At 66.2% G+C, this 459368-nt stretch carries 409 protein-coding genes, 10 tRNA genes, 1 other RNA gene and 10 pseudogenes (2 of these 430 cut by a window edge); 161 read left to right on the forward strand and 269 right to left on the reverse strand.

The window, feature by feature from the left end; translation table 11 throughout:
* From AC1MEQ_RS00765 to AC1MEQ_RS00785, 5 genes are all read left to right on the forward strand, one after another.
* On the forward strand, nt 1-35 hold the 3' portion of the coding sequence (locus AC1MEQ_RS00765) for a helix-turn-helix transcriptional regulator (RefSeq protein ID WP_479793074.1). 700 nt of this gene lie to the left of the window's left edge; 35 of the gene's 735 nt are visible here — the last part of the coding sequence; the start codon falls outside the window, past its left edge; the stop codon is at nt 33-35.
* Entirely contained in the window at nt 32-1492 is a 1461-nt protein-coding gene (gene sufB / locus AC1MEQ_RS00770) for a Fe-S cluster assembly protein SufB (RefSeq protein WP_479793076.1), read from the forward strand. Before AC1MEQ_RS00765 ends, sufB begins: the two co-directional genes overlap by 4 nt.
* Nucleotides 1493-1494: 2 nt before the next feature.
* Nucleotides 1495-2772, forward strand: a complete 1278-nt coding sequence (gene sufD / locus AC1MEQ_RS00775; RefSeq protein WP_479793078.1) for a Fe-S cluster assembly protein SufD — start codon at nt 1495-1497, stop codon at nt 2770-2772.
* 64 nt (nt 2773-2836) lie between these two features.
* Entirely contained in the window at nt 2837-3595 is a 759-nt protein-coding gene (gene sufC / locus AC1MEQ_RS00780) for a Fe-S cluster assembly ATPase SufC (RefSeq protein WP_479793080.1), read from the forward strand.
* A 2-nt stretch (nt 3596-3597) separates the two neighbouring features.
* Nucleotides 3598-3939, forward strand: a complete 342-nt coding sequence (locus AC1MEQ_RS00785) for a metal-sulfur cluster assembly factor (protein ID WP_479793082.1) — start codon at nt 3598-3600, stop codon at nt 3937-3939.
* A 150-nt stretch (nt 3940-4089) separates the two neighbouring features.
* Here AC1MEQ_RS00785 and AC1MEQ_RS00790 read toward each other — a convergent pair whose 3' ends face one another.
* The 8 genes from AC1MEQ_RS00790 to AC1MEQ_RS00825 all read right to left on the reverse strand — a co-directional run bounded on the left by AC1MEQ_RS00790 (nt 4090) and on the right by AC1MEQ_RS00825 (nt 12066).
* Nucleotides 4090-5394 carry an HNH endonuclease signature motif containing protein gene (locus AC1MEQ_RS00790; protein ID WP_479793084.1) on the reverse strand — a complete coding sequence of 435 codons (1305 nt, stop codon included), beginning with the start codon at nt 5392-5394 and terminating at the stop codon, nt 4090-4092.
* A 139-nt stretch (nt 5395-5533) separates the two neighbouring features.
* On the reverse strand, nt 5534-6568 hold the full coding sequence (locus AC1MEQ_RS00795; RefSeq protein WP_479790706.1) for a tyrosine-type recombinase/integrase: 1035 nt from the start codon (nt 6566-6568) through the stop codon (nt 5534-5536).
* Complete coding sequence (locus tag AC1MEQ_RS00800; RefSeq protein WP_479790705.1) at nt 6565-7500, reverse strand: tyrosine-type recombinase/integrase; 936 nt, start codon at nt 7498-7500, stop codon at nt 6565-6567. The genes AC1MEQ_RS00795 and AC1MEQ_RS00800 overlap by 4 nt, the downstream gene beginning before the upstream one ends.
* Nucleotides 7497-8582, reverse strand: a complete 1086-nt coding sequence (locus AC1MEQ_RS00805) for a site-specific integrase (RefSeq protein WP_479790704.1) — start codon at nt 8580-8582, stop codon at nt 7497-7499. Before AC1MEQ_RS00805 ends, AC1MEQ_RS00800 begins: the two co-directional genes overlap by 4 nt.
* Nucleotides 8583-8905: 323 nt before the next feature.
* Nucleotides 8906-9880 carry a DUF222 domain-containing protein gene (locus tag AC1MEQ_RS00810; RefSeq protein ID WP_479793086.1) on the reverse strand — a complete coding sequence of 325 codons (975 nt, stop codon included), beginning with the start codon at nt 9878-9880 and terminating at the stop codon, nt 8906-8908.
* A 165-nt stretch (nt 9881-10045) separates the two neighbouring features.
* The gene (locus AC1MEQ_RS00815) at nt 10046-10657 is read right to left on the reverse strand and encodes a CbiQ family ECF transporter T component (RefSeq protein WP_479793088.1); all 612 of its coding nucleotides are present in this window, start codon (nt 10655-10657) and stop codon (nt 10046-10048) included.
* Between the two features lie 65 nt (nt 10658-10722).
* On the reverse strand, nt 10723-11439 hold the full coding sequence (locus tag AC1MEQ_RS00820; RefSeq protein ID WP_479793090.1) for an energy-coupling factor ABC transporter ATP-binding protein: 717 nt from the start codon (nt 11437-11439) through the stop codon (nt 10723-10725).
* A 9-nt stretch (nt 11440-11448) separates the two neighbouring features.
* A complete protein-coding gene (locus AC1MEQ_RS00825; RefSeq protein ID WP_479793092.1) occupies nt 11449-12066 on the reverse strand; it encodes a biotin transporter BioY in 618 nt (205 codons plus the stop codon).
* 149 nt (nt 12067-12215) lie between these two features.
* Between AC1MEQ_RS00825 and AC1MEQ_RS00830 the strand changes: the two genes are divergently transcribed.
* Together AC1MEQ_RS00830 and AC1MEQ_RS00835 are read left to right on the forward strand one after the other, a co-directional pair.
* Complete coding sequence (locus tag AC1MEQ_RS00830) at nt 12216-13817, forward strand: ABC-F family ATP-binding cassette domain-containing protein (RefSeq protein ID WP_479793094.1); 1602 nt, start codon at nt 12216-12218, stop codon at nt 13815-13817.
* A gap of 710 nt (nt 13818-14527) precedes the next feature.
* Nucleotides 14528-14992 carry a hypothetical protein gene (locus AC1MEQ_RS00835; RefSeq protein ID WP_479793096.1) on the forward strand — a complete coding sequence of 155 codons (465 nt, stop codon included), beginning with the start codon at nt 14528-14530 and terminating at the stop codon, nt 14990-14992.
* A 147-nt stretch (nt 14993-15139) separates the two neighbouring features.
* Here the strand turns inward: AC1MEQ_RS00835 and AC1MEQ_RS00840 are convergent, their stop codons facing one another.
* The 3 genes from AC1MEQ_RS00840 to AC1MEQ_RS00850 are packed head-to-tail and all read right to left on the reverse strand — an operon-like array spanning nt 15140 to nt 16798.
* Nucleotides 15140-16033 carry an SURF1 family cytochrome oxidase biogenesis protein gene (locus AC1MEQ_RS00840; RefSeq protein ID WP_479793097.1) on the reverse strand — a complete coding sequence of 298 codons (894 nt, stop codon included), beginning with the start codon at nt 16031-16033 and terminating at the stop codon, nt 15140-15142.
* Nucleotides 16034-16037: 4 nt separating this feature from the next.
* Nucleotides 16038-16280: a hypothetical protein gene (locus AC1MEQ_RS00845; protein ID WP_479793099.1), complete on the reverse strand. Its 243-nt coding sequence runs from the start codon at nt 16278-16280 to the stop codon at nt 16038-16040.
* Nucleotides 16277-16798 carry a DUF3099 domain-containing protein gene (locus AC1MEQ_RS00850; RefSeq protein ID WP_479793100.1) on the reverse strand — a complete coding sequence of 174 codons (522 nt, stop codon included), beginning with the start codon at nt 16796-16798 and terminating at the stop codon, nt 16277-16279. Before AC1MEQ_RS00850 ends, AC1MEQ_RS00845 begins: the two co-directional genes overlap by 4 nt.
* Before the next feature lie 121 nt (nt 16799-16919).
* Between AC1MEQ_RS00850 and AC1MEQ_RS00855 the strand changes: the two genes are divergently transcribed.
* Nucleotides 16920-17645, forward strand: coding sequence for a beta-ketoacyl-ACP reductase (locus AC1MEQ_RS00855; protein ID WP_479793102.1), 726 nt, complete (start codon nt 16920-16922; stop codon nt 17643-17645).
* 144 nt (nt 17646-17789) lie between these two features.
* Entirely contained in the window at nt 17790-18533 is a 744-nt protein-coding gene (locus tag AC1MEQ_RS00860) for an SDR family oxidoreductase (RefSeq protein ID WP_479793104.1), read from the forward strand.
* A gap of 98 nt (nt 18534-18631) precedes the next feature.
* Here the strand turns inward: AC1MEQ_RS00860 and AC1MEQ_RS00865 are convergent, their stop codons facing one another.
* Together AC1MEQ_RS00865 and serB are read right to left on the reverse strand one after the other, a co-directional pair.
* Nucleotides 18632-20371 (reverse strand): VanW family protein, encoded by a 1740-nt coding sequence (locus AC1MEQ_RS00865; protein ID WP_479793106.1) that lies wholly within the window; start codon nt 20369-20371, stop codon nt 18632-18634.
* 97 nt (nt 20372-20468) lie between these two features.
* Nucleotides 20469-21434, reverse strand: a complete 966-nt coding sequence (gene serB / locus AC1MEQ_RS00870; protein WP_479793107.1) for a phosphoserine phosphatase SerB — start codon at nt 21432-21434, stop codon at nt 20469-20471.
* A 131-nt stretch (nt 21435-21565) separates the two neighbouring features.
* Between serB and AC1MEQ_RS00875 the strand changes: the two genes are divergently transcribed.
* From AC1MEQ_RS00875 to AC1MEQ_RS00900, 6 genes are all read left to right on the forward strand, one after another.
* Entirely contained in the window at nt 21566-22357 is a 792-nt protein-coding gene (locus tag AC1MEQ_RS00875) for an ABC transporter ATP-binding protein (RefSeq protein WP_479793109.1), read from the forward strand.
* Between the two features lie 14 nt (nt 22358-22371).
* A complete protein-coding gene (locus tag AC1MEQ_RS00880; RefSeq protein ID WP_479793111.1) occupies nt 22372-23166 on the forward strand; it encodes a sulfite exporter TauE/SafE family protein in 795 nt (264 codons plus the stop codon).
* Nucleotides 23166-23972 (forward strand): TrmH family RNA methyltransferase, encoded by an 807-nt coding sequence (locus AC1MEQ_RS00885; RefSeq protein WP_479793113.1) that lies wholly within the window; start codon nt 23166-23168, stop codon nt 23970-23972. Before AC1MEQ_RS00880 ends, AC1MEQ_RS00885 begins: the two co-directional genes overlap by 1 nt.
* Before the next feature lie 81 nt (nt 23973-24053).
* Nucleotides 24054-24254, forward strand: a complete 201-nt coding sequence (locus AC1MEQ_RS00890) for a hypothetical protein (RefSeq protein ID WP_479793115.1) — start codon at nt 24054-24056, stop codon at nt 24252-24254.
* Entirely contained in the window at nt 24247-24459 is a 213-nt protein-coding gene (locus AC1MEQ_RS00895) for a hypothetical protein (protein WP_479793117.1), read from the forward strand. Before AC1MEQ_RS00890 ends, AC1MEQ_RS00895 begins: the two co-directional genes overlap by 8 nt.
* 244 nt (nt 24460-24703) lie before the next feature.
* The gene (locus AC1MEQ_RS00900) at nt 24704-24958 is read left to right on the forward strand and encodes a type B 50S ribosomal protein L31 (RefSeq protein WP_479793119.1); all 255 of its coding nucleotides are present in this window, start codon (nt 24704-24706) and stop codon (nt 24956-24958) included.
* A 57-nt stretch (nt 24959-25015) separates the two neighbouring features.
* Here the strand turns inward: AC1MEQ_RS00900 and AC1MEQ_RS00905 are convergent, their stop codons facing one another.
* Nucleotides 25016-25345, reverse strand: coding sequence for a GNAT family N-acetyltransferase (locus AC1MEQ_RS00905; RefSeq protein WP_479793121.1), 330 nt, complete (start codon nt 25343-25345; stop codon nt 25016-25018).
* Between the two features lie 59 nt (nt 25346-25404).
* Nucleotides 25405-25875, reverse strand: a complete 471-nt coding sequence (locus AC1MEQ_RS00910) for a carboxymuconolactone decarboxylase family protein (protein ID WP_479793123.1) — start codon at nt 25873-25875, stop codon at nt 25405-25407.
* Between the two features lie 49 nt (nt 25876-25924).
* Here AC1MEQ_RS00910 and lplAB point away from each other — a divergent pair, with 49 nt between their 5' ends.
* Nucleotides 25925-27031: a lipoate-protein ligase LplAB gene (lplAB, locus tag AC1MEQ_RS00915; protein WP_479793125.1), complete on the forward strand. Its 1107-nt coding sequence runs from the start codon at nt 25925-25927 to the stop codon at nt 27029-27031.
* Here the strand turns inward: lplAB and pepN (AC1MEQ_RS00920) are convergent.
* The 3 genes from pepN (AC1MEQ_RS00920) to glgC are packed head-to-tail and all read right to left on the reverse strand — an operon-like array spanning nt 27028 to nt 32452.
* Nucleotides 27028-29652 (reverse strand): aminopeptidase N, encoded by a 2625-nt coding sequence (pepN, locus tag AC1MEQ_RS00920; RefSeq protein WP_479793127.1) that lies wholly within the window; start codon nt 29650-29652, stop codon nt 27028-27030. The two genes, lplAB and pepN (AC1MEQ_RS00920), sit on opposite strands and share 4 nt — an antisense overlap.
* Before the next feature lie 36 nt (nt 29653-29688).
* Complete coding sequence (locus tag AC1MEQ_RS00925; RefSeq protein WP_479793129.1) at nt 29689-31167, reverse strand: SDR family NAD(P)-dependent oxidoreductase; 1479 nt, start codon at nt 31165-31167, stop codon at nt 29689-29691.
* A 43-nt stretch (nt 31168-31210) separates the two neighbouring features.
* Complete coding sequence (gene glgC, locus AC1MEQ_RS00930) at nt 31211-32452, reverse strand: glucose-1-phosphate adenylyltransferase (protein ID WP_479793131.1); 1242 nt, start codon at nt 32450-32452, stop codon at nt 31211-31213.
* Nucleotides 32453-32554: 102 nt separating this feature from the next.
* On the opposite strand from glgC, the gene glgA reads away from it, so the two are divergent.
* Both glgA and AC1MEQ_RS00940 read left to right on the forward strand, forming a co-directional pair.
* Nucleotides 32555-33763, forward strand: a complete 1209-nt coding sequence (gene glgA / locus AC1MEQ_RS00935) for a glycogen synthase (protein ID WP_479793133.1) — start codon at nt 32555-32557, stop codon at nt 33761-33763.
* A 526-nt stretch (nt 33764-34289) separates the two neighbouring features.
* Nucleotides 34290-35102 (forward strand): isocitrate lyase/PEP mutase family protein, encoded by an 813-nt coding sequence (locus tag AC1MEQ_RS00940; protein ID WP_479793134.1) that lies wholly within the window; start codon nt 34290-34292, stop codon nt 35100-35102.
* A gap of 476 nt (nt 35103-35578) precedes the next feature.
* Here the strand turns inward: AC1MEQ_RS00940 and AC1MEQ_RS00945 are convergent, their stop codons facing one another.
* Both AC1MEQ_RS00945 and AC1MEQ_RS00950 read right to left on the reverse strand, forming a co-directional pair.
* Complete coding sequence (locus tag AC1MEQ_RS00945) at nt 35579-37690, reverse strand: acyl-CoA dehydrogenase family protein (protein ID WP_479793136.1); 2112 nt, start codon at nt 37688-37690, stop codon at nt 35579-35581.
* Nucleotides 37687-38442: a TetR/AcrR family transcriptional regulator gene (locus tag AC1MEQ_RS00950; RefSeq protein ID WP_479793138.1), complete on the reverse strand. Its 756-nt coding sequence runs from the start codon at nt 38440-38442 to the stop codon at nt 37687-37689. Before AC1MEQ_RS00950 ends, AC1MEQ_RS00945 begins: the two co-directional genes overlap by 4 nt.
* A 64-nt stretch (nt 38443-38506) precedes the next feature.
* Between AC1MEQ_RS00950 and AC1MEQ_RS00955 the strand changes: the two genes are divergently transcribed.
* Genes AC1MEQ_RS00955 through AC1MEQ_RS00965 form a run of 3 tightly spaced genes read left to right on the forward strand, consistent with a single transcriptional unit; the run spans nt 38507 to nt 42047 of the window.
* A complete protein-coding gene (locus AC1MEQ_RS00955) occupies nt 38507-39835 on the forward strand; it encodes an acetyl-CoA C-acetyltransferase (RefSeq protein WP_479793139.1) in 1329 nt (442 codons plus the stop codon).
* A 2-nt stretch (nt 39836-39837) separates the two neighbouring features.
* A complete protein-coding gene (locus tag AC1MEQ_RS00960; protein ID WP_479793141.1) occupies nt 39838-41175 on the forward strand; it encodes a 3-oxoacyl-ACP reductase in 1338 nt (445 codons plus the stop codon).
* Nucleotides 41172-42047, forward strand: coding sequence for a MaoC family dehydratase (locus AC1MEQ_RS00965; protein WP_479793143.1), 876 nt, complete (start codon nt 41172-41174; stop codon nt 42045-42047). Before AC1MEQ_RS00960 ends, AC1MEQ_RS00965 begins: the two co-directional genes overlap by 4 nt.
* On the opposite strand, the gene AC1MEQ_RS00970 is transcribed toward AC1MEQ_RS00965, so the two are convergent.
* The gene (locus AC1MEQ_RS00970) at nt 42044-43321 is read right to left on the reverse strand and encodes a glycosyltransferase (protein WP_479793145.1); all 1278 of its coding nucleotides are present in this window, start codon (nt 43319-43321) and stop codon (nt 42044-42046) included. The two genes, AC1MEQ_RS00965 and AC1MEQ_RS00970, sit on opposite strands and share 4 nt — an antisense overlap.
* 72 nt (nt 43322-43393) lie before the next feature.
* Complete coding sequence (locus AC1MEQ_RS00975) at nt 43394-45055, reverse strand: M23 family metallopeptidase (protein WP_479793146.1); 1662 nt, start codon at nt 45053-45055, stop codon at nt 43394-43396.
* A 319-nt stretch (nt 45056-45374) separates the two neighbouring features.
* Between AC1MEQ_RS00975 and AC1MEQ_RS00980 the strand changes: the two genes are divergently transcribed.
* Nucleotides 45375-46544, forward strand: a complete 1170-nt coding sequence (locus tag AC1MEQ_RS00980) for an IS1249 family transposase (RefSeq protein ID WP_479792515.1) — start codon at nt 45375-45377, stop codon at nt 46542-46544.
* Between the two features lie 92 nt (nt 46545-46636).
* Here AC1MEQ_RS00980 and AC1MEQ_RS00985 read toward each other — a convergent pair.
* A tRNA-Leu gene (locus AC1MEQ_RS00985) sits at nt 46637-46721 on the reverse strand.
* Between the two features lie 159 nt (nt 46722-46880).
* Between AC1MEQ_RS00985 and AC1MEQ_RS00990 the strand changes: the two genes are divergently transcribed.
* The gene (locus AC1MEQ_RS00990) at nt 46881-48209 is read left to right on the forward strand and encodes a M20/M25/M40 family metallo-hydrolase (protein WP_479793148.1); all 1329 of its coding nucleotides are present in this window, start codon (nt 46881-46883) and stop codon (nt 48207-48209) included.
* A gap of 21 nt (nt 48210-48230) precedes the next feature.
* Nucleotides 48231-49388 (forward strand): acyl-CoA dehydrogenase family protein, encoded by a 1158-nt coding sequence (locus AC1MEQ_RS00995; RefSeq protein ID WP_479793150.1) that lies wholly within the window; start codon nt 48231-48233, stop codon nt 49386-49388.
* A gap of 7 nt (nt 49389-49395) precedes the next feature.
* Here AC1MEQ_RS00995 and AC1MEQ_RS01000 read toward each other — a convergent pair whose 3' ends face one another.
* Nucleotides 49396-49638: a DUF5703 family protein gene (locus AC1MEQ_RS01000; RefSeq protein WP_479793152.1), complete on the reverse strand. Its 243-nt coding sequence runs from the start codon at nt 49636-49638 to the stop codon at nt 49396-49398.
* A gap of 44 nt (nt 49639-49682) precedes the next feature.
* Here AC1MEQ_RS01000 and AC1MEQ_RS01005 point away from each other — a divergent pair, with 44 nt between their 5' ends.
* The 3 genes from AC1MEQ_RS01005 to mshC all read left to right on the forward strand — a co-directional run bounded on the left by AC1MEQ_RS01005 (nt 49683) and on the right by mshC (nt 52173).
* Nucleotides 49683-49949, forward strand: coding sequence for a hypothetical protein (locus tag AC1MEQ_RS01005; protein WP_479793154.1), 267 nt, complete (start codon nt 49683-49685; stop codon nt 49947-49949).
* Between the two features lie 73 nt (nt 49950-50022).
* Nucleotides 50023-50847 (forward strand): undecaprenyl-diphosphate phosphatase, encoded by an 825-nt coding sequence (locus tag AC1MEQ_RS01010; RefSeq protein WP_479793155.1) that lies wholly within the window; start codon nt 50023-50025, stop codon nt 50845-50847.
* Between the two features lie 39 nt (nt 50848-50886).
* Nucleotides 50887-52173 (forward strand): cysteine--1-D-myo-inosityl 2-amino-2-deoxy-alpha-D-glucopyranoside ligase, encoded by a 1287-nt coding sequence (gene mshC / locus AC1MEQ_RS01015; protein WP_479793156.1) that lies wholly within the window; start codon nt 50887-50889, stop codon nt 52171-52173.
* Between the two features lie 36 nt (nt 52174-52209).
* Here the strand turns inward: mshC and AC1MEQ_RS01020 are convergent, their stop codons facing one another.
* A complete protein-coding gene (locus AC1MEQ_RS01020) occupies nt 52210-53079 on the reverse strand; it encodes a PAC2 family protein (RefSeq protein ID WP_479795991.1) in 870 nt (289 codons plus the stop codon).
* 90 nt (nt 53080-53169) lie between these two features.
* Here AC1MEQ_RS01020 and AC1MEQ_RS01025 point away from each other — a divergent pair, with 90 nt between their 5' ends.
* The 18 genes from AC1MEQ_RS01025 to AC1MEQ_RS01110 all read left to right on the forward strand — a co-directional run bounded on the left by AC1MEQ_RS01025 (nt 53170) and on the right by AC1MEQ_RS01110 (nt 73633).
* Complete coding sequence (locus AC1MEQ_RS01025) at nt 53170-53901, forward strand: HAD family hydrolase (protein WP_479793158.1); 732 nt, start codon at nt 53170-53172, stop codon at nt 53899-53901.
* Complete coding sequence (locus AC1MEQ_RS01030) at nt 53898-55079, forward strand: site-2 protease family protein (protein ID WP_479793160.1); 1182 nt, start codon at nt 53898-53900, stop codon at nt 55077-55079. The genes AC1MEQ_RS01025 and AC1MEQ_RS01030 overlap by 4 nt, the downstream gene beginning before the upstream one ends.
* A gap of 29 nt (nt 55080-55108) precedes the next feature.
* A complete protein-coding gene (locus AC1MEQ_RS01035; protein WP_479795993.1) occupies nt 55109-56203 on the forward strand; it encodes a tRNA (adenine-N1)-methyltransferase in 1095 nt (364 codons plus the stop codon).
* A 109-nt stretch (nt 56204-56312) separates the two neighbouring features.
* On the forward strand, nt 56313-58088 hold the full coding sequence (gene arc, locus AC1MEQ_RS01040) for a proteasome ATPase (RefSeq protein ID WP_479793162.1): 1776 nt from the start codon (nt 56313-56315) through the stop codon (nt 58086-58088).
* Entirely contained in the window at nt 58085-59689 is a 1605-nt protein-coding gene (gene dop, locus AC1MEQ_RS01045; RefSeq protein WP_479793164.1) for a depupylase/deamidase Dop, read from the forward strand. The genes arc and dop overlap by 4 nt, the downstream gene beginning before the upstream one ends.
* 87 nt (nt 59690-59776) lie before the next feature.
* A complete protein-coding gene (locus tag AC1MEQ_RS01050; RefSeq protein WP_479793166.1) occupies nt 59777-59980 on the forward strand; it encodes a ubiquitin-like protein Pup in 204 nt (67 codons plus the stop codon).
* A gap of 2 nt (nt 59981-59982) precedes the next feature.
* Nucleotides 59983-60762 carry a proteasome subunit beta gene (prcB, locus tag AC1MEQ_RS01055; protein WP_479793168.1) on the forward strand — a complete coding sequence of 260 codons (780 nt, stop codon included), beginning with the start codon at nt 59983-59985 and terminating at the stop codon, nt 60760-60762.
* The gene (prcA, locus tag AC1MEQ_RS01060; protein WP_479793170.1) at nt 60762-61481 is read left to right on the forward strand and encodes a proteasome subunit alpha; all 720 of its coding nucleotides are present in this window, start codon (nt 60762-60764) and stop codon (nt 61479-61481) included. Before prcB ends, prcA begins: the two co-directional genes overlap by 1 nt.
* Before the next feature lie 2 nt (nt 61482-61483).
* A complete protein-coding gene (gene pafA / locus AC1MEQ_RS01065) occupies nt 61484-62854 on the forward strand; it encodes a Pup--protein ligase (protein WP_479793172.1) in 1371 nt (456 codons plus the stop codon).
* A 111-nt stretch (nt 62855-62965) separates the two neighbouring features.
* Entirely contained in the window at nt 62966-63943 is a 978-nt protein-coding gene (locus AC1MEQ_RS01070; RefSeq protein WP_479793174.1) for an FKBP-type peptidyl-prolyl cis-trans isomerase, read from the forward strand.
* An 18-nt stretch (nt 63944-63961) separates the two neighbouring features.
* The gene (locus AC1MEQ_RS01075) at nt 63962-64357 is read left to right on the forward strand and encodes an FKBP-type peptidyl-prolyl cis-trans isomerase (protein WP_479793176.1); all 396 of its coding nucleotides are present in this window, start codon (nt 63962-63964) and stop codon (nt 64355-64357) included.
* Nucleotides 64358-64430: 73 nt separating this feature from the next.
* Entirely contained in the window at nt 64431-66467 is a 2037-nt protein-coding gene (locus tag AC1MEQ_RS01080; protein WP_479793178.1) for a helix-turn-helix transcriptional regulator, read from the forward strand.
* The gene (locus tag AC1MEQ_RS01085; RefSeq protein ID WP_479793180.1) at nt 66464-66829 is read left to right on the forward strand and encodes a hypothetical protein; all 366 of its coding nucleotides are present in this window, start codon (nt 66464-66466) and stop codon (nt 66827-66829) included. Before AC1MEQ_RS01080 ends, AC1MEQ_RS01085 begins: the two co-directional genes overlap by 4 nt.
* Nucleotides 66830-66851: 22 nt before the next feature.
* On the forward strand, nt 66852-67100 hold the full coding sequence (tatA, locus tag AC1MEQ_RS01090) for a Sec-independent protein translocase subunit TatA (RefSeq protein WP_479793182.1): 249 nt from the start codon (nt 66852-66854) through the stop codon (nt 67098-67100).
* Between the two features lie 48 nt (nt 67101-67148).
* Complete coding sequence (gene tatC / locus AC1MEQ_RS01095) at nt 67149-67910, forward strand: twin-arginine translocase subunit TatC (protein ID WP_479795995.1); 762 nt, start codon at nt 67149-67151, stop codon at nt 67908-67910.
* Between the two features lie 51 nt (nt 67911-67961).
* Nucleotides 67962-70808, forward strand: coding sequence for a DEAD/DEAH box helicase (locus AC1MEQ_RS01100; RefSeq protein WP_479793184.1), 2847 nt, complete (start codon nt 67962-67964; stop codon nt 70806-70808).
* Between the two features lie 90 nt (nt 70809-70898).
* Nucleotides 70899-72515: an amidohydrolase gene (locus tag AC1MEQ_RS01105; protein WP_479793186.1), complete on the forward strand. Its 1617-nt coding sequence runs from the start codon at nt 70899-70901 to the stop codon at nt 72513-72515.
* A gap of 386 nt (nt 72516-72901) precedes the next feature.
* Nucleotides 72902-73633, forward strand: coding sequence for a polyprenol monophosphomannose synthase (locus tag AC1MEQ_RS01110; RefSeq protein WP_479793188.1), 732 nt, complete (start codon nt 72902-72904; stop codon nt 73631-73633).
* A gap of 88 nt (nt 73634-73721) precedes the next feature.
* On the opposite strand, the gene AC1MEQ_RS01115 is transcribed toward AC1MEQ_RS01110, so the two are convergent.
* From AC1MEQ_RS01115 to AC1MEQ_RS01130, 4 genes are all read right to left on the reverse strand, one after another.
* Nucleotides 73722-74069 (reverse strand): RNA polymerase-binding protein RbpA, encoded by a 348-nt coding sequence (locus AC1MEQ_RS01115; RefSeq protein ID WP_479793190.1) that lies wholly within the window; start codon nt 74067-74069, stop codon nt 73722-73724.
* A 196-nt stretch (nt 74070-74265) separates the two neighbouring features.
* Nucleotides 74266-75222, reverse strand: coding sequence for an SPFH domain-containing protein (locus tag AC1MEQ_RS01120; RefSeq protein ID WP_479793192.1), 957 nt, complete (start codon nt 75220-75222; stop codon nt 74266-74268).
* 87 nt (nt 75223-75309) lie between these two features.
* On the reverse strand, nt 75310-75774 hold the full coding sequence (locus tag AC1MEQ_RS01125; RefSeq protein ID WP_479793194.1) for an NfeD family protein: 465 nt from the start codon (nt 75772-75774) through the stop codon (nt 75310-75312).
* A 126-nt stretch (nt 75775-75900) separates the two neighbouring features.
* Entirely contained in the window at nt 75901-76758 is an 858-nt protein-coding gene (locus tag AC1MEQ_RS01130; protein WP_479793196.1) for a putative RNA methyltransferase, read from the reverse strand.
* 40 nt (nt 76759-76798) lie between these two features.
* Here AC1MEQ_RS01130 and AC1MEQ_RS01135 point away from each other — a divergent pair, with 40 nt between their 5' ends.
* Nucleotides 76799-78895 carry a S9 family peptidase gene (locus AC1MEQ_RS01135; protein WP_479793198.1) on the forward strand — a complete coding sequence of 699 codons (2097 nt, stop codon included), beginning with the start codon at nt 76799-76801 and terminating at the stop codon, nt 78893-78895.
* 7 nt (nt 78896-78902) lie between these two features.
* Here the strand turns inward: AC1MEQ_RS01135 and AC1MEQ_RS01140 are convergent, their stop codons facing one another.
* Both AC1MEQ_RS01140 and zapE read right to left on the reverse strand, forming a co-directional pair.
* Nucleotides 78903-79589, reverse strand: a complete 687-nt coding sequence (locus tag AC1MEQ_RS01140) for a peptide deformylase (protein ID WP_479793200.1) — start codon at nt 79587-79589, stop codon at nt 78903-78905.
* 5 nt (nt 79590-79594) lie between these two features.
* Nucleotides 79595-80725 carry a cell division protein ZapE gene (gene zapE / locus AC1MEQ_RS01145; RefSeq protein WP_479793202.1) on the reverse strand — a complete coding sequence of 377 codons (1131 nt, stop codon included), beginning with the start codon at nt 80723-80725 and terminating at the stop codon, nt 79595-79597.
* 387 nt (nt 80726-81112) lie between these two features.
* Here zapE and AC1MEQ_RS01150 point away from each other — a divergent pair, with 387 nt between their 5' ends.
* Both AC1MEQ_RS01150 and AC1MEQ_RS01155 read left to right on the forward strand, forming a co-directional pair.
* A complete protein-coding gene (locus AC1MEQ_RS01150; RefSeq protein ID WP_479793204.1) occupies nt 81113-81550 on the forward strand; it encodes an N-acetyltransferase family protein in 438 nt (145 codons plus the stop codon).
* A 115-nt stretch (nt 81551-81665) separates the two neighbouring features.
* The gene (locus AC1MEQ_RS01155; protein WP_479793206.1) at nt 81666-82130 is read left to right on the forward strand and encodes a phage tail protein; all 465 of its coding nucleotides are present in this window, start codon (nt 81666-81668) and stop codon (nt 82128-82130) included.
* A gap of 220 nt (nt 82131-82350) precedes the next feature.
* Here AC1MEQ_RS01155 and AC1MEQ_RS01160 read toward each other — a convergent pair whose 3' ends face one another.
* Complete coding sequence (locus AC1MEQ_RS01160) at nt 82351-82635, reverse strand: VOC family protein (RefSeq protein WP_479793208.1); 285 nt, start codon at nt 82633-82635, stop codon at nt 82351-82353.
* Nucleotides 82636-82771: 136 nt separating this feature from the next.
* Between AC1MEQ_RS01160 and AC1MEQ_RS01165 the strand changes: the two genes are divergently transcribed.
* Both AC1MEQ_RS01165 and AC1MEQ_RS01170 read left to right on the forward strand, forming a co-directional pair.
* Complete coding sequence (locus AC1MEQ_RS01165) at nt 82772-83113, forward strand: ArsR/SmtB family transcription factor (protein WP_479793210.1); 342 nt, start codon at nt 82772-82774, stop codon at nt 83111-83113.
* Nucleotides 83110-83583, forward strand: a complete 474-nt coding sequence (locus AC1MEQ_RS01170; RefSeq protein WP_479793212.1) for an SRPBCC family protein — start codon at nt 83110-83112, stop codon at nt 83581-83583. The genes AC1MEQ_RS01165 and AC1MEQ_RS01170 overlap by 4 nt, the downstream gene beginning before the upstream one ends.
* Before the next feature lie 33 nt (nt 83584-83616).
* Here the strand turns inward: AC1MEQ_RS01170 and AC1MEQ_RS01175 are convergent, their stop codons facing one another.
* Nucleotides 83617-84825, reverse strand: a complete 1209-nt coding sequence (locus AC1MEQ_RS01175; RefSeq protein ID WP_479793213.1) for a beta-ketoacyl-[acyl-carrier-protein] synthase family protein — start codon at nt 84823-84825, stop codon at nt 83617-83619.
* A 106-nt stretch (nt 84826-84931) separates the two neighbouring features.
* Nucleotides 84932-86020: an ATP-binding protein gene (locus AC1MEQ_RS01180; RefSeq protein WP_479793215.1), complete on the reverse strand. Its 1089-nt coding sequence runs from the start codon at nt 86018-86020 to the stop codon at nt 84932-84934.
* A 155-nt stretch (nt 86021-86175) separates the two neighbouring features.
* On the opposite strand from AC1MEQ_RS01180, the gene AC1MEQ_RS01185 reads away from it, so the two are divergent.
* The gene (locus AC1MEQ_RS01185) at nt 86176-86565 is read left to right on the forward strand and encodes a DUF3054 domain-containing protein (protein ID WP_479793217.1); all 390 of its coding nucleotides are present in this window, start codon (nt 86176-86178) and stop codon (nt 86563-86565) included.
* Nucleotides 86566-86624: 59 nt separating this feature from the next.
* The gene (locus tag AC1MEQ_RS01190) at nt 86625-86903 is read left to right on the forward strand and encodes an Lrp/AsnC family transcriptional regulator (protein WP_479793219.1); all 279 of its coding nucleotides are present in this window, start codon (nt 86625-86627) and stop codon (nt 86901-86903) included.
* A 139-nt stretch (nt 86904-87042) separates the two neighbouring features.
* On the opposite strand, the gene trpD is transcribed toward AC1MEQ_RS01190, so the two are convergent.
* Nucleotides 87043-88098, reverse strand: coding sequence for an anthranilate phosphoribosyltransferase (trpD, locus tag AC1MEQ_RS01195; RefSeq protein ID WP_479793221.1), 1056 nt, complete (start codon nt 88096-88098; stop codon nt 87043-87045).
* Between the two features lie 147 nt (nt 88099-88245).
* On the opposite strand from trpD, the gene ctaE reads away from it, so the two are divergent.
* From ctaE to qcrB, 4 genes are all read left to right on the forward strand, one after another.
* Nucleotides 88246-88884 carry an aa3-type cytochrome oxidase subunit III gene (ctaE, locus tag AC1MEQ_RS01200; protein WP_372710442.1) on the forward strand — a complete coding sequence of 213 codons (639 nt, stop codon included), beginning with the start codon at nt 88246-88248 and terminating at the stop codon, nt 88882-88884.
* Nucleotides 88885-88942: 58 nt separating this feature from the next.
* Complete coding sequence (gene qcrC / locus AC1MEQ_RS01205) at nt 88943-89731, forward strand: cytochrome bc1 complex diheme cytochrome c subunit (protein ID WP_479793223.1); 789 nt, start codon at nt 88943-88945, stop codon at nt 89729-89731.
* Between the two features lie 72 nt (nt 89732-89803).
* Nucleotides 89804-90847: a cytochrome bc1 complex Rieske iron-sulfur subunit gene (gene qcrA, locus AC1MEQ_RS01210; RefSeq protein ID WP_479793225.1), complete on the forward strand. Its 1044-nt coding sequence runs from the start codon at nt 89804-89806 to the stop codon at nt 90845-90847.
* A gap of 2 nt (nt 90848-90849) precedes the next feature.
* The gene (gene qcrB, locus AC1MEQ_RS01215) at nt 90850-92517 is read left to right on the forward strand and encodes a cytochrome bc1 complex cytochrome b subunit (RefSeq protein ID WP_479793227.1); all 1668 of its coding nucleotides are present in this window, start codon (nt 90850-90852) and stop codon (nt 92515-92517) included.
* A 220-nt stretch (nt 92518-92737) separates the two neighbouring features.
* Here qcrB and AC1MEQ_RS01220 read toward each other — a convergent pair whose 3' ends face one another.
* The 6 genes from AC1MEQ_RS01220 to AC1MEQ_RS01245 all read right to left on the reverse strand — a co-directional run bounded on the left by AC1MEQ_RS01220 (nt 92738) and on the right by AC1MEQ_RS01245 (nt 98820).
* On the reverse strand, nt 92738-93526 hold the full coding sequence (locus AC1MEQ_RS01220) for a GntR family transcriptional regulator (protein WP_479793229.1): 789 nt from the start codon (nt 93524-93526) through the stop codon (nt 92738-92740).
* A gap of 203 nt (nt 93527-93729) precedes the next feature.
* Complete coding sequence (locus AC1MEQ_RS01225; RefSeq protein WP_479793231.1) at nt 93730-94131, reverse strand: cytochrome c oxidase subunit 4; 402 nt, start codon at nt 94129-94131, stop codon at nt 93730-93732.
* 2 nt (nt 94132-94133) lie between these two features.
* Nucleotides 94134-95852, reverse strand: a complete 1719-nt coding sequence (ctaD, locus tag AC1MEQ_RS01230) for an aa3-type cytochrome oxidase subunit I (RefSeq protein ID WP_479793233.1) — start codon at nt 95850-95852, stop codon at nt 94134-94136.
* A gap of 6 nt (nt 95853-95858) precedes the next feature.
* Nucleotides 95859-96734, reverse strand: coding sequence for an aa3-type cytochrome oxidase subunit II (ctaC, locus tag AC1MEQ_RS01235; RefSeq protein WP_479793235.1), 876 nt, complete (start codon nt 96732-96734; stop codon nt 95859-95861).
* A 210-nt stretch (nt 96735-96944) separates the two neighbouring features.
* Entirely contained in the window at nt 96945-97322 is a 378-nt protein-coding gene (locus tag AC1MEQ_RS01240) for a HesB/IscA family protein (RefSeq protein ID WP_479793237.1), read from the reverse strand.
* 82 nt (nt 97323-97404) lie between these two features.
* Nucleotides 97405-98820, reverse strand: a complete 1416-nt coding sequence (locus AC1MEQ_RS01245; protein ID WP_479793239.1) for a M20/M25/M40 family metallo-hydrolase — start codon at nt 98818-98820, stop codon at nt 97405-97407.
* A gap of 61 nt (nt 98821-98881) precedes the next feature.
* Between AC1MEQ_RS01245 and AC1MEQ_RS01250 the strand changes: the two genes are divergently transcribed.
* Entirely contained in the window at nt 98882-99466 is a 585-nt protein-coding gene (locus AC1MEQ_RS01250; RefSeq protein ID WP_479793240.1) for a DUF3043 domain-containing protein, read from the forward strand.
* 71 nt (nt 99467-99537) lie between these two features.
* Here the strand turns inward: AC1MEQ_RS01250 and AC1MEQ_RS01255 are convergent, their stop codons facing one another.
* Nucleotides 99538-100611, reverse strand: a complete 1074-nt coding sequence (locus AC1MEQ_RS01255; protein WP_479793242.1) for a quinone-dependent dihydroorotate dehydrogenase — start codon at nt 100609-100611, stop codon at nt 99538-99540.
* 60 nt (nt 100612-100671) lie between these two features.
* On the opposite strand from AC1MEQ_RS01255, the gene AC1MEQ_RS01260 reads away from it, so the two are divergent.
* Nucleotides 100672-101748 carry an alpha/beta hydrolase gene (locus tag AC1MEQ_RS01260; RefSeq protein ID WP_479793244.1) on the forward strand — a complete coding sequence of 359 codons (1077 nt, stop codon included), beginning with the start codon at nt 100672-100674 and terminating at the stop codon, nt 101746-101748.
* 4 nt (nt 101749-101752) lie between these two features.
* Here the strand turns inward: AC1MEQ_RS01260 and AC1MEQ_RS01265 are convergent, their stop codons facing one another.
* The 7 genes from AC1MEQ_RS01265 to AC1MEQ_RS01295 form a co-directional block, all read right to left on the reverse strand.
* Nucleotides 101753-102562: an isoprenyl transferase gene (locus tag AC1MEQ_RS01265; RefSeq protein WP_479793246.1), complete on the reverse strand. Its 810-nt coding sequence runs from the start codon at nt 102560-102562 to the stop codon at nt 101753-101755.
* 3 nt (nt 102563-102565) lie between these two features.
* Nucleotides 102566-103318 (reverse strand): DNA repair protein RecO, encoded by a 753-nt coding sequence (recO, locus tag AC1MEQ_RS01270; RefSeq protein ID WP_479793248.1) that lies wholly within the window; start codon nt 103316-103318, stop codon nt 102566-102568.
* Between the two features lie 59 nt (nt 103319-103377).
* A complete protein-coding gene (gene leuA / locus AC1MEQ_RS01275) occupies nt 103378-105126 on the reverse strand; it encodes a 2-isopropylmalate synthase (RefSeq protein WP_479793250.1) in 1749 nt (582 codons plus the stop codon).
* Nucleotides 105127-105360: 234 nt separating this feature from the next.
* Nucleotides 105361-106299, reverse strand: a complete 939-nt coding sequence (gene era / locus AC1MEQ_RS01280) for a GTPase Era (protein ID WP_479795997.1) — start codon at nt 106297-106299, stop codon at nt 105361-105363.
* Between the two features lie 210 nt (nt 106300-106509).
* On the reverse strand, nt 106510-107835 hold the full coding sequence (locus AC1MEQ_RS01285) for a hemolysin family protein (RefSeq protein WP_479793252.1): 1326 nt from the start codon (nt 107833-107835) through the stop codon (nt 106510-106512).
* Nucleotides 107832-108305 carry an rRNA maturation RNase YbeY gene (gene ybeY / locus AC1MEQ_RS01290; protein ID WP_479793254.1) on the reverse strand — a complete coding sequence of 158 codons (474 nt, stop codon included), beginning with the start codon at nt 108303-108305 and terminating at the stop codon, nt 107832-107834. The genes AC1MEQ_RS01285 and ybeY overlap by 4 nt, the downstream gene beginning before the upstream one ends.
* Nucleotides 108306-108308: 3 nt before the next feature.
* Entirely contained in the window at nt 108309-109436 is a 1128-nt protein-coding gene (locus AC1MEQ_RS01295) for a PhoH family protein (protein WP_479793256.1), read from the reverse strand.
* 263 nt (nt 109437-109699) lie between these two features.
* Here AC1MEQ_RS01295 and AC1MEQ_RS01300 point away from each other — a divergent pair, with 263 nt between their 5' ends.
* On the forward strand, nt 109700-110629 hold the full coding sequence (locus tag AC1MEQ_RS01300) for a GerMN domain-containing protein (protein ID WP_479793258.1): 930 nt from the start codon (nt 109700-109702) through the stop codon (nt 110627-110629).
* 15 nt (nt 110630-110644) lie between these two features.
* Here AC1MEQ_RS01300 and AC1MEQ_RS01305 read toward each other — a convergent pair whose 3' ends face one another.
* The 3 genes from AC1MEQ_RS01305 to hrcA are packed head-to-tail and all read right to left on the reverse strand — an operon-like array spanning nt 110645 to nt 113655.
* Nucleotides 110645-111460, reverse strand: a complete 816-nt coding sequence (locus AC1MEQ_RS01305; protein WP_479793260.1) for a 16S rRNA (uracil(1498)-N(3))-methyltransferase — start codon at nt 111458-111460, stop codon at nt 110645-110647.
* Nucleotides 111460-112581 carry a molecular chaperone DnaJ gene (gene dnaJ / locus AC1MEQ_RS01310; protein WP_479793262.1) on the reverse strand — a complete coding sequence of 374 codons (1122 nt, stop codon included), beginning with the start codon at nt 112579-112581 and terminating at the stop codon, nt 111460-111462. Before dnaJ ends, AC1MEQ_RS01305 begins: the two co-directional genes overlap by 1 nt.
* Nucleotides 112582-112641: 60 nt before the next feature.
* Nucleotides 112642-113655, reverse strand: coding sequence for a heat-inducible transcriptional repressor HrcA (hrcA, locus tag AC1MEQ_RS01315; RefSeq protein ID WP_479793264.1), 1014 nt, complete (start codon nt 113653-113655; stop codon nt 112642-112644).
* 177 nt (nt 113656-113832) lie between these two features.
* Between hrcA and AC1MEQ_RS01320 the strand changes: the two genes are divergently transcribed.
* Both AC1MEQ_RS01320 and AC1MEQ_RS01325 read left to right on the forward strand, forming a co-directional pair.
* Nucleotides 113833-114684 (forward strand): DUF3097 family protein, encoded by an 852-nt coding sequence (locus tag AC1MEQ_RS01320; RefSeq protein ID WP_479793266.1) that lies wholly within the window; start codon nt 113833-113835, stop codon nt 114682-114684.
* A gap of 111 nt (nt 114685-114795) precedes the next feature.
* Nucleotides 114796-115209, forward strand: a complete 414-nt coding sequence (locus tag AC1MEQ_RS01325; protein ID WP_479793268.1) for a DUF4870 domain-containing protein — start codon at nt 114796-114798, stop codon at nt 115207-115209.
* A gap of 69 nt (nt 115210-115278) precedes the next feature.
* On the opposite strand, the gene hemW is transcribed toward AC1MEQ_RS01325, so the two are convergent.
* Entirely contained in the window at nt 115279-116508 is a 1230-nt protein-coding gene (gene hemW, locus AC1MEQ_RS01330) for a radical SAM family heme chaperone HemW (protein WP_479793270.1), read from the reverse strand.
* 5 nt (nt 116509-116513) lie between these two features.
* The gene (lepA, locus tag AC1MEQ_RS01335; RefSeq protein ID WP_479793272.1) at nt 116514-118367 is read right to left on the reverse strand and encodes a translation elongation factor 4; all 1854 of its coding nucleotides are present in this window, start codon (nt 118365-118367) and stop codon (nt 116514-116516) included.
* A 370-nt stretch (nt 118368-118737) separates the two neighbouring features.
* Here lepA and AC1MEQ_RS01340 point away from each other — a divergent pair, with 370 nt between their 5' ends.
* Nucleotides 118738-119088, forward strand: a complete 351-nt coding sequence (locus AC1MEQ_RS01340) for a type II toxin-antitoxin system PemK/MazF family toxin (RefSeq protein WP_479793273.1) — start codon at nt 118738-118740, stop codon at nt 119086-119088.
* Nucleotides 119089-119314: 226 nt separating this feature from the next.
* Complete coding sequence (rpsT, locus tag AC1MEQ_RS01345; protein WP_479793275.1) at nt 119315-119575, forward strand: 30S ribosomal protein S20; 261 nt, start codon at nt 119315-119317, stop codon at nt 119573-119575.
* Between the two features lie 107 nt (nt 119576-119682).
* Here rpsT and holA read toward each other — a convergent pair whose 3' ends face one another.
* The 8 genes from holA to AC1MEQ_RS01385 all read right to left on the reverse strand — a co-directional run bounded on the left by holA (nt 119683) and on the right by AC1MEQ_RS01385 (nt 132409).
* The gene (gene holA / locus AC1MEQ_RS01350) at nt 119683-120708 is read right to left on the reverse strand and encodes a DNA polymerase III subunit delta (protein WP_479793277.1); all 1026 of its coding nucleotides are present in this window, start codon (nt 120706-120708) and stop codon (nt 119683-119685) included.
* A 44-nt stretch (nt 120709-120752) separates the two neighbouring features.
* Nucleotides 120753-123275 carry a ComEC/Rec2 family competence protein gene (locus tag AC1MEQ_RS01355; protein WP_479793279.1) on the reverse strand — a complete coding sequence of 841 codons (2523 nt, stop codon included), beginning with the start codon at nt 123273-123275 and terminating at the stop codon, nt 120753-120755.
* A 167-nt stretch (nt 123276-123442) separates the two neighbouring features.
* Nucleotides 123443-124222, reverse strand: a complete 780-nt coding sequence (locus tag AC1MEQ_RS01360; RefSeq protein WP_479793281.1) for a ComEA family DNA-binding protein — start codon at nt 124220-124222, stop codon at nt 123443-123445.
* Nucleotides 124223-124381: 159 nt separating this feature from the next.
* A complete protein-coding gene (locus tag AC1MEQ_RS01365) occupies nt 124382-125440 on the reverse strand; it encodes a DegV family protein (RefSeq protein WP_479793283.1) in 1059 nt (352 codons plus the stop codon).
* Nucleotides 125441-125449: 9 nt separating this feature from the next.
* Nucleotides 125450-128029: a leucine--tRNA ligase gene (leuS, locus tag AC1MEQ_RS01370; RefSeq protein WP_479793285.1), complete on the reverse strand. Its 2580-nt coding sequence runs from the start codon at nt 128027-128029 to the stop codon at nt 125450-125452.
* 161 nt (nt 128030-128190) lie between these two features.
* On the reverse strand, nt 128191-129705 hold the full coding sequence (gene glpK / locus AC1MEQ_RS01375) for a glycerol kinase GlpK (RefSeq protein ID WP_479793287.1): 1515 nt from the start codon (nt 129703-129705) through the stop codon (nt 128191-128193).
* 136 nt (nt 129706-129841) lie between these two features.
* Nucleotides 129842-130570, reverse strand: coding sequence for an MIP/aquaporin family protein (locus tag AC1MEQ_RS01380; protein WP_479793289.1), 729 nt, complete (start codon nt 130568-130570; stop codon nt 129842-129844).
* Nucleotides 130571-130705: 135 nt separating this feature from the next.
* Nucleotides 130706-132409 (reverse strand): glycerol-3-phosphate dehydrogenase/oxidase, encoded by a 1704-nt coding sequence (locus AC1MEQ_RS01385; protein WP_479793291.1) that lies wholly within the window; start codon nt 132407-132409, stop codon nt 130706-130708.
* A gap of 125 nt (nt 132410-132534) precedes the next feature.
* Here AC1MEQ_RS01385 and AC1MEQ_RS01390 point away from each other — a divergent pair, with 125 nt between their 5' ends.
* Together AC1MEQ_RS01390 and AC1MEQ_RS01395 are read left to right on the forward strand one after the other, a co-directional pair.
* Nucleotides 132535-133557 (forward strand): sugar-binding transcriptional regulator, encoded by a 1023-nt coding sequence (locus AC1MEQ_RS01390; protein ID WP_479793293.1) that lies wholly within the window; start codon nt 132535-132537, stop codon nt 133555-133557.
* Nucleotides 133558-133619: 62 nt separating this feature from the next.
* Nucleotides 133620-134495, forward strand: a complete 876-nt coding sequence (locus AC1MEQ_RS01395; RefSeq protein WP_479793295.1) for an alpha/beta fold hydrolase — start codon at nt 133620-133622, stop codon at nt 134493-134495.
* Nucleotides 134496-134515: 20 nt separating this feature from the next.
* On the opposite strand, the gene AC1MEQ_RS01400 is transcribed toward AC1MEQ_RS01395, so the two are convergent.
* From AC1MEQ_RS01400 to pyrR, 13 genes are all read right to left on the reverse strand, one after another.
* Nucleotides 134516-136597, reverse strand: a complete 2082-nt coding sequence (locus AC1MEQ_RS01400) for a primosomal protein N' (protein ID WP_479793297.1) — start codon at nt 136595-136597, stop codon at nt 134516-134518.
* 10 nt (nt 136598-136607) lie between these two features.
* Entirely contained in the window at nt 136608-137813 is a 1206-nt protein-coding gene (gene metK, locus AC1MEQ_RS01405; RefSeq protein ID WP_479793299.1) for a methionine adenosyltransferase, read from the reverse strand.
* Nucleotides 137814-137822: 9 nt separating this feature from the next.
* Nucleotides 137823-139073: a bifunctional phosphopantothenoylcysteine decarboxylase/phosphopantothenate--cysteine ligase CoaBC gene (gene coaBC, locus AC1MEQ_RS01410; protein ID WP_479793301.1), complete on the reverse strand. Its 1251-nt coding sequence runs from the start codon at nt 139071-139073 to the stop codon at nt 137823-137825.
* Nucleotides 139074-139083: 10 nt separating this feature from the next.
* Nucleotides 139084-139350 carry a DNA-directed RNA polymerase subunit omega gene (rpoZ, locus tag AC1MEQ_RS01415; protein ID WP_479793303.1) on the reverse strand — a complete coding sequence of 89 codons (267 nt, stop codon included), beginning with the start codon at nt 139348-139350 and terminating at the stop codon, nt 139084-139086.
* Nucleotides 139351-139398: 48 nt separating this feature from the next.
* Nucleotides 139399-139977, reverse strand: coding sequence for a guanylate kinase (gene gmk, locus AC1MEQ_RS01420; RefSeq protein WP_479793305.1), 579 nt, complete (start codon nt 139975-139977; stop codon nt 139399-139401).
* A gap of 11 nt (nt 139978-139988) precedes the next feature.
* Nucleotides 139989-140324, reverse strand: coding sequence for an integration host factor, actinobacterial type (mihF, locus tag AC1MEQ_RS01425; protein WP_479793307.1), 336 nt, complete (start codon nt 140322-140324; stop codon nt 139989-139991).
* Between the two features lie 120 nt (nt 140325-140444).
* Nucleotides 140445-141299: an orotidine-5'-phosphate decarboxylase gene (gene pyrF / locus AC1MEQ_RS01430; protein WP_479793309.1), complete on the reverse strand. Its 855-nt coding sequence runs from the start codon at nt 141297-141299 to the stop codon at nt 140445-140447.
* 3 nt (nt 141300-141302) lie between these two features.
* Nucleotides 141303-144602, reverse strand: coding sequence for a carbamoyl-phosphate synthase large subunit (gene carB, locus AC1MEQ_RS01435; RefSeq protein WP_479793311.1), 3300 nt, complete (start codon nt 144600-144602; stop codon nt 141303-141305).
* Nucleotides 144602-145789: a glutamine-hydrolyzing carbamoyl-phosphate synthase small subunit gene (gene carA, locus AC1MEQ_RS01440; RefSeq protein WP_479793313.1), complete on the reverse strand. Its 1188-nt coding sequence runs from the start codon at nt 145787-145789 to the stop codon at nt 144602-144604. Before carA ends, carB begins: the two co-directional genes overlap by 1 nt.
* Nucleotides 145786-146331: a PH-like domain-containing protein gene (locus tag AC1MEQ_RS01445; protein ID WP_479793315.1), complete on the reverse strand. Its 546-nt coding sequence runs from the start codon at nt 146329-146331 to the stop codon at nt 145786-145788. Before AC1MEQ_RS01445 ends, carA begins: the two co-directional genes overlap by 4 nt.
* A complete protein-coding gene (locus AC1MEQ_RS01450) occupies nt 146328-147662 on the reverse strand; it encodes a dihydroorotase (RefSeq protein WP_479793317.1) in 1335 nt (444 codons plus the stop codon). Before AC1MEQ_RS01450 ends, AC1MEQ_RS01445 begins: the two co-directional genes overlap by 4 nt.
* Before the next feature lie 14 nt (nt 147663-147676).
* The gene (locus tag AC1MEQ_RS01455; RefSeq protein WP_479793319.1) at nt 147677-148657 is read right to left on the reverse strand and encodes an aspartate carbamoyltransferase catalytic subunit; all 981 of its coding nucleotides are present in this window, start codon (nt 148655-148657) and stop codon (nt 147677-147679) included.
* The gene (pyrR, locus tag AC1MEQ_RS01460; RefSeq protein ID WP_479793321.1) at nt 148654-149259 is read right to left on the reverse strand and encodes a bifunctional pyr operon transcriptional regulator/uracil phosphoribosyltransferase PyrR; all 606 of its coding nucleotides are present in this window, start codon (nt 149257-149259) and stop codon (nt 148654-148656) included. The genes AC1MEQ_RS01455 and pyrR overlap by 4 nt, the downstream gene beginning before the upstream one ends.
* A 196-nt stretch (nt 149260-149455) precedes the next feature.
* Here pyrR and AC1MEQ_RS01465 point away from each other — a divergent pair, with 196 nt between their 5' ends.
* Nucleotides 149456-150685, forward strand: a complete 1230-nt coding sequence (locus AC1MEQ_RS01465; protein ID WP_479793322.1) for a PrsW family intramembrane metalloprotease — start codon at nt 149456-149458, stop codon at nt 150683-150685.
* A gap of 89 nt (nt 150686-150774) precedes the next feature.
* Here the strand turns inward: AC1MEQ_RS01465 and nusB are convergent, their stop codons facing one another.
* The 14 genes from nusB to AC1MEQ_RS01535 form a co-directional block, all read right to left on the reverse strand.
* On the reverse strand, nt 150775-151185 hold the full coding sequence (gene nusB / locus AC1MEQ_RS01470) for a transcription antitermination factor NusB (protein WP_479793324.1): 411 nt from the start codon (nt 151183-151185) through the stop codon (nt 150775-150777).
* Nucleotides 151185-151745, reverse strand: a complete 561-nt coding sequence (gene efp, locus AC1MEQ_RS01475) for an elongation factor P (RefSeq protein WP_479793325.1) — start codon at nt 151743-151745, stop codon at nt 151185-151187. Before efp ends, nusB begins: the two co-directional genes overlap by 1 nt.
* A gap of 96 nt (nt 151746-151841) precedes the next feature.
* Entirely contained in the window at nt 151842-152345 is a 504-nt protein-coding gene (locus tag AC1MEQ_RS01480; RefSeq protein ID WP_479793327.1) for a tetratricopeptide repeat protein, read from the reverse strand.
* Nucleotides 152342-153433: a 3-dehydroquinate synthase gene (gene aroB, locus AC1MEQ_RS01485; protein WP_479793328.1), complete on the reverse strand. Its 1092-nt coding sequence runs from the start codon at nt 153431-153433 to the stop codon at nt 152342-152344. Before aroB ends, AC1MEQ_RS01480 begins: the two co-directional genes overlap by 4 nt.
* The gene (locus AC1MEQ_RS01490; RefSeq protein ID WP_479793330.1) at nt 153430-153963 is read right to left on the reverse strand and encodes a shikimate kinase; all 534 of its coding nucleotides are present in this window, start codon (nt 153961-153963) and stop codon (nt 153430-153432) included. The genes aroB and AC1MEQ_RS01490 overlap by 4 nt, the downstream gene beginning before the upstream one ends.
* Complete coding sequence (gene aroC, locus AC1MEQ_RS01495) at nt 153963-155162, reverse strand: chorismate synthase (RefSeq protein WP_479793332.1); 1200 nt, start codon at nt 155160-155162, stop codon at nt 153963-153965. The genes AC1MEQ_RS01490 and aroC overlap by 1 nt, the downstream gene beginning before the upstream one ends.
* Nucleotides 155163-155188: 26 nt before the next feature.
* Entirely contained in the window at nt 155189-156055 is an 867-nt protein-coding gene (locus AC1MEQ_RS01500) for a shikimate dehydrogenase family protein (RefSeq protein WP_479793333.1), read from the reverse strand.
* Nucleotides 156052-157596, reverse strand: a complete 1545-nt coding sequence (mltG, locus tag AC1MEQ_RS01505) for an endolytic transglycosylase MltG (RefSeq protein ID WP_479793334.1) — start codon at nt 157594-157596, stop codon at nt 156052-156054. Before mltG ends, AC1MEQ_RS01500 begins: the two co-directional genes overlap by 4 nt.
* A 13-nt stretch (nt 157597-157609) precedes the next feature.
* Nucleotides 157610-158077 carry a Holliday junction resolvase RuvX gene (gene ruvX, locus AC1MEQ_RS01510; RefSeq protein WP_479795999.1) on the reverse strand — a complete coding sequence of 156 codons (468 nt, stop codon included), beginning with the start codon at nt 158075-158077 and terminating at the stop codon, nt 157610-157612.
* A gap of 56 nt (nt 158078-158133) precedes the next feature.
* Nucleotides 158134-160827, reverse strand: coding sequence for an alanine--tRNA ligase (alaS, locus tag AC1MEQ_RS01515; protein ID WP_479793336.1), 2694 nt, complete (start codon nt 160825-160827; stop codon nt 158134-158136).
* 50 nt (nt 160828-160877) lie between these two features.
* The gene (locus AC1MEQ_RS01520) at nt 160878-161123 is read right to left on the reverse strand and encodes a hypothetical protein (RefSeq protein WP_479793338.1); all 246 of its coding nucleotides are present in this window, start codon (nt 161121-161123) and stop codon (nt 160878-160880) included.
* A 9-nt stretch (nt 161124-161132) separates the two neighbouring features.
* Nucleotides 161133-161504: a DUF948 domain-containing protein gene (locus tag AC1MEQ_RS01525; protein WP_479793340.1), complete on the reverse strand. Its 372-nt coding sequence runs from the start codon at nt 161502-161504 to the stop codon at nt 161133-161135.
* Nucleotides 161505-161740: 236 nt separating this feature from the next.
* Nucleotides 161741-162367, reverse strand: coding sequence for a 30S ribosomal protein S4 (rpsD, locus tag AC1MEQ_RS01530; RefSeq protein ID WP_479793342.1), 627 nt, complete (start codon nt 162365-162367; stop codon nt 161741-161743).
* 191 nt (nt 162368-162558) lie between these two features.
* Complete coding sequence (locus AC1MEQ_RS01535) at nt 162559-163896, reverse strand: replication-associated recombination protein A (RefSeq protein WP_479796001.1); 1338 nt, start codon at nt 163894-163896, stop codon at nt 162559-162561.
* Nucleotides 163897-164073: 177 nt separating this feature from the next.
* On the opposite strand from AC1MEQ_RS01535, the gene dtd reads away from it, so the two are divergent.
* The gene (gene dtd, locus AC1MEQ_RS01540; RefSeq protein ID WP_479793343.1) at nt 164074-164514 is read left to right on the forward strand and encodes a D-aminoacyl-tRNA deacylase; all 441 of its coding nucleotides are present in this window, start codon (nt 164074-164076) and stop codon (nt 164512-164514) included.
* Between the two features lie 14 nt (nt 164515-164528).
* On the opposite strand, the gene AC1MEQ_RS01545 is transcribed toward dtd, so the two are convergent.
* The 3 genes from AC1MEQ_RS01545 to hisS form a co-directional block, all read right to left on the reverse strand.
* On the reverse strand, nt 164529-165431 hold the full coding sequence (locus AC1MEQ_RS01545; protein WP_479793345.1) for a hypothetical protein: 903 nt from the start codon (nt 165429-165431) through the stop codon (nt 164529-164531).
* Nucleotides 165432-165539: 108 nt separating this feature from the next.
* On the reverse strand, nt 165540-167339 hold the full coding sequence (gene aspS, locus AC1MEQ_RS01550; protein ID WP_479793347.1) for an aspartate--tRNA ligase: 1800 nt from the start codon (nt 167337-167339) through the stop codon (nt 165540-165542).
* A 122-nt stretch (nt 167340-167461) separates the two neighbouring features.
* The gene (gene hisS / locus AC1MEQ_RS01555) at nt 167462-168799 is read right to left on the reverse strand and encodes a histidine--tRNA ligase (protein ID WP_479793349.1); all 1338 of its coding nucleotides are present in this window, start codon (nt 168797-168799) and stop codon (nt 167462-167464) included.
* A gap of 226 nt (nt 168800-169025) precedes the next feature.
* Between hisS and AC1MEQ_RS01560 the strand changes: the two genes are divergently transcribed.
* Nucleotides 169026-170702 carry a DUF349 domain-containing protein gene (locus AC1MEQ_RS01560; RefSeq protein ID WP_479793351.1) on the forward strand — a complete coding sequence of 559 codons (1677 nt, stop codon included), beginning with the start codon at nt 169026-169028 and terminating at the stop codon, nt 170700-170702.
* A gap of 124 nt (nt 170703-170826) precedes the next feature.
* Nucleotides 170827-171423: a hypothetical protein gene (locus AC1MEQ_RS01565; RefSeq protein WP_479793353.1), complete on the forward strand. Its 597-nt coding sequence runs from the start codon at nt 170827-170829 to the stop codon at nt 171421-171423.
* On the opposite strand, the gene AC1MEQ_RS01570 is transcribed toward AC1MEQ_RS01565, so the two are convergent.
* The 10 genes from AC1MEQ_RS01570 to AC1MEQ_RS01615 form a co-directional block, all read right to left on the reverse strand.
* A complete protein-coding gene (locus AC1MEQ_RS01570) occupies nt 171420-173648 on the reverse strand; it encodes a RelA/SpoT family protein (protein WP_479796003.1) in 2229 nt (742 codons plus the stop codon). The two genes, AC1MEQ_RS01565 and AC1MEQ_RS01570, sit on opposite strands and share 4 nt — an antisense overlap.
* A gap of 239 nt (nt 173649-173887) precedes the next feature.
* Nucleotides 173888-174895 (reverse strand): protein translocase subunit SecF, encoded by a 1008-nt coding sequence (gene secF / locus AC1MEQ_RS01575; RefSeq protein ID WP_479793354.1) that lies wholly within the window; start codon nt 174893-174895, stop codon nt 173888-173890.
* Entirely contained in the window at nt 174888-176603 is a 1716-nt protein-coding gene (gene secD, locus AC1MEQ_RS01580; protein WP_479793356.1) for a protein translocase subunit SecD, read from the reverse strand. Before secD ends, secF begins: the two co-directional genes overlap by 8 nt.
* A 93-nt stretch (nt 176604-176696) precedes the next feature.
* Entirely contained in the window at nt 176697-177134 is a 438-nt protein-coding gene (yajC, locus tag AC1MEQ_RS01585; protein ID WP_479793358.1) for a preprotein translocase subunit YajC, read from the reverse strand.
* A 112-nt stretch (nt 177135-177246) separates the two neighbouring features.
* Nucleotides 177247-178353 carry a Holliday junction branch migration DNA helicase RuvB gene (gene ruvB / locus AC1MEQ_RS01590; protein ID WP_479793360.1) on the reverse strand — a complete coding sequence of 369 codons (1107 nt, stop codon included), beginning with the start codon at nt 178351-178353 and terminating at the stop codon, nt 177247-177249.
* A 9-nt stretch (nt 178354-178362) separates the two neighbouring features.
* The gene (ruvA, locus tag AC1MEQ_RS01595; protein WP_479793362.1) at nt 178363-178986 is read right to left on the reverse strand and encodes a Holliday junction branch migration protein RuvA; all 624 of its coding nucleotides are present in this window, start codon (nt 178984-178986) and stop codon (nt 178363-178365) included.
* A 98-nt stretch (nt 178987-179084) separates the two neighbouring features.
* On the reverse strand, nt 179085-179690 hold the full coding sequence (gene ruvC, locus AC1MEQ_RS01600) for a crossover junction endodeoxyribonuclease RuvC (RefSeq protein ID WP_479793364.1): 606 nt from the start codon (nt 179688-179690) through the stop codon (nt 179085-179087).
* 7 nt (nt 179691-179697) lie between these two features.
* Entirely contained in the window at nt 179698-180456 is a 759-nt protein-coding gene (locus tag AC1MEQ_RS01605) for a YebC/PmpR family DNA-binding transcriptional regulator (RefSeq protein ID WP_479793366.1), read from the reverse strand.
* 2 nt (nt 180457-180458) lie between these two features.
* Nucleotides 180459-181136, reverse strand: a complete 678-nt coding sequence (gene pdxT, locus AC1MEQ_RS01610) for a pyridoxal 5'-phosphate synthase glutaminase subunit PdxT (protein WP_479793368.1) — start codon at nt 181134-181136, stop codon at nt 180459-180461.
* 159 nt (nt 181137-181295) lie between these two features.
* The gene (locus tag AC1MEQ_RS01615; RefSeq protein ID WP_479793370.1) at nt 181296-182552 is read right to left on the reverse strand and encodes a CapA family protein; all 1257 of its coding nucleotides are present in this window, start codon (nt 182550-182552) and stop codon (nt 181296-181298) included.
* Between the two features lie 51 nt (nt 182553-182603).
* Between AC1MEQ_RS01615 and AC1MEQ_RS01620 the strand changes: the two genes are divergently transcribed.
* The 4 genes from AC1MEQ_RS01620 (at nt 182604) to AC1MEQ_RS01635 (ending at nt 186113) form a co-directional block, all read left to right on the forward strand.
* A complete protein-coding gene (locus tag AC1MEQ_RS01620) occupies nt 182604-184625 on the forward strand; it encodes a M3 family metallopeptidase (protein ID WP_479793372.1) in 2022 nt (673 codons plus the stop codon).
* A complete protein-coding gene (locus AC1MEQ_RS01625) occupies nt 184622-185329 on the forward strand; it encodes a GNAT family N-acetyltransferase (protein ID WP_479793374.1) in 708 nt (235 codons plus the stop codon). The genes AC1MEQ_RS01620 and AC1MEQ_RS01625 overlap by 4 nt, the downstream gene beginning before the upstream one ends.
* A 97-nt stretch (nt 185330-185426) precedes the next feature.
* Entirely contained in the window at nt 185427-185705 is a 279-nt protein-coding gene (locus AC1MEQ_RS01630; RefSeq protein ID WP_479793376.1) for a type II toxin-antitoxin system prevent-host-death family antitoxin, read from the forward strand.
* Nucleotides 185706-185708: 3 nt separating this feature from the next.
* Nucleotides 185709-186113, forward strand: coding sequence for a type II toxin-antitoxin system VapC family toxin (locus AC1MEQ_RS01635; protein WP_479793378.1), 405 nt, complete (start codon nt 185709-185711; stop codon nt 186111-186113).
* Nucleotides 186114-186987: 874 nt separating this feature from the next.
* Here AC1MEQ_RS01635 and AC1MEQ_RS01640 read toward each other — a convergent pair.
* From AC1MEQ_RS01640 to AC1MEQ_RS01705, 14 genes are all read right to left on the reverse strand, one after another.
* Entirely contained in the window at nt 186988-187518 is a 531-nt protein-coding gene (locus AC1MEQ_RS01640; RefSeq protein WP_479793380.1) for a hypothetical protein, read from the reverse strand.
* Between the two features lie 5 nt (nt 187519-187523).
* The gene (locus tag AC1MEQ_RS01645) at nt 187524-188243 is read right to left on the reverse strand and encodes a hypothetical protein (RefSeq protein WP_479793382.1); all 720 of its coding nucleotides are present in this window, start codon (nt 188241-188243) and stop codon (nt 187524-187526) included.
* A 389-nt stretch (nt 188244-188632) separates the two neighbouring features.
* Nucleotides 188633-188923: a DUF7701 domain-containing protein gene (locus AC1MEQ_RS01650; RefSeq protein WP_479793384.1), complete on the reverse strand. Its 291-nt coding sequence runs from the start codon at nt 188921-188923 to the stop codon at nt 188633-188635.
* Nucleotides 188920-189432: a RipA family octameric membrane protein gene (locus tag AC1MEQ_RS01655; RefSeq protein ID WP_479793386.1), complete on the reverse strand. Its 513-nt coding sequence runs from the start codon at nt 189430-189432 to the stop codon at nt 188920-188922. The genes AC1MEQ_RS01650 and AC1MEQ_RS01655 overlap by 4 nt, the downstream gene beginning before the upstream one ends.
* Complete coding sequence (locus AC1MEQ_RS01660) at nt 189387-189767, reverse strand: TIR domain-containing protein (RefSeq protein WP_479793387.1); 381 nt, start codon at nt 189765-189767, stop codon at nt 189387-189389. Before AC1MEQ_RS01660 ends, AC1MEQ_RS01655 begins: the two co-directional genes overlap by 46 nt.
* A 147-nt stretch (nt 189768-189914) precedes the next feature.
* Nucleotides 189915-190511 carry a hypothetical protein gene (locus AC1MEQ_RS01665; protein WP_479793389.1) on the reverse strand — a complete coding sequence of 199 codons (597 nt, stop codon included), beginning with the start codon at nt 190509-190511 and terminating at the stop codon, nt 189915-189917.
* Between the two features lie 41 nt (nt 190512-190552).
* Nucleotides 190553-193486 (reverse strand): type I restriction endonuclease subunit R, encoded by a 2934-nt coding sequence (locus tag AC1MEQ_RS01670; protein WP_479793391.1) that lies wholly within the window; start codon nt 193484-193486, stop codon nt 190553-190555.
* Between the two features lie 2 nt (nt 193487-193488).
* Complete coding sequence (locus AC1MEQ_RS01675; RefSeq protein ID WP_479793393.1) at nt 193489-194823, reverse strand: restriction endonuclease subunit S; 1335 nt, start codon at nt 194821-194823, stop codon at nt 193489-193491.
* An 11-nt stretch (nt 194824-194834) separates the two neighbouring features.
* The gene (locus AC1MEQ_RS01680) at nt 194835-196700 is read right to left on the reverse strand and encodes a DUF262 domain-containing protein (protein ID WP_479793394.1); all 1866 of its coding nucleotides are present in this window, start codon (nt 196698-196700) and stop codon (nt 194835-194837) included.
* A complete protein-coding gene (locus tag AC1MEQ_RS01685; protein WP_479793395.1) occupies nt 196697-198742 on the reverse strand; it encodes a type I restriction-modification system subunit M in 2046 nt (681 codons plus the stop codon). Before AC1MEQ_RS01685 ends, AC1MEQ_RS01680 begins: the two co-directional genes overlap by 4 nt.
* Nucleotides 198743-199303: 561 nt before the next feature.
* A complete protein-coding gene (gene pdxS / locus AC1MEQ_RS01690; RefSeq protein WP_479793397.1) occupies nt 199304-200233 on the reverse strand; it encodes a pyridoxal 5'-phosphate synthase lyase subunit PdxS in 930 nt (309 codons plus the stop codon).
* 137 nt (nt 200234-200370) lie between these two features.
* On the reverse strand, nt 200371-200934 hold the full coding sequence (locus tag AC1MEQ_RS01695) for an HIT family protein (RefSeq protein ID WP_479793398.1): 564 nt from the start codon (nt 200932-200934) through the stop codon (nt 200371-200373).
* Between the two features lie 3 nt (nt 200935-200937).
* A complete protein-coding gene (gene thrS / locus AC1MEQ_RS01700) occupies nt 200938-202971 on the reverse strand; it encodes a threonine--tRNA ligase (RefSeq protein ID WP_479793400.1) in 2034 nt (677 codons plus the stop codon).
* Nucleotides 202972-203133: 162 nt separating this feature from the next.
* Nucleotides 203134-203802 (reverse strand): hypothetical protein, encoded by a 669-nt coding sequence (locus AC1MEQ_RS01705; RefSeq protein ID WP_479793402.1) that lies wholly within the window; start codon nt 203800-203802, stop codon nt 203134-203136.
* A 129-nt stretch (nt 203803-203931) separates the two neighbouring features.
* On the opposite strand from AC1MEQ_RS01705, the gene AC1MEQ_RS01710 reads away from it, so the two are divergent.
* Entirely contained in the window at nt 203932-205074 is a 1143-nt protein-coding gene (locus tag AC1MEQ_RS01710; protein WP_479793403.1) for a sensor histidine kinase, read from the forward strand.
* Between the two features lie 5 nt (nt 205075-205079).
* Nucleotides 205080-205739 (forward strand): response regulator, encoded by a 660-nt coding sequence (locus tag AC1MEQ_RS01715; protein ID WP_479796005.1) that lies wholly within the window; start codon nt 205080-205082, stop codon nt 205737-205739.
* A 51-nt stretch (nt 205740-205790) separates the two neighbouring features.
* Here the strand turns inward: AC1MEQ_RS01715 and AC1MEQ_RS01720 are convergent, their stop codons facing one another.
* From AC1MEQ_RS01720 to AC1MEQ_RS01730, 3 genes are all read right to left on the reverse strand, one after another.
* Nucleotides 205791-206264, reverse strand: a complete 474-nt coding sequence (locus AC1MEQ_RS01720) for a DUF1990 family protein (RefSeq protein ID WP_479793405.1) — start codon at nt 206262-206264, stop codon at nt 205791-205793.
* A gap of 70 nt (nt 206265-206334) precedes the next feature.
* Nucleotides 206335-209958 (reverse strand): DNA polymerase III subunit alpha, encoded by a 3624-nt coding sequence (locus AC1MEQ_RS01725; RefSeq protein ID WP_479793406.1) that lies wholly within the window; start codon nt 209956-209958, stop codon nt 206335-206337.
* A complete protein-coding gene (locus AC1MEQ_RS01730; protein WP_479793408.1) occupies nt 209955-210266 on the reverse strand; it encodes a DUF6504 family protein in 312 nt (103 codons plus the stop codon). The genes AC1MEQ_RS01725 and AC1MEQ_RS01730 overlap by 4 nt, the downstream gene beginning before the upstream one ends.
* Before the next feature lie 322 nt (nt 210267-210588).
* Between AC1MEQ_RS01730 and AC1MEQ_RS01735 the strand changes: the two genes are divergently transcribed.
* Nucleotides 210589-212133: an outer membrane protein assembly factor BamB family protein gene (locus AC1MEQ_RS01735; protein ID WP_479793410.1), complete on the forward strand. Its 1545-nt coding sequence runs from the start codon at nt 210589-210591 to the stop codon at nt 212131-212133.
* Nucleotides 212134-212195: 62 nt separating this feature from the next.
* Here AC1MEQ_RS01735 and AC1MEQ_RS01740 read toward each other — a convergent pair whose 3' ends face one another.
* From AC1MEQ_RS01740 to AC1MEQ_RS01750, 3 genes are read right to left on the reverse strand one after another with little or no spacing between them, the layout of a single operon-like run.
* Entirely contained in the window at nt 212196-212603 is a 408-nt protein-coding gene (locus AC1MEQ_RS01740) for a VOC family protein (protein WP_479793412.1), read from the reverse strand.
* Nucleotides 212604-212613: 10 nt separating this feature from the next.
* Nucleotides 212614-213054 (reverse strand): helix-turn-helix transcriptional regulator, encoded by a 441-nt coding sequence (locus tag AC1MEQ_RS01745; protein ID WP_479793414.1) that lies wholly within the window; start codon nt 213052-213054, stop codon nt 212614-212616.
* Nucleotides 213055-213063: 9 nt separating this feature from the next.
* Nucleotides 213064-213828, reverse strand: a complete 765-nt coding sequence (locus tag AC1MEQ_RS01750) for an SOS response-associated peptidase (RefSeq protein ID WP_479793416.1) — start codon at nt 213826-213828, stop codon at nt 213064-213066.
* 35 nt (nt 213829-213863) lie between these two features.
* Between AC1MEQ_RS01750 and AC1MEQ_RS01755 the strand changes: the two genes are divergently transcribed.
* From AC1MEQ_RS01755 to AC1MEQ_RS01765, 3 genes are all read left to right on the forward strand, one after another.
* Nucleotides 213864-214133 (forward strand): mycoredoxin, encoded by a 270-nt coding sequence (locus tag AC1MEQ_RS01755; protein ID WP_479793418.1) that lies wholly within the window; start codon nt 213864-213866, stop codon nt 214131-214133.
* A gap of 102 nt (nt 214134-214235) precedes the next feature.
* The gene (locus AC1MEQ_RS01760; RefSeq protein ID WP_479793420.1) at nt 214236-215321 is read left to right on the forward strand and encodes an S-(hydroxymethyl)mycothiol dehydrogenase; all 1086 of its coding nucleotides are present in this window, start codon (nt 214236-214238) and stop codon (nt 215319-215321) included.
* Complete coding sequence (locus AC1MEQ_RS01765; protein ID WP_479793422.1) at nt 215321-215950, forward strand: MBL fold metallo-hydrolase; 630 nt, start codon at nt 215321-215323, stop codon at nt 215948-215950. The genes AC1MEQ_RS01760 and AC1MEQ_RS01765 overlap by 1 nt, the downstream gene beginning before the upstream one ends.
* Before the next feature lie 72 nt (nt 215951-216022).
* On the opposite strand, the gene AC1MEQ_RS01770 is transcribed toward AC1MEQ_RS01765, so the two are convergent.
* From AC1MEQ_RS01770 to AC1MEQ_RS01780, 3 genes are all read right to left on the reverse strand, one after another.
* Nucleotides 216023-216187 (reverse strand): hypothetical protein, encoded by a 165-nt coding sequence (locus AC1MEQ_RS01770; RefSeq protein WP_479793424.1) that lies wholly within the window; start codon nt 216185-216187, stop codon nt 216023-216025.
* Nucleotides 216187-216621, reverse strand: coding sequence for a hypothetical protein (locus tag AC1MEQ_RS01775; protein WP_479793426.1), 435 nt, complete (start codon nt 216619-216621; stop codon nt 216187-216189). The genes AC1MEQ_RS01770 and AC1MEQ_RS01775 overlap by 1 nt, the downstream gene beginning before the upstream one ends.
* Before the next feature lie 153 nt (nt 216622-216774).
* Nucleotides 216775-217530: a lipoate--protein ligase family protein gene (locus AC1MEQ_RS01780; protein WP_479793428.1), complete on the reverse strand. Its 756-nt coding sequence runs from the start codon at nt 217528-217530 to the stop codon at nt 216775-216777.
* A gap of 37 nt (nt 217531-217567) precedes the next feature.
* On the opposite strand from AC1MEQ_RS01780, the gene AC1MEQ_RS01785 reads away from it, so the two are divergent.
* Together AC1MEQ_RS01785 and AC1MEQ_RS01790 are read left to right on the forward strand one after the other, a co-directional pair.
* The gene (locus AC1MEQ_RS01785; protein WP_479796007.1) at nt 217568-218173 is read left to right on the forward strand and encodes a uridine kinase; all 606 of its coding nucleotides are present in this window, start codon (nt 217568-217570) and stop codon (nt 218171-218173) included.
* Between the two features lie 178 nt (nt 218174-218351).
* On the forward strand, nt 218352-221150 hold the full coding sequence (locus tag AC1MEQ_RS01790) for an AAA family ATPase (protein ID WP_479793430.1): 2799 nt from the start codon (nt 218352-218354) through the stop codon (nt 221148-221150).
* 187 nt (nt 221151-221337) lie between these two features.
* Here the strand turns inward: AC1MEQ_RS01790 and AC1MEQ_RS01795 are convergent, their stop codons facing one another.
* Nucleotides 221338-222201: a thioesterase family protein gene (locus AC1MEQ_RS01795; protein WP_479793432.1), complete on the reverse strand. Its 864-nt coding sequence runs from the start codon at nt 222199-222201 to the stop codon at nt 221338-221340.
* 106 nt (nt 222202-222307) lie between these two features.
* Nucleotides 222308-223774 (reverse strand): protein adenylyltransferase SelO, encoded by a 1467-nt coding sequence (locus AC1MEQ_RS01800; protein ID WP_479793434.1) that lies wholly within the window; start codon nt 223772-223774, stop codon nt 222308-222310.
* Between the two features lie 60 nt (nt 223775-223834).
* On the opposite strand from AC1MEQ_RS01800, the gene AC1MEQ_RS01805 reads away from it, so the two are divergent.
* Complete coding sequence (locus AC1MEQ_RS01805) at nt 223835-224308, forward strand: ribosomal maturation YjgA family protein (RefSeq protein ID WP_479793436.1); 474 nt, start codon at nt 223835-223837, stop codon at nt 224306-224308.
* Nucleotides 224309-224574: 266 nt separating this feature from the next.
* Here the strand turns inward: AC1MEQ_RS01805 and AC1MEQ_RS01810 are convergent, their stop codons facing one another.
* From AC1MEQ_RS01810 to AC1MEQ_RS01835, 6 genes are read right to left on the reverse strand one after another with little or no spacing between them, the layout of a single operon-like run.
* Nucleotides 224575-225222, reverse strand: a complete 648-nt coding sequence (locus tag AC1MEQ_RS01810) for a TetR/AcrR family transcriptional regulator (protein WP_479793438.1) — start codon at nt 225220-225222, stop codon at nt 224575-224577.
* 46 nt (nt 225223-225268) lie between these two features.
* Nucleotides 225269-226243 (reverse strand): phosphotriesterase family protein, encoded by a 975-nt coding sequence (locus AC1MEQ_RS01815; protein ID WP_479793440.1) that lies wholly within the window; start codon nt 226241-226243, stop codon nt 225269-225271.
* Between the two features lie 9 nt (nt 226244-226252).
* Nucleotides 226253-227269, reverse strand: a complete 1017-nt coding sequence (locus AC1MEQ_RS01820; RefSeq protein WP_479793442.1) for a DctP family TRAP transporter solute-binding subunit — start codon at nt 227267-227269, stop codon at nt 226253-226255.
* The gene (locus AC1MEQ_RS01825; RefSeq protein ID WP_479793444.1) at nt 227269-228219 is read right to left on the reverse strand and encodes a shikimate dehydrogenase; all 951 of its coding nucleotides are present in this window, start codon (nt 228217-228219) and stop codon (nt 227269-227271) included. Before AC1MEQ_RS01825 ends, AC1MEQ_RS01820 begins: the two co-directional genes overlap by 1 nt.
* Nucleotides 228216-229490, reverse strand: coding sequence for a TRAP transporter large permease (locus AC1MEQ_RS01830; protein WP_479793445.1), 1275 nt, complete (start codon nt 229488-229490; stop codon nt 228216-228218). The genes AC1MEQ_RS01825 and AC1MEQ_RS01830 overlap by 4 nt, the downstream gene beginning before the upstream one ends.
* Nucleotides 229487-230035 (reverse strand): TRAP transporter small permease, encoded by a 549-nt coding sequence (locus AC1MEQ_RS01835; protein WP_479793446.1) that lies wholly within the window; start codon nt 230033-230035, stop codon nt 229487-229489. The genes AC1MEQ_RS01830 and AC1MEQ_RS01835 overlap by 4 nt, the downstream gene beginning before the upstream one ends.
* 111 nt (nt 230036-230146) lie before the next feature.
* Between AC1MEQ_RS01835 and AC1MEQ_RS01840 the strand changes: the two genes are divergently transcribed.
* Nucleotides 230147-231928: a bifunctional sugar phosphate isomerase/epimerase/4-hydroxyphenylpyruvate dioxygenase family protein gene (locus AC1MEQ_RS01840; protein ID WP_479793447.1), complete on the forward strand. Its 1782-nt coding sequence runs from the start codon at nt 230147-230149 to the stop codon at nt 231926-231928.
* A 249-nt stretch (nt 231929-232177) separates the two neighbouring features.
* On the opposite strand, the gene nrdF is transcribed toward AC1MEQ_RS01840, so the two are convergent.
* The 4 genes from nrdF to nrdH all read right to left on the reverse strand — a co-directional run bounded on the left by nrdF (nt 232178) and on the right by nrdH (nt 236171).
* A complete protein-coding gene (gene nrdF / locus AC1MEQ_RS01845) occupies nt 232178-233152 on the reverse strand; it encodes a class 1b ribonucleoside-diphosphate reductase subunit beta (protein WP_479793449.1) in 975 nt (324 codons plus the stop codon).
* Nucleotides 233153-233286: 134 nt separating this feature from the next.
* Nucleotides 233287-235362 (reverse strand): class 1b ribonucleoside-diphosphate reductase subunit alpha, encoded by a 2076-nt coding sequence (gene nrdE / locus AC1MEQ_RS01850; RefSeq protein WP_479796009.1) that lies wholly within the window; start codon nt 235360-235362, stop codon nt 233287-233289.
* A gap of 62 nt (nt 235363-235424) precedes the next feature.
* Nucleotides 235425-235895 (reverse strand): class Ib ribonucleoside-diphosphate reductase assembly flavoprotein NrdI, encoded by a 471-nt coding sequence (gene nrdI, locus AC1MEQ_RS01855; protein ID WP_479793450.1) that lies wholly within the window; start codon nt 235893-235895, stop codon nt 235425-235427.
* A gap of 33 nt (nt 235896-235928) precedes the next feature.
* The gene (nrdH, locus tag AC1MEQ_RS01860; RefSeq protein WP_479793451.1) at nt 235929-236171 is read right to left on the reverse strand and encodes a glutaredoxin-like protein NrdH; all 243 of its coding nucleotides are present in this window, start codon (nt 236169-236171) and stop codon (nt 235929-235931) included.
* A gap of 424 nt (nt 236172-236595) precedes the next feature.
* Between nrdH and poxB the strand changes: the two genes are divergently transcribed.
* The gene (gene poxB / locus AC1MEQ_RS01865; protein WP_479793452.1) at nt 236596-238320 is read left to right on the forward strand and encodes a ubiquinone-dependent pyruvate dehydrogenase; all 1725 of its coding nucleotides are present in this window, start codon (nt 236596-236598) and stop codon (nt 238318-238320) included.
* Nucleotides 238321-238381: 61 nt separating this feature from the next.
* Here poxB and AC1MEQ_RS01870 read toward each other — a convergent pair whose 3' ends face one another.
* The 12 genes from AC1MEQ_RS01870 to AC1MEQ_RS01925 all read right to left on the reverse strand — a co-directional run bounded on the left by AC1MEQ_RS01870 (nt 238382) and on the right by AC1MEQ_RS01925 (nt 250093).
* Nucleotides 238382-238570, reverse strand: a complete 189-nt coding sequence (locus AC1MEQ_RS01870; protein ID WP_479793453.1) for a hypothetical protein — start codon at nt 238568-238570, stop codon at nt 238382-238384.
* 246 nt (nt 238571-238816) lie between these two features.
* Nucleotides 238817-238889, reverse strand: a tRNA-Ala gene (locus AC1MEQ_RS01875).
* Nucleotides 238890-238977: 88 nt separating this feature from the next.
* Complete coding sequence (gene rsfS / locus AC1MEQ_RS01880; protein WP_479793454.1) at nt 238978-239379, reverse strand: ribosome silencing factor; 402 nt, start codon at nt 239377-239379, stop codon at nt 238978-238980.
* Between the two features lie 44 nt (nt 239380-239423).
* Nucleotides 239424-240527: a hypothetical protein gene (locus AC1MEQ_RS01885; protein ID WP_479793456.1), complete on the reverse strand. Its 1104-nt coding sequence runs from the start codon at nt 240525-240527 to the stop codon at nt 239424-239426.
* A gap of 24 nt (nt 240528-240551) precedes the next feature.
* Nucleotides 240552-241121, reverse strand: coding sequence for a nicotinate-nucleotide adenylyltransferase (gene nadD / locus AC1MEQ_RS01890; protein WP_479793457.1), 570 nt, complete (start codon nt 241119-241121; stop codon nt 240552-240554).
* Nucleotides 241122-241167: 46 nt separating this feature from the next.
* Entirely contained in the window at nt 241168-241389 is a 222-nt protein-coding gene (locus tag AC1MEQ_RS01895) for a hypothetical protein (RefSeq protein ID WP_479793459.1), read from the reverse strand.
* Between the two features lie 100 nt (nt 241390-241489).
* Complete coding sequence (locus AC1MEQ_RS01900; protein WP_479793461.1) at nt 241490-242782, reverse strand: glutamate-5-semialdehyde dehydrogenase; 1293 nt, start codon at nt 242780-242782, stop codon at nt 241490-241492.
* Nucleotides 242783-242860: 78 nt separating this feature from the next.
* The gene (gene proB / locus AC1MEQ_RS01905; protein WP_479793463.1) at nt 242861-244030 is read right to left on the reverse strand and encodes a glutamate 5-kinase; all 1170 of its coding nucleotides are present in this window, start codon (nt 244028-244030) and stop codon (nt 242861-242863) included.
* Nucleotides 244027-245598 carry a GTPase ObgE gene (obgE, locus tag AC1MEQ_RS01910; protein WP_479793465.1) on the reverse strand — a complete coding sequence of 524 codons (1572 nt, stop codon included), beginning with the start codon at nt 245596-245598 and terminating at the stop codon, nt 244027-244029. Before obgE ends, proB begins: the two co-directional genes overlap by 4 nt.
* Before the next feature lie 129 nt (nt 245599-245727).
* Nucleotides 245728-245982, reverse strand: a complete 255-nt coding sequence (gene rpmA, locus AC1MEQ_RS01915) for a 50S ribosomal protein L27 (protein ID WP_479793467.1) — start codon at nt 245980-245982, stop codon at nt 245728-245730.
* Nucleotides 245983-246028: 46 nt separating this feature from the next.
* Nucleotides 246029-246337 (reverse strand): 50S ribosomal protein L21, encoded by a 309-nt coding sequence (rplU, locus tag AC1MEQ_RS01920; protein ID WP_343900944.1) that lies wholly within the window; start codon nt 246335-246337, stop codon nt 246029-246031.
* 387 nt (nt 246338-246724) lie between these two features.
* Entirely contained in the window at nt 246725-250093 is a 3369-nt protein-coding gene (locus AC1MEQ_RS01925) for an Rne/Rng family ribonuclease (RefSeq protein ID WP_479793469.1), read from the reverse strand.
* A 417-nt stretch (nt 250094-250510) separates the two neighbouring features.
* On the opposite strand from AC1MEQ_RS01925, the gene AC1MEQ_RS01930 reads away from it, so the two are divergent.
* Nucleotides 250511-251158, forward strand: a complete 648-nt coding sequence (locus tag AC1MEQ_RS01930; protein WP_479793471.1) for a vitamin K epoxide reductase family protein — start codon at nt 250511-250513, stop codon at nt 251156-251158.
* A 94-nt stretch (nt 251159-251252) separates the two neighbouring features.
* Here the strand turns inward: AC1MEQ_RS01930 and ndk are convergent, their stop codons facing one another.
* The 11 genes from ndk to AC1MEQ_RS01985 all read right to left on the reverse strand — a co-directional run bounded on the left by ndk (nt 251253) and on the right by AC1MEQ_RS01985 (nt 262597).
* Complete coding sequence (ndk, locus tag AC1MEQ_RS01935; protein WP_479793473.1) at nt 251253-251669, reverse strand: nucleoside-diphosphate kinase; 417 nt, start codon at nt 251667-251669, stop codon at nt 251253-251255.
* A gap of 40 nt (nt 251670-251709) precedes the next feature.
* The gene (locus AC1MEQ_RS01940; RefSeq protein WP_479793475.1) at nt 251710-252156 is read right to left on the reverse strand and encodes a DUF4233 domain-containing protein; all 447 of its coding nucleotides are present in this window, start codon (nt 252154-252156) and stop codon (nt 251710-251712) included.
* Between the two features lie 5 nt (nt 252157-252161).
* Entirely contained in the window at nt 252162-253523 is a 1362-nt protein-coding gene (locus tag AC1MEQ_RS01945; protein ID WP_479793476.1) for a bifunctional folylpolyglutamate synthase/dihydrofolate synthase, read from the reverse strand.
* A complete protein-coding gene (gene ileS / locus AC1MEQ_RS01950; protein ID WP_479793478.1) occupies nt 253524-256781 on the reverse strand; it encodes an isoleucine--tRNA ligase in 3258 nt (1085 codons plus the stop codon). It abuts the gene before it with no gap.
* Between the two features lie 372 nt (nt 256782-257153).
* Nucleotides 257154-257513 (reverse strand): type II toxin-antitoxin system PemK/MazF family toxin, encoded by a 360-nt coding sequence (locus AC1MEQ_RS01955; RefSeq protein WP_479793480.1) that lies wholly within the window; start codon nt 257511-257513, stop codon nt 257154-257156.
* Complete coding sequence (locus AC1MEQ_RS01960) at nt 257476-257673, reverse strand: hypothetical protein (protein ID WP_479793482.1); 198 nt, start codon at nt 257671-257673, stop codon at nt 257476-257478. The genes AC1MEQ_RS01955 and AC1MEQ_RS01960 overlap by 38 nt, the downstream gene beginning before the upstream one ends.
* A 297-nt stretch (nt 257674-257970) precedes the next feature.
* Complete coding sequence (locus AC1MEQ_RS01965) at nt 257971-258207, reverse strand: hypothetical protein (protein ID WP_479793484.1); 237 nt, start codon at nt 258205-258207, stop codon at nt 257971-257973.
* Between the two features lie 10 nt (nt 258208-258217).
* A complete protein-coding gene (locus tag AC1MEQ_RS01970; protein ID WP_479793486.1) occupies nt 258218-259111 on the reverse strand; it encodes a carbohydrate ABC transporter permease in 894 nt (297 codons plus the stop codon).
* Nucleotides 259108-260178: a carbohydrate ABC transporter permease gene (locus AC1MEQ_RS01975; RefSeq protein WP_479793488.1), complete on the reverse strand. Its 1071-nt coding sequence runs from the start codon at nt 260176-260178 to the stop codon at nt 259108-259110. Before AC1MEQ_RS01975 ends, AC1MEQ_RS01970 begins: the two co-directional genes overlap by 4 nt.
* 138 nt (nt 260179-260316) lie before the next feature.
* Nucleotides 260317-261597: an ABC transporter substrate-binding protein gene (locus tag AC1MEQ_RS01980; RefSeq protein ID WP_479793490.1), complete on the reverse strand. Its 1281-nt coding sequence runs from the start codon at nt 261595-261597 to the stop codon at nt 260317-260319.
* A gap of 235 nt (nt 261598-261832) precedes the next feature.
* Nucleotides 261833-262597: an SDR family oxidoreductase gene (locus AC1MEQ_RS01985; RefSeq protein ID WP_479793492.1), complete on the reverse strand. Its 765-nt coding sequence runs from the start codon at nt 262595-262597 to the stop codon at nt 261833-261835.
* Nucleotides 262598-262810: 213 nt separating this feature from the next.
* Between AC1MEQ_RS01985 and AC1MEQ_RS01990 the strand changes: the two genes are divergently transcribed.
* Nucleotides 262811-264496, forward strand: a complete 1686-nt coding sequence (locus tag AC1MEQ_RS01990) for a carboxylesterase/lipase family protein (protein WP_479793494.1) — start codon at nt 262811-262813, stop codon at nt 264494-264496.
* A 3-nt stretch (nt 264497-264499) separates the two neighbouring features.
* Here the strand turns inward: AC1MEQ_RS01990 and AC1MEQ_RS01995 are convergent, their stop codons facing one another.
* Nucleotides 264500-264856: a DUF488 domain-containing protein gene (locus tag AC1MEQ_RS01995; protein ID WP_479793496.1), complete on the reverse strand. Its 357-nt coding sequence runs from the start codon at nt 264854-264856 to the stop codon at nt 264500-264502.
* Between the two features lie 116 nt (nt 264857-264972).
* Here AC1MEQ_RS01995 and valS point away from each other — a divergent pair, with 116 nt between their 5' ends.
* Entirely contained in the window at nt 264973-267600 is a 2628-nt protein-coding gene (gene valS / locus AC1MEQ_RS02000; protein ID WP_479793498.1) for a valine--tRNA ligase, read from the forward strand.
* A gap of 93 nt (nt 267601-267693) precedes the next feature.
* On the opposite strand, the gene AC1MEQ_RS02005 is transcribed toward valS, so the two are convergent.
* From AC1MEQ_RS02005 to AC1MEQ_RS02035, 7 genes are all read right to left on the reverse strand, one after another.
* The gene (locus AC1MEQ_RS02005) at nt 267694-268335 is read right to left on the reverse strand and encodes a mycothiol-dependent nitroreductase Rv2466c family protein (protein WP_479793500.1); all 642 of its coding nucleotides are present in this window, start codon (nt 268333-268335) and stop codon (nt 267694-267696) included.
* A 72-nt stretch (nt 268336-268407) separates the two neighbouring features.
* Nucleotides 268408-269700: an ATP-dependent Clp protease ATP-binding subunit ClpX gene (gene clpX, locus AC1MEQ_RS02010; RefSeq protein WP_479793502.1), complete on the reverse strand. Its 1293-nt coding sequence runs from the start codon at nt 269698-269700 to the stop codon at nt 268408-268410.
* Between the two features lie 147 nt (nt 269701-269847).
* Complete coding sequence (locus tag AC1MEQ_RS02015) at nt 269848-270510, reverse strand: ATP-dependent Clp protease proteolytic subunit (RefSeq protein WP_479793504.1); 663 nt, start codon at nt 270508-270510, stop codon at nt 269848-269850.
* A 44-nt stretch (nt 270511-270554) separates the two neighbouring features.
* The gene (locus AC1MEQ_RS02020; protein WP_479796011.1) at nt 270555-271148 is read right to left on the reverse strand and encodes an ATP-dependent Clp protease proteolytic subunit; all 594 of its coding nucleotides are present in this window, start codon (nt 271146-271148) and stop codon (nt 270555-270557) included.
* A gap of 288 nt (nt 271149-271436) precedes the next feature.
* Nucleotides 271437-272795: a trigger factor gene (tig, locus tag AC1MEQ_RS02025; RefSeq protein WP_479793505.1), complete on the reverse strand. Its 1359-nt coding sequence runs from the start codon at nt 272793-272795 to the stop codon at nt 271437-271439.
* Between the two features lie 86 nt (nt 272796-272881).
* Nucleotides 272882-272956, reverse strand: a tRNA-Pro gene (locus tag AC1MEQ_RS02030).
* Between the two features lie 90 nt (nt 272957-273046).
* Nucleotides 273047-273496, reverse strand: coding sequence for a helix-turn-helix domain-containing protein (locus AC1MEQ_RS02035; RefSeq protein ID WP_479793507.1), 450 nt, complete (start codon nt 273494-273496; stop codon nt 273047-273049).
* 141 nt (nt 273497-273637) lie between these two features.
* On the opposite strand from AC1MEQ_RS02035, the gene AC1MEQ_RS02040 reads away from it, so the two are divergent.
* Nucleotides 273638-273711: transfer RNA gene (locus AC1MEQ_RS02040), tRNA-Gly, on the forward strand.
* Nucleotides 273712-273823: 112 nt separating this feature from the next.
* On the opposite strand, the gene AC1MEQ_RS02045 is transcribed toward AC1MEQ_RS02040, so the two are convergent.
* On the reverse strand, nt 273824-274021 hold the full coding sequence (locus AC1MEQ_RS02045) for a hypothetical protein (RefSeq protein WP_479793509.1): 198 nt from the start codon (nt 274019-274021) through the stop codon (nt 273824-273826).
* Between the two features lie 123 nt (nt 274022-274144).
* Between AC1MEQ_RS02045 and AC1MEQ_RS02050 the strand changes: the two genes are divergently transcribed.
* Nucleotides 274145-274804: an alpha/beta hydrolase gene (locus AC1MEQ_RS02050; RefSeq protein ID WP_479793511.1), complete on the forward strand. Its 660-nt coding sequence runs from the start codon at nt 274145-274147 to the stop codon at nt 274802-274804.
* 37 nt (nt 274805-274841) lie between these two features.
* Here the strand turns inward: AC1MEQ_RS02050 and AC1MEQ_RS02055 are convergent, their stop codons facing one another.
* From AC1MEQ_RS02055 to AC1MEQ_RS02065, 3 genes are read right to left on the reverse strand one after another with little or no spacing between them, the layout of a single operon-like run.
* On the reverse strand, nt 274842-275750 hold the full coding sequence (locus AC1MEQ_RS02055; RefSeq protein ID WP_479793513.1) for an Fpg/Nei family DNA glycosylase: 909 nt from the start codon (nt 275748-275750) through the stop codon (nt 274842-274844).
* A 2-nt stretch (nt 275751-275752) separates the two neighbouring features.
* On the reverse strand, nt 275753-276226 hold the full coding sequence (locus AC1MEQ_RS02060) for a ribose-5-phosphate isomerase (protein WP_479793515.1): 474 nt from the start codon (nt 276224-276226) through the stop codon (nt 275753-275755).
* A gap of 44 nt (nt 276227-276270) precedes the next feature.
* Nucleotides 276271-277359, reverse strand: a complete 1089-nt coding sequence (locus AC1MEQ_RS02065; RefSeq protein WP_479793517.1) for a lactonase family protein — start codon at nt 277357-277359, stop codon at nt 276271-276273.
* Between the two features lie 239 nt (nt 277360-277598).
* On the opposite strand from AC1MEQ_RS02065, the gene pepN (AC1MEQ_RS02070) reads away from it, so the two are divergent.
* The 4 genes from pepN (AC1MEQ_RS02070) to AC1MEQ_RS02085 all read left to right on the forward strand — a co-directional run bounded on the left by pepN (AC1MEQ_RS02070) (nt 277599) and on the right by AC1MEQ_RS02085 (nt 282088).
* Nucleotides 277599-280145, forward strand: coding sequence for an aminopeptidase N (gene pepN / locus AC1MEQ_RS02070; protein ID WP_479793519.1), 2547 nt, complete (start codon nt 277599-277601; stop codon nt 280143-280145).
* A gap of 130 nt (nt 280146-280275) precedes the next feature.
* Nucleotides 280276-280764 carry an OsmC family protein gene (locus AC1MEQ_RS02075; protein WP_479793520.1) on the forward strand — a complete coding sequence of 163 codons (489 nt, stop codon included), beginning with the start codon at nt 280276-280278 and terminating at the stop codon, nt 280762-280764.
* Complete coding sequence (locus AC1MEQ_RS02080; RefSeq protein ID WP_479793522.1) at nt 280761-281441, forward strand: DNA alkylation repair protein; 681 nt, start codon at nt 280761-280763, stop codon at nt 281439-281441. Before AC1MEQ_RS02075 ends, AC1MEQ_RS02080 begins: the two co-directional genes overlap by 4 nt.
* 44 nt (nt 281442-281485) lie before the next feature.
* Entirely contained in the window at nt 281486-282088 is a 603-nt protein-coding gene (locus tag AC1MEQ_RS02085) for a globin (RefSeq protein WP_479793524.1), read from the forward strand.
* A gap of 35 nt (nt 282089-282123) precedes the next feature.
* On the opposite strand, the gene AC1MEQ_RS02090 is transcribed toward AC1MEQ_RS02085, so the two are convergent.
* Together AC1MEQ_RS02090 and AC1MEQ_RS02095 are read right to left on the reverse strand one after the other, a co-directional pair.
* On the reverse strand, nt 282124-283524 hold the full coding sequence (locus AC1MEQ_RS02090) for an HNH endonuclease (RefSeq protein ID WP_479793525.1): 1401 nt from the start codon (nt 283522-283524) through the stop codon (nt 282124-282126).
* A 123-nt stretch (nt 283525-283647) separates the two neighbouring features.
* Complete coding sequence (locus AC1MEQ_RS02095) at nt 283648-284319, reverse strand: DUF8185 domain-containing protein (protein WP_479793527.1); 672 nt, start codon at nt 284317-284319, stop codon at nt 283648-283650.
* A 117-nt stretch (nt 284320-284436) separates the two neighbouring features.
* Here AC1MEQ_RS02095 and AC1MEQ_RS02100 point away from each other — a divergent pair, with 117 nt between their 5' ends.
* The gene (locus AC1MEQ_RS02100; RefSeq protein ID WP_479793528.1) at nt 284437-285393 is read left to right on the forward strand and encodes an acyl-CoA thioesterase; all 957 of its coding nucleotides are present in this window, start codon (nt 284437-284439) and stop codon (nt 285391-285393) included.
* 143 nt (nt 285394-285536) lie between these two features.
* Here AC1MEQ_RS02100 and ettA read toward each other — a convergent pair whose 3' ends face one another.
* Together ettA and AC1MEQ_RS02110 are read right to left on the reverse strand one after the other, a co-directional pair.
* Nucleotides 285537-287219 carry an energy-dependent translational throttle protein EttA gene (ettA, locus tag AC1MEQ_RS02105; RefSeq protein WP_479793530.1) on the reverse strand — a complete coding sequence of 561 codons (1683 nt, stop codon included), beginning with the start codon at nt 287217-287219 and terminating at the stop codon, nt 285537-285539.
* Between the two features lie 106 nt (nt 287220-287325).
* The gene (locus AC1MEQ_RS02110; protein WP_479793532.1) at nt 287326-287853 is read right to left on the reverse strand and encodes a single-stranded DNA-binding protein; all 528 of its coding nucleotides are present in this window, start codon (nt 287851-287853) and stop codon (nt 287326-287328) included.
* A gap of 213 nt (nt 287854-288066) precedes the next feature.
* Here AC1MEQ_RS02110 and AC1MEQ_RS02115 point away from each other — a divergent pair.
* The 3 genes from AC1MEQ_RS02115 (at nt 288067) to AC1MEQ_RS02125 (ending at nt 290073) form a co-directional block, all read left to right on the forward strand.
* A tRNA-Arg gene (locus AC1MEQ_RS02115) sits at nt 288067-288143 on the forward strand.
* A 53-nt stretch (nt 288144-288196) separates the two neighbouring features.
* Nucleotides 288197-288763: a hypothetical protein gene (locus tag AC1MEQ_RS02120; protein ID WP_479793534.1), complete on the forward strand. Its 567-nt coding sequence runs from the start codon at nt 288197-288199 to the stop codon at nt 288761-288763.
* Nucleotides 288764-288810: 47 nt separating this feature from the next.
* The gene (locus AC1MEQ_RS02125) at nt 288811-290073 is read left to right on the forward strand and encodes an MFS transporter (protein WP_479793536.1); all 1263 of its coding nucleotides are present in this window, start codon (nt 288811-288813) and stop codon (nt 290071-290073) included.
* 79 nt (nt 290074-290152) lie between these two features.
* Here the strand turns inward: AC1MEQ_RS02125 and AC1MEQ_RS02130 are convergent, their stop codons facing one another.
* Together AC1MEQ_RS02130 and AC1MEQ_RS02135 are read right to left on the reverse strand one after the other, a co-directional pair.
* Nucleotides 290153-290812 carry an SDR family oxidoreductase gene (locus tag AC1MEQ_RS02130; RefSeq protein ID WP_479793538.1) on the reverse strand — a complete coding sequence of 220 codons (660 nt, stop codon included), beginning with the start codon at nt 290810-290812 and terminating at the stop codon, nt 290153-290155.
* 55 nt (nt 290813-290867) lie between these two features.
* Nucleotides 290868-291707, reverse strand: a complete 840-nt coding sequence (locus AC1MEQ_RS02135) for an aldo/keto reductase (RefSeq protein ID WP_479793539.1) — start codon at nt 291705-291707, stop codon at nt 290868-290870.
* A 71-nt stretch (nt 291708-291778) separates the two neighbouring features.
* On the opposite strand from AC1MEQ_RS02135, the gene AC1MEQ_RS02140 reads away from it, so the two are divergent.
* The gene (locus AC1MEQ_RS02140; protein ID WP_479793541.1) at nt 291779-292468 is read left to right on the forward strand and encodes an HAD-IA family hydrolase; all 690 of its coding nucleotides are present in this window, start codon (nt 291779-291781) and stop codon (nt 292466-292468) included.
* Nucleotides 292469-292601: 133 nt separating this feature from the next.
* Nucleotides 292602-293228: a malonic semialdehyde reductase gene (locus tag AC1MEQ_RS02145; RefSeq protein ID WP_479793542.1), complete on the forward strand. Its 627-nt coding sequence runs from the start codon at nt 292602-292604 to the stop codon at nt 293226-293228.
* Between the two features lie 45 nt (nt 293229-293273).
* Here the strand turns inward: AC1MEQ_RS02145 and AC1MEQ_RS02150 are convergent, their stop codons facing one another.
* A complete protein-coding gene (locus AC1MEQ_RS02150) occupies nt 293274-294389 on the reverse strand; it encodes a GTP pyrophosphokinase (protein WP_479793544.1) in 1116 nt (371 codons plus the stop codon).
* Between the two features lie 257 nt (nt 294390-294646).
* On the opposite strand from AC1MEQ_RS02150, the gene AC1MEQ_RS02155 reads away from it, so the two are divergent.
* The gene (locus AC1MEQ_RS02155; protein ID WP_479793546.1) at nt 294647-295279 is read left to right on the forward strand and encodes a uracil-DNA glycosylase family protein; all 633 of its coding nucleotides are present in this window, start codon (nt 294647-294649) and stop codon (nt 295277-295279) included.
* A 284-nt stretch (nt 295280-295563) separates the two neighbouring features.
* Nucleotides 295564-297054, forward strand: a complete 1491-nt coding sequence (locus tag AC1MEQ_RS02160; RefSeq protein ID WP_479793547.1) for a DUF2079 domain-containing protein — start codon at nt 295564-295566, stop codon at nt 297052-297054.
* A gap of 94 nt (nt 297055-297148) precedes the next feature.
* Here AC1MEQ_RS02160 and AC1MEQ_RS02165 read toward each other — a convergent pair whose 3' ends face one another.
* Nucleotides 297149-297754, reverse strand: a complete 606-nt coding sequence (locus AC1MEQ_RS02165; protein WP_479793549.1) for an HAD family hydrolase — start codon at nt 297752-297754, stop codon at nt 297149-297151.
* Between the two features lie 105 nt (nt 297755-297859).
* On the opposite strand from AC1MEQ_RS02165, the gene soxR reads away from it, so the two are divergent.
* The 3 genes from soxR to AC1MEQ_RS02180 all read left to right on the forward strand — a co-directional run bounded on the left by soxR (nt 297860) and on the right by AC1MEQ_RS02180 (nt 300207).
* Nucleotides 297860-298300 carry a redox-sensitive transcriptional activator SoxR gene (gene soxR / locus AC1MEQ_RS02170; RefSeq protein ID WP_479793551.1) on the forward strand — a complete coding sequence of 147 codons (441 nt, stop codon included), beginning with the start codon at nt 297860-297862 and terminating at the stop codon, nt 298298-298300.
* A gap of 106 nt (nt 298301-298406) precedes the next feature.
* Nucleotides 298407-298934 carry a flavin reductase family protein gene (locus AC1MEQ_RS02175; protein ID WP_479793553.1) on the forward strand — a complete coding sequence of 176 codons (528 nt, stop codon included), beginning with the start codon at nt 298407-298409 and terminating at the stop codon, nt 298932-298934.
* An 88-nt stretch (nt 298935-299022) separates the two neighbouring features.
* The gene (locus tag AC1MEQ_RS02180) at nt 299023-300207 is read left to right on the forward strand and encodes an FAD-dependent monooxygenase (protein ID WP_479793555.1); all 1185 of its coding nucleotides are present in this window, start codon (nt 299023-299025) and stop codon (nt 300205-300207) included.
* A 23-nt stretch (nt 300208-300230) separates the two neighbouring features.
* Here AC1MEQ_RS02180 and AC1MEQ_RS02185 read toward each other — a convergent pair whose 3' ends face one another.
* Genes AC1MEQ_RS02185 through mptB (AC1MEQ_RS02195) form a run of 3 tightly spaced genes read right to left on the reverse strand, consistent with a single transcriptional unit; the run spans nt 300231 to nt 304699 of the window.
* The gene (locus AC1MEQ_RS02185) at nt 300231-301547 is read right to left on the reverse strand and encodes a glycosyltransferase family 87 protein (protein ID WP_479793557.1); all 1317 of its coding nucleotides are present in this window, start codon (nt 301545-301547) and stop codon (nt 300231-300233) included.
* Nucleotides 301544-303151: a polyprenol phosphomannose-dependent alpha 1,6 mannosyltransferase MptB gene (gene mptB / locus AC1MEQ_RS02190; protein WP_479793559.1), complete on the reverse strand. Its 1608-nt coding sequence runs from the start codon at nt 303149-303151 to the stop codon at nt 301544-301546. The genes AC1MEQ_RS02185 and mptB (AC1MEQ_RS02190) overlap by 4 nt, the downstream gene beginning before the upstream one ends.
* Complete coding sequence (gene mptB, locus AC1MEQ_RS02195; protein WP_479793561.1) at nt 303152-304699, reverse strand: polyprenol phosphomannose-dependent alpha 1,6 mannosyltransferase MptB; 1548 nt, start codon at nt 304697-304699, stop codon at nt 303152-303154.
* Nucleotides 304700-304939: 240 nt separating this feature from the next.
* On the opposite strand from mptB (AC1MEQ_RS02195), the gene AC1MEQ_RS02200 reads away from it, so the two are divergent.
* The 5 genes from AC1MEQ_RS02200 (at nt 304940) to AC1MEQ_RS02220 (ending at nt 307663) form a co-directional block, all read left to right on the forward strand.
* Nucleotides 304940-305137, forward strand: coding sequence for a hypothetical protein (locus AC1MEQ_RS02200; RefSeq protein ID WP_479793562.1), 198 nt, complete (start codon nt 304940-304942; stop codon nt 305135-305137).
* A 91-nt stretch (nt 305138-305228) separates the two neighbouring features.
* Complete coding sequence (gene orn, locus AC1MEQ_RS02205) at nt 305229-305825, forward strand: oligoribonuclease (RefSeq protein ID WP_479793564.1); 597 nt, start codon at nt 305229-305231, stop codon at nt 305823-305825.
* Nucleotides 305826-305975: 150 nt separating this feature from the next.
* A tRNA-His gene (locus AC1MEQ_RS02210) sits at nt 305976-306051 on the forward strand.
* A 77-nt stretch (nt 306052-306128) separates the two neighbouring features.
* Complete coding sequence (gene def / locus AC1MEQ_RS02215; RefSeq protein ID WP_479793566.1) at nt 306129-306701, forward strand: peptide deformylase; 573 nt, start codon at nt 306129-306131, stop codon at nt 306699-306701.
* Nucleotides 306702-307075: 374 nt separating this feature from the next.
* Nucleotides 307076-307663, forward strand: a complete 588-nt coding sequence (locus AC1MEQ_RS02220) for a dihydrofolate reductase family protein (protein WP_479793568.1) — start codon at nt 307076-307078, stop codon at nt 307661-307663.
* Here AC1MEQ_RS02220 and AC1MEQ_RS02225 read toward each other — a convergent pair.
* Together AC1MEQ_RS02225 and AC1MEQ_RS02230 are read right to left on the reverse strand one after the other, a co-directional pair.
* Nucleotides 307641-308147, reverse strand: a complete 507-nt coding sequence (locus tag AC1MEQ_RS02225; protein ID WP_479793569.1) for a GNAT family N-acetyltransferase — start codon at nt 308145-308147, stop codon at nt 307641-307643. The two genes, AC1MEQ_RS02220 and AC1MEQ_RS02225, sit on opposite strands and share 23 nt — an antisense overlap.
* 132 nt (nt 308148-308279) lie before the next feature.
* Nucleotides 308280-309749: a glyceraldehyde-3-phosphate dehydrogenase gene (locus AC1MEQ_RS02230; protein WP_479793571.1), complete on the reverse strand. Its 1470-nt coding sequence runs from the start codon at nt 309747-309749 to the stop codon at nt 308280-308282.
* 451 nt (nt 309750-310200) lie between these two features.
* On the opposite strand from AC1MEQ_RS02230, the gene AC1MEQ_RS02235 reads away from it, so the two are divergent.
* Complete coding sequence (locus AC1MEQ_RS02235; protein ID WP_479793573.1) at nt 310201-310428, forward strand: hypothetical protein; 228 nt, start codon at nt 310201-310203, stop codon at nt 310426-310428.
* Nucleotides 310429-310447: 19 nt separating this feature from the next.
* Here the strand turns inward: AC1MEQ_RS02235 and AC1MEQ_RS02240 are convergent, their stop codons facing one another.
* Together AC1MEQ_RS02240 and rnpB are read right to left on the reverse strand one after the other, a co-directional pair.
* A complete protein-coding gene (locus tag AC1MEQ_RS02240) occupies nt 310448-310783 on the reverse strand; it encodes a hypothetical protein (RefSeq protein WP_479793574.1) in 336 nt (111 codons plus the stop codon).
* 387 nt (nt 310784-311170) lie between these two features.
* Nucleotides 311171-311540: RNase P RNA component class A (gene rnpB, locus AC1MEQ_RS02245), an RNA gene on the reverse strand.
* 58 nt (nt 311541-311598) lie between these two features.
* On the opposite strand from rnpB, the gene AC1MEQ_RS02250 reads away from it, so the two are divergent.
* On the forward strand, nt 311599-312381 hold the full coding sequence (locus tag AC1MEQ_RS02250; RefSeq protein WP_479793576.1) for a YaaA family protein: 783 nt from the start codon (nt 311599-311601) through the stop codon (nt 312379-312381).
* Here AC1MEQ_RS02250 and AC1MEQ_RS02255 read toward each other — a convergent pair.
* The 3 genes from AC1MEQ_RS02255 to AC1MEQ_RS02265 are packed head-to-tail and all read right to left on the reverse strand — an operon-like array spanning nt 312378 to nt 314710.
* Nucleotides 312378-312815 carry a VOC family protein gene (locus AC1MEQ_RS02255; protein ID WP_479793578.1) on the reverse strand — a complete coding sequence of 146 codons (438 nt, stop codon included), beginning with the start codon at nt 312813-312815 and terminating at the stop codon, nt 312378-312380. The two genes, AC1MEQ_RS02250 and AC1MEQ_RS02255, sit on opposite strands and share 4 nt — an antisense overlap.
* Nucleotides 312806-313543, reverse strand: a complete 738-nt coding sequence (locus AC1MEQ_RS02260) for a zinc ribbon domain-containing protein (protein WP_479793580.1) — start codon at nt 313541-313543, stop codon at nt 312806-312808. Before AC1MEQ_RS02260 ends, AC1MEQ_RS02255 begins: the two co-directional genes overlap by 10 nt.
* 54 nt (nt 313544-313597) lie before the next feature.
* A complete protein-coding gene (locus AC1MEQ_RS02265) occupies nt 313598-314710 on the reverse strand; it encodes a Nif3-like dinuclear metal center hexameric protein (protein ID WP_479793582.1) in 1113 nt (370 codons plus the stop codon).
* A 210-nt stretch (nt 314711-314920) separates the two neighbouring features.
* Between AC1MEQ_RS02265 and msrA the strand changes: the two genes are divergently transcribed.
* The 3 genes from msrA (at nt 314921) to epsC (ending at nt 317076) form a co-directional block, all read left to right on the forward strand.
* Nucleotides 314921-315445, forward strand: coding sequence for a peptide-methionine (S)-S-oxide reductase MsrA (gene msrA, locus AC1MEQ_RS02270; protein ID WP_479796014.1), 525 nt, complete (start codon nt 314921-314923; stop codon nt 315443-315445).
* 71 nt (nt 315446-315516) lie between these two features.
* Entirely contained in the window at nt 315517-316452 is a 936-nt protein-coding gene (gene cysK / locus AC1MEQ_RS02275) for a cysteine synthase A (RefSeq protein WP_479793584.1), read from the forward strand.
* Between the two features lie 39 nt (nt 316453-316491).
* Nucleotides 316492-317076, forward strand: coding sequence for a serine O-acetyltransferase EpsC (gene epsC / locus AC1MEQ_RS02280; RefSeq protein ID WP_479793586.1), 585 nt, complete (start codon nt 316492-316494; stop codon nt 317074-317076).
* An 86-nt stretch (nt 317077-317162) separates the two neighbouring features.
* Here the strand turns inward: epsC and AC1MEQ_RS02285 are convergent, their stop codons facing one another.
* Nucleotides 317163-318167 carry an aldo/keto reductase family protein gene (locus AC1MEQ_RS02285; protein ID WP_479793588.1) on the reverse strand — a complete coding sequence of 335 codons (1005 nt, stop codon included), beginning with the start codon at nt 318165-318167 and terminating at the stop codon, nt 317163-317165.
* 119 nt (nt 318168-318286) lie between these two features.
* Nucleotides 318287-319723 (reverse strand): NADP-dependent phosphogluconate dehydrogenase, encoded by a 1437-nt coding sequence (gndA, locus tag AC1MEQ_RS02290; protein WP_479793590.1) that lies wholly within the window; start codon nt 319721-319723, stop codon nt 318287-318289.
* Between the two features lie 195 nt (nt 319724-319918).
* Here gndA and arfB point away from each other — a divergent pair, with 195 nt between their 5' ends.
* Nucleotides 319919-320341: an alternative ribosome rescue aminoacyl-tRNA hydrolase ArfB gene (gene arfB, locus AC1MEQ_RS02295; RefSeq protein WP_479793592.1), complete on the forward strand. Its 423-nt coding sequence runs from the start codon at nt 319919-319921 to the stop codon at nt 320339-320341.
* 47 nt (nt 320342-320388) lie between these two features.
* Here the strand turns inward: arfB and AC1MEQ_RS02300 are convergent, their stop codons facing one another.
* The 3 genes from AC1MEQ_RS02300 to ltrA form a co-directional block, all read right to left on the reverse strand.
* Nucleotides 320389-320982, reverse strand: coding sequence for a TetR/AcrR family transcriptional regulator (locus AC1MEQ_RS02300; protein WP_479793594.1), 594 nt, complete (start codon nt 320980-320982; stop codon nt 320389-320391).
* A gap of 143 nt (nt 320983-321125) precedes the next feature.
* A complete protein-coding gene (locus tag AC1MEQ_RS02305) occupies nt 321126-321587 on the reverse strand; it encodes a mismatch-specific DNA-glycosylase (protein ID WP_479793596.1) in 462 nt (153 codons plus the stop codon).
* 316 nt (nt 321588-321903) lie between these two features.
* Nucleotides 321904-323400: a group II intron reverse transcriptase/maturase gene (gene ltrA / locus AC1MEQ_RS02310; RefSeq protein ID WP_479793598.1), complete on the reverse strand. Its 1497-nt coding sequence runs from the start codon at nt 323398-323400 to the stop codon at nt 321904-321906.
* Nucleotides 323401-323986: 586 nt separating this feature from the next.
* On the opposite strand from ltrA, the gene AC1MEQ_RS02315 reads away from it, so the two are divergent.
* Together AC1MEQ_RS02315 and AC1MEQ_RS02320 are read left to right on the forward strand one after the other, a co-directional pair.
* Nucleotides 323987-324991 carry a hypothetical protein gene (locus AC1MEQ_RS02315; RefSeq protein ID WP_479793600.1) on the forward strand — a complete coding sequence of 335 codons (1005 nt, stop codon included), beginning with the start codon at nt 323987-323989 and terminating at the stop codon, nt 324989-324991.
* 167 nt (nt 324992-325158) lie between these two features.
* Nucleotides 325159-326328, forward strand: a complete 1170-nt coding sequence (locus AC1MEQ_RS02320) for an IS1249 family transposase (protein ID WP_479792515.1) — start codon at nt 325159-325161, stop codon at nt 326326-326328.
* A gap of 112 nt (nt 326329-326440) precedes the next feature.
* On the opposite strand, the gene AC1MEQ_RS02325 is transcribed toward AC1MEQ_RS02320, so the two are convergent.
* From AC1MEQ_RS02325 to AC1MEQ_RS02335, 3 genes are all read right to left on the reverse strand, one after another.
* Nucleotides 326441-326516, reverse strand: a tRNA-Val gene (locus AC1MEQ_RS02325).
* A 52-nt stretch (nt 326517-326568) separates the two neighbouring features.
* A complete protein-coding gene (locus AC1MEQ_RS02330; protein WP_479793602.1) occupies nt 326569-327039 on the reverse strand; it encodes a redoxin domain-containing protein in 471 nt (156 codons plus the stop codon).
* Complete coding sequence (locus AC1MEQ_RS02335; RefSeq protein WP_479793604.1) at nt 327040-327456, reverse strand: DUF3052 domain-containing protein; 417 nt, start codon at nt 327454-327456, stop codon at nt 327040-327042.
* Between the two features lie 364 nt (nt 327457-327820).
* Here AC1MEQ_RS02335 and aceE point away from each other — a divergent pair, with 364 nt between their 5' ends.
* From aceE to fabF, 6 genes are all read left to right on the forward strand, one after another.
* Entirely contained in the window at nt 327821-330562 is a 2742-nt protein-coding gene (gene aceE, locus AC1MEQ_RS02340; protein ID WP_479793606.1) for a pyruvate dehydrogenase (acetyl-transferring), homodimeric type, read from the forward strand.
* A 124-nt stretch (nt 330563-330686) separates the two neighbouring features.
* On the forward strand, nt 330687-331898 hold the full coding sequence (locus AC1MEQ_RS02345) for a PucR family transcriptional regulator (RefSeq protein ID WP_479793608.1): 1212 nt from the start codon (nt 330687-330689) through the stop codon (nt 331896-331898).
* A gap of 77 nt (nt 331899-331975) precedes the next feature.
* Nucleotides 331976-332935 carry an ACP S-malonyltransferase gene (locus tag AC1MEQ_RS02350; protein WP_479793610.1) on the forward strand — a complete coding sequence of 320 codons (960 nt, stop codon included), beginning with the start codon at nt 331976-331978 and terminating at the stop codon, nt 332933-332935.
* A 49-nt stretch (nt 332936-332984) separates the two neighbouring features.
* Nucleotides 332985-333992: a beta-ketoacyl-ACP synthase III gene (locus AC1MEQ_RS02355; protein ID WP_479796016.1), complete on the forward strand. Its 1008-nt coding sequence runs from the start codon at nt 332985-332987 to the stop codon at nt 333990-333992.
* A gap of 88 nt (nt 333993-334080) precedes the next feature.
* Nucleotides 334081-334326, forward strand: a complete 246-nt coding sequence (locus tag AC1MEQ_RS02360) for an acyl carrier protein (RefSeq protein WP_343900660.1) — start codon at nt 334081-334083, stop codon at nt 334324-334326.
* 158 nt (nt 334327-334484) lie between these two features.
* A complete protein-coding gene (fabF, locus tag AC1MEQ_RS02365) occupies nt 334485-335723 on the forward strand; it encodes a beta-ketoacyl-ACP synthase II (RefSeq protein WP_479793612.1) in 1239 nt (412 codons plus the stop codon).
* 194 nt (nt 335724-335917) lie between these two features.
* Here the strand turns inward: fabF and AC1MEQ_RS02370 are convergent, their stop codons facing one another.
* From AC1MEQ_RS02370 to AC1MEQ_RS02390, 5 genes are all read right to left on the reverse strand, one after another.
* The gene (locus AC1MEQ_RS02370) at nt 335918-336421 is read right to left on the reverse strand and encodes a DUF3145 domain-containing protein (RefSeq protein ID WP_343900658.1); all 504 of its coding nucleotides are present in this window, start codon (nt 336419-336421) and stop codon (nt 335918-335920) included.
* Between the two features lie 155 nt (nt 336422-336576).
* Complete coding sequence (locus AC1MEQ_RS02375; RefSeq protein ID WP_479796018.1) at nt 336577-337611, reverse strand: tyrosine-type recombinase/integrase; 1035 nt, start codon at nt 337609-337611, stop codon at nt 336577-336579.
* A 112-nt stretch (nt 337612-337723) separates the two neighbouring features.
* Complete coding sequence (dprA, locus tag AC1MEQ_RS02380) at nt 337724-338947, reverse strand: DNA-processing protein DprA (protein WP_479793614.1); 1224 nt, start codon at nt 338945-338947, stop codon at nt 337724-337726.
* Nucleotides 338944-340500 (reverse strand): YifB family Mg chelatase-like AAA ATPase, encoded by a 1557-nt coding sequence (locus AC1MEQ_RS02385; protein ID WP_479793615.1) that lies wholly within the window; start codon nt 340498-340500, stop codon nt 338944-338946. The genes dprA and AC1MEQ_RS02385 overlap by 4 nt, the downstream gene beginning before the upstream one ends.
* Entirely contained in the window at nt 340497-340856 is a 360-nt protein-coding gene (locus AC1MEQ_RS02390; protein ID WP_479793617.1) for a YraN family protein, read from the reverse strand. The genes AC1MEQ_RS02385 and AC1MEQ_RS02390 overlap by 4 nt, the downstream gene beginning before the upstream one ends.
* Nucleotides 340857-341555: 699 nt before the next feature.
* Here AC1MEQ_RS02390 and AC1MEQ_RS02395 point away from each other — a divergent pair.
* The 4 genes from AC1MEQ_RS02395 to AC1MEQ_RS02410 all read left to right on the forward strand — a co-directional run bounded on the left by AC1MEQ_RS02395 (nt 341556) and on the right by AC1MEQ_RS02410 (nt 343294).
* Nucleotides 341556-341690, forward strand: coding sequence for a hypothetical protein (locus tag AC1MEQ_RS02395; protein ID WP_479793619.1), 135 nt, complete (start codon nt 341556-341558; stop codon nt 341688-341690).
* Complete coding sequence (locus tag AC1MEQ_RS02400) at nt 341687-341950, forward strand: HipA N-terminal domain-containing protein (RefSeq protein ID WP_479793620.1); 264 nt, start codon at nt 341687-341689, stop codon at nt 341948-341950. The genes AC1MEQ_RS02395 and AC1MEQ_RS02400 overlap by 4 nt, the downstream gene beginning before the upstream one ends.
* Nucleotides 341925-342062, forward strand: a complete 138-nt coding sequence (locus AC1MEQ_RS02405; protein ID WP_479793622.1) for a hypothetical protein — start codon at nt 341925-341927, stop codon at nt 342060-342062. Before AC1MEQ_RS02400 ends, AC1MEQ_RS02405 begins: the two co-directional genes overlap by 26 nt.
* Before the next feature lie 233 nt (nt 342063-342295).
* Nucleotides 342296-343294 (forward strand): IS481 family transposase, encoded by a 999-nt coding sequence (locus tag AC1MEQ_RS02410; protein WP_479793624.1) that lies wholly within the window; start codon nt 342296-342298, stop codon nt 343292-343294.
* 170 nt (nt 343295-343464) lie between these two features.
* Here AC1MEQ_RS02410 and AC1MEQ_RS02415 read toward each other — a convergent pair whose 3' ends face one another.
* The 6 genes from AC1MEQ_RS02415 to rplS all read right to left on the reverse strand — a co-directional run bounded on the left by AC1MEQ_RS02415 (nt 343465) and on the right by rplS (nt 347577).
* Entirely contained in the window at nt 343465-344625 is a 1161-nt protein-coding gene (locus AC1MEQ_RS02415) for a methyltransferase (RefSeq protein ID WP_479793626.1), read from the reverse strand.
* A gap of 5 nt (nt 344626-344630) precedes the next feature.
* Nucleotides 344631-344957, reverse strand: a complete 327-nt coding sequence (locus AC1MEQ_RS02420; protein ID WP_479793628.1) for a DUF2469 domain-containing protein — start codon at nt 344955-344957, stop codon at nt 344631-344633.
* Entirely contained in the window at nt 344954-345757 is an 804-nt protein-coding gene (locus tag AC1MEQ_RS02425; protein WP_479793630.1) for a ribonuclease HII, read from the reverse strand. The genes AC1MEQ_RS02420 and AC1MEQ_RS02425 overlap by 4 nt, the downstream gene beginning before the upstream one ends.
* A 2-nt stretch (nt 345758-345759) precedes the next feature.
* Complete coding sequence (lepB, locus tag AC1MEQ_RS02430) at nt 345760-346512, reverse strand: signal peptidase I (RefSeq protein WP_479793631.1); 753 nt, start codon at nt 346510-346512, stop codon at nt 345760-345762.
* Entirely contained in the window at nt 346509-347099 is a 591-nt protein-coding gene (lepB, locus tag AC1MEQ_RS02435; RefSeq protein ID WP_479793633.1) for a signal peptidase I, read from the reverse strand. The genes lepB (AC1MEQ_RS02430) and lepB (AC1MEQ_RS02435) overlap by 4 nt, the downstream gene beginning before the upstream one ends.
* A gap of 121 nt (nt 347100-347220) precedes the next feature.
* The gene (gene rplS, locus AC1MEQ_RS02440; protein WP_479793635.1) at nt 347221-347577 is read right to left on the reverse strand and encodes a 50S ribosomal protein L19; all 357 of its coding nucleotides are present in this window, start codon (nt 347575-347577) and stop codon (nt 347221-347223) included.
* 338 nt (nt 347578-347915) lie between these two features.
* On the opposite strand from rplS, the gene AC1MEQ_RS02445 reads away from it, so the two are divergent.
* A complete protein-coding gene (locus tag AC1MEQ_RS02445; protein WP_479793637.1) occupies nt 347916-350282 on the forward strand; it encodes a cell wall-binding repeat-containing protein in 2367 nt (788 codons plus the stop codon).
* A 363-nt stretch (nt 350283-350645) separates the two neighbouring features.
* Here the strand turns inward: AC1MEQ_RS02445 and AC1MEQ_RS02450 are convergent, their stop codons facing one another.
* The 11 genes from AC1MEQ_RS02450 to ffh all read right to left on the reverse strand — a co-directional run bounded on the left by AC1MEQ_RS02450 (nt 350646) and on the right by ffh (nt 362631).
* Nucleotides 350646-350993: a hypothetical protein gene (locus tag AC1MEQ_RS02450; RefSeq protein WP_479793639.1), complete on the reverse strand. Its 348-nt coding sequence runs from the start codon at nt 350991-350993 to the stop codon at nt 350646-350648.
* A gap of 170 nt (nt 350994-351163) precedes the next feature.
* Complete coding sequence (gene trmD / locus AC1MEQ_RS02455) at nt 351164-352003, reverse strand: tRNA (guanosine(37)-N1)-methyltransferase TrmD (RefSeq protein ID WP_479793641.1); 840 nt, start codon at nt 352001-352003, stop codon at nt 351164-351166.
* 4 nt (nt 352004-352007) lie between these two features.
* Nucleotides 352008-352553 (reverse strand): ribosome maturation factor RimM, encoded by a 546-nt coding sequence (rimM, locus tag AC1MEQ_RS02460; protein ID WP_479793642.1) that lies wholly within the window; start codon nt 352551-352553, stop codon nt 352008-352010.
* A 145-nt stretch (nt 352554-352698) separates the two neighbouring features.
* Nucleotides 352699-352941, reverse strand: coding sequence for an RNA-binding protein (locus tag AC1MEQ_RS02465; RefSeq protein WP_479793644.1), 243 nt, complete (start codon nt 352939-352941; stop codon nt 352699-352701).
* A 2-nt stretch (nt 352942-352943) separates the two neighbouring features.
* Nucleotides 352944-353372 carry a 30S ribosomal protein S16 gene (gene rpsP, locus AC1MEQ_RS02470; protein ID WP_479793645.1) on the reverse strand — a complete coding sequence of 143 codons (429 nt, stop codon included), beginning with the start codon at nt 353370-353372 and terminating at the stop codon, nt 352944-352946.
* A 188-nt stretch (nt 353373-353560) separates the two neighbouring features.
* On the reverse strand, nt 353561-355417 hold the full coding sequence (locus tag AC1MEQ_RS02475; protein WP_479793647.1) for a glycosyltransferase: 1857 nt from the start codon (nt 355415-355417) through the stop codon (nt 353561-353563).
* Nucleotides 355418-355546: 129 nt separating this feature from the next.
* Nucleotides 355547-356431, reverse strand: coding sequence for a VOC family protein (locus AC1MEQ_RS02480; protein ID WP_479793649.1), 885 nt, complete (start codon nt 356429-356431; stop codon nt 355547-355549).
* 100 nt (nt 356432-356531) lie between these two features.
* Nucleotides 356532-359015: a bifunctional lysylphosphatidylglycerol flippase/synthetase MprF gene (locus AC1MEQ_RS02485; protein WP_479793651.1), complete on the reverse strand. Its 2484-nt coding sequence runs from the start codon at nt 359013-359015 to the stop codon at nt 356532-356534.
* Between the two features lie 3 nt (nt 359016-359018).
* Nucleotides 359019-360308 (reverse strand): alpha/beta hydrolase, encoded by a 1290-nt coding sequence (locus tag AC1MEQ_RS02490; RefSeq protein WP_479793653.1) that lies wholly within the window; start codon nt 360306-360308, stop codon nt 359019-359021.
* A 108-nt stretch (nt 360309-360416) separates the two neighbouring features.
* A complete protein-coding gene (locus AC1MEQ_RS02495) occupies nt 360417-361046 on the reverse strand; it encodes an NUDIX hydrolase (RefSeq protein WP_479793654.1) in 630 nt (209 codons plus the stop codon).
* Nucleotides 361047-361065: 19 nt separating this feature from the next.
* On the reverse strand, nt 361066-362631 hold the full coding sequence (ffh, locus tag AC1MEQ_RS02500; protein WP_479793656.1) for a signal recognition particle protein: 1566 nt from the start codon (nt 362629-362631) through the stop codon (nt 361066-361068).
* 143 nt (nt 362632-362774) lie between these two features.
* On the opposite strand from ffh, the gene AC1MEQ_RS02505 reads away from it, so the two are divergent.
* Nucleotides 362775-364199: a glucose-6-phosphate dehydrogenase gene (locus AC1MEQ_RS02505; RefSeq protein WP_479793658.1), complete on the forward strand. Its 1425-nt coding sequence runs from the start codon at nt 362775-362777 to the stop codon at nt 364197-364199.
* 59 nt (nt 364200-364258) lie between these two features.
* On the opposite strand, the gene AC1MEQ_RS02510 is transcribed toward AC1MEQ_RS02505, so the two are convergent.
* The 4 genes from AC1MEQ_RS02510 to ftsY all read right to left on the reverse strand — a co-directional run bounded on the left by AC1MEQ_RS02510 (nt 364259) and on the right by ftsY (nt 368464).
* Complete coding sequence (locus tag AC1MEQ_RS02510; protein WP_479793660.1) at nt 364259-365293, reverse strand: acyltransferase family protein; 1035 nt, start codon at nt 365291-365293, stop codon at nt 364259-364261.
* Between the two features lie 105 nt (nt 365294-365398).
* Entirely contained in the window at nt 365399-365737 is a 339-nt protein-coding gene (locus tag AC1MEQ_RS02515; protein ID WP_479793662.1) for a P-II family nitrogen regulator, read from the reverse strand.
* Nucleotides 365734-367041, reverse strand: a complete 1308-nt coding sequence (locus tag AC1MEQ_RS02520) for an ammonium transporter (protein WP_479793664.1) — start codon at nt 367039-367041, stop codon at nt 365734-365736. Before AC1MEQ_RS02520 ends, AC1MEQ_RS02515 begins: the two co-directional genes overlap by 4 nt.
* A gap of 220 nt (nt 367042-367261) precedes the next feature.
* Nucleotides 367262-368464 (reverse strand): signal recognition particle-docking protein FtsY, encoded by a 1203-nt coding sequence (gene ftsY, locus AC1MEQ_RS02525; RefSeq protein ID WP_479793666.1) that lies wholly within the window; start codon nt 368462-368464, stop codon nt 367262-367264.
* Nucleotides 368465-368499: 35 nt separating this feature from the next.
* Here ftsY and AC1MEQ_RS02530 point away from each other — a divergent pair, with 35 nt between their 5' ends.
* Nucleotides 368500-369705, forward strand: a complete 1206-nt coding sequence (locus tag AC1MEQ_RS02530) for an MFS transporter (protein WP_479793668.1) — start codon at nt 368500-368502, stop codon at nt 369703-369705.
* A gap of 66 nt (nt 369706-369771) precedes the next feature.
* Entirely contained in the window at nt 369772-370812 is a 1041-nt protein-coding gene (locus AC1MEQ_RS02535) for an acyltransferase family protein (RefSeq protein ID WP_479793670.1), read from the forward strand.
* A 61-nt stretch (nt 370813-370873) separates the two neighbouring features.
* Here AC1MEQ_RS02535 and smc read toward each other — a convergent pair whose 3' ends face one another.
* The gene (gene smc, locus AC1MEQ_RS02540; protein ID WP_479793672.1) at nt 370874-374485 is read right to left on the reverse strand and encodes a chromosome segregation protein SMC; all 3612 of its coding nucleotides are present in this window, start codon (nt 374483-374485) and stop codon (nt 370874-370876) included.
* A 230-nt stretch (nt 374486-374715) separates the two neighbouring features.
* Here smc and AC1MEQ_RS02545 point away from each other — a divergent pair, with 230 nt between their 5' ends.
* From AC1MEQ_RS02545 to AC1MEQ_RS02560, 4 genes are read left to right on the forward strand one after another with little or no spacing between them, the layout of a single operon-like run.
* Nucleotides 374716-375741 carry a 3-oxoacyl-ACP synthase III gene (locus AC1MEQ_RS02545; RefSeq protein ID WP_479793674.1) on the forward strand — a complete coding sequence of 342 codons (1026 nt, stop codon included), beginning with the start codon at nt 374716-374718 and terminating at the stop codon, nt 375739-375741.
* On the forward strand, nt 375735-378383 hold the full coding sequence (locus AC1MEQ_RS02550; RefSeq protein ID WP_479793676.1) for an alpha/beta fold hydrolase: 2649 nt from the start codon (nt 375735-375737) through the stop codon (nt 378381-378383). Before AC1MEQ_RS02545 ends, AC1MEQ_RS02550 begins: the two co-directional genes overlap by 7 nt.
* Nucleotides 378384-378430: 47 nt before the next feature.
* Entirely contained in the window at nt 378431-379414 is a 984-nt protein-coding gene (locus tag AC1MEQ_RS02555; RefSeq protein WP_479796020.1) for an NAD-dependent epimerase/dehydratase family protein, read from the forward strand.
* 10 nt (nt 379415-379424) lie between these two features.
* Complete coding sequence (locus AC1MEQ_RS02560; RefSeq protein ID WP_479793678.1) at nt 379425-380240, forward strand: serine hydrolase domain-containing protein; 816 nt, start codon at nt 379425-379427, stop codon at nt 380238-380240.
* On the opposite strand, the gene mutM is transcribed toward AC1MEQ_RS02560, so the two are convergent.
* The 5 genes from mutM to AC1MEQ_RS02585 form a co-directional block, all read right to left on the reverse strand.
* Nucleotides 380237-381166 (reverse strand): bifunctional DNA-formamidopyrimidine glycosylase/DNA-(apurinic or apyrimidinic site) lyase, encoded by a 930-nt coding sequence (mutM, locus tag AC1MEQ_RS02565; RefSeq protein WP_479793680.1) that lies wholly within the window; start codon nt 381164-381166, stop codon nt 380237-380239. The genes AC1MEQ_RS02560 and mutM overlap by 4 nt on opposite strands.
* A 3-nt stretch (nt 381167-381169) precedes the next feature.
* A complete protein-coding gene (rnc, locus tag AC1MEQ_RS02570; RefSeq protein ID WP_479793682.1) occupies nt 381170-381886 on the reverse strand; it encodes a ribonuclease III in 717 nt (238 codons plus the stop codon).
* Nucleotides 381887-381895: 9 nt separating this feature from the next.
* Nucleotides 381896-382099, reverse strand: a complete 204-nt coding sequence (gene rpmF, locus AC1MEQ_RS02575) for a 50S ribosomal protein L32 (RefSeq protein WP_343900611.1) — start codon at nt 382097-382099, stop codon at nt 381896-381898.
* A gap of 2 nt (nt 382100-382101) precedes the next feature.
* Nucleotides 382102-382620: a YceD family protein gene (locus AC1MEQ_RS02580; protein ID WP_479793683.1), complete on the reverse strand. Its 519-nt coding sequence runs from the start codon at nt 382618-382620 to the stop codon at nt 382102-382104.
* A gap of 184 nt (nt 382621-382804) precedes the next feature.
* Nucleotides 382805-384004, reverse strand: coding sequence for a stealth family protein (locus AC1MEQ_RS02585; protein ID WP_479793685.1), 1200 nt, complete (start codon nt 384002-384004; stop codon nt 382805-382807).
* A gap of 350 nt (nt 384005-384354) precedes the next feature.
* Here AC1MEQ_RS02585 and AC1MEQ_RS02590 point away from each other — a divergent pair, with 350 nt between their 5' ends.
* The 4 genes from AC1MEQ_RS02590 to AC1MEQ_RS02605 all read left to right on the forward strand — a co-directional run bounded on the left by AC1MEQ_RS02590 (nt 384355) and on the right by AC1MEQ_RS02605 (nt 394074).
* Entirely contained in the window at nt 384355-385581 is a 1227-nt protein-coding gene (locus AC1MEQ_RS02590) for a CDP-glycerol--glycerophosphate glycerophosphotransferase (protein WP_479793686.1), read from the forward strand.
* 166 nt (nt 385582-385747) lie between these two features.
* Nucleotides 385748-387787, forward strand: a complete 2040-nt coding sequence (locus AC1MEQ_RS02595; protein ID WP_479793688.1) for an acyltransferase family protein — start codon at nt 385748-385750, stop codon at nt 387785-387787.
* A 75-nt stretch (nt 387788-387862) separates the two neighbouring features.
* Nucleotides 387863-390529: a glycosyltransferase family protein gene (locus AC1MEQ_RS02600; protein ID WP_479793689.1), complete on the forward strand. Its 2667-nt coding sequence runs from the start codon at nt 387863-387865 to the stop codon at nt 390527-390529.
* Between the two features lie 50 nt (nt 390530-390579).
* A complete protein-coding gene (locus AC1MEQ_RS02605) occupies nt 390580-394074 on the forward strand; it encodes a CDP-glycerol glycerophosphotransferase family protein (protein WP_479793691.1) in 3495 nt (1164 codons plus the stop codon).
* 754 nt (nt 394075-394828) lie between these two features.
* On the opposite strand, the gene AC1MEQ_RS02610 is transcribed toward AC1MEQ_RS02605, so the two are convergent.
* The 10 genes from AC1MEQ_RS02610 to coaD form a co-directional block, all read right to left on the reverse strand.
* Nucleotides 394829-396790, reverse strand: a complete 1962-nt coding sequence (locus AC1MEQ_RS02610) for a glycosyltransferase (protein ID WP_479793693.1) — start codon at nt 396788-396790, stop codon at nt 394829-394831.
* Between the two features lie 90 nt (nt 396791-396880).
* A complete protein-coding gene (locus AC1MEQ_RS02615) occupies nt 396881-397342 on the reverse strand; it encodes an FAD synthase family protein (protein WP_479793695.1) in 462 nt (153 codons plus the stop codon).
* A 99-nt stretch (nt 397343-397441) separates the two neighbouring features.
* The gene (locus AC1MEQ_RS02620; protein WP_479796022.1) at nt 397442-398296 is read right to left on the reverse strand and encodes a glycosyltransferase family 2 protein; all 855 of its coding nucleotides are present in this window, start codon (nt 398294-398296) and stop codon (nt 397442-397444) included.
* Nucleotides 398297-398362: 66 nt separating this feature from the next.
* A complete protein-coding gene (locus AC1MEQ_RS02625) occupies nt 398363-399184 on the reverse strand; it encodes a CDP-alcohol phosphatidyltransferase family protein (protein WP_479793697.1) in 822 nt (273 codons plus the stop codon).
* Nucleotides 399181-400230 carry a glycosyltransferase family 2 protein gene (locus AC1MEQ_RS02630; RefSeq protein WP_479793699.1) on the reverse strand — a complete coding sequence of 350 codons (1050 nt, stop codon included), beginning with the start codon at nt 400228-400230 and terminating at the stop codon, nt 399181-399183. The genes AC1MEQ_RS02625 and AC1MEQ_RS02630 overlap by 4 nt, the downstream gene beginning before the upstream one ends.
* Entirely contained in the window at nt 400230-401144 is a 915-nt protein-coding gene (locus AC1MEQ_RS02635; protein WP_479793701.1) for an ABC transporter ATP-binding protein, read from the reverse strand. Before AC1MEQ_RS02635 ends, AC1MEQ_RS02630 begins: the two co-directional genes overlap by 1 nt.
* Entirely contained in the window at nt 401128-401979 is an 852-nt protein-coding gene (locus tag AC1MEQ_RS02640) for an ABC transporter permease (RefSeq protein WP_479793703.1), read from the reverse strand. Before AC1MEQ_RS02640 ends, AC1MEQ_RS02635 begins: the two co-directional genes overlap by 17 nt.
* Before the next feature lie 94 nt (nt 401980-402073).
* Nucleotides 402074-403159, reverse strand: coding sequence for an LCP family protein (locus AC1MEQ_RS02645; protein WP_479793705.1), 1086 nt, complete (start codon nt 403157-403159; stop codon nt 402074-402076).
* A 137-nt stretch (nt 403160-403296) separates the two neighbouring features.
* On the reverse strand, nt 403297-404199 hold the full coding sequence (gene galU / locus AC1MEQ_RS02650; protein WP_479793707.1) for a UTP--glucose-1-phosphate uridylyltransferase GalU: 903 nt from the start codon (nt 404197-404199) through the stop codon (nt 403297-403299).
* A gap of 42 nt (nt 404200-404241) precedes the next feature.
* Nucleotides 404242-404715: a pantetheine-phosphate adenylyltransferase gene (gene coaD, locus AC1MEQ_RS02655; protein ID WP_479793709.1), complete on the reverse strand. Its 474-nt coding sequence runs from the start codon at nt 404713-404715 to the stop codon at nt 404242-404244.
* A 77-nt stretch (nt 404716-404792) separates the two neighbouring features.
* Between coaD and AC1MEQ_RS02660 the strand changes: the two genes are divergently transcribed.
* Together AC1MEQ_RS02660 and AC1MEQ_RS02665 are read left to right on the forward strand one after the other, a co-directional pair.
* Complete coding sequence (locus AC1MEQ_RS02660; RefSeq protein WP_479793711.1) at nt 404793-406001, forward strand: aminotransferase class I/II-fold pyridoxal phosphate-dependent enzyme; 1209 nt, start codon at nt 404793-404795, stop codon at nt 405999-406001.
* Nucleotides 405998-406789, forward strand: a complete 792-nt coding sequence (locus AC1MEQ_RS02665) for a spermidine synthase (RefSeq protein WP_479793712.1) — start codon at nt 405998-406000, stop codon at nt 406787-406789. The genes AC1MEQ_RS02660 and AC1MEQ_RS02665 overlap by 4 nt, the downstream gene beginning before the upstream one ends.
* On the opposite strand, the gene rsmD is transcribed toward AC1MEQ_RS02665, so the two are convergent.
* The 4 genes from rsmD to AC1MEQ_RS02685 are packed head-to-tail and all read right to left on the reverse strand — an operon-like array spanning nt 406766 to nt 411588.
* On the reverse strand, nt 406766-407335 hold the full coding sequence (gene rsmD, locus AC1MEQ_RS02670) for a 16S rRNA (guanine(966)-N(2))-methyltransferase RsmD (RefSeq protein ID WP_479793713.1): 570 nt from the start codon (nt 407333-407335) through the stop codon (nt 406766-406768). The genes AC1MEQ_RS02665 and rsmD overlap by 24 nt on opposite strands.
* 6 nt (nt 407336-407341) lie before the next feature.
* Nucleotides 407342-409573 carry an ATP-dependent DNA helicase RecG gene (gene recG / locus AC1MEQ_RS02675; RefSeq protein WP_479793715.1) on the reverse strand — a complete coding sequence of 744 codons (2232 nt, stop codon included), beginning with the start codon at nt 409571-409573 and terminating at the stop codon, nt 407342-407344.
* Nucleotides 409566-410528, reverse strand: a complete 963-nt coding sequence (locus tag AC1MEQ_RS02680; protein ID WP_479793717.1) for a DAK2 domain-containing protein — start codon at nt 410526-410528, stop codon at nt 409566-409568. Before AC1MEQ_RS02680 ends, recG begins: the two co-directional genes overlap by 8 nt.
* Nucleotides 410529-410550: 22 nt before the next feature.
* On the reverse strand, nt 410551-411588 hold the full coding sequence (locus tag AC1MEQ_RS02685) for an LCP family protein (RefSeq protein WP_479793719.1): 1038 nt from the start codon (nt 411586-411588) through the stop codon (nt 410551-410553).
* A 66-nt stretch (nt 411589-411654) separates the two neighbouring features.
* Here AC1MEQ_RS02685 and AC1MEQ_RS02690 point away from each other — a divergent pair, with 66 nt between their 5' ends.
* Entirely contained in the window at nt 411655-412149 is a 495-nt protein-coding gene (locus tag AC1MEQ_RS02690) for a DUF3515 domain-containing protein (protein ID WP_479793721.1), read from the forward strand.
* A gap of 57 nt (nt 412150-412206) precedes the next feature.
* Here the strand turns inward: AC1MEQ_RS02690 and AC1MEQ_RS02695 are convergent, their stop codons facing one another.
* From AC1MEQ_RS02695 to leuC, 6 genes are all read right to left on the reverse strand, one after another.
* A complete protein-coding gene (locus tag AC1MEQ_RS02695) occupies nt 412207-413331 on the reverse strand; it encodes a D-alanine--D-alanine ligase family protein (protein ID WP_479793723.1) in 1125 nt (374 codons plus the stop codon).
* Nucleotides 413328-414362 (reverse strand): NAD(P)H-dependent glycerol-3-phosphate dehydrogenase, encoded by a 1035-nt coding sequence (locus AC1MEQ_RS02700; protein WP_479793725.1) that lies wholly within the window; start codon nt 414360-414362, stop codon nt 413328-413330. Before AC1MEQ_RS02700 ends, AC1MEQ_RS02695 begins: the two co-directional genes overlap by 4 nt.
* Nucleotides 414359-415132 (reverse strand): lysophospholipid acyltransferase family protein, encoded by a 774-nt coding sequence (locus AC1MEQ_RS02705; RefSeq protein ID WP_479793727.1) that lies wholly within the window; start codon nt 415130-415132, stop codon nt 414359-414361. Before AC1MEQ_RS02705 ends, AC1MEQ_RS02700 begins: the two co-directional genes overlap by 4 nt.
* Nucleotides 415133-415138: 6 nt before the next feature.
* Nucleotides 415139-416473 carry a UDP-N-acetylglucosamine 1-carboxyvinyltransferase gene (gene murA / locus AC1MEQ_RS02710; protein WP_479793729.1) on the reverse strand — a complete coding sequence of 445 codons (1335 nt, stop codon included), beginning with the start codon at nt 416471-416473 and terminating at the stop codon, nt 415139-415141.
* Between the two features lie 145 nt (nt 416474-416618).
* Nucleotides 416619-417221, reverse strand: coding sequence for a 3-isopropylmalate dehydratase small subunit (gene leuD, locus AC1MEQ_RS02715; protein ID WP_479793731.1), 603 nt, complete (start codon nt 417219-417221; stop codon nt 416619-416621).
* Between the two features lie 11 nt (nt 417222-417232).
* On the reverse strand, nt 417233-418705 hold the full coding sequence (leuC, locus tag AC1MEQ_RS02720; RefSeq protein ID WP_479793733.1) for a 3-isopropylmalate dehydratase large subunit: 1473 nt from the start codon (nt 418703-418705) through the stop codon (nt 417233-417235).
* 109 nt (nt 418706-418814) lie between these two features.
* Here leuC and AC1MEQ_RS02725 point away from each other — a divergent pair, with 109 nt between their 5' ends.
* A complete protein-coding gene (locus AC1MEQ_RS02725; RefSeq protein ID WP_479793735.1) occupies nt 418815-419534 on the forward strand; it encodes an IclR family transcriptional regulator in 720 nt (239 codons plus the stop codon).
* 16 nt (nt 419535-419550) lie between these two features.
* Here the strand turns inward: AC1MEQ_RS02725 and AC1MEQ_RS02730 are convergent, their stop codons facing one another.
* From AC1MEQ_RS02730 to AC1MEQ_RS02750, 5 genes and pseudogenes are all read right to left on the reverse strand, one after another.
* Entirely contained in the window at nt 419551-419778 is a 228-nt protein-coding gene (locus AC1MEQ_RS02730; protein WP_479793737.1) for a hypothetical protein, read from the reverse strand.
* Between the two features lie 110 nt (nt 419779-419888).
* On the reverse strand, nt 419889-420179 hold the full coding sequence (locus AC1MEQ_RS02735) for a hypothetical protein (protein WP_479793739.1): 291 nt from the start codon (nt 420177-420179) through the stop codon (nt 419889-419891).
* 90 nt (nt 420180-420269) lie between these two features.
* Nucleotides 420270-420497 (reverse strand): hypothetical protein, encoded by a 228-nt coding sequence (locus AC1MEQ_RS02740; protein WP_479793741.1) that lies wholly within the window; start codon nt 420495-420497, stop codon nt 420270-420272.
* Between the two features lie 586 nt (nt 420498-421083).
* Nucleotides 421084-421402: pseudogene (locus AC1MEQ_RS02745) on the reverse strand (IS3-like element ISAar46 family transposase); the annotation flags it as partial.
* 334 nt (nt 421403-421736) lie between these two features.
* On the reverse strand, nt 421737-423131 hold the full coding sequence (locus tag AC1MEQ_RS02750) for an IS1380 family transposase (RefSeq protein WP_479793743.1): 1395 nt from the start codon (nt 423129-423131) through the stop codon (nt 421737-421739).
* A 330-nt stretch (nt 423132-423461) separates the two neighbouring features.
* On the opposite strand from AC1MEQ_RS02750, the gene AC1MEQ_RS02755 reads away from it, so the two are divergent.
* From AC1MEQ_RS02755 to AC1MEQ_RS02775, 5 genes and pseudogenes are all read left to right on the forward strand, one after another.
* Entirely contained in the window at nt 423462-424595 is a 1134-nt protein-coding gene (locus tag AC1MEQ_RS02755; RefSeq protein ID WP_479793745.1) for a polysaccharide pyruvyl transferase family protein, read from the forward strand.
* A 27-nt stretch (nt 424596-424622) separates the two neighbouring features.
* Nucleotides 424623-425801: a polysaccharide pyruvyl transferase family protein gene (locus tag AC1MEQ_RS02760; RefSeq protein ID WP_479793747.1), complete on the forward strand. Its 1179-nt coding sequence runs from the start codon at nt 424623-424625 to the stop codon at nt 425799-425801.
* Nucleotides 425802-426163: 362 nt separating this feature from the next.
* Nucleotides 426164-427204, forward strand: a pseudogene (locus AC1MEQ_RS02765) (integrase core domain-containing protein); the annotation flags it as partial.
* Between the two features lie 71 nt (nt 427205-427275).
* Nucleotides 427276-427589 (forward strand): annotated as a pseudogene (locus AC1MEQ_RS02770) (hypothetical protein); the annotation flags it as partial.
* Nucleotides 427590-427773: 184 nt separating this feature from the next.
* Nucleotides 427774-428247, forward strand: a pseudogene (locus AC1MEQ_RS02775) (transposase family protein); the annotation flags it as partial.
* 137 nt (nt 428248-428384) lie between these two features.
* On the opposite strand, the gene AC1MEQ_RS02780 reads toward AC1MEQ_RS02775, so the two are convergent.
* Both AC1MEQ_RS02780 and istA read right to left on the reverse strand, forming a co-directional pair.
* Nucleotides 428385-429131: an ATP-binding protein gene (locus AC1MEQ_RS02780; RefSeq protein ID WP_479793749.1), complete on the reverse strand. Its 747-nt coding sequence runs from the start codon at nt 429129-429131 to the stop codon at nt 428385-428387.
* Nucleotides 429128-430690 (reverse strand): annotated as a pseudogene (gene istA / locus AC1MEQ_RS02785) (IS21 family transposase). The gene AC1MEQ_RS02780 and the pseudogene istA overlap by 4 nt, the downstream one beginning before the upstream one ends.
* Nucleotides 430691-430853: 163 nt before the next feature.
* Here istA and AC1MEQ_RS02790 point away from each other — a divergent pair.
* Nucleotides 430854-431042 (forward strand): annotated as a pseudogene (locus AC1MEQ_RS02790) (IS481-like element ISAar27 family transposase); the annotation flags it as partial.
* A 1010-nt stretch (nt 431043-432052) separates the two neighbouring features.
* On the opposite strand, the gene AC1MEQ_RS02795 reads toward AC1MEQ_RS02790, so the two are convergent.
* Genes AC1MEQ_RS02795 through AC1MEQ_RS02805 form a run of 3 tightly spaced genes read right to left on the reverse strand, consistent with a single transcriptional unit; the run spans nt 432053 to nt 437120 of the window.
* Complete coding sequence (locus tag AC1MEQ_RS02795; protein ID WP_479793751.1) at nt 432053-432808, reverse strand: DUF6270 domain-containing protein; 756 nt, start codon at nt 432806-432808, stop codon at nt 432053-432055.
* 14 nt (nt 432809-432822) lie between these two features.
* On the reverse strand, nt 432823-434766 hold the full coding sequence (locus tag AC1MEQ_RS02800) for a glycosyltransferase (RefSeq protein WP_479793753.1): 1944 nt from the start codon (nt 434764-434766) through the stop codon (nt 432823-432825).
* Nucleotides 434767-434819: 53 nt separating this feature from the next.
* Entirely contained in the window at nt 434820-437120 is a 2301-nt protein-coding gene (locus AC1MEQ_RS02805) for a CgeB family protein (protein WP_479793755.1), read from the reverse strand.
* A 1939-nt stretch (nt 437121-439059) separates the two neighbouring features.
* Here AC1MEQ_RS02805 and thiL point away from each other — a divergent pair.
* From thiL to AC1MEQ_RS02835, 6 genes and pseudogenes are all read left to right on the forward strand, one after another.
* On the forward strand, nt 439060-440049 hold the full coding sequence (gene thiL, locus AC1MEQ_RS02810) for a thiamine-phosphate kinase (RefSeq protein WP_479793757.1): 990 nt from the start codon (nt 439060-439062) through the stop codon (nt 440047-440049).
* Between the two features lie 893 nt (nt 440050-440942).
* Nucleotides 440943-442203 (forward strand): annotated as a pseudogene (locus tag AC1MEQ_RS02815) (IS30 family transposase).
* A gap of 35 nt (nt 442204-442238) precedes the next feature.
* Complete coding sequence (locus AC1MEQ_RS02820; RefSeq protein ID WP_479793759.1) at nt 442239-442676, forward strand: hypothetical protein; 438 nt, start codon at nt 442239-442241, stop codon at nt 442674-442676.
* Between the two features lie 136 nt (nt 442677-442812).
* Nucleotides 442813-442947 (forward strand): hypothetical protein, encoded by a 135-nt coding sequence (locus AC1MEQ_RS02825; RefSeq protein ID WP_479796189.1) that lies wholly within the window; start codon nt 442813-442815, stop codon nt 442945-442947.
* A 23-nt stretch (nt 442948-442970) separates the two neighbouring features.
* Nucleotides 442971-444515: a heparinase II/III domain-containing protein gene (locus AC1MEQ_RS02830; RefSeq protein WP_479793760.1), complete on the forward strand. Its 1545-nt coding sequence runs from the start codon at nt 442971-442973 to the stop codon at nt 444513-444515.
* Between the two features lie 725 nt (nt 444516-445240).
* Nucleotides 445241-445423, forward strand: a pseudogene (locus tag AC1MEQ_RS02835) (IS5/IS1182 family transposase); the annotation flags it as partial.
* A 118-nt stretch (nt 445424-445541) separates the two neighbouring features.
* On the opposite strand, the pseudogene AC1MEQ_RS02840 reads toward AC1MEQ_RS02835, so the two are convergent.
* Nucleotides 445542-445829 (reverse strand): annotated as a pseudogene (locus AC1MEQ_RS02840) (ATP-binding protein).
* 547 nt (nt 445830-446376) lie between these two features.
* Between AC1MEQ_RS02840 and AC1MEQ_RS02845 the strand changes: the two are divergent.
* Nucleotides 446377-447576, forward strand: coding sequence for an IS110 family RNA-guided transposase (locus AC1MEQ_RS02845; protein WP_479792894.1), 1200 nt, complete (start codon nt 446377-446379; stop codon nt 447574-447576).
* Nucleotides 447577-447720: 144 nt separating this feature from the next.
* On the opposite strand, the gene AC1MEQ_RS02850 is transcribed toward AC1MEQ_RS02845, so the two are convergent.
* Nucleotides 447721-448509, reverse strand: coding sequence for a hypothetical protein (locus AC1MEQ_RS02850; RefSeq protein ID WP_479793762.1), 789 nt, complete (start codon nt 448507-448509; stop codon nt 447721-447723).
* Nucleotides 448510-448730: 221 nt separating this feature from the next.
* On the opposite strand from AC1MEQ_RS02850, the gene AC1MEQ_RS02855 reads away from it, so the two are divergent.
* The 3 genes from AC1MEQ_RS02855 to AC1MEQ_RS02865 all read left to right on the forward strand — a co-directional run bounded on the left by AC1MEQ_RS02855 (nt 448731) and on the right by AC1MEQ_RS02865 (nt 451431).
* Nucleotides 448731-449057, forward strand: a complete 327-nt coding sequence (locus AC1MEQ_RS02855) for a hypothetical protein (protein ID WP_479793763.1) — start codon at nt 448731-448733, stop codon at nt 449055-449057.
* Between the two features lie 521 nt (nt 449058-449578).
* A complete protein-coding gene (locus AC1MEQ_RS02860; RefSeq protein ID WP_479793764.1) occupies nt 449579-450373 on the forward strand; it encodes a transposase in 795 nt (264 codons plus the stop codon).
* A 56-nt stretch (nt 450374-450429) separates the two neighbouring features.
* Nucleotides 450430-451431 (forward strand): IS481 family transposase, encoded by a 1002-nt coding sequence (locus AC1MEQ_RS02865; protein WP_479796024.1) that lies wholly within the window; start codon nt 450430-450432, stop codon nt 451429-451431.
* A 134-nt stretch (nt 451432-451565) separates the two neighbouring features.
* Here the strand turns inward: AC1MEQ_RS02865 and AC1MEQ_RS02870 are convergent, their stop codons facing one another.
* Nucleotides 451566-451982 (reverse strand): hypothetical protein, encoded by a 417-nt coding sequence (locus tag AC1MEQ_RS02870; protein ID WP_479793766.1) that lies wholly within the window; start codon nt 451980-451982, stop codon nt 451566-451568.
* Between the two features lie 613 nt (nt 451983-452595).
* Between AC1MEQ_RS02870 and AC1MEQ_RS02875 the strand changes: the two are divergent.
* Nucleotides 452596-454079 (forward strand): annotated as a pseudogene (locus AC1MEQ_RS02875) (integrase core domain-containing protein).
* Between the two features lie 404 nt (nt 454080-454483).
* On the opposite strand, the gene AC1MEQ_RS02880 reads toward AC1MEQ_RS02875, so the two are convergent.
* The 6 genes from AC1MEQ_RS02880 to galE all read right to left on the reverse strand — a co-directional run bounded on the left by AC1MEQ_RS02880 (nt 454484) and on the right by galE (nt 458644).
* Nucleotides 454484-454556 (reverse strand) — tRNA-Glu (locus AC1MEQ_RS02880).
* Between the two features lie 49 nt (nt 454557-454605).
* Nucleotides 454606-454678, reverse strand: a tRNA-Glu gene (locus AC1MEQ_RS02885).
* Between the two features lie 63 nt (nt 454679-454741).
* Nucleotides 454742-454813, reverse strand: a tRNA-Gln gene (locus AC1MEQ_RS02890).
* Nucleotides 454814-454934: 121 nt separating this feature from the next.
* Nucleotides 454935-456443 carry a glutamate--tRNA ligase gene (gene gltX / locus AC1MEQ_RS02895; protein WP_479793768.1) on the reverse strand — a complete coding sequence of 503 codons (1509 nt, stop codon included), beginning with the start codon at nt 456441-456443 and terminating at the stop codon, nt 454935-454937.
* A gap of 323 nt (nt 456444-456766) precedes the next feature.
* Nucleotides 456767-457528 (reverse strand): fumarylacetoacetate hydrolase family protein, encoded by a 762-nt coding sequence (locus AC1MEQ_RS02900; protein WP_479793770.1) that lies wholly within the window; start codon nt 457526-457528, stop codon nt 456767-456769.
* 3 nt (nt 457529-457531) lie between these two features.
* Entirely contained in the window at nt 457532-458644 is a 1113-nt protein-coding gene (gene galE, locus AC1MEQ_RS02905) for a UDP-glucose 4-epimerase GalE (protein ID WP_479793772.1), read from the reverse strand.
* 299 nt (nt 458645-458943) lie between these two features.
* Between galE and AC1MEQ_RS02910 the strand changes: the two genes are divergently transcribed.
* Nucleotides 458944-459368: the 5' end (the start) of a hypothetical protein gene (locus AC1MEQ_RS02910; protein ID WP_479793774.1), read on the forward strand. 661 nt of this gene lie beyond the right edge of the window; only the first 425 of its 1086 coding nucleotides appear in the window; it begins with the start codon at nt 458944-458946; the stop codon falls past the right edge of the window.

A 459368-nucleotide genomic window follows, 5' to 3' on the forward strand; every position in this document is an offset into this window, starting at 1 on the left:
GAGTCAAGCTGACAAAGCAGGAAAGGCCGCGATGACGGATCAGATGGCACAGGAGACCGCCGACCCCGGCGTGATCTCCGAGATTCTGGAAAAGAATCCGGAGCTCCACGGGATTGGCAACTACGAGTACGGCTGGTCGGATAAAAACGACGTCAGCGCCAACGCGCGCCGTGGCCTGAGCGAAGAGGTCGTTCGCGACATCTCCGGCAAGAAGAGCGAGCCGGAATGGATGCTCGACCTTCGCTTGAAGGGGCTGAAGTACTTCGACCGCAAGCCCATGCCGACCTGGGGTGCAGACCTCTCCGGCATCGACTTCGACAACATCAAGTACTTCGTGCGCTCCACGGAGAAGCAGGCCAAGAGCTGGGAAGATCTTCCCGAGGACATCCGGAACACCTACGACAAGCTCGGCATCCCGGAAGCGGAGAAGCAGCGTCTGGTGTCCGGTGTCGCCGCGCAGTACGAGTCCGAGGTCGTGTACCACCAGCTCCGTGAGGACCTGGAGAAGCAGGGTGTCATCTTCCTGGACACCGACACGGGTCTGAAGGAACACGAGGACGTCTTCAAGGAGTACTTCGGCTCCGTCATCCCCGTGGGAGACAACAAGTTCGGCTCGCTGAACACCGCGGTGTGGTCCGGCGGCTCCTTCGTGTACGTCCCGAAGGGCGTTCACGTGGACATCCCCCTCCAGGCCTACTTCCGCATCAACACGGAAAACATGGGCCAGTTCGAGCGCACGCTGATTATCGCCGATGAGGACTCGTACGTGCACTACATCGAGGGCTGCACCGCCCCGATCTACGATTCGGATTCGCTGCACTCCGCAGTCGTGGAGATCATCGTGAAGAAGGGCGCCCGCGTCCGCTACACGACCATCCAGAACTGGTCGAACAACGTGTACAACCTGGTCACCAAGCGCGCCATCTGCGAAGAGGGCGCCACCATGGAGTGGATCGATGGCAACATCGGCTCCAAGGTCACCATGAAGTACCCCGCCGTCTACCTGGTCGGCGAGCACGCCAAGGGCGAGACGCTTTCCATCGCCTTCGCCGGCGAGGGACAGCACCAGGACACTGGTTCGAAGATGGTTCACATCGCGCCGAACACGTCCTCGTCGATTGTGGCGAAGTCGGTGGCCCGCAATGGGGGCCGTTCGGCCTATCGCGGCCTGGTCCAGGTACGCGAAGGTGCCAAGGGTTCGCGCAACTCCGTGGTGTGCGACGCGCTGTTGGTCGACCAGATCTCGCGCTCGGACACCTACCCCTATATCGACGTCCGCGAGGACGACGTGACCATGGGCCACGAGGCAACCGTCTCGCGGGTTTCCGAGGAGCAGCTGTTCTACCTCATGTCCCGCGGCCTGGCCGAGGACGAGGCCATGGCCATGATCGTGCGCGGCTTCATTGAGCCGATTGCCCGGGAGCTGCCGATGGAATACGCCCTCGAACTGAACCGCCTCATTGAACTGCAGATGGAAGGATCCGTCGGTTAATCATGACTGATACCGCAACAGCATTCTCCGGCGAGAAGGCACGCATCGGCGCGCCCGCCATCGCCGGCTTTACCGAAGAGGGCGAAAACCTCTCCCCGCTCAATGAGGACAGCTCACCGCTCGGCGGGGACGCCAGCAAGGCCCACAGCCATGGTGCCGGTGCCGGCGTGCCCGACTCCTCGCGAGCCGGCCGCCTCACCAGCTACCGGCTGGAGGACTTCAAGGCCCTGACCGGCCGCGAAGAGGACTGGCGCTTCACCCCCCTGAAGCGCCTGGGCGGGCTGCACAAGAACGTTCCCACCGGAACCGCACCGACCGTGACGACAGACGTCAGCGATGGCGCCACGGTGGAGACCGTCGGCATGGACGACGCCCGCGTCGGCTCCGCCGGCATCCCCGAGGACCGCGTCGCCGCCAACGGTTGGAACGCGGCTACTGAGGCCACGGTGTTGACCATCGGCGCAAACGCCGAAAACGTCAAGGCCACCCTCACCCTCACCGGTGCAGGCCTGGAAGCGGCGGCCCAGCATGTGGTCGTCGTCGCGGAGCCAAACTCCCGTGGGCTGGTCGTCATCGACCACGTGGGCAGCGCCGTCGTGGCGGAGAACATCGAGATTGACGTCCAGGAAGGCGCCAACCTCACCGTCGTCAGCGTCCAGGCCTGGGAGGACGACTCCATCCACGCCAGTTCGCAGCAGGCCAAGGTCGCCAAGGACGCCCAGTTCAAGCACATCGTCGTCACCTTCGGTGGGGATATGGTGCGTCTGACGCCGTCGGCACGGTTCGCCGGCACCGGCGCCAAGGCAGAAATGTTCGGCCTGTACTTCGCCGACGCCGGCCAGCACCTCGAGCACCGCCTTTTCGTGGACCACGCGCAGCCGCGGTGCACCTCCAACGTGCTCTACAAGGGTGCGCTGCAGGGCAAGGACGCGCACACCGTGTGGGTCGGCGACGTGCTGATCCGCAAGGAGGCCGAGGGGACAGACTCCTACGAAGCCAACCGCAACCTGGTCCTGACCGACGGCGCCCGCGCCGACTCGGTGCCGAACCTCGAAATCGAGACGGGTCTGATCGAGGGTGCCGGCCATGCCAGCACGACCGGTCGTTTCGACGACGAGCACCTCTTCTACCTCATGTCCCGTGGCATCGACGAGAAGACTGCCCGCCGTCTGGTCGTTCGCGGCTTCCTCAATGAGATCATCCAGAAGATCGGCGTCGAGGAACTGCAGACCCGCTTGTACGACACCGTCGAAGCCGAACTCGCGGCCACCGAAAACTAGGCCCACGGCCACCCCACCCAGTGAACCTTGCCGGCCCGGCCGGCACGTCAGAGAACGGACACCAATGTCTACCCTGGAAATCAAGGACCTGCACGTCTCCATCGATACGGAGCAAGGCAGCAAGGAAATCCTCAAGGGCGTCACTCTCACCATCAACACCGGTGAAACCCACGCCATCATGGGCCCCAACGGTTCGGGGAAGTCGACTCTTGCCTCCACCATTGCCGGCCACCCCCGCTACAACGTCACCTCCGGCACGATCACCCTCGACGGTGACGACGTGCTGGCGATGAGCGTCGATGCCCGGGCACGCGCCGGCCTCTTCCTGGCCATGCAGTACCCGGTTGAGGTCCCCGGCGTCACCATGACCAACTTCCTGCGTACGGCGAAGACTGCCATCGACGGGGAGGCACCGAGCCTGCGCCACTGGACCAAGGACGTCAAGGCGGCCATGGCCGAACTGAAGATCGACGCCGACTTCGCCGGGCGCAACGTCAACGAGGGCTTCTCGGGCGGCGAGAAGAAGCGCGTGGAGATCCTCCAGCTCGAGCTCTTCAAGCCCAAGTTTGCCGTCCTCGATGAGACCGATTCCGGTCTCGACGTCGACGCCCTGAAGGTGGTCTCCGAAGGCGTTAACCGCGCCGCCGAGGGCCACGAGATGGGCACCCTGCTGATCACCCACTACACGCGGATCCTGCGCTACATCAAGCCAGACTTCGTGCACGTGTTCGTAGACGGCCGCATCGCCGAGCAGGGCGGACCGGACCTGGCCGATCGTCTCGAGGAAGAGGGCTACGATCGCTTCCTCCCCGTAGGAGCCTAGCCATGAGCGCCACCGAAGCAGCAGCGGGGACCGACCGCACCCCGCTCGAAGACGTAGAGGAAGCCCTCAAAGACGTGATCGATCCCGAACTCGGGGTCAACATCGTTGATTTGGGCCTACTCTATGGGTTGAAGTACGCCGATGACGGCGTTCTGCTCATCGACATGACGCTGACTACCGCCGCCTGCCCGCTCACCGACATCCTCGAGGAGCAGGTCGCCGGAGCGATGGACAACGTGGTCGATGAACACCGCCTGAACTGGGTCTGGATGCCGCCGTGGGGTCCGGAACGGATCACGGACGACGGACGGGACCAGATGCGGGCGCTCGGCTTCAACATCTAGCCACGCGTTCGTCTCGTTGGCGGCGCCCGTTGGTGCGACCGATGCAAACGGCGGCGATGCCCCCACCTTGCGAGGTGGGGGCATCGCCGCCTTTAACATGCAGCAGACGTTGGCGCCCCCGGGATCCGTGCAGCAAGCCGATGAAGGCTGTCAGTATGGCGGTTCCTCGGGCGAATCCGGTGGGGGCTCCGGCGGCGGGCGGAGCGGATTGTCGCGGTCGTCGGGGCGTTGGATGGCTGGTGGTCCGTACTCTCCGGCATTCCGTTTGAGGCGGCGTTTTCGGGTGGCCTTGGCATGGCCGGTCTGCGCATAGCGTCCGTGCCCGGGGTCCGGGCTGGAGGAGTCGGGTACGTCTTGGACTTGGCCCCATTCGCGCACTTGGAGTTGCTGGTAGTGCCCCGCTTCGAACTTTTCCTCGGAGATCTCCTGGTCCAGCAGCGGTGGATCGGGATCAAGGTCCTGTGGCTGTTCCCAAGCCGCGTCGGCCGGGATGTCGTCGACGAAGGTGTGCGCCATGGCACGTTCGCCGGGATGGTCCGCAGCCTGCGGGTCGCCTTCCGCGAGCATCCGTCGGGTCAAGTCCTGGTCGGCCTCCCACTCCTTCAGGATGTCCGTCTCCTCCAGGTCCTCGTCGTCGGTGTCGGGGTCCGGGCGCTTCCGGGTCGGCAGATAATACTCGTCGACGTCGGGGATCAGCGCGTCCGGGTCGGCCGGTGGTGCCGAGGGGCCCTCCACCGGCTGTGCGAAGGAATTGCCGGGATCGGCCACCGCCCATGGGGCAGCAGGGTAGGAGACCTTTTTTGTGCCGAAGAGGCTGGTGACCAGAGTGGTTCCACCGGCGCGTTGTTCGACGTCGATCAGGCCCAGCGACTTCATGCGGTGGCAGCGTTTGCACCTGAGTTGGGTGTTAGCGATGTCCGTGTTGCCGCCGTCCTGCCATTCGGTGGTGTGGTCGACCTCGCAGTACCGGGCCGGCCCCGTGCATCCCGGGGTCGTGCACCCGCCATCACGGAACTGCAACGCCGCGCGCTGGGCAGCGCTTGGACGGTAGCGGTCCTGGCCGAAAGCGACAATGGCCCCGGTAACTGGGTCGGTGACCAATCGCCACCAGGTCTTGGCTGCAATCATCAGTCGTGCGGCGGATTCCTGGTCGATTACCCCGCCGCCAAGCAATGTGGGGACAGGATCCCCGGGCGGGAGTTCGGCCGTGGCCAACACGTCGGACCTGTCGTTCGCGGATGGTTCGGGCGGGGAGCCGGCAAGGATGTCGGTGCGATCCAGGCTCTGGGTCCCGATTGCTTCATCGTCTGCCGCGGCACCGTGGCCGTTCACCGGGGTGGCGTCGATGGCCGTCGGCCCGCCGGGTATCCCCGGGAGCATGGTGGCGGGAATCGCGACGAAAACCTCGGCATTGACCGTTTCCAGCCCTTGGCCGCGCGGGCCGTTCAGCAGCATGTCGGTGTTATTCCGACCTCGGAATAACACAGATTGTTCCGATTCTCAGATTATTCCGAGAAGGGTTGGTGTCGTTGCTGGACGGGCGCGTGACCTGGGGCGGAGTTGCACCGGTGGTGCGGTTGTCGGGATAAAAGGGTTAGCCTCCGGTGAGGCCGCATAGGCGCTGGATGATGTCCTCGTGGTGGTGCCAGATCGGTACGGCTGGTGGACTGGTGCTGATTCCGCCGGTGGCTTTGGCGAGGGCTTGACGTTTCATTTCAGTGTCAGCGTGTGCGTAAATCAGCGTGGTCTCGGGGTCAGCGTGACCGAGCCATTCGGTGAGTAGCGCCAGGGGCATGCCTGCTTGGTAGAGGTGCATGGCCCGGGAGTGCCGCAGCATGTGGGGGTGGATTTTCTCTGGTATTTCGGGGCAGCTTTCACGGGCCTTGGCACCGTGCTGCCGCAAGAACCTGGCGACGTTGTCGTCGGACATGGGGGTCTTGCGGTGTCCGTGGATCGTGTAGAACAGCGGTTGCGCCGGGTCAGGATCGGGGTGGAAGGCTGCGGTGTAGCGGCGGCAGTGGGCGGCGGTCTCGGTGGTGATGGGCAGGCGGCGGGGTTTGGATCCCTTCCCTGTCAGCTCGACGGTGAGCCGTTTGACGTCGATGTCGCCGAGGGTCAGGGCGAGCAACTCGGCGTCGCGGGCGGCCAGGTCATACATGAGGATCATGAAGAACTGGTCTCGCGCACCGATCCTGGTGGCGGGGTCGGGAGTGGCCAGCAGGGCGGCGATGGCGGTGGTCGTCAAGTGGCGAACGGTCGGGGTAGCCGGGGCCTTCAGCGCGGGGATGCCGTTGAGCTCGGTCAGGTGCATGGCCAGTGTCGGTTCGGCGGTGGCGGCGTACCTGAAGAAGGAACGGATACAGGCCAGGCGCTGGTTGTAGGTCGTCGCCGTCCATCCACGTGTGGTCCTCATGTGCTCCAGGAATCCGAGGACGCAGGCACGGTCCAGGATCGTGAAGGTGATCCGGTCCAGCGGAACTTGTCGGCTCTCGGCGAGGTAGGCCAGGAGCATGTTCCAGGTGTGGCGACAAGAGGTGATGGTGTGCGGGCTGGCGCCGCGTTGCCGGGGCAGGAACACGGTGAACCACTCGCGCAGATGCCGGTAGAAGCTGTCGTTAGACGTGGTCATGGCGTCACTTCCGGGATGATTCCTGCCACGCCGGTCAGCCCTGTGGCGGACAGTCTCTCGGGCAGCAAATGGATGTAGTAGGCGGTGCCGGAGTAGCTCTCGTGGCCCATGTAGGCCGACAGGTAGGGCAGCCACACGTTGAGGTCGCGGCCTTCCTCGACCCAGCGCGTCAGGGTGCGTGTGGCGAAGTTGTGGCGCAGCGTGTAGGGCGTCGAGCCAGGTGCCAGGTCCCCGGCGATGGCGCAACACCGGTGGTACGAAGCGGTCAGCCAACGGCCCGGATATGGCTGTCCGGGGTGGTATTCGAAGAAGAACTCCCGGTCGGGGCGGCGCAGGTTCGCCAGTTCCTCATAGCGGGCCAGCAGGGCGGCCATGCCGGCATCGATCGGGACACGGCGGTCCTTGTTGCGCTTTGACTGTTCGATCACCACGACCGCCTGGTCGTAGTCGATGTCACGGCGGCGCAGCCGCCGGGCTTCCTGCGGCCGTAGCCCGCAGCCGAGCACCAGCCGGAACAACACCGGGATCGTGTATTCGCGGAACGGGCTTGCCGGGTTCGCCGGGAATGAGTCAGTCGCCGCGAAGAAGCAGGTCAGCTCCTCGTCGGTGAACATGTGCGGCAGGGTCCTGGCGGGGCGACTGATCCAGTCGGAGGGCAGGAGGAACGCTTCGATGCCGATCATCGTCAGGTACTTGCCGAACTCGCGGATCGCGCGGGTTTTGTACGCCGGCCATTCGGTGCAGGTTCCTTCCGCGCACCAGGCCGTCACCAGCTCCCGCGTCAGAATCGTCTCGCCGGGTCGATGGGTCTGGCAGAACTTGTCGAAGCGCTGCATCGGATAGGCCAAGGTCCTCGCGTAGCCCAGACCGGTCCGCCATTCGAGCATCGCCTCGATGTGGGAGGCGAAGCCGCTGCCGAACAACGCGTTCATCGCAGGGCCTCCATGGTGGGGGCGAACTGGTCAAGCGGCAGGCAGCATTCCCGCAGGGACCCGTCGGCCAAGGCGATGTAGCGCCTCGAGGAGTCGAGGCGGCCGTGGCCGAGGACCTGGGCGGCCAGCTCCAGCTCGGCGCCGGACTCGACCAGGCGGGTGCCCGTCGTGCGACGCAGGGCGTGGAAGGTCTTGCCGTCGTGGGCCCGGTGGGACACGCCGGCCTTGGGGAGCCACCGGTTCATGACCTGCGCCCCGGTCGGCCCGCTCAGCTTCACGAACGGGGCGCGGACGCGGACGAAGACCTCGGGCGCATGGCATGCCGGTCTGCCATGCAGGAGCCAGTCCGCGATCGCATTGCCGGCCTCTGCCGACAGCGGCAGCGTCAGCGGTGCCGAGGTCTTGTGCTGGACCAGGCGGATCTCATCCCGGTGCCAGTCGATCTGCTCCAACCTCAGCGAGAGGATGTCGCCGCAGCGCAATCCGGTCGACAACGCCAACCGGACCATCGCGTAGTCCCTCTTCCCGCGCGCAGAGCCGGTCTCGATCGCGGCGAGGATCCGGGCGGTCTCCTCGGGTGTGAAGCACGGCAGCGCCCGTACTCGCCGCGGCCCGACTCTGGCCAGCATCACCTCGACCCCCAACATCGAGTAGCCCTCCTGGTTGGCGAACCTGAAGAACCGTTTGATGGCCCACACGGTGTTGCCCATGCCCGAGGTGTGACGGGGCCCGGCCTCGACGAGGAAGCCGCGGACCTCATCAAGCGTCACAGATCCAAGGGTGCAGCCGGTGCCTTCCAGATAGCGCAGGAACTGGCGCACCTCGCCGACCATCGAGCTCACCGAACGCGATGCCAGCTCGTCATGCAGCGACTCCGCGAAGGCAACAAGGACTGATTCCCCCGGTGTTCCCAAGCCCGAGGGCGGCCTGCGCCGTCGCCAGAGAACGGCACCGGTCTGCTGGAACTGCAGCATCATCTCGGCTGTCTTCTCCAGCGTCGACCGCGTCATGGGACCGATCTGACCACGCTGCACCCGTTCGTCCATGGCCGGCAGGAACTCCGCCACGATCTTTTCTGTCAACCGATCGATCCCCCGGCTCTCGCAGTACCGAACCACCACGCGGCAGCAGCTTCGGTAGTACCCGACTGTCGAATCGGCCAAGCCAATGCGCTTGGCTTCCGCCAGCACGCCCCCGACAAGCGTTGATAGACCCTTCTCCATGACCCAGACCTCCATCGGATGGTCGCGGCCACTCGGGAACGGGCCGCGGTCACACCACGATGCACAGGCCACTCTTCCCGAGTCCATGGGGAATTCCCCGGCCCAGGATGCCGGGCGCTAGCTTCCGGGCCCAACAGGTTTATCCCGATCGCAAGGAGAGATCGTACAAGCCACAGGACCGCTCACGCAGAAATCGGAATAATCTGAGAATCGGAACAATCGGTGAAAACGTCCGCGCGAAGCTGGTCCATGGTCCGGGTTTCTGCAGGATCTTGACCCGGTTCTCCTGTCTCGACTGCGGTATCACCAGCGTCCGCTGCCTCCTGGGCGGCCCGGGAGACCGCGGCCGCGGAGTCTGGATCGGATTTGAGCAGCCGGGCCATTGAATCGATCTTGGAGAAGATCGCCTGGCAACTGGCTGTGGGCAGGAACCCGGAGAGCCAGGTCATTCCGTCGCCAGCTTCCTCTAGGCTGATCCTGCGATCTCTGAGTGCGGTCCGGGACCGTTTCGTGAAGGACAGTCCGTAGTACTTCTCCAACACCTGCCGGCCGCGGGCACGCAATTGCGACGGGCATTTGCCTGGCGCCAGGGCGAGCATGTCGACACCGAAGTCACGCCGGTCCGCGCGTGCCTTGGCCGCGCGCTCGGCAATCTCCCGCTCCCACTGCTCCTTCGTAGCCTCGTCGGCTTCCTTGCGTGGCACCGGCAACGGCTCCGGAACGATGTGGTGGGCGTGTTCCAGAATGCGTTGGACATGGCTGGTCCCGATCCGCCCCAGGGCCATGGATTCAAGGACCTCGGGCGTATCCATCACCAGGGTCTCTGCTTGTACCAAGATCCGGTGCGCTTGGCCTTGGGATAGACCGGAGAGGAGTGCGATCTCCATGGCGGCGCTCTCGGTGGCCGCGAAGGAAACCATCCGTCCAGTCCGCAGGGAGATCTGCATGCCGCGCCGGGCTTCGAGAGCCTCCAAGCGGGGATCGACAGCGTGCTGGGCCTCCTCGTGGAGCATCGCAGCGGCCCTGAACTTCTCGGACTCGGCAAAGCGGGCCAACGTCTCGGCAGCCTTCAGCCGGGGGGAGCCGCTCACGGAGGTCCCGGCCGTACGCGTGAGCGTCCACCCATCGATCTCGATCAACTCCGCAACCGCTTCCATGACCCCACCCTGCCAGCCGCCCCCGACAGTTTGGAGCACTTCTGGCGTACCACCCTCGGAGTGGATGAGGACGGATTTGGTGCACCGGGGTCCCGTCTGCGCAGCCCCGTGGCCGGGGCCGGGCCCCGGTAGGAGATATGTCCTGCAGCCCGTGTCCATCTGGGGCTACTGCGCTCTTGGTCCTGCGCTTCCGGCATCGACGTGCCCAAGGCCATCGTCGGGTTCGTGGTCGAGGATGCCGCGGGCTGCCAGCGCGTCACCGGTCTGATGGGCAAAGGCGACCGCCGAGACCACCACAGGCCCGGCCAGCGCAACGGGATTGCGTCCCAACCCGCGGGCGCGCGCTGCATCGGCGACGTCGGCGATGCAACCGAGCATGGCCGGGATGCTCCGCAACATGAGGCCCACGGCCAGGGCAACCACGTCGGGATTCACGCCCAGCACCCGCAGGGGCGAGCATGCCCGAGCCAGTCCCTCGACGATGACGGATTGTTCGGTGGTCAACAGCAGCAGGCGCGCCAGTTGCAGGGCAGCCACCATGCCTCCGACGACAACGAACGCCGTCAAGGGCCCGTTCATCCACCACTGGTAGATGCCCAGGAGCACCAAAACCCACCACAGGAACCGCAACGGCGCCGCCCACGCGGCCAGCACCCGCCTACCCGCTGCCGCATACAGCACCACCCCCACGGCCAGCAGGACCGCGGACGTGAGCGGGGTACGCCAGAGGACGAGGGCGGTACCGCAGGCCACGAGGACGAGATACTTCAGCCACAAGGGCGCGCGGTGGATGGGGGAACCGCCCGGGATTCGCAACCCGATGAGAAGGGCATGGCCACGCATCAGGGGCGTCCCCGGTCGGGGTCCAGCGCCAGGCGGCGGTAGCGGTCCACTGCCTCCCGCGGATCACCATCATGGACGATCCGTCCGGCGTCGATGACGATCGCGCGGTCGGCGCGGGCTGCGAAACCGAGGTCGTGGGTGGCGTAGACGACCTGCTGGTCGAGCCCGAAGAGGGTGTCCTGGAGCAGGATGTTGTTGCGCAGATCCAGCAGCGTGGTCGGTTCGTCGGCGACGAGAATGCCCTGGCCGGTGGCGAGGACGCTGGTCAGGGCGACCAATTGGCGCTCACCGCCGGAGAGGTCGTGGACGCTGCGTTCGGCCAGATGGGACAGCCCCATGGCCTCGAGGTGGAGCAATGCGGCTTCCCGCCGTCGTGCCCTGTTCTTGACCGTGGCCTTCAGCGAGAGCTCGACGTCCTCGCGCACAAGCGGCATGACCAGTTGGGCGAGCGGGTCGCTGAACAGGAAGCCGACGCGGCGGCGGACGGCCGAGACGTCACGGACCGTGTCCTTCCCGGCGACCGTGACCCGTCCGGTGGTGGGTCGGGCCAGGCCGTTGATGAGGCGCAGGAAGGTCGACTTGCCCGAACCGTTGGCGCCGATGACGGCGATGCGCCGCTCGGCCAGGTCCGCGGTTGCCGGTTCCAGGAGCACGGTGTCCGGGCCGTCGCCGCCCGGATCGGGGACGCTGGCGCCGGCCGCGTGGAAACTGATCATCCGATGGGCCTAGGCAGTGAAATCGCGGCGCGCCATGCGGGGGAACGCCTTGAAGACCGTGGCGGCGACCAGGGCGGCGACGAGGTTCTTCACCAGGTCCCCGGGCCAGTAGGCCAGATCGACCAGTGCCGCCTGGCCGAGCGGGATGTGCCCGTTGATGCTCATGCCCAGGATGCCCAACGGGTGGGTGACGAGGACGGAGCCGGCCATGGCCGCGGCGAACAACCACAGCACCCGGGCCCGGCGGGTCCTGCGCAGCACGAGGGTGGCCAGTGCGCCGGCGACCAGGGCCGCCAGCGGGAAGGCGAGCAGGTAGCCGGCGGTGGGCCCGGCCAGGACCCCGAAGCCGCCGCTGAACCGGGCGAAGATCGGCACGCCGGCCAGGCCGACGACGACGTAGAGGAGCACGCTCACCGTGCCGCGCAGCGACCCCAGGCACAGGGCCACCAGCGAGACCGCCAGTGTTTGCAGCGTGATCGGCACTCCCAGCGGTCCGACCGGAACGGCGGGCACCAGCGTCAGCGCGGCCAGCAGGGCGGCGAACACGGAAACCAACCCCAGGTCGCGGGCGCCCCACGCCGTGCGGTGGGTCGGGCGCCGGGAGGTCTCCAGTGAGTGATGCGTCATGGAAACCATGATACTTGATCGGTGTTCAAGGCCTGTTGCCGCGCCATGGGCAAGATGTGGGAGCCGTCACCCTCAGCGCGTGGCGTCCAGCGCGCGTACACTGGAAAGGTTGCGTGTGAGCGCATCGCATTCCATTTGAGAGGTTTCTTGTGATTTCCGTAGCCGACCTTGAGCTCCGTGCCGGTGCTCGACTCCTGATGGAGGGTGTCTCCTTCCGCATCGACCAGGGGGACAAGATCGGCTTGGTCGGGCGCAATGGCGCCGGCAAGACGACTATGACCCGTGTGCTCGCCGGGGAGTCGGAGCCCACTGGCGGCACGGTGATCCGCAACGGATCCATCGGCTATCTGCCGCAGGATCCGCGCACCCCCAACATGGAACAGCTGGCCCGCGACCGCATCCTCTCCGCCCGCGGGCTCGACGAAATCGTCACCAAGCTGCGCAAGTGCCATGAGGAAATGGGCAGCGAGGACGACGCCATCCGCACGAAGGCGATGAACCGCTACGACCGCTTGGACGCCGAGTTCATGTCACGCGGCGGATACGCCGCCGAGGCCGAGGCCGCAGCCATCTGCAACAACCTCGCGCTGCCCGAACGCCTGCTGGACCAAAGTCTGGACACGCTCTCCGGTGGCCAGCGCCGCCGTGTGGAGCTGGCCCGGATCCTCTACGCCGACGCCGAGACGCTCCTGCTCGATGAGCCGACCAACCACCTCGACGCCGACTCCATCACCTGGCTGCGCGAGTTCCTGCGTAACCACCAGGGCGGCCTCATGGTGATCTCGCACGACACCGGCCTGCTGGAGGCGACGGTGAACAAGGTCATCCACCTGGATGCCAACCGCGCCACCATGGATCTCTACAACCTGGGCTGGAAGCGCTATCTCGAACAGCGCGAGACCGACGAGCGGTCGCGTAAGCGCGAGCGTGCCAACACCGAGAAGAAGGCCACTACGTTGCTGGCCCAGGCCAACAAGATGAAGGCCAGGGCCTCCGGTGCCTCCGCGGCGCAGAGCATGCTCAAGCGCGTGGACCGCCTCATGGGCGGACTGGAGGACGTGCGTGTGCAGGACCGCGTGGCGGCGCTGCGCTTCCCGGATCCCGCGCCGTGCGGCAAGACCCCCATGATGGCCAAGAACCTCAGCAAATCCTACGGGTCGCTGGAAATCTTCATGGACGTGGACCTGGCGATCGACCGCGGCTCCAAGGTCGTCATCCTCGGACTCAACGGTGCGGGCAAGACGACCCTCCTGAAGATGCTGGCCGGCGCCGCGGAACCGGACACCGGCGAGATCATCGCCGGGCACGGGCTGAAGATCGGCTACTACGCCCAGGAGCACGACACACTCGACACCGGGCGCAGCGTCCTGGAGAACATGCGCTCCGCGGCTCCCGACAGCCTCGGCGATGCCGAAGTACGCGGGATTTTGGGGTCCTTCATGTTCAGCGGCGACGACGTGAACAAGCCCGCGGGGGTGCTCTCCGGTGGTGAGAAGACCCGACTGGCCCTGGCCACGATCGTGGCCTCCAGCGCCAACGTGCTGCTGCTCGACGAGCCGACGAACAACCTGGACCCCGCCAGCCGTGCGGAGATCCTCAACGCGCTGAGCAACTACCCCGGCGCCGTCGTCATGGTCAGCCACGACGAGGGTGCCGTGGCGGCGCTCAACCCCGAGCGCGTGGTCCTGCTGCCCGATGGCGACGAGGACCTGTGGAACGACAGCTACCTTGATTTGGTGACGCTGGCCTAGGTTCCCTCGGCTTGACCCTGCGGGCTCCCGGCGATCGTCGGGGGCCCGCTGTTTCGAGGTGGTGTGATACCAGGTCGGCCGAAGCCACGGCAGCACTGACCGCATACGTGACCGGCACACTCGCCGTCCTCGAGACCGGGCCGCTGGGTCCCGCCGACAATCTGCACGACGGATGGCGATCACTTCGCACCACCAATTGGACCGTGCTCAGCTGTGCTGGGGACGAGGATGATCCGATAACCGATCTCATGTCCGTGCTGGCTGATGAGATGCCGGAGCTCGATCAGTTCCCGCTCGTGCGGCCACGTGGTCGAGCAGCTGTGGCTGGAAATGGCAGTCGCCTAGGCCCAGCAGACATTCGACAGGGGAAACGTCTGGGCGGCCCCAGAGTACTGTGAAGCCACTGCCTCAAACTACATAGCAGACTGGTTCAGACTGGTTCTGACCCACACAAAGGCTGGTGCCACCGACGTCCTCGTGCAGCCGATCAACGCCCAGACAATACAGGGCGCGAGCATCTCCAACGGGGTACTTGGGAACCTTGGCGCCAGGCACTTGCCGGGGGGCAACCCAAATCCGCCTTGACTCAAGCCAAAATGCTCCCGAAGATGTTCCGAGTGCCTCACACTATTTGCTCGCGAAGCCCCGCTGGCATCTCGTGAGTCTCCGTAAGGCTTGTATAGGCCTCCGCTCACGCATATCATTTCGCCATGTCCGAGCAAGGTAGTGTTCCGGGTGTACCGAGCGTCCCGCAAGGTCTTGTGCGGGTCAAGGAAGTCTACGAATGGTGTGCCTGGGCGATCACGGCCGTGGGCACCATCGTGGGTATCGTCAAGAGCGCTGGCGGGCTTGCCGGCTTCTTGAACCAGGTCGCGTTCTTCGGGTTTGCCTGCTATATCGCGGCCATACCCGTCGTCGTACTCGTCCTCCTGGTCTTCAGCACGTTGGACAAAACGGCCGCCCGGCAGACCCACGACAATGTGCTGATCGGGGCGGTTGTCCTGGGCATACTGGGCGGCGGCTTCCTGATCCGCACCCAGCTGTTCTACGACGGCATCGGCGAGCCCGGTGACACGGACACGTTCGGTACGGTGGCAATGTCCGTCATCGGGTTGGCCATCCTGCTGACGCCCTTCTATCTCGCCTGGCGGAGGTACGGCAGCAGCAAGACCTGACCTGTCGGCTGAACCGGCGCGGACGGTACGACTCACCATTATCCCTGGGCCCCTCCCGAACAGGCGTCGTCGCGGCCTCGGGAGCAGACGCGATGGCTGAGGGGCCCTCCCATGCGTGCGTCCCGAAACGGGATCCGGGCAGCCCGCCTAGCGCTTCGCCTGGTCCTCGAAGCTGTCGAGGTAGGCGTCCTCAAGCTCCTCGTCCGTCGGGGTGTCGCCGCGGCGGCGCGTGGGCCGTGCCCGGGGCGCCCGGTAGGCGGAATGGATGACCTCGACGCCGGCGGCCTTGGCCTCGGCGGCTTCCTGGGCGTCCTCGCGGTTGATGCGCGCCTGCTGGCGGGCGGCGTAGCCCAGGCCCACGAACGAGAGTACGCCGAAGGCGAACCACTGCAGCGAGTAGGACATGTGGTTGCCGGTATCCACCGACGGGCGCTCCAACGCGGTCGGCATGGTGGCCGCCGCGGGCCGCTCCGAGGCCAGCACGCCGTAGGCCCCGGGGGCTACCGGGTATCCGAGGATGTCGGCGACCCGGGGGAGTTCGACGGAGGCGATCTGCCCTTCCGGCGCGGAGCGGGCGACATCGGGCTCACCGACCTTCAACCGGGCCGTGACCTGCACCGTTCCCGCCGGGGGGGCGGGGACGGTATCAGGTCGGCCCGCGGAGTCGTCGCCGATGGGCAGCCACCCGCGGTCGATGACGACCACCGTTCCCTGTTCGGTGCGGAACGGCACCAGGACCTCGTAGCCGGGCGAGCCGTTGTTCGGCCGGTTGCGCACGATCAGCGTGTCCTCGGTGAGGTAGGTCCCGGACATCGCCACGGGGGTCCAGGCCTTCTCCTCGGGGAGCGTTTGGAAGTAGGGGCGGGCCTGGGCGAAGGGGATCGGCGGGGCATCGTAGTTGGCGTCGACCCGGGAATTATCGGTCCGGGCCTCATCGAGCCGGTTCATCTGCCAGCGGCCCAGCCCCACGCAGGCGGCCGCGAAGATGCAGACCAGCAGCAGCCAGCCGAGCCAGCGGGTGCTGGCCAGGAATCGGTACACGGGATCAGCCCTCCTGGGCGTCGTCGGAAAGGGGGCGCGATTCCTTGAACAGGCCGCGCTCGCTCAGGTAGGTGGTCAGCCAGTCACGGTGCCCCGCGCAGGCAAGCCAGGTCTTCCGCCGTTCCGGGGTGTGGATGCGGGGGTTGTTCCACAGCAGCTGCCAGGCCGCCGGCTGGCGGCAGCCCTTGCGGGAGCAGGTCGGGATAGCCGGTCCATCGGCGCCGGACAGCTGGTCGAAAATGCTCATCCGCCGTGGTGTTCCCGTCCGCGGTGGGTTCCGTGCGCCTCGTGCGCCTCGTGGGGCTCGGGTGCCTCGGGGACGTACCACTCTCCGGGCAGCACCTCTGGTTCGGGCTCCGCCCCGGCCTGCGGGTCATCGGTCCGCGGGTCATCATCGTTCCGCGGGGCATCGTCCCCGTCGGGGACCGTGCCCGCGGCGTCCTGCGCGGCGGCGCCGGTGAGCTCGGAGGGGGGGACGGCGTCGTAGTAGTTGCTGGCGCTGCGCTTGTCCAGGTTGGTCCCGCTGGCATTGGCGACGATCACGGCGAAGTAGGGCAGGATCACCGCCAGCACGAGCATGACGACCTGCAGCCAGCCGTGCACGAAGAAGGCAGCGATGAAGCAGGCCAGGCGCACCGACATGGAGACGGTGTACTTGATGGTGCGCGAGCGCATGTCAGCGGAGCGGGACTCATCGGCATCGGTGATCCGCTGCGGATGGCCCGCCGGGGGCTGCGCGTGGGGGTGCTGGGGATTCTGGCTCATTTTTCTTCCGTGGGCTGCCCTTCCATTGTCGCACCACCGGGTCGATCCGACGAACCCGCGCGCGAATGCCCGCGTGGATAGACTGGTGCCGAAACCAATGACCATCCGACGTGGAGGACCCATGACCGAAAACGCCCAGCACACCCCGCGCAGCGTCCTGATCACCGGCGGCAACCGGGGGATCGGCCTGGCCATCGCCCGGGCCTTCGAGGCCAACGGCGACCAGGTGGCCATCACCTACCGCAGCGGCGAGGTCCCCGCGGGCCTGCTCGGCGTCAAGGCTGACGTGACGGATACGGCGTCGATCGACGCGGCGTTCACCGAGGTCGAGGCGGCCCACGGCCCCGTCGAGGTGCTGGTCGCCAACGCCGGGATGACCCGCGACATGCTGCTGATGCGCATGAACGAGGACGATTTCTCCTCGGTGCTGGACACCAACCTCACCGGCGCCTTCCGGGTGATCAAACGTGCGTCCAAGGGCATGATCCGTGCGCGCAAGGGCCGCATCGTGCTGATCTCCTCCGTGGTGGGGCTGCTCGGTTCCGCCGGGCAGGTCAACTACGCCGCCTCGAAGGCAGGACTGGTGGGCATGGCCCGCTCGATCACCCGCGAACTCGGATCGCGCGGGATCACCGCCAACGTCGTCGCCCCCGGCTTCGTGAACACGGACATGACCGCCGAGCTGCCCGAGGCCACCCAGAAGGAATACCTCGCGTCCATCCCGGCGGCACGGTTCGCCGAACCCGCCGAGGTCGCCGGGGTGGTCAGGTGGCTGTCCAGCGACGAGGCCGCCTACATCTCCGGCGCGGTCATCCCCGTCGACGGCGGACTGGGCATGGGCCACTAGGCCCGACGCCACCGAAAATTTGGAGCTTCCCTACAACTGCACGACGCCGGCCCGGCTGGCAAGATGGAGGGGAGCGCCCGCCGCGGCGGGCACCTTCTTGCAGCATTCCCACCATTCCGGGGCGGACCCGGACTAGGAGCATTCATGACCGATCTCTCCGGCAAGACAGCCATCGTCACCGGTTCCTCCCGCGGCATCGGCGCCGAGGTGGCCAAGAACCTGGCCGCCGACGGTGCCGCCGTCGTGGTCAACTACCGGCAGAAGGCCCCCCGGGCGAACAAGATCGTCGCCGGGATCACCGAGGCCGGCGGCCAGGCCGTGGCCGTGGGCGCGGATCTCACCGAGGAGGCCGGCGCGCAGGCGCTGGTCGACGCCGCCGTCGGGAACTTCGGTTCCGTGGACGTGCTGGTGCTCAACGCCTCCGGTGGCATGGAGTCCGGCCTCGGTGAGGACTATGCGCTGCGGCTGAACCGCGACGCCCAGGTCAACATGCTGCGCACGGCCGCCGCCGTCATGCCCGCGGGCTCCCGCGTCGTGTTCGTCACCAGCCACCAGGCCCACTTCATCGAGAAGTCCGCCACACTGGACGCCTACGAACCGGTCGCCCGCTCCAAGCGCGCCGGCGAGCTGGCGCTGCGCGAGGAGATCCCGGCCCTGGAGGCCAAGGGCATCTCGCTGGTCGTCATCTCCGGGGACATGATCGAGGGGACCGTCACCGCGACATTGCTCGACCGCGCCCAGCCCGGCGCCATCGAGGAGCGCCGCAAGGCCGCCGGCAAGCTGCTGACGGTCGCGGAGTTCGGGGTGCAGGTGGCCGCCATGGCCACCGCCGACGTGCCCACCGGCCACACCGAATACGCCGGCGGCGCCGGCCACTTCCTGGACTGACCCGCGGGCCCATCCCACGCAAAAGGGGGCGTTCCCAGCGGCAATTGATGCCGGTGGGAACGCCCCCTTTTCCGCTGCCCGCGGGGGACGCCGTGCGGCTACTTCTTCTTGGGGTCCTTGCCGCAGACGATCTTGTTCCACGGCTGGTAGGTCCAGTGCAGGCTGTCGCGCAGCGTCTCGGATCCGGAGGTCCTGGTGCGGTGCACGTCGACGGAGAAGCCCTTCTGCCCACCGGACTCGGACACGCAGTCCTTGGCGTCGTTGTAGCGGGTCTTCGGATTCGTCTTGTCGTAGTGGTCCGACGTCCTGGAGGTGACCGTGTACTTCTTCGTGCCCCAGAGGCGGGTGTGGACGCGGTCGCTGGACACCCAGGCCTGGATCATCACGGCATGTCCGGTGTTGTTCTTCCAGGCCATGTCGATCGTGCCCTCCCAGAGGGTGGATTCGCGTCCTGCGGGGTAGCGGTCGAACCACCGGCTGTGCGGCTGGTGGGCGATGTTCTCCATGCCGCCGAGCCAGCCGACGTTGAACAGCTGGGTGGAGATCTGCGAGAGACCGCCACCGATGGCGGTGGTCGAGAACCCGTCCTCGACCACACCGGATTCGAAGTAGCCGTTGGCCTTGGTGATCGGGGCCAGCGCCTTGGTCAGCGAGAACGTCTCCCCGGGCATGACGATCAACCCGTTGAGCTTGGAGGAACCGGCCCGCAGGTTCTTGGTGCGGACCGTGTCCGACGTCGGGTAGGGGGTGGAGAACTCGACGATCTCCTCCTTGACGCCCAGGGCCTTGGCCTTCTTCGTTGTCAGTTCGGGCTCCGTGACCTTCAGGTCGACCGTGGCGGTGCGCTGCTTCGTGGTCGCCGCCTTCAGCACCTTGTCGGACAGCTTCGCGGTGTCGACTCCGTGGCCCTCGACGGCCGGGACGATGGCCGGCTTGCCGCCACGCAGGATGATCTTCGCGTCCTTGGCGGTCGAGCCCATCTTCGGGTTGGCCTGCAGCAGCTGGTCCGCGAGCTTGCCGTTGTCCAGCTTCATCGTCACGGCACCGTCGGCCACCGTGAACGATGCGGCCTGGGCCAGGTCCGCCGGCTTTAGCTTGGCCTTGAGCTTGCCGGCGGTGACCGTGATGTCGCCCTTCACGAGCGGCTTGGCCTGCTCATCGCGGGCCTTTTCGAAGGCGGCCACCGGTGTCTTCGGCTCCACCGCGGTGGCGTCCACCTCGATGGGCTCGGTGGCACCGAACCAGGCGTTCTCGATGCTGCCGGCCGCCGCGTCGGCGTCGATGGTCTGTCCGGTGGTCGGGGCCGTGTAGTCGACGGCAGCGTCCTTGAAGGCGATCTTGCCCTCGGTGGCCGGCGCGTCCAGCTTCGGCCGCAGGCCCTCGACGGCGTCCGTGAGCATGTCCTGGTCGTCGGTGAGGACCGGTTCGATGGATTCCCCGCCGTTGATCCGTTGCCACAGCACCGCGGGGTTGAGCGAGTATCCGGTCTGCCCGGCCAGGGTGGCGTCGACGTCGATGCCGAAACCGGCGTTGGCGGGGATCAGCTCGGTGCTCTTCTTCCCGGCGGCGATCGTGATCGGCTCGGTGACCAGCGGGTCGAGCTTCCCGTGCAGTCGTGCCGCGGCGTCCGACGGGTTCAAGCCGCCGATCTGGACCCCGTGCACGCTGGAACCCTGCGGGATCTGGTCACCGACCAGGGCGGCTCCACCGGCGTAGGCGCCGGCCAGGACGACGACGGCGCCCCCTCCGATCAGCCAGCCCTTGAGGTTCCTGCCGTTGCGTTGCTTGTCCCGCATCTTCACCCGCGCATGCTCCATGTCCGTGTCCGTCGTGGGCACGCCAAACCGCGCACACCAGTTGCATCCTAGCGCCGCCGCGCGCGGTCACCGCGCAGGAGGGGACCGGTCACCACCGGTAGTTATGCAATCGTCATGATCAAACACCTGCCAGATGCCGGACGATGTCCAGGCGCGGCAGGTCGATCGCCGCGTCGGCGGCGGCCCGCAGCGCCGGCTTCGCCCGGTAGGCGATGCCCAGCCCGGCGGCCCGGACCATCAACAGGTCGTTGGCACCGTCGCCGGCGGCGATCGTATGCTCCAGCGGGATGCCGGAGTCGGCCGCCCAGCGGCGCAGGCAGGCCTCCTTGGTGGCGGCGTCGACGACCGCACCAGACACCGTGCCGGTGAGGATGCCGTCGGTGATCCCCAGGTCGTTGGCGAGGGCGAAGTCCAGGCCGAGCTCATCGGCCAGCGGGGCGAGGATCTGGATGAACCCGCCGGAGACCACACCGACCAGGTGCCCCGCGGCATGGAAGGCCTCCACGAGCTCCCGGGCGCCCTCCGAGAGCACGACGGCGGCACGCACCTGCTCGATGACCCCGGCATCGAGCCCGGCCAGGGTGGCCACGCGGGCGTGCAGGCTGCCGGCGAAATCCAGTTCCCCGCGCATCGCTGCCTCGGTGACCGCCGCGACCTCGGCCTCGCGTCCGGCGTGGGCGGCCAGCAGCTCGATGACCTCCTGCTGGATGAGCGTGGAGTCGACGTCCATGACCAGCAGCTTGCGCGGCGCCTCGATGAGCGGGGCCGCCACGAGCGCGTGCGCGGCGCCGTCCCCGGCCAGCTCCGCGGACAGCGCCGCCCAGGAGGCCTGCAGCGGATCCCGGCCATCCGCCGTCGTGCCGCCCGGCGTCGGGTCATGGGCCAGGGCGCGCCGGGTCCCGGCATAGCCCGGACCGGAGAACGACACCGAGGAGAGCACCGTGAAACCGTGCGAAGCGAGGACGGCGTCGAGGCCGGCCGGGTCCAGCCGGGCCGCGCCGGACCCGGGCGCGGCCCCGTCGGCCGCTGTGGCCCCGTCGGCGGCGCGGCGGTGGTGGGACACGAGGTAGGCGCAGGTCTGCATGCTGGGATTCTCCCGTGCGGGGACCGGAACGCGCCAGTTCGCGTCGGCCGGCGGGTGCCCGTGCGACGTGTGCAAGGGCGCACCCGGCCACGTTTGGTTGATCACGGCCGTGTTGCCTTAGGGTTTTGACCATGAATGATGTGCTTTCCTTTGCCGGAATCGACGTGGTCCGGGGCCAGAAGAACCTTTTGACGGGTATCGACTGGCAGGTGAAGGACGACGAGCGGTGGGTCGTCCTGGGCCCGAACGGCGCGGGGAAGACCACGCTGCTGCAGATCGCGGCGGCGCGCATGCACCCCACCCGCGGCACCGCTTCGATCCTGGACGAGACGCTGGGCCGGGTCGACGTGTTCGAGCTGCGCCCGCGCATCGGGCTGTCCTCGGGCGCCCTGGCCACGCACATCCCCGGCCACGAGACCGTGCTGAATGCCGTGGTGACCGCCGCCTATGGCACCACCGGGCGGTGGCGCGAGAAGTACGATCCGATGGACGAGCGCCGGGCCTTCACCCTGCTGCACGACTGGGGCATGTCCACGCTGATCAACCGGACCTTCGGCTCCCTGAGCGATGGCGAACGCAAACGCGTCCAGATCGCCCGCGCCCTGATGACCGACCCCGAACTGCTACTGCTCGACGAACCCGGTGCCGGACTGGACCTGGCCGGCCGCGAGGACCTCGTCGCCCGCCTCGCCGAGCTCGCCGCCGACGAGGAGGCCCCGGCCATGGTGCTGGTGACCCACCACCTCGAGGAGATCCCGCCGGGCTTCACCCATGCGATGCTGCTGAACGAGGGGGCCATCGTCGCCGCGGGACCCATCGGTGCCACCCTCACCGAGGCCAACCTCGCGTCCGCCTTCTCCATGGACCTGGCCCTGCGCGTGGACGCCGGCCGGTACACCGCCGTCGCCCGCCACGGCGCCTAGGCCCCGCGCAGCGCATGGATCTCTGGAGGGAACTGCTCGTCGGCTTTGCCGGTCTCTGGGCCGGGACGATCAACACCATCGTCGGCTCCGGGTCGCTGGTGACGTTCCCGGTGCTGGTCGCACTGGGGTATGCCCCGGTGAACTCGATCATCTCCAACGCCATGGGCCTGGTCGCCGGCGGCTTCTCCGGTGCCTGGGGCTACCGGCGGGAGGCGCGCAGCGTGCCCAAGACGATGCTGAAGCTGGTGCCGGCCTCGCTGCTCGGCGGCATCCTCGGGGCGTTCCTGTTGCTGCACCTGCCCGAATCCGTCTTCGGCTATGTGGCACCGGTGCTCATCGCGATCGCCGTGCTGCTGGTCATCTTCCAGCCCCGGCTGGCCCGCTGGGTGCGCGAACGCCAAAGCGGCGACGAGCTGCGTCCGTCCCACGCGGACGACCAGAAGCTCTCCCCGCTGGTGTACCTGCTGGTGTTCCTCATCGGTGTCTACGGCGGCTACTTCACCGCCGCCCAGGGCATCCTGCTCATGGCCGTGCTGGGGATCTTCTTCCACGGGTCGCTGCAGCAGTCCAACGCCATCAAGGTCATCCTCTCCCTGGTGGTCAACCTCGTCGCCGCGGCCTCCTACCTGCTCTTCGCCTTCGACCGGATCAACTGGCCGATCGTGGCACTGATCGCCGTCGGCTCGCTGATCGGCGGATTCGTCGGTGCGAGGGTCGGCCGGAAGCTCTCGCCGCTGCTGCTGCGCGGCTTCATCGTGGTCCTCGGGATCGTCGCCCTGGTGAACATGATCGGCAAGCTGGTCGCCTAGTGCCGGTCATCGAGCTGGAGTCCTCGACCGACCCGCGGGTGGCCGACTATGTGGCCCTCTCCGACGCCGCGCTGCGCCAGCGCACCGATCCCGGCCGGGGGCTCTACATCGCCGAGAGCTCCAAGGTGCTGCGCCGGGCGTTGGCCGCCGGGCATGGGCCGCGCTCGTTCTTCCTGGCCCCCAAGTGGCTGGATGGCCTTTCCGACGTGCTCGACGCGCATCCGGAGGTGCCGGCCTTTGTCGGGGCACCGGGCGTGTTGGAGGAGATCACCGGGTTCCATCTGCACCGCGGCGCCCTGGCCGCCATGAACCGGCCCGCCCCGGTCCCGCTGGCCGACGTCATCGACGGGGCGCGCCGCGTGGTGGTGCTCGAGGACATCGTTGACCACACGAACCTGGGGGCGATTTTCCGCTCGGCGGCGGCCCTGGGCGTTGACGCCGTGCTGGTGTCCCCGCGCTGCGCGGACCCGCTGTATCGCAGGTCCATCCGCGTCAGCATGGGCGGGGTCTTCCAGGTCCCCTGGGCCCGGCTGGATGATTGGAACCAGGGCTTGGATGCACTGCGGGCCGGGGGCTTCACCCTGGCGGCCATGGAGCTGACCGAGTCGGCCCGGCCCATCGACGAGGTTGCCGCCGAGTCCATCGAGCGGATGGCGCTGGTGCTGGGCACCGAGGGCGCCGGCGTCTCCGTGGAGACCCTGGCCGCCGTCGACCTGGCCGTGATGATCCCGATGCGTCCCGGCGTCGACTCGCTCAACGTCGCCGCGGCCTCAGCGGTGGCCATGTGGGAACTGCGGGGCAGGTAGGCGCGCGGGGACCGTCTCCTTCCGTTAAGAGCCGCACCGTGGCAGGATCATCTCCGCCAACAGCCGAGGAGAGTGGTGTGCGTGGAAGAATTAGAAGTCAGCCTGCGGTGGTCGTTCCCGGGAGCCCCAACAGGGGCAAACCTGGCTCGAGCGCTGCGGGTATTGGCGGCGCATCCGACATCGATGAACGTGAGCGGGGCCCGGCTGGAATTGGAGCCGCAGCTGGCCGGCGGCTTCTTGCTCAGTCTCATCGGCCTGCAGCAGCAGGGCAGCGATGACTGAGCCACGCGTTCAAAGAACGTCAACTTACGGGCTGTGCCTGCCCCGAGAGCAGGATACCGGGGACTTCAGGGCCTTTCTCGAGCCTTTGGCCGCCAATCTGGAGGAAGCTCCCGACGACATGGTGGTTGGTCTGGTCGCCGTTGAGGAGTTCGACATCGATGCCGATACCGACCCGTGGACTGCCACGGTGACTACTGCGAGCTAAATCCCACAACCCACCGCGCCGCGGACTGATGCCGTGCCGTGGCGCCACCGTCCCTGCCTCGACTCGCTGCACGTCGCCGCGGCCTCAGCAGTGGCCATGTGGGAACTGCGATCCCGCTAGGCCGCGGCGATTTCCGTCGCTGTCCGGCGGTGGGCTATAGTGAACAGTCGGTTCCGTGTCGAACGGAACGACGTACCCGTATGGCCGCTGGCAAAATCCAGTGGCTCGAGCAAAGGTTTAAAACATGAAGTCCAATACGCACCCGGAGTACGCGCCGGTCATCTTCAACGACCTCGCCTCCGGCGAAAAGGTCCTGATCCGCACCACCGCCACGTCCAAGAAGACGGCCGAGTGGGAAGACGGCAACACCTACCCGATCATCGACGTCGAGATCTCCGCCGCCTCGCACCCGTTCTACACGGGCAAGCAGCGCATCATGGACTCGGCCGGCCGCGTCGAGCGCTTCAACGCCCGCTTCAAGAACTTCGGCAAGAAGTAGGCACGCACTTCATGTCCAAGGGGACCCTCCGGGGTCCCCTTGTCGTTAACGGGTGGTTCAGCTGAAGAGTGCCAGGTGGGCCGTGCTGACCGGGTCGAGGTGTTCGGCGAAATCGTCGTGGGTCGTCGTCCACTTCTTGACGTAGGGGCACATCGGCACGACCCGGAATCCGGCTTCCACCGATTGCCGGATGGCCTCCCGGGTCAGCGTCGAGGCAAGACCCCTGCCGCCAAAGGCGTCGTCGATGACGGTGTGGTACAGGATGCGCTGCGGTGTTCCGGCCTCGTCGGTGTCGCGGTATGACGACGATCCCGCAGCTTGCCCATCGACGGTGATGTCGTAGCGGTGCCTGGCGGCGTTCAGGGTGACGTCGGTGCTCTCGTCCATGGTGGCTCCTCGGGGTGGGGGATGGCTGTTGGTTTGCCGGGGTCGGGTTTTGCGGCCCGTCAGGCCTGGCGGCGCTTGACCGGATGCTCCGAGAGGATCGAAATCCGGTTGTAGGCATTCATGGTGACCGCAGCCCATTCGACGGCGGTGAACGCCTCGTCGCCCAGGGTATGGCGTGCCGCGGAGAGGGCTTCCCGCCGCCGTTCGTGCTCCGGCAGGGCCGTGGTCACCTCGGCCACGGAAAGGACGGCGCGTTCGACCTCGTCGAAGAGGGTGGAATCCTGCCATCCGGTCAGCTGGGCGAGGCGCTGCACGGTGGCCCCCGCCTCGAGGGCGCGCTGGGTGTGCAGGTCCAGGCAGAACGAACAGCCGTTGATCTGCGAGATCCGGATGTTCATCAGTTCCAGGGTCTCGCGTTCCAGGCCGGCGGCCTCCGCTGACTGGGAGACCTTCAGCGCGAGGGTGTTGAGTGCCTTCCACTGGTCGGGATGGGATCGGTCCATGAAGGGCAGACGGTCGGTGGCGCTCATGCCCGCCAGTGTAGCCCGGGGGAGTGCCGGCAGTTACTAGGATGGGTGTATGCCAGTTGACGATGACGCACCCCGCGAAAACACCCCCTACACCCACCACGGCGAATACAAGGTGCCCGGCGGCAAGCTCGTCGTCGCGGATCTCGAGGTCGCCACCTGGGAGGCTCCGCCGCGCATTGTCCGCGCCAACATCAACGGGGACTTCTTCCTCGAACCGGACGAGACGCTGGACGACATCAACGCCGCGCTCGTGGGGTTGGACGCCTCGGCACCGCACTCGGCCATCCGCGACGCCGTCGGCGCAGCGGTGGACGATGATGCCGTCATGTTCGGGTTCGACCCGGCAGCCGTGGCCACCGCCGTCCGCCGGGCGCTGGGACATGCGACCGGGTGGGAAGACCACGAGTGGGAGGTCGTCGGACCGCGGCCCTTGCCCATTGCCGTGAACGTCGCGCTCGATGAGGTCATGACCCGCGAGGTCATGGAGGGCACGCGCCGCCCGACCCTGCGGATCTGGGACTGGAACGAACCCGCCGTGGCGATCGGCAGCTTCCAGTCGGTCCGCAATGAGATCGACCCCGAGGGCGCGGCCCGGCACGGGGTGACCGTCGTCCGGCGCATCAGTGGTGGTGGTGCCATGTTCATGGAGGCCGGCAACTGCATCACCTACTCGCTCTACCTTCCTGCATCGCTGGTCGACGGGATGAGCTTCGCCGATTCCTACCCGTTCCTGGATGCCTGGGTGATGGCGTCACTGCAGCGGCTCGGCGTCGAGGCGTTCTACAAGCCGCTCAACGACATCGCCACATCGCAGGGCAAGATCGGGGGAGCGGCCCAGAAGCGGTTCGCCGGCGGCGCGGTCCTGCACCACGTCACCATGAGCTACGACATTGACGCGGACAAGATGACCGACGTGCTGCGCATCGGCAAGGAGAAGATCTCCGACAAGGGCATCGCCAGCGCGAAGAAGCGGGTGGACCCGCTCAAACGCCAGGCCGGCATCCCGCGCGGCGAGATCATCGAGACGATGATCGCCACGTTCGCCGCCCGCTACGGTGCCACCCGGACGGAGATCGGGGAGGCGACGCTGGAGCGGGCCGACCGGCTCGCCGATGAGAAGTTCCGCACCGACGAGTGGCTATACCGCGTCCCCTAGACGGCTGCCTGCCCGCGCAGGGTCCGCGCCAGCTGGTCGCGCTGTTCGACGATGATCCGCCGCAGGGCACGCGGCGCGTCGGCGTTCGAAGCCAACCAGTCATCTGCGGCGTGCAGCACCGGGTGCGCCTCGGCTCCCTCCGGGCCCAGGTCCTGTTCCCCGGGGAACAGCCCCTGCACGGTCCGGGTGGCCAGCCCGATGCTGCGCTCGGCCCAGATCCCCGCCAGTTCCGGCCAGTAGCGCTCGTAGTACGGGTCGATGAGGTCGTGGGTGCCGACCAGGAAGCCGTCGACCGTGGCGCTGAGCACGTCGTTGGAGAGCGCCCGCCCATCGGATCCGGTCCCGGAGAGTGCTGCATCGAAGGCGGCGCGCTTGACCGCGGGCTCGGGACGGGCGGCCAGTGCCAGGGCGTGCCCCACGGACGCGACCGCCGAGGGCTTGGCTGCCCGCTCGGCATCCAGGGTCGGCGCATCGACGTGTCCGCGCGCCGCTCCGGCCTGCAGGAGCGCCCAGCGCAGCTGCTCGTCCACGGCCAGGCCGTCCACCGGGGCGGAGTCGTCCAGCAGGCCGGCGACGACCTCGTCCAGGCCGCCGGCTCGCGCCAGCCCGGCCAGCCGCCGGGCGTACGCCACCTGCGCATCCGAACCGGGTTCGGCCGCGAGGAGGAAAGCGTGGACGGCGCGGGCCAGCGCCTCGTGCTCGGCGGCCCGGACGGACGGCGGGCAATAGCGCCGCACCGCTGATTCCGCCTGGTCCAGGATCATGGTCAGCACGCCGACGTCGGTGATGGTGTCCACATGCCGGCGCACCGCCTGCAGGAACACCGGAGCCGGGAGGGCAGCGTCGCGGACCATGGACCACAGCGCGGCCCAGGCGGTGGCGCGCGCCAGCGGTTCGGACAGCGAGCCCAGGTGCTCCAGCAGCACCGCCAGGCTGCCGGCGTCGAACCCGACCTTGGCATAGGTCAGGTCCCCGTCGTTGGGCAGGATGACGGCCGGCCGGGGCCGGCCCACCAGCTCGGTCACCGCGGTCCGGGAACCAGTGACGTCCAGCCGGAAACCCCCGGAGCGGACCAGGGCACCATCGCGCAGCTCGAAGGTGCCGACCCCCAGCGTGTGCGGGCGGATGGCGGGGGAGCCGGTGGTGGGATCCACGCCGTCCTGGACGATGACCGCCGAGGTGAGAACCCCGTCGTCGTCCTGCTCGACCTCCACGTGGAGGGATCCGACGCCCGCGCTGCGCAGCCACGCGTCGGCCCAGGCACCCATGTCGCGGCCGGAGGCCTCGGCGAGCACGGCCAGGAAGTCGGACAGGGAGGTGTTGGCGTATTCGTGGCGGCGGAAGTAGGTGCGGGCGGCGGCGGTGAAGGCCTCCCGGCCCACGTACGCATCGAGTTGCTTGAGCACGGAGGCGCCCTTGGCGTAGGTGATCCCGTCGAAGTTCTGCCGGGCCGCCTCCAGATCGGGGATGTCCGCGACGATCGGGTGGGTCGTCGGGAGCTGGTCCTGGACGTAGGCCCAGGCCTTGCGGCGGTTGGCGAAGGTGACCCATGCGGTCTCGAAACCGGTGGCCTCGGCGACGGCCAGGGTGCCGATGAAGTCGGCGAACGACTCCTTCAGCCACAAATCATCCCACCAGCGCATGGTCACCAGGTCGCCGAACCACATGTGCGCCATCTCGTGCATGATCGTGTTCGCCCGGCCCTCGTATTGGGCCTCGGTGGCCCGGGAGGTGAACACATAGTGCTCGGTGAACGTGACCAGCCCCGGGTTCTCCATGGCGCCGAGGTTGTATTCGGGGACGAAGGCCTGCTCGTACTTTCCCCAGGGGTAGGGGTAGTCGAAGAGGTCGTGGAAGAAGTCCAGGCCCTGCCTGGTGGTGGCGAACAGGGCGTCGGGGTCGAAGTGGGCGGCGAGCGAGGCGCGGCACGTCAGGCCCAGCGGCACCTGAAGCGTGGTGCCGTCGGCCAGGGTGCGCTGCCACTGGTCGGTGACGTAGTGGTAGGGACCGGCCAGGATGGTGGTGATGTAGGTCGACATCGGCAGCGTGGTGGCGAAGCGGCTGGTCGCGGTTCCGTCGCCGTGGTCGGTGCGCTCGGCGACCGACTGGTTGGAGGCGACATGCCAGGCGGCCGGTGCGGTGACCGTGAAGGTGAACGGCGCCTTCAGGTCGGGCTGCTCGAACGTGGCGAACACGCGGCGGGCATCGGCCGGCTCATACTGCGTGTAGAGGTAGTTCTCGCCATCCACCGGGTCCACGAAGCGGTGCATGCCCTCACCGGAGGTCGAGTACAGGGCGGTGCCGTCGACCTCGACGACGTTCTCGCCGGGTTCGGTGGTGAGATGGATCCGCGAGCCGTCCACGGTGGTCCCCACATCGAGCGCCCGCCCATTGTGCACGACGGCGGTGACCCCACCATGGATGAAATCCAGGAACGTCGGGTGGCCGTCGGCCGTTGCGGTGAAGGCCACCCGCGTGCGGGAACGGTACCCCGCCTCGGACGCATCGGGGGCCCCGCTCAGGTCCAGGGCGACCTCGTAGGAGTCGACGCCGAGGATCCGGGCACGCCCGGCGGCCTCGTCGCGGGTCAGGTTCTGGTTCTGGGGCTGCTCGTTATCCACCCCACCATTGAACCATGAAGCAGGTGTTGCATATCACTACCAGGGGGAGGGCCGGTAGTCCTTGATGAAGCAGCCGCGCAGGTCCTCGCCCGCCTCGCCGGCGACGATCGGGTGGTAGACCCGGGCCGCGCCGTCGATGAGGTCCAGCGGGGCGTGCCACCCCTCGGCGGCGTGGCGGATCTTCGACTCGTGCGGCCGTTCGTCGGTGATCCAGCCCGTGTCGACGGCGGTCATGAGGATGCCGTCGGATTCGAGCAGTTCCTCCGCAGCCGTGCGGGTGAGCATGTTCAACGCCGCCTTGGCCATGTTCGTGTGGGGATGCCCGGCGCCCTTGTAGACGCGGGAGAACTGGCCCTCCATGGCGGAGACGTTCACGACGTACTTGCGCCGTGCCGCAGCGGCGGCCATGGCCGGGCGCAGCAGGCTGGCCAGCAGGAACGGCGCGGTGACGTTGCACAACTGGACCTCCAGCAGTTCCAGCGCCTCGACCTGGCCCAGGTTCTGCGTCCAGCTGTTCACGGATACCAGGTCCGGGACGAGCCCGCCGGCATCGATCGCCGTCCCGGCGGCGATGCGCTCCAGCGAGGCCGAGCCGGCGGTCATCGCCAGTTCGGCCAGCCGTTCGGGGGCCACGCCCATCGTCGACTCCAGGGCGGCCACGTCCAGGTCGAAGGCCGCCGCCAGCGCCTGCGGGTGCGCCTGCGGGGCGACTCCCGCCCCCCAGACCTCAGGGCCGCCGTTGGCCACCGACAGCTCGGGGGCCAGTGGGTGCGCCTCGGCCTCGATGAGGTGGCGGTAGGCGTTGCCGGAGCGGCGGACCGTTTGCGCGGCGTTGTTGATGAGGATGTCCAACGGCCCGGCCGCCGCCAGGCGTTCGGCCAGCGCCACCACCTGGGAGGGGTCGCGCAGGTCGATGCCCACGATCCGCAGCCGGTGTAGCCAGTCCGCGCTGTCCTCCAGGGCGGCGAAGCGCCGTGCCGCGTCGGCCGGGAAGCGGGTGGTGATCGTGGTGTGGGCACCGTCGCGCAGCAGCCGCAGGGCGATGTGCATGCCGATCTTCGCCCGGCCCCCGGTCAGCAGGGCACGCCGACCGGTCAGGTCGACGCGGGCCTCGCGCCAGTGCCGGCCGCCGGCCGCGCAGTCGGGGCAGAGCAGGTGGTGGAAGGCATCGACCTTCGTGAACGGCTGTTTGCAGATATAGCATTTGCGCGGCTGCCGGTACTCGCCGGCACTGCCGTCGGCCGTGGTGGAGGAGAGGTCAATTCCCTCGGTCTCGTCGTCCAGCCGGTTCGCGGCCCCCGTGGCGGTCCGCTCCATCACCTCGCGGTCGGCGTCCAGGACGGCCTGGCGCGCCTCGGTCCGGCGGGCGCGCTTGACCTCCTTGAACATCCTGGCGGTGGCACGGCGGACGGCGATGAACTGCTCGTCGTCGTCGGGCAGCTGGTGGATGCGCTCGAGGACGCCCAGGCAGGCGGCCAGATCGTCGGGGGCGATGGGGAAAATATGCTCAGTCATGACGGGAGAACTCTACCGCCTGGGGCCCGATCGCCGAGCCGGCCTACCCCGGGATGGGCTGTCCCTTCGCCAGGATGGTCAGGCCCGATGCGGTCACCGTGAAGCCGCGCGCCCGGTCCCTGTCCGGATCAACGCCAATGCTCGCCCCCGGGGGGACGACAACGTTCTTGTCGATGATCGCGTGCCTGACCACCGCGCCGGCACCGATGGTGACGTTGTCCAGGAGCACCGACTCCGACACCGTGGCCCCCTCCTCGACCCGGACATCGAGCGAGAGCACCGACTTGCTCACGATGCCACCGGAGATCACGACCCCGGAGGCGAGCAGCGAATCGTGCGCCTCGCCGGGGGTCCCATCCTTGGCGCGGATGAGCTTGGTCGGCGGTGAGCTGTGGTGCCGGGTATGGATCGGCCACTCACTGTTGTAGAGGTTGAACTCCGGGATCGGCGCCACCAGGTCCATGTGCGCGTCGTAGTAGGACTCCAACGTGCCGACATCGCGCCAGTAGCGCACCTGCTGCATGTCCTCGCCGGGAACCGGGTTGGCGGAAAAGTCGTAGACGGCGCAATCACCGCGCTCGACGAACCCGGGGATGATGTCCCCGCCCATGTCGTGCTTGGTGTCATGACGCTCGTTGTCGGAGCGCAGGGCCTCCAACAGTGCCGAGGTTGTGAAGATGTAGTTGCCCATAGAGGCCAGGAAGCTGTTCGGGTCATCGGGCAGACCGGGCGTGGAGTCGGGCTTCTCGACGAAGGCGGCGATCCGTCCGGGACGCTCCGGATCCACCTCGACGACGCCGAACTGGTTCACCTGGTCCAGCGGCTGGCGGACGGCAGAGACCGACGCGGAGGCCCCGGATTCGATGTGCGCATCCAGCATGGCCGAGAAATCCATCCGGTACACGTGGTCTGCGCCCACGACGAGGACGTAGTCGGGCTTGGCATCGTAGATGAGGTTCAACGACTGGTAGATCGCATTGGCCGAGCCGAGGAACCAGTCCTTGCCCAGACGCTGCTGCGCGGGGACGGATGCCACGTAGTTCCCCAGCTGGGTGGACATCCTCCAGGTCTCGGAGACGTGGCGGTCCAGGCTGTGCGACTTGTACTGGGTCAGCACGACCACCTGGTGGTATCCGGAGTTCACGACGTTCGACAGCGCGAAATCGACGAGCCGATAGCCGCCCGCGAAGGGCACGGCGGGCTTGGCGCGGTCCGCGGTCAGCGGCATCAGCCGCTTGCCTTCTCCGCCAGCCAAAACCACGGCGAGGACTTTTCTGTGGGGCATGCCGACTCCCTAGTGCTCGTTCCATCCCGGCGGGGTGGGCCGCCGGCTTCACCTTGTGGCATCACACTATGGCAGAACCCCCCAAGCGACTACGTTGGTGGTGTGAGAGTCGACATTGTTACCAAGGAATTCCCGCCGGCCATCTATGGGGGTGCCGGCGTCCACGTCGCCGAGCTGTCCCGTGTACTGGCCCCGCTGGCGGATCTGCACGTGCACGCGTTCGGCGCCGAACGGCCTGCCGACTACCATGGCGCCGTGGTGGCCAGCTACGCCGAGCCCGCCGACCTGGCGGCCGACAACCCCGCGCTGGCCACGCTCGGAACCGATCTGCGGATCGTCCCCGCGCTGGCCGGAACCGACATCATCCACTCGCACACCTGGTACGCCAACATGGCCGGGCATCTGGGTTCGCTCATGCATGGGGTCCCGCATGTGCTCAGCGCCCATTCGCTCGAGCCGCTGCGCCCGTGGAAGGCCGAGCAACTCGGCGGCGGCTACGCGGTGAGTTCCTGGGCCGAATCCACCGCCTACCACGCAGCGGACGCCATCATCGCCGTCTCCGACGGGATGCGGCGCGACATCCTGGCCGCGTACCCCGCGGTGGACCCCGAACGCGTCCACGTCGTGCACAACGGGGTCGACGTCGAGGCGTGGCACGCGGCGCCACACCTGGATGACCTGCCCGGCCTGGGGATCGACCCGGAGAAGCGCACCGTTGCCTTCGTCGGGCGCATCACCCGGCAGAAGGGTGTGCCCTACCTGCTGCGGGCCGCCGCCCTGCTGCCCGCCGACGTCCAACTCGTGCTCTGTGCCGGAGCCGCCGATACCCCGGAGCTCGCCGCCGAGGTGGCCGGGCTGATCGGCCAGCTCCGCGCGACCCGCGAATCCGTCGTGGTGATCGAGCGGATGCTGCCCCGCCACGAACTCATCCAGGTCCTCACCCAGGCGACCGTATTCGCCTGCCCGTCGATCTACGAACCGTTGGGCATCGTGAACCTGGAGGCCATGGCCTGTTCCACCGCCGTCGTGGCCAGCGCCGTCGGCGGCATCCCGGAGGTCGTGGCCGACGGCGAGACCGGCTATCTGGTGCCCCTGGAACAACTACCCGACGCCTCCGGGACCCCGAAGGACATCGAGCGTTTCGTCGGCGATTTCGCCGCCGCACTCAACCGGGCCCTGGAGGACACCGATCGGGCCGCGGCGATGGGGGCCGCCGGCCGGCGCCGCGCCGCCGAGCACTTCAGCTGGGACGCCATTGCCGCCCGCACCCTGGAGGTCTACCGCGCCGCCATCGACGCGCACGCCCGCTGAGCCGCCAAGTCGTACTTGTCTCCGGCCTCTTTGATGTGAACGGGCCGATCACCGTCATCGCCCCCGGCAAACGCCCCACCAGGGACACGGTGCTGCTCCGAGTCCGCCACTGCGTCCCCAGCCAGGCCGTCGCCTCGTGATCCCATGCCCACACCGGAGCGGCCGGCGTCCCTCCAAAGCCCCTGAACACAGCGGATCCAGGAGCCGAAGAGCGTGGTTGAGATGGCGATTGAAAGCTCGTCGACCAGGCCGCCGCTGAAGTATTCCAGGATCGTCTCGCCGCCGCCTCGATGCGTACGCCCCGGTGGCCAGTGGCCGTGCGGGCCTTCTCAAGCGGGATCACCATTCCGGACGAGCATGCCGATCCCCGTTCCGCATGACGACCTGTCGTCACCAGACCAGTCGACCCACCGGGAGCATCAAGATCGCATCTCCATTCTGGATTTCGAACCATTCCTACCGGCTCGTGCATTGCACGGGCGCAACTGGCGGATATCCGAGTAGATTTGAGCATGTGAGGTGAAACATGAACACCATCAAGGACAAGGTGACGGCATTTCGTCGCTTGCACGCTTCCGGATGCTTCGTCATGCCGAACCCGTGGGATGTGGGAAGCGCCCGGGCTTTGGAGAAAATGGGGTTTCAGGCGCTGGCATCCACGAGTGCCGGTTTCGCCTGGACGCTGGGCCGAGGCGACGACCAGGTGACTCTTGAGGAGACCTTGGAGCACCTCCGTCAGCTTGTTGACGCGGTGACGGTCCCCGTAAACGCAGACTTCAAGGACGGATTCGCGGTTGATCCTCGACATGTCCAGACCAACGTGGCGAGAGCGGTGGCAACGGGGATCGCCGGGCTCTCGATCGAAGACTCGACGGGCGACGTTGCACAGCCACTCCTGGAAATCGACGTGGCCGTAGAACGGATCCGGGCTGCTCGACGCGCGATCGACCAGAGCGGCAGCGACGTCGTCCTCACAGGTCGGTCGGAGGGTTTCGTTCGGGGCCGCCCCGACATTGACGCGACAATCACCAGACTGCGCGCCTATGCCGACGCAGGTGCCGACTGCCTGTATGCACCGCGGATCGATAACCTCGAATACGTCGCGGCAATTATCGCGGCGGTAGCACCCAAGCCGGTCAACCTGCTGATCAATGCGCCATTCGCGACCGTGGCCCAGGCGGCGGCCCTGGGCGTCCGACGGATCAGTGTCGGTGGCACCCTGGCGCGCACCGCCTGGAAAGAGCCACTCCAGGCCGTTCAGGAAATCATCGGTGCTGGAACCTTCTCCTCCTTTGCGGACTTGCCGGACGTGGAGGGCCTCCTCGGCCCACAACAGTGACCCGGGCCAAACAGTCTGTTTTGCGGCGTGCGTTGTCGTGGATGGCTGTCGTGCGGTCGGCGGCAGCGCCGGTGCGGGAACGCACATCGGTCATACCCCGCCCTGTCCTGCACTGTCGAGGTGGCGCTCCACGCGCCTTCACCGACAGGTAGACAGTGAACGGTCGGGTGATGAGACCTCGTGTAAAGCCTCAAGTGGCATGCCCGAACCCCTGGTCGGTTCCCCAAGATCCCCGAGCGTTGAGCAGGACCTCACCGCGAAGCGCCGGCCGCGGTTGCCGATGAAATCGCCGACGATCTCGCCGACGGGACAAAGCCGGGGTCGGCGGATCCGGCAATGCCCCGAGCGATCCAATGGAAGGGCTGCTGGTTGAAACAACACCGGTCGTCGGATCCAGGCTGAATGCCCCGTCCCCGGACAGCACGACGCCGGTGCCCCCTCCGCCGGAGGTGCCGACGCCGCCGTCGATGGGGCGGCTAGGCGCCGACCTTGCGGCCCTGCTTGGCCGCGGCCTTGGCAGCGTGGCGCTGGGCCTTCTCCGCTGCCTTGCGGCGGGCGACGAGGATCTTCTCATCGATGGGGGAGTCGGGCAGTGCCCGCTGGCGACGCAGGTAGTCGGCGGCCTCGTCCTGGCGTTCCGCCTCGATGCCGGTGGCGATGTCGGCGCGCAGGTGCTCGGGGCCATACCCGAAGGCGTCCACCAGGTCCTGGGCGTGCGGGCGCAGGCGGGCCAACAGCCGGTTGATGTAGGGGCCCAGCGTGCGGGCCCGCTGGCTGGAGAGCCTGCCGTGCATCTGGTACCACGCCAGATCCTTCTCGATCAGCTGCAGGCCGAACAGGTCACGGACCCAGGTCATCACCTGGCGCGTGTCGTGGTCCTCGATACGCTCCAAGGCGGCCGTGAACGACTCCCAGAGCAGCAGCTCGGCGTGGGCGCGGGCGGCCTCGATGATCTCGTGCTGGTTCTCGTTGAAGACACGCGCCCCCTCGGCCTGGGGAAGCTTGGCCGCCCCGCGCATGGCGTCGGCCGCCTCGCCGATCGCCGTCTGGACACGGTCGGTCAGCAGGTTGCGTTGGGTTTCGGCGTCCTTGAGGAAGTTCGCCGAACGCTTCTCGGAACCGGTGTCGGCCCAGGTCTGCGCGAACTGGCGCAGCCCGGAGCGGTTGATGGCCACGTTGCCCGCCTGGCGGACCACGTAACGGGCCAGGACGCCGGCGTCCAGGTGGCGGAATTCCTGGGCGTAGTCGGTGAGCAGGCGTTTGGCGACCAGCTGCAGCAGCACGTTGTTGTCGCCCTCGAAGGTGACGTACACGTCCAGGTCGGCACGCAGCGAGGTGAAGCGGTTCTTGGTGATGAACCCGGCACCGCCGCAGGCCTCGCGGCATTCCTGGAGGATGTCCAGGGCGTTCCAGGTCGAGGTCGGCTTCAGGGCTGCGGCCAGGGTCTCGAGATCCTGGCGGTCCTCGTCGGTGTCGGTGGCGCCGGAGAAGACGCCGTCGAACTTCTCGAGCAGCTCCTCGTGGCCGAACGACATCGCGTAGGTGGTGGCGATCCGGGAGATCAACCGGCGCTGGTGGCGCTGGTAGTCCATGATCACCTCCTCCTGGACGGTGGAGGTGGCGTTGAACTGGCGGCGCTGGTGGGCGTAGGTCACGGCGATCTGCAGGGCCACCTTCGAGGCGGCGACAGCCGCACCGTCCAGTGAGACACGACCCTGGACCAGGGTGCCGAGCATCGTGAAGAAGCGCCGGCCGGGACTGGCAATGGGGGAGGTGTAGGTCCCCTCCGCATCGACGTCGCCGTAGCGGTTGAGCAGGTTGGTCCGCGGGATCCTGACATGGTCGAAGTGCAGGCGGCCGTTGTCGATGCCGTTCAGGCCGCCCTTGAGCCCGTCGTCCTCCCCGCCGATGCCGGGCAGGAACCCGTTGTCGTCGCGGATGGGGACATAGAGGGCGTGGACCCCGTGGTTCACCCCCTGGGTGATCAGCTGCGCGAAGACGACGGCGGCGCGACCGTGCAACCCGGCATTGCCCAGGTATTCCTTCCAGGCGGCCCGGAACGGGGTGTGGATCTCGAATTCGTCGGATTCCGGGATGTAGGTGGCCGTGGTGGCGACGCTGGCCACATCGGAACCATGCCCGATCTCGGTCATCGCGAAGGCCCCGGGGATCTCCATGTTCAGGATGCCGGGCAGCCACTTCTCGTGGTGTTCGGGTGAACCCAGGTGCAGGACCGCCGAGCCGAAGAGGCCCCATTGGACGCCGGCCTTGATCTGCAGGGAGGGATCGGCGGTAACCAGTTCCTCGAATGCGGCGATGTTGCCGCCATGGTTGTTGCTGCCCCCGAGCGCTTCCGGGAAGGCCCGCTGGATCGCGCCCTCGTCCACCAGGAGCGAGAGCTGGCCCAGGACACGTTCGCGGTGCTCGGCCATGGACTGGCCTTCCACCCGCTGGAATTCCCCACGGCCGGCTATGGCGCGGGATGCGCGGCGCTCATCGGCCCATCTACCCAGGAGCTGTTCGCCGAGCGCGGCGACATCGATGCGGGGTTCGGGACGGTCCGTGGCCGTCGTGTTCTGCTGGGTCACGATGTGTGCCTTTCCAGTTCTCTTGCGTTCGTGCTGGTGTGCGGTGTGGTGCGTGGGGGAAATGTGCCGGAGAGGCGTCCGGCGATGCCGGAGACGAGCCAATCGGTGATGGTCGAGGTCAGTTCTTCCTCCGTGGGTTTGCCGGGGGCATCGGGGGTGCGCAGCCAGGTCTCGCCCGCCGCGCGGACCATGCCGATGGCGGCACGGGGCCACAGGTCGAGTGCAGGGCCCGGGGGGTCGGATCCATCCCGGCCGCGCAGGTAGGCGTGCATCCGGTCCGTCATCATCGACGTGAGTTCGGCGAAGAAGTCGTCCAGCGGTTCACCGCCCGGGGAAGCACAGGCGGCGGCCTGCGGGTCGCGGGAGATGTCGGTGACGTAGAAGTAGACGTTCGGAGACGTCTTGGCCATATGGAGATACGCGCGGACCATGGCCAACAACCCGGCCTGCTCCGTCGTCGCCGTCCGGGCGGCGTCCACGACCTTGGACCGCATTTGGCCGATGACGATCTCGCCCATGGCCCGACGCAGGCCATCCTTGTCGCCGAAGTAACGGTAGAAGACGGATTTCGAGGTGCCGGCTTCGGCGGCGCAGTCGTCCATGGAGGCGGTGGGTCCAAACCGGTGGATCACGGCGCGGGCCGCCTTGACCAGTTCCGTCCGGCGGGACTGCCGGTGGGCGTCCCAACGGGCCGAGCGGCCATCGCCGGACATACCGGCCGTGGCATCGGTGGAGATGTCGGAGGAGTTCACGATACCCAGCGTATCAGGTACGCTAGGTATCGGTAACTCACCTCACATTGTCAGGAGTCATTCCATGGCCGAACAGGCTTCCCCCGCCCAGGCACCGACGTCCGGCACCACGGGTCTCCGACCCGCCGTGGTGATCGGCGGCAACCGCATCCCGTTTGCCCGCTCCAACGGCAAATACTCGACGGCTTCGAACCAGGAAATGCTCACCGCGGCACTCGACGGACTCGTGGCCCGCTTCGGCCTGCAGGGCCAGCGCATGGGTGCCGTGGCTGCCGGCGCCGTCCTGAAGCACTCCAAGGACTTCAATCTGGTCCGCGAGTCGGTTCTGGGCACTGCCCTGTCGCCGACGACGCCCGCCTACGACATCCAGATGGCGTGCGCCACGGGCATGGAAGCCATCGGCTCCCTCGCCAACAAGATCCGCCTGGGCCAGATCGAATCGGGCATCGGCGGCGGCGTCGACACCACCTCCGACGCCCCGATCGCGGTCAGCGAGGGCCTGCGCTCCGTGTTGCTTGAGCTCTCCCGGGCCCGCACCCTCCAGCAACGGCTCGGCGCGCTCTCGAAGTTCCGCCCCAAGGACCTGACGCCCAACGCCCCGGGCACCGGCGAACCGCGCACCGGACTCTCGATGGGCGACCACCAGGCCGTCACCACCGCCGCCTGGGGCATCACCCGCCAGGCGCAGGACGAGTTGGCCCTGGCCAGCCACCGGAACCTCGCGGCGGCCTACGACCGCCACTTCTTCGATGACCTGGTGACCCCGTTCCGCGGCGTCTCGAAGGACACCAACCTGCGGGCCGACAGCACGCTGGAGAAGCTGGGCACCCTCAAGCCCGCATTCGGCAAGAACCTCGGCGACAAGGCCACCATGACCGCCGGCAATTCGACGCCGCTGACGGACGGCGCCTCCGCAGTCCTCCTCGGCTCCGAGGACTACGCCCGCGAACACGACCTGCCGATGCTGGCCAACTTCGTGGACTTCGAAGCCGGCGCCGTCGATTTCGTCAACGGCGCGGAGGGCCTGCTGATGGCTCCGGCCTACGCCGTCCCGCGGCTCCTGGCCCGCAACGGCCTGACCCTGCAGGACTTCGACTTCTACGAGATCCACGAGGCCTTCGCCGGCACCGTGCTCAGCACCCTCGCAGCCTGGGAGGATCCGGACTTCTGCCGCAACAAGCTCGGGCTCGAGAACGCGCTGGGATCGATCGACCGTGGTCGGTTGAACGTCAACGGCTCCTCGCTCGCCGCCGGCCACCCCTTTGCCGCCACCGGCGGGCGCATCGTCGCCACCCTGGCCAAGATGCTGCACGAGAAGGGATCCGGCCGTGGCCTGGTCTCCGTCTGCGCCGCCGGCGGCCAGGGTGTCGTCGCCATCCTGGAGGCACGCTGAACATGGCCGACAACTACCTGAAACTCGTCAATAGCGGGTTCACGAAGGACCTGGCCAAGTCCCTGGGCCTGCCCAGGCCCTCGATCCTGCGCCGATACGGGCCGGGCCAGCCCCTGGTGCCGGGCCCCGTCGTCGTCCTCGGCGCCGGTGCCGCGGCCCACGAGCTGACCGACACCCTCCTGGGGTGGGGGTTGGACGTGCGCCGCCACGCCGGGGGCTCCGAGAAGCTCGGCGCGCTGATCCTGGCCCTCGACGCCGTCGAGGCGCCGGGCGACCTGTCGGCGGTTGCCCTGGAAACCGGTGCGGCGCTGCGCAGCCTGCTCCCGGGTGGGCGCGTGGTCTCCATCTCGCGGCCCGCGGTGGCCGCCGATGCCCCCGCACGTTCGGTGGCACGCCACGGGGTCACCGGCATGGTGCGCTCGCTCGGCCGCGAACTGCGCGGCGGGGCCACCGCCAACGGCATCCTGCTCGCCGACGGTATCGGCGCCGACGCCCCTACGGCGACCGCTGCCCTGCACTTCCTGCTCTCGGGTCGCAGCGCCTACGTCGACGGCCAGTTCCTGGCGGTCGAAACCACCCGCGGGGAGCTTCCCGTGGACTGGGACCAGCCGCTGGCCGGCAAGGTCGCCGTGGTGACCGGAGCCGCCCGCGGCATCGGAGCGGCCATTGCCCGGACGCTGCACCGCGACGGGGCCACGATCGTGGCCGTCGACGTCCCGCAGGCCGGGGACGCCCTGGCGAAGGTCGCCAACGAGGTCCGCGGCACCGCCCTGCAGCTGGACGTCACCCGCGAGGACGCCGGGACGGTGATCATGGACCACGCGCTGGGCCGCCACGGCCACCTGGACATCGTGATCCACAATGCCGGCATCACCCGGGACAAGCTGCTGGCCAACATGGACGCCGCCCGCTGGGACCAGGTCATCGCCGTGAACCTGGAATCGCAGCTGCGCATGAACGAGGCCTTTCTGGCCGCGGATCTGCCCGGCCTGCGGATCGTCTCGCTGGCCTCCACCAGCGGTATCGCCGGCAACCGGGGGCAGACCAACTATGCGGCCTCCAAGGCCGGGGTGATCGGCATGGTCGCCTCCACGGCAACGTCCATGGCCGAACGCGATGGCGGGATCAACGCCGTCGCGCCGGGCTTCATCGAAACCGACATGACGGCCAAGATCCCGGTCGCCACCCGTACCGTGGGCCGGATGCTCATGCCCTCTTTGATGCAGGGAGGGCAGCCGCTGGACGTCGCCGAGGCGATCGGCTTCCTGGCCTCCGACGCCGCCGGTGGCATCAACGGGCAGACCCTGCGCGTCTGCGGACAGTCGCTGGTGGGAGCATGAGCCGCCGCGAGGTCCGTCTCGGTTCCGTGCCGGCCCTGCCCCGGCTCTACGCCGAGGCGGTGGCTAACCAGGTCCGCACCAAGCTGACCGGTTCGTCCGGTGCGCTGGTGCTGCCCGAGGTCGAGCACTCCGTCTCCGGGGTGCGGGCCGGGGCACCCCGGCTGGAGGCCTACCAGAAGCTGGTCGGGGACACCGTACGCGGAACACTGCCCAGCGTCTTCGTCCACGGGACGGTCTTCCCGGTGGCCATGTCCGTGCTCGCGGCCCGGGATTTCCCCCTGCCGTTGCTGGGCATGGTGCACCTGTCCAACCAGGTGGAGCACCTGCGCCCGATCCGCGTGGACGAGGCCCTGGACGTGCGCGCGTGGGCCGAGAAGCTGCGCGACCACTACGCCGGAACCGCGGTGGACGTGGTCTGCGAGGCGAGCGTCGACGGCGAGATCGTTTGGGTGGGGACCTCGACGTACCTGGCCAAGGGAATCTGGGCGGGCCAGCGGCCCGAACGCCGGCGCGACCGCCCGGAGTTCGTGCCGCCGGTCCAGACCGGGGCCTGGCGCCTGGGGGCCGGTGCGGGTCGCGACTACGCCGCGGTGCTGGGTGACTACAACCCGATCCACCTCGGCGCGCTGCCGGCCAAGGCACTGGGCATGAAACGCCAGATCGCCCACGGCATGTTCCTCGCCGGCAAGGCCCTGGCCCAGACCGCACCGTTGGACGGTGGCTACCACTGGGACGTCGTCTTCGAGGCGCCGGTGTTGCTGCCCTCCACGGTCAGCTTCGGGGTCACGACCACCGAGAAGCTCCGGTCCTTCGAGGGCTGGAACGCGACGACGGGACGGCGGCACTTCCACGGGGCGGTGCGCCCGCTCTAGGAACGATCCCGTTCGCGATCGGCGGCGGCCCGGGCATAACTGTCCAGGGCCGCCGTGGCCGTATGCGCCCAGCTGAAGGCCCGTGAACGCACGACGGCGGTGCTCCCCATCCGCTGCAACTGCTCCCGGTGCGTGGCGGCGTGGGCGATGGCCTCCGCCCAGCTGTGGGCGTCCAGGTCGGCGACGAGTACACCGGTGGAACCGTCGGCGACACTGTGGCGTAACCCGCCGACGTCGTGCGCCAGGACCGGTGTCCCGCAGGCCTGCGCCTCCATGGCCACCAGCCCGAACGACTCGCTGTAGGAGGGGACGGCGACGAGGTGGGCCGCCCGGAACCAGGCGGCCAGATCGGTGGCCGGGGCCGGGGGGAGCCGGTGGGCGGTGTGCTCGAGGTGCTCCTGGGCGATCAGGCGCGACAGGTTGAGTTCCTTGGAACCGCTGCGGGATCCGATGATCGCCAATTCGACGTCGATGTCCGGGCGTTTCCGGGCCAGCAGGCCGAGGGCCCGGAGCAGGACCTGTGGCCCCTTGAGCTTCTGGATGCGTCCGGCGAAGGCGATGCGCAGGGGGTCGGCGGCCGGGCCGGGTGTGTGCCCGGCATCGCCGATCCAGATCCGTGGCCCCTCGGGGCGGAAGACCTCCAGGTCCACCCCGGGGGCGACCACGTCGATGTGCCCGCGCTCCGCGCCGTAGTCGGACACCAGCTCGTCGGCCTCCGCCGCCGTGTTCGCGGTCAACCGGGTGGCCCGTGCCGCCAACACCGTCTCCGCCTCGACGCGGGAGTCGGGCTCATCGGCATCGTGCTGCAGGCGGCGCTTGACCTTGGCCATGGTGTGCATGGTGTGGACCAGCGGAATGTCCCAGCTGTCCGCGAGCTCCAGCCCGACGACTCCCGACATCCAGTAGTGGCTGTGCACGACGTCGTAGGGCCCGAATCCGCCAGCCAGTATCCCGGCGGTGATCTCCGGCAGGTACTGGGGGAGCTCCTCCTTGGACACCGGGCCGTCGGGTCCGGCGGCGATGTGGTGGACCACCACGCCGTCGCCGATGCCGACGGATTCCTGCGCGGGAGCACCGCGGGTGAAGACATCGACCACGGAACCGGCCGCGGCCAGTGCCACGGCGGTTTCGCGGACGTAGACGTTCATGCCGCCGGCATCGCCGGATCCGGGCTGTTCCAGGGGCGAGGTGTGCAGGCAGAGCATCGCCACGCGGGGACGCCAGGGGAGGGTGGGGCTCCGCAGCTGGCCGGGGGAGTCAATGGCGTGGCGCATGAAGGTCCTGGACGGGGTGGCCGGGATCAACCGGTGGTCCCTTGAAGACTAGTCCGCGAACCGGTGTCTGGCCTACTTGGTGGTGCCGGGCTTGCGGGTGGCCGCGGGCGTGGCGGCCAGGGCCTCAAGGTCGGCAGGGACCGTACCCTGGGCGATTCCCCGGGGGAACCAATCCGGGCAGAGTGCCACCACCCGGTGGACGGTGGGGGCTTCCGGCAGGGGGACGGCGTGCGGGAGCGTTGCGGCGAGCGTCGTGCCGAGCCATGCCACCTCATTGGCGGAGAGCAAGCGGTCCGCGGACGCATCCGGGCCCGTTGCGGCTTCCCGATCCTCCTGCCGGTAGGCAAGACAGAGGGACGCCAGCGATGGCAGTGTGCTGGCCGGTGGCTCCGGCTGCTGGGTCGGGGTTCCGGGCGTTGGAGCCGGGTCGGGTGTCCCGCTGGGAGTCGGGGACGGCGGGGTGGTTGGCGGTGCCGGGTTCGTCGGCGACGGGGACGGCGTGGGGGAAGACGGAGCCGTGGACTCGTCCGGTGGCGGGGCAGGCGATTCGGTGGGTGTCGCCGATGTCGCTGGCGGGTCCGGGTTTTCGGTCGGGGACGCGGACGGGGTTTGGCTTGGCGGCACCGTGGGCTCGTCGCTGGGCTGCGCGGGGGTGGGCCGGGCGGATGCCGGCGGTGCCGGTGTGCTCGGCGGTTCGGCAGCTGTGGACGGTGCCGGTTTGGTGGCCGGCCCCTGGCGCGGGGACTTCGGTTTTGGCGGTTCCGGCGCGGTCTCGGTGCGGTCCTGGCCTGCAGCGGACGGCGGGGAGGTGACAGGTGACGCTGGTTCTTGCCTCGTCGGTGTCGGGCTGGGCGATGCGCTGGAGGCAGCAGTGGTGTGGTCGGTTGGCAGGTCCCGCGTGCGGGCAATCCGCTGGAGTTCCTGTTCGGTGACCGGACGGCTCTGGCCGGGAAGCAACGGCAGGTACCGGGCCGGATCAACCCATTTCCCGTTGAGACAGACCTCGAAGTGCAGGTGGCATCCGGTGGAGTTCCCGGTGGTGCCCGATAGGGCCAGCAGGTCACCGCGTCGGACGATGTCCCCAACGCGGACGATCAGCAGCGAGTTGTGGCTATAGGCGGTTTCGACGCCGCTTCCATGATCGACCCTGACCCGCTGGCCGGAGTGGCCGGCCCACGCGGACTGGACCACCGTGCCGTCTTCGGCGGCACGCACCGGGGTTCCACAAGCCACGCCGTAATCCTGGCCGATGTGGATGTACGAGCCGGGCCCGGTCGGGTTCAGCCGCCATCCGAATCCACTGGTGATGCGGGTGCTGGATACCGGTGCCGACAGGGCCAGCCCGCCGGGGAGCAGCCCGACTGGCCCGATGGCGACGTGCAGCGCGCCACCGGAGCCGGAAACCCCTTCGCCGTTTCGGGCGCTGCCGTCGGGGCCGACCTCGGAAGTGACGTCCGGCTGGTAGCCCGGGGTCCAGGTCTCGGCCCACGCCGTCGCTGCGGAGGAGTCGAGCAGCGGGGATGTGTCCGGGATGGCGTAGACGGGGTTGACCACCGGGGCGGTCGTGGTGGTCGCCCGGATGGCGGTTGCGGCGGCGGTTCCCGGGATCGGCTGGCCCGCCGCCGGAGCGGTGCCGAGGAGCAATACGCCGGTCGCGGCCGCGCCGATCCACTTAAGTACGGCGCGTGGGGGAGCGTGGCGAAGCGCCGGATGCCGCGGCACGTGCTGGCCCATGGTTCCCCCGAGGAGACGGAGCGTGGCCCCACTGTGGGACAGAGCGTCCCGGAGGCCGTGGTCCAGATCACGTTACCCGTCGATTCATGCCAAGACCAGAGGACTGGAGGGTGAATATCCATCAGATGGTCATGTCGTGTCGGACTCGTGGTTTCCGGCAGGATCCACAGTTCTCCGGCCACCGTCAGCGGAACCCCGTTCGGCCGGAGCCGCCGCCTTCAGGTGGGGGTTATAGGCAGGAATGTGTGTACGTGAGAGGCTTGCTTCCCTGTCGTGCGTAGGGTGAGGCCGGGATACACATGCTTTGGGAGCATGTGGGGTGCCTCTTGCCTCGAACCAACCGCGTTGTGGTGTATGCGATTCCAAGCTCGTCAAGAACGGGAAAACCTCGGCCGGACGTACCCGATGGCGATGCAAACAGTGCGGGGCTTCGAGCACGCAGTCGCGCCTGGACGTCAGCCGACGAGCACAGCTGGCTGGCTTCGTGGACTGGCTGCTCGGTGTCACGTCGCAGGCCTCCCGTGGTGGGACCGGCAGGACCTTCCGGGCGTTGGTTGGATGGTGCTGGCGGGTCGAGGTTCCCCCGCCAGCGCCAACGGGTCAGGTCCACGAGCAGGTCATGCTCGACGGGACGTACTTCAACGGCTGGTGCGTGCTCATCGCCTTCACCGGCTCCCATGTCGTGGACTGGCAGTGGTGCGACCAGGAGAAGAAAGCCTCATGGCAGGCCCTGATGGAACGGGTCCCGGCCCCGACGGTGGCCGTTGTCGATGGCGGGACCGGTCTGCATGCAGCATTGCGCCATTACTGGCCGGATACGCGCGTGCAGCGGTGCTATTTCCACATCTTCCAGGCCGTACGCCGCCACCTGACTTTCGCCCCCAGGCTGCCCGCTGGTCGGGAGCTCATGGCCCTGACCAAGGCGTTGATGAAGGTCTCCAGCCAGGAGCAGGCTGCGGCCTGGATCAGCGCCTATTCGCAGTGGGAGGCCAAATGGGACGCTTTCCTCAAGCACCGCACCGAAGCCCGTACCGGTGCTGAACGGCCCTCCGCTGTTCCTGCCAGTCGTCTCTGGTGGTACACCCATCAGCGGCTACGCCGGGCTCGAGGCTTCTACCGGTCGTTGATCAAACACGAGAACCTGTTCATCTGGCTGGAGACCGATTTGCAGCCTGCCAGTGGAGCGAAGATCCACCGGACTACTTCGCCCTTGGAGGGCGGTCCGAACAAGGCCATCAAGGAATTGCTCCGCGCCCATCGCGGGATGCCTGACGCGCACGCCCGCACCGCGGTGAACTGGCTATTGGATTCACTGACTGAATTCCCCAGGGAGCCATGGACACTCGTGCGCCAGGAACACTGGGACCCTCCACGCAAGCAACGAAAAATCAAGGAAGAACCCGACGGGCCGGCGCTCTACGACAAGGAATTCAGTTGGGAAGACGGCAACGGCGTCCAGCACGGCTGGGGCGGTAGAAGCAGACCGTGACACACCCGGGCCATACACACATTCCTGCCTATAACCCTCAGGTGGGGGCGCGCGGGCATGAAAAAAGCCCCGGACAACCGGGGCTGATTTCGTGCGCGGAGGGGGACTTGAACCCCCACCCACTATACGTGGACTAGCACCTCAAGCTAGCGCGTCTGCCTATTCCGCCACCCGCGCAGGTGGTGCGATTCGACCGGTTCGGACGCTCCGTGGAACTTCCTGCCCGGTGAAAGCAGCGAGTAAGACTCTAACATGAGGGTGCGGCACTTCCCAATTCCGCACTCTTTGCCGCGATGACTAGGCTGGAGCCACCCGAACAACCCGGAAGGTCAGGCCATGACGGAGCTAGGAAACCCCGGTGCCGCCGGTACTACGGCAGCCGACGAAGTCGAGGAGATCTGCCGGACGCTGATCCGCTTCGACACCAGCAACTTCGGCGGCAACGATGCCCGCCCCGAGCGTCCTGCCGCGGAATACGTGGCAGGACTCATGAGCGGGGGAGGGCTCGACCCCCAGATCTACGAATCGTCCCCGGGCCGCGCCAGCGTGGTCGCACGGATGGAGGGCAGCGACCGGTCCTTGCCCGCGCTCGTGGTCCACGGGCACCTTGACGTCGTTCCCGCGCAGGCCGAGGACTGGAGCGTCGACCCGTTTGCCGCCGAGGTCAAGGACGGGATGATCTGGGGCCGCGGAGCCGTGGACATGAAGGACATGGACGCCATGATCCTCGCGGTCCAGCGGCAGATGCACCGGGACGGCGTCCAGCCGAAACGGGACATCGTCTTCGCCTATTTCGCCGACGAGGAAGCCGGGGGAACCTATGGCGCCCGGTGGATGGTGGACAACCACCCGGAGGTCTTCGAGGGCGTGGGCGAGGCGATCAGCGAGGTCGGCGGATTCTCCTCGACCGTCGGCGGCCGGCGCGCCTACTTCCTGCAGACCGCGGAGAAGGGCCTGCACTGGCTGACCCTGCACGCCGGTGGACGCGCCGGACACGGATCGCAGATCAACGACGAGAACGCCATCACCCGGTTGGCCGGGGCGGTGTCGCGCATCGGGGAGTACGAGTGGCCGCTCGAATACACGAAGACCACGCGCGCCCTGATGGAAGGCGTTGCCGAGCTGACCGGCATCGAATTCGACGAGGAGGACCCCAGCGCCCTGCTGGACGCTCTGGGCAATGTCTCCCGGTTCGTGGGCGCCACGTTGCAGAACACCTCGAACCCGACGTCGCTGAAATCCGGCTACAAGCACAATGTGATCCCCGGGGCTGCCGAGGCCTTCCTGGACTGCCGCACCCTGCCCGGCCGCGACGAACTGCTCAAGGAAACCCTGCGCGAACTCGCCGGGGCCGGCGTCGACTTCTCCACCGTGCACGCGGACACGTCCCTGGAGGTCCCGTTCTCCGGCAGCCTGGTGGACAACATGGTCGCCTCCATCGAGGCCGAGGACCCGGGCTCGGTCGTGTTGCCCTACATGCTCTCCGGCGGGACCGACAACAAGTCGCTCTCCCGGCTGGGCATCACCGGGTACGGTTTCGCGCCCCTGCGCCTGCCGGACGAACTCGACTTCACCGGCATGTTCCACGGCGTCGATGAACGCGTCCCCGTCGACGCCCTGCAGTTCGGCACCCGGGTGCTCTCCCGGCTGCTCACCACCTACTGACCCCGAAGGGACACCACGCCAATGGAGTCGATCCGCGCGATCCTCACCGACGACCTGCTCGGGCGCATCCGATCCCGGGCCTCCGGGTACGACGCCGCGAACACGTTCTGCGCCGAGGACCTGGCCGAGCTGGGCGCGGCCGGCTACCTCAAGGCCATGGTGCCGATGGACCGCGGCGGGCTCGGCTGGGGCATGGAAAGGACGACGGCGGCCCAACGTCTGCTGGCGGCCCATGCCCCGGCCACCGCCCTCGCGGTGAACATGCACCTGGTCTGGTCCGCCGTCGCGCAGTTGTTGGCCGCCCGCGGGGACCGGCGGCTGGAATTCGTCCTCGACTGGGTCGCCGCCGGGGAGATCATGGCCTTCGGCATCTCCGAGGCCGGCAACGACTCGGTGCTTTTCGATGCGGTGACCCGGGCCGAGCCGGCGGCCGATGGCGGCTACGACTTCACCGGGATGAAGATCTTCACCTCGCTGGCGCCGGCCTGGACCAAACTCGGGGTCTTCGGCAAGGAAGGCGACGGCGACTCGGCGCGCCTGGTGCACGGGTTCATCGACCGTGTCGATCCCGGGGTCGAGACCATCGAGAACTGGGACACCCTGGGCATGCGGGCCTCCCAGTCGCACTCGACAAAGCTCAACGGGGCCCACGCGGACGCCGGCACGATCCACAGCCGCTTGCCGACCGGACCCAACGCCGACCCGCTGGTCTTCGGCATCTTCGCCGCCTTCCTCACGCTGACGGCTTCCGTGTATGTCGGGCTGGCCGAACGCGGGGTCGAACTGGCTGCGGAGAAACCGGCGAAGCGCACCTCCCTGAGGGACGTGGGCCGGGCGCTGGCCCAGGACCCCGACATCCGCTGGCAGGTCGCCGAGGCCGGACTGGAGATGCTGCGCCTGGACGCCCAGCTGCGCATGACCTCCCGGGACCTGGACGACGCCGTGGACCACGGGCCGTCCTGGTTCCCGCGGCTGGTCACCCTGCGCACCCACGCCGGCGACACCGCGCGGCGGACCATCCAGCTGGCCCTGCAGGTCTCCGGCGGCAGCCAGTACTTCCGCGGCAGCGAACTCGAACGGTTGTACCGGGACGCGCTGGCCAGCCTGTACCACCCCTCGGATGCGGAGTCGGCGCATGCGATGGTCGCCAGCTGGCTGTTGGGCCAGCTGGCGGATTGACGCCGGCTCAGGTGGGGAACACGTCCAGGGTGCTGGCCACCCGCATGATCCGCCGGCGCATCCAGTAGCGGCGCATGCCCCCGGTATAGAGGCGCGTGGTGCGCAATTCCCATTTGCCGTACTCGGCATGGTCGCTGAGCTCGCGCCGGGCGTCGGCGATCGACTGGCCGGGGCGCACGGTCAGGACCAGGTATTCGAAGCCCCGGGCGGGGTCGGTGAACTTCTGGGCGGGAGCTGGGGAATTCTTCATGATCTGGTATCCATTCTGCTCGCTCTGCGGGTAACGTCTAGTCCATGAGCACAGATCCGCGTGTTGCCCTGCAGGCCCTGATGGCCTCGCTCGAAGAACATCTATCCGCGGTGTCCTCACGCCGTGGCGAGGACGACCCGGCCGTGGAAAGCGCCGTCTTCCGGATGATCGACGCCTTCGAGGAGTACGAGGACGCGCTCTACGACTCCTACGGCGAAGTCACCCCACTCGACGTCTACGACGACGAAGAAGACGACGAGGACGCCGATTCGGACGAGTCCGAAACCAACGACGTGGACGCCCGGGGCTGACAGCCCGCCGCGCCGTGCGGCGCGCACCACAAATGTGGGCCCGGTACCGGGCGCGTGAAGTAGTGTCTCACTCGTGAATTGGTTTGAAGCGGCCTTTTTGGGCCTGATCCAGGGTTTGACCGAGTTCCTCCCCATTTCCTCCAGCGCCCACCTGCGCATCGTCGGGGAATTCCTGCCCAATGCGGCCGATCCCGGCGCGGCCTTCACGGCGATCACGCAACTGGGGACCGAGACCGCCGTCGTGCTGTTCTTCTGGCGTGACATCGTGCGGATCATCGGGGCCTGGTTCCGGGCCATCACCGGCAAGCTGCCGCACAGCGACCCGGACGCGCGGATGGGCTGGCTGATCATCCTCGGATCGCTGCCCATCGGCATCCTGGGCCTGCTCTTCCAGGACCAGATCGAGACGACCTTCAGGTCGTTGTGGATCGTGGCCACCATGCTGGTCGTCTTCGGCGTGTTCCTGGCGATCGCCGACCATTACGGCAAACAGCAGCGGGAGCTGAAGGAACTGACCTACAAGCACGGCATCTACTTCGGCCTGGCGCAGGCCCTGGCGCTGATTCCCGGGGTCTCCCGGTCCGGTGGAACCATCACCGGCGGCCTGCTGATGGGCTACACCCGCGAAGCAGCGGCGCGCTATTCGTTCCTGCTGGCGATCCCCGCCGTCTTCGCCTCGGGTTTTTACCAGGTGGTCAAGAGCTTCGGCGAACCCTCCGTCTACTCGGGCGGGCAGACCCTGCTGGCCACCGTCGTCGCCTTCGCCGTCGGCTTCGTCATCGTCGGCTGGTTCCTGAAGTTCGTCTCCAGCCACAGCTACAGTGTCTTCGTGTGGTACCGGATCGCCTTGGGTCTGGTCCTGTTCGTCCTGCTGGGCTTCAACGTCATCAACGCCTAGCAACTCCACGCTCCACCGCCCCCGAAAGGCCGATACACTTTGCACGCTTGGTCCGCGCCCACCATCCCCTCCGTACCCGGTACAACGCCGCCGCTGCGGATCTTCGACTCCTCGACGCGCGCACTGGCCACGCCGGCCACCGACGGGCAGGCCAGCCTCTACGTCTGCGGCATCACGCCCTACGACGCCACGCACATGGGGCACGCCGCCACCTACGTGGCATTCGACCTGCTCCACCGGTTCTGGCTCGATGCCGGCCTGGAGGTCGCCTACGTCCAGAACGTCACCGACGTCGACGACCCGCTGCTGGAGCGGGCCACCGCCACCGGCGTGGACTGGCGGGACCTGGCCGCCGGCCAGACCGACCTGTTCCGCGGCGACATGGAGGCGTTGAACACCATTCCGCCGCGGCACTATGTCGGTGCCGTGGAATCCGTCGCCTGGATCGTGCCCGTGGTCGAGCAGCTGCTGCAGTCCGGACTGGCCTACCGGGTCCCCGGAACCGATGGCGCACCCGACGGCGACGTCTACTTCGATTCGGACGCCGCCGCCTCGCCGACCTGGTCGCTGGGGTCCGTCAGCGGGTACGACCGCGAGACGATGGCCGGCTTCTTCGCCGAGCGGGGCGGCGACCCCGAACGGCCCGGCAAGAGGAACACGCTGGATCCGCTGTTGTGGCGCGTGCACCGTGACGGCGAACCCTCGTGGGACGGGTCAGGTCTCGGTGAGGGCCGCCCCGGCTGGCATATCGAATGCTCGGTCATCGCCCGGCGTTTCCTGCCGGCACCCTTCACCGTGCAGGGCGGGGGATCGGATCTGATCTTCCCGCACCATGAGTTCTCCGCCGGGCACGCGACTGCCAGCGATGGCAAGCCGCTGGCCGAACACTACGTCCACACCGGGATGGTCGGACTCGACGGCGAAAAAATGAGCAAGTCGCTGGGCAACCTGGTGCTCGTCTCCAAATTGCGCGGTGACGGGGAGGACCCCATGGCCGTGCGCACCGTGCTGGTGGGCCAGCACTACCGCACCGACTGGGAATGGACCCCCGCGTTGCTCGAGCAGGCGAAAACCCGGCTGGCGGCCTGGCGCCAGCGGGCTGCGACGACAACCACGGAACGCGCCGGCGAACTGGCGACGGCACTGCGCTCCCGGCTCGCCGAGGACCTGGATTCGCCGGGGGCGCTGCGCGCACTCGATGCCTGGGCGGCCGAGACGGCCGAAGTCCCCGACCAGGGTGACGCCGGAACGGGAAGCGCCGGCGAAACGGCGGCCCATGCGGTCATCGACGCCCTCCTGGGGGTCAGGTTGGCACCGACGGACTAGGCGCGTGAGCGGTATGCCGAACGTGGGGCGGCGGTCTCAGCCGTCGCTACCGCGGTCGCGCCGCTTGAGATAGCGCTCGAATTCGCGGGCGATGGATTCCCCGCTGGCTTCGGGCAGCTCGGTGGCGTCCTGGGCCTGTTCGAGTTGCTGCACGTAGGCGGCGACCTCGGGATCCTCCGCCGCGAGCTCGTTCACCCCGCGTTGCCAGGCCTCGGCCTCCTCGGTCAGGGCCGCGAGGTCGAAGGGCGTGCGCAGCACCTCCTCGATTTGGCGCAACACCGCCAGGGCGGCCTTGGGGGAGGGGGACTGGCCGACGTAGTGCGGCACGGCGGCCCAGATCGACACCGTGGCCAATCCGGCCGAGTCGGCGGTTTCCGCCAGGACACCCAGGATCCCGGTGGGCCCCTCATAGGTGGTGCGTTCCGCGCCGAGCACGGTGCGCAGCGTCTCGTCCTCGCTGGACAGGCTGGCCGGCAACGGCCGGGTGTGGGGGACATCGGCCAGCAGGGCCCCGACGAGGACCACGGCCTTCACGTTCTGCAATTCCGCCTGCGTCAGCAGCTCGGCGGTGAACGCCTGCCACCGGTACGTCGGTTCGGTCCCGCGCACCAGCAGCAGGTCGACCCCCGTGTCGGCCAACGGGGCCCGGAACATGCGCGTGCTGGGCCAGCGGACCGTCCGTTTTCCCGCCGCATTGCGGCGCACGCTGGGCCGGGAGAACTGGTAGTCGTAGTAGTCGTCCTCGGAGAGCTGGCCCACCTGCTTGGCCTCGAACGTCTTGGCCAGGAACCGCAGTGCGTCGCTGGCGGCCTCACCGGCGTCGTTCCAGCCCTCGAAGGCGACCACCATGATGGTGGGCCGCCTTCCGGAACCGGGATGAGCCTCGGCCGCGATCAGCTCGGGCAGCGAGCCGCGCGTTTCGTTTTCCTCTGCCACGGTCTCACCCTAACGCGAACGCTGGCCGTGGCAACGCCTACGCCCACGTAGAATTGGGGCATGAGCGCCTTTTCCCCCCATGCCCTGCGCGGCACGAATGCCTTTGACGCCCATGCCGGACTCCAAGCCGTGCTGTGGGACATGGACGGGACCATCGTCGATACCGAGCCCCACTGGATTGCCGCGGAGAAGGACCTGGTGCGCCGCCACGGGGGGCAATGGAACGACGAGGACGCCTTCCGGCTCGTCGGGCAGGCGTTGCCGACCAGCGCCGCCATGCTCCGCGATGCCGGGGTGGACCTGGGGATCCGCGAGATCATCGACGAGCTGACGTCCCGGGTCATCGACGGGCTGCGCGCGGAGACCGTCTTCCGCCCCGGGGCCCGTGAACTGCTCGCCGACCTGCGCGGGCACGGCGTGCCGTGTGCCCTGGTCACCATGTCGGAGGAACCGCTGGCCCGGCTGGTCGCCGAAGCGCTGCCCGCGGGGACCTTCAGGTTCCTGGTCACCGGGGACATGGTCTCCGCCGGCAAACCCGACCCCGAGCCGTACCACCTGGCCTTCGACACGATGGCCGCCCACGTCCAGGGCCTGCAGCGCAGCCGCGTCGTCGCCGTCGAGGACTCGGTCCCCGGAGTCCGATCCGCCGTCGCCAGCGGAACGCCCACCATTGCCGTTCCCCATATCGCGTCCCTGCCCGCCGACGGAGGCTGGACCGTCTGGCCCACCCTGGAGGGCATGGCCGCCGCCGACCTCGACGCCTTCGTGGCCACCACCGGGGCGAACGCGTGAGCGGCCCCGCGCAGCACGCCAACGCCGGGGAACACCCCGCACCGACCGGTGAAGCCCCGGAGAAGCGCCCGGGCATCCCGCTGGGCCGCATCGGCGGGGTCCCGGTCTACCTGGCCTGGTCCTGGTTCCTCATCGCCGCCTTCATCCTGCTGGTCTTCACCCCCCAGGTGATGCGGGCCCTGCCGGGCATCGGGCTGGGCGCCTACGCGGTGTCCTTCACCTACGCCGTCCTGCTGGCCCTGTCGATCCTGGTCCACGAGCTCGCCCACGCCCTGTGTGCCAAGGCCTTCGGCTGGCCGGGCGCGCACATCGTGCTCACCCTGTGGGGCGGACACACCCAGTTCGGCAGCTTCCACGCCACCCCGGGCAGGTCCCTGGTGGTCGCCTTGGCCGGTCCGGCGGCGAACTTCGTCCTGGCCGGGCTGGGTTACGGCCTCGAACTGGCCCTGGAGCCGATGGGGGTCACCGGCCTGCTGCTGAACATCCTGATCTGGGCCAACTTCCTGGTCGCCCTGTTCAACGTCCTGCCGGGCCTGCCCCTGGACGGCGGCCGGCTGGTCGAATCAGCGGTGTGGGCCGGCACGGGCTCGCAGGAGAAGGGCACCGTCGCCGCCGGCTGGGCCGGACGTGTCATCGTGATCGGCATCGCCGCCTACGTGGTGCTGCTGCCGTTGCTCAACCGCCAACCGGTCGACCTGCAGCTGACGGTGATCGCCCTGCTGTTGTGCGGCTTCCTGTGGATGGGTGCCAGCCAGGCCATCACCGACGCCCGGATGCGGCTGCGGCTGCCGCGCATCGCCGCCTCCGAGCTGATGGAACCGGCCAGTGCGCTGCCGGCATCCTCGGTGGTCGCCGACATCGACCGCCGCCTGATGCAGGTCTCCGGGCACATCGTGCTCTGTGCCCCCTCGGGGCTTCCCGAAGCCGTCGTGGACCGTGCCTCGGTGGACTCGGTCCCCCCACCGCTGCGCCGCAACACCCCCTCGGGTACCGTCGCCCGTGCCCTGGCCCCCGGCGCCGTCGTGCGGGCCAGCCGCTCGGGACGCGACCTGATCACCTACCTGGCCAGCCTGGACGGCAGCGAATACGCAGTCGTCGACGACACCGGACGCATCGTGGGCCTGCTCAAGCAGGGCACCGTCGTCTCCGCCATCACCGGCAAGAAGTCCGGTTCATGAACCACCCAGCCAACGGAACGAGCCCCAGCATGCCCGATACCCCCGACCAGCCCGCCGCACCGCATGGCGCCGCCCACCGCCGCGGCCCCTTCGCCCCCGGCGACCGGGTCCAGCTCACCGACGAAAAGCGTCGGATGAACACCGTCACCCTGACCCCCGGCGGCCAGTTCCACACCCACCGCGGCGTGTTGGACCACGACGCGCTGCTCGGTGAGCCCGAGGGCATCGTCGTAGAGAACTCCGAGGGCCGCCGCTACCAGGCGCTGCGCCCGCTGCTGAAGGACTTCGTGCTCTCCATGCCGCGCGGCGCCGCCGTCGTCTACCCCAAGGACGCCGCGCAGATCGTCACCATGGGCGACATCTACCCCGGGGCCCGCGTCTTGGAGGCCGGCGTCGGATCCGGCGCCCTGTCGATCTCGCTGCTGCGCGCGGTCGGCGACGCCGGCTACCTGCACAGCATCGAACGCCGCGAGGAGTTCGCCGACATCGCCCGCGGCAACGTGGAGACCATCTTCGGCGGACCCCACCCGGCCTGGAACATCAGCATCGGCGACTTCCAGGACCAGGCCACCGCCACCGAGGAGCCCGGCTCCATCGACCGCGTGGTCCTGGACATGCTCGCCCCCTGGGAATGCGTCGACTCCGTCGCCACCGTCCTGGCCCCCGGCGGCGTCTGGGTCAACTACGTCGCCACGGTCACCCAGCTCTCCCGCACCGCCGAGGCCATCCGCGCCGACGGCCGCTTCACCGAACCCGAATCGTGGGAGTCGATGGTCCGCGGCTGGCACCTGGACGGGCTCGCCGTGCGCCCGGACCACCGCATGGTCGCCCACACCGGATTCCTGCTCACCACCCGCCGCCTGGCCGACGGCGCCGCCGGCATCCCGGGGCAGAAGCGCGTGAAGAACACCGAATTCGCCGACGAGGACGTCAACGCCTGGACCAAGGAGCACGACGACGGGGCCTGGGCCGCGCCGAACCTGGGCGAACGCGGGGTCTCGGACAAGAAACTGCGCCGTGCCGCCAAGGACGCGAAATCGATGAAGCAGCGTGGCGCCTTCCGCGATGCCGACGGCAACGGGTTGGACCCCGACGACTTCCCGGAGCCCGACGCGGATCGCTGACATCCCTCTCCGACATCGATCGTTAACACAGGGGGCGTGGGCGGGCCCGGGGTGGCTACGATGAAGACAACGGCCCCCGCGGGGGCAGACGGCGACGAAGGGTGCCCACATGCCGGAAAATACGACGCCGACCCCCGGACCCGAGGGCACGCAGCGCGACGCGCGGCTGCAAGGCCAGCTCGACATTGCCGAGCGCCAGCTCAATGTGCTGCGTGACAAGGCACGGAACCTGGACCGGCAACTCGGCACGGCGACGGCGAACAACGGGCGGCTGACCGCCATGCTCGAGCGCACCCGCGAGCAGATCGTCACCCTCAAGGCCACGCTCGACCAGGACGGCGACACCCCGTTCACCTTCGGCACGATCGTCTCCCTCAACGCCCGCACCCACCCCGCCGCCGGGACGGCCATCGCCTCCACGGCCGTGCAGAGCGCCGACATCATCCAGGGCGGACGCAAGCTGCGTGTGGCCATCAGCCCGCTGCTGAACTTCGAGGCCCTCCAGCTGGGCCAGGAGGTCCTGCTCAACGAATCGCTCACCATCGTCGCCGGGCTCGGCTTCGAGGCCTCCGGGGAACTGGTGTCCGTCAAGGAGGTCATGGACGACGGCCGGGTCCTGGCCGTCGGGCGGGCCGATGACCAGAAGGTCATCCGCCTCGCCGGACCGCTGCTGCGCGAGAAGGTCAGGGTCGGGGATTCCCTCGCCATCGACCCGCGGACCGGTCTGGCCACCGAACGGGTCCACCTCTCCGAGATGCAGTCCCTCGTCCTCGAGGAGGTCCCCGACATCTCCTACGCCGACATCGGCGGACTCGGCCCGCAGATCGAACAGATCCGCGACGCCGTCGAGCTGCCGTTCCTGCACCAGGACCTCTACCGCGAGCACGGGCTCAAGGCGCCCAAGGGCATCCTGCTCTACGGGCCCCCCGGCTGCGGCAAGACGCTCATCGCCAAGGCGGTCGCCCACTCGCTGTCCGAACGCACCGCCGAATTGCGCGGCGGCGAGAGCGCCCGCAGCTACTTCCTGAACATCAAGGGACCCGAGCTGCTGGACAAGTATGTGGGCGAGACCGAACGCCACATCCGGCTGATCTTCTCCCGTGCCCGGGAAAAGGCGGCCGGCGGGAACCCCGTCGTCGTCTTCTTCGACGAAATGGACTCGCTGTTCCGCACCCGCGGCACCGGAGTCTCCTCCGACGTCGAGACCACGATCGTGCCGCAGCTGCTCAGCGAGATCGACGGCGTCGAGAAGCTGGACAACGTCATCATCATCGGTGCCTCCAACCGTGAGGACATGATCGACCCGGCCATCCTGCGCCCGGGCCGCCTGGACGTGAAGATCAAGGTGCTGCGCCCCGACGCCGAGGGGGCCGCGGAGATCTTCGCGAAATACCTCACCACCGACCTGCCCCTGCACGCCTCCGACCTCGCCGAGCACGGCGGCCACCCGGAGGCCGCGGTGCAGGCGATGATCCGCCAGACCGTCGAGGCGATGTACTCGACCGAGAAGGAGAACGAGTTCCTCGAGGTCACCTACGCCAACGGGGAGACCGAGACGCTGTACTTCAAGGACTTCAACTCCGGGGCCGTGATCCGCAATGTGGTGGACCGGGCCAAGAAGTCGGCCATCAAGGACCTGCTGACCTCCGGGGAGCGCGGCCTGCGGATCGAGCACCTGCTGCGCGGGGTCGTCGAGGAGTTCCACGAACACGAGGACATGCCCAACACGACCAACCCCGACGACTGGGCGCGCATCTCCGGCAAGAAAGGCGAGAGGATCACCTACATCCGCACGATCGTCCAGGACAAGGCCAGCGCGGCCACCGGCCGCAGCCTCGCGGGGGAGCCGGGACAGGGGTACTCCAACACGGGGCAGTACCTGTGAGCGTGCGCCGGGTCATCGGGCTGGAAACCGAATTCGGGGTCCTGGCACCCAGCCAGCCCGGGGCGAACTCCACGATCCTCTCCGCCCAGGTCATCAACGCGTACGCGGCCACGGTCCGTTCCGGGTATGGCCACCTGGCCGGGACGCGGTGGGACTACGCCGACGAGGCCCCGCTGTCCGACGCCCGCGGCTGGAACATGTCCCGCGCCGTCGCCGACGCCTCGCAGCTGACCGACACCCCGCGCGATCTCACCGCCGAGGAGATCGCCCTGGCCGGCGGCGAGGCCCGGGCCGGCCAGACCCTCTACAGCGAGGAGGACGCCGACGGGCATGTGCTGATGAACATGGTGCTGGGCAACGGCGCCCGGCTGTACGTGGACCACGCGCACCCCGAATACTCAGCCCCCGAAACCACCGGCCCGCACGCCGCGGTGCTCTACGACCAGGCCGGGGACCAGGTGGCGCTGGCCGCCCAGCGCCGCATCGCCGCATCCCCGGGCTTCGCCGAGGTGCTGCTCTACAAGAACAACACCGACAACAAGGGGGTCAGCTACGGGGCCCACGAGAACTACCTGATGCCCCGGGCGACGCCCTTCGACGACATCGCCGCCGGGCTGCTGCCCTTCTTCGCCACCCGCCAGGTCCTGTGCGGCTCCGGCCGCGTCGGGCTGGGCATGACCGGCCAGAACGCCGGCTACCAGATTAGCCAACGCGCCGACTTCTTCGAGGCCGAGGTCGGGCTGGAAACCACCATCCGCCGCCCGCTGGTCAACACCCGCGACGAACCGCACGCCACCTGGGAGAAGTACCGGCGGCTGCACGTCATCGCCGGGGACGCGAACCTGGGGCAGGTCTCCACCCTGCTGCGCGTGGGCACCACGGCGCTGGTCCTGTCCCTCATCGAGGCCGGCGCAGCCCCGCAGCTGCACCTGAGGGACGCGGTTGCCGCCGTGCAGCAGATCAGCCACGACCCCGCCCTGCGCACCGTCGTCGAACTCGCCGACGGCCGGCGGATGACCGCGCTGGAGATCCAGCAGGGGTACCTCGACGCCGCCCGGGACCACTGCGCGCGCACCGGGGCGGACGACGCGGCGACCACCGACGTGCTCACCCGCTGGCAGGACACCCTGGACACCCTGCGCCGGGACGTCTCCTCGGCGAAGGCGACCGTGGACTGGGTGGCCAAAATGGATTTGATGAACCGCTACCGAGATCGCGACGGACTCGCCTGGGATGACCACCGGCTGGCGATGATGGACCTGCAATGGGCCGACATCCGCCCCGAGAAGGGCCTGTACCACCGGTTGGCCTCCCGTGGGCTCATGGAGACCCTATTCACCGCCGACCAGGTCCGGGCCGCCGTCGTCGAACCGCCCGAGGACACCCGCGCCTATTTCCGCGGACGCTGCCTGGGCGCCTACCCCGACGACGTCCTCGGCGCCAGCTGGGATGCGGTGACCTTCAGCATCCCGGGCCGCCCCGGAACCCAGCGCATCGCGACCCCGGAACCGCTACGCGGCACCCGCGAGCTGGTCGGGCGGCTCTTCGACGCCGGGCTCGACGTCGGTGCGTTCGTCGACGAGCTGCGCCGCGGCAGCTGATCGCCCGGGACCGCCCCGTGACAAGCGCGGCAACAGTGACAAGATAGAGGCATCGGCGGTACGCCGCCCCGAGGTAAGGAGCACACCATGGCACAGGAACAGCAGCGGCCGCAGCCGTCCACGCAGGAGCAGGAAGTCGACGACGCCGGTGCTCCGGCACCCGCGCCGGTCTCGCCCGCCGCGCAGGCGCAGACGCAGGATGTGGACGACCTGCTCAACGACATCGACGGCGTGCTCGAACAAAATGCTGAGGAGTTCGTGCGCGGTTTCGTGCAAAAGGGCGGACAGTAGCCATGCAGACCCCCGACGGGCCGTCCTTCGTGGACTACCTGGTGCGTGAGCGGCCCGACCTGCTGCCGGCCCGCGAGGCGGTCCCGGCACCCGAGGGCCTGCGCCACGCCACGACGATCGCCGCCCTGGCCTACGACGGCGGGGTGGTCATGGCCGGTGACCGGCGTGCCACCATCGGCAACGTCATCGCCAGCCGCCACATGGAAAAGGTCTTCGCCGCCGACCACTACTCCGTCGTCGGGATCGCCGGCTCGGCCGGCATCGGCCTGGACCTGGTCCGGCTGTTCCAGGTGGAACTCGAACACTACGAGAAGATCGAAGGGGCGCTGCTCAGCCTCGACGGCAAGGCCAACCGGCTCGCCGCGATGATCCGGTCCAACCTCGGCCTGGCCATGCAGGGGCTCTCGGTCGTCCCGCTGTTCGCCGGGTACGACCCTCGCCAGCAGGCCGGGCGGATCTTCTCCTTCGACATCACCGGCGGCCGGTTCGAGGAGATCGAACACCACACCATCGGCTCCGGCTCCGTCTACGCCCGGGGCGCGCTGAAGAAACTCTGGCACCCCGGCCTCGACGCCACCGCGGCGACCCGGGTGGCCATGGAGGCGCTCTACGACGCGGCCGACGACGACTCGGCCACCGGGGGCCCGGACCTGGTCCGGCACCTGTGGCCGGTCCTCTACCGGGTCGACGCCGCCGGATCCTTCCGCATCCCCGACGACGAGCTGTCCCGGATCGCCCACGACATCGTCGCCGAACGCTCGGCCACGGCCAGGGAGGCCTGATGAGCGCCCAGTTCTACGTCTCGCCCGAACAACTGATGAAGGACCGGGCCGACTTCGCGCGCAAGGGCATCGCCCGCGGCCGCTCGGTCATCGTCGCCAGCTGCCGGGACGGGATCGCGCTGATCGCCGAGAACCCCTCGCGGACGCTGCGCAAGATCGGGGAGATCTACGACCGCATCGCGTTCGCCGCGGTGGGCAAGTACAACGAATTCGAGTCGTTGCGCCAGGCGGGCGTCCGGTACGCGGACACCCGCGGCTACTCCTACGACCGGGAGGACGTCACCGGCCGGGGCCTGGCCAGTGTGTACGCCCAAAGCCTCGGGGCCGTCTTCACCGCCGACACCAAGCCGTTCGAGGTCGAACTCGCCGTGGCGGAGGTGGGGGAGGAACCCGACGCCGACCAGGTGTATCGGGTGAATTTCGATGGATCCATCTCCGATGAGCCCGGCATGATCGTCATGGGCGGGGACGCCATGTCGCTGTCCGCCGCCCTGGACGACGCATGGTCCGGCCGCGACCTGGCCGCCGCAGGCTTCGGCGACGTCATCCGCAGCGCGGCGGCCGCGCTGCCGCAGCTCACCGGTACCCCGGCAGCGGACCTGCTGGAGGTGGCCGTGCTGGACCGCACGCCCCCACCGGCCCGTGGAACCCGCCGCACCTTCAGACGCTATGGCAAGGACGAGGTCGTCCAGACCCTCGCCGGAGAGGACGGTGCCTGAGCATGGACCGCCGCATCATGGGGATCGAAACCGAATTCGGGATCGCGTACTCCTCGCCCACGGGCCGCCCGCTCACCCCCGAGGAGGTCGCCCGCTACCTCTTCAAACCCGTCGTGGCCTGGGGGCGCAGCTCCAACGTCTTCCTCACCAACGGATCGCGCCTCTACCTGGACGTCGGCTCCCACCCCGAGTACGCCACCGCCGAATGCGACGACGTCGCCCAGCTGATCAGCCACGACCGGGCGGGGGAGTCGATACTCAACGGGCTGGTGACCAGTGCCGAGGGGCTCATGCGCGCCGACGGGCTGGACGGGTCGATCTACCTGTTCAAGAACAACACCGACTCGGCGGGCAACTCCTATGGCTGCCACGAGAACTACCTCATCCCGCGCAAGCTCGAATTCGCCCGGCTGGCCGAGATCCTCATCCCGTTCCTGGTCACCCGGCAGCTGATCGCCGGCGCCGGAAAGGTCCTGCCCGTGGACGGTGAACACCGGTACGCGTTTTCGCAGCGTGCCGACCACGTGTGGGAGGGCGTCTCGTCCGCGACCACCCGGTCGCGGCCCATCATCAACACCCGCGACGAACCGCACGCCGACGCCGAATACCACCGGCGGCTGCACGTCATCGTCGGGGACTCCAACATGTCCGAGACCACCCAGCTGGTCAAGGTCGGCTCCACCGACCTGATCCTGCGCATGATCGAGGCCGGCACCATCATGGAGGACCTGCGCCTGGAGAACCCCATCCGCAGCATCCGTGAGATCTCCCATGATCTCACCGGACGGCGCAAGGTCCGCCTGGCCAGTGGCCGGGAGCTCAGCGCGCTGGAACTGCAGGAGATCTTCTTCGACAAGGCCACCGCCTTTGTCGAACGCCACGGTGCCCACACCCCGCACCTGCCGCGGGTGATGGACCTGTGGCGCCGCGCCCTCGACGCGGTGGCCAGCGGCGATGCTTCCGGGATCGACACGGAGATCGACTGGGCCATCAAGCACCGCCTCATCCGGCAATACCAGGACAAGAACGCGCTGGAGCTCTCCTCCCCGCGGATCGCCCAACTGGACCTGACCTACCATGACATCAACCCCCGGCGTGGCCTGTTCGGGCTCCTGCGCTCCCGCGGCCGGGCGGCGACCGTCGTCCCCGAAGCGGACATCGCCGACGCCGCCGAGAACCCGCCGCAGACCACCCGGGCCAAATTGCGTGGCGACTTCGTCCGCGCCGCCAAGGACGCCGGACGGGACTTCACCGTGGACTGGGTCCACCTCAAGCTCAACGACCACGCCGGCCAGACCGTGCTGTGCAAGGACCCCTTCGCCAACACCGACCCGCGGGTGGAGGAGCTCATGGGGCTGATCGCCCCGCGCTGAACCGGCGCGCCGCCTCAGCGCATTCACAGGCACCGGACCTAAGCTTGATATGGCCTGAACGCCGGGAAACCGAGCGTGGTCGGCCGACCCAGACGATGTACGACGACGAAAGTGGATTTTGTGCGCAAGCTGCTTGCACTGGTTCTCGGGGTGGCGCTGCTGGCGCTGACCGCCTGCGGATCCGGAACCCCGAAGACCGTTGGCGCGGCGGAGCCGCTGTCCTCCATCAAACTGACCCCCGGTGCCGACGACAATTCGGCACCCAAGGTCGAATTCGACACGCCGATGAAGGCCACGGCCCCCGGTGCCAAGGTCCTGGAGGAAGGCGACGGGCCGAAGGTCGAAGAGGGCCAGAACGTCTCCTACAAATTGGCCGGCTACAACACCAAGGACGGAACGGAAGTCGGGAACACGTTCACGCAGCCGCCCATGACGCTGTCGATGGTTGATGACCTGAAGAAGGCCGACGCGGAAATCTACGGCGTCCTGGTCGGAACCAAGGTGGGGTCGTGGGTCGCCTATGTGCGCCCGGATGACCCGTCCGCGAGCGGCGCATCGCCGTCGAAATCGGCGTCGCCATCGGCGTCGAAGTCGGCCGAACCGGCGACCGCCCAGCAGGTCCTGATCCTCAAGGTCGTCGGCGCGTCGGATCCCAAGGTCTCGTGGGAGAAGGAAAGCGGTGACGCCAAGAAGGACGCGGAGGCCAGCGCGACCCTCGGCGACGAAGGAAACGCCACGGTGAAGATCCCCGCGGGCAACGAGCCGCCCGCCGAGCTGAAGGTCACCACCCTGAAGGAGGGCGACGGCCCGGAGGTCAAGAAGACCGACACCGTCACGGTCGACTATGCCGGGGCCCAATGGGAGAACGGCACGCAATTCGACTCCAGCTATGACAGCGGGCAAGCCGCCACCTTCTCGCTGGACCAGGTCATCAAGGGCTGGACCCAGGGCCTGGAAGGCGTCAAGGTCGGATCCACCGTCCTGTTGACCATCCCGGGCAAGCTCGCCTACGACGGGCAGCCGGGCAAACCGCAGGGTACCCTCGTATTCGTTGTCAACGTGAAGTCGGTCCAAGCGGCTTCGAAGTAGAAACAGGAAGGACACCCATTGTCTTTTGGCAAGCGCGAATACGACCGCACCAAGCCGGAGGTTGATTTCCCCGGAACGACCCCGCCAGTGGAGCTGGGCATCGAGGACCTGATCGTCGGTGACGGCGCCGAGGTGGCACCGGGCACCACCGTGTCGGCACACTACGTCGGCGTCGCCTGGTCGACCGGCGAGGAATTCGACGCATCATGGAACCGCGGAGAACCGCTGGACTTCCGCGTCGGCGTCGGCCAGGTCATCCAGGGGTGGGACCAGGGCCTGGTCGGGATGAAGGTCGGCGGCCGCCGTCGGCTCGAGATCCCGTCGCATCTGGCCTACGGGGACCGTGGCGCCGGAGCCGCCATCGCCGGTGGCGAGTCGCTGATCTTCGTGGTCGATCTGGTGGACGCCCGCTAACCCGGCCACCACATCCGTCGGCGTCGCCCCTGGTGTGGGGCGGCGCCGTCGTGCTTTCTAGTAACGTAAGCGTGTGTCTGCCAAACGAAACCCGGGTGCGCCCTCGCGCACGGAGAAGCTCGTCAGCCTCACCTATGCGCTGATGTCCCGCCGCCGCGGATATACGCGCGCCGAGTTGCGCGGCATCGTGGACGACTACCAGGGCCTCTCCGACGACGCCTTCGAGCGCAAGTTCGAACGTGACAAGGAGGACCTCCGCGGCCTGGGCGTCCCGTTGGAAACGATCACCGGCGACGCCTACTTCGGCAACGACCGGCAGGATGCGCACTACCGCGTCCGCCCCGAGGTGTACCGCCTCCCCGCCGTCTCCTTTGCCCCGGCGGAGGCACTGGCGCTGGGCCTGGCCGCCCGGGTGTGGAAGGACCCCACCATCGCCAGCGCCGCCGACCGCGCCTTCAACCGCCTCTCCCCGGCAGCCGAAGGCCCCGACGCTGCGGGGGCGTCGTTCGAGACGTTCGAACCCCGCCTGCACGCCGCCGACGCGGTCTTCCGCGACCTGCTGGCCGCCGTCTGGGACCGGACCCCGATCCGCTTCACCTACCGCCCGCCCTCCGGTGGGGCCGCCGTGCGCACCATTGAACCGTGGGGCATCGGAAACCGGTTCGGGCATTGGTACCTGGTGGGCTGGGACCGCGACCGGGAAGGGCAGCGGATCTTCCGGCTCTCGCGGATCACCTCCGAGATCGCCCGCCGCCCCGGCGCCGTCGACCGCCCGGCGGGCTTCCGCATCGGCGAGGTGCTGGACGCCCTGGATCCCGAATCGGCCCGCCAGCGTGCCACGGTGCGGCTGGCCCCGGGACGCGGCCTGGCCCTGCGCAGCCGTGCCATCGACGCCGACGAGGGAGCGGGGGACGACGAGGGGGGTTCCACCGCCGATACCATCTCCTTTGACTACCAGGACGACGAGGCGACCGGCGCCGAACTGGCCGAACTCGGCCCGGCGATCACCGTGCTGGCCCCGGAGAGCCTGCGTGCCGCCGTCGTCCGCCATCTTCAGGGCGCGCTCGACGCGGCGCAGGCCCCGGCACCCGGCTACACGTTCGGCCAGGCACGGTCCGGCGGGCGCCCGTCCTCCTCGGATGTCGTTGCCCGGGCGCTGGACATCATCGCCTACGTGGTGCGCGAGGGGGCGCCGCTGATCGAGGAGACCGCGGCCCACTTCGGCCTGAGCCGCCGACGCCTCATCGACGACCTCGCCATGATCCAGATGTGCGGTGTCCCCAACGGGCTTCCCGATGAATTGATCGACGTGGACTTCGAAGGGGACCGCGTCTCCATCGCCAACGCCGAGGGGCTCTCGGCCCCGATCCGGCTGAACCTGCTCGAGGCGTTCTCCCTGCTGGTGGGCCTGCAGACCCTGCTCGACCTGCCCGGGGGACAGGACCGCGACGCCGCACGCGGCGCACTGGGGAAACTGCGGGACGCGGCCGGGGAATTCGGCGACATCGACCGGGTCGTCTCGGCCCGGCTGACGGCGACCGAGGCGTCCGCCACCCGCGACACCGTCACCGCCGCGACCGGCGCCGACCAGGTCCTGCACCTGAGCTACTACCACCCGGGGCGCGATGACATCAGCGAACGCGACGTCGAGCCGATCCGTTTGCTCGAAGACGCCGGCCGCACCTACCTGCAGGCCTGGTGCCGACGCGCCACCGGACGGCGCAACTTCCGCCTCGATAGGATTCTGGCCGCCGCGCCGACGGGGGAGACCTACCGCCGTGACCCCGAACGCCATGCCGCCGAAGAGGGCGCGCTGTACACGCAGGGCCCCGAGGACACGACCGTCGTCCTGGGCTTCGCCCCCCGGCTGCACCGGTTCGCCGATGAGTTTGCACCGCTGGACAGCACCAAGGCCAAGGACGGGACCCTGGTCGCGCAGGTCGGCATCGCCGAGGCCGCCCAGTTGCCCGGTCTCGTGGCCCGCCACGGGGGAGAGCTGCGGGTCATCGACCCGCCACCGGCCGTCGAATCGGTGCGCCGCTGGCTGGAAGCCGCCCTGGCCGCCGACCACGAACGCCAACCCCACCCGCTGACCGAGGAGAACTCATGATGCCCTGGTGGTTCTGGATCCTGCTGTGGACCGTGCTCGTCCTGACAACGCTCGTCTTCCTGGCGCTCTGCACCCTGTACCTGTACCGCCGTTTCATGGCCATGTTCGCCGCGGTGACCGACGCCGGGGACGCCCTGGTCCTGCCACCGGGTGAACCGCTCGAGGAGGACCTGGGCGCCCGGCCGCGCCCCGCCTCGGGGCCCGCTGTGCTCTTCCGCTCCCGCGGGGATGCCCGTGCCGAGTACGACGACGCAAAGTCCGCCCGCCGTCGGGCGCGCCGGCAGCGCCGCATCGATGGAAAACGTTCCCGCGGGCAGGCCCAACGGGTGCGCGACCTGTATGCACGTGACGTAGACTTGTAGGCAGACGAAAGGAAGTTCCCCCATGTTTGCTGGCCTGCAGGGATGGCACATTGTCATCATCGTTGTTTTGGCGCTGCTCCTTTTCGGCGCCCCCAAGCTTCCCGGGCTGGCCCGATCGCTCGGCCAGTCCATGCGCATCTTCAAGTCAGAGGTCCGGCAGATGAAGGACGACAGCCCCAAGGATCCGAAGGACCCCGAGGATCCGTACGCCTCCGACGAGCCCGTCGAGGGCAAGGTCGTCGATCCCGACCACCGCGGGCCCAAGCTCTAGTTCTCTGTGACAGAACGAACAGGGCGCAAGTCCAACCCCGAGGGGAGGATGGCGCTCAAGGCCCACCTCATCGAGCTGCGCAATCGGCTCTTCATCTCCCTCGGCGCGCTCTTCCTCGCTGCCATCGGCGGATTCTTTCTCTACCGGCCCGTCCTGGCGCTGCTGATCCAGCCGCTGAAGGACGCCGGCGGCATGGCGAACTTCAGCACCGCCGTCTCGCCCTTCGACATCATGATCAAGGTGTCGCTCTTCCTCGCGCTGATCATGGCTTCCCCGGTCTGGCTCTACGAGCTCTGGGCCTTCATCGTCCCGGGGTTGCAGAAGAAGGAGAAGCGCACTGCGCTGGCCTTCATCGGGGCGTCCGTACCGCTGTTGCTGCTGGGAATCTACCTGGGCTACTGGGTGCTGCCGCACGCGCTGGTCTTCTTCATCGGGCTCACCCCGGACGTCGCGGTCAACCTGATCACCGTCCCGGAATACCTCAGCTTCGTCCTGCGCCTGCTGCTTGCCTTCGGGTTGTCCATGATCATCCCCGTCTTGTTGGTCGGGTTGAACATGATCGGGATCCTGCCGGGCCGCGTCATCGTGAAGAACTGGCGCATCACCGTCTTCCTGATCTGCCTGGTCGCCGCCATGGCGGCACCGGGCGGCGATGCCCTGACGATGTTCGTTCTGGCCGGCCCCCTGCTGGTGTTGTTCGCGGCGGCCACCGTCTTCTGCCTGGTCAACGACAAGCGGCGTGCCAAACGCCGTCTGGCGCAGGAAGCGGAGAACGAGCGGCTGATCGCCAACGGCGAATCCGTCGACTGACCGGTGGCCCCGCGCGGGTAGGGTGATGGCGGCGCCGAAATCCTCCAACCAATGAAGGGGTGGTCAGGCATGGGCTCACCAGCAGAGCAGTACGCCGCATGGCGTGAACGCGCCACCGAGGCGAAAACCGAGCTCGGGGCGTTCCGGCGTGGACTCGAATTCGACCTCGATCCATTCCAGGTCGAGGCCTGTGCCGCCGTCGAACAGGGCCGCGGGGTCCTGGTCGCGGCCCCGACCGGGGCGGGTAAGACGGTCGTGGGTGAATTCGCCATCCACTGCGCGCTGCAACGCGGCATGAAGGCGTTCTACACCACGCCCATCAAGGCCCTGAGCAACCAGAAGTTCAATGAACTCAGCGCCTACTACGGCCCGGACAAGGTCGGGCTGCTGACCGGCGACACCACGGTCAACGGCGAAGCCGACGTCGTCGTGATGACCACCGAGGTCCTGCGCAACATGCTCTACGCCGACTCCGACACGCTGGCGGGCCTGGCCTACGTCGTCATGGACGAGGTCCACTACCTGGCGGACAAGTTCCGGGGGGCGGTCTGGGAGGAAGTGATCATCCACCTGCCGCAAAGCGTGCAGGTCATCTCGCTCAGCGCCACCGTGTCCAATGCCGAGGAATTCGGGGGATGGCTGGACACGGTCCGCGGGGACACGGCGATTGTCGTGTCCGAACACCGTCCCATCCCGTTGTGGCAGCACGTGATGGCCGGGGGGCGGATGCTCGATCTTTTCGCCGGCGACGTGGCCTTCGACGAGGCGGCGGCCATCGGGGGCGGATCGCCCGAGCGGAGCATTGCCGTGAACCCGGAGCTCACGAAGCTGGCCCAACGCGATGAACGCCGGAACTTCCGCGGTGGTGGCGGACGCGCCAATCGGCGGGGCAAGGGCCATGCCGGACCGCACAGCCCGCCCACCCCACCCGAGAAGCACCGCGTCTCCCGTCCGGAGCTGGTCCTGTCCCTCGACCAGGCCGGATTGCTGCCGGCCATCGTCTTCATCTTCTCGCGCAAGGGGTGCGACGCCGCCGTCGCCCAATGCGTGCGCACCGGGTTCTTCCTGACCACCGAATCCGAGTCGGCGAGGATCGAACGGGAGATCGACGCGGTCGCCCGGGAAATCCCGCCGGATGACCTGGAGGTCATCGGATTCTGGGCCTGGCGGGAGGGCCTGCTGCGCGGCTTCGCCGCCCACCACGCCGGCCTGCTGCCGATCTTCAAGGAGGTCGTCGAGAAGCTCTTCGCCCAGGGCCTGGTCAAGGCGGTCTTCGCCACCGAGACCCTCGCCCTCGGCGTGAACATGCCCGCCCGGTCCGTCGTGCTGGAAAAGCTCGAGAAGTTCAACGGCGAATCCCATGTGTCGATCTCCGCCGGCGAATACACCCAGCTGACCGGTCGCGCGGGGCGCCGTGGCATCGACGTGGAGGGCCACGCCGTGGTCCTGTGGCAGCCCGGTACCGACCCGGCCGCCGTCGCCGGACTGGCGTCCAAGCGCACCTATCCGCTGAACTCCAGTTTCCGACCCACCTACAACATGTCGCTGAACCTTTCGTCGCAATTCGGCATGGGCCGGGCCCGGAGCATCCTGGAGTCCTCGTTCGCGCAGTTCCAGGCCGACCGTTCGGTGGTCGGGCTGGCCCGGCAGGTCCGCAGCCGCGAGGAATCCATGGCAGGGTACGCCGAATCGATGGCTTGCCATTTGGGCGACTTCGGAGAATACGCCCGGATCCGCCACGAGCTCGGCCAAGCCGAGAAGGACGCATCGCGGACCGCCCACCGGATGCGCCGCTCCGCGGCCGAACAGTCCCTGGAGCTGCTGGTACCCGGCGACGTCATCGACGTGCCCGGACCGCGCAGGCTCGGCCGAAGCGTGGTGATCGCCCTGGCGGATTCCCTGCGCGATCCGCGCCCCACGGTCCTGACCGAGGACCGGCAGGTCCGCCGGGTGGGCGTCCAGGACCTCGAAGGACCCGTCGAGGTCATCTCGAGGATCCGGATCCCGAAGTCCTTCACCGGCCGCACCCCCAAGGAACGCAAGGACCTTGCTGCGTCGCTGCGCAACGCGTTGCACGAACACCGTCCGCCGCGGCGCGGTGCGGGGGGCTTCGACTTCCCGGGCAGCGACCAGCAGGAAGCACGCATCACCGCGCTGCGCCGCGAACTCAAGCGCCACCCCTGCCACGGGTGCAGCGAACGCGAGGACCACGCCCGCTGGGCCGAACGGTGGTGGAACCTCAAGACCGAAACGGACCGGCTGTCGGGGCAGATCGCCGGCCGGACGAACACCATCGCCAAGACGTTCGACCGGGTGTGCTCGATCCTGCAGCATTACGGCTACCTCGCCCTGCCCGAGGGGGGAACGGGCGGTGGTGTCCTGGTGACGACGCCGGCCGGGAACCGACTGCGGCGCATCTATGGCGAACGCGACCTGCTGACCTCCCTGGTCCTTGAATCGGGGTGCATGGACGTACTCTCCGCCGCCGAATTGGCAGGGTTCGTCACCACGCTCGTCTACCAGGCCAAACGCGAGACCTCCGGGGCGCATCCGAAGATGCCCAGCCGTGCCATCGAGGCTGCCTGGGCGGTGGCCGTGCGGAACTGGTCCGAACTCACCGACCTGGAAGTGTCCAACCGGCTCCCGGAGACCGGTGAGCCGGACTCGGGCCTGGTGTGGCCGATGTACCACTGGGCGCGCGGCAAGGACCTGAAGGACTGCCTGCGCGGCACCGACCTCGCGGCCGGCGACTTTGTCCGGTGGGCCAAACAGGTGATCGACACGCTGGACCAGCTGGCCAAGGTCCCCGATCTCTCTCCGGTGTTGGCCGGCCGGGCCCGGGCAGCCGTCGACGCCATCCGCCGTGGCGTCGTCGCCTACTCCAGCGTGGCCGATTAGCCCACTGCGACCCCGCCGGCGCCCGGATACGCGCCACCCACGAATTTGCGGCGATCCACTGGTCGCCCCCCTGCAGGAAAGGAAGTACACATGTCCGGACTGGTCTTGTACCGCAACGGAGCCGTCTACAGTGCGGCCGACCCGTTTGCCACCGCCATGCTGGTCGATGGCGGTGCCGTCGCCTGGGTCGGCCAGGAGGCAGCCGCCGAGGCGCTCCTCGATGCGAACATGGAAGTGGTCGATCTGGAGGGTGCGCTCGTTGCCCCGGCCTTCGTCGACTCGCATGCGCACCTGACCGAGACCGGTGTTGCCCTGGCGTCGCTGGACCTGTCCGATTGCGCCTCGCTGTCCGGATTGCTGGAGGCCATAACCAGCCGGGCGGCCACCCAACCGGGCCCGATCGTCGGTTCGGGATGGGATGAAAGCCAGTGGCCCGAGGGCCGCGTCCCCACCATCGACGAGTTGGAGGACGCGGCCCCGGGGCGGGAGGTCTACCTGACCCGGGTCGATGTCCACTCCGGACTGGTCAACCGCACCTTGGCGCGCCTGGCTGGCCTCGAAGGGCTGGACGGCTGGGAGGGCGGCCCGTTGGCCGTCCGCGAAGCACATACCCGCGTACGCGCGCAGGTGCTGGCCTTCACCGGGGAATCCCGGGCCCGCTACCAGCGCCTGGCCCTGCAGCACCTGGCCTCCAACGGGTATGGCGCCGTCGCCGAAATGGGTGCTCCGCACATTGGGACCCGCGAGGACATCACCGCCTTGAACTCGCTGCTCGACGCGGAGGGTGATGACCTGCCCGCCGTCCGGATCTACTGGGCACAGGCAGTGTCCTCGGCCGACGAAGCCCGGGGAGTGCTCGCGGAGTTCGGCAACGACCGCATGGCCGGGCTCGGCGGTGACCTCAACATCGACGGGTCCCTGGGCTCGCGCACCGCCCACCTCCGCGCCCCCTACACCGATGAGCCATCCAGCAGGGGGACGCTCTACCTGGATGCCGAGACGATCGCGAAGCATGTCCAGGCGTGCACCGAGGCGGGTATCCAGGCGGGGTTCCATGTCATCGGCGATGCCGGAATGGACGAGGCGGTGGCCGGTTTCCGCCTGGCGGAGCAGCACCTCGGCGCGGCTGCCATCCAACGGGGGCGGCACCGGATAGAACACGCCGAGATGATCGACGAACAGGCCATCGCCTTCCTGCTGGACCTGGGGGTCACGGTCTCCATGCAACCGCTCTTCGACGCCATGTGGGGTGGACCCGGTGATGAGTACGAGCAGCGGTTGGGGGCAGACCGCTCCGCGGCCATGAACGAGGTGGGCCGGCTGCTGACCGCCGGTGTACCCGTCTGTCTGGGGTCCGATAGCCCGGTGACGGCAACCAGCCCGTGGGCGACCGTGAAGGCATGCCTCGAACACCATACCGAGACCGCCCGGGTTTCGGCGCGGGCCGCCTTCGTGGCCCACACCCGGGCCGGCTACCGGGCGTTCGGGGATCCGGACCCGTTGGCCGGCCAGCTGGTCCCCGGATCGGAGGCGACCTTCGCGATCTGGGCCGCTTCGGAACTGGCGGTCCAGACCCCTGACGCACGGGTTTCGTCGTGGAGCACGGATGCCCGGGCGGGAACCCCCATGCTGCCGGTGCTCGATGAGGAACTGCCCACATGTTTGCGCACCGTTCGTCTCGGTCGGACGATCTACCAGCGCCCCTGACCGGTGCATCGCGGCCGTGGCGATCCGTTGGGCCGACGACGCGCCGGTCCTGACTAGGAGCTGGTTCCAAAACGTCTAGTCAGCCCACAGTTGACAGGCACACGTCAGCAGATAGGCTGGATTCTCAACGGCGATGGTAGTTAGGCCTACGGCGTCGCGTCGGCATTCCGGCAAACAACACAGGCAGGCCCCGGGAACAGTAGAAAACAAATCGATTTCGCATGCGTGCGTGCTTTTTGGTCCGAAGTTCCCGGGGCCTTTCCCTGCCCGCGGCCGCCCGGCCCGTATACTGGGACATTGGCTTTCCCCCACTGCTGCATCGGTGGGGCGCGGACCCCGGGTCCGCAGCCGCGTCCAACGCCTAAACAGTCCAGAAGGGTAACCGCGTGCGGGTAATCACCATCATTCCGACCTACAACGAGATCGAGTCGCTCCCCATCACCATCAAACGGTTGCGGGAGTCCGTCCCGGAGTCGGATGTCCTGGTGGTCGACGACAACAGCCCAGACGGTACCGGGGAGTTCGCCCGGAACCTGGGCGAGTCCGATCCGCAGATCCATGTCCTGCACCGGGAGGGCAAGGCCGGTTTGGGCGCTGCCTACCTGGCAGGGTTCACCTGGGGTCTGGAGCGCGGGTACGACGTGTTGGTGGAGCTCGACGCCGATGGGTCACACCAGCCCGAACAGCTTCCGCGGTTGCTGGACGCGCTGACGGCACAGAATGCCGACCTGGTCATCGGATCCCGGTGGGTACGTGGCGGAAGCGTCGTGAACTGGCCGCCCTACCGCAAGCTCATCTCCGTGGCGGGCAGCACCTATTCCCGGCTCATGCTGGGACTGGGCATCCGGGACATCACCGCCGGGTTCCGGGCCTTCCGGCGGGAAACCCTGGAAGCACTGGATTTCAACGAGGTCGAGTCGGTGGGATACGGCTTCCAGGTGGACATGACGTTCCGCGTTGCCCTGATGGGCAAGAAGATCGTCGAGGTCCCGATCACGTTCGTCGAGCGGGAGCTCGGAGTGTCCAAGATGAGTGGGAACATCGTGGTCGAGGCCATGCTCAACGTCACCCGCTGGGGTCTGACGGCACGCTGGAAGAAGCTCACCGGCAAGTTCTAGGCCGCGCAGGGCCCATCAACAGCCAAGGGCCGGGCGGCGCACCACGTGGTGCGCCGCCCGGCCCTTGCCGTTGGTGGGGGTCGAGCCCCTAGGCGTTGACTTTTTCGCCGCGTGCGGACCGGAGCTTGTCGAGCCGGTCCTTGAGGATCTGCTCGAGTTCATCGACGGAACGGCGCTCGAGAAGCATGTCCCAGTGCGTACGCACCGGCTTCTCGTTGGACCTGTCGGGCTGTTCGCCGTTGACGAGCAGGGCTTCCTTGCCGGTCTTGGAAACCCACGTGGGAGGGACCTCGGCCTCGGTGGAGAACATCACGAAGACTTGTTCCCCATCCGCGCACCGGTACTCCACGCGCTGGCGGGGTGCCGGTTCAACACCGGCTTCGGTCTCCATGCTCTGTGCGCCCAGGCGCATCCCGCGAAGACTGCGATCGCTCATGTTTTCTCCCTACTGCGTGCTGCTGGTGTCGTCTAGATATACAACGCGGCTGGCCGGGTGAACATTCCCCGGCCAATCGGCGGAAGTCTCAAAGCCACCAGTATACGCGTTCCAACTGGCGGGGCCGCCTGTGCGCCGAACGCAGCGGGGCGCGGAGGTGGCCCTCCGCGACCCCGCTGGTCCGGGATGTGTGCAGCTACGGCTGGCTGGGCTGCTCCGGCGGCTGCGGGCGCGTGGGGGAGCCGGCAGCGGACGGCGATGACGGCTGGCCGCCGTCCGTGTCCGTGAAGTTGCCCAGGGCACCACCGATGCCCTTGAGGGCCTCTCCGACCTCGCTGGGGATGATCCACAGCTTGTTCGAGCTGCCCTGAGCGAGCTTCGGCAGGGTCTGGAGGTACTGGTAGGCCAGCAGCTTCTGATCCGGGTTACCGGCGTGGATGGCGTCGAAGACCTTCTCGATCGCCTGGGCTTCACCGTCGGCACGAAGGATCGCGGCCTTGGCATCGCCCTCGGCGGCGAGGATGGCGGCCTGCCGCTGTCCTTCCGCGGTGAGGATCTGGGACTGCTTGGTTCCCTCTGCCGTCAGGATCGCCGCCCGGCGGTCACGTTCGGCGCGCATCTGCTTCTCCATGGAATCCTGGATGGACAGCGGCGGATCGATGGCCTTGAGCTCGACGCGGGAGACTCGGATGCCCCACTTGCCGGTGGCCTCGTCGAGGACCCCACGCAGCTGGCCATTGATCTGGTCGCGGCTGGTCAGCGCCTCCTCGAGGTTCAGGCCACCGACGACGTTGCGCAGCGTGGTGGTCGTCAATTGTTCAACCGCCTGGATGTAGTTCGCGATCTCGTAGGTGGCGGCACGCGGCTCGGTGATCTGGAAGTAGACCACCGTATCGATCGAGACCACGAGGTTGTCCTCGGTGATCACGGGCTGCGGCGGGAAGCTGACAACGTTCTCTCGCAAGTCCAGGAGCGGGAGCAGACGGTCCACGAAGGGGATTAGCAGTGTCAGGCCCGGGCCGAGCGTGCGTTGGTACTTACCCAGCCGCTCGACGATGCCTGCCCGCGCCTGCGGGACGATGCGTACGGACCGCAGCAGCACGATGATCACGAAGACCGCGAGTACTGCCAGGACTATGCCTAGGCCTGTCATGTGTTATTCCCCTATTCTGTGTGGCCCCCGGAGGGGCTGTTGGCGAATACGGTGCCGTGGATCCACGACGTCGAACCGCCGGAGTGACTAGTGGCCGTGCGCCTGGGCACGGGTGGTGATGAATGCGGTGGCACCGTCGATCCGGACGACCGTCCCGTACATGCCCGGTGCCAGCGCCGTCTCGTCCTCGCTGCGCGCGCTCCAGGTCTCGCCGCCGATCTTGGCCCTGCCGCCCATTTTCGTGGTGGGTTCGAGCACCAGGGCGTCCTGTCCGACCAGCCGGTCGACATTGGTCAGCCGGTCCGCGGGCCCCTTGTGGAGTTGGCGGAGCGCGATGGGCCTGACGAAGAAGATCATGGCCAGGGACAGGAGGCAGAACACCAGGGCCTGAAGCCAGAAATCCCCGCTGGCGAGGGCGACGAAGACGCCTCCGAGCGCACCGACGCTGAGCATGATGAAGTACAGGTCCAGTGACATCATCTCGATGATCGCCAGTACCAGGAACAACGCCAGCCAGAAGACCCAGGCGTTTGAGAGGACCCATTCGAACATATCGGCACCTGCATCAACGTCGGGAGGGCACCTTCCGCCCTCGGTCCTTCCATCTTGCCTGATGGGCCCGCCCCGGATCATCAGCCTTGGGAGGTATGTTCGAGCCGAAAGGTGGGTCCGGCGGCGTCAGCGCCGGCGGAAGACCTGGATCCGGAAGGCTGCGGTCACCACTTGTGGCACGGGCTGTTCGGCCAGGCGTTCCCGTATGCCGGCCGCATCATGATGGTGGCCGGCGGGGCCCATCAACGCGAGCCGGACGGCGTCGTCGTCCGAAAGATGAAGCGGGGTCCTGATTTCCTGTGTGTGCAGTGGCTCGAAGTCCGGCCCGAGGGCGTCGGTGACCGATTCCCCCTTGTCGGTGCCGATGGAGAGCAAGCCCAATGGCCCCGTGGCCTCACCGAGGTGCTCCGGCAGGGGAGTGGCCACCAGGGCGTGGCCGCCGGGAGCCAGGACACGGGCGAACTCGGTGCCGTTGCGTGGAGCGAATACATCCAGCAGCAGATCGACGCCGGCGTCCGCCACGGGCAGCCGCCGCCAGAGGTCCCAGACGAGTGCCCGGGTCCGCGGAAGCCTGGCCGCCCGTCGCATCGCATAGCGGGAAATGTCCAGCGCGAGCGACTCCGGACGGCCGCCCGGGGCGCGGTCGAAGGCCCGGGCCACCGCATCGAGGTAATAACCAGTCCCGGCCCCCGCATCAAGGATCCGTGGACTGGTGCCCGGGTGCGCGGAGAGGGCTTCCGCGGCCAGGGCCTCGGCCAACGGTGCGTAGTGGCCGGCGGCCAGGAACTGGGCCCGGGCCTCGACCATGGCCGAGGTGTCCTCTCGAAAGGAGGTCCCGCGTCCGGTGAGGAGGTTGAAGTAGCCCTGCTTGGCGGCGTCGAACCGGTGTCCGGCGGGGCAGGCCAACGTCCGGGCGGGCCGCTGGGTTGCCGTGAGGGGTTCGGCGCAGACCGGGCAACTCAGGTCGATGGAATCATCGGGCACGGCTATTTCCTTCAATAAGTCTTTCAGATACGCTCGCTGTGTGAAACCTGACCAGCTTGAGCTCCTGACCACTGTATCCGCACCGACGCTAAGCCCCGATGGCCGCGTGGCCGTCTTCTCCGCCAGCCATCCGAGCTTCGATGCGGACTCCGTCGTGGGCCAGCTGTGGGCGCTCGAGTTGCCGGCCGCCGACGCCGATGAGCAGAAGCCCCGAAGGCTGACGCGGGGGAGCGGAGACGTCGCACCGCAGTTCTCGCCCGATGGCCGGATGATCGCCTTCCTGCGACCCGACGCCAAGGGCAGGATGCAGCTGGCCATCGTCGACGCCCGGGGCGGTGAACCGCGTCTGGTCACCGATCGCCACCTCGGCGTCGGCGGCTTCGCATTCTCGCCCGACTCCCGCCGCGTGGCCTTCACCAGCCGGACACCGGCCGAGGGGCGTTACGGGACTGTGGACGGCATCGAAGCCGGAGCCGAGGACCCCCGGCGCATCACCGGCTTCAAGTACCGGTTCAACGGGCTGGGATTCGGCAACGACAAGCGCTCGGGGATCCACCTGGTTGAGCTCCCGGACCTGGACGCCGAGCCCTTCGTCAAACCGGTCGGCCGCGCGGCGAAGGCCGCAGGCGTTGACGGTCCGTCGTCCACCGGGGAATTCCCGCCGGCCCGGCTCATCACGCCGCCGGACCGCGACTGCTCGAACCCGGAGTTCGGCCCCGATGGATCCCACGTCTACTTCACCGCAGCCCTGCATGAGAGCGCCGACCGCGACCTGCGCTCGATGATCCACCGGGTCGCCGTCGCCGGGCTGGACACCGCCGACGACGGCCAGCCGGAGGTCGAGCCCGTCGCCGGCTCGGCCACGTCGGACACCGGCTACGACTGCGTGCGCTTCAGCCGCGACGGTGCATCGTTGTTCCTGTTGGGCAGCGAGGTGGGGGAGACGGGCATCGACTTCGTCGCCCGCAGCGCCGCCGTCTACGTGCTTGCCGCGGAGGCCATCGGTTCGGGGGAACCCCGCCGGCTGACGGACCCGGACACCGTGGACTACAGCGAAACCGGCTCGCTGGTGCGGTACGGGGCCGGCGACATCGCCGCCCTGGCGCGCGTGCGCGGTTCCGCGGAGGTGCATGTCATCTCGGCGACCGGGCAGACCGAGGTGCTGGTCTCCGGGAACCAGGTGGCGGACGGCGTGGCCGAGGAGGGCGGCGCCGTCGTGCTCTCCTACACCGATCCGACCACCCCCGGCGAGATCGGGGTTCCGGAGGCCGGCGGCGTGCGCCGGCTAACCGATTTCGCCGCGGGCCTGCGCGAGGCGACCCGGATCATCGAACCGCGTGAGCTCGTGCTCGACTCGGCCGACGGCTACCCGGTGCACGGGTGGCTCTTCCTGCCGGAGGGAACCGGCCCGCATCCCGTGCTGCTGAACATCCACGGCGGCCCGTATGCGCAGTACGGGTGGGGTTATTTCGACGAGGCCCAGGTCTACGCGCGGGCCGGCTATGCAGTGCTGCAGTGCAACCCGCGCGGCAGCGCGAGCTACGGACGCGCCCATGGGCTGGCCATCAAGGAGGCGATGGGCACGGTCGACCTGCAGGACGTGCTGGCCTTCCTCGAGGGGGCCGTCGCCTCCGAACCCGCGCTGGATGGCGGCCGGGTGGGCGTCCTGGGCGGATCCTACGGCGGCTACCTGACGGCGTGGACGATCGCCCATGACCACCGGTTCGCCGCGGCCATCGTCGAGCGCGGCTACCTGGACCCGCTCTCGTTCACCGGCACGAGCGACATCGGCTGGTTCTTCAGCGAGGAGTACACCGGGCGCGACATTGCCGCCACGCTCGAGCAGAGTCCGATGGCCAAGGTCTCCCAGGTCCGCACCCCGACCCTGGTGCTGCATTCCGAGGAGGACTACCGCTGCCCGCTGGAGCAGGCCCAGCGCTACTATTCCGAGCTGCTGCGCCACGGCGTCGAAGCGGAGTTCCTGCTCTTCCCGGGTGAAAACCACGAGCTCTCCCGCGGCGGCACCCCCTGGCACCGCCGCCAGCGCTTCGAGGCGATCCTGGACTGGTGGTCCCGCTACCTGCCGGTCACCTCAGCCGGGAACGACGGCGGTGCACCGGTGGCTGCCTCCGTCTAGGATCCCGCTAGAAACCCAGCCCGTTGCGGGCGGCACCGATGCCCGGTGCCGCCCAGCGTTGGGCGTACTCGGCGCCGGTGCTGAGGCTGCGGGTGATCGCCTTGTCGATGTAGACCGTGCCGTCGAGGTGATCGGTCTCGTGGGCGAAGATCCGTGCCTGCCAGCCGGAGAAATCCCGCTGGACCCTCTCGCCGCGTTCGGTGGTGTAGGAGGCGAGCAGGTCGGCGGGACGCTCGACCACTGCCTGGTAGCCGTCAAAGGACAGGCATCCCTCGTAGAACGAGGCCGTGCGTTCGCCCCGCGCCACGTAGGAGGGGTTGACTGCCGCGAAGTATTCCAGTGGGACGCGTTCGCGTGCCTCGGCGTTGCCCACCTCGAGGGGGAAGCCGTCCTCCAACACGGCAAGGCGCAAGGGCAGGCCGATCTGCGGGGCCGCCAGCCCCACGCCCGGCGCGGCATGCATGGTCGCGCGCATGACCTCGAGCAGGTCAGCCAACAGCTCGTCGGACAGCTCCCCGGTGTACTCGGGGGTGCCTGAGCGCAGCACCGGATGACCCAGTTGCACGATCGGCGGCAAAGATGCGGGCACCGGCATCCCGGTGTCGTCCCGCTCGAAGCGCGACACCATTGCGGCGACGACGTCGACCAGTTCGGCGGGGGAGTACAGGGGGGATGTCGGGACGTTTGAGGGCACGGGGGCTACCTGTCTGGGTGGTTCATGGTGGATGGTTCGAACTCAGGGGCCGGGTGGTGGCCCATCGTGCGGAGGGCGGCCAGCCGGCTGGCCATCCGTGCGGTGTCGATGGGGTGTCCGCCGGCGGCTGCGGGATCCGGCGTCGACATGCAGATGAGGTCGGTCCGGATGTCGCGGTCATAGAGGACGTCGATGAGGTTGGCCAGGCGTTTCCAGGCGCTGGGCCCCACCCGGTCCGGGGCCGGGACGCCGTCGATGACCACGTGGTCGAAGTGCTCGGCGAGGTAGAGGTAGTCCGAGGCGGCCGACGGCGCATCGCAGATCGCGCGGAAGTCGAACCAGATCTGGCCCTGTGCGGCGCGGAACGCAGGAAACGAGTGGGCCGTCGGCCTGACGTCCGTCTGTTCGTGGGCTGCGGGAACGGGGAGATTGGCGGCGCGCAATTGCCCCGCCGAACCGGGGACCAGGACATGGCCCGACGTGTAGCCGTGGCCGCCCGGGGGAGTGGAGCCGAGGGTGCGGTAGTCCGTTCCGGCGTCGAGCCGCGTCACGGACATGCCGTTCTTGATCAGTTCGATCGTCGGTTCGAAGAGGTGGTGGAAGTACTCGTTCGGCAACAGGTCATCGGGTGCGTAGTTCGAGGTGGTGATGAGCAGGATACGCCGGGCGAAAATGGCTTTCAGGGTCCGGGCGAAGAACATCGCGTCGCCGGGGTCGTGCACGTGTAGCTCGTCGAAGCAGAGGATACGCGTGCTGCCGAGCATCTCGTCCAGTGCCTGGTCGATGGGTGGATCTCCGCCGGCAGCTGGCTGCTCGGCGCCGTGGGTCCGGGCATGGAGTTCGCGGAAGAAGTCGTGGAAGTGCATTCGGCGTTTGCCATCGGTCTGCACGGCATCGTGGAGCAGCCCCAGCAGCCACGATTTACCCCGCCCGGGTGGCCCGTAGATGTAGTGGTTCTCCGGGGGCGCCGACGAGCGCCGCGACAAGGCGTGGGAAGCCGCCGTGGCCAATTCGTGGACGAGGCGGAGCTGTCCCTGGTCGAGTTCGAGGCCGTGTCCCGCGGCAGCGTCTTCGATACGGCCGGCGATGTTTCGGACGGAATTGCGGTTTCCGAAGGCCGGGGGAACGGGACTCATCGGCCGATGGCGCCGGGTGCGGTGGTGGGCATGTCCGCAGTCTACAAAGATTGCCCCGCCGATGGGTGGGGCATCATCAACTGGGCGTCCCGGACACCCGCGCGGACGGCAGCGCGTACGGTCGCAGACAACAGGGGGAAGAAAACGACGAGGCCCACCCGACGGGACCAGTACGCTGAGTGCCTTTGCGCCCATCCGGGACTTCTCGTCTGTTGGCAATGCGTAGGCAGGGAAAGGGGTGCAGAGGTGGAGTCAGGACCCTGCGGGCAATTTCGGGGGAGGCCGGATGTAGTGAACGACGACGGATCCCGCACCGGAAGGACGACAGGGCAACCCCCGCCAGGGGTTGTCATCCGGGAAGCCGAGGTCGAGGACGTACCGGCCATCATGAAATTGAACGTCAACGCCGGACGGCCCTCCGGAACGCCTGGTTCGTATCTCACCGCCGCTGATGACGACGGACGATTGGTGGTCGTGGCCGAGCGTGGCCAGCAACTCGTGGGTTGGGGCAAGACCCACCATTGGGACTACCCGGAAGGGTCCGCACCAGCAGGTCACTACCTGGGTGGGGTGACGGTGCTTCCGTCCTATCGCCGGCAAGGCATCGGGAGCTTGTTGACCCGTCGGCGCGTGGAATGGATCTGGGAGCGATCGGGGACTGCGTGGTACGTCGTGAGTGCCGGCAACACGGCATCGATCGAAATGCACCGGGAATTTGGGTTCGCGTTGGTCGCCGCCGCGCCGTCGTTTCATACCGTCCGGTTTGATGGTGGACGAGGCTACCTGATGGGCGCGAACCGTCCGGTTGGTCATCCCCATCAGTAAATTTGGCGGGGGGAGAAGCGGGTCCGGGGATCGAGCAGGATCGGAGAAGTTGGCCGAAGCATCCCGGCGCTAAAGTAGGCGCAGGTATCGATCGAATCCATGTGAAAGGGCGCTCATGCCATACATCGTAGATTTCCTGGATGTCTCCACCGAGGGGCTGGAGTCGTCACCCGTTGCGCAGGCCCTGGCCGGCCTGAGGGCCAACGAGGCGCGTTACTACAAGAACAAGTACGATCATGTCTTTGCCGTCACGGCCGCCGACGATGCACCGGAAACGATCGATCGCGTGAATCGCATACTCGCGGCCGAACGGAACATTTCCATCGCGTCACGGCCGCTGGAGGCCACGTCGTTCGAAGCGGGCGGCAACAGGATGGATTATGTGTTTTACGAATCCGGCCTGTCGATCAACGTGATGTATGGAATCGAGGACGGCTCAAAGCGTGCCGTGGGGTTCAAGCTTGCCGAGGGCATGGACGTACCAGAAGAACTGGCCTCGACGTTCAAGTTCGCCCGGCAGAAATCGAAGCTGGCCGGCGTGATCCGTGGATCGTACTTCGTCATCAAGGGTGAATACTGAGTTCCGAACACGAGCGCACGCAGGGAATGCCGACCCTGGAGCCGACGTCCTGGGGTCTTCAGTCAAACGCCGATAATCTACATTATGTCAACTAATCGGTTCCCACCGTCCCCCTGCCGTTCGTGGAACCGCTTGAGGGCGAACCGTACGTCTCGTCGTGGTGACGCACGATGTTGATGACGTTTCCGTCCGGGGCGCGAACAAGAAAACGCCGGACACCTCAGGATTCGGTGGTCAACGGGTGCACGATCTCGTAGCCGCGTTCCAGTGCTTCGGCGTACGCCGCATCGACGTCCGGCGTGTGGACCGACACCACCGCATCGTCCGATGCCGTGGCGTCCTGCGTGACGAGTTGGATGTGCGCGCCGTTCTCCGACGAGGTGTAGCGAGCGACCCAGCCCAGGTTGAATTCCTCCAGGTCCAAAGAGAGGAAATCCTGATAAAAGGCCTTGGCCTGATCCAGGTCGGCAACGCGTAGGTTCGGGGTGACCCGTACTGAGCGCATGGAACTGACCCTTTCCGTGTCTGATGTGCTACTCCTGATCCTCCTGCGTCGCGTGGCTCCTGTCGAGGAGGTCTTGTGTCGGCACTCCCCCATGCCGCCCATTGCCTTTGGCCACACCCTACGCTAACTTAGCCATATGGCTAAGTATGCCGATTCCCTTGACCTCGTCTTCCGGGCCCTCTCGGATCCAACGCGTCGATCCGTCGTTTCCCGGTTGGCGGCGGGCCCGGCCACCGTGGGCGAATTGTCGGGACGCTTCGATATGGCCCTGCCGTCCTTCGTCAAGCACGTCCGGCAGCTCGAGGCCGCGGGGCTGGTGGCGACCCATAAGTCGGGGCGCGTCCGCATCTGCTCATTGGAGCGGCAATCCTTCCAGGTCATCGAGACGTGGATGGACGAACAACAGCGGCTGTGGGAAGGACGTGCCGACCGGCTCGAGGAATTCGTCACCACAGAGGAGATAGAAGACAGGACATGAACGACACCACTGATACCCCCTTCGATCTGACGATCACGCGGATCATCCGTGCGCCCCGCCTTGCGGTCTGGAACGCCTGGGCCGATCCCTCGAAGTTCGAGAAATGGTGGATCCCGGCACCACTGGTCTGCAAGGTCAAGGACATGGAACTGCGCCCCGGCGGTTCGTTCCGAACCGAAATGAGCGACGACGGGGTCGCGTTCACGCCGCACATCACCGGCTGCTTCCTCGCTGTCGATGAACTCGAGCGGATCGTGTTCACGGACGCCCTGGTGGCCGGGTGGCGACCCGCCGAATCGCCCTTTGTCACGGCGTCGTTCAGTTTCGCCGAGCATGCGGACGGAACGCTCTACACCTCCACGGCCATGCACCGGAACCGAGAAGACCGGGACCGGCACGAGCAATTGGGGTTCCACGAGGGCTGGGGAACAGTCATCAACCAACTCGCGGAGATGGTCGAAGCGCGCTAGGTGCTTGACGGCACCACTCCCCCGGTACCCGTACTAGGTGCCGGAGACCACCAGGGCCACGTTGTGTCCGCCAAACCCGAAGGAATTGACGACGGCGGCACGGGCATCCGTGGCGCGCGCCTGGTTCGCCACGATGTCCAGGCCGATCTCCGGGTCCTGGTTCTCGAGGTTGGTGGTCGGCGGAATGACCCCGTCGCGCATCCCCATGACCGTTGCCAGGGTGCTCAGCGCCCCGGAGGCGCCCAACAGGTGCCCGGTCATCGATTTGGTCGAGGTCACGGGCACGCCGTCGAGGCCGGCACCGGTGATGGCCCGTGTCTCGTTGATGTCGCCGGCCGGCGTCGACGTGGCGTGGGCATGGACGAATCCGATGTCAGCCGGCTCCAGGCCGCTGCTCCGCATGGCCATCCGGATGGTCCGGGCCTGGTTGTCGGGGTCGGCCCCCACGATGTCGTGGGCATCGGAGGTGATGGCCGCACCGTCCACGTATCCGTAGATGCTTGCCCCACGGGCCGCCGCATGGTCCTCGCGTTCCAGCACCATGACAGCGGCTCCCTCGCCCAGGACGAAGCCATCGCGGTCGGCATCGAAGGGACGTGAGGCGGCAGCCGGATCGTCGTTGCGCTTGGACAACGCCCGTGTCTGGCCGAAGGAGGCCATGGTCAATCCCGTCACCGCCGCTTCCGTTCCCCCGGCCACCACGATGTCGGCGCTCCCCGCCAGGATCATCTCGCGGGCCATGGCGATCGCCTCCGAGCCGGAGGCGCAGGCGCTGACTGGCGTCCTTGCCCCGGCCTTCGCTCCCAGATCAATGGAGAGCCACCCGGCGGAACCGTTGGCCATGAGCATGTTCACCGTATGGGGAGACACCCGTCGGGGCCCGCTGTCCGCCAGCACGTGTTCCTGCACCGTCGTCGTGCCAATGCCGCCGATCCCGGTGCCGATCACCACGGCGAGCCGTTCGGAATCCACTCCGGGGGCACCGGCGTCGTGCCATGCCTCGCGTCCGGCAGCCATGGTGAACTGCTCCGAGCGGTCCATGCGCTTGATTTCCCGGACGCTCAGGGCTTCCTGGAACGAGTCGTCCACGAGCCCCGCGAAGCGTGTGGAGAGCGGTTCGGACCACGCTGTCTCCAGGGCGACGACGCCGGATGCGCCGGCCTTCAGGGCCGTCCAGGTGCTGGGGGCGTCGGTTCCCAGCGGGGACACTGCGCCGACGCCGGTGATTGCGATACGAGTCATGTACCCAGTCTCACCGTTACCCCTCCCATTCCCGGGAGTCCGCCCTTCAGGATTTCGGCGCGCCGTTTGTTCCCGCCCCACAAACCCTCCGGCGCCTGCCTCAGTCTCAGCGCGTGAGCAGGTGTTCGCGCAGTCCCGGTATGGCGAATTCGACGAGCCCGTGTCCAGCCGGCTGGATCAGACCCGCATCGATCAGCCGTGCCCGGTAGTTGCCGATGGTGTTGGGGCGGTTGCCCAGCCGCTCTCCGATGTCCCCGGTGGAGGACGGGCCGTCGTCGAGCGCCATGGCATGCAGGAATTCCATGTCCTTATGCGAAATGGTGGCCAGCGCGGCGCTGATGACCACCCGCGTGTTGCGGCGCCGGGCCGCATCGATGGCGAGGTCCACGTCCGCTGAACCCAGCTGCTGCGTCGTGGCTTCGGCCAACTGCCAGAGGTGGTAGCCAATGAGCTGGATCAGGAACGGATATCCACCGGTGGCCGCGGCGGCGCGGCGGACGAACTCCACCGGCAGCGGGTAATCCAACGCGGCGAATGTGTCCTCGAACGAATCGGCGACGTCGTCGATGGCCGCGGCATGCAGGTCGATGCGGTCCGCGCGGCGCAGGAAGGTGGCCACGCCCTCGTTGAGCAGGTCGGATACGGCGGCCGGCAGGCCGGCGAAGACCAAGGCGATGGGCAGGCCGTCGCGGATGAAGTGCTGCACGGAGGCGGCAAGTTGTGCCAGCTCGTCGCGGTCCGCACCGTGGATCTCGTCCAGGGTGATCAGCAGGCCGGTTTCCTGCTCGTCCAGACGACGCAGCAGTTCAACCCCCAGGTCCCGCCACGTCGCCTGCTGCTCGGGCGGAAGTTCGGTGGTGACCGAAAAACCGGCGATACGCACCCCGGTGACGCGTCGACCCGGGGGCCCCTCCCCCAGCTCCTCCGCGTGGTGTCGCATGGATTCGCCGATCCGGCCGAGGAAGCCGCGGGTAGCCGTTTCGGAGACCACCGCCCAACCACGGTTACGCGCCTCGTCTTCAGCTTCGCCGAGCATGACCGTCTTGCCGATTCCCCGGGCTCCGGTGAAGATCGTCAAAAGCCCCGGGGCGCCGTGGCGGATGCGCAGCCCGTAGGCAAATTCGTCGAGGATTCCGGATCGTCCGATCAGCTGGGGCGGATCGGCGCCGGCGGTGGGGCGGAAGGGGTTTTCCATGCGGGTCTCCCTGGTTGCGTCTGGTGACCGGTGAATTCTTATGTAATCAGTGTATACGGGTGTATTTGCTGTACGGCGGTGAACCAGGTGACAGGAGCCGCATGGCCGACATCCCCTGAAAAGGAAGCGACTCCCTGCCCGGTACGCTCGATCCTATGTTGAAGCTGAAAACCTGGGTGCCACCGCTAGTGATCGATGTGCTTCTGGTGGTCATTTTCGCAGCTCTCGGTCGCCGTTCGCACGCCGAAGGGCTCGATGCGGCCGGGATCCTCGGGACGGCGGCGCCCTTCCTCCTGGCACTGGTCGTCTTTTCCTGCATCACCGTGGTGTGGCGTGAACCGAACCGGATCTGGCCACAGGGGGTGGTCCTCTGGATCGGCACGGTCGCGTTGGGCCTCATTCTCCGGGTCTTGTTTGGCGCAACGGCTGCCGTCCCGTTCATCATCGTCGCGACCATTGTCCTGGGCATCATGCTGCTGGGACGAAGGCTCGTCGGCACCTTGCTCGTGCGTCGTAAAGTGCGCGTCGGCGACACGGTGAACTAGGCTCGTATCACGAGTCGAAGACCGGATGATCCCGGTGCCAGAAGGTGGAGGAACACGTGATGATCACCGCGTTTGTAATGATCCAGACAGTTGCCGACAGCATTCCCGAATGCGCCCAGAAGATCTCCGAGCTGGATGGGATCAGCGAAGTGTATTCGGTCGCAGGCGACTGGGACCTCATCGCCGTGGCCCGGGTCCGCAACCATGAAGACCTGGCCGAGGCCATCGCCAACCGCCTGTCGAAGGTCGAGGGCGTCGTCGAGACGACCACGCACATCGCCTTCCGCGCATACTCCCAGCACGACCTGGACGCCGCATTCTCCCTCGGGCTCGAATAGCCGGCCAAGGTAACGTCCCGGCGGAATTCCGCCGGTAAGAGCAGGGGCCGTTGACCGCCGGCGCCGAGTTTCCGGTCCGGGCGGCCAACGGCCCTTGCCCTTCGGACGGTGCCACCCGGATGGCGTGCGTCGGCTGCTGTCAGACGTTGGTCGCGTCGATCCAGCGCTGGAGCGCATCCCGCGCGGCGCCGGAGTCGATGGATTCCTCGGCCCGGCGTGCGGCTACCTCCAGCCGCTCCCCCAAGCTCCTCTCGGCGACGAGGTCGAAGGCCACCAACCCCGCTGCGGCATTGAGGACGACGGCGTCGCGGACCGGCCCGCGCGTACCTGCCAGGACCTCGTGCACGACGGCCGCATTGTGCCGGGCGTCGCCGCCGCGCAGGTCCTGCAAGGTGGCCCGGCCCAGGCCCAGGTCGCCGGCGTCGAACACCGAGGCGTCGACGGTCCCCTCGCGTACTTCCCAGACGTGGTTTGTCGTGGTGGTGGTCAATTCATCGAGCCCGTCGTCGCCGCGGAAGACCAAGGCGCGGGAGCCGCGCGCCGCCAAAACCCCGGCCATGAGCGGTGCCATGCGCTCATCGGCACAGCCAATGGCCGAGGCCGTGGGCAGGGACGGATTGGTCAGTGGCCCCATGAAGTTGAAGGCCGTTGCCACCGCCAAACCCGAACGTACCGCCGCGGCATAGCGCATGGACGGGTGGAACATCTGTGCGTAGCAGAAGGTGATTCCGGCCGCCTCCAGAATCGGCCCCAAGCGCTCGACCGGGGCATTCAAACGCACACCCAGCGCCTCGAGCACGTCGGCGGATCCCGATGAGGATGATGCGGCCCGATTGCCGTGCTTGACCAGGCGGGCCCCGGCTCCGGCGCAGACCAGCGATGACATGGTGGAGATGTTGACGGTATTGTGCCGGTCCCCGCCCGTCCCGACGATGTCGAGTTTCTCACCCGGAAGATCCAGTGGCCGGGCGCTGGCGATCATCGCCTCGACCAGCCCGGTCAGCTCCGCCACGGACTCCCCCTTGGCGCGCAGCGCGACGAGGAAGCCGGCGATGTGGACGTCGGAGGCGTTTCCGCCCATGATTTCACCCATCGCCCAAGCGGCATCCGCCGTCGAGAGATCCTCCCCGCGGATGAGCGAGGTCAGGATAGTTGGCCAGTTGGGGAACTTGGATTGCGAAGAAATCGTTGACACGCAACAAGGTTATCTACGTTTTGTAGAAAGTGCGGAATTGTTTCTCCCCTGATATTCCGCGGAACTTGGACCTGACCGGCGCAAAAACGGGCGACTCGGTCGTGGATGCATTGGTGTAAGCGGCACTTTTATAGACATAATGGCTCTGTGACAACTGCGACTCATGCCCTCAATGCCCAGGCGCACCCTGCGCCTAACCGTCCCAACATGGTGTCGGTCGGAACCGTCGTCTGGCTTTCCAGCGAGCTGATGTTCTTCGCCGCGCTTTTCGCCATGTACTTCACACTTCGCGCGGCCTCGCCGGAGTTGTGGGCGAACGAGACAGCTAAGTTGAACGTCCCGTTCGCACTCGTCAACACGATCATCCTGGTTTCCAGTTCCTTCTCTTGCCAGCTCGGTGTCTTCCGCGCTGAGGATCTCCAGCCGCGCCGCCTCGGTGGCCTGCTGAACTTCCGCAAGTGGGGGATGGTCGAGTGGTTCATCGTCACGTTCATCCTCGGGGCGATCTTCGTCTCCGTCCAGGCGTACGAATACACCGAACTCGTGCACCACGGCGTCGCGTTGAGCTCGAATCCCTATGGCTCGGCCTTCTACATCACGACTGGCTTCCATGGCCTGCACGTCGCCGGCGGTCTCGTCGCCTTCGTGCTGATCATCGGTCGCGCCTTCGTGGCCAAGAAGTTCGGTCACTTCGAAGCAACATCCGCCATCGTCGTGTCCTACTACTGGCACTTCGTCGATGTCGTGTGGATCGCACTGTTCGCGATCATCTACTTCCTGAAGTAGCCAAGGGCTTCCGGGCCGCACCAAGCATCACCAACCAAACCAAGTGAGGAACCAGCAAGTGAAGGCTCTTTCGCAAAGGCGCCGCCATCCGCTCGCCGCCATAGCGCTGTTGTTGATGGGTCTGCTCGTCACGGGCGGCCTCTATGCCGCGGCAACCAGCGTCAACGAGGCCCAGGCGGCGACGACGTACAGCGCCAGCGACATCAATGAAGGCAACAAGCTCTTTGTCGCCAACTGTGCCACCTGCCACGGCATGAATGCCGAAGGCAGCCCCAGTGGCCCTTCGCTTGTCGGAGTCGGCGCTGCAGCCGTCGACTTCCAGGTTGGCACCGGACGCATGCCACTGCAGATGCAGGGGCCGCAGGCCCGGGAGAAGCCGCAGCAGTTCGACGACGAGGAAACCATGCAGCTCGCGGCATACGTCGCGTCCCTCGGCGCCGGTCCCGCAGTGCCGGACGCGGAGTCGCTGGATACCTCCAAGGGGAACTCGGCCACCGGCGGGGAAATCTTCCGCGTCAACTGTGCCATGTGCCACAACGCCGCTGCAGCCGGTGGCGCCCTGACGCGCGGCAAGTTCGCTCCGTCGCTGGCGGGCGTCAGCGAGAAGCACATGTACGAGGCCATGGTCACCGGCCCGCAGAACATGCCCGTCTTCAGTGACTCGAACATCACTCCCGATGAGAAGCGCGACGTCATCACGTTCCTCCAGGAAATTGACGCGCAGGGCTCCCCCGGTGGCGCCGAGCTCGGTTCGATCGGCCCCGTTTCGGAAGGCCTGCTTATCTGGACCGCCGGTCTCGGCATTGTCATTGCCTTCACGATCTGGCTGACCTCGCGGCCTTCCTGATCCGGCGCCGCGGGCCCGGCCCGTACACCACACCTCGTACCAAGGAATTTGAGAAAAAGGATGAGAGAGAACATGGGCGACCATAGTCACGGCAGTCCGAACGATCCGGGCACCGTTGCTAAGGCCGGTCAGGGTTCCATGGACACGTTCCAGGACCCGGGCCTGCCGCCGCACCGGCCACGCCTCGCTGACGTGGACCCCCGCGCCGCGAAACGAGCCGAACGACAGGTAACCCTGCTGTTCGTGCTGTCCGTTCTGGGAACACTGCTGTTCTTCGTGGCCTACTTCGTCGTCGGGCACCCGGAATCCATCGGTGAGATCCGCTTGCAGAACATGCTGCTGGGCATCGGAACCGCCTTTGCGATGCTCGGCATCGGCGTGGGAATCGTGCACTGGGCCAAGACCCTGATGCCGGACCACGAGATCACCGAGATGCGCCACGAGGTCCGTACCGAGGAGGACCGCCAGGTCGCGGAAACGATGCTGGGTGACATCATCGAGGAGACGGGCATCAAGCGCCGTCCCCTGATCCGCAACTCGCTGATCGCCGCCATGGCATTGGCACCGATCCCCGCGATCTTCATGTTCCGTGATCTCGATCGCACCGGTGCCAGCGCGGGCGAGATCGTCGACCGTCTGCGCCACACCATGTGGGACAAGGGCATCAAGCTCGTCCGTGATCCCTCCGGCACGCCCATCAAGGCATCGGACGTGCAGATCGGGTCGGCGTTCCACGTCATCCCCGACGGGCTCAGCGAAATGGAAGACCCGCTGAACGAGAAGGCCAAGGCAGTCGTATTGCTCATGCGCCTGGACCCGGGGAAGATGCACATCTCCCCCGAGCGCAAGACCTGGCACCACGATGGCATCGTGGCGTACTCGAAGATCTGCACCCATGTGGGCTGCCCCGTCGCCTTGTACGAACAGCAGACGCATCACCTGCTGTGCCCGTGCCACCAGTCCACCTTTGACCTGACGCAGGAATGCAAGGTCATCTTCGGGCCGGCCGGACACGCACTTCCACAACTGCCGATCACGGTCGATTCGGAGGGCTACCTGGTCGCCCAGAGCGACTTCCACGAGCCCGTCGGCCCGAGCTACTGGGAGCGTGGCTAATCATGTCCTCATCAACCGAGTACCGCCCCAAGACCTCTACTGGACGCATCGCGGACTTCGTCGACACGCGGGTCGGCGCCTCCCAGATCGTTAAGGAGTTCGGGCGCAAGATCTTCCCGGACCACTGGTCGTTCATGTTCGGCGAGGTGGCCCTGTACACCTTCGTCATCCTGTTGATCTCCGGAACATTCCTGACGTTCTTCTTTGATCCTTCGATGGCGCATACCACCTACGACGGCAGCTACAACCCGCTCAAGGGTGTGCAGATGTCCGTGGCCATGTCCTCGACGATGGACATCTCCTTCGATGTCCGTGGTGGACTGTTCATGCGCCAGGTGCACCACTGGTCCGCGCTGCTGTTCGTGGCCGCTGTCTCCGTGCACATGCTGCGTGTCTTCTTCACCGGGGCATTCCGTCGTCCCCGTGAGCTGAACTGGGTCGTCGGCGGCACGCTGCTCGTTCTGGCCATGGCTGCAGGCTTCACCGGCTACTCGCTGCCCGATGACCTGCTTTCCGGCAACGGCCTGCGCATCATCGACGGCGTCATCAAGGCGATTCCCGTGGTTGGCACGTTTATCTCCGCATTCCTGTTCGGCGGGGAGTTCCCGGGGACTGCGATCATCGGCCGCCTGTACATGCTGCACATCATGCTGGTGCCCGCGATGATCCTGTTGATGATCGGCATCCACCTGTTCATGGTGGTCGTGCACAAGCACACCCAGTACCGCGGACCGGGACGTACCAACGACAACGTCGTCGGCTTCCCCGTGGGACCGGTGTACGCGGCGAAGGCCGGTGGATTCTTCTTCATCGTCTTCGGCATCGTTGCCGCCATCTCGGGCTTCTTCACGATCAACCCGATCTGGAACTACGGTCCCTACGACCCCTCCCCCGTATCCGCTGGTACACAGCCTGACTGGTACATTGGCTGGGTCGACGGCGCCCTGCGCCTGATGCCGGGCGTGCTGGGCAACTTCAGCTTCGAGTGGATCATCCCCTTCCCCTGGGGCGACAACAACCTCATCCTGAACGTCCTGCTGCCCATGGTCCCGGCCGCCATCCTCATCGGTGCCATGTTCGCCTGGCCGTGGATCGAACGGTGGATCACCAAGGACGACCGCGAGCACCATCTGCTCGACCGTCCCCGCAACGCCCCCTTCCGCACTGGAGTCGGCGTGGCCGGTGTGATCTGGTACTGCGTTATGTGGTGCGCCGCATCTTCCGACCTGATCGCGACGCACTTCCACGTCTCGCTGAACGACGTCACGTACTGGCTGCGCGCGTTGTTCTTCCTGGGGCCGATCCTCGGCTTCATCGTGGCTCGCCGCATTGCCTTGTCGCTGCAGCGCAAGGACCGCGAGATCGTGCTTCACGGCCGGGAAGCCGGCATCATCGAGATGTCGCCGGAGGGCGGATTCAGTGAGCAGCATGTCGGGCTCGACGAGTACAAGCTCTACAAGCTGGTCTCCTTCGAGTCCCATGAGGTGCTCCCACCCGAAGCCGATCGCGTCGGCCACGTGACCCGCTCCGAGAAGGCGCGCGGCGCGATCTCGAAGTTCTTCTTCGAGGACCGGGTCGCACCGGTCACACCGGCCGAGCTGGAGGCCGCCCACGGCCACCACGCCCCGGCCGTCGAAGGCTCGTCGGAGAACGCTTCCATCGAGCACTAGCCATCGACTGAACGCAGAAGGGACCCCGATCGTCGATCGGGGTCCCTTTGCGTTGTCTGGTCGTTTCGCGGGGCATCACCCCCGCCAACCGGCCGCCAACCGGCCGGCGACCGGCCGTTGGCTCCCGCGACAGGCACCGCTACGCGGAGCATTTGTGTAGTGGGTGCCTGGTCGCGGGCCCGCGACCGGCTGTGAGCCCTTCCAGCGCGCCCTGGACGTCCTAGGGACCGTCTGCTTCGTAAGAGTGCCGCTGACGAGTTCCGGGGCGCTGGAGGGGCACAAACAGCTTGTAGCGGTCCGCTCGGTAGAGGGACACGGAATAGTCGACCAACTCCCGTTTGACGTAGGCGTGGCGTTGGATCTTCAAAAGCGGGGTCCCGACATCCACGCCCAGGTGTTTCGCATCTTGCGGCGTCGCAGCTGTCGCTTCCACTTGGTCCTCCCCCCACTGCATGACGAGCCCGTAGCGTTCATTGAGCGATGCGTAGAGCTGGCGGGGGGCAGAATCGTCCAGGAAGCCGGGAACCCGGTGAGAGGGCAGGTAGTTCTCGTCGAGGTTCATGGGCAGCCCGTCGGCCAGGAGCAGGCGCCGCAGGCGCACAACCGGCGTCCCGTCGTCGAGTTCCATCTCCCGGGCCAACTGGCCTGAGGCGGGGATCTCGTCAAAACGTAGTACCCGGCCTGTGGGGACCATGCCGCGGCGTTCCATTTCCTCGCTGTACGAGGTGAGCTTTACCTGTAGATCGACCTTGGGAAAGGCCGCGAAGGTCCCGACCCCGACAATTCGCTCAAGAACTCCGTCATCGACGAGTGCATCGATGGCGTTCCTGACCGTCATCCTGGCTACGCCAAATTGCTGGGTAAGTTCCCGTTCGGACGGTATGGGTCGGCCGGGATCGCAGATCTCAGTTGCGTGGTGTCGCAGGATCGCCTTGAGTTGCACGTGCTTCTTGAACGGCGAGGCGTCATCCAGTCGTCCCGTCACTGGGACCGGTGGCCTATGGGGCATCTCGCACTCGCACTTCTCTCGGGGGCCGTCATGCCGATTCTATCGCCGCCCGCACACGTCGGCTTAGCCGGTCGTGTTGTCCCTGGGTGCGAAGCCAATGAGCCCCAGCCAGTACGCCGTGGGACAGTGCGCCCTGCCGTGAGACGACGAAAGGGCGGCTCCTCCCCGGGGGAAGGAACCGCCCTTTCGCGGTGCACGGTGACCTAGTGTGCGTGGTCCCCGCGGCTGTACTCGTAGACCCAGCCGATCAGGGCGATGATCACGAGTCCGACGCCGATGTAGGTGATCCAGAATCCTACTGCGATGCCGAGGAACCCGATCGCCGCGGCGAGGCCGAGGACGAAAGGCCACCAGCTCCACGGCGCGAAGCGTCCGATGACACCCGCGTTCTCGTGGATTTCACCGTCCACCCGGTCCTCGGGCCGCTGACCGACACGCTTAGACGTCGTGTAGAGGTAGAAGCCGATCATCAGGCCGAGGCCCATGGCCAGGGCCAAGCCGATGATGCCGACCCATTCGTTCCAATCGACCATGATCCCATAGACGACGACTACCGGCAGGAAGAAGATTGCCAGGATCAGGAAGAGTCCGGTTTCAACTTTCATGCCTACACGTCCTTCTGGTCGGCCGGGCCGAAGACCTTGGCCATGCTGGCGGACGGTGTGGCACGGGCCGAGAGCTCCGGGTGGTGGAGATCAAGGGCCGGCCGCTCCGAACGGATCCGGGGAATCGAGTGGAAGTTGTGCCGCGGTGGCGGGCAGGAGGTGGCCCATTCCAGCGAGCCGCCGAACCCCCACGGATCATCGACCTCGACTCGCTTGGCCGAGCGGGCGGTGACCCAGACGTTCCAGAAGAACGGGATCATCGACAGGCCCAGGATGAACGCGAACACGGTCGAGAATTGGTTCATCGTGGTGAACCCGTCCTCGGGCATGTAGTCGGCGTAGCGACGCGGCATGCCCATGACGCCCAGCCAGTGCTGGATCAGGAAGGTGCCGTGGAAGCCGACGAACAACATCCAGAAGTGAATCTTGCCCAGCCGCTCGTTGAGCATCCGGCCAGTCCACTTCGGCCACCAGAAGTAGAAGCCGGCGAACATGGCGAACACGACGGTGCCGAAGACCACGTAGTGGAAGTGGGCGACGACGAAGTAGGTGTCCGACACGTGGGAATCAAGCGACGGCGCCGAGAGGATGATGCCGGTGAGGCCGCCGAAGAGGAAGGTCACCAGGAAACCGATGCTCCAGAGCATGGGCGTCTCGAAGGTAATGGACCCCCGCCACATCGTGCCGATCCAGTTGAAGAACTTCACGCCCGTCGGTACGGCGATGAGCATCGTCATGAAGCCGAAGAACGGCAGGGCAACCGAACCGGTGACGTACATGTGGTGGGCCCACACGGCGACGGACAAGGCGGCGATCGAGATGGTCGCGAAGATCAGGCCCTTGTAGCCGAAGATCGGCTTGCGGCTGAAGACCGGGAAGATCTCCGAGACGATGCCGAAGAACGGCAGGGCGATGATGTATACCTCGGGGTGGCCGAAGAACCAGAAGAGGTGCTGCCACAGGATGGGCCCACCCGCATCGGGATCGTAGATATGGGCACCGAAGCGCCGATCAGCGCCGAGTGCGAACAGTGCAGCCGCCAGCGGGGGGAAGGCCATCAGGACCAGCAGCGAGGTGATCAGCGTGTTCCACGTGAAGATCGGCATGCGCCACATCGTCATGCCGGGGGCACGCAGGCAGATGACCGTCGTGATGAAGTTGACCGCGCCGAGGATAGTGCCGAAACCCGACAAGGCCAGACCGAAGACCCAGAGGTCCCCACCGATGCCGGGGCTGAACGTGGTGTTCGACAAGGGCGCGTAGGCGAACCAGCCGAAGGATGCGGCACCCTGCGGGGTGATGTAGCCACTGACGGCGATGGTGGAGCCAAACAGGAAGAACCAGAACGCCAGGGCGTTCAGCCGCGGAAAGGCCACATCGGGGGCACCGAGTTGCAGGGGCATGATGACGTTGGTGAAGCCGGCGAACAGCGGCGTCGCGAACATCAGGAGCATGATCGTGCCGTGCATGGTGAACAGCTGGTTGTACTGTTCCTTGGTCTGCAGGATCTGCATGCCGGGCTCGAAGAGCTCGGCGCGGATCAGCAGCGCCATGACGCCGCCGATGCAGAAGAAGATGAAGGAGGCGATCAGGTACATGTAGCCGATCGTCTTGTGGTCGGTGGAGGTGATCCAGTTGACGACGATGCGTCCCTTGGAGACCGGCACGACCCGGGGGGCGAGGGGCTTTGCCTCGTCCGTCGCGTATTCGTAGGTAGTCATCGCGACCTACTTCCCTTCTTCGTGAGGGATCAAGATGGAATTGACATCATCGGGCTGGCGGTTGTACTCCGCGCCGATGTGTCCATCCTTCATGCCCGACAACTGGGACTCGAACTCCTGCTCGGAGACGACCTTGACGTTGAACAGCATCTCCGAGTGGTATTCGCCGCACAGCTCGGCGCACTTGCCGGCATACGTGCCCTCCTCCTGCGGAGTGAGGTAGATGCGGTTCGTCTTGCCCGGGATCATGTCGAGCTTCTGCAGGAACGCGGGAACCCAGAATGAGTGGATGACGTCGCGGCTGTTGAGTTCGAGTGTCACGGGAACGTCCACCGGCAGGTAGAGCGTTGGAAGTGAATCCGACTTGCCGGCGGAGCCGTCAAGGTGTGCCTGGACGCCGGCTTCGTACTTCTTTTCGCCCTTGTAGCTGTAGTTGTAGTCCCAAGCCCACTGCTTCGCCTGGATATCGACGACGAGCGGGGAATCCACCGGCGCGTCAACGGTGCGCTGGGTGGTGTCGGAGAACGTGAAGAAGGTCAGGACCATCATCAGCGGAACCGCCGTGTACAGGATTTCCATCGGCAGGTTGTAGCTGAGCTGGCGTGGGTAGCCCGTTTCGCCCTTGCGGCGCCGGTAGGCCACGATGCACCAGATCATCAGGCCCCATGTCAGGATGCCGACGAGCATGACAGTGATCCAGCTGTGGACCCATAGGTCCTGGATCATGCCCGTGTGGTTGGTGATGTCCCGGGATTCGTTCGGGAGCCAGCCACGTTGGACTTGTTCTGAACAACCCGTCAACAGCAACGCCCCCGCGCCGGCAACGGCCAGTACCTTGGCCCTGCCCCTGCGACTGCTGCTGGTTCGGTCTTGCGAACTCACAGACGGCCCTTCCTCTTTGTTGGTGCGATACGTGGTTTCGTCCAAGCCGCACACGGCTCCGGGCGCAGCAATGCATCCGGCAACGGTTTGGCGAAACCAATAGTTTTACTACTCATCGTAGAGCTTACCCTCTTGCTCGACGGAATGCCGACCGAAACCCCGTGTCAACCGATGGTTACGTGGACACGGGAATCCGGCCGGTCCTGCTTCCTAGTGGAAGGAATCGCCGCAGGCGCATGACCCGCCGGCGTTCGGATTATCGATGGTGAAGCCCTGCTTGGAGATGGTGTCCTCGAAGTCGATGGACGCGCCGCTGAGGTAGGGCACGCTCATCTTGTCCACGATGACCTCGACGCCGTCAAAGTCACGCACGGCGTCGCCGTCGAGCATGCGCTCGTCGAAGTAGAGCTGGTAGATGAGGCCGGAGCAGCCGCCGGGCTGGACGGCCACACGCAGGCGCAGGTCGGTGCGTCCTTCCTGCTCCAGCAGGCTGCGGACCTTGTCCGCGGCCACATCGGACAGGAGCACCTCGTGGGTCTCTAGTTCCTGGGTGGAACCGACGGTGGAATCGTTGGTCGTGGCGGTCATCTGGTCCTCCAATAGTGCTTGTCTCGGAGAGCGGCACCGTAGCGTACCGTCCTCTCATCCTCCATGGTACGACGAACCGGCCTTATTGCAGGCCCTGTGCGTCAAGGCGTGCCAGCAATAGGGCCTCCGCCAGGATGGCCTTGCGGAAGTCGTCGAGATGCAGCGATTCGTTGGCACTGTGCGCCCGCGAGTCCGGATCCTCCACCCCGGTGACCAGGATCTGGGCCCGGGGGTAGAGCTCGAGCAGGTCGGCGATGAACGGGATCGATCCGCCAATGCCCGTTTCCACGGGCTGGACACCCCATGCCGCCTCGAGGGACCAGAGGCTGGCCCGTGCGGCGGCCGCCGAGGTGTCGGTGGAAAACGCATTGCCCTGTTCGACTGCGGTGAAGTCGACGTGGGCACCAAAGACGTCCTGGGCTTGCACGTGGCGTTGCAGCGCATCCGCGGCCGCCTGCGGATCCTGGCCCGGCGCCAACCGGACGCTGATCTTCACGCGTGTCGAGGGTTGCAGGGTATTGGAGGACACGGCGACGGAGGGGACGTCGATGCCGATCACCGACAACGCCGGCTTGTTCCAGAGCCGGTCCGCCAAAGCGCCGGTTCCGGCCAGGCGGACGCTCTCGAGCACCGAGGAATCGGCGCGGAAATCCGCTTCCGGATAGTCGACGGGATCCGTGTCCCGGGCCAGCAGCCCCTCGACGGCGACATTTCCGTCCGCGTCGTGGAACGAGGCAATCAGGCGGGCGGCCAGGGTCGGGGCGTCGAGGACCGGTCCCCCGAACATGCCCGAGTGCACTGCATGGTCCAGGACGCGGACGTCGATGACGGCGCCGACCATCCCCCGCAGGCTCGTGGTCAGGGCCGGTACGCCGACCTTCCAGTTGCTGGAATCTGCCACCACGATGACATCAGCTGCCAGGAGATCCCGGTGCTGCTCGAGGAACGGGCGGAACGAGGGCGAACCGGCCTCTTCCTCACCCTCGAAGAAGTACGTCACCCCGACCCCGAAGTCCTCCACGGCTTCCAGCACGGCGCGCAGCGAGGCGATGTGGACCATGATGCCGGCCTTGTCGTCGGCGGCGCCGCGCCCGAACAGCCTGCCCTCGATCTCGGTGGCCTCGAAGGGCTTCGTTTCCCAGAGGTCGAGGTCACCGGGCGGCTGGACGTCGTGGTGGGCGTAGAGCAGGATGGTGGGCTTGCCCGGCTGGGCGGGACGGCGTCCGACGACGGCCGGCGCACCCGGGGCACCCTCGGGGGTGTCCACGGACAGGATCCGGACATCCTCCATGCCGGTGGAACGCACGAGCTCCGCGACGGCATCGGCGCTGCGGCCCAATTCGGCGACGTCGAAGGCCTCCCAGGCGATGCCGGGAATGGCCACCAGGTTCTTCAGCTCGGAAACGGTCTGGTCGAAGGCGCGGTTCACGCGCTCGGTGATGGCGTCCAGGTCGACGCCGTGATCGACGGAGCCGGTGGTGGAATCGGAAGTAGTCATGGCTTCAGCCTACAACCGGCACGCGTTTCGGTTGCGGGCCCCCCGCCGCTAGACTTGGGGCGTGTTTGGAAGCAAAAAAGCCGATGCCGCACAGCCGCCGGCCACCCCAGAAGAGCCCGAACGTCCGACCATGGGCAAGGGTGCCCCGACGCCGCGTCGGAACAGCCAGGAGGCGCAGAACAAGCGTCCGCTGGTCCCCACCGACCGGAAGGTGGCCAAGGCGCAGGCCCGCGAGCAGCGCATCGCCGCCCAGGAGCGTATGCGACTGGCCAACGAAACCGGCGACGAACGCTACTTGTCGCTCCGCGACAAGGGACCGCAGAAGCGGTTCGCCCGTGATTTCGTCGACGCCCGGTGGATGGTCGGTGAATTCCTGATGATCGTGATCCTGGTGTTCCTGGTCGTGGCGTTCACCATGACCCAGAACGTGCAGATCCAGGCCTACATCACCTTCGGCCTGTGGATCGTCCTGGGCATCACGATCATCGACTCGTTCATCATGACCCGCCAGCTGAAGAAGCGCCTGGTCGCGAAGTTCGGCAGCCAGGATCGCGGCGTGCTCTGGTACGCGTCCATGCGCGGCCTGCAGTTCCGCAAGCTGCGCCTGCCGAAGCCGCAGGTCGCCCGCGGGGCGAAGGTCGAGTAGCACTCCCCCCGGCAGATACGACGACGGAGGGTCCCACCGAATCATCGGTGGGACCCTCCGTCATTGTATGGTCAGCGGCCGGACAGCGCCCGGCACAGGCCGCGGTTGATCCTCCAGGCCCAGAACGGGCCCTCGTAGAGGAACGCCGTGTAACCCTGCACCAGGTCGGCCCCGGCAGCGAGGCGTTCGAGCACGTCGGAGGCTCGCTCCACTCCCCCGACGGAAATGACCGCGGTACCGGCCGGCAGCACGGTGCGCAGGCGGCGCAACACCTCCAGCGACCTTCCCTTCAGCGGTGCGCCGCTGAGTCCGCCGGCACCGTATTCGCGTATCCGGTCCGGGACGGTCACCAGCCCGGCGCGGGCAATGGTGGTGTTGGTGGCGATGACGCCGTCGAGCCCGAGTTCGAGGACCAGGGCGGCGACGTCGTCAACGTCGGCATCGGCCAGGTCCGGGGCGATCTTGACCAGCAGCGGCACATGGCGTCCGGCGGTGGCATCGGCTTCCCGGCCGACGGCCGCCAGCAGCGGGCGCAGCGTCTCGATCCCCTGCAGCAGCCGCAGCCCGGGGGTGTTCGGGGAGCTGACGTTGACCACCAGGTAGTCGGCGTTCGCGGCCAGCGCCCGGGTGCTGGCCAGGTAGTCGTCCACGGCGTCGCCGAGTTCGACGACCTTGGTCTTGCCGATGTTGATGCCCACGATCGGCCGGGTGGGGCCGAAACGCCGGGCCAGGACGGGAAGCGCGGCCCGGATGCGCGGGGCGACCGCCGTGGCGCCGTCGTTGTTGAAGCCCATCCGGTTGATGACCGCCCGGTCCTCCACCAGCCGGAACAGCCGCGGCTTCGGGTTGCCGGGCTGGGCCTGGCCGGTGATGGTGCCGACCTCGATGTGCCCGAACCCCAAGTCGGCGAGGGCGGCGATGCCGTGGCCTTCCTTGTCGAACCCGGCGGCGAGCCCGAACGGCGACGGAAAGTCGATGCCCATCACGGTGCGTCGCAGGCTCGCGTGCGGTCGGGTGATCCGGCGCAAGGCCGTCGAGGCACCGGTGGATTCGGCCAGCCGGATGAGCCGGAAGCCGATCTGGTGGGCCTTTTCGGGGTCCATACCCGAGAAGACGACACGGAAGAAGACGGGGTAGATGCGCATGCTCCCAGTCTTCCCTGCGCGCGGCGCCGCTGCCAACTCCGGGCTGGTTATGCTCAACATATGCGCAGCGACGAACCACAGTACGCGGTCGACACCGAACCCGGGCAGTGGCTCGACGACGGCCTGGGGCCGGGCTTCAGCTACACCAGCATCTGCCCCGGCCACGACGACGAGGGACCGTTCAGCGCCACCCTGGTGCGCTACCAGCCCCCACCCCAGGAGAAGCCGCACTGGCGCGATGCCATGCTCAACGTCCGCCAGGGACTGGGCCGGGCCCGGGGCACCCACCGCAGCGATGCCCCCGTCGACATCGTGCTGGGCCTGCATGGATGGACCGACTATTTCTATAACCCCGAGCTGGCCCGCTACTGGTCCGGGCGCGGCTACCGCTTTTACGCCCTGGACCTGCGGCGCTACGGCAGGAGCCTGCGTGCGTGGCAGACCCCGGGCTTCGTCACCGAGCTCCCGGAGTACGACGCCGACATCGAGGCTGCGCTGGAGGTCATCCGTGAAGACGTGGGCCGGGTGGGGAGGATCGTGGTCGTCGCCCACTCCACCGGCGGCCTGACGGCCAGCCTCTGGGCGAACCGGAACCCGGCGGTCCTCTCGGCGCTGGTGTTGAACTCCCCCTGGCTGGAGATGCAGGGCAGCTGGCTGGTCCGCAACGCGGCCGCCGGACTGCTCGAGCCGTTGGCGCGGGTGCGGCCGAAGGCACGCATCAAGCTCCCCGAGGTCGACCACTACTGGCAGTCGCTCTCCAACCGGGCCCATGGTGAATGGGAGGTGCATCCGCTGTGGCGTCCGCGCCATGCCTTCCCGGTGACGGCCGGATGGATCTCCGCCGTGCTCGCCGGGCACGCGGAGGTGGCCCGCGGGCTGGACATCCGATGCCCGGTCCTGGTCATGACCTCGGGCAAGACCCACCTGGGGACCGTGTTCGAACCCGAGATGCTGGTGTCGGACACGGTCATCGAGGTCGAGACGGTCAGGCAGCGGGCGTTGAAGCTGGGCAACGAGGTCTCGATCGTTCGGATCGATGGTGGGATGCACGACCTGTTCACCTCGGCCGCGCCGACCCGCCGCAAGGCCTACGACGCCGTCAGCCGGTTCAGCGACGGCTATCTTCCCGGGCGGTGAGGCCTCAGGCCGTGGGCGTATCCAGCGCCGCGCCGAACCTCCGGTCGCGGCGGGCATAGATCCCGATGGCCTCCCACAAGGTCCTGCGGTCGACATCGGGCCAGAGCACGTCCATGAAGACCATCTCGGCGTACGCCGATTGCCAGAGCATGAAATTCGAGGTCCGCTGTTCACCGGAGGAACGCAGGAAGAGATCGACGTCGGGCAGGTCCGGCTCGTCCAGGTAGCGGCCGATCGTCTTCTCCGAGATGCCGCGCGGTGAGAGCCGGCCGGCGGCCACGTCCTCGGCGATGGCCGATACCGCGTCGGCGATCTCCGCCCGTCCGCCGTAGTTCACGCACATCGTCAGGTGGCAGACGTCATTGTCCCGGGTCTGCTCCTCGGCCGCGAGCAGTTCGTTGACCACCGAGCGCCACAGCCTGGGACGGCGTCCGGCCCATCTGACCCGCACCCCCCAGGCGTCGAGCTGGTCACGTTGGCGGTGCAGCACGTCACGGTTGAAGCCCATGAGGAACTTGACCTCATCGGGGCTGCGTTTCCAGTTCTCCGTGGAAAAGGCATAGACGGAGACGTACTTGACGCCCATCTCGATGGCGCCGGCCATCACGTCCAGGAGCGCGGCCTCCCCCGCCTTGTGCCCCTCCGTGCGCGGCAGACCCCGCTGGTTGGCCCACCGGCCGTTGCCATCCATCACGATGGCCACGTGCCGGGGCACCAGTTCGGCCGGGATCCGCGGCGGGACCGCACCGCTGGGGTGTGGCCACGGCGCGACGGCGGGGATTCGGGCCGCACGCAGGCGGGGGGTTCGCTTCATCAATCAGGTTCTTTCCACGAGTTTGAGGGACTTGACGACCCGTTCCAGATGCCACTGCAGATATCCCGCCACCATACCGGCAGCCTCCTTGCGGGCCGGGGCATCGGCGTCGTGTGCAGCCTCCCAGTCGCCGGTGAGCAACGCGGCCAGCAGCCTCACGGTCGCCGGGGCCGGCGAGTTGGAGCCGGCGGGCCGGCAATCGGCGCAGACGACCCCTCCGAGCGGGATGTTCACCGCCGTGTGCGGACCCGGCTTTCCGCACCGCACGCAATCGGTGAAGCTCGGGGCCCAACCGGCGGTCGACAGGGCCCGCAACAGGTAGGAATCCAGCAGCAGCCCGGGATCCTGGGCACCCCGGGCCATCGCCGCCATGGCCCCATGCAGCAGCCGGAACTGCGGTGCGGCGGACTCGGTGTCGGCTTCGGTGAGACGCTCGGCGGTCTCGGCCATCGCGCTGGCACTGGTGTAGCGGGCGTAGTCCAGGGACAGCGCTTGCCCGTACGGCTGGCGCAACTGGGCCTGGGTGATGATGTCCAGGTTGCGTCCGCGGATCACCTGGGCATCGACGAACATGAAGGGCTCCAGGGTGGCGCCCATCTTCGAGCTGGTGCGCCTGACCCCCTTGGCCACTGCGCGCACCTGCCCGTGGGTAGGGGTCAGCAGCACGATGATCCGGTCGGCCTCCCCCAGCTTGAAGGTGCGCAACACCAGGCCCTGGGTCCGATAGGACTTAGCGGCAAAACTGGAACGGGGCACGGCTCCAGTATCCCAGAGAACCCGTGCCCCGCGGTCCGTCGGTGTGCGACAGCACCTTCCTATTTTGCGGCGTTGGCGTCCAGGATGGCCCGGTTGACCGCCGAGATGACGGCCTTCAGCGAGGCGGTGGTGGTGTTCGCGTCGATGCCCACGCCCCACAGGACGCGTTCGCCCACGGCACACTCGACGTAGGCGGCTGCCTGGGCCGAGCCGCCCTCGCTCAGGGCGTGCTCGGTGTAGTCCAGCACGCGCAGGTCAACCCCGTCCGCCGCCAGGATGTTCACGAGCGCGTTGATTGGTCCGTTGCCGGTACCCGAGCGTTCCTGCACCGAGCCATCGGTCTCCAGCAGGGCCTCCAGGGTGAACGAACCGTCCTCGTCGGTGCGCGTGCGGGTGTTGCCCAACCGGTAGTGGCCCCAGGATCGGCCCTCGAAGGCGTCCGCGGGCAGGTACTCGTTTTGGAACTGCTCCCAGATGGTCGCCGGGCTGATCTCACCGCCGTCGCCTTCGGCCATGCGCTGGATGACGCCGGAAAATTCGATCTGGGCACGCCGCGGCAGGTCCAGGCTGTGGTCATGCTTGAGGACATACGCGACCCCGCCCTTGCCAGACTGCGAGTTAACCCGGATGACCGCCTCGTAGGAGCGGCCGATGTCCTGCGGATCGATGGGCAGGTAGGGCACGGCCCAGGGGATGTCGTTGATGCCCTTGCCCGCTGCGGCGGCATCACGCTCCATGTGCTCGAAACCCTTCTTGATGGCGTCCTGGTGGGAACCGGAGAAGGCGGTGAAGACCAGGTCGCCGCCATAGGGCGAACGCTCGGGAACGGGCAGCTGGTTGCAGTATTCGACCGTGCGGCGGATCTCGTCCATGTCGGAGAAGTCGATCATCGGGTCGATCCCCTGGCCGAAGAGGTTCATCCCCAGGGTCACCAGGTCGACATTGCCGGTGCGCTCACCGTTGCCGAACAGGCACCCCTCGATGCGGTCGGCGCCGGCCATGTAACCCTGTTCCGCGGCGGCTACCCCGGTTCCCCGGTCGTTGTGGGGGTGCAGGGACAAGATGATGGAGTCGCGGTGTTCGAGATTGCGGTGCATCCACTCGATCGAGTCGGCGTAGACGTTGGGAGTGGCCATCTCCACGGTCGCCGGCAGGTTCAGGATCATCTTCTTCTCCGGTGTGGCCTCCAGCACCTCGGCCACGGCGTCGGAGATCCGCTTGGCGAAGGCCAGTTCGGTGCCCGTGTAGGACTCCGGTGAGTATTCGTAGGTGATCTTCGTGCCGGTGAGCTGTTCCTCGTACTTCTTGCACAGCCGGGCACCGGTGAGGGCGATGTCGACGATTCCGTCCTCGTCCTGGTTGAATACGACACGGCGCTGGAGCACCGACGTGGAGTTGTACAGGTGGACGATCGCCTGCTTGGCGCCCTCGAGGGCCTCGTAGGTCCGCTCGATCAGGTGTTCGCGGGACTGCGTCAGCACCTGGATGGTGACGTCCTCGGGGATGCGGTCGCGCTCGATGAGCTGGCGGACGAAGTCGAAGTCCGTCTGGGAAGCGGACGGGAAGCCGACCTCGATCTCCTTGTAGCCCATTCGCACCAGCAGGTCGAACATCTGGTGCTTGCGTTCGGGGCTCATGGGATCGATGAGGGCCTGGTTGCCGTCGCGCAGATCCACGGCGCACCAGCGCGGCGCCTCGGTGATGATCTGGTCCGGCCAGGTGCGGTCCGGCAGCTCGACGGTGATCTGGTCCTGGAACGGGACGTACTTGTGGACGGGCATTCCGGAGGGCTTTTGCAGGTTCTGCATGGTTCTAGGGGGCCTTTTCAGTGGTCGTTGAAAATTCAGGCCGGCAGCACGAAACTCCGCAGCGGGGGGTCGGCCCTAGTGACTGGTGTCCAGATTCGTCCCGCCGCGGCTGCCTAGTAGAAGGATTCCCGCATGCATGGTCCTCACCCTAGCATCGAGGCGCGCCGGGTCCACCGGGGCTACCCAATGTTTCGTCGGCGCTGGGGGTTCCTGCGGGCGGGCATCCAGACCCGCCTAGAAGCCCAGCCGGCCGAGCTGTTTGGGATCGCGCTGCCACTCCTTGGCGATCTTCACGTGCAGGTCCAGGTAGACCCGGGTGCCCATCAGCGCCTCGATCCCCTGGCGGGCCCGGGTCCCGACCTCGCGCAGCCGGGTACCGGCGCGGCCGATGATGATGGCCTTCTGTGAGGACCGCTCGACGAAGAGGTTCACGTGGATGTCCAGCAGGGGGCTGTCCTCGGGCCGGCCCTCGCGCGGGATGATCTCCTCCACCACGACGGCCAGTGAGTGGGGAAGCTCGTCACGCACCCCCTCCAGGGCCGCCTCCCGGATGAGCTCTGCGATCATGATCGCCTCGGGCTCGTCCGTGAGCTCGCCATCGGGATAGAGCGGCGGCGAGAGCGGCATGGCAGCGGCCAGGACGTCGGCGACGGCGCTGACCTGGAAGTCGCCAGTCGCGGAGACCGGGACGACGGCGGTCCATCCCCCGTCGCCGAGGGTTTCGGCTCCCAGTTCGGTCACGGCCACCAGTTGTCGCGCCAGCTCCGACCGGTCGACCAGGTCCGCCTTGGTCACGATGGCCACGATCGGCTTGCGCTGCAGCTGGGCCAGCTGGGTGGCGATGAACCGGTCGCCCGGGCCGATCTTCTCATTGGCCGGGATGCAGAAACCGATGGCATCGACCTCCGAAAGGGTCTCGGCCACCAGATCGTTCAACCGTTGGCCGAGCAAGGTGCGGGGCCGGTGCAATCCCGGTGTGTCTACGAGCACCAGTTGGGCGTCGTCGCGGTGGACGATGCCGCGGATGGTGTGGCGGGTGGTCTGTGGTTTGGCCGAGGTGATGGCGATCTTCTGGCCCACCAGGGCGTTGGTCAACGTCGACTTCCCGGCATTGGGCCGGCCCACGAAGGAGGTGAAGCCGGCGCGGAACGTCTCCGGCCATTCCCGCGCCATGGCGGTGCCGGTGCTGGACGGGCCCACCTGCGGTTCGCGGACCACGGAGTCGGAGGTGTGGGCCTTCTGGCCCCCCTTGGAGGCCGCGGGTCGCCGGGGACCGGTTCCCGGGGTGGCCTTCGGTGAACGCCGCTGCGCTGCCGGGGGCGTGTTGCCGCCTCCGCCGCGTCGTGGCGCGCCGTTGTTCCGGGGCTTTTGTTCTGCCATGGTTCAGTCCTTGCTGTCGCGGGGGACGTCTTCTGCGGCCAGGCGGCCCAACGATCCCTCATCATTGTCTGCGGCCTCGGGGTATTCGTCGATCCACGCCAACACGTGGCCGATGCGGTTGCGGCGGCCGGCGAGCCGTTCGGCGTGGATCCGGATGCCGTCGACGGTGACCTCGGAGCCGACGATGGGCACGCGGCCCAGCGTCTTGGCGAGCAGGCCGCCGACGCTGTCGACCTCGTCGTCGTCGATGCGGCGGTCGAAGAGGTCGGCGAAATCGTCGATGCCCATCCGGGCGCTGACCCGGAAGACACCGTCTTCGAGTTCCTCCGACTCCACGGACGAGTCGTCGTACTCGTCGTCGATCTCGCCGACGATCTCCTCGATGAGGTCCTCGAGGGTCACCAGACCGGCGGTTCCCCCGTATTCGTCGATCACGATGGCCACGTGCGTGGACTCCCGCTGCAGTTCCTGGAGTAGTTCGGCCACCGACTTCGATTCCGGGACGTAGCGCACGTCGCGGCAGACCTGCTCGACGGTGTGGTCGTCGCCCGGGCGGGAATGGAGCCGGGCGGCGAGGTCCTTGAGGTAGACGATTCCGACGATCTGGTCGGGGTTGTCGCGGATGACCGGGATGCGTGAGCATCCCGAACGCAGGAACAGGCTCATCGCTTCCGGGAGGCTGGTCCCGTAGTCCACGGTGACCATGTCGGTCCGCGGGACCATGACGGCCCGTACGCGGGTATCGCCGAGTTCGAAGACGGAGTGGATCAGGTCCGCTTCGACATCCTCGATGATGTCGGCCTCGTGGGCCCGGTCGACCATGTCACGGAAGAGTTCTTCGGTGAAGAACGCGTCCTCCTGGACCGGGGCCTCCTTCGCGACGCTGCTGCCGACGCGTACCAGCCATCCCGGAATGGGACCGAGTACCATCCGCAGCGCGCGCACCAGGGGTGCGGTCAACACGACCACGCTGCTGCTGCGCACGCGTCCGTAGCGTCGGGGGGACACGCCGACCAGAACGAATCCGACGGCAGCCATCGTGGCCGTGGCCAGGAGCCCGGCGAGCCAGATGTTGTCCAACAGGTCGTGGTAAAGCAGCGCAATGGCGACGGCACCGGCGGTCTCGAACCAGATCCGCCAGAAGCGCACTGCGTGGGTATGCGCTGTCGGTTCTGCCAGGATGGCCCGCAGGTTCTTGCGCGGCCGTTCGGACAGCATGTCCTCGGCCTCCTGGCGCGGCAGCACCAGGAAGGCCGCCTCGGCGGCAGTCAGGATGGCGGCACAGCAGACGAAGGCCAGTGCCAGGATCAGCAGGAGGGCGGCGATCATTCGGTGGTCTCGCGCGGGGCTTCCCGGCCGAGGAACGCCTCCAGCAGGCTGCGCTGCAGCGAGAACATCTCTTCCTTCTCGTCCGGCTCCTCATGGTCGAAACCGAGCAGGTGCAACATCCCGTGGGTGGCCAGCAGCAGGATCTCGTCGGCCGTGGAGTGTCCGCCCCGCGATGCCTGGGCCGCGGCCACCTGCGGGCAGATGACGATGTCGCCGAGCATGCCGGCCGGGCTCGAGGAACCCGGGGAGCCCGGACGCAGCTCGTCCATGGGGAACGACATCACATCGGTGGGGCCCTCGAGGTCCATCCAGTCGATGTGCAGGCGCTCGATGGCCGCCTCGTCCACCAGGATCATGGAGGCCTCCGCCTGGGGGTGGACGTACAGGGCATCCAGGATGTGGCGTCCGAGCCGCGAGAGCTCCTCGAGATCGGCGTCCACGCCCGATTCGTTGTTGACTTCGATGCTCATGGTCTAGGACTCCGGATCGGTGGTGGGCTGCACGGCGGGCCGGGCCGCACCTTGGCGGCGGGCCGCCATTCGTTCACGTGCAGCGACGTTGTTGGTCTTCGCCGTCCGGCGGCGGGCCGCCTCGGGGTTCGTCTCCGCGGCGGCGGACCAGCGCTCGTAGGCGGTGACGATGTCCCCGACCAGGCGATGGCGGACGACGTCGGTGGCATCGAGCTGGCAGAAGGCGATGTCGTCGACGGAACCGAGGATCTCCGAGACCACTCTCAGACCCGAACGCGTGCCGCCGGGCAGGTCCACCTGCGTCACGTCGCCCGTGACGACGATCCGGGACCCGAATCCAAGCCGGGTGAGGAACATCTTCATTTGCTCCGGCGTCGTGTTCTGCGCCTCGTCCAGGATGATGAAGGCGTCATTGAGCGTCCGGCCGCGCATGTAGGCCAGCGGGGCTACCTCGATGGTGCCGGCGGCGATGAGGCGCGGGATGGACTCGGGGTCGATCATGTCGTGCAGGGCGTCGTAGAGCGGGCGCAGGTACGGGTCGATCTTGTCGGTCAGCGTGCCGGGCAGGAAGCCCAGCTTCTCCCCCGCCTCGACGGCCGGCCGGGTCAGGATGATGCGGTTGACCTCCTTGGCCTGCAGCGCCTGTACAGCCTTCGCCATCGCCAGATAGGTCTTGCCGGTGCCCGCGGGCCCGATGCCGAAGATGACGGTGTTCGCGTCGATGGCATCGACGTAGGCCTTCTGGTTCACGGTCTTGGGCCGGATCCGCTTGCCCCGCCCGGACAGGATGTTCAGTCCGAACGTCTCCGGGGCCGAGGGGCGTACGGCACCCTCCGAGTCGACCATGCGCACCAGCTGCTCGACGAGCTGGGCCGAAACGCGGGTGCCCTTCAGGGCCAGTCCGCGGGCCTCCCGGACAACCTGCTCGGCCCGCGCGGCCTGGCCGGGGTCCCCGGTGATGCGCAGTTCGTTGCCCCGAACATGGAGTTCGGCGGAGGGATAGACACCCTGCAGGATCCGCAGCACCTCGTCGTTGGCGCCCAATGCCGCGACCATCTGCTCGGTGCTGGAAAACGTGATCACCGTGCCGTCGGTGGTGTCCGCAGCGGTGTTGTTGTCCTCGTCGGTCATCCTGTTGGGCTGTCCTCCCGTTACCGTGTTGGTTTCCTGCGCCGGGGCCGATGGTGGGCGGCATCCGGCGCCCTTCCATCTTACGGGACGGCCCCCGTGGGCCGCCGTTACTCATGTAGCTGTATATATCAGTCCTGCAACAGTCCCCCGTTTGGCGTCCCCGCGGGTGCCCGCTCCGTGCCCTCGTGTGCCAAGCTTAATGGTCGGCCCGGCACCAGCGTGTCCGCTGGCCCCGTCGAACCCGCATCCAGTAAAGGAGTCCCGTGAAAGTCCCGTCCACAGGCCAACGCACCAGAATGCGTCTGGCCATGTTGGCTGCGGTGGCAACCCTCGGGACCCTGGCCGCCTGCGTCGGGACACCGGGGGGCTCCCCCAGCAGCATGCCGGCGGCCTCCAGCCATCCACCGGCCGTCTCCAGCCAAGGCAGGACGGCCCCGATGGAGTCGCTCAGTGCCCCCCGGCTGACGCCTGTCTATTGGCTGGGCGAAGGCGACTCGACCGTCTACCTGTACCGGCAGTACACCAAGGCCCAGGACCAGGGCGATCCGGTCACGACGGCCATCAAATACCTCACCGAACACGAACCGCTCGACCCGGACTACTTCAACCTCTGGAGCAAGGCCTCGCGCATCGGCACCTCGATCAATCCCGGTAACGTGATCACCGTGGACATCTCCGCCGACGCCTTTGCGCGACGCGTCGACGCGGGCCTGGCCGAACGGGCGATCCAGCAGCTGGTCTACACGGCGACGGCGGCCGCGTCCGCCGCCGGGCTGTTGTCCGAGAACATCCCGGCCAGCGTGGACATCCTGGTGGACGGGCACCCGGGGTACGAGGCGTTCGGGCACGTGAAGCTGTCCGGGCCCATCCAACGCGATGCGTCCCTGCGGGCGCCGGTCTGGATCATCGACCCCCAGCAGGAAGCGGTCCTGACCGCCGGCAAGGCCACGATCCACGGCATCTCGGCCAAGTTCCCCGGGGGCACCCGGTGGATGCTCAAGAAGGTCGTCGATGGCGAGGGGAACCCGGTCGACGGCGGCCCATTGCGCCTGGGCGGCGGCAAGCTCTCCGATAACGAATTCCAGGTGGAGCCCGTGCTTGAGCCCGGCACCTACACGTTGGCCGTGTGGGGACAGGCGAAGGACGACACGAAACGGCTGAGCCAGGACACCAAGACCTTCACGGTGAAATAGCGGCCACCGGCGTTCTCAACCGTCGAGCAGCCCGGCCATGTGGCGGGTGAGCACCAGCGCCGCGGGCCCCGCAGTGGAGGCGCGCAGGATGTTCCGCCCCAACAGCGCCGTGCGGGCGCCGGCGGCGACCAGCCGATCGATCTCGCCGTCGGAGATGCCCCCCTCGGGGCCGACGATGAGCAGGATCGTAGGGATCCCGGATGTGCCCTGCCCCGTGCCGGACCGCTCTGCGGCGTCGTCCAGGAACGTGCGGACCACGTCCGGGAGCGGCTGCGCGGCTGCCTCGTGCAAGATGATGGCCTGCCAGGTGGTGCCACCCTGCCGGGCGTTGAGCAGTTGTTCGGCCAGTTGGGCTGTCGTGACGACACCGGAGACCTCGGGCATCCGCGTGCGGCGGGACTGCTTCACCGCCGAGCGGATGGTCGCGGCCCACTTCTGCCGTCCCTTTTCGGCCTTGGCCGCCGGCCAGCGGACCACCGAGCGCTCGGCCTGCCAGGGGATGACGGCGTCGATGCCCAGTTCCACGGCCGCCTCGACGGCCTGCAGGTCGCGGTCACCCTTCGACAGGGCCTGGACCAGCACGGTTTCCACCGCCGGCGCGTCCTCGTGCGCCAACCTGTCCACCCGTGCGGACAGGCTGGCCTTGTCGGTGGTGAGCACCGTGCAGCTGGCCCGCGTCCCGGCACCGTCGAGCAGGTCGATCTGCTCGCCGGCGCGGACCCGTTTGACGGTCACGGCGTGGTGTCCCTCGGCGCCCTCGAGCACGACGACGTCACCGGGGACGGCCGCCGGCGACAAGCCGTCGTCGAGCAGGAACGCCTGGTTGCTCATCAGGCGCGGTGGCCCAGCTTGTCGCGGAGCCGGGAGAAGACGCCGCCTCGTTCTGCCAGGCGGCCCTCGGCGAATTCCTCGTCGCGCAGGCTGGCGAGCCGTTCGAGGAGCTCGCGTTGTTCGGCGTCGACCTTCGTGGGGGTCTCCACGTGCACGTGCACCAGCAGGTCGCCTCGGGAGCCGCCGCGCAGGCGGGGCACCCCGAGCTGGGAGAGCTTGACCGTGTCGGAGGACTGGGTGCCTGCCTCGATCCGGATCTCCTGCTCACCGTCGAAGGTGTCGAGCTTCATTTCCGTGCCCAGCGCGGCCGCCGTCATGGGGATGCGCAGGGTGGCGTGCAGGTCGTTGCCCTCGCGTTCGAACACGGCGTGGCGCTTGACGTTGATCTCCACGTAGAGGTCGCCGGCCGGGCCGCCACCGGGACCGGCCTCCCCCTGTCCCGCCAGGTGGATGCGGGTTCCGGTGGCGACGCCGGCGGGAACCTTCAGCTGCTTGCTGACCCGCTCGCGGACCCGGCCCTGGCCCATGCACTCATTGCACGGGCTGGGCAGGGTGGTTCCGAACCCGCGGCAGGCAGGGCAGGTCTCGACGGTCATCATCTGGCCCAGGAAGGACCGCACCGGGCGCTGAACCTGTCCTTGGCCGTGGCAGATGGTGCAGGTTTCCGGGGAGGTCCCGGGCTGGCAGCAGCTGCCGCTGCAGACGGTGCAGGTGACCGCGGTTTCGATGTCGAGGGAGTAGACGGTCCCCTGGACTGCGTCCTTGAGCTCGATGGACGCGGTCACCAGGGCGTCCCGGCCGCGCTGCGTGCGCGACGCCGGGCCCTGGGCCTGTCCTCCGCCGAAGAACTGCTCGAAGATGTCGCCGAAACCGCCGAAGCCGGCGCCGCCGCCGCCTCCGCCCGCAGTGCCGTTCTCGTTGCCCGTGGCGTCGTAGACCTGTCGCTTCTGCGGGTCGGAGAGCACCTCGTAGGCGTGGGTGACCGACTTGAACTGGTCGGCGACGTCCTGCCCCGGGTTCACGTCCGGGTGGAGTTTGCGGGCCAGCTTCCGGTAGGCCTTCTTGATTTCCTCGGCGGAGGCGTCGCGCGCGACGCCGAGGGTTTCGTAATGGCTGCTCACAGTGTGTGCTGTGTCCTTTCCGACATTCTGTACATGCTGGTTCCCCGCGCTTCCGGGCCGTTATCCGGCCAGGATGCGGGAAAGGTATCGGGCCACCGCGCGAACGGCGGCCATGCTCGTGGGATAGTCCATCCGCGTGGGGCCCAGGACGCCGATCTTGGCCGAGGACCCGGGCCCGTAGCCGGTGGCGACCACCGAGGTCTCCGCCAACCCGCCATAGGGGTTCTCGCGTCCGATCTGCACGGTGATCCCGCGCGCATCCTGTTCCATCTCGGAAAAGAGGCGCAGCAGGACGACCTGCTCCTCGAGGGCCTCCAGAACCGGGGTGATGGTCAACGGGAAGTCGCCCGTGGAGCGGGCCAGGTTCGCTGTTCCGGCCAGGATGATCCGGTCGATCACCGAATTGTCGCCCAACGACCCCAGCGCCTCGGCGAGGATCCTTGCCGGTAGCCGAAGCACCTGCGGCAGGTGCTCACACGCGGTGGCGGCGAGGTCCCCGATGTTTTCGAGCCGCTGCCCCGACGTGGCGGCCAGGAAGGCGGCCTTGAGGCTGGCCAGTGCATCGTCGGTGGTTTCCGGTGGCACCAGGACCACCCGCTGGTCGACCTTGCCCGTGTTCGTGATCAGGACCGTGAGGACCTGTCCGGCCCCCAGTCCCACCAGTTCGATGTGCCGTACCGTTGCATCGCTGAACTGGGGCACCTGCAGGACGGCCACCTGGTTCGTCAGCTGTGCCAGCAGCCTGACAGTGCGCTCCAGGACCTCGTCGAGGTCGTTGGTTCCCTCGAGCATGTGCTGGATGGCACGTCTTTCGGCGCCGGACAGTGGACGGACGGCGTCGATCTGGTCCACGAAGTAGCGGTAGCCCTGTTCGGTGGGGATGCGACCGGCGGAGGTGTGCGGGGCGATGATCAGCCCGTCCTCCTCCAGTGCGGCCATGTCGTTGCGGATCGTCGCCGCCGACACACCGAGCTGGTGGCGTTCCACCAGGGCCTTGGAGCCGACGGGCTCGCGTGAATGGACGTAGTCCTCCACGATGGCCCGCAGGACCTCAAGGCGTCGTGGGACGGTCATTCGATCCTCCTGGCTCTGGTGGTGGACGGATGTGGTGGCACGTGTCGCTTAGCACTCGACACGCCTAAGTGCTAAGTCTAATACGATCCGCCGCTTGTTAGCATGGTGGCCGCGCGCTCCGGCGCCTCCGGGCTGCCACAGCGACCGCCCGATCCCAGCGAAAGGCCGTGTCAGGAATTGAATATCCACCAGTGGGGGGCCCAGGATCTGTCGGCTCCGAAGCCGCGTGAATTGCGCCAGGTGCCGGCAGCCGTGGGGTTGCTGCTGGAAGATGTCCAATCCGGCTGGGTCGGGGAGGTCGTGCGGATCGAGCGCGCGGGGGGAATGCGCGTCGTCGTTCTCGAGGACCGCCGTGGCAAGACCCGTTCCTTTCCGACGGGGTTCGGGTTCCTGCTCGAAGGTGAACCGGTCGAGGTCACCGGGCCCGCGACAGCGGCGGCGCAAGCCACGCGGACGCGGACCGCCTCCGGCTCGGTCAGGGTCGATAACCTGAGGGCACGAACTGCCCTGGCCAGTCGCATCTGGGTCGAGGGCAAACACGATGCGGAACTCGTCGAGAAGGTCTGGGGACATGACCTGCGCGTCGAGGGAATTGTCGTCGAACCCCTGCACGGGGTCGACGACCTGGCGTCGGCGGTGGCGGAGTTCTCCCCGGGGCCGGGACGGAAGCTGGGGATCCTCGTGGACCATCTGGTCCACGGAAGCAAGGAGGAGCGCATCGCCGCCGAGGCGATGCGGGTACCGGGCGCCGGCTCCAACGTGCTGATCGTCGGCCACCCGTATGTGGATGTGTGGCAGTCCATCCGTCCCCAGGTGCTGGGCATCGCTGCGTGGCCGGTGGTGCCGCGCGGCACCGATTGGAAGACCGGAATCCTGCGCGGACTGGGCTGGCCCCACGCGACGCAGGCCGACGTCGCCCTGGGGTGGCGGCGGCTGCTCGGCCACGTGAACAGCTATTCGGACCTGGAAGCCAGCTTGCTGGGACGGGTCGAGGAGGTCATCGATTTCCTGACCACGGGCCGCCATTGAGCCGGTTGGCGACCGGACGCCGCGCCGCAGGGCCGCAGGTCGGTGCACCAAATCGCGGCTGGCCTATAAACTGAGGCGATACACCACACCGGACGGGAGGAACGTCGGACCATGAACGGCATTGAACGCGACCCGAAGGACGGCCCGGCTGACGCGGGGCGGTTCGAGGGTTCCTCGGCGGCTCCACTGCCGCTGACCCCTTCCGAGGACAGGCAGTGGGCGACCATTGCCCACTTCGGGGGGATCCTTGGGTGCATCCCTTCCGGCATCATCTACTTGGTGTACCGAGATCGTGGCCCGTTTACGGCGCAGGAATCCAAGGAGGCGCTGAACTTCACGTTGCCCCTGACGGTTCTGGCCCTGCTTTCGAACCTGCTGATGCTCATTCCGGTGATCGGCGGCGTGTTCGCGATCGTCGCCGTGGCCATCTGGGTGTACGTCACGGTGAGCGGTGTGGTGGCCGGGATCGAGGTCAACCGTGGCCGCCCCTACCGCTACCCGGTCAACCTGCGTCTCATCGACTGATTTCAGCTCTACGCAACTGACCCCCGGGACGGAGTGTCCTGGGGGTCCTGTCGTTTCAGGGAACGGTTCTCAGAAATCGAGCAGCCGACGAACGATGGTGTCGGCCAACAGCCGGCCCCGCAATGTCGGTATGACGGTTCCCTGGATCGCAGCCGTGCCCTCGACCAGCCCATCCGAGATCAGGCCGGCCACCGCCTGGCGGCCGGAGGCGGGCAATTCGCTGGTGGGCAGCCCGTCGATGATGCGGGTCAGCAACATGGTGCGCTCAAGCAGCCTGGCCTGCTCATCAGGGGTCTCGCGGCCGGCGGCCGGGGAAATCCCCGTGTCCACACGCTGCTGGTAGGCGGCCGGGTGCTTGACGTTCCACCAGCGCAGCCCCCCAACATGGGAATGTGCACCGGGTCCGGCGCCCCACCAGTCGGAACCCTTCCAATAGGCCATGTTGTGGCGGCACCGCGTGGCTTCGCTGCGGCTCCAATTGCTGACTTCGTACCAGCGGAACCCCGCGGCAGTTAGCAGCTCTTCGGCCAGAAGGTACTTGTCGGCGTGGTCGTCGTCATCGATATCGGGCACTTCGCCGCGGCGGATTTGGGCGGCCAGCCGGGTGCCGTCCTCGATGATGAGCGCGTAGGCCGAGATGTGGTCGGGCTCGTAGGACAGCGCGGTCTCCACGGAGGCGCGCCAGTCGGCCAGGGACTCCCCCGGGGTTCCGTAGATCAGGTCCACGCTGACGTCGAGGCCGGCTTCGCGGGCCCACTGGACGGCATGGCCGACCCGTTCGGGCCGGTGTGTCCGGTCGAGGGTCTTCAGAACGTGCGGGACCGCCGACTGCATGCCGAATGAAACGCGTGTGAACCCCGCCTGGGCCAGTGTCGCCAGTGACTCCGGGGTCACGGAATCGGGATTGGCCTCGGTGGTGACCTCCGCACCCTCCCGCAGCCCCCACGTGGTGCGGATCGTCGCCAAGACGGAGGCCAGATCAGCGGCGGGGAGGAGCGTTGGCGTGCCACCGCCAAAGAAGACGGTCGAGACCTCGCGCTCGGGAAGCCCGCTGGCGCGCAGGACGCCGGCACCGAACACCAGCTCCGACGATGCCGCGGCAGCGTAGGTGTCCTGGCTGGAACCGGAGCCCAGTTCGTGGGCCGTATAGGTGTTGAAATCGCAGTAGCCGCACCGCACGGCGCAGAACGGGATGTGGACGTAGACGCAGAATTCGCGCTCCGTGGCGCCATCGATGCATCCGGCCGGAAGCAGGCCATCGGCTGGAGCGGGGTCCCCGAGGGGTAGTGCAGAGGGCATGGATGCTACTTCTTGGCCTTGTCCTTGGAGCCGTCGGAGGACAGCGCTGCGATGAACGCCTCCTGGGGAACCTCAACGCGTCCGACCATCTTCATGCGCTTCTTGCCCTCCTTCTGCTTCTCGAGGAGCTTGCGCTTGCGGGAGATGTCGCCGCCATAGCATTTGGCGAGGACGTCCTTGCGGATGGCACGGATCGATTCGCGGGCGATGATGCGCGAACCGATAGCTGCCTGGATGGGGACTTCGAACTGCTGGCGCGGGATGAGCTCGCGGAGTTTGGAGGTCATCAAGACCCCATATGAATAGGCCTTGTCCTTGTGCGTGATCGCGCTGAAGGCATCGACCTGTTCTCCCTGAAGCAGGATGTCGACCTTGACCAGGTCGGCCACTTGTTCGCCATCTGCTTTCCAATCAAGCGACGCATAGCCACGGGTCTTGGACTTGAGGATGTCGAAGAAGTCGAACACGATCTCCGCCAGGGGAAGCCAGTAGCGCAGTTCGACCCGGTCCTCGGAGAGGTAGTCCATGCCACGCATCTGGCCGCGCCTGGACTGGCAGAGCTCCATGACGGATCCAACGAACTCGTTCGGTGTCAGGATCGTTCCCGAGACCATCGGCTCGTGGACTTCCATGATCTTACCGGCGGGGAACTCGCTGGGGTTGGTCACGGTGACCATGCTCTTGTCCTCTTTCATCACCTCGTACACCACATTGGGTGCCGTGGAGATGAGATCGAGATTGAATTCGCTTTCCAGACGCTCGCGGGTGATTTCCAGGTGCAACAGGCCCAGGAAGCCCACACGGAAGCCGAAGCCCAAGGCCACGGACGTCTCCGGCTCGAAGGTCAGGGCCGCATCGTTGAGCAGGAGCTTGTCGAGCGCATCGCGCAGGACCGGGTAGTCGGAACCGTCGATCGGGTAGAGACCCGAGAACACCATCGGCTTGGGGTCCTCATAACCGCCCAGGGATTCCTGGGCCGGCTTGTTGAAGGTGGTGACGGTATCGCCGACCTTCGACTGGCGGACATCCTTGACGCCCGTGATCAGGTATCCGACCTCGCCGACCCCGAGACCTTTGCAGGGCGTAGGTTCCGGTGATGAGACGCCGATCTCCAGCAGTTCGTGGGTCGTGCGGGTGGACATCATCTGGATCTTCTCGCGGGGCGAGAGCCGGCCATCGACGACGCGGACATAGGTGACCACACCGCGGTAGGTGTCGTAGACGGAATCGAAGATCATGGCACGGGCCGGGGCATCGACATTGCCCACCGGCGCCGGAAGGTCGCGCACGATCTTGTCCAACAGGGCCTCGACGCCCACGCCGGTTTTACCCGAGACCCTCAGGACGTCCTCGGGGTCACCCCCGATCAGGCCCGCGAGCTCCGCAGCATACTTCTCGGGCTGGGCCGCAGGCAGGTCGATCTTGTTGAGGACGGGGATGATCGCCATGTCGTTTTCCATGGCGAGGTAGAGGTTGGCCAGCGTCTGGGCCTCGATGCCCTGCGCGGCGTCGACGAGCAGGATCGCGCCCTCGCAGGCCGCCAGCGAACGGGAGACCTCGTAGGTGAAGTCGACGTGGCCGGGGGTGTCGATCATGTTCAGCGCGTACGCCGTCCCGTCGACCTCCCAGGGCATCCGCACTGCCTGTGACTTGATGGTGATGCCGCGTTCGCGCTCGATGTCCATGCGGTCGAGATACTGTGCCTTCATGTCCCGGTGGGAGACGATTCCCGTGGATTGCAGCATCCGGTCGGCCAGGGTGGACTTCCCGTGGTCGATATGGGCGATGATGCAGAAGTTCCTGATGATCGCCGGATCGGTTGCGGCAGGCACCGGGGAGGTGCTGGCCATGGGTGACACGTGGGTGACCTCGCTCTGGGTGTGTGGAATGACGAACTGGTTGCGGACGGACCGCAAAGCACCATTCTTCCATGATTCGGGCGCCCCGGCTTCCGCCCTCGCGGGTGTGGCGTAGCGCTGTTACCGTGGCCCCATGCAGATCAATCCACGAGTCATCAGCCGGTTGGTGCGGCTGGGCACCCGGGCATTCCGGGCATTCCAGTCCAGCAGTAAGCGCGATCAGGGGTCCTCCCCGGACCAGCAGCGGCCCCCGGGCGGCCCGACCGGAGCAGGGCAAGGTGGCCAGCGAAAGCATGACACGGGCGACGGCTCCGGAGGCGGTTGAAGAGATCGTCCCTACCCGGGCGACTACACCGGTCCGGTCAGGGCCGTGTATGCCCCGCAACCCGACGGCCGGCCAGATCCGGGTGAGATCGTCTGGACGTGGGTCCCCTATGAAGAGGACCACACGCAGGGAAAGGACCGGCCGGTGCTGTTGATCGGGCACGACGGCAACACCCTGCTCGGGCTCATGCTCACCTCCAAGGACCATGATCGTCCGGGACATGATGACCGAGCCTACGTGGACATCGGGGCCGGCCCCTGGGATCGGCAAGGGCGGCCCAGCGAAGCCAAGGTCGATCGGATCATCCGTGTCGAGCCCGACGGGATCCGTCGCGAGGGCGCCGTCCTCGGGCATCCCGCCTTCGACCAGGTGGCGAAGGCACTCCGCCGACCCTGAAGCAGAGGCCTTCTCCGGCGGACCGTCGGCACCGGGTGGCGACCCGCCAGGGTTCATCCCGAATCGCGGGGACCGGGCATCCCTGCTAACATTGATTGCTGTGTGTCCGCGCAGGTCGACGGGCACTTCTCCCGGGTCGCCATAGGTATCCCCACGCCGCTCAGTCGATGGCTCGGGAGGGATCCCTCACCGACCACATTCCGCGATAGCAAGAGAGTTTATACAAGTGGCTAATATCAAGTCCCAGAAGAAGCGCATTCTCACCAACGAGAAGTCCCGCGCCAGCAACGCCGCCGTGCGTTCGGAGCTGAAGACCGCCATCCGCTCGGTCGACAAGGCCATTGCCGCCTCCGACAAGGATGCAGCCTCCGCTGCCCTTGCCACCGCCGGCCGCAAGCTGGACAAGGCAGTCAGCAAGGGTGTCGTGCACAAGAACAACGCTGCCAACCGCAAGTCGGCCATCTCCAAGAAGGTCAACGCGCTCTAAGGCACGTCCACAGTTTGACCGGCTGAGGCCGCCACCGGGAAACCGGTGGCGGCCTCAGCCGGTTAACCGGTTAGAACCCGCCGGATGGGGCAATCGGGACGGCATCGTCAGCGGCGGGCGGCCAATGCGATCCCCGTGACGGCACGCTCCACCGCGTACCGCGGGTCGCGGGACGCACCCTTGACCTGCGCGTCGGCCTCGGCCACCAGCCGAAGACACCGCACCAGGTCGTCGTGCGAGAAGTAGCGCGCCTGCTCCTGGGCCTGCTGCACTTGCCACGGGGCCATGCCGAGTTCCTTCGCCAGCATCCCCGAGGACTTCCGCTGTCCGGCGACCTTGGCAACCTGGCGCAACTTCATGGCCAGGGCCGCGACGATGGGCACCGGATCGGTGCCGGTTGCCAACGCATGTCGCAGGGTCCCCAATGCCGTCGGCCCGCGTCCCGAGAGCGCCGCATCGGCCACTTTGAAGCCCGTCGCCTCCACGCGGCCACCGAAATAGCGGTCCACGGTTTCCTGGTCTACTTCCCCGGTCGTGTCCTGTACCAGTTGCGTGCAGGCGGCCGCGAGTTCCGCCAGATCCGAGCCAACGGCGGCCACAAGTGCCCGGGTGGCTTCTGGGAGGATCCGGCGGCGGGCCGCCTTGAATTCCTGCGAGACGAAGTCGACCTTTTCGGCATCCTTCTTCAGCGGCTGGCAGTCGATGACGACGGCGCCGGACACCTTCAGGGCGTCGAGGACCTTCTTGCCGCGATTGCCGCCGGAGTGGTGCAGGACCATGACGACATCGGCGGCCGGGGATGCGGCATAGGCCAGGATGTCCTCGAGGAAGTCCTCGTTCATCGTGGCCAGCGACATGGACTCGATGACCTTGGAGTCGCCGAACAGAGAGGGGCTGGCCGCCAGGAGGAGTTCGCCGCGCTCGTAGGTCGACGCGTCGAACGTCGTGACTTCAGCTCCGCCATCACGTTCCTTGACCTGCTGGCGGATGGAGTCGATGACCCGGCCCGCGACGTAGGCCTCGGGGCCCTGCAACAGGATGAGCGGGGCGGGAACTGCCTGGCGCCAGTTCGGCCCGGTACCCGTTCGGGTTCCGGAGGTCCGCGAGCTGCCTGCGGGCTTATTGGCCACCATGTTCCGCCTTCCGTTGGGGTCTGACAATGCATCCTATCGTCCCCTCAACGGGGTCTGCGCCCATGGGCGACCAGCTGGCCGTCGGTGGTCTCCTGCAATCGGATGGTGCCGTTCAGATCGGTCCGGTACGTCTGCATTCCGGCGGTCCGCAACGCCTGCAGGGTGCTGGGTGCCGGGTGGCCATAGGTATTGTCTGCGCCCACGCCGATCAGTGCCACCCGGGCACCACTGGCGGCGATGATGGCGCTCCCGCCGTTCTTCGCTCCGTGGTGGCTGACCTTGAGTATGTCGACGCGCAGGTTCGGATGGGCGTCGATCACCTGCCCCATGGCCTGGGCTTCCATGTCCCCGGTGGCCAGCATCGTGAAGGCGCGCCCGGCCGTGCCCTGGATCGTGAAGACGACGACCAGCGAGGCGTTGTTTTCTTCCTCGCCGCGGGGGTCCTCGAGGGGGCCGAGTACTTTCCAGCTGACGGTTCCCGCGGCGCCGGTCGCACCTGCCCGGGGTTCGCTGGCCTGGTGCCCCGGGGGGAGGCCGGGAAGCTTCGTGCGTTCGGTTCCGGTGGAGAAATAGGCAGGTCCGATTCTTCGTCCGCTGGTGGCGCCGGCCAACCCGCCGGCATGGTCAGCGTGCAGATGCGTGATGAACAACGCGTCGATGGTGTGGATACCCAGGGCCGTCAGGCAGTCGTCGACCTTCGCGGGGTCGGGCCCGGTGTCCACCAGCACGGCACTGTCCGTGCCGGACCGCAGGACGAAGGCATCGCCTTGGCCGACGTCGCAGGCCGCGACCTGCCACGGGCCCGAAGGGGTGCGGAACCACACGGTGGCCGGAACCGTGAGCCCGGCGAGGAGCCCCACGGCGGTGGCCGCGACTCCGATTGCGGCGCCCCGGCGCCCCCAGTGCGACACGTTCCGGAAGAAGGCCACGGAGTGCACGAGGCGCTGCATGGGGGCGCCGACCATTCCCCCGGGGCCGAGCCACCCGCTGGAGGCCGCGTCCTCGTCCCGGGGCGGTGTGGAGGCCAGCCATACCGCCACCAGTCCCAAGACGGATACCAGGATGCCCGCGACCCGGCCGCCCTGCCCGTCGGGCCAGGGAAGCGCTGCACCCGGAAGCCCGGCTGCCAGGTGGCCCAGGGCGCCGATCCAGCCCGCCGGAATCCCGGCCACCCAGGTGAACGGCTCCAGCCAGGGTCCTGGGACGGCAGCCAGCACCAGTGCGGCGGTCCCCACGACGGTCACCACGGGCACCAGTGGCGCAGCCACGATATTGGACGGGACGGAGTAGGGGCTGAAGGTCGAACTCATGCCCAGGAGCACGGGAAGGCAGAACAATTGGGCGCTGGTGCTCACGCCGACGCCATCGGCGAGCCAGCCCGGCATGGTGTGCCGACACAGCCGTGCCAGCCGTTGCCCCATCAGCACGATCCCGGCCGTGGCCAGAGCGGAAAGCTGGAAGGCAGGTTCGCGGGCGTACCACGGGTCCCACGCCAGGATCAGCACGACGCAAAGGCAGAGTGCCGTCAGTGCCTGCTTGCCGCGACCGGCGTAGACGGCGAGGGCACCGATGGAGCCCATGACGGCAGCACGGATGACACTGGGTTCAGGGTGTACCAGGGCAACGAATCCCGCCAGCAGGAGCAGCGATAGCAAGAGGGACGGCATCCGGCCGATGCCGCAGAACCGGCAGGCGTACAGCACGGTTCCCAACAGCATGGCCACGTTGGCGCCGCTGACCGCTGTCAGATGGGCAAGTCCGGCCGTCTTCATGTCGGCGGAGAGGTCCGCGGATTGGGCGCTGCGATCCCCCATGACCATCCCGGGCAACAGTGCGGGTCCCTCCCCCGGAAGGACGGTGGCGGCGGCCGTCAGGCGTGCACGCCAGCGTTCCGTCGTTGGTGTCCGCGTGGATCCGCCGACGGCCAACCCGGCGGAGGCCCGCAACCAGTAGCCCTGCCTGTCCCCCGGAGCCGCTCTGGCGAGGCGTCCGAGCCCGGTCACCGACTGGCCGAGGAGGGGGGCGCCTTCATGCTGCCACTGGTCGGAGTGGAGCACCAGGACGGCGTCGGCGGCCCCGGAGTGCCAATTGCCGGCAGCGGTGTATCGATGCACCCGGACATCCAGGAGGATCATCGGATCCGTGTCTTCAGCGGCCGGTTCCGCTCCGACCAGGATCTCGCCGGATTCATGGCCGTGCGGGGACTGCATCGGGCGGGCATCGCCGGTCACCTCGGCTTCGAAACGGATCGTCGCACCGGCATCGGCCAGGGCACCAAACGTCGGATCCCGCTGAGCCAGGGTGTGGGTGGATATGCCCGCGGCCACCAGGAAGACCCCCACTGCCGCCGCGGCCGTTGGGGTCCACCAATGGTGGGACCAGGCGATCATCCCGCGATTGCGCAGCAGCAACCAGTAGAGCATCGCCAACAGGGCCCCGAGGCCGGCGGTGATCAGCACGGAGAGTCGGGGGTCGACTTGCACCAGCAGCCAGGCGGACGTCCAGGCTGCGCCAGCCGTCGACAGGCTGCGCAAGTCGAGGCGTCCATCATCGTCCGTCCCGGCCATGGCCCCGGGGTCCGGCAGGGACCATGGGGCGAGGCGCCGCAAGGAACCGGCCAGCAGGTGGAACCGGGGGGATGGATGGCCGGCCCGGGCCCCGGGGCCCGGTCGGCCGGCGGCCGCCCCGGGCGCGCGTGGTTCCGGTGGGGGCGGGGAATCCTCGGCAGCTGGGCTCAACGGAACCTGACCAGCGGTTCGAGGCGGGACATCATCGCCGGACCGATGCCCGGTACCGCGTCCAGTTCCCCCAGCGACGCGTACGGCCCATTGGCGCTGCGGAACTCCACGATCCGGGCCGAGAGTGCCGGTCCGATTCCCGGGATCTCTTCAAGCTCCGTGGCATCGGCTGCATTGATGTCGATGCGTTCCCCGGAGCCACCGTCGGGCGCGGAGTCGGCCCCTCCGACGGTCGTCGGTGCCGCGTGTGGAGCCGCACCGGAGGAGGCCACTTCGTCTTGTGTGGGCAGGTACAGCTGTTCGCCGTCCTGCAGGGGCGCGGCCAGGTTCACGGCCGAGGCCACGGCTCGCGATGTCAGGCCACCGGCCTTGTCTACGGCGTCCCCTGCCCGGGCGCCGGAGGGGAAACGGTAGACGCCGGGCTTCTTGACGGCACCTGCGACGTGTACGACGACTTCTTGCGTCGGCTGGCCTGTCGGGTCCTCGCCGTTGGCCGGGCCACTGCCAACCGCCGTGGGAGATCCGGTGGCCGGCGTCGGGGCGGGTGTCGGTTCCGCGGTGGTGGCCCCTGTGGCGGCACTTGGATCCATGTCCACGGCACCGAGCCGTTCCCCGGCGCCGTCGGGCGGATGGAACAGCAGGCTGGCGGCGATCCAGATCACGGCCGTGAACAAGAGGCACATGATCGCCCCGCGGCTAAGCCGGAAGCGGAAGCGTGCGCCGCCGTCGCGGCCCGAGGTCGGGTCTATGCGCATCTCCCAGCGGTGTCGGACCATGCCGATAGCCTAGGAAACCGCTCCTGCGGTGCCTGGCCGGTGGGGCGAGATGTGGAGAAGCTGGTGCCGGGCCGGCTTGTGGAGGGGGCGTATGTGGATCACCATACGGCCGCCGCTCCCCCGGGTTCGGTCGCGTCCGAGGCCACCGCGATGCAGGGGCTATTCCCCGGTGCCGACCTCGCCCGCCGCATGGGGTGATTGCCGCGGTTCCTCGTCGTCGGCCCCGGCGTCGACGCCGGTAGACAGGGCGGCCCCGGGATCGGCGATGGGGGCGATGACCACGGCCAGTACGCCGGCACCGGCATGTGCGGCGAGGACGGAGGGCAACGGCTCGCACAGGACATCGCCGCTGCTGGAGCTTTCCAATTCGGCCCGGAGCTCGTCTGCCTGGTCGGGATTGCCGAAGTAGTGCACGGCAACACGGGCCCCGGCCGGTGCAGCGTCTGCCGCGTCCCGGGAGATCTCGACCAGGCGGGCCATCGCCCGTGGCGTGGTCCTGACCTTTTCCCGCACGCCGATGCGGCCGTCCCGGATCTCCAGCAGGGGCTTTACGGCCAGCAGGGTTCCGAACATGCTGGCTGCCGCCCCGATGCGCCCTCCCTTGCGCAATTGCTCCAGGCTGGGCACGACGAAGCAAATCGTGTAGCCGTCGGCCCGCCTCGCTGCGGCTTCGACGGCGGTGAGGGGCAGTCCCGCTTCGGCGGCGAGGACCGCGTCCATGACGGCCAGTCCCTGTGCCAGGCCGACCGTCCGGCTGTCGATCACCGTTACCGGCACCTCGACCTGCCCTGCAGCCCATCGGGCGGCATCCACTGTCCCCGACAGCTCCTTCGAGAGGTGCAGCGATACGATCTGCTCGTATCCGGCACTTGCCAGGGATTCATAGGCGCGTTGGAACACGCCAGGGGCGGGCCGTGAGGTCTGCACGGAGGCTCCGGTGGCGAGCGCAAGCGCCAAGGCGGTTTCCACGTCGTCCAAACCCTCGGTGAAGATCTGCCCGTCGATCATCACGGGCATGGGCAGAACCCGGAGCCGGTCACCGTGTGCGGCGACCCACTCCTGTGGGAGCGCCGCCGCCGTGTCGGTGACGACGGCGATCCGCGACCGGTGGAGGCGGTCGCGTTGGCGGCGCTCGCGTGGGAGGAGGCGATCCAGGAACCCGGGATGCCGCTCGGCGCGGGATCCGGGTGGGTCGCCTCGGCGCTGGGCTGGAGCCATATCCCTACCCTAGGAGGCCGGAACGAGATTCACGAGCTTCGGTGCACGGACGACGACGGTGCGCAGTTCGCGGCCGTCCAGGGCCCGCTGCACCGGCTCCGAGGCCAGCGCGAGTTCGCGCAGGTCTTCTTCGCTGATATCCGCGGGAACCGTCAGCCGGTCACGGACCTTGCCCTTGACTTGGACGACCGCCACGACCGTGTCCTGGATCAGCAGGTCGGGATCGACGACGGGCCATCCGGCGTTGGCCACGGAGGGCTCGTGGCCGAGCTGCTCCCACATGCCCTCGGCCGTGTACGGCGCGAAGAGGCTCAGGATCACGGCAACGGCTTCGGCGGCCTCGCGGACGGCGGGGTCGGCCGGACCGACCCCGGTGTCGATGGCCTTGCGGGTGGCATTGACCATTTCCATCAGCTTGGCGACGACGACGTTGAACTTGCCCGCATCCAGCAGGTCGGCGGCCTCGGCCACGGAGCGGTGGGTGACCACGCGCAGCGCCCGGTCACCGGTCTCCGGGGCGGTGCCGGCGGAACTGGTCACATCCTGGGCCATGCGCCAGGCCCGGGCGAGGAACTTGCCGGCGGCAGCGGGTGAGACATCCGCCCAGTCGACGTCGTCTTCCGGCGGGGAGGCGAAGATCATGGTCAGGCGTACGGCATCGACGCCGAAACGGTCCAGCTGCTCGCCCAGATCCACGCCGTTCCCCAGCGACTTGCTCATGGCCTTGCCGCCGTTGAGGACCTGGCCCTGGTTCAGGAGGGCCGAGAACGGCTCGGTCGCCTCGAGCAGCCCGAGGTCGTGGATGACCTTGGTGAAGAAACGGGCGTAGAGCAGGTGCAGGATCGCATGCTCAACGCCGCCGACATACTGCCCGACGGGCATCCAGTTCCGTGCCGCTTCGGGGTCGAAGGGTCCTTCGGTGTAGTCCGGTGAGACGAAGCGCAGGAAGTACCAGGACGAGTCCACGAACGTGTCCATGGTGTCGGTGTCGCGCAGGGCGGCTCCGCCACAGGAGGGGCAGGAGACATTGACCCAGTCCGCAGCCGCAGCGAGTGGTGAAGTGCCCTTGGGGGCCAGGTCCTCGCCACGCAGGTTGTCCGGCAGACGGACGGGCAGCTGGTCATCGGGGACCGGGACCTCACCGCAATCCGGGCAGTGGATGATCGGAATCGGGGTGCCCCAGAAGCGCTGGCGGGACAGCAGCCAGTCGCGCAGCCGGTAGTTGACCGTATGGCGGCCGGTTCCGGCGGCTTCGACGATCTCCACCGCGCGGGCGATGGCCTGGGCCTTGTCCAGCCCATCGAGCTCACCCGAATTGACCAGGGTGCCCTCCCCCGACGTCGCCACGCCGCTGACGGCCGGGTCGTCTTCTCCGGTGTTGAGGACCACGCGGATGGGCAGGTCGAAGGTGCGGGCGAAGTCGAGGTCGCGCTGGTCGTGTGCGGGAACGGCCATGATGGCGCCGGTGCCGTAGTCGGCGAGCACGTAGTCGGCGGCCCAGACCGGCAGCCGGGCTCCGGTGAGCGGGTTGATCGCATGGCGGCCCAGGAAGACACCGGTCTTGGTGCGTTCGGTGGACTGTCGTTCGATCTCCGAAAGGGCCTTCACCTCTTCCTGGTAGGCAGCCAGCGCATCTCGGTGCTCGGGTGCGACGATCTCGTCGGCGAGGGCGGCGTCGGCGGCCACCACGAAGAACGTGGCGCCATGGAGTGTGTCGGGGCGGGTCGTGAAAACGGTGACCTTGCGCTCGTCCTCGGAGGTCTGCAGGGCTTCGATGGCGAAGTCGACGTGGGCACCCTCGGAGCGCCCGATCCAGTTGCGCTGCATGGCCAGCACCCGTTCGGGCCAGTGCCCCTTCAGCGCATCCATGTCATCGAGAAGCCGGTCGGCGTAGTCGGTGATCTTGAAGTACCACTGGTTCAGCGACTTCTTGGTCACGGCCGTCCCGCACCGCTCGCAGGCTCCGTTCACCACCTGCTCGTTGGCCAACACGGTCTGGTCCTTCGGACACCAGTTCACCGGGTGGTCCTTGCGGTAGGCCAGGCCCTTTTCGTAAAAGCGCTTGAAGAGCCATTGGGTCCAGCGGTAGTAGTCCGCGTCGGAGGTGTGGAGTCGGCGGGACCAGTCGGCACTGATGGCGTAACGCTTGAACGAGGCGGCCTGCGTGTCGATGTTGGCGTACGTCCACTCCGCCGGGTGCGCATTGCGCTTGATGGCAGCATTTTCGGCGGGCAGCCCGAAGGAGTCCCAGCCGATCGGATGCAGCACGTCGTATCCGAGCTGGCGCCAGTACCTGGCGACCACATCGCCCATGGCGAAGGCCTCGGCATGGCCCATGTGCAGGTCACCCGAGGGGTACGGGAACATGTCCAGGACGTAGCGGCGCTCGGCCGAACCGTCGTCCTTCGGGGTGAAGACCCCCAGTTCCTCCCACACGGGCTCCCACCGGGCTTCAAGCTCCCTGAAGCTGTAGCTGGTGCCGGTGTCCGCGGTTCCGGGTGCCTCTGTGCTCACGTTGTGTTCGCCTTCTGGTAGTGCAGAATATGTGGGTCGTCCAGTCCCGGCCGCCGCTGCCTTCGGGAAGGTCATGGAAGCCGAACACGAAAAAGCCCCTTGGCATGCAAGGGGCAGCCGGGAAGGTGATCCCGGCTAGGAAAGACGTAGGACTGCTGACATGGGGCCAGTCTACAGCACGGCAGGACCCCGGCACCGCAGGGGTGTCGGGGTCCCGCCGGATGGTCGAGGCGCCGTTACAGCACGTCCTCGTCGACCCAGTCGAACGTCTTGGTCACTGCCTTTTTCCACAACCGCATCTGACGCTCGCGTTCATCCTGATCCATGGCCGGTTCCCACCGGGTGTCCTCGGCCCACTTGGAGCGCAGTTCGTCGCGGTCCTTCCAGAAGCCGACGGCCAGACCGGCCGCGTAGGCCGCGCCCAGCGCGGTGGTCTCCGTGATCTCCGGGCGGACCACCGGTACACCCAGCATGTCGGCCTGGAACTGCATGAGGCTCTCATTCGCCACCATCCCGCCGTCGACGCGCAGTTCGGTCAGCGGGACCTCGGCATCGGCGTTCACTGCGTCGAGGACCTCGCGCGTCTGGAAGGCAGTGGCCTCCATGGCGGCGCGGGCAATGTGGGACCGGTTGGCGAAGCGGGTGAGACCGACGATGGCACCGCGGGCGTCGGGGCGCCAGTAAGGGGCAAAGAGGCCGGAGAAGGCGGGGACGATGTAGACACCGCCGTTGTCGTCGGCCTTCGCGGCCAGCTCCTCCACCTCGGCGGCCGATGAGATCATGCCGATGTTGTCCCGCAGCCACTGCACCAGGGAACCGGCGACGGCGATGGAACCCTCCAGCGCGTAGACGGGCTTCTCGTCACCGATCCGGTAGGCGACCGTCGTCAACAGCCCGTTGGTGGACTTCACGATCTCCTCGCCGGTGTTGAAGATCAGGAAGCAGCCTGTCCCGTAGGTGTTCTTGGCCTCGCCGGCAGAGAACGCCGCCTGGCCGAAGGTGGCGGCCTGCTGGTCGCCGAGGATGCCCGCCACGGGGACCTCGCGCAGCAGCTGGTTGGTGTGGACGGTGCCGTAGACCTCGGAGGAGGATTTGATCTCGGGCATCATCGAGGCCGGGACGCCGAAGTCGGCGAGGATGTCCTCATCCCACGTGAGCTTTTCCAGGTCCATGAACAGCGTGCGGGAGGCGTTGGTGACATCGGTGATGTGGATGCCGCCGTCGGTTCCGCCGGTGAGGTTCCAGGTCACCCACGTGTCGGTGTTGCCAAAGAGCAGGTCGCCCGCCTCGGCCCGCTCGCGCACCCCGTCGACGTTGTCGAGGATCCACTTGACCTTGGTGCCGGAGAAGTACGGGGCCAGGGGCAGGCCGACCCGGTCCTTGTATCGGTCCCCGCCGCCGTCGGCTGAGAGCTCGTCGACGATGTTCTGGGTGCGGGTGTCCTGCCAGACAATGGCGTTGTAGACGGGCTTGCCGGTGTTCTTGTCCCAGATCACCGTCGTCTCTCGCTGGTTGGTGATGCCGACAGCGGCGATGTCGTGGCGGGTCAGGTTGGCCTTGGACAGGGCGCTGCCGACGACTTCACGGACATTGGTCCAGATTTCCGTGGCGTCGTGCTCGACCCATCCCGCCTTCGGGAAGATCTGCTCGTGTTCCTTTTGCCCGACGGAGACGATGGCGCCGTCGTGGTCGAAGATGATGGCACGCGAACTCGTGGTGCCCTGGTCGATGGCGATGATGAACTGGTTCATGGGTTTTCCCTTCGAGGTACCGGTATGGGGATGGCTGTTGCCATGACGCGCACCACACGGTTGTTGGCTGCGGGTCGAGGTCATGCGCCCTGGCCGCCGGGGTACGGGGCGCACCCACTGGCGGGGTCTGTCTGGTCTAGAAGAGCCCGGCGCCGGCGATGCCGCCGACGGCACCGCCGATCAACGGGCCGACGACGGGGACCCAGGCGTAGCCCCAGTCGCTGCCGCCCTTGCCCTTGATCGGCAGGATGGCGTGGGCGATGCGTGGGCCGAGGTCACGTGTGGGGTTGATGGCGTATCCGGTGGGACCGCCGAGGGAGGCGCCGATGGCGACGACGAGCAGGCCGACGGCCAGGGGGCCGAGCTGGTGCGGGGTCTTGCCCAGGCCGGAGATCACGAAGACCAGGACGAAGGTGGCGATGATCTCGGTCACCAGGTTCCAGGCCTTGCCCTTGATGGCGGGGCCGGTGGAGAAGACGCCGAGCTTGGTCGCGGGATCCGGTTCCGCGTCGAAGTGCTGCCGGTAGGAGGCCCAGCACAACACGGCACCCAGGAAGGCGCCGATGAGCTGGGCGGCGAAGTAGAGCATCGTGGTGATGAAGGTCTTGTCCACCCCCGGCGCGTATTCTGCGACATCGGGGTTCACCAGCAGCCCGATGGTCACCGCCGGGTTCAGGTGGGCGCCGGAGGCGGCGGCGACGAAGACGCCGGCGAAGACACCCAGGCCCCAGCCGAAGTTCACCATCAGGGTCCCCCCGCCCAGGCCCTTTGAGCCGGCCAGGGAGACGTTGGCCACGACTCCCCCACCGAGCAACAACAGCATCATGGTGCCGAGCATTTCGGCGCTGAAGACTTGCAGAGACATCGTTGACTCCTACGTTGTATGGAAGTGGTCAGGGCATCGTGTGATGCCCCCGCTGCATCCCGGCTACCCGGCGGTTGCCGGTGCGGAAATCGTGGGCCGGGCCGTGCTTCGGTGCACCGCCCGGCGAAGTGGCGGTCAGGCGGCCGCCGGGGTGAAATCCACGCCGTGCTCCTCGGACAGCACGCGGCGGGCATCGGCGCGTTCGGATTCGGTCCGCCCGGCATCCCAGCCCAGCACGGGTGCCAGCACGTCGGCGCACTCGTCGATGAGCCCACCGGTGACCAGCCCGCGGAAGGCCAGCGAGGTGCGGCGGATGAAGACGTCGACCAGCCGGCCGACCTGCTCGTTCCGGGCCATGTGCCGCAGCTCGTCGACGCTGAGTTCGGCGCAGTGGCGCAGCAGCGTGTCGTCGGCCCCGGTGGCTGCGAGGACCTCGTCGGCGCGGGTCCCGTATCGTTCGAGCAGGACGGAGACGCGTTCGCGCGGGGCGCGGTGAGTCCTCGCGGAGATCCACTGTTCGCGTTCGACGGCATTGCGCGGGTAGCCGACCCCACCGCCGATCGCCAGCGCCCGGGTGTCCGGGCCGGTGGAACGCCCGAGTGCGTCCAGGACCTCGGCTCCGAGATGCTCGGCCAGTGCGCGGAATGTGGTCCACTTGCCGCCGACGAGGCTGAGCAGCGTGGTGCCCCGGGCGCCGGTTCGCCGTTCGATCCGGTAGTCCCGCGAGACGAAGCCCGGCTGGGTGTCGTCGTGACGGGGCAGGGGGCGGACGCCGGAGAACCGGTAGACGATCTCGTCCCGGGAGACGGCGATGTCGGGGAAGACGTGGTTGATGAGCTCGAAAAAGTAGTCGACCTCCTCGGGGGTGCAGCGTGCCGGCTGCGTGATGTCCGCCTCGATGTCGGTGGTGCCGACCAGGACCCGGTCCCCCATCGGGTAGATCAGCACGATGCGTCCGTCGCTGTGCTCGAAGAAGATCTCCCGCCCGCCGCAGGCGGCGAGCAGTTCCGGGCTGTCCAACACGATGTGCGATCCCTTGGTCCCGCCCATGAACCGGCTGCCCTGGCCCAGGGCGTCGTTGGTCTGGTCGACCCAGGCGCCGGTGGCGTTGACGATGACCGGTGCCGTGAAGTCGAATTCCTCCCCGGTGAGCTCATCGCGCATCCGGGCCACGCCGTCGTGCTCGGAGACCAGTGAGAGGTAGTTGGAGGCGCGCGATTCCGGGTTGGCTGCCAGGCCGTCGTGGAGCACGTCCAGGGTCAGCCGTTCCGGGTTGTGCACCGAGGCGTCGAAGTAGGTGGCCGCGTACTTCACGTCGGGGCGCAGTGCCGGCAGGTCGGCCAGGGCGCGGCGTCGGCCGTGGAAGCGGTGGCGTTCGGTGAGGCGGCCGGAGCCGGCGAACGCGTCGTACATCATCAGCCCGGCCTTGATGAGCAGTGCGCCGCGTTCCTGTGGCTTGGAGTTGCGGTGGGTGAGGAAGCGGGCCGGGGCGCTGAGGATCCCGGAGAACGTGGAGAAGACCGGGATGGTGGTGCGCAGCGGCTTGACGTAGTGCGGGGCGATGGCCAGCAGCGTGTTGCGTTCGCGGACGGACTCGCGGACCAGGCGGAATTCTCCGTTCTCCAGGTAGCGGATGCCGCCGTGGATCATGTGCGAGGAGGCACCCGAGGCGCCCTGGCAGTAGTCCCCGCGTTCGACCAGGGCGACGTCGATGCCCTGCAGGGCCAGGTAGCGGAACGTCGCGACGCCGTTGATCCCGCCGCCGACGATGAGGACCTGGGCCTGCGGGCGGTCGCGGAGGGCGGAAACTGACGGACGGGCTGCTGGGGTGGATGACACGCTGATCGGTCCTTTGCTGCGAGGTGGTGCTGGGAATCCCGTATCGGGCTACCGCCAAGTAGTCTGGTGAGCACAGCACGTAACCGTCAATCGAGCTGCACATATGTGCAAAAGGCAGGGAATCCATGGGTCGTGACGGCCATCTCACCGAGTCGGCAGCCCGGCAGCGTGAACCGATCGTGCATGGCGCACGCCACACGAACGGCGACCGTCGGGAGCGCGATGCGCTGCGTGCCGCCCAGCTCTACTACGTCCAGGACCTGACGATGGAGGCCATCGCCCATGACCTGGGCGTCTCCCGTTCCACGGTGTCGCGCCTGCTCTCGCTGGCCAAGCGCACCGGGCTGGTCAAGATCGAGCTGAACCCGCCGCGGGGTCGGGCCACCTCGCTGGTCCGGGACCTCGAGGACCGGTACGGGGTGCGGGCCCAGGTGGTGCCCACGGACGGCTCGCTCAGCGAGGCCGAGGTCCTCGAGCGCGTCGCCGCCCACGCGGCCCACGTCGTGCAGCCGCTGATCTCCTCGGGCATGACGGTGGGCCTGGCCTGGGGGTCGACGCTGAGCGCGCTGAGCAAGCACCTGGTGCACAAGCCCACGCATGACACCGTGTTCGTCCAGCTCAACGGGGCGGCCAACCCGCAGACCACCGGCATCTCCTATGCCAGCGACATCCTCTTCCGCTTCGGCACCGCCTTCACCGCCCGGGTGGAGCAGTTCCCGGTCCCCGCGTTCTTCGACCGGGCCGAAACGCGCGCCGCGATGTGGAAGGAGCGTTCCGTGATCCGGGTGCTGGACACCCACCGCGACATCCGGCTGGCGGTCTTCGGGCTGGGGTCCATCGACTCGGCGGTGCCCAGCCAGATCTACCGCGGCGGCTACGTCAGCACCGCCGAGGCCCGGGCCCTGCGCGAACAGGGCGTCGTCGGCGACGTGGCCACCGTGTTCTACCGAAGCGACGGCAGCGACGAGGACATCGCGATGAACGACCGGGCCACCGGGCCGCGCCTCGCGGAATTGCGCCGGATCCCCCAGCGCCTGGCGGTCGTCGCCGGGCGCGGCAAGCTCGCCGCCCTGCGCGGTGCCCTGGAGGGCCGGCTGATGACCGACCTGGTCGTCGACGAGGGCACGGCCTGGCGGCTGCTGCGCTGAACCGCCGCCGCATGGTGGACGCGGTCCCCCGTCGGGACCCCCGGCCCGATAGGCTCGGGGGCATGAGCGAAACCCCCGCCCGCCGCACGCCATGGACCACCATCCACCACCACCTCGGATCCGAGATCCGGGTGCGGACCTACCCCGCGGCCGGACCGTCACGCGGGATCGTCCTGGCCGTCCATGGTTTCCGCGGCGACCACCACGGGCTCGACCTGTTGGTGCGGCACCTGCCCGGGTACACCGTCGTCGTCCCCGATCTCCCGGGCTTCGGGGACTCCACCGCCTTCACCGGTTCCGGGCACGACGCCGCGGCCTACGCCGGCGTCATCGAGGTGCTGCGCACCGATCTGGGCCTGCCGCCGTCCACGACGCTGCTCGGCCACTCCTTCGGCTCCATTGTCGCGTCCCTGCATGCCGCGGCCTATCCGGGGGCCTTCGCCCGCCTGGTGTTGGTCAACCCGATCTGCGAGCCCGCGCTCGAGGGCAGCCAGGCGCTGTTCTCCCGCCTGGCCGCCGGCTACTACGCCGCCGGGCGGATGCTCCCGGAACGGCTGGGGCTGGCCGTGCTGCGCAACCGGTTGGTGGTGGACGTCATGTCCGCCATGATGGGCACCTCCGGCGACCCGGCCACGCAGGCCTACGTGGTGGACCAGCATCGGCGCTACTTCAGCCGCTTCGCCAACCGGAGCAGCCTGCAGCAGGCCTTCGCCTCCTCGATCCGCGATACGGTGCGCGATGCCGCGCCGGCGATCCCGGTGCCCACGCTGCTGGTGGTCGGCGAACTCGACGACCTTGGCTCGGTCCCCGGGCAGTATGCGCTGGCGGCGGAGTTTCCGCACGCCCGGGTTGAGGTGATTGCCGGCGTGGGCCATCTCATCCACTACGAGCGCCCAGCGGAAGCCGCGCGGTTCATCGAAACATTTCTTCGCGACTAGTCGACTAGCCGACAAATCGCCTAGAGGACTCCCTGCGCGTCCACCCGGACGTTGACCACCGGGTCGCGGTTGGCCGAGGACCGCGCCTTGACCCGGCGCAGCTCCGCGGTGACCGCGCCGCCCTGGCCGTAGGGGAAGAACAGCAGCCAGCGGTGCACCCCGTCCTCCTCGATCACGGGGCCGGTCAACCGGACCCCCTCAGCGAGCTCCAGGGCGCCGGCGAACGCGTCCGCCGCGGTCGCCGGCCCGGACAGGGCAGCGGTCCGCACCGCCGGCGGCAAACCGAGCTCACGGCGCAGGCCCAGCTCTCGTTCGGCGAAGCCCGCGGCGTCCCAGCGCACCAGGGCCTTGACCGGATCCGAATCGGCGGCAGCGACGACCACGATCCCGCCCTCGCGGGACGGCTTGGCCAGGGCCGCCGCCGAGAGCCATCGGTGGAGCACCTCCTCACCGGTGCGCAGCTCGTCCCGGGCCAGCATGCGGTCCCCGTCCAGCAGCAGCACTGCGGCATAGCCGCCCTCGGCGACCGGCTCGGCACCCGGGGTGGCGACCACCAGCGACGGGGACGACGGCACGTTGCGTCGCGGGTGCTCGCCGGTGGCGCTGATGACCGGGACCTTCGGGAAGGCACGGCCCAGCTCCTCGGCGGTGCGGTCCGCCCCGATCGCCGCGGCCCGCAACCGGTGCCCGCCGCAGGTCTGGCAGGTCCAGCCCGGCGCCTTCCGCCCGCACCAGCGGCACCCCGGCACGGCGTTCGCGCGCTCGAGCGCCAACGGCCCGGCGCACTCCGTGCAGCGCGCCGGTTCCCGGCAGCGTTCGCAGCGAACCGCCGGAAGGAAGCCCGTGCGGGCGACCTGGACCAGGACCGGTCCGTGCTCCAGCGCGCGGGAGGCGGTGGACCAGGCGATGCGCGGCAGCCGGGCGGCGTGCAGGACCGGGTCCCGCTCCTGCTCGAAGGAGTCGGAGCTGGCGGTCACGCGGGGAGCCTGGGTGCGCAAGACCGCGCGGGGGGCGGCCAGTTCCGGCGCCCAGCCGGTGAGCACCAGCCGCTGGGCCTCGGCACTGCGGGAGCTGGAGGCAATGAGGAGGGCGCAACCGCTGTGCTGGGCCCGCAGCAGCAGGACCTCGCGGGCGTGCTGGTACGGCGCCCGCGGCTCGGCATGGCTGGAGTCCTGGTCCTCCCACAGCACCACCAGGCCCAGGTCGTGGACCGGGGCGTAGGCCGCAGAGCGGGTGCCGACGGCAACCAGGGCCTGCCCCCGGGCCACCTTCAGGAAGGCACGGTAGCGCGGGGTCGCGCCGTCCTCGGCGCTGAGCCGGGCGACGTCCGCCTCCCCCAGCGCATCGGCCAGGGCGGCGGCGGCACGGTCCAGGTCCCGGGCATCGGGCACGACCACCAGCGCCCCGCGTCCGGAATCGCGGCAGGCGCGCACCGCCTCGGTGAGCAGGGCCGGCCACCCCCCGGGCTGGTTCGGGATGACGGTGAGCACCGCACGCGGGGATCCGCCGGAGGCGAGGTCCCGCAGGAAGGCGGCGCCGCCGTCGTATGCGGGAAGGCACGAGGGCGGGGCCCCGGCGGAGGAGTCCGGGTTTCGGCCACCAGGGCTGCCGGATTCCGGCGGGAAGTCGGACCTGGGGGCCCGGCTGGCCGCGGCGGGCGGCCCGGCCTCGGTTTCGACCCGGGCCATGCGCGGGGGGATGGCGGAGCGGATGACGTCGGGAACGGTGCCCGCGTAGCGTGCGGCGACGGCCTGGCACAGGGCCAGCACCTCGGGGCGCAGCACGATCTCGGGCGAGACGACCTTGCCCAGCGGCTGCAGCTTCACCCCCGGATCGGTCCCGGCGAGCCGTTCGACGAGGTAGCCGGAGAGTTCCTGCCCGCCGAAACGTGCCCGGATCCTCACGCCCGGGACCGCAGCGGCGTCGAGCTCGGTCGGCACCAGGTAGTCGTAGAGCCGGTCCAGGTGGGGCACCTGGGTTTCGAGCAGCACCCGGGCCACCGGCAACGTCGCGGCGGCGGTGATGCCGCCGGGCAGCGGCCCGCGGAGGTCGAAGCCCTGCAGCAGCGTGGGCTGCCCGGGCTCGTCCACGGACCGGTCCACCGGGGCCCTCCTAGAGGTTGAAGTAGCTGCGCAACGCGTCGACGCGGGTGGTCTGCTCCCAGGTGAACCCGGGCTCCTCGCGGCCGAAGTGGCCGTGGGCCGCGGTGCGCTGGTAGATCGGGCGCTTGAGGTCCAGGTCCTCGATGATGCCCAGCGGGCGCAGGTCGAAGACCTCGTGGATGGCGTCGGCGATCCGGGCCGGGTCCACGGTCTCGGTGCCGAACGTCTCGACGTAGAGCCCGACCGGGCGGGCGACGCCGATCGCGTAGGCCACCTGGATCTCGGCCCGCCGGGCCAGGCCTGCGGCGACGACGTTCTTGGCGATCCAGCGCATGGCGTAGGCCGCGGAACGGTCGACCTTCGAGGGGTCCTTGCCGGAGAAGGCGCCGCCGCCGTGGCGGGCGAAGCCGCCGTAGGTGTCGACGATGATCTTGCGTCCGGTCAGCCCGGCGTCGCCGACGGGGCCGCCGATGATGAAGGGGCCCGAGGGGTTCAGGATGATGCGGGTGTTGGAGATGTCCAGGTCGGTGTCGGCCAGCACGGGCTTGACGACCAGTTCGAGCAGGTCGCCGCGCAGCCGATCCAGGTCCAGTTCGCGGGCGTGCTGGGCGGAGACGACGATTGTCTCGACCGAGACGGGGATGTCGCCGTCGTAGCCGATGGTGACCTGGGTCTTGCCGTCGGGGCGCAGCAGCGGCTGCGAGCCGTCCTTGCGGACCTGTGTGAGCTTCTCGGACAGGCGCTGGGCCAACCAGATGGGGGTGGGCATCAGCACGGGCGTCTCGTCGGAGGCGTAGCCGAACATGATGCCCTGGTCGCCGGCGCCCTGGGCGTCGCGCGGATCCAGGCCGGTGCCCTCGCGCATCTCCCAGGAGTTGAACACGCCGTCGGCGATCTCCTGCGACTGCTGGCCGATGGAGACGGAGACGCCGCACCGGGCGCCGTCGAAGCCGTTGGCCGAGGAGTCATAGCCGATGTCCAGGATGGTCTGGCGGACCAGGTGCGGGATCTCGACATAGCCGGCCGTGGTGACCTCACCGGCCACGTGCACGAGCCCGGTGGTGGTCAGGGTTTCCACCGCCACCCGCGAGTTCGGGTCCTGGGTGAGCATGGCGTCGAGGATGGCGTCGCTGATCTGGTCGCAGATCTTGTCGGGATGGCCCTCCGTCACCGATTCGGAGGTGAACAGACGCAGGGCGGGGTTCTGGGAAGTCACCCGCCCACTCTACCGGTTCAGGGCGTCGGCCAGCGCCGTGACAACGGCCCGCGCGACCTCGTCCTTGGTTCCTGCGACGTGGATTTCCGGGGCGCCGGTGGCGGAGAGGATGGTCACCGTGTTGTCCTCGGTGCCGAAGCCCAGCGTGGCACCGACCTCGTTGACGACCAGCAGGTCGCAGCCCTTGCGGGCGAGCTTGGCGCGGGCATGGTCCATCACCGAGCCCTCGTCGTCCCCTGTTTCCGCGGCGAATCCGATGATCACCGTCGGTCCGGAGGCGGGGTCCCCGCGCCGCTGGGCCACCAGTCCGGCGAGGATGTCGGGGTTGCGCACGAGCGTCAGCGTGGGGGCGCCGTCGTCGCCCTTCTTCTTGATCTTGGAACCTGCATAGTCGGACGGGCGGAAGTCGGCGACGGCGGCCGCCATGACGACGGCGTCTGCCCCCTCACAGGCCCCGGCCACCGCGTCGCGCAGCTGCAATGCCGTGGAGGCGGTGGCCAGTTCGACGCCGGCGGGGACCTCGGTCTCCAAATGGGCGGCAACCAGCTTCACCGTGGCCCCGGCGGCGAGGGCGGCGCGGGCGATGGCGGTGCCCTGCTTGCCGGAGGAGCGGTTGCCTAGGAAGCGGACCGGGTCCAGCGGCTCGCGGGTGCCCCCGGCCGAGACGACGACGGTGCGCCCCGTCAGGGGCAGGTCGGGGCGTATGCCGGTGGCGTGGTCGGCCACGTCCAGCAGGCGTTGCGCGGCGTCGTAGAGGTCCTGGGCCTCCGGCAGGCGGCCGGGGCCGGAATCCTTGCCGGTCAGCCGTCCGACGTCCGGGTCGATGACGGTGATGCCGCGCGAACGCAGCGTGGCGATGTTGGCGATGGTGGCGGGGTTGTCCCACATCTCGGTGTGCATCGCCGGGGCGACCATGACCGGGGCGCGGCTGGCCAGTACCGTGTTCGTGAGCAGGTCGTTGGCCATCCCCGCGGCCAGGCGGGCCAGCAGGTCGGCGGTCGCCGGGGCGATGACGACCAGGTCCGCCTCCTGGCCGAGACGGACATGGTTGACGTCCTCGACGGCCTCGAACACGCCGGTATGCACCGGGCGTCCCGAGAGGGCCTCCCAGGTGGCCCGGCCGACGAACTGCAGGGACGCCTCGGTGGGCACCACGTCGACGTGCCGGCCGGACTCTTTAAACAACCGCAGCAGCGCCGCGACCTTGTAGGCGGCGATGCCGCCGCCTACTCCAAGGACGATGCGCTGCTGGGCCGTCACGGCGTCGGTGCTACTCGGCGGCTTCGGCGGGGATCGGGTTGACCTGCAGGAGCCCCTCGTTGATTTCGCGCAGGGCGATGGAGAGCGGCTTCTCGTTCAGCTGGGTGTCGACCAACGGGCCCACGTACTCGAACAGGCCCTCGTGCAGCTGCGAGTAGTACGCGTTGATCTGGCGGGCGCGCTTGGCCGAGTTGATGACCAGCGCGTACTTCGAATCGGTGGTGGTCAGCAGCTCGTCGATCGGCGGGTTGATGATGCCTTCAAGGTTCGTGGACACGAATCCTCCAAATTCTGTGTGGTGTTCGTCGGTGCCGGCGGGTACTGCCTACCGCTGGTGCGGCGTCAGCCCCATCTGGGAAACCAGCTCGTCGGCTGCACGCTGGATGTCGTCATTCACGATGGTGACGTCGAATTCCCGTTCGGCAGCAAGTTCCAGTTTAGCGGTATCGAGACGTCTTTGTTGTTCCTCTGCCGTTTCGGTGCCGCGCCCGATGAGCCGGCGGACCAGTTCGTCCCAGCTCGGAGGCGCCAGGAAGACGAATTTCGCCTCCGGCATCGACTCCTTGACCTGGCGTGCCCCTTGCAGGTCGATCTCCAGCAGCACGCTGCGCCCGGCGTCGACGGCCTCCTGGACCTTGGTGCGGATGGTGCCGTAGCTGTTCCTGCCGTGGACGACCGCCCATTCGAGCATGTCCCCGGAGGCGACGAGTTCCTGGAAGGCCTCGGGGCCGACGAAGAAGTAGTGCACGCCGTCCTGTTCGCCGGGCCGCGGGTCGCGGGTCGTGGCCGAGACGGACAGCCAGACCTCCGGGTAGTGGTCGCGGATGTAGGTCGAGACGGTGCCCTTGCCCACGGCGGTGGGGCCGGCGAGAACGGTGACTGTCGGGTGGCTGGAAGCCGGCATGGTGTCCTTTGTTACTTTTTTGCGTGCGGCGGCGTGTCGGCGAAGTGGGCCAGCAGGGCGGCCTGCTGCTTGCGACCCAGGCCACGCAGCCGGCGGTTGGCCGAGATGCCGATGCGTTCCATCAGTGCCGCGGCCCTGACCGTTCCGACCCCAGGCACCGACTCGAGCAGGTCCGCGACGCGCAAGCGTCCCACTGCCTCGTCGGTCCGGGCCAGTTCGAGCAGGTCCGCGATCCCGAGTTTGCCGCGGCCGAAGTCGTTCTTCACTTCGGCCCGACGGGTCCGCGAGACCAGGGCCTTGGCCCGCGCCTTGGCGCGGTCCTCCTCCGATAATGACTTCAAAACCATAGCGTAATCCCCTGCCGGCTAGGAATCGGTCGTGACTAGGCACCACACGCCATCTTCGACGACGTGATCCGAACCTAGCGAACCCGGGCACCGGGCGCAATGGCCCGGTGCCCGCCGGCTTCAGGAACGCAGGTCCTCCTGCACCCGTGCCGTGGCGTCCCGCAGGGACCGCGGCGTGGGTCCGTGGCGGAGGATGTCGCGGCTGGAGGTGGGCACCAGCTGGTCCCAGACGGGCCCGAACACGGCCCGCAGGTCCGCTCCCGTCGCCCCCTGCGCTCCGAGCCCGGGGGCGAGGATCGGGGCATGGCTGGCCCCGAGGTCGATGTCCAGCTCACGCAGTGCCGGCCCGACGGTGGCGCCGATGACCAGGCCGGTGGACCCGAAGGGGGTGGCGCCGTCGTTCTCGAGGGCAGTGGCCTCCACGATCGACCGGGCCACCGAAGCCGCTCCCCCGACGTGCTGGACGCTGGCACCCTCCGGGTTGGAGGTCAGCCCGAGGACGAACACCCCCCGTCCGGTCCGTGCCGCCAGGTCCAGCGCCGGGCGCAGCGACCCGAAGCCCAGGTAGGGGCTCAGGGTCACCGCGTCGGCGGCCAACGGGGATCCGTCGGCCAGCCAGGCGTCGGCGTAGGCGGCCATGGTGGAGCCGATGTCCCCGCGCTTGGCGTCGGCCAGGGACAGCAGCGACGCGTCGGCGCAGGCGGCCAGCGTGCGCTCCAGTGCCGCGATGCCCGCGGATCCGTGGCGTTCGAACAGGGCGACCTGCGGTTTGACCATCGCCACGGTCCCGGCCATCGCCTCCACCACCGTCAGCGCGAAGCGCTCCACACCGGCGGCGCTGTCCGGCAGCGACCAGTCGGCGAGCAGGCCCGGGTGCGGGTCGATGCCCACGCACAGCGGGCCCCGCTCCCGGATCGCCCGCGCCAGGCGGGCGCCGAACGGGTCCCTGGTGCCGCCGTCGTGCACTGGAGCCATGCCTCAGGCCCCCGCGCGGGAGGCGTTGAGGCGTTCGGCGTGCTCCTGGAGGCTGGTGACCGACCATTCGAATTCGCGCATCGCCTGGATCGCCTGGATGGCCGCCCCGAATTCGGCGACGGTGGTGATCACCGGGGTGCCGACCGAGGTGGCCGCGGCGCGGATCTCGTAGCCGTCGCCGCGGGCATCGCCGCCGGAGGGGGTGTTCAGGATCATGTCGATCTTGCCCTCGGTGATCAGGTCGGTGATCGTGGGGTCGCCCTCCTCGGCGCCCTCGCGGACCTTGCGGACCACGGTGGCGGTGATGCCGTTGCGGCGCAGGACCTCGGCGGTGCCGCCGGTGGAGACGATCTCGAAGCCCAGGTCGGCCAGGTGCTTGACCGGCAGCACGATCGCGCGCTTGTCGCGGTTGGCGACCGAGACGAAGACCCGGCCGCCGGTGGGCAGCGGCGAGCCGGACGCGGCCTGGCTCTTGGCGAAGGCGGTGTCGAAGTACTTGTCGATGCCCATCACCTCACCGGTGGAGCGCATTTCCGGGCCAAGCAGCGAGTCCACGACCCGGCCCTCGGGGGTGCGGAACCGGGCGAAGGGCAGCACGGCCTCCTTCACCGAGACCGGGCAGTCGGCCGGCAGCTGCGACCCGTCGCCGGTGGCGGGCAGCAGGTGGTGCACGTCGCGCAGTTCCTGGATGGACACGCCGGTGCCGATCAGCGCAGCCCCCTTGGCCAGCTGGACGCCGGTGGCCTTGGAGACGAACGGGACCGTCCGCGAGGCGCGCGGGTTGGCCTCGATGACGTACAGGACGTCGGAAGCCAGGGCAAACTGGATGTTGATCAGTCCGCGCACGCCCACGCCCTTCGCGATCGCCAGGGTGGCCTCGGCGACCCTGGCCTGCACGTCGGTGCCCAGGGTGATCGGGGGCAGCACGCAGGCGGAGTCGCCCGAGTGGATGCCGGCCTCCTCGATGTGCTCCATGATGCCGCCGACGTAGATGTCGGTGCCGTCGTAGAGCGCGTCGACGTCGATCTCGATGGCGTCCTCGAGGAAGCGGTCCACCAGCACCGGGTGGTCCTCGGTGATCTCGGTGGCGTTGAGGATGTAGCGCTCCAGGTTGGGCTCGTCATAGACGATCTCCATGCCGCGGCCACCCAGCACGTACGAGGGGCGGACCAGGACGGGGTAGCCGATCTCGTCGGCGATCTTCTTGGCGTCCTCGAACGAGACGGCCGTGCCGTTCTTCGGGGAGATCAGCCCGCCCTCCTCCAGCACGCGGGAGAAGGCGCCGCGGTGTTCGGCCAGGTCGATGGCCTCCGGCGAGGTGCCCAGGATCGGGACGCCGGCGTCGGCGAGCTCCTGCGCGAGCTTCAGCGGGGTCTGGCCGCCGAGCTGGACGAAGACGCCGAGCACTCCCCCGGTTTCCTGTTCCGCGTGGATGACCTCCAGCACGTCCTCGAGCGTGAGCGGCTCGAAGTACAGGCGGGTGGAGATGTCGTAGTCGGTGGAGACGGTCTCCGGGTTGCAGTTGACCATGACGGTCTCGTAGCCGGCCTCGCGCAGCGCCATCGTGGCGTGCACGCAGGAGTAGTCGAACTCGATGCCCTGCCCGATGCGGTTGGGGCCCGAGCCCAGGATGATCACCGAGGGCTTCTCGTGCGTGCCGACCTCGGTCTCCTCGTCGTAGGAGGAGTAGTGGTACGGGGTGTAGGCGGCGAATTCGGCGGCGCAGGTGTCGACCGTCTTGTAGACCGGGCGGACCCCGAGGGCATGGCGGACCCCGCGCACGACCGGTTCCGGGGTGTGGGTCAAGGCGCCGATCTGCTCGTCGGAGAAGCCGTGGCGCTTGGCCAGGCGCAGGACGTCCTCGGACAGGGACCCGGCATCGCGGATCTGTCCGGCGGTCTCGTTGATGAGCACCAGCTGGTCCAGGTACCAGGGGTCGATCCCGGTCGCGGCGTAGGTCTCCTCGATGGAGGCCCCGCCCAGCAGCGCCTGCTGGACCATGGCCAAGCGGCCCGTGGAGCCGACGCGGCTGCGGTCGAGCAGCCCCTGGACCTCGACCGGGTCCGGTGCGGTGAACGTCAGCTGGGCGTCGCGCTGCTCGAGCGAGCGCAGCGCCTTCTGCAGCGCCTCGGTGAAGTTGCGCCCGATGGCCATGGCCTCCCCGACGGATTTCATCGTGGTGGTCAGCGTCGGATCGGCCGCCGGGAACTTCTCGAAGGCGAAGCGCGGGACCTTCACGACGACGTAGTCCAGGGTCGGCTCGAAGCTCGCCGGGGTCTTGCGGGTGATGTCGTTCGGGATCTCATCGAGCGTGTAGCCCAGCGAGAGCTTGGTGGCGATCTTGGCGATGGCGAAGCCGGTGGCCTTCGACGCCAGTGCGGAGGAGCGCGAGACGCGCGGGTTCATCTCGATGACCACGACGCGGCCGGTGTCCGGTTCGATGGCGAACTGGATGTTGCAGCCGCCGGTGTCCACGCCCACTTCGCGGATGACGGCAATGGAGATGTCGCGCAGGTTCTGGTACTCGCGGTCGGTCAGCGTCATCGCCGGGGCGACGGTGATCGAGTCGCCGGTGTGCACGCCGACCGGGTCGAAGTTCTCGATCGAGCACACGACGACGACGTTGTCGTTCTTGTCGCGCATCATCTCCAGCTCGTATTCCTTCCACCCCAGGATGGACTCCTCCAGCAGCACCTCGGAGGTCGGCGAGTACTGGATGCCGGCGCCGGCGATGCGGCGCAGGTCCTCGGCGTTGTAGGCCATCCCGGAGCCCAGCCCGCCCATGGTGAAGGAGGGGCGCACGACGACGGGATAGTCCAGCTCCTCGACGGCGGCGAAGGCCTCGTCCATGGAATGCACGATGATCGACTTCGCGGACTCGGCACCACAGCGCTCGACGACGCCCTTGAACTTCTCGCGGTTCTCGCCGAGTTCGATGGCCTCGATGTTGGCGCCGATGAGCTCGACGTTGTAGCGCTGCAGGGCACCTGACTTGTCCAGGGCGATCGCCGTGTTCAGGGCCGTCTGCCCGCCCAGGGTGGGCAGGATGGCGTCGGGGCGTTCCTTGGCGATGATCTTCTCGACGACCTCGGGGGTGATCGGTTCGATGTAGGTCGCATCGGCGAACTCCGGATCGGTCATGATGGTGGCCGGGTTGGAGTTCACCAGGATGACCCGCAGGCCCTCCTCGCGCAGCACACGCAACGCCTGGGTACCGGAGTAGTCGAATTCGGCGGCCTGGCCGATGACGATCGGGCCCGACCCGATGACCAGGACTGACTTGAGGTCTTCGCGCTTGGGCATTAGTTCCCTTCCTGGGAGGTCGTGGTGGTGGCGCCGTGGGCGGCCATCAGGTCGATGAAGCGGTCAAAGAGGTAGGCGGAATCGTGGGGTCCGGCCGCGGCCTCGGGGTGGTACTGGACGGAGAAGGCGGGCAGGTCCAGGCAGCGCAGGCCCTCCACCACGTTGTCGTTCAGCGAGATATGGGAGACCTCCACCCGGCCGAAACGGGCCTCCGGGGCCTCATGGGCACCGTCGCGCGGGGCGTCCACGGCGAAGCCGTGGTTCTGGCTGGTGATCTCCACCTTGCCGGTGCCCAGGTCCATGACGGGCTGGTTGATGCCCCGGTGGCCGTAGGGCAGCTTGTAGGTGCCGAAGCCCAGGGCGCGGCCGAGGATCTGGTTGCCGAAGCAGATCCCGAAAAACGGGATCCGGGCGTCGAGTACCTGGCGCAGCGTCGCGATCTGGTTGTCCGCGGTGGCGGGGTCTCCGGGGCCGTTGGAGAGGAAGACGCCGTCGGCGCCGGTGGCGGTGATCTGCTCGAACGTCGAGGCCGCGGGCAGTACGTGGACGCGGACGCCGCGCTCGGCGAACCGCACCGGGGTCATGCCCTTCAGGCCCAGGTCGATGGCGGCGACGCTGAAGCGCGGTTCGCCGGTCCAGCCGTGGTCGGCCGGCTCGACGGTGTAGGCGGCATCGACACTGACCTCCTCGGCGAGCCGGGCCCCGGCCATGGGTGCCTGGCCGGTGACTTGGGCGAGCAGTTCGGCGTCGGTGGCGCGGGCGGCGTCGCCGGAGAAGATGCCGGCTTTCATGGCCCCGCGCTCACGCAGGTGGCGGGTGATGGCGCGGGTGTCCACACCCTGGATGCCGACGACGCCCTGGCGGGTGAGCTCGTCGTCCAGCGTGCCCTCGGAACGCCAGTTCGACGGGCGCCGGGCGGCATCGCGGACGATGTAGCCGGCGACCCAGATGCGGCGGGATTCGTTGTCCGCCTCGTTCACCCCGGTGTTGCCGATGTGCGGCGCGGTCTGCACGACCAGCTGCCGGGCGTAGGACGGGTCGGTGATGGTCTCCTGGTAACCGGTCATCCCGGTGGCGAACACTGCCTCGCCCAGCGTCGTGCCGCCGGCCCCGTAGGCGCGGCCGCGGAACGTGCGCCCGTCCTCCAGGACCAGTACTGCGGGTTCGGTGGTCGTCATCGCGCTCATTCGTTGTCCTTCTTCGGTGCTGTGTGGTCGGGGGCGGCTCCGGTGGCGCCGGAACCGGGGATCAGTGCTTCGGTGGCGGCCACGAGGGCGGCCATGTCCTGGGCCCGTCGGGGCCGGAAGCCGGTGTCGAGGTGGTGTCCGCCCAGGCGCCACCCCAGGACGAGCAGCCCGCCGGCCTCGACGAACTTGCCGGCCATGCCCGCCTCGCGGCGGACCGATTCGAGGTCGGCCGCCGGGAGGAAGACATCGGGTGCGCCGCTGCGGGTGAACAGCGCGCCCTCAGGGTGGACGCTCAGGGTGGCGTTGGATTTCAGGCCCAGGCCATGGACGCTGATGCGGTCCAGCCAGTCCCCCGCCGTCGTCGTGGAGACGTATTGCCCGGCGGCCTCGGCCACCGGTGCGGACAGCTCGTCGGGGACGGCGGCGGGTGCCGCGACGTCGGCCTGGCGGCCCTGGCGGTGCCGCCAGCCCACGCGCATCAGCGCGATGGCCACGGCGGCGACGACGACGATCCCGATGATGTAGGGGGTGTATTCGTTCACGCGGCGGCCCCGGTGTAGGCGCGGGGGGTGTTCAGGGCGCCGTCGAGCACGGTGGGGTGGCCGTGGAAGAACGTGGCCCGGACGCTGCCGGGCAGTTCCATCCCGGCGAAGGGGGAATTGCGCCCCTTCGTGGCCATCTCCTCGGGCTTGACCGTCCAGCGGGTGGCCGGGTCCACGAGGATGAGGTTCGCCGGTTCCCCGGTGGCCAGCGGGCGCCCTTGGTCCCCCAGGCGACCGATGACGGCCGGGGTGGTGGAGGTGATCCGGGCGACGTCGTCCCAGCCGATCAGCCCCGTTTCGACCATGGTGTGCTGGACGACCGAGAGTGCTGTCTCCAGTCCGGTCATCCCCATGGCCGCCTGCGCCCATTCGCAGTCCTTGGCCTCGGAGGGGTGCGGCGCATGGTCGGTGCCGATGACGTCGATGGTGCCGTCGGCCAGCCCCGCGCGCAGCGCCAGGACGTCGGCCTCGCGGCGCAGCGGCGGGTTGACCTTGTAGACCGGGTCGTAGCTGCGCACCAGCTCGTCGGTGAGCAGCAGGTGGTGCGGGGTGACCTCGGCGGTCACGTTGATGCCGAGCGACTTGGCCCAGCGGATGATCTCCACCGAACCGGCGGTGGAGACATGGCAGACATGCAGGCGGGATCCGACGTGCTGGGCCAGCAGCACGTCGCGGGCGATGATCGATTCCTCGGCGACGGCCGGCCAGCCGGCCAGTCCCAGGACTGCGGAGACCTCGCCCTCGTTCATCTGGGCACCCTCGGTCAGCCGGGGTTCCTGGGCGTGCTGGGCGATGACCCCGTCGAACGCCTTCACGTATTCCAGGGCGCGGCGCATCAGCACCGGGTCCCAGACGCACATGCCGTCGTCGGAGAAGACCCGCACGCGGGCCCGGGAGTCGGCCATGGCCCCGAGTTCGGCCAGGCGTTCCCCGGCCAGGCCGATGGTGACGGCGCCGACGGGGCGGACGTCGACCCAGCCGCTGCGCTGGCCCAGGTTGTGGACCTGTTCGACGACGCCGGCGGTGTCGGCGACCGGCGTGGAGTTGGCCATGGCGTGCACCGCGGTGAAGCCGCCGCGGGCCGCGGCCCGGGTCCCGGTCTCGACGGTCTCGGCGTCCTCGCGGCCGGGTTCGCGCAGGTGGGTGTGCAGGTCGACCATGCCGGGCAGGGCGATGAGCCCGGTCGCGTCGATGACCGCGGCGTCGGCGGCAGCCGGGTGGGTGGAGGCCTCCGCCCCGGTGGCGACGATGGTCCCGCCGTCGAGCAGCAGGTCGGTGGCGGCACCGCCGGCGAGGGCGGCACCGCGGATCAGGTAGGTGATGGTGCTCATGTGGTTCTCGATTCTCAGAGGGCGCCGGGACGCTGCGGGTCCGCGGAAAGCAGGAGGTACAGGACGGCCATGCGCACGGCCACGCCGTTGGACACCTGGTCCAGGACGGTCGAGCGCGGCGAATCGGCGGCGGCGGAGGAGATTTCCAGCCCGCGGTTCATCGGCCCGGGGTGCAGGATCACGGTCTCGCGGCCGGGCTGGTGCTCCAGGGCGGCCAGGCGGGCGTCGTCGAAGCCCCAGCGGCGGGAGTATTCGCGGGCACTGGGGAAGAACGAGGCGTGCTGGCGCTCCCCCTGGATGCGCAGCATCATCACCGCGTCGATCCCCCCGGCCAGCGTGGCATCCAGGTCGTAGCTGATCGTGCATGGCCAGGAGCCGGCGCCGATGGGCAGCAGGGTCGGCGGGGCGACCAGGCTCACCTCGGCGCCCAGGGTGCGCAGCAGCCACAGGTTGGACCGGGCGACCCGGGAGTGCAGGATGTCCCCCACGATCGCCACCCGCATGCCGGCCAGGTCGGATCCGGTGGATTCCACGCCGCGGACCGTGGACCAGTGGTTGCGCAGCGTGAACGCATCCAACAGCGCCTGGGTCGGGTGTTCGTGCGTGCCGTCACCGGCGTTGACCACGGGTGCGTCGATCCAGCCGGCCGCGGCCAGCCGGGCCGGGGCCCCGGAGGAGCCGTGCCGGATGACCACGCCGTCGGCGCCGATGGCCTTCAGTGTCTGGGCGGTGTCCTTCAGCGACTCGCCCTTGGACACCGAGGAGCCCTTCGCGGAGAAGTTGATGACGTCCGCGGAGAGCCGTTTGGCGGCGGCCTCGAAGGAGATCCGCGTACGGGTGGAGTCCTCGAAGAAGAGGTTTACGACCGTGCGCCCGCGCAGTGCCGGGAGCTTCTTGACCTCGCGGGTGCCCACGGCGGCCATGTCCTCGGCGATGTCCAGGATGCGGATCGCGTCGTCCCGGGCCAGGTCGGCGGTGGAGAGCAGATGCCTCATGGCTGCCCCACGATCACGACATCGTTGACGGGCACGCCGTGGTCGCTGTCGATCTCGCCCAGGCGCACCCTGACCTTTTCCGAGGCGGCGGTGGGCAGGTTCTTGCCGACATGGTCGGCGCGGATCGGCAGCTCGCGGTGGCCGCGGTCCACCAGCACGGCCAGCCGCACGATCCGGGGCCGGCCCAGATCGGACAGGGCGTCCAGCGCGGCGCGGATGGTGCGCCCCGAGTAGAGCACGTCGTCGACCAGGACCACGACCTTGCCGTCGATGCCACCTGCCGGCAGCCGCGTCGGGGACGGGGTGCGGGTGGTCGAATGGCGCAGGTCGTCCCGGTACATGGTGATGTCGAGTTGGCCGGTGATGGCCGCCGGGTCGGTGCCGGGTTCGGCGCGGGCGATGCGCTCCGCCAGCCGTTGCGCCAGGGGGAAGCCGCGGGACGGGATGCCCAGCAGGACCAGGTCCCGGGTGCCCTTGTTGGCTTCGATGATTTCGTGCGCGATGCGGGTGAGCACGCGCGAGATGTCGGCTTCCGAAAGAACGGTACGGACGCTGGTGGGACCGGTGGGCCCGGATCCCTGGGTGGCGCCGAATGTTTCCACGATGCCGCCTCCTTCCCCGCCTCACTGGACGGAATTTAAAGGGTGACTGCCCGCTCAAAATTATCACAGGACGACGGCGGTGCCCCAGCCGCACTTCGAGCCCGCGGTATTGCGACGGCACTGTGACGGAAGGCCGGTGATCTGCGCCACCAGCACACTGGATGCCACCGCCGACGCGCCTGACTATGCTGATGCCATGAGCGCATACCCACCCGGGGATCCGTGGAGGCACGGCACGGATCCTTCCGCGCCGCTCACCCCGGCCTGGCCCCGCGACGAGCCGGCAGCCGATGTCTGGTTGGCTGCCCGCCTGGCCAAGGCGCGGCCACCGCGCCGCTACAGCCCGGGCCTGGTCGTGGTGGCGGTGCTCAGCGTGGTGCTGCTGCTCGGTGTCGCGATCTGGCTGGGCACCGTGCTGGGCACCGAAACGCTGTTCGTCGTCGGGCTGTTGGCATTGTTCCCGCTGGCGGTGTGCCTGGTCGCGCTGCGGTGGGTGGACCGCTGGGATCCGGAGCCGCGACTGGCGTTGTGGTGCGCGTTCGCCTGGGGGGCCGGTGCCTCCATCGCCGGAAGCCTGATCTTCGGCGAGGCCTTCGGCAAGGCTTTCGCGGCGTTGGCCGCGGCGACCGGCCCGGACCTGTTCAGCGCCGTCGTCCAGGCCCCCATCGTCGAGGAGACGATGAAGGGCATCGGGGTGCTGTTGATCTTCTGCGTGGCGCGCTCCCACTTCGACGGCCCGGTGGACGGCATCGTCTACGGCGGCACGATTGCCGCGGGGTTCGCATTCACGGAGAACATCCTGTATTTTTCCGACGCCTACTCCGAGGCGGGGACGGCGATGGTCCAGGTGTTCGTCCTGCGCGGCATGTTCTCTCCCTTCGCCCACGTGATGTTCACCGCCTGGACCGGCTTCGCCCTCGGGCTGGCCGCCCAACGCGGCGCACGGCGCTACTGGCCGGTCTACTTCCTGCTGGGCCTGCTGCCGGCCATGATCGGGCACTTCCTCTGGAACGGCGGCATGGGGCTGATCTTCCAGGACTTCTGGACGTTCTACCTGCTGTTGCAGGTCCCGCTGTTCACCTGTGCGGTCATCGCCGTGCTGCTGCTGCGGCGGGCCGAACGCCGGCTGATCACCCGACGGCTCGGCGACTACGCCGAGGTCGGATGGTTCAGCCCGGAGGAGGTCGCCATGTTCGCCACCCGCAACGGACGCCGGCAGGCGGCCGGATGGGCGGCCGCCACCGGGAGGCGGCCGGCGATGCGCGGGTTCACCCGGACGGCGATGCGCCTGGCGGCCACCCGCAACCGGATCATCTCCGGTACCCGGCGCGAGGCCGCACTGCGCGACGAGGCCAGGCTGCTGGCCCTGATCCTGCGGTACCGCACCGCCCTGACCGGCAGCCCGGAGACCCCAGGCGTGGTCTGAACAAAGCCGGAACGCACGAACGGGGCCTCCCCCGCGTGGGGAGGCCCCGTCGTCGTGCTCGGTGGTTCCCGGCAGCGCCGGGTGTGGCCTCAGGCCAGCAGCGTCGGCTTGAGCTGCTGGATGCGGCCGAGCAGGCCGTTGATGAATTCCGGGGAGTCATCGGTGGAGAAGACCTCGGCCGTCGCGACGGCCTCGGATACGGCGACCGCATCGGGGACGTCGTCGTTGTACAGCAGTTCCCACGTGCCCAGGCGCAGGATGGTCCGGTCCACGGACGGCATCCGGTCCAGCGTCCATCCCTTGGCGTAGGTGCTCAGGATCTCGTCGATCCGCTCACCGTGGGCCATGACCCCCTCGATCAGCGTCAACGTGTACTCGTTGACGGTGATGTCGGTGGTCTCACGGCGCAACCTCATCGCCTCCAGGGGCGAGACGTCACGCTGTTCGGCCTCGAACAGGACGTCCAGCGCCCGTCGCCGGGCCTTGGTGCGGGCACTCACTAGTTGACACGCCCCAGGTAATCTCCGGTGCGGGTGTCGACCTTGACCTTGGTGCCCTGCTCCAGGAACAGCGGGACCTGGATCTCGAAGCCGGTCTCCACCGTGGCCGGCTTGGTGCCGGCGGAGGAGCGGTCGCCCTGCAGGCCCGGCTCGGTGTACGTGATCTCCAGGGTCACCGACGCGGGCAGCTCCACGTAGAGCACCGCCCCCTCGTGCATGGCAATGGTGACCATCTCGGATTCGAGCATGAAGTTCGACGCGTCGCCGACGACCTTGCCCTCGACCGTGAGCTGGTCGAAGTCGGAGGTGTTCATGAACACATAGTCCGCGCCGTCCTGGTACAGGTACTGGTAGTCGCGGCGGTCCACGGTGGCGGTCTCGATCTTGAGGCCGGCGTTGAAGGTCTTGTCCACGGTCTTGCCGGAGAGGACGTTGCGCATCTTGGTGCGGACGAAGGCGCCGCCCTTGCCGGGCTTGACGTGCTGGAACTCGGTGATGGTCCACAGCTGGCCGTCGATCTTCAGGACCGTGCCGTTCTTGATGTCGTTGGTCGTAGCCACGGGTACTCTCTCTGTTCAGTCCCGGTCCGGGCCCGTCACCGTGGTATCCAGCGGTGCGGCGGTCCAGGTCGCAATTGTCAAAAAACCATAGCCATTCTAACGCACGGCCGCGGCCCGGGCCTGCGCGGCCTCAAGGGACCGGCGCGAGATCTCGATGCGGAAGGCCTCGTCATCGGCCGCCGTGCGCAATTCCAGGGCGAGGCGGAACCTGGTCACCGCGGCGTGGTAGTCGCCGACGGTGAAGTAGAGGACTCCGAGTTGCTGTTGCAGGACCGCCTCGTGGCCGGTGTCCTTGAACTCGTCGATGAGGCTGCGCAGCCGCTTGATGGCACGTTCCGGGTCGCCGCTGGCGCGCACGACGTCGGCATCGACGACACGCATCGGGAAGTTCTGCGGATCGAGCAACCGGGTCTCGGTGACCAGCTCCGCCGCGGCGGAGACGTCGCCGCGCGCCACCTCGATCATGACCTGCTCGACGGGGTTCGCCGTGGCGAACGCCCCGCGTGCCGCGTCGTCGTCGACGACCTGCGCCAACAGGGTGTCCGGGTCGATGGACAGCCCCGGGATGCCGGTGGGGATCCAGTCGGTGGGGGTGCTCATTCGGCGATCTCCTGGTAGGCGGCGAAGAGCAGCGAGGTGTCCGGGACCTCCAGCATGCCCGGCTTGGCCAGGTCGTCCAGGACGACGAAGCGCAGCAGGTCCCCGCGCGCCTTCTTGTCGCGGCGCATCCCGTCCAGCAGGGCGGACCAGCGGTCCCTGCGGTAGGTCACCGGCAGGCCCAGGGAGGCGAGGATGCCACGGTGGCGGTCCGCCAGCGGGTCGCTGATCCGCCCCATGGAACGGGCCAGCTCGGCGGCGAACACCAGGCCGATGGACACCGCGGCACCGTGGCGCATCTGGTACCGCTCGGCCAGTTCGATCGAGTGGGCCAGGGTGTGGCCGTAGTTCAGGAATTCCCGTTGGCCGGACTCGCGCAGGTCCGCGGAGACGATCCCGGCCTTCACGGCGATGGAGCGTTCGATGATCTCGCGCAGTTCCGGCGTGCCGGCGGTGGAGGCGGTTTGCGGGTCGGCCTCGATGATCTCCAGGATGCGCGGGTCGGCGATGAAACCGCATTTGACGGACTCGGCCAACCCGGTGACCAGCTCGTTCGGGGGCAGGGTCGCCAAGGCGTCGAGGTCCACGAGCACACCGGCCGGCGGGTGGAAGGCGCCGACGAGGTTCTTGCCCTCGGCGGTGTTGATGCCCGTCTTGCCCCCGACCGCGGCGTCGACCATGCCCAGCAGGCTGGTGGGCACGTGGATGACCTTGACGCCGCGCAGCCAGGTGGCGGCGACGAAGCCGGCCAGGTCGGTCACCGCGCCGCCGCCGACGGCGACGATGGCGTCCGAACGGGTGAAGTCGTTCTGGCCCAGCACCTTCCAGCAGAAGGAGGCCACCTCGATGTGCTTGCCCTCCTCGGCGTCGGGGATCTCGGCGGTCATCGCGGTGAAACCGGCGGATTCGAGGTCGGATTTCACGGTGTCCCCGGTACTGCGCAGGGCCCGCGGGTGGATGATCAGGACCTTGCGGACGCGTTCGCCGAGCAGGGCCGGCAACTCCCCCAGCAGGCCCCCGCCGACGACGACGTCGTAGTTCTGCTCGGGGGCCGAACCCGTGATGGAGATACGGGTCGAAGCGCTGCTCATGTGGTGATGCCTCCAGTGGTTGATGCACGACGCCGGTAGGCGCCGAGGATGTTCTCTGCCAGTTCCGCCACGGTGCCGGTGCGGGCGTCGACGGTGACGGTGGCGCAATCGCGGTAGTGGGCCTCGCGGGCCGTGAAGATCTGGACCCAGCGGTCCAGCGGGTTGCCCTGCAGGAGCGGCCGGCCCGGGGTGCCGGCGATACGTGTCCGAACGGTTTCCAGATCGGTTTCCAGGTAGACGGTGTATCCGGCGCGGAGCAGTTCGCGGTTCCCCTCGCGCAGCACCGCACCTCCCCCGGTGGCGATCACTGCCGGTTCCGGGCGGGCGGCCGCGGCCTGCAAGGCTGCGGTTTCCAGGGCGCGGAACGCCGGTTCGCCGCCCGCGGCGAAGATGTCGGCAATGCTTCCGTGGGTGGCCGTGACCTCGGCATCGGTGTCGATGAACGCGACGCCGAGCCGGGCCGCCAGTTGGCGCCCCACGACGGATTTACCGGTGGCCATGGGCCCGATCAGGAAGATGTCTGCGGACATCAGGGGCGGCCCGTACCCAGTTCCGCGGGGATGGCGGCCAGGTAGGCCTCCAGGTTCCGTCGGGTCTCCTCCAGGGAGTCCCCACCGAATTTCTCCGTCACGGCCTCGGCGAGGACCAGGGCGACCATCGCCTCGGCCACCACGCCTGCCGCCGGGACCGCACAGACGTCGGAGCGCTGGTGGTGGGCGGTGGTCTGCTCGCCGGTGGCGACGTCGACGGTGCGCAGGGCCCGTGGAACGGTGGCAATCGGCTTCATCGCGGCACGCACGCGCAACGGGTCCCCGATGCTCATGCCGCCCTCGATGCCACCGGCCCGGTTCGATGCGCGGCGGATCGTGCCGTCGTCGCCGCGGACGATCTCGTCGTGGGCGGCGGAACCCCGGCGGGCGGCGGTGAGGAAACCGTCCCCGACCTCCACGCCCTTGATGGCCTGGATGCCCATGAGTGCGGCGGCCAGCCGGCCGTCGAGGCGGCGGTCCCAGTGCACGTAGGAACCGAGGCCCGAGGGCAGGTTGTACGCGATGACCTCCACGATGCCTCCGAGCGTCTCCCCGTCCTTGTGGGCCGCGTCGACCTCGGACACCATGGCGTCGGAGGTGTCGCGGTCGAAGCAGCGCAGCGGGTCGGCGTCCAGGGCGACGACATCGGAGGGAATCGGCAGCGCGGCGCCCTCGGGAACAGAGACCGAACCCACGGCAACCGTGTGGCTGATCAGTTCGATGCCCAGACCCGCGAGGAATCGTGCCGCAGCCGTGCCCAAGGCGACGCGGGCGGCGGTCTCGCGTGCGCTGGCCCGTTCCAGCACGGGGCGGGCGTCGTCGAAGCCGTACTTCTGCATGCCCGTGAAGTCAGCATGACCGGGCCGCGGACGGGTCAGTGGCGCGTTACGGGCCAGGGACTCAAGTTCGGCGGGATCGACCGGGTCCGGGTTCATGACCTTTTCCCATTTGGGCCATTCGGTATTGGCGACCTCGATGGCCACCGGGCCGCCCTGGGTCAGGCCGTGGCGGACGCCGCCGACGAACGTGACCTGGTCCTTCTCGAACTTCATGCGGGCGCCGCGGCCGTATCCCAGCCGACGCCGGGCCAGCGCATCCTGGACATCTGAGGTGGTCAGGGGCACGCCCGCAGGCAGACCCTCCAGGATTCCTACGAGTGCGGGGCCATGTGATTCTCCCGCCGTCAACCAACGCAACATGAAGTCCATACTGCCATGCCCGGGGGTCAACGGATCGGGTGCGGGAGCCCTACTGCGTCACACATCACATTTGTGACTTGGTGCCAATCGGCCCCGGAGATGCCAGTGAACAGGCGCACCTGCTCCACTGCCTGGTGCAGCAACATGGACAGCCCACCCACCACCGAACCACCGGCAGCGGACCACGCCGAGCCGAGGTCGCTGGGCCACGGGTCATAGGCCACGTCCAGCAGCGGGGTGCCAGTCCGCAACGATTCAAGGCCCAGCTGCCGGGCCAGCCCGTCGGCGGCGTGTGGTGGCAGCGTGGAGACGACGGCGTCGTACCCGTGGAGGCGCTCCGCGACGTCCGCGGCACCGATGGCGTCGGCGGTGCAGCCGAATCCGGTGGCCAGCTCGATGACACCGGACGCGCGATCGGGGTTGCGGACGACGTAGTCCAGGTGGCCGGCTCCGAGTGCCTGGAGGGCTGCGGTGGCCGCGCTGGCCGTGCCCCCGGCGCCGAGCACGGCTACCCGCTCCACCCGGGTGGCTCCGGCGTCGGTGAGCGCACGCAGGATCCCCACGACGTCGGTGTTCTCGCCCCGGAGGTGGATGGATCCGGGGGATCCGCTGACCACGACGGTGTTCAGAACACCCAGTTGCTGGACACGGTCGGATATGCCGTCCATATAGGGGACCATGGCCTGCTTCAGGGGCATGGTCACCGAGGCCCCGCGCCAGCCGGGTTCCGTGCGCAGCCTGTCGGCCAGGCGTCCGGCCTCGGAGGCACCGGCGTCGATGGCGCCGTACTCGATGTCGACCCCGAGTTCGGCGTAGGCAGCACGGTGCAGCGCCGGGGATTTGGAGTGGCCGATCGGCTGGCCGAATACCGCGGCGCGACCGGAAGTGATCACTTGCAGATCTTCTCGTTTGCCTGGCACCAGTCGCGGAACTGCTGCTGGTAGACCTTGTGTTGTGCGTAGGTCTTGGCGAACTTTGTCTCGCCCGTCTGCGTATTGACCGTGACCCAGTAGTAGTAGTCGTTCTTCTCCGGGTGAATCGCCGCCTCGATGGCCTTGTCTCCCGGTGAACCGATCGGTGTCGGGGGCAGGCCGGTGTGGGCGTAGGTGTTGTATTTGTTGCTCTTGTCGGCCTTCTCCTCCTGGGTGAATTGCAGTGAGTACTGTCCGAGACCGTAGATGACGCTGGAGTCCACCTGGAGGTATCCCCCCGTCTCGGTGTTGCCCGGCTTCAACCGGTTGTCCAGGGCGCCGGAGACGGTCTTGTAGTCCTTCGGCCTGGCCTCGGCCTGCAGGATGCTCGCGATCTTGAGCATCTTGTACTGCTCCGCGGAATCGGTCACACCCTGGCTGGTGAGTTCCTTGCGGGTCGCGTCGACCATCTTTTGCAGGATGTCCTTCGCGCTCGTGTCCAGCGGGAAGCGGTATTCGCCGGGATGCAGGAAACCCTCGAGGTTGGTGACCGGGGCCTTGAGCCCGAACTCCTCGGGTTTCTTGTTCAACGCCTCCAGGTCGGCCACCGGAATGCCCGTGGCCTTGTTGATCGCATCGAACACGGCGGAGTAGCGCAGGTTCTGCTTGATGGCGACGTAGTTGACCTTCTCGTCTGCCTGGCCAACCAGGATCGTTGCGGCATCCAGCGCGGGCATCTTGTACTTGAGCTCGTACTTGCCGGGGTGGATCGTCTTGTTCTCGGAATCGACCTGCTGGATGGAGTCGATGAATATCTGCTTGTCCGAGACGATCCCCTGATCGGCCAGGTGCCCGCCGATCTGCCCGGGCCCCCATCCGGGTTCCACCGTGAAGGTGACCTGCCCCTCGCCGGGCCCCGGATAGTCCTCCGGGGCCCACATGCCCAGGATGTTCTGCAGGATGAGTACGGTGCCCACCAGGATGACGGCGAACACCCCCACCATGATGCCCATGACGATGTTGCGGCGCCGCCGGCGGAGCTTGCGCACGCCCGGGGTCGTCCGCTGGCCCTTGAGCAGGAATTCCGTGGTGGAGTCAGCATCTTGGGCGTCGCTGGCGGGCGTCTGCGGGCCTGCATCAGCGGCGTCGGATCCCGCACTGCCCGGACCCGTGGCGTTGGCCGCGCCGTCGGACGCGGCCCCTTCCACGGGGTGTGCCTCCAGGACGTCGACCTGGTGGTGGTCGCGGACCGGAAGGTCGGGGGGCGGATCGATGGGCGCGGACGCCTCCGGTGCCGTCTCGTCGCCGGCAGGGGCGGGCGCCGCATGGCGCGAGGGGTGCCCATCGGCCTGCGTGGCGTCGTCGTCTGGGCGTTGGTCCAGTGGGGCCGTACCCCCGGCACGGCGTCGGCCGGACCTCAGGCGGCGGAACGGTGCGTGCCCGTGGGCCGCGTCGGCGCCACCGGCGCTCTCCTGGGGGTCACCAGGCTCTGCGCCGGGACCTCCGGGATGCTTCTCGTTCATCAGATGATGTCCTTCAGTCGAGTTCCGTGCTCGCGGGCAGCGCACCAGGCACCACGGCGTCGCCGACGTCCCGCTGTAGTGATTTTTGCATGTCGAGCGCCTGTTGCAGAATATCGGCCGCGGCGACCTGGTCCACCACCTGCCGGTGTTTGCGCCCCTCCAGCCCGGATTCACGCAGTGCGCGGTGCGCGGAAACCGTGGTGAGACGCTCATCGATGAGGCGCACGGGGACCGCTGCGGACTGGCCGGAGAGCTCCCCGGCCAGCAGGTCAGCGTACTCGCGTGCCATCCGGGTCGAACCCGTTTCCTGTCCCCGCAGGGAGCGGGGCAGACCGACGAAGACCTGCACGGCGGCATGCTCGCGCACCAGGCGTGCCAGGACGCGGACGTCACTGTTCTTCTTCAGGTCCCTCTTCAGGGTCTTCAGCGGCGTGGCCAGGACGCCGTCAGGGTCGCACAGCGCGACCCCGACGCGGGCCATGCCCACGTCGACGCCCAGTTTGACGCCGCGCGGATAGACCGTGACGCCGGCGCCGCTCAGGACCGCTCCGAAATCTGGCGAAGCACGGCAGCCAGGGCGTCCGGTGTCTTGGCCACGTCGGAGCCGCCACCCTGGGCGACATCGTCCTTGCCGCCGCCGCCGCCACCGAGGATCCCGGCAGCGGTGCGTACCAGGGCTCCAGCCTTCACGCCGGCCGCGCGGGCAGCCTCGTTGGTGGCGACCAGGACCAGCGGGCGGTCGTTGGCAATGCCGGTCAAGGCGACGGTCGCCGGTTCGGATCCCATCCGCGACCGCAGGTCCATGGCCAGGGCCCGCAGGTCGTCGGCGGATGCCACCGGGCCCGCGTCGTGCGCCAGGACCTTCACGCCGGCGACGTCGCGCACCTGCGAGAGAAGGGCCCCAGCCTGGGCGCGGCGCTGCTCCGCGCGGAGTTTCTCGATTTCCTTCTCGGCCGTCTTGAGCTTGGCGAGCGTCGAATGGATCCGGTCCGTCAGTTCGCCCGAGGGGACCCGGAAGAGGTCGGTCAATTCGTTGACCAGCGCGCGTTCGGCGGCGCCGTGGCGGAATGCCTCCATGCCCACCAACGCCTCGACACGGCGGTTTCCCGAGCCGACCGACTGTTCGCCGAGCAGGGTCAGGGTGCCGATCTGGGAGGTGTTGGCGACGTGCGTGCCGCCGCAGAGCTCGCGCGACCAGGCGCCGTCGATCTCCACGACGCGCACCGTATTGCCGTACTTTTCGCCGAAGAGGCTCATGGCGCCCAGGTCCTTGGCCTCGGCCAGCGGCATCACGGTGGTCTGCACGCCAAAGTCGTTGCGGATGGCCAGGTTGGCGACCTCCTCGACCTCGGCGCGGGCCGCTGCGGAGAGCGCCTCGGTCCAGCTGAAGTCAAAGCGCAGGTAGCCGGCCTTGTTGAACGAGCCGGACTGCAGGGCCTCCGGGCCGAGGATCTGGTGCAAGGCGGCATGGACCAGGTGGGTGGCCGAGTGAGCCTGCTCCCCCGAGCGCCGACGCTGGGTGTCCACCTCGGCGGTCACCTGGGCGTCAGCGGGCAGCTCGCCCTCTCGCACGACGGCGCGGTGCACCGAGAGCCCCTTGATCGGTGCCTGCACGTCCAGGACCTCGACGACGAACCCGTCACCGGTGATGAGCCCGACGTCGGCCGCCTGCCCGCCGGCCTCGGCGTAGAACGGGGTCTCGTTGAGCACCAGCTCGACTTCCTGGCCCTGTTCGGCGTAGCCGACGCGTTCCCCGTTCCTGACGATGCCGCGGACCGACGAGCCGCTGGTCAGTTCGTCGTAACCGGTGAAGATCGTGTCGCCGGCCCCGTGCAGCTCGGAGAAGACGGTCAGGTCCGCGTGCCCGGCCTTCTTGGACTTGGCGTCCTTCTGGGCACGTTGGCGCTGTTCGGCCATCAGCGAGCGGAAGGATGACTCGTCGACGGCCAGGCCTGCTTCGGAGGCCATTTCGAGGGTCAGGTCGATCGGGAAGCCGTAGGTGTCGTGCAGCGCGAATGCCTCTTCGCCGGAGAGGTTGGTGCCCGCCGCCTTGGAGACGGTGACCGCCTGCTCCAGGCGTGCCGTACCGCTGGCGATGGTGCGCAGGAACGCCCGCTCCTCGGCGTAGGCGATCCGCGAGATGCGGGCGAAGTCGGTGTCGACCTCCGGGTAGACGCCCTTCATCGCGTCCCGGGAGACCGGCAGCAGCTCCGGAAGCACCGGATCCTCGACGCCGAGCAGGCGCATGGCGCGCACGGCACGGCGGATTAGGCGGCGCAGCACGTAGCCGCGGCCTTCATTGGAGGGGGCGACCCCGTCGCTGATCAGCATCAGGGCCGAACGGATGTGGTCACCCACCACGCGCAGGCGCACGTCGTCGGTGTGGTGCGGGTCTGCCGGGTCCTCGGTCGAGGTGTACTCGCGTCCGGCCAGTTCGGCGGCACGGTCCAGGACCGGGCGCACCTGGTCCGTCTCGTACATGTTCTCCACGCCCTGCAGGATCATCGCCAGGCGCTCCAGGCCGAGCCCGGTGTCGATGTTCTTCTGCGGAAGCTCCCCCGCGACGTCGAAGTCGGTCTTGGACCGGACCGCGGAGAGCCGGTACTGCATGAACACGAGGTTCCAGATCTCGATGAAGCGGGTCTCGTCCACCGCGGGGCCGCCCTCGAGGCCGTAGGCCGGCCCGCGGTCGTAGTAGATCTCCGAGCAGGGGCCACCGGGGCCGGGCTGGCCGGTGCTCCAGTAGTTGTCCTCCTTGCCGGTGCCCACGATGCGCTCCTCGGGGATGCCGATCACGTCGCGCCAGACCCGGCGGGCCTCGTCGTCACGCTCGTCGCCGTCCTCGTAGACGGTCACCCACAAGCGCTCGGGATCCAGGCCGAAGCCGCCGTCCTGGACGGAGCCGGTCAGCAGTTCCCAGGCGTAGGCGATGGCCTCGGCCTTGAAGTAGTCGCCAAAGGAGAAGTTCCCGGCCATCTGGAAGAAGGTGCCGTGGCGGACCGTCTTGCCGACCTCCTCGATGTCGGCGGTGCGGATGCACTTCTGGACGCTGACCGCACGGTCGTAGGGCGCTGTTTCGCGGGCCGTGAGGTAGGGGATGAAGGGGACCATCCCGGCCACGGTGAACAGCAATGAGGGATCGCTGGAGACCAGCGAGGCGCTGGGCACCGGGGTGTGGCCCTTGGCGGCGAAGAACTCAATCCACCGGCTGGCGATTTCCTGCGACTTCATGACTGCTGATGATCCCTTCGTGGAATGGGTGGGAGGCGGTGTGCGGTGACTCAGCCGCGGTGGCTGGGACCGCTGGCCGCCGGGTGCTCGAGGCCCAGGGCGGCACGCAGTTCGGTTTCGCGGCCGTGCATGCCGTCACGGAAGGCCTCCGCCGAGAAGGACAGGGCATCTGCGAGCCGGCCGACCGAACGATTCAGGCCGTCACGGCCCAGGTTTTGCTTCATGCTGCCGACCTTGCGGGCGGCGAGGACTCCGACGCCCACGCCGATGCCGACCCAAAAGAGCTTCTTGATCATGCTGGCCTCCTAGCGGCTGCGGCGGCCCGTGCCGCCGGATCGTGCGTTCATGGCGCTGCGCACGCCGTGGGTGAAGGCGGCGACCTTGATCAGCGGCCCGCCCAGGACGGTGGCCGCCAGCGAGGACAGCGCGGTGACATTCGCCGAGGCGTCCGAGACGTTGTTGGTGATCCCGTCGACCTTCTGCAGTTGGGCGTTGGTGGAGGCGACCGTGGTGGTCACTTCCTCCAGCAGCGGGCTGGTGCCGTCGGAGAGCTCGCGGACGGCCAGACGCAGTTCGTCGAAGACCTTTCCGAGCTTCAGCACGGGGACTGCCAGCAAGGCAACGAGGATCGCAAAGACCCCTGCCGCGATGAGGCCGGCGATATCGGACCCGGTCATATGGAACTGCTCCTCCTGCTAGGTGCTCGTCAACAATGACCAACAGTACCGTTTCCGCGTCCCCCCGGCCTGCGGCACACCCCGGTTGCCCCCAAAGTGGCCACCGACGCTACCGCCGTCGTGCCGGGGATCCGCGCAGACGACGGCGGCCCCCAACGCACGGAGCCCGTGACCGGCTGGTCACGGGCTCCGTGTGGTGCGCATACCGCGCCCCGGAATTCAGCTGACGCTGGTTCCTAGCGGGCGTAGTACTCGACGACGAGGTTCTCTTCGCAGGTCACGGGGACCTCGGAGCGCTTCGGGCGGCGCACCAGGCGTGCCTGCAGCGATTCCAGCTTGACGTCCAGGTAGGCCGGGGCGGCCGGGAGGACGTCACGGTGCGCGCCGGCGGCGGCAACCTGGAACGGAACCATGGTCTCGGACCGCTCGTGGACGGCGACCAGCTGGCCTTCGCTCACACGGAACGAGGGACGGTCAACGCGCTGTCCATCGACCACGATGTGGCGGTGGACGACGAGCTGGCGGGCCTGGGCGATGGTGCGGGCGATGCCTGCACGCAGGACCACGGCGTCCAGACGCATTTCGAGGAGCTCCACCAGGTTCTCACCGGTCTGGCCGGAGGTGCGCTTGGCTTCCTCGAAGTAGCGGGCCATCTGCGATTCGCGGATGCCGTACTGGGCGCGCAGACGCTGCTTTTCGCGCAGACGCACCGCGTAGTCGGAATCCTGCTTCTTGCGGGCGCGTCCATGCTGGCCGGGGCCATAGGGACGACGCTCCATGTACTTCTCTGCCTTGGGGGTCAAGGCGAGGCCGAGGGAACGCGACAGGCGGACCTTACGGCGGGCACGTGTGTTGTTAGCCACTGGTGTCCTTCTTCTCTTACGGCGGCTGTGTGTTACTGGCCTCCATGTCGGAGAGTTAAGGGAAGCCGCTCCCTTGGTACTACAACTCGACCTCCACCGCGGCACAAGGTGCCCCCCGAGGGGTGATGCGGATGGGATCGGCTTGCCAGCCAAGGATCAATCCTAGCATCGTGGCGCCCGCCGCCGCGCATTCAGCGGCCGCGGATGATCCGCCGGATCCGGGCCAGGCGCTCCCCGATGCCCCGCTCGTTGCCATTGGCGTTCGGCGTGTAATAGTCCCGCCCGACCAGGTCGTCCGGCGCGTACTGCTGTTCGGCGATCGAATGCGGTGCGTCATGGGAGTAGACGTAGCCCTTGCCGTGGCCGAGCTGGCCCGCCCCCGGGTAATGCGCATCGCGCAGGTGGGTGGGGATGCCGTGGCCCTTGCCGGCGCGCACGTCGGCGATGGCCGCGTTGATCCCGTTGTACGCCGCATTCGATTTCGGCGCGGTGGCCAGATGGACCACGGCCTGGCCCAGGATGATCCGCCCCTCGGGCATGCCGATCAGCTGGACCGCCTGGGCCGCGGCCACGGCGGTCTGCAACGCGGTGGGGTCGGCCATCCCGATGTCCTCCGAGGCGCTGATCATGATCCGCCGGGCGATGAACCGGGGGTCCTCCCCCGCTTCGATCATCTTCGCCAGGTAGTGCAGGGCGGCGTCGACGTCGGAACCGCGGATGGATTTGATGAACGCGCTGATCACGTCGTAGTGCTGGTCCCCCGCCCGGTCGTAGCGCTGGACGGCGGCATCCATGGCCCGTTCGGCATGGGCGGTGCTCACCGTGATCCGCGCCGGAGGGGCCTCCTGCCCCTCCGGCGGGGCATCGCCGTCGTCCTCGGAACCGGAATTCCCGGCGCTTTCGCCCCAGGCGACGCCGGCGGCGGCCTCCAGGGCGGTCAGTGCGCGGCGGGCGTCGCCTCCGGAGAGCCGGACGATGTGATCCAGTGCCTCGGGCTCGAGGGCGACCGTGTCGTCGAGCCCGCGGGGATCGCCGACCGCGCGGACGACGAGGCTGCGGATGTCCTCCTCCTCGAGGGGTTTCAGTGTCAGCAGCAGCGAGCGGGACAGCAACGGGGAGACCACGGAGAAGGACGGGTTCTCGGTGGTCGCCGCGATGAGCACGACCCAGCGGTTTTCCACGCCGGGCAGCAGCGCGTCCTGCTGGGCCTTGGTGAAGCGGTGGATCTCGTCCAGGAACAGGACCGTGGTGATGGAGTTCATGTCGCGGTCGGTCAACGCCTGGTCCATGACCCTGCGGACGTCCTTGACCCCGGCGGTGATGGCGCTGAGTTCGACGAACCGGCGTCCGGGTGCGCGGGCGATCACGTGGGCAATGGTGGTCTTTCCCGTGCCGGGTGGCCCCCAGAGGATGACGCTGGAGGGCCCCGACGGGCCGGGGCCGTCGACCCCGGCGAGTTGGAGCAGCGGGGAGCCGGGTTTGAGCAGGTGCTGCTGCCCAACGAGTTCGGCGACCGTGCGAGGCCGCATGCGCACCGCCAATGGGGGACGCGGACGCGAGGGACCGCGGCCGGGCTCCTCCTCGGCGTCGTCCTGGGGGCTGAGCAAATCGGTCACCCATCCACCCTAGTGCCAGTGCCTGCCGGGGTGTGCGCCGTGGCCCGATACGGTGGACACGACAACGTGCCACGGACAAGGGAGATGGGTGTGAGAGCGGTAGTGCAGCGGGTGGGCCGGGCCTCGGTCGAGGTCGACGGGACGGTCGTTGGCGCCATCGGGGAGCCGGGCCTGTTGGTGCTGCTGGGCGTGACGACCACCGATACGCCGTCGGAGGCCGCCCGGTTGGCGGAGAAGATCTTCAGGCTGCGGATGCTCGAGGACGAGAAGTCGTGCTCCGATACCGGCGCTCCGCTGCTGGTCGTCAGCCAATCCACCCTCTACGGCGACGTGCGCAAGGGCCGGCGGCCCGGCTGGTCCGCCGCAGCGCCACGTGCCGTCTCCGAACCCCTGTACGAGGAGTTCATGGAGCGGCTACGCGGGCTGGGGGCCCGCGTGGAACACGGGGTGTTCGGTGAGCACATGGAGGTGTCGCTGGTGAATTCCGGGCCGTTCACCCTGATCGTCGACACGGCGGATTTGCCCGGCTGAACCGGCGTCCGCCTCTAGGCGTGCGAATTGATGACCAACGCAATGCGCCGCGTGCGGGTCCGGCGGCGGTCCAGCAGGGCCGCCGCGTCAGCTCCCCGGCGTGCGGGCAGGAAACGCAGCACCGACCAGGCCAGGACCACTACCCCGATCACCAGCGGCAACGCCCCCGCCGGGGTGGCTCCGAACCCGACGAATTGGGGGACGCCGAGCAGACCCACCCAGAGCGCTGCGGCGACCAGCCAGGCGGACCGGTTCAGCAGGATCGTCCGCGAGGCCGCGGCCGGGGAGCCGGCGGCCAGACGCGCGGCGACCACCTCGGGATGGGTCTGCGGTTTCCCGGTCGTCTCGGCGGTCCCGGCTGCTTCCCGTTCCCCGAGGAAGTCCTCGACGGTGGACTCCGCCTCGGAACGCCCGAACCCGTAGCGGCCACGCAGCAGGTTCTGCGTGCGGGTGGACCACCGGCGCGGATCCGCCGAGCCGCCGTCGTCCAGGGTCCTCGCAGGCCCGGCGCCCATCAACAGCCCGACCATGAAAACGAGAGCCCCGGAAAGGATCAGGACCCAATTCGGCGGGCCGGGGAAAATGTCAGTGGGAAGGTTGGCGACCACGCCGATGCCCCCGGCCAGCACGACGACGGCCGCGGCGGCCAGTCCCCGTGCCGCCCGCAACCGGCCGCGGGTCCATAGTGACCGGGCCACGTAGGCGAGGGCCAGGCCCCCAGGCACGACGGGGAGCAGGGGGACGGCCGGTCCGTGGAAGGAAGCCGCGGACCACCCGTCGGACAGGCCCATGCGCAGCCCCAGGAAGGCCACCATGATCCCGAGGCCGACGAGCATCAGCTGGACCAGTCCACGCCCGGTGGTCGTCGATTGCTCCTGGTCCAGGACGGTGGTGATCTGCTGCTCGGTGCTCGGCACGGGATTCCTTGGGTTCGGTGGTTCTGACAGCGTGGCGGCATGACGCAAAAGGGGCGCCCGCCGGTGGTGCGGGCGCCCCTTCGGCAGGACGCGGTTAACGGGCTACGGCTACTTGGCCGCGTCGGCCGCCTCGTCCTTCGGTGACTTCTTCGGCTCGGGCTTGGAGTCCACGCCGGCTTCCTTGCGCTGCTGCGCGGTGATCGGGGCAGGCGCCTGGGTCAGCGGGTCGAAGCCGCCGCCGGTCTTCGGGAACGCGATGACGTCGCGGATCGAGTCCGAGTTGGTCAGCAGCTGCACCACGCGGTCCCAGCCGAAGGCGATGCCGCCGTGGGGCGGGGCGCCGAACTTGAAGCCCTCGAGGAGGAAGCCGAACTTGGACTGCGCGGACTCCTCATCGAGCCCCATCAGCTTGAAGACGCGTTTCTGGACGTCGCCCTGGTGGATGCGGATGGAACCGCCGCCGATCTCGTTGCCGTTGCAGACGATGTCGTAGGCGTAGGAGAGGGCGTTCTCCGGGTCCTGGTCGAACGTGTCCAGGAATTCGGGCTTCGGGGACGTGAAGGCGTGGTGGACGGCGGTCCATTTGCCGGAACCGACGGCCACGTCACCGGAGGCGACGGCGGCCTCGGCGGATTCGAACATCGGGGCGTCGACGACCCAGACGAACGCCCAGTCGCCGTCCTTGATGAGTCCGGTGCGGTGCCCGATCTCCACGCGGGCGGCGCCGAGCAGGGCGCGGGACTCGGCAGCGGCGCCGGCGGCGAAGAAGATGCAGTCCCCGGGGTTGGCGCCCACGGTGGCCGCCAGGTTCTCGCGTTCGAAGTCGGTGAGGTTCTTCGCGACCGGTCCGGTGAGCGTTCCGTCTTCCTGGAGCAGCACGTAGGCCAGGCCCTTGGCGCCGCGCTGCTTGGCCCATTCCTGCCAGGCGTCCAGGGTGCGGCGCGGCTGCGAGGCCCCGCCGGGCATGACGACGGCGCCGACGTAGGGTGCCTGGAACACGCGGAAGGTGGTGTCCTTGAAGAAGTCCTTCAGCTCGGTCAATTCCAGGCCGAAGCGCAGGTCGGGCTTGTCGGATCCGTACTTCTGCATGGCGTCCGCGTAGGTCATGCGCTGGATGGGGGTCGGGACCTCCACGTCGATCAGCTGCCAGAGGGCCTTCACGATGCCCTCGCCCAGGGCGATGATGTCGTCCTGCTCGACGAATGAGGCCTCGATGTCCAGCTGGGTGAACTCCGGCTGCCGGTCGGCACGGAAGTCCTCGTCGCGGTAGCAACGGGCGATCTGGTAGTACTTCTCGAACCCGCCGACCTGCAGCAGCTGCTTGAACAGCTGCGGGGACTGCGGCAACGCGTACCAGGATCCGGGGGCCAGGCGTGCCGGGACCAGGAAGTCGCGGGCGCCCTCGGGGGTCGAGCGGGTCAGCGTCGGGGTCTCGATCTCGACGAAGCCCTCGCCGTGCAGCAGCTCGCGGGCCACCCGGTTGACCTCGGAGCGCAGCCGGATGTTGGCGTTGGGGCCCGGACGGCGCAGGTCCAGGTAGCGGTGGCGCAGGCGCGCCTCCTCGCCCACCTCGACATGCGCGTCGATCTGGAAGGGTAACGGTGCCGAGGTGTTGAGCACGACGACGGACTCGGCGATGACCTCGATCTCGCCGGTGGCCAGGGCCGGGTTTTCATTGCCCTCGGGACGGGCCTCGACGGTGCCGGTGACCTGCAGCACGAACTCATTGCGCAAGGAGTGGAAGTCGGCCTCGTCGCGGACGACGATCTGGGCCACTCCGGAGGCATCACGCAGATCCAGGAAGGCTACCCCTCCGTGGTCCCGGCGGCGGGCCACCCAGCCGGCCAGGGTGACGGATTGTCCAATGTGCTCGGCCCTGAGCGTGCCCAGGTCGTGAGTGCGCAGCACTGATGTCCTTTCGAGGGTATTTTCGCGTGCGAACCGGTTGGTGACCGGGCCACGGCACGCGCTGTGAATCGTGGATTGCCTTCGAGTTTACCGGCAGCCGGCGGCGCCGGGGCAACCGGGGGTCAGGAGGTGGTGATTCCGGGCTGCAGGTCCGCGGCCGGCGGAGTCCAGGTCCGCGGGTCGGCGGCCACCTGGTCGCCGCTGCGGATGTCCTTGACCTCGTGGGTGCCGTCGGCGGCGGTGAACCAGACGAAGGGGATCCCCCGGCGATCCGCGTAGCGGATCTGCTTGCCGAACTTCTCCGCCTTGGCGGCCACCTCCACGGCGATGCCGCGCCCGCGCAGCGCGGTGGCGACATCCTGCGCCGGGTACCAGGAATCGTCGTCGTTCAGTGCCACCAGCACGGCGCTGGGCACATCGCGGGTCGCCTGCAGGCCGCCGTCGGCCAGCAGCCGGGAGACTAGCCGGGACACGCCGATGGACAGCCCGACGCCGGGGAAGACCCGGTTGCCCTTGGAGGCCAGGGACTCGTAGCGCCCGCCCGAGCAGATGGAGCCGAGCTTCTCGTGCCCGACCAGGACCGTCTCGTAGACCGTGCCGGTGTAGTAGTCCAGGCCGCGGGCGATGGAGAGGTCCGCGACGACGGTGCCCGGCGCGCGCCGGCCGGCGGCCTCGATGACCTCGGTCAATTCGGCCAGGCCCTCATCCAGCAGTTCGTGCTCGACGCCGAGGGCGCGCACCCGCCCCACGAAGGAGGTGTCAGCGGTCCGGATGGAGGCCAACGCCAGCGCGGCCCGGGCCTGCTCGGCGGTGGCCCCGATCTCGGTGATGAGCAGTTCGGCGACCTTCTCGGGGCCGATCTTCTCCAGCTTGTCGATGCTGCGCAGCACCCCGGCGGTGTCCTCGAGGCCGAGACCGCGGTAGAAGCCCTCGGCCAGCTTGCGGTTGTTCACCCGCACCGTGAACTCCCCGATCGGCAGCGAACCCAGGGCATCGGCAATGACCAGCGCCAGTTCGACGTCGTAGCGGAACGGCAGCGAGCCGTCGCCCACGACATCGATGTCAGCCTGGGTGAATTCGCGGAAGCGGCCGTCCTGAGGGCGTTCGCCACGCCAGACCTTCTGGATCTGGTACCGGCGGAACGGGAACGGCAGATGTCCGGCGTTCTCCACCACGTAACGGGCGAAGGGCACGGTGAGATCGAAATGCAGGGCCAACGCGTTCGGATCGGTTCCGACGGTCTCGTCCTCGTCGGCCTGCAGGCGGGAGAGCCCGTAGACCTCCTTGTCGATCTCACCCTTGCGCAGCAGCTGCCCCACGGTTTCCACGGCACGCGTCTCGATGTTGCCGAAGCCATGCAGTTCAAACGTGCGACGCAGCGCGTCCAGCACGTGGAGCTCGACCAGGCGTTCGTTGGGCAGCCATTCGGGGAAACCGGACAGGGAGGCCTTGCGTGCCATATCGGGGGAAGCTCCTTCGCGAAAGTTCATGGGCCGGTACTGACTTCGCCGCCATCGACGGCACGGAAAACGGCCAGTAACCGCACAATTCTAGGACGTTCGCTCCCGGCATGGCGACCCGGCCGCCAGCAAACTACCGTGTTTCCGCGGCGACTCGGTAAAGTGACGGGGGAAACATGGGTCCCGGGGTACTCCCGGGACGATCCCCAACGAAAGAGTTTTAGCGGTGACCAGCTCCAAGCAATCCGACGACAACGCCCAGCAGCCCGACGAAGCGGCAGGCGTCGAAGCCAACATCCCCGACCAGTCGGCCCCCGAACACCCCGCAACCGGTACCACCGAGCCGGACGCGCCCGCGGTACCGGACACCGCGCAGGCCCCCGGCGAATCCGCCGACGCCGAGCAGGCCCCCGGCGAGAAGGCCCCCGGCGAATCCGACGACGCCGAGCAGGCGGAGGATGCGGTCGCGCCGGCCCCGGCAGAGGCACCCCAGCCGACCCCGGCCCCCAAGCCTGCGGCCACCCCGCGGCCCGTGCCGACGCCTGCATCGGTCCCCCACCCGCCGGCCAAGCCGACGCCGGCCACCGCCACGGCGGGCCAAAAAAACCCGACCACCCCGGTGGTCCCCGCTCCCCCGGCCTACAGCAGCGATCTGGCCGAGGCCGCCAAATACAGCCGCGTCACCGAAGACGGCCACGTCTTCGTGCTGGTTGACGACGAGGAGTTTCCGGTCGGCCAGTACCCCGATGCCGCCCAGGAGGAGGCACTGGCCTACTTCGTGCGCAAGTACGACGACGTCGTGAGCCAACTGCTCCTGCTGGAACAGCGGGTGGCTGCGCAGGCGCCATCGGCCGATATGAACAAGACCCTCGACCACCTCCAGGAACTTGTGACCGAGCGCATCATGGTCGGCGACCTGAAGGCGCTGCAGCAGCGCATCGACGTCGTCCGGGGCGAGGTCGCCGAGCGCCAGAAGGCCGAACGCCAGGTACAGGAGGAGAACCGTGCCCGCGAGTTGGCGGCCCGCGAGGCCATCGTGGCCGAGGCCGAGACGCTGGCCGCGCAGGACCCCGCCAGCGTGCAGTGGAAACAGGGCAGCAACCGGATGAACGAGCTGTTCGACCTGTGGAAGTCCGCGCAGAAGAACGGCCCCCGTCTGGGTCGCCCCACCGAGGACGCGCTGTGGAAGCGATTCCGTGGTGCGCGGACGACCTTCGATCGGCACCGCAGGGCCTTCTTCTCCCAGCTTGATTCCGACAACTCGGACGCCAAGCGCGCCAAGGAGGACCTCATCTCCCGTGCCGAGGCCCTCTCCGGTTCCACCGACTGGGGCCCCACGGCCGGGGAGTACCGCCGTTTGATGGATGAGTGGAAGGCCTCCAAGCGCGCCTCCCGGAAGGACGACGACGCGTTGTGGGCCCGGTTCCGTGCTGCCCAGGACGTCTTCTTCGATGCCCGTTCGAGGGCGAACGAGGAACTGGATCAGGAATTCGAGGCCAACCTGGCGGCGAAGGAGGCCATTCTGGTCGAGGCCCGCGCCCTGCTGCCGATCAAGGATCTGGCGGCGGCGAAGAAGGCCTTCGAGCCGATCCGTGACCGGTGGGAAGCCGCCGGCAAGGTGCCGCGTTCGGCGATGCAGCGGATGGAAGGCGGCATGCGGACCGTGGAGGACGCGCTGCGCGACGCCGAGGACGAGAAGTGGCGTCGCTCCAACCCGGAAACCAAGGCCCGGACGAACAGCATGCTCACCCAGCTGGAGGACACCATCGCCGATCTCGAGTCGGACCTCGAGACCGCCAAGACTTCCGGCAACGACCGCAAGATCCGCGGCGCGGAAGAGGCGCTGTCCGCCCGCCGCGCCTGGCTGGAGACGTTGCAGAAGTCCGCGGAGGACTTCGAGTAGACCGCCGCACGCGGGACGGCGACTTCCGCCGCCCGCGGGGCACCCTGTGAGGGGCCGGTCACCAGTATCCACAGACTGGTGGCCGGCCCTTTTTCCTGGGCCGTACCTTTGCCAGAGTGTCCTCATGACAGACCTGCTGGCCGGCCCGGCCGAGACGGCCATCTACCAACCGGGAAAGCCCTTCACCGCGCCCGAGCTTTCAGTTCTCCAGACCGAGGGCGTGCTCCGGGTCGTCCTCCCGGGAGCCTACGTCTGCACGGACCTGACGGAATCGGCCGAGGTCCGGACGGCAGCCGTGGCCTCCTACATAGGTCCACGGCTACGGGAAGGGGCCGTCATCGGCCGTCTCACGGCGGCATGGGTCCACGGCTTCCTCGCCCAGCCCCCGGAACTGGAGTTGCTGGTGGCCAGGTTCCACCGGCTGCCGCTGCGCCGCCCGGATATCGGCATCTCGTTGCATGAGTGCCTGCTCAATGACGAGGAGGTCCTGAGGATCGGCCTGATGCAGGTGACCACTCCGGCCCGTACCGCCCTGGATGTGGCCTTCCACGCACCCCCTGCCCCGGCGCGACGTGTCCTCAGCCGGATGCTCGGCGCCCGGCGCACCGGCTGCTCACGCGGGCAACTCCTCGCGGCGATCGAGGCCACCGGACGACGGCCTGGTAAACGTGCGGCACTGGCGATGGTGGACGGCCTGCCACAGCTGACGGCGCTGCCCTAGGTCCTGCGCTTGCCCTCCGAGGTCCGGTAGACGTCATATACGCCGTCGATGCGCCGCACCGCATTGAGGATGTGGTTGAGGTACTTCGGATCCCCCATCTCGAACGAGAAGCGCGAAATCGCGACCCGATCTCGTCCAGTCAGCACGCTGGCGGAGAGGATGTTGACCTGGTTGTCGGAGAGGACCTTGGTCACATCCGAGAGGAGCGACTTGCGATCCAACGCCTCGGCCTGGATCTCGACCAGGAAGACGCTGGATTGGGTGGGCGCCCATTTGACGTCCACCATCCGCTCGGAATCCTCCGCCAATGCCAGCAGGTTGGCGCAATCGGCACGGTGCACGGAAATGCCCGATCCGCGGGTGACGAAACCGCGGATGGCATCCGGGGGCACCGGGGTGCAGCAGCGGGCGAGCTTGGCCATGACGTCACCGGCACCGGCCACGACCACACCGGCATCGGAGGTCTGCCGCGAGGTCCCCGGGGTGAACGACGGTGTCTCGTCGAAATCGGCCTCGTCCGGATGATTGGGGCCGACCAGAGCGGTCAGGTGCTCGATGACGTTCTGGGCGGAGGTGTGTCCGTCACCGACCGCTGCGTACATGGCGGCGATGTCGCTGTGGCGCAACTGCTGGGCGACGGCGGTGAGCGTGTCGTGCGTCATCAGTTTCTGCAGCGGCAGGTTGTTCTTGCGCAGCGCCCGGGTGAGTTGGTCCTTGCCCTTGTCGATGGCTTCTTCGCGGCGTTCCTTGGTGAACCACTGGCGGATCTTGTTCCGGGCACGGGGGCTCTTGACGAATCCCTGCCAATCCTGGCTCGGACCCGCCCCCTCGGCCTTGGAAGTGAAGACCTCGACCCAGTCCCCGTGGTGCAGTTCGCTGTTCAGCGGGACGAGTTTGCCGTTGACCCGCGCGCCAATGGTCCGGTGCCCGACTTCGGTGTGGACGGCGTAGGCGAAGTCCACGGGAGTTGAACCGGCGGGCAACGCCATGACCTCGCCCTTGGGAGTGAACACGAAGACCTCGGCGGCATTGATCTCGAAACGCAGCGAGTCGAGGAACTCACCGGGATCCCGTGTCTCCTGTTGCCAGTCCATCACGCTTCGCAGCCAGTTCATGTCCTGGCCGTCGTGCCCCACGGCCTTCGTCTTGGCCGCACCGGACTTGTACATCCAGTGGGCTGCGATGCCGTATTCGGCGCGGCGGTGCATATCGTGGGTGCGGATCTGGATCTCCACCGGCTTGCCGCCGGGGCCGATCACCGTGGTGTGCAGCGATTGGTACATGTTGTACTTGGGCATCGCGATGTAGTCCTTGAACCGCCCCGGCAGCGGGTTCCACCGCGAATGCAGGCTTCCCAACGTCGCGTAGCATTCCCGGACGGAGTCGACCAGAACGCGCACGCCCATCAGATCGTGGATGTCGTCGAATTCCTTACCCCGCACCACCATCTTCTGGTAGATGGAGTAGTAGTGCTTCGGCCGTCCGGTGATCGTCGCCTTGATTCGTGCCTGATGCAGGTCTTCGCCGATCAGTGTCCTGACGGTGGTCAGGTACTTCTCCCGTTCTGGGGTCCGATCCCCCACCATGCGCACGATCTCCTCGTACACCTTGGGATGCAGGGCGGCGAAGGAGAGGTCCTCGAGTTCCCATTTGATCGTGTTCATGCCCAACCGGTGGGCCAGCGGCGCGAAGATCTCCAGGGTTTCGCGGGCCTTCTTGGCGCTGGACTCCGGTGAGACGTAGCGCCAGGTCCGGGCGTTGTGGAGGCGGTCGGCGAGTTTGATGAGCAGGACCCGGATGTCGCGGGCCATGGCGATGACCATTTTGCGCACGGTTTCGGCCTGTGCCGCGTCACCGAATTGGACCTTGTCCAGCTTGGTGACCCCGTCGACCAGCATGGCCACCTCTTCACCGAATTCCCGGCTGAGGTCGTCCAGTGAGTAGTCGGTGTCCTCGACGGTGTCATGCAGCAATGCAGCCGCCAGCGTGGTTCCGGTCATGCCCATCTCGGCGAGGATGGTCGCCACGGCGACGGGATGGGTGATGTAGGGGTCACCACTTTTGCGCTTCTGGTTCTCGTGGCAGCGTTCGGCGACCGTGAACGCCCGGGTGATCAGGTCCAGGTCTTCGCGCGGACTGTTGGCACGCACGGTGCGCAGCAGGGGTTCGAGGATCGGGGGCTGGCCCGAGGTGCTCCTGCCGGCGAAGCGGGCGAGGCGTGACATGGTTCCGCCGCGGCGGCGTGCCGTCGGTGGCGGCGGCGCCGGTTCCTCGGCTTCGCGCGCTGCCCGGGCTGTGGGTTCCGCCATGGCAGCTCCTCTCGCTGATCCCGAGCGCATCCTGCGCCCTGGTCTGGGTACCGGTGGGCCACGGGTGGGTAGTCCCAGCCGTGGCCCGTCCGTTATTCAAAGTTATAGCACCCGTGGAGGCCCGGGGTCACATGCGGGCCCCGGGCACCCCGGCGTCATCCGGCAGTGGCGGCCTTCGAGACAGTGCTGTCGCCGCGCTTGGCGAGGACCTTGGCGTTGTGCTTGCGCACGTCGGGCTCTCCATGGCGGAATACCGCGTAGAGGGGGGCCTGGACGAAGATCGTGCACAGGGTGCCGACGATGATGCCCACGAACAGTGCCAGCGACAGATCCTTCAAGGTGCCGGCCCCGAGCAGGTAGGAGCCGATGAACAGGATCGAGGCCACCGGGAGAACGGCCACGACGGAGGTGTTGATCGACCTGACCAGCGTCTGGTTGATCGCCAGGTTGATCTGTTCGATGAACGTGCGTTCCGACTGGTTGAACGTGTGGGCGGTGTTCTCCCGGATCTTGTCGAAGACCACCACCGTGTCATACAGCGAATAGCTCAAAATGGTCAGGAACCCGATGATCGCGCTCGGTGTGACCTCGAAGTTCGAGAGCGAATAGATGCCCGCTGTCACGATCACCACCGTGAACAGTCCGATGATCGCGGCCAGCGACATCTTCCACGTCCGGAAGTAGACGGCCATCAGCAGTGCGACCAGCACCACGAACGCGATGAGACCCCAGAAGGCCTGCTGGGAGACGTCTGCACCCCAGGAAGGGCCCACGTAGGAGGAGGTCACCTCGGAAGACGACACCCCGTACGCCTTCGCCAAGGCGTCGGCCACCTGCAACGTCTGGTCGTTGGTGAGGCGGTCGGTCTGGATGCGCATGGTGTTTGCCGCGATGTTGGTGACCGTCGGTTCGTGGTCCGGCGCGGCGGCCTTGACGGCTTCCTCACCGGGCTTGATATCGGTGTGCGAGACCTGCGAGACGGTGAATTCCGAACCACCGCGGAACTCGATGCCCAGGTTGAAGCCGCCCTTGGCGACGGGGATGATGATCGCGATGATGACCAGCACCCCGGCAATCAGGAACCACAGGTTGCGCTTGGCGATGAAGGGGTAGGACCGCCGGCCGGTGTATAGGTCATTGCCCCATGAAGCGAGATTAGGCATTGTCGTTTTCCTTCGTCGCGGGGGACTGGTCTTCACCGGTGCGGGCCGCTTGTCGTCGTTCGGCGATTGTCTGCCGTCGGGCTGCCTCCTTGGAGGCGGCACCGTTGCGCTTGCCCGCGTCCGGGCTGGGCCGGTATTCACGCAGCCTGCCGGCGCCCTTGTAGAGTGCCTCGGCACCGAGCAGCGAGGGGTCCAGGCCCGAAAGCCGGTGCCCCTCCCCGAAGAAGCGGGTCTTGGCCAGCAATTGCAGCGTCGGATGCGTGAACAGGAAGACCACGATGAGGTCGGCGATCGCCGTCAGGCCCAGGGTGAAGGCAAAGCCCTTCACGTTGCCGACAGCGACGATGTACAGCACGACCGCTGCCAGCAGGTTGACGGCCTTCGACGCGATGATGGTCTGCTTGGCCCGCTTCCAGCCGGTTTCCACGGCGGAGGGCAGGCTCCTGCCGTCGCGGAGTTCGTCTCTGATGCGTTCGAAGTACACGATGAACGAGTCGGCGGTCAGGCCGATGGAGACGATGATGCCGGCAATGCCGGCCAGCGATAGCCGGTAGTTCTGTGCCCACCCGAGCAGGACGATGGCCAGATACGTCAGGATGCCGGCGACGACCAGGGACAAGATCGTGACGATTCCGAGGAGGCGGTACTGGAAGAAGGAATACAGGGCCACGAGGGCGAGGCCGATGATGCCGGCGATGAGCCCCATGCGCAGCTGGTCGGAGCCCAGCGTCGCGGAGATCTGCTGCTCGCTCTGGATCTCGAAGCTGATGGGCAGGGCGCCGTATTTCAGTTTCTCTGCCAGCGCCTTGGCCGATTCTTCGGTGAAGTTGCCGCTGATCTCCGCTTTGCCATCTGCGATCAGGGCGTTGGTCGTCGGCGCCGAGAGCACCTTGCCGTCCAGGACGATGGCGAACTGGTTCTGCGCGCCCTGCATCTTGACGAGGCGTTCGGTCACCTCACGGAACTTGGTCGTTCCTTCGCCGTTGAACTCGAGGTTCACCACCCACTTGCCGGTGTTGAAGCCCTGCTGTGAGGTCTGCATCCCCGAGGTGGCGTTGGCGATGTCGGTGCCCGGAATGGCCACTGGGCCCAGGATGTACTTGACGTGCTGGTCCGGATCGCACGCGATGGTCGGCTTGTCAGGGTCGGCGGACTCGATGTTCGACTTGGCCAATTGCGCAGTGCAGTCGTAGGCCTCGAACTTCTTCTGCAGGCTGGCGTCGATCCAGTTGGTATCGGAACCGTTTTCCGGCTTCTTGGTCGGCTGGGGCAGATCGGCGGCCTTGGTGCGTTCGGCCTTCGGAGTCGCATCCCAGCTGCCGGCCTTGATGACGGGACGGAACTCCATGTTCGCGGAGGCCTGGATCAGCTCTCGGGTCTTCTTGTCGGGGACACCGGGCATGGAGACGACGACGTTGCGTCCCGACTGGGTGGTGATCTCTGCTTCGGAGACGCCGGAACCGTCGACGCGCTGGCGGATGATCTTGACCGCCTGATCCAGCTGGTCCTGGTTGATGGCGGCCCCGCCCTGGACCTTCGGAGAGAGGATCATCTGCGTCCCGCCCTCGAGGTCGAGGGCGAGCTTGGGTGCGAAGCTCGCCTGGTTGGTGGCGACGCCGGAAACCAGCACCGCCGACAGCGCGATGATGATCACGCCGAGCCACAAGAGCGCGCGACGTGCGTGCCTGATCGGGCCAGTCTTAGTCATGGTGGGACTTTCTGCTCAAGACACCCGTGAAAGGCATCGAATGACGGCAGAACGCGGCGTCGGCCCCCGGGGGGAACCGACGCCGCGATGCACTTAGTCGTTCTTGTTCTTGCCTTCGCTGTCGAGACGACGCAGCGTCTCGTCCGCGGTCTCGCCGTAGGCCGACTGCCCGGCGGGGGCCTCGTCCTCGGGCAACGGCGTGTTGGCCTGTTCGGTGGACTCGGCGGCGGCAACGGGCACGACCTTGGCGATGGCCTGCGAGTGCACGGTGGCCGTCGTGCCCGGCGACAGTTCCAAGGTGACCTTGTTGTCGTCTGTGTCGATGGACAGGACAGTACCGAAGAGACCGAAGTTGGTCATGACCTCCGAGCCCGGCTCCAGCTGCGAACGCAACTGTTGCTGCTGCTTCTGCGCCTTCTTGCGCCCGCGGAACATCATGAAGATGAGGAACGCGAACGCCAGGATGAGGATGAGGGTCATCGGATCGAAGCCCGATGGTGCTGCAGCCTGGGCCAATATCGTGGAGGTCAAGGGTTACTACCTGTTTCTGTTCTGGGGGCTTCCGTGCACGCTGGCTACAGGGCGCACTGGAGGGCAAGTACCCATTGTATAGGTCGAGGCTGGAGGTTCAGTGACCGGGACCTCAGCGCGGGGCGTCGTCTTGAGGGCCGATCGTGGCGGATTCGCCGGATGCGGCCGGTTTCTGGCGCCCAAATTGCCCTCCGGGCTCGCCGAAGAGCGCGGCATCGGCTGGTGCGGCGAGACCCAGGTGTTCCCAGGCAGCCGGCATGGCGATGCGTCCGCGGGGGGTCCGCCCCAGCAGGCCTTCGCGTACCAGGTAGGGTTCGGCAACCGTTTCAACGGTTTCGGTTTCCTCGCCGACCGCGATCGCCAAGGTCGACAAACCGACCGGTCCTCCCCCGAACTTGGTGCACAGGGCGGTCAGGACGTTGCGGTCCAGCCGGTCCAGCCCGCGGGCGTCGACCTCGTACATGTCCAGGGCGGCGGACGCCGACCGGGCATCGATCTGCTCGAGGCCATGGACCAGCGCCCAGTCCCGTACCCGCCGCAGCAGGCGGTTGGAGATCCGCGGGGTGCCCCGGGAACGCATGGCGATCTCGGCGAAAGCCGCGGAATTCACCGACATGTCCATCAACATCGCCGACCGGCGGAGGACCAGCTCCAATTCGTCCGTCGAGTAGAACTCCAAGTGCCCCGTGAAGCCGAACCGGTCACGGAGCGGGCCGGGCAGCAGGCCCGCCCTGGTGGTGGCGCCGACGAGTGTGAACGGGGGCAGCTCCAGCGGGATCGCCGTTGCGCCGGCGCCCTTGCCGACGACGATGTCGACCCGGAAGTCCTCCATCGCCATGTAGAGCATTTCCTCGGCGGGGCGGCTCATCCGGTGGATCTCGTCCAGGAAGAGGACCTCGCCTTCCGTCAAGGAGGAGAGGATCGCGGCGAGATCGCCGGCGTGCTGGATGGCCGGCCCGGAGCTGATCCGCAAGGGGGCGTTCATCTCCGCGGCGATGATCATCGCCAGTGTCGTCTTGCCAAGCCCCGGGGGGCCCGACAGGAGGACGTGGTCTGCGGAACGCCCGCGGATTTTCGAGGCTTCCAGCATCAGGGACAACTGCTGGCGGACCCGTGCCTGACCGACGAAGTCGTGGAGGTTCCTGGGCCGCAGCGCCGCCTCGAGGGCCCGTTCTTCCGGCTCGGACGTCGAGGCGGTGATCTGCTGGTTCTCGGACATGGTCGTAGCCTAGCGTCCGCCGACCGATGCTCCGCGACCCAGATCGCGGAGGACGGACTTGAGGATTTCCCCGACCTGGCCCCCGGCCACGAGATCGGGTTCGGCCTTCGCCGTCGCCGCCAGGGCCTTCTCGGCGTCTTTTTCGGTCCAGCCGAGGCCGACCAGGGCCTGCAGGACCTGCTCTTTCCAGACGGGAGCGGCCGTGTCGGGCGCGGCAGACGTCGTCTCGCCGGTGGGAGCGAGCTTGCCCGCGAGTTCCAGGACGATCCGCTGCGCACCCTTCGGGCCAATGCCCGGAACACGGGTGAAGGCCTTGGTGTCCCCGCTCGAGGAGGCAACGCGGACGTCCTCGGGGGTGTGCACGGCCAGCACCGCCAGGGCCAACCGGGGGCCGACGCCGGCGACGGAGAGCAGCACCTCGAAGACCTCCCGCTCCCCCGGGGTGGCGAAACCGAACAGGGTCATCGAATCCTCGCGGACCACCATCGAGGTGTGGACGAGGGCGTCGCGGCCCAGATGCAGGCCGGAGAGGGTCTGCGGGGTCGCCTGGACGAGCATCCCGAACCCGGAGACCTCGATGACGGCGCTGTTCAGGGCCACATGGGTGACCACGCCGTTCAGGGAACTGATCATGGAAAGCCTTCCTCCGGCGTCGTGCTGGTGTCGGCGACCGCAAGCGGGTATCCGAACATATCTACGAATACCCTACCCGGTCGCCGGTGCGCAGGAGCTCAGCGACGCGGCGCCCGCGACGTCCGGGTGGACCGGGCCGTGGCCTCGGCGGCGGCCCACGCCCGCTGGGCGGCCGTCAGCCCGCTGGATCCCCCGCTGACCCCGGCGGAGGCCTGCGCGCCGGGGGCTGCCCCCCGCCAGCCGTGGGTGATGGCCAAGGCGGCCGCGTCCGCGGCGTCGGCGGGTTTCGGCGGCTCGTCCAGGCGCAGGATCTTGGCGACCATCTTGCCGACGGCTGCCTTGTTGGCCTGGCCGCTGCCGGTGACGGCGGCCTTGACCTCGGTGGGCGTGTGCAGGGCCACCGGGATGCCCCGCCGCGCGGCGGCGACGATGACGATGCCCGAGGCCTGGGCGGTGCCCATCACGGTGCTGACGTTCAATTGGCTGAAGACGCGTTCGACGGCGAGCACGTCCGGGCGGTGCAGGTCCAGCCAGGTGTCGATGCCCTCGGCGATGGCCAGCAGCCGCTGGTCCAGCGGGGTGTCGGGCGTGGTGCCGACCACGGTGACGTCGACCAGCGAGGCCCTGCGGTTGGGTTCGACGTCGACCACGGCCAGGCCGCAGCGGGTCAGTCCCGGGTCGACGCCGACCACGCGCAATGTCATGGTGGTGCTAGTCGTCCGCTTCGAGCTCGGCCATGACCTCGGCGGAGAGGTCCGCGTTGGAGTAGACGTTCTGCACGTCGTCGAGTTCCTCGAGCGCGTCGGTGAGTTTGAGGAACTTGCGGGCGGCGTCGGCGTCGAGGTCCACGTGCATCGAGGGGACGAACTCGACCTCGTCGGACTCGTAGTCGATTCCGGCCTCCTCCAGTGCCTTGACCACGGCGCGCAGGTCGGTGGGCTCGGAGTGGATCTCGAAGCTGTCGCCCGACTCCTTGACCTCGTCGGCACCGGCCTCGAGGACCGCCATGAGCACGTCGTCCTCGGTGAGGTCCTTCTTGGGCAGGTACACGACACCCTTGCGGGCGAAGAGGTACGCGACCGAGCCGGGGTCGGCGACGGTGCCGCCGCTGCGGGTGATGGCCAGGCGGACCTCGGAGGCCGCACGGTTCTTGTTGTCCGTCAGGCACTCGACCAGCAGTGCCGAACCCTGAGGGCCGCGCGCCTCGTAGATGATCTCGGCGTAGTCGATGACCTCGCCGGTGAGCCCGGCACCGCGCTTGACGGCCCGATCGATGTTGTCGTTAGGTACGGAGGTCTTCTTCGCCTTGGAGACGGCGACTTCCAGGGCCGGGTTACCGGCCAGGTCGGCGCCGCCGGCACGGGCGGCGACCTCGATGTTCTTGATGAGCTTGGCGAACGACTTGGCGCGCCGCGAGTCGATGACGGCCTTCTTGTGCTTGGTCGTTGCCCATTTGGAGTGGCCTGACATGCTTACGCTTCTCCCTTGATCAGCTGGATGAAAAGTTCATGGATCCGGCGCTCCCCCGTGACCTCCGGGTGGAAGGAGGTGGCCAGCAGCGATCCCGAACGTACTGCAACGATTCTACTGTCCGTTGCCGAATCCGTGCCGTGCGGCCCGCTGGGGACCTGTACGGAGGCCAGGACCTGGACGTCGTCACCGACGCTTTCCACCCAGGGGGCTCGGATGAACACGGCGTGCACCGGGTCCGCCGGGGCATCGGCCGGAACCCCGGCCGGGCGCGGCAGCGACTCGAGTCCGGCGAAGTCCAGGTCGGTCTCGAACGACTCGACCTGCCGGCCGAAGGCGTTGCGACGCACGGTCATGTCGATGCCCCCGAAGCTCTGCTGGGCCACACCCGCCCCGTCCGTGGCGGGGTCCACGATGCGGTCGGCCAGCAGGATCAGCCCGGCGCAGGATCCGTACACCGGGAACCCGTCGGCAATGCGCGCCTTCAACGGGGCGGCCACCCCGAACATGCGGGCCAGCTTGTCGATGGTGGTCGATTCGCCGCCCGGCAGGACCAACCCGTCCAGGCCGTCGAGTTCCTGCGGGCGCCGGACCGGGACGGCCTTCGCCCCGCACGCCTGGAGCGCGGCCACGTGTTCGCGCACGTCGCCCTGCAGGGCCAGGACACCAACTGTGAGCATGCACAACCGCCTCTTCCGGCACCGGCCGGAGATGGGGCCGCACGGCATGCGGCCGAAGAATGGGGACGATCCAGCATAGTTCGGCGCGGGGCAACGCCGCGCGGGCGGCGACACGCTCCGTCTCATGGCCGGCTCGCCCTTTCCGCCGCGCCGGCAGGATCAGCGAGGGGTGGGACGCCACGGCAGGGCGCCGTCGTCGTCCGCGCCCAGGGCGGTGAGCGTGGAGCGGGTGCGTTCCAGGGATGCGGCATCGCCGCCGGCCGTGGTGCAGGGCGTCTTCGCGGGCAGCGCGCACCAGCGCACCGGATCTTGGGCCATGATGTGGGCCGCCCAGCGCGGCGGGGAGGCCTTCCAGCCCTCCGCGGTGCGGGTGAAGTCCAGTTTCAGGCTCACACCCTCGCGGTTCACCGCCAGGTCGGTCGCGTGGGCGGCGACGCTGTTGCCCAGGCCATAGGCGATCCAGACGCCGTCGTGCTTCTCCATCGGCAGCACCGAGTGGGTGTGGTGGGAGTAGACGAAGTCGAAGACCCCGCTGCCGGCCAGGGTGCGGGCGGTGGAGCGCTGATTGGTGGTGGGACGGCTGGAATACTCCTGGCCGGCATGGAACCCGGCGAGGACGACGTCGGCGCCCGCCTTCCGGGCCGCCTTCGCCTGGGCGATCATCCGGTCGGTGTCGATGAGGTCGACCCTCCAGGGCGTGTCGGCCTGCAGCCCGTTGAGACCGTAGGTGGCGGTGATGATCCCGATGCGCGCTCCCCCGGCGTCCAGGATCAATGGCCGGGCCGCCTCCGCCGCACTGCGGTAGGTCCCGGTGTGGCGCAGACCTGCGTCGTCGAGCGCGTCGAGGGTGCGTTCGAGCCCGGCCGTCCCGCCGTCGATCGCATGGTTGGTGGCGGTGGTGCAGGCGTCGTAGCCGGTGGACCCCAGGGCCGGCAGGATCTGCGGGGGGACCACGAAGGAGGGGTAGCCGCTGAACGGCCCGTCGGGCGTGCCGACCGGGGTCTCCAGGGAGCAGACCGCCAGATCCGCGTCGTCCAGGTAGGGTTCCAATCCCGAGAGCAGCGGCCGGAAGTCCGGGTCCTTCGCCGTTCCGTCGGCCCGCGCCTGCTCCCACAGCGGCGGATGCAGCAGCACATCCCCGGTGACGGCGACGGACACCTGTTGCGGGGCGGCCGGGGTGGAGCCCGCGGCTCCGGGGGCTGTGGCGGCCGGGGTTGACGAGCCGGGGGCCGGCGAAGGGTGACGCGTTGGCCCCGCCGTCGAAACGGTGGACGTCGGGGCGTCCGCGGGCGTGCACCCGGCGAGCAGCAGGGCCGCCGCGCAGACGACGGCCACGCCGCCCACAGGCCGGAACCAGCGGTCTGGGGCCGATGGGCGCCGGCTCCGGGAGCGGGTTGGGGCGGCGGCGATCGTCATGCCTCGATGGTATGCGTCGCGCCGGGCCGGAGGGTGTGAAAAGCTGCCTTCATGACCAATCCCCTGTTGACGACGAGTCCGCTGCCGTTCGAGATGCCCGCCTTCGACACGTTGACGGCCCAGGACTACGTCGACGCGGTCCGGCACGGCATCGCCGAGCAGCTCACGGCCATCGACGCGATCACGTCCTCGTCCGGGGAGCCGACCTTCGCCAACACCACGGAGGCCTTCGAGGTCAGCGGCGAAACACTGCGCCGGGCGATCATGGCGTTCTCGAACGTCAAGCCCTCCCACGGCACACCCGACATCCTCGACGCCGACGGGCAGATCCAGGCGTTGCTGACCGAACATGGCGACACCGTGCACCTCGATGCCGGTCTGAACGCGCGGTTGGAGACGGTCGGTTCCGCCGGAGGCCTCGACGGCGAGCAGGCACGGCTCAGCACGGAGACCCTGAAGGCCTTCCGCCGTGCCGGAGCCGGCCTCGACGCGGCCGGAAAGGCCCGATTGCGCGAACTCAACGCCGAGATCTCCGCACTGTCCACCCGGTACTCCACCGCGCTGCTCGCCGGGATGAACGATGCTGCGGTGCTGTTCGGGGACGCCGCGGACCTGGCGGGGCTCTCCGAGGCGGAGACCGCCTCCGCCGCCCGCGCCGCAACCCAGGCAGGGCACGACGGCGGCTACCTCCTCACGCTGGTCCTGCCCACCCACCAGCCGGCACTGGCACGCCTGGAAAACGCGGATTCGCGCCGGAGCCTCTTCGAGGCCTCCACCGGGCGGGGGCAGGACGCGGCACACCCCACCCTTGACCTGGCATCGTCCATGGCCCGCTTGCGCGCCGAGCGGGCCGGCCTGCTCGGATATCCGAACCATGCGGCCTACGTCCTGGAGACGCAGACGGCCCCGTCCCTGGATGCCGTCAGGGAACGCCTCGCTGCACTGGTGCCTCCGGCGCTGGCCAACGCGCGTACCGAAGCGGACGTCATGGCCGAGGTGGCCGGACACGCGGTGGAGCCGTGGGACCGCGCCTACTATTCCGCGCGGGTGCAACGCGAGCGCTACGCAGTCGATGCCGCGGCGCTGAAGCCCTGGTTCGAACTGGACCGGGTCATCCACGAGGGGGTCTTCGCGGCAGCGACCCGGCTGTACGGCATCGGTTTCACCGAACGGCACGACCTGCCGGTCTACCACCCGGACGCCCGCATCTGGGAGGTCGCCGACGCCGATGGCAGCACCCTGGGCCTGTTCCTCGGCGACTACTTCGCCCGGCCGACCAAGGCGGGTGGCGCGTGGATGAACAGCATCCGGGTGGGCGCCTCGCTGTTCGGGGAGCTGCCCGTGGTCACCAACAACCTCAACATCCCGGCCCCCGCCGACGGCCAACCGGCGTTGCTCACCCTCGACGAGGTGCGTACGCTGTTCCACGAGTTCGGACACGCGCTGCACGGCCTCTTCGCGGACGGGATCTACCCCTCGTTGGCCGGAACGGCCGTCCCCCGCGACTTCGTGGAATACCCCTCCCAAGTCAACGAGATGTGGCAGTTCGACGAGGAACTGATCGCCGCCTACGCCCGGCATGTGGACACCGGTGAGGCCCTGCCCGACGGCGCGTTGGAACGGATCCACGCCGCCGAGCTGTGGGGCGAGGGGTTTGGGACCACCGAGTACCTCGCTGCAGCAGTCCTGGACCTGGCCTGGCATTCACTCGCCGCCGGGGAGGATCCGGGCGATCCGCTGGCCTTCGAGGACCGCGTCCTGCGCGAGGCCGGCTTCGCCCCCGAAGTGGTTCCCCCGCGCTACCGCACCGGCTATTTCAAGCACATCTTCGACGGCGGATACTCTGCCGGGTACTACTCCTACATCTGGAGCGAAGTACTCGACGCCGACACGGTGGAATGGTTCGCGGAGAACGGCGGCGGGACCCGGGCGAACGGCGACCGGTTCCGTGCCGGGCTGCTCGCCCGCGGCAACACCCGCGACCCCCTGACGTCGTACGAGGACTTCCGGGGTCGACCGGCACGGCTCCAGCCCCTGCTCGTACGCCGCGGGCTCGACGCGGCCGCCCGGTGACGACCATTGCCGGCGCGCAAGCCGCCTTTGCCGATTGGCACCGATCGCTCGCCGCGGCGACCGGTGGCCGCGAGTTCACCACCCATGGTTGCCAGTGGGTGTGGCAGCCCGCCAGGGAGCGCCTGGTGCTGCTCTTCCCCTCCCGTCCGGAAGCAGCGGGCCTGCGCCCGGGATTGGCCGAAGGCACCCGACTCGGCGCCCGCGAGGTCCATGTCTGGCTTAACGCCGCCGCACGTGACACCGATCTGGCGGACCTGGGCTTCCGCGATGCCCCGCCGGTGTTCTGGCATGCAGGCGGCTTCGACGACGTCGCCGAGGCCGTTCGCCAACGACGGGACTGGGACGGTGACGTCCAGCTGACGCCCGATCTTCCCGAAGCCACCGGTTCCGACCGAGACGAACTCGCCATCGTGGATCCCGGGCACATCGAGCATGCCGTGGCGCGCACCCCCAGCGGCGACCTGGCGGGGCGGGGTCTGGCCTACCGGCACGATGGGGGCGACGTGTCCGTTCATGAGCTGGCCGTGGGGCCGTCCTCGCGGCGGCGGGGCGCTGGCACCGCCTTGTTGGCTGCCTTGGCCAAGCCGCTCGGGTCCCTCGGCGGCCCGGATCAGCTGCTGGCCGCCTCGACACCCGGCGCGTCCGCCTTCTTCCGGGCGAACGGGATGGATCTGGTCGGCAAGGGCCGGCACCTGGTCCAGTAGCACCGGCGGCACGGGCGATCGGGCCGGGAGCTCCTCGACGTTGATCCCGTGGTCCAAACCTGACGCATTTGTCTGACATAGGTAGTACAATTGGTGCATGCGAACGATCACCAAGCGCGAGCTCAATCAGCAGACCGCAGCCGTCCTCGACCAGGTCACCGACACTGACGACGTCGTCGTGACCGAAAGAGGCAAGCCGCGCTGGCGAGTCACGACCGCCCGGGAATCGGACACGACGCTGGCACGGCTGGAACGCGAGGGACGGTACACATCACCGTCATCGGAGCCTGCGCCATGGCCGACCGCACCCGGCGGGCCCACGTACACGGCGGATGAGGCAGATGCACTGATCGACGAGATGCGTGGCGATCACTGACCCGTGCCCGGTCCCCTGTTCTATCTCGATTCCTCGGTGGCCCTCCGCACGATCCTGGACGTGCCCGAGCGTGAACGGTTGCAGTCCTGGATGCAGGAGGCCGGGTTGATCGTCTCGTCCCGTCTCCTGCGCACGGAGGTGGTTCGCGTTCTCCGGCGCGACGACAGGCCCCTCAGCGACGGAACGCCGCTCCTCGACCGCGTTGGCCTGCTCGAGGTCAGCCGCGAGACCCACACTGTCGCCGAATCCATTGAGCGACACGTCAAGACCCTTGACGCCCTGCACCTGGCCACGGCGCTGCTCATCGGAGAGCCGGTCACGGTGGCGACACACGACAAGACCATGAAGATCGTCGCTGGGCATCTGGGCCTCAACGTCACCGACCCCGTCCAGTCGCCCTCTCGCTGAAGCTCGGTACGGTGGTCCTCGGTTGACGAATGCCGAGCTTGAGCCGCCGATGGGATGAAATCAGGCAACCCCGTTGCCACTGTGGGCCGACACAAACGAGGATGTCCCCAGCTCAAAGAAGCTCGGGACATCCTCGTTCGTGGCCGCAGCTGAAGCACTCGAGTTCAGGGTGACCTCTTGCAACGGGTCTTCAGAGTGCGCTCAAGGGCCGCAAACATGCTGTCGCCCAAGGTCGACGACACGGGTCCAACACAGCCGGAACCGTGTGCGCCAACATCACGCTCACCCACTTTCCGCTGAAATCCGGCGCGAAACCGATTCAGCGGGCCCGTCTTACCAGCCGCGCTCGGAGAGCCGGTGGGGTTCCGGGAGCTCCTCGACGTTGATGCCGTGGTCCAAAGTGGACTGATCTTGCGCCTGGAACGTGAACAAGGCTCTTGGGTTTGGGACCCGAACAAAACGTCATTCACACGCATGGGCTCCAGGGTTGGCTCGCCACTAGATGCTCATTGACCGAGTCAACCTGTAGCCACCGTCGCGGTCCGTGTATACGGTCCATGGATGCGAGCCGACAATATCGACGGCCCAGACAGCCATGGACGCGACGACGTGGATCTCCATTGCCCGGGGTGTGGTACCGAGCTCCCGGACTTAGTGAGACGAGAAAGCTCGTCTCCAATCCCGGAGGAACGGCCAACAGAGGACGAATGCTGGAAGGCGTTCTGGACCTGCATGGCCCAGAGCTGGGTCTCGCTTCCGCACGAAACCCAGCTCATATGTATAGCCGGCGCGGAGGCCAAGCGTATGAACCTTCTCTGGTCGGATTAAGCAGCCAGACGCAACCGGGTCACGGACTGAACGAACCGTGGTCGGGTCAAGGAACCGTTGGCGTGGGGCTCATTGTCGGCGACAGACTGACTCCTGCAGCGGCGCACAGGTCGTGGTAGCCGAAGTACTCGTCGTCTCCTTCGTCGATCGCTTTAGTCCTCAGTCTTGAGGCGAGTTCACGCCACGCTTCAGAATGCGCCTCGGATCGGGGACATGCGGTGTGGATATCAACCAGGATCCTCTGCGCATCCCCCGCCAGTCGAATCTGGTCGTTCCGGTTCGCCAGGATTAGCCCGCCAAGCGACCGGACGTCAGCGTCGCTGAGAGAAGGCGAACATGAAAGCAGCAAACGAAGGTTTTGCTCCGCTCCTCGGTAGCTTGCGGACCCCGCCACCATCTTCAGCGCCGCCGGAACAAAAAGCTGGTGATCCGATGCCGAGGCGATGGCTACTCGCGCCTGCTCGGGTGTCATGCGGTCGACCAGCGATTGTTGGAGTACTGCGATTTCGGGATCGAGCGCGAGTCCCGAAGAGAGGAGATGGTCCTCGAGCAGCTGCTCGACATTGCGATCCGACATTAGTCCTAGCAGGCGCGCGCGTGCCGTCTGGGGAAACACTTCCCAAAAGGCAGCTGTACGCCCGAAGGCCCGAAGCGACGTCGCAAGGTCGTTATCCCCAAGAACGCCGGCACGCTCCCAGTTCTCATAGACACTTGCAATCGATTCCTTATGCAGTTTGGGGAAGGCATCAGCCAAACGCCCACAGCTGTTGCACACCGATCCGCGACACGAATTTGTTGTTCTGGAGGCCGAATGCTGCCCTTCACGAGCACCTTCATCAGATTCCTGCGCACGCTCTCTCGAGCGTGGCTGAAATACCGCTCCTCGAGATATTCGCGGATCCGGTTTGCCTCGGAAGGCCACGCATCGCCGAGCAACTCCTGGTTCAGTGTGGTGACCACACGCTTTCCAGCGAGAGGAGGCTGCGACAGCGAGGCGTCAATGGCCGTGGCGATGTGGACGCGTACAAGCTCGACGGAAGGAACCCACAGCTCGTCATCTGTCACGAACGCAGGATGGGCGCAACGACTTCGATCCTCATAGAGACGCTCGAACTCGTGAACTTCGCGTTCGCTGAGCATCGCAAGGCCTGTTCCGGCAAGTTCAAGGATCCCTCGTTCGAAATTCTGCACGCCAGCAACGGAATTTGTCTCGACCGCATGGTCCAGTTTCCGAATCGCCTCATTGGCTACCCCATCACCCGCATCTGCCAGATGCCGGATCTTGACAGTGAGATCGGCCAACACGGCGATCCACGTTGCTACTACGGAAGATCTCAAGGCACCTGCGTTGTACGCACGAATTGCTTCCTTGATTAGAACCCGAGATCGCCGATCTCAGACTTCGTTCTGCAACCCCTCGAGGTCCCTCATTTGCACTCCATGCGTTGGCAGGTGATGCGGGCTCGCTCACCAATCAGTGTCGCTTCCACTCCCAGCATTAGTGCCATTGAACGAGAGGTCAAACGTATGTCTTGACTCTGGACTTTTTGTATTCGCCTTAGACAGTCCGCCGATAGAGCTCGACGAGCTGTCGGACATTTCGGAGCTATAGCGCAAACTCCAAATTCGACTACGTGCCCCCGACGTAGGGTCATCCGGACAAGGGATCATCCGCGCCGACCGACTCGAGGCTAACGACGCAGCCCAGCGGCAGCCCGGATTGCGACGAGGAAGGGGCCATCCTCCCCGCGCGTCTCCGCGTCCAGCTCATCGAACGGGAGTATCGAGTCGTGGCCAGGATCTGTGCGGAGCGTCCAAGCCGACCATGCGTCGTGCACATCCGATGCCTGCGTATTGACGCCCTTGGCGCGCAGGAGCACCGCATACATCAGGAAGAGATCGGCGGCGTCGTCTGGCACTTCGGTACCTTCCGGGAGGCAATCTTTGATCAAATCAGCGTCGCGCTCCAGGTAGGTGCTCAAGAGACCACCCTGCTCAAGAGGAGCGCGACATACAACAGGCCGAAGACGATCGGCACGAGGCGCTCGATCCCGCCGAGCTGTTTGAGTCCGGACTTCACTCTGTCCGCCCTGCCTGCGGGCGGGCTGTCGCCCACGAGCGCGACCCACTCATCCTTGAACACCTTGACAGGCAAGTGCTCGTCCTCGATCCGATTGATGACGACGAACTTTGCTTCGCTGAGTCGGCGGTAATTCTGGAGGAGGAACCACCAGCACACCGCCACCACGACGCCCGCGGCGCAAACCGCGACGGACGGCAAAACGGATCCCATGGCCTCGGTGCGCAGCCCGACTACGGCCACGAGAGCCGTGTTGATGGTGAGGAAGAAGGCGTTGGCGACGGCGCGCCGCGCCGACATCCTGTCCGCCATCTCGACGGCAAGCCTGTACGCCTCCATCACCCGCGGGTCAGGCGACTTCCCCTTCACCGCGCGCCGCCGACTAGCGACTTTAAGTTGTCCCAGGTCCACTTGTATAGCTTGTCGTTGGGCTTCGCCGTGTTCGGCATCGTCGAGCCGTCAATGTAGCCGGCCAGCAGGAAGTAGGGGACGCCCTCCTCCTGCGCGATGGCGAACTCTATCGCCACGCCGGTCGCCGAACTCATTTCCTTGCCGCAGAGCACAATGACAAGGCCGCTAGCCCTTATCTGCCGTCGCGCCCTGCCTTCCCAGTCGCTGGAAGGCTCCTTGAGGGACCAGTCATGGATCTCGAAGCGCGAGTCGGGATTCTTAGACTGTCCAACCAGCAGGTCCTTGAGCCTGGCGTCATTGTCGTAGTCGAAGCTGATAAATGCACGCTGCACCATGGGACACTCCCGGTCTCGTTCGCCCGGGCGTTCCCGGTTCAGGACCATTCTGCCAGCGGGCACCGACACTATGATTGCACGCCTCAGCCTAGGGGCCTCTGATCCGACAAGAACGCTCGTCGGCGCGCAATATCTAGCCGGCCGCGGTTATCGCCGCTCGAATCGGCGGGGCCGCCCCAGCGGGACTGACACGTCGATCGAGACGCCCAGGATCGAAAGCCGCACAGGAATTTCGGGCCGCTCATCGCCGCCCAGTTCTCGAATATCGGTGTCAATCAGCGGTGCATCCACCGCAACCTCGACAGGTCCGTTCGTGATCACACTGAATGACCACCGAGATCCCCGTTTCAGTAACATAGGCTCGATACCTATGACCGCTAGATCCGCCGGGGAACCAATCTCCGGAGATGTGAGACGCGGGCTTCCATCAACCCGGGTCAGTCCGAAGAACGTCTGACTGAAGCGCACCGTGATTGGCCTGCCTCCGTCGAAATGAGTGGACGCCAAGTCTCGAGGTCCAGAATTCCTAAACTCGACGCTCACGAGGTACGGAAGGTCAACGGCAATATCGCGGTATCTGACTTCCAGCAACCCAGGACGCACGTCTTCGGGAAGAATCGGGTCGGCTCGAACGAAAAAGTCTAGAAGCGCCCGGCGATTGCCCCACCGCCTAGTCGCCCACACCGCGACGGGGACGGCAACGATCGCCACAGCTATCGCCACCCACCCCAGCCAATTGAACATATGGATCTCCTCTCATCATCGATCTCTGAGGAGGCAAGTCCTCATGCGCTCTTCCGGTAAGTCGTATTGAACACGACCTCGGCGAGCCACCGCTTGAAACTGCCGTTGTCCTGGAATTCCTTGAAGAGCTGGGTGTCATCGGCGATGAGTCGCAACATGACCTGGCTGAGGGCGCGATCGCTTTCCACGCGGGCGTTCACGGGGTCGTCGTTTGCCTGCGCATTCTTGTAGGCCTCGTCTTCTGCGACGAGCTTTGGGATCTCTTCGGTGATGAATCGCTCGACTCGGTCGGCGTCGTTCCAGTCAATATTGCCGAAATGATCGTTGAAGCTCCGCACGATCGCCGAGAGCTTCTCGAGTTCCGGGTCCGCACGGTGCCCTCCACCGGCGGCCGGAACCGGGTCAAGGGTGCCATCTTCGTCATCAAGAACGATCTTAATCGCGGTGTGCTTCTCAGCCCGGTAAGACTCTAAGTCGATGTTCGCCAGGATACCCGCAGCGAGGTCTTCCTCCTTCGGAGCCGGCAGCTTCGGCACTAGGTGATCGAGGAAAATCAAACGCTTCTCCCACTCGCTACTTCCGTAAGGAAGGACGCTGGACAGGAAGTTGTAGGTGCGCAGGAACGCCTTCGCATGGCCTTTGAACATCACCTGGTCGTCTTCATCGGGGAGCTCGATATACTCTGCGACGCTAGTATCCAGCAGCGGGTCGAGCCGGTCACGAATCTCCCCCGCCAGGTAGCGGGTGACGAACTCGTCCACTTGCTCAGGCGTGTAGATGCCGAACGTGTCAAGGGCGTTGATCAGATCATGCAGCTTATTCGCGTCGGTCTCTTCTGCCAACACCGTGGTGCGGTAATAGGGTTCAAACGCGCGTTGGATTTCGTCGGCGTCGTTAGCGAAGTCGAGCACGAACGTGTCGTGCTTGGCGGGATGGGCCCGATTTAGCCTAGATAGCGTTTGCACAGCCAACACCCCCGAAAGCGTCTTGTCGACGTACATCGTGTGCAGGAGCGGCTCGTCGTAGCCCGTCTGGAACTTATTCGCGACAACAAGAATCCGGTACGGATCGGTCTTCACTTTCTCAGCAATCGCATTGGAGGCGAAGCCGTTCAAGCTCGCCTCGGTAACCTTGAAGCCTTTGTAATCGTGCTCGCCGGAGAACGCGACGACTACCTGGTACGGGCTCTTGCGCGCAGCGAGCGCCTCACGGATCGCGTGGAAGTACTCGATGCACCGAGCGATCGACGAGGTCACGACCATAGCCCGCGCCTGGCCGCCGATCTTGCGCTTCGTGACCACCTGGGCGAGGAAGTGCTCGACCATGATGTCGGTCTTCTGCGCGATCGCATGCTCGTTGCCCTCGACGTAGGCACGCAACTTCTTCGAGGCGCGCTTCGCGTCGAACTCTGGATCATCCTCGACGGTTTTCATCAGCTTGTAGTAGCTGCCGACGGGTGTGTAGTTGGCGAGGACATCGACGATGAAGGCCTCTTGGATCGCCTGCTTCATGGTGTACGAGTGGAACGGCCGGAAGCCCGTGCCACCTTCAGCGTTGGGTACTGGCTCACCGAACATCTCGAGCGTCTTGTTCTTCGGCGTCGCGGTGAAGGCGAAATAACTCGCGTTCGACAACAATTTCTTGCCCTCGATGATCCGGTTGATCTGGTCCTCGACACTGTCCTCCTCGTCGGCCTCAACGCCAGCGAGCGCACGCGAGACGGCCGCTGAGGACTTCGACCCCTGGGAAGAGTGCGCCTCGTCGATGACGATGGCGAACCTACGGTCGCGGTGGTCCGCTCCGATGTCATCCAGGATGAATGGGAATTTCTGCACCGTGGTGACGATGATCTTTTTGCCCGCCGTGATTGCCCGCCGAAGATCTCCGGACCGGTCGGCATGGACCACGGTCGACCCCACTTGCAGGAACGACTTGATGGTCTGCGTGAGCTGGCTATCAAGGATGATGCGGTCGGTGACGACAATGATCGAGTCGAACGCGATTCGACCGGCATGTGTGGCCTCGGTGAGCTGGTGAGTCAGCCAGGCGATCGAGTTCGACTTCCCGCTCCCGGCGGAATGCTGAATGAGATACTTCCGACCAGCACCATTCGCCTCGACATCGGACAAGAGTTGGCGCACGACGTCGAGCTGGTGGTACCGGGGGAAGATCGCTTTCAATACCTTTTTGTTGGTCTTCGAGTTCTTTTCGACCACGATCTGCGCGTAGTTCTCGATGATTCCCGCGAGGCTTTGCGGAGAGAGCACCCGCCGCCACAGATAGTCCGTCATGACCCCATCAGGATTCGGCGGATTACCCGCGCCATCGTTGAACCCCTGGTCAAACGGGAGGAACCACGATGAAGTTCCCTTGAGCTCGGTGCAGAACCGTGCGCGCTGATCGTCAAGAGCGAAGTGCGCGATCGTCCGCCCAAACGCAAACAGAGGCTCGCGAGGGTCGCGGTCACGCTGGTACTGCTGCACCGCATCTTCAACTGTCTGGTTCGTGATGTTGTTCTTCAGCTCGAACGTGAACACCGGCAGACCGTTGACGAGCGCCACGAGGTCAACGGCATCGCCGGTGTTGCTGACACTATGGTGCACTTGGCGGGTTACTACAAACCGGTTCGCAGCGAAATGCCCAGCCGCCTTCGGGTTCCCGTCCGCAGGTTTTGGGTAGTACAAGTCAATGTGCTGTCCGTGATGATCGATCCCGTTGCGCAACGCGTGGACCACCCCACGCCGCGTGATTTCTCCCTGTAGCCGGGCGAGGAACTTATGACGTGTGGGATTCTCTGTTGCGAGCCCGAGCGGCTCGACAAGTTCAGGCTGGGTCGATTCGATGAACGCGGCGAAATGTCCGAGATCGAGTGCATAGGAGGCCACGTAGTCGCCAGGCGCGCCCTCGGTCCAGCCGCCTTCGCTCATCTGTTCGACAATGAGCGTTTCCAGGCTCTCCTCATTGAGATGCTGCATTCTCACTCCTCGCCTTCACTCAGTGCTTCCTCGAGATCATCATCGCCCGCAGTGATCAGGTTGTCGAACGATTCGGGTGCGTCGGGCAACGCAGCTGCGATCGCACGAACGTCAACTTGGCCCGTCACGACATCGGCGACGAGCCGGGTACGGAACTCCTGGAGCAGGGATATTTCACGGGACAATTTAACCGTGACCTGAGTGAAGTTGACATCGATCGTTTCTAGCGCCCGGACGATCCCTAGTTGGACGCCCAAATCAGGCACTGGCACTCGTAGCCCCCTAACATCTGCGCCACTTAGCTTGTAAGTGCCTACGGCAGTGCGGCTGGTCTCCTCGATCTGTTCTCGAACCGACGGCGAGTTTAGGGCTGCCGCAATGAATCGGGAATCAACCCCCGTCCGCAACCGGATCCGCATTAGGAGGTCTGGAAAGATCCGGTCCGGCATGTCAGCAGGAATTCGGCCTGCACGTCCCACGAGCTTGAGGTTCCCGTTTCCACGCACGATAAGGACATCACCTGCTCGTAACGTGTACTTGCTGACATCTCGAATTGCCGCGCGCTCCACATACTTGATGTCCGGCTCCCGAACATCAACTAGGCCGTTTCGGACGACCGAGATGCTCATTGTTTGGAGATCACCACGTTCGGAAATCTCTGGTGAGACCCCATTAGTTGGGCCTTCCCAAACTATGTTGGCTAGGCGTTGTTTCTGACCCAGACCGCTGAAAAGCGCTGCCTGTTGGACGTTTGTCTGCTCTTCGAGGAGGGATATGAGTCGGCGTTTGGCGGCGATGGCCTTGTTGATGCGGGCGTTGGCGTGGGCGAGGTAATTCACTATCGCCGCTTGCTCCTCCGCGGGCGGCACCGGGAGTAAATCAACAGCCAACGTCGAATAGTCGATGTTCTGGCCTTCCCTTATCCCAGTAACCGCGAGCGCCAGCGAGCTGACAAACGGCTTCGACTTGAACAAATAGGTCAAGTATTCCCGATATTCAGCAGATCTGGCTGTCAGCACCGTATAGGCGGGGGAGATGATTCCCCGGTGGTAGCACCGCTCAATTCCACCCTGAAAAGAGCGCAAACTGATCACAAAGTCGCCGACTTCGACGAGCTTTAGCAGATGGAGGTCCTTAGATGCTGTGACCGTTCGAGTGCCATAGTCGGACTTTCTAATCACGCCTTGGCTTTGCGTCGCCGCGAGGAGTGGCTCTTCGGGATACCCTTTTGCGACCCGTTCGGTCAGTAGGGACTTCGTACGCTGTGTTATCCAATTCGTCGGTAGAGGCCCCAGCCATGAACTCTCGTTCGTGGCGTATCGGTCGTAGCTCGGCAAGTCTCGAAACATCACTCCGCTTCCGCCAACCCGGCGGAGCGAAGGAGATCCTCAGGATTCCACACATGCTTGGCGATGGCTCTGTACAGGCCACCTCGCTCGGTGACTGACATAGCGGTAAACGCATCGTAGGGGCAGAAGTCGAGCCCGCTACTACGCACGAACCGAACGAAGCCCGGGTTCTTCACGTAGGCTTGCGGATCGAGTGACGCCGCCAGCAGATTCTGAGAGAAGTATCGGGGCCGCTTCTGCTCGTAATTGTCGTCGTTGTAGCTGCCGTTGTGCTGTTTCGGGAGCAGAAGCAGATCCCCAATGCGGTTCCGGTGCCGGGCGAAGTCAGTCTCGTGGGCGAACTCGTCGGTGTGGCGTTCGGGGTGGTTTGCCCAGATATGTTCGACCTCGTACTTTACGCCTGTGCCGCCGGTGAGTTCGACATAGTTCGATGCCTGCCCTGACTGTGTGGTGATGTAGTCGGTAATACGAGCAAGGACCTTGTGGAGCTGGCCGCGGTTCTGCTGGTGCACGAGGAGGTCGTCGTTAGAGTCGAACGTCTCACTCTCGCTGAGGAGGTATCGGTGCAACTCGCGAGCGAGGTCGGTGTTGCTGAGCCCGCGGATGCGGAACATGAGCGCGGTCATGCCGTACTGCAACGTCGAGTAGTCGGTGGCGCGGAAGTTCCAGATGCGCCATGCGAGCAGGATGTCTATGAAGCGCCCGACGATCTCGAGCTTGGTATCGATGCTCGCGGCGTCATCGTCAATACGCAGTGGAGCGAGCAGCATCTGGTCCTGCAGAGTGAAGCGATGGTCGGCGTTGAATCGGATGAACCGCAGCGGGCTCGCGGGATCGAAAGATGCCTCGGCCCGGGTCACGCGCTCGTACTGGCGCGCGTAGAAGGCGAGGTCACTCGAGACAAATGTGCTGAATGCGTCGGAGGAGGTGAGGCCGATGCGTTTGGAATCTCCGCGGAGCCACCGGTGAAACTCGGTGCCGATGCGGTCCCAGTCCTGGGGCTTCGCATCCTTCTTGCGCTCACGGATCTTGGTCGAGTACTGGCTTCGCAGCCAGGTTTTCAGGAAGTCCGAGCTGAGGCTTTCGCCGAGATCATCCAGCCGGCGCATCCAGGAGCGCCATAGGTCGTTGGCCTTCGCGCGCGGCGTGCCGTCGTCGATGTTCGCGAGCAAGTAGCCCTTGAGCATGTCAGCTGGCGTGAGTTTGAGACCGCGGTCGTTCATCGTTTCGAAGATTGCGTATGCGTCGTCGTCGTTGTAGGCAGTGATCTGCACGATTTGGACTCGGTCTTTGAGCCAATCGATGAAGTAGGGCAACGCGCCGCCCTTGAGTTCGTTCGGGAAAAGACTGTCGATCTCGCTGTACCGAGCGACGAGTGTGTTCACTGATTCGACGGACTCGGGTGGTGCGTCGTACTCGCCTTCCTCGAACAGGCCCTGCATGCAGTCGTTGCGGTCGGCGACATCGAGGTTGAACGACTTCTCGCCGTAGGACTCGGAGTAAATCAGCTCATCGATCTTCACCCCAGGGGTGCCAAGATCGCTCTGTAGACGACGCAGATAGGTGAGGAACAGTGTTAGCGTGGTGAGCCGCTGCTGACCGTCAACGACGAACGGCTGGTTACCCTTCTGCGAGACGATGATGGACCCGAGGTAATAGCCGGGGTATCCCCCGACCGCTGTCCGCTTGTGGCCCGGGCTGTGGAGTTGAAGAAACTTCCCCGTTAGGTCGGTCACCAGATCCGCGAGCTGCTTCGTCTCCCACTTGTACTCGCGCTGGTAGTAGTCGATCGAGTACTTCTTGTCCTTCAGCACTTCGGCGATCGTCTTTGCGACACCGTCGATGCTGTTCCCGCGCTCACTCATGCTTCACTTCCCGCGATTTCTGCGATCAGATCATCGGTTTCAGCTTCGAGCGCTCGGATGTCGGCCTGGATCTCCACTAGCGTGCGCATCGGCGCGGGCTTGTAGAAGTGGCGAGTAAAGGAGATCTCGTAGCCGATCTTGGTCTTCGACGCATCGATCCAGGCATCCGGTGCGTAGGGCGTGACTTCGCGGCGGAAGAACGCCTCGATTCCATCGGCGTAGCCGCCTTTCGGCTCAGTTAGCGGCACCTGCTCGGCGTCGCGGAGCTCGGTGTCGGGCTCGTACTCCACCACGCGAGGTCGCCCGTCGAAGATCACCTCGTGTCGGCCGTACAGCGGGTCAGGCATGGCAGCGTGAGGGAGCCGCTTCTTGATGACCGGCGGCGCAGTCGCATCGCGCACGCCCTCTTCCTTGAGCTGCTTGATCTCCTTAGCCGTGTATACACGGTTGGGATCGACGCCGACGATGCGGAGCGGTCGTTCCACGGTGATCTTCTGGTAACCGAAGTCGACTCCGTCGAACACCTTGGAGCGATCGGTGTCGTCGTACTGGTCGAATGCGGTAAACGCCTCAAGCACCTTGTCAGCGTCAGTCGCGCTGACCTCAACGCCCTTCTCACCGAGGTTCCTCCGAAGCGGCGTCGACCAGCCAGTGGCGTCGACGAGTTGCACTTTGCCCTTACGGCGCTCGTTCTTTCGATTGGAGAGCACCCACACGTAGGTTGCGATACCGGTGTTGTAAAACATTTTGAGCGGCAAAGCGACGATCGCTTCGAGCCAGTCGTTCTCGATGATCCAGCGACGGATGTTGCTCTCGCCCTGCCCTGCGTCGCCTGTGAACAGGGAAGAACCATTGTGGACTGACGCGATCCGGGAACCCAGCTCGGTGCCCTGTTTCATCTTCGAGATCAGGTTCGCAAGGAACATCAGCTGCCCGTCGCTGCTACGGGTGACGAGGGAGTACTCGCTGTCGTTGTCGTGAGTGACCACGAAGCGGGGGTCGATGATCTTCTTCGCGCCGCCGAGGCGATCCTGGTCAGTCTTCCAGCTCTTGCCGTAGGGCGGGTTCGAGAGCATGAAGTCGAACTCCTGCCCAGCGAACGCGTCGTTTGAAAGCGTCGAGTATTCGGGACCGCCGACTACGTTGTCGGCGGCCCTGCCATCGCCCTTGAGAATCAGGTCGGCCTTTGCGATCGCGTAGGTCTCGGCGTTGATCTCCTGGCCATACAAGTGGGTTGACACCTTCTTGCCTGAGCGCTCCGTCAGATGCTTAAGCGTCTCCTCAGCGACGGTCAGCATGCCGCCGGTACCCATCGCGCCGTCATAGAGGCGATAGGTGCCTGAGGGAATCGCGTCCGCGATGGGCTCGAACATCAGCCTTGTCATCAACCGCACCGCGTCGCGCGGAGTCCAGTGCTCTCCGGCCTCCTCGTTGTTCTCCTCGTTGAAACGACGCACGAGCTCCTCGAAGACAGTGCCCATCCCATGGTTATCGAGCCCCGTCGGCGAGAGGTCAAGATCAGGCGCGAGGAATTTCTCGATCAATGCACCAAGCGCATCCGCCTTGGTCAGACGCGGCAGCTGATTACGGAACTCGAAGTTGTCGATGATCTCCTGAACGTTTGGCGAGAATCCATCAAGGTACGCCTCGAAGTTTTGCCGAAGACGCGTCGAGTTCGACACATGCCGCAAGTCCTGCAGCGAGTATCCAGAAGTGTTGTAGAAGTCCTGCTTGGCCGCGTCCCGGAGCGGAGCATCCTGATCGGCGATGCCGGCGTCATCGAGCATCTTCTTCATTTTCATCACTTCATCACGCGTCGGGCCAAGAACGCTGTCGAGCCGCCGCAGGACGATGAAAGGGAGGATCACGTCGCGGTACTTGCCGCGGACATAGAGATCACGCAGGACATCGTCAGCGATGTTCCAGATGAGCGCCACAATACGCGTGTGGCTGACGGAGTGATTGATCACGCCTAAGGCCTTTCTGTAAACGAGCGACGAGTTCGTCGGCTCGAGACGCACCACGACGCCTTGATCGGGCACGTACCACGCCAACCGGGACCGGGAGGCAGGTGCAGTCTTCTATATTGTTCCATCGCGCGCGACAGGCATGCACAACCTCAAGAGCGCTACACGCCCGTGTCGCCGGGCCGTCCGGGCCAGATCAAGGTCGGTCTCGCGAGCGAAAGCTGTCGTTTGCCTCGGCTGCGCCGAAAATTGACCTATAAATCTCGGGGAAGCAACGGGGCGGGACGAGTCCCGCGCCGATGCGCGACACCCTGCACCCAGCCAATTGGGGGCACATAGGGCACCCGGGCAGGTGCGGCTCGAACGCTTTATGAACAGCCCAATTCGGTCATTGTCCAGGACATCTAAGTTCGAATGATGTCATGTAAGCCTCGAAGCAGGACTCGTTACCGTCTGCGGGCCGAGCTGAATCGCGCAGCATCCAGCCGCATGCGTTTCTCTGGCCACCAGCCGACTTGTATCAGTGTGTCAGTGTGTCATCAATCTTGGACCACGGCATCGGGTGACGACCAACGGGGGACCATACCCGGACCCACGCAGCAAAACAGAGGCGGCGTGAGTCCGGATTTGCCTCTTTTACCAGCCTCTTTCGGAGAGCCGGTGCGGCTCCGGGAGCTCCTCGACGTTGATGCCGACCATGGCCTCGCCCAGTCCACGGGAGACCTGGGCGATGACGCTCGGATCGTCGTGGAAGGTCGTGGCCTTCACGATGGCGGCAGCACGCTCTGCCGGGTTTCCGGACTTGAAGATGCCCGAGCCGACGAACACGCCGTCAGCGCCCAGCTGCATCATCATCGCCGCGTCGGCCGGGGTGGCGATGCCGCCGGCGGTGAACAGCACGACGGGCAGTTTGCCTGTCTGGGCGATTTCACGAACCAGCTCGTACGGGGCCTGGAGCTCCTTGGCCGCAACGTAGAGCTCGTCCTCGGGCAGCGAGGACAGGCGGGCGATCTCGGAGCGGATCTTGCGCATGTGGCCCGTGGCGTTGGAGACGTCGCCGGTGCCTGCCTCGCCCTTGGAACGGATCATTGCGGCACCCTCGTTGATGCGGCGCAGCGCCTCCCCGAGGTTCGTGGCTCCGCAGACGAAGGGGACGGTGAAGTCCCACTTGTCGATGTGGTTCACGTAGTCGGCGGGGGTCAGGACCTCGGACTCGTCGATGTAGTCGACGCCGAGGGACTGCAGGACCCGGGCCTCGACGAAGTGGCCGATCCGGGCCTTGGCCATCACGGGTATGGATACTTCCGCGACGATGCTGTCGATCATGTCGGGGTCGGACATGCGCGAAACGCCGCCCTGGGCGCGGATATCGGCCGGAACCCGCTCGAGGGCCATTACGGCCACGGCGCCGGAATCCTCTGCGATGCGGGCCTGCTCTGCGGTGACGACGTCCATGATGACGCCTCCCTTGAGCATCTCGGCCATGCCGCGCTTCACCCGGGAGCTGCCTGTGGTGGAAGGCTGCGCGGGGGTGTTTTCAGTGCTGGACACGTCGGGTCCTTTCAAAACGGTGGGAAAGTACGTTCCATCCTAAGCCTCTGTGCCGCCCACCACCGTCCACGGTGACGCCGCGAGTAAGCAATGGGAAGTCTCCGCTCCGCCACGCCACGGCGGGCGACGGGGCAACGCTGGCACTCGGCGTCCTATTGGTGGTCCGCCCAGGCCTCGGCGATGTCCTTGCGGATGTCACCGAGGACGGCCGGGATGGCCTTGGTCTGGGCGATGATCGGGAAGAAGTTCCCGTCCCCGCTCCAGCGCGGGACCACGTGCTGGTGCAGGTGTGCCGCGATCCCCGCTCCACCGGAGACCCCCTGGTTCATGCCCAGATTGAAGCCGGTTGGCTTGGCCACCGCTCGCAGCACACGCATGGACTGCTGGGCCAGGGCACCCATCTCGGCCGTCTCCTCCACGGTGATGTCCGTGTAGTCCGGGACATGCCGGTACGGGCACACCAGCAGGTGTCCGGAGTTGTAGGGGAAGAGGTTGAGCACCACGAAAGCGGTCTTGCCGCGGTGCACGATGAGCGACTCCTCGTCGCTGCGCAGCGGACCGGTGCAGAACGGGCAGTCCTGCTCGTCGGTGACCTGGCCCTGGCCGCGTTTGATGTACGCCATGCGGTATGGCGTCCAGAGCCGTTGGAAGGAGTCCGGGACCCCGGCCAGTTCGAAGTCGTCGGTGATCTCCTCGTCGTGTTCCGGGGTCCCCATGGACTAGGCCTCCCGGTTCTTCACGGCGGCGACGATGCGCTCGATCGCCTCGGCCACCGGCACGCCGTTGTCCTGGCTGCCGTCGCGGAAGCGGAAGGAAACGGCACCCGCCTCCACGTCCTCGCCACCGGCGATGAGCACGAAAGGCACCTTCTCCTTGGAGGCGTTGCGGATCTTCTTCGGGAACCGTTCGGTGCCCAGATCCGCGTCTGCCCGGATGCCGCGGGCCTTGAGCTGGGCCACGATGTCCTGGATGTAGTCGTTGAACGTCTCGGCCACCGGCACCCCGAGGACCTGGACGGGCGACAGCCATGCCGGGAACGCTCCGGCGTAGTGCTCGATCAGCACACCCATGAAGCGCTCCACGGAGCCGAAGAGCGCGCGGTGGATCATGACCGGCCGCTGGCGGGATCCGTCGGCTGCCTGGAATTCCAGGTCGAAACGCTCCGGCAGGTTGAAGTCCAGCTGGATCGTGGACATCTGCCAGGTGCGCCCGATGGCGTCACGGGCCTGCACGGAGATCTTCGGGCCGTAGAAGGCTGCTCCGCCCGGATCCGGGACCAGCTCGAGGCCGGACGCGGTGGCGACCTCTTCCAGGGTCCGGGTCGCCTCGTCCCAGGCGTCATCGCTGCCGACGTATTTCTCGGGATCCTTGGTGGAGAGTTCGAGGTAGAAGTCGTTCAGTCCGTAGTCCTTGAGCAGGTCCAGGACGAACTGCAGCGTGGTGGTGAGTTCGCCCTTCATCTGTTCACGGGTGCAGTAGATGTGGGCGTCGTCCTGGGTCATGCCGCGCACGCGGGTCAGCCCGTGCACGACGCCGGACTTCTCGTAGCGGTAGACGGAACCGAACTCAAACATCCGCAAGGGCAGCTCGCGGTAGGACCGTCCGCGGGAAGCGAAGATCAGGTTGTGCATCGGGCAATTCATCGGCTTCAGGTAGTAGTCCTGCCCGGGTTTGCGCACCGATCCGTCCTCGTTGAGTTCCTCGTCGACGTGCATCGGGGGGAACATGCCGTCGCGGTACCAGTCCAGGTGGCCGGAGATTTCGTAGAGGTGGCCCTTGGTGATGTGCGGGGTGTAGACGAACTCGTATCCGGCTTCCTCATGGCGCTGGCGCGAGTAGTCCTCCATGGCCCGGCGGATGATGCCGCCCTTGGGGTGGAAGACCGGCAGGCCGGAACCGAGCGCGTCGGGGAAGGAGAAGAGGTCCAATTCCGCGCCCAGCTTGCGGTGGTCGCGGCGCTCGGCCTCGGCCAACCGCTCCTGGTACGCCTTCAGGTCGGCCTTCGTCGGCCAGGCGGTGCCGTAGATGCGCTGGAGCTGTTTGTTCTTGTCGTTGCCCAGCCAGTAGGCGGCCGCCGTGCGCGTCAGGGCGAAGGCGTTGGAGATCAGCTTGGTGTTGGGCAGGTGCGGACCGCGGCAGAGATCGCACCAGACGGTGTCCCCGGACTTGCGGTCGACGTTGTCGTAGATCGTGATCTCGCCGGCGCCCACCTCGATGTTGGCACCCTCGCCGACCTCGTCGGCATCGCTGGACTTGCCCAGCAGCTCGAGTTTGTAGGGCTCGTTGGCCATGGCCAGGCGGGCCTCGTCCTCGCCGACGACGCGGCGGGCGAATTTCTGGTTCTGGTTGACGATCTTGAGCATCATCTTCTCGAGGGCCTTCAGGTCCTCGGGCGTGAACGGCTCCTCGACGTCGAAGTCGAAGTAGAAGCCGTCGGTGATGTAGGGGCCGATGCCGAGCTTGGCCCCGGGGCGCAGCTGCTGGACGGCCTGGGCCATCACGTGTGCGGTCGAGTGGCGCAGCACCTCCAGGCCCGCCGGGGAATCGATCGTGACGCGCTCGACGGCGGTGCCCGCCTCGAGTTCGCGGGACAGGTCGCGCAGGACCCCATCGACATGCATGACAACGACGTCACGGTCATCGAAGTACAGCTCGGCGCCGGTAGTGCCCGCCGCCACCTCTCGCTGTGCTCCGTCGACGCTGAGGGTGATCTGCTCTGACACGTGGGTCTCCTGGTTCGTTGGGGGCTTCATGACTTGCGGCATACGGTGACCACAGCCAGCCGGGATCCAGCTTAACGGAAGCCTCAGCGCCCGAACCAATCCGGTCGGGCGCGACGACGGAGGACACCATGGTGGCGGCACCTTCCACGGACTTCCTTGCAGAACGCCGCGGTGCCGTGCCGTCGACCGACCTCAGGTCAACTTCGAGCGAACCACACGGCGCACCGGCGACCTCTTTCCGGGGATCGACAGCGCCGCTGGGGCAAATGCCGCCAGCGCGGCAACGAGGCCAACCACGCCGGCCGGTACTCCGTCGAGGGAGCCGCAGACGACAAACACGAGTCCCGCAAGCACTGCCCAGAACGGCACCCGGCGGGCCCGCCACAGTCCAACCAACATGATGACCGTCCCGAGCATCATGCCGATCATGAATAGCGCTACCAGGCCGATGAGCAGGGGGTACCGTTCAGAGGCGTCGTCCTGCGCGGCGACGGCGGCCAACGGTGTCGCCGCCGCCGAATACAGGGCGTAGCTGGTGTAGAACGCCACTGCGTGCCCGACGGATGCGACAGCCCCGATGCCCAGGATGACCGCCCCGGTAAGCGTCGTCCGGCGTCCGGGCCCCTGCGCAGTAGCGATTACCCCCGCCAGGCCCGGAAGAAAACAGAACGAGGCCAGGAGGCTCAGCGTCCCGGCTGCAAGCCACAGAACGTGGTGTTGGCCCACGGACTCGAGCATGGCCAATCCGGACGTGGTGCTGGACGGCACCACCATCCGACGGAATACGTCAGCTAATGAGAAGAGGAACGGGCCGAGCAACAGCCCAGCGATCGCGGTCTGGGTATATCTGGAGGTTTTCATGACCCCAGATTGCCAACTGCGGATGGCACCGCGCGTCGTCCATCCGGGCGAATCCGCTCATCCTCGTGGCCACTTTTCCCTAGTCCCCGTGGTGTTGCCGCCTGCCACTCCCGGTTCTAGGATCAGGCCATGCCACGCAGGATGCCTCGACGCATGCTCGGTCCGTTACCCGTCACCGATGTCTTCGTGGCGGGTGCGCTCTGCGTATTTGCCGTGGGCGGTTTGGTCACGGGTGCTGTGCGTGAAACGCCCCTCGCCGTGACCATTCCGATTGCCATTGCCAGCACCCTCCCGTTGGCGGCGAGAACACGATATCCATTATCCGTTACTTCGCTCATCACAGTTCTGGCCATCGCCCAGGCGTTGTTCACCGGCAGCTCATCAGGCACGCTCTGGGCACTCTTCGTCTTTCTGGTCACTGCGTACACCGTTGCCGCGGAGCGGGCCGAAGGCGCTGCCCTGGTGGGACTTGCCGTCGTTTTGGTCGGCCAGTTCTTCGGCGAAGCCCTCGACGCCGGAAACGACTACGCCTTCGACACCCTGGTTTTCGGAGGCGTATGGATGTTTGGCAGGGCGACGCACAAATGGCGCGCCGAGGCCTTCGATGCGCAGGACCACCAGGAAGAGATGGCACGGCTCGCCGTGGTCGGGGAACGGGCACGCATTGCCCGCGAACTGCATGACATCGTTGCCCACAGCCTCAGTGAGATCGCCGTTCAATCGGACGCGGCGGAGGCTGTCCTGGCCACGGCTCCGGAACGTGCTGCCGCCCCGCTGTTGGCCATTAGGGCCAGTGCCCGGGACGCGCTCGTTGACATGCGCCAGCTGCTGAAGGTCCTGCGCGATGAGGGAAGCGATACGGGGCTTCAGCCCGCCCGCGGGTTGGAGGACGTGCCAGCACTTGTCGAGGGGTTCCGGAGCTCGGGGCTGCCCGTTGATTTGACCGTCCGCGTCCGGGCGCGAATCGCGGCAGGGATCGAACTCGCCGTCTTCCGCATTATCCAGGAGGGGCTGACCAATGTCCGCGTACACGCGGGAAACGCTGCCACGCGGGTGCTGGTCATCCAGGACGGGGGCGACTTGCGCATCGAAGTGCACAACGGGCTACCATCCGGCGCCGGCGCCCGCTCACCTGGTGTCTCCACCGGGCATGGGCTGATGGGCATGCGCGAACGCGTCCAGGCAGCCGGCGGTTCGCTGGACGCGGGGTCATCGGCTTCCGGCGGCTATACAGTCGTTGCCCGCATCCCTTTGCCAGGAGAGTCGGCATGATCCGAGTGCTTTTGTGCGATGACCAGGAACTCGTCCGGACCGGTTTCCACATGATTCTAGGGCTCGAGGCAGACATCGAGGTGGTGGGCGTGTGCGGAAACGGACGGGAGTGCCTGTGGCAGGTCGCCGAACGGTCGCCCGATGTGGTTCTCATGGATCTGCGCATGCCGCAGATGGATGGCCTTGAAGCCACCCGGCAGTTGGTCGCTTCGGGGTCGCCGGCCCGCGTGCTGGTGTTGACGACATTTGACCTTGATGACCTGGTCTACGAAGCGATGCAAGCGGGAGCCAGTGGATTCCTGCTGAAGGACGCTCCGCGTGAACAGCTGGTGGGGGCGATCCGGATGGTGGCCCGCGGGGACGCCGTGTTGTCCCCGGTGCTGACGAGACGCCTGGTCCAGCGATTCGTGGCGGCGCCGCACCCGACGAGTGGGCTCCCCCGTGAACTTTCCGAACTGAGTTCGCGCGAGCTCGAGGTCTACGCCCGCTTGGCGCGCGGATGGTCCAATACCGAGATCGCGCAGGAACTGTTCCTCAGCCAAGCGACGGTAAAAACCCACGTTGCCAGGATCCTCGGCAAACTGGATTTACGCGATCGGATCCAGTGCGTGGTGCTGGCCTACGAGACGGGCTACCTTGTGCCGGGGCCCGACCACCGGGGCTAGCCGGACCCCGACCGTGCGTCGTCTGCGGCCCTGGCTGGCGTGGTGGCCCGGTCAGCGCAGGGCGCGCAGGTACCGCCGGCGTACGATGCGCTGGGCGATGAGCAGGAGGGGGAAGAGTGTCCGCCAAGGCTGCTCGGGTGCAGCCCGGGTGAGGGACCGGACGGTGAAGCTCACCGTGTCGTCCTGGCGGTGCACGATGAAGGCTTCTTCACCGTCAACTGGATGCCCCGGCCTGGTCTGGTATGCGAAACCGACGCGGTCGGGTTCCATGACCACGGAGGTGACTTCCACGGGTTCGATGATCTCCCGGCCCACCAGATGCACGCGGATGTCCAGGCGGTCACCCGGCGCTACAGGTTCGGTCGATTCCACGGTGAATCCGCTGGCCGTCTTCACGCGCCAGCGGAGGACTTGCGCCGTCGTGCGCTCCCAGACCGCGGCGCCGCGCCCCAGGAACGCGGACTCCTCCGACCTGCGGTAGCGGGGATCACTGGCGGGCCACGCGCTGAGTTCCGGGCTGGTCATGTGGTGTTTCCCCGTTCATGTGCCATATCGGCTGGTCCGTCCCCAGCCTACTTCGTGGTCGATAGGCGTGTTATCCGACGTCGAATTCCGGCCAGTCCTCCGGAACGCTGCCGGGCCCCCGGTGATCCAGGTCCTCGGCCTCCATCCTCCGCGCCAGCGGCTGCGCACCGCCGTCGTTCTCCTTGGTTTTCCCCCGTAGACCGGTGAAGGTCTCCCTCACCCGGGCGGGGTCGGACAGGTGGCCTGGGGCCGGCAGCGAGCCCTGATCGGCCAGGTCCCAGGCCTGCAGTGCCTGCAGGCTGATCCCACGTGGCCCGGTCCGCCGGGTGAGGCCGTGGACCAGCAGCAGGCGGGTGGCGAAGAGCAGGGGGCCCGAGTTCTGCTGGGCCTCGTGGAAGAACGTGCAGTCCACGCAGCCGGTGCCGTCATCCAGGGAAATGAACACCACCCGGCGTCCGCCACGCATCGGTGGCGTCTGGGTGGCGACACGGACCCCCGCCACCAGCACCTCGGTTCCGTTGCGCAGCCCCAGCAGGTCCTTCGCCGGTGTCGTCCCCAGTTTCGAGAGCAGGGGTGCGTGGGAGGACATGAGGTGGCCACTGACGTCCACGGCCATGAGGTCCAGTTCGGTGCGGACGGTCTCCTCCAGGCTGGGTTCGGCCGCCCCCACCGCCAGCCCGCCCAGTTCCACATCCCCCAGTGGGAGCGGGAGCTGTCCGGTGATCGGACGGTGGCGTTGCGCCAGGGTCTTGGCAGGACGCCCGGCGAGGTGGACCATCAGATCGGCGCGGTTGCCCCGGCCGGCTGCCTGTTGGAGGCCGTCGAACGCCCCCAGGGCGGCGTACGTTCGCAAGGAGGATCGGCTCAGGCCCGAGCGGTCCCGCACATCGGCCAGCGAATCATAGGGCTGCCCGGCGACGACACGCGTGACCTCGGTGCCCGAGACACCATGGATGCCGCTCAGGCTCAAGCGGATGCCCAGCCGCCCTGCAGGCGTCGTCCCCGGGGCGCGGTAGACCGGTGGGACGGTGGCCGGTGGCAGCAGGCCGGCGACCCGCTCGACCCGGTAGGAGGCATCGGAGCGGTTGATGTCCAGGGGCAGGATCGGGATGCCCATCCTGCGGGCCTCGGCGACCAGGAGCCGTTTGGGATACATGCCGGGGTCGTGCTCCCAGATGCCGGCGAGGAAGGCCTCGGGATGGTGGGCCTTCAGCCACGCGGACTGGTAGGTGGGGACCGCGAAGGCGGCACCGTGGGCCTTGCAGAAGCCGAAGGATCCGAAGGCCTTCAGCGTCTTCCAGACCTCGTCGATCACCCCCAGCGGATAGCCCCGTTCCATGGCCCGGGCACGGTAGAGCTCCTCGACCCGTGGCTCAGCCTGTTCGTTGCCGAGCAGCCGACGATAGACATCGGCCTTGGCCAGGCCGCAGCCGGTCATGACATCGAAGATCCGCAGCACCTGTTCGTGGAAGACCGTGACCCCGTGGGTTTCCGCCAACGCCGGTTTAAGGTCGGGGTGCGGGTAGTTCTCCGGGGCGAAACCATGCCGGTTCTCCAGATAGGGCTTGACCATGTTCGATTGCATCGGGCCGGGCCGGAACAGCGAGATGTCGATGATCAAGTCGTTGAACTCGCGCGGGGCGAGCTTGCCGATCAGTTCGCGTTGGCCCGGGGACTCGATCTGGAAGCACCCCAGCGTGTCGGTGGTGCGGATGAGTTCGTACGTCGGTTCGTCATCCAGCGGCACGCGGTCCAGGGCGATCGCCCCGTCCGCGTCGAGGTAGTCCGGCAGCGCACCGCCGGGGTCGCGTGGATGGGAGCCGGCGGTGGCCACGGTTTCGCCGTCCCCGTGGATCCTGACGACCTCGGAGACGGCATAGGCCATCGCCGATTGCATGCGCACTCCCAGGACGTCGAGCTTGAGCATGCCCATGGGGTCCATGTCGTGCTTGTCGAACTGGCTCATCGGCAGGCCGAGCCCGCTGGGTTGGACCGGGGTGCGATCCAGCAGGGTGTTGTCGCCGAGGATGACACCGCACGGATGCATGGAGATGTGCCGGGGCAGCCGGTCCAGGCGTTCGGTCAGGTCCACCAGCAGGTCCAGTTGCCGTTCCGCGCCCATCCGCTCGGCGAAGGGCCGCAGTTCGGGCTTCTCCTCCAGCGCCTCGCGGAAGTTGCTGGCCGAGAAGCGCCATAGCTGCTTGGCGATCACATCCAATTCGCTGTCCTCCATGCCGAGCGCCTGCCCGGCATCACGGACGGCGCCGCGGGCGCGGTAGCCGTTCTGCATGCTCATCAAGGTGACCCGCTGGGAGCCGAACCGTTCGAAGATGTGCTCGTAGACCCGATGCCGTTCGGCGGATTCGACGTCGATGTCGATATCGGGCAGGGTGGTCCGGTCCCGGGAGAGGAACCGTTCGAAGAGCAGGTCGTGTGCCAAGGGATTCACCTGGCTGATGCCGAGCAGGAAGTTCACCAGGGAGGAGGCGCCCGACCCCCTGGCGGCGTTGCGCACCCCCATGTCGGCGATCATCGCACTGACCTCGGCGACGGTGAGGAAGTAGGTGCTGAACCCCAGATCGGTGATGGTATCCAGTTCCAGGGCCAACCGGTCCCGCAGCTTACGGGTCCCTGAGTCGCCGGGCAGCAACCGGGTGATGCCCGCTTCGCACCGTGCGGCCAGTTCGGCATCGGGAGGTCCCGTGATGCCGATGACGCTGGCTTCGGGCACGACGGGGATCCCCCAGCCGGCGTCCGCGACGGGGTCCATCCGTGCCCAATCGGCCAAAGCCGCGGTGGCACGCAGCAGTTCGGCAGCCAGCGCCCCCTCCCCCGCTTCCCGGGCGAGCTCCCGGGCCAGGGCCTGCATGCGCCCGGGGCTTTTGAGCCACCCCTGTCCGTTGGGTTGCAGGTCGGTCAGGGTTTCCAGCGAGCTCAGCGCCCGGGCGGAGTCGAGCACGTCTGCGGTGGCGGCGCCATCGGGCTCGGCATAGCGTACGGCGTTGGTCAGGATCGCCGGCACGTCCAGGTCCTGCGCGGCCCGGAGCATCCGGATGGCATGGGCGCTGCTGAGCCGTTCGCCCGGGGTGTTCAGGTGGGTGACCAGTTCCACGCGCACCGCGTCGCGGCCCAGCTGGGCCAGCCACGTTCCCAGGACCGATCGCGCCCGGGTCAGGTCGCGCCGCAGGGCTGCCTGCCCGACGTCGGAATCCGGTCCCAGCAACACCGTCAGCACCGTACCCTCCTCGGGGTCGACGGCGCAGGTTGCCAGCTCGGCATGGGTGACCCCGATGAGCTTGCCTCCCGTGCCGCCGCGGTGTGCCGACGTTCCCTCATGCGCCAGGGAAACCAGCCGGCACAGGGCGCGATACCCGGCACCGGCGCAATTCCCCCGGGCCAGCACGATGACCCTCCCTTGCACCTGGAGCCGGGGACGGCCACGGGACGCAGCAACCGGGTGTCGCGGGACTCCGGCTTCCGGACCCAGCACGGCCAGGTTCACCCCGAGAATGGGGTCCAAGCCGGTTTCCCGGCAGGCCTTGAGGTGCTTGACGGCGCCGTACAGGCCATCACGTTCGGTGGCGGCCAACGCATCGGCCCCCTCGGTGGCCGCCCGGCGGGCCAGGTCCTGCGGCCAGGAAACCCCGTAGTGTGCACTGAACGCGGAAGCCACATTCAGGTGGGTGAAACTCACGCGCTCTCCAGCAAGGCGTCGTGGATGCGAATGAGTCGCCAGCGGCCATTCTCCACATCCCGGGAGACCTCGAAAGTGAGCAACGGCCCACGACCGGCCAACCTGACCTGGAGGCGCCAGATCTCGTGGTCCACGAGCCCCGGGCCGCGGCCACGTTCGGCGCGGACCTCCTCGGCCCACCACCGCCGGCGCTCGAACCAGCGGACGGGATCGGCGGAAACCCGGTATTCCCGTCCCTGCCAGCGCAGGCGCAGCGGCAGGCCTGCGGTGCTGCATTCCACGTCGACGGACTGGGTGAAAAGCCCCATCTGGTACCTCCAAACCGCCCCGGAAAACAACGTGGGTCACGGGGCACTATGTGACGGACGGGGCCGCGGATCCGCAGGGGCATGACGACCACTCCATTCTATTCGAATCTATGTTCTAAGCAAGATCAGATTAGGAAGTCTGTACGACACTTTGGGATCTGGGCAGAAAAACAGGCAGCTGACCGGGCACGATGCATGCGCATGACTCCGGCCACCCTTGGTCTGCGATGGCAGGAAACACACTTCCCCGTCCCCGAACCGAAGTTATCCACATTCCAGCGGATCCCTGTTCTGGCCATCGGCGCCTCGTTAGCGTCGAGACATGGGAAAACGCATAGCCGCCGGCCTCGTCTCACTCGCACTGCTTCCGCTGGTCCTCACCACAGCCTGCACGACTGCACCACAACCACCAGAGACCACCGCTTCCTCGGACACCCAAAAAGCGAAAGCCGCTGAGGCCGAATCCATCGCCCCGCGCAGTACCGAGAAGATCAAGCCTGTCTGGACCAAGAAGCTGGAACCCATCGGACAACCCGTGCTGCAAGACGGCGTTGCCCTGGTCATCACCGGCGGGGGCCAGCTCATGGAACTGGTGGCCCTGAACGTCAAGAACGGCAAGGAACTGTGGCGCAAGGACTACCACCCGGGCTACGTTAGCGCCGGCATCGTCAATGGCCCGGCTGTCACCGAAGACAACAAGGGGCACGTCCGTGCCGTCTTCCTCCAGCGTGGGCATATTCCCGATGAGGACTACGGGACCTACAACTGGACGGTTCCCGTCGCCGTCGACCTGAAGACAGGCAAGGAGGTTTACCGCGGAAAGAGCCCGGAACTTGCCACCTCCCGACCCGACGAATGCGACGATGGAACCGATCTCTGCTACCGGCGGTGGCGGCTTTCCGGCGACATCACGGAACTCGTGCACGTCGATCTGGTCACCGGACAGGTCAAGCACGGCAAGGAAGCAAGCCCGCTCGGCGAGCAGGCCCAGCCAATCGGATCCGGTGGCCTCGTGGTGAGAGGGGGCGATCCGCAACGGCTTGCACGCGCCGACAAGGGCAAGATCCTCTGGCAGAAGAACATGACTTCAGTCTTCGGGGCGGGCGTCAGCACCGGCTGGGGTTGGTCGTTCGACTACCTGGAGAAGAAGAACCTCTTCATTGGTGCCGTGGGCATTCGCCCACGCCCCGACTTGAGCGACGAGGACTTCGATGAGCTCGACTCCTACAACATCGATGCAACGGACCAGGTGCTGGTCGGGATCCAGGCGACGACCGGAAAGGTCCTGTGGAAGGCAGGAGGCGCCCATCCGTGGTGCCGCTCCCATATGGGTACATCGGGAACCCGCTTCCACGACGGGAAGGCGTACCCGGTCCGATGCGAATTCCTCTCGGGAAGCGTGCATGTCCCCGGCAAGAACACTTACCGCGAGGGCAAAGCCCGGCTCGTCGGGTACGACCCGCTCACAGGAAAAGCCGCCTGGAAGTCCAAAACCGTGAAGCTGGCCCAGACCGACGAACTCCTCAGGCCAACGGCCGGACGAGGAGATTATGTCCTCACTGGCACGTCGGTCGGCAACGTCGTCATCGACGCCTCCAGCGGCGATTCCCGGAAGGCCGCAGCTGGCGAAACGTTCTTCTGCTCCAGCAGGGTCCACTACAACCTGCCGATCGATCGCGACGAGGAATCGCCGTCCACAGGGGCTGGAGGGAAGATCCTGTCATCCTGCACTGCCAACGGCAAACAGGCCAAAGGCTACACAGTGGGAGCGGTCATCGACGTCGACAACACGGATCAGGGCATCACCCTGGTCGCGGAAGAAGGACGCCTCGTGGGCTTCAAACTGCCCAGCGGCCAGAAGTCGTGACGCGACTTCGCCGGCGGTCCCCGGAATCGGTGCCCCGTCGGCGATAGACCGGTTCGCCGCGCTCAGGAAGCGGCCTGGTTGACGCGCACCATGTTCCCCGACGGATCGCGGAAAGCGCAGTCACGGGGACCCCACGGCTGGTCGATCGGTTCTTGGAGTACCTCGGCGCCCGTGGCCCGAACGCGCTCGAAGAGGGCATCGACGTCGTCCGTGGTGAAAACGGTCATGGGGAGCACACCCTTGGCGAGCAGTTCCTGCATGGCGTTGCCGTCCTGCTCGGAGCGCCCGGCATGCGGGTTGGACAGGACGATTTCCGCGCTCGGTTGTGAGTCGGATCCGAGGGTGACCCACCGGTGCCCGCCGCCGGCGACGTCGTTGAGGACCGCAAGGCCGAGGGCGTCACGGTAGAACGGGATGGCTTCGTCCACGTCGTGGACGGTGACGTGGCAGTACTTGAGTGAAATGTTCATGCCACCAAGATTAGGCTTCGGCGGCCGGGCGCACTTCTCGAATCCTGCTCGGTTTGACCGACGACGGCCGGGCGTTGATCCGGGCGATGCAGCCGGGCATCGCCTCGATGGCCGCATGGTCCCTCGCCCGGTACTGCGTCGGGGTCTCACCGGCGATCTGAGTGAAGCTCGAGCTGAACGACCCCAGCGACGTACAGCCCACGGCCATGCAGGCATCGGTGACGCTCACCCCGCCGCGCAGCAGTGCCATGGCCCGTTCGATGCGGCGGGTCATGAGGTAGGCGTAGGGCGTCTCACCGTAGGCGGCCTTGAACCGCCGGGAGAAGTGGGCCGGCGACATCAGGGCCCGGGATGCCATGGTCGGCACGTCCAGGGGGCTGGCGAAGTCGCGGTCGATCAGGTCCCGGGCACGACGCAGGTGCGTGAATTCCTCCAGCTCGTGGGCGTCCATGGCAGCCGGCTACTCCGCGAGGAGCCCGGAGAGGGGCTCGGTCAGCTCGGGGCCGTCGTTCCTGACGTTGCCCACGGCCGAGGCCACCTCGCGCAGGGTCCAATGCCCCGCGACGGCATAGGCCTCGGCGCGGATCTGTTCGACGAGGGCGCCGGCTTCCTTGTCGCCGGGGTTCAACCACTCGGCCAACGACGCGCGGTCGAGAGGGATGGGCAGCCGGTCGTGCAGGTGGTGCAGGCCGTCGAGCACCTCGGACTCCCCCGTGGGCTCGGGTGAGGCCATCGTGAGGATGCTGCAGCTGAGCAGCCAGCGTCCGGCGTCGTCCTCTGCCTTGGAGCCGTCCTTCCACCATTCGTAGATGCCGGCGAAGTAGATCAGGGAGTCATCTTCCGGGTGCACGAAGAACGGGCGTTTGGTGCCGGTCTTGCCGGTTCCGGTCTTCTTCCATTCGTAGTATCCCTCCGCAGGGACGGCGCATCGGCGGGCCTTGACGGCCGAGCGGAAGGTGGGTTTTTCCAGGACGGTTTCGCTGCGGGCGTTGAAGGCCCGTACGCCGACTGACGGGTCCTTGGCCCAGATCGGCACCAAGCCCCACTTGGCCACGTGGATCTGCCGGGCCACTTCGTCATCGACGAGCCGCTCCAGCACGACCGGGACGTCCGTGGTCGGGGCGACGTTCCAGGATTGGCGTAGTTCCAGGGCCGCATCGGCCTCCGCTTCCGCGTCGGCCACCAGGTCACCGATGGCCCGCGCCATCACATATCTGCCACACATGGAATAAGGGTCTCACAGCGCTGGTTGTGCTGGATATGACTGATCTGAAGACCGCTGAATACGTCCCTGAAGCCGGTGCCGTCACCATGTTCACGACCTCCTGGTGCGGCTATTGCCGGAACCTGAAGAAGGCCATGGATGCCGATGGCATCACCTATCGCGAGGTCAACATCGAAGACGTGGAGGGTACCGCCGAGATCGTCGAATCGGTCAACGGCGGCAACCAGACGGTGCCGACGCTGCTTTTCGCGGATGGCTCGGCCGTAACGAATCCCCGTATTGAGCAGGTCCGCGAGCGTCTCTGACGGCTCTATGACAGGATGAAAGGTGCCCGCGGCTATGCCGCACGGGCACCTTTTTCTTTACCGAAACGGGCCGTGATCGGCGGCCGAGAGGATGGAAACCACATGCCACAGAAGGTCAAGGCCGTCGTCGTCAAGGCCAAGGACGCGCCGGTCGAAATCGAGACGATCGTCATCCCCGATGCCGGCCCGGGCGAGGCTGTCGTGGACATCCTGACGTGCGGGGTCTGCCACACCGACCTGCACTACAAGCTCGGCGGCATCGGCGATGAATACCCCTACCTGCTCGGCCACGAGGCCACCGGCGTCGTCAGCCAGATCGGCGAAGGCGTCTCCAACGTCGCCGTCGGAGACCGGGTGGTGCTCAACTGGCGCGCTGTCTGCGGCGAGTGCCGTGCCTGCGCCAAGGGCCAGCCGCAGTACTGCTTCGATACGGCCAATGCCACCCAGAAGATGACGCTCGAGGACGGCACGGAGCTGTCCCCGGCTCTGGGCATCGGTGCCTTTGCGGAGAAGACGCTGGTTGCCGCCGGCCAGTGCACCAAGGTCGACGAGGACGTCGACGCGGCAGCCGTGGGCCTGCTGGGCTGCGGCATCATGGCCGGCATCGGGGCTGCCATCAACACCGGGGAGGTCAAGCGCGGTGAATCCGTGGCCGTCATCGGTTGTGGCGGCGTGGGCATCGCGGCCATCGCCGGTGCCCAGCTGGCCGGGGCGACGACGATCATCGCCGTGGACATCGACCCGGCAAAGGTGGAGCTGGCCAAGAAGCTCGGAGCCACTCACGGGATCAACTCCAAGGAACAGGACCCCGTGGAGGCCATCCGCGAACTGACCGGCGGCTTCGGTGCCGACGTGGTCATCGAGGCGGTCGGCCGGCCGGAAACCTACAAGCAGGCCTTCTACGCCCGCGATCTGGCCGGACGCGTGGTGCTGGTGGGCGTGCCGACACCGGACATGCAGCTGGAATTGCCGTTGCTGGATGTGTTCGGCCGCGGCGGGTCGCTGAAGTCCTCCTGGTACGGCGATTGCCTGCCCTCGCGTGACTTCCCGATGCTGGTCGAGCAGTACAAGCTCGGGCGGCTGGACCTGGATGCGTTCGTCACCGAGCGCATCGGCCTGGGGGACGTCGAAGCGGCGTTCGACAAGATGCACGACGGCACGGTGCTGCGTTCGGTGGTGGAACTCTGATGCCCGCGCAAATCCAGAACCTGGTCACCTCCGGTACGTTCAGCCTCGACGGCGGGACCTGGGACGTGGACAACAACGTGTGGATCCTCGGCGACGAGTCCGAGGTCATCGTGATCGACCCGGCCCACAAGCCGCAGGCCATCGTCGAGGCCGTGGGCGGACGGTCGGTCAAGGCCATCCTGCTCACGCATGGCCACGACGACCACATCCGGTACGCGCGTGATTTCGCCGACGCCGTTCGTGCCCCGATCCACCTGAATCCGGAGGACCAGATGCTCTGGGAGGACGTCTTCCCGGGGACGACGCCGGATGCCGAGATCCATGACGGGGACACGTTCGAGATCGCCGGGACGACGCTCCGGGCCCTCCACACCCCGGGCCACTCCCCCGGTTCAACCTGTTTCCACGCACAGGAACACAGCACGTTGTTCTCCGGCGACACGTTGTTCAAGGGTGGCCCGGGTGCCACCGGCCGCAGCTATTCGAGCTTCGAGACGATCATCGACTCGATCCGCGACCGGCTGTTCGTGCTGCCGCTGGACACGGTGGTGAACACCGGCCACGGGGAGTCCACGAGCATCGGGGCTGAGGCCCCGCACCTGCAGGAATGGATCGACAGGGGCGAATAGCCGATACCGGCTGACCGCCCGGCAGGTCGACAGTGGTGGTGGCGGGTCCTTCGGGGTCCGCCACCACCATTTTCAGTGGTGCTCCGGGTGCCGGGCTGTGGAGAGCCCCATGCTGTACGACAAGCGTTCGGGGTCCTCCGACTCGACATGCGTCAGGATCCAGCCGGCGCGCGCGAACTGCCGGTCATTCCGCCGCATGGACTCCTGCGCAGTCATCCCGTCGCCGATCTCGCACATCAGGCACCCGCCTTGCCTCGGGCCAGGTCGAGCACTCCGGACGGCCGAAGTGCACTTGACCGGGCCGTGGGCGCCGGGACGACCTGCAGGACACCGATGATCCCCTCATAGCGCACGATCGCCTGCGTGAGTTCGATGCTGTAGGCATAGCGCCGCAAGAGCAGTTCCCGGCCGCCGGGGCCCGTGGTGGTTCCCGGATGCAGCCGCGCCGGCCATTCCGAGAGCCGGCCCACCAGCGCATGGAGGATTCCGTGTGCTTCCGCATAGGCCATCTCGCGGATGATCAGCTCGGGCTGGTCCAGTCCGGTCAACCCGACCGTGTAGGCGACCGGGATCCCGCGCCGACCGATCGCATGTTCAATGAACCATTCCCCCGGCGGCGGTGCCGCTCCCGGTTCCAGCCCCCGGGCCATGGTGCTGCAGGTGGTGCACATGATGCCTCCTCGTCGGCATCGGCCACCCCGTCGGGGCCGTTGCCATGCACACCAGCATCGACACCGTGGCGTCCATCGGATCGTGCGAGTGCGCGGCTGTGCACAACGCCCGGCGGAGGGGGCCTGTGGGGGTGCAGTGGGCCCGGGGCCGGTCTACGGCCGTCCGACGACCCCGTGGTCGAGCAGTTCGGTGTGCCGGGCGTAGGCCGCCAGCAGGGCACGTTCCACATCGGCCACCGTGACGCCCGGGACCAGGTCCTCGGCGGACCCGGCGGTCGAGGGGTCCAACGGCAACGCCATGTCCCGGTAGACCGCCTCGAGCACGCGGCGCAGCGGGGTGGAATCCTCCACGACGAAGACACTGGCGAACAACCAGGCACCGGCGACGACCCGCTGGGCGGTGCCGACGAGCTTCACCGGGGACGTCGCCACCGACGATGGGCCGGGTGTGCCGTGGACGCTGAACTCCCCCGGGCAGTATTCGCCGGGGATCTCCCCGACTGCGGCGTCAATGCCCAGCGAGCCAAGGGCTTTGGCATACAGCTCCCCCAGGACCCGGAAGCGTTCCTGGTGGCCACTCATGGCCTGTCCGGCGGGCTCGACGTGGTCGACGATCAGCGTGCCGCGGTGGTAGGCCGCGGCCCGGCCGCCGGCCTTGCGCACCACCGGCGCAAAGCCGAGTTCACGTGCGGAGGAGGTGGCGGCGTCGTACCCGGGAAGGCGGATGTCACGTTGGCCGAACGCCACCGTCGGTTCCGGCCTGTAGAGGCGCAAGGTGGCCCCGCCACCGCCGTCGCGGACGCGTTCGAGCAGGCGGATGCCCTCGAGCAGGTCCTCCCCGGGGTCACCGGTGGGCCCGGAACGCCAGACGGTCAGCGGCTGATCTGTTGCGGGGTTCCAGGCACTCATGCCCTCGATTCTAGATGTGGGCATGCCGCGCGGAATAATGGGGGCCGTGCCTGAACGAACCATGACGCTCATCCTCCTCGGCGGCTCCTCCGGTTCCGGGAAGTCCTACCTCGCCGAGCGGTACGGTCGACCCCACATCGAACTGGACAACTTCTACCGTGAACTCGCCGAGGACTCCCCCGCCACGCCGCTGCCGCGCACCGGGTACGGCGAGGTCGATTGGGACCACCCGGGCACCTGGAACTGCGACGCCGCCGCCGACGCCGTGCTGGCCCTGCTGCGCACCGGGGCCATGCAGGTCCCCGACTACTCGATCTCCACCTCGAGCTACTCGGGCCACAAGAGCGTGCAGCTCGCCGGCGGCCCGGCCGTCGCGGAGGGGATCTTCGTGGACGAGATCCGCGCCCCGTTGCTGGCGGCCGGCCTGGACGTGCGCGCCTACTACATCGACGTCTCCCCGATCACGACGGCGGTGCGCCGGTTCGTGCGCGATGTCAGGGAACGCCGCAAGCCGGTCCCGTTCCTGCTGCGCCGCGGCTGGGCGCTCTACCGCGCCGAGGGCCAGCTGCGCCGGCGGTACATCGACGCCGGGTTCGTCCCGACGCCGAAGGCCAGGATCCGCGGACTGCTCGCGGCGGCCTGACTGTTCCCCTCAGTTTCTGCCCCGCACCTTTACGTATCGGTACTCCCGATTTCGGCTCATCACAGCCTCGGAGTCCCCCATCCCAATTTGAGCCACTTTGGGATTGTAAATCGTCATGGATCAATTGCATTTGTATTCATCAGTAGCATGAGAAAAACGAATCTAGCTGGGGGCCGGAATGACAGAGAGTATTCATGCTGAACTGATCACTTTTTCAAAGACGCTGAAACCTTGGCAGCGGGACGCCCTTCGGCGACATACAACTACGTCAGTGCTCTCAAGCACGGACATCGTCGAGCTGACTGACATTGCCTACGAAACCAATCTCAAAGGCGAGAGCGCGCTCAATGAACGCACAAGCCAAGAGACGACATTTAACAACCCAGACATAGTGCCCTTTTCGGAAATACATGTACCGAGCAGTTCTGCAGCTGCTCCCCCGGTCACGGTATCCAAAGTTCGACATATCCAAGGCGTCAACCGCCTGCGACCCGGTGCCGATCTGATGGTGAATCCCAGTGGCCTGAATATTGTGTTCGGCTTGAACGGTGTAGGAAAGAGCGGGTACACACGCATACTCAAAAGCTGTTGTCATGCCAAGGCAAAAGACCCCATCAAGGGCGATGTCTACCAATCTACAAAGCTAGAGTCTCAAGCCAAGATTTGGTATCGAGTTGGCGGATCGGAACTCGATCATGAGTGGAATCCGCAGGAGGCCAGCAACAATAACGATTTGTCGCGTGTCGCAGTTTACGACAGCCAAACCGCATCCGTCCATGTGGGCAAGAATCCGACGGAATTGTCCTTTACGCCCGCTGGCTTGGAACTCATTACGAGCCTAGTAAGCACCTATGAGGCGGTATCTGAGGATGCAAAGAGAAGAATTGCCGCTCTCAACGGGCAGACGATTCCCACTATTTGTCTTGATGCAGTGACGACTGCCGTTCGAGGCGCTTTGGATAGACTTGGCACAACTGGAGGGGTGCAAGCGGTCACTCTTCTGGGTGCCTTAACAGACGAAGAAAAGCAGGAACTCGCGACGCTCCCGGGCGAAATTGCAAATCTTAGAAACAACAGTAAAACGTCACGGGAACGTCAAGCCCGACTTGAAAACACAAATTACCGAAATCAGGGTCGCCGAATTCGAGTTCTCTCTGAAATGGTCACTCCCGAGCAGGTGAGAGTTCTCAGTGCTAGTTGGTCGCGCCTACGAGATATTGAGATCGAACAGGCCGTGGAATTTCCCAATGACTTTGCTACCGAACCTGTTCCTGGCGTCCTAAGCCCGCGATGGAAGTCGATGTGGAGCGCCGTAAAGGACTTCGCTAACAACGAGGCGGGCCTTGGCCCTGGGTTTCCCGATGACGATAGCCAATATTGCCCCCTCTGCCATCAGACCCTTAGCCCAGAGGCTCACGAGCGATTTCGCCGATTCAAAGATGCAATGGCAAAGGATCTTAGCGCTGAGAAGCAGCGTTTAACTGAACAAGCAACCGCTATGGTCGCGGGTATTCGAGCAGCCGTATCTGAAGACAACATAAACGCCGACATGCTGTTGCTCTTGGAGACCGATCATCCCAACAAAATCTCAAGATTCCGCGGGAACGTGACCTTGGTCAGAGATCTGATTGGAACTTCTCCCACGGGAATACCCGAATCTGGAGCGCTTTTAGAGAATTTGACCGCTCCGTTTGAGGCTGGTGACGTTGCCCCGGCTGGGATGACCGATAAGACTTCCATTGCTGAGCAGATGGTTGAGGTTGCCGCCATCTGTGCTGCCATCGCAGACTCTTTTGAAAAGACTACTCAGTCCATCCAGGCTGAATCTGAAGACGGGTCAGAAATATCCAACAAAGTGGCGCGGCAGCAGGAACTGGACGAGAGGTCAAGGGTTTTCGCCTCAGTTGCAGGCCTCCAAGATCATCACAATAGACTTGTTTACATCCGCGTCTTGAACAAGGTCCTGACTGAGACAGCCACTCGGAAACTCTCCGAAAAGTCCCGTTCCCTAACATCAAGTTATGTTGAGCGAATTGCAGGTGACTTTTATGACAATCTCCGCATGATAGAGAACCTGTCAGAGAACGCGCCTGCGAGCGAGGCGCGTCTACGCGTCAAGATGATTCCGTCCGTCAGGAAGGGCATCACCAATATTGCTTTCACGATAGACGGGGCAACCGATGCCAATGAAAAAGCGAATGGGGTACTTAGCGAAGGAGAATTGCGGGCAGTTTCCGTCGCAGCCTTTCTCGCAGACGTCAGCAGCAGCGACGATGGTTCAGCAATAATATTCGATGACCCGATGAACAGCCTTGACCATGATTTCCAGACCAGGATCGCAATCCGACTGGCCGAAGAGGCTCATCACAGACAGGTCATCGTTTTCACCCACAACATGTCTTTCGTTGGTGCACTTTGGCACGAAGGCGTAGAGAAAGATACTCGGCGTCAAATTCAGGCCAAAGTTGCCAACCCATCAAAAGTGGAAGCTACCTATATCGAAATTACCCGACACCCAGAGATGGGAGCGGGGATTCAAGTCGCTGGAACTGGGACTCCAACCCAAGGGTTCAAGAACCTACTTGCCAAAATAGAACATGAAGTCGTACCGGTCGCGCGCAAACACCACAAGGGTCCTGAAGAGGATCTAAGGGCGTACGCCGATGACTGTGTAAACTTCGCGACCAACATGCGAAATGCATGGGAACTTGCCATAGAGGAAATAATGATAGGTGGAGTTGTCGCACGTAATCAGCCGGCTGTCCGAACTGGCATGCTTTCCAATCTCGTGGCAGTCACGCAAGAAGATGTGGCTGCGGTGGATGATGGCATGGACGTGAACTCTTACTACGTGCATTCCACGGCAGCAGGTAATCAAACTTCACTCCCAACCCCGACGGATATGGCAGACAGATTACAAAATGCGCGCGATTGGTTGAAAGGTTTCAACAAACGTAAGGCCGCTCAGAATACGTAGGGCTGTCGGCCGCACGGTGTTGCGGGTCGCAAGCGATACTTTCGAATCCACTCAAATTACGTATATCCGACGGAGAACTACTCCGGGATTCGCTAGCTCTCGTCTCGGAAGTTGACGGAAGAAATGGCCAGGCTCTGTCCAACATAGAGCTTGTAAAAAGTCCTATCGCTTCAGCATTTCTACGGGCCTACCGGTTGGGCATCGGGCGCACCGTGAGGATCTGCTCGCTGCGCCCGAAGGGGCCCTCGACGTCGTGCAGCACGGCGGAGGTCAGGCCGATGCCGTCGGTTCCATAGGTCTGCTGCGAGGAGATCCCCAGCCATTCGCCGGTGGGGCGACGATGCATGTGGATCTGCAGGTCCACGTTGGGGAACATCCAGGACTCGGGGCCGGGGGCCACGCGTGGTGCCACCCCGTTGGCGGTGTCGACCATGCCCAGCAGGCGGACCATGTCACCGGAGGACTCGCCGTCGACCATGGCGTTCGGGTTGCGCATCCACACCATGCCGCGGCCCAGGCGCAGGCCCGGTTCGACACGGAATTCGAGCTGCTCGATGTAGCCGCCGGGCCACATGTCCATGCCGTCCCACGCGGGCAGGTCCTCCGGGTGGGTCACGATCGGGTCCTCGAGGCCCGCGACGGCGGTGGAGTCGTGGGTCTTCAGCCGCCAGGCACGGCCGACGACGGCGGTGCGGCCCTGGCACACCATCTCGGCCTCAATGAGTTCGATCGTCTTTCCGGGCCTGACCATGCGCGTGGTGATCTCGAGGTCGCCGCCATGGATGACGCCGAGGATGTCCAGGCTGACTCGGGCCATGCGCATGTCCTCGCGCGGCTGGAATTTCTCGAGCTCGTGGGCCAGCAGGCCGGTGGCCGGGGCCATGTGCTGCTCGTGGGCATTCCACGCGCCCTGGGTGTGGATGGTGGAGCGGTACTTGCCCCCGCCCAGGGGAACGTAGAAAGAGGAGGGACGCGAGCCGTCCGGGAGCTGCTCGAGGTGGTCTGCGGAGGCCTCGGGGGCTGCCCCGTTTCCGGTGGAGGTTGCGGTCATGGATCCATCCTTTCAGCACGGCGCCGGTGGTCGCCGGATTTTCCAGACTATCGGCAATCCGGCCGGCCCCCGCACCGGTACTACCGCCCGCGGGGGCGACCGAGGCTCAGGTGCCGCAGAAGGTCCGGTAGGGGCCGAAGTCCTCGGGCGGACCCGCGGCGTAGCGCTCCAGGCCGGGACGTTCGCGGTACGGGTCGGTGACCGCTTCGAGCAGCTCCATGAACGGGTCCATGTCCCCGGCCGTTGCGGCCGACAGTGCCTCCTCCACCAGGTGGTTGCGCGGGACGTAGGCGGGGTTTGCCCGGTCCATCGCCTCCGCGTCCGGGCCCAGGGGCAGCCAGGTGCCGGCCCAGGCATCGTATGCCGCGGCGTCAGCGAACATGCTGCGCACGGGTTCGCTGTCTCCGCGCGCCGCCGCACCGAGGCACCGGAAGAAGGACGTGTAATCGACGCCGTGCTGTTGCAGCAGGGCGATGACACCGTCCACGACGGCCGTGGCCGCATCGTCCTCGCCGTCGGCCGGAGCCAACCCCAACTTCCCGCGCATCCCGGCGGACCACGCGGCACTGTACTGGTCGCGGAAGGTCCGCAGGGAGCCCATGGCTACCTCGACGGCCTGGTCCTCGTCGTCGTGCAGCAGCGGCAGCAGGGCTTCGGCCAGCCTCGCCAGGTTCCACTCGGCGATGACCGGCTGGTTGCGGTAGGCATACCGACCCTCGGCGTCGATCGAGCTGTAGAGCGCTGCGGGGTCGAAGTCGTCCATGAACGCGCAGGGCCCGTAGTCGATCGTTTCACCGGAGATGGTCATATTGTCCGTGTTCATGACGCCGTGGACGAAGCCGACCAGCATCCATTGGGCGACCAACCGTGCCTGGGCTGCAACGACGGCGTCGAACAGGGCCACATAGGGGTGTCCGGCCGCTGCGGCGTCCGGGTGCAGCCGCTCGATGGCGTGGTCGGCCAGGCGGCGCAGCAGATCCTCGTCGCCCATCGCCCGGGCATACTGGAAGGAACCCACCCGCAGATGGCTGGCCGCCACCCTCGCCAGGACCGCGCCCGGCAGCATCTCGTCGCGCCGGACCATGCCGCCGGTGGCCAGCACGGCGAGGGACCGGGTGGTGGGTACGCCCAGGGCGTGCATGGCCTCGCTGACGAGGTATTCGCGCAGCATGGGTCCGACTGCGGCCTTGCCGTCGCCACCGCGGGCAAAGGGTGTACGGCCGGAGCCCTTGAGGTGCAGGTCGTGCAGGGTGCCGCCCGGGCCCGCCAGTTCCCCCAACAGCAGGGCCCGGCCATCCCCCAGCCGTGGCGAGTAGGAACCGAACTGGTGCCCGGCATACCCCTGCGCTACGGGCGTAGCCCCGTCGGGCAGGGTCGTGCCCGCCAGCAATCCGATGCCCTCTGGACTGCGCAAGAAGTCCGGGTCCAAACCCAGCTCGGACACCAGTGGCGCGTTCAACACCAGCAATCGCGGGTCCACGGGCGGCTCGGCCTGCCAGGCAATGGAAAGTTCGGGAAGGTCATGGGCAAAGTGGCCGCCAAGTACGGCCGTTCCCTGGAGTGCAGCGCTCATCCTTCGACCATACGCCGGGCCCGCTCCGGGTGTCGTCTCCGCGGGCGGTAGACTGCCCGGATGCAACGACCCGGCTCGGACCCGTTTCGCGCCAGACGGCGATTCGCGCTGGTGGTTGCCGCCGTCGTGGTGGTTCCGGTGGGGCTGGCCGCCCGCTTCCTGATCGGCGGGTGGATCGGCGACGCCGCAGGCGGTGCCCTGTATTCGGTCCTGGTGTACATGGTGGTGGCGTTCGTTGCTCCGCGCTGGCGTCCCCGAACGGTGGCGGTGGTGGCATTGGCCATCAGCTGTCTCGTTGAGGTGCTGCAGTTGACACCTGTCCCCCGCGAACTCGCGGAGGCCTTCCCACCAGCCCGCCTGGTGTTGGGGAGAACGTTCGTGATCTGGGACTTGCTGGGATATGCGGCCGGAAGCGCAATGGCACTCGCCCTAGACCGGCTCACCCTGTGGCCCGCTGTCCTCGCAAGTGGGAGCCGACGCGATCGAGCCTCGGACGACCCCGACGACGGAGCACTCGCCCCAGTGGACCGGTAACGAACGAAGCCGGACACCGCTCCGCAATTGTGTGTACCTGGCGAACCAAGGGGACGTCGTCGGATCAACGCGGCAATCTGGTGGCGCTTGTGGCCGATGCCGGGAGCTCGAATTTCTCCTGTGGCACACGGCCGTCTCCCCGCCGCGACTGCGGTCGTGCTCACGGCGACCGGTTATGACCGCGGCGGCAGTAGTGCCCTCATCGGCGAACCGCCGACGCCCTTGTTGGACTCGCTCCGGCGTTCGTCGCATGCAGCGACGCAAATTCATGCGGCCGTCAACCAGGCAACGACCACATCTCCGATCATCGCGCGGAGATGGTTGCGGCGCTCAGGAGCCAGCAGGTCGCGGTCAAACAGGTAGCCAAAAGTGTGCTGATTGGCGACCTGGAAGAAGCAGTACGAGCTGATCAGCAGGTGCACATCGAGAGCATCGACATCTGCCCGCAAGGTCCCATCGGCTCGTCCACGTTCCAGCGCCGTCTCGAGCACATCCACGGCAGGCTGGTTCAGCGTGCGCAGGCCATCGAGGCGCTTGATGAACTCACCGTGGTGGATGTTCTCGATCGATACGAGTCGGATGAACGCACTGTGGTTCAGGTGGTGATCGTAAGTAAGCTCTGCGATCTGGCGAAGCGCCTCGATCGGGGGCAGGTCACCGGCATGGATAGACTGCTCCGTCTCGCGGATGCCGCGATAGGCGTTCTCGAGCACCGCAAGGTACAGCTGCTCCTTGCCGCCGAAGTAGTAGTAGATCATCCGCTTCGTCGTCTGAGTGCGCTCGGCGATTTCATCGACCCGAGTGCCCGCGTAACCGGACTCGGCGAAAGCCTCGGTGGCGACTTCGAGCAGCTCTGCGCGCGTCCGCTCGGCGTCGCGCTTTCGTGCGACCGGCAGGGCCACGCTGTCAGTCATTGCTTCTCCTCTCCTCTGGCTTGCCGGATGATCCTCTATACACACATCATGCCCCACCCTCGAGTACTCGCCGCGGATTCACCACCATCAGCTGCCGGAGGGTGGCATCGTCGGCACCTGCAGCCCGCAGCCGGGGCAGGACGTTCTCGAACAGGTGGGACATCTTCCAATCGGGGGTTTGTGCGGACCGCCACGACGGCGGAGTCATGCGGCTGAACACCGCGGCGTCGTGCGACAGCACGATCCGGTCAGCGTAACCGGCATCGAGCAGCTTGAGCAGCATCCGTTCACGATCGGCATCACGGCCCACATGCTCCATGCCGAAGCGGTCGAATCCCAGATACGAGCCCCGGTCGGCGAGGCCACGCAGGTAGGAGATATCCGTGGAATCGCCGCTGTGCCCGATCACCACGCGGTCAAGTGGTACGCCCAACGCCTCCAGGGCGTCCTGCTGCGCGATGCCGCTCCTGGAGGCGGCGTGCGAGTGCGTGGTGATCGGAACCTCGGTGCTCCGGTGGGCCGCTGCTGCAGCCGCGAAGATCCGCCGAACATCGGGGGTGATCCCCGCGGCGTCCGAGGCCACCTTGATCATTCCCGCCCGCACGGAGGTGCCGGCGATCCCCTGCTGGATGTCACCGACGAACAGGTCGACGAGTGGGTCGGGGCCATCGACCACAAGCCCCGGCCCATTGAGCTTGAAGAACGCCGGGAGTACTTCCGCGGCGTAGCATCCTGTCGAGGCAATGATCTGTACCGGAACCCGGGCCGCGACCTCGGCGACCCGGCGCACATCACGGCCGAGCCCCACGACGGTCAAGTCGACCACGGTGCGCACGCCCCGCGCATGCAGGTCGGTGAGGATCTGCACCGCGTGCTCAATACAGGCCGCCTCATTCCATTCCGGATGTGGCATGTTGACATCGAGTTCGGGATCGGTGACGAAGATGTGCTCGTGGATGAGGGTCACCCCGAGCGCATCTCCGTTCACCTCTCCCGTGAACGTCGGTACCAAACGCACCATGCCCTCAGCTCACTTCGAAGTGGAGCGGATGGCCTCGTAAACCTCGAGCGAATCGCCCTTCAGATTGTTCTTGAAGTACTTTTCGGCCTTCTTGCTGAAGGCCTCGCGGTCGACATCGTCGATGACCTTCCAGTCATCGCCGGCGCGCCACTCGTCGAGGATGGCCTTTTCGTCCTCGGCGACGCAGTCCGTCACCTTGGTGACGGCTTTCTCGGTCGCTGCAGCAAGTGCCTTCTGCTGCTCGGGATTCAGCTCGTTCCACACCGGACCCATGATGACGAGGTTGGTGTTCAGCTGGTGCGAGCTCAGACTGACGTAGTCCTGTACTTCCTTCAGGTTGGACGCCACGATGTTGGTGATCGGGTTCTCCTGTCCATCGACCGTTCCCTGCTGCAGGGCAAGGTAGAGCTCCTCGTAGGCAACCTCTGTTGCCGTCGCACCGAGGGCCTTCGCATTCATGAGGAACTGCGGCGAACCAGGGAAGCGCATGCGCAGGCCTTGGAGGTCCTCGGGGGTGCGGATCGGTTTGTTTGCAGTGAACTGGCGTGCGCCGGCCGACCACGCGCCAAGCACGTGCACGCCCGATGCCTCTTCGAATCCCCCGGTGACGGTATCGGAGGCGTCGCTCGCCATGAAAGCGGCGAGGTGATCGGAGTCATCGAAGGCGAAGGCTGCGTCGAGCACGCTGATCGGCTCGTAAACCGCTCCCAGTGCCGAGGCACCCTGGATGTCGATGTCGATGTCACCGGAAGCGACCGAGGCGATACGGTCGGCGTCGCCGCCGAGTTGGCTCGACGGGAAGATCTCTATCTCGAGACCGACATCCGCCGCCGCGACCTCATCGGCGATGACTTGTGCACCACAGCGGTGCTGCGGCTGGTCCACGTTGTAGCTGTGCGCGAGCGTCAGCTTCTGGGTGGCGCCTTCGGACGGAGCATCTCCGCCGCTGGAACAGGCGACCAGCATCATTGCCGGTGCTGCGACCAAGGCGAGCCACTTTGCTCGCCGAGTGCGTCGTGCATTCATCACTTTTCTCCTCTTTCTGGTGCTGTTTTCGGTGCCTGGGTGGCGTGGTTCTCGGTCGCCTCTGTGGCGACCAGGTCATCAAGGTCGGCGAGCATCGCCCGGCGGTCGGCTCGTTTTCCGGTAAAGATCTCGAATGCATCGGCGGCCTGGTGCATGGCCATTCCGAGCCCGGACATCGTGCGGATGCCACGGGCACGGGCACCACGCAGCAGCGCGGTTTCGGCCGGACGGTACACGATGTCCGCGACCCGTATGCCGTCCGGCAGCAGCGCGACATCGAAGGGGGTACCCGGGTGCCCGGCCATCCCGACCGGTGTCGCATTCACGATCAGATCGGTGTCGCCGATCAACGCGTCGAGTTCTTCGATGCCGGCCACATGCACGGTCGCTGCGGTTGTCGCCCTGATTTTCTCGGCGAGCACTTCGGCTCGCTCGCGTTCCTGATCGATGAGGACGAGCTCCTCCACGGGCTGCTGGGCAAGCGCCGTGGCTACAGCCGACCCCGCACCGCCCGTGCCAAACAGCACCACGCGTCCAAGCCGTGCGGTTCCGAAGGCCTCTTTGATGGCAGCGCCGAAGCCGGAGACGTCGGTGTTGTGCCCGATGGTGCCGGCCTCTGAGAAGACGACCGTGTTCACGGCCCCAACCGACCTCGCGCTGTCGCTGAGTTCATCGAGCAGTGGGATGACCGCCTGCTTGACCGGATGCGTGATGTTCAGTCCGTTGAAGCCAAGTCTACGAGCCGCATTGAGAAGCGTTTGCAGGGACTCCGTGGTCGCCTCGGCGGGGCTGATGTCGATGGTGCGGTAAATGTAGTGCATCCCGTGCCGTGCGCCTTCGGCTTCGTGCATGGGTGGGCTGAGCGACGGGCCAACGCCCTGGCCGATCAGGCCGATGAGCACAGTAGGACGGCGGCTCGTAGCTGCCTTCGCTGCAGACTCGTGTGTCATAGGCCCAGCACCCCCGGCAGCCACATAACCGCTCCCGGGAAGGCGATAATGAGCGCGCAGATCACCAGCATCGGGACAAGGAACGGCAGCGATCCACGGAACACTTCACCGATACGGGTCTTGGACACCGCTGCTGTGACGAAGAGGACGGTGCCCACCGGAGGCGTGAGCAGACCGATCATGAGGGACAGGATCATGAGCACGCCAAGCATGATCGGATCGACGCCGATTTGGTTTCCGATCGGCAGGATGATCGGCACGGTCAGCACCAGGATCGCCGTCGCGTCGATCACGGTGCCCAGTATCAGCATCAGCACGGTGACGAGAATGAGGAAGACCGTCGGGCTGTCGGTGATCGCGAAGACTAGCTCGGTGAGCATCTGCGGGAGCCGCTCGCGGGCGAGAATGTACCCGAGCAGCGATGCCGACGCGACGATGATCATGATCGAGGCGGTCGTGGTCACCGTCTCGGTGAGTGCCTTGATGAAACTCTTCAGGCTCAACGACCGCTGCAAGACGCCGACGAGCGCAATGTAGGCGACGCCGACGGCCGCAGCTTCGGTCGGGGTGAAGAAGCCACCGAGGATGCCGCCGAGGATGATGACCGGGGCAAGGAGCGGCAGGATGACGCCCTGCGTCGAGGCGACGAACTCGGCACGGTCGAACCCGCCCTTCCGTACGTTGGGCATGCGCCGTACGAGCACCCAGACCACCAGGCACAGGCCGGCCGCCATGAACAGCGCGGGAATGACGGATGCGGCGAACAATGCTCCGGTCGAGACGGCGGCGAGGCCTGCGTAGATCACCGCGGGGATGCTCGGGGGCATGACCGGCGCGATGAGGGCCGAGGTCGCCGAGACACCGGTAGCGAAACGACGCCCGTAGCCGGCGCGGACCATGGCGGGAATCTGGACCTTCCCGAGTGCTGCCGCGTCGGCGACGGCGGAGCCGCTCATCCAGGAGAAGCCGACGCTGGTGCCGACGGCAACGTAACCGAGGTTGCCGCGGATGTTGGCCAGCCCGGCTTGTGCGAAGCGGAACAGGCGGTCGGCGATGCCGGCGTGGTTGGCGAGGGCCCCGAGGAAGATAAACAGGGGCACGGCGAGCAGCGGGAAGCTGCTCGCGGCGTTGGTGACGGTGCGAAGGGCCATGCCGCTCGACTGGCCTTCGAGGGCCATGTAGATCAGCGACGGCCCAAGGAAGGCGAAAGGTACCGGCACCCGCAGCAACAGCAGCAGGGCGATCGCGAGGGCGAGAAGGAGAAGGGTCATAGTGCTGTCGCCTCCGGTTGGTCGTCCTCGACATCCGCGGCCACGGGGCCGTGAAGGGCGATGTCGATGGCTGAGATGATCGAGCGGATCGCGGTGCTGGCCGTTCCAATGAGCACCGGAATGTAGACCCACGACATGGGGATGCGCAGGACGGGTGACTTCAAGCTGCCTTGTGTCTCGACCAGTGCCCACGCTGCGATGCTGAGGCCGACTCCGGTCGCAGCGACGACCAGGAGCGCGAACACCTGGATGATGCGCACCACCATGGGGCTGCGGATCGAGTCGGCGAGTTCGAGGGCGATATGCCCCCGGGTGGTGACGAGCACGCCCATCGCGGCAAAGGTCGCCCACAGCAGGGCGAAGGTTGCCAGCTCACCGGTCCACGCGAAGCTCTCGAATGTCAGGTATCGCTGCAATGCCTGGTAGAACACCAGGACAAGAATCATCATGACGGCAATGGAGCCAATCACGACCTCGATGCCGGTGATGATGCGGGCGACCCGGCGCAGCGGGCCGGACCTCTGGGCTTGTTTATCTGGAGTCACGAGACGCCTTTGTCCTCACTGTGGTCGCTTACGGAACCGAATGTACTGGTTGGTACATTCATTGCGCAATGCCTCTGGGAAAATAATGTACAAACTGGTACGTTCACTCTTATGCGCACGTCAATAGCGACCGTATGCCTCTCCGGTGGACTCGTCGGAAAGCTCCACGCCTGCGCGGCGGCGGGCTTCGACGGGGTCGAGATCATGGACGCCGACCTAATCGCCGCGGAGGAATCACCGGAGGAGATCCGGGCACTCTGTGACCGGCTCGGGTTGCGGATCGACATGTTCCAGCCGTTCCGAGACGTCGAAGGCGTCGCAGAGGAGCTGTTCGCCAGCACAGTGCGCCGGGCCGAGGCAAAATTCCAGCTGATGAATCGGTTGGGAACGGACCTGATGCTGGTGTGCAGCAACGTTGGCTCGGCGACGATCGACGATGATGAGCTCGCTGCGAGGCAACTCGGGGAGTTGGCAGACCGGGCGGCGGCGCACGGCATCCGGCTCGCTTATGAGGCACTGGCCTGGGGCAGGTATGTCGACGACTACCGGCGCGCATGGCAGATCGTCAAGCGTGCTGACCGGCCGAATCTAGGCGTGTGCCTGGATAGCTTCCACATCCTGTCCCGCGGCCACGATCCGGCGGGCATCGAGGAGATCGACGGGGACAAGATTTTCTTCCTGCAGTTGGCGGATGCCCCTGCTCTCAGCATGGATGTGCTCTCGTGGAGCCGCCACCATCGCCTTTTCCCCGGCGAAGGCAACTTCGACCTGCGGAAGTTTATGACCCACGTGCTGCGGGCGGACTATACGGGCCCGTGGTCGTTGGAGGTATTCAACGATACGTTCCGGCAGACCGATACGATGCGGACCGCCGCGCACGCGCAGCGGTCGTTGGTGTGGTTGGCTGATCGTACTGCGGCGGCCAATGGCTGGGAGGACGGGCGGCTTGGGGATCCACATCCGGCCAGTGGGCTCGATTTCGTCGAGATTTCCGGAGTGGATCTGTCCGAAGTCGATGAACTGCTCGCGCAGCTCGGCTTTGCATTCGGGGGCCGGCACCGGACGAAGCCGGTGCGGCTGTGGAGTGCGGGCGCCGCGCGCATCATCCTCAATGAGCAGACGCGCAATAATGAACCGGTGCTGTCCGGAATCGGGTTGCAGGTGGCGGACGGCGCGGCTGCAGTGGATCGCGCCGTGGCGCTGGGCTCGGCGAGGGTATTCCGCCGCACCTATGAAGGCGAACAGGATCTCCGCGGCGTTGCCGCACCCGATGGGACGCAGATGTTTTGGAATTCGCAGCCAGCAGATTCGTCTTGGCTGCAGGAGTTCGACGGCGGTACCGGCTCCATAGGTGGCCTGGTCGGGGAGATCGACCACATCAACCTGGCATACGCGTGGCAGTACTTCGATGAGGCGGTGCTTTTCATGTCGAGCGTGCTGTCGCTGGATGCGGAGCCGCCGTCCGACGTTCCCGGTCCGCGCGGGCTTATCCGCAGCCAGGTGATGCGCACAACGGACGGCATCGTGCGGATGCCCATCAACTTGGCACCACCCACGGCGGCTCCGCCCGCGCGGCACGTCGCCGTTCGAACCGATGACGTGTTCGCCGTCGCCCGCAGTTCACGGGAGCGCGGGATCGACCACCTGCGCATCCCCGCCAACTACTATGACGACCTGGGTGCCCGCTTCGGGCTCTCCGCCGAACTGTTGGCATCGCTCCGGGAGCTCGATTTGCTCTACGACCGCGATGGTGACGGGGAATTCATCCATTTCTACACGCGCACGATCGGAGACGTGTTCTTCGAAGTAGTCGAACGACGCTCCGGGTACGACGGGTACGGCGGGGCGAATGCGCCGATTCGGCTTGCTGCCCAGCGGAACAAGGCGATCTGAGTTCACCGAGTGGGATTGTTCTTCATCCTGGTCGTCAAGCTCCGCACGCTTCGGGCCGCTTCGAGGTCCGCCAGCAAGTAAGGGACCTCGAAGCGGCCCGGCGCTGCGCGACGTTCGCCGTTCGGGGTCTGGCGCCTCGCACTAGCAAGACGGTGCAAAAGGGCTGCCGTGGAGCACTGCCGGATACCCTCCGACGGCCCTCCACGGCAGCCCGTTCCGCGGCAATGCTCGCGGGTGGCATTCCGGGGTCTAGAAGGCCCAGTCCTCGTCCTCGGTGTTCACGGCCTTGCCGATCACGTACGAGGATCCCGATCCGGAGAAGAAGTCGTGGTTCTCGTCGGCGTTCGGGCTCAGCGCCGACAGGATTGCCGGGTTCACGTCGGTGACCGACGAGGGGAACATGGCCTCGTAGCCCAGGTTCATCAGCGCCTTGTTGGCGTTGTAGTGCAGGAACTTCTTGACGTCCTCGCTCAGGCCCACGCTGTCGTACAGGTCGTGGGTGTACTGGACCTCGTTCTCGTAGAGCTCGAAGAGCAGCTCGAAGGTGTAGTCCTTCAGCTCGGTCTTGCGCTCCTCGGACAGGCCCTCCAGGCCCTTCTGGTACTTGTAGCCGATGTAGTAGCCATGGACTGCCTCGTCGCGGATGATCAGCCGGATCAGGTCGGCGGTGTTGGTCAGCTTGGCCCGCGAGGACCAGTACATCGGCAGGTAGAAGCCCGAGTAGAACAGGAACGACTCCAGCAGCGTGGAGGCGATCTTGCGCTTGAGCGGATCCTCGCCGTGGTAGTAGGACTCGATGATCGAGGCCTTCTTCTGCAGGTTCACGTTCTCGGTGGACCAGCGGAACGCCTCGTCGATGTCCTTCGTCGGGGCCAGCGTGGAGAAGATCGAGGAGTAGCTCTTGGCGTGCACCGACTCCATGAACGCGATGTTCGTGTAGACGGCCTCCTCGTGTGGGGTGATCGCATCGGGGATCAGGGACACGGCGCCGACGGTGCCCTGCAGGGTGTCCAGCAGGGTCAGGCCGGTGAACACACGCATGGTGAGCAGCTGCTCGTCGGCGGTGAGCGTGTTCCAGGACTGGACGTCGTTGGACAGTGGGATCTTCTCCGGCAGCCAGAAGTTGTTCACAAGGCGGTTCCACACCTCCACGTCCTTCTCGTCCTGGATGCGGTTCCAGTTGATGGCCTCGACGTGGCCGTGCAGCTTGACCTGGTCGGTCATTTCATCCCCTGACTTTCTGGTGGGCTGTGCCCTTTTGCTGGTGGGATGGGAGTACGACGGCGGGAGCTCGCCCGCCGTCGTACTCCCCTGTCCTGCCCCGTGAGGTCCGGACTAATTTAATACAATGCCTGCTACTAAAGAGCGCAGGAAACGCAGCCCTCCACCTCGGTCCCCTCCAGCGCGAGCTGGCGGAGCCTGATGTAGTAGAGCGTCTTGATGCCCTTGCGCCACGCGTAGATCTGCGCCTTGTTGATGTCGCGGGTCGTGGCGGTGTCCTTGAAGAACAACGTCAGCGACAGGCCCTGGTCGACATGCTGGGTGGCGACCGCGTAGGTGTCGATGATCTTCTCGTAGCCGATTTCGTACGCGTCCTGGTAGTAGTCCAGGTTGTCGTTGGTCAGGTACGGGGCCGGGTAGTAGACACGGCCCAGCTTGCCTTCCTTGCGGATCTCGATCTTCGCGGCCACCGGGTGGATCGAGGAGGTCGAGTTGTTGATGTAGGAGATCGAGCCGGTCGGCGGAACGGCCTGCAGGTTCTGGTTGTAGATGCCGTGCTCCATGACGGAGGCCTTCAGCTCCAGCCAGTCCTGCTGGGTCGGAATGGGGGTGTTGGCGAAGAGCTCGCGGACCTTTTCGGTCTGCGGGACCCACTCGGCCTCCGTGTACTTGTCGAAGAACTCGCCGGAAGCGTACTTCGAATCCTCGAATCCGCCGAAGGTCTCGCCCTTCTCCATGGCCAGCTTGTTCGAGGACCGCAGGGCATGGAACACCACCGTGTAGAAGTAGATGTTCGTGAAGTCGAGGCCCTCCTCGGAGCCGTAGTGGACGCGCTCGCGGGCCAGGTAGCCGTGCAGGTTCATCTGCCCCAAGCCGATGGCGTGCGACTGCTGGTTGCCTTCGGCAATGGAGGGAACCGAGCTGATGTAGGACATGTCGGACACGGCCGAGAGCGCGCGGATGGCCGTCTCGACCGAGGCGCCGAAATCCGGGGAATCCATCGCCTTGGCGATGTTCATCGAGCCCAGGTTGCAGGAGATGTCCTTGCCGACGACGTCGTAGCCCAGGTCGTCCTTGTAGGTCGAGGGGGACGACACCTGCAGGATCTCCGAGCAGAGGTTGCTCATGGTGACCTTGCCCTTGATCGGGTTGGCCCGGTTCACGGTGTCCTCGAACATGACGTATGGGTAGCCGGACTCGAACTGGATCTCCGCCAGGGTCTGGAAGAACTCGCGGGCATTGATCTTGGTCTTCTTGATCCGGGAATCGTCGACCATCTCGTAGTACTTCTCGGTCACGGAGACGTCGGAGAAAGGCATGCCGTAGACGCGTTCGACGTCGTAGGGCGAGAAGAGGTACATGTCCTCGTTCGTGCGCGCCAGTTCGAACGTGATGTCCGGGACGACGACGCCCAGGGAGAGGGTCTTGATGCGGATCTTCTCGTCCGCGTTCTCGCGCTTGGTGTCCAGGAAGCGGTAGATGTCCGGGTGGTGGGCATGCAGGTAGACCGCACCGGCACCCTGGCGCGCACCGAGCTGGTTGGCGTAGGAGAAGCTGTCCTCGAGGAGCTTCATCACGGGGATGACGCCGGAGGACTGGTTCTCGATCTGCTTGATCGGCGCCCCGTGCTCGCGGATGTTGGTCAGCGACAGGGCGACGCCGCCACCGCGCTTGGAGAGCTGCAGCGAGGAGTTGATGCCACGGGCGATCGACTCCATGTTGTCCTCGACGCGCAGCAGGAAGCAGGAGACGAGCTCCCCGCGCTGGGCCTTGCCGGCATTGAGGAACGTCGGGGTGGCCGGCTGGAAGCGGCCGTCGATGATCTCGTCGACCAGCTGCGAGGCCAGTTCCTCGTCGCCGCGGGCCAGGTGCAGGGCCACCATGCACACGCGGTCCTCGTAGCGTTCCAGGAAGCGGTTCCCGTCGAAGGTCTTCAAGGTGTACGAGGTGTAGAACTTGAAGGCGCCCAGGAAGGTCTCGAAACGGAACTTCTTCTTGTAGGCGCGCGAGTAGAGATCGCGCACGAAGTTCATCGTGTACTGGTCGAGGGTCTCGCGCTCGTAGTACTCGTGCTTGATCAGGTACTCGAGCTTCTCGTCCAGATCGTGGAAGAAGACCGTGTTGGTGTTCACGTGCTGCAGGAAGTACTGCCGGGCCGCCGCTTGGTCGGCCTCGAACTGGATCTTCCCCTCCCGGTCATAGAGGTTGAGCATGGCGTTCAGCTCGTGGTATCCCAGCCCCTTGAAGGACTCGGGGACCTCGTGGGACTCGGCCTTCACGGTTGGCTCTGCGACGGTGGTGTCCAAAACTCTTCCAATCCTTGACGTACGCGGGCGACGTCTTCCGACGTGCCCATGAGTTCGAAACGATAAAGTACCGGAACCTTGCACTTGGCGGAGATCTTGTCTGCCGCCAGGCAGTACGTGGTTCCAAAGTTCGTATTGCCGGCGCCGATGACGCCGCGCAGCAGGATCCGGTTGGCCTCGTTGTTGAGGAAGCGGATGACCTGCGGGAGAATCGACCGTTCGCCCTTTTCCCCACCATAGGTGGGGAGGACAAGGACGTACGGTTCGGTGGCCAGCAACTCGGGGTCCCTGGCATGGAGGGGGATGCGCGCCGCGTCGACTCCCAGCTTTTCGACGAACCGCTTCGTGTAGCCGGAAGCGGACGAGAAGTAGATCAGGGAAGTGCGCGTGGTGGCGACCGGAGACCCGTGGGTCGCCACCACAGTGTCGGCGGACATCATGCCGGCCTCCAGTTGGTGGTGATGGGTGGTGCTTTAGGCGACGTTCGAGACGAGCTCGGACAGTTCCTCGATCTTGTCGGGGCGGAAGCCGGACCAGTGGTCGGCCTCGGTGATGACAACGGGAGCCTGCATGTAGCCGAGGGCACGAACGCGCTCGAGCGCATCGGGATCCTGGGAGATGTCCACCTTCTGGTAGGCAATTCCCTTCTTGTCCAGCGCGCGGTAGGTGGCGTTGCACTGCACGCATGCTGGCTTGGTGTAAACCGTGACGGTCATGGCGTTGGTCCCCTCGTACAAGATGATGGTTTTCTTCGATATGTGCCCCGGCTGACCAGGGTCCAAAAGCGGGCCGAATAGGGCGGAAATCGTGGTATTACCGGTTCCGGCCTGTGGGGTGCCTTCGGAGATTTCAATACTACATGTAGTGGAAGCTGCGGCAAGCAACCCCTATATGTTGTCTTACAAGTATGTCATTCCCCGGCTATTTAGTCCACAGGCACTGTGGAAAAACAGGCCCCCGATTCCCGCGTGAATCCGGGCTTCGGCACGGTCCATCCACAGGCTGTGAATTCGTCGTGCACAGCCGCGATTCGATTGCGTGTCGCAGTGGCACGGCGTGTCGCGTCCCGGACGCCCCGACGGCACGCATAGCGCCCGGCGTAGGGTGGGCCTAATCGCAGCGGAAGGAACAGAACCGGCCATGAGTACTGTCGCAGAGAACATGATCGCCACACTTCGCGCCAATGGCGTCCAACGGATATACGGGGTCCCCGGTGATTCCCTGAACGGCATCACCGATGCCCTCCGCAAGGACGGCACCATCACGTGGTCCCATGTCCGCCACGAGGAGGCAGCCGCCTTCGCGGCCGGGGCCGAGGCCGCGTTGACCGGGAAGCTCAGCGTCTGTGCCGGAAGTTGTGGTCCGGGGAACCTGCACCTGATCAACGGGCTCTACGAGGCCAACAGGACACGCGTACCCGTGCTGGCCATTGCCGCACACATCCCCAGCGGGGAAATCGGGAGCAACTACTTCCAGGAAACTCATCCGCAGGACCTCTTCCGCGAATGCTCCGTGTACTCCGAGATGGTCTCCTCCCCCGAACAGATGCCGCGGTTGATGGAGATCGCCATGCGGACGGCGGTGGAGAAGCGCGGTGTTGCCGTCCTCGTGGTACCCGGCGACGTGGCGCTGGCTCCGGCGGCCAGCAACCGCATCACGCACATACGGCGTAGCCGCCCGGTCGTCGTTCCGTGCCGCGACGAGCTCGAGGAAGCAGCGGGGCTTCTCAATGCCGGAACCAAGGTCACCATCCTCGCCGGGGCCGGCGTCGCGGGAGCGCATGATGCCGTCGTCGGACTGGCCGATACCTTGGGGGCACCGATCGTCCATGCACTCGGCGGCAAGGAACACCTCGAATACGACAATGAGTTCGACGTGGGCATGACCGGTCTTCTGGGTTTTGCCTCTGGTTACCGGGCCATGGAGGACGCCGACACACTCCTGATGCTTGGCACCGATTTCCCCTACCAGCAGTTCTTCCCATCCCACGCTCGCATCATCCAGGTGGATATCCGCGGCGAACAGCTTGGGCGCCGCGCCCCTGTCGATGTGGGCCTGGTTGGAGATGTCGGCGACACCGCGCAGGCCCTGCAGCCGCTGCTCAAGCGGAAAACCAGGCGCTCCCATCTCAAGGACGCACAGAAGCACTACCGAAAGACCCGCGAAAAACTGGATGATCTTGCTTCGAAGACCCGGAAGGGAACGCCCCTGCATCCACAATTCATCGCCCGTCGAATCGATGAGCTCGCGACGGACGACGCGGTGTTCCTTCCCGATGTCGGCTCCCCCGTCATGTGGGCCGCCCGCTATCTGCGGATGAATGGGCGACGTCGGCTGATTGGCTCCTTTGCCCACGGCAGCATGGCCAACGCCCTCCCCCAGGCCATCGGCGTCCAATCGGCCGCCCCCGGCCGCCAAGTCATCGCATTGTGCGGCGATGGCGGCCTGGCGATGCTGATGGGTGAACTGCTGACCGTCGTCCAGTCCCAGCTGCCGGTCAAGATGGTGGTCTTCAACAACTCGTCGCTCAACTTCGTTGAACTGGAGATGAAGGCCGCCGGGTTCGTGAATTATGCAACTGGCCTGGAGAACCCGAATTTTGCCGATGTCGCCAATTCCGTCGGTGTCCTGGGAATCCGTGTCGAAAATTCCGCCGATCTCGATGCGGCGCTGAAAAAGGCCTTCTCCCACAACGGTCCTGCGCTGGTCGACGTCGTGTCCGCGCGCCAGGAGTTGTCCATGCCACCTGCAGTGACCGCAGAACAGGCCAAGGGCTTCGCCCTGTACGCGGTTCGCACCGTCTTGTCGGGCCGCGGCGACGAGCTGCTGGACCTGGCGGCAACCAATTGGCGGCAGCTCTTCTAGGAGGAAGCATGGGGCGCACGCACAGGGTCGGACAGGTCATCGCCGCGGGTCCACATCCTGGCTACGCGGCGCTGACGGACCGGGCAGCCATCGAGGCAAGGTGCCTCCGCCAGGCATGAGCCGCATTGTAGTGGAGTTCGGCCTCCGTCCAGGCGCGGCGTTCCGGACGATCATGGAGCATCCGGATCCGACCGGGGGCCCCGGCAAGTCGACCAGCGATGCTGATCTTCGCCATGCCGGTGACGGTCATCGCCTAACATCCTGGGGTCTGGGCGGTACCCGCCGTACGACGGGGCGACAGGGTCGCGCTTGGACGAGGAGCCGCTAACGCTGCGGAAGGGCTCTGGGCCAGACTGCGATGGACCGGACGGACGTGGTGCACCCGGACCAGACACGCATTCCTGCCTATAACCCCCGCATAGCCCTGAACAAGTGACTCGTTAATGAAAAATGTCCCGGGACATCGTTCGACCGATGTCCCGGAACATTACATTCGTGGAGGTAAGGGGATTCGAACCCCTGACCTTCTGCATGCCATGCAGACGCGCTACCAACTGCGCCATACCCCCGAATGGGTGCCGCCCGCGAGGTTTCCCTGTGGACAACTCATTCATCATAGGGCACCGAAATTAGCTCGTGCAAATCGAGCCAGCCCGGTTATTCGGGGATGACCGTCTCCTTGCCGGCCAATGCGGCCGCCTCGGCTGGGAGTTCGATGGCGGGGCAGTCGCTCCACAAGCGGTCGAGGGCATAGAAAACACGGTCTTCCTGGTGCTGCACGTGGATGACGACGTCCACATAGTCCAGAAGTACCCAGCGGCCAAGTCCCCGGCCTTCGCGTCGCACGGGACGCACATCATACTTTTCGATCAGCGCTTCTTCGATTCCATCGACGATGGCGTTGACTTGGCGCTCGCTCTCCGCGGAGGCAATGAGAAAGGCATCGGTGATGCCCAGTCGTTCGCTGACGTCCAAGGCGACGAGGTTTTCGGCGAGCTTGTCGGCGGCGGCGTGGGCAGCGGCGCGGATGATGGACAGTGAATGGTCTGTTGCAGCCATGAGGCTCCTTGGGATGATGGTGCTGGCGGTCAGTTGATGGCTAATTAATTGGTGCTGATCAAAACAATCCCTGTGACGAGTGCCCCCACGCCGATGACCAGTGCGGAGACCACCGCCAATGTCCAGGTATTGACACGGCGGACGCCTGCGGTCAGGTAATCGAGGGGTTCCAGACCCAGGGCGGAACGGGCGCTGACGGGCTGGCCACCGGTCTGCGTTCCGGGTTCAGGCGGATCCGCATCGGATGCTGCCGCGGTGGCAACGCCGGGGAGGTTCGCGTCAACGTCCCGACTATTGGTGGGCGCCGCAGAACGCTGACGTCCCGCCGTGGCGGGCATTTCGAGCTGGAATCCGTTGGTTTGGGGGGCGTTGATACCCGTATTGGCCAGATCCCGTTCGGCTTGTTGGTGCCGAAGACGGTTCATGGCCCCCGTGAAGGGGTCCGCGGTCTGTTGCTTGCGTTCGGAGGTGGACTGCTTGAGACGCTCCCTCTCGGCCACGCGGCGGCTGATGATTGCTGCCCGTGCCGCTAGTTCTCGTTGGCGGGCAATGACCTCCAGATCGTCCCCGTCCTCGACGGCCGGCTTGTTCTCAGGCGTGGAACCGACGGTCTGGCGACGAGCTTCCAGGGCCTCCTCGACGCTCAACTGCCCGCCGGTTGGTGGACTCTCATTTCCTTCGGTATCGTGCACGGGCTGGGCCGGCTCGACCTCCCCCGTCGCGGGCGGTGTCGGCCGGGAAGCCCTTGCCGCAGCAAGCGCCTGTAGGCGGAGCTGACGCCGAGTCAGCGGTGCCGGATCGTCCCCTGCGGAAGGCTGGGCAGGGGAGCTTTGCGCGGCGCTGGCGCGCTGGGCCTCTGCCTCACGCCGGGCGCGTAGGGCTTCACGGTCGCGCGCCCGTTGCAAGGAACCTCGTTCGGCCCGCTCGGAAACCATGTCGAAGGGCACGTCGGCGGCCCGCCGGCTCCGGTTGGCTTTGGAGACGCGCTCAAGTTGGTTCGTGTCGTCCGAGGAGCTGGAGTCGGCATCCGTGGCGGGCAGATCATCCGTCGAGGGATCCCGATCGCGGGCCTTATCGGCGACCTCGCCGGCTCGTCGTTGCTCACGGAGGGAGCGCCGTGTCGGTGCGCGCCCCAGATCGTCGCTCATGTGGTCCGTTCTCGGCTTCGCCCCTCAGGCGATGCCGTCGTAGTGATACAAGTCGTACTTGGCAATGTACTGAACCACACCGTCGGGCACCAAGTACCAGACCGGTTTGTTGTCCTTGATCCGGTCGCGGCAGGCAGTGGACGAGATCGACATGGCCGGAACCTCCAGCAGGCTGACGTCTTGACGGCCGAGGTCCGGTAGTTCATGCCCGGGCCGTGTGACCCCAACGAAATGTGCCAAGCGCCAGAGCTCGTCGATGTCCTTCCACGACAGGATCTGTTCCATGGCGTCGGCACCGGTGATGAAGAACAGCTCTGCGTTCGGCCTTAGCCGACGCAGGTCCCGCAATGTATCGATGGTGTACGTGGGCCCCGGCCGGTCAATGTCGACCCTGCTGACGGTGAAACGGGGGTTCGATGCGGTGGCTACCACGGTCATGAGGTAGCGGTGCTCGGAATCGGAGACCTCACGGTCGGCCTTCTGCCAGGGCCTGCCCGTGGGGACGAAGACGACTTCATCCAGATCGAATTCGGCGGCCACCTCGCTGGCAGCCACCAAGTGCCCGTGGTGGATGGGATCAAAGGTCCCGCCCATCACTCCGAGGCGGACCGGCCGTTCGGAGCCGTCCGCCTCTGCCTTGCTAGTGATCGTGGTGGCCGTGCTTGTTGGAGAACTGCTTGTGCGTGTCTTCGACCTCTGCATGCGCATTATGCCGGTTGCCGACATTGGTGAATGACACGCATACGAACAAAAGCAGCAGGAAGAAAGCGAAGATTCCGCCGCCTACGATGAGCGGCATGTTGCTGACCCCCTCGGCCTCAGCACCACTCGCCAGTACTGTCCCCAAGACCTGCGTGAGCATGTTTCTCCTTTGTGCCCGTCATCGACCGGCGCCGCCCCAGCTGGGACGATCCGGTATTCGTCTGATGTCTGCATACCATTCTACCCACCGGGGGCGGTCTCTACGAACGGATGTGCCCGTCTCCTTGGACAATCCACTTGGTGGTCGTCAGTTCGCGCAATCCCATCGGGCCCCGGGCGTGCATCTTCTGGGTCGAGATGCCGACTTCGGCGCCGAGCCCGAGCTGGCCGCCGTCGGTGAAACGCGTGGAGGCGTTGACGATGACTGCCGCTGAATCGATCTCCGCGATGAACCGTTCGGCGTGGGCCAGGTCGTTGGTGAGGATCGCCTCGGTGTGTCCGGTGGTCCAACGACGAATGTGATCTATGGCCTCGTCGAGGTCATCGACGACTGCGACCGCGAGGTCCAGCGACATGTATTCACTCGCCCAATCGTCTTCGGTGGCCGGTACCGCGCCCAATCCGTCGGCCAAGGCGAGAGCGCGCTGGTCGGCGTGCAGGGTGACGCCTGCTTTCGCGAGTTCTTCCAGGACGTGGCGTGAGGCCGCGGCCCCGGAGTGGAGCAGCAGGGTCTCGACGGTGTTGCAGACCGAGGGGCGCTGGGTCTTGGCGTTGAGCAGGATCGCCGCCGCCGACTCGGCGGTCGCGGAGGCGTCGAGATAGATGTGGACGTTGCCCTCGCCGGTCTCGATGACCGGGACTTTCGCGTTTTCCAGCACGGATTGGATCAGGGACCGCCCTCCGCGGGGTATCAACACGTCCACCTTCCCGCGGGCCCCCATGAGGGCCTGTGCGCCGGCGCGGCCGAAGTCGTCCACGCTCTGTACGGCATCCGCGGGCAAACCGACTGATTCCAGCGCGTCACGAATCAGGTACAACAGCGCCCGGTTGGATTCGGCAGCGGCAGATCCGCCGCGCAGCAGCACCGCATTGCCGCTCTTCAGGGCCAGGCCCGCGATGTCGACCGTGACGTTGGGCCGCGCCTCGTAAATGGCGCCCAGGACCCCCATGGGAACGTGCACCTGGCGCAGCCGTAGTCCGTTGGGCAAGGTCTGCCCACGCTCGACCGTACCGACCGGGTCAGGGAGGCCCGCGAGTTCATGGAGCGCCGCAATCAGCCCGTCCACCCGTGTATCGTCGAGCTTCAGCCGGTCCAGGAGGCCTTGGCTGGTCCCTGCGGCGCGTTCACGGTCCAGGTCCTTGGCATTCGCCGCAAGGACAGCTGCCCGCGCCTCGTCCAAGGCGGTGGCAATGGCCAACAAGCCGCGGTCCTTCCACTCCCGGTTTGCGCGGGCGAGCTTCCGCGCAGCAGTCCGGGATCGGTCCGCCCGCAGGGATACCTCATGGGCGACGTTCGCGGCGGTGTCGGTTGGATCGGTGACGCTCTGGCTCATGCAACCAGCTTAGCTGCGGGAACCCACGGCGGCTCGATTGTTGAGCAATCGTGTCAAGGTCCGGCGCGGCACCGCCAGTTACCGGCTCCTGCCCCGCACCCGGGGTCCAACCAGGACAAGATCGTCGACATGGACGACTTCCCGCTCATAGTGCGTGCCAAGGGAGCTCGAAAGCTCGCGGGTGCTCCTGCCCAGCATCTCCGGCAATTCGGTCGAGGCGTAATTGACCAGTCCACGGGCGACCACGACGCCGCCGGTATCGGCGATCTCCACCGGGTCACCGGCCTCGAACTCGCCACGGATAGCGGTGATGCCGGCCGGAAGCAGGGACCGCGAACCCGACGTGACCGCGGTGACCGCACCGGCGTCGAGCACCAGGGTTCCGCGTGTGGTGGCGAGGTGGGCCAGCCAGAGCATGCGCAGCGGGCGGCGGCCACCGCGGGCGGAGAACCAGGTTCCGACGTCGTCTCCGGCTAGTGCCCGGCCCGCCTGGGCGGTGGAGGTCACCAGGGTGGGGATCCCGGACTCGGCAGCCATGGTCGCGGCCTCGACCTTGGTGACCATGCCGCCCGTGCCGATTCCCGAGGCCCCGACGGAACCGATCGTGACGCCCGCGAGGTCGGCTACGGTCTCCACGAGCGGGATGCGGCTGGCCCCGGCGGAGGGCGGGCCGTCGTAGATGGCATCGACGTCGGAGAGCAGGATGAGCGCGTCGGCCTTGACCAGGTGGGCCACCAGGGCGGCGAGCCGGTCGTTGTCGCCGAAGCGGATCTCGTGGGTGGCCACGGTGTCGTTCTCGTTGACGACCGGGACCACACCCAAGGTGAGCAGCCGTCCCAGCGCCCGGAAGGCGTTGGCGTACTGCTGGCGCCGGACGAGGTCATCGGCGGTCAACAGGACCTGCGAGACGGTGATGCCGTGGGAGCCGAAGGCCTGGGTGTACTTGGCCATCAGCAGTCCCTGCCCGACACTGGCTGCTGCCTGCTGGGTCGCCAGGTCGCGGGGGCGTCGGGTCAGTCCGAGCGGGGCGATGCCGGCGGCGATGGCCCCGGAGGAGACGAGGATGAGCTCGACTCCCCCGTTGCGCACCTTCGACAGCTCGCTGACGAGCCCGTTCAGTGAGTCCTCCGAGATGCCGCCGTTGACCGTGGTCAGGGAGGAGGACCCGACCTTGACGACCAGGCGCGTTGCCTCCGCGAGTTGTGAACGTCGGCGGATCGAGGACGGGATGCGGTTTTGCCGCGTCACTTCCCGCTGTCCTTGGAGGAGCGCTCGTTCTTGTAGTTGACCGACTCCGTCCAGACGCCGGCCTTGCGTTCGGCCTCGAGGTCGGCACGGGCCGCAGCCCGGGCGTCCTTGCGGTCCTGGTGCTCCTGGCGCTTCTGTTCGCGGGTCGGACGGCTCATGTCGCCCAAACGGACGTCTTCACCGCGGCGCGATCCCAGCAATTCGGCGCCGGCGGCCATGGTCGGCTCCCAGTCGAAGACCACGCCGTTGTCGTCGTCGCCGATCACGACGGCGTCGCCCGGCTTGGCGCCGGCCTTGAAGAGCTTGTCCTCGACACCCAGCTTGGCCAGGCGGTCGGCGAGGTAGCCGACGGCCTCGTCGTTGCTGAAGTCGGTCTGCTTGACCCAGCGGATCGGCTTTTCGCCCTCGACGCGGTAGAGCGGCTCGAGGTTGCGCTCCTCCCGGCGGATGGTGAATTCCGCCCGGTTGACGGCACGCGGCCGCAGGACCGGGACCTCGACCCTGGCCTGGACGGAAGCAGCTGATTCCTTGCGGGCCGCGGTCACCAGCTCGCCCATGGCGTAGCCGAGTTCCTTCAGGCCGGTGCGCGCGAGGGCGGAGACCTCGAAGACCTGGTAGCCACGGCCTTCCAGATCGGCCCGGACGAACTCTGCCATCTCGGCGCCGTCGGGCATGTCGGTCTTGTTCAGCGCCACCAGCCGGGGCCTGTCGTTCAGCGGCACCACGGTACCGTCGGCGCCGGCGAAGCTGGCATCGGTGGCGTAGGCGGCAAGTTCCGCCTCGATGGTCTCGAGGTCGCTGATGGGGTCGCGGTCCGACTCGAGGGACGCGCAGTCCAGCACGTGTACCAGGGCGGCACAACGCTCGACGTGGCGCAGGAACTCGTGTCCGAGCCCCTTGCCTTCGCTGGCCCCGGGGATGAGGCCGGGGACGTCGGCTACGGTGAAGCGGACCTCGCCGCTCTCGACGACGCCCAGGTTCGGGATCAGGGTGGTGAACGGATAGTCGGCGATCTTCGGCCGGGCAGCCGACATGGCGGCGATGAGGCTGGACTTGCCGGCCGAGGGGTACCCGACCAGGGCGATGTCGGCCACGGACTTCAGTTCCAGGACGATGTCCTGCTCGCCGCCGGGGATGCCCAACAGGGCAAAGCCGGGCGCCTTGCGCTTCTGCGAGGAGATCGCGGCATTGCCCAGGCCTCCCAGGCCGCCGGAAGCGGCGATGTACTCGCTCCCCTCCCCCACCAGGTCGGCCAGGATGTCCCCGGCCCGGTTCTTGATGACCGTGCCGTCGGGGACCGGCAGGACCAGGTCCTCGCCGTTCTTGCCCGGGTGCATGTCGCCCTTGCCGGGCTCGCCATTGCCGGCTTGCCGGTGCGGGGAGTGGTGGTAGGAAAGCAACGTGGTGGTCTGGCTGTCGACGCGGATGATCACATCGCCGCCATTGCCGCCGTTGGCGCCGTCGGGGCCACCCAGGGGTTTGAACTTCTCCCGGCGGATCGACACGCAACCGTGCCCGCCGTTTCCGCCGGAAACGTTTAGGACTACGCGGTCTACGAACGCTGCCACTGAAGGGACTCCTCTATTGGGTGGCCGCCACGGTATTGGATGCCCGTGGTGGGGCCGGGGTAAAAAGACGACTGGAGGGCGGGCCGTGCGGCCCACCCTCCAGTCTAGCGAAATGCGGTAACGCCCTGCTTAGCCGGCGTCGACGATGTTCACGACGCGACGGCCGCGACGGGTACCGAACTCAACCGAGCCGGCTGCCAGTGCGAACAGGGTGTCGTCGCCACCGCGGCCGACGTTGGCGCCGGGGTGGAAGTGCGTGCCACGCTGGCGAACGATGATCTCGCCGGCGGAAACGACCTGGCCGCCGAAGCGCTTCACGCCCAGGAACTGAGCGTTGGAGTCGCGGCCGTTGCGAGTGGAACTCGCGCCCTTCTTATGTGCCATTGAATGTGCCTACCTTTGAATCGTGGGTTATCTGGTCTCCGACGCCTTAGGCGATGGAGGTGACCTTGACCTTGGTCAGCGCAGCACGGAAACCCTGGCGCTTCTTGTAGCCGGTCTTGTTCTTGTACTTCTGGATGACGATCTTCGGGCCGCGGAGGTTTTCGAGAACCTCGGCAGTCACGGTGACCTTCGCCAGATCCGCAGCTGCGGACGTGACCTTGTCGCCATCGACCAGAAGCAGCGCGGGGAGCTCAATGGTTCCACCAGCTGCCTCGGGGACGCGGTCAAGGGTGACCCAGTCTCCTACGGAAACCTTTTCCTGCCGGCCGCCTGCGCGGACAATTGCGTACACCACTTGGGAACTCACTTCTCTCGACGTCTAATACTCTTACCGCGCAGGTTCCACCGTTTCAAGTGAACGGGGATAAGCGCTGTGCTGTCACGCCGAGCGGAAAAATCCGATGAGCGGCGCATGCACCGAGGATCTAGATTACGCTATTCCGTCCTGCCGGGGCAAATACACCTGCTCCCGGCGGGTCGTCAAGACCTTTGCGGGGACAGGATGCGATCCAGGCCACAGCGGGCACCGCCTGCGGGGCCCGGGCATGCGGCCGCGAACTGCCGGCCGCGAACCGGTCCATGCGTGCATGGCCTCCCGGCATGCGCGGCGGGCGGGCCCCGGCGTATCCGGAACCCGCCCGCGCGCCCTGCCGGCGACGGGGTGCTCCCCCGCCTACGCCGGTTACAGCTGGTCGGCTGGCACCCCGACGCCGAGCATGACCGGGGCCTGGGCCGTGGTGTCCTTCGCGGCAGTGGTGCCCGTGCCGAGTTTGGCGACATGGCTGGCGGTGCCTGCCGAGGAGGACGACGACGGTGCCTCCTGGCGCTCGATCGGCATGTTGGCTCCACCCTGGGCGCTGGACGCGGACCGGCTGCGCCGGGGGCGGCGCGCCGGAGCGGCCACGGGGGCCGCCTCGGCCTGGACCTCAGGTGCTGCCGTGGCGGGTGCCGACGTGGACTGCACGGGAGCCTGCTGGACCTTCGCGGCAGCCGGTGCCGCGGAGGCCACCGACGACCCCTGCTGCCGCGCCGGCTCGGGCGCCACGCCGAAGGCCTCATTGAGTGCCTCGAGGGTCAGATCCGGAGCCTGCGCCGGTGCCGTGGCCCGGCGGCTTCGACGGGCACGCGGGAGCCTGACCGGCTCACCGGCAATGCTCACCACCGGTCCGTCGTCGGTGGGCTCGCCGACTGCCGCCTCGGTCGGACGTGCAGACTGCTGCGCCGGGGCCTCGGCGGGGAATCCGCGCGAGTCGCCCGGAGCCGCAGCGGCCTGCGCGTCACCGGAGCTGTCCTGGTGCGATGCCTCCTCGGACCCCGAGCGTCCACGACCGCGGGACCGTCCGCGTCCACGTCGGCGTGATCCGCCCTCATGCTGGGCGTCGGAGGGTGCGTCCGCGGCGGGGATACCGGCGGCGCCTTCCGTCTGCTGTGCAGGGGAACCGTCCTGGTCGTGCGCGGCGTGGGCTGCCGCGGCAATCGAGGCAAAGGCCGCACGTGCCGCCTCGGCCTTGGCCTCCGCCTCGGGGTCCTGCTGTTTCGGTTCCGGTGCCGTGAATTCCGTGGCGTGGTCCGCGTCGGCGCTCTTGCCGTGGCGTCGGTCATTGCGCGGCTTGCGGTCGTTGCGCTTCTGGTTGTTCGAATCGCCCGGCCCGTTCGCGGCGCGCCGGTGCTCGACGGGTTCCTCGTGGGTGACGACCCCGCGGCCGTTGCAGGCCTCGCAGTTCTCGCTGAAGACCTCGAGCAGTCCGGTGCCCATGCGCTTGCGCGTCATCTGGACCAGACCCAGCGAGGTGACCTCGGCGACCTGGTGCTTGGTCCGGTCGCGGCCCAGGCATTCCACCAGGCGGCGCAGGACGAGATCCCGGTTGGCCTCGAGAACCATGTCGATGAAGTCGATGACGATGATTCCGCCGATGTCGCGCAGGCGCAGCTGCCGAACGATCTCCTCGGCGGCCTCGAGGTTGTTCTTGGTGACAGTCTCCTCGAGGTTGCCGCCGCTGCCGGTGAACTTGCCGGTGTTCACGTCGACCACGGTCATGGCCTCGGTCCGGTCGATGACCAGCGAGCCGCCGGAGGGCAGGAAGACCTTGCGTTCCAGGGCCTTGTGGATCTGCTCCTCGATGCGGTGGGAGGCGAAGATGTCCGTTTCGGACGTCCACTTCTCCAGCCGGCCGATCAAGTCGGGCGCCACGTACATGACATAGGCCTCGATGGTGTCCCAGGCTTCCTCGCCGGAGACGATGAGCTTGGTGAAGTCCTCGTTGAAGACGTCGCGAACGACCTTGATGGTCAGGTCCGGCTCGGCGTAGAGCAGCTCCGGCGGCGTCGTCTTGGTGGATGTCGACGCGGCCTCGATGCCCTCCCACTGGGCACGCAGGCGGTTGATGTCGTTCATCAGCTCCTGCTCGCTGGCGCCCTCGGCGGCGGTGCGCACGATGACGCCGGCGTTCTGCGGCAGGTGGTCCTTGAGGATTTTCTTGAGCCGGTTGCGCTCGACGTCGGGCAGCTTGCGGGAGATGCCGGTCATCGAGCCGCCGGGCACGTAGACCAGGTAACGGCCGGGCAGGGAGATTTGGCTGGTCAGCCGGGCACCCTTGTGTCCGACCGGGTCCTTGGTGACCTGGACCAGGACCGCGTCCCCGGACTTGAGCGCGTGCTCGATCCGGCGCGGTTGGCCTTCCAACCCGGCGACGTCCCAATTGACCTCTCCGGCGTAGAGCACGGCATTGCGTCCGCGGCCGATGTCGATGAAGGCGGCCTCCATGGACGGCAGCACGTTTTGCACCTTGCCGACGTAGACGTTGCCGATCAGCGAGTCCTGCTGGGTCTTGGAAACGAAGTGCTCGGCCATGACGCCGTCCTCGAGGACGCCGATCTGGATGCGGTCCTCGCGCTGGCGGACCACCATCTGGCGGTCGACTGATTCGCGGCGGGCCAGGAACTCGGCCTCGGTGATGACGTGGCGGCGGCGACCGGCATCGCGGGAATCACGGCGGCGCTGGCGCTTGGCCTCGAGCCGGGTGGATCCCTTGACGGACGTGACCTTGTTGGACGGTGCGGGTTCGGCCGCGGCGCGGGGGCCGCGCACGCGGGTCACCGTGTTGGGCGGATCGTCATCGTTGCCGCCGGTCAGTTCGAGGTCCGCGTCCCCACGGCGGCGGCGCCGGCGCCGGCGGGACGAAGATCCATCGCCCTCGTCGGCGTCCGCGGCGGCTTCCGGCCCGGCCTCGCCCTGGGCCGGTGATTCATCACGCGGGCGCGAACGGTTGCGGCGGCTCTGGCGGTTCCTCGACCCCTGGTCCTCGCCGTCGCCGTCTCCCTCGCCATCGTTGTCGGAGCCCGTGGCCCCGGCCGTGCGTGTCGCCGGGACGGCAGCGGAGAGATCGGGAGCCTGGAAGAGCAGGGAGACCGGGGAGGCGGTCACGGCGAAGGGATCGGCGCTGGCCGTGGCTTCGGCCGGTGCCTCGGCGGGGTCGGTCGTGGCCGGCTCGGGTTCCTGGGTCGTTGCTGCGTCGGTGGCCGGGGGTGCCTCATCGGCAGCGGTGGCGCGGGATGGGGCCTTGCGTGTGCGGCGGGCCTTGGCCGGTGCGGCCTCGGGCGCATCGTCGGTGGTCTCCGCGGATGCTTCCTCGACGGCGGGGGTCTCGGCTGCCGGCGCTGCCGCCTTGGCGGTGCTCTTGCGGGCCCGCGGTGCACGGGTTGGCTTCGCGGGGACCTCGACAGCGGATGCCGACGCTTCGGTGTCCGGGACGGTGGGCTCGGTGGACGATTCCACTGCTGCCGCCTTTTTCACGGCCGGCTTGCGGGTCCGCGGTGCGCGGGCCGCCTTCGGGGCCGGTTCCTCGGTTGCCGTGTCGGCCGGCGTTCCTGCCTCATCGGCGACTGCCTCGACCTCGGCCGGGGCACTCTTCTTGGGCGCGGCACGCTTGCGTGGTGCCCGTTTGGCAGGGGCCTTGGCCTCGGCGGCGGGGGTGCTTTCGGCCGGTGCGGCTGAGTCGAGGGGTAGGGACGACTGTGCCGGCCCATTCAGTTCTTCGTTCGATGCATCCATGAAAGGCCATACTCCTAGCCGGAGTACCCTTCCACAGCCGGGACGCCGGCGATCGGTTCGGGAACCGTGGCCTCGGCGGCCACCCGATTCCCGGAAGTCAGTGTTCTTATTTCCCGAGGTGCACCAACGTCGGCGGGTGCGGCGTGCCCGGAAAACCAACGCAGTCGCCCAGACAAGCCGCTTTCTGTTGCGGCGGCCGCCAGCGGTATTCATCCGTAGGCATCGTCGCCGATGCCTGCGGTGATTCATCGCTGCGGGTCCGGATTCCTGCAGTTGGGTTGCGGGCAACCTGTGGATTCGCCGACAACCATGGCCATTGTCTCATATGGAACAACGTGTGGACCGGTGATCACCCTAGAATCGAAGGGAAGGTGCCACCAGCCGGTGTGCAGCAACCCGGAACCGAGGAGAGCCCACGTGGCCCACGAAGCCCACCGCCCCGCCGATCAGCGTGTCGTCGATGCCCCGCCCGCCGTTGCCCCCGTGCCGGGCTTCGCCCGTGACCGCGTCTTCGGGTGGATCCTCGCGGTGGCAGGGTTCATCAGCTGGATTGCCGCCTGCACCCTGACGCTGGAACGCCTGGAGATCTACAAGGACCCCAATTACGTCACCTCGTGCGACATCAGCCCCTGGGTCTCCTGCGGCACCGTCATGCAGACCCACCAGGCCGAACTCTTCGGTTTCCCGAACCCCTTCATCGGCGTGGCGGGCTTCGCCGTGGTGGTCGCCATCGGCATCACCCTGATCGCCGGGGCTCGGCTGCCGCGCTGGTACTTCATCGGCTTGCAGACCGGCATCACGCTGGCCATGGTGATGATCTGCTGGCTCTGGTTCCAGGCCCTGTACGTGATCCACGTGCTGTGCCCGTATTGCATGGTGGTGTGGGCGATGATGATCGTGCTGTTGGTCTACACGACGGCCCGGAACATCAGCCACGGCTCCATTCCGGCCCCGGCGGGCCTGAAACGGTTCCTGGCCGAATGGCACTGGGTCATCGCCGTGGTCCTCGCCGTGTTGTGTGCCGGTTCGATCCTCATCGAGTTCGCCGGCGTCTTCTTCGGGTAGCCGGAGCCCACGTCCACTCCCCCGGGACGGGAAAACGCCGGACAGGCACCGCGAAAGGTGCCTGTCCGGCGTCGTACTCGGTGGATCCGGTGGGCTAGGAGAACCAGATGCCGATCTCGCGCTCGGCCGACTCGACGGAGTCGGACCCATGCACGAGGTTCTGCTGGACCTTTTCGCCCCAGTCGCGGCCGAAGTCCCCGCGGATGGTGCCGGGGACGGCGGTGGTGGGGTCGGTGGTGCCGGCCAGTGAGCGGAACCCCTCGATGACGCGCTCGCCCTCGAAGATGGCGGCGACGACCGGGCCGGAAAGCATGAACTCGACCAGCGGCTCGTAGAACGGCTTGCCGGCGTGCTCCTCGTAGTGGGCTTCGAGGATCGCGCGGGTTGCGGTGACCTGCTTGAGTTCGATCAGGCGGTAGCCCTTGGCCTCGACACGGGCCAGGATCGAGCCGGTCAGCTGGCGCTTGACGCCGTCGGGCTTGACCAGGACTAGGGTGCGTTCTGTGGACACGCGGTTGCTCCTTCGTAGAGGTGGGGGTTCGGTTACGAGTCTAGTGGCCGGTCTCCGGCTCCGGGTGCGCCGCTTCCCACTCGGCCTGCAGGGCATCGCGGCGGGCGTTCTCCCGGTCAATGGTCCGGCCCTTCGTGACGGCGTACCACCAGCACGCCGCGAACAGGATACCGACGACGAACATGGACGGGTCCACGAACCCGAGCAGGATCAGCACCAGCTGGACCGCCCAACCGATCCAGTAGCCCAGCGGTGTGGACAGGAGCGCGCAGGCCAGGATGCACACCGCCATGATCCAGCCGCCGGCCAGGAAGATCAGGAGCGGGTTGATGGTGTCGCGGTAGAGCCCGAAGACGGCCAGCGTGGCGAACAGGGCGACGCCGGCTTCCAGGGTCAGGACGGTGGAGGCGAAGAGCACCCGCGTGGAGCGGCGCTTCTTCTTCATGCCGGGGCGCCATTCGCGTTGGGCTTTGGTCATGCGTGCCATGGTGCTTACTTTCCTAACAGGGTTCGTGCTTCGCCGACGACCGTAATCGACCCGGTGACCAGGATGCCCCCGGCCAGATCCTCGGTGGCCTCGGCGCGACCGACGGCCCATTCCAGGGCGTCGTCGAGGCGTTCGGTGATGTACAGGTCCTGCTCCTTGAACCCGGCGCGCAAGGCCAGTTCGCCGAGTTCGCCGGCCGGGATGGCGCGCGGGGAGGAGGACTGGGTCAGGCAGATGTCCTGGACCAGATCGCCGTACTGGGTGTACAGCATCTCAAGCATGGCGGGCGCGTCCTTCTCCGCCAGGATGCCCACGACCAGCACCAGCGTGCTGAACCCGAAGGCCTCCTTGACCGCGTCGGCCGAGACGCGCAGGCCGGCCGGGTTGTGTCCGGCGTCAACGAGGATCGTCGGTGCAGACCTGACGAGTTCGAGCCGGCCGGGGCTGGCGACGTTCCCGAACGCCTGGCGGACCAGGTCCTCGTTCAGCGCCGTCTCCCCGCCGCCGAGGAAGGCCTCCATCGCGGCCACGGCGACTGCGGCGTTCTGCGCCTGGTGGGCGCCATGCAGCGGCAGGGCCAGGTCCTCGTAGCGCCCGGCCAGACCCTGGATGACCAGCGTCTGCCCGCCGACCGCGAGCGTGCGGGATTCGACGCCGTATTCCACACCCTCGAACCGGAAGGGGACCTCCAGTCCGCGGGCGGCCTCCAGCAACACCTGGGCCGCCTCGGGCTCCTGCACGGCGGAGACCAGGAAACCGCCGGGCTTGATGATGCCGGCCTTCTCCAGGGCGATGTCGTGCACGGTGTCGCCGAGCAGGTCGGTGTGGTCCAGCGAGATGGGGGTGACCACGGAGACCTGGCCGTCACCGACATTGGTCGCATCGGTGATGCCACCGAGGCCGACCTCGATCACGGCGACGTCCACGGGGGCGTCGGCGAAGATGGCGTAGCCCAGGACGGTCAGCGCCTCGAAATAGGTCAGTGGGACCAGCCCCTGCTCATCGAGTTCGGCGTCGACGATGGCCAGGTAGGGCCGGATCTCGTCCCAGATGCGCACGAACACCTCGTCCGTCACCGGCTCGCCGTCCAGGCTGATGCGTTCGGTGACGTTGGACAGGTGCGGGCTGGTGTACCGGCCCACGCGCAGGTCGTGGGCCAGCAGCAGCTGCTCGATGATCCGCGCGGTGGAGGTCTTGCCGTTGGTCCCGGTCACGTGGATGATCGGCATCGCCTTGTTGGGTTCGCCGAGCACCTCCATGGCACGGAACATCGGCTCCATGCGCGGTTCCATCTTGTTCTCCGGTGCACGGCCGAGCAGTTCGGCGTACACGCTCTCGACGGAGAAGGCGTCGTGTTCGGGGCTCATTCAGGCAACCGTCCGTTCTACGGAGATGGTGGTGTCGACGTCGCCCGGAACGAGTTCCAGCTCGACGGTCAGCGTTTCGCGGCGCACCAGCGCGGCGTTGGCGTGCAGGGCGTCGATGACGTCCTGCGGTGCGCTGATGGTGGTGAGGATGCGGTCCCCGACGTGCAGTTCGGCGTCCTTGCGGGCCTGCTGGATGGCGCGGACCATGTCGCGGGCGGTGCCCTCGGCCTCCAGTTCGGCGGTCAGCCCGGTGTCCAGGACCACGAACCCGCCACCCGGGAGCATCGAGACCGCGGTGGAGGCGCCGTCGTGCGCATCGGAGACCACCGTTTCGAGCGTGTACTCGCTCGGTTCCAGGTCCAGCCCACCGGCGGTGACGACGCCGTCGGCGACCGACCAGTCCCCGGACTTGGAGCCCTTGATGGCGACCTGGACGTTCTTGCCCAGGCGCGGCCCGGCCGCCCGGGCGTTGACGACGAGCTTTTGCTCGATGCCGAATTCCTCGGGGGACGCGTCGGCGGCGTCGACCAGGCGCACATGGCGCAGGTTCAGCTCCTCGGCGATAGTGTCCGCGCCGGAGGCCAGCGCGGCGGCACCGGGCACGACGACGGTGAGCTGCTGCAGGGGCAGGCGCACCCGCAGCTTCGCTGCCTTGCGCAGGCTGGAACCGGTGGAGCAGATCTGCCGGATGCGGTCCATCCGTTCGACCAGTCCGGCGTCCTCGCCGAAGGCGGCGGCCTCGGGCCAGTCGGTCAGGTGCACCGAGCGGCCTCCGGTCAGGCCGCGCCAGATCTCCTCGGCGACCAGCGGCAGCAGCGGGGCTGCCACCCGGCACAGTGCCTCCAGCGCGGTGTAGAGGGCGTCGAACGCGTCGGCGTCCTCGGCGAAGAAGCGGTCGCGGCTGCGCCGGACGTACCAGTTGGTGAGCATGTCCAGGTACGAGCGCAGCGCGTCGCAGGCCCCCGAGACGTCGTACTCGTCCAGTCGGGTCCCGACCTCGGTGACCAGTGCGCCGGTGTTGGCCAGCAGGTAGGTATCCAACGGGTCGGTGTAGCCGTCCTGGCGCAGCCTGGCCTCGTAGCCGGCCCCGCCGTTCGCGGAGTTCGTGTAGAGGGTGAAGAAGCTGTACACGTTCCACAGGGGCAGGATCACCTGGCGGACGCCATCGCGGATGCCCTGTTCGGTGACGACCAGGTTGCCGCCGCGCAGGATGGGGCTGGACATCAGGAACCAGCGCATGGCGTCGGATCCGTCGCGGTCCAGCACCTCGGTCACGTCCGGGTAGTTGCGCAGCGATTTGGACATCTTCTGCCCGTCGGAGCCGAGCACGATGCCGTGGCTGATGACGTTGCGGAAGGCCGGGCGGTCGAACAGCGCGGTGGAGAGGATGTGCAGCATGTAGAACCAGCCGCGCGTCTGCCCGATGTACTCGACGATGAAGTCCGCCGGGTGGTGGGTGTCGAACCATTCGCCGTTCTCGAACGGGTAGTGCACTTGCCCGTAGGGCATGGAGCCGGAGTCGAACCAGACGTCCAGCACGTCCTCGACGCGGCGCATGGTGGAGGCCCCGGTGGGGTCGTCCGGGTTGGGCCGGGTGAGTTCGTCGATGAACGGGCGGTGCAGGTCCACCTCGCCCACGTTGTTGCGTGGCAGGCGGCCGAAGTCGGCCTCCATCTCGGCCAGCGATCCGTACACGTCGGTGCGCGGGATGTCCGGGTTGTCCGAGACCCACACCGGGATGGGGCTGCCCCAGTACCGGTTGCGGCTGATGGACCAGTCGCGGGCATTGGCCAGCCACTTGCCGAACTGGCCGTCCTTCACATTGGAGGGGATCCAGTTGATCGACTGGTTCAGTTCGGACATCCGGTCCTTGAACGCGGTGACCTCGACGTACCAGGAGGAGATGGCGCGGTAGATCAGCGGGGTGCGGCAGCGCCAGCAGTGCGGGTAGGAGTGCACGTAGCTGGCCTGGCGCAGCAGCCGCCCGGATTCGCGCAGCACCCGGGTGATGGCCTTGTTCGCATCGAAGACCTGCACGCCGGCGATCTCGGCCAGCGGGCCGGACGCGAACAGCGGCAGGAACTTGGCGCCTTCGTCCACGGAGAGCACCACGGGGATCCCGTTGGCCTCGCAGATGTTCTGGTCCTCCTCGCCGTAGGCGGGGGCCTGGTGGACGATGCCGGTGCCGTCGGTGGTGGTCACGTAGTCGGCGACGAGGATCTTCCACGCGTTGCCCGTGCCGTAGGTCTCCTCGTCGGCGAAGTAGTCCCAGAGGCGGCGGTAGCCGATGCCCTCCAGCTCGGTGCCGGCGTAGGTGGCAGTGGTCGCGGCCGTGGCGGCAGCACCGTCGTCGTACCCGAGGTCCTTGGCGTGGGCCGCGACGAGGTCCTCGGCGAGAAGGAACCGCTCGCCGACGGCGGGGGCACCGTTCGGGCCCACGGGCACGACGGCGTAGCGCACCGCCGGTCCGACGGCGAGGGCCTGGTTGGTGGGCAGGGTCCACGGCGTGGTGGTCCAGGCGATGGCCTGGGTGCCGGCCAGCTCCCGGGAGATGGCCGAGTCGCCGGGCAGCAATTCGAAGGTGACGGTGACGGTCTGGTCCTGGCGGTCCTTGTAGACGTCGTCGTCCATGCGCAGCTCGTGGTTCGAGAGCGGGGTCTCGTCCTTCCAGCAGTACGGCAGCACGCGGTAGCCGCTGTAGGTCAGGCCCTTGGAGTGCAGTTGCTTGAACGCCCAGAGCACCGATTCCATGTACTCGACGTTCAGCGTCTTGTAATCGTTGTCGAAGTCGACCCAGCGGGCCTGGCGGGTGACGTATTCCTGCCATTCGCCGGCGTACTTCATGACCGAGGAGCGGCAGGCATCGTTGAACTTGTCGATGCCCATGGCCTCGATCTGCTTCTTGTCCGTCATGCCAAGCTGCTTCATCGCCTCGAGCTCGGCGGGCAGCCCATGGGTGTCCCAACCGAAGCGGCGTTCGACGCGCTTGCCGCGCTGGGTCTGGTAGCGGGCGACGAGGTCCTTGACGTAGCCGGTGAGCAGGTGCCCGTAGTGGGGCAGGCCGTTGGCGAACGGCGGGCCGTCGTAGAAGACGAACTCGTTGGAGCCGTCCGTCCCGGCCGGGCGGGCGTCGATGGAGGCCTGGAACGTCTGGTCCGTGTCCCAGTACTTCAGCACGCGTTCCTCGATCTCGGGGAAGCGCGGCGACGTGGGCGTCACGCCCTGGGGATCGGTGGAGGCCTTGGGGTACATACTCATCAGCGGCAGTCCTCGCATCGGTTGGGCGTGGGGTTCCCGCGCCTGCTCGTCTCGATGCGGGGACGACTCCCGGCGCTCGGTCGCCGGTGTTCGCGGTACCACCCCGCTTGTCCGTGCTCCGGCCCGGGGGCGCGATGCACGAACCGCTCTGCAGGCTCTGACGCGCCCATCCGCCCGGTTCTACTGGGTCCGCAGCGGCGGGCCGTTCTTCCGGAAGCTCGCCGGTGATGGCCGGGTCATAGCTGGTGCATCCAGTCTAGCGGATGAAGCGGGGGTGGCGTGGACCGGAGTTGTGCCCAGTGGACCCTGACCGAACTGTCCGCGGTGTTGGCCATCGAGCGACCAGCGGGAGAAGGGCTCGAGTGCTGTCGGTTAGAGATCGAGGATGACGGCGATGGTGTTGCGTACTTGCTGGAGCGCGACCGGGCCGACGTTTCCGACGTACGTTGTGATCCTGCCGACGGCTACGGCTCGCACGTGTTGGCATTGGGCGGCCGATGGAGCGCCGAGTCCGTTGTCATCGTCAGGTTCGATCACGACCTCTGCGCCGCTGCCCCGGAGGGTTCGAGTGAGCGGTACGACCTGGACCACGTTGGGACTGCCGCGTAAGATTCTGGCCGCTGTCACAACCACCGCTGGCCGGACCATGCCGGCCTCGGATCCGGATGGCGTACCGAGTTCAAGCTCGACGACGTCACCCGGCGTCAGCATCGAGCCAGGCCGTTTCCTCATCGGTCAACGGTGTCGCGAGGTCGCGGCCAATGCCGTCCTGGTGGAGTAGCCGGATGGCTCGTGACACAGTGTCAGCGACAGTTTGGTGGCGCTCCTTGGCGAGCTTGAGCAGTTCGTCATGGGTGATCCGGCTGACCCGGATCGTCGTTGTATCGGACATAGTCGCATCCTACCAGTTGTAGACTATGTGGTCTACAAGGTCTCTTTCGAACCGAGACCGGTGCTATCACGGAAGTGCGGGCACCACCGGATCACCGACCAAAGCAGCCCTAACCCGGGTTTGCAGCCAGGTGGCGTCGAGCGTAGGGCCACGCCCCGGCAGCCTCATCGTGGTGCTGGAGGTGCCGAGAGGCTGTCGCACCTTCGCCACCTTCACCACCATCCGCGACCGACGGGCGCGGCATCGAAGGCCGGGCATGGATACGGACGGACCGACCAGCCAGTGGCCCGTCGCAGCTCAGTAGGTCTTGCGCTCGATCGTCGGTTCGGGCAGCCGGCTGCGCAGCCGCCAGAGCCCCCAGATGGCCAGTACCAGCGCGAGCAGCACCGGGGACCAGAGCAGCGCGGACCCACCGGTGACCTCGGTGGCAACGATCACGACAACGAGTACGACGACGAAAAACGCCAGGAACCCGATGAGGATGTCCAGGTTCTCGGCCTTCCGGGCGGCCCGGCGTTCGGGGCGGAATGGCATGGCCCCTCCCCTACTTCACGCCACCGGCGGTCAGGCCGGCGACGATCTTGCGCTGGAAGATGAGCACCATGATTACCAGCGGGACGGTGACGATCGTCCCGGCGGCCATGACCGCGGTGTAGGGCTCCTGGTGGGGTTGGGCGCCGGCGAAACTGGCGATGGCAACCGTGACCGGCGCGGTGGCGTCGGAAGACAGCTGGCTGGCGATCAGGAACTCGTTCCAGGCCGAGATGAAGGCCAGGATCGCCGTGGTGAAGACCGCGGGGGCGGCCAGCGGCATGATGACCTTGCGGAAGGCCTGCCCCTGGGTGCAACCGTCGATCCGTGCAGCCTCCTCCAGCTCCCACGGCATTTCGCGGAAGAATGCGGTGAGCGTGTACACCGTCAGCGGCAGCACGAACGAGATATCGGGGATGATCAGCGCCTGGTAGCTGCCCATCCAGCCGATGTTCGTGAACAGCTGGAACAACGGGGTGACGATGGCGACCCCGGGGAACATCGATGCCCCCAGGATGAAGCCGAGCACGATGAACTTGAAGCGGAAGTTCAGCCGGGCCAGCGCGTAGGCGGCGAAGACGCCGAAAAGCAGGCCGATGGCCGTGGTGCAGATGCCGATGAAGAAGCTGTTGAACAGCGACCGGCCAAAGTGGTTGCCCAGGTCGGTGGAGAAGGCCGTGATGAAGTTGTCCAGCGTGACATGCGTGGGCCAGAAGCTCTGGTCGAAGGTGTAGCCGACGTCCCGGAAGGCGGTGATGACCATCCAGTAGAAGGGAACCAGGCACCACAGGACGATGATCGCCGCGTTGACGTACGTCCGGGTCGAGGTCCACCGCTGCCGCGAGCGTGCCGCTGCCCGGGGTGCGTCCTTGTCGGCCGGGGCCGTGGTGGCCGGTGCGGTGCTCATGACTTCTCCTTCGTGTCCACGATATTGGTGTTCTGCACGACGTTGGCGCCGAGGAAGCGCACGAAGATGAAGGCCACGATGAAGATGATGATGAAGGTGATCGTCGAGAGCGCGGCTGCGGCGTTGAAGCCCTGGCGGATCTGGTCGACAACAAGGATGGACAGCGTGGTGGTTCCGTTGGCTCCGCCGGTGAGGATGTAGGGCAGGTCGAACATCCGCAGGGCGTCCAGGACGCGGAACAGGATGGCCACCATCAGCGCGGGCTTCACCAACGGCAGCGTGATCTGGGTGAAGCGCTGCCAGGCAGTGGCGCCGTCCATTTTGGCCGCCTCGTAGACGTCGTTGGGGATCAGCTGAAGGCCCGCCAGGATCAGCAGGGCCATGAATGGCGTCGTCTTCCACACGTCGGCGATGATGACCGCCGCCCGGGCCGGCCCCTCGCTGCCGGTCCAGAGGATATGCGCGTTGAAGAGGCTGTTGGCGATGCCCTCGTAGGCGAAGATGAAGAACCAAAGTTTCGCGGTGACCGCCGTCGGGATGGCCCACGGCACGAGCACCGCGGCCCGGACCAGGCCGCGCCCGCGGAAGGTGCGCGCCATGATCATGGCCATCCAGAATCCCATCACCGTTTCGATGGCCACGGTGATGACGGTGAAGAAGAAGGTGTTGTAGGTCGCGCTCCAGAACTGGGCGCCGAGGGTGCCGGGAGCACAGGCGACGGTTCCGCCGCCGATGGCCGGGCATTGCTGCAGGAGCCAGCCGATGTAGTTGCTGAGTCCGGCGAAGCCACCGGCGACGAACATTCCGGTGGCGGGGTCCAATCCCTGGTCTTTCTGCAGCGACAGGACGATCGCGCTGATGACCGGGTACACGATGACGCAAGCCAGCAGGATCAGCGTGGGGAGGATCAGCCAGATGGCCCATTTTCCCTGGGTCTTGGCCCGGCGGCCGGAAGGCTCCGGCGCCGCAGTATCCTTCCCCGGGCCTGCCGGTTGTTGTGGTGGCGGTCCCCCCTGTGGATCTTGCCTGCGGCGACCCCGTGTCCTTCCCGCTGCCTCGGTTGCCATCTCAAGTCCTTTCGGCGTGGGCGGACGGCGGGGGCCCTGGCGACCACACCCCGTGGGGAGGCGTTGCCGAGGGCCACTGCCGTTCGCAGGTGGAGGGCAGGGGCCGGGTGGGAACCCGGCCCCTGGGGGCGCCGAGGGCTAGGCGCCAGCGGAGCTGATGGCGTCTGACATGTCCTGCAGCGCCTGGTCGACGGTCTTTTCGCCCTTGATGGCCGCGTAGGCGTTTTCCTGGATGGCCTTCGAGACCGCAGGGTAGAACGGGGTCACCGGCCGCGGAACGGCATTGGCGATCGACGTCTTCAGGACCGGCAGGTAGGGCAGTTGCTTGACCAGTTCCTGGTCGTCGTACAGGTCGGTCAGTACCGGTGCGAGCGACCCCTGGGTGGCGTAGAACTTCTCCGTTTCCGCACTGGTCATGAATTCGACGAAGTCATGGGCCGTGGCCTTGTTCTTGGAGTAGACGCTGACGGCGATGTTGTGGCCGCCCAGCGACGAGGCGCCGGGACCGTCCTTGCCGGGGAGCGGGGCCATCCCGAACTTGTCCTTGACCTTCGACGATGCGTCGGTCTTGGCCAGGTTGTAGACGTAGGGCCAATTGCGCAGGAACATCAGGTTTCCCGCCTCGAACGCCTGGCGTCCCTGTTCCTCCTGGTAGGTGATGGCCTGCTTCGGGATGTTGCCGTTCTGGTATGCCTTGACCAGGTTCTCCAACCCGGCCTTCGCCTCGGGGGTGTTCAGGGACGGTTTGCCGTCGTCACCGAGGATGCTTCCGCCTGCGGAGTTGATCGCCTCGGCGGTATTGACGGTGAGACCCTCGTACTTGGCGAACTGGCCGGCGTAGCAGCCCATGTCGTTCTTCTTGGCGATGGAGCACATGCCCATCATCTCGTCCCACGTCTTGGGAGGTGTCTTGACGAGGTCCTTGCGGTAGTACAGGATTCCCCCGTCGCTGGTCTGCGGGGCGGCGTAGAGGGTGCCGTTGTAGGTGCCGCTCTTGACCGTCGGCTCCAGCATGGCCGACGTGTCGATGGCCATGGAATCCTTCAGCGGCTGCAACCAGCCCTTGGCGGCGAACTCCGCGGTCCAGATCACGTCGACGTCCACGACGTCGTACTCCGAGTTCTTGGCCTGGAAGTTCTGCACCAGATCGTCGTGCTGTTGGTCGGCCTGGTCGGTTTGCTCCTTGAACGTCACCTTCTCGTCAGGATGTGCCGCGTTCCACTTTTTCACCAGCGGCCGGACGACGTTGGAGTTGTCCTTGCCCTGGACATAGGTGATGGGTCCGTGTCCGTCCAGGTTCTCGGAGGCGGGGCCGCTGGCCCCTCCCGCACTCGTGCTTCCGCCCCCGCTGCACGATGCCAGGGCGAGGGTCAATACACCCGCTGCCGCCAGCGGTCCCAGTCGTTTTCCGTAGCGCATGCCGAAGTCTCCTCATCCGTATGGATTATGTCGGCCCCTCCCCCCAGGCGAGTGGCATGACTCAGGCATACTGCTCCGGGGCAGCCAAGACAAGGTTTGTTGAGGAAACTATGCGGAAAATTTACCTGACGGTAGGTGTCGTGGGTGCGGGAAGCCGATGACACCTGACAAGGGCAGGGACGACGTCGCCGGGTCGGAGGAGCAGGTCCCGACGCCCGAAGAAGACCCTGGGGGATCAGCTCGTGCGGATGATCTTGTGGTTGGCGGCCTGTGCCACCGGGCGGATGACGATCTCATCCAGGTTGACGTGGTGCGGCAGCGAAACCGAGTGGACAACCACTTCCGCCACGTCGGCGGCAGTCAGCGGCTTTGCGACCCCGGCATAGACCTTGTCGGCGGCGGACTGGTCCCCGAGGCGGTTCAGCGAGAATTCCTCCGTGTGCACCAGACCGGGCAGGATCTCGATGACGCGGATGTTGTTCCCCACCTCTTCCAGGCGCAGTGCCTGCGTCATGCCGCGCTCGGCGAACTTGGCTGCGTTGTAGCCGGCGCCGCCCTCGTAGCCGGCCAGACCGGCGCTGGACGTCAAGTTCAGGACCGTCCCCTCCCCGTGGGCGCGCAGCATCGGCAGGAAGGCACGGGTGATCTTCATGGTGCCCAGCACGTTGACCCGGTACATCCACTCCCAGTCCTCGGTCTTCGCGTCGGCGATGTAGTCAACACCGCGGGCACCACCGGCAACGTTGACCAGCGTATCGATGCCGCCACCTTCGGTGACCGTGGCGAGCAGCCGGGCCACGTCGTCGTCCTCGGTGATGTCGGCGGGCACCGCAATGATCCCGGTGCCGTCGGCCAAAGCCTCGAGCCGCTCGGCGCGGCGGGCCACCGCGTAGACCTTCCAACCCCGTTCGGCCAGAAGACGGGCCGTGGCCTCGCCAATTCCGGTGCTCGCACCGGTGACGACTGCTGTGCGCTGGTGCTGTTCAGATGAAGATGTCATGACACCACACTAAACACGGCCGCGGCGCAGCGGCACCAACATGACGCGGTCGGCCACCGGCCGGATCCACGGAACGTGCCAGGCCACGGCCTCCGGCAGCACCATCACCGATCGTCCCCCGCTTCCCCCGGGAGGCGTTTGGGTGTGCACTGGAGGAGTCTCCGATGCGAATTCCCGCACCGGTGTCCGCAACGTCGGAGGGAGCCAGGACCCGTGCCCCACCACGAGAGCCACCGGCGACGCGATACGACCCACCGTTCCGTCGGCCTTCCGCTGGGGCGTCGGGACCTGACGGAACATGACGTCGAGGTCACTGGCGGCACCATCCGCGGCGTACGCGAGGGTGACCTCCTGGCCTGGCGCGGCATTCCCTTTGCGGCGCCGCCCGTGGGGCCCTTGCGGCTGCGGGCACCGGCACCGGTGATCGCGTGGGCCGGCATCCGCGACGCGACGGGCTTCGGCCCCATGGCTCCGCAACCGGGCTGGGTCCGCCTCGGCGCGGCCGCCGTCACGCAGCATGGCGACGAGGATTGCCTGACCGTTAATGTCCACGCCCCTGCCGACCGAACCGCCGGAGCGCTACCGGTCATGGTCTTCATCCATGGGGGCGGATACTACCGGGGTTCATCCCGGGACTTCGCGGGTGATGGCGAGGGCTTCGTGCGGTCCGGGCGGGTGGTCTACGTGAGTTTCAACTATCGCCTCGGACCACTGGGCTACCTCGATTTTGCCCGGTATTCCACGGCCGAGCGGCCCATCGAGGGAAATCTGGGACTGCGTGACCAGGTGGCGGCCTTGTCTTGGGTACAGCAGAACATCAGCGCCTTCGGCGGCGATCCGGACCGGGTGACGGTCTTCGGCGAATCCGCCGGGGGCAATGCGGTCACCACGCTGCTCGCCGTTCCTTCTGCGCGCGGCCTCTTCCACGGTGCCATCGCGCAAAGCGCACCGGCCAATGCCGTGTACCCGGCGGCGCTGGCCGCACGTTGGGCGGACGAATTCGTGGCACTTCTCCGGGACGGAAGCCCGCGGGGCCGCCCGGGCCCGGCCGCGCAGCCGGGCCCCGCCTCCGAAGCGGTCCACCAGGCGGACATCGACCGGGTCCTGGACGCATCCCTGCCTGAGCTGCTGGCCGCGGCGCACCAGCTGCAGGAACGCACCCCCGAGGCCTACCCGGGTGCATTCTGCTTCGCCCCCGTTGTCGACGGGGAATTCCTGCCGGAACGGCCCATCGCCGCGATCCGTGGGGGCCGGGCGGCGCGCGTGCCGCTGATCATCGGCACCAACGAACACGAGGGGAGGATCTTCCGCGGCGAACTGGACATCCTGCCCGCATCGGTGGTGCGCATGAAGGCATTGTTCGAACGCGCCCCTGCGGTGACTCGGGGTCCCATGCGCGATGCCTATCCCGGCCTCCCCCGCTGGCGTGCCGCGGCCGACTTTGGCGGGGACTACGGCTTCTGGTATCCGACGACGCGCGTGGCCGACTTCCATTCGTGCTTTGCCCCGGTGCATGCCTACCGGTTCGATGTCACGCCCCGGCTGCTGCACATGGTGGGCCTGGATGCCACCCATGGAATCGAGATGTTCACCCTTTTCGACCGCCTGGACCGTCCGCTGGCCCGCACCATCACCTCGCTGGGCGGACGCGCCTCCTATGTGGAGGCCGGGAAGCGGATGCGCCTCCAGTGGCTGCGTTTCGCGGAAACCGGGGCGACAGATGCCTACTGGCGGGGCTATACCGAACGCACGCGGGCGACGTTGATCATCGACGATAACGACCGGATCCAAGTGGACCCGCACCGCGACCGCCGCATCGCCTGGAGCGGCTTCCTGCCAAAACTGGGAGTCCCGCCCACGGCAACCGACCGGCCGGACGGCAGAATCCGGCCCGCCTGAGGATCAGAGGTTCTCGTCCAGGAAATCCAGCAGGACGATGGCGTTGTTGTGCTCCTCGTCCTTGGTGGAATAGACCAGCACCACGTCGTCGTGCTTCTTGGCCACCTCCATCAGCCGTTCGACGGCCTCCGTTGACGGACCGTCCTCCAGTTCGGCCACGTAGCGCTCGCGGAACTCCTCGAAGCGATGGTCCCGGTGGTTGAACCAGGTGCGCAGTTCCTGAGAGGGGGCCACGTCCTTGGCCCACTCGTCGAGTTCGGCGTCTTCCTTCGCGACACCACGCGGCCACAACCTGTCGACCAGGATCCGGTATCCGCCATTGGGTGCCTCGTAGGCCCGCTGCAATCTGATCTTGCCCATGCCCCGATGGTAAGCCGAAAGACCGCCGCATGGGTCCGTTGACGCCGGGATGTGGAGAAGCGCGCCAGTGCGGGGCGGAGTCGGAGACGCCGCGCCGACATGGGAGAATGGCTGACATGGCTGAACAGAACTTGGGCACAGACACGCCCGCAACCGTTTCCGTCCCCGACAAGCCGGCGCTGGAGGGCCTCGAGGAGAGGCTCGGACGGCGCTGGCGCGAGGAGGGGACCTACGCATTCAACCCCGAGACCACCCGCGAGGCGGTCTACTCGATCGACACTCCCCCGCCGACGGCGTCCGGATCCCTGCACGTGGGACACATGTTCTCCTACACGCAGACCGACGTATTGGCCCGCTACCAGCGCATGAACGGGAAGAACGTCTTCTACCCGATGGGCTGGGACGACAACGGCCTGCCGACCGAACGCCGCGTGCAGAACTACTACGGGGTCCGCTGCGACCCGAAGGTCGCCTACGACGCCGGCTACCGTCCGCCGGCTGCCCCGGCGAAGAACCAGCGTGACTGGGACCAGGTGTCCCGTAGGAACTTCATCGAGCTCTGCGAGGAGCTCGCCGTCGAGGACGAGAAGGTCTTCGAGCACCTGTTCAGCACGCTCGGCCTCTCCGTCGACTGGAACCTGACATACCGCACCATCGACGACACCTCGCGTGCCGTCTCCCAACGTGCCTTCCTGAAGAACCTCACCGACGGCGACGCCTACATGGCGGAGGCACCCACCCTGTGGGATGTCACGTTCCGCACGGCAGTGGCCCAGGCAGAGCTGGAGGACCGCGAGGTCCCCGGCGCCTACTACCGCTACCCGTTCTTCGCCGAGGACGGCACCCAGGTCTTCATCGAGACCACCCGCCCCGAATTGCTGGCCGCCTGCGCCGGCCTGGTGGCCAACCCGGATGACGAGCGCTACCAGCCGCTCTTCGGCAAGAAGGTCACCTCCCCCCTGTTCGGCGTCGAGGTCGAGGTCCACCCGCATTCGCTGGCCAAGGCCGACAAGGGATCGGGCATCGCCATGGTCTGCACCTTCGGCGACCTGACCGACGTGACCTGGTGGCGCGAGCTGCAGCTGCCCACCCGGGCGATCATCGGCCGCGACGGACGCGTCATCGGCGAGACCCCGGAGTGGATCACCACCGACGCCGGCCGCGAGGCCTACGCGGGAATCGCCGGCAAGACCGTGTTCTCCGCCAAGGAGACCGTCGCCGGGATGCTCAGCGAGGCCGGCCTGCTCGACGGCGAACCGCGCAAGATCACCCACCCGGTGAACTTCTTCGAGAAGGGCGACAAGCCCCTCGAGGTCGTCAGCTCCCGCCAGTGGTACATCCGCAACGGTGGCCGGGACGCCGAACGGCGCGACCGCCTGGTCGCCCGCGGCCAGGAGATCGACTTCCACCCGGAATTCATGCGCTCGCGCTACACCAACTGGGTCAACGGCCTCAACGGCGACTGGCTGGTCTCCCGCCAGCGCTTCTTCGGCGTCCCGATCCCCGTCTGGTACCCGCTCGATGCCGACGGCAACCCGGACTACGACCGTCCGATCCTGCCCGCCGACGACCAACTGCCCGTGGACCCCGTGGCCGAGACGGCCCCGGGCTACACCGCGGACCAGCGTGACGTGCCCGGTGGCTTCACCGGCGACGCAGACGTCCTGGACACCTGGGCGACCTCGTCGTTGACCCCGCAGATCGTGGGCCGGTGGAGCCGCGACGACGAGCTCTTCGCCAAGGTCTTCCCCTTCGACCTGCGCCCGCAGGGCCACGACATCATCCGCACCTGGCTGTTCTCCAGCGCGGTACGCGGCGACGCCCTGCACGGCTGCGTGCCGTGGAAGCATGCCGCGATCTCCGGCTGGATCCTTGATCCGGACCGCAAGAAGATGTCCAAGTCCAAGGGCAACGTCGTCGTCCCCACCGATGTCCTCAACGACTTCGGCGCCGACGCGGTGCGCTACTGGGCCGCCTCTGCCAAGCTGGGCGCCGATACCGCCTACGAGGTCGCGCAGATGAAGATCGGCCGCCGCCTGGCGATCAAGATCCTCAACGCCTCCAAGTTCGTCCTGAACCTGGGCGCGACGCAGGACAATGTGCTCGACGGCGATGCCCACCTGGTCACGAACGGCCTGGACCGCTCGCTGCTGGCACGGTTGTCCGAGGTCATCGAGCAGGCAGATCGCGCCTTCGGCGCGTACGACTACGCCCGGGCCCTGGACATCGTCGAGTCGTTCTTCTGGTCATTCACCGACGACTACGTCGAACTCGTCAAGGACCGCGCGTACGGTGCCCGCGGCGAGGAGGAGCAGGCGTCGGTGCTGGCGGCACTGGCCACCACCCTGGACGCGGTGCTGCGCCTGTTCGCACCGTTCCTGCCGTTCGCGACCGAAGAGGTCTGGGGCTGGTGGCGTACCGGTTCGGTACACCGCGCCAGCTGGCCGGACAACGGCCACCTCTCCGGCGCCGTCGAGGGTGCCGATACGGCCGTGCTCCCCACGGTCGGTGCCGCGCTCGGAGGCATCCGCAAATCCAAGTCCGAGGCGAAGGTGAAGCAGCGTACCCAGGTGCTCTCCGGGGTCGTGCATGGCCCGGAAGCCGTGATCGCCCAGGTCCGCGCCGGGCTCGGCGACCTGCTCGCCGCCGGAAACGCACTAGAACTGGAACTGGTCGCCGATGCACCAGAACTGGTGGTCACCGACGTCGTCCTGGCCCCGGCCGGGGAACCTGCACAAGGCTAGCCGCGCCGCGCGCGGACATATATCGGGCCCCGACGGATTCCGTCGGGGCCCGATGGCGTTGGTGCAGCCGCCCGGCAGGGACCGGCGTCAGGGTCAGGAGGCGTTGGACTCCGCGTACTGCGTCGCCTGCTCGAACTGCGGGTTCTCGGTGCGGCTGCGCTTGATCTCGAAGAAATACGGGAATGAGGCCAAGGTGACCGAGGCGTCGAACAGCTGTCCCGCTTCCTCACCGGTCGGGACCCGGGTGATCACGGGGCCGAAGAACGCGGTGCCGTTCAGGGCAACCACGGGAGTCCCGACGTCCTGGCCGACCTTCGAGATGCCCTGTTCGTGGCTGGCCCGCAGGGCCTTATCGTGGGCATCGGTCTCGGCGGCCTGGGCCAGTTCGGCGGGCAGGCCGACGCGCTCGAGGGCACGCTCCACGACCTGCGCACGGTCCTTCACGCCCTCGTAGTGGATGAGCTCGCCCATCGCCGTGTAGAGCTCACCGATCACGCCGGGGCCATGTGCCTCGGCGGCGGCGATGACCACGCGGACCGGACCCCAGGCGCTTTCAAGGCCCTTGCGGTAGTCCGGGTCGACGTCCTTGTCCTCGTTTAGCACGGCAAGGCTCATGACGTGCCAGTTGACCGTGATGTCGCGGACCTTCTCGACTTCGAGGATCCACCGCGATGTGGCCCAGGCGAACGGGCAGATCGGGTCGAACCAGAAATCAACGGACGTTTTCTCGGACATGTGGATCCTCCTGCTGTGGACGTGGTCTGGCGGGTCGCGGCATTGCCGGACCCACTCAGTACAACGATCCGATCAGGCGGACTTATTCCGCCGCTTCGTCACGACCTCGGCGGAGATCAGGGTGGGCTCCGCGGTCTTGTGGACGACATCGGCGGTGATGACCACCTCGGCGATGTCGTCACGACCGGGCAGGTCGAACATGATCGAGGCCAGCGTCTCCTCGAGGATGGCCCGAAGTCCACGCGCACCCGTGCCGCGTTCCAGAGCCATTTCGGCGATCGCCTCGAGAGCATCGAGCTCGAAGGTCAGTTCCACGCCATCGATGCGGAACATCTTCTGGTACTGCTTCACCAGGGCGTTCTTCGGCTCGGTGAGGATTTTGATCAGAGATTCGCGGTCCAGGCTCTCCACGGTGGTGATGACCGGCAGTCGGCCGATGAACTCGGGGATCAGGCCGAACTTCAGCAGGTCTTCGGGCCGGACGTCGGCGTAGGCGGCCGCCTCGGACTTCAGGGCGGTCAGCGGTGCGCCGAATCCGATGCCCTTCTGGCCGGCCCGCGAGCCGATGATGTCCTCGAGACCGGCGAAGGCGCCGGCGACGATGAACAGCACGTTCGAGGTATCGATTTGGATGAATTCCTGGTGCGGGTGCTTGCGTCCGCCCTGCGGCGGCACGGAGGCGACCGTGCCTTCGAGGATCTTCAGCAGGGCCTGCTGCACGCCCTCGCCCGATACGTCCCGGGTGATGGAGGGGTTCTCCGACTTGCGCGAGATCTTGTCGATCTCATCGATGTAGATGATGCCCTGTTCGGCCTTCTTGACGTCGTAGTCGGCGGCCTGGATGAGCTTGAGCAGGATGTTCTCGACGTCCTCGCCCACGTAGCCGGCCTCGGTCAGGGCGGTGGCGTCGGCGACGGCGAACGGCACGTTCAACCGGCGGGCCAGGGTCTGGGCCAGATAGGTCTTCCCGCAGCCGGTGGGGCCGATCAGCAGGATGTTCGACTTGGAGACCTCGACGTCGTCCAGGGAATCGACCTCGCTGAGCTGTGCAGCGGCGGAGGATCCCGAACCCGCCTGGATGCGCTTGTAGTGGTTGTACACGGCCACGGCGAGGGAACGCTTGGCGCCTTCCTGGCCGATCACGTATTCCTGCAGGGAATCGAAGATCTCACGCGGGCGCGGCAGCTCGAAGTCGGGGCCGGCCTCGATCTCGGCCAGTTCCTCTTCCATCAGCTCGTTGCACAGCTCGATGCACTCGGTGCAGATGTAGACGCCGGGACCGGCGATGAGCTTGCGAACCTGCTTTTGGCTTTTGCCGCAGAAGGAACACTTGAGCAGGTCGGAGCTTTCACCCATACGAGCCATGGTGTTCTTCCCCTAACGTGGTACTGAAACCGTGCGGCGGGCGCCCCACGGGAAAGGTCTACCTACAACTCTAGGTGAGGTGACCGACAGAATAGGCGACCGGGCGTCCCGTGGTGCGAAAAACATTGGGGCGCCCGGCCGGTTCCGCTAGCTGCTGATGGCCTGCGGCTTGATCTTGCGCGGGCTGAGCACCTCGTCGATCAGGCCGTAGTCCTTCGCGCCGGCGGCGGTCATGAACAGGTCACGCTCGATGTCGTTGCCGACCTGCTCCGGGGTCTTGTTGCTGTGCCCGGCCAGGGTCGTCTCCAGCCAGGAGCGCATGCGCATGACCTCCTCGGCCTGGATCTGCAGGTCCGTGGCGGTGCCGCGTTCGCCGCCGCCCATGGCGGGCTGGTGGATGAGCACGCGTGCGTTCGGCAGGGCCAGGCGCTTGCCCGGGGCACCGGCTGCCAGCAGCACTGCAGCGGCGCTGGCCGCCTGGCCGAGGCAAACGGTCTGGATCTCCGGGCGCACGAACAGCATCGTGTCGTAGATCGCCGTCATCGCGGTGAAGGAGCCGCCGGGCGAGTTGATGTACAAGGTGATGTCCCGCTCGGGGTCCATCGACTCGAGGACCAGCAGCTGGGCCATCACGTCGTCGGCAGATGCGTCATCGACCTGCGCGCCGAGGAAGACGATGCGGTCCTCGAACAGCTTCGCGTAGGGGTCCTGGCGCTTGAAGCCGTACGGGGTGCGCTCCTCGAACTGGGGCAGGATGTAGCGGGCGGACGGCATCTCGCCTGCGGTGCCTTCGTAGCCGGTGAAATTCATGTTCTTCTCCTGGGGGTCTGTGGGGGTGCTCGTCGGCGGGATGGCTAGTTCTTGACTCCGCCACCGCCGGAGACCGAAACGGAGCTCTGGGCGATGTGGTCGAAGAAGCCGTACTCAAGGGCGTCGGTGGCCGTGAACCACTTGTCGCGGTCGTTGTCCTTCAGGATCGTCTCCAGCGACTGGCCCGTCTGTTCGGCGGTGAGCTCGGACATGACCTTCTTCATGTGCAGGATCAGTTCCGCCTGGATGCGGATGTCCGATGCGGTGCCGCCGATGCCGCCGGAAGGCTGGTGCATCAGGATGCGCGCGTTCGGGGTCGCGTACCGCTTGCCCTTGGTGCCGGAGGAGAGCAGGAACTGCCCCATCGAGGCGGCGAGCCCGGTGGCGACCGTGACGACGTCGTTGGGGATGTAGTTCATCGTGTCGTAGATCGCCATGCCCGCGGTGATCGAGCCACCGGGCGAGTTGATGTACAGGTAGATGTCCTTGTCGGGATCCTCGGCGGAGAGCAGCAGCAGCTGGGAGGAGATCGCATTGGCCGACTCGTCGCTCACTTCCGAGCCGAGCCAGATGATGCGCTCCTTCAGGAGCCGGTTGTAGATGTAGTCCTCGCGACTGGCTGCATCGACCGAGGCCATCTTCGGGGTGTGGGATTCCGTCGTCATTTTCGAATACCTCTCCATGGGTGCCATGCGACGTGGCTGATCCAGCCACGTACGGTAGCGCTTGCTTTCCTTGACACTACTGCAGTGCCAACGCCTGCGGCGCGTGGGATCATCTGCTGTTCGCTGACGGCGCATACCCCGTGATCCGGGCATCGCCGATGGCTTAAAAGCAGGTGCCCACGGCTTAAAGAACGACGGCGGGACCACCCGTGAGGGCAATCCCGCCGGGGCAGCCTGGCCGGCTGCCGCAGGGTCGTTCTGCTACTCGGCCGAGTCCGCGGAAGCGGAGGACGCCGAGGAGGACGAGGAAGCCGAACCATCGGCTTCGCCGGCCGGGCGGACGAAGTCGGTGAGGTCGACGTCCTTGCCGTTGGTGTCCGTGACCTTCGCGAATTCGAGGACCTTGGCCAGGGCCTTGCGGCGGCGGACCTCGCCGATCATCATCGGGACCTGTCCGGCACCGTCGAGCATCTGCGCGAACTGGTTCGGGTCCATGCCGTACTGGCTGGAGGACTGCACGATGTAGTCGATGAGCTCGGACTGCTCGACGCCGATCTCTTCCTTCTCGGCGATCTCGTCGAGGATGACCTCGTTCTGGAAGGCACGCTCGGTGTTGGTCTTGACCTCGGCGCGGTGCTCCTCGGTGTCGTGCTCCTCGCCCGGGTTTCCGCCACCCTGTTCGAAGTGCTGCTCGACCTGCTCCTCGATCACTGAGGCGGGGACGGGCACGGCGATGAGCTCGGTGAGCTTGTCCATGACCTTGTCGCGCGCCTGGACGCCCTGCTCGACGACCTTGGAGTCCGCGGCCTGCTTGGCCAGGTCCTCGCGCAGCTCGGCGATGGTGTCGAACTCGGAGGCCAACTGGGCGAATTCGTCGTCGGCCACCGGAAGCTCGCGCTCCTTGACGGCCTTGACGACGACCTTGACCTGGGCGGTCTCGCCGGCGTGCTCGCCGCCGGCGAGCTTGGTCTCGAAGGTGGCATCCTCGTCGGCCGAGAGGCCGGTGACGGCCTCGTCCAGGCCCTCGAGCATCGTGGCCGAGCCCACCTGGTAGGACAGGTCGGTGGCCGAGTCGACCTCGGCGTCGCCGACGGTGGCCTTCAAATCCAGGGTGATGAAGTCGTTGTCCGCAACGGGACGGTCGACGACCTTGAGGGTGCCGAAGCGGCCGCGCAGTTCGTCGAGGGCGGTATCGACATCGGCGTCGGAGGCCTCGACGGCGTCGACCTGGACCTCGAGGCCGGAGTACTCCGGGAGCTCGATCTTCGGGCGGATGTCGATCTCGACGTTGAAGACGAGGTTGCCTTCGGTGGCCGTCGGCTCGGGAACCTCGGTGATGTCCACCTCGGGGCGGGACAGCGGAACGATCTCGGACTCGCGGACGGCCTCCTGGTAGAAGCCGTTCATGCCGTCGTTGATCGCGGTCTCCAGGACGTAGCCGCGGCCGACGCGCTGGTCGATCAGGCGGTTCGGGACCTTGCCCTTGCGGAAGCCCGGGACGTTGATCTGCTCCGCGATGGACTTGTAGGCCGCGTCGATGTTGGGCTGCAATTCGGCAAGGGGAACCTCGACATTGAGCTTGACCCGGGTGGGCGTGAGGTTTTCGACGGCGCTCTTCACTACGTAGCTCTCCTGTATGATCTGGGCTGATACGAAACTGCACACTTGCCCCCGCGGATGAAGCTCACGGGACTGAAGGTTCAGAGTCGGGGTGACAGGATTTGAACCTGCGACCTCACGCTCCCAAAGCGCGCGCTCTAGCCAAGCTGAGCTACACCCCGATTGGTGCAGTGGCTAGTTTACGCAGAATCCGCGCCGAACAGCTAATTGCTGGGGACCTGCTTCATCGGCCCGAGGAGGCCAGCTGGCGCCTACTTCCCGCCGGGATTGACGGGGGCCGGTTGGCGGATGATCCATTCATCGTCCGGGCTGCGGTCCATGTAGTAGAAGCCTCCGGTGCGCGAGGCGGCATTCGGCGGGGCCTCGGGGTGGTAGTTCAGCACCCGGCCACTGTCCTCCAGCCCGTCCAGCCATGCCTGCAACGCCAGCAGGCTCGGTTCCGGGACATGGAGCCCGGAACGCTGGCGGGCGAGAACGCGGATGTGCCCCATGATGGCCGTCGATCGGTGCGTGGCATCGATGGCCCACGGCAAGATGTCGCGGTAGGTCCGCCGGCCAGCGCTCGCCTCAGCCCGGTGGAGGGCCCGTTGGACGCCGCTTTCGGTCACCCCGTACAGCTCGGCAAGGCCGGCCAGTGTCATGCCGCGTTCGCGCAATCCGAGCAACGTCCGTCCGTCCGGCAATTTCCGCGGTGCCGCCATGGATGCCTCCCTCTACTCTGCCCGGCGACTCATCGTCGAATCGCAGATATACAAGTTGAGCATGGGCCACCGTCAATTTGGCGGGGATCTGAAAGCACTGCTAATGTTGTGCGAGCAATGGGCCGAAAAGCCCGCATTTGCGGGGATGTAGCTTAATGGTAAAGCCTCAGTTTTCCAAACTGATGACGCGGGTTCGATTCCCGTCATCCCCTCCACAGTGACAGGCCGCCTCCGGGTGGCCTGTCGTCGTTAAGACCGCAAGATGCGGGTGGCTGCCGGCTCGCGTCGGCGCAGGCCGCCGACGCACCACGCGACCGGTCGCGTGGCCTATTCGTTTCGACCCATGTACCGGCGGATCGTCCGGTGGTACGCCGTGCGATGCACGTGGTGGTGGCGATACCACGTGCCGACGAGCATGAGCACGATCGCGAACAGCACCGCAAACGCGGGACCATACGTCACCGTCGACATCTCTGAACAGAGCGCATCGGGTGCGCAAGCGGCCAGGAGCTGGGTTGCGTTCATGCACCCATGGAACCACTGCATCCTCCGGAAGGCCATAGCCTGTCTGCAATCGTTATGCCCCCTGCGGACGCGTCGTCTCGATCAGGTCGACCGCCACAGTGAATCTGCTGCTAGCGTCCGGGTATGCGCATCTTCGTTCCGGGCTCAGGTCGCACGGGCCGCGATGCCTGGCCGGCATCCAATGATGAGGATGCCGAATACGTTCGGTTCCCCCCATCGGCGACGGTCCGAAATCAGGCCGCGATCCTCGGGCAGGCATCCGACTGTGCTTCGGCAACCGTCGTTGCCCACTCCCTGGGAGCCGTCTCGGCTCTCCTAGCCGTATCAGCGGACCAGTTGAAAGCCCGGACATTGGTACTCCTCGAACCCGCCGTCTACGACATCGCCCGTGGCGTTCCCGCCGTGGAAGTACACATCGGCCACATCACCCGGGCTGCCGAACTCGCGCACAAAGGAGATCTTTTCGGGTATTGGCGATTGGTCCGTCCCCTGTTTTTTGGTGCTCCTGCCAGACTTTCCGACTGGCCCGAAGAAAGACCCCAAGCGGAGCGGTTCAGCCGCCTAGAGATGCCCTGGGGACATGGCATCGACGCTGCGGTCATCGAAGCGATCCCCACACTGGTCGTGACCGGTGGATGGAATGAGGAATACGAGGCCATCGCCGGTGTCCTGTCGCGACACGGCGCCGAACATCGCGTCCTGCCCGGAAGTGGGCATCGGCCGCAGGACCAACCCGGTTTCGACCTGTTGATCCATGGCTTCGAGGAGGCCAACAGTGGGTGACGGAAGCGGCCCGGAATGCATAGGCGGACCGTAAACGTTATGCGGTCCCGGTTCCCACCTGGCAGGTGGGGCACCAGTACAGCTTGCGCGCCGACAGTTCGGCAACGCCGATCGGTGTTCCGCAGACCAGGCACGGCAGGCCCTGGCGCTGGTACGTGTAATGGGCATGGTCGGGCCAGACCGGTGCCTGCCGGTCGACCCGGTGCCCGGGGCGGGTGGTGATGATGTGCCCGTCGCGTACCCCGTCGGCCATCAGCGAGCAGATGTCATCCCACAGCGAGGCCAGCCGCGCTTCCGGGATGTCACGGCCCCGGGCCCACGGATGCAGCCCTGCCCGGAACAGGGATTCGGCACGGTAGATGTTCCCGACCCCGGCAACCAGTGACTGGTTCATCAGCGCCGTTGCAATGACCGTGCCGGTGGAGCCGACGCGGCGGACGAACTCGTCGCGGCCCGCTGCGGGGGCGCCCGGCGCCAGCGGGTCCGGGCCCAGGCGTGCACGCACGGCGTCGGCTTCCGGGACGGAGAGCACCTCGCAGACCGAGGCGCCGCGCAGGTCGGCCCAACCGTGCCCGGAGACGAGGCGTGCCCTGACCTGTCCCACCGGCTCCGGTGGGCCCTCGTACGCGACTTCGGTGCCGTCGTCGTACGCTTCCCGCTCCCCGATCCGCCGTGGTGCGCCGATGCTGGAGGCCCCGCGGAAGGTCTCGTCCCCGCCGAAGCTGAACGCCCCATAGAGGCCCAGGTGCACGCGCAGCACGTGGGCGCCGGCGAAGTGGGCGAAGAGCTGCTTGCCATGGGCCTGGGCGGCGAGCAGTTTGCGTCCGTCCAGCAGCGCGGCCCCGGCGGCGAACCGGCCCTGCGGGCTGGACACGCGCAGCCGGTGTCCGGCGAAGACGTCGTCGAGCTGGCGGGCCAGCCGGTGGACCGAATGGCCTTCGGGCATGCTCAGCCCTGGACGGTGCCGGTGGACTCGTAGGCGGCGATCTGGCCGATGCGGCGGGCATGGCGTTGGGCGCCGCTGAAGGGTTCGGCCAGGAACGCGTCGATCAGCCCGGTGGCCTCGGCGAGGCTGTGCTGGCGTCCGCCGACGGCGACCACGTTGGCGTCGTTGTGCTGGCGGGCCAGGCGGGCGGTGTCCAGGTTCCACGCCAGTGCGGCGCGGATGCCCTTGACCTTGTTGGCCGCGATCTGCTCGCCGTTGCCCGAACCACCCAGCACGATGCCCAGCGAGTCGAGTCCCTGCCCGCGCTCGGCCGCGACGGCCTCGGCGGCGTCGATGCAGAACCCCGGGTAATCGTCCTCGGCGTCGTAGGATTCCGGGCCATGGTCGACGACGTCGAATCCGGCGTCCACCAGATGGGCGACCAGGTGGGCGCTGAGCTCGAGTCCTGCGTGGTCGGTGGCGATGTGAACGCGCATGGTGTCCTTCGTATCTTGCGGGGCGGGGAACGGATCCCAGCCTACTAGTGCGCCACGACCTCGATCCACAGGGGCCCTGCCCCGGTGGCGGCCCGGTCGGTGGCCGTGAGCGTGCCGTCGGCCGGATCGATCCGGTAGGCGCTGATGTGCCCGGATTTCTCGCCGCAGACCAGCAGGTGGGTGCCGGTGGCGTCGACCGCAGCGCCGCGGGGCTGCTGCTCGGTGTCGGTGGTGCGCAGGAATTCCAGGCGTCCGGTGGCGGGGTCGACCGCGAACGTGCTCACCGTCGAGGTGGAACGCTCGGTGGTGAACAGGTACCTTCCGTCGGCGCCCAACCGGAGGTCGGCGCACCAGATGGCGTCGGGGCCAGGCACCGGGCCACCGGGGTTGCGGGCGAATCCGGGGACCAGGCCCAGCGATGCGGGCACCGAGTCAATACGTTGGAGCTCGGTCAACGTGCCGGTGGCACCGTCGCGCTCGTAGACGGCCACTTCGCCGGACATCTCGTGGACGACGTAGACGCGGGAGGCGTCGGCGTTGAAGATCAGGTGACGCGGCCCGGAGCCCGGGGCGGCATCGACCGATCCGGCCAGGGTGAGCGGGCCCGCGGGGGAGGCACCGCCGTCGTGCCCCGTGGCGGTCCCGTCGCCGAGCGAATACCAGACGACCCGGTCGCTGCCCAGGGCGGCGGCATAGACGAAACGGCCATCCGGCGACGAACGGACGCTGTGCGCCTTCTCCCCGGGGCTGGGCTCGCGGGTGGCCGGGGCCCCGGGCAGGCCGTCGGCGTCCAGGGCCACGCTGTTGAGGACGTCCTGGTGGTAGGAGGCGCTGCGGATGGTTGCGCCATCGGCGTCGAGGCTGATGTAGGCGGTGGTGTCGGCCAGCTCCACCGTTCCGGCTGCCGAGAGCGCGCCATTGGAGGGATCGATGCGCAGCGCCGCCAGGGCGGGCGGCTTGCCGGAGGATCCCGCGTAGAGCAGCCCGCGGGAGGCGTTGGCCGCCAGGGAGCGGACCGCATCGACCTCGGTGGAATGTGCGGCCGGCGTCAGCGTGCCGGCCTGCGGGTCGAAGGCCAGGACGTCAACGGTTCCTGCGGTGGCGCAACCGACATAGACATGGGTCTGGGACACGGTGGTTCTCCTGGTCGTCGACGATGTGGCGCGGGACGGGCCCGTCCCCCGATCCTATCGGGCCGCGTCCCGCGATGGTCGGATGAATGTCCTCGCCGCATTGTTGCGGCTCCTGAACGGATAAGTGACGCCAAACACGCTCCGAAGTGAGACAATATCCATAATGTTCAGGAATCGTTTCAGATATTCCGTTTCCTGGGCCAACCACAGAACCGCGAAAGAACCAGGGAGCCACTGCCGTGCCAGGATTGAACCTCACCCGTGACGAGGCGCGTGAACGCGCCGCATTGATCAGCGTCGAATCCTACGAGGTGGACCTGGACCTCACCCGGGGCGACCGCGTCTTCGGATCGACCACCACCGTGCGCTTCGACGCCACAGCGGGCGGCTCCACGTTCATCGACGCCGTCACCGACGTGGTGCATTCGGTGACGCTGAACGGCGCCGATCTCGACGTTTCCGCGGTCAACGACGGCGTGCGCATCCAGCTGCCGCAGCTCGCTGCCCACAACGAGCTGGTGATCGCGGCCGACGCCCTCTACATGAACACCGGCGAGGGCCTGCACCGGTTCGTGGACCCCGTGGACGGCGAGGTGTACCTCTACTCCCAGTTCGAGGTCCCGGATTCGCGCCGCATGTTCGCCGTCTTCGAACAGCCCGACCTGAAGGCCGCCTTCTCCTTCACGGTCACCGCACCGGACCACTGGGACGTCGTCTCCAACTCCCCCACCCCGACGCCCGGCCCCGCCGGCGAGGCCAAGGCCACCTGGGCCTTCACCCCCACCGCACGCATCTCCTCCTACATCACGGCGCTGATCGCCGGGCCGTACCAGGCCGTGCGCAGCGAACTGACCAGCTCCGATGGCCGCACCATCCCCTTGGGTGTGTTCGCCCGCAAGTCGATCATGGAACACCTGGACGCGGAGAACATCTTCACCCTCACCCGCCAGGGCTTCGAGTTCTACGAGGCACAGTTCGGCACCCCGTACCCGTTCGAGAAGTACGACCAGCTGTTCGTCCCCGAGTTCAACGCCGGCGCGATGGAGAACGCCGGTGCCGTGACGTTCCTGGAGTCCTACGTCTTCCGGTCCCGCCCCACTGACGCCATGGTCGAACGCCGCGCCATCACGGTCCTGCACGAACTGGCCCACATGTGGTTCGGAGACCTGGTCACCATGCGCTGGTGGAACGACCTGTGGCTGAACGAGTCGTTCGCCGAGTTCATGTCCGCCCTGGCCGCGGCGGAGAACACCGAGTTCACGCAAGCCTGGACGACGTTCTCCTCGATGGAGAAGTCCTGGGCCTACCGCCAGGACCAACTGCCCTCCACCCACCCCATCAAGGCCGAGATCAACGACCTCGAGGACGTCCAGGTCAACTTCGACGGCATCACCTACGCCAAGGGCGCCTCGGTGCTGCGCCAGCTGGTCGCCTGGGTCGGCCAGGAGGAGTTCATGGCCGGTGTGCGCGAGTACTTCGCCAAGCACGCCTTCTCCAACACCGAGCTGCCCGACCTCATGCGCGAGCTCGAGGCCTCCAGCGGCCGCGATTTGGCCGAATGGACGCGCATGTGGCTGGAGACCGCCGGCGTGAACAAGCTCGAGGCCGAACTCGCCACCGCCGACGACGGCACCATCACCAGCTTCGCCGTCGTGCAGTCGGCCCCCGCCGACTACCCGACCATCCGTCCACACCGCGCGGCCATCGGCTTCTACTCCATGGACGACGCCGGAAAGCTGGTCCGCACGCATCGCGAAGAACTCGACGTCGCCGGGCCCCGCACCGTGGTCGCCGCCCTCGTCGGAATGAAGCGCCCGGATCTGGTCCTGGTGAACGACGACGACCTCGCCTATGCCAAGATACGCCTCGATGCGGCATCCCTGAAGGTCGCCAAGGCGCACCTGAAGGACATCGACGAATCGCTGCCCCGGACCCTGGTGTGGGGTGCCGCCTGGGACGCGGCACGCGACGGCGAGACGGCTGCCCGTGACTTCGTGGAGCTGGTCCTGCGCAACATCGGCCACGAGTCCGATTCCTCGGTGGTGCTGGTCATCCTGCGCCAGCTGGGGACCGTCCTGGACTACTACGTGAACGCCGCCGACCGCTCGCAGATCGCCGCCGTCGCAGCCGACGACCTGTGGGCCCTGGCGCAGGACGCCGTTGCCGGGTCGGACAAGCAGCTGCAGTTCGTGAAGACCTTCGCCCTGCGCTCGCGCACGTCGGAGCAGTTGGATGCGGTGGCCGGGCTCTTCTCGGGCGAGAAGAAACTCAGCGGGCTCGAAGTGGACGCCGACCTGCGCTGGGAATTGCTGACGGCACTCGTCGCCGGTGGCCGTGCCAGCCAGGCGGACATCGATGCCGAACTCGCCTCCGATGACACGGCCAACGGCCGGCTGGCCGCGGAACTGGCGAAGGCCGCGCTGCCGACGCCCGCAGCCAAGGAAGCTGCCTGGTCGGCGATCATCCACGACGGCGAGCTGTCCAACACCCACCAGCGCAGCGCAATCGTCGGGTTCAACCGGGCCCACGATTCGACGCTGTTGGAGCCGTTCGCCACCAAGTACTTCGAGAGCGTCACCGGCGTCTGGGAGTCCAAGAGCTGGGAAATCGCCCAGCAGATCATCGTCGGGCTGTACCCGCTGGCGCAGACTTCCGAGTCGACGTTGCAGGCAACGGATGAGTTCCTGGTCCGGCTGGGCAGCGACAGCCCGGCGCTGCGCCGCATGATGGTCGAGAGCCGCGACGGAATCGTCCGGGCATTGGCCGCCCAGGCAGCCGACCACTAGGTCACGGCAAGTCCCCCGCGCAGCGCCCCGAAGCGGGCGCAGTTCGGCGGACTCGTCGAGGCGCTGGACCCGGATCCGCAAGGCCCGGGACCAGCGCTTTTCCACGCTCTCTTGCGCCTAGAGTTGGGGCATGGACTTGAACTCGCACCGCTACAACGTCGACGTCGAATGGACCGGAAACCGCGGAACCGGAACCTCCGGCTACCGGGATTATGGCCGAGACCATGTCGTCCGCGCGGCCGGGTTACCGGACCTCCCGGGCACCGCCGATCCGACGTTCCATGGCGACAGGGACCGGTGGAACCCGGAACAGCTGCTGCTGGCAGCCTTGGCCCAGTGCCATATGCTGTCGTACTTCCATTTGGCCGTGAAGCACGGTGTTGGCGTCATCGACTACTCCGATGCGGCCACCGGCACCCTGCGGCTGAACCCCAATGGGAGCGGGGAATTCACCGAAGCAGTTCTCCACCCCCGGGTCGTCCTCGCGGACGAGTCCCAGCGCGCGCTGGCGGATTCCCTCCACGAGAAGGCCCACGACGTCTGTTTCATCGCGCGCTCGGTCAACTTCCCGGTGTTGAATCGGCCCGTGGGACCGGACACGCCCGGCCTCGCCACGTGACTCGCCTGTCGGAGACGATCATCGCTGGGCTCGCCGCCGCGGCCGATCCCGAGACGGCGATCGGCATGCAGCGCTACATGAAGTCGGAGATGCCCTTCCTCGGCGTGCGCGCTCCTGTCGCCCAACGAATTGTGCGGGAAGCCGTTCGTGCCGCGGGAATCACCCACTGGGAAGCTCTTCTGGCGGAGGCCGAGCACCTATGGGAGACCGCCAGTCACCGCGAGCTCTGGTACGCCGCCCAGCAACTCACCGGTTACCGCCACTGTGAGGGACGACTCGAGTTCCTTGACCTGTACGAACGCATGGTCGTCGACGGGGCCTGGTGGGATGTCGTCGACAATTGCCATCGCCGATTCGGCACGCTGCTGCGGCACCACCGGGGCATGCTGGATCCACTTCTGCGCGGATGGTCAGTGGATCCGAATCATTGGAAACGGCGCACGGCCATCATCGCCCAGCTCAGCGCCAAGGCCGAGACCGATGTGGCACTGCTGGGGGCAGCCATCGTGCCCAACATGGTGGAAACCGACTTCTTCCTCCGCAAGGGCATTGGCTGGGCGCTGCGCGAATACGCCAAGACGGACGCCGAGTGGGTCAGGGGCTTTGTCGAAGATCATTCCAACGAGCTCTCCGGGCTCTCCCGGCGCGAAGCGCTGAAGAACCTGCCGATTCGGTAGTGTGGATAGTGGCTGGCCAGTCCCAGCCACGGAAGGAACCACTCGTGAACGACCAGCACAACCTCGGCAGCCCCATCCGTCTTCCGGGCGGTGAATCCCTGGGCATACACATTGGCCAGGCCCGGCCGGTGTCCTCACCCTCGGTGTCTCCCCCAGACCCGGGAGCGCAGTCTTCCGAGTCCTCCACGCAGGGACAGACACCGGATCGATTTGGCGGATTCACCCCCGCTTCGGCCGACGTGGGCGACCACGAGGACCTTTCACCCTATGCCGGGACCTTCTACGCCGAAGTCGGCGGGTCGAAGACGTTCCAACGGCTGACGGAGCTGTTCTACGAGGGGGTCGCCAACGATGCCGACTTCCGCTCGATCTACCCGGAGGAAGACCTCAAACCCGCTGCGATCCGCCTCCAGCTGTTCTTGGAACAGTACTGGGGCGGTCCGACGACCTATAGCGAGAACCGCGGCCATCCTCGCCTGCGCATGCGCCATGTCCCCTACGTCGTCGACAGTTCCGCCCGTGATACCTGGCTCCGTCACATGCGTCATGCACTGGATCAGCTCGCGCTGCCGCCCCTCCAGGACGCGACCTTCTGGGACTATTTTGACCGGGCGGCACGATCCCTGCAGAACGCGACCGACCACTGAGCCAGGCTCTCAAGGTCCGACTCCTCTGGTGTGTTTTAGCTGGTGTCGCCGGGTAGTGGTGGTGCCTGGGATCGGTAGGCATGCCCGGTCGGGGTCGTGGTGATCGTCGTGTGCCGGTCCCCCGGTACCGTGGCCGCGTCCCACCCCGGGGCCTCCTTCGTGTAGTTGCAATCGGCGCACAACCCCTTCGCATTCTCCGCGGTCGTCCTCCCGCCAGCTGCCCAGGCATGAATATGGTCATTATGACGGACCGGGGCATCACACCACGCGGTTCCGCAGGTCTGGTCCCGGGCCGCGATGAACCGCGCCAATCCCGCCGGGAAGAACCGGGCCCGTGAATCCATGCCCACCAACTCCCCCGTCCCCGGAGCCGTATACAACCGCCTGATCCACGCCAACCCCTCCGCCGAGGCCACCACCGACTCCCCGGAACCAACCCCGGCCACATCGCCGGCCGGCTCCAGCCCGCCGGACCGCCGGACCAGATCCCGCCCCACCTGGGCCGGGACGATCCCGTACCCGGGAAGCTGGGCCGGTTCCGCATCGCCTTGGAACAACGTCCGGTCCGTCATCACGACCTGGACCTCCAGACGCACCTGTCCCGCGACCGCCTGCCCCGTGACGCGCTCCACGAGGGTATCGGCCATGATCTGCCCCCGCGAACGCCCGTCCCCGACCCCGACCAACCGGTCCGCCTCCAACGTCAACGCCTTGAGCACCGACACACCCTCGACCACCGGCAACAACCCGGTCAGGATGCTCATCGTGTCCGGCGCCGGACGCAGCGAAACCCTGCGGTCCCCCACCGCCTGCCGCGCCCGATCCGCCACCGCCGTCGGTGATGCCGCATACGCGAGCCGGCGCGCCCGCGCGATCAACGTCTTGGTCCCCACCCCGTCCAACACGGACGGATCCGCCAGCAGCTGCTCATCGACCATGCCCCGCTCTTCACGACTCAGGCACGCGGTCTCCCGAACCAGCATCGTGGCCCGCCACTCCGAGAGCCGGCCCGTGGCCAACGCCTGATGGGTATGGGGCATCTCGTTGACCACCGCCTTGGCCAACCCCAACAAGCGGTGCCCGGTGTTCGGGGACTCGCAACAGGCCAACGCGACCTGGGCATGGACACCGACACCGATCTTCGCCCGCTCCACCCCGGCCGCCTCCTGGCGGGCACGCACCACATCGTCCAAGGCGACCTCGGCCCGGGCCTGGAGCCCGGCCAACGCGTTCTTCACCGACTCCGCGAAGCCGATCACATCCACCAGCCCCGCTTCACCCAGGCCACCGACATCGGCGACCGGCAGCAGCGACAGCACGCCGGAGAGCAGCTCCAGGGCATCGACGCCCTCCCGGCCCGCCCCGGAAGACCCCGCGGCGGGCGTGGACGCCGACACCGCGGGACCAGGATCCGGAACCGCCAAAGACTCGAACATGTATTCGATTCTACCGGCAGCACCCCACCAAAACCCCGGAAAAACAACCCTGTGAGGGGATAGTCCACCAATAAATCGCAGCCTGAGAAAGGTGCGTCCGGAACTCTCGGTGGGCCGGGACTGCTACAGCAACGGCGCGCCATGCCTGACCAGGATGTGGCCACCCGACGATGAGAGCCGCAGCCACCGGCCATGCCCGTACAGCCGGCTTCGGGCGCCAGTGCGCAGGAAGCCCAGCGACTCCGCCGCGAAGGCGGCCCCCAGGGGCAAGTCGATTCCATCGGGACCCGCCTCGCAGGCGGCGGACCAGATGCGTCCGCGCACGGTGTCCAGCACCGGCCGTCCGGCGTTCGGCGGCAGTGCCTCGGTGACGGCGTGCATGCCGGCCTCTGCCTCGGCGGCCAGGGCATCGTCGTCGTACTCCCCCAGCGCCTCCCAGCCCGACAGCGGTGGGGTGATGCCGGCCCAGGCCGCCCGGGATTCGGCCGGAGGCAGCGGCAACGAGGTGTCCCCGTCGCCGGAGCGTGCCAACCGGTCGGTCAGGGCACCGAGCTCGTAGACGGCCACGAGCCCGTCGGCCGTCGCGGTGGACAGCTTCGCCACACGCAGTCCCAGCACCGTGGGCACCGTGCTCCCGATGGCCTCCTGGGCCAGGACGGGAACGTAGACCGCCAGGGCGGTGCCGACGACCTGCAGCCGGGTTTGCCCGTCCTCCACCGTCCGGGCGCGCGCCAGGAAGGTACGCAGGTCGGACATGGTTTCGGCGTCGGCCAGCTGCAGGGCATCGGGAAGCATGCTCCCATGCTGCCACCCCCGGGCCCCCGGGCGCCAAGCGGTGCGTCTTCCCGCTTGATCGGCATGCTCGGGGCCGGATAGTCTCGAGCGCAGACCATGCCCTACCGAGGAGTAATAGTGACCGATCGCGAATCGCCCCAATCCCTCGTGGACATTCTCGACCTCGAGGGCGACGGGCAGGTGCGCACCAACGAGGACATCTTCATCGGCCGCACCCCCTCGCAGAGCCGGGCCCGCGTCTTCGGTGGCCAGGTCGTCGCCCAGTCGGTCATCGCCGCAACACGCACCGTGGAGGGTGAACGCCCCATCCACTCGATGCACGGCTACTTCCTGCGCCCGGGCGATGTGCACGTGCCGATCACGTTCGGCGTGGAACGGCTGCGCGACGGCCGTTCGTTCTCCGCCCGTCGGGTCCACGCCTACCAAAAGGGCCAGCCGATCCTCTCGATGATCGCCTCCTTCCAGGAGCCCGCCGAAGGGCTGGAGCACCAGATCGAGATGCCCGCCGGCATCCCGGCACCCGAGGACCTGCCGACCACCGCCGAGCTCATCGGGAAGATCAACCATCCCATCGCCCGCGAATGGGCCTACAAGCGCCCGTTCGACATCCGCTACATCGAGAAGCCGTTGTATTTCGAGCCTCCGGCGGGTATCGGGCAGACGGCCACGAACGCCGTATGGATGAAGGCGTTCGAGCAGCTGCCGGATGATCCGGCCCTTCACCGCGCGGCCCTGGCCTACGGCAGCGACTACACGCTGCTCGAATCGGTCCTGCGCCGCCACGGCCTGCCCTGGATCACCCCCGGAATGAACGTGGCCAGCCTCGACCACGCCATGTGGTGGCATCGCGACGTCAAGGTCGACGAGTGGCTGCTCTATGTCCAGGAAAGCCCCAGTTCCTCAGGGGCCCGCGGGCTGGGCCAGGGACGCTTCTTCACCCGCGACGGCGTCCTGGTGGCCAGCGTCGCCCAGGAGGGCATGGTCCGCGTGCCCTCGGACAAGAAATCCAAATTCGTCGGCGGGGTCCAGTCGCGGATCATGCGCGCGGCCATCAAGCGCGACCAGCACCGCTAAACAAGGCACGACGGCGGCATCTGCCCCCGCGGGCACCCTGCCATGGTTGCCCGGCGCCGACGGCCAGCCCGGCCCGGGAAGGCAACAGCGCCCCTGGCGGACCTCTCCGGTCCGCCAGGGGCGCCGTTGTGGGTTGGCTACCCTCAGCCGCGGGTGAGGCGACGGTGGGTGACACGGTGCGGCTTGGCCGCGTCCGGGCCGAGCCGTTCGATCTTGTTCTCTTCGTAGGCCTCGAAGTTGCCCTCGAACCAGTACCAGTTCGCCGGGTTCTCCTCGGTGCCTTCGTAGGAGAGGATGTGGGTGGCCACGCGGTCCAGGAACCAGCGGTCGTGGGAGACGACCACGGCGCAACCGGGGAATTCCAGCAGCGCGTTCTCGAGGCTGGACAGGGTCTCGACGTCAAGGTCGTTGGTCGGCTCATCGAGCAGCAACAGGTTGCCGCCCTGCTTCAACGTCAGCGCAAGGTTCAGGCGGTTGCGCTCACCACCGGAGAGCACACCAGCTTTCTTCTGCTGGTCCGGGCCCTTGAAGCCGAAGGCCGAAACGTAGGCGCGCGAGGGCATCTCCACGTTGCCGACCTGGATGTAGTCGTTTCCCTCGGAGACGACCTCCCAGAGGTTCTTCTCCGGGTCGATGCCGCCACGGTTCTGGTCGACATAGGAGACCTTCACGGAGTCGCCGATCTTCAGCTCCCCGTCATCGAGCTTCTCCATGCCCACGATGGTCTTGAAGAGGGTCGATTTACCGACGCCGTTGGGGCCGATCACGCCGACGATGCCGTTCCGCGGAAGCGTGAAGGACAGGTCCTCGATGAGCACGCGGTCCCCGAAGCCCTTCTTGATCTTGTCCGCCTCGATGACCAGCGAACCCAGGCGCGGGCCCGGCGGGATCTGGATCTCCTCGAAGTCGAGCTTTCGGGTGCGCTCGGCCTCGGCAGCCATCTCCTCATAGCGGGCCAGACGTGCCTTCGACTTCGTCTGGCGGCCCTTGGCGTTGGAGCGGACCCAATCGAGTTCGTCGCTGAGGCGCTTGGAGAGCTTCTGGTCCTTCTTGCCCTGGACCTCCAGGCGTGCCCGCTTCTTCTCCAGGTAGGTGGAGTAGTTGCCCTCGTAGGGGTGCAGCTGGCCGCGGTCGACCTCGGCGATCCACTGTGCCACGTGGTCCAGGAAGTACCGGTCGTGGGTCACGGCCAGGACGGCGCCGGGATAGGCCTGCAGGTGCTGCTCGAGCCAGAGCACCGATTCGGCATCGAGGTGGTTGGTCGGCTCATCAAGGAGCAGCAGGTCCGGCTTCTGCAGCAGCAGCTTGCACAAGGCCACGCGACGGCGCTCACCACCGGAGAGCAACGTGACGTCGGCATCGCCCGGGGGGCAACGCAGGGCGTCCATGGCCTGCTCGAGCTGGGAGTCGATGTCCCACGCATCGGCGGCGTCGATGGCCTCCTGCAGCTTGCCCATCTCCTCGAGCAAGGTATCGAAGTCGGCATCCGGTGCCGACATCTCCTCGGAGATCTGGTTGAAGCGCGAGATCTTCTCGTAGATCTCCCCGACGCCTTCCTGGACGTTGCCCAGGACCGTCTTCTCCTCGTTCAGCGGCGGCTCCTGCAGCAGGATGCCCACCGAGTATCCGGCGCTGAGCCGGGCTTCACCGTTCGACGGGATGTCGATTCCCGCCATGATCTTGAGGATTGTCGACTTTCCGGCACCGTTAGGGCCGACGACGCCGATCTTCGCGCCGGGGTAAAACGACATGCTGACATCGTCGAGGATCACCTTGTCGCCAACGGCCTTGCGGGCCTTGGTCATGGTGTAAATGAATTCTGCCATGCCCACTAGGCTAGTCGTTTTGGGTGCCAATTCCCTATTTGTGGTGGGCTCCGGCCGCCCACTGGATGTCCCGAGGGCACCCGGCACCCCGACGTGCACCATTCGTTCACCCGGCCATGTACCGGCTGCCGGATTCCCGGGCACCGTCCGCATCGGACGCGCCGACGTCGCCACTGCCCGGTTCATCCCCGTCCCCGCCGTCGAATTCCTCGCCGTCAACGGCAAACCTGCTCGAGGGGGCGTCGTCGTCCACGCGCGCGAGCGGCTGTGGAAGCCGATGGAATTCCGCAGTGCCGAACTTCAGGTCGTGGCCGACGAACTGCGCCTCGATATCGATGCCCACCCCCGTGCTGCCGTCCTCGCGGGTGAACTGGTCGATCTTGGCGTACCCGCCCACGAAGACACGCTGGCCCTTCCGGATCGACGCCGCCGCGTTCAGACCGAGCTGGTTGAAGACCTTGATGGTGTACCAGTTGGTGCTCTTGTTCTCCCACTCCCCCGTCTGGGCGTTCTTGCCCCGGTTGTCCGTCCCCACCCGGAACTGGGTGACCTGGAATTTGTTCGCGTGGGTGCGCGTGATCGGATCGGTGCCGACATTGCCGACCACGGTGATGAAATTGTTCGCGTCTCTCATGGTGTCCTCCAAGGCTGGTGTCCAACGCGGAGCATCATCGTCCCGCACCACCAGCGTCCCGGCCGGGCACCCATCGGCGGCACGCAGCGGGCACGGTGGTGGACAGCACCGCCCCGGAGTCGCAGGACCACCTCCTGTGAGGGGCATGATCGCCCGATGTGGCGTCGGCGGCGCGGCTCGCTAGAATGATTCGTGTTGCCCTGCGGGGCACCGGCCCCCGTAGCTCAGCTGGATAGAGCAACAGCCTTCTAATCTGTCGGTCGCGCGTTCGAATCGCGCCGGGGGCACCAAGCGATCCCCGGCACGCGCTGGACAGCCGCCTCCGGCTGGCTAGGATCAAGGCATGCCGCAGCCTCCCAAAGCCGAAGCCATCGCCACCGCCACGGGTATCAGCTGGAACGCCTGGTGCCGGCTCCTGGACCAGGCCTCCGCGCACACACTCCCCCACGAGCAGATTGCCGTACTGGCAGCCGGCCACATCGCCGAACACGCGCCGGGTTCATCGGCCGCCACCAACCACGAATGGTGGGGCCAGGGCGTCGCGGTCTCCTACGAACAGCAGATCGGACGCCGCGTCCCCGGCCAGACGAGCCGCGGCGACTACCAGGTCGGCGTCAGCAAGACCTACACAGGCGACCTGGATGCCGCACTGCAAGCGTGGCTCGACCTCGTGGAGGGAAAGACGTCGTTTGGCAGCGTGCCCGTCGACGGCGAACCGCGGGTCTCCAGCACCGAGAATTGGCGCTACTGGCGCGTTGACCTGGCCGACGGAACGCGCGTCAGCGTGGACATCGGACGGAAAACCGATCAAAAGTCCACCATCGGCATAAACCACACTAGACTGGGCTCATCGGAGCAAGCAGAGGAATGGCGCGGCACCTGGAGGGGGATCCTGGCCGGCCTGTCCTGACCCCGACGACTCGCATCCCACCCCCTCACCCGTAGGAGTAGCAACAGGTGTCCACCACGCAGTCGACAGCGACGCGCGGCAGCCTCGCCGTCTGGCGAAACGCGGTCTTCGTCGTCTTCGGGCTCTCCGGTCTGGGATTTGCTTCCTGGGTCTCGCGCATCCCCGCGGTCCGCGACGGGATGGAGTTGAGCACCCAGACGGTCGGGCTGCTGCTCTTCGGGCTGGCCATCGGCTCCATCGCCGGGTTGGCACTGGCCCCGAACTACATGTCCCGTGTCGGCACCCGCCGGGCGCTGCTCCACTCACTGCTCGCCATGGCCGGGGCGACGGCCCTGTTGGGGTTCGCCGCCGGTACCGTGGAATCGTTCGCCCTCTCCGCCGCCACGCTGTTCCTCTTCGGGTTCTCCTACAGCATCACCGACGTCGTGATGAACGTCGAGGGCGCGGCCGTGGAGAAGGCGGCCCGACGGACCCTGCTGCCGATGATGCACACCTATTTCAGCTTCGGCACCATTCTCGGCGCCTTGCTCGGCGCCGCTGCCGCCCACTTCGACGTGCCGATCGGCCTCCACTTCGCGCTGGCCGGGGTGGCAATCGCGCTGGCGGGTGCCGTGGCGGTGCGCTTCATCCCCCGCCCCGGTCCGCAGGGACCCGGCACGACGGCGGATCCAAGCACCGTGGGTGTCGGCGCCGCGGTGCCGTCCCCGGGCTCCGGACGCCGCGGGTTCGCGCTCCGCCTGCGCGAAACGCTCGTCATGGCCACCGAACCCCAGCTGCTCTTCCTGGGCCTGATGGTCATCGGCATGGCGTTCGTGGAAGGCGCCGCCAACGACTGGCTGCCCCTGGCGGCCGTCGACGGACACGGATTCGACAACGCCGGCGGCGCCCTGGTCTACGGGACGTTCGTCGCGGCGATGACACTGGGGCGGGCCACCGGCGGGCCGCTCATCGACCGGCTGGGCCGGCGCCTGACCCTGACGCTGATGGGTTCACTCGGATTCGTGGGCATCATGGTCTTCATCCTGACCAACGAGCATTGGACGGCCTTCTGCGCCGCGGCCCTCTGGGGGCTCGGCGGCTCGCTCGGCTTCCCGGTCGGGGTCTCCGCGGCCGCGGACCACCCCACGGATGCCGCCCGCCGGGTGTCCATCGTCTCGATCTTCGGTTACACCGCATTCCTGGTCGGCCCGCCGATCCTCGGGTTCATCGGCCAGCACCTGGGCATCCTCGACGCCTTCTACGTCGTTGCCGCCATGCTGCTGGTCTCCCTGCTGGTGACGCCACGTGCCATGAGCGCCCGGGCACGCTGAGCACGGTGCCCCGGACCCGACACGGCAGGCTCGACGCGGCCCCGACCACCGTGGGTTCCGGGGGGCCGCGTCGTCGTCCTCAGTTGCCGCCGCGGGCGAACCATTCACTGATCGGCACGTCGCCGTCGCAGAAGTCCAGCGTCTTGCCGATCGTCGCCGGCTGGGCGAGCGCCTCGGCGATGGCCAGCGCGACGTTGGCCCGTGAGGTTGGGGTGTCGCCGGTGATCGGGTGTTCCAGCGGGGTGACCTTCCCGGTGGCCGGCTCCAGGGTCAGCCGGCCGGGACCCAGGACCGTCCAGTCCAGCGCCGACTTGCGCAGGTGCTCGTCGGCGGCGATCTTCGCGGCCTGATAGGCGTAGAAGGGGTCGTCCAGCGACGTCAGGTACTGCGTGTCGGCGGTCGCGAACGAGACCATGACGAACCGTTTCACCCCGGTGGCCACGGAGGCGTTCATGATGCGGATGGCGGCGTCGCGGTCCACGGCGTAGGTCCGGTCCGCGTCACCACCGCCGGCGCCGGCGCTGAAGACCACCGCGTCGACGCCGGCCAGTGCCGGTTCCAGTTCCGGACCGTGGGCCCGCTCGATGTCCAGCACCAGCGCGGTGGCGCCGGCGGCGCGCACGTCCTCGTCATGCTCGGGGTTGCGGATGACCGAGGTGACCTCATCCCCGCGTCCGGACAACTCGCGGGCCAGCAGCAGGGCGACCTTGCCGTGGCCGCCGATCACGACGATCTTCATGGATGTACTCCCGGGGTTGCGGTGATGGGGTGGGCGCTCACGGTACGGATCCGGCTCAGTGCCCGAAGACCATCGGGTTGGCCGGGGCGGGGCCGGTTCCGTCCAGCGCGTCGATCGCGGACATCTGCGCGGCATCGAGCTCGAAGGAGAAGACGTCGAGGTTCGAGGCCTGGCGTTCCGGATCCGTGGACTTCGGGATCGGGGAGGCACCGTGCTGCAGATTCCAGCGCAGCACCACCTGGGCGGGGGTGACCCCGTGGGCGGACGCGGCAGTGGTGACCGGTTCGGCGTCCAGGACGGCCCCGCGGCCCAACGGGCTCCAGGCCTGGGTGAAGATCCCATGCTGCTCGTGGAAGGCGATGTCGTCGGCGCGCATCCAGAGCGGGGAGTGCTGGATCTGGTTGACGTCGGGGACCACCCCGGTGGCGTCGATGAGTTCGGTGAGCTGGGCCTGGGTGAAGTTGGAGGTGCCGATCGCGCGGACCTTGCCCTTGGAGAGCAGCTTGGCCAGGCCCTTGTAGGCGTCGACGTAGGTCCCCTGTGCCGGGTTGGGCCAGTGGATGAGCAGCAGGTCGATGTAGTCCAGGCCGAGACGTTCGATCGAATGGCGCCAGGCGGTGCGCACGCCGTCGTAGGAGTGCCATTCGGCGTTGAGCTTGGTGGTCACGAAGAGCTCGCTGCGGGCCAGCGGCGAACGGGCGATCGCCTGGCCGACCCCCTCCTCGTTGCGGTAGTTCTCAGCGGTGTCGATGAGCCGGTAACCGGCCTCGATCGCGTGCAGCACGGCGGCGCCGGCTTCCGTGTCGTCCATGGGATACGTGCCCAGTCCGATCATCGGGATCTCGGCACCATTGGCGAGCTTTTTGACGGGAACTTCAGCTGGGTTCTCTGGCATTCCCTCATGCTAACGTGCCGCGCCCGATCCTGCCCGGATCCCCCGGCGGGCACACTCGATAGGCTGGCATTATGGACATCAGCACCCCACCCGCGCCGCGCACCACCGACGCCGACCACCTCGACGCCGACGCCCTGCTCTTCGACCTGGACGGCACCCTGATCGAGTCGACCCGGGCCACCGAGATCTGCTGGCAGGAATGGTCCCGCCGCCTCGGGCTCGGCGACCACGGGCAGCACCCCCATGGCGTCCCGGCGCGCGACGTCGTCGCCGATCGGGTTGAGCCCGCCCGCCGGGCCGAGGCGCTTCAGCTCATCGAACGCCTCGAGGTCGCCCAGACCGAGGGCATCGCCATCAAGGACGGCGTCGCCGAGCTGCTGGCGTCCCTGCCGGCGGACCGGTGGGCGATCGTCACCTCCTGCACCGCCGAACTCGCCGCGGTGCGCCTGGCCCTGGTCGGCATCGAGGCCCCCGCAGTGCTGGTCACCGCCGACTCGGTCACCCGCGGCAAACCGGATCCTGAGGGGTATCTGGCCGCCGCCGCCGCGCTGGGCGTTGACCCGACACGGACTATCGTGTTCGAGGATGCCCCGGCCGGCGTGGAGGCCGGCAACGCCGCCGGGGCGTGGACGCTGGGCATTGCCGGAACGTACGACGCCGGTGCCCTCGCTGCCTCCCGGGTCGTCACCACGCTGGCCGGCACCAAGGTGACGGCCGGTGCCGACGGCTCGGCACTGCGGGTGGGTTTCCCGTGCGGCTGACCCACCTGTGACGAAGCGCACGGCAGGGTTCGGAAATATGCAGACGCATGGATCGGTTGGCCATGACGACACAGCAAATACCTGACGGCGGGCGTGCAGACGCGTCCACCACGTCGCTTCGGAAGGATCACCCATGACCGCAACGCTTCCCGACCTGGACCACGAACTGGCCATCGACGCCACCACCGCCGACGCACTCTTCTTCGAGGCACGCACCGCCAACACGTTCTCGGACGAGCCGGTCAGCGAGGAGACCGCGCAGGCGATCTACGAGCTCACCAAGATGGGCCCGACGATGATGAACAACCAGCCGATGCGCATCACCTGGGTCCGTTCGGCCGAGGGCCGCGAGAAGCTGGCGAACCGCATGGCGGAAACCAACCGGGCCAAGACGCTGACCGCTCCCCTGGTCGCCGTGCTGAGCTCCGACGCCGACTGGCACGAGCACTTCGGCACGTTCTTCCCGCACGCCGCCGAGCGCAAGGAGATGTTCGACGGCGAGGAGAAGGCGGACATGCGTGGGGCGGTCGCGAACAACAACGCCCACATCCAGTCCGGCTACTTCATCATGGCCGTCCGGGCCGTGGGCCTGCACGCCGGCCCCATGGGCGGGTTCGACGCCGCGGGCGTCGACGAGGACTTCCACGCCGGCACCAGCCAGAAGACGTTCATGGTCGTGAACATCGGCAAGCCGGGCGAGAACCCGTGGTTCCCGCGCCTGCCGCGCCTGGACTACGACGTGGCCACCACCACGGTCTAGGCATCCGCCGGATCATCCGTCGAGACCCCCGGGCCCCGCGGCGCCTCAGGGTGTGGCGGTGGGCCCGGGGGTTTTTGCCGCCCGGTACGTCTCCATCTGGGAGAGCCGGCGGCGCAGGCTCTCCTGGCGCTGGCGGTCCTTGCCGGCGGTCAGCTCGATGTGGGCGCGCCCGAAGCGCCACAGCAGCACGTCGTCCAGCAGCCGGTCGGGTCCGGGCGAATAGCGGTGGTCCAGCGCCTTGCGGACCTCGGTGATGGCCTCGGCGTCGAGCAACCCGGCGAGCTCCGTCGTCGTTTTCAGGTCGTGTGCGGCCAGCAGTTCGGCGGCCCAGCCCCAGTCGTCGTCGGCCTTGCGGTCCACGTGCGGCAGCAGCGTCTGCCACACCTCGCGGATCCGGTCGGGATCCAGCGCGACGGCGCCTTCGCCCTCGGCGTCCCAGTAGCCGGTGACGGCCAGGTAGCGGTCATGCAGTTCCTCGAACGTCGATTCGACGGCCTCGAGCATGGCTGCGGTGGCGGTGAACTGGCGGTCCAGGTAGGGGCTCCAGGCGCGCGGGTCGACCTTCTTGAAGCGGATGTCGTGCTCGATCTCGCTCCAGGCGTGGGCCAGGATGGTGCGGATCTGCGTCTCGAAGATGTAGTTGCCCGTCACCCGCACATTCTCGCCGAGCCGGTCCTGGTAGCCGCGGACGACGTCGTTCTGCCGGGTGCGCAGGTTCAGGTGGCGGCTGGAGTAGCCGTAGGTGCCGGACTCGACCGAGCCGATGTCCTTCTCGCGGTCGGAGCGGACATCGAATTCGTTGCGCCGGCGCTTGATCAGCCCGGCGGCGTCGCGGACCTCATGGGGCAGGGCGACGATGACGCGCACCCCCACCAGGTCGTGCAGGTCGCGCAGCGGGTTCGGGAACTCCAGCTGCGGCGCGCCGCCCGGTTCGTCGGGTTCGAGCATGCGCGAGGCCTTGTCGCGGAACGAGTCGACCGTCTTGGTGCGCCCGGTGATGAACAGCGGCTGCAGCTCGGCGTCGGCGAAGATCGAACGGATGCGCGTGGTCACGTCGGCGGTCACGGCCTCCAGCTGCGGGCGTACCTGTTCGTATTGGCGGGCCGACTCCTCCACCTGGGGTTTGAGCCGTTCGTCCAGCCGGTCGAAAACTGCTCCCACGTTGCCCCGTTCCCTCGCTGCGTTGTGTACCGCACACACCCTACCAACCGGCGTCGTGCCGAGGATCACCGCCGATCGGAGACACCCGCACGGCGTGTTGCGGGTGGACGGGAGGTAAACTAGGTAGAGACGACGGCAATCCCAGCCGCATTTCCCATTCACCTCGGCACGGTAGGGGCCCGACCCCGCCCTGCCGGACATCATCGGCGGACCAGCGATCCGCAACCAGCAGCAACCCCCAGGAGAAGCACCCTTTCATGACCGCATCTGCCACGGAAATTTCGACCGAAACGCTGTTCAGCCGCCGCTACGAGGAGCAGATCGCCCCCGTGAACCGGCTTCTTGACGAAACCGCCCTGCTCCGCCCCGGCAGCGCCGTCAGCTACGTCGACCCGCAGCACGATGTCGACCAGGTCAAGATCATCTCGCTGTTCTCCAACATCGGCGCCGCCGATCCCACCGGCTTCATCACCCCCGGTGACGCCGACGCTGCCGAGCGCATGATCGGCCTGCAGTGGCAGCTCGGGCTGCGCCCCGAATACGTGTTGCCGTGGAACGTCTCGCCCTGGCACGTCGACGGCGAGGCCAACGGCCGCTTCGAGCCCGCGCAGATCACCTCCGGCCTCAAGCCGCTGCTGCGCATGCTCAAGCTCGTTCCGCGTGCCTCGGTCCTGGTCGCCCACGGCACCGAGGCCCACCGCCTGGCCGACCAGCTGACGAAGACGCAGAACCCACTGCTGTGGCGCCGCGGCTTCAAGACCTACAAGGTCAAGTCCCTCGATGGCCGCGCCTTCGCCGGTTCGGCCGAACGCCAGCAGGGCCACCTGGACCAGATGCAGGCCGCCTACGCGGACGCGATGGCCCGCACCGGGATCGCCTCGATCCGCTAGCATCACCTTTCCGGGCCGCGCCCGGATCACGCGACGGCGTCCACCGGCAACGGTGGGCGCCGTTGGCGTATACCCGATCCGTTGCCGAGAACGGATCCAAAATCGGGACGCGCCGGGCGGATGACGCAGTCTCGGACTTTTGACCCGTCCTCGAACGTCTGCCGTCCGGACTGCCCGTCGTCCGCCGCCGGACGCCGGTCGCCGGAACCACCAGGACCGTGATGTGACCCATCGCCGCCGGCGGCGTCCCGCCGCGTGGCGGCGGCACCGCTAAACTCGTAGCCATGCCCGAAGCCCCTCCCGCCGCCCCCGAGAACGCACTGCCGCCCATCAGCCGCGCCCACAAGCTCCAGCTGGCCGCCGTGATGGTGGCGGCGACCGTGCTGTACGTGGCGCACTCGCTGCTGCGCTACCGCAATTACGAGGCCAAGGGCTACGACCTGGGGATCTTCGACCAGGCGGTACGCCAATACGCGCTGTTCAAGGCGCCCATCGTGCCGATCAAGGGCGTGGACTTCAACCTGCTCGGGGACCATTTCCACCCGATCATCGCCCTGTTCGCCCCGCTGTACTGGATCTGGCCGGACCCGCGGATGCTCAACTTCGGGATGATTACCCTGCTGGTCATCACCGCGATCCCGGTTTACCTGTTTGCGCGCAAGTACCTTGGCCACCGTGGCGGACTGCTGACGGCGGCGGCCCTGCTGCTCTGGTGGCCGTTCCAGGCGATGGTGAACTGGGACTTCCACGAGGTCGCGTTCGCGGTCCCGCTGATGGCCTGGATCGTCTGGGCGTTCGACCGCTCCCGCTACTGGCTCGTCGTCGGCCTGTCCGCGGTGCTGCTGCTGGTCCGCGAGGACATGGGGGTCACGCTCATCGCGGTCGGCATCGTGCTGGCCTTCCACCGCCAGTGGCTCAAGGCGGTGTTGATCGCGGTCGCCGGAGTCGCCGCCTACCTGGTCATCACCACGCTGATCGTCCCGCACTTCGCCCCGCCGGACGCGATGTCCTACTGGCAGTACACCGCCCTGGGCCCGACCGCCGGCGCCGCCATCGTCTTCATCCTCAGCCACCCGCTGAAGTCGATAGCCCTGCTGTTCGACCACCAGCTCAAGATCCTGCTGTGGCTCATGACGTTCGTCCCCCTGGCCCTGCTGCCGTTCTTTTCCCCGTACGTCATCCTCGTGGCGCCGAGCCTGCTCAGCCGGCTGTTCAACGACCGGCTGAACACGTGGGCCCCCGTCTACCAGTACGACGCGATGTTGGCCCCGGTGCTGATCATGGCGTCGGTGCACGTGCTCTCCAAGATCATCGCGCGCACCGGCAAGGTGAAGCTGCGCGTCGTTGCCCCGGCCTATCTGTTGGTGCTCGCGTTCGTGTGCACCCTGTTCATCCACTCCGTCTTCCCCCTGGGTCGCACCCTCACCGGCCAGAATTGGACCATGCCGGAAACGGCGAAGGCCCAGGCCCGGGCGGTGGCGAAGATCCCCAACGGGGTCTGCGTCGAGGCCGCGGACACGGCGGTCCCCCACCTGGTCCAGCGCACCTACGTGGGATTGCACGGGGACATGGGCGACGACCTGTCCAGCTGGATGATCATCGACTTCAACGTCGACGAACTCGGCGGCTGGGACCCGCTCTCCCCGCAGCAGGCGTTGGAGCGCGGCAAGAAGCTCGGCTTCAAGGTCGTCACCAAGGACGACCACGGGATCTGGGTGCTGCACCGCGATATCCCCGTCAACCCGATCTGCAGCAACTACCTGCCCTACGACTAGGGTGCACCGAGTACGACGGCGGTGCTCCCCTCTTCGGGCGCGTCGAGGTCGCGCGGCCACTGCGGGCGCCAGCGCCGCGGCTCACTGACCGGTATCAGAGCCCCAGTTCGGCGGCCAGGTCGATCCCCGGGAGGTGGTGAACGGTGCGCACCCCGATCTCGCGGGCGGCGTCGATGTTCTCCGCCTTGTCGTCGATGAACACGACGTCGGCGGGCTCCGCCCCGAGCTGCGCCAGCGCGTGTAGGTAGATCCGCCGGTCCGGCTTGCCCAGGCGCAGCCGCCCGCTGAAGAACAGCTGCTCGAAGGATGCCGGCCAGTCCGCCTCGGCCTCGAAGATCTCCGACATGCGAACCGGCATGTTGGACAGCAGCGCCAGGCGGGAGCCGCGGTCCCGCAGCTCCTCCAGCACGGCCATCGTCGCCGGGTTCGGCCGCGACCACAACGCGGCGTCCAGGCGGTCCAGCCGTTCGGCTTCCTCCTCGGAGACGTCCCGGTCCAACACGGCGCGCCAATACCCCAGTGAGTCCAGGGAGCCGTCGTCGAAGGCGTGGCGGTGCGCCCAGTACGTGCTGTCCGCGGCGTCCAGGCGCAGCCCGGTGGCCTCGTGGAGTCGGTTCCAGTCCTCGGCTGCCGGCGCGGCCGAGATGACCATGCCATAGTCGAAGAGGTACCAGCCGTCGTCGTGCTGCGTCGTTGCCATGCGCTCCAGCGTATCGGGCGATGAGTCCCGGCGGTGTAACGTCTCAGGCGGGCGCAGCGGCGTGCTGGCCGCCCAGCCGGCGAGCGGAACCAGGAGGCGCACCCGATGGTGGAGGACGAGGACCTTAGTGTCGGCCAGCTGGCCTCGCGCAGCGGCGCCGCCGTGTCGGCCCTGCACTTCTATGAGCGCAAGGGGCTGATCAGCAGCCATCGGACCAGCGGCAACCAGCGCCGGTATGCCCGTGCCACGCTGCGTCGCGTGGCAGTCGTCCGTGCCGCCCAGCGTGCCGGCATCCCGTTGGCCTCGGTGCTGGAGGTCTTCGAGTCCCTGCCGCGCGACGGGGTGCCGGACCAGGCCGACTGGCAATGCCTTTCGGCGGCGTGGCGGCAGGAAATCGACTCCCGTATTTCCCTGCTCGAACACTTGCGCGACCGGCTGGACGGCTGCATCGGGTGCGGCTGCCTGTCGTTGTCCAGCTGCGGCTTCGTCAACCCCGACGACGAGTGGGGGTCCGCCACCACGGGCGCCCCGGGCCTGGACAGCTGAACAAAACGTCACGTCCGCAGCCCCGGTTTGACCTGAACTTAGGTTGAGGTTTTAGGGTCGTGAGTGTCCCCGTGAAACCTTGGGACCCGCAGACGAAAGAGCAGGTATGACCACCCTCAGCCACCGTCCGACAGCGACCGACTCCGACGCAGCCCTGTTCCGGGACGCATTCCGCGGCCACCCCGCTGGACTTGCCGTCATCACCGCCGCGGGACCTGCCGGGCCGATCGGGCTGACCGCCTCCTCGGTGGCCTCCGTCGCCGTCGATCCGCCGTCCCTGATGTTCTCCCTGTCGGGCCGGACCACCGCCCCGTTGCTGGCCGCCGCCGAGACCGTGGTGGTCCACCTGCTGGACGCCGGGCAGGCCGGCCTGGTCAACACGTTCGCCACACCGGGCACCAGCCGCTTCGACGCCGACATGGACTGGGAATACCTGCCGACCGGCGAGCCGCTGCTGCGCGGTGCCGCCTGGGCGCTGCGCTGCTCGGTGGCCGAGCGGATCGACGTCGGCTCGTCCCGGGTCGTGATCGCCACCGTGCTGGAGGTGCGCCGCCAGGACGCCACCGGCGCCCCGCTGGTGTATCACGATCGGACCTACCACCGCCTCTCGGATGGCTCCGCGCTGGGCTCCTGAGGTCCCGGGCCAGATCACCCGCGACGTATCCCCCGGCCCGGCGCGGGAGGATAATAGGCCCCACCACCATCGGGCCCAGGAGGCGCACATGCGCGCGATCATCATCGGGGCGGGAATTGCCGGGCTGGTCACGGCCCGCCAACTCGGGCTCGCCGGCTGGGAGGTCGACATCGTCGAACAGTCCCCCGGGCCACGGGACGCCGGCTACATGATGGACTTCTTCGGCCCCGGAGTCGCCGCCTCCGAACGCATCGGCCTGTATCCGCGCCTGGCCGACGTCGCCTACCCGGTCGAGGCCGCCGAATACGTGGACTCCGCCGGGAAGGCCACGGCACGCCTGGACTACGAACGCTTCTCCCGCGCGGCGGGGGGCAAGGTCCTCACCCTGCTGCGCCCCGACATGGAGTTGGCGGCGCTGGCCGCGTTGGACGATGTGCCCGGTGGCCGGGTCCACCTGCACTACGGGCACCGGCCGACGGAGATCCGGGACGGCGGCGGGCAGGTGTCCGTCGACATGGACGGGACGGAACCACTGGTGCTGGAGGCCGATGTGCTCATCGGTGCCGATGGGATCCACTCGGCGGTCCGCGGCGCGCTCTTCGGCCCCGAAGCCTCGTACCTGCGCCCACTGGGCATGCGCGCCGCCGCCTACATCGCGGATGAACCGGCCCTGGCGGCGCGGCTGGGCCGGCGGTTCGTGCTCACGGACAGCCTGGACCGCACCGTGGGGCTGTACGGACTGCGCACCGGCCAGGTCGCGACGTTCATGGTCTACCGCGACAAGGGGATTGCCGCCTATGGCATCGACGTCGACACACCCACCCGCCTGCGCCGGAACTTCGCCGGGCTCGGTCCGGAGGTCGACCGGATGTTGGAGTTGTGCCCGCCGGACCCGTACGACGACGTCGTGGCCCAGGTGGTGATGCCCACTTGGCACCGAGACAGGACGATCCTGGTCGGCGATGCGTGCTCGGCGGTGTCGTTGGTGGCCGGGCAGGGCGGTTCGCTGGCGATCGCCGGAGGGGCATTGCTCGGCGACCTGCTCGGCGCGGTGTCCTCTGCTGAACAGGTCCCCACGGCGTTGGCCGGCTTCGAGCGCCAATGGCGTTCGGTCATCGAGGCCGCCCAGGCATCGGGGCGTCGGGCCGTCTGGATGTTCCTGCCGGAGACCGTCCGGCAACAGCGCGTGCGCCGGTGGGTCCTGCGTGCCGCGACGTTGCCGGTCATCAACACGGTCATTGCCCGGCAGATCGTCAAGAGCATCGCCAGCTAGGCGGCAGGCCGTGCCGCCGCCCCTCAGCGCCGGGCGGGCAGGACGAACTTGTCCGGGGCGTCCTCGATCGGCCCGCCCATCGGGTCGTCGTCGCCCTCGGCGCGGACCAGGTCGCGGTCGGGGTGGCGGATGTCGCCGATGATGCGCACGCAGAGGTAGATGACCATGCCCATGTGGGCGGCGATGCCGGTGCCGTAGGCGATCTCGATCCACGGGTTGCCGGCCCCGAATGTGCCGCCGCTGACGATCTCGGCGCTCATCAGCCACACGGCGGCCCAGTGGTAGGCCTCGAGCAGCTGCCAGAGCAGGAATTCACGCCACCGCGGCCGGGCGAGGATGTACAGCGGGATGAGCCACATGACGAACTGCGGCGAGTAGACCTTGTTGAAGAGGATGAACGCGGCGATGATCAAAAACGCCAGTTGGGCCATCCGGGGGCGGCGCTTCGCGGACAGTGCCAGGTAGGCGATGCCCAGGCAGGCCAGCGCGAAGCAGGCGTTGGAGAGCAGCGAGAAGCCCTTGCCGTCCAGCCCGGTCCAGGTGAAGGCCAGCCACATCGAGGAGAAGCTGATCGGGCGTTCGGAGGAGAACGTGTAGAAGCGCGACCATTCGTCGAACGCGGTGAGCATGAACGGGACGTTGACCACCAGCCAGGCCACGACGGCGGCTGCCAGGGATTTCCAGAACGCCGCCATGCGCCCGGTCCGCCAGCACAGCACCAGGATCGCCCCGAAGAGGAAGAACGGGTAGAGCTTCGCGGCGGCGCCCAGGCCCAGCAGCACACCGGCCAGGTAGATGCGCTTGCGGGAGAACGCCAGCATGCCCACGGTGGCGAACATGACGGCCCAGAGGTCCCAGTTCAGCTGGCTGGTCAGGATGATCCCGGGGGCCAAAGCCACCAGCAGGGCGTCGCGGCTGCGCTTGCGGGCGCTGTAGGCGACGGCGACGACGATGATCGCCCAGCAGATGAAGGAGCCCAGCGAGTTGATGTCGAAGTAGGCCAGCTGGCGTTCGGCGCTGAAGCCGATGCCCGGGACCATGAACGCGGTCACCCCGGCGATGACGGCCAGCAGTGCCGGGTACTCCAGCGCCTGGTCCTGCGGCAGGCCGGTGTAGAACGGGAACAGCTTGTCGGCCAGCCCGCGGGTGCCGAAGAGCTGGGCGAAGTCCGAATAGCACATGTGGATGTGCTGGTCGGCACCGGACCAGCCGTTGACCCGGCACCACTGCTTGGTCAGCACGGCCAGGATGGCGCCAATGACGGTGGCGACCAGCAGCCAACCGATGACCGGACGGGTGGCCTCGCGCGCGGTGCGCAGGGTGTTCAGCGGTGAAGTCACGACTCGGTGGCCTCGTTTCTGTTATCGGTGGGATCGGGGTCGGGACCCGGGGTGAAGAGTGCCGACGTGCGGGGATCGGAGAAGACCAGGTAGCCCAGGTAGAGGAGCCCGATGCCGGCGGCCAGGACCCGGACCCAGAGCAGGCTGATCCACTGGGCGACGCTGAGCTGGTCGACCACCCCGACGAGCACCAACAGCATGCTCAGCAGGTACCAGAAGCGGACCCATCCGCCGGTGTAGACGCGGGAGGCGGCGAACAACGGGATCAGCCACAGCACGTACCAGGATTGGATGATGGGTGCCAGCACGATGGTCGCCAGCAGCGCGAACGCGCAGTAAAGGACCGGCGAGGTGGCCGGGCGGCGGAACGCCAGCCAGATCGCGAAGCCCAGCGCCACGGCCTTGAAGATCGTGTAGACCAGGTCGGCGGTCGCCTCCAGGTCACCGCCGGCCCGTTCGGCCAGCCAGCCGACGCCCAGGCCCAGCAGGCCCACCGGCGCGTACGGGAAGGCCGCGGATCCGGCGGTCGCCATCGCCTTGATCCAGCCGAACCAGAGCCCGGACACCCACCCGAAGAACGTCAGGGTGGCCCCGGAGACGACGGCCGTGTAGGCCCAGGCGCCGATCTTGCGTCCCAGCGTGGCGGTGGCCGGCAGCATGGCCAGTCCGATGAACGGCAGCGCCAGCACCACGATCGGCTTGATGGCGATGGCCCCGCTGACGGCCAGGATGCCGGCCAGCCGGCGTCCACGGCTCACCCAGACGAACCCGATGAGCAGCCCGCCCATCATCAGGGCGTCGTTGTGTGCGCCGCCGATCATGGTCAGCAGGAACAACGGGTTGGCCAGCGAGATCCACACCGCCCAGGTGGGATCGGAACCCAGCTGCGCGGCCAGCCGCGGAACGGCATAGAGGCACAGCAGTACCCCGGCCACGGCCAGCAGGCGGAACAGCAGGACCGCCGCCTCGGGAACGCCGCCGGTGACGAAATAGACGCCCTGGGAGGCCAGCAGGAACAGTGGCCCGTAGGGGGAGGCGGATTCGGCCCAGAGGCTGTCCGATCCCTGGGCGAACCAGCCGGGCAGTTGCGAGATCCAGTTCGAGTAGGGGCTCAGGCCGGCATGCATCAACCGGCCCTGGCCCAGATAGGAGTAGACGTCGCGGCTGAAGATCGGGAAGGTGAAGAGCAGCGGCGCGGACCAGAGCAGCACGGTGTTGCGCACCGTGACCAGGGAGGCCGGGCTGTGCCGGCCCCCGCGCTGGCCGAAGCGCAGCCAGGCCCGGCACAACACCATGGAGCCCAACGCCAGCAGGACGGTGCAGGCGATGACCCCTGCGGTTTCGACCCGCAACGGATTCAGGATGGTGGTGCGCGCGAAGATCGAATTCTGGGTCTGCGCCAGCCAGCCGACGCCCCAGGAGCCGACCATGATCATCAGCGAGGCGATGAACCCTTGGGCCATGGCGACGCCGCGTAGGGCCTCGTCACCACCGGCGAGCCGGTGCAGTAGCGGCATCTCCTCGAAGCGGTGCCGCAGCCCGTACACGGCCTCGGTGAGGGCCGCGGTCCGTCCCCGCGCGCGCCGGCGCTCGACTGCGGGCATTCAGTTGGCTTCCCGGTGCCGGCGCAACCGCAGCCGCAGCCCGGACCAGGTCGTGCGCACGGAGGCCCAGAAACCCACGAAGAGGTGCCGTGTCTTCGGGTCGAGGAAGGCCAGATAGGCCATGGCCGCCCAGGAGATGCCGGTGGACAGATGCTTGACCCAGGGGTCCAGGGCGTCGAGGAACTGCCAGATGAAGATCTGGTCGGCGGCGCCAAAGGCGATGAAGAACGCCACGGTGAAGTACACCCAGATGAGCTGCCAGTCGTCGCGGATGCCGGTGGCGGCGAAGAAGGGCAGCAGCCACAGCAGGTACCACGGCTGGATGATCGGGGACAGCACGACCAGTGCCGCGAAGGCCAGCGCCAGCCGCTGGACCAGGTGGGAGTGGCGCCCGCGGAACATCAGGAACAGCACGACGAGGACCGAGGCCACCCGGGCGACGACCTTCACGACGTCCAGCACCCAGTTCGAGGGCAGGCCCAACGCGTCGAAGGCGCCGCTGAAGAAGTTGGTGAAAAGCCCCACGGGGGCGAAGAAGACGGTCCCGGTTCCGGTCCCGAGCATGACCTTCAGCCAGCCGAACCCGTAGCCGTTGGCCCACCCGATCACGGCCATGATCCCCAGGCACAGCCCCAGCGTGTAGGCCCAGTAGAGGAACCTCCGGGCCCAGGAGGAACCGGGCCCTGCCCACAGCAGGCCGATGAACGGCAGGATGACCATGGTGATCGGCTTGATGCCGATCGACGCGGTGACCAGGACGACGGCGAGGATCCCCCGGCGGGTGGCTGCGTAGTAGGTGCCGGCAATGGCGAGCCCAACCATCAGCGCGTCGTTGTGGGCGCTGGCGATGAAGCTGATGAGGAACAGCGGGTTCGACACGGTGATCCACAACGCCTTGGCCCCGGCAACCCCGTGGAGCTGGGCCAGCTTCGGCACGTACACCATGCAGACGATGACCCCGGCGTAGGCGATCAGCCGGTAGAGGAACACGGAGGCGTCGGGGGAGGTTCCGGCGATGAGGTTGACCAGCCGCTCGAGGGTCAGGAACAGCGGCCCGTAGGGGGTTTCGGCTTCGGCCCAGGTGACGTCGGCTCCGAGCTGGAACCAGTTGGACAGCGTGGAGATGCCGTTCACGTAGGGGTCCTGGCCTGCGGTGACCAGCCGCCCCTGGCCGATGTAGGCGAAGACGTCGCGGCTGAAGATCGGCAGCGCCAGCAGCAGTGGCGCGCCCCAGAGCCAGCACGCCTGCCGGACGACCCGCAGGGATCCCTCCGCCCAGCCGGCCAGCTCCTGGCCCAGCCGCAGCCAGGAGCGGAACATGATCCAGCAGCCAACGGTCAGCACGACAGTCGCGGTGATGACGCCCCACTGCTCGGTGCGCACCGCGATGAGCAGCTCGTTGCGGTTCAGCGGCGAGACGCTGGCCAGCCAGCCGATGCCGTACGAGCCCAGCAGCACCAGGAACGCACCGATGAACCCCTGGGCCAGGATCATCCGGGGCGCGCGTTCCCGCGGACGGGCCGCCGCACCCGTCTCGATCCTGCTCATCGCCATCGGCTCGTTTCCGTTGATTGTGCGGCCCGTACCGGCTCCCGTCCGAGGCCTCGGGGACCATGGAGGACCGGGATCCGGGGCACGGGGCCGCTGAAATACTCACCCGATGTTAGCATCGCGGCTCCGCCACACCCCGGTACGACGCCGGTTCCCGCCGAACGCCCCCGCCTGGCCCTAGGCTGGTGGCAGCCGTGGCATCCGCCGGGCTGTGCGGTGCAACAACAGGGGGACACAGTGGGCCGGCATGCCTCGAGTGAGGGCAAGAACACGACCCGACAGGGAGCCCTGCTCGGGTGGGGGATCTTCGTCGCCGCGCTCATCGTCGTCTGCTCCCCGCTGGTCGGATTGAACGCCCTGGCCGCAGCCGTCGTCGGCGCCACGGCCGCCGTCGTGTTCGTGGTGCTCTATTTCCTCAGCGGCGTCCCGCAGTAGCCGCCCGCGCCGCCCGCGCTCCCCCGGTGGCATCCGGTAGATTGGCTTCGTGCCTATTTCAGCTGAAAACATTGTGTGGATCGATTGCGAGATGACCGGGCTGAGCCTGGAAGCCGACGCGTTGATCGAAGTCGCCGTCCTCGTCACCGATCCGGAACTGAACATCCTGGGTGACGGTGTCGACGTCGTCATCAAACCCGAGGCGCAGGCGCTCGAGCAGATGAACGACTTCGTCCGCGAGATGCACACCTCCTCCGGCCTGCTCGAGGAGCTCGACGCCGGACTGGACCTGGACACGGCCACCGAGCAGGTCCTCGAGTACATCCGGGCGTGGGTCCCCGAGCCGGGCAAGGCCCCGCTGGCGGGCAACACCATCGGCACCGACCGCAATTTCCTGGCCCGCGACATGCCCGGGGTCATCGACCACCTGCACTACCGGGTCATCGACGTCTCCACCATCAAGGAACTCGCCCGCCGCTGGTACCCGCGCGCCTACTTCCAGTCCCCCGCGAAGACCGGCAACCACCGCGCACTGGGCGACATCCGCGATTCGATCAACGAACTGCGCTACTACCGCCAGGCCGTCATGGTCCCCGCCCCGGGCCCGGACAGCAAGACCGCGAAGGCCATCACCGCGTCCCTGGCCGCCGGGGATGCGGCCGCCGCCGAAGGCACCACGGCCGGCTAGTCAACCGGCAGAACGTGTCCTCTGCCACACTTCGCCGCGCCGCCCGTCCGGTGGCGCGCGGGTGCGCGAAAGTGTGTAAACTAGTATCCGTTGCCCGGACGTCCGGTAGGAATACCGAATGGTGCGGGCGCCGCGTTGAGAGACGCAATGGTGGGTATAGCTCAGTTGGCAGAGCGTCTGGTTGTGGTCCAGAAGGTCGCGGGTTCAAGCCCCGTTACTCACCCCAGGCAGCCGCCCCGGATCCGTCCGGGGCGGCTTTTTCTTTCGCCGTCACCGTCCGTGCCGCATCACAGGAGGCCCCCGATGCCCGTCCGCCCCGTCGTCATCTACGGCGATCCCGCCCTGCATGCCCGCGCCGCCGAGGTCACCGACTTCGACGACGGGCTGCGCGCGCTGATCGCCGACATGTACGAGACCATGCACGCCGCCAACGGCGTCGGCCTCGCGGCCCCCCAGATCGGCGTCGGCCTGCGGATCTTCACCTATGCCATGGAGAACGACGACGGTGTCCCCGCCGAGGGCGTGCTGGTGAACCCGCGGATCGTGCTCGGCAAGGTCTCCGGTGCCCAACCGGACCCCGACGACGAGGCCGAGGGCTGCCTCTCAGCGCCCGGGCTGTCCTTTCCGCTCAAGCGGGCCGACTACGCCCGGGTCATGGGCTTCGACGGGGACGGGAACCCGGTGGATTTCGAGGCGACCGACTGGTTCGCCCGCATGATGCAACACGAGTACGACCACCTCGACGGCTACCTCTACGTCGACAAGCTCAACCCCAAGTGGGCCCGGCGGTGGAAGAAGGCCAAGAAGTCCCTCGAGTGGGGCGTTCCGGGCAATTCCTGGATGCCGGGCGTGGACCCGGATCCGTTCGGGCACTGACGCACCGGCTGCGGCATGGGCATGGTGCGCCAATCCTCCCGTGGTGCGACACAGAGGACATGAACACTGGAGGGTTCCTCGACATCGAAGCCATCCAGCGCGCCCGCCAGGGGCCCGGCGTGCTGCGTCTCCGTGTCTTCGGTTCAGGTGCAAGAAGGCGAAGACCTCCACCCCGCGCCCCGTGGGCGTGCCGTACGAGCCTGGACGTGCCGCACGACCTGCTCGGTTTCCCCGACGTTCGCAAGATCACGGACACCGGGGCCGCAACCCGTGCAGGCAGTGATCCCGAGTTGTCCTTTCCCTTGGTCGGGACGCAGCAGTAATCTCGGACCAGGTCCGGAGAACATGGGCGCGCTTCACGGGAGAGCAACGGAATGAGACCCCTTCGATACTCGATCAACGTCACCCTTGACGGCTGCGTCCACCACGAGGCCGGGTCACCGCCGGACGAGGAGTCGATGCGCTATTGGGCTGCCGAGATGAAGCGAGCAGATGCCCTGCTCTTCGGCCGGGTGACCTACGAGATGATGGAATCGGCGTGGCGGAAGCCGACCACGGGCGCCTGGCCCGACTGGATGGAAGAGTGGGAACTTCCGTTCGCCGAGGCCATCGACCGGGCAAAGAAGTATGTCGTGTCGAGCACGCTGAGCGGGTTCGATTGGAATGCCGAACTGGTGCAAGACGACGTGGGGCCAGCGGTCCAGCGGCTCAAACAGGAGCCGGGCGAGGGCCTGTGGGTCGGCGGAGTGACGCTCCCCCTGGCGCTGGCCGATCTGGGTCTGATCGACGAGTACGAGTTCCTGGTGCAACCGGTCGTCGCCGGACAGGGGCCGACCTTGCTGGCCGGGCTGCGCGAGCGCATCCAACTCGAGTTGGTGGATCGCCATGAGTTCCGGTCGGGGGCAGTCGCCCTGCGATATCGCCCGGCCGCTGGCGGGCTCAGCGCAGGACGGCTTCCATGAGGATGCGCCTCCCCCAAACCGGCAGCCCCAGCCGCTCCTCGACGGCGGCGACTTCTCGATGGAACTCAGTACGCGGCTCGACTTCCACGAACCCCCGCTTCGCATAGAACGGCGCATTCCACGGGATGTCCGCATACGTCCGCAGCGTCAACGTCCGGTGGCCGCGTCGCCGGGCTTCGATCTTCGCTGCATTCACGAGCCGACGACCATGCCCGTGACGGCCGTGCTCGGGATGTACGGAGACTTGCTCCAGATGCGCAATGGGACCGCAAACGAGAACATGCACGAACCCCAGGAGCGTGTGCATCCCGGTGTCCTCCAGAACCAGGAGGAAGCCAGTCTCGGCAGCCCTCGATGAGCCCGTGGGGGCCGCCTCCCACTGCGTGGGTAAGAGCAGGTCGATCAGCAGCTGGTCGGCAGCATTTTCCACCTGCTCGATGCCGGCGTGGTCGGCCGGTGTTGCCGGCCGGATGCGCACGGTCATGATTTGGTCCTCTCATCCGGGGTCACGTCGCGGCGCCGCGTGAGGAGGCACCGGCGTCGTACTGTGTTCCGGAAACAGCAGTGGGCGGCCACCCCCGATGGAATGGCCGCCCACTGTTGGTGCTGGCGGAGCCTAGACGTTCAACTCGACCTGGGCGGTTTCCTCGACGGCCGGGAAAGCCTTCGGGTGGGTGCCGGCCAGTTCCTCGATGACGCGCACGACCTGGCAGGAGTAGCCGAACTCGTTGTCGTACCAGACGTAGACGACGGCGTTCTTGCCGTTGGCGATGGTCGCCAAGCCGTCAACGATGCCGGCGCGGCGGGAGCCGACGAAGTCCGTGGAGACGATCTCCGGGGAGTCGATGTAGTCGATCTGCTTGTGCAACTCGGCACCCAGGGAGGCCTGGCGCAGGTAGGTGTTCAGCTCCTCCTTGGTGGTCTCCTTCTCCAGGTTCAGGTTCAGGATGGCCATGGAAACATCCGGGGTGGGGACGCGGATGGCGTTGCCGGTCAGCTTGCCCTCGAACTCGGGCAGTGCCTTGGCCACGGCCTTGGCGGCACCGGTTTCGGTGATGACCATGTTCAGCGCGGCGGCGCGGCCCCGGCGGTCTCCCTTGTGGAAGTTGTCCGTGAGGTTCTGGTCGTTCGTGAACGAGTGGACGGTCTCCACGTGGCCGTGGGCGACGCCGTACTCGTCGTTGATCGCCTTGAGTACCGGGGTGATCGCATTCGTGGTGCACGAGGCCGCGGAGACGATCTCGTCGTCGGCGGTGATGTCACCGTGGTTGATGCCGTGGACGATGTTCTTCACGTCGCCCTTGCCCGGTGCCGTGAGCAGCACGCGGGAGACGCCCTTGGCCTTCAGGTGCTGGCCCAGGCCCTCGCGGTCGCGCCAGCGGCCGGTGTTGTCCACGACGATGGCGTTGTCGATGCCGTAGGAGGTGTAGTCCACGGTGGTCGGGTCGTTGGAGTAGATGACCTGGATCAGCGTGCCGTTGGCCAGGATGGTGTTGTTCTCCTGGTCGACCGTGATCGAGCCCTCGAACGGACCATGCACGGAGTCGCGGCGCAGCAGCGAGGCGCGCTTGATGATGTCGTTCTCGCCGTTCTTGCGGACGACGATCGCGCGCAGGCGCAGGCCGTAGCCGCCGCGCTCGATGAGGATGCGGGCGAGCAGGCGGCCGATGCGGCCGAAGCCGTATAGCACGATGTCACGTGGTTCGGCCTCTGAGGCGCCGGCGCCCCCGGTCTGGGTGGCGAATTCGGCGGCGAGGAAGTCCTGCAGCGAGGCGCCGTTGCCCTGCTGCTTGAACTTGCGCGAGAGGCGGGCCAGGTCGACCGAGACGGCTCCGAGGTCCAGGGCGTCCAGGCCCTGGAGCAGCGGGAAGGTCTCGGTGAGCTGGAGTTCCGCGCCGTCGATGTGGCGGGCCACGCGATGGGCCTTGAGGATGTCGATCGGGGACTTGTTGATGAGCTTGCGCCCGTAGATGGAGGTCACCACATTGTTCTTGCGGTAGAGACGTCCAATCAGGGGAATCATGGCCTCGGCGAGTTCCTCGCGGCCGCTCCATTCTTCCTGGGCGGCGACAGACTGCTGGGTCACTAATTGTCCTTCCAATTCAGCCGGCCGGGATCCACTGGCCGGTTGGTACCGCGAAAGCACCATTGCAGATACGGTTTGGCGGGGTATCAGGATCTTTCCCCATTGGGCTGGGCCCACAACCATTCTAGGTTGTCCCGGATCGATCCGCGCATTCGCGTCGGTGAACTCACTCACACCTCGGCCGTCCGGCCGCGGCCGGGCATCATCTGCCCGCGGGGGCCGCCAGTTCCCGGCCGGCGCGCGCCATCGATGACCCTCCACGGAGCCGGCGGGTTCCCAGAAACCCCCGCCGCCCCCGCCACTTTGATTCGAACACACTTTCGATTAGACTGGTTTCAGCGGCACCCCGTCTCTGGCGCCGCTGGCGCGGTTCCCCCCATACCGCGCCTCATCAACCGGCTCCGCCCCTTCACCTCGGGCGGGGCCGGTTGCGCGTCTGCAGGGAGTCTGAGTGAACAAGACCAACGTCGAACGATCGCTGGCCATCCTGGAAGCGGACCTGGCCCGCGGAGAGACACGGGGGCGCGGCGGCACCGCCGGGATACGGAGCGGGACGCAGCGGGCCATTATGCCCGGCGATTTCCCGCCCGGGATCAACCCGGACGATTGGGAGCCGGACGACGAGGTGGAGCGCGGCCCGGTCATCGGGGATCCGAGGCCTGGCCCGCGCCGCTGGTAGCCGGCGGACCGGCCGGCCGTCAGTCCTTGCAGTCGTCGACGATGTAGCCGATGACCCCGCCGATCGCCCCACCGACGGCGGCCCCCGTTACCCCACCGAAGGCACCACCGATCACCGCCCCAGCCGCACCCAGGACGGCCTGGTAGTTCCGCTTGCTGGCGGCCATCACCGAGACCGTCCCATCCTCGGCCTCCACGGGCTCGTAGGAACCGACCACACCGGCCGCCAGTGCCAGGGCGACCGGTCCCGTGCCACCGGAGACGATCAACCCATCATGCATCCGCCGCACCTCGCGGTACTGCGCATCGGCGTCACCCTTCCCCGCCGTGCCGACCTCGAGCATCTTGACCAGCACGTCCCGTTCGCCGCCGGTCGCCTTTTGCCTCGCGCATCAAGCGCCGGGCCTCCCCGAGGGCCGCGTGTTGCATCTCTGCGACACCGACCCCGGTCATCTGCATTTGCTCGACCATGACGGTCGCCTCCGAAGGTGGATGGCCCGTGGGATCCGAATGACCCCACGTGGCCGACGGTGGCGAGGCGCATTGCTGGGTCGTCGTCGACCGCCTGGCTCCATCGTCGAAGCGCGCCGCAGGCAGGTCAAGACCACCACCGGATACATTTTTCCTTCACAGTGCAGCAGTAAAGGCCTTAGCGTGGAGGCGCATCCCGGAGCTGGAGCTTCGGGATGTGGGGGCCCGCCACGCACATCCCTGTAACTGGCGGGCCTCTTCCGTGGTGTGTGGGGACGGGATGGCCTGTACGCCGGGTTCTGTGCCGACAGCGGTTACCCGGCTGCCGGTGACGATCATCCATCTAGGGGCACCGTTGCCGATGCCCTCGAGCGGCCTACCCGACTACTGGGGCGAACAGCCCTCATGACGCAGCCTGTCTGGCCTTGCTCCGGGTGGGGTTTACCGAGCCACCCCCGTCACCGGGGGCGCTGGTGGTCTCTTACACCACCGTTTCACCCTGACCCGCACGAGGCGGGCGGTCTGTTTTCTGTGGCACTGGCCTGCGGGTTACCCCGAGTGGGCGTTACCCACCACCCTGTTCTGCGGAGCCCGGACGTTCCTCGGGCCGCTTGCGCGACACGCGATCGTCCAGCCATCCCGTCCATGGGCCAGTATACCGGTGCGCGGAGCACCCCCGGACCGCCGTTAGGATCGATGGGTGCTGATCCTGCTTCCCCCCTCCGAAGGAAAACAACCCGCAACCCGGGGACAGCTGTACGACGCCGGCGCCCTCGCCTTCCAGGAGCTGGCTTCGGCCCGCGCCGAGGTGCTTTCCGCACTCGCCGAGGTCTCGGCCTCCGAACAGGCCCACGAGGTGCTCGGTGTCGGTGCCTCGCTCGCCGAGGACGTCGCCCGGAACATCACGCTCCACCGCGAACCGGCGGCCCCGGCCCACTCCGTTTACACCGGCGTGCTCTACGAGGCGCTGGGCTACCGGACGCTGACTCCCGCCCAACGGCGCAAGGCGGATGATTCCGTCGTCGTCATCTCCGCCCTGTGGGGTGCGGTTGGATTCGGCGACCGGATCCCCGCCTACCGGCTGGGCATGTCGGTGAACCTGCCCGGCGTCGGGAAACTGGCGAGCTGGTGGAAGCCGCGGCTGAACCCGGTGCTGGGTGCGCGGGCGGAAGGAGAACTCGTCGTCGACTGCCGCTCCAGCACCTACGCGGCGGCCTTCGCCCCACCGGTGGAGACCACGGTCGCCGTCTCGGTGTTCCAGTTGCGCGGTGGGCAGCGCAAGGTCGTCTCGCACTTCGCCAAGCACACCCGTGGCGAGCTGGCCCGGCACCTGCTCCAGCGCCGTGCCGAGCCGAAGACGCCGGCCGCCCTGCTGAAGGCCGCGCAGGAGAAGTGGGAGGCCGAACTGGTTCCGGCCACCGGGCGCAGGGCCCACCAGCTGAACATCATCCTGCCCGAGGACCACAGCTTCGCCGCCAGCTAGCGCGGCTCCCCGGCGACCAGCTCGATCTCGAACCCGTCGGCGTCCTCCAGGTAGGCGGCGTAGTGGCCGGTTCCGCCGGCGTGTGGATGCCGGTCGGCGAAGAGCAGCGTGAAGCCGTGGTCGAGCGCCTGCCGGGTGAGTGCGTCGACGTCGTCCGGGGTCCCGGCGTGGATGGCCAGGTGGTTGAGCCCTGGTCGCGTGCGCTCGTGCGGCGCGGCGAGCACGTCGGGGCCGGATTCGAGGACCAGGTACTCCCCCGCGCCCTGCCAGCTCGAACCGGACGGCCAGCTGTCGGTGCGCACGTAGCCCAGCTGGCCGAAGAGCCATCCCAGCGAGGCCTCGGCGCGGTCGTGGTCGGCGACCCAGAGCTCGACGTGGTGGAGGCGGCCCCAGGCACCGCCCGCCGGTGGATTGGCTGGCTGGACTACTTCCATTCCGGCGAACGGACCAGGATCGCCCCGGAATCCGGGCAGTACACGACGTCGTCCGCGGCGGCGTCGCGGATCTCGGCCAGGTCGCCGGGGGCCAGCTGCATGCCGGATCCCTCGGAGGTGCCGTGGAAGAGGCGCGCGGCACCGACGCCATGCTGGGCCAGCCGCTTTTCATAGAGGGCCAGCAGGCCGGCGTCGACACGACTTGCGAGTTCCGCACGCTGGACCACCAGGTGCTGGCGTTCACCGGCCAACTCCTCGCCGCGTTCGCTGCGTGCGCGTTCCAATTGGGCCAGCTGGGCGGCGGTTCCGTCGGCGGAAGCGGTGGCGCCCTCCAGGCGCGGCACCACTTCCTCCGCGGCCTCCATCAGCTCCAGTTCGTTGTTCTCGAGTTCGCCGCGCTTCTGCGTCAGCGAGTCGATCTCGTGCTGCAGGGCCATCATGTCCCGGGCGGTTCCGCGACCGGCGTCGATCTGGGCCCGGTCCTTGGCGATGCGTGTCTGGACCTTTTCGACCTGGTGCTCGGCCTCGGTGAGCGCCTGCTGGGCCGCCGCGGATTCCTCGGCGACCTCACGGCGTGCGGTTTCGGCCTCGGCAACGGACGCCTCCGCCGCGGAGATCTCCGGATCGGCGGCAAGCGTCTTCACGGCCCGGTCGATCTTCACGATCTTCGAGTCCAGCGCCTGCAGGTCCAGCAGCAGCAGCTGCTCGGCGGGTGATGCCTTGGCCATCGGTGGTTCTCCTCGTCCTCGGTGGTTTTCCAGCCTACTGTCGATCGGCCCGGATCAGTGGCCCGGCGTGAGGATGAAATCCCAGGGGTCGGTGTTGATGGAGCTGACGCCGATCTCCACCGTGAACCCCTGGTCGATCAACACGTTGTAGAGTCCCTCGGCGGCCGCGGGAAGCCACAGCCATTCGCCGGCGAAGTGGGAGATGTCGATCAGGTACGGGCGGTTCTCGACGGACGCCTCGCGGGCCTCCGACGCCGGGTGGTGGCGCAGGTCGGCGGTGACGAACACGTCGGCCCGGGCCGCGCGGACCGCGTCGAACAATCCATCGCCGGCGCCGCCGCAGATGGCGACGGTGCTGACGATCCCGTCCCGGTCCCCGGCGACGCGGACCCCGCCGGCGACGGCAGGCAGCGCGCCGAAGACGCGGGCGGCGAAGTCGCCCAGTGAGAGGGCGTCCGGCAACGTCCCGACCCGGCCGATTCCCTCTTCGGGAAGCCCCTCGGGGGCCTTGACCAGCGGCGTGACGTTGGTCAGGCCGAAGATGTCGGCCAGCACGTCGGAGACCCCGCCGACGGCGGAGTCGCCATTGGTGTGGACGGTGACCAGGGCGCAGTGGTTCTCGATGAGCTCGTGGACGACCTCGCCCTTGAACTGGTCGGCGGCGACGGATTTCACACCGCGCAGCAGCAGCGGGTGGTGCGTGATCAGCAGGTCGGCGCCACGCTCGACCGCATCACGGACCACATCCAGGGTCGGGTCAACGGCGAAGACGACGCGGCGGACCGGCTGCTCCACCCGGCCGGCCACGAGGCCGACGGCGTCCCAGTCCTCGGCCAACGAGGCGGGCCAGAGCTCCTCGATGGCGACCAGGACATCCCCCACGGTCGGGGTGGTTGCCCCGGGCGGGGCGGTCGGTGACACGGCGGCGGATGCATCGGCGGCTCCCACGCCCTCGGGCTCCGGTTCAACGGCCGGTTCGAGGACCGGCTCGAGGACCGGTTCGACGACGGAGGGTCCGCCGTGCCCTGTCCCTGCTTCCGCTTCTGCCGGCTCATGGTTCACTGGCCCGGGCCGGCCATCGGGTACCCCAACCTGCTCCGCGGAGACGGTGTCCTTGTCGTCCTCGTCGCGGGGCTGGTCCGCGGTGGTGTCCTCGTCGTTGCGCATGCTCCTACCGTAGACCGAAGGCGGTCATATGCGTGTCAACACCGGACGTTTTGCCCGCCGCGCGAAACCTCGGGACGGGGGTCGCGGATGACGCCGGGAATGAATGGGGACCGCAGCGCATTGACCATGGGTGTGAGCAGCATGTCATCGAACCCATTGTCAGCGGCCGAGCCGGACACTTCCGGTTCCGTCGGTTTCCCCGACCACGGCATCCACACCTTCACGCTCGGCGCCGGATGCTTCTGGTGCATGGACGCGGTGTACCGCAAGACCATGGGCGTCTCGTCCGTGGTCTCCGGATACATCGGAGGCCATACCCCCGAGCCGAACTACCGCGAGGTGTGCAGCGGGACTACCGGCCATGCCGAGGCCGTGTCCGTGACCTTCGATGCCGCCGTCGTGCCCGCCGACGTCATCCTGGACATGTTCTTCACCGGGCACGACCCGACCACGCTGAACCGGCAGGGATACGACGTCGGCACGCAGTACCGTTCGTCGATGTTCTACACCGACGACCAGCAGAAGCGGCTGTTCGAGGCGGCCCTGCGGCGCAACCAGCAGAACTGGGATGACCCGATCGTCACCGAGATCGTCCCGGCACCGCATTTCCACGAGGCGGAGTCCATCCACCAGGACTTCTACTCCCGCAACCCCTACGAGGGGTACTGCCAGGTCATCATCAACCCGAAGCTGGCCAAGGCGCGGAAATATTACTCCCGGTGGCTCACCGACTGAGGCGCGATTCCGGGCCTCGATAGGCTGAACGACGAGACGACCGACAACCTTCTTCCGAAAGCAGGCAAAGTATGGCACCGATCTACAACGACGTGACCGAGCTGGTTGGACGCACCCCCCTGGTCCGGCTGAACCGGATGGCCGAGGGCCTCCCCGCCCAGGTGGCCGTGAAGCTGGAGTTCTACAACCCGGCCCACAGCGTCAAGGACCGCATCGGCGTGGCCATCGTCGACGCAGCGGAGAAGGCCGGGGCCCTGCGTCCCGGCGGCACCATCGTGGAGGGCACTTCCGGCAACACCGGCATCGCCCTGGCCATGGTCGGCGCAGCCCGCGGCTACCGCGTCATCCTGACCATGCCGGAAACCATGTCCACCGAACGCCGCGTCATGCTGCGTGCCTTCGGCGCCGAGATCGTGCTGACCCCCGGCTCCGAGGGCATGCGCGGTGCGGTCGAGAAGGCCAAGGACATCGTCGCCACCACCGACAATGCCATTTGGGCCCAGCAGTTCGCCAACGAGGCGAACCCTGAGATCCACCGCACCACGACCGGCCAGGAGATCTGGGACGACACCGACGGCGCCGTGGACATCCTCGTTGCGGGCATCGGCACCGGCGGCACCATCACCGGTGCGGGCGCGCTGCTGCGCGAGAAGAAGCCCGGCGTGCAGATCGTCGCCGTCGAGCCGAAGGATTCTGCCATCCTCAACGGCGGCAACCCCGGCCCGCACAAGATCCAGGGTCTCGGGGCGAACTTCATCCCGGAGGTGCTGGACACCAAGATCTACGACGAGGTGCTCGACGCCACGATCGAGGATTCGGTCGCCATTGCCCGCGATCTGGGCACCAAGGAGGGCATCCTGGGCGGGATCTCCTCCGGCGCCGCCGTCTGGGGTGCCCTGCAGGTCGCGGCCCGTCCGGAGAACGCCGGCAAGCTCGTGGTCGCCGTCGTCCCCGACTTCGGCGAACGCTACATCTCCACGCTGCTGTACGACGACATCCGCGGCTAGCACCAACGCCCCCGGGCCAACGACCAGCAAAGGCAACGTGTGACTTTCCTATCCCGACTCAAAGAGGACCTCGAGGGTGCCCGCGCCCATGATCCCGCGGCGCGCGGCAACACCGAGAACGCCCTGGCGTATTCGGGCCTGCACGCCATCTGGATCCACCGGCTGACGCACCGGCTGTGGCAGAACCCCGCCTACCGCCTGCCGGCACGGCTGATCTCCCAGCTCGGGCGCTTCATCACCGGCATCGAGATCCACCCCGGGGCCACGCTAGGGCGGCGGTTCTTCATCGACCACGGCATGGGGGTGGTCATCGGGGAGACCGCGGAGATCGGCGACGATGTGATGATCTACCACGGGGTCACCCTCGGTGGCCGGTCGCTGGCCAAGGTCAAGCGCCACCCCACCATCGGTGACCGCGTCGTCATCGGGGCCGGCGCCAAGGTCCTGGGGCCGATCACCATCGGGCCGGACTCGGCGATCGGCGCCAATGCGGTGGTGGTCAAGGACGCCCCGGCGGATTCGATCATCACCGGGATCCCCGCGACCAACCGGCCACGCAAGCCCGAGGAGCACAAGCCGGCGGTCGACCCGGCGGAGTACATCGACCCCGCGATGTGGATCTAGCCTCCACACGGATCCAACGTCCGGAAGCCCGGTCGGTGCAGTGGAAACTGCACCGACCGGGCTTCCGGCGTTCCCTGTCCGGCCGATCAGGCCGGGCGGACCTCCGGGCTCACGGTCTTGGCGGGGTCGCGTTCGACCGAGTCGCCAAGCGCATCGTCGATCCGCGTCATCAGCTCGCCCGGGATCTTCACCCCCGAGGCCTTGACGTTTTCTGCGACCTGCTCGGGCCGTGAGGCGCCGACCAGTGCGGTGGCGACGTTCGGGTTCTGCAGCACCCAGGCGATGGCCAGCTGGGACATCTTCAGGCCCAGCTCGTCGGCGATCGGCTGCAGCTTCTGGACACGCTCGAGCACGGTGTCGTCCATGAAGCGCTCGATCGTCTTCTGCCCGCCCTTCGCGTCGGTGGCGCGGCTGCCTTCCGGGGCCGGCTGGCCGGGCTTGTACTTGCCGGAGAGCACGCCCTGTCCCATCGGCGACCAGACGACCTGGGACATGCCCAGCTCCTTCGACGCCGGGACGACCTGGTCCTCGATGACGCGCCACAAGGCGGAGTACTGCGGCTGGTTGGACACCAGGGCGAATCCTGCCTGCTTCGCGAGGCGCTGGCCTTCGCGCAGCTGGTCGGCGGACCATTCGGAGACGCCGATGTACAGGGCCTTGCCCGCGCGCACGACGTCGGCGAAGGCCTGGATGGTCTCCTCCAGCGGTGTCTGGTGGTCGTAGCGGTGCGCCTGGTAGAGGTCGACATAGTCCATGCCCAACCGACGCAGGGATCCGTTGATGCCCTCCATGATGTGCTTGCGGGAGAGCCCGGTGTCGTTGGGGCCCTTCGGTCCGACCGGCCAGTAGACCTTTGTGAAGATCTCCAGCGATTCGCGCCGCTGGGACTTCAGTGCCGCGCCGAGGACCGTCTCGGCGGCGCCGTTGGCGTACGCGTCGGCGGTGTCGAAGGTGGTGATGCCCGCGTCCAGGGCGGCGTTGACGCATTGGGTGGCGACGTCGTTCTCCACCTGGGAGCCGTGGGTCAGCCAGTTGCCGTAGGTGATTTCGGTGATTTTGAGCCCGGAGGCCCCGAGGAATCTGTAATCCATGCCACTACCCTATGCCCATAGTTACCCTAGGCAACAGGGAAAGGGCACGACGGCGAAAACTGCTTTTCGCCGTCGTGCCCTTTTTGTGGGCGGTTTCTCCGCCCGGGTGGTACTGCGGGTCAGTGCGTGGAGACCGCGGAGATCTCCGTCTTGTCGCCGCTCCACTGGGTGTGGAAGGTTCCCTCGGCGTCGACGCGGTTGTAGGTGTGGGCGCCGAAGAGGTCGCGTAGGCCCTGGGTCAGGGCGGCCGGCAGGCGCTTGCGGCGCAGGCCGTCGTAGTAGGCCAGCGAGGAGGAGAACACCGGGACGGGGATGCCCAGGGCGACGGCGGTGGCCACCACGCGGCGCCAGGCCGGCACGGCTCCGGCGATCGCCTGCGCGAAGGTCGGGTCGAAGAGCAGGTTGGCCGGCTTGTCGGAAGCGGCGTAGGCCTTGGTGATGTCCTTGAGCAGCTCGGCGCGGATGATGCAGCCGCCGCGCCACAGCGAGGCGATCTCGTCGAGCTTGAGCTCCCAGTCGTATTCCTCGGCGGCGGCGGTGAGCATGTCCAGGCCCTGCGCGTAGGAGACGAGCTTGGAGGCGAAGAGCGCCTGGCGGACGTCCTCGACGAAGTCATCGCCGAGCTCGACCTGCTGCTCGTGGCCGGCCAGGACCACTTGGGCGACGGCGCGCTGGTCGCGCTGCGAGGACAGGCCGCGGGCGAAGACCGATTCGGCGATGGCCGAGGTCGGCGAGCCCAGATCCAGGGCGGACTGCACGGTCCAGCGGCCGGTGCCCTTCTGTCCGGCGGAGTCAACGATGACGTCGACCAGGGGCTTGCCGGTCTTGGCGTCGGTGTGGCCGAGTACCTCGGCGGTGATCTCGATGAGGAAGGAGGCCAGTTCACCCTCGTTCCACGTCTCGAAGATCTTCGCCTGGTCTGCGGGCTCGATCCCGGCCCCGGAGCGCAGCAAATCGTAGGCCTCGCCGATGACCTGCATGTCGGCGTATTCGATGCCGTTGTGGACCATCTTCACGAAGTGGCCTGCGCCGTCGGTGCCGATCCAGGCGCAGCACGGGTCGCCATCGACATGGGCGGAGATCTTCTCCAGCATCGGGCCGAGCGCGTCGTATGACTCCTTGGAGCCACCGGGCATGATGGACGGGCCGAGCAGTGCGCCCTCTTCACCGCCGGAGACGCCGATGCCGACGAAGTGCAGGTCCTTCTCGGCCAGTGCGGCTTCGCGGCGGCGGGTGTCCTGGAAGTTGGAGTTGCCGCCGTCGATGACGATGTCGCCGCCTTCCAGCAGCGGGACGAGCTGGTCGATGACGGAGTCGACGGGGCCACCGGCCTTGACCATGATCAGCACGCGCCGCGGGGTTTCCAGCGACTCGACGAGCTCGGCCAGGGTTTCGGTGCGGATGAATTCGCCGTCGGAGCCGTGGGCTTCCAGGAGCGCGTCGGTCTTTTCGATCGAGCGGTTGTGCAGGGCGACCGTGTAGCCGTTGCGGGCGAAGTTGCGGGCGAGGTTCGCGCCCATGACCGCGAGGCCGGTAACGCCGATTTGTGCCTTCATCAGGACTCCATCTGTTGGGATCAGAATGAGCTGGTGCCCGGGCACGCACCGGTGCCGGACACGGCTCCGTGACTGCATCCCACTCTAGTTCGCCCGGAGGCGTGCGTGCCAGCGCGTGACGACGCGGCCCGGGTAGGCCGGCTCCGCGCCGCCTCCCCAGATCGCCGTCACCCGGGGTCGTGCGAAGCTTGTCCCATGGACGTCGAGGTTTCACCCCAGTTGAGGATCCCGTCCTCGGAGCTAGGCTGGCGCTTCTCGCGGTCATCCGGGCCGGGCGGCCAGCACGTCAACACCTCGGATAGCCGCGTCGAGCTCCTCTGGAGCGTCGCGGACTCAAAGGTCCTGTCTGATGAACAGCGCCAGCTGCTTCTGGAACGCCTCGGTTCCCGCCTGACGGCCGGGACCCTCACGGTTTCGGCTTCGGAGCAGCGCTCGCAATTGCGCAACCGGGAAATCGCCTTGGAGAAGCTCGTCGAGCTGGTGGCTTCGGGCCTCGCACCCGACGGCCCACCACGCCGCCCGACCAAACCGACCAGGGGATCCAAGCGCCGGCGCCTGGCCGCCAAGGGGCGCCGATCCGACATCAAGCAGCAGCGACGAAGGCCACCTCACGAATAGTGGCTCCGCGCCACGGCCCCAACCAGCAGTCGGCAATGTCGGGCCAACTAACTGGCTCGCTGCCGATCCGACCCCGTGGAAAGTGGCATGAACACGGAATCGACGATGTCAACGAGGGTCTCCTCGGACACGCTCCCCAGGTTCATGATGAGCTCATGGCGGAACAGGTCCAAGGGCAGGTTCACGACCCTGGCTGGCAGGGCGCCGGAGAGTTCGCCTCGTTCGATGGCACGCTCGATGATCTGGGGCATCGCGAGGTCACGGCCCTCCAGGATCCGGGCCCGCAGTTGCGCGGGAGTGCTCTTCGTCTCATCGAAATACGCGCCCAAGATGGCGCTGAAGACGGCCGCCGCGCTATGCCCCAGCCGGTTGGAGGACCGCAGTAGCAACAACACGTCATCGCGCAGGGAACCCGTGTCGGGGGCGTCGTGGGGCAGCCCCAGGTCGCTGTGCGACAGCACCGCCAGCAACAGCGCCTCCTTGTTGGGCCACCGCCGGTACAGCGCCGCCTTACCCGTTTGGGCGCGCTCGGCAACCGCCTCGAAGGTGAACCCCGCATAGCCGCCGTCGAGCAACTGCTCCCACCCGGCACCCAGAATGGCACCTTCCAATTCGGCGCCGCGTCGCCTCGTCGAAGCCATGTCTCCTCCCTTGGATCCGCTTGCGTTCCCTATTGTAGGCGTCCAACTTCCGGAATGGAGTCGATCTCAAGAGGAGAAGCGTGACTTCCAGAGACGTGAAGGGTCACGCTGTCCTGCCCGGATGGAGCCGGAAGACAGCTGGTTCAGGCTGCGCCACTGGCGGCCCACACGTCCTGCCACTTGTGGGCCAACGATGCGGCGGTTTCATGCGCGTTGAGTCCGCTGGGGTTGGGCAGGACCCACAACTGCACGTCTGCTGGCCAGCCGGCCACGGCGTCGGGCGCTTGGAGCCCGAGCGCCGCCTTCGGCAAGTCGAAAGCGGTGCGGAACGCCGTGACCCCCAGCAAGCCGACCGCGCGGGGCCGCAGGACGCGGACGCGCTCGACGAGAAGCGCTCCGCCGAGCCGCAGCTCCTCGCGGGTGAGTTCATCGGCCCGGGCCGAGGGCCGCTTCACGATGTTGGTGATCCCGAGCCCCCGCTGCGCCATCATCCGCTCAGCCTGCGCCGACAGCCCACGTGAGGCATCGACGGGTTCGTCGATCACACCGGCCAGGGCCAGGGATGTCCAGAATCGGTTGCCCGGGCGGGCGAACGGTGCATTCACCGCCACCGTCCAGGGGCTGGGGTGATGCCAACGATGAGCAGCCGGAGCGTGCCTGCGGATTGCCGGTCCGTCGGGTAGGCGAGCATGTCCTCCCGACCCCATCCCGAGTCCACCGCCAGGGCCAGGTCTGCCGTCGTGGGCCGTCGACCTTCCAGTGGCGGCGCGCTGCGCCAGGGTGTCCACTCGGCAGGTAGCAAGGTATCCATTGGTAGTCAGGGGCGCAGGTGCCGACGTGCGGTCCTGGTTCCCCATCCCCCTTTCAATCCGTGCGTGCGGTTTTCCCGCACACGGCTTAACGATGAACTTCTAGGCATGGTTACGCACTCCGTGGATAGCGTATGGTGCCACGTAATCTATACAGGCCATGGCCGTTGGACCAATCCTCGGTCCACTCCAGCGCTTGACCCGCTTTGAGGTTGCGCCCCCGCCGCCTGACCAGCTGCTTACGCAGCCGCATGACGACGTAGGTGTCGATCTGCCGGAACTTATCCCCGGCGTTGCCGGTCCTGAAGTAGTTGCCCCAACCGCGCAGGATCGGATTCAGCATCGCAATGATGACCCTGATATCCATGCCCGACCGATTCTTACCGGTCAGCTCCTTCACGCGTTGGCGTACCTTCTTCATGGCCCGCTTCGCGGGCCACCGATGCAGGTAGTAACGCACTATGCGTTTCTGCTCCCACAAACGCCCCGACATCCGCGCCCGGAAATGACAGCCCAGGAAATCAAACCCTTCCCGGCCACCGCGAAGATCGATGATCTTCGTCTTGTCCGGATGCAGTTCCAACCCCAAGGAGGCCAGAACCGACCCGGCGGTTTCCAGGGCACGATCCGCCTGCCGCTGCGTGCGGCACAACACCACGAAGTCATCCGCGTAGCGCACGACTTCCCCGACACCGGCCTCTGCCATGGCCCGGTCGAAGGAATGCAGGTAGATGTTCGAGAGCAAAGGCGAGATCACCCCTCCTTGAGGGGTACCAGCCAACGTCCGCTCGACTCGCCCGCCCTCCATCACACCGGCCTGCAACCACAACCGCACCAGTTTCAGCACCCGCCGGTCCGAGACCCTCGCAGCGACCGCTTCCAGCAACCGCTGGTGCTCGATCGTTCCGAAGAAGTCCCGGATATCGGCCTCCACGACGAAGACCTGTCCCTGGGCGAAGCCCTTGCGGATGGTCTCCATCGCGTCCGTGGCCGAGCGCCCGGGCCGGAACCCATGCGAGGACGGAAGGAAATCCGCCTCGAAAATCGGTTCCAACACCATGCGCACGGCCTGTTGCGCCACCCGGTCACGCACCGTCGGGATACCCAACGGGCGCCTGCCCCCGTCCGCCTTCGGGATGAACACCCGTCTGGCGGGCTGGGGCCGATACCGGCCTTCCAGCAAATCCGCACGGAGCTCGGACAACATCAGCCCGACCCCGTACGCCTCAATATCGGCCAAGGTGATTCGGTCCACCCCGGCCGCTCCTCGATTACCACGCACCCGCTCCCATGCCTCATGCAGGACGTCAACCCTGCATGCACGATCGAATAGGGCATGGAAACGGCGATCCCCGGACTGCTTGGCCGCAGCCCATAGCCGGCGTTGAAGTTTTCGCGCGCCCGTCACCGGCGGATGCCGGTTCAGGTCGACAGGCTGGTGCCTGACGGGGTTGTTGGACCGGGCTGTCCCGGTCATGCCCTGACGCTTACCCTCTTCACGAGCACGTTCAAAGCGGGGGTCCTTCCCTAGGTGCGCGTTATGTTGCACGCCCCTCACCGGTACTATGGCCCCCTCGGACTCCCGCTGCCCACCACCGGATTTCACCATCGGCTTATACCAGTGGCCTTCGCCCGACGTGGGCCGGGCAGACGGGTCTCTTCTGTTCCGGACCAGACCTTGCACACGTGCCACCACCCGTACCCCGGAAGGACCCGCCAAGCTGACCCCGGAACAGGGCCTGACGGACATGGCCTTCGCCGTGACATGATCGGCTCGGCTCCCTCGTTGTGACTGTGACGAGGCTGCAGTGTTCGCTTGATGCTGCGGCCCGCGTGCTTGCTCCCCCTGACAGGGCTTTTGACATCCCGCTCAGCCCGCCAGATCTCTCCAACGAACCGGGACCTGCTACTCGGCGCTCCGGTACCTACCGAGACGGGACTTGCACCCGCCGGTCTGATCCAGCTTTCAGAACGCACCATGCAGGACAGCCTAGGTCGTGCCACCTATTTCACGATGGGTCGGAAACGGTGTGGGAGCGCCGCGGGGCAGGCGGATGGCCATGGGTTCATGCCCGGGCAGGTCCGGCCCTTCCGACCCCTTCGGCGCACTCGGCCCCACGGTCGCGTAGATTCCTGTCGTTCCGGGGCCGACAGGAGTACAATGACGGCCACTTCTCAGGATTGGGAGGAAGGCCATGCGCGGCAAGATGCTCCGCCGGTTGGGAGCGGCTGCGCTGGCATTTGCCATATGTTCCGCGGCAACTGCCTGCGGCGGAACCGGCAGTTCGACTCCGGGCTCTTCCGTGGGCGGGCCATCGTCTCATGCGCCACCACCGACGCAGGGACCGCCGCCGACAGTGGTCCCGTCGCCTCCGCCGACAGTGGTTCCGTCGCCCCCGCCGCCCGGGCCGTGCCCCGCCGCCTGGCCGGCCCGCCACGATTACGCAGCTCCAGGAACGTTCTTCTATGCGCAGAACAGCGACTACCGGCCCGTTTTCGCCGGCTTCAACATCTGTGCTCCACAGGCTGGTGGCGCCGTCGTTCTGTACAACAACACGCAGCAAGTGTGGGCCATCGACCCGAGCCTTCCGGTAACCCGGCTCCCAGGGAACTCCTCGGCCAGCGAAGCGGAATTCTTTCGGGAATACGTGGTGGGCCAGCGGGCGTACGACTACCTGATGCCTGGTGAGATCGCCGTACCCATGGGACCCCTGCCGCCTGCCATTCCCTGGGCTCCGGATCCGATGCTGACCACGGCGTGGGTCAGCCAGAGGCTGGCGCTGGAAAACCTGCAGATCAGCGCAAATTCCGGGAATCTCTCCGACGATCTGGTGCAGTACGTCAGATCCAAGCAGTTGCGTGGCACCAACCCAGTCGTTGCTGCGCTGAAAGATTGCGCCCGCAGCGGGTATGACATCGGCACTCGTGCTGCAGAGATGGATAACGGGACCGAAGTCATCGACAAGCTGCAGCTGACACTGGATGGCACCCAGGGCGCAGCCAAGTGCGCACGGGCCATGGAGGACACCTCCAAGAACGCCGAGGAGGGCCGGACCACATGGCTGAAGCATGTGGAACGGTCCGCGGGACAGGCCAGTGACGGTGTGGACATCTACAAGGCGGTCCACCCTCTTGTCGAGTATTGCCAGGGACTGCGGGTCATTCCGAAGGTGGGCACCCTCCTCCGGTTCTGTCGCTAGGCGACCGGTCATCGACGGCCCCTCCGCGCGGACGGCAACCCCGTCGCCGGCGGCAAACAAAACTGCGGCCTTCCGGGTTATAGGCAGGAATGTGTGTACGTGAGAGGCTTGCTTCCCTGTCGTGCGTAGGGTGAGGCCGGGATACACATGCTTTGGGAGCATGTGGGGTGCCTCTTGCCTCGAACCAACCGCGTTGTGGTGTATGCGATTCCAAGCTCGTCAAGAACGGGAAAACCTCGGCCGGACGTACCCGATGGCGATGCAAACAGTGCGGGGCTTCGAGCACGCAGTCGCGCCTGGACGTCAGCCGACGAGCACAGCTGGCTGGCTTCGTGGACTGGCTGCTCGGTGTCACGTCGCAGGCCTCCCGTGGTGGGACCGGCAGGACCTTCCGGGCGTTGGTTGGATGGTGCTGGCGGGTCGAGGTTCCCCCGCCAGCGCCAACGGGTCAGGTCCACGAGCAGGTCATGCTCGACGGGACGTACTTCAACGGCTGGTGCGTGCTCATCGCCTTCACCGGCTCCCATGTCGTGGACTGGCAGTGGTGCGACCAGGAGAAGAAAGCCTCATGGCAGGCCCTGATGGAACGGGTCCCGGCCCCGACGGTGGCCGTTGTCGATGGCGGGACCGGTCTGCATGCAGCATTGCGCCATTACTGGCCGGATACGCGCGTGCAGCGGTGCTATTTCCACATCTTCCAGGCCGTACGCCGCCACCTGACTTTCGCCCCCAGGCTGCCCGCTGGTCGGGAGCTCATGGCCCTGACCAAGGCGTTGATGAAGGTCTCCAGCCAGGAGCAGGCTGCGGCCTGGATCAGCGCCTATTCGCAGTGGGAGGCCAAATGGGACGCTTTCCTCAAGCACCGCACCGAAGCCCGTACCGGTGCTGAACGGCCCTCCGCTGTTCCTGCCAGTCGTCTCTGGTGGTACACCCATCAGCGGCTACGCCGGGCTCGAGGCTTCTACCGGTCGTTGATCAAACACGAGAACCTGTTCATCTGGCTGGAGACCGATTTGCAGCCTGCCAGTGGAGCGAAGATCCACCGGACTACTTCGCCCTTGGAGGGCGGTCCGAACAAGGCCATCAAGGAATTGCTCCGCGCCCATCGCGGGATGCCTGACGCGCACGCCCGCACCGCGGTGAACTGGCTATTGGATTCACTGACTGAATTCCCCAGGGAGCCATGGACACTCGTGCGCCAGGAACACTGGGACCCTCCACGCAAGCAACGAAAAATCAAGGAAGAACCCGACGGGCCGGCGCTCTACGACAAGGAATTCAGTTGGGAAGACGGCAACGGCGTCCAGCACGGCTGGGGCGGTAGAAGCAGACCGTGACACACCCGGGCCATACACACATTCCTGCCTATAACCCGGCCTTCCCCTCATGGGAAGACCGCAGTCGTGGCCGATCAACTACGGGCTAGCCGTGGTTTGACCGACGCTTTTCTGGTGGGCCCTACCGGGATCGAACCGATGACATTCACGGTGTAAACGTGACGCTCTACCAGCTGAGCTAAAGGCCCTTGCGGGGATTGAGCCTACCGGGCCGACGCCCACGGCGCCAATCGCGAACCGCTACACGGGAAACTGCACGACGGCGTCGAGGTAGTCCTGCTCCCGGCGCGCCTGACCGACCTCACTGCCGAAGTGGTGCACGACCTGCCCGCCGGAAACCAGGAACGTCGATCGCAAGGCACGGCCCTGCACCTCGTCAAAGCACCCGAAAGCCCGGGCAACTTCGCCATGCGGCCAGAAATCTGCCAGCAGGTCGAAACCGATCCCCTGCTCGGCCGCGTAGGCGCGCAGGGCGAACTTGTGGTCCACCGACACGGCGTGGAGACCGACTCCGGCCTCCGCCAGTTCGGGCCGCAACCGCTCCAGCACTGCCAGTTCGGCAGTGCAGACCCGGGAGAACGCAAACGGGTAGAACACCAGAAAGTAGCGCCCCTGCCCCAGTCCTGCCGATGAAACTGCCTCGCCGAACTGGTTCTGCAGCTCGAACGCCGGAACGGGGCCACCCACCAAGGGGTGGTCCGATACGGCCATCTAGTTCTTGCGGCGGGCCACGAGGCGCGTCGCGGTCCAATCGGCGGAGGCGCCTTCCGTGCTGGTCACATGCAGCCCGGCAGTGGGCGCTGCTTCCTGGACTTCCGCGGGTGAAACATATCCATCACGACCCGACTTGGGGGTCATCAACCAGATGACACCACCTTCATCGAGCGTGGTCAGGGAATCGACCAGTTCGTCGACCAGGTCGCCTTCACCATCCCGCCACCAAAGCAGGATCCCGTCCACGACTTCATGGTCGTCTTCGCCGACCAGTTCGCTGCCGGTCACTTCTTCCAACGCATCACGGAGATTGTCATCAACGTCGTCGTCGTAGCCCAGCTCCTGGATCAGGTCTCCGTCCTTGAAGCCCATTTTTTCCACAACCGCATTGTCGGCCGCTCCGGCGTCGCTCACGTTTCTCCTCCTACTAGTGGTTGATACACACCACAAGCCAACACCTTTAAACCCTTCCCATCAAGCGCGGGACCCGCAGACACGCCGCAAACCCGGATTCCGGGCACCCGTTCGACCCGTGCACCATCGATGCATGCGCTGCTGGAGAGCACGGGCCGCTCCCGGGGGCAGCGTAACCCACGTCACCCGGGCCCTCCCCGGCTACGCATCACAAGACAAAGACAACTACAGTGGTCGAGATGGAACGCACGCCCACCCGGCATGCATTCATCGCCAGGCGGTTCTACCGCCGCGACGCCACCCGGCCCAACAACGGGAACGTCGCATTCCCCACGCTGTTACCCGTAACGAGGAGAAGTTGGACGTGGCTGAAGAGGAACACATTTCCCACATTCGCAGTGGTTTGACCAGCCAGCTGCCGGATCGCGATCCGGAAGAGACCGCCGAATGGATTGAATCCTTCGACGACCTGGTCGAATCCCAGGGCACGGAACGTGCCCAGTTCATTGTCCGCTCCATCCTCCAGCGTGCGGGTGCCAAGAGCGTCGGTGTGCCGATGGTGACCACCACTGATTATGTGAATACGATTCCGGTGGACCAGGAACCCGAGTTCCCCGGCAACGAGGAGATCGAACGCCGGTACCGCGCCTGGATGCGCTGGAACGCCGCGATCATGGTCCACCGCGGCCAGCACCCCGACATCGGGGTCGGCGGACACATCTCCACCTACGCCGGTGCCGCGACCTTGTACGAGGTCGGGTTCAACCACTTCTTCCGCGGCAAGGACCACCCCGGCGGCGGTGACCAGGTCTTCTTCCAGGGCCACGCCTCCCCCGGCATGTACGCCCGCGCCTTCATGGAAGGCCGCCTGAGCGAGATCGACCTCGACGGGTTCCGGCAGGAGAAGTCCAAGGCCGGCCACGCCCTGCCGTCCTACCCACACCCGCGCTCGATGCCCGACTTCTGGGAATTCCCCACCGTGTCCATGGGCATCGGCCCCGCCAACGCGATCTACCAGGCCCAGCTCAACCGCTACCTGGACAACCGCGGGATCAAGGACACCTCCGACCAGCACGTCTGGGCGTTCCTCGGCGACGGCGAAATGGACGAACCCGACTCGCGCGGCTTCCTGCAGCTGGCCGCGAACGAGCAGCTCGACAACCTCACCTTCGTGATCAACTGCAACCTCCAGCGCCTCGACGGTCCGGTACGTGGCAACGGGAAGATCATGCAGGAACTCGAGGCCTTCTTCCGCGGCGCCGGTTGGAACGTGATCAAGGTCGTCTGGGGCCGGGAGTGGGATGAGCTGCTGGACAAGGACGACGACGGGTCCCTGGTGGACATCATGAACCAGACCCCCGACGGGGACTACCAGACCTACAAGGCCGAATCCGGTGGGTTCGTGCGCGAGCACTTCTTCGGCAAGTCCCCGCAGACCAAGGAAATGGTCGCTGACCTGAGTGACGCGCAGATCTGGAACCTCAAGCGCGGCGGGCATGACTACCACAAGATGTATGCCGCCTACAAGGCTGCCACCGAGTTCAAGGGCAAGCCCACGGTCATCCTGACCAAGACCGTCAAGGGCTACGGGCTGGGCCCGCACTTCGAGGGCCGCAACGCGACCCACCAGATGAAAAAGCTGACCCTGGAGGACCTCAAGGCCTTCCGCGACCACCTGCGCATCCCCATCACCGACGAGGCCCTCGAAGCGGACCCGTATTCCCCGCCGTACTACCACCCGGGCGCCGAGGCCCCGGAGATCAAGTACATGATGGAACGCCGCGCCGCCCTGGGCGGGTCGGTTCCGGAACGCCGGACGAAACACCAACCGCTGCACCTGCCCGACGACAAGGCCTACGAGGTCGCCAAACGTGGATCCGGCAAGCAACAAGCCGCGACCACCATGGCCTTCGTCCGCCTGCTCAAGGACCTCATGCGCGACAAGGAATTCGGTGACCGCGTGGTCCCGATCATTCCCGACGAGGCGCGGACCTTTGGCATGGACTCGCTGTTCCCCACGAAGAAGATCTATAACCCCAAGGGGCAGAACTACCTTTCGGTGGACCGCGACCTGGTCCTGGCCTACAAGGAATCACCGCAGGGCCAGATCCTGCACACCGGCATCAACGAAGCAGGGTCGACCGCAGCGCTGACCGCAGCGGGCACCGCGTATGCCACACACGGCGAACCGCTGATCCCGGTCTACATCTTCTACTCGATGTTCGGGTTCCAGCGGGCCGGCGACTTCTTCTGGGCGGCGGGGGACCAGATGACGCGTGGTTTCGTCATCGGCGCCACCGCGGGACGGACGACCCTGACCGGCGAGGGCCTGCAGCACGCCGACGGCCACTCCCCGATCCTGGCCTCCACCAACCCGGCAGTGGTCACCTACGATCCTGCCTACGGGTACGAGATCGGCCACATCGTCAAGGACGGACTGCGGCGCATGTATGGGGGCGAACACTCCGACCCCAACGTCATGTACTACATCACCGTCTACAACGAGCCGATCCTCCAGCCCGCCGAGCCGAAGGACCTGGACGTCGAGGGCCTGCTCAACGGCATCTATCTCCTGTCCCCGGCCACCGTCGACGGGCCCCGCACCCAGCTGCTGGCCTCCGGCGTCTCCGTGCCCTGGGCCCTGGAAGCCCAGCAGATCCTCGCCGACGAATGGGGCGTCTCCGCCGACGTCTGGTCCGTCACCAGCTGGAACGAACTACGCCGCGACGGATTGGACGCCGAGGCGGAAGCGTTCATGCACCCCGGTGCCGAACCGCGGGTGCCGTACGTGACCAAGAAGCTGGCCGGGGCCACCGGCCCGGTCGTGGCGGTCACGGACTTCATGAAGGCCGTGCCGGACCAGATCCGCCAGTTCGTGCCGAACGACTTCGCCACCCTCGGCGCCGACGGCTTCGGCTTCTCCGACACGCGCGCAGCAGCCCGACGCTTCTTCAAGATCGACGCGCACTGCGTCGTCGTGCAGGCGCTGGAGATGCTGGGACGCCGCGGCGAGGTTGACCGTTCGGCTGCGGCGAAGGCCTTCGAGAAGTACCGGATCGACGACGTCAATGCCGGCACCTCCGGCAACGCGGGCGGCGATTCCTAGCTCGAGCCACACCGCTGAGACCGGTGCCCCCGGAGACCTGCAACCGCGGGTCGCCGGGGGCACCGGTTTTTTGTAGCGATCCTCCAAAATGGAGCCGCGGCCGGGCAGTGCGTAGGGTGGAGCCATGACAGAAGAGCGTCCGGGTACCGGATCCCCCCGCATCCGCCCCGTCCGCCAGCCCAAGGCCAGCCCCGAGACGCTCAAACGGCTCAAATCGCACTTGGGCATCCTCTCCACGGTCGCGCTCAAGCACCTGGACCAGTCCCTGCCCTGGTACCGCGGCCTCCGCCCCCAGGAACGTGCCGCCTTGGGCCTCGTGGCACAGAAGGGCATCGCCTCCTTCGTCTCCTGGTACGAACGCCCCTCGTCACCGCAGTGGGTGCTCACAGACGTCTTCGGGACAGCCCCCACCGAACTGACGCGTTCGATTTCCCTGCAGAAAGCGCTGCAGCTGATCCGCACCATCGTGGAGGTGGTGGAGAACCAGGTGCCCGAGCTGGCCCCGGATGCCGAGCAAATGCAGCTGCGGGAGGCGGTCCTGCGCTACTCGCGTGAGGTCGCGTTCGCCGCCGCCGACGTGTACGCCCGCGCCGCCGAGTCCCGGGGAGCCTGGGACAGTCGGCTCGAGGCCCTGGTGGTCGACGCAGTCCTGCGCGGGGAGAGCCCGGATGCGTTGCGTTCGCGCATCGCGGCCGTCGGCTGGACCTCTCAGTCCGGGATCCACGTCATCGTCGGCAGTGCCCCGGACGACGCCGGTGCCACCTTTGTCGGGGACCTGCGCCGGGTGGGGCAGCGGGTGGCCAAGGACTGCCTGGTCGGCATCCAGGGCGACCGGCTGATCCTCATGCTCGGCGGGGTCCGCGAGCAGGAGACTGCGTTCGCTCGTCTCGCCGAGTACTTCGGCCCCGGTCCCATCGTCTACGGTCCAGGAGCCCCTAGCCTGCGTGATGCCGCCGCCAGTGCGCACGCCGCATTCGAAGGCATCGCGGCCGCCCGCGCCTGGCCCCTGGTCCCCCGCCCCGTCGCCGCCGATGACCTGTGGCCCGAACGGGTCATGAACGGCGACGCCGCCGCCCGCACGGCTCTTGTGGAGAGCATCCACAAACCACTCGAACGGGCCGGAAACGGCCTGCTCGAAACGCTGTCCAGCTACCTCGCATTGGGGCATTCGCTGGAGGGAACAGCCCGCGAATTGTTCGTCCACGCCAACACGGTGAGGTACCGTCTCAAACGGGTCTGCGACGTCACCGGATGGGATCCACTGGTGCCCCGCGAGGCCTTCGTGCTGCAGACCGCCCTCGTCATCGGGCGTCTGGACGCGGGCGAGTCGTTGTAGGATTCCTCTAAAGCCCCCGGCGCAGGTTCGTGCCGCAAGACACCCGCTATTTCCCCGATCTTTGGAAAGCTGGAATCGTGCTAGCTATCGTGTGCCCCGGACAGGGCTCCCAGACCCCCGGATTCCTCTCGCCCTGGCTGGAGGTGCCCGGTGTCTCCGAACACCTGCAGCAGCTCTCTGATCTCACCGGCCGCGACCTTGTGGCGCACGGTACCGTCTCCGACGAGGAGACCATCAAGGACACCGCGGTTGCCCAGCCGCTCATCGTTGCCGCCGGGCTGATCGCCGCCCGGGCCCTGCTCGACGGTTCCTCCGGTGCCACCAGCCTGCCCGTCTCCACCGTCTTGGCCGGGCACTCGGTCGGCGAGATCACCGCTGCCGCACTGGCCGGTGCGCTGCCCGAGGGCGATGCGATGGCCTTTGTGCGTGAACGCGCCAACGCGATGGCCGAAGCCGCCGCCACCACGCCGACCGGCATGGCCGCCGTGCTTGGCGGTGACCCGGACGAGGTCGCCGCGGCCCTTGCAGCCGTCGGGCTGACCGCGGCCAATGCCAACGGAGGCGGCCAGACCGTCGCCGCCGGGACGCTGGAGCAGATCGAGGCCCTGGTCGCTGCCCCGCCAGCCAAGGCCCGGGTCATCCCGCTGAAGGTCGCCGGGGCCTTCCACACCGAGCACATGGCTCCCGCGGTCGGCGTGCTGGAGGCCCTCGTGCCATCCCTGCACCCGGCGGCCCCCTCCGTACCATTGCTGAGCAACTACGACGGCGGTGCCGTCGCCAGTGGAGATTCGAACCTGGCCAGCCTGGTCGCCCAGGTCTCCCGGCCGGTCCGCTGGGACCTGTGCATGGAATCGATGGCGTTGATGGGCGTCACCGGCATCCTCGAGCTTCCGCCGGCAGGAACGCTGGTCGGTCTGGCCCGACGCGGTCTGAAGGGCGTCCCCACGCTGGCCTTGAAGTCGCCCGAGGACCTCGACGCGGCCCGCGAATTCATCAATGAACACGGCCGTACGGCCACCGGAGAGGACAGGAATTAACGTGAGCGCAGTACTGACCCAGAGCACCCCCCGGGAATTCACCCGGATCATGGGCGTCGGCGCGGCACGCGGCGACGTCGTTGTCACGAACGAGGACGTCTGCCAGTGGATCGACTCTTCCGACGAGTGGATCCAGAAGCGGACCGGCATCGTCACCCGGCGGCGTGCCGACTCCGAAACCTCGCTGCTGGACCTGGCAGAGACTGCGGCCCGTGGAGCCCTCCAGAGTGCAGGCATCGAGGGCTCACAGCTGGGCGCGGTCATCATCTCCACGGTGACCTCCCCCTACGCCACCCCGTCCGCTGCCTCCGCCCTGGCAGACCGCCTCGGCGCCACCCCCGCACCGGCCTTCGACATCTCCGCCGCCTGCGCCGGCTACTGCTACGGCGTCGCCCAGGCAGACGCCCTGGTGAAGTCCGGTGCGGCCGAGTACGTCCTGGTCGTCGGGGCCGAGAAGCTCTCGGACATCATCGACAACCACGAGCGCACCATCTCCTTCCTGCTCGGCGATGGTGCCGGAGCCGTCGTCATCGGCCCCTCCGAGACTGCCGGCATCGGCCCCTCTGTCTGGGGCTCTGATGGCAGCAAGTGGGACGCCATTGGCATGACCCACTCGTTGCTGGACCTGCGCGATGTCGCCGTGCAGGCCGAAGAGGATCCGGAAGGCACTGCCCTCGTCGCCGAGACGGAGGCCAAGCTGTGGCCGACCCTGCGGCAGGACGGCCAGACCGTCTTCCGCTGGGCCGTCTGGGGCATGGCCAAGGAAGCCCAGCGAGCCATGGATGCCGCAGGCATCACGGCCGATGACCTCTCCGTATTCCTGCCCCACCAGGCCAACATGCGCATCATCGACGAAATGGCCAAGCAGCTCAAGCTGCCCGATACCGTAGCCATCGCCCGCGACATCGCGGACACCGGAAACACCTCCGCTGCCTCGATTCCGCTGGCCATGCACCGCATGTTGGAGGAGCACCCCGAACTCTCGGGCACGCTCGCCCTGCAAATCGGTTTCGGCGCGGGCCTCGTCTTCGGCGCACAGGTCATCGTCCTGCCCTAGGCTATTGAGCGGACAACACTAGAGTTCACCGTCCACGAGACGGGAAATATGCGTCGGGAGAGCCCCGGCACAAGAGAAAGGGAGCCTCATGGCTAGCAACGAAGAAATCCTGGCCGGCCTTGCCGAGATCGTCAACGAAGAAACCGGTCTGGCCACCGAAGCGGTTCAGCTGGACAAGTCCTTCACGGACGACCTCGACATCGACTCCATCTCCATGATGACGATCGTCGTCAACGCCGAGGAGAAGTTCGACGTGAAGATCCCCGACGAGGAAGTCAAGAACCTCAAGACCGTCGGCGACGCCGTCAACTTCATCGCCAACGCCCAGGCCTGATCCACCCTGTTCCTTCCCTTCCGGTTGCCTAAGGGCACCAGACCGGGAAGCCATGGTCTTCGGGGTGGTCCGCCGAGGTCGGCGGACCACCCCTCCACAACGTTCGGCATGAAGCTTCCCGCTTCCGCCACCTGCAACACAACACAGAGAGTATGTTGATGGCTCGCAAAGTAGTAATCACCGGCCTCGGCGCGACCACGCCGATCGGTGGGGACGTCCCCACCCTCTGGGCCAACGCCCTGAAGGGTGTTTCCGGTGCCCACACCTTGACCGATGAGTGGGTCGAAAAGTATTCGCTGCCCGTGCACTTTGCCGCCAAGGCCTCGACGCCGGCTGCTGACGTGCTCTCCCGTGTTGAACTCAAGCGCATGGACCCCTCCACCCAGTTCGCCGTCGTGGCAGCCCGCGAGGCCTGGAAGGATTCGGGCATCGAAGAGGTCGACCACGACCGCTTCGCCGTCGCTTTCGCCACCGGAATCGGCGGCGTGTGGACCCTGCTAGATGCCTGGGACACGCTGAAGGAAAAGGGACCACGCCGCGTCCTGCCCATGACCGTTCCCATGCTCATGCCCAACGGGCCCGCCGCTGCCGTCAGCCTCGACCTGGGTGCACGCGCCGGTGCTCATACCCCGGTGTCCGCTTGCGCGTCGGGCACCGAAGCCATGCACCTTGGCCTGGAACTGATCCGTGCCGGCAAGGCCGACGTCGTCATGTGCGGAGGCGCCGAGGCAGCCATCCACCCCATGCCCATGGCTTCCTTTGCCGCCATGCAGGCGCTTTCCAAGCGCAACGACGATCCGGAACACGCGTCACGCCCTTATGACGTGAACCGCGACGGTTTCGTCATGGGCGAAGGTGCCGGTGCCCTCGTGCTCGAAGCCGAGGAACACGCCCTGGCCCGCGGAGCGCATATCTACGCTGAGCTGGCAGGCACCTCCGTTACGGCCGATGCCTACCACATCACCGCCCCTGATCCGCAGGGACTAGGCGCGACACGGGCCCTGAAGGCAGCCATGTTCGACGGCCTCATCCAGCCCGAGGACGTTGTGCACGTCAACGCGCACGCGACCTCGACGCCCGTCGGCGACAAGCCGGAGTACACCGCGCTGCGCGCCGCGTTCGGCAACCACTTGGAGAGCGTCTCGGTGTCTGCCACGAAATCCCAGATGGGACACCTGCTGGGGGCCTCCGGCGCCGTCGAGTCGGTGCTCACCGTGCTTGCGGTCCAGGAACGCAAGGCCCCGGTGACCATCAACCTGGAGAACCAGGATCCGGAGATCCCCCTCGACGTCATCACCGGGACCCCACGTGAATTGCCTTCGGGGCAGATCGTGGCCCTGAACAACTCGTTCGGTTTCGGTGGACACAACGCAGTGGTTGCCATCCGCAGCGTCTGACACGTACGAGAAGAAAGCCCCGCACCAGTTCAGCAATTGGTGCGGGGCTTTCTCGTGCTCCCAGTGGGTCGATTCGGTCGGGAGAGGAATCTACTGGAGGATATTTCCCCTGATCGTATTCTCCTTGATGGTCCGGAGGTCGGGAACTGGTCGACCACCGCTGCTCCCGGTCTCGGGTGGGAACTATTCGGGGGTCAGCCGACCTGGTGCAACCAGCGAACGGGAGCGCCCTCGGTGGCGTGGCGGAACGGCTCGAGCTCTTCATCCCAGGCTTCCCCAAGTGCCAGGGAGAGCTCGTGGTAGACGGCCGCCGGATTGCCGGCGCCCTGCTCGTAAGCAAAGCGGATTCGGTCCTCCCCCACCATGATGTTTCCGGCGGAGTCGGTGGTGGCGTGGAAGATACCCAGTTCGGGGGTGTGCGACCAGCGGCTTCCGTCGACGCCCTGGCTCGGCTCCTCGGTGACCTCATAGCGCAGGTGGGCCCATCCACGCAGGGCGGACGCCAGTTGTGCGCCGGTGCCCTGGGGCGCCGACCAATGGACTTCCGCGCGGTACATTCCGGGCGCGGCGGATTGCGGCGCCCAGTTCAGATCCGTGCGGTCTTCGACCACGGATCCGATGGCCCACTCGATGTGCGGGCACAACGCCGTCGGGGCTGAGTGTACGAAGAGTACGCCCCGGGTCATGGGTACAGACATGCCATCCTCCAGTTCCTGTTGGTACGTCTTCCCCAACGACCACAGTCACTCTCGGAGGTCTTCACATGCTGCCTGTGTTCATTCTGCATGATTCGGCGGCGAATCGCCACCTTGACCTGCATTGATCCCGCCGTGTCCCGGCCCAGGACGGGATTTCAGGCCCGTGGATGGGCCTGCTGGTAGCTGCTGCGCAGCCGGTCGACTGACACGTGGGTGTAGAGCTGTGTCGTCGCCAGCGAGCTGTGGCCCAGCAGTTCCTGCACGGCGCGCAGGTCCGCCCCGCCATCGAGCAGGTGGGTTGCTGCCGTATGCCTCAGGGCGTGTGGGCCCCGGGCTGCGGTGTCCCCAAGCCCGGCCAACGCCTTTTCGACCATGGTCCGCACTTGCCGTTGGCCCATTCGGGCCCCGCGCTCGCCCAGGAACAATGCCGGACCCGATCGGTCGGTGGCCAATAGGGAGCGGCTTCGTCCGAGCCAATCTCCCAGGGCCAGGTGGGCTGGCTGGCCGAAAGGCACGGTCCGCTCCTTGTCGCCCTTACCCAACACGCGCAGGGTCCGCCGATCGTGGTCGATATCGTCGATGTCCAACCCGACGAGCTCACCCACCCGGATTCCGGTGGCGTAGAGCATCTCCAGGATCGCTCGGTTACGGTCGGAGACCGCCCCCTGGCGCGGCGTCTGCGGCGGCGGAGGATCCCCGGCGTCCGCGGACCCCGGCACCGGGCGCCCCACGGCGCCGTCAGGCTCGTGGCTGCCATCGGACGTGTGGTTGCGGCGCGGCGGTTCCTGGTTGTCCTTGCCCCCTGGAGCGAGCAGACGATCCATTTGCGACGCCTGCAGGACGTGGGGCAGCCGTTTGGCGTTCTTGGGCGAGCGCAGGCGCAGTGACGGATCTATGACGATGAGTTCCTCGCGCAGCGCCCAGGACATGAACGTCCGCACGGCGGCAGCGTGACGCGCCAACGTCGAAGGGGCCCTCCCCAGTCCCTGTTGCTCCCCCAGCCACAGCCGAAGGACCGAGAGATCGATGTCCGAGAGCCGGTCCGCCTGATGGACGGTGGCGGCATAACCCAGCAGGGAGGAGATGTCGGCGAGGTAGGCCCTGACCGTGTGCTCGCTGCGGGAACGCTCCAGCGTCAAATAGCGTTCGAATGCGTCCAACAGGGTGATGTACTGCCCCGGCAACCCCATGGATTCCCCGGCTTCGCGCGGGGACTCTGGTGGGCGGGGTGTGACGGTCATGCCACCAGCTTCCCGCGTCTGCACGGTTCCGTGGGACCGCCACGCCGTGCGATCCGGCGCCTCAGCCGCGCCGATTCCTCCGCCACCCGCCAGAATCCTGCTCGGCCAGCCCGCGCGCCTGCAATCGGCTGAGGCCCCCCAGGACCGCTCCGATGCCCAGACCCGAGACTGTCGCGAGTTTGTCGGGCGGGGCGGCCTGCCGCACGGGAAGCGCGTCCAGAAGCAGCAGGTCCTGGATGTCCAGCCCATCGTGGTCGCGTGCGGTCCCGGAATCCTTGCGGCCAGGAACCGCCGACGTCTCCGGTGCGGCCTGGGCGGCACCGAGCAGATCCAGCGCTTCGGCGGCATCGGTGACTGGGATCGCGGAACCCTCGCGGAGCAGCCGATGGCATCCAGCGGAATTCGAGGAGAAGACCGAACCCGGTACGGCGCCCACTTCCCGGCCGATCTCACTGGCCCGGCGCGCGGTGGTCAGCGCCCCGGAGCGCCATCGTGCCTCGACCACGAGTGTGGCCCCGCACAGAGCGGCCAGCATCCGGTTGCGCTGGAGAAATCTCCACCTCGTGGGTGCGGTGCCGGGCGGCACCTCCGCCAAGAGGAGACCGGTGGCCTCCACACGACGGAGCAGGGCATCGTTGCCTGCCGGGTAGAAGCGGTCCAGTCCCCCGGCCATAATGGCGATGGTGCTCGGACGCCCAGTGGCCTGTTCGGTGTTCAGCGCCGCCTCGTGGGCGCGGGCGTCGATCCCATAGGCGCCTCCGGAGACGATGGTGATTCCGCGCTGGCAGAGGTCCGCGACGAGCTCGTAGGTCACATGTCGTCCGTAGTCTGTGGCGTCGCGGCTCCCCACCACGGCGAGCAGCGACTGCGGCGGTGGAAGCTGCTCGATACCGGCCGATCCCCGCCACCACAGGCACAGTGGTGCCCCAAGCCCCAGATCGTCCAACTGTTGTGGCCAGGCAGCGTCCTCGGGGACCAGCAGGTCGCCGCCGAATCGTCGGATCGTTGACAGATCCCGGGCTGGCCCCGCCGCATCCACGCGCGGTCGCCAGCGCTCGAGGCCGGCGTCCAGCCGGTGGGCGCCCCGGCTCGCGGCCTCTCCCCCGAGCAGGTCGGCCACCGCCTGCTGCTCGGTTGCCGGTGCCTTGCCGGTGGAATGCGCAATCAGGCGGTAGGCGTCCACGGGCCCGACGACGGCGACCAGGGCAGTGCCGGTCAAGTCATTGGGCTCCATGAGGCGGGCGAGGCCGGCACGTGCCAACTGGATGTCGGGGTCGGGTCTCATGCGATAGCTCCTTGGGCGTGGTGGCGCAGTTGCAGGGCGACGTCGATGTCTGCCGGTTGGGGGCATTCCTGGCCGGCGAGGTCGCTGATCGTCCACGCCAACCGCAGTACCCGGTGCAGCCCCCGGACGGAGAGCAGCCCGCGTTCGAGCTGCCGGTCGGCAGTGGCGGTGGTCCGCGCCGGCAATGCCAGTTCGTGGCGGAGAAGCGTCCCCGGGAGATCGGCGTTACGGGTGACGCCGAGGGGCTTCAGCCGTGCGCGCTGGGCCCGGCGGGCTTCGGCGACCCGGTGCGCCACCGTCGCCGTGGTCTCCTCGCCCCGGCCGGCGCCCAGATGTGTGGCGTTGACCCGCGGCACCTCGATTTGCAGGTCGATCCGGTCCAGGAACGGGCCGGACAGTCGATCGAAGTAGCGGCGTCGCTGCATGGGGGTGCAGCGGCAGTCAATGGCCTTTCCTGTCGACAGGCCACAGGGGCAGGGGTTGGCCGCGAGCACGAGTTGGAAACGGGCCGGATAGGTAGCGGTGCCGGCGGAGCGGTGCAGGGTGATCTCCCCCGATTCCAGCGGCTGCCGCAACCCGTCGAGCGCCTGGGAATTGAATTCGGGTGCCTCATCGAGGAAGAGCACGCCGCGGTGTGCCCGTGAGGCTGCCCCGGGCCTCGGCGGACCCGCTCCCCCACCGATGAGCGCCACCATGCTGGCACTGTGGTGGGGGCTCTCGAAGGGTGGGCGGCGCAACAGCCGGTCCAGTCCGGCGGTGCCGCGTTGCAGGGAGTGGATGGCCGTCGCCTCCATGGCCTCGGCGTCATCCAGATCCGGCAGCAGCCCGGGCAAGCGTTCGGCCAGCATTGTCTTGCCCGCGCCCGGCGGGCCTACGAGCAACAGATGGTGTCCTCCGGCGGCGGCGACCTCGACGGCGAACCGGGCCAACGGCTGGCCGATCACTTCGCTCAGGTCGGGAACGTCCGCCGTCGCCGGTGCCTCCTGGGTGGTGGTTCCCCGACGGGGGCACCTGGGGGCAGGAGGACGGGCGGGGACGATGGCCTCGGCTGCACCGTAGGCGGACATGACCTCGGCCAGATGCCGGTAGGCGGTGATGCGGGCTCCTGGCACCAGGCGGGCCTCGGCTTCGTTTCCGGCGGCCACCACGATTTCCGGGCGTCCAGCGCGTACCGCTGCCATCACGGCCGGCAGCACGCCCGGAACCGGGCGTAGCGACCCGTCGAGACCCAGCTCGGCGATGTAGACGATGCCGGGCGGGTTGTCGATGGTCCCGGAGGCCGCGGCTGCAGCCACCACGATCGCCAGGTCGAACGAGGAGCCGCGCTTGGGCAGGGACGCGGGGATGAGGTTCACGGTGATGCGCCGGGGGCTCAGGGGCACCCCGGTGTTGCGGGTCGCCGAACGGATCCGGTCGCGCGCCTCGATGAGCGAGGCGTCAGGCAGGCCGAGCAGCAGGAACGAGGGCAATCCGCCGCCGATGTCGGCTTCGACCTCGATCATGTGGCCGTTCAGGCCCACCAGCGACACACCGGCGGACCGCCCCAGGCTCACGGGACCACCGCCTGGAAGTAGTCGACCTCAGGCTCCCGGCCGGGAACTGCGAGGATGCTGACCACGTCGACCCGCCGTGTGCGGTGGTTCGCCTGGTTCTCCCGGCACCAGGCGCTGGCCAATCGGTGCAGCCGCAACAATTTGCGCGGATCCACCGCTTCGGCCGGGTACCCGAACCCGAGGCCCGAGCGGGTCTTGACCTCGACGGCGACGATGGTGCCGGCGTCGTCGGCGACGATGTCGATTTCACCGGTCTTGCACCGCCAGTTCCTTGCCAGTACGCGCATGCCAAGGCGTCCGAGGTATTCTGCCGCCAGCGTTTCGCCGCGTTGGCCCAGTTCCTGATTGTGGTTCATCTGCCACCTCCACCCCCAGCATCAGCGGGGACGATGTTCCCCCGAATACAGCGCGGCGGCCTGGTGGACAACGAGCCGTTCAAGAAGCCTGTGGAGGGGCGATATGGGCCTCAACGTGCCCACACGGGACAAGTTCCCAGCGGTCCCTCGGTGGTCGTGTTCGGCCACCAGGCGACCTGTTGTTCTGCGGCAACGTCACCTGCGACCAGACCCCTTAAGAAAGGGGCCCACGATGTGGCCAACAACCCGAAGGCTCGCCTGAAGCAACTGCGAATGATCAGTGATTTTTGCCCGCGAACAGCCGGTCGCCCTGCTACCCGCACACGCCCCGGGAGTCGAGCGGCGTCTGGCGGGCAATGAAGCGTACGTTCCCTCGGTCATCAATTCCCACTGGACACAGCCGCCATAGGCCAGTAGGCATAGGTTTTGCGGTGCGATGCTGGTCCAGGTGTGCCATATGCCTGCGACCGGGGCGTTGCAAGAATCAAGGAACTCACCGGTGGCTGCGGCGCACACGCCACCGGGGCGGCCTCTGGCACCCAGTAGGCCATGATGCAGGCCATCCACGCTACTCGCCGCGGAGAGCCCGTCACCGACGTCGGCGACTCCCACGACGTCGAACTGGACGGCCCCAACCTATTCTTCTCCAACCCTTAGGCTGCGCGGCGGCCCTGCAAGATCGAGACTGGCGTACCGACCGTGAGCTTCGGCGACGTCGCCCAGGTGCTCCGCGCCTGCGGCATGCCCGACCAGGCGGTCAAAGCGATTGATCTGCTCAACAGCGACATCGGCCGCCTGCGGGCCGGGAGTCTGACGAAGAAGCGCGCCCGATGACTACCGTCGAGGTCTTCGTAGACGCGGCGGCGCACACCAAGCTGATTGGTCAGGCGCACTTCACCCGGACACGCCAGCAGATCTCCACGACCTTCCGGTACGACCCCGACTACCTCGTCGATGACGGAATGGCCATCGACCCGGCACTGCCCCTGATGTCCGGATCCCAGCACCAGCGCGGGCTCGTTCGCGCCTTCGCCGCCAGCGCCCCGGACCTCCCGCTGGACCTCGATCATGGGGGCCGATGCTCCGCCGGATGAGGTCGAAGGCCTCATGGCCCTGGCCGAGAACTGCAGCCTGACCAGCGAGCTGGCCCACGAGAGGATTCGCCACATCGCGGGAGCGCTGTATGGCTGGAGGGACGCCGCGTAGGAATCGGATCAGCGAACACGAGATCGACATGATGGCCGAGTCGATCGAGCCGCGCCTCGAAGCCGTTGTCAAAGCCTCGTGACAACCGAGCAGCCGGTTCGTCGGCTAGGTGTACTGCCCAGGCAGGTTGGTTGAATTCGTGCGACGACACGATCTGAATTGATGGGATGACGAAGGCCTCCCGATGTGGAGTGGAGCTGTCTAAGAAACCGCTTCACAAACAGGAGGCCTTCATGTCCCACGCTAATGCAGCACTGACCCCAAAAGCACGTCTGAAACTCGCCCGCCTCATCGTCGACGACGGCTGGAGCGTGGCCACCGCGGCGAAGCAGTACATGGTCTCCTGGCCCACGGCCAAACGCTGGGCAGACCGCTACCTTGCCCACGGCAAGAACGCCATGGCCGACCGGCCCAGCAGGCCTCGCACGAGCCCGAACCGCACCCCGCAGGCCATGGTCAAGAAGATCGTGGCCCTGCGCTGGCGCAAGCGCATGGGCCCGGTCCAGATCGCCTTCCGGCTCGGCCTGGCCGCCTCGACCGTCCACGCGGTGCTCCTCCGGTGCCGCATCAACCGGCTGCGCTACATCGACAGGATCACCGGCGAAGCGATCCGCCGCTACGAACACCCCCACCCCGGGGCGATGATCCATGTCGACGTCACCAAGTTCGGCAACATCCCCGACGGAGGTGGACACCGGTTCCTGGGCCGGGCGGCCGGTGAACAGAACTCGCGCGCGACAGCGAAGCGCACCGGACAGCGCACCTCCAGCGGCCATCCACGACTGGGCACCGCGTTCGTGCACACCGTGATCGATGACCACTCACGCATCGCCTACGCCGAGATCCACGACGATGAGAAAGCCGTCACGGCAATCGGCGTGCTCGAGCGGGCCGTGGCCTGGTTCGCGGCCAGGGAGGTCACCGTGGAGCGCGTTTTGAGTGACAATGGCTCGGCCTACCGCTCATACGCCTGGCGCGATGCCTGCACCGCACTGGGCATCACACCCAAGCGGACCCGGCCCTACCGGCCCCAGACCAACGGCAAGATCGAGCGCTTCCACAGAACCCTGAACGATGGATGGGCCTACGCCAAGTTCTACGGCAGCGAGACCGCCCGCCGCTATGCCCTGCCGGCCTGGATCCATGAATATAATCACCACAGGCCCCACACCGCAATCGGGAACCAGCCACCCATCAGCCGCTTAACCAACGTCGCTGGTCAGTACAGCTAGGGCAGGCGATCAAGTCAGTCGCTTCGTCCCCGTTTATAGACTTCGTCTCGGCCCGCTGGACACTCGTGCCCTGAGTCAATGTCGGACTTGACTCATGCTGCTGATCGGCACGTCGTGGCAGCCACCCGCGTCGACGATCCCATCCGTGACGACATGGCACTCGGACGCTCCTACGCGGCGGCGAGCCGCCAGAGGGAGGTGACCTCGGCGGAGCGGGCCGGGTGGAAGGGGTCCTCGGTGTCGGCGGCGCGACGGTGCGTGGGCCGGGTGTCCAGCCGGTCCAGGACGCGCAGCCCGGAGGCCTCGATCCAGCCCAGCAGTTCGGTGCGGCTGCGCAGTCCCAGGTGCTCGGCCAGGTCGGAGATGACCAGCCAGCCCTCCCCGCCCGGTTCCAGGTGGTCCGCCAGCCCGGCGAGGAAGGCGCGCACCATGCGCGATTTCGGGTCGTACACGGCCTGGTCCAGCAGTGTGGTGGCACTGCCGGGCAGCCACGGCGGGTTGCAGACGACCAGGCCGGCGCGTCCTGCGGGGAACATGTCGGCCTCCTGAAGCTCGACCGGCCCGGCCAGGCCCAGCCGCTCCAGGTTCGCGGCGGCGCAGGCGATGGCCCGCGGCGAGAGATCGGTCGCCACGATGCGGGCGATGCCGCGGCGGGCAAGGATCGCGGCCAGCACACCGGTGCCGGTACCGAGGTCGAACGCGGTGGCGGTGTCCGGCAACGGGGCGACTGCGACCAGCTCCAGGTACTCGCCGCGCACCGGGGCGAACGTGCCGTAATGCGGGTGGATCGTGGCCTCCAATGCGGGGACGAACACCCCGCGCAGCCGCCATTGCTCGGCGCCGAGGACCCCGAGGAGGTCCTGCAGCGGCACCACGGAGGCCTCGTGGACGTCTCCGTAGGCGAGCCTCCAGGCGGCGGCGATGTCCGGTGCGCGGCGCAGATCCACCACGGGGCCGGGGGCCAGCGGGACCAGGACGGAGGCGAGGATGCGCGAACGGTGGGCGCGGGCCTGGCGGTGTCGGTAGAAATCCGCTGCCACGTCGGCGAGGCCGCCACCTCCGGCCGTGCCCGAGGCAGCCGTGCCCGAAGCGGCCGTTCCCGCCGCGGGTGCGGGGATGCGCCGGCCTAGCGCGGAGAGCAGCTGGCGGGCGTTGTGGTAGTCGCCGGACCACAGCATGGCGGTCCCGGACGTGGCGTGGCGGTAGGCGTCGTGGGCGGTCAGCGTATCGTCGACGACCACGCAGCGGGCCGGGGGTTTGCCGGAGCCGCACCAGCGTGCATTGCCGGGCAACGCCGTCGTGCGCTCCTGATCCGTGCGCTCGGCATTCATGGGGCCTAGGCCCCCAGCCCGGCGTCCTTGGGGAGGGTGAGTTCGTCGGTCTTGGCCAGTTCCTCGACGTTGACGTCCTTGAAGGTGATGATCCGGACGTTCTTCACGAAGCGGGCCGAACGGTAGACGTCCCACACCCAGGCGTCCTTGAGGGTGACGTCGAAGTAGACCTCGCCATCGGCCGAGCGCACCTGCAGGTCCACGTCGTTGGCGAGGTAGAAGCGCCGTTCGGTCTCCACGACGTAGCTGAAGAGGGACACGACGTCACGGTATTCGCGGTAGAGCTGCAGCTCCATGTCCGTCTCGTAGTTCTCGAGATCGTCGGCACTCATGGTTCCTGCCTTTCGCGCGGGGCCGGCGCCGCGCCCGTGAGCCGCCAGCTGCGGCGGTGATGGGCGGTGGCACCGTGGTCGGTGATGGCCCGGCGGTGGGCCGCCGTGCCATAGCCCTTGTTGACCGCCCAGCCGTATCGGGGTTCCAGTTCATCATAGGTGGCCATCAGCGCGTCGCGTTCCACCTTGGCCAGCACGGAGGCGGCGGCGACCGACAGGCAGGTCAGATCCCCCTTGATCCGGGTCGTCACCCGGGCGCCGGAGACGTCGAAGGGGTACGACGGCGGTGCTCCGGTCGCGAACAGGTCCTCCTGGGTGGGGGCCGAGAGCCAGTCGAGGTTGCCGTCCAGCAGCACCGCGTGCGGGGCCGCGGTGGCCGCGGCGGCCTCCCAGGCCCGGTTGCCGGCCAGCCGCAGGGCGGTGACCAGGCCGTGCTCGTCGATCTCGGCGGCCGTGGCGTGCCCGACGCCGTACGCGGCGGCCCAGTCGCGGATGACGGGGACCAGTTCCTCGCGCACGGCCGCCTTGAGCAGCTTGGAGTCGCGCACGTCGGCCAGCAGCGCCGCGGCGGCGGGGTCGATGACGACCATGCCCACGGACACCGGTCCGGCCAGGGCGCCGCGGCCTACCTCGTCGCAGCCGGCGACCAGCCACGGTCCGCCATTGCCCAGCTCGCCCGCCAGTTCCAGCGCGCCCGCCAGTTCCAGCTCGGCGGCCAGGGTCGGGGCGAGGGCCGCCGCCGGGACCAGCTTCCGGGCGGGCTTCGTGGCGGGTTTCGTGGTGGCGGTGCGGGTGGGCATGGCTATTTCCCGGTGCCGGCCGGGACGTCGGCGAAGACCTCGTGGTGCCCGGAGATCGTGCCGAAGCGGTCCAGCGGCCAGGCACGCAGCACGGCCTTGCCCTCGACGGAGTCCAGGTCGACGAAACCGCCCTGGATGTCCTGGTGGAAGCGCGAGTCGGCGGAGGCGTTGCGGTGGTCGCCCATGACCCACATCTTGCCGGCCGGCACCGTGACCTTGAAGGACTCGTCCGACGGCGCGGCGCCCGGGTAGAGGTAGGGCTCGTCGAGGGAGACGCCGTTGACCATCAGGTGGCCGTCGGCGTCGCAGCATTCCACGGTGTCCCCGGGCAGGCCGATCAGCCGCTTGACCAGGTGCTGGTCGGCGGTGTCCGGGACCAGGCCGACGAAGGTCAGCACCTCGGTGAGGGGGTTGGTGGGCGCCGGGGCGGTGGCGCCGAGCCAGCCGAGCTCGTCGGAGAAGACCACGACGTCGCCGCGGTGCAGGTCGAACGGGCCCGGGACCAGCAGGTTCACGAAGATCCGGTCGTTGATCTCCAGCGTCTGCTCCATCGACCCGGAGGGGATGTAGAAGGCGCGGAAGAAGAACGTCTTGATGACGAAGGAGAGCACCAGCGCGATGCCGACCACGATGAGGAACTCGCGGACCCAGCCCCAGACCGGGTTCCTCGGGGCGCGCCGGGGGGCACCGGCGTCGTGCCCTGCACGGTCCGCCGCGCCGTCCCCTGCACGGTGTTCCGGGTGGTGCTCGCTCACGGGGTTGCCTTTCCGTCGATGGTGCGCGCCGCGTCGGCGGGCCAGATGATGCGTTCGACCCGCCCGATGACACGGTCCACGGGGATCATGCCGCCGCCGGGGGCGCCGAGCAGGGAGCGGGAGTCGGCCGAGACCGACCGGTGGTCGCCCATGACCCAGATCCTGCCCTCCGGCACGACGGCGGTGAACTCCTGTTCGCTGGGGGCATCCCCGGGGTACAGGTAGGGTTCGGCCAGCGGGACGCCGTTGACCAGCAGCGAACCCTGCGCATCACAACAGCTTATGGTGTCCCCGCCGATGCCGACGGCACGTTTGACGAACACCGTGTCGTCGCCGCTGATCCGCAGGGCACGCAGCAGCGTGTCGACCGGGTTGGCGGACTGGTAGGGCAGCAGCGAACCGCGCCCGTCGAAGACGACGACGTCGCCACGGGCGATCTCGTGGCCGCGGTAGGCGGTGCGGTTGACCAGCAGGCCCTCGCCGGGTTCGAGCGTGGGCTGCATGGAGTCGGAGCCGATGTAGTAGAAGTCCACCAGGGTCGCGCGCACGATGATCGCGGCGACGGCGGCCAGCAGCAGGGCGCCCACGACAAGGCGCCAGCCCCGAAAACGGGACCGGCGCCTTCCCGGGCCGCTCGGCGTGGCCTGCGGGCCCGGTTCACTCGTCACGATCGTGGACGGGACAGGTGCGTCCCGGCGCAATCCGGCTCTACTTGTTGCCGAAGTCGCGCTTTTCCTTGATGCGTGCTGCCTTACCGTGGCGATCACGCATGTAGTACAGCTTGGCGCGACGCACGTCACCGCGGGAGACGACCTCGAGCTTGTCGATGATCGGGGAGTGCACCGGGAAGGTGCGCTCCACGCCGACGCCGAAGGTCACCTTGCGGACCGTGAAGGTCTCGGCGACACCGTGGCCCTGGCGGCCCAAGACGTAGCCCTGGAAGACCTGGACACGCGAGTTCTTGCCTTCAACGATGTTGACGTGCACCTTGAGGGTGTCGCCGGTGCGGAAGGCGGGGATGTCGCTGCGCAGCGAGGCCGCGTTGACGGAATCGAGAATATGCATGTGATGCTTCTCCTTGGGCAGCTGCCACAGGTCACCTGCCTTCGACACGCTCGCAGCGGCCGCGGCACGGGGGCCGCGGAAACCGCTGGAACGGAGTGTGGTGAACCGGTCGGACGCTGGTGCGCCGGCCGGCTGTCTGACTGTTGGCGCGCTCCCCCTGTGGCAGGGGCGCACCCAGTAGACGCAAGAACCCATTTTGCCACATGGACCTGTGTGCGGCGTAATCGCGGGTGGTGCGGTCAAACATCAACATGACGAGTCGAAATTGGTAACCGGGCGGCCGGAGCGGCCGATAGTGTGTAAAACGTCACCCGCTCGTACCCCACGGAGGCTCACCCATGCCGGAACGCCGATCACGCCGACCTCGAGTCGCAGCCCTTGCCCTTGCAGCTTCGCTGGCCATCCCCCTCGCGGGCGCCGGCGCTGCAGGGGCCACACCCCTCGAGGACGGTACATCGGCCATCGCCATCCCGGCGGACCGCACCGCGAAACCGGCACCATCACCGTCGCCCGGGCAGGCGGCCGAGGCGCTGTTGGATTCGGCCCTCAACCCGGCGGACGGCCAGGCAAAGGCGAAGGCCACCGCCCCGCAGGTCGATCCGCAGGCGGCCACGGAAGCCGCCGAGCAGATCCGGACCGAATTGGATGCCGGCGGGAAGCTATCGGCGTCGGAACGCATCGAGCTTTCCGACCAGGCACTGGATGCCGTGGACATCGAAGCGCTGGACGCCCAGCTCGGCCAGGGCCAGCGCCGTGTCGACGAGTCAGGTGACGCTCAGGCCCCCACCGTCGCGGAGCTGGAGACGTTGGCCACCGCCACGGCGGAACTGGCGGACGAGGCACCCGCGTCGGCCACGCCGAGCGCCGAGCCCTCCGGGCCGGCCCGCGACGAGCCGCAGACCGACAATCCGTCAGCTGCGAGCGCGGGCAGCTTCACCGCCGACACTGCGGGCTTCACCACCGGTACGCAGGAGGGTGACGCGGCCACGTTGGCCGGCCTCTCCGTCCCGACCTCGTGGGCGGAGCTCCGGACCTGGCGGCCGCCCGGCGTTCTCGGCGTCGATGTCTCCCACCACCAGGGCGATGTTGACTGGTCCCACGCATGGGGCGAAGGTGCTCGTTTCGCGTACATCAAGGCCACCCAGTCCTGGCCGTCCGGCGTGTATGACGACCCGGAATTTTCGCAGAACTACGCCGGCGCGTACCGGCAGGGGATGATCCGCGGCGCCTACCACTTCGCCATGCCCGCCCATTCGTCCGGGACCACACAGGCCAGGGAATTTTTGGCCAATGGGGGCGGCTGGTCGGCCGACGGCAAGACCCTGCCGCCCCTGCTGGACATCGAGTGGAATCCCTACTCCGCCGATGACTACCCTGCCGGCCAGGGCGACGCGTGCTTCGGCATGACGCCGGCCCGGATGGTGGATTGGATCAAGGATTTTGGTGCCACCATCAAGGCCTCCACCGGGCGGCTTCCGATGATCTACACCGCCCAATCCTGGTGGGACGACTGCACGGGAGATTCGACCGCTTTCAAGTCCTGGCCGCTGCATGTCTCGCGGTTTTCCAGCTCCGACGGCCAGAAGGACCCCTTCGAGCTGCCCGAGGGGTGGACGACGTTCGGCATCTGGCAGTACACCTCCAATGCGGACCTGATCGGCTCCGACAAGAACGTTGACGCAAACGTCTGGAACGGCGATCTGACCTCGTTGCGCGACTTCGCCCGCAACCGGCGTTCCACCCCGTACCAGCTGACCACGGACTACCTTGGCAACGGCGATGTCAGCCCCACCCGATTCGCCCCGGTGCGGCTGTACGGCGCCACCTGGTACGAGACCCCCGTGGCCATCTCGCGCCGGACGTTCCCCTCCACCGCGTCGACCGTCGTCGTGGCGTCGGGTGAGAACTTTCCCGACGCATTGGCCGGTTCCCCGCTCGCAACTCTGAAGAACGCCCCGCTGCTGCTGACCAAGAAGAATTCTTTGCCGTACGCAGTAGCCAAGGAACTGAGGCGCCTGCGCCCCAAGAACATCCTGGTTTTGGGCGGACCATTGGCCGTCAGCAATGCCACGGTGAACACGCTGAAGAACTACGGCCCCGTCCAACGGGTCGCGGGCAGTAACCTCTACGAGACCAGTTCACAGATCGCCGACCACTGGAAGTCCGCGCCGACGGTCTTCTTGGCCACCGGCGAGCGGTTCGAGGATGCCATGTCGCTGGCTGCGGTCGCCGCCGGACGCAGGGCTCCCATGCTCTTGACCAAGCGGTCCTATGTCCCAGCGACTACGCTGAACCAGCTCAAGCGGCTCAAGCCGTCCCGGGTGTATCTGGCGGGCGGGACGCAAGCGATTTCAGATGCCGCGGTGAACCAGGTCCGGCGGGCACTGCCGAACGCAACGGTAAAACGCTATGGTGGAGCCACTCTTTACGAGACCAGCGCCAAGATTGCCCGGGCCTTCTGGTCCCGCGGCTCCCAGCGGCAGTTCATTGCCACTGGCTCCGACTTCCCGGACGGGCTGACAGGGGCTGTGGCCGCAGGCTACAACGGGGCGCCGCTTTTGCTCGCCAAGAAGTCCTGCCTGCCGTCGTCGGTTTCCAATGCCCTGGTTTCCATGGAGGGATGGACCAACGTCCTGTTGGGCGGACCGCTGGTCCTCGATTCAGACGTCGCCTACAAGTATGGCGGCGAACCCAGCGTCTGCTGAAAACGCCGGGGCAACCGCAACCGTGCTCCCCCACGAACCGTGCCAAGCCTTGTGGCTCCGGTTCGTGGGGGAGCATTTCCATGTTCCAGGACGCAGGTGCATGCTCCGCCCGGCGAAAGCGGTGGCACCGCGCTAGGAGGTGCCATCCACCGGCTGGTCGACCGGGTCGACGGTCGGCTTGTCGACGATGCGCCCGTCCTCGATCATGAACCCGGCATGCCAGAGGGCATCGCGGTCGTGCCGGTTCAGGGTCGACGGATCCAGCGCGCGAATCAGGTTCGGGCGGCAGTGCGCTCCAGTTGCCAGGACGTTGAGCGGCGCGGCCGGTGGCGCACGTCCCGTCCGCTATTCCACACCTCGTGCTCAGCCGGCCCGGTGGGTATCCAGGTATTCCCTGGCCGCACTGCGAAGGACCTCGGAGAGTTTACGGCCCTCCCGCTCGGCCTGCTGACGCAGTTCCCGGTCGAGAACCCGGGGTGCGCGAAGATTCCACGTCGGGGATTCTCCCTTCCCCTGCGGGTCCAGCGAGGGGCGCCCGCCGAGGTCGCGGATCTTCTGCCGTTCCGCCTGGGTCTCGGCGGCTTCTTCGAGCAGGGAACGGATCTGCGCGCGGCTTTCGTCGGTGCCGTGCCGGATCTCGGCGTCGTCCCGGATGTCCGGGACGTCCGATTCTGCCCAGGCCATCATGCCTGCATCGTTGGAGTGTGCCATGGCTTCCTACCTTTCATCGAGCAGCGCCAGGAATTTCTTGCCGGCGATCATCACGTGGAAGATGCGAATCCATGCTTGTCCGCGCTGTCGCTCCACGAGATGGCCACACGACTATTGTCTTACTCAACGCAGTTTTGCACTACAGAACGTGGGCCAACGGCGGCACCGCGCTAGGGCGTGGCATCCCCGGGCTTGTCGACGATGCGCCCGTCCTCGATCATGAACCCGGCATGCCAGAGGGTGTCGCGGTCGTGCCGGTTCAAGGTCGCGGGGTCCAGCGCGCGGATCAGGTCCGGGCGCCGTTCGGCAGTGCGCTCCAGCTGCCAGAGCCGGCGGGTGCGGGCGATCTTGCCGTGGTTGCCGTTCAGCAGCACCTCGGGGACCTCGCGGCCGGCCCAGCTGGCGGGCTTGGTGTAGACGGGGTATTCGAGCAGGCCGTCGGAGTGGGATTCCTCGACGAGGGATTCGGGGTTGCCCACGACGCCGGGGACCAGGCGGCCGATGGCCTCGACCATGGCGAGGACGGCGACCTCTCCCCCGTTCAGGACGTAGTCGCCCAGGCTGACCGGGCGGACCTCGTAGTGTTCGGCGGCGAAGTCGTAGACGCGTTCGTCGATCCCCTCGTAGCGGCCGCAGGCGAAGACCAGGTGTTCGCGGGTGGAGAGCTCCTGGGCCATGGCCTGGGTGAAGACATCACCCGCCGGCGAGGGAACCAGCAGCAGGGGCCGGGCACCGTCGTCGTGCCCCGCCGGTGCGGTGTGCGAGGGCGGGGAGTCGCGGTCTACGCCGACGATGGAGCCCAGTGCCTCGGCCCACGGTTCGGGTTTCATGACCATGCCGGCGCCGCCACCGTAGGGGGTGTCGTCCACGGTGTGGTGGCGGTCGTGGGTGTGTTCGCGCAGGTCGTGGATGCGCACGTCGAGCAGTCCCTCGCGCCGGGCCTTGCCGATCAGCGAGATGTCCAGCGCCTGCAGGTACTCGGGGAAGATGGAGACGACGTCGATGCGCATGTGCTCAGGCCTGCTCGTCCCCGGCGGCTTCCCCGTCATCGCCGCGGTTGAGCGTGAACAGCCCGTCGGGCGGGGTGAGCAGGATGTGGCCGGCCTCGGTGTCGACCTCCGGGACGATGGCCTCCACGAACGGGACGAGGACCTCTTCGCCGTCGGTGTCCTCGATGACCAGCAGGTCCTGGGCGGCGTTGGTGCGCAGGCCGGTGACCTTGCCGACGACCGTGTCCCCGATGCGTGCGGTGAGGCCGACGAGCTCGTGCTCGTACCAGCTGTCGTCGTCGTCCTCCTCGAGGTCCTCGGTCTCGACGAAGAGCCGGGCACCGCGGACTGTTTCGGCGGTGTTGCGGTCGGCGAGCTCCTCGAAGGCGACCAGCAGGATCTCCTTGTTCCAGCGCGCACCCTCGACGGTGAGGGCCTTCAGCGGGCCGGCCTCGACGTCGAACACGGTGCCGGGTTCGAAGCGGGCGCCGGGGGCGTCGGTCATCAACTGGACGGTGACCTCCCCGCGGATGCCGTGGGGCTTGCCGATGCGTGCGACCTGGAGGCGCATGGATACTCCTTGGGACGGGGACGTGGGGAGGGTGATGTTCTCCAACGATCCTACGATGGGTTTAACGCGTCCGGCCCCGCACCGGTGAGGGTGCGGGGCCGGGGCTGCCGTGCCATGTGGCGCGGCGGGGACTCTGCGACCTGGCCTAGCGGCGGCGGTCGGTGTCGACGACGTCGACGCGGACCGGTTCGCCGTCCGACAGTGCCGCAACCACGGTGCGCAAGGCGCGGGCGGTGCGGCCCTGGCGGCCGATGACGCGGCCGAGGTCATCGGGATGGACCCGGACCTCGAGCGTGTCTCCTCGGCGGGTGGCCTTCAGTTCCACGGCGACGTCCTCCGGGGAGTCGACGATGCCGCGGACCAGGTGGTCGAGAGCCTCGGCGAGCATGGCTACTCGGCCTCGGTGGCTTCTGCCTTCTCGGCGTCGGCTTCCTCGGCGGGGGCCTCTTCGGCCTTGTCGACCTTCTTGGTGATGGCCTCGGGCAGGATGACCGAGCCGCGGTCGGGGGCCACGTAGGCCTCCTTGTCGGCCTTGGTCCTCAAGGTGCCTTCCTGGCCCTCGATGCCCTTGTACTTCTGCCAGTCGCCCGTGATCTTGAGCAGGGCTGCGACCTGCTCGGTCGGCTGGGCGCCGACGGACAGCCAGTACTGGGCCCGCTCGGACTTGACCTCGATGAACGAGGGCTCCTCGGTGGGGTGGTACTTGCCGATCTCCTCGATGGCACGGCCGTCGCGCTTGGCGCGGGAGTCCATGATGACGATGCGGTAGTACGGGGCGCGCGTCTTGCCGAAGCGCTTGAGTCGAATCTTAACGGCCACTGTAGTGGTCACTCCTGTATCTGGTACTGGGCGAATCCGCGGTTCTGCACCCGTGGGGCGGGCCATACTGCGTGGCTTCTGGGGACACGATGCGCACGCGGAGAGAGGGGCCACGTCGATCGAGTACCGTCCCATTATGCCAGATGGGATCGGGCGGCGCGACCTGCGCCGCGCGGGTGCTGCCCGGTTCAACGAAGGCTGAGGCTACCGTGTCCGGTCATGAAAGGCTCAACATTCAATGCCGGCTTCTGAAGTCCAAGGCGAAGGGCACGGAAGGCCCCATCACACTGCAGCTCCACATAGAAATCCACTGGACTCCCCATCGGGAAGTGACTGCGGGCCTCTGCAGCAACGGTGAATTCCGTTTCACCGTCGTTCCGGCTGACTTCGTCGACCGCCAAACGTTGGACCCGCGCCTTGGCGTGTCGCGCCTGTAGGACAAGACTAATGGACGCCTCTGGCGGGAGATCCGAGCTTCGGACGCTAACCCGAAGACTTCCGTCCGCGCCGAGGGAGAACCCGGCGAGGGCCACCCTCGATGCGTTCAGGCGGCGGCGTACTGTTTGATGCCGTCGCGATCCATCAAGCGCCTCTTGCCATTTGGCGTAGATCGAGTGGCTATCGCTTTCTCTTGCCTCCTCGAACGCTGCACGTGACATTCGGCGGCGGAGCGCCTCATCGGCCAGGAGATTTAGTATCGCGTCCGCCATGGCGTGAACATCATTATCGGGCACCAGCATGCCGGATGTATCCGCATTAATCACGTCACGGGGTCCGAAGTCGACGTCAAAGGCAACCGGGACACAGCCATTGGCCTTCGCTTCAAGCAACGCCAGCGACTGCCCCTCGTACCGACTGCAAAGGAGTGCAACGCTGGCACTCCTCAAACGCTCGGCGACATCGGCCGTATGCCCCACGAAATTGACGCGATCTTCCAATTGGAGTTCGGATACCCGGGCTTCTAGCGTTTGCCGATGAGGGCCATCGCCCACGATGTCCAACTCTGCGGCGGTTCCGCTGTGTGCCACGAGGCCCATGGCCTCGATGGCCTTGTCGACACGCTTGTCCTCCGTCAGCCTTCCGGCGATGACGATCCGGTTAGGTTCGCGCCCTTCCCAAGGTGGCAACTTCCTAGGCCTGGCCACCGGGTTGCCAATGACGGTCACAGGAGCGCTGTCGCTGAAACGTCGTCTGTAGGCGCCGGCTTGGCGATGGGTGAGCATCACGATGCCGTCCCAGTGCCTCCGGTGTTCGATCGCGCCCTTGAGTTCGTTGGCCAAGGGGCCCGTTTGCGCATCGCTCCCCGGCACCACGTGAGTGGTATGAATGACCACGGTCTTCGTCGCCGTCGCATGCTCCCATGCCCACAACATGCCTGCGCAGTGGGCGCTGTCAACGACGACATCGACTTCATGATCGCCAACCAGCTCGGAGAGCCAGTGGCGATACAAAGCGGACGCGCTGGTGAACTCGGCGGCAACCGACCCGGATTGAGCAGAAAAGAGCTGGAGCACTCGCCGGGGCTTGCTCGTGGCGTCGACGGCCGGATACTGGACATCAAGAAGGTACATCGTCCCGTCGGTCCGATAGTATTCGCGACGGTGCAAGTCTCCCGTCGCCACATCCTCGAACACATCACACAGTCTGGTGCCGTCATGATCCCTGAATGTTCGGTCGACAAGGACCCACTGGGCGGGATCCATTGGATCCTGCGATGTCGTGCCGCTAATGCGTGTCGGTTCGTGCTCTGCGTAGAATTCATGGAAATTGATAACCGGAACGTCCGGGCCAAGCCTCCCTTCCAATCGCACGCGTTGAACTCGCGCCCGAAATTGGGGTTGCGGGGCAAAGGTAATGACCGCGCTGGGCCGACCGTCGGCTTTGAAGATCGAGGCGCGGGCGAGACACATGGCCGTCATGCCGCCGAACTGCTCTGGCAGGGACCAGGTGACCATTAGCGCCGGTCGCAGGTTCCGCCTAAACAGGCGTTGCTTCAGGTGCAAGAAGTCCCCGAGCGCACCCGAGGGACCAACTTCCGTGTTCATCGCGTACCCCCGGGGCCCTGTAAGCAATCTATCGGCATGAATTCTAGCCCAATGCCGCGCTCGGCGCAGGCTGACCGCTCTCAGCGGACCCTCCCGGATCTGCGGCTGCACCTCTACAGCTCCGGTGCGTCAGCCGACGGCGATGCGCAGCCGGTTGAGCCAGGGGTCCTGGAAGCGCAGCTCGGATCCGTCGTGGTGGTTTTCGATGCCGGCGAAGCGCAGGCGGTCGGCGACTGCGGTGACGTCGTCGGCACCGGGGACCCGGATGAGGACCTCTCCCAGGCCCAGGGTGTCCTTGCGGGGGCCCGCGCCGCGGCTGTTCCAGACATTCATCGCCATGTGGTGGTGGTAGCCGCCCGCGGAGACGAACAGCGCCTGGCCGTGGAACACCGCGGTCTCGGCGAATCCCAGCGTGTCGACGTAGAAGTCGCGGGCGACGGAGGTGTCGCCGACCTGCAGGTGGACGTGGCCGATCTCGGCGGCCGCGGTGTCCAGCCCGCCGGCGGCCTGTTCGGTGAGGTGGGTGCGCAGGTAGTCGTTCGGGTTCAGGGCCAGCGAATCCATCTCGACGGTCGACCCGTTCCAACGCCACTGGTCGCGCGGGCGGTCGAAGTAGAGCTCGATGCCGTTGCCCTCGGGGTCGGTGAAGTAGAACGCCTCGGAGACCAGGTGGTCGGCGCTGCCGGCGAACTGGCTTTCGGGGTGCTGGGCGGCGGAGGCGACGACGGCGGCCAGCGCGGCCTGGTCCTCGAACAGCAGTGCGGTGTGGAACAGCCCGGCTTCGCCGCGGCCCGGCAGGATCAGTCCGTGGCGGTCCTGCAGGCGCAGCAGCGGCTCGTTGATGCGGCCCAGCACGACGCCGGTGGAATCGTCGGACAACACGTTCAGTCCCAGCGCGGTCCGGTAGTAATCGGTCATCTTGGCCAGGTCGCCGACCTTCAGGGTCAGCATCCCCATGCCCAATCCGTCGGGCAGGAGGTCGGTGGTGCGGGGGGCCGGGGCGGTGGCGGTCATGGGGTGCTCCTTCGAGGGGATCGGCTGGTGGGCTTCTGCATCCATCATCGCACTTTTTACTTTAAACTTCAAGCAAAGAAAAGATCTGGGTTTCCGGTGCTCACGGCCTGCGCGCGAGCAGCGTACGGGCCATCGTCCATCCGGTCCCCCAGCCCACCTCCCCGAGGTATGCCGTCGTGATGGCCGCGGTGATCGCCGGCAGGCTCGATGCATCCGGATACACCATGAACCAGGGCACGAACCGGGGCTGGAACTTCTTCTTGAAGCCCAGCAGCGACTGGAAGCCGTAGACCGGTTCCAAGGTCGCGGCGAGCCAACCGAGGAACCGCTGTTGCGCCCCCGCCCCCTCGTCGCCGGTCTCCGCGGAGGCCAACGGCGCCCCGGACAGGCTGAGAAACGCATACCCCTGGGCCTGCAGCGTCAACGCCGCGGTCCCGATGAGGAACTCCATCGCGGGGCGGAAGCCGTCCTGGCGGCGGCGCATGAAATCCAGCGTCCACCCGGTGATGGCCCCGTCGTCGTACACCGGCAACCACGACGTCACCGCGTGCACCAGTCCCCCGCCATCGACCGCGAGCAGGATCCGGACGTCCGGATCGTCCAGTTCGGCCAGGCCGCCCAAGGTGAATCCGAGTTCGGGGAGTCCCTGTTCGGCGACCCACTCCTCGGAGATCGCCAGGACTTGTTCGCGCCGGCCCAGGGACAGCTGGGCATATGACGTCCAGATGGCGCCAATCCCCTCTTTTTCGGCACGGTTCAGGGCGGTGCGCACGTCCTGGAACCGCTTGCCCCGGAATTCGAGTGCGCCCAGCGGCAGCACGGTCTCCGTCGCGATGCGCAACCGGCTCCAGGAAGCAGACGGCAGCGCATCGGCGACATCCGCGGTCACGCCGTAGAAGCAGGGCAGCCACGCGTGCTCGGCGCAGTGCCGCACGAAGCCGGCAACCGCCGGTTCCAGATCACGGCCCGCAGCGACCGGATTCGAGGTGGTCAAGGCCACGCCGGCGATGACCCGGTAGGCCACGAAGGACCGTCCGTCCGGGGCAAACCAATAGCTGTGCCCGGCCCACGTGGCCATCCAGGACAATGTGCCGCCGGTTCCGGACCGCAGCAGTTCCCGCGCCCGCTGCCGGGCGGCCGCCGTTTCCCCGGCGCCGTGACCCAGGAAGGCCCCCAGCAACCACGCGGCGGTGGCGGTCCAGAAGACGATGCCCAGCCCCTCGAACAGCAGCGTGGTCCCCCCGCCCACCGGAACGAACTCCGGACCCAGATGCAGTGCGTAGACCAGGGGCAGGAACCGTTCCGGAAGGTTTTCGGCGAGGTCACCCGGCGACGGCACGGGGTCGAATCCCCCACGCCACCACCATCCCAGTGCGAGGTAGAGCACCGACAGGCCCGCGCCGAGACCCAGGACGCGGCGCAACAGGAGCTGCCCCGTGCCGGCGGAGGTCCGCAGCCGGAACAGCTTCCGGTGGCCCAGCAGGACGGCGAAGACGGCCAACGGCACCAACAGCGGCAGCACCAGCGCCTTGGCCTGGGCGTAATCGGTGAAGTCATAGGTGCCGAGCCCCTGCAGCAGGTCCGTCCGGGGGAAGCGGGCGGGCAGGACGATGCCGAGCACGTACACCAGGGTCAACGCGGCCAGGGCCCCCTGCGCGATGACGGCACCCCACCACGCCATGCGCAATCCGCGCCGCAGCCCGTCGGCCAGGACCGCCAACAGGATCGAGGGCAGGACCGCGGTGAAGACCGCGCCGAGTCCGGCGCGGTGCTGCAGCTGGGCCGCCGCGCACTGGGTGATCCGGGCCGGGTCCGAGCACATCGCGGCCAGGGAGGCGGGGTCGGTTGGCCCCCAGTCGGTGCCCAGGTACCGCAGGACCGCCAGCGGGCCGACGGCACCGGGGGCGAGCGCCGCGACCACCGGTCCCAGCGCGGCAGCCAGCAGGACGACTGCCACCAGCACCCGCCGTTCGTGCACCGTTGCCGGACCCGCCGGACGGGCAGGGCGGCGCCCCTGCAGCACGGGCCCCATCACGAGTCCCGCCACCACGGCCGCCAGGCGCAGGGCATCGGAGAGCGTTCCGGCATACAGGGCGCCCACGACCACGAGCGCCACCAGGGCAGTGCGCAAACGACGCCGCCACATCACCCGCAGACCGGCGGTGGCGGCGGCCGCGGATCCGCACGCGATGACGGAGACCACGGCCCCGTGGCCGCCCACGATGAGATGTCCGGCAGTGGAGTCGGCGGGGCGGATCCACGCCACGAACCCGATGCCGGCGGCCAGGGCCACCAGCTGGGTGACGACGACGGCGACCGCGAACCGGCCGCTGCCCAGCCGGCGCTCCGCCCAGGCGGCGGCCACCGCCAGCGCCGCAGCGCCGAGCACCAGCGATGGAAGGTGCGTGTCGTTGGGCAGGTACGTGCGCAGGACCACCGCCCAGGGCTCCCCCGAGGGCAGGATCAGCCGCCCCGGGAGGGCCGCGCCGAGGTAGGCCGCGACCAGCACCATGGCCACCGGGATGCGCTGGATCCATCGGGTCCGGGGATGCCGGGTCGACGGCAGGCGTGCGGGAGCGGGCATGGGCTACTTCCCCATTCCCCACGTGGGTGCCAGGAACTTCAGCCCTCCGGCCAGCCCGGCCCGCGCCGCGACCCAGGAATGCCCGGCACCGGGCACCCGGATCGCCTGGACGTCCATGCCCGCAGAGCGCGCCGCGGCGACCACGACGTCCTGGTCCGCCCCGTAGTGGTGGTCATTGGCGCCCACGGCGAAAAAGGCGTGCGTCCCCGGGTACTGCCGTTGCCGCAGCAACGTCAGCGGGACGCGGGCGGTGAAAGCTGCCGAGTCTCCGCCGAAGGACCGGGCGATGGTCGCCGGGCGCCTGGCCGACAGCGACGGTTCCCGCTGCCCGGAGACGTCGATGATGTCCTGGTAGAGGCCGGGGTGGGTGGTCGCCATCTGCAGTGCGCAGGTCCCGCCGAACGAGAACCCGCCGAAGGCCCATCCCGCCGACGGTTGGCGGACGTTGAGGGTGCGCGAAATCCAGGCGGGCACGTCCACGGACAGGTAGGTGTCCGCGCGCGCGATGCGCGAATCCATGCACATGGTGTTCCCGGCGGTGGTGCCGTTCGGATCGACCACGACGACCACCGGCGCCCGGCCGGCGTGGGACGCCGCGAAGGCATCCAGGGTGGGGGCCAGCTGCCCGGCGTCGAGCCAGCGTTGCGGACCCCCCGGCTGCCCGGCCACGAGGACCAGTACCGGCAAGCGGGGCGACCCGGTGGGCCGATAGGCCGGTGGCAGGTAGACGATGGCATCGCGGGCATCGAAGCCGGAGGCCGGGCCGGGAATCGGGGCCTTGGCGACTGTTCCATGCGCAGGCAGCGTGGCGGCGTTCCCCGCCCCGTTTCCGACGCCGTCGCCGGCCCCGCGCCGCAGGCCGGCAGCCAGCTGCGGGATGTGCACCTGTTCGCCCAGCAGGCTCCCCACGGTGTTGTACTGGGCGAAGTAGGCGTTGATCTGCAGGCCCGACAGGACGAGGACCGCGACGGCGGCCACCGCGGCACCGGCGCGCCACGACCAGCGGGCACGCCAGCCCGCGTACAGCGCCAGCAGGATCCCGAAGGCCGCGCCGGCGACCCACGCCAAGACCTCCAGCGGCAGGGTTTCGGAGAGCACCAGCCAGACGTAGACCAGCAGCAGGTACAGCACCCACGTGATGCCGACCGCCAGCCCCAGGAGCAGCGGGTACGCCACGTACCAGCGGCGCCGACGACGTGGCACCAGCAGGAACGCCAGTCCGGCGATCCCGGCGATCCAGGCCAGGACCGGCAGCCAGCCGTCCACCACACTGATCGACCCGGCACCACCCATGACCCGACCTCCATCCCTCTGGTGGTGGACTCTACGCCGCCGGTTGCCGGACGTCGGCGACCATGCGCTGGGAGTTCCCCGTGCGTTGGCCCCCTGCCGGCTGGGAGCCTACTGGCCGCGGTTCTTCAGCCCCGGGACCGGGGCCGTCAGGGGCAGGTCCGGCATGAGCTCGCGCGGGGGCTGCCGGTTGCCCGGAACGTGGCGCGGGGTGACGTCGCGCCCGTGTTCGAGTTCGGCCGCTCCCCCGAGTTCCAGCGCCCGGACGGCCGCTGCCGCGCGTTCGGCATCGGCCGGTGGCAGCAGGATGGCCAGCTGCTCCAACGGGCAGAACCGCACCTGCAGCATTCCGCCGTCGGCGGTGAAGCGCTCGACATCGGTGACCCAGGTCCCGCCGTCGTACACCAGGAACTCATGGCCGGTGCCGCTGCCGCCGGCGGCATGGGCACCGCCGAGTGCGGGACGGAAGTCGTGCACCAGCATCCGGCCCATCGACGGTTCCAGCGCCAGGCGGCCCAGCACCGAGGCGGCCGCGTCCCGGGGTCCGACGCCCGAACGCACGGTGGAGGTGGGCAGCACCCAGTCGGGTTCGGAGTCGTCCCCGTAGCTGGCTTCGTTGATCCCGGCGGAGTCCTTGACGGTCAGCACCGCCCCGTCGGAGCGGCGCACCAGGATCGAGGCATAGGCACGGTGCTTCCACCGGGCACTGAGGAATCCGTCCAGTCCCTGCACTACAGTCATCAGCGCCTCCCCGCCGCGCCTATTTGCCCAGGAACTTCTCGAAGCCCTTGGGCAGGTTCAGGTTCGACGGGTCGAAGTCCTGGTTTCCCTGCTGTCCGAAGGACGCGCCGGTCGGGGCCACGGGTGCTCCGGGCTTGCGGTTCTTGGCGTCCAGCTCGGCCTGGGCGGCCTTGGCGGGGTTGCCGAACTTCTGCTTCTTCTTGTTCGACCCCTTGCCCTTCTTGGCACCGCCGTGCCCGCCACCGGGCATGCCGGGCATCCCGCCACCGGCGGCCATCTTCTTCATCATCTTCTGCGCCTCGCCGAACCGCTCCAGCATCTGGTTCACCGCGGAAACCGACGTGCCCGAACCCTTCGCGATGCGGGCGCGGCGGGAGCCGTTGATGATCTTCGGGGCGACGCGCTCGTGCATGGTCATCGAACGGACGATGGCCTCGATCCGGTCGATCTGGCGCTCGTCGAACTGCTCGAGCTGCTGCTTGGAGATCGCGGCCCCGGGCATCATCGAGAGCATCTTCTTCATGGAGCCCATTTTTTTGATCTGCTGCATCTGGGACAGGAAGTCCTCGAGCGTGAAGTCCTCGCGGTCGGCGAATTTCTTCGCCATCCGTTCGGCTTCGTCCTTGTCCCAGTTCTGCTCGGCCTGCTCGATGAGCGTCATCATGTCGCCCATGTCCAGGATGCGGCTGGCCATGCGGTCCGGGTGGAAGACCTCGAAGTCGGAGAGGTTCTCGCCGGTGGAGGCGAACATGATCGGCTTGCCGGTCACCGAGGCGACCGACAGGGCTGCACCGCCGCGGGCATCGCCGTCGAGCTTGGAGAGGACGACGCCGGTGACGCCGACGCCGTCGTTGAAGGCCTGGGCGGTGTTCACCGCGTCCTGGCCGATCATCGCGTCGATGACGAACAGGACCTCGTGCGGGTTGACGGCGGCGCGGATGTCCGCTGCCTGCTGCATCATCTCGGTGTCGACGCCGAGGCGGCCGGCGGTGTCGATGATGACGACGTCGTGCTGCTTCTGGCGGCCCTCGGAGACGCCGTTGCGGGCCACGACCACCGGGTCGCCGGTGGATTCCTCGAACTCGGAGGACACCCCGGGATGCGGTGCATAGACGGGCACGCCGGCGCGTTCGCCGTTGACCTGCAGCTGCTTGACGGCGTTCGGGCGCTGGAGGTCACACGCGACGAGCAGCGGCGTGTGGCCCTGGGCCTTGAGGTACTTGGCCAGCTTGCCGGCCAGCGTGGTCTTGCCGGCGCCCTGCAGGCCGGCGAGCATGATGACCGTCGGCGGGACCTTGGCCAGGTTCAGCCGGCGGGTCTCGCCGCCGAGGATCCCCACGAGTTCCTCGTTGACGATCTTGACGATCTGCTGCCCCGGGTTCAGCGAGGCGCTGACCTCGGCGCCGAGCGCGCGCTCCTTGATCTGGGCGGCGAAGGCACGCACCACCGGGACCGCGACATCGGCGTCCAGCAGGGCCCGGCGGATCTCGCGGACGGTGCCATCGACGTCGGCCTCCGTGAGCCGGCCCTTGCCGCGGAGGTTCTTGAACGTCGCTGTCAGCCGGTCGGAGAGTGAATTGAACACGGGAGCTGGACTACTTTCGTGTGGGTGGCTGCGGGAAAACCCCGCTGGACTCGACTTCCAAGGTTACCAAGGTCCGACGCGCCCGGCGGCATCGAACCGCCCCCGGCAGACAGGGAACCCGCGATGGTGGCAAGCTAGGGATCGTGAGTGAAGCGAAGAAAGCCCATGTCAAGACCCTGCTCATCCTGGGGGCCTCCGGCGACCTGACCGGCAGGCTGCTGCTGCCGGGGCTGGCCCAGCTGATCGCCACCGGCCGGGAGGCGGACCTTGTCCTGGTGGGGGCGGGATCACCCGACTTCAGCGAGCAGGACTGGCAAACCCGCGTCACCGACGTGTTTGGCGAGGCCAAGAAGAAGGCCAAGGACGACGGCGGTGCCTACCTGGACCGGATTGCCGCACAGACCAGCTACTCGGCCATCGATGTCACCGCACCCGGGGAACTGGGCCAGCTGCTGGCCACGCTTCAGGGCCCGGTGGCGCTCTACTTCGCCCTGCCGCCCCAGGTCAGCCAGAAGGCCTGCGAGGTCCTCACCCCCGAAGAAGTACCGGCCGGAACCACCCTGGTGATGGAAAAGCCCTTCGGCTCCAGTGCCGAATCGGCCCATGCCCTGACCAGGACCCTGACGCGGCTGGTCCCCGAGGAGTACATCCAGCGCGTGGACCACTTCCGCGGCAAGGCCACCGTCTTCAACATCCTGGGCCTGCGCTTCGCCAACCGCTTCCTGGAACCGCTCTTCAGCGCCGACCATGTAGCGAAGATGGAGATCTTCTACGACGAGGACCTCGCCCTGGAGTCGCGGGCGGGCTATTACGACCACGCGGGTGCGCTGCGGGACATGATCCAATCGCATCTGTTGCAGATCCTGGCCCTGTTGACGCTCAACGCCCCGGCGACCCTCGGGGAACGGGACCTGCGCGACCACATCGGTTCGGTGTTGCGTGCAACGAAGGTACCCACCGACTACGCGAACAGCACCCGCCGGGCCCGCTACACGGCCGGCACCAGCAGGGGCCACGAGGTCCCGGACTACGTGGCCGAGGACGGGGTGGATGCAGCAAACGGGACCGAGACACTGGCCGAGATCGAACTGCGGATCAACAACGCCCGCTGGGCCGGCGTTCCGTTCCTGTTGCGCTCGGGCAAGGCGTTGGGCTGCCCCCGCAAGGAAGCAGTCATCACCTTCAAGCCCGTCGCCCATCTGCCCGAGGGGTTCACCGGGAACGACACCCCCACCCGGCTGCGGATCGGCTTCGGGCCGGACACGCTCGAACTGGAACTGGACGTCAACGGCCCCGGCGACATGTATGAGCTGGACCGGATCGGACTATCGGCCCAGCTGAACAGCCCGGACCTGCTCCCCTACGGCGAAGTCCTGGCCGGGGTGCTGGCCGGTGACCCGACGCTGTCGGTGCGCGATGACACCGCCGAGCAGTGCTGGCGGATCGTCGAGCCGGTGTTGGCCGCGTGGGCGAACGACGAGGTCCCGTTGGAGGAGTACGCCGCCGGGACGAACGGTCCGGAGAACTGGCTGACGACCCGGGAAGTCCAGCTCGATCTGAAGTCGTAGGTTGGCGGGGAATCGGGCAGTTGACGAAATGTCCGGCCCGCGGCTGGCCCCGCAGGGACCTAGCGGGATACCTGCCGTTCCGGGACGGCGGCGGGAGTCGGCGTGCTGTCCACCTTGCCGACGGCAGGTCTGCCGATCCGCCGGACCAGCGCGTCGATGGGCCGCCACGAGGTGAGGGCGACCGTGCCGGCGGTCAAAACGGCCACGAACACCAACGACAGCGCGTTGTTGTCCGCCAGGATCCGTGGCAGGTAGGGGTCCAGGGCCTTGACCATGAATCCATGGAAGAGGTAGACGGCGAGGCTCCGGCGCCCGAGGACGGCCCACGGGATGCCCGGTGACCTCGGCAGGACCATGAGGAATCCCGCGGTGACGGTGGCGGCGACCAGCATCAACGAGGCACGGGTCAGCACTCCCGGCGTCGTGCCCTCGTTGAGGTCGGACGCGCTCATGCTGCCGTAGAGCCAGCCGTTGTCGACGTCCAGGGCAAAGAGCAGCAGGGGCAGCGCCACGGCCGCGGCCACGATCGCGCCGCGGAGCGCGCCACGGACCGTAGAGCACCAGTTCAGGATCGCCTTCCCGTAGACGAACCCGATCACGAAGAAGGGAAGGAACGTCAGCGTCCGGCCGACGGCGAGCGGATATCCGGCCCACGGCATGGCACTGGCGGAAATGGCCACGACGACGGATAGGGCAACTGATGACCGGGGAAAACGGTGGATCACGGGCGTCAGCAACAGCCACCAGATCAGCGCCAGCAGGAACCACAGAATCCAGTACGGCGTGTACCAGTTGAACTTGGCCCCGGGATCCAGCCACGGGCTGGCCACCAGGAAGCCCACCTGGAACAACACCAGCAGGAGCACCAGCGGCCGGATCCGCCGCACGAGCCCGGACGGTTTGGCGGTGATCCCGGTCAGGAACACGAAGGCAGGCATGTGGAACGCATAGATCAACGTCAACGGCAGCCGGACGGTTTCGGCGGACCAGTCGTTCATCGCCTCCAGGAAATGACCCGCGACGACCAGGGTGATCAACACACCCTTGGCAATATCGAGGCGCTGGTCACGCGGCTTGCTCAGGGATTCAGCCATCGGCACACGATAGCAACGCCTCCGACGCAGATGCACATTACGTGACGGCGGCCACCGGCCCGGCCCTTCGCCGATCCGGTGGCGCGCGTAGCCCGGGTGCCGCGCCTACACCGCTGCGTCGCCCCGCTCACCGGTACGTACCCGGACGGCTTCCCGGACCTCGGTAACCCAGACCTTGCCGTCCCCGGCCCGGCCGGTGTTGGCGGTCGCCACGAGGACGTCCACGATGTCGTCGGCCCACTCGTCGCCTACCAGCACCTCGACCCGGACCTTGGGCAGCAGGTCGATGGTGTATTCGGCGCCCCGGTAGACCTCGGTGTGGCCACGTTGACGCCCGTAGCCGCTGGCCTGGCTGACGGTCAGACCCCGTACCCCGTAGCTTTCCAGGGCATCGCGGATGGTGCCCATCTTTTCCGGTCGGATGATCGCGGTGATGAGTTTCATGACCGGGCTCCTTCGATGGTGTGCTGCGGCAGGTGGCTGGAGGTGGCGGGATGCGGCACGAACGATCCCGTGGTGCCGAGCCCGCCGAATTCGTACCCGGTTTCGGCGTGTTCGGCGAGGTCGATGCCGGTTTCCTCCGCTTCCTCGCTGATGCGCAGCCCCAGGGTCTTGTGGATGGCCAGCCCGATGATGGTTGTCATGAGGGCGGTATACGCCATGACCACGACGACGGCGACCGTCTGGGTGCCCAGCTGGGCCAGACCGCCCCCGTAGAACAGCCCTCCGGCCGTGCCTTCGCCGGGCAGGGCCAGGAATCCCAGCGCCAGCGTGCCGACCAGTCCGGCGACGAGGTGCACGCCGACGACGTCGAGCGAGTCGTCATATCCCCAGCGGTATTTCAGCCCAACGGCCAGGGCCGCTGCCACGCCGGCGGCGAAACCGAGCACGATGGCGCCCACCGGTGAGACGTTGGCGCATGCCGGGGTTATCGCCACCAGCCCGGCCACGACGCCTGACGCCGCCCCCAGTGAGGTGGGGTGCCCATCGCGGATGCGTTCGATGGCGATCCACGCGAGCATTGCGGCGGCCGGGGCCGCCAGCGTGTTGACCCAGATCAGGCCCGCTTCCTCCGCGCTGCCCGCTGCCCCGCCGTTGAAGCCGAACCACCCGAACCAGAGCAGGGCTGCGCCGATCATGACCAGGGGGATGTTGTGCGGACGCTGGCCCGGGTCCTTGCCGAAACCGCGACGCTTGCCCAGGATCAAGGCCAGGACCAGGCCGGCGACACCGGCATTGATGTGCACTACGGTGCCACCGGCGAAGTCGATGGCTTCGCCCGCCCAGGAGCCGATGGCTCCGTCCGGCCCCAGCAGTCCGCCGCCCCAAACCCAGTAGGCAATCGGCACGTAGACGAGCGTGACCCAGAGGGGCGCAAAGGTGAGCCAGGCGCTGAACTTCGCGCGGTCGGCCACGGCGCCCGAGATCAATGCGACCGTGATGATGGCGAAGGTTGCGCCGTATCCCACGCTGATCAGGTCGTCTGTGCCGACGAGGGAACCCAGGCCGAACGCCGTGAACGGATCGGCGACCAGCCCTGCAATGCCATGGCCACCACCGCTCATCGAGTAGCCCCACAGCACCCAGACGACACCGACGACCCCGGCGGCCGCGAAGCTCATCATCATCATGTTCAGCACGGCCTTGGCGCGGGTCATGCCGCCGTAGAAGAAGGCGAGTCCAGGGGTCATGAGCAGCACCAGGGCTGCGCAGACCATCATCCAGACGTTGCCGGCAGATAGTTCCATCTCGGGTCCTCCCGAAGCGATCCCGGCGGGTCCATCCCGCCGATGCCTCAAGAATTCCGTGCCCGTGTTTCAGGCCAGGGTGCGCGATAGTTTCGGCGGCGTTACAAATGCCGCTCCCAGGTAAGGTGCTGGTTCCGCGCAGGTTTCGGACATGTTTCGGGCCCCGACCCACGATGGTGGTTCGAGGCCCGAAATGGGGGCAGGCTGCTGGCCGGGTCGCTCAGTCGAGCAAGGCGTCGACGAAATCCTCGGCGTCAAACGGCGCCAGGTCGTCGGGTCCCTCGCCGAGCCCGACGAGCTTGACCGGAACGCCGAGCTGGCGCTGGATGGCCACGACGATGCCGCCCTTGGCCGTGCCGTCCAGCTTGGTCAGCACGATGCCGGTGACGTTGACGACCTCGGAGAAGACCTTCGCCTGGTTCAGCCCGTTCTGGCCGGTGGTGGCGTCGAGGACGAGCAGGACCTCGTTGACGGCTGCCTGTTTCTCCACGACACGCTTGATCTTGCCGAGCTCGTCCATGAGGCCGACCTTGTTCTGCAGGCGTCCTGCCGTGTCGATCATGACGACGTCGACCTCCTGGTCGATGCCTGCCTTGACGGCTTCGTACGCCACCGAGGCCGGATCGGCCCCGTCAACGTCGGAGCGGACCGTCGGCACGCCGACGCGGGCACCCCAGGTGGCCAGCTGTTCGGCGGCGGCGGCGCGGAACGTGTCGGCGGCACCGAGCAGCACGTCCTTGTCCTCGGCGACCAGGACGCGGGCGATCTTGCCGATCGTGGTGGTCTTGCCGACACCGTTGACCCCGACGACCATGACGATGGACGGGCCGGTGGGCTGGCGATCGGAGACGATCGAGCGGTCCATGGTCGGGTCGACGAGTTTGATCAGTTCGGAGCGCAGCATGGCCCGGACCTGTGCCGGATCCCGATGCCCCTCGACCTTGACGCGTTCACGCAGGGCGTCGACCAGTTCCTGCGTCGGTTCGCTGCCGAGGTCCGCGAGCAGCAGCGTTTCCTCGATTTCGTCCCAGACGTCCTCATCGATCTGGTCCTGAGACAGCAGGGCCAGCAGGCCCTTGCCCAGGGCGTTGTTGGACTTGACCAGGCGGGCACGCAACCGGGCCAGGCGTCCGAGCACCGGGGCCGGGACGTCGACGGCGACATCCTGCCGGCCCAGCGTGTCCTCGGGCGCGGGAGCCGTCTCCAGCGAACCGCCGCCGTCGACATCCTGTGCCGGGGCTTCCCCCGGCCGGGTCAGGGTGTCGGTTCCGCCGCCTCCCGGAGCCGGGTCGTTCGCGTCACGGGTGGCCGTGTAGGTCCCTGGAGGGGTCTTGCGTCCGCGGAGGAAGAAAGCGGTCCCGAGGCCGACGACCAGGACAACGACGACGACAATGGCAATGATCAGGAGGGTTTCTGTAGACACGGCAACAGTTTCTCACAGACTAAGCTGGTGCCCTCATGAGCACACTCCCCCCTTCGCCCGAAACGCCGTCGATCCCCCGTGAGATCAAGGTCCTGATCGCCGCCGCCTTCGTGATCGCCCTCGGCTTCGGCCTGATCGCCCCGATCCTGCCCCAATTCGCCAAGAGCTTCGATGTGGGCGTGGCCGCCGCCGGATTCATCGTCAGCGTCTTCGCACTCACCCGGCTGGCATTCGCCCCGGTGAGCGGACGCCTGACCTCGGCACTGAGCGAACCGCCGGTCTACGTCGGCGGCGTCCTGATCGTCGCCGTGTCCACCATCATGTGCGGCTTCGCCCAGGACTACACCCAGCTGCTGGTCTTCCGAGCGGCCGGCGGACTCGGGTCCACGATGTTCACCGTGTCCGCGATGTCGTTGATCACCCGCCTGGCCCCACCGGAGATCCGCGGCAGGATCTCCGGCTACTACGCGGGTTCATTCCTTATCGGCAACATCGTCGGGCCCGTCGTCGGTGGCTTCCTCGCCGTCTTCGGATACCGGCTGCCCTTCTTCATCTATGGCGGCGCTCTGGTGGTCGCGGCGGCCATCGTGTACCTGTCCCTGTTGCGGGTGCGGTCCTCGGCCAAACGCGGCCCACGGGACACCCGCCCGGCGATGCTCTTCAGGACCGCCCTCCAGGACCCCGTCTACCGGGCTGCGCTGGTCTCCGGCTTTGCCAATGGCTGGTCCAACTTCGGGGTGCGCGTGGCACTGGTCCCGCTTTTCGCCGCCCAGGCGTTCGCCGACGGTGCTGCCCTGGCCGGCCTCTCGCTGGGGCTGTTCGCGATCGGCAATGCCGTCGCGTTGACGGTGGCCGGCAGGGTGACTGACAAACATGGCCGGCGCATGCCCGTGTTGGTGGGTCTCACGATCGGATCGGTGGCCATGGCCGGCATCGGGCTGACCGACCATGAGGTCCTGTTCATCGCCCTGTCGATCATTGCCGGCGCCGGGATCGGCTTCATGAATCCGGCCCAACAGGCAGCGGTGGCCGACACCATCGGACGCGAGCACAACGGCGGCAAGGTCATGGCCGGCTTCCAGATGGCCACTGATGGCGGCGCCATCCTCGGCCCGGTGGTTGCCGGGCTCATCGCCGACCAGTGGGGATTCGACTGGGCCTTCGCCATCACGGGTGTCATCGGGTTGGTCGGCGCGGCGGCGTGGATCCCATTGAAGGCGCCCTTATCATCGCCAGCCTAGGAATTCGGAGGCCCTTGCATATGTCGAGTAGGCTGACGGAGCCCATTTTCCCTGAGGAGCGCCAGTATGAGTTCGACATCGCCCGCCATCCCGACGGACGTTAAGGTCCGACAGACGTGGATCGACCAAGCACGCTGGGTTGCCATCGTTTTAGTAGTCATCGGTCACGCTGTAGGCCAGATGAGGTCGCAAAGTGGCCTGGCCATACTCGTATCGAACTTTGTCTATGTCTTTCACATTCCTGTTTTCGTCATCCTGGCCGGATGGGGGGCCAAGCGTGTGGAAGCCAATGGGAAGAACCTGGCGAAGATCTGGTGGCAACTCGTTTTGCCCTATGTGATCTTCCAATCCATTGCATTCGCCCTGAATTGGATTATTGAGGGAAAGAATCCCAGCTGGAACTTCACGAACCAAACGTTCGGACTATGGTTTCTAGTGGCCTTGGCCGGTTGGAGGCTCATTGGCCCCTGGCTGCGGGGGCTACGCTTCCCCATCGCCCTCGCCGTGGCAATGGCCCTGCTGGCGGGGCTAAGCCCAAAAATTGACAGTTGGCTCTCGATCTCTAGGATCCTCTTCTTCCTGCCACTCTTTATGGCCGGCCCGTGGCTCGTGGACCAGATATCCGTATGGCGCCACAAGCGGATTCTCCGATGGGGCGCCATCGGATACCTGCTCACCCTCGCCGTCATCATATTCTTGGTGGGAGAAAACTGGTGGAGAACGCCGTTCCTCGGCAAATCCTCCTATGAGGACCTCGACCAAGGGAACTTCAGTGGCATGATCGTCCGACTTGGCGTATTGGCGTTGATGGCTATGACTGCCACTGCATTCCTTTTGGCATTACCCGGGCAACCGGGATCGCCCTCCGCCGTCGGTAGGCGGATCACTTCCGCCGGCCAGCACACCATGTATCCGTATCTGCTCCACCTTCAAGTTCTGACGCTGGTCGGTGCGACCGAGTGGAAAACCATGGGACAACCATCCGTCACCACAGTCTTGTTCATCCTTGGGGCACTTGTCGTATGTCTCATCTGCGAGTTCAAGTTCGTCAGAGCCATATTCACGCCCCTCGTGGAACCGAGGAAAATTTTTAAGACCGGCGGCTAACTACGTAGGGCTCCCGACATTCCGACGTCCCATTCCGGCTGGCCGGCCGTTGTGACGGGCGTCAGAGTCGCTGGCTGATGACCTTCGTGACGCCGTCGCCACGCATCGACACCCCATAGAGCGCGTCGGCGATCTCCATGGTCCGCTTCTGGTGGGTGATGATGATCAGCTGGCTTTCCTCCTGCAGTTCCCGGAAGATCGTCAGTAGCCGCCCCAGGTTGGTGTCGTCCAACGCGGCTTCGACCTCATCCATGACGTAGAACGGCGAGGGGCGTGCCTTGAAGATCGCCACCAGCAGGGCGACCGCCGTGAGCGACCGCTCACCGCCGGAGAGCAGGGAGAGCCGTTTGATCTTCTTGCCCGCGGGCCTGGCCTGGATCTCGATGCCGGTGTTGAGCATGTCGTCCGGGTCCGTCAGCACCAGTTGGCCCTCGCCGCCGGGGAACAGCGTCGCAAAGACCTTCTCGAATTGCTCCGCGGTGTCGCGGAAGGCCTCGGTGAACACCCGCTCGACCCGCTCGTCGACATCGCGGATGATGTCCAGCAGGTCCTTGCGGCTGGATTTGAGATCATCCAGTTGTTCGGCCAGGAACCTGTGCCGTTCTTCCAGGGCGGCAAACTCCTCCAACGCCAGCGGGTTCACCTTGCCGAGGGATGCCAGGTCCTTCTCCGCCTTGCGCAGGCGCTTCTGCTGTTCGACGCGGTCGAATGGCGTTCCCTCCACGATGGGGTTGCCTTCTTCGTCGACGTCCTGGCGCAACGCAGCCCATTTGTCAGTTTCCCCCGCGGGCAGGGGGACGGGCAGATGCGGGCCGTAGTTCTCCACCAGGTGTTCCGGGGTCAGGCCCAATTCCTCCAGCGAGCGGGCTTCGAGGGCCTCGATGCGCATCCGCTGTTCGGCCCGCGCCAGCTCATCGCGGTGGACCGAGTCGGTCAGTCCCCCCAGTTCGGTGGACAGTTCAGCGGCGCGGGCACGGATCCGGCCCACCTGTGCCTCCAGTTCGTCGCGCTCGGCGGCCAGGCGATCGCGTAGCTCCCCGGCCTGCTCCAGGGAGACCGCCACGCGCTTGAGCACGATGTCGATTCCCCGGCCCACCGCGCCGGCCCGTGCTGCCTGGAGGCGCCGGGAGGCGGCCCGTTTTTCGGCCAGCTCGCGGTGTCCCCGTTCCCGGGCCGCGGACTGGACGAGGGATTCAACGCGGCCACCCAGATGATTGACCTGCTCCTCGCTGCCGCGCAGGGCCAGTCGCGCTTCGAGTTCGTGCTGCCGGGCGCTGGCGGCTTCCGCGTCGAGCCGTTCACCCGTGCTGCCATCGGGTTCCTCATCGGACGGAGCCTGCTGGGCCGCTTCCAGGCGGGCCTGCAGTTCCGTGACCGTGCTTTGTGCGGACTCGAGGGAGGCGTTGGCGGTCGTGACCTGCTGGTCGGTTCGTTCGGTTTCGGCACCCGATTGGCGAATCGTGGATCCCAGGGTCGCCAGCTGTTCGGCAACGCCGGTGATGCGGGCGTCCGATTGGTAGAGGCGTTCTAGTGTCGTTTCGACGGCTATCGTGGCTTCCCGGTGGCGCTCCTCGACGCCGGCGCGTTGGAAGCGGAGTTGTTCGTAGGCGGCCGTCGCGGCGCCATGTTCTCTTTGGGTGGCATCGATGGCGGCTTGCTGTTCGAGTAGGGAGGACCCCGCGCCGGATCCTCCGGCCAGGCTGTTGGAGGTGTGCACGTCCCCGCCAAGGGTCACGATCGTCAGCCGCGGGTCATCGGCCAGAATCCGGGATACATCGTCCCCGTTCTCGACGATCGCAATCCCGTCCAGCAGCGAATGGACGGCCTGTTGGAGGCCATCGGGGGCTTCGTCGCGCACGTCGACGAGTTCGGCCGCCCAGTGAACTCCGGCGGGTTTCGTCGCGGCGCCTGGACTCGACGTCGTCGCGACGGCCACGCCCAGGCCTCCGTCCTGCGGTACCGGGGGGAAAACGAGGTGGATGCGGCCTGCCTCACCGTCGTGCACCGATTCCAGCGTCCGGCGTGCCTGCTGGCCGCTGTGGGCGCTCAGGGCCTCGGCAAAGGGACCGAGCGCTGCGGCGATGGCCGTTTCGTAGCCGGGCGCGACGCGGATGTCCGCGCTGATCCGTCCCCGAATGCCGTCGATGCCCGCCTGCAGGATCTCTTCCGAGGCGTCGCGGCGACCCATCGCCGCCTGCAACGCCTCGAGCCGTGCCTGCAAGGTGGTGCGCGTCCGTTCGGCGGCTTGTTCCCGTGCTGCCAGCTCCTCGAGTTCGCGGCTGCAGGCTGCCAGTGTCTCCTCGGCGCGTTCGTGCTCTGCGTCCAGATCCTCTTCCGAGTCCTCGACACCACTGGCTTGTTGTTCCAACTCGGTGTACTTCAAGTGGGCCGTCGCCCCGCGTGCACGTGATTGTTCCGCGGCTTGACGCAAACGGCCGAGTTCGCCCTCCAGGGACTCGACCCGGCTGCGAGCCGACCCGACCTGCCCGGCCAGCCGCGCAAGTCCTTCCCGACGGTCCGCGGCGGCACGCATGAGCTCGGTCAGACGGCGCGATTCCTCCGCTGCCGCGGATTCCGCGGCGGTGCGGCGGGCGATGGTTTCCTCCAGCTGGAGGGACAAGGCCGCCCGTTCGCCCTCGAGAACCCCCAGCTCCGAACGCAGTCGTTCCGCTTGGGCCTGCATCCGGTCGGGGTCACGCGACGAGTCATGGACGACCGCGCCCTGGGAGGCCAGGTTCCGTTCCCGTTCGGCGGCCAGCGCACCGAGGGAACGGAACCGTTCCTGCGTCGTGTTGAGTCCATGCCAGGCCTCGCGTGCGGCGTTCAGCGCCGGCACTGTCAGCTCCGCGGCGGCTTCCAGTCCGGACTGCCGTTCCTTGACCTCCCGAACCGCCAACTCGACCTCAATCCGGCGTTCCCTGATGCGCCGCTCATCCTCGAGCTCACGGGTCAGCGCCTCGCGCAACGTGACCAGCTCGTCCGCGAGAAGGCGCGACCGGGCATCGCGCACCTCGAACTGGACAGACTGTGCCCGCCGGGCGACCTCGGCCTGCTTGCCCAGCGGGGTGAGCTGCCGACGGACCTCGCCCGTGAGATCCTGCAGGCGGGACAGGTTGGCGGCCATCGAGTCGAGCTTGCGGACGGTCTTCTCCCGGCGCCGACGGTGCTTGAGCACTCCGGCGGCCTCCTCGATGAAACCCCGGCGCTCCTCAGCCGTCGCGTGCAGGATCCGGTCGAGCTGGCCCTGTCCGACGATGACATGCATCTCACGTCCCATGCCGGTATCCGAGAGCAGTTCCTGGATATCCAGCAATCGGCACGATCTGCCGTTGATCGCGTATTCGGATCCCCCGGCCCGGAACAGCGTCCGGGTGATCGTCACCTCGGAGTATTCGATGGGCAGGGCCCCGTCGGCGTTGTCGATGGTCAGGGAAACCTGGGCACGCCCGAGTGCCGCCCGTCCCGACGTGCCGGCGAAAATGACGTCCTCCATCTTGCCCCCGCGCAGGGTCTTGGCACCCTGCTCCCCCATCACCCAGGACAGGGCGTCCACGACGTTGGACTTGCCCGATCCATTGGGCCCCACGACGGCCGTCACACCCGGCTCGAATTCAAACGTCGTCGCCGAGGCAAACGACTTGAATCCACGGACGGTCAGGGTCTTGAGATGCACGGAGGTCTTTCAGCTGGCGGAACTGTCGATTCGATGTCCCCAATCTACTGCGTTTGCGCGGGCGGACGACGATTGCCACACGGTGCGGGAAAGGTCACAGTCACCGTGCATGCCGCACGGCGAATGTGGAGGAACTCCAACGCAGCGTGCATAGTTAACAGTTGGAGAGTCTTCGCATCGGCCAGATGCGTCGGCGGCACGTGGATCCCCATTTGGACGAAGGCTGGATATTGAGCGGCAATGCAACGTTTCGACACACCAACTCGGCGATTCTCGCCGTCACCAGTGTGGAGGCACCCGTTGTCGTCACGTCAAGCGAATTCGACAAGCGCCTCGAACCCAGCCTGAAGCGTCTGCGCCTGTCCAAGCGGCTCCTCGAGCGTGTCGCAGGGGTGAGTGAACGCCGTTGGTGGCCCGAAGGCACCGGATTCGACGATGCCGCCGTCGAAGCCGGGTCCAAGGCACTGGCCGAATCGGGCATCGAACCGCACGAGATCGGCCTGCTCATCAACACGTCGGTCACCCGCAAGAACCTCGAACCCTCCGTGGCCGTCAAGGTCCACAATGGCCTGGGACTTCCGTCCTCCGCCATGAACTTCGACCTGGCCAACGCCTGCCTCGGATTCGTCAACGGGATGACCCTGGCGGCGAACATGATCGATTCCGGCCAGATCAAATACGCGCTCATCGTGGCCGGTGAGGACTCGCAGATCGCGCAGGAGCCGACCTTCGACCGGCTGAACCGCGAGGATTCCACGCGTGAGGATTACCTGCGCGAATTCGCCACGTTGACTCTGGGCTCCGGTGCCGCGGCCGCGGTCATCGGGCGCGCCGACGAACACCCCGGGTCCCACCGCATTCTCGGCGGCGTCTCCCGTGCCGGAACCGAACACCATGAACTCTGTGTCGGCGGCCCCCAGGGCATGTACACCGACACCAAGGGCCTGCTGGACCACGGACTGAAGCTCGTGGTCGATGCCTGGGACGAGGCCCACCAGGACGGCTGGAAGTGGGGATCGATGGACCGCTACGTCACCCACCAGGTCTCGAATTCCTACACCAACGCCATCATCAAGGCCGTCAACCTGGTCCGCGACCGGGTGCCGATCACCTTCCCGAAATGGGGCAACGTCGGCCCGGCCTCGCTGCCGATGACCCTCGCCCAGGAAGCCAACTCCCTGAACCCGGGTGACCGGGTGCTGTGCATGGGCGTTGGTTCCGGCCTGAACACGGCGATGCTGGAGCTGGCGTGGTAGGTCGGAGCTGGCCCGGGGTCCGCCCCGGATTCTCCCGATACCCCACCGTCCCCTCCACTGCAGGCTGCGATCGACCGGACACCACCCACCGGTGGCACGTCCTGGACAACGGCCCGACCCTTGAAGCCCAGGGACGTTCCCCCGTCGGGACCATCCTCGCCGTCCACGGCAACCCCACCTGGTCCTACCTCTGGCGCAGCGTCGTCGAGGCGGCCACGGTGGCAGAGACCCCGTGGCGCGTGATCGCCGTCGACCAGCTCGACATGGGCTTCTCCGACCGAACCGGTACCTTCCGGCGCCTGGAGGACCGGGTCACCGACCTGGGCGACCTCACCGGCGCCCTCGACCTGACAGGCCCTGTCGTGACGCTGGGCCATGACTGGGGCGGGCTCATCTCGCTCGGCTGGGCCACCCGGCACCCCGACCTGCTCGCCGGCATCGTCCTGACCAACACCGCAGTGCACCCCGCCGGATTTTCGCCTCCGCCGGCCCTCTCCCTGGCCCTGCACCCCGCGGTGCACCGCTGGGGCACCCAGACCACCCCCGCCTTCCTGAAGGTGACCCACGCGTTGGCGCATCCGCAGCTGTCCGCCGACGTGAAGGCGGCGTACATGGAGCCGTACGCCACGGTCGCCGAGCGGGCCGGTGTGGCCAATTTCGTGGCCGACATCCCCGCCCAGCCGGGACACCCCAGCTGGCCCGCGTTGGAGTCCATCTCGACGGATCTCCGGACGCTGTCGGTGCCCGCCCTGATGATGTGGGGACCCCGCGACCCCATCTTCTCCGACCGCTACCTGCGCGACCTGATGGACCGACTGCCGCACGCCGACGTGCACCGCTTCGAGGGTGCCGGGCACCTGCTCCCCGAGGACCGCGACATCGCGACCCCGCTTCTGGAATGGCTGGCCGGAGCTCTCCCCACATCCAGCCAGGGCCCCACGGCAGCGGACGACGGAGACGCCTCCGCGGGTATGTCCGGTACGGAATTCCGCAGCATGCTCTCCGAACTCGACGCACGCCGCGACGACCAGACCGATGCCGTGGTCGACATGCTGCCGGCCGCCGGATCCACCCGCCTCTCCCGGTCCGTCTCGTGGGCCTCGCTCGCCCGACGGGTCGACGCCATCGCGCACGGCCTCGCCAAGCTCGGCGTGCGGCGCGGGGACCGGGTCAACCTGCTGGTCCCCCCGAGTTCCGAGCTCACCGCCCTGATCTACGCCTGCCTGCGACTGGGCGCGGTCATCGTCGTCGCCGACGCCGGACTGGGGACTCGCGGCCTCGGGCGGGCCATCCGCGGGGCGGGGCCCGGCTACCTGATCGGCATTGAACGCGCCCTCGTCGGTGCCCGCGCCCTCAACTGGCCCGGCGAACGCCTTGCCGTCGGTGACCTCTCCCCCGCCAAACGCCGCCTGCTCGGTGTCACCACCACGATCCCCGACCTCGAGCGCAGAGGGTCGTCGGCCATGGCCGAAGATGGTGCCGCTTTCGAGACAGCCGATCCGGATGCCGATGCCGCGGTGCTCTTCACCTCCGGCTCCACGGGACCGGCCAAGGGCGTCGTCTACACTCACCGCCAACTGGCCGCGATGCGCGACACCCTGCAGGCCACCTACGGCCTCAAGCCCGGCGACGCACTGGTGGCCGGATTCGCTCCCTTCGCCCTCCTCGGGCCCGCCCTGGGGGCCGTCTCGGTGACTCCGGACATGGATGTCACCTCGCCCCGGACGCTGACCGCGTCCGCCTTGGCCGACGCTGCCGCTGCCATCGACGCCACGATCGTCTTCGCTTCGCCGGCCGCCCTGGTCAATGTCCTGGCCACCACCGCTGGCATGGACGCCGTGCAGCGGGCAGCGCTGGAACGGGTGGACCTGCTGCTCTCCGCCGGTGCACCGTTGGGTGCCCGGCTGCTGCAGCGGGTCCAGCAGCTGGCACCACGGGCAAAGGTCCACACGCCGTACGGCATGACCGAGGCACTTCCCGTCACCGACATCAGCCTCGAGGGCATCCTCGCGGCCGGGAACGGTGACGGCGTCTGCGTCGGCACCCCCGTGGCGGGGGCCCAGGTCAGGATCGCCCCGCTCGCCGCGGATGGATCCGTCACGGATACCCTGGGCGAGACGCCGGACGTCCTGGGCGAAATCGTCGTCGGCGCCCCGCACGTGAAAGACCGCTACGACCGGTTGTGGATCACCGAGCAAGCCAGCGCGGTCCATCCAGGATGGCACCACACCGGCGACGTCGGCCATCTCGATGCCGACGGGCGCCTCTGGGTCCAGGGGCGACTCGGACACCTCATCACCACGCCCCTCGGCGTCCGCACCCCGGTGGCCGCCGAACTGGCCGCGGAGACCGTGGCCGGGATCCGGCGTGCCGCCGTCGTCGGCGTCGGCCCTGCGGGGACACAGGCCGTCGTCGTGATCGTCGAAACCGACCCGAAGTCCCGCCGTGCCGGCCTCCTGGACGCGGCGACCACCCAGAACGTACGCAGCACCGTGCTCGAGCGGACCGGCATCCAGGTCTCGGCGGTCCTCACCATCCCGGACATGCCCACGGACATCCGGCACAACTCGAAGATCGATCGCAGCGCACTCTCCGCCTGGGCCGGCACGCTCCTGTCAGGCCGGAAAAGCGGCCGACCGTGACCGGCCCACGCCAGGGCGGCCTCGTTCTCGTCACGGGGGCCAGTGGCATGCTCGGGCGTGCGGTCGCCGCCGACCTGTTCGCCCGCGGCTACCGCGTCCGGACGTTCCACCGCGGTGCCGGAACGCTCCCCGGGACCGAATTGGTGCGCGGCTCAGTCACGGACCGGGCCGCAGTGGCCCGCGCGGTTGACGGCGTTGACGCCGTCGTGCACCTCGCCGCGAAGGTCTCCTTCACCGGCGAGTGGGAGGAGTTCGTCGCGACCAACATCGACGGTACCCGCCATCTGCTCGAGGCCGCCCGCGCAGCAGATGTGCCGGACTTCGTCTTCGTTTCCTCACCGTCGGTCGCCCACCTCGGCTCGTCCATCGTCGGCGAGGGTGCCGGCCCCGCCGACCCCACGGCTGCGCGGGGCAACTATGCCCGCTCCAAGGCGGCCGCCGAAGTGCTGGCACTTGCCGCCGACGCGCCGGATTTCCGGGTCGCCGTCGTGCGGCCGCATGTCGTGTGGGGCCCCGGGGATACCCAGCTGGTCGAACGCGTCATCGACCGGGCCCGCACCGGCCGGCTGCCCCTGCTCGACGGCGGAACTGCCCTGATCGACACGACCTACGTGGACAATGCTGCCGCGGCGATCGTCCAGGCCCTAGAACGGATCGGTTCGACCCACGGGCGCCCCCTGGTCGTCACCAATGGGGAGCCACGCCCGGTCGGCGAACTGATCGCCGGCATCTGCGCTGCCGGGGGCGTCCCCGCCCCCGGGTTCAGTGTCCCGGGTCCGGTGGCCCGGGCCGCCGGTTCGGTCCTTGAGCGGGCCTGGGTGGCTGCACTGCGCAGGGGGTGGGTCAGCGACGAGCCGCCCATGACCAGGTTCCTGGCCGAACAGCTCTCGACGGCCCACTGGTTCGACCAGCGCACCACCCGGGAAGTCCTCCAGTGGGCGCCGACCGTGTCCATCGACGAAGGCCTCGTCCGGCTCGCCGCACACTACGGCGGCTCGGCTCCCACCCTGAACCGCGCCGACCCCGCTTAGAAAGGCCGTGATGGCTTCCCTGGAACAGATCGACTCATGGCCAGTGCCCCATGCCGCTGCGGCCGTCCTTGACTCCTCGGGGGCGACAGTAGCCAGTCGTGGCGATACCCATCGGGTCTTTCCCTTGGCCTCGGTCACCAAATTGCTGTCGGCCTATGCCCTGCTCGTCGCCCTGGAGGAAGAAGCACTCGCACTGGACCTGCCCGCCGGGCCGGAAGGTTCGACGGTTCGGCACCTGTTGGCCCACGCCAGCGGCTACGACTTTTCCTCCGACGTCGTCCGCGCCGCTCCTGGGACCCGTCGGATCTACTCCAACACCGGCTTCGACGTACTCGGCCAGACGCTCCAGCAGGAGACGGGCATCGCCTTTGCCGACTACCTCTCGGAAGCGGTCCTGCAACCACTGGGCATGGAATCCACCGGTTTGCACGGCTCGCCGGCCGCGGATGCCACCTCGACGGTGGAGGACCTCAGTCGGTTCGCCGCCGAACTCCATCGCCCCACCTTGGTGTCCTCCACCACGATGACGCGGGCCACCACTGTCCAATTCCCCGGTCTGGATGGTGTCTTACCCGGGTACGGCCGCCAAAAGCCCAACGACTGGGGCCTGGGGTTCGAAGTGCGCGACACCAAGGATCCACACTGGACCGGAAACGGCAATTCGCCGCAGACCTTCGGGCACTTCGGGCAATCCGGCACGTTCCTCTGGGTCGACCCCACTTCCGGTCTGGCATGCGTGGCCTTGACGGACCGCGACTTCGGTCCATGGGCCGTGGAGGCGTGGACGCTATTTAGTGATGCCGTCCTGTCGGAATTCGGAAGCTAGAACCGGGCGTTCCTGGGCACCCGCTGACAGGTCGGGCACGTATACGACGATCGTCCCATGAACGGGTCGCGACGGATCAACGAGGCCACGGCCGCGTCCCCACACCGACGGCAGGGCTCTCCGTTTCGGCCGTAGGCATTTAGAGACCGTGAAAAATAGCCGGATGCGCCGTTGACATTGACGTAGAGCTGGTCGAAACTCGTGCCGCCGGCCTCCAGTGCACGGTTCATGATGGACCGCAAGGCGTCCAAAAGGCGATCGGTATCGGTTCGGCGCATCGTATCCGTGGGACGCGCATAGTGCATTCGCGCCTGCCACAACGCCTCATCGGCGTAGATGTTCCCGACGCCAGACACCAGGTTCTGGTCGAGGATCGCCCGCTTGATGCTGGTGCGTCGCGCCCGGAGCCTCCCATGGAAGAGCTCGACGTCGAACGCTGGATCCAGCACATCTCGGGCAATGTGAGCCGCGGCTTGCGGGATGCTCGGGCGTGCCGACCCGTGTCCGCCCGGGGCACCGTCAACGGTGGGGATCAGAGGGGAAAGAAACAGGCCGCCGAATATCCGTTGGTCGATGAAGCGCAGTTCACCGGGTTTTCCCGGGCTCTCTCCCAATTCGAGGGTGACCTTGAGGTGCTTTTCCGGCGCCGCGTCGGGCTCCTCCACGAGCAGCTGGCCGCTCATCCCGAGGTGTGCCACCAGCGCCGTGCTGCTTGGGAGCCCCTCGAGGGGCATCCAGAGGAACTTTCCGCGGCGCACGGCTTCGGTGATGGTTGTCCCGGTGACGGTGACAGCGAAGTCGTCCGGCCCACCGGGGTGGCGGCGGACCGATCGCGGGTCGTGGACGCGAGCGCCGTCGATGCCCCGTGCGGAGACCCAGGATTCGAGTCCGCGACGGACCACCTCGACTTCGGGAAGTTCGGGCATGCGCTAGCGGGCAGCCTGCATTCCGGGATCGTCCACCGGAGCGGGGGGAACCAAGAGGCGGTAGGATACGGCGGCAGCTTCCTGCTCGGCTTCCTTCTTCGACGGACCGGTGCCGGTACCGTAGGAGGTCTTGCCGATATTCAACGTTGCCTCGAAGACGCGGGCGTGATCCGGTCCGGTGCCGGTGATCACGTATTCAATGGCTCCGAGCTTGCGGGAAGCGGCAATCTCCTGGATCGCGGTTTTCCAGTCGGTTCCCGCACCAAGGTTGTCGACATCCACCAGCAGGGGGCCAACCAGACGCATGACCAGGTCCTGGGCCGTGTCGGGGCCTTCGCTGAGGAACGTGGCACCGATAAGGGCCTCCATGGTGTCGGCCAGGATGGATGACTTGTCGGCGCCCCGGGTGAGCCGTTCACCTTGGCCCAGAAGAATGTACTGGCCTACTTCCAGGCTTCGTGCGATGCCGGCCAACGCCCGGGTGCTGACAACAGCCGAGCGTCGTTTGGCCAAGTCGCCTTCCGGAAGATCCGGATAGGTGCGGTACAGGTGGTCCGTGACGGCATAACCGAGTACCGAATCGCCGAGGAATTCGAGACGTTCGTTGGTGGGTAGGCCGCCATGCTCGTAGGCATATGAGCGATGAGTGAGCGCAAGACGAAGCGTCTCGGGGTCAATGGAGACCCCGAGACGCTTCAAAAGCTCTTCTGTTGAAGGCATCAGACGTTGTTAGGCGTCTGCTACCTTGCGCCCCTTGTATTCAAGGAACAGCTCGGTGCCGGCGGAGTCGGTCACGACCTTTGCCTGGTGCGGCAGGCTGTAGGTCACGCGGCCGTTCTCAACGGTCTTGACCAGGTTGGGCGCAGTTGCCTTCCACTGGGACCGACGGGCGCGGGTATTCGAGCGGGACATCTTCCGCTTGGGAACAGCCACGGCTAACTCTCTTCTCTCTCGACTGAATCTGTACTCGATGCCGCATGGTCTGCGGCGGTGCCGGTCAGCCCGGTCAGGGCTGCCCAGCGGGGATCTAGGATCTCATGGTGGTGACCAGGTTCGTCCGCAAGGCGGATACCGCATTCAGCGCAAAGGCCTTCGCAGTCCTCCCGGCACACCGGTTGGAACGGCAGCGCGGTCACCACTGCGTTCCGGAGCACCGGCTCCAGGTCGATATAGTCATCGATGATCTGGTGCTGGTCGGTGTCCTCATCCTCGGGCAATTCATTACCCTCGAAGAAGAACAGCTCCTGTATGTCGGACTCGAGGTCGTACGCGATGGGCTCCAGGCACCGGCCACATTCCCCGGAAACTTCCGAGAATGCCGTGCCGGAAACCAAGATTCCCTCGTGTACGGCCTCGAATCGAAGATCCAGATCTATATTCGATCCCTCTTCGATTCCGATCAGTGCCGCCCCCATTTCACGTGGAGCGGGCACGGTCCGTTCAAGAGTCTTCATGGAACCGGGGGGGCCCCCGAATTCCTTGGCCGAAAAGACCAACGGCGAGCTGCGATCTATTCCGTGTGACGATGGAAGATCTGAACGCTTATCGCTAATGAGTACTCCTGTAGAACAAAGACCGACGTTACATCATAGCCCGCCAACGCCGCCGCATTCAAACGCGGCACCTTGGAGTCGGCCGTCATCCCGTGAATCCGGCCGTCCTACCCGTTCCTGTTTGTTCATAACTCGAGGAGAGTGGGAAATAGGACTCAAGGAATCTCCGTCTGGCGACGTCGGTGATGACCTGTGATCCCCGTCCCCTCACGACCTCATTGAGGCAAAACACCTGGACTGGTTTTCTCGAGATCAGTCTCGCTAGTTGCAGCCGTACATCTTCGCGCCCACAGTCAACATACTGGTAGTCGATGTCCGACGGGACCGCACGACCCCACTTGAGCCCGAAATAGTGGGCCAACGCCGAGGGGATTGAAAGATCCGAACTGCTGCGGAATCTAGCAGCCGCCGTGAGTCGCACCTGGTCAGGAAATTCTGCTTCGATGGCCCTCAAAGTCGAAACAACCTGTGGATGCGGCGTGTGCTTCATTTTGAAATGCCCGGCTTGCCCGAACACTAGCTCGAGTGCCTTGCTGTTGTTCTGTGCGGCGCGATCGACTGGCAACGCTCCATCACCTGCCTCCCACGGCTTCCTGCTAGGGAAGAAACGGGCAGCCCCGTTGGAAACATAGAAGTCCTCCGGGTCCACTGGGCGCCCGAAGAACACATCATCGTTGGCGTAGATGAAGTGTTCTTCCACCCCGGGAACTCGATGCAGGTTGGACTCGATGGCATGAGAGTTAAAGGTGGGCAACGCTTCAGGATCGTCGAAGATCTGCCGATGATCGATGACGGTGAGACCTGGCGCGTCGGGATTCAGCCATGCCGGTACCTGGCCCGCAGTCACGAGGTAGACGTGGTTTACCCACGGCGCAAAGGCCTCCAGTGAACGTAACGAAAACCTTAGTTCGTCATTCGACGCGAACCGGCCTTCATCGTTGGCAGTTGCCAGCCGCTCCGCACCCCATGCAAGTGACGCCTCGTGGCGCCGCCGGCGCCATTCCGGATCCGACCCGTCGACCCACGTGTAGACGACATCGATAGGGAAATCGACAGCCAGAAGGTCTCGGCCATTGCGTGGTGCCCCGGCAGGGTTGAAGATGATTGGCGCACCTAGGGCACGGGTATAGGGGCTGGACGGGCGAATATCCCGTCGATCAAACAATCGCCACGTTCCGGTTGCCGAGGGGGACTCCATGGATGGTCGCACCGACAGCAGTTCAAAGTCGCGGCTAGTGTTCTGGGTCAATGCTTGACGGGCGGCCCCGAAGACATCGTCGTCCACGACGTGCCACCACTCTCCACGGCTCCAAACCCTGCGATAGGTGCACGGAAGACTCGAAAGGACTGCAGAGGCAAGCTCGACTTGCCGCCGACGGACGCCGTCAAGCGTCCAGAGATCCGTCGGCAGACCTCTGCGGCGCAGGGCAGCCATCCCCTGGAGGAGAAGCCCAGGTGGCACCACCTGACCGAGCATTCCCCGCAGTCGCACCATTTGCTCCCGATTCCTCTTCAAATGGCCACGCCCAGCCGGTCTAGTGGGCTGTGGGCCGGTCAGTGATCCCGGCAATAGCTTGGATTCCAGCCTACCAACCCCTGCACAGGCACATATTCCGGAGGCGCTAGGGTTGGCCCATGGCCATTGCTACCACGATACGCCGCGCTCATAACCGTTTGATCCAGCACGTCGACTCCCTGCTTCGAACTCGTCCAGCCATGCAGGCCCTCAGGAATCGCCCGCGCGTCGATGAAGCGTCGTTCGCCGCCTATTTCGCTGACACCCTTCACGGTCTCTATCAAATTGGTCAGTGGTTACCTGCGTTGGAGAGGCTGGCGAATGATGTGTCCCCGGTCCTCCTTATCGTCAAGGACCCGCATGTGGCCCAGCTCCTGTCCGCGCGTACGCGACTCACCATCGTGTTGGCGAAGACTTCTTCTGCCGTAGAGCAGGCGATCCGCTCGCATCGGATCCGCGCAGTGTTCTACGTGAATAACAACCAAGCCAATTTCACCGTCCTCCGGATCAATGGGCCTGCTCACATCCATCTAAGCCACGGGGAGAGCGGCAAGATCTCAATGGTGTCCAATCAGCTGAAGGCCTACGACTTTGTGTTCGTCGCAGGCGACGCCGCAGTCGACCGAATCATGGCGAACATCCCGAGATTCGATCCCTCACACCTCGTCCGTGTCGGCCGACCGCAGTTGGACGGGATTCGGCGTATGCCGAAGAATCTGAGTTCGCGCTGCACCGTCATGTATGGCCCCACGTGGGAAGGTGACAGCCCCGAAATGGCGTATGGTTCGGTGGCATCCATCGGTGGAGAGTTGATCCGCACGCTCTTGGCGGACCCTACCGTTCGCGTTGTCTACCGCCCCCATCCGAAAACGGGCCAGAACTCGAAATCCTACGCCGACGCGCACAATGAAATTCGGTCCCTCATGCGCAGTTCCGGTTACGATCGTGCAGTGGTTGACACGAGCCCGAGCACGTACGACTCCTTTGCAGAGGCAGATGTCTTCGTGGGCGACATCTCGGCGATGACCATGGATTCGATAGGTCTAGGCATTCCTACCGTCGTATGCCGCGCAAGTGCTCGTCCCGCCGACAGCAATCCATCGACAGGAGACGAAGCCACTGATCTTTTGGAAGAGTCCGTGCCCGTTTGGGCTGGGCATCTGCCAAGCGATATCGTCGATCAATTGAAGTTGATGGCGCGTTCGGGACCCACTGAACGCCAGCTCAAGTACCGTGAATACGTCTTTGGGCCCACAGGTGATTCCGCAACGGATATGTTCATCTCTGCGAGTATCAACGCGGTCCGGACAGCCCAGGCAGATTGGCCAGCATCGCAAAAGCCCTGACTTCGCCGTTCACATCGACGAAATTGGAAAGAGACCGCGCGCGGGGATGGCGCCGGTAGGAAACGTAAATCGAGTACTAAAGATGATGTGCCGTGCATGTCGGGCCACGCTGTTACTGGGGAGACAGCGTCGAAGATGCCGTGGGCACGAAGATGAAGGAGAACACATGACGCAGCCTCCGACCGCTACACGGCGAAAATTCCGGGCGGACATCGAGGGTCTGCGGGCAATTGCCGTTGGCATGGTGGTGATCTACCACTTGTGGCCCCATGCCTTTAGCGGCGGATTTGTCGGTGTCGATGTCTTCTTCGTGATTTCGGGCTACCTGATCACCTCGCACTTGATCGCCCGGCCACCACGTAGCGCGCGGGATCTTGCGGACTTTTGGGCCAGGCGTGTACGTCGACTTCTACCCGCGGCTCTGACGGTCTTGGGAGTTGTTCTTCTGGCATCGTGGTTGATTGGGGCGCAGACGCAGTGGAAATCGACTGCTGCAGACGTCATCGCAGCCGCCTTCTACGTTTCCAACTGGAAATTCGCGGCCGATTCTGTAGATTACCTGGCCGCCCAGGGCGCAGCATCGCCTGTGCAGCACTATTGGTCGCTCTCGGTTGAAGAGCAGTTCTATCTTCTCTGGCCGATACTCATTCTCGTGCTATTCCGTATCACCAAATCCTGGAACCGGTCGAGCATCAGGGTGCCCGTGTTGGCAGTGTGCGTGCTGAGCTTCATTACGGGAGTCTTACTGACGACGTCGAGCCCAGAGAGCGCCTATTTCGTGACCCACACCCGCATTTGGGAACTAGCGGCGGGAGGCGCCGTAGCCACCCTGATCCCCCTGTCCAAAAGGGTCGTCAGCCCGTTGTTCTCTTCCATGCTCGCCTGGGCCGGCATTGCCTTGGTCGCGTCCGCAGGCCTCTTCTTGAACTCTTCCATGCCGTATCCGGGGGTTGCAGCGACGTTACCGGTCGCTGGCACGGCTTTGGTCATCTGGTCCCATGCGCAGGGTTCTGGGGCACCGGGGCATTTCCTCGCGTGGCCACCCATCCAATGGATTGGAGGCATCTCGTATGCGATCTATCTCTGGCACTGGCCACTCATCGTGTTCGCCGAGCAGGTACTCGGAGATCGAACGTTCTGGGTCAATGTCGCCATCGGTTTAGTCACCATCGTCCTTGCCGCAGGCTCGAAATTACTCATTGAAGATCGCTTCAGGCAGCCACGGGGTCCTCGTCCCACGCGAAGGGCACTCCTCACCGCCGCTGCGGGGATGGCCATCGTTGCCGTGGGGGCGAGCGGACAGATCATGGCGGTCCAACATTCGGATCAGAAGCAGGAACAACGGGTGGCAACACTCAAGGGTGGACCGTGTTTCGGTGCCAACGCCTTACTTGATGCCGACCAGTGCGCGGATCAGCGCGATGTTCCCGCCCTGATGTCCCCTGCTGCCGCCGCTGAGGACAAACCCGTCCTGTACGACGATGGCTGCCTCATCAAAAGCCCCTACAAGATGAAGACCTGCACTTACGGGTCGGGCAAGACCAAGGTAGCGCTGGTAGGAAATTCACACGCCGGACAGTGGCTTGCTCCGCTGATCGATGTGGCGAAACGCAACGGTTGGGAGATCACGACGTACTTTGCCTCGACCTGCACCGCGACGGACGCGGAACTTGCCTACGGCAGCCCGAAGACGGCTCAAGCCTGCAACGCCTGGGGAAAAGACGTACTTGAGGCTACCTCTGGGGACAAATACGACCTCGTGATCACGACCGAACGAAATGTCCTTCCAGTACAGGGACATACCGCCAAGAACTCTTACGATGCCTGGAAAAATGGTTATGAGAGCTACCTACGGGCTTGGGATGAAGCAGGCACTAACGTCCTAGTGCTCCATGACACGCCTTTCCCCGGTGCAACGCTGGGGGCTGTCCCGGATTGCCTGGCACAAGCCGATGGACGGGCTGAGGATTGCTCGGGAAAGCGCACCGACTGGGAGCCCCAGGATCCCCTCTACGCTGCAGCTGGGGAGTTCCACGGAAACATCAGGCGTGAATCGTTGAACAACGCCATTTGCGAGCCAGACCGATGTAGCCCCGTCGTGGGCGGGGTCATTGTGTATTTTGACGAGTCCCATCTCACCGAAACCTATGCTGAGTCGTTGACTCCGGCCCTGGAGCCCGTGGTCCGCGCCGCTTTGGACAGATAGGGCTTCACGGACAGCGCGCCGATCGCTGCTCCGGTAAAATCACATCCGATCCCCTAATTGATAGGACACCATCACATGCCTACCGACCCCGCCAAGCCTTCCAACCGCACCTCCTTTACCAAAGTGGCGACGAAAAAATTGATCAGACGCGCGGCCCGCGGCGTCCTGCCGCTCGTCGAACGCGCCGCGGGTGCACGCCCTGCGGTATCCGGAAAGACCCCGGGAATTGTGGCGCCTGGGGGCTCGCAAGGCACGGATCGAAGTCCCCTCGAATTACGGGAGGTATCTCGACTGCTTTTGGGTGCGCCCGACTCGCCACTACCGCAACTGGTGGAGGCAGCCATCGCGGCGTCGGTAGAAGCGAACCTGGCCAAGCGGATCATGCAGGGTGTCTCGTTGCCCGAGGCCGCGACCGACACCGCACGGGAAATGCTCGGACTCGGAAGAACACGGGAAGCATTGGCCTTGGGCCACTCGTTACAGGCTCGTGACCAGACTGCCGTTGTAGGGGACATCGTTCTGGCCATGTGCTTCCTCAAAACAGGGACGTCAAAGAGCGCGTGGGAACGCTTCCAGACCGTAGCAGGGCGCGAAGAGTGCGCCGGAGCAGCCCAGGAATTCTATGCAGCGGCATTCGACTGCCTTGGTGGCGACGCTGGCAGCATCCTCAGGGAGGATATTGCGGCCCGAAGGCACGATGACTGGAGTGTGCGAGCACTACTCCGAACGGCCCAAAAGGCCATGCACACCGGGCAGTCGGACTTGGCAAGGGTTCTCATGGACGCGGGCATGGAAAGGATTGGGCCGTCTGGTAGCCCCTACTACCGTAAGGAGCTCAAGCGACTTGAAACGTGGCTTCCCGGCGGCGAGATGCGCAAACGGCCGATGACAACGCCCGGAACAGTGAATTTTGGGGTGTTGGGATACCAACAGCCCGATAACGCCACCCGGAACATTGGGGACTACATCCAAACCATCGCCTCGCTGGGGCACCTTGTGCGTCACACCGGCATCAACTTCACTGGCGACCAGGACCTCGTCGACTTCGTCGGAAGCATTAAGAGGACCGTCAAGCCCGAGCGGGAAGTCACAGGAACCACGGGCTCGCTCAACCTATTTGAGCTCCAGCGGGATGCAAACCCACTTCAGGATCTGCCCGACCCTACGTGGGCACTACTCTTCGGCTGGTTCATGCATGATAGCTTCGGCCTCGGCTACAACATCCCACTCAATCCGCAGCTCCGCCCCATCCCGATCTCCGTCTTCATCCGATATCCCGAGATGTTGACGGACGAGGCCATCGAATACCTCCGTCGTTACGCTCCGGTGGGCTGCCGCGACTGGCAGACGGTCGCGCTCCTCACTTCGGCGGGCGTCCCTAGCTTCTTCTCGGGATGTCTGACCACCACCGTCGACACCGTGTTCAACCGTCCCGGACCAGATACGCGAAATGCACGCATTTTTGTCGATTCGCCCAAGACAGGCGACGGAGATTCCAGGAAACAAGAGGTCCAGGGTGTTCGCGATATGAGTCTCGTGGAAAACCTAGAGCAGGCGAGAAACTGGGTGGAGACCTACAACAGTACCTACGACAAAGTAGTCACATCGCGCCTTCACAGCTATCTGCCAGCGCGATCCGTCGGCTCCCGAGTCACGTTTCTCCCTAAAAATCCCTCCGACAATCGCTTTGGAGGCTTGTACGACCTCCCGGATGCCGCCTTCGACCAGATGCGGAACGGAATACTTGAAAAGCTGGAACCGATCATCACGCTCATTGCGGCCGGCGCCGACGAGGAGACGATTTACGCGACTTGGCAGCACCTGTGTGCTCCGGACGTCGCTGCAGCCCAAGCCCGCTTGGAAGCCGCAGGGCCACTTCCGCTCATCGAGGAGAGGAACCTTGCAGACCTTGAAACAAACCTTCGTGCGTCGGTGACTCCCTCTCCCCTGTCCGCAGGCGCGACGGAGCTCATTGACGTCATTGTTGACTGTCGCAGCGGAGAGGAACGGTTGTTGCCTGAACTCATCGCGTCCGCTTTGGCCCTGAGCACGGCGCCGAGTCGTTGGTGGATCGTGGCCCCGGACCTCGACCGCGGGACTATCAAGGACATCAAGCGCGCATTCGCCGAGATTGAGATCTACTTCGTCCAATCCTCCAAGCTCGACGTGGAGGTGGGTGGAATCAAATTCACACCCGGTAAACGTCAGGCCATGGCCTTGGTCACTCTGCCTGGCCTGCTGCCCTCCGCTCGGGTCGCCATCTACCTTCCGGCTTCATCCCGGATCTCCGGCGACCTCTCGGAGCTCGCCGCCTCCGTTGGCCAGGTCCATGGCCTCGCTGCCCGTCCGAACCGCAAACACGGCCGAACCAGTGGATTCGACATGCTGCGGCGGGTGGCCAACCGACAGAAGGCGAATCATGAAGCAGCCTTACGATTGAATTTCCAGGCTTCGCAATCTCAGATTTTCGACTTCACTCCCCTCGACGCCACCGTCATGGTGGTCGATCCGGAGGCCTACAGGCAAAAGCAAATAGCGTCCAAGGCTACTGCTCTCGTAGGTACCTACGGGATGAACTTCGAAGAAGCCATCGCCTCCATCGCCGGAGACGCGTATGACGAACTTGATGGTTCGTGGAACTTCGAGCCGGCATTGGAGTCCATGGACAACCCGAAGCTCCACAACTGGCGGGGCTCTACGGTCCCGGGCGACAAGTGGTTCGTACCAGTGCCAGGGGCCTGATCCCGCCCGTTGACCATCGAACTCCTCGTGCCATATAGAGAGAGCTTTTCATGAATTACCTTCCAAGGGCTTCCGCATTCATCAAACGGCAGAAGCGCCGTTTTCGCGCTCAATCGCTGCCCTCTCCACGTCCCAGGCGCCGACTCGACGTTGAGCAGCGAGGTGAGAGGCTCAATGCACGTGTCGAGCTACGCGAGGACGTCACTCTGCGCACCGTCTGGTTGAAGGTCCAGGAGCAATGGGTCAATCTCGACGCAGTCATCGGACGACGTACGACGGAGAACGTCGGCTCGACGGTCTTCGACATCCAAGTTGACCTGTCAACTGTTCCTGTCCACGTTGCCGATGCCGTACAGGGGCTGCCATATCCTGGGAGTGCCGAGCCTTTACCGTCGGAGACGTCGGACGCTGCAACCACCATTGAGGAAGAAGAGGCCGACTGGTCTGCTTCTGTTCTCGACGGCACGTTCTCCGCCCGCGCCACGCTCTACTTGGAAGTGGCTTCGCCGGGTAGTTCCCTCATGGGCGGTGCCCTCTTCGTCAACGGACGCCCGGACGATGTGGAGAGCTTGGACGTGGCCATCTATCGGGTGACCTTAGGACGTTTTGCGGAGACATATCTCGGTCCTCTGGAAGAAATTGCCATCGGACCATCGAAGGTCACGCCGTACGTCAACCGTCGCGGAGTCCTGGGAATGCGTTTGAACGCAACGCTCGCTGACTACCAGCGGATCGTTGTATCCAAATTGCGTATGAACGAAGGCATCCTGGCCCTAAGAGGTGAGATCTACACGCGCCATACTCGGTTGGAGGCCTCAAACCTTCTGTTGACTGCGCGTGGCCTGCCCAACCGGTGGCTGTCCCCTCTGGAAATTCAGCGCGATCACGAATGGGAACGTGACCATTTTGGGCATGCGCGTTATGGTTTCACGCTGCGGATGTCATTTGGATCGCTGGTCTCGTCTCCTCTCCCCACGGACGTGATCCTCGACGCGTGGATCGAATCCGTCACCCGATCGGCCCTCGATGAACCTCACGTCGCACGGGTAGGCCGCACCCCGTACCTCACCCGAAAACGCACGAACTGGGGAGGTCAGCGGGGAACTTCAGAGTCCACATTGATCATCCCCTACTACACCATGAAAGCGAAGAACACATCGTTTCGTTTGGAAAGGTTCGAGACGCCCGCCTTTGACCAGCTGGTGTCCATCCTGCGTAAACCCCTCTCGGGCTTCTTGCCGGCAGCCGCGGACCGGAGAGTATGGATCGTGGGAGAACAGCCGCAGAAAGCCCAAGACACCGGTTTGGCATTCTTCCGATACCTGCGCCAGCACCATCGGGAAATTGACGCGTATTACGTCGTGGACCCAAAGTCCCCGGAAGCTTCAAACCTCTCCGGCCTGGACCACATCGTGGATTTTAGGTCCGCCGAACACATCAAGCTTGCCATCCATGCCGAGCGGTTCATCGGTTCCCACCACTCTTCGTACTTGTACCCTACGCGCGCGCCGGGCTTTGAGGGCCGGGTGCGGGCCAGCAATATCTTCCTGCAGCATGGTGTCATCGCCATGAAGTGGATGGCCTCGACATACGGCAAGATGTCTGCATCGTTCACGACAGATCTGTTCATCGTCAGCTCCGAGCGCGAAAAACAATTCATCGTCCAGGATCTCGGTTACGACCCCAGGGAGGTGGCAGTCACCGGGCTCTCTCGCTTCGACACGCTCTTTGCGCCGGATACCCCGCTCAAGCCCCGGCAGGTACTGATCATGCCCACCTGGCGGGATTGGCTGCATACGGACCGGCAATTCGCGGCGTCAACTTACCTCCGGTCATGGCTCGAGCTTTTGGAGAGCCCTGACTTCAGAACACTGATCGAGGAAAAGGACCTCGACGTGGTTTTCAACCTCCACCCGAACATGCAAGCCTATGCCCACTACTTCGACGGCGCACCGGTCCGCACTATCGTCCAAGGTGAACGCGACGTCCAACAACTCCTCAAGGAAAGTGGCCTCCTGATCACGGACTACTCAAGTGTTGCGTGGGACTTTTCTTTCCTACACAAACCGGTTCTATTCTTCCAATTCGACCGGGCACGCATGTTCCAACGCACCCAGCCGCATATGGACATGGACGCTGAGCTCCCGGGGCCGTCTAAATTGACTGCGTCCGAACTGATCAGCGAAATTGCCACCGTCGTGGCGCACGGGATGCAGATGGCCGAGATCGACAAGGCCAAGGCCGACCGCTACATCGCGCACCGGGACACCCTCAATTGCGAACGGATTTTCGCCGCTGTGGAGGCTGTCGACCGTCCTCGCTTCCCCAATCGCACCGGAGGGCTGGCTGAACTACGCGGGCTGCTGTTCAAGGTATTCCGTCGGAGCAAGCAATATCATCCATTGATGCGGGCACTGTATAAGGCTCTGTCCCTTCTGCCGCCGGATCCTCAGGTAGTCGTTTTTGAAAGTGGCCTGGGACGCCAGGTCAACGACAGTCCCAAGGCCATCTATGACGAACTGGTACGCCGGGACGATCCTAGGCTCCGCATCTGGTCGGTGCGCGGCCGCGCGGTGATGCCTGACCCCCGGACGAAGGTTGTCAAGCGATACTCGCCCGAGTACTTCTGGTACTTCGGTCGGGCCAAATACTGGGTCAGCAATCAGAACTTGCCGCACTATCTGAAGCGCGGTCCAGACCGCGTCTATATGCAGACGTGGCATGGAACACCGTTGAAGAAGATGGCTGCGGACATCGAGGAAATCCACGGACGCGACGCGGGCTACCTCGATCGAGTGACCACCGCGGCTGCCCAATGGTCGGTTCTGTTATCGCCAAGCCCCTATGCGACGAGAGCCATCCGCAGCGCCTACCACTATGCGGGTCCATCCGTCGAGCTTGGCTACCCGCGCAACGACGTTCTCGTCGGGCCGGGCCGTTTTTCGCGGGCCGAGGAGGTCCGGCGGGAGCTGGGCATACCGGAAACGAAGCGCACGGTCCTTTACGCACCGACTTTCCGCGACGACCAGTCGGTCGGCGGTGGTCGGTTTGGCTTCGAGCTGCCCTTCTCTCTCGAACGATTCCACGACGCAGTCGGACCGGATGTCATATTGATTCTCCGGATGCATTCGTTGGTTGCCGGAAAAATCGACATTCCGGAGCACCTCCGAGAGTTCGTGATCGACGCTTCTGCCTACCCGGACATCCAGGACCTGTACTTGGCATCGGATTTGCTTGTCACGGACTACTCGTCTGTCTTCTTTGATTTCAGCATATTGAAACGTCCGATGGTCTTCTTCGCCTACGATCTCGATCTCTACAGGGACAACTTGCGCGGTTTCTACCTCGATTACGAGGAATCGGTGCCTGGCCCCGTGGAAACCACGGAGGCTGGCTTCCTGGACGCAGTCCGTGTGCTTCTTGACGATCCACAAGCGACTATGCGGGAAATCGAAGGTTTCGTCGACCGGTACAATCCGGGCGCCGACGGGCAGGCGACGAAGCGTGCAGTTGAGCTCATGCTCAGTCTCGGCGGGCAAGGATAATGATCCGTGCGACATTGAAGGCGCGAGGCTGACCGCACTTGTCTACACCCGGCCCAGAATGGCCTGGTGATCCGCTTCGGGGGGGCACTGCCGGGCGGGGCGGCAGGCGTGTCCTTGCCGATGCCAACACGACCGTGACTTATGTGGCGACTACCGGGAGATTCACAGACGGGCGATCGAGGGTAGATAGGCCGGTCCAATCGGTGGGACAGCATGACGAGTTCCGCGCCGAGCAGGCAAAACTGCTGGGGAATCAGAGCGCACAAGTGTTCATTGCACCGCTGGTCAGGTAACTCTGGACCGTCGTTCCAGCGACAGGCCCGGGATTGTGGCGCAGAGGCGAAATTCAGAGCTCATTGACCTATGGCATCCCGGACTATCCGTAGATTACCAACGAGCCAACGGATGGTTACAGGGGTCGCGAATGATTGAACGGCTGAAGATTGCGTAGGCGGTTCAGATTTGACACAGCCCTTGGCGCAGAATTGCTTTCAGTGGAAGCCATAGCGATGCACTTAAATTTCTGAACTACCTCGACTTCGCAGACGCTAGTCGCAACGACGGCTATCGACTTTGCAACGTCGGGACGTTCGGCCATCAAGCCTGCGTGCATATCTTATATACGCTTATGCCCGGCGCCTATCGGGTCCGGGCCCCCCAATATAGCTGCGGGCCATTCCGCGGGGGAACCATGCGCCTCACCAACTCGCGATATGGCGGTGCCACCGAGACAGGCTACGGGGGGCCGATCCCGCTAGCCGCCCTTGAAGCTGACATTTCCGTGGGCCGTCGCGTAGGGGAAATGTTTTCCGCGACCCGCAGGAACGCTAATCCGGTGAATATTCGCAGCATTCTCCCAAGACCACTCGATAGAGCTATCCAGGATATCCAAGGTCTCGGCTGGCAGCCTGACCGTAGCATTGACGTCGAAGGAGCCGCCGCCCGCGTCCTGACTCGCCACGGCGGATTCCGCGACAATCTCCCCACTTGCCCGTGACCTCAAGACCACGCGGATGGCGGGAGCGACGGCGGAGTTTCCAGTGACTTTCAAAGTCAATCTGCCCTTAACCGTGAAGTTCATCTGCGTGTCGAAGGCGATGCTTTCAACTGCAAGCGAAGATTCCTGAACGCGGATGTTGTAGGCCCTTCGCTCGGTGGCATCGTTGAGTACCCGTGCCCATTGTGCGACAACGGCCTCCTCGCCGAACATTTCTGCCCGCTCCCAAGCCCGCTTTGACATACGTTCCTGGAGTTCGGCGTCGCGGATCAGCCGGACAATCCTCTCTGCGGCGGCATGCACGTCATCCCTGGGCACCAGGAAGCCGTTCGTTCCGTCCTCTAACAGGTCTGAAGGCCCATAGTCGATGTCGTAGGAGACCACGGGGCAACCCCGTCCCAAGCTTTCCATCATGGCCAGGGGAAGTCCCTCGTAGTGGCTGGGAAAGACGCAGTAGCCCGCGGAGGAGAACTCATCGGCGGCATTGGTAATGTGCCCTCGGAAACGGACCCCTTCGGACATGCCCGCTCGTTCTGCCAAGAGCTGCAACGCTTTTTCTTGGCTACCAGTGCCATATACATCCACGAACGCCTCAGGAACCTGTTCACGCACCGCCTTCATGATCGCAATCGTCTGATCGACGTTCTTGACCTTCTCCAGTCGCGTCACCGACACGCCGCGCATCCTATTCCGATGCTTGAATGCCGGCAGCTCCGTGACCCGCTGCCGGGGGTTCGGGACCCGGTATACGTTGCTTCGTTCACCAAACCGACGGGAAAAATCACTTTTCTGGCGGTCTGTCAGGAACACGACTGCGTCCCAGTCGGGCGCACTCTTGAACGTGGCATTCCGGACGGCGCCAACGACGCCGGTCATCGGATTGGAGCCCTCCTTGACGTGGTTGACGTGCACAAGGGCGACCTTGAGATGCTCACCTTGGTTCCATGGAGCGATGAAGCGGGCGGCGAATGCGCTATCGACCATGACGGCAGAGGGTTCATCGGCCACGAGAAGGTCGATCCACCATCGGTAGAACGCTCCGGGACCCTGGAATGCCCGGTGTACGCTGCCGTCTGGCCTAACTACCTCAATTGCGCGGCTGCCCGACTCGTCGGTGACGCGGTCGATCAGGAAGATGGTGCCATCTGGTCGATAGTAGATTCGAAGAGCGTCCGTTTCGGCGTCAGCCGCCAGAGCGTACCGCTCCCGGAAAATACTGCCGTCGTGACGTTTTTCTACTTGGGGACCGCCATCCTGTGAGGCCAATTTGCCAGGCGTGGCATCGACGCGCTGGCCGTCCGACTCGATGGCCCCGCCCAGGACTGTTTCCGACAGTTCCTGGAAGATGTTCTTGAAGTGGACCTTCGGCGCGAGCTGCGCGTTTGCGCGCAGCTCCTTGACACGTAGCGGATAATCGGCGAAGGCATCGAAAGTCAAAACGGTCGAGGTTCTACCCTCCCTGGAGAAGAGTTCTGCGCGTTTGAGACACATCGCAGTCATACCGCCGAACGTAGCTCCGACCGTGAACACGACCATGAAGAACTGACGCTCCGGCAAGGACTGCACTGTTTCGTCGACACTCAGTTCAGTCCACCCCTGCCGGGAATCTGACGAGCCCTCCATGGCGGGTTCACCTGTGGAGCTCGAACGATTCGCCAAGACGCCCGACACATTTCGCCGGATCCTCCGGGCCAGGCGTGACGTCTTATTGGGTTCCATGGCTACTCCTGTAGTCGTTCTTCCGGCGGTGTGCACGGAAGCCCATTTGTGTATCGATTTGGGAGACGTGAACGTGTCTCGACGTGTCAATCAACTGAGCTCTTTGACGATCTGACTGAGGCTGTCCAAGGTCTTCTTCAGTTCCGCGACATGGCGTTCGTCGAAGGCGCTGAGGATGCGTTTCATCTCCGTGGTCGAAATGCCGCTGGTGCGCGGCAGGTAGACGACCTCGACCCGGTCCTCGAGGTCATCGAATTTCCCGCGCCAGTCATCACCGATTCCGAAGACGTCCACCTCGTACTTGTCGATGTCCAGGCGCTTCTGTTCCCAGTTGTCTTCCGGGATGGCCTCGTCGACATACCGGATGGACCGGACGATCTCGATCCGCTGGTCGAAGGGGACGATCGGCTTCTTGCCCTTGATGGCGTTGAACCCGTCGGTGGAGACACCGACTATCAGGTGGTCGCCTTTTTCCTTCAGCCGCTTCAGGATGTTCAGATGCCCAATGTGGAAAAGGTCGAAGGTCCCGTAGGTGAGTACGGTTTTGGTCATGTTCCAACCTGTCGTCGGGTGCAGGGTCCACCATTACTGTAGACGAGAAGCGATCGGCGTTCACCCACCGTTCGGGCCGTGTTCCCGCGGGACGGCAGGTCAGATGACGGGCGGCCGGCCCGCCAACGTCATCCGCAGATGGGTGCGCCAGCTGAGCTTCGGACGCGGTTGCTGGTACCAGGGCGAGGTCCGGTAGCCCGAGACCAGCCCGGCCAGGTGCTGGCGCAGGCCATTGCGGTCCCTGCGAAGCCGGATGATGTTGATCAGCGTCCAGGATCCGACGTAGGCCCAGCTGAAGGGCCAGCGCAGGTTCCGGCGGGCCAGCCACACACGGTTCCGGGCGTTGAGCCGGTAGAACTCACCGTGGCGGCGCGGATCGACGACCGGGTGACAGACCCGCAGATCCCCCGCATACCAGACCCGATGGCCGGTATCCCAGACCCGCCACGCCAGCTCGATGCCCTCGTGCGCATACCAGAATCCCCCGGCCCACCCGCGGGTGGCCTCGAATATCTCCCGGGGCAGCAGCAGGCAGGTCTCCCCCACGTGGAAGATGTTGCTCGAGTCCCGGGCAGTGCGCTTCTTCAACCGCGGGATCCAGCGCCGTGGGGACTCGAGGTCCTCGGGGTCGGCGATGCGCGGCATCAGCATCCCCATGTCCGGGTACTTGCGGAACCGGGCGACGGCCTCGGACAGGAAGTCGGCATCCGGCAGCCAGGAATCGTCGTCCAGGAAGAGAATGAACTCGCCGCGGACGTGTGGCACCCCTGCGTTGCGTCCGGCCGGGATGCCGAGGTTCTCCTCCAGGTGGACCGGCGTGAATCCGTCCGGCAGGCCGCCGGGCATGCTGGCCGGGTCCCAGCCATTGCCGACCACGGCGACGTCGATGTCGACGCCCAGCTGGAACTCCAGGGAGGCGAAGGCACGCCGTAGTTCCTGTGGCCGATCCCCCATGGTGAGGATGACGACGCCGATGGTCGATGGTGTGGTCGTGGTGCCGCGAGGGGCCAAGGCTGCCTCCTAGGCGCTGAGTCGGGATGAGGCCATGCTGGCCATGAAATGCCCGAGGCCAACGAAGACGGTGACCGGGAGCAGGACCCACAGCAGCCAACTTTCGGCAGTTCCCGGTTGGCCAACGAGGGCCGAGATGATCGATGCAGCGAGGAAGAGCAGGCTCAATTCCACGGCGTGCAGCAGCCGGTGGAACGGCAGGAAGCGTGCCGCGCGGCGCAGCTTGCCCAGCACGGTGGCGGAGGGGATGGCCCGAGCCTGCCCCGTATCGGGCAGCTTGCCCAGCCCGGCCATGCCGCGGGCCGCATGGACCATGAGGCTCAGCGACCGGTTGAGCACCAGCAGCAACGCGACCAGCGCCCCGATGAACAGGATCCGGTAGTCGAGCGCCGCGGCGTCCTCCCCGTGGCCCAGGGCGATCCGGAAGGCGAGGGCAATGGGCAGCAGGGCCTCAGTCGTGTGGTGGCCGACCATGTCGATGAAGATGCCCTTGGGCCCCTGGGTTTGGCGCCACCGGGCAACCTCGCCGTCGCAGCAGTCGAAGTACAACTGCAGCTGCGAGAGCACGACGGCGAGGAGCGGGCCCCAGATGCCGGGGATGAACAGCGCGGCTGACATGGCCCAACCGGAGAGGATCATCAGCCCCGTCACCCCGTTGGCCGAGATGGGTGTGCGGATCAGCAGGGCGGTGAGGTAGATCGAGATATGGCGCAGGTATAGCTCGGCGGTCCAGTGCTCGGCGTTGCGCCGGGCGCGGACCTCGGGAGGCTGGCAAACGGCGCGCAATTGCTCCAGGGTCGGCCGGTGGGGACGGGAGGCGTCCGTGCTCATTTTGTCTTCCCGCACCGTCTACGACCTGCATCGACCGTCTGGCCTGAGCCACGCAGGCGTCCACGGATGAACCCTGCGGCCCAGGGGAAGTGGATTGTTGGCAGGACCCGGGCCAGCAGCAACCGCTGGGTCGGCCCCAGGCTCTCCGTGGTCACCGCGGCATATCCGATCATTCCCAGGTAGGCCAGGGGCGCGAGACGGATTCCGCTGAGCAGGGTGCGTTTCAGCCCTCCGGAACCCGCCAGGGGGACAAACCAGGCCAGGCTGCCGAGCGACGACGCCAGCAGGGCGGTCGGCGGCAGCAGGTGGCGGAATGATTTGCCCTCGGGGTGCCGGCGGGCGAGTTCGCCTCGCCAGACGCCGGAGGCATAACTCTGCGCGGCCAGGGGTCCGAAGTCCTCGCGGGGGAAGTAGGTGGTGCTCAACTCCGGATCGAACCAGATCTTGTGTCCCGCCTGGCGGATACGCAGGCAGAGCTCCCAGTCCTGGCCGCGCCACAATGACTCGTCGTAATAGCCGACCTCTTCGAAGATGGAACGGCGGAAAATCCCCAGATAGGCGGATTCGGCCTCGCCCTCGGGCGCCCCGGAGTGGTAGGCGGCACCGCCCAGGCCGTAGCTGGAGTTGTAGGCGGCGGCGACGGCGCGCTGGAGGTCGTTCCGCCCGCGGGCGGCCATCAGCCCGCCGACATCCGCGGCCCCCGTACGGAGCAGGGTGTCGACCCCGCGCCGCGTGTAGTTGGGCGGGACAATGCTGTGGGCGTCGACCCGGATGACGATGGGAAGACGGGTGGCCTTGATCGCCAGGTTCAGCCCGATGGGTGTCCGGGACGCAGGGTTGTGGACGAACCGGACGCGCGGATCTGTGGCCGCCATGTCCTCGGCGATGCGGGTCGTCTCATCGGTGCTCGGACCGAGGGCGAGCACGATTTCCTGCTCGCCCTCATACTCCTGGCCGAGGATGCTTTCCACGGCCTCGCGGAGGTAGCCGGCCTCGTTGAGCACCGGCATCACATAGGAGACCCCGGGGCTCGTGTCGGGTTCCATCACTTGCGCCAGTCCCGATAGGCCCTGATGACCTCGGTCGGATCCCCATCCATTTCGAGTTTGCCCTGGTTGATCCAGAGTGCCCGGTTGCAGGTGTCCTTAATGGACTTCATGGAGTGCGAGACGTGGAAGACCGTACCGGCATTCTCGCGGATCTCACGGATCTTCGCCTCGCTGCGCCGGTGGAAGCGGGCGTCGCCCACGGCCAGGGCCTCATCGACGATGAGGATGTCGTGTTGCTTGGACGCCGCGATCGCGAACTTCAGCCGGGCGGACATCCCGGAGGAATAGGTGCGCATCGGCAGATCGATGAAGTCCTCGAGTTCGGCGAAGGCAATGATGTCCTCCCTCAGGTTCTCGATCTCCTCGCGGGTGAACCCCAGGGCGAGCCCGCCCAGCGTGATGTTCTTGTCGCCGGAGAGGTCGGGCATTAACGCGGCACCGACTCCGAGCATGTTCGGCCGTGACGAGGCGTAGACGGCCCCCAGCGAGGGCGGGGTCAAACCGACGATTGCGCGCATCAGGGTCGACTTGCCCGAGCCGTTTGGTCCGATGATGCCGATCGACTCGTTCGCGTAGGCAGTGAAGGTGACGCCCCGCAACGCCTCTACGGCGCGCATCCCACGCACCGGGCTCGACATGAGCCGACGCAGGCCTGCCTTGCCGGCCTTCTTCCCGCTGGAGAAGACTTTGTAGGTGACATGGAGGTCGTCGACGACGACGACGGGGTGGCGACCCTGTTCGTCCGGCAGCAGCAGATCGGGATCGGGCAGCCGGTCTGACGCGGCGGCGTTGATGTGCACCGGCTCGTTGACCTGGACCCGGTCCACGACCGGGGGGCGCTGGTCGTGTCGGTGTGCTCCGCGTCCGGGCGTGGAGCTGCCTGGCTGGGGGGAATTAGTTGTCTCGGCCATAACGCTCCTCGGCTGTCCAGAAGAAAACGATCCCGAAGACCGCCATGACGACTGCCCAGACGGACAGCACGATCCACGAGTGGGCTCCCTGAAGGGGAACCGTGTTGAGGATGGCACCCCGGGCGATCTGCAGGGTTTGGTAGACCGGGTGGTAATCGAAGATCCGGACCATCCAGGGCCAGTGGGCCAGGATCCTGTCCACGCTGAACAGCACGCCCGACGTGTAGAACAGGATCCGGGTGAAAATCGGCAGCAGGTGGGTCAGGTCCCTGATGTGGACGGTCAGCCGCGCACACACCAGGGCCACCCCCATGTTCATGACACTGAGGATCGCGACCAGCGGGAAGATCAACAACCAGCTGACCTGGATGGGGTTCCCGAGCACCAGGCAATAGATGAACATAACGCCCAGCATCGGCATCAACGAGAGGAACTGTTCAATCACCGTGGAGAAGGGAAGGGTCATCCGGGGAAACGACAGGGACTGCACCAGGGAGGTGTTGCTGGTGATCGCCTTGGCGCCCTGGTTCATCGAAGCGCTGAAGAACTCGAACAGGAACACGCCGATCACCACGAAACTCGCGAAGTTCGGCGGTTTGCTGTCGCCCTGCAGGAGACCGAAGATCAGCCCATACATCAACGCGTTCATGGTCGGCTTGAAGATGATCCAGAGCATCCCCAGCCGGTTGCGCTGGTTGGTGGCCTGGATACGGCTCTTCGCCATTTCGAAGGCGAAGTCCCGACGTTCCCAAGCCTGACGCAGGTATACGAAGAAGGGCGGACGGGCGCCGACCCGGTGAAGGGTCCTCGGGGCGTCCTGGTGGGCCACAGTCATCTATGCGCTTCCTCAGTGGTTGTTGGTACCCAGGCACGCGGTGCCGGACATTTCATTACCGATTCTACGGGACGGGCAGGTCGAGAACGGGGATCTATGGAGTGCCGGGGGCCACACTCGAGGACGAGGAACCGCTCTTTTCCACGTACTTCTCGAAGTATGCCTGCATGGTGTCCGTCCGTAGGGCCTCCCCCACGGCAGCCACGGCCTCCTTGTCCTCCAAGACAATGGATTGTCCGTCCGCGGAGCGGGAGGTACCGGCGGTGGGGAGGGTGAAGGAATGGACATCGCTTGATCGGATGTTCTTCAACTGGAGTCCGAGCCCGGCGATCGTCTGCGCATCGAAGGACTTGTCCAGGGTGAGGTAGGGCGAGACCTTGTCGATCACCTGGTACAACGTCGCGGGGTTGGTGAGCGTTTGTGCCGCCAGCATCTTGTCGATGACCGCGTTGAGGAACTTCTGCTGGTTCTTCACCCGCTGGAAGTCCCCGTCGACAAAGGACTTGCGTTCGCGGACGAACCGCAGGGCACGATCCCCCTTGAGGTTCAGCTCGCCCACGGGGTAGAAGTAATCGGTGTCGTTGGCGGTGAAGGCAATATCGTTCTTCACCTTGACCCCACCCAACGCGGTGGTCAGATCACGGAACCCCTGGAAGTCGACCACTGCCACGTGGTCGATCTTCGTCCCGAAGAGGCTCTCGAAGGTCTGGACCACGAGTGGGACGCCGCCGAAGGCCATGGCCGCATTGATCTTGTTCTGCCCATGTCCCGGGATCTCCAACCAGGTGTCACGCATGACGGACATGACGTAGATGCCCTCGCGGTCTGCCGGGATGTGGACCAGCATCATGGTGTCCGAGCGTTGGCCCGTCCCCCCGTGCTCGATGACGTTCCCGGTGACCTGGTTCGCGCCGCCGAAGTCGGCTCCCATCAGCAGGATGTTCATGGACGCGTCACCGGGGTCTTTGACCGGCCGGCCCTCCTCGTCGGGGAACGCCGAGGCCAGTGTTTCGGTCTTCCCGTCGAAGGTGTTGGCGAGCGTGAAGACATACCCCCCGGCCACGACGGCCGCGATGACCACAACGGAGACGACGGCGATGAGAACCGCTCGAGCCCGGTGCTTCTTCGGGGGCGCCATGCGGCGCGGGGCATACCCCGGTTCCGGCGTCGTGCTGTTCAAGTGTTCTCCCGTGGGGACGCAGCCGCAACACCGTCAGGTGCAGCGCGGAGGGTCGACCCATTCAAATAGTCGATAGTGCGAGAGCCAGTTTAGACCGATGGTCTGGGAACCAGCTGTGCACCTGCGGTGAGGAAAGTCTAGCGGTCCAGGCCGGCCACGAAATCCTTCAACCACGGGACCAGGTCGCCGCCCAGGTCCTCACGTTCGGCCGCCAGGGAGATGACGGCCTTGATGTAGCTGAGCTTGTCACCGGTGTCATAGCGCCGCCCGCGGAAGACGACGGCGTACACCCCGCCGCCGGGGGCGTCGCTGGCTGCCAGTTCCTGCAGGGCGTCGGTGAGCTGGATTTCATTGCCCCGGCCCGGCTTCGTCCGCTCCAGGACCTCGAAGACCGAGGGGTGCAGGACATAGCGTCCGATCACGGCGAGATTGGAGGGTGCATCCGCGGGCTCCGGCTTCTCCACCAGGCCGTTGACCCGCACATAGTCCTTCCCGCCTACGGCAGTGACGTCGGCACAACCGTAGGAGCCGATCTGCGACGGCTCGACCTCCATGACGGCGATGACCGATCCACCGGTTTCCTGCTGCACGCGGATCATCTCACTGAGCAGGTCATCACGTTCGTCGATGAGGTCGTCACCGAGCAGCACGGCGAACGGCTCGTCGCCGACATGCAGCTTGGCACACAGCACCGCATGGCCCAGCCCCTGGGGGTCGCCCTGGCGCACGTAATGGATGTCGCCGAGCGCGGTGGCTTCCTGGACGAGCGCCAGCTTCTTCGTATCGCCCTTGTCGGCGAGCACCGCCTCCAGGCTCGGCACGCGGTCGAAATGGTCCTCGAGCGCACGCTTGCTTCGCCCGGTGATCATCAGGACGTCGCTCAACCCGGCCTTCGACGCCTCCGCGACGACGTACTGGATGGCTGGTTTGTCGACAACCGGGATCATTTCCTTGGGCATGGCCTTGGTGGCGGGCAGGAATCGGGTCCCCAAACCCGCGGCGGGGATCACTGCCTTCGTGATGCGCGTGTTCTCAGTCATGCTTCGACTTTACAAGACAGGAGCCAAGGAGCGGCACAGGCACTACCGACCATTGCGAAACCTATTGACCACGGAGCGCGGCAGGTACTCGTCGACGTCGCCGCCCAGTCCCTGGACTTCCTTGAGCAGGCTCGAGGAGAGGTGGGCGTATCTGTTGTCGGCTGCCAGGAAAACGGTCTCGACGCCGGTCAGGTGGCGGTTCATCGACGCCATCGGTATTTCGTACTGGTAGTCCACGACCGAACGCAAACCCTTGACGATGGCGTCGGCCCCCACCTCGCGGCAGAAGTCAGCCAACAAGCCGTCACCCATCGGGACCACCGTGATCCCGGCCAGACCGGAGACGGTTTCGCGGGCCATCGCGATCCGCTCGTCCTGCTCGAAGCGGTACTTCTTGGCATAGTTGGTCGACACCGCCACCACCACCTCGTCGAAGAGGTTGCTGGCTCGGGCAATGATTTCCACGTGGCCCTTGTGAATGGGATCGAAGGATCCGGGGCAGACGGCTCGGCGCATACCTGCAATCTACCAAGCACGACGACGATGACGGGCAATAATCGTCACCTCGGCCGTGTCCTTGTCATACTGGGCCCATGTCCCACAGCTTTCCATGGCAGCGCACGGCACAGGGTGCGAACCTTCTCGGCAACGACGGCCACCTGGCGGCGACGATCTTCGAGGAGATCACCGTCCTGGCCGCACGGCATGGGGCCATCAACCTCGGCCAGGGCTTCCCCGATGCCGACGGCCCCGAGTTCATGGCCCGGGCCGCAGCGGAGAACATCATGGCGGACCACAACCAGTACGCGCCCGGTGCGGGCATCGCCGAACTGCGGGAGGCGATCGCCGGACACCAGCAGCACTTCTACGGCCTGGCGCCGGACCCGGCCACCGGGGTCGTGGTCTCCACCGGAGCCACCGAGGCCATCGCGGCCTCCGTGCTGGCCCTGGTCAACCCCGGTGACGAGGTGCTGACCTTCGAGCCCTTCTACGACTCCTACGGCGCAACGATCGCCCTGGCCGGGGGCGTGCACCGGACGGTGCCGCTGCGCGCCCCGGACTTCCAACCGGACCCGGCGGACCTTGAACGGGCCGTCACCGCGAACACGCGGATGATCCTGCTCAACAACCCCCACAACCCCACCGGTACCGTCTTCGGACGCGACGTGCTCGAGCAGATCGTCGAACTCGCAGCCCGCCACGATGCGATCATCGTCTCCGACGAGGTCTACGAGCACCTCACCTTCGGCACCGTCCACGTCCCGGTGGCCTCCATCGACGGCGCATGGGAGCGGACCATCACCATCTCCTCGGCCGGCAAGACCTTCTCCTTCACCGGCTGGAAGGTCGGCTGGGCTACCGGCCCTGCAGACCTCATCGCCGCGGTACGCACGGTGAAGCAGTTCCTGACCTACAGTTCGGGCCCCGCCTACCAGCCGGCCGTGGCCCAGGCGCTGCAGCTGCCGGACAGCTATTTCACGGACTTCGCCGCCGACCTGGGCGACCGCGGGACGCAGTTGGCCGACGGTCTGGAGGCCGCGGGGATGACCGCCTACCGGCCCCGGGGGACCTACTTCGTGGTCGCCGACGTCGCACCGCTCGGATTCGACGACGCCGCGGACCTGGCCCGCCGGATACCGGAGGCCATCGGGGTGGCCGGCATTCCCCTGTCGGTGTTCTGCCACGAGGAGGGCGCGGCGGCAACACGCACGTTGATGCGCTTCGCCTTCTGCAAGAAGCGCGATGTCCTCACCGAGGCGACCCGGCGCCTGACCGGCCTGCCGCAGGCGAACCTCGCGTGAACACGCCACCAGATGATGTGCGACGGCGGTGGCTCGCCGGAGTCGGCGAGCACGCACAGATCGCACCGGATGCCTGGGTTCCCGGGGCGTGGGTGCTCTCGATCGGCGGGGCCGAGCAGTCGCACGTCAACCTCGCTGACCCGGCCGAGATCTTCTACGAGTACCTGCGCCGCCTCGCCAACCACCTGGACCTGTTGGCGGAGCCCGGTGTCCCGCTGAAGGTCCTGCACCTCGGTGCCGGCGCGTTGACGCTGGCCCGCTACCTGGCGGTGACGCGTCCGGGCAGCGAGCAGGTGGCCGTCGATTCCGAACGCGAGCTGCTGGGCTTCGTCCTCGACAGCCTTCCCATCGCCGAGGGGGCCGGAATCCGATATGTCATCGGCGATGCCCGGGAGGTCCTGGGCGGGGAGCTGGCCGGGGAGCGGTTCGACGCGGTCGTCCTGGATGTCTTCGCGGGGGCCGATGCCCCGGCGCACTTGCGTGCCGATGCCTTCCACACCGAAATCCAGCAGCTGCTGGCCCCGGGCGGCATCGCCCTCATCAACGTCGGCGACGACCCGCCGCTGGACTTCGTGCGCCAGCAACTGCGCGCCATGGAGGCGACCTACGCGCAGGTCACGGTGGCCGCGCCAACGGAGCTGTTCGGCGGACGCTTTCCCGGCAACTTCATCCTCATGGGAACCGATACCCCGTGGGATGCCGGGCGGCTCGAGCTCCTGCGCGCCCCCGGCCCACACCCCGGCAGCGTGCTGACCGGGATCGGCCTAGACGGGTTCCGCAAACCATAGGATCGTTTCGCCGTACTTTTTCGACGACGCCGCGTCCAGTCCGTCGGGCCAGGCGGGCTCGGGCGACCGGCTGGAGCGTTCCAGCACGACGAGGGCGCCGACATCGAGTACCGGGACGAGGGCCTGCAGTGTCGCGGCGAGTTCATCCTCGGTCAACGGGTAGGGCGGGTCCATGAACACCAGGGTCCAACCCCGGCCCGTCTCCGTTTCGGCGGCGAGGAAGGCGTTCACGGATCCGCGGCGAACCTGGACGGTCTCCGTGCGGAGGTGCTTGTTCACCAGCGCGGCGTTGGCCTGGCAGATGCCGATGGCCTTGGGCGCCTGTTCCACCAGCACGACGGCGCGCGCCCCGCGGCTGGCGGCCTCCACCCCCAGCGCACCCGACCCCGCATATAGATCCAGGACGCGGGAACCCTCCAGCTCGTCCCGGCTCTCCAACCGGGAGAAGAGTGCTTCCTTGACCCGGTCGGTGGTGGGCCGGGTTGCGTCCCCCGGCACCGATTTCAGGCCCAGTCCTCCGGCTACCCCGGCAATGATCCGTCCCACGTTCGCCTAACCTCGTTCCAGAAATGCCTGCATGTCCTCGTCCACCCAGCTGTGCACCGATTGCCGCAGCTCGGGGTGTGCCGCCATCCCCCCGCTGCTGGCGACGATTTCCTCGGCGTCGGTGCGGGCGGCTTCGATGACCCGGCGGTCACGCACCACCCGGAGGATCTTCAGGGTGTTCTGTCCCCCGGACTGCCGCGAGCCCAGGACGTCGCCCTCCCGGCGTTCGGCCAGGTCGACCTCGGCGAGTTCGAACCCATCGGTGGTCGCGGCGACGGCCTCCAGCCGCCGGCGGGAAGGATGACCCGGTGGCAGCCACGTGGCCAGCAGGCAGGTCCCCGGTAAGCCGCCGCGGCCCACCCGGCCGCGCAGCTGATGCAATTGGGAGACGCCAAAGGAATCGGCATCCAGAATGACCATGGCGGTGGCGTTATGGACGTCGACGCCGACTTCGATGACCGTCGTGGACACCAGAATGCCGGTCTCCCCCGACTCGAAGCCGGACATGGCCTCGGCCTTCTGCTCGGCAGCCATGCGGCCGTGCAGCATGCCGACGCGGACCCCGGAAAACTGCGGCATGGTGCTGATCCGTTCGAACATCTCCTCGACCGTGGCCTTGGGCGGCGTCGGGATGTCCGAGGTGCCGGGGAGCTGGCCGTCGCTGCCGGCACCTCCCGGATCGTCCCAGGTGGACGGGGACATGTCCTCTTCGCTGGCCTGTTCCGTGATGCGCGGACAGACCAGGTAGACCTGGTGGCCCTTCGCGACCTCTTCGCGCATCAGCGCGAACATCCGGTCGCGGTACCGGTCGTCATACAGGTTCGCCAGATACGTGCTGATCGGTGCCCTGCCCGAGGGCAATTCGGCCAGGCTGCTGATCTCCAGGTCCCCGAATGCGGTGATGGCGACGGTACGCGGGATCGGGGTCGCGGTCATCACCAGCATGTGCGGTTGCAGCTTGCCCTTCGCCCGCAGGGTGTCGCGCTGTTCGACCCCGAACCGGTGTTGTTCATCGACGACGACGAGCCCAAGTTCTGCGAAGAACACGTTTTCGGACAGCAGGGCATGGGTGCCGATGACGATTCCGGTTTCCCCGGATGCGACGCGCAGCAGGACCTCTTTGCGGCGCGCGGCCGGCATGGACCCGGTGAGCAGGTCCACACGCGTGCCGTCCGGGTCGCCATCGAGCTGGCCCCCACGGCCGAGGGGGCCGAGCATCCGGGAGATGGAGGCGTAATGTTGTTGGGCGAGGACCTCGGTGGGTGCCATCAGGGCGGTCTGGGCCCCGGAATCGATGACCTGGAGCATGGCGCGCAGGGCGACGATGGTCTTTCCGGAGCCGACTTCGCCCTGGAGGAGCCGGTTCATGGGCCGGTCGCGGGCCAGGTCCGCGGAGATCTCCAGTCCGGCGGTGACCTGTCCCGCGGTGAGGGTAAAGGGCAGCGAATCCTCGAACCGGTTCAGGATGCCGTCCACTCCCCCGACGCGCGCCGTCGCTGGTTGCCGGAAACGATGGGCCCGACGTTCGGCCAGGGCCAGCTGGAGGACGAGAGCCTCGTCGTAGCGGAAACGGTTCTTGGAGGCTTCGCCCTGCGCCACGGTTTCGGGCGCATGGACGGCATGCAGGGCGCGCGCCAACTCGGGCAGCTGGTGTTTTGCCCGGAGGAATCCGGGTACCGGGTCGGGGTAGGTGTGGGCATCGACACCGGCAAGGACCATGGCCATCATGGCGCGCAGGGCCTGGCTGGGGACGGCCGCCGTGGCCGGGTAGATAGGGATCGGCCGTGGCTCCGCTTCGTCTGCCGTTTCCAGCAGTGCGTACTCGGGTTGGGCAAGTTGGAGGGCATGCCGGTAGATCCCGACCTTGCCGCTGAACATGGCAACGGTCCCGGGTGAAAGGTCCTTGGCTGCCTTGTAGCCATTGAAGAACGTCATGGTCAGCCGACCATGGGCCTGGCCCAGTTCATCCTCCACGATCACCTCCAGCAGCATGCCCTTGCGGCGTTGCATCCTGCGCTGCTCCGAGGTGACCACCCGGGCGACAATGGTCACGGCTTCACCCAGCGGCAACTCCTCGATGCGGGTCAGCTCCCCGACGTCGAGGTACCGGCGCGGGAAGTGGTGCAGCAGATCCCCGCACGTTTCGTAGCCGAAGGCCTTGTGGACCGAGCCCGCGGACTTGTCCCCGATGGCATTGCGCAGTGGGGTGGACGGGCCGAACGCGGTCGAATCAGGCATCGTGGGTGCACAGGTCCGTGACGGAGATGTTGACCGGATCACCGGCCCGACGGATGGCGTCGAGGGCATCCTCCGCCTGGGGGACGTGGACGTGGACCCGCCACCGATAGCTGTCGGCTCCATCGCTGACGGCGCTCATGACCACGGAGGTCCCGATGGAATCCAGGCGGGCCCGCAACGTGGCTGCCTCCAGGGCGTCCAAGGCGATGGTGCACATGACCTCGACCCCGTCCTCCGCGGCGGTGGCGAAGTGGATGTGGGGGTCCTGGATCCCGTAGCCATGCAGCGGGGTGTAGCGGGATTCATCGAGCGGTTCGCCGGTGACGGCCGCATAGAGCGTGTCGATCACCAGCATCATGCCCACGGCCCCCGCGTCGACCACGCGGGCATTCGACAACGCACCGAGCTGGCTCTCGGTGCTGACCACCGATGCCAGGGCGGCGGTTCGCACGGCATCGAGGACTTCTCGCAAATGGGCCCGGCTGGAGGAGTCGGCCGTCGAGGCCGCCATGGCCTCACTGGCGGCCCGGGCCGCGGAGGCGGCCACCGAAAGCATGGTTCCCGGCACCGGATCGCTCAATGCGGACCAGGCACGGACCCGCCCCCGATCGAGAGCTGCGGCCAGCAGTGGCCCGCTCAGCCGGTGGTGCCCCAGCAGCGGCTCCGAGAAGCCGATGAGGAACACGGCCAGCAGCGTCCCAGAGTTGCCGCGGGCCGATTCCATTCCGGCCCGACCGGCCGTTGCCAGGAATTCGCCCAGGTCATCCGTCTCCAGGACGGAGACTGCGTCGTGGGCGGTCCGGGCCGTGAGGTAGAGGTTGGAGCCGGTGTCGCCGTCCGCGACGGGGAAGATGTTGATGGCATCCAGCCGGTCGCTGTGGTTGGCGAGTGAGCCCACCATGGACTCCAGCCACGCCGAAGCCGCAGGCACCCCCGTGGCGATCTTGCCGGTCATGATAGTTCCCCTCACGGGACGGTTAGAGCCCGTGCGACCGCACGAATTCGTCGACGTTGTCGTCTCCCAGCGCGGTGGCCAGTTCGTCGATGGCGTCGTTGTCGGGGACCACGATGGACTGGCCGTCCGCCGAGCGCCCGGTGCCGAGGTTCGGCAAGGTGAAGAAGTGCAGGTCGTTGCCGCGTACCCCGGCCAGTGAAACGCCCAGCTTGCCCAGCTCGGCCGCGTCCAGCGAATCGTCAACCGAAACGTAGGGCGAGAGCTCGTCGACGACGTTGGAGATCTTGGCGGGGTTGGTCAGCGTGTCGCGGGCCAGCAGCTTGTCGACGACTGCCTTGAGGAAGATCTGCTGGTCCTTCACACGCTGGTAGTCGCCGTCCTTGAAGGCCTTGCGTTCGCGGACGAAGGCCAGGGCATTCTCGCCGTCCATGTGCTGCGGGCCGGCCGAGAAGGTGAAGTCACGTTTGCCGTTGTTGGTCGAGAAGCCGATGGGCACGTCGATGTCCACACCGCCGAGGGCGTCGGTCAGCCCCTTGAAGCCCTCCATGTCGATGGAGGCGACATGGTCGATGCGCGTGTCCAGCAGCGATTCGATCGTTTGCACTGCCTTGGGGACGCCACCGTAGGAGAAGGCGGCGTTGATCTTGTGGGTTCCCTCCCCGGGGATCGGGACCCAGGTATCGCGCATGATCGACGTGACGAACACGTCCTGGTGGTCCGCGGGAATGTGCACCAGCATGATCGTGTCCGAGCGGCCGGCATTGGGAACGCCCGCCAGGTTCTCGGTCTCCCCGGACCCGCCGCGCGAGTCGCTGCCCAGCAGCAGGATGTTCTTGGCGCCCGGGGATTTCTTCTCCGGACGCAGTGATTCGGCGGGGAAGGCCTTTTCGATCTTCTGGCTCTTGTCGTCGAAGCTCTTGGCCAACGTGAAGAGGTAACCGCCGGCGATGACCGCCGCGATCACGACCAGGGACAGCAGGGTGATGATGGTCGCCCGGACCGGATGCTTCTTCTTGCGCTCCGGTTGCCCGTAGTCGTAGTCCATGTTCTCTCCGGACATGTCAGCCTTTCGTAGCCATGCTTGCCTGACCATCCTAGCGGTGACCAGACGCGATACAGTGGATGGGTGCGTTTGCCTGTTGATCTTCCTGCCCGCCGCCGGGCATTTCCCGCCCTACTCATCCTCTGCTCGGGGCTGGCCCTGGCCGGGTGTTCAGCGCCGGCCAATGTCGAGCCGGCGGCCGACGCGTCGAACCCGAAGTGCGCGGACATGATGGTCACCATGCCGGATGAGGTCGCCGGCTACACGCTGCGGGACACCACCAGCCAGGCAACGGCCGTGTGGGGGAATCCCTCAAAGATCATCCTCCGGTGCGGCGTAAACGTCCCGGGTCCCACCACGGATCCCTGCGTTTCGGTCAACGGTGTCGACTGGGTGGCCAAGGAGGGCAAGGTGGCGTGGACGCTGACCACCTATGGCCGGACACCGGCCACGGAGGTCCTCTTCAACCCGAATGAGGTCCCCTCCAGCTCGGTCCTCGCCCAGCTGTCGAGCGCCGCGGAGCGGATTCCGGCGGATGGGAAGTGCAGCACGCTCAGTAAATCCGAGGACCTGCCCTAGCCCCCGCCCGTCGGGGCGCGGCCGTCGCCATTGGAGACGGCGCCGGACGCCGATTCGCTAGCGCAGGCCGGTGCGCCGGTTCATGGCGAGCCAGATCAGCTCGTCGACCAGGTCCGCGTAGTTGATCCCGGTTTCGTTCCAGATCCGCGGGTACATGCTGATGGGGGTGAACCCGGGCATGGTGTTGATCTCGTTGATCACCCACCGGCCGTCGTCGGTGTAGAAGAAGTCGACCCGGGCCAGGCCCTCCCCACCGATGGCGTCGAAGGCCACGGCCGCGCGTTCGCGGATCGCTGAGACCTGCTCCGCCGGCAGGTCTGCCGGGCAGCTGAGTTCGGCCGCTCCCCCGTCGACATACTTCGCATTGAAGTCGTAGAAGGTATCCGCTCCTGCGGTGACGGCAATTTCTCCGGGCAGCGAGGTACGGGGTAGCTCGGAGCCGCGCCCCTCGAGGACGCCGCATTCGATCTCGCGACCGGCGATCCCCTCCTCGATGATGACCTTGGGGTCGTGCTCGCGTGCGGCATCGATGGCCTCCAGCAGTCCCGCCGCATCGGCGACACGGCTGACGCCGACGGACGATCCGGCGCGTGCCGGCTTGACGAAGAGCGGATAGGACAGCCGGGCCAGACGGGCCAGGCAGCCATCGCGGTCACGCTGCCACTGCTTGTCGGTGATCACCTCGTACGGTCCCACCTCGAGCCCTGCCGCTTCGAAGGAGAGCTTCGCGAAATGCTTGTCCATCCCGATGGCACTGGCGGCGACGCCGGAGCCCACGTACGGAAGGTCGGCGAGTTCCAGCAGGCCCTGCACAGTGCCGTCCTCGCCGAAGGAGCCATGCAAAACCGGGAACACGACGTCGACCGTGCCCAGGCTGCGGAAGGCCCCGGAGTCGCTGTGCCCGATGAGCTCGCTACCGCCATTGGTCCGGGCCAGCTGCAGCGACTCGCCGCTGGGTTCTATTTCGGGCGCGTTCCCGGAGCTCAGCGACCAGGCTTCCGGGTCGGACTGGGTGATCGTCCATTGGCCCTGCCGGGTGATCCCGATCGGCACGACGTCGTACTTCGCGGGATCAAACACGCGCAGGATGCCCGCGGCGGTGACGCAGCTGACGGCGTGCTCCGGGGACCGGCCGCCGAAGAGCAGCGCGACCCGGGTCCTGGTGTCGTTGTCCTGGCTCATGGGGCTTCTCCTTCGGATTTCAGTTCGCGGCCCAGCAGGCGTTCGGCCATGTCGGAGACCGTCAGCTGGCCTTCGAGGACCATGACCACGGCTTCGGTGATCGGCATCTCCACGTCGACGCTGCGGGCCCGATCCAGCACGGCCCGAGCGGATTTGATGCCCTCCGCGGTCTGGGTCATGACCTCGTTGACGTCATCGAGGCCCAGCCCGTTGCCGAGGTGGCGGCCTGCGGTGCGGTTGCGGGACAGCGGCGAGGAGCAGGTGGCGACGAGGTCGCCCAGTCCCGCCAAGCCGGACATGGTCTCGAGCTTGCCGCCGACGGCCAGCGCCAAGCGGGTGGTTTCGGCCAGGCCGCGGGTGATGACGGAGGCCTTCGTGTTGTCGCCCATGCCGCGGCCGTCGCAGATGCCCACGGCGAGGGCGATGACGTTCTTGACGATGCCACCGATCTCGACGCCGATGAGGTCGGTGTTCGTGTATGGCCGGAAGTAGTCGGGCGAGCACGCGGTGGCGATCCAGGCGGCGGTGTCCTCGTCTGGGCAGGCCACGACCGAGGCGGTGGGTTCCTCGCGGGCGATTTCCATGGCCAGGTTGGGCCCTGAGACGACGGCGATCGCGTCCTGCGGCCAAGTGAGTTCCTCGGCGATGACCTCGGTCATGCGGGCGTCGGTTTCCCGCTCGAGTCCCTTCATCAGGGAGACGATCACGGAGCCGGCGGGGATCAGGTGCCCGATCTCGCGCAGTTGGCTGCGCAGCTGTTGCGCCGGGACGGCGAGGACCACCATTTCGGCACCGGCGAGCACGATGGCGGCATCGGAGGAGGCGGTGATGTTCACCGGGAGCCGGATGTCCTTCAGATACGTCACGTTGGTGTGCCGGGTGGTGATCTCCTCGGCAACCTCGGCACGCCGGGCCCACACCTGGACCTCTGTGGTCCCGCCGTCGGCACAGGAATCGGCCAGGACCTTGGCGAAGGTCGTTCCCCAGCTGCCGGCACCCAGGACGGCGATCTTGCGCGGTGCCGGCCTCATCGGGTGCCTTCCTGGTCGTCGTCGGTGGGTTTCTTGTCGATGTTGAGCCGTCCAGTGGCCGACTGCCCATGCTCGCTCGGGTCCCAGCGGGTGGCCGGCGGTGTCTCGCCGCGCAGGATGGCGACCTGGGCCGTGAGGGCATCCATGATCCGGGTCGTCGCCTCGTCCAGGACAGTGCGGGTCATCGGCTTCTCCCGCAGGTCGGCCAGCTCGACCGGCTCGCCGACCAGGACACGGACGCGCTTCCGAGGCCAGATCTTCAGCGACTTTCCGTAGCGGGGAAGGACCTGTTGGGCGCCCCAGTGGGCGATGGGGACGACTGGCGCCCCGGTCTGCAGGGCCAGCCGGGCAGCGCCGGTCCGACCCCGCATCGGCCACTCATCCGGGTCCCGGGTCAACGTGCCCTCGGGGTAGATGATGATGACGTCGCCGGCGTCGAGCACTTCGCGGGCAACGGCCAGGGACCCGTTGGCGCCGCTGGTTGAGCGTGTCACCGGGATCTGGCGTGAAGCCCGCAGCGCGCTGCCAACCACCGGCACCTTGAACAGCGATTCCTTGGCCAGGTAGCGCGGCATGCGCCCCTGGTTGTAAAAGGCGTGTCCGACGACCACGGGATCGATTTCCGTCACGTGGTTCGGACAGGCGATGAACCCGCCCGCCGGCAGCTGGTCGAACCCGGTCCAGGTCTTGGCCATCAGCAGGTTCATCAGCGGTCTGGCAATGCCGGCCATCACACCGAAGACCAGGCGTTGTCCCCGTTCTGCGTTCATGTCCGCCTAGGCGACTTCTGCGGTTTCGCCGATTTCAACACGGGCACCCAGTCCGTGGAGCTTGTCCAGGAACTTCTCGTAGCCGCGGCTGATCAGCTCGATGCCGGTCACGTGGCTGGTGCCGTCCGCGGCCAGGGCGGCGATCAGGTGGGAGAAGCCGCCGCGCAGGTCGGGGATGTCGATGTCGCGGCCGACCAGCTGCACCGGACCGGTGATGACCGCGGAGTGCTGGAAGTTCCGCTGGCCGAAACGGCACGGCACGGCGCCGAGGCATTCGCGGTGCAGCTGGATGGTCGCTCCCATGCGCACCAGTGCGTCGGTGAAGCCGAAGCGGTTCTCGTAGACGGTCTCGTGGACGATCGAGACGCCGTGGGCCTGAGTCAGGGCCACGACCAGGGGCTGCTGCCAGTCGGTCATGAACCCGGGGTGGACGTCGGTTTCGAGCACCAGGGGCTTCAGTTCTCCGCCCGGGTGGAAGAAGCGGATCCCGTCGTCGTGGACCTCGAAGTCGCCACCGACCTTGCGGTAGGTGTTCAGGAAGGAGGTCAGGTCCTGCTGTTCGGCGCCCTCGACGTAGATGTCCCCGCGCGTGACCAATGCGGCGGAGGCCCAGGAGGCGCCTTCGTTGCGGTCCGACAACGCCTTGTGGTTGTAGCCGTGCAGTTCCCGCACGCCCTCGATGCGGATGACCCGGTCGGTTTGCACCGTGATGATGGCGCCCATCTTCTGCAGCAGGGCGATGAGGTCCATGATCTCGGGTTCGACGGCGGCACCGGTGAGTTCGGTGATGCCCTCGGCGCGGACGGCGGTAAGCAGAACCTGCTCGGTGGCGCCGACGCTCGGGTAGGGCAGGGTGACCTTGGCGCCCTTGAGGCCGTGCGGGGCGTTGATGGCGATGCCGTTGGGGCGCTTGTCCACGACCGCACCGAAGTTGCGCAGGACCTCCAGGTGGAAGTCGATGGGGCGGTCGCCGATGCGGCAGCCGCCCAGGTCGGGAATGAAGGCCTCGCCAATGCTGTGGATCAGCGGCCCGCAGAAGAGGATCGGGATGCGCGAGTCACCGGCGTGGGCGTCGATCTCGTTCGACGGGGCCGTCTTGGCGCCCTGCGGATCCAGGGTGAGGTCGCCGGTTTCCGGATCCTTGCTGACCGTGACGCCATGGATCTGCAACAGGCTGGTGACGACGTCGACGTCCTTGATTTCCGGTACGTTGCGCAGCACCGACGGCGTGTTCCCGAGCAGGGAGGCGACCATCGCCTTCGGCACCAGGTTCTTGGCCCCCCTGACCTTTACTCTCCCCTTCAGCGGCACTCCGCCGTGGATAGTCAGGACCTTGCCCATGTATCAAAACCTCACACTTGTCTGGGTTCTTCGAAATCTCCGAAGGTTCCCGGTAAGCATACAGCCCGGACCCCTGCCGGTCCCGGAATGCGGTGCCGTTCCGGGGCCGTGATTCGCTGCCAGCGGAAGACCCGCCGGGGATGGATCAGGAGAGCTTTGCCGGCAGTGTCTTCGGCTTCCAACTGGGCCGCGTCTGCTCATAGGCGGTGATGTGGGATTCCTGCTGGAGCGTCAGGCCGATGTCATCCAGGCCCTCCATCAGGCGCCACCGCGTGTAGTCGTCGATCTGGAAGGGGGCCACGATGGAACCGCAGCTCACCGTGCGTGATTCCAGGTCAACGGTGACGGTCGTGCCGGGGTGGTTGTCCAGTTCCTTCCAGATGAGTTCGATGTCACCCTGGTCGACCTGGGCGGCGACGAGGCCCTGCTTGCCGGAGTTTCCCCGGAAGATGTCACCGAATCGGGAGGACAGCACGGCACGGAATCCGTAGTCCTTCAGCGCCCAGACGGCGTGTTCGCGGGAGGAACCGGTGCCGAAGTCGGGGCCGGCGACGAGGACCGAGCCAGCGGAGTACGCCTCCTGGTTCAGCACGAACTCCGGGTCCTTGCGCCAGCGGGCGAACAGGGCATCGTCGAAGCCGGTGCGCGTGATGCGCTTGAGGTAGACCGCGGGGATGATCTGGTCGGTGTCGACGTCGGATTGGCGCAGCGGAACGCCGACACCGGTGTGGGTGGTGATCTTTTCCATATCTGGTGTCCTTACGCTGCGACGGCGGCTGCGCCGTCGACCGGGTCGAGGTCCGAAGGTGAACTCAGGGTGCCGCGGACCGCGGTGGCCGCCGCGACCAGCGGCGAGACCAGGTGCGTCCGCCCGCCCTTGCCCTGGCGTCCCTCGAAGTTGCGGTTGGAGGTCGAGGCGCAGCGCTCCCCTTCTTCCAGCTGGTCGGGGTTCATGCCCAGGCACATCGAGCAGCCGGCGAACCGCCATTCGGCGCCGAAGTCCTTGAAGACCTGGTCCAGCCCCTCGGCCTCGGCCTCGAGGCGGACGCGCGCCGAACCGGGGACGACGATCATGCGGATGTCGGGGTCTTTCTCGCGGCCGCGGATGATGTCGGCTGCGGTGCGCAGGTCCTCCATGCGGGAGTTGGTGCAGGAACCCAGGAACACGGTGTCGACGCGGATGTCCTTCATCGGCGTGCCGGCGGTCAGGTCCATGTAGTCCAGGGCGCGTTCACAGGCGGCGCGGGCGTTCTCGTCCTCGAAGTCCTCGGGGGCGGGAACGGCCTGGGACAGCGAGACGCCCTGGCCGGGGTTGGTCCCCCAGGTGACGAACGGTTCGAGCTCGTCGGCATCGATGGTGACCTCGGCGTCGAACACGGCGTCTTCGTCGGTGCGCAGCGTCTTCCAGTACTCGACGGCGGCGTCCCAGTACTCGCCCTGCGGGGCGTGCGGGCGGCCCTCGAGGTAGTCGAAGGTGGTCTGGTCGGGGGCGACCATGCCGGCGCGGGCCCCGGCCTCGATGGACATGTTGCAGATGGTCATGCGGGCTTCCATCGACAATGCGCGGATGGCCGAGCCGCGGTATTCCAGCACGTAGCCCTGTCCCCCGCCGGTGCCGATCTTGGCGATGACGGCCAGGATGATGTCCTTGGACGTCACGCCGGGACGCAGAGCGCCCTCGACGTTGATGGCCATCGTCTTGAAGGGCTTGAGGGAGAGCGTCTGGGTGGCCATGACGTGCTCGACCTCGGAGGTGCCGATGCCGAAGGCCAACGCGCCGAACGCGCCGTGCGTGGAGGTGTGCGAGTCGCCGCAGACGACGGTCACGCCGGGCTGGGTCAGTCCGAGCTGGGGGCCCACCACGTGGACGATGCCCTGTTCCTTGTCACCCAGCGAGTGCAACCGGACACCGAACTCGGCGCAGTTGGTGCGCAGGGTCTCGATCTGGGTCCGGGAGGTCAGGTCCGCGATGGGCTTGTCGATCTCCAGTGTGGGCGTGTTGTGGTCCTCGGTGGCGATCGTCAGGTCGGGCCGACGCAGCGGTCGTCCCGCCAGGCGCAGGCCCTCGAAGGCCTGCGGGGAGGTCACCTCGTGAATCAGGTGAAGGTCGATGTAGATGAGGTCGGGCCGTTTGGCTTCGCCTTCGCCACCGCCCTCCTGGACCACGTGGGCGTTCCATACCTTTTCGGCCAGCGTCCGCGACGCGCCGACGGATACCTGGGGTGACGACATATCGGTTTTCCTCCTGGAATCTTGCCTCCCTCCAAGGAAACCACCGTCCGGGCATGGGGTGCCAGCACTCCGCCGTGCATCTCAAATGGTGAGACGGTAGTATCAGATCATGGACACACCCAGTGGAGTCGGAGTCATCGACAAGGCAGCCCTCGTCCTCGATTCACTCGAGGCCGGGCCGATCAGCCTGGCCCAGCTCGTGGCGGCGACCGGCCTGTCGCGCCCCACGGTTCACCGGCTCGCCCAGGCCCTGGTGCACCACCGGTTGGCGGCCAAGGACATCCATGGGCGCTTCATGCTCGGTAGCCGACTCGTCGAGCTCGCCTCGGCGGCCGGCGAGGACCGCTTGATCGCTGCTGCCGGTCCGCTGCTGATCCAATTGCGCGATGCCACCGGCGAAAGCTCGCAGGTGTTCCGCCGGCAGGGGGACCACCGCGTCTGCGTAGCCTCCGCCGAGCGCCCGGTCGGATTGCGCGACACCATCCCGGTGGGGACGCAGCTGTCCATGAAGGCCGGTTCCGCAGCCCAGGTGCTCCTCGCGTGGGAAGACCACGAGCGCCTGCTCCATGGACTCAACCATGCACGCTTCTCCCCCACCATCCTGGCCGGAGTACGGCGCCGGGGCTGGGCGCAGTCCCTCGGCGAACGCGAACAAGGCGTTGCCTCAGTCTCCGCCCCGGTGCGCGGCCCCTCGGGCCGAGTGATTGCCGCCGTGTCGATCTCGGGCCCCATCGAGCGCCTGACCCGCACACCGGGCAAGGCACACTCGGAGATCGTCTGCCGGATAGCCGCCCAGCTCAGCGAGGCGTTGAAGAAGCCGTCGTCCTAACGGATCGTGCCGGGCCTCAGTATGGCCAACTCCAGCCGCCGTTGCTGTTGGGGTCGTCGACCGCAGTTCTGCTCTCGTACGGGACATCCAGCACGATCTTGCCGATGACCTTTTGGCCAGGGTTCACCAACGCGAGTGCCAACGCATCGTCGCCAATGCAGCCCCAGGCCGATTCGGAGGGGACCTCACGGTCGATCACGCCGGTGGGTCCCGTGACCGAGAAGGCCTGGGACACGAGCGGCATGAACATCTCCTCGGACGTGCAGCTGGCTTCGTGCGTGATATCGCGATCCAACCACGCTTCGACATCGAGGATGAGGAAGGTCCCGTTCTCGGGAGTCAGCCGGAACCTGCCTACCCGTGCGGGGCAGGCCTTGGCGGCCGTGATCTTGGTGATCGCCAGGGAAAGAGCCGGTCGCCCTCGTCGTTGGCCAGGACGGCAGCGTCGTCAACGTCCTTCTCGACGTTGGCCATCATGTCCGTGGTGACCGTGGCGCCGCTGGCGGGATCCACCTCCATGGCCTCTGGTCCCTGCTGCTCGAGCCCGGGCACCTTCGTCAAATGGGCGGCCACGGTTCCGAGTGCCACCGATCCCGCCAGTACGACGGCGCCACCGGCAACACAGAGGGTGCGCTTGATGTTCATGGTCTCAGTACCTCTTCAGATAGTCGCCGGAAGCCACGGGGACCCCGACTTCCTCATGTAGCTGGCCATCTTCTTGGAGGCTACGTAGGCCTACACCCTGGCACAGGAGGCGTCGGTGACGAGCTTGCGGTTGTAGTTCTGGTTGTCCAGCGGCTTCTTCGGATCGAGCCGCTCCCAGCTGTCCATGTTCTTCAAGGTTGAGCTGTGCACGGACGGCTTGAACTTCATGCGCTCGACCACCACCCGTCCCATGCCGAGTCCGGAGACCATGTAGGACCACCAGGTCTTGTCACGACGCAGATAGAGGTTGTGCCCCACGACGGTGGTCCTCTTCTCGGACGAGGTCTTGCCCTTGATCAGGAAATAGGCGGATGCCCGTGGCGCAGGGTCCCGTAGACTGCGACGTCGTACCGGTAATGGGTGGTGAGGTAGGTGTTCTTGATCCAGCCTGTCCTGCGTGGTCTTGACCTGCGACCAACCCGACCGGGTTCCGAGGTATTCGACCTTGGTCCAGACATTGATGGTTCCCCGGGTACGGTTCTTTATGCTGATGCCGTTTCGGACGTTCACGGTGGAGGTGGCCCGGCGGTACCTCTTGGGCTTCGGGGACTTGACGGCTCGCCTGCTTAGGCTTGCCGACTTCACCCAGCCCGATCTCACGGGCAACCGTTCTCGATGCATAATCAAGACGGAACAGCTCCTGCCGAAAAGACGGCACCAACCCGGCCAGCGGGCCAGATACACGCACCTTCATTGCATCGCCCATAATCCTTGTCCTTCCACTTGACGGTTGGAAGAACAACGATCCTCCGGACGTCCGAGGATGTGAAAATTTTCCGGGCACGCATGCTGCTGATTAGGGTCGTTAAGCGAACATCGGCATAAGCAGGACAACCTCAGAAACCATCACGTCAAAGGCTGCCTCGTTCTGCTTCAACCGGCTCTCACTCACCCCCAGCTGGCGGCAGACGCGCGATCTCGGCCTGCTCCCCCGGAGAGCTTGCCGATCGATTCACCGGCCTTCCGCTTCTCTAGGACCCCGGCGTCGCGCAGCTTGCGCCACTCCGTGATCTGGGAGGAATACGAGCCCTGTTCGCGCAGGAACTCACCTCCCTCCTGACGGGTGCTGGCATCCTCATACTGGGCTAGGAACTTAGCTTCTGCGTGCGAATGAACGACCTTCGAGGGGTCGGTCCACCGGCACGCGGTCCGGAACTACTCATGGGTCCATCTTGGATCACATCGGCCAAAATTAAATTCGACATACTGGCTGGCTCCCTGGTTCTCAAGCTGACTTGCTATGTCTCCGTGGTACCGCTCAACCCTGACGCGCTGGGCTGTGCGCGAAGAAGCATGATTAGAAGGCCACTTTCAGCAGGTCACGCCCAACTCCGCGGTGAGCTAAGCCTCGATCCACCGAACTGCTTCGGGGCGTTGACGCATAGCTTGAAGACCGGGGTAATCGGCTTCTGGGCATGTTTCGTTGCCCGGCCTCGCTGCCGGTGGTGTTCCATCGAGGATTCCTGGTTGTGCCGTGGTGGCTGGTGGACGGGTGGTTCAGGCTGTTTGGGGAGGTGCCTGAACGGTGGTGAAAAGCCGTTGCCAAGCGTCGGCCCAGGGCCAGTTCCGTGGAAGATGAAGTTTGGTTTTCCGGGCGCTGCTGGCGACCCGTGCCGGGACGAGGATCAGCTTCTGGCGCAGGGTGCGCATCTTGGCGCGGGCGAAGTGTCCTGCAGCGAGGATCCCTGCGGCCCGGGCGAGGTTGTAGGCGATGGCCGCTGCGTGGAGCCATGCCGAGTTGGCGCTGAACGAAGCCGAGGGCAAATGGGCCAGGGCGCTGTCCTTCAGCTCCGCGTTCACGGCCTCGATCACCGCGTGTTGGCGGTGGGTCTTGTCCATGTCCACGGTGCCCAGCACGTCCTTGGACACGGTGCTGAACACCGCATGGTAACGATGGGCGTCGAAGAGCGTGCCCTGCCCCGCAGCTTTTTTCGGGTTCAGTTCCGGGATGCGACGCACGATCAACCGGCCCGGGATGCGGGCGGCCTTCTTCTTGGAGGCGAAGGCCGTGTATTCGACTTCGGCGACTTCGGCCTTGGAGACCCACCGTTCGGTGTCCTGGTCGTAGATCGCCTGCGGATACTTGATGGTTTCCCACGCATCATCGGCGATCGAGGCGATGGCCTTCTTGATGGAGGGGTTCATGCACACGGTCACCGACATGTCCGCGCCCTGGGCCAGCGCGGCGGCGACCGCGGACTGGTTGTAGTACGCGGAATCGGCGCGGACCAGGAAACGGCCGGTAGTGGCCAGGTTGCGCCCGCTGTGCATGGCCTCGGCAACGAAGCTCGCGGCTCCACGGGCCGAGGACGCCGAGCCCTTGCGCAGGCGCTCGGCGACGATCACCGGGGCGTGCCCATTGCAGGAGATGATTCCCAGCAGCGCGTTGAGGCCGCGGACTCCGGAGTAGCCGAATCCGGCGCCCTGCTTCTGGTAGCCGTGGACTTCGACGATGGTGTCGTCGATGTCGATGAACACGAAGTCCCCGGCCTCCGGCTGGCCCTGCAGCGCGACGTTATGGCCCAGGTTCTCCAGGAAGGCCCTGGCTGCGCTCTGCAGCTGCTTGACGTGGCCGAAGGTGAAGGTGCGCAGGTAGGAACCCAGGGTCGAAGGGGCATAACAGGCGGTGAACAGCTTGGACATGGCCCCATGGCGCAGCAGTTCCATGTCATCGATGCTGTCCGCACCGGCCACCATCCCGGCGACCAGGGAAGAGAGCTTCAACCCCGCGTTGGAGCCCATGGCGGTGGGAAGGTTAACCGACTCGTCAACCCGGTCGACCAGGCCCGCTTCGCCGGCGAGGGCCATGACCGGGACCAGGCCCGCGGGACCGACCAGGTTCGCCTCGTCGAACGAAACTGACACGGAGGGAAGAATGTGGGAAACTTGCATCTGCGAGATGCCCTTCTATTTCAGGATTTTTGCTCTGTCGCAAGATCAATTCTCCCTGAAATGTCGGGCATCTCCTCTTTAATTACGCGCTGTCACAACGACGACCATCGGTGGATCGAGGCTAAGAGTGACAAGTGGTCGGAAGTGAGGTGAGCCTGTCGCAAGATCGGCATATGAGTGCCGGGCCGGGCCCCTGCGCCCAACGGCCAGTGGACGTCCGAGCCATTCTGCTCAAGTAGGCTAGGGAGCAAAGCGCTCAATGCCTATCGACGCCCGAAGTCGGGATCGATCCAAGGTGTGGAGCTTGACTCAATTATTCGGGAGCAGAGTATGAAGCCAATTGCAGTCGGCGGTATCGCGCAATCGATGGAAGATGACTTTCCGTTCAGCGATGAGAATGCTGGAAATATGATCCATGGGCGGGCGCCGTTCGAAATGTTTAGAGGTGCTGTCGATGTACGTCGTTCGGGCTGGAGGGACCACTTTAGCGCGCCCACAGCGATGCAGTTTATAAATCAACAGTGCTCTCATTACATTTTCTCGTGCGCGAACTTCATCCAGTTCGAAAACCATACCGAACGAAAGAAGCAGGCTTATCGCTCCTTGATGAAGAGCTTGGAAGCCTGCGAGGTTCCCTTAGTAATCTTTGGTCTGGGCGCTCAGGCCCCAAATTCAGGAGAACCAAGGCTGGAAGACCTCCCGTCCGAAGCTATTGATTTCATGAAATTTCTGGGCGACAAGTGTGACACGATAAGTGTTCGCGGGGAATTTACAGCTCGCGTATTTAGAGAGTTTGCAGGAGTAACTAATACGATGGTTACAGGTTGCCCGTCGTTCTTCCAGCGGCCCGCCGCCTTCGAGGAGTTGCGCACATACCTCAAGGGAAAGCGTCAGGGTGGCATCGCTTTCAACGCTACGCACTTTAGGAAGCCGGCGGAAAGAACCCTCTTGCTTCGAGCGATTCAGGAGGAGAGCTTCTGGCTTGAAGTGCATGACGAGGGGATGCATCAGTTTGCGCTGGACGCACTAGGAAACCCTCAGCTTGCGGAAATCCCCCTTCCCCTGCGGATCTTCCTGGAGGGTCCGCGACCGATGTTGCAAAGGGCTGAACTCGTTGACTATTTCGCGCGTCGCTACCGTCTGTTCAGAGACGTCCGACCGTGGTATCAGTTTAATCGTGAGCAAGTTCGGCTGAGCTATGGCACACGGTTCCACGGGAATATGGCAGCCTTGCTCGCCGGCCGTCCTGGATTGTGGTTGACGCATGATTCGCGAACGGCTGAACTTACGCAAACCCTTCACCTCCCTAACATCAGCGTGACCGAAGCAAGCGAGCGTACGACTGCGGATTTGGAAGCATCGGTTGACTTTGAGGAAATGTTTGATGGGTTGGGTGACCTCTTTGCCAACTTCAATGAGTATTTAGCGATCTACGATCTCCCTGAAGTCAAGTTGACGTTCTGAATCGTTAGGAAGTTGAGTTAAAGTTCGATGATTATGGTGGATGGCGTCGCCCGTCGCATAGGCGAATACGGCGCAGGACGATTTCAGAGTGCTTCTGGTTTCGATCTTTTAGAAAGCTCGTATGACAATTCGGGTAATGTGGTCCATGCTGAGGCTCCATTTTCTATGTGGGATCTCGGTGCCGGGGAAGTACTGGATGCCAGGGAATTCAGAAGAAGAGGCAGGAAGTCGTTCGCTGAGACAATTACATATGCGAACGAGTTTGCTTCCCATTATGTATTTTCGGCGACCAATTTTTTATTGTTCGACGGCGAAACGGACGCGCGCCGGAATTCATACACGAAGTTGCTAAAGGGTTTAGAACGCCTGGAGGTGCCGCTCGTCGTTCTTGGACTAGGGGTGCAAGCTCCACGGCGATGGAATCCGACACGAAATCGGTTACCTCTTGAAGCCGTCGATTTTATGAAATTCCTAGGTGAAAAATGTGATTTGATCTCTGTCCGAGGAGAGTTCACTGCGAGCATCTTCCGGGATTATGCAGGTGTGCATAATACCTATGTGACTGGCTGTCCATCCTTTTACCAGCACCCGACTGCGTTTGCCGATTTAAGACGGTTTCTTGGTGGCTCTCGTCGTGGCGCCGTATCTACTAGCGCGACCAATTTTGCTAAGCCAGCCGAACGGCTATTGATGGAAAGAACTATCCGTGAGGAAACGTTCTGGCTCGAAGTTCACAGCCAAGTTCTTCATCAATTCGCAATCGACTCGTTGTTGAATCCGGAACTTACTGACGTCCCTGAAGTTTTAAGTTCTTTCGTCTCCGGCATTGATGCTCGAATTTCGAGGGCACAGCTTATCGGTTTTTTTGCGCGCCGATATCGGCGTTTTAATTCGTTGGGTCCTTGGGAAGATTTTAATCGGGAACACATCCGATTCACTTACGGGACCAGGTTTCACGGCAACATGGCCACGTTGCTTGCAGGCCGGCCAGCGCTTTGGATTTCTCATGATTCGAGAACAGCGGAACTTATTAACACTCTACATCTGCCGAGCGTTTCACTTACTGAAGCCACTGAATCGACGACCGCTGAGTTGGAAGCGAAGGCTGAGTACGAAGAGACTTTTGACAATATTAGGCCGTTGTTTGAACGATTCAATGCATTTCTGGACCAGACGGGACTGCCGAAGGTCCGCCTCGAGTTTTGAGAATTAGTCGGCAACGGAAGGACGGATCGGCATTCTAGTCACGTCGTGGATTTCTAGAAGTCGAGGGATAAAAGGGGAGATCACCGACAAGGCCGGAAGACAATACTTCTGCTCGGCGAAGACGGCGGCCCAGAACTTCGCACTCTCGGTCTTCTGGACCTAGTTGCCCGGCGATTGCTTGATCCCTGGCAAGCACGGGTTTCGGGTACCGCTGGCCCGGGTAGATGGTATGTCATCTCTCAGAACTTGGTTTACACCCTGACTCCGAACATCGCTTACATGATCTCTCACGGCTTTCCTGACAGATAGCAAGGGCCGTGGCAGGTCAGGTCGACGACGGCTCAACGTGCGGATAATTGGACGTGTCAAATTCGTTATTGGCGTCGGTACGGCGTCAGATCATTGAGTTCGATCCGGGCGTGCCCGACTCCGTCAGTATCTCGCCGATCTGCAAGCAACTGGGGATCAGCAGGCCCTCCTACTACAAGGGCAAGGAGCGCTACGTCGCCGAAGGAAACAAGGCGTTCAACCCCCACTCCCGGTCTCCGGAGATCACCAATTTGGTCTACGACGAAGCCAAGGCGAAGGTCCTGCCCATCCGCCGCCGGATCGCGAAATCCGGGTGAGACAACGGGCCGCAGTCCATCTGGTTCGAGGCCCTGGACACCGGGGAATTCGGCGACGAGTTGCCCTCGGTGGCCACCATCGGCCGGATCCTGTCGGCGGCCGGCGTCACCAGAACCAAGCCCCGGAAGAGACCGCGCAAGGCCTGGCTGCGGTTCGCCCGGTCGAATCCAATGCAACTTTCGCAACTCGACGGGCTGGAATACCGCCTCTTCGACGAGGACACCACCAAGGTCATGGTCTACCAGCTCATCGACGACGGCACCCGGTTCGATGTCGGCACCCGCTGCTTCGCCCGGTTGGAAAACGCAGCGGATGCCATCACCACGCTCACCAGCGCCTTCGAGGAATACGGGGTTCCTTCCCAGCTGCTCAGTGACAACGGCGGCGCCTTTAACCCGCCAGGGATTCATCGGGCAGACCGAAACGTTCCTGGCCAGCGTGGGGTGCGAAGGCACCACCGGCCGGTTCAGCCATCCCCAGACCCAGGAGAAGAACGAGCGCAGCCACAGCACGTTGACCCGGTTCCTCGACGCCCACGCACCCAAGACGCTGCAGGCGCTGGCCGCCCTGCTGGTGAAGTACCGCGATCACTACAACCACCGTCGCCGGCACCAGGCGCTAAAGGTCGGGCACACGCATCTGACCCCAGCCCAGGCATGGGAGGCAGGAGACCACCAGGGCCCCGACGGGATCCCCATCGATATCGCCAGGCTCGAGGCCAAGGCCCTCGACTACCGCGACAGGGCCCTGGCCAAGAAGGGCCGACCAGGCACCTGCCGACGCCGTCCCGGACCTGCTGGAGAACCTCTTGCCCGTCGAAACCGTCCAGCCCGAAGCACAACCGGGCCTGCTGCAGGATCAACGCGACGACGTGATCCAGATCCGGCAGACCAATCCCCAGATCTATCACCACGGTCGGGTCTTCAAGGTCCGCACCCACCCCGTCGGCGAGCACCAGCTGGTCCTGGCGAAAGACTCCTACACCCTATACAGCTCCGCAGACGGCGAGCAGAGCCTGCAGTTCCCGTTGCCGGTCAGGCTGGCCCCAAGCGCCCGGCTGGTGCCGCTGTGGCAGGTGTTCGGCGCAAGGATCCGGGCCCCGAACCGAAGTGGACGCAAAGCGTGGCAAGCACGGGTTTCGGGTACCGCTGGTCCGGGTAGGTGGTGTGTAACCTCGTCACTTCGTGGACACCGGATCTCTTCACTTCGTGGACAGTGGATCTCATAGCTTCGTCTGTCCTGTCTCAAAGCATCGTGGACACACGATCTCATGACATCGTGGACAGGATGTCTCACGACATCGTGGACATTTGCCCTTGCGTAGCAGGCTGGAAAAGTCGATGCCATGACCAATGTACTTTCGCCCAGCACCCGGGCTGCGATCATCAACTACGACCCGACACAACCCCACGCCCTGACAGTGAGCGAGTTCTGCAAATCACTGAAAATCTCCCGCAGCGTGTTCTACAAGATCCGCAACCGCGCGAGTACCGAATCAACAGCCACCCTGCATCCCCGCTCCCGGGCGCCGAAACAGCCCGCACGCCGCTACGGGCCGGAAGTCGTCAACGAGCTGGTCTGGATCCGCAATCAGCTCAAGGAAGACGGGTGGGACTACGGCCCGCACACGATCTACTACGAGGCAAATATCCAGGACTCCTACCCCGGGGAGAAGGCCCCCTCCGTGGCCACGATCGGCAGGCTACTGGCCGCCGTTGGGCAGGTCGAACGGGCACCACGTAAACGCCCGAAATCCTCCTACATCCCCTTCGTGCGGGCCACCGCGATGGCACTGTGGCAACTGAATATTCGGAGGTTTTAGAGCCACCAGTATTCCGCTTCAGAGCCACCCGATATGGTGGTTCAGAGCCACCTAATATTCTTGTTCAGAGCCACCATCCGCCTTGGCGGCTGGTGGCTCTGAACAATGAATCTCACCGTTGCGGCGACCCGTTCCTAGTGCCCGGTGCCCGAGTACGCCTCACGCATGTTGAACCCACCGGTCTCCACCCAGATCGTGTTGTGCACGATGCGGTCCATGATCGCGTCAGCCAGTGCGCCTGCACCCAGCCGGGCATGCCAGTCCGACTGCTTGTATTGCGTGCAGAAGATGGTTGACGCAGCATCATAGCGTCGCTCCATGAGCTCGAAGACGAACTTCAGAAACCCGCCGCCCGGTGGGTCCAAAAGCCACTCATCCAGCACCAAAGCACTGTAGTTGGCATACTTGCGCAACAGCTTATGCTGGCCCAACGGCTTATCAATTGCCTGCTGCCACTCTTCTTCGAGATCCGGGATCCGTACGTATCCGGTACGGTACCGATGAACACAAGCCTGCTTCGCCACCGCGTAGGCCAGGTACGACTTGCCCGACCCTGTGAAGCCTTGGAAGACCAGGTTCCTGTTCAACTCTATGAAATGGCAGGTCGCCAGCTGAGCCAGCAGGGGCTGATTCAGCCCGCGTTCCTCAACTCGATCTACGGTCCTCAGGTCAGCATTCGGATAACGTAACTTGGCCCGGCGAATCAGACCGTTGGCCTTCGTGTTCAGGAACAAACCGTGAGCTTGATCCACGGCCAGCGCGATACGTTCCTCAATGCTCAATGACATGCTCACAACATCGTCTTGGGCTTCGAACGCCACGAGTAGGTCACCTGCTGCCATTTCGCGTAGTTTGCGTTTGGTTTCCGTGTTCAGGTTCATCGGGTCTCCCTTGAGTAATAGTCGCTTCCACGCACGTATCCGGTGTTGTTTTCCGCCGCTGGCGGGAGGGTGGCTTCTTTGCAGTGCTCGTCCTGCCGGTTCTGCAAGATCGGGTGCAAGTGCGCATACCTTGGGGAGCGGATTCTGGACTGCAATGCGACGAAGCAGGCATTTTCCAGCCGGGGCGCACCGTATTTCGAGGACAAACGCAGCACCGCCAAGGCCGGGTTGATTCCTTGCTCGGTAACCGGCACGGAAGCGAAGATCTTATCGATCACTTCCACCGCGTTGGGACCCAGGCGATAGGCCCACCCTCGAATCCGTTGGGCGTCCCAGGCGCGGTACTTACGTTCGGGCGGGATGTCGGCATCATTGGTCCGGTATTGGTTTACCGTGGTGGCATCGAACAGCAGGTGGCTGCTGAGACGTTGGGACTGAAGATAGACTTCCAACGTTTTGGCCGTGATCCGCAAGTCCACCGTGGCGCCGACGTGTTTCAGCGGGACGGAGTAGAAGTTCTTCTTCCACGTCACGTAGCTGCTTTTCGCTACCTTGCGGCCATGGACCCAGGCGCTGATCTCCTACGGGACCACCGGCAGGGGGCGCAGTAGTGGTTGTTCTTCCTCGCGGAAAATGCTCTGACGGGAGCCCGCTCGTTTCTGGAAAGGTTGGGCGTTATAGGCTGCCAACTGGCGATAGACCGCTACCCGCAGGGCATCAAGGCTGGTGAATTGCTCATGGCGTAGTGAAGCAATCACCCACGTGGCAACATGCCCCACGGTATTCTCGACACTGCTCTTATCCTTGGGCCGGCGAACTCTGCCAGGCAGGATGGCTGCACTATAGTGTTCGCCGAGGTGGCGGTAGGCATCGTTGAGGAGGATTTCGCCTTCAACGGGGTGTTTGATCACCCCGGTCTTGAGATTGTCACACACGATCCGCGGTGCGCTGCCGCCGAAGGCGTTGAACATGGATGCGTGGCACAGCATCCAAGATTCCTGCTTCATATCAAGGCAGGGCTCCACGAACGCGTATCGGCTAAATGGCAGGCAAGCCACGAACAGATAAACGGTGGACCGGTTGCCTGTGACTGGGTCGTGCAGGGCCATGGTTGGGCCCGACCAGTCCACTTCGACGCTGACGCCGGCTTTGTGCTCCACCCTTGAGGTGGCTCCGTGTTCCAGGACGTAGCGCTGGTAGGACTTGCAGAATCGGTCGTAGCCCATGAACGCTGCCCCGGTGGCCTTGGCCTGATCGCAGTATTCGGCGTGCAAGAGCTTCAAGTTGGTGCCGACTTTGGCCAGTTCCTTATGAAGGGCGGACCAGTCTGGTTGCGTGAACACGCTTTCGTGCTCGCTGCGTCCGGGGAACAGTAGCTGGTAGACCTCGTCTTCGTTCAGGACTTTGAGTTCGTCCCAACCACGTGATGCTGCGCCGGCGGCGTTGAGGACTTCGGCAACGCTGTTGCGGGAAATGCCTTGGGTGGACGCGATGGAACGTCCTGAGAAACCCTCGGCTCGAAGCTGGAGTATCCGCTTCGCTTTGATCTTTCGTACCATTGAAAATGGCTCCTTCCACCACACTGGCTAATGCATGGTGGGGGGAGTCTATGCAGGGTGGCTCTGAAGGAGAATATTGGTTGCTCTGAAAGGCAATGACGCTGTTTCTGGCGGCTGGCTCTGAACCGCAATATTGGTGGCTCTCAAAGAGTCCAATATTCAGCAACTCGACGCCTTCGAGTTCCGGCTGGCCGACGGCACCACGGTGACGGTCTACCAGCTACTTGACGATGCCACCCGCTACGACGTGGGGACCTGGGCCTACCAGCGGGAGGAGAACAGCACCGATGCCCAACGTGTCCTTGCCACGGCCATCGACGCCCACGGAGCCCCGCAAGAGGTCCTTCCGGATTATGTTCCGCGGAACATAATCGGGAACGATGATCTGGGTGGTCCCGCCAAAGGCCTCGAAGGCCTGGACATGGGCGCTGTTCCACGCACCTTGCTTCATGTCGGTGAAGGCCCGGCAGAACACCATCCCCGAATACGGCAGCACCGCGACGAAGACGTACGCCTTGGTGACCTCCCCGGTGACCTCGTCGCTGATCGCCAGCGTGTCCCCGGCCCAGTCCACCAGCATCGCCCGTCCCGGTTCATGATGCAGCGTAGCGACGACGTCGTTGACCGCGGCGTAGTCGTTGAACAGCTGGCAGAACTGGGTATACCCGTACTTCTTCCCCTGCGCCGACGGCGCCTGGACGTACCGGTGCCAGCCCTGCTGGAGGGTGTAGTGGCGGTTGGCCTTCATCGACTTCACGATTGAGGCGAACTCCGGTTGTAGGAAACCGGCGGAGACGTTCTTCCTGCCATCGGGGAACAAGTCCGCCAACTCGTCCCGGGTCAACGACGCCACCTGCGCCGCGGTGATCCCGTGGGCCTTGGCGGTGCGGCTCACCCGGGAAACCTCCCGGCGCGAGCAACCCACGATCTCGACAATCTCGCTATAGCTTCGGCGCTCGAGCACCAAAGTCAGGATCGCACTGTAGTCGGCCATCAAAGACCCCTCCGTCGAAGGGGCAGCACCCGATGCGCCGCCCTCTCCGTCAGAGGACCACGGATCAAGCCCGCGCAGTACCGCCTAGCCGAAATGAGCAGTACCACCTACCCGGACCAGCGGTACCCGAAACCCGTACTCGCCACGCTGGTAGCTGTAGACGAAGCCATGAGATCCACTGTCCACGAAGTGCTGAGATTCAGTGTCCACGAAGTGACGAGGTTACACACCAAGTCGCCGGACCATCCGTACCATCAACCCGTACTCGCCACAAAGCGTGTCAAGACGGAGCTTCGGATAGCCAAAAACAACCTCACTGTGGAAGCCGACACCCGCTCTGGTGGAGTCAACCTTTGTTCACGGTGTTCTCAGCCCTCGCTGTGGAGGGTGAGCGATTCCGAGATGAGATCAAACCACCATCCATAGGAGGCCTCAATATAGTGGAAAGGCGCGCTTCCCCATTTGTGATGAGGCGTGGTGACGGAAAAAGCCGAAGGGAGCATCAGAACTTGAAAGCCCAAGGTTCGTGCATGCGCATAGTAACGTTCGTAGAGTTTATTCCAGGTTGGCGCTGGCTTCTCCAAAGCGGGTGGTACTTCTGCGCCGTCAACTGAGTTTTCAGTAAACAGCGCACCAAGCAAGAATACTTTCCAGTTACAACCACCGACAAGACTTCGAATCTGCTGTGCACTTTCCGCCCACAGAGCGAAGTGCTCGTCGGTACCGAACGGGATGTGAGTCCCCAGGGGTAATTGCGCCCGGATTCCCGAAGCACCGAACTCCGCTGAGGGAGTCACGTACCCCTCCCCGAGAGGATAAACGCCAAATCTGTCATCAATTATGTCGAGTAGAACGAAATCCGCCTCAGGAAGCGCCGTTGTCAACGAGGGAAGTGCCGTCGAAGACAAGTCTCCGTCTAGCATTCGTTGCTGGAAAGGTGATTTCAATTCGCTCGACTCTAGCGGTGCCCGTGGTTGAGAGGTTGCGCTAATCCAACTTTGACGAGCTATATATTCACTGCACTCCAGTCGGGATGGATAGAGCGCCGCCAAGTCCCGAGACACGCATGAACCGTATACAAAAACTTTCATCAATTCGGATTCCTCGTCTCCTGAAGTGATCATCGGAGTCCTATGGGTCACCCCAAACCACGAAATAAGCTGTCGACTCGGTCTACAAATAGATCGGCGTCATAGGTGTCTCGCATATAAAGCTGGCCGCGGGCGGCGGTCTCGTTGAATGCCGTTAAGTCTCGCATATCAAGAATGTAATCCCTCATGTCGTCCACATCTTGAACGACAGCCCATTCTGGGTAAACGTATTCAACTCCACGCCAGGGTAGGAATACGCCCTGATTCCCGGCACAGAAAGCCTCACCGGGCCCGACGTGAGAGCCTTCGTGTTCGCTCATGGAAAGGACGAAGCCGAACTCTTGCACGGATGAGTACGTATCGGACCATCCCAGCTGGTCAACATTATTTTCTAGATTATGTGTATGTATGAAGTCGTCGCATGCAGCGAAATATGCTTGCTCCAACGGGTCATTGGCGACCCAAGGGAAATCCTGTGGTTGTTTCCCGAGAATGGATAACGTGTAGCGAGGATCTACAGCCCGCAATTTAGAAAGTAAGACCAGCCCTCGTAAGTATCCCTTACGCTGAGGAACGGCTCCGATCATAGCTAGGCGGTACAAACGATCTTCGTTTGTGGGATCAGCTTTAACGTAAGAGTCAGTGAAATAGAAGTTCGGAATAAAATGAATCTTTCCTCTATCGAAGTCAAACCGCTCGATCAGGTCCTCAAGACAATGTGGTGCAATTGCGATAAAAGCCGAAACGCCGGCTTGCCGAATCTGATCGCCATAACTTCGCCCCAATTCATATCGGTGCATTCTTACTACTAGATTCTGGGTCCTCTTTACCCGATCCGCATACCAAACAGATGCCGCAGTGAGCCATTCAACCCAGATGAAGTCTGCCCATGCCAACATGTGCGCGCTTTGCCGAGCATCATGAACGATTTCTGAGGGCCATTCATCAATTCTGATCTGGTACCGCTTCCGAAGAAGCGGGATTGCAGGCTTGATGAATTTCAAGTCGTGCCCGGCGATGAGGAGTCGTGGCTTGACTGACTCCCAAAAGGCAGATGGATCCATCGTAGTTAGAGTGGATACAAGCATTTGAACATGTGGGTCGACAAATGTGATGGTCGAAAGTGTCTCCGAGTTCCGCTTGAAGAATTCGACGAAGATCTCGAGATCCTGATCGGAAATGTTGTTTCGGTCGTAATACCTGACGATTAAGCGAAGCGCATAGTTAATCGTTCTGTCTCCGTGAAGCTTAAGATAGCTTAGATCCTGACTTGCGAAATAATTTTCGACCGCTTGCCATGAAGTGACGAGCTCGCGAAGCTCGCGGCCAGAGAAATAGTGCATCGAGGAACCACCGCCGCCGGGCTGGCGTACGTAGTGGAAAAGCGGCGTATCTACATAACCGATTGATTCGGCCATTGCCATTGCGGCAGCTGTAAAAACTATATCTTCGCCCATTCGGGTGTTCGAGTCGAATCGGAGGTCGTTCGAAATTAACAACGAGCGGTTCCAAAGGGCAGAGCAGTTCAGGCTCTGTCCTTCGGCGATGCTGACCATCATTTGCGAAGCGCTAGCATTTTTAGGGGGTTGAATTCTGTCAACCAAGACTCGCCTATCCCCGCGATAGTAAATCTGGACAGGGCCCCGGATGACTTGATGACCACATTCTTGTGCCAATTTGAGGGCCATGTTGAGGCCATCTGCGTCTATTTCATCGTCGCCATCTAGAAAAAATACGTATTGCCCTGTAGCAGCCTCCATGCCGAGATTTCTGGGGGTCGACGGAGACCCTGTATTTTCATCGGTGCGGAGCAGGTGCCAATTCTGTCGCCTCCCGCACTCGGTTTGCAGTGCCTCGTACGTGCCGTCAGTTGAATAGTCGTCGACCATCAAGACTTCGATGGCATCATCGTGGTTTTGGAAAGCTGGATGGCATTCAAGCGCAGCCAATGAATCAAGACAGAGCCCCATCTTGTCGACGGAGTTATACATCGGGACAACAATGCTAACCAACACGGGGGCGGATTGCCCCTCAGCTATTGCGTTCATCGGGGAACCTCCACTGTGGGTAGATGGCCATCATTCTTCGAGAGAGCGCCCGTCACGTCTGGCGCCGCTAAACGCATACCGGGTTTCAGAATATCGGCTCCCCACCCAGGCGACTTAGAGTCCGTCAGTTTAATCGGTAGATGCGTGTACTCGCCATGCAACATCAAGGTCTCGACTTCCTGACGAGTCGGCGGAATGGCCGCGTCCACCCAAATTACGTCTGGAGTTGATAGGAAGTTGCTAACAGGAACTCGTTCTTTTCTTATCAACGAAAGCGAAACCACCGAAACCATTGGCGAGCCAAAACGCGTCATGTATCCTCCCACGTGTGAAGTTGGGACTTCATCGTCCACAACAAGTAGAAGTTTCGAAAAGGTATTTGAGCGATGGTGAAATTGCGCGATCGTCCGTTCAGCTTCAGTGCTGGAGGAAACCTTCACCATCATGGTTGGATTCGGACGAGATGACGTGAAAGGGATGCCTACGAACCGTAGGATTTCTTCAAACCGATGGCGGTAGGTGTGGCTCGAAAGGGTAGTTCGTAGTGCGTTTAGCCGCATCTGCGTAATGTCATCCGAATCGTAGTCGCTTAATTTGTCGACTGAACGATCGAAATACACCATGTTATCGCCGTAGATCTTCTCGATACCGCGGGAGTGATTCGATACCACGAGTGAGCCGGCAGCAGAGAGTTCGAATACCCGCCGTGCGAACATCGTCTCGGATTCTGTCACGGTGTTGAAATTCAATCCAACCAAATGCTCGCGGTATAACCCCGCCGTCGCCCTATGCGAAACTGCTGGGCGAAGATAGTCTCGGTATTCTTCCGGATATTTCGCCGACTGTGCGCTTGAGGCAAAATTCCGGTCGTAGATGGCTAAGTCCAAGCCCGACTCGAGAGCGTATCGGAAACCCTCGCGCATAGTTTCGCTACGCTTAGGATGTACCTCATACCAAGCTCCCGCGAATACGGCTGAGAAGGCACGATTGCTTCGAGGTAGTGGATTAAAGTCACGCGGCTGCGCTGCGAACTGAAGAACACCTACGCGTTCTTTAGGGATGAATCGCCGGTAGTCTTCCACGACTTCGGCCGCCGTGGTCAGTACGTAGTCGAACCTGGCGGCGGTAGATACGAAATCGTTCACACGATCACCAAAGTGCGTTGGATCTTCCTTATTCCAAAATACGGTGGGCACCCCGGACGCTTTGCAGAATTTCAGAATCTCGAAAAGTGTAGTTCTGTTTTCACTCGGAAATTTCAACGACCCGTAGATTTGACCGCGCCAGGGACGCGTCTGCGAATTTACTCCCGACCACGCTGATTCACATATGAAAATGTCAGGCCCAAACTCCCTTATCTGGTCTTGCCACGATCCTGGCTCCAAGCTAATGGACTCAAATTCAGGGGAGAAGCTGTTGTATGTGAATTCGTCACATATCAGTGCAACTTTCACTCTATGGGCTGGCTTTGGAGTCGATTCTTGATAAGACAAGCGAACTGGGGCCAGACCTCTGGGCGCGGCGGAGATCTCTTTTTCAATTGACCAATTTGCTGTGGATAAGCTGTTGCCGGGTTCTCTTGGCGCTTGGTCACTAAACCGGCGTGCCCACGGTTTCTTGAATTGGGGTTCCACTTTTCGGGTCACGAACTCAGGAAGAGCTTGAATTTGGTCGGGACTGAGCCCGGCCCGGCTTAGAGGGACCAACCAAAAATCGTGAAGTGATGTTGTCATGCGACTACGCCACTGCTGAGCAGTAAAGACTATTTTGGATGCTCCCGGGGGCAGGGAAATCGTCTCGACAGTGGGCTGCATGAATCGTTCAGTAGTTTCTTGGATGTTCATGTAAAAGTAGGTGCCGGCTCGGGGGCTCTGTTCATAATATCCAGCCGGCAGAGAAGTATTGCCGTCGCAGTCTAATATCTCGTATGAGACTAGAGCTCCGCGTGCCCTGAATTCGCCAGAATACCGGGCAGTAAATGCCACGAGGAGATCTGATGTATCCGGGGGAACCGAGTACTCGAAATTGAATTCTTGAATTTCAAGTCCGCGAAGAGGTTTATGGGTAATCATGGTTCTCCGAAATGTTCTTCCCGCGAGGTTGGTGTCCAATGGCCGTTGAAATGATTGCTGCGCGGTAGCAAGTGCAGGAGACCTGAACATCTTTTTTTCGGTTTCCGCATGTTTTGCTAAGGAGCTTTCGTCGGCCTGACACTTTACCCGTTTTTCAATTGGAATTTGTTGTTGTGACTGGGTCGAGGACAGGCCTAAATTCAGCCTATCGCATTCGTATCCCACGAAGATTTCGTTCAGGTTTTAGCGGTTTGTGTAGACACTCTCTCGAGCCGCCGGCGGTCTCTTCCAGTGACCCCAGACGGTCACGGATCAAGATCTTGCTTCCTACTATCTTCTGCCCTACTTATGCCCTAAAACTCGATCCCCTGCCAGTAGCCGCTAGCGACCCGACGTTCGGCGCCTTCGAGTCTCGACGTTCTGAAAGTTTTGCGTGCAGCGCTCCAGCTCGAGCGGCAAGGGACTTGGAATCAGGTAGCCCGGTATGCACGAATGAACCGGAATGGTTGAGGGAATTTAAGATGGCAAATTTCGGCATTGCTGGTCCTTGATAGTGCAACCGTGTGATGAAAAATGCATTCCAGCATGGAGCTTCCGTTTGGGTTGGGTCGTCACAATCGTAAACGGCTTGCATCCGGGAAATCCCAAATCTGCGAGCGTGCGTTTCGTCAATAGTCCTCTTGCAGTAGACGGGAAAATTCGGCGATCGTGCCCAGTGAAGTTCTTACGTTGCTTTGTTTGGCATGATAGACACGTGACTACGAACGACACGGCTCATATAGCGACCTCGGCACTGGCCGCAGCCGCGTTGATGCGGGGATGCGACACTGTCTTAGTGCGGCAGCCGCTGAAACTTCCAGAGACGGTGGATGCGCGCTTCCGGGGACGTGCCACGCGCTCAGTTTTGCTGCGCTGGGGGGCCCCATATGCTGACGACTGCACTTTACTCAATCATCGAGATTCAGATTTAACGACGGCAATTTACCGTAAAACAGGGGCGCGGCTCCCCTGTCAAGCTGGTGCCCTGGTCAGGGCCGTCGGTCCCCATAAGCACGCCGATGCAGCCGTCCCACACGATTTCAGCCGACCGGTGACCACCTACTTCCGCCTCCCCCTGTTGCAATATCAGATCGAGCGGATCCCTACGGACGGCCGGAAAACGGCACTCCAATCACCGTGCGCCATCCTTATTTCAGCTGTGCGGCGCAGCCGGTCGCTTCTGGACGTGTTATCCATCATGGGCGGTCGAATGAGGGAACTGTACGAATCGATTGCCGTCCTCGTCAGGAACCTCGTGTCTTATGTCGATCGGTTGCACAGCGACGCCTCGCCGGGGGTAGAGGCCTTGACAATCACGGAAGTCGACTATACGACGACTTCAAGCCGATACGCCGGTGCTGTCTTGGAAGGCGGACTCAAGTCACTCATCGTTGTTGACCAACGCCGGGCGACGGTGCAGTCCGCACCCGAATCGGGTCTAAATCCGGTGGCGCAAGCCATTCGCGAGTCCTACCAGTTCAAAACGAGCGCCAGCAGTGAATGGTGGCCGCTCGGCTGGATGGGCGAGCTTCGTTCGCGTCCATGGGGCCGGCTAAATGTCGGGAGCCGCAACGCAGGCTCGACAGCCAACAGTGTGTCTCGGCCTTCCCCTGCGGCCGCTAGAGCCGACCTCACCGATCAGTCCCCCCTCAAAGGGTGCCAGCACTGGTACCCTGGCAGCCTGGCGTTCGCACGAACCGACCTCGGAGTAGGTCGTGAATTCCGATGATAGCCGGTGGTCGACGTCGTGCAAGAGGGCGCTTTGGGCGTAGCGCCCACGGACCAGGGTGGTTAAGTGTCCTCCCGATCATGAGCTATTTGCAACGCAAGGTACCAGGTGCCTACTCCGTCAAGGACGGACTGTCAGGATTCGGTGTGGTCGTGGCGAGGAGACTGCTAGCTTGGACCAGAGCAACATGCCGCGCTCACATGGCTCGTAAAATACTCCCAGCGCCGACAGCCGGGCTCGCCGAGGCAATGGCCGCGGAAGTCACCCGCTCAAATCTGTTTGCCATGGACGTCCGGAGCGCTCGTGGCTAAGCGACTAACACATGACGCGCAACTCACCGTCGCTGGAGTTGGGGAGTCCGGGCTCCTAGATCGCATCCTGCCTCGCCTACACGGTATGGATGCGTTGCTCGGCCCAGGAGACGACGCCGCCCTGATCGCTGCGCCGGGGGGCCGATTCGTTTTCACTGTGGACACGCTCGTCCAGAATCACGACTTCAGGCTCCTCTGGCCAAGCGGGTATCGGAGCACCGGATACGACGTGGGGTGGAAATCCGCAGCCCAGAACCTGTCCGACGTTAACGCCATGGGCGCCGACGCGACAGCCGCGGTTATCAGCCTCACGCTACCACCGAACACACCGGTGACCTGGGTTGAGGGAATCGCCGATGGATTCTCCGCTGCCGTCCACGAACTGGGGGCGAACCGCTGCGCGTTGGCCGGAGGCGACCTGAGTTCCGGCGGGGAGCTGTCGATTACCGCAGCGTTCACGGGATCATTGGAAGCGCGGCCCGTGCTGCGCAGCGGCGCCAGACCGGGAGATATCGCGGCAGTGTGCGGCATCGTAGGCGCCGCCGCGGCAGGGCTTTCCCTGTTGGAAACTGACCGGCCGTACTCCGCCTTTGACGAGGGTGCACGGAACCTCGTCGCGCTGCAATGCCGCCCGCGCCCGCCACTGTGGGCAGGGCCCGCCGCTTCTGCAACCGGTGCAACGGCCATGGTGGACATCTCGGACGGTCTAGTCCGTGACGGCGGCCGCATTTCGAGCGCTAGCGGTGTCCTTCTCGATTTGTCGTCCGACGCCCTCCGTCGGCTGTGCCGCGATATGTCCGCGCGGGGAGTCGACCTCACAGGTACTGCCGAGAGCATGGGAGTCGACCCGCTGGCTTGGATGCTGAGCGGAGGAGAGGACCACGGACTGTTGGCGTACTTCCCTGCGGACGTCCCACTGCCGCCCGGATTCCATGTTGTGGGTATTGCCGTAGAAACAGCAGGGATGGCGGCAGCAGCCCGCTCTGACCGCTACTCCGTGCTGCTGGATTCCCGGCCCCTTCTGTCTCCTGCCGACGGGTTCGACACAGACGGCTTCGATCATTTCGGGGGATGAAGTTCTCATTCTTCACTTTGTCGGCTAATCTCCTCTCAAGTTTGACGCGTTGTTTGATAATTGGGGGAGAGCGCGGTATTGGACATGTGTAGACGGCTTTTCACGAGGCCTCAAAAGTAACGGTTCAATAGGTGGCGCAAGACGTCAGAGATGACTGCGACGTGGCATCGTCGTCGTACTAAGGACGCTGCTGATCTAACCTCGATCCACCGATGACCTTCGTTGAGGCAGCGAGTAATCAAAGAGGAGATGCCCGACGTCGGCGAGTTCTAGCGGTGGTTGCAATGCCCCTTGAAATGCGGGAGTTGCAACACCAATGGCGTCATCAACAAGAAGTAATTCGTCTCTGGCGGGAGACCAGCCATCAAAGAAGCTCTCCGTCCAACCTTCTGGGATCCTCCAAAGCGCCCATACAGGACCTACACACCGGGCGAGAAGGCAGAATACTACCGGGCGCTGGAGCGCCTGGCAACGTCGAGGCAGCTGCCCTGGAGCTGGGCTTCAATCCCAGCACCTGCCGTGCATGGGGCACGGTAACTGGGGCAAATGCGCGGCCGGAGCACAAGCAAGCCGCGAAGGAGGCGTACTTCGCCATATTGGACAGGGTCGGCAGCGTCAGCGTGGCCTCCAGAAAATTGGGCATCAACATCCAAGCCGGATTCCTGTGGGCTCACAAGACCGGGGCCGTGACACCTAAGCCCCGCGTGAGGAAAGGGTCGCGGCCGCCCACCGACCAGTCCCGCAAGGACGAGCTCTTCACATTCTTGGAACGCGTTGGCAGCGTCAGCGTGGCGGCCAGGGAGCTCGGTCTGGAAGGCAGCACGGCCTACAGCTGGAGCCGCTCGGCCGGCATCGCCAGCGTTAACCCGGGAGTTCGCAAACGCGAGGATTGCCTGCGCCTTCGCTCGGCAGGTGTCGGCCGCAGCGAAGCCGCGGCCGGTGCCCGCCGCAAGAGCGCCTACCTATGGGACAACGGCCTGGTCCAGGTCAACGGCCGTGCGGTCCGCCCAGAGGCACCTGAACTGGCATATAAACGGGAGGTGACTACTACTTACGCGGAACCTCCGACCTTGGAAACGGATTCGGCACCCGCATTGCGGATCGCCGAGGAGGCCCTGGCATCCGCACCGGTGGTGGTGCCGATTTCCCAGGCATCCTTGGAACAGGGTCTCAGCGATCGCTACCTTGCGCTGCCAGACCGGGAGCTAATCGCGGACCTGCTCTCCCATGGCTCCTCCGCTCGGGCCATTGCCAGGGCCCTGGGCCAGTCTCCGTCCTAGGTCACCCCGGAGATCAACCGCACAACCGCCATCCGGTGCGGGGCTACCGGCCCTACGGCGCCCACCGCAAGGCCACCGCCCGCCGGGCACGCCCCAAAGACAGTATGCTGGCCCGCGGGTAACTGCGTGACTACGTCAAGGGCAAGCTGCTCAAGCGCTGGTCCCCGGAACAGATTTCCAACTTGTTGCCGCTCGAACACCCCGACGACCTCCGGATGCGCGCGAGCCACGAAACGATTTACCAGGCCCGCTATCTCCAGGCCCGCGACGGCCTGAAGCGCGAGGTGAATGCTGCATTGCGGACTGGTCGTACGCGTCGCAAGAAGCATAGGAACCCGGAAGAACGTACGTCCAGGTTCCGTGATGCCATGATCAATATTTCGGAGCGCCCCGCGGACGTCGAGGCCCGCGCCGTACCGGGCCATTGGGAAGGCGACCCGGGGCACAGAACCAGTCAGCGATCGCCACCCTGGTCGAGCGCAGTACGCGCTACGTGATGCTCGTGCACCTGCCCGTGGACCATACCGCCCCCTCGGTGCGCGATGGACTCATCAAGGCGATGTCCACCCTGCCGGAGCACCTGCGGGGTTCGTTGACTTGGGACCAAGGCGCGGAGATGTCCCTGCATAAGGCCTTCGGCATCGCCACGGAAATGGACGTCTACTTTTGCGACCCGGCCAGCCCCTGGCAACGCGGCTCGCACGAGAACACCAACGGGCTGCTGCGCCAATACTTCCCCTAAGGCACCGACTTGAGTGCCTACGGTCCCGAGGACCTCGAGCACGTCGCGCAACAACTCAACAGCAGACCACGCGAGGCCCTCCGCTGGCGAACTCCACCCGAGTGCGTTCGTGGCTTTCTGATAGCCGGCTGACCTCGGGCGTTTGCAACGAACCCTAGAATCTGCCCGTGAAGGGCACCTCGCAGATGCAGACTTCCCCCACACTTCCGTCCCTGTCAGTTTCCTTCAACGAGGCCAATCTGGTTGGCGCTTCGGGGCTTGTCCCGGTGATGGCCCTGGCCGGCGAAGCGGGCCCGATCGAAATGGTTGACGAGGCGGTGAAGCTGCCAACTTACAAGGGCGCCAACGACGTGCATACGTTCACGTTCGGCCACGTCAAGCAGCTGCTGAGCGCCGCCACCGCCTTCGTGGTGAATCTGGGCTGCAACGTCTCGCCGCTGGGCGCCCTGGAGGCCGGGGACTTCGTGTTCATCGACATCGACGACGCCATCGTCGAGGTCCACGGCTCGCAGAAGCAGGGCGCGGGATTCGGCTACTCAGGGGTCGGCGGCCTGAACGCGCTGCTGGGGATCATCTCCTGTCACGGGCACGCCCCGGTGGTCTAAAACTGTTATCTTGCAGGACATCGGTGACAGTTCTACCTCAAGAAATTGGTGAAACTACCGGGTGTTTTGGTGGTGATACTTCCCGACAGTGGTAACGGGTTTGGCGGCCCCCGAGGCGGTCGGCCGACAATGGCAGATGAATCCGACCCAGAACGACGTCACCCGCCAGACGTTCTACGCGATCAGGCCCAGGGCACGCACCGAGGGCCAGGCGGCGGCCTTGGAGCCGCGGTCCCGGCGTCCCAAGCCTTCGCCGAACAGCGTGCCCTAGAAAATGCGAGATAGACTTAATACATGGATTTGAAAACTATATCTCGCTGGGCGGATGCAAGCACACTTCGCTGCCGCGCTCAGGCATCATCGAGCGGGACCAACGTGTCACTGCCAAACGGAGCAACTTTTAAGATTGATGCCGATTTTTTTCCACTTGATTGGAATCGTGATTTTAGCCAAGACAAAGTTTCTTCACGTCTTTGGTATAGGTCGCTTGCATACCTCCCGGCTTTACTCGAGCTAGAGGACGGTTGGGACATCGTCGAAAAAGTACTCGCTGAATTCGTCGTCTTTACCCGAGAAGGTGCGGTTGACTTCAGTGCCATCAAAATACAATCCCTCGACCATGCGCTGGCCATTCAAGTGCGCGTGTGTTGCGAGCTATACGCGCGTGCCAAAGCCTGCAGCCCGGAGCGCGACCGCACGGAAGTCATTATTAAGGAGGTCGTGCCTGTTTTGCTGCAAATTTCGCGCCGACCGGGGATTCGGCTCAACAATAACCACGGGATGATGCTCTCTCTAGCGCTGTTGCAGGCAGCCGTCGTTTTCCCAGACCTTGTAGATGCCGAGGACACTCAAGCCGACGCGGCTATTGGAGTGGAACAGTGTGAAGCCATGTTTGATGAGGATGGTCTGAGTTACGAGAATACACCGACATATCAGAGGCTTTGTGTACGCCTCTTACGCGACTTCACCGAACTATCGAATATGGCGCCCTCGCTGTCGGAAGCATCAACGCGTTTTGCAGCCCTGCATGCCTGCGCCTCTACGGCATACAGAAGATTGCTTCTTCCTAGTGGACAGGTCCCCCCGCTTGGAGATGGTGGCCTTGGAATAGAACCAGACCTTACGCCGCTACCCGGAAAGCTAGTGAGCACGGCCAACGGCATCTACGTCCACAGTAATAACGAATCCTATCTGTCAATCATCTGCGGTGCACGCTCCCCAATCCATAAGCAGATGGACGACACGTCTTTACTTTTGTCACACAAAGGCAAAATCGTGATTCTTGATGCTGGCGTCCATAACTATGACTCCAGCAACCCCGTCGCAGCTGCGATTCGTACGCAGCGCGGTCATTCCGGCTTATTCTTTCAAAAATTCGACAGCAAACCATTGGCATTCTTTAATACTGGCGGCGCGCCCCGACGCGTTTACGCAAGTATGGACGTCATTAATTCGGGGGCAACTGATTCCGTAGCCTGCGAGTACACGCTAGAGGGCCACCGAGCCAGAAGAGAGGTGCTGGTCAAAACACCAACTTCGATATCCGTTACTGACCGATGCTGGTCACCCGATGGTACTTCCGCAGTTGCTCGCTTTCTGCTGCCCGAGAGTATGGAACTATCATGCCAAAATGGCACCTTAGAAGGAACCGATGGCTCCACGTGGGTGTTATTGGAGGCTCGACCCGATACTCGCTACGGAATCACGCGCGGCCTAATCTCGTGGAATCTGCGGCAAAGGGACGCCTGCTGGATGGTCGAAATCAAAGTGCCTTCAGGTGGACGGCCAATTAAATTAGATATCGAAGTCGGCGCCGAAGATCAACCGAAGACAAGTTGACTGTGGCTGTACATCGTCATCAAAACCTTTGGCATTCATCACTTTCTCACTCTTTCTGCCAAGACGCCACCAGATTGACCAATGGACGGACTGAATGTCCTCGGTGGAGGAGCCCACACCACTTACGGTTATTCGTTGTGCGTCGGTATCGAAACCGCCCTTTCTGATCAGCAAACCAGGTTCAGACGGAGTATTCGGTAGCGCATGTGAATGCATCCGGTGTGGAACCTCGTCACTTCGTGGAGGGTGAATCTCGTGGCTTCGTGCTCAGCTACCAGCACGCCCTACGATATGGTTTTTAACCTGGCCGTTGTTGACCACCTCGGGCACCTGCTCGGCGTTCGGCGATTTGTTTACTGTAGGCGGTTTGTTTCGCGCCAACTGCTTCGCGGGATGGGACAGCTGCACGCCGTGGATCGCGTAGGAGGGAACGTAGCGCGCACTTGCAAAGCGATCATGGGCAACGGGAACGAGAACACGATTTCACTGGTGTCGGGGTCTGAGAGCAGGAATTCATTCTCCGTGATCGTTCTGTGGAACCGGCGTCCGGATAACGTCGTTGGCAACGACCCGTGGTAGCCCTGGTAATAGACCTGCCGGTTGTCCACGGCGATGCTCAGACAAAGCGGGAGCTAGTCTCGGTGCTGGTCAACGACCTTGGCGCTGCTGGCCGCCCTGGAGCCCGAGAATCTGAGACCGGTGGCGAGCCAATCGTACGCGCTGCTGGCCTGGTCGCCGGGCAGGACGTGGAACCGGCCGAAGGCTCCGACGACACCGATGGGAGGTGGCGCATCGCCCGCCGCGTGGCCAAGGACCGGATCATCTCCGTCGTGGACCCCGAGGTCCGCCACGCCCACAAGTCCCGCTCCGCACTGAAGGACGGATACAAGGCCCACATCGTCGCAGAATGTGTTTCGTCAACTTGAAGTCGGCCATTTCAGCGCTAAGAATCCGGCCACCTGAGCGCGGATTCCTGCCAATTGAGCGTTTGGCTATTTCATGAGGGCATTCTTGACCCGGTAGGATTCACCGCGGAACTGCCGGAGTCGGCCGTGGTGGACGATCAGATCCGCTCACGGCGGCAGCCATGTTGTCATCGCCGAACACGGTTCCCCAGCGGGAAAATTCCAAATTCGTTGTCAGGCTCAGGCTCTGCTTTTCATAGGCTTAGGAGTTGACTTGAAACAGCAGCCGCGCCCCTTCGGTATCAATCGGCAAATATCCCAGCTTATCAATGATGAGAACCCGGTTCCTGGCCAGGGCCGCCAGCTCCCGGTAGATGCGCTGCGCGTCTCTGGCCCGGCGCAGTTGCATGACCAGCGCCGAGGTGGTGAAGAACCGCACGGCGGACCAGTCATACCCCTCCAAGGTCTTCAGCGCCGGCAGCCGGGCCGCGCGCAACAGGAGTTGCCGACGCGATTCCTGCCTTGAGGCGTGCTCGGCTGTTAAGAAGGAGATTCGGATAGCGCCCGTGCAATGAAGCGGTAGCAGGAGTGCGCGTATCGGGTAGCGCCTTGGTGGGTTTCTGCCGATCGTATCCGCTACCGAGCTGGTTTAAATCGATGCCCCGAACATGCGACGCCAAGGCCGACGTCGAAGTCGAAGCATCGAACGTCGTGAGCTGACCCCCCCCGTTACATTTATAGGACCCCGATAAACGGGGTTTGGTCGCCAGGCTCGGTATGACTGTCCTGCCGTGTCACTCATGATCCGGGGGGTGTTGTCGCCGGGCCTGGAGACACGCGTTGACCGCTGATAGGGACATGGCCCGGAAGTCAGAATCCGTGGTCTCTTCGTAACGTGGGTGTGGCATCGGGTGTCGTGACAGGCGGCCAACCGCACGGTGCAAAGGAGCGCCACCATGAACAACCACATCGCCGTGTTCTGCGGACTCGACGTCGGCAAGTCAGGCCACCACGCAACGGCCCTGGACCGGGACGGCGGTCGACTCTTCGACCATCCGCTGCCACAGGACGAGGCGAAACTACGAGAGGTCTTCAACGGGCTCCAGGCCCACGGACGAGTACTGGTCATCGTGGACCAGCCCAACACCATCGGGGCCCTGCCCATCGCGGTAGCCCGCGATGCCGGCTGCGAAGTCGCCTACCTACCCGGACTCGCGATGCGCAAGGCCGCTGACCTCTATCCGGGTAAGTCCAAAACTGATTCCCGTGATGCATTCATCATCGCGAACACGGCCCGTTCGATGCCCCATACCCTGCGCCAGGTGGACCGCGACAGCGAGGTCCTCTCCGCGCTGAAGGTCCTCGCCGGCTTCGATGCCGACCTGACCCACGAATGCACCCGTGCCATCAACCGGCTGCGCGGCCTGCTGCTGCAGATCTTCCCCGCGCTGGAGAGGGTCTTCCCGGAAACGAGGATCACCCGCCCCCTCGTACTGGAGCTCTTCATCCACTACGGCGGCCCCACCGGGCTGCGGGCCGCCGGCAAGGGCAACGTGCTGCGGTTTGCCCGTAACCATTCCCGTAAGGACCCCACCGGACTCATCGAGGAGATCTTCACCGCCCTGGCCGAGCAGTCGGTGACCGTCGCCGGCACCGCGGCGGTGGAAATCGTCGTGCCCCGGGTGGCGGCCCAGATCAAGGAACTCAAGGCCCAGCGGGCGATCCTGGCCACCGAGGTCGAGAAGCTGGTTGATGACTTCCCTCTTTCCAAGGTCTTGATCTCCATGCCAGGAGTCGGCATCAAGACCGCGGCAACAGTGCTCCTGGCCATCGGAGACGGCACCGGGTTCAAGGACGCCGCACACCTGGCCGCATACGCCGGAATCGCTCCGACATCGCGGTATTCGGGCACTTCGATCCATGGTGAGCACCCGTCCAGGTCGGGGAACAAGGCGTTGAAGAATGCCTTGTTCCGCTCGGCCTGGGTGGCCAGCTGCCACGATCCGATCTCCATTGCCTACTACCAGCGCAAACGCGCCGAGGGGAAGAAGCACAACGCGGCCATCATGTGTCTGGCAAGACGACGCTGCGACGTGCTCTACTCAATGATCAAGAACGGCACCCTTTACGAGGAAAAGACCCCCGTAGCCGCTTGACGAAAAACATAGGGACACCCCCCCACCCGGGTACGGGTCTCGGAAGGAGCTATCCGATGCCCGCGCCCGCGCTACCGGATGCCTACACAGGCGCTACTGAAAGCTCCGACTTAGCACTCGGCCTCGAGCAGCCCCAACAGCTACTTACGCTGTTTCGGGGTGCTCCTGGCGGCCCACTCCTCCAACACGGTGCCGGTCAGCGTGGCGGCCCTTCCCGCCTCGATGATGTCCTGGACCTCCACACCGCTCATGCCGGTTCCCCTGTGGTTCGGCCCCGTGGGCGATCCGCCGGGCGAGCATCCCCAACGCCGCCGGATCCGGGGTGGCGTCCAGGCGAATGAGGGTCCCGGCGGCTTGGATGGCCGACTCGAAGCCGGCCGGGCCCGCTGCGGCATCCACCGCGTTCAGCAGGCGCCGCCGCGCGGCGGTACCCGCCCGGTCCACCAAGTCCCGCACCGGATCCGGGACCACCTCCCGCAACGGGGAATGCGACCAGGCCCCGCGCTTGCGCACCAGCAACGGCAACGGCAACGGCAACGGCAACGGCAACAATGATGCCGGTTCGAACACCGCGGTGGATTGCTTGCCGAAGACGCGTCCGAACGTGATGCTGGGCTCGGCCTGCTCGCCGAGGACCTGCACGACGTCGTGCCGCAGCCCGACCGTGGGGGTCCGCGAGTGGTAGGCCGGCCCTGCTGCATGGGTGTTGCCCTCGATGAGGATGTTCCCGGCCTTGTCGGCCTTGCGGGACTCGTAGCGCACCGGATCGAAGCCGATCCCGGGCAGTGCCAAGCACGCGGCAATGTCGCCGTCGAACAGCTCCCCGATCGACAGGTGCCTGCGCCAGTGCGTGGCGGCGGCCGGGGCCTGGCAACGATCCGGCACGATCTCGTTCGACCCTGCCAGGGTCGCGGCCCCGGGTTCGGGGACCACCAGGTTCCGGCGCAGGAAGCCGACCGGGTTCTCAACGTTGCCCTTCTCGTTGCCCGACTCCAGATTGAAATAGCGCGCCTGGCCCGGTAGTGGAGGTTGGAGGCGTTGAAGAGCCGGGACTCGACGACCTTCTGCCCGGTGCGCCGGCCCACGCCGGTGGCGTCGTCGAACACCAGCATCCGCGGTGCCGCACCGATGAGCTCGAAGATGGCCCGCAGCCCGTGGCAGACACACTCGGCGGTCTCGCCGCGGTAGGCCTGCACGAAGGGCATGTTCGAAAACGGGAACGTCACCACCAGCACAGGGAGCAGCTGCCGGACCCCGGCGAAGATGGCCCCTGCCTGGCCGAAGTCGACCTGCGCGGTTCCCGCCCGCCAGACCAGTTCCGCGTACCCCTCGCCCGGGGCTCGGCGACGGGCCCTGAACCGCTTCACGTACCGCTGGACAGGCGAGTAGGAGCCGGTGAAGCCGTGCTCGTCGACCCGGCGGTCGAAGACCCGCTTGGCAGTATGGCGCTGCTTGCGCCGACGCTGCTGGTCCTCGGTTAGCCAGGTGTCGATGACCTCCTCGAACCCGGTCATCACCGATCCGCCAGGCCGTGTTGATGTCTGCGTGGACCGTGAGAAGTCCTCCATCCCTATGTACTTGGCCACGGAATCGCGGCTGATGCCCAGGGTCCGGGCGAGCTCCCGACCGGGGACTCCCTACGCGTCGAGGCGCCTGATATCTTCTTGAACGAATACCAGTACCGTCATCTTCTTTCCAACCCTTCCGGCGCCATAGCTAATGGATTGCCGGCGCCAGAAGGAACCTTTCGGGCGGTGGCGGGCCCATGTCCTTCAAGACACCGGACATGGGGCACCCGGGCCACCAAGGTGCACAATCTCCGCAATGCCGAACCGCTGCTTCCGGTGACATGGCGTGGCCTGATTGTTATCGCTCATTCGGCAGGAAACCTGCCACACACTTGGCAGGAGTTCCCCGCTGAACTGGCCTAGAAATAGTTGATCACACACAGCAGAACCCGAGACCGGGATCTTTATCAGCAGCCACGCCACCCGAGCCGCCTGTGGGCTCCTCCGACGCCGCCGCCGGGATCGCGTTGCTCGCCACTGATCCCTCCATCCCCGCCACCGCCGACACCACCGGCGGCGGGGACGAACCGGCCACCAACGCCCCAGGCGTTGCCGACGCCCCGCTCGAGGACGGGCAGGTGCTCCAGGTACTCGGGGATTCGGCGTACGGATCCGGGGAGATGCTCGAACACCTCGAGAACGCCGGGCACCAGGCCCTGGTCAAGCCCAAGCCGCTGCGTCCGGCGGTGCCCGGCGGGTACGTGCTGTACGACTTCACCTACGACGAGCAGAACCAGACGCTGACCTGCCCGAACCAAGTGGTGCGCAAGATCAGCGCCAAGGGCAACGTGAACTTCGGGGCCGCGGGCAAGGGCTGCCCTTTGCGGGATATGTGCACGAAGGCGAAGAAGGGGCGCAAGGTCGTCATCACCAACCATCGCGGCCGCCAACGCACCCACCGTGCCGACGCAAAACAGGTTGGGATCCAACACGAGTACCGGCAATACCGGCCCCTCGTCGAACCGGGCATCGCCTGGAACGTGGACAAGAACAACCGCCGGCTCAGACACCGCGGAACAGCGAGGAACAACGCCTGGCTGCAGACCCGTCTGGCGGGTCTGAACCTGCGGCGGATGCTCGTGCTGGGCCTGCACCAGCACACTTGGCCTGGGCCCTGGCCTGAGAGGCCGGGGCGGGCACCCCTGCATCCAAACCAGCATCTTCAGGGTGCCGTGGATGCCCCTCTAGCTGTACTTCCCCGGCAGGTTGTGAACGGCTGGGGTAGGTGAAGACCTCCGGGCAGGATGTGGGTTACCACACTCGCATCCTGACCACGGAGGTCTTCGTGACTCACGCTAACGCGCCTTTGACGCCCGAGGGGCGTCGTCGTCTTGCTGTTCTCATCGTCGATCGGGGCTGGCCGTTGCGTCGGGCGGCGGAACGGTTCCAATGCTCACCGTCGACAGCGAAGCGATGGGCTGACCGATACCGGGCCGGCCTGGCGTTGACGGATCGCAGCTCGAGGCCCCAGACATCGCCGAACCGTCTTCCGCTGAAAACAGAGCGGCGGATCGTCGCGTTGCGGTTCACGCGCCGATGGGGGCCGCACCGTATCGCCTATCACCTGCGCTTACATCGCTCGACGGTCGGGCGAGTCCTGGCCCGGTACGGCCTGCCGAGGCTGGCGAATATCGACCAGGCCACTGGTCTGCCGGTCCGTAAACCCAAGCCGGTGCGTTACGAGGTCGACCGGCCCGGACAGCTCGTACACGTAGACATCAAGAAGCAAGGCCGTATCCCGGACGGCGGTGGGTGGCGCGTTCACGGGAAGGGATCCGTGCAGGACCGCGCTTCCGGGATCGCCCGGGCAAAGGCGACGCGTGCCGGCGCGGCGGGCTCACGCGGCTACCGGTACCTGCACCACGCCGTCGATGACCACTCCCGGGTCGCGTACTCGGAGATCCTCGACGACGAACGCAAGGAGACCGCCGCCGGGTTCTGGACCCGCGCGAACGCGTTCTTCGCGACCCTGGGCGTGAGCGTCACCGCGGTAATGACCGACAACGGTGCTTGCTACCGGTCCCATGCCTTCGCGGACGCCCTCGGAGAGAACGTCAAGCACAAGTGGACCAAACCCTACCGACCGCAGACCAACGGCAAGGTCGAGAGATTCAACCGCACCCTCGCCGCTGAATGGGCCTACGCGAAGCCCTATGCCAGCGAAGCTGAGCGAACCATCGCCTACGAGTCATGGCTGCATCACTATAATCACCACAGACCCCACACCGGCATCGGCGGCCAGACCCCCTCAGCCCGCGTTCACAACCTCACGGGGAAGTACATCTAGCGGTCTACGAAATCCATGAAACCCCGAAAACGGCCGAATCCACCCTGCCCCGGACTCGGGCACCAGATACGCGAGAGGCCGGCCCCGATGCATCCGCACCGGCCAACCCCAATAGCCACTAAATCAGCAACGTCCTAGAAGTTCACGATCTTCCCGCCCAGTCTGTTCCTGACCTCACTCGTATCTGCGGCGTCGATAATCCAATTGTCACCAATTACCCAACTTCTTTTTTCTACGTTGTTCTCCTCAGACCATTTCCGGCTCTCGTCCACTTGGTCATCTACGTCCTTTTTGGACGCAAAAGAACCGAGTCGTGCGGCCGAACCGCAAGATCCAGATGAAAGTGCCTTCGCGAATGGATCGGTAACGGACCAGTCCTCACACACGAAACCCGCCTCGACAAAGCGTTCCCTAAGCTCTGACAGCCCTATCGTTTCGGTAGTTGATTTTGGCTTGGACGACAAAGTCTCCGATCCTGCTGAACCACCCCCGGAACACCCAGTCAGCGATAGCAGAACGAGGACGAAAAAAGACACATACTTCTTCTTCAAGGTAAACTCCCCCAAACAAATGCTTTATCAGATTCTTCTATAATGCTAAGTCCTAGGTTAGTGAATTCTTGTAAGCGTGCCTCGTCAGCACAACTGGTTCTTTGTACCGTCGACCCCCAGTTGACCTTGTCGATGTTGGTGGGTAACTATCCTGCCCACAAATGAAGCTGCAGAGTGCCCCGCATAAAGCAATTCGCCACCGCCACTCATCACGTCACCGCGACCAACTGACCTGACTCCGTCGTTCTGTAGAACGTTCAGGGCACGCAACCCGGTCACTCAAGTGCGCAATTCGCAATATTTTGCGATCGAGCGATGGGTTTAAATCACCAGGGCCTCGGTCTCGGCGCTGGAATAATCGAATGGTTCGCGCGTTCATTAGCGACGTGACTGGCGAGCACGGCTTTAGGGTACCGCTGGTCCGGGTAGGTGGTGTGTAACCTCGTCACTTCGTGGACACCGGATCTCTTCACTTCGTGGACAGTGGATCTCATGGCTTCGTCTGTCCTGTCTCAAAGCATCGTGGACACACGATCTCATGACATCGTGGACAGGATGTCTCACGACATCGTGGACATTTGCCCTTGCGTAGCAGGCTGGAAAAGTCGATGCCATGACCAATGTACTTTCGCCCAGCACCCGGGCTGCGATCATCAACTACGACCCGACACAACCCCACGCCCTGACAGTGAGCGAGTTCTGCAAATCACTGAAAATCTCCCGCAGCGTGTTCTACAAGATCCGCAACCGCGCGAGTACCGAATCAACAGCCACCCTGCATCCCCGCTCCCGGGCGCCGAAACAGCCCGCACGCCGCTACGGGCCGGAAGTCGTCAACGAGCTGGTCAGGATCCGCAATCAGCTCAAGGAAGACGGATGGGACTTGAAGACGGATGGGACTACGGCCCGCACACGATCTACTACGAGGCAAATATCCAGGACTCCTTCCCCGGGGAGAAGGCCCCCTCCGTGGCCACGATCGGCAGGCTACTGGCCGCCGTTGGGCAGGTCGAACGGGCACCACGTAAACGCCCGAAATCCTCCTACATCCCCTTCGTGCGGGCCACCGCGATGGCACTGTGGCAACTCGACGCCTTCGAGTTCCGGCTGGCCGACGGCACCACGGTGACGGTCTACCAGCTACTTGACGATGCCACCCGCTACGACGTGGGGACCTGGGCCTACCAGCGGGAGGAGAACAGCACCGATGCCCAACGTGTCCTTGCCACGGCCATCGACGCCCACGGAGCCCCGCAAGAGGTCCTGAGCGACAATTCGTTGGCGTTCAACCAACTGCGCCAAGGCAGGATCGGGGCCGTGGAGATCTTCCTGGCCTCCAAGGGCACCATGCCGATCAGCGGCCTGCCCGGCAAACCCACCACCCAGGGCAAGAATGAACGCTCACATCAAACCCTGCAGCGGTTTCTCACGGCCGACCGACCCGCCACGCTGGACCAATTGCGCGCACGGATCACCCGCTATAGACAGCATTACAACCAGCGCCGTCCGCACCAGTCCCTTGACCAATCCACCCCTCACACAGCTTGGGAACTACTCCCCCATACCCCGGCCACGGAGCCGTTGGCGCTGACCGTGCTCGAGGCCAAGGCCGCCGAGTACCGCCAGAAGCGCAAGCTCCAAGGCCTTGAGTTGGGGCGTGCCACGGTGACCGTGTCCAAAACGGGGAAGATCATCGATGAGGACGTCCTCATCGGCCAGGACGTGCCGCAGCCGGCCAATCAAATGCTCGTGGACGTCACCGCGGACAACCGGCAGGTCTACTATCAGGGATATCAGGTGGGATTGCCGACGACGTTTGCCGGACGCCAGTTCCATCGAACGATCACCGACCACGAATTCCTGCTCTCGGATCCGCACACCAGCGAAATCGTGTTCTCCTTCCCGCTTCCCCTGATCGCATTGATGATGCGTGGAAGGTGGGTGGCCTCATACGCGATCCAGGGAGTGCAGCTAACGCACCCTACGAAGCAATGGGCGCGGAAAGCAGCTGCGTACCGCGAGCAATATACCCAGCGTGAAGAACAAGTGCCAGAGGTATTCAACCCGAGCTCAGTTCAGGCCTTCCAGGACTCGTAGTGAGCACTGGTAGCTGTAGACGAAGCCATGAGATTCACTGTCCACGAAGTAACGAGATCCGGTGTCCACGAAGTGATGAGGTTTCACACCAAGTCGCCGGACCATCCGTACCATCAACCCGTACTCGCCAACGTGACATCAAAACCATTGGCGGCATCTCCATTTCGACGTCGATGCCGGTCAGATGGCGGACGATTTTCCGGACTGTCCGCATCCGTCGAGGTTCCGTGGTTGCTACCTGGCTGGTTGGGGACAGCAATGGCAGCCAGCACGGTTGCGCGGTCATCGCCGACCAGGACACGAGAACGAAGGAAGATACGATCAGGCCTCGAACTTGCAGGGTTCCTGCTACTCGCCCCGAAAGCGCAGCGCATTCGATTTGATGCGCTGCGACTCTCTATAAGTGACCCCAGCGGGATTCGAACCCGCGTTACCGCCGTGAGAGGGCAGCGTACTAGGCCGCTATACGATGGGGCCGTATAGCTTGCACCGTTGAATGGCTGATGCCGCCGTGTTCTTGCGAACGTGACCCCAGCGGGATTCGAACCCGCGTTACCGCCGTGAGAGGGCAGCGTACTAGGCCGCTATACGATGGGGCCATAGCCTGTCCGAAAGCTTTCCGGACAATGCCAGCCGGCGCAGAATTTGATCCGGCTGTAGCGCTGGGATACCAGGACTCGAACCTAGAATGTCGGTACCAGAAACCGATGTGTTGCCAATTACACCATATCCCAATGGTTGCCGGGGCCCCAGAACTCCCGTACGGGTCATTCTCGGTGCCTCAGCACGAGTAATTACTTTACCCGAGGGGCCCGGTAAAATCAAAATCAGCCTTGCTCGCGCAACCCTTGACTGTCAGGCCAGTGTCGCTCTAAACGCTTCCAGCCGCGCGAGCGAAGAATCCTTGCCAAGTATGACCATGGACTCGAACAACGGCGGCGATATCCGCTTGCCGGAGACCGCAGTGCGCAACGGGCTGAATGCGAGGCGCGGCTTGATGCCCAGTCCGTCGATCAGGCTCGACCGCAGCACACTTTGAATGGACTCGGCATCCCAGACTACCAACTTCTTGAGGGCAGTCGCCGCCGTCTCCAACACCTCGTCGGCATTCCCCGGCAAACCCTTAAGGGCATCTTGGTGGATGACGATCTCGTCGTCGCCGCGGAACAGGAACTCGATCATGTCCGGCGCCTCACCCAGCAGCGTGACGCGTTCCTGCACCAGGGGGGCGGCCTCATCTAGAGTGAGCCCCTCATTAGTGGTCAGTGTTTCCCCGGTGAGGCCCGCACGATGGAGGTAAGGGACCAACCGGTCGCGGAAGTCCTGGCGGGGCAGCAGGCGGACGTGTGTGCCGTTAATGGCTTCAGCCTTCTTGAGGTCGAAGCGGGCGGGGTTGGCCAGCACATCGTGGATGTCAAAGGCCTCGACCAGCGTCTCCCGGCTGAAGATGTCCTCGTCGGCCGACAGGCTCCATCCCAGCAAGGCCAGATAGTTCAACAGGCCTTCGGGGATGAACCCGCGATCGCGGTGAAGGAAAAGGCTAGACTCCGGATCGCGCTTGGAGAGCTTCTTGTTGCCGGCGCCCATGACGTAGGGCAGGTGCCCGAACAGGGGCATGTACTGGGCGATGCCGACGTCGATCATGGCGCGGTAGAGCGCGATTTGCCGCGGGGTAGAAGAAAGGAGGTCTTCACCTCGCAGGACATGGGTTATGCCCATCAGAGCGTCATCAACTGGATTGACCAGTGTGTAGAGAGGCTTACCGTTGGCACGGACGACGGCGAAATCCGGAACGGTTCCGGCCTTGAAAGTGATTTCACCGCGGACCAAGTCGGTAAAGGTCAAGTCGTCCTCTGGCATGCGAAGCCGAAGTACCGGCTCCCGCCCCTCGGCACGGAAGGAACCCACCTGTTCCTCAGTCAGCGAGCGATCAAAGTTGTCGTAACCGAGCTTGGGGTCTTCCCCTGCCGCCCGGTGTCGCGCTTCGACTTCCTCGGGTGTGGAGAACGATTCATAGAGGTGGCCCGCACCGCGCAGTTTGGCGATCGCGTCCTCGTAGATGTCGGCACGTTCGGACTGCCGGTACGGCTCATGTGGTCCACCCACGACGACCCCCTCGTCCCAGGTAATTCCCAACCAGTCGAGCGCGTCGAGCAGTTGCTCGTAGCTTTCCTCTGAATCGCGTTTGGCGTCGGTGTCCTCGATGCGGAAGACCATCTTCCCGCCGGTGTGCCGGGCGTACGCCCAGTTGAACAGCGCGGTACGGATGAGGCCAACGTGCGGCGTGCCCGTTGGGGACGGGCAGAAGCGGACGCGGACTGGGGTTTCGTCGGTGACAGTGGGGATCTGGGATGGCTCAGTCATGATGGTTTCCATCCTAGTACGGAGACCGTGGCCGTCTGGATGAGTCGCTGGTGCCGTTCCGCCGTCCTCGTACAGCGGCCACGGTGCGGCGTATCAGCAAAGCAACTGCCAAGATGATGGCCACGGTCAGCAGCGCCGCGGTCAGGGGAACCGGCCAATGCATTCGATAGGAGATCCTGGAGCAAATGACCAGCACCCACGTGATGCTCCAGAGAGCGGTCAGCCGCTTCTGCCATATGGGCCGCGACGCTCTGCTCCGTTGCATATCCGTCATGGCCAGACGCACGGCGCGTCCAACACTGCGCCTGCCGTACAAGCGTCCCCTACCGTCGGAAGGTGTTCGTCAGAGTTCCGATGCCCTCGATTTCGACGTCATAGCGCTGTCCTTCCCGGAGAAGACCGACACCTGCCGGCGTTCCGGTGAGCAGGATGTCGCCGGGAAGAAGCGTGAATGCCTGCGACGCGTAGGACACTAGTTCCGGAACACTCCAGACCATCAGCGTCGTGTTGCCATCCTGAACCGTTTCACCGTCCAGACGCCCTCGGATGCGCACGTCTTCGACGTCCAGGTCCGTTTCGATCCACGGGCCGATCGGGCAAGAACCGTCCCACCCTTTGGCCCGTGCCCACTGATTATCTGTCATCTGCACATCCCGGGCCGTCAGATCGTTAGCACACGTGTAACCAAAGATCACCTCGCCGGCTTTGTCTGCGGGGACGTCCTTGCAGATGCGGCCGATGACGACGGCTAGCTCGGCTTCATAGGAGATTTCTTCTGAAAACGCCGGGAGAGTAATCGGGTCGCCGGGGCCCACTACTGAGGTGTTGGGCTTGAGGAACATCAGCGGTGCCACCGGAACCTCGTTCCCGAGCTCCTTCGCGTGCTCGGCGTAGGTACGCCCAAAACAAACCACCTTGGACCGGGGAATGATCGGCGCCAACAGGCGGACGTCGTCGAGCCGATGACGGGCACCGGTGGGCTGTACGCCTTGGAAAAACGGATCACCAGCGATGACGGCCACCTCCTCGCCGTCGACTACGCCGTACATGGGGTCATCGTCCAGAACAAACCGAGCAATACGCATAAGTTATAGCTTAGTAGAGGAATCGCCGTCACCGTGTTTGGCGTCCGACTCGCCTTCAACCGCATCCGCACGGCCGTTCAACGCCGTCGCTTCGTACGCATCGTCCACGTAGCCCCGGGGATTGGCTGATTGCCATCGCCAAACATCTGTGACCATGTCTTCAAGACCCCGTTCAGACTTCCACCCAAGCTCTTCGCGGGCCAGCGTTGGGTCGGCCCAATACGCCGGCAGGTCGCCAGGGCGACGGCCGGTCACTTCGTATGGCACATCGCGGCCCGAGATGCGCGAGAATGCCTTGATGACGTCGAGAACCGACGAACCGGTTCCGCTCCCTAGGTTCCATGCGTGCAGACCGCCGTGGTCAAGGAGATATTCCAGTGCCGTGAGGTGACCGGTTGCTAGGTCGACGACATGGATGTAGTCCCGCACACCGGTGCCATCGCTGGTGGGATAGTCATCGCCGAAGACGCTCACCTTCTCCCGACGCCCCACCGCGACCTGGGCGACGAACGGCATGAGGTTATTGGGCGTTCCTTGCGGGTCTTCTCCGATTCGTCCGGATTCGTGGGCTCCAACAGGATTGAAATACCGCAGTTTGGCGACGTTCCAACGTGCGTCTGATGCCGCGAGATCGTCCAGCATCTGTTCAATGTGCATCTTCGTACGCCCGTAAGGGTTCATGGCAGACAGCGGAAGTTGCTCCGTGTATTCGACCACTCCCCCGGCCTCGCCGTAGACAGTCGCCGACGAACTGAAGACGATCGTTCGAATGTCACACTTGTCCATCGCCTCCAAGAGGTTGAGTGTCCCGGTCACATTGTTCCGGTAATACCACAATGGTCGCAGTGCCGATTCGCCCACTGCCTTAAGGCCGGCAAAATGGATCACCGCATCTGGAAGTGCCGCGCCGAGAACCGCCTCGACGGAAGCCGGGTTCAGTAGGTCGGCCTCGTGTATGTGCGTACGGTGTCCAGTCAGTTCCGCCACGCGACGAAGCGATTCGGGCGAAGAATTCGAGAAGTTGTCCAGGACGTGGACCTCGTGTCCCTCTTCCAGAAGCAAGAGCACGGTGTGGGATCCGATATAGCCGGCACCGCCGGTGACGAGAATGCGCATTTGTTCATCCTACCGATTTGAATTGCGCCGGTGCGCATGACCTGAACACAGCGTTCCGGATCACCACCGACCATCTAAGATCACTACGTCGGAGCAACTAAATACCCGGGAGAGGCCGTAACTTGTTGAGAATTAAGCGTCGGCTGCGGGCGAAAGCAATCCTGTACCTAGAAATGCTTTGGACCGTTCGATGGATCCTGCTGAGCCTTCTTTTGACGCTCGGAAGCTTTATTGGCCTCGGGGTCACCATCCCGGTGTGGGTCCAGGTGGTGGTTGGCGCAGTCTCTATCCTGCTAGTCGTGATCGATATTAAACGGTCTCGTGACGAAGCGGAGCTTACCCAGTTTTCACCTCGGACAACAGACAACTTCGAGAAGGTCATCGACGTCCTGGCAACAAACCCAAGGTTCGATATCCGGATTGGGAGCAACGGGACTCTCATCCTGGATCGAGTTACGACGGCAGCGCTGTCGGAGGACAAGGTATCGGCTAGTTCGGGGAAGACTGCATACGTTGTGCCATCCGAAATTCGGCAGTTCGGTAATCTATTTCGACGTCGACGCGTCAGTAAGGATCCGAATGCTTACAACGAGCCGGTCCTGGGTATTTCTTCAAATTTGGGACTCACGTCTGCTTCCATGCCGGACCATTTGCAGACTGTGGAAGCCCACTACTGGGATCATCTGGCAACCGATCGATTCGCAATGAACGACACTTACATTGA

The organism is Arthrobacter sp. ASL1 (assembly GCF_056680475.1).

Excerpts from the sequence above, each read along its gene's own strand:
- AC1MEQ_RS02345 (WP_479793608.1), top strand. The coding sequence starts at position 330,687 with ATGACAGAAGAGCGTCCGGGTACCGGATCCCCCCGCATCCGCCCCGTC.
- AC1MEQ_RS02475 (WP_479793647.1), bottom strand. The coding sequence starts at position 355,417 with ATGAACACGGAAGTTGGTCCCTCGGGTGCGCTCGGGGACTTCTTGCAC.
- AC1MEQ_RS02465 (WP_479793644.1), bottom strand. The coding sequence starts at position 352,941 with ATGCTCGCCGAGGCTCTCGACCACCTGGTCCGCGGCATCGTCGACTCC.
- AC1MEQ_RS00850 (WP_479793100.1), bottom strand. The coding sequence starts at position 16,798 with ATGAGCCAGAATCCCCAGCACCCCCACGCGCAGCCCCCGGCGGGCCAT.
- AC1MEQ_RS02490 (WP_479793653.1), bottom strand. The coding sequence starts at position 360,308 with ATGGGTGGTGCCGGGTCGATCAGTGTGGTGGACGGCTGGCTGCCGGTC.
- prcA (WP_479793170.1), top strand. The coding sequence starts at position 60,762 with ATGAGCGCCCAGTTCTACGTCTCGCCCGAACAACTGATGAAGGACCGG.
- AC1MEQ_RS02580 (WP_479793683.1), bottom strand. The coding sequence starts at position 382,620 with ATGAAGACTCTTGAACGGACCGTGCCCGCTCCACGTGAAATGGGGGCG.
- mptB (WP_479793561.1), bottom strand. The coding sequence starts at position 304,699 with ATGAGCAGGATCGAGACGGGTGCGGCGGCCCGTCCGCGGGAACGCGCG.
- AC1MEQ_RS02495 (WP_479793654.1), bottom strand. The coding sequence starts at position 361,046 with ATGACTGTAGTGCAGGGACTGGACGGATTCCTCAGTGCCCGGTGGAAG.
- AC1MEQ_RS02605 (WP_479793691.1), top strand. The coding sequence starts at position 390,580 with ATGAATTACCTTCCAAGGGCTTCCGCATTCATCAAACGGCAGAAGCGC.
- hisS (WP_479793349.1), bottom strand. The coding sequence starts at position 168,799 with ATGGCACGCAAGGCCTCCCTGTCCGGTTTCCCCGAATGGCTGCCCAAC.
- AC1MEQ_RS00825 (WP_479793092.1), bottom strand. The coding sequence starts at position 12,066 with ATGACGCATCACTCACTGGAGACCTCCCGGCGCCCGACCCACCGCACG.
- AC1MEQ_RS00820 (WP_479793090.1), bottom strand. The coding sequence starts at position 11,439 with ATGATCAGTTTCCACGCGGCCGGCGCCAGCGTCCCCGATCCGGGCGGC.
- AC1MEQ_RS02020 (WP_479796011.1), bottom strand. The coding sequence starts at position 271,148 with ATGGCCTCGGTCGATGCAGCCAGTCGCGAGGACTACATCTACAACCGG.
- AC1MEQ_RS01615 (WP_479793370.1), bottom strand. The coding sequence starts at position 182,552 with ATGACGATCGCCGCCGCCCCAACCCGCTCCCGGAGCCGGCGCCCATCG.
- AC1MEQ_RS02445 (WP_479793637.1), top strand. The coding sequence starts at position 347,916 with ATGCCGGAACGCCGATCACGCCGACCTCGAGTCGCAGCCCTTGCCCTT.
- sufB (WP_479793076.1), top strand. The coding sequence starts at position 32 with ATGACGGATCAGATGGCACAGGAGACCGCCGACCCCGGCGTGATCTCC.
- AC1MEQ_RS01735 (WP_479793410.1), top strand. The coding sequence starts at position 210,589 with ATGGGAAAACGCATAGCCGCCGGCCTCGTCTCACTCGCACTGCTTCCG.
- AC1MEQ_RS01620 (WP_479793372.1), top strand. The coding sequence starts at position 182,604 with ATGACCAATCCCCTGTTGACGACGAGTCCGCTGCCGTTCGAGATGCCC.
- AC1MEQ_RS02755 (WP_479793745.1), top strand. The coding sequence starts at position 423,462 with ATGAAGCCAATTGCAGTCGGCGGTATCGCGCAATCGATGGAAGATGAC.
- AC1MEQ_RS00905 (WP_479793121.1), bottom strand. The coding sequence starts at position 25,345 with ATGGACGAGAGCACCGACGTCACCCTGAACGCCGCCAGGCACCGCTAC.
- AC1MEQ_RS02075 (WP_479793520.1), top strand. The coding sequence starts at position 280,276 with ATGGACTTGAACTCGCACCGCTACAACGTCGACGTCGAATGGACCGGA.
- AC1MEQ_RS01165 (WP_479793210.1), top strand. The coding sequence starts at position 82,772 with ATGGCTAAGTATGCCGATTCCCTTGACCTCGTCTTCCGGGCCCTCTCG.
- secD (WP_479793356.1), bottom strand. The coding sequence starts at position 176,603 with ATGACTAAGACTGGCCCGATCAGGCACGCACGTCGCGCGCTCTTGTGG.
- AC1MEQ_RS01730 (WP_479793408.1), bottom strand. The coding sequence starts at position 210,266 with ATGGGGCTTTTCACCCAGTCCGTCGACGTGGAATGCAGCACCGCAGGC.
- AC1MEQ_RS02225 (WP_479793569.1), bottom strand. The coding sequence starts at position 308,147 with ATGACCGTGCGCATCCGGCCGGCAACACCGGCCGACCACGCCGGCATC.
- gndA (WP_479793590.1), bottom strand. The coding sequence starts at position 319,723 with ATGAAGGCACAAATCGGCGTTACCGGCCTCGCGGTCATGGGCGCGAAC.
- AC1MEQ_RS01790 (WP_479793430.1), top strand. The coding sequence starts at position 218,352 with ATGACAGAGAGTATTCATGCTGAACTGATCACTTTTTCAAAGACGCTG.
- AC1MEQ_RS01390 (WP_479793293.1), top strand. The coding sequence starts at position 132,535 with ATGGGTCGTGACGGCCATCTCACCGAGTCGGCAGCCCGGCAGCGTGAA.
- AC1MEQ_RS01360 (WP_479793281.1), bottom strand. The coding sequence starts at position 124,222 with ATGGTCCGACACCGCTGGGAGATGCGCATAGACCCGACCTCGGGCCGC.
- AC1MEQ_RS02730 (WP_479793737.1), bottom strand. The coding sequence starts at position 419,778 with ATGCCGCTCGTGTCCCAGGCCTTCTCGGTCACGGGACCCACCGGCGTG.
- AC1MEQ_RS02560 (WP_479793678.1), top strand. The coding sequence starts at position 379,425 with ATGGCTTCCCTGGAACAGATCGACTCATGGCCAGTGCCCCATGCCGCT.
- ruvC (WP_479793364.1), bottom strand. The coding sequence starts at position 179,690 with ATGACATTGCGCGTGGTCGGCGTCGACCCGGGACTGACCCGCTGCGGC.
- AC1MEQ_RS01980 (WP_479793490.1), bottom strand. The coding sequence starts at position 261,597 with ATGCGCTACGGAAAACGACTGGGACCGCTGGCGGCAGCGGGTGTATTG.
- AC1MEQ_RS02725 (WP_479793735.1), top strand. The coding sequence starts at position 418,815 with ATGGACACACCCAGTGGAGTCGGAGTCATCGACAAGGCAGCCCTCGTC.
- AC1MEQ_RS01945 (WP_479793476.1), bottom strand. The coding sequence starts at position 253,523 with ATGAGCCCCGAACACGACGCCTTCTCCGTCGAGAGCGTGTACGCCGAA.
- AC1MEQ_RS01670 (WP_479793391.1), bottom strand. The coding sequence starts at position 193,486 with ATGCAGCATCTCAATGAGGAGAGCCTGGAAACGCTCATTGTCGAACAG.
- AC1MEQ_RS01630 (WP_479793376.1), top strand. The coding sequence starts at position 185,427 with ATGCGAACGATCACCAAGCGCGAGCTCAATCAGCAGACCGCAGCCGTC.
- AC1MEQ_RS02480 (WP_479793649.1), bottom strand. The coding sequence starts at position 356,431 with ATGACCGCCACCGCCCCGGCCCCCCGCACCACCGACCTCCTGCCCGAC.
- AC1MEQ_RS01245 (WP_479793239.1), bottom strand. The coding sequence starts at position 98,820 with ATGACTACTTCCGATTCCACCACCGGCTCCGTCGATCACGGCGTCGAC.
- AC1MEQ_RS02300 (WP_479793594.1), bottom strand. The coding sequence starts at position 320,982 with ATGGCTTCGACGAGGCGACGCGGCGCCGAATTGGAAGGTGCCATTCTG.
- AC1MEQ_RS00990 (WP_479793148.1), top strand. The coding sequence starts at position 46,881 with ATGACGGAGCTAGGAAACCCCGGTGCCGCCGGTACTACGGCAGCCGAC.
- AC1MEQ_RS01815 (WP_479793440.1), bottom strand. The coding sequence starts at position 226,243 with ATGGTGCGTTTGGTACCGACGTTCACGGGAGAGGTGAACGGAGATGCG.
- clpX (WP_479793502.1), bottom strand. The coding sequence starts at position 269,700 with ATGGCTCGTATGGGTGAAAGCTCCGACCTGCTCAAGTGTTCCTTCTGC.
- pafA (WP_479793172.1), top strand. The coding sequence starts at position 61,484 with ATGGACCGCCGCATCATGGGGATCGAAACCGAATTCGGGATCGCGTAC.
- AC1MEQ_RS01465 (WP_479793322.1), top strand. The coding sequence starts at position 149,456 with ATGAGCGCATACCCACCCGGGGATCCGTGGAGGCACGGCACGGATCCT.
- thrS (WP_479793400.1), bottom strand. The coding sequence starts at position 202,971 with ATGAAGCCCCCAACGAACCAGGAGACCCACGTGTCAGAGCAGATCACC.
- AC1MEQ_RS02090 (WP_479793525.1), bottom strand. The coding sequence starts at position 283,524 with ATGTTCGAGTCTTTGGCGGTTCCGGATCCTGGTCCCGCGGTGTCGGCG.
- AC1MEQ_RS02370 (WP_343900658.1), bottom strand. The coding sequence starts at position 336,421 with ATGTCTGTACCCATGACCCGGGGCGTACTCTTCGTACACTCAGCCCCG.
- AC1MEQ_RS00910 (WP_479793123.1), bottom strand. The coding sequence starts at position 25,875 with ATGAGCGCCACCGACCGTCTGCCCTTCATGGACCGATCCCATCCCGAC.
- AC1MEQ_RS02900 (WP_479793770.1), bottom strand. The coding sequence starts at position 457,528 with ATGCGTATTGCTCGGTTTGTTCTGGACGATGACCCCATGTACGGCGTA.
- AC1MEQ_RS02135 (WP_479793539.1), bottom strand. The coding sequence starts at position 291,707 with ATGCCAGAGAACCCAGCTGAAGTTCCCGTCAAAAAGCTCGCCAATGGT.
- holA (WP_479793277.1), bottom strand. The coding sequence starts at position 120,708 with ATGGTGGCCAATAAGCCCGCAGGCAGCTCGCGGACCTCCGGAACCCGA.
- galU (WP_479793707.1), bottom strand. The coding sequence starts at position 404,199 with ATGACTGAGAACACGCGCATCACGAAGGCAGTGATCCCCGCCGCGGGT.
- AC1MEQ_RS02110 (WP_479793532.1), bottom strand. The coding sequence starts at position 287,853 with ATGAGAGACGCGAACAATTTCATCACCGTGGTCGGCAATGTCGGCACC.
- glgC (WP_479793131.1), bottom strand. The coding sequence starts at position 32,452 with ATGCCCCACAGAAAAGTCCTCGCCGTGGTTTTGGCTGGCGGAGAAGGC.
- AC1MEQ_RS01115 (WP_479793190.1), bottom strand. The coding sequence starts at position 74,069 with ATGAGCGATCGCAGTCTTCGCGGGATGCGCCTGGGCGCACAGAGCATG.
- AC1MEQ_RS02620 (WP_479796022.1), bottom strand. The coding sequence starts at position 398,296 with ATGGGGGATCGGCCACAGGAACTACGGCGTGCCTTCGCCTCCCTGGAG.
- AC1MEQ_RS00855 (WP_479793102.1), top strand. The coding sequence starts at position 16,920 with ATGACCGAAAACGCCCAGCACACCCCGCGCAGCGTCCTGATCACCGGC.
- fabF (WP_479793612.1), top strand. The coding sequence starts at position 334,485 with ATGGCTCGCAAAGTAGTAATCACCGGCCTCGGCGCGACCACGCCGATC.
- nrdF (WP_479793449.1), bottom strand. The coding sequence starts at position 233,152 with ATGACCGACCAGGTCAAGCTGCACGGCCACGTCGAGGCCATCAACTGG.
- AC1MEQ_RS01805 (WP_479793436.1), top strand. The coding sequence starts at position 223,835 with ATGCAACGACCCGGCTCGGACCCGTTTCGCGCCAGACGGCGATTCGCG.
- AC1MEQ_RS01125 (WP_479793194.1), bottom strand. The coding sequence starts at position 75,774 with ATGTTCGAATGGGTCCTCTCAAACGCCTGGGTCTTCTGGCTGGCGTTG.
- AC1MEQ_RS02375 (WP_479796018.1), bottom strand. The coding sequence starts at position 337,611 with ATGGGGTTGCCGGGGCAGTACATCACCCTGTTGGACGCATTCGAACGC.
- AC1MEQ_RS02220 (WP_479793568.1), top strand. The coding sequence starts at position 307,076 with ATGAGACCCCTTCGATACTCGATCAACGTCACCCTTGACGGCTGCGTC.
- AC1MEQ_RS01305 (WP_479793260.1), bottom strand. The coding sequence starts at position 111,460 with ATGAGCAACCAGGCGTTCCTGCTCGACGACGGCTTGTCGCCGGCGGCC.
- AC1MEQ_RS02700 (WP_479793725.1), bottom strand. The coding sequence starts at position 414,362 with ATGAGGCCGGCACCGCGCAAGATCGCCGTCCTGGGTGCCGGCAGCTGG.
- rplS (WP_479793635.1), bottom strand. The coding sequence starts at position 347,577 with ATGCATATTCTCGATTCCGTCAACGCGGCCTCGCTGCGCAGCGACATC.
- carB (WP_479793311.1), bottom strand. The coding sequence starts at position 144,602 with ATGCCCAAGCGCGAAGACCTCAAGTCAGTCCTGGTCATCGGGTCGGGC.
- AC1MEQ_RS02625 (WP_479793697.1), bottom strand. The coding sequence starts at position 399,184 with ATGAGCACGGACGCCTCCCGTCCCCACCGGCCGACCCTGGAGCAATTG.
- AC1MEQ_RS00895 (WP_479793117.1), top strand. The coding sequence starts at position 24,247 with ATGACTGAGCCACGCGTTCAAAGAACGTCAACTTACGGGCTGTGCCTG.
- poxB (WP_479793452.1), top strand. The coding sequence starts at position 236,596 with ATGAGTACTGTCGCAGAGAACATGATCGCCACACTTCGCGCCAATGGC.
- AC1MEQ_RS01795 (WP_479793432.1), bottom strand. The coding sequence starts at position 222,201 with ATGACCGCAACCTCCACCGGAAACGGGGCAGCCCCCGAGGCCTCCGCA.
- AC1MEQ_RS02610 (WP_479793693.1), bottom strand. The coding sequence starts at position 396,790 with ATGGAACCCAATAAGACGTCACGCCTGGCCCGGAGGATCCGGCGAAAT.
- AC1MEQ_RS02355 (WP_479796016.1), top strand. The coding sequence starts at position 332,985 with ATGGGCGTCGGCGCGGCACGCGGCGACGTCGTTGTCACGAACGAGGAC.
- AC1MEQ_RS02390 (WP_479793617.1), bottom strand. The coding sequence starts at position 340,856 with ATGAACCACAATCAGGAACTGGGCCAACGCGGCGAAACGCTGGCGGCA.
- orn (WP_479793564.1), top strand. The coding sequence starts at position 305,229 with ATGACCGGGCTGAGCCTGGAAGCCGACGCGTTGATCGAAGTCGCCGTC.
- AC1MEQ_RS00860 (WP_479793104.1), top strand. The coding sequence starts at position 17,790 with ATGACCGATCTCTCCGGCAAGACAGCCATCGTCACCGGTTCCTCCCGC.
- AC1MEQ_RS02330 (WP_479793602.1), bottom strand. The coding sequence starts at position 327,039 with ATGGCCGTATCGGACCACCCCTTGGTGGGTGGCCCCGTTCCGGCGTTC.
- AC1MEQ_RS01665 (WP_479793389.1), bottom strand. The coding sequence starts at position 190,511 with ATGTTCAATTGGCTGGGGTGGGTGGCGATAGCTGTGGCGATCGTTGCC.
- mihF (WP_479793307.1), bottom strand. The coding sequence starts at position 140,324 with ATGGTTTTGAAGTCATTATCGGAGGAGGACCGCGCCAAGGCGCGGGCC.
- rpmA (WP_479793467.1), bottom strand. The coding sequence starts at position 245,982 with ATGGCACATAAGAAGGGCGCGAGTTCCACTCGCAACGGCCGCGACTCC.
- glpK (WP_479793287.1), bottom strand. The coding sequence starts at position 129,705 with ATGAACCAGTTCATCATCGCCATCGACCAGGGCACCACGAGTTCGCGT.
- AC1MEQ_RS02640 (WP_479793703.1), bottom strand. The coding sequence starts at position 401,979 with ATGACTGTGGCCCACCAGGACGCCCCGAGGACCCTTCACCGGGTCGGC.
- hrcA (WP_479793264.1), bottom strand. The coding sequence starts at position 113,655 with ATGACCGTCCCACGACGCCTTGAGGTCCTGCGGGCCATCGTGGAGGAC.
- AC1MEQ_RS00875 (WP_479793109.1), top strand. The coding sequence starts at position 21,566 with ATGAATGATGTGCTTTCCTTTGCCGGAATCGACGTGGTCCGGGGCCAG.
- ruvB (WP_479793360.1), bottom strand. The coding sequence starts at position 178,353 with ATGTCCGAGAACCAGCAGATCACCGCCTCGACGTCCGAGCCGGAAGAA.
- valS (WP_479793498.1), top strand. The coding sequence starts at position 264,973 with ATGGCTGAACAGAACTTGGGCACAGACACGCCCGCAACCGTTTCCGTC.
- AC1MEQ_RS01680 (WP_479793394.1), bottom strand. The coding sequence starts at position 196,700 with ATGAGTGAGCGCGGGAACAGCATCGACGGTGTCGCAAAGACGATCGCC.
- leuA (WP_479793250.1), bottom strand. The coding sequence starts at position 105,126 with ATGCAGAACCTGCAAAAGCCCTCCGGAATGCCCGTCCACAAGTACGTC.
- AC1MEQ_RS02735 (WP_479793739.1), bottom strand. The coding sequence starts at position 420,179 with ATGAACATCAAGCGCACCCTCTGTGTTGCCGGTGGCGCCGTCGTACTG.
- ettA (WP_479793530.1), bottom strand. The coding sequence starts at position 287,219 with ATGGCAGAATTCATTTACACCATGACCAAGGCCCGCAAGGCCGTTGGC.
- AC1MEQ_RS02795 (WP_479793751.1), bottom strand. The coding sequence starts at position 432,808 with ATGATCACTTCAGGAGACGAGGAATCCGAATTGATGAAAGTTTTTGTA.
- AC1MEQ_RS01785 (WP_479796007.1), top strand. The coding sequence starts at position 217,568 with ATGGGGGCCGTGCCTGAACGAACCATGACGCTCATCCTCCTCGGCGGC.
- AC1MEQ_RS00880 (WP_479793111.1), top strand. The coding sequence starts at position 22,372 with ATGGATCTCTGGAGGGAACTGCTCGTCGGCTTTGCCGGTCTCTGGGCC.
- AC1MEQ_RS00970 (WP_479793145.1), bottom strand. The coding sequence starts at position 43,321 with ATGCGCCACGCCATTGACTCCCCCGGCCAGCTGCGGAGCCCCACCCTC.
- AC1MEQ_RS02005 (WP_479793500.1), bottom strand. The coding sequence starts at position 268,335 with ATGTCCGAGAAAACGTCCGTTGATTTCTGGTTCGACCCGATCTGCCCG.
- AC1MEQ_RS00790 (WP_479793084.1), bottom strand. The coding sequence starts at position 5,394 with ATGCTGCTGAACGGCCCGCGCGGCCAAGGGCTGGAAACGGTCAATGCC.
- AC1MEQ_RS01870 (WP_479793453.1), bottom strand. The coding sequence starts at position 238,570 with ATGACCGTCACCGGCATGGCGAAGATCAGCATCGCTGGTCGACTTGCC.
- AC1MEQ_RS01185 (WP_479793217.1), top strand. The coding sequence starts at position 86,176 with ATGTTGAAGCTGAAAACCTGGGTGCCACCGCTAGTGATCGATGTGCTT.
- sufC (WP_479793080.1), top strand. The coding sequence starts at position 2,837 with ATGTCTACCCTGGAAATCAAGGACCTGCACGTCTCCATCGATACGGAG.
- ileS (WP_479793478.1), bottom strand. The coding sequence starts at position 256,781 with ATGAGTATGTACCCCAAGGCCTCCACCGATCCCCAGGGCGTGACGCCC.
- AC1MEQ_RS01455 (WP_479793319.1), bottom strand. The coding sequence starts at position 148,657 with ATGAGGCATCTGCTCTCCACCGCCGACCTGGCCCGGGACGACGCGATC.
- AC1MEQ_RS01885 (WP_479793456.1), bottom strand. The coding sequence starts at position 240,527 with ATGAGCGACGATCTGGGGCGCGCACCGACACGGCGCTCCCTCCGTGAG.
- AC1MEQ_RS01450 (WP_479793317.1), bottom strand. The coding sequence starts at position 147,662 with ATGAGCACCATCACCTACCTGATCCGCGGTGCCGCCCTCGCCGGCGGT.
- AC1MEQ_RS02530 (WP_479793668.1), top strand. The coding sequence starts at position 368,500 with ATGAGCACACTCCCCCCTTCGCCCGAAACGCCGTCGATCCCCCGTGAG.
- AC1MEQ_RS01960 (WP_479793482.1), bottom strand. The coding sequence starts at position 257,673 with ATGTCCGATACAACGACGATCCGGGTCAGCCGGATCACCCATGACGAA.
- AC1MEQ_RS02095 (WP_479793527.1), bottom strand. The coding sequence starts at position 284,319 with ATGCTTCCCGATGCCCTGCAGCTGGCCGACGCCGAAACCATGTCCGAC.
- AC1MEQ_RS02780 (WP_479793749.1), bottom strand. The coding sequence starts at position 429,131 with ATGAACCTGAACACGGAAACCAAACGCAAACTACGCGAAATGGCAGCA.
- AC1MEQ_RS02510 (WP_479793660.1), bottom strand. The coding sequence starts at position 365,293 with ATGGCTGAATCCCTGAGCAAGCCGCGTGACCAGCGCCTCGATATTGCC.
- AC1MEQ_RS00795 (WP_479790706.1), bottom strand. The coding sequence starts at position 6,568 with ATGACCACGTCTAACGACAGCTTCTACCGGCATCTGCGCGAGTGGTTC.
- nrdE (WP_479796009.1), bottom strand. The coding sequence starts at position 235,362 with ATGCTCAACCTCTATGACCGGGAGGGGAAGATCCAGTTCGAGGCCGAC.
- AC1MEQ_RS01085 (WP_479793180.1), top strand. The coding sequence starts at position 66,464 with ATGATGCCCTGGTGGTTCTGGATCCTGCTGTGGACCGTGCTCGTCCTG.
- era (WP_479795997.1), bottom strand. The coding sequence starts at position 106,299 with ATGGCGCGGGAATGGCCGGAGACGTTCCGCGCCGGCTTCACCTCCTTC.
- AC1MEQ_RS02615 (WP_479793695.1), bottom strand. The coding sequence starts at position 397,342 with ATGACCAAAACCGTACTCACCTACGGGACCTTCGACCTTTTCCACATT.
- AC1MEQ_RS01925 (WP_479793469.1), bottom strand. The coding sequence starts at position 250,093 with ATGGATGCATCGAACGAAGAACTGAATGGGCCGGCACAGTCGTCCCTA.
- aroC (WP_479793332.1), bottom strand. The coding sequence starts at position 155,162 with ATGTTGCGTTGGTTGACGGCGGGAGAATCACATGGCCCCGCACTCGTA.
- AC1MEQ_RS02680 (WP_479793717.1), bottom strand. The coding sequence starts at position 410,528 with ATGACCGGCAAGATCGCCACGGGGGTGCCTGCGGCTTCGGCGTGGCTG.
- AC1MEQ_RS02685 (WP_479793719.1), bottom strand. The coding sequence starts at position 411,588 with ATGTCCGGAGAGAACATGGACTACGACTACGGGCAACCGGAGCGCAAG.
- AC1MEQ_RS01745 (WP_479793414.1), bottom strand. The coding sequence starts at position 213,054 with ATGGACGCCCACGAGCTGGAGGAATTCACGCACCTGCGTCGTGCCCGG.
- AC1MEQ_RS00940 (WP_479793134.1), top strand. The coding sequence starts at position 34,290 with ATGAACACCATCAAGGACAAGGTGACGGCATTTCGTCGCTTGCACGCT.
- AC1MEQ_RS01000 (WP_479793152.1), bottom strand. The coding sequence starts at position 49,638 with ATGAAGAATTCCCCAGCTCCCGCCCAGAAGTTCACCGACCCCGCCCGG.
- AC1MEQ_RS02420 (WP_479793628.1), bottom strand. The coding sequence starts at position 344,957 with ATGAGTGCCGACGATCTCGAGAACTACGAGACGGACATGGAGCTGCAG.
- AC1MEQ_RS01965 (WP_479793484.1), bottom strand. The coding sequence starts at position 258,207 with ATGCCATTCCGCCCCGAACGCCGGGCCGCCCGGAAGGCCGAGAACCTG.
- AC1MEQ_RS02695 (WP_479793723.1), bottom strand. The coding sequence starts at position 413,331 with ATGAGCCAGGACAACGACACCAGGACCCGGGTCGCGCTGCTCTTCGGC.
- AC1MEQ_RS01940 (WP_479793475.1), bottom strand. The coding sequence starts at position 252,156 with ATGGCACGCATGACCAAAGCCCAACGCGAATGGCGCCCCGGCATGAAG.
- qcrB (WP_479793227.1), top strand. The coding sequence starts at position 90,850 with ATGTCCTCATCAACCGAGTACCGCCCCAAGACCTCTACTGGACGCATC.
- AC1MEQ_RS02425 (WP_479793630.1), bottom strand. The coding sequence starts at position 345,757 with ATGCCCACCCGCACCGCCACCACGAAACCCGCCACGAAGCCCGCCCGG.
- AC1MEQ_RS01180 (WP_479793215.1), bottom strand. The coding sequence starts at position 86,020 with ATGGAAAACCCCTTCCGCCCCACCGCCGGCGCCGATCCGCCCCAGCTG.
- AC1MEQ_RS01100 (WP_479793184.1), top strand. The coding sequence starts at position 67,962 with ATGAAGGGGTGGTCAGGCATGGGCTCACCAGCAGAGCAGTACGCCGCA.
- AC1MEQ_RS01765 (WP_479793422.1), top strand. The coding sequence starts at position 215,321 with ATGCCCGCGCAAATCCAGAACCTGGTCACCTCCGGTACGTTCAGCCTC.
- leuD (WP_479793731.1), bottom strand. The coding sequence starts at position 417,221 with ATGGAAAAGATCACCACCCACACCGGTGTCGGCGTTCCGCTGCGCCAA.
- AC1MEQ_RS02015 (WP_479793504.1), bottom strand. The coding sequence starts at position 270,510 with ATGAATTTCACCGGCTACGAAGGCACCGCAGGCGAGATGCCGTCCGCC.
- AC1MEQ_RS01770 (WP_479793424.1), bottom strand. The coding sequence starts at position 216,187 with ATGTGCGAGATCGGCGACGGGATGACTGCGCAGGAGTCCATGCGGCGG.
- AC1MEQ_RS02035 (WP_479793507.1), bottom strand. The coding sequence starts at position 273,496 with ATGGCGGCACCGCGGAAATTGCCGGACGGACGGACGTTGCTCGGATTG.
- rimM (WP_479793642.1), bottom strand. The coding sequence starts at position 352,553 with ATGCGCCTCCAGGTCGCACGCATCGGCAAGCCCCACGGCATCCGCGGG.
- AC1MEQ_RS01955 (WP_479793480.1), bottom strand. The coding sequence starts at position 257,513 with ATGAGGAAACGGCCTGGCTCGATGCTGACGCCGGGTGACGTCGTCGAG.
- AC1MEQ_RS01150 (WP_479793204.1), top strand. The coding sequence starts at position 81,113 with ATGAAATTGAACGTCAACGCCGGACGGCCCTCCGGAACGCCTGGTTCG.
- coaD (WP_479793709.1), bottom strand. The coding sequence starts at position 404,715 with ATGCGCCGAGCCGTCTGCCCCGGATCCTTCGATCCCATTCACAAGGGC.
- arfB (WP_479793592.1), top strand. The coding sequence starts at position 319,919 with ATGGACGTCGAGGTTTCACCCCAGTTGAGGATCCCGTCCTCGGAGCTA.
- tatA (WP_479793182.1), top strand. The coding sequence starts at position 66,852 with ATGTTTGCTGGCCTGCAGGGATGGCACATTGTCATCATCGTTGTTTTG.
- serB (WP_479793107.1), bottom strand. The coding sequence starts at position 21,434 with ATGCAGACCTGCGCCTACCTCGTGTCCCACCACCGCCGCGCCGCCGAC.
- hemW (WP_479793270.1), bottom strand. The coding sequence starts at position 116,508 with ATGCCCTCTGCACTACCCCTCGGGGACCCCGCTCCAGCCGATGGCCTG.
- AC1MEQ_RS01900 (WP_479793461.1), bottom strand. The coding sequence starts at position 242,782 with ATGAGCCAGAGCGTCACCGATCCAACCGACACCGCCGCGAACGTCGCC.
- leuC (WP_479793733.1), bottom strand. The coding sequence starts at position 418,705 with ATGTCGTCACCCCAGGTATCCGTCGGCGCGTCGCGGACGCTGGCCGAA.
- AC1MEQ_RS02360 (WP_343900660.1), top strand. The coding sequence starts at position 334,081 with ATGGCTAGCAACGAAGAAATCCTGGCCGGCCTTGCCGAGATCGTCAAC.
- AC1MEQ_RS02590 (WP_479793686.1), top strand. The coding sequence starts at position 384,355 with ATGGCCATTGCTACCACGATACGCCGCGCTCATAACCGTTTGATCCAG.
- cysK (WP_479793584.1), top strand. The coding sequence starts at position 315,517 with ATGGCACCGATCTACAACGACGTGACCGAGCTGGTTGGACGCACCCCC.
- AC1MEQ_RS02520 (WP_479793664.1), bottom strand. The coding sequence starts at position 367,041 with ATGGAACTATCTGCCGGCAACGTCTGGATGATGGTCTGCGCAGCCCTG.
- nrdH (WP_479793451.1), bottom strand. The coding sequence starts at position 236,171 with ATGACCGTCACGGTTTACACCAAGCCAGCATGCGTGCAGTGCAACGCC.
- AC1MEQ_RS01190 (WP_479793219.1), top strand. The coding sequence starts at position 86,625 with ATGATCACCGCGTTTGTAATGATCCAGACAGTTGCCGACAGCATTCCC.
- AC1MEQ_RS02050 (WP_479793511.1), top strand. The coding sequence starts at position 274,145 with ATGCGCATCTTCGTTCCGGGCTCAGGTCGCACGGGCCGCGATGCCTGG.
- AC1MEQ_RS01105 (WP_479793186.1), top strand. The coding sequence starts at position 70,899 with ATGTCCGGACTGGTCTTGTACCGCAACGGAGCCGTCTACAGTGCGGCC.
- AC1MEQ_RS01565 (WP_479793353.1), top strand. The coding sequence starts at position 170,827 with ATGACAGACCTGCTGGCCGGCCCGGCCGAGACGGCCATCTACCAACCG.
- AC1MEQ_RS01035 (WP_479795993.1), top strand. The coding sequence starts at position 55,109 with ATGCCCGATACCCCCGACCAGCCCGCCGCACCGCATGGCGCCGCCCAC.
- secF (WP_479793354.1), bottom strand. The coding sequence starts at position 174,895 with ATGCCTAATCTCGCTTCATGGGGCAATGACCTATACACCGGCCGGCGG.
- AC1MEQ_RS01775 (WP_479793426.1), bottom strand. The coding sequence starts at position 216,621 with ATGTGCACCACCTGCAGCACCATGGCCCGGGGGCTGGAACCGGGAGCG.
- AC1MEQ_RS00800 (WP_479790705.1), bottom strand. The coding sequence starts at position 7,500 with ATGAACGCGTTGTTCGGCAGCGGCTTCGCCTCCCACATCGAGGCGATG.
- AC1MEQ_RS02825 (WP_479796189.1), top strand. The coding sequence starts at position 442,813 with ATGAATCCGACCCAGAACGACGTCACCCGCCAGACGTTCTACGCGATC.
- AC1MEQ_RS01380 (WP_479793289.1), bottom strand. The coding sequence starts at position 130,570 with ATGTCTCTGCAAGTCTTCAGCGCCGAAATGCTCGGCACCATGATGCTG.
- ybeY (WP_479793254.1), bottom strand. The coding sequence starts at position 108,305 with ATGAGCATCGAAGTCAACAACGAATCGGGCGTGGACGCCGATCTCGAG.
- trmD (WP_479793641.1), bottom strand. The coding sequence starts at position 352,003 with ATGCGCATCGACGTCGTCTCCATCTTCCCCGAGTACCTGCAGGCGCTG.
- AC1MEQ_RS01535 (WP_479796001.1), bottom strand. The coding sequence starts at position 163,896 with ATGCGGCCTCGCACGGTCGCCGAACTCGTTGGGCAGCAGCACCTGCTC.
- AC1MEQ_RS02255 (WP_479793578.1), bottom strand. The coding sequence starts at position 312,815 with ATGGAAGTAGTCCAGCCAGCCAATCCACCGGCGGGCGGTGCCTGGGGC.
- qcrA (WP_479793225.1), top strand. The coding sequence starts at position 89,804 with ATGGGCGACCATAGTCACGGCAGTCCGAACGATCCGGGCACCGTTGCT.
- AC1MEQ_RS01800 (WP_479793434.1), bottom strand. The coding sequence starts at position 223,774 with ATGAGCGCTGCACTCCAGGGAACGGCCGTACTTGGCGGCCACTTTGCC.
- carA (WP_479793313.1), bottom strand. The coding sequence starts at position 145,789 with ATGAGCGCGATGACGACCACCGAACCCGCAGTACTGGTCCTGGAGGAC.
- AC1MEQ_RS02315 (WP_479793600.1), top strand. The coding sequence starts at position 323,987 with ATGCGCGGCAAGATGCTCCGCCGGTTGGGAGCGGCTGCGCTGGCATTT.
- AC1MEQ_RS00835 (WP_479793096.1), top strand. The coding sequence starts at position 14,528 with ATGTCCGAGCAAGGTAGTGTTCCGGGTGTACCGAGCGTCCCGCAAGGT.
- AC1MEQ_RS00975 (WP_479793146.1), bottom strand. The coding sequence starts at position 45,055 with ATGGGCCAGCACGTGCCGCGGCATCCGGCGCTTCGCCACGCTCCCCCA.
- pdxT (WP_479793368.1), bottom strand. The coding sequence starts at position 181,136 with ATGCTCACAGTTGGTGTCCTGGCCCTGCAGGGCGACGTGCGCGAACAC.
- AC1MEQ_RS02635 (WP_479793701.1), bottom strand. The coding sequence starts at position 401,144 with ATGGCCGAGACAACTAATTCCCCCCAGCCAGGCAGCTCCACGCCCGGA.
- AC1MEQ_RS01750 (WP_479793416.1), bottom strand. The coding sequence starts at position 213,828 with ATGTGTGGCAGATATGTGATGGCGCGGGCCATCGGTGACCTGGTGGCC.
- AC1MEQ_RS02760 (WP_479793747.1), top strand. The coding sequence starts at position 424,623 with ATGATTATGGTGGATGGCGTCGCCCGTCGCATAGGCGAATACGGCGCA.
- AC1MEQ_RS01695 (WP_479793398.1), bottom strand. The coding sequence starts at position 200,934 with ATGGGGACCCCGGAACACGACGAGGAGATCACCGACGACTTCGAACTG.
- AC1MEQ_RS02060 (WP_479793515.1), bottom strand. The coding sequence starts at position 276,226 with ATGCGCGTTCACATCGCCACCGACCACGCAGGACTCGAGCTCAGCGCC.
- AC1MEQ_RS02485 (WP_479793651.1), bottom strand. The coding sequence starts at position 359,015 with ATGCCCGCTCCCGCACGCCTGCCGTCGACCCGGCATCCCCGGACCCGA.
- nrdI (WP_479793450.1), bottom strand. The coding sequence starts at position 235,895 with ATGATGTCCGCCGACACTGTGGTGGCGACCCACGGGTCTCCGGTCGCC.
- AC1MEQ_RS01260 (WP_479793244.1), top strand. The coding sequence starts at position 100,672 with ATGCGCAGCGACGAACCACAGTACGCGGTCGACACCGAACCCGGGCAG.
- AC1MEQ_RS01120 (WP_479793192.1), bottom strand. The coding sequence starts at position 75,222 with ATGACAGGCCTAGGCATAGTCCTGGCAGTACTCGCGGTCTTCGTGATC.
- AC1MEQ_RS01840 (WP_479793447.1), top strand. The coding sequence starts at position 230,147 with ATGCGCACGTCAATAGCGACCGTATGCCTCTCCGGTGGACTCGTCGGA.
- AC1MEQ_RS01720 (WP_479793405.1), bottom strand. The coding sequence starts at position 206,264 with ATGACCAGCCCGGAACTCAGCGCGTGGCCCGCCAGTGATCCCCGCTAC.
- AC1MEQ_RS01570 (WP_479796003.1), bottom strand. The coding sequence starts at position 173,648 with ATGTCACGCCTCGCCCGCTTCGCCGGCAGGAGCACCTCGGGCCAGCCC.
- arc (WP_479793162.1), top strand. The coding sequence starts at position 56,313 with ATGCCGGAAAATACGACGCCGACCCCCGGACCCGAGGGCACGCAGCGC.
- ctaD (WP_479793233.1), bottom strand. The coding sequence starts at position 95,852 with ATGACTACCTACGAATACGCGACGGACGAGGCAAAGCCCCTCGCCCCC.
- AC1MEQ_RS01025 (WP_479793158.1), top strand. The coding sequence starts at position 53,170 with ATGAGCGCCTTTTCCCCCCATGCCCTGCGCGGCACGAATGCCTTTGAC.
- AC1MEQ_RS01705 (WP_479793402.1), bottom strand. The coding sequence starts at position 203,802 with ATGAAAACCTCCAGATATACCCAGACCGCGATCGCTGGGCTGTTGCTC.
- AC1MEQ_RS01490 (WP_479793330.1), bottom strand. The coding sequence starts at position 153,963 with ATGTCCGCAGACATCTTCCTGATCGGGCCCATGGCCACCGGTAAATCC.
- ruvA (WP_479793362.1), bottom strand. The coding sequence starts at position 178,986 with ATGATCAGTTCCCTGAACGGCGTGGTCACCCATGTGGCCCTGAACAGC.
- prcB (WP_479793168.1), top strand. The coding sequence starts at position 59,983 with ATGCAGACCCCCGACGGGCCGTCCTTCGTGGACTACCTGGTGCGTGAG.
- AC1MEQ_RS02660 (WP_479793711.1), top strand. The coding sequence starts at position 404,793 with ATGTCCCACAGCTTTCCATGGCAGCGCACGGCACAGGGTGCGAACCTT.
- AC1MEQ_RS01820 (WP_479793442.1), bottom strand. The coding sequence starts at position 227,269 with ATGAATGCACGACGCACTCGGCGAGCAAAGTGGCTCGCCTTGGTCGCA.
- AC1MEQ_RS02515 (WP_479793662.1), bottom strand. The coding sequence starts at position 365,737 with ATGAAACTCATCACCGCGATCATCCGACCGGAAAAGATGGGCACCATC.
- AC1MEQ_RS02830 (WP_479793760.1), top strand. The coding sequence starts at position 442,971 with ATGGATTTGAAAACTATATCTCGCTGGGCGGATGCAAGCACACTTCGC.
- AC1MEQ_RS01170 (WP_479793212.1), top strand. The coding sequence starts at position 83,110 with ATGAACGACACCACTGATACCCCCTTCGATCTGACGATCACGCGGATC.
- AC1MEQ_RS02705 (WP_479793727.1), bottom strand. The coding sequence starts at position 415,132 with ATGAACGCAGAACGGGGACAACGCCTGGTCTTCGGTGTGATGGCCGGC.
- nadD (WP_479793457.1), bottom strand. The coding sequence starts at position 241,121 with ATGGGCGGGACCTTTGATCCCATCCACCACGGGCACTTGGTGGCTGCC.
- AC1MEQ_RS02145 (WP_479793542.1), top strand. The coding sequence starts at position 292,602 with ATGACCGCAACGCTTCCCGACCTGGACCACGAACTGGCCATCGACGCC.
- AC1MEQ_RS02415 (WP_479793626.1), bottom strand. The coding sequence starts at position 344,625 with ATGAATGCCGAGCGCACGGATCAGGAGCGCACGACGGCGTTGCCCGGC.
- AC1MEQ_RS01325 (WP_479793268.1), top strand. The coding sequence starts at position 114,796 with ATGAACGGCATTGAACGCGACCCGAAGGACGGCCCGGCTGACGCGGGG.
- AC1MEQ_RS01265 (WP_479793246.1), bottom strand. The coding sequence starts at position 102,562 with ATGAAGCGAACCCCCCGCCTGCGTGCGGCCCGAATCCCCGCCGTCGCG.
- alaS (WP_479793336.1), bottom strand. The coding sequence starts at position 160,827 with ATGAAGTCGCAGGAAATCGCCAGCCGGTGGATTGAGTTCTTCGCCGCC.
- AC1MEQ_RS01755 (WP_479793418.1), top strand. The coding sequence starts at position 213,864 with ATGACTGATCTGAAGACCGCTGAATACGTCCCTGAAGCCGGTGCCGTC.
- AC1MEQ_RS01395 (WP_479793295.1), top strand. The coding sequence starts at position 133,620 with ATGAGCGAAACCCCCGCCCGCCGCACGCCATGGACCACCATCCACCAC.
- AC1MEQ_RS01740 (WP_479793412.1), bottom strand. The coding sequence starts at position 212,603 with ATGAACATTTCACTCAAGTACTGCCACGTCACCGTCCACGACGTGGAC.
- AC1MEQ_RS02175 (WP_479793553.1), top strand. The coding sequence starts at position 298,407 with ATGACCACCCTCAGCCACCGTCCGACAGCGACCGACTCCGACGCAGCC.
- AC1MEQ_RS02845 (WP_479792894.1), top strand. The coding sequence starts at position 446,377 with ATGAACAACCACATCGCCGTGTTCTGCGGACTCGACGTCGGCAAGTCA.
- AC1MEQ_RS01175 (WP_479793213.1), bottom strand. The coding sequence starts at position 84,825 with ATGACTCGTATCGCAATCACCGGCGTCGGCGCAGTGTCCCCGCTGGGA.
- thiL (WP_479793757.1), top strand. The coding sequence starts at position 439,060 with ATGGATGCGTTGCTCGGCCCAGGAGACGACGCCGCCCTGATCGCTGCG.
- ruvX (WP_479795999.1), bottom strand. The coding sequence starts at position 158,077 with ATGGCCCGCGTCGGGGTCGCGCTGTGCGACCCTGACGGCGTCCTGGCC.
- mltG (WP_479793334.1), bottom strand. The coding sequence starts at position 157,596 with ATGAACGAGAAGCATCCCGGAGGTCCCGGCGCAGAGCCTGGTGACCCC.
- AC1MEQ_RS02165 (WP_479793549.1), bottom strand. The coding sequence starts at position 297,754 with ATGGCAACGACGCAGCACGACGACGGCTGGTACCTCTTCGACTATGGC.
- AC1MEQ_RS00785 (WP_479793082.1), top strand. The coding sequence starts at position 3,598 with ATGAGCGCCACCGAAGCAGCAGCGGGGACCGACCGCACCCCGCTCGAA.
- AC1MEQ_RS01830 (WP_479793445.1), bottom strand. The coding sequence starts at position 229,490 with ATGACCCTTCTCCTTCTCGCCCTCGCGATCGCCCTGCTGCTGTTGCTG.
- aroB (WP_479793328.1), bottom strand. The coding sequence starts at position 153,433 with ATGAGCAGCGCTTCGACCCGTATCTCCATCACGGGTTCGGCCCCCGAG.
- AC1MEQ_RS01050 (WP_479793166.1), top strand. The coding sequence starts at position 59,777 with ATGGCACAGGAACAGCAGCGGCCGCAGCCGTCCACGCAGGAGCAGGAA.
- AC1MEQ_RS02120 (WP_479793534.1), top strand. The coding sequence starts at position 288,197 with ATGCCGCAGCCTCCCAAAGCCGAAGCCATCGCCACCGCCACGGGTATC.
- galE (WP_479793772.1), bottom strand. The coding sequence starts at position 458,644 with ATGCGCATTCTCGTCACCGGCGGTGCCGGCTATATCGGATCCCACACC.
- AC1MEQ_RS02450 (WP_479793639.1), bottom strand. The coding sequence starts at position 350,993 with ATGGCACACTCCAACGATGCAGGCATGATGGCCTGGGCAGAATCGGAC.
- AC1MEQ_RS00995 (WP_479793150.1), top strand. The coding sequence starts at position 48,231 with ATGGAGTCGATCCGCGCGATCCTCACCGACGACCTGCTCGGGCGCATC.
- AC1MEQ_RS01295 (WP_479793256.1), bottom strand. The coding sequence starts at position 109,436 with ATGACCGACGAGGACAACAACACCGCTGCGGACACCACCGACGGCACG.
- AC1MEQ_RS02630 (WP_479793699.1), bottom strand. The coding sequence starts at position 400,230 with ATGGAACCCGACACGAGCCCCGGGGTCTCCTATGTGATGCCGGTGCTC.
- AC1MEQ_RS02055 (WP_479793513.1), bottom strand. The coding sequence starts at position 275,750 with ATGCCCGAAGGCCATTCGGTCCACCGGCTGGCCCGCCAGCTCGACGAC.
- AC1MEQ_RS01660 (WP_479793387.1), bottom strand. The coding sequence starts at position 189,767 with ATGGTGCAGCGTGCATTTATCAGCTTCGACTACGACAATGACGCCAGG.
- AC1MEQ_RS02595 (WP_479793688.1), top strand. The coding sequence starts at position 385,748 with ATGACGCAGCCTCCGACCGCTACACGGCGAAAATTCCGGGCGGACATC.
- AC1MEQ_RS01520 (WP_479793338.1), bottom strand. The coding sequence starts at position 161,123 with ATGATCAAGAAGCTCTTTTGGGTCGGCATCGGCGTGGGCGTCGGAGTC.
- zapE (WP_479793202.1), bottom strand. The coding sequence starts at position 80,725 with ATGAGTCCCGTTCCCCCGGCCTTCGGAAACCGCAATTCCGTCCGAAAC.
- AC1MEQ_RS00810 (WP_479793086.1), bottom strand. The coding sequence starts at position 9,880 with ATGGAAGCGGTTGCGGAGTTGATCGAGATCGATGGGTGGACGCTCACG.
- def (WP_479793566.1), top strand. The coding sequence starts at position 306,129 with ATGCCCGTCCGCCCCGTCGTCATCTACGGCGATCCCGCCCTGCATGCC.
- murA (WP_479793729.1), bottom strand. The coding sequence starts at position 416,473 with ATGGGCAAGGTCCTGACTATCCACGGCGGAGTGCCGCTGAAGGGGAGA.
- mptB (WP_479793559.1), bottom strand. The coding sequence starts at position 303,151 with ATGCCCGCAGTCGAGCGCCGGCGCGCGCGGGGACGGACCGCGGCCCTC.
- rsfS (WP_479793454.1), bottom strand. The coding sequence starts at position 239,379 with ATGGCTGCAACAGACCATTCACTGTCCATCATCCGCGCCGCTGCCCAC.
- AC1MEQ_RS01285 (WP_479793252.1), bottom strand. The coding sequence starts at position 107,835 with ATGATCGCCGCCCTCCTGCTGATCCTGGCACTGGCCTTCGTCTGCTGT.
- AC1MEQ_RS01895 (WP_479793459.1), bottom strand. The coding sequence starts at position 241,389 with ATGCTCACGCAGGTCTTGGGGACAGTACTGGCGAGTGGTGCTGAGGCC.
- AC1MEQ_RS01160 (WP_479793208.1), bottom strand. The coding sequence starts at position 82,635 with ATGCGCTCAGTACGGGTCACCCCGAACCTACGCGTTGCCGACCTGGAT.
- AC1MEQ_RS02160 (WP_479793547.1), top strand. The coding sequence starts at position 295,564 with ATGCCCGAAGCCCCTCCCGCCGCCCCCGAGAACGCACTGCCGCCCATC.
- soxR (WP_479793551.1), top strand. The coding sequence starts at position 297,860 with ATGGTGGAGGACGAGGACCTTAGTGTCGGCCAGCTGGCCTCGCGCAGC.
- AC1MEQ_RS01780 (WP_479793428.1), bottom strand. The coding sequence starts at position 217,530 with ATGAGTGCCTGGAACCCCGCAACAGATCAGCCGCTGACCGTCTGGCGT.
- gltX (WP_479793768.1), bottom strand. The coding sequence starts at position 456,443 with ATGACTGAGCCATCCCAGATCCCCACTGTCACCGACGAAACCCCAGTC.
- AC1MEQ_RS02260 (WP_479793580.1), bottom strand. The coding sequence starts at position 313,543 with ATGGCCAAGGCATCACCCGCCGAGCAGCTGCTGCTGCTGGACCTGCAG.
- AC1MEQ_RS01985 (WP_479793492.1), bottom strand. The coding sequence starts at position 262,597 with ATGACATCTTCATCTGAACAGCACCAGCGCACAGCAGTCGTCACCGGT.
- AC1MEQ_RS01240 (WP_479793237.1), bottom strand. The coding sequence starts at position 97,322 with ATGACCGCCACGACCAACGATTCCACCGTCGGTTCCACCCAGGAACTA.
- dprA (WP_479793614.1), bottom strand. The coding sequence starts at position 338,947 with ATGAGACCCGACCCCGACATCCAGTTGGCACGTGCCGGCCTCGCCCGC.
- AC1MEQ_RS02800 (WP_479793753.1), bottom strand. The coding sequence starts at position 434,766 with ATGTATAACTCCGTCGACAAGATGGGGCTCTGTCTTGATTCATTGGCT.
- gmk (WP_479793305.1), bottom strand. The coding sequence starts at position 139,977 with ATGCCGGCTTCCAGCCACCCGACAGTCACCGTTCTCGCCGGCCCCACC.
- AC1MEQ_RS02535 (WP_479793670.1), top strand. The coding sequence starts at position 369,772 with ATGAGTTCGACATCGCCCGCCATCCCGACGGACGTTAAGGTCCGACAG.
- AC1MEQ_RS01995 (WP_479793496.1), bottom strand. The coding sequence starts at position 264,856 with ATGGGCAAGATCAGATTGCAGCGGGCCTACGAGGCACCCAATGGCGGA.
- AC1MEQ_RS01220 (WP_479793229.1), bottom strand. The coding sequence starts at position 93,526 with ATGCCCCATAGGCCACCGGTCCCAGTGACGGGACGACTGGATGACGCC.
- AC1MEQ_RS01355 (WP_479793279.1), bottom strand. The coding sequence starts at position 123,275 with ATGGCCGGGACGGACGATGATGGACGCCTCGACTTGCGCAGCCTGTCG.
- AC1MEQ_RS01005 (WP_479793154.1), top strand. The coding sequence starts at position 49,683 with ATGAGCACAGATCCGCGTGTTGCCCTGCAGGCCCTGATGGCCTCGCTC.
- AC1MEQ_RS01970 (WP_479793486.1), bottom strand. The coding sequence starts at position 259,111 with ATGAGCACCGCACCGGCCACCACGGCCCCGGCCGACAAGGACGCACCC.
- AC1MEQ_RS01525 (WP_479793340.1), bottom strand. The coding sequence starts at position 161,504 with ATGACCGGGTCCGATATCGCCGGCCTCATCGCGGCAGGGGTCTTTGCG.
- AC1MEQ_RS00900 (WP_479793119.1), top strand. The coding sequence starts at position 24,704 with ATGAAGTCCAATACGCACCCGGAGTACGCGCCGGTCATCTTCAACGAC.
- AC1MEQ_RS01810 (WP_479793438.1), bottom strand. The coding sequence starts at position 225,222 with ATGACTGACAGCGTGGCCCTGCCGGTCGCACGAAAGCGCGACGCCGAG.
- tatC (WP_479795995.1), top strand. The coding sequence starts at position 67,149 with ATGGCGCTCAAGGCCCACCTCATCGAGCTGCGCAATCGGCTCTTCATC.
- AC1MEQ_RS02400 (WP_479793620.1), top strand. The coding sequence starts at position 341,687 with ATGACTACCGTCGAGGTCTTCGTAGACGCGGCGGCGCACACCAAGCTG.
- AC1MEQ_RS02140 (WP_479793541.1), top strand. The coding sequence starts at position 291,779 with ATGGACATCAGCACCCCACCCGCGCCGCGCACCACCGACGCCGACCAC.
- AC1MEQ_RS01255 (WP_479793242.1), bottom strand. The coding sequence starts at position 100,611 with ATGCGCATCTACCCCGTCTTCTTCCGTGTCGTCTTCTCGGGTATGGAC.
- AC1MEQ_RS02600 (WP_479793689.1), top strand. The coding sequence starts at position 387,863 with ATGCCTACCGACCCCGCCAAGCCTTCCAACCGCACCTCCTTTACCAAA.
- AC1MEQ_RS01640 (WP_479793380.1), bottom strand. The coding sequence starts at position 187,518 with ATGTCGGATCGCAATGTCGAGCAGCTGCTCGAGGACCATCTCCTCTCT.
- ltrA (WP_479793598.1), bottom strand. The coding sequence starts at position 323,400 with ATGGTGAAATCCGGTGGTGGGCAGCGGGAGTCCGAGGGGGCCATAGTA.
- AC1MEQ_RS02265 (WP_479793582.1), bottom strand. The coding sequence starts at position 314,710 with ATGCGCAACGACGAGGACACCACCGCGGACCAGCCCCGCGACGAGGAC.
- mutM (WP_479793680.1), bottom strand. The coding sequence starts at position 381,166 with ATGCCCGAACTTCCCGAAGTCGAGGTGGTCCGTCGCGGACTCGAATCC.
- AC1MEQ_RS01365 (WP_479793283.1), bottom strand. The coding sequence starts at position 125,440 with ATGGCTCCAGCCCAGCGCCGAGGCGACCCACCCGGATCCCGCGCCGAG.
- rnc (WP_479793682.1), bottom strand. The coding sequence starts at position 381,886 with ATGCCTTCAACAGAAGAGCTTTTGAAGCGTCTCGGGGTCTCCATTGAC.
- AC1MEQ_RS00845 (WP_479793099.1), bottom strand. The coding sequence starts at position 16,280 with ATGAGCATTTTCGACCAGCTGTCCGGCGCCGATGGACCGGCTATCCCG.
- AC1MEQ_RS02555 (WP_479796020.1), top strand. The coding sequence starts at position 378,431 with ATGCTCGGGCGTGCGGTCGCCGCCGACCTGTTCGCCCGCGGCTACCGC.
- AC1MEQ_RS02180 (WP_479793555.1), top strand. The coding sequence starts at position 299,023 with ATGCGCGCGATCATCATCGGGGCGGGAATTGCCGGGCTGGTCACGGCC.
- AC1MEQ_RS01710 (WP_479793403.1), top strand. The coding sequence starts at position 203,932 with ATGCCACGCAGGATGCCTCGACGCATGCTCGGTCCGTTACCCGTCACC.
- AC1MEQ_RS02045 (WP_479793509.1), bottom strand. The coding sequence starts at position 274,021 with ATGAACGCAACCCAGCTCCTGGCCGCTTGCGCACCCGATGCGCTCTGT.
- pyrF (WP_479793309.1), bottom strand. The coding sequence starts at position 141,299 with ATGGCTCCAGTGCACGACGGCGGCACCAGGGACCCGTTCGGCGCCCGC.
- leuS (WP_479793285.1), bottom strand. The coding sequence starts at position 128,029 with ATGACCTTCCCGAAGGCAGCGGCGGCCGGGACTGGACGACCCACATAT.
- AC1MEQ_RS01605 (WP_479793366.1), bottom strand. The coding sequence starts at position 180,456 with ATGTCAGGCCACTCCAAATGGGCAACGACCAAGCACAAGAAGGCCGTC.
- AC1MEQ_RS00965 (WP_479793143.1), top strand. The coding sequence starts at position 41,172 with ATGAGCCGCCGCGAGGTCCGTCTCGGTTCCGTGCCGGCCCTGCCCCGG.
- lplAB (WP_479793125.1), top strand. The coding sequence starts at position 25,925 with ATGCCAGTTGACGATGACGCACCCCGCGAAAACACCCCCTACACCCAC.
- AC1MEQ_RS00955 (WP_479793139.1), top strand. The coding sequence starts at position 38,507 with ATGGCCGAACAGGCTTCCCCCGCCCAGGCACCGACGTCCGGCACCACG.
- AC1MEQ_RS01975 (WP_479793488.1), bottom strand. The coding sequence starts at position 260,178 with ATGGCAACCGAGGCAGCGGGAAGGACACGGGGTCGCCGCAGGCAAGAT.
- AC1MEQ_RS01480 (WP_479793327.1), bottom strand. The coding sequence starts at position 152,345 with ATGAGCACCCCCACCGACTGGATCCCCACCGGCATCCCGGGGCTGTCC.
- AC1MEQ_RS02155 (WP_479793546.1), top strand. The coding sequence starts at position 294,647 with ATGACCGCATCTGCCACGGAAATTTCGACCGAAACGCTGTTCAGCCGC.
- AC1MEQ_RS02285 (WP_479793588.1), bottom strand. The coding sequence starts at position 318,167 with ATGGATTACAGATTCCTCGGGGCCTCCGGGCTCAAAATCACCGAAATC.
- AC1MEQ_RS00925 (WP_479793129.1), bottom strand. The coding sequence starts at position 31,167 with ATGACTGAGCATATTTTCCCCATCGCCCCCGACGATCTGGCCGCCTGC.
- sufD (WP_479793078.1), top strand. The coding sequence starts at position 1,495 with ATGACTGATACCGCAACAGCATTCTCCGGCGAGAAGGCACGCATCGGC.
- AC1MEQ_RS00960 (WP_479793141.1), top strand. The coding sequence starts at position 39,838 with ATGGCCGACAACTACCTGAAACTCGTCAATAGCGGGTTCACGAAGGAC.
- AC1MEQ_RS02410 (WP_479793624.1), top strand. The coding sequence starts at position 342,296 with ATGTCCCACGCTAATGCAGCACTGACCCCAAAAGCACGTCTGAAACTC.
- AC1MEQ_RS01825 (WP_479793444.1), bottom strand. The coding sequence starts at position 228,219 with ATGACACACGAGTCTGCAGCGAAGGCAGCTACGAGCCGCCGTCCTACT.
- AC1MEQ_RS02405 (WP_479793622.1), top strand. The coding sequence starts at position 341,925 with ATGGGGGCCGATGCTCCGCCGGATGAGGTCGAAGGCCTCATGGCCCTG.
- AC1MEQ_RS01225 (WP_479793231.1), bottom strand. The coding sequence starts at position 94,131 with ATGAAAGTTGAAACCGGACTCTTCCTGATCCTGGCAATCTTCTTCCTG.
- AC1MEQ_RS02130 (WP_479793538.1), bottom strand. The coding sequence starts at position 290,812 with ATGAAGATCGTCGTGATCGGCGGCCACGGCAAGGTCGCCCTGCTGCTG.
- recG (WP_479793715.1), bottom strand. The coding sequence starts at position 409,573 with ATGCCTGATTCGACCGCGTTCGGCCCGTCCACCCCACTGCGCAATGCC.
- AC1MEQ_RS02750 (WP_479793743.1), bottom strand. The coding sequence starts at position 423,131 with ATGCAAGTTTCCCACATTCTTCCCTCCGTGTCAGTTTCGTTCGACGAG.
- AC1MEQ_RS01760 (WP_479793420.1), top strand. The coding sequence starts at position 214,236 with ATGCCACAGAAGGTCAAGGCCGTCGTCGTCAAGGCCAAGGACGCGCCG.
- AC1MEQ_RS01155 (WP_479793206.1), top strand. The coding sequence starts at position 81,666 with ATGCCATACATCGTAGATTTCCTGGATGTCTCCACCGAGGGGCTGGAG.